380 protein-coding genes, 5 tRNA genes, 3 pseudogenes and 1 riboswitch (1 of these 389 only partly in view) are annotated in these 389,120 nt (G+C 66.7%); of the genes and pseudogenes, 219 read left to right on the forward strand and 169 right to left on the reverse strand.

The genetic code is table 11. The features are described 5' to 3' along the window. On the forward strand, positions 1-411 hold the 3' portion of the coding sequence (locus FVF75_RS05715; RefSeq protein ID WP_148376985.1) for a phosphotransferase family protein. The gene continues 618 nt to the left of window position 1, outside the view; 411 of the gene's 1,029 nt are visible here — the last part of the coding sequence; its start codon lies off the left edge, out of view; its stop codon occupies positions 409-411. Next, a complete protein-coding gene (locus FVF75_RS05720; protein ID WP_148376986.1) occupies positions 404-1,186 on the forward strand; it encodes an SDR family NAD(P)-dependent oxidoreductase in 783 nt (260 codons plus the stop codon). The genes FVF75_RS05715 and FVF75_RS05720 overlap by 8 nt, the downstream gene beginning before the upstream one ends. Before the next feature lie 27 nt (positions 1,187-1,213). Here FVF75_RS05720 and FVF75_RS05725 read toward each other — a convergent pair whose 3' ends face one another. The 5 genes from FVF75_RS05725 to FVF75_RS05745 all read right to left on the reverse strand — a co-directional run bounded on the left by FVF75_RS05725 (position 1,214) and on the right by FVF75_RS05745 (position 6,071). Then, positions 1,214-2,344, reverse strand: coding sequence for an ABC transporter permease (locus FVF75_RS05725; protein WP_148376987.1), 1,131 nt, complete (start codon positions 2,342-2,344; stop codon positions 1,214-1,216). Next, positions 2,344-3,294: an ABC transporter ATP-binding protein gene (locus FVF75_RS05730; RefSeq protein WP_148376988.1), complete on the reverse strand. Its 951-nt coding sequence runs from the start codon at positions 3,292-3,294 to the stop codon at positions 2,344-2,346. Before FVF75_RS05730 ends, FVF75_RS05725 begins: the two co-directional genes overlap by 1 nt. Next, positions 3,291-4,244 (reverse strand): HlyD family secretion protein, encoded by a 954-nt coding sequence (locus tag FVF75_RS05735; RefSeq protein WP_148376989.1) that lies wholly within the window; start codon positions 4,242-4,244, stop codon positions 3,291-3,293. Before FVF75_RS05735 ends, FVF75_RS05730 begins: the two co-directional genes overlap by 4 nt. Beyond that, positions 4,237-4,890 (reverse strand): TetR/AcrR family transcriptional regulator, encoded by a 654-nt coding sequence (locus tag FVF75_RS05740; RefSeq protein WP_148376990.1) that lies wholly within the window; start codon positions 4,888-4,890, stop codon positions 4,237-4,239. Before FVF75_RS05740 ends, FVF75_RS05735 begins: the two co-directional genes overlap by 8 nt. 71 nt (positions 4,891-4,961) lie before the next feature. Beyond that, positions 4,962-6,071, reverse strand: coding sequence for a CaiB/BaiF CoA transferase family protein (locus FVF75_RS05745; protein WP_148376991.1), 1,110 nt, complete (start codon positions 6,069-6,071; stop codon positions 4,962-4,964). 137 nt (positions 6,072-6,208) lie between these two features. Between FVF75_RS05745 and FVF75_RS05750 the strand changes: the two genes are divergently transcribed. Next, entirely contained in the window at positions 6,209-7,423 is a 1,215-nt protein-coding gene (locus FVF75_RS05750; protein ID WP_148376992.1) for an acyl-CoA dehydrogenase, read from the forward strand. 10 nt (positions 7,424-7,433) lie between these two features. Here FVF75_RS05750 and FVF75_RS05755 read toward each other — a convergent pair whose 3' ends face one another. From FVF75_RS05755 to FVF75_RS05780, 6 genes are all read right to left on the reverse strand, one after another. Next, positions 7,434-8,648 (reverse strand): aminopeptidase, encoded by a 1,215-nt coding sequence (locus FVF75_RS05755; protein ID WP_148376993.1) that lies wholly within the window; start codon positions 8,646-8,648, stop codon positions 7,434-7,436. Then, the gene (gene deoD / locus FVF75_RS05760; protein ID WP_148376994.1) at positions 8,645-9,361 is read right to left on the reverse strand and encodes a purine-nucleoside phosphorylase; all 717 of its coding nucleotides are present in this window, start codon (positions 9,359-9,361) and stop codon (positions 8,645-8,647) included. Before deoD ends, FVF75_RS05755 begins: the two co-directional genes overlap by 4 nt. Positions 9,362-9,424: 63 nt before the next feature. Beyond that, a complete protein-coding gene (locus FVF75_RS05765) occupies positions 9,425-9,748 on the reverse strand; it encodes an H-NS histone family protein (protein ID WP_148376995.1) in 324 nt (107 codons plus the stop codon). Between the two features lie 218 nt (positions 9,749-9,966). Next, the gene (locus FVF75_RS05770; protein ID WP_425463221.1) at positions 9,967-11,973 is read right to left on the reverse strand and encodes a methylmalonyl-CoA mutase family protein; all 2,007 of its coding nucleotides are present in this window, start codon (positions 11,971-11,973) and stop codon (positions 9,967-9,969) included. A gap of 119 nt (positions 11,974-12,092) precedes the next feature. Then, positions 12,093-12,692, reverse strand: a complete 600-nt coding sequence (locus tag FVF75_RS05775) for a hypothetical protein (RefSeq protein ID WP_148376996.1) — start codon at positions 12,690-12,692, stop codon at positions 12,093-12,095. Between the two features lie 234 nt (positions 12,693-12,926). Beyond that, a complete protein-coding gene (locus FVF75_RS05780) occupies positions 12,927-13,271 on the reverse strand; it encodes a hypothetical protein (protein WP_148376997.1) in 345 nt (114 codons plus the stop codon). 135 nt (positions 13,272-13,406) lie between these two features. Here FVF75_RS05780 and FVF75_RS05785 point away from each other — a divergent pair, with 135 nt between their 5' ends. The 7 genes from FVF75_RS05785 (at position 13,407) to FVF75_RS05815 (ending at position 20,428) form a co-directional block, all read left to right on the forward strand. Beyond that, positions 13,407-14,834 carry a 1-acyl-sn-glycerol-3-phosphate acyltransferase gene (locus FVF75_RS05785; protein WP_148376998.1) on the forward strand — a complete coding sequence of 476 codons (1,428 nt, stop codon included), beginning with the start codon at positions 13,407-13,409 and terminating at the stop codon, positions 14,832-14,834. 117 nt (positions 14,835-14,951) lie between these two features. Then, positions 14,952-16,235, forward strand: a complete 1,284-nt coding sequence (ccrA, locus tag FVF75_RS05790) for a crotonyl-CoA carboxylase/reductase (protein ID WP_148376999.1) — start codon at positions 14,952-14,954, stop codon at positions 16,233-16,235. Between the two features lie 282 nt (positions 16,236-16,517). After that, complete coding sequence (locus FVF75_RS05795; RefSeq protein ID WP_148377000.1) at positions 16,518-16,745, forward strand: hypothetical protein; 228 nt, start codon at positions 16,518-16,520, stop codon at positions 16,743-16,745. Beyond that, positions 16,690-17,403 (forward strand): helix-turn-helix transcriptional regulator, encoded by a 714-nt coding sequence (locus FVF75_RS05800; RefSeq protein ID WP_148377001.1) that lies wholly within the window; start codon positions 16,690-16,692, stop codon positions 17,401-17,403. Before FVF75_RS05795 ends, FVF75_RS05800 begins: the two co-directional genes overlap by 56 nt. Positions 17,404-17,500: 97 nt before the next feature. After that, a complete protein-coding gene (locus FVF75_RS05805; protein ID WP_148377002.1) occupies positions 17,501-18,133 on the forward strand; it encodes an acyl-homoserine-lactone synthase in 633 nt (210 codons plus the stop codon). Positions 18,134-18,174: 41 nt separating this feature from the next. Beyond that, positions 18,175-19,707, forward strand: coding sequence for an ATP-dependent DNA helicase (locus tag FVF75_RS05810; protein ID WP_148377003.1), 1,533 nt, complete (start codon positions 18,175-18,177; stop codon positions 19,705-19,707). Further along, positions 19,697-20,428: an SDR family oxidoreductase gene (locus tag FVF75_RS05815; protein WP_148377004.1), complete on the forward strand. Its 732-nt coding sequence runs from the start codon at positions 19,697-19,699 to the stop codon at positions 20,426-20,428. Before FVF75_RS05810 ends, FVF75_RS05815 begins: the two co-directional genes overlap by 11 nt. Positions 20,429-20,430: 2 nt before the next feature. Here FVF75_RS05815 and FVF75_RS05820 read toward each other — a convergent pair whose 3' ends face one another. From FVF75_RS05820 to FVF75_RS05840, 5 genes are all read right to left on the reverse strand, one after another. Further along, the gene (locus tag FVF75_RS05820) at positions 20,431-21,198 is read right to left on the reverse strand and encodes a TIGR02186 family protein (RefSeq protein WP_148377005.1); all 768 of its coding nucleotides are present in this window, start codon (positions 21,196-21,198) and stop codon (positions 20,431-20,433) included. A gap of 1 nt (position 21,199) precedes the next feature. After that, positions 21,200-22,114, reverse strand: coding sequence for a sulfite exporter TauE/SafE family protein (locus tag FVF75_RS05825; RefSeq protein ID WP_148377006.1), 915 nt, complete (start codon positions 22,112-22,114; stop codon positions 21,200-21,202). A 456-nt stretch (positions 22,115-22,570) separates the two neighbouring features. After that, entirely contained in the window at positions 22,571-22,987 is a 417-nt protein-coding gene (locus tag FVF75_RS05830) for a GNAT family N-acetyltransferase (RefSeq protein WP_187392983.1), read from the reverse strand. Further along, positions 22,984-23,586 (reverse strand): tRNA (adenosine(37)-N6)-threonylcarbamoyltransferase complex dimerization subunit type 1 TsaB, encoded by a 603-nt coding sequence (gene tsaB, locus FVF75_RS05835; RefSeq protein WP_148377007.1) that lies wholly within the window; start codon positions 23,584-23,586, stop codon positions 22,984-22,986. The genes FVF75_RS05830 and tsaB overlap by 4 nt, the downstream gene beginning before the upstream one ends. After that, on the reverse strand, positions 23,576-24,133 hold the full coding sequence (locus tag FVF75_RS05840; protein WP_148377008.1) for a NifU family protein: 558 nt from the start codon (positions 24,131-24,133) through the stop codon (positions 23,576-23,578). The genes tsaB and FVF75_RS05840 overlap by 11 nt, the downstream gene beginning before the upstream one ends. 108 nt (positions 24,134-24,241) lie before the next feature. Here FVF75_RS05840 and FVF75_RS05845 point away from each other — a divergent pair, with 108 nt between their 5' ends. Then, positions 24,242-25,174 carry a DMT family transporter gene (locus tag FVF75_RS05845; protein WP_148377009.1) on the forward strand — a complete coding sequence of 311 codons (933 nt, stop codon included), beginning with the start codon at positions 24,242-24,244 and terminating at the stop codon, positions 25,172-25,174. Here the strand turns inward: FVF75_RS05845 and FVF75_RS05850 are convergent. Then, a complete protein-coding gene (locus tag FVF75_RS05850; protein WP_148377010.1) occupies positions 25,171-25,878 on the reverse strand; it encodes a rhomboid family intramembrane serine protease in 708 nt (235 codons plus the stop codon). The two genes, FVF75_RS05845 and FVF75_RS05850, sit on opposite strands and share 4 nt — an antisense overlap. A gap of 70 nt (positions 25,879-25,948) precedes the next feature. Here FVF75_RS05850 and trpS point away from each other — a divergent pair, with 70 nt between their 5' ends. From trpS to FVF75_RS05865, 3 genes are all read left to right on the forward strand, one after another. Further along, entirely contained in the window at positions 25,949-26,974 is a 1,026-nt protein-coding gene (gene trpS / locus FVF75_RS05855; RefSeq protein WP_148377011.1) for a tryptophan--tRNA ligase, read from the forward strand. A 158-nt stretch (positions 26,975-27,132) separates the two neighbouring features. Then, a complete protein-coding gene (locus FVF75_RS05860; protein WP_148377012.1) occupies positions 27,133-28,008 on the forward strand; it encodes a branched-chain amino acid aminotransferase in 876 nt (291 codons plus the stop codon). Between the two features lie 48 nt (positions 28,009-28,056). Then, positions 28,057-28,512, forward strand: coding sequence for a universal stress protein (locus FVF75_RS05865; protein ID WP_148377013.1), 456 nt, complete (start codon positions 28,057-28,059; stop codon positions 28,510-28,512). 8 nt (positions 28,513-28,520) lie between these two features. Here FVF75_RS05865 and FVF75_RS05870 read toward each other — a convergent pair whose 3' ends face one another. The 3 genes from FVF75_RS05870 to FVF75_RS05880 form a co-directional block, all read right to left on the reverse strand. Beyond that, positions 28,521-29,030: a GAF domain-containing protein gene (locus FVF75_RS05870; protein ID WP_148377014.1), complete on the reverse strand. Its 510-nt coding sequence runs from the start codon at positions 29,028-29,030 to the stop codon at positions 28,521-28,523. Positions 29,031-29,106: 76 nt separating this feature from the next. Beyond that, positions 29,107-30,819, reverse strand: a complete 1,713-nt coding sequence (locus tag FVF75_RS05875; protein ID WP_148377015.1) for a hydantoinase B/oxoprolinase family protein — start codon at positions 30,817-30,819, stop codon at positions 29,107-29,109. Between the two features lie 4 nt (positions 30,820-30,823). Beyond that, a complete protein-coding gene (locus FVF75_RS05880; protein WP_148377016.1) occupies positions 30,824-32,854 on the reverse strand; it encodes a hydantoinase/oxoprolinase family protein in 2,031 nt (676 codons plus the stop codon). Positions 32,855-33,130: 276 nt separating this feature from the next. On the opposite strand from FVF75_RS05880, the gene FVF75_RS05885 reads away from it, so the two are divergent. Both FVF75_RS05885 and FVF75_RS05890 read left to right on the forward strand, forming a co-directional pair. Beyond that, positions 33,131-33,859, forward strand: coding sequence for a GntR family transcriptional regulator (locus tag FVF75_RS05885; RefSeq protein ID WP_148377017.1), 729 nt, complete (start codon positions 33,131-33,133; stop codon positions 33,857-33,859). Positions 33,860-33,885: 26 nt separating this feature from the next. Continuing rightward, positions 33,886-34,983 (forward strand): M24 family metallopeptidase, encoded by a 1,098-nt coding sequence (locus FVF75_RS05890; RefSeq protein ID WP_187392984.1) that lies wholly within the window; start codon positions 33,886-33,888, stop codon positions 34,981-34,983. Between the two features lie 134 nt (positions 34,984-35,117). Here FVF75_RS05890 and FVF75_RS05895 read toward each other — a convergent pair whose 3' ends face one another. Continuing rightward, positions 35,118-36,050 carry a dihydrodipicolinate synthase family protein gene (locus FVF75_RS05895; RefSeq protein ID WP_148377019.1) on the reverse strand — a complete coding sequence of 311 codons (933 nt, stop codon included), beginning with the start codon at positions 36,048-36,050 and terminating at the stop codon, positions 35,118-35,120. A gap of 174 nt (positions 36,051-36,224) precedes the next feature. Then, a complete protein-coding gene (locus FVF75_RS05900; RefSeq protein ID WP_148377020.1) occupies positions 36,225-36,935 on the reverse strand; it encodes a GntR family transcriptional regulator in 711 nt (236 codons plus the stop codon). Between the two features lie 137 nt (positions 36,936-37,072). Between FVF75_RS05900 and FVF75_RS05905 the strand changes: the two genes are divergently transcribed. The 11 genes from FVF75_RS05905 (at position 37,073) to FVF75_RS05955 (ending at position 50,620) form a co-directional block, all read left to right on the forward strand. Continuing rightward, positions 37,073-38,320 carry an NAD(P)/FAD-dependent oxidoreductase gene (locus tag FVF75_RS05905; RefSeq protein ID WP_148377021.1) on the forward strand — a complete coding sequence of 416 codons (1,248 nt, stop codon included), beginning with the start codon at positions 37,073-37,075 and terminating at the stop codon, positions 38,318-38,320. Beyond that, on the forward strand, positions 38,317-39,318 hold the full coding sequence (locus tag FVF75_RS05910) for a 4-hydroxyproline epimerase (RefSeq protein ID WP_148377022.1): 1,002 nt from the start codon (positions 38,317-38,319) through the stop codon (positions 39,316-39,318). The genes FVF75_RS05905 and FVF75_RS05910 overlap by 4 nt, the downstream gene beginning before the upstream one ends. Positions 39,319-39,342: 24 nt before the next feature. Next, positions 39,343-39,906, forward strand: a complete 564-nt coding sequence (locus tag FVF75_RS05915; RefSeq protein WP_217353126.1) for a hypothetical protein — start codon at positions 39,343-39,345, stop codon at positions 39,904-39,906. 62 nt (positions 39,907-39,968) lie between these two features. After that, positions 39,969-40,961, forward strand: a complete 993-nt coding sequence (locus tag FVF75_RS05920; protein ID WP_148377023.1) for a sugar ABC transporter substrate-binding protein — start codon at positions 39,969-39,971, stop codon at positions 40,959-40,961. A gap of 66 nt (positions 40,962-41,027) precedes the next feature. Next, on the forward strand, positions 41,028-42,563 hold the full coding sequence (locus FVF75_RS05925; RefSeq protein WP_148377024.1) for a sugar ABC transporter ATP-binding protein: 1,536 nt from the start codon (positions 41,028-41,030) through the stop codon (positions 42,561-42,563). Further along, the gene (locus FVF75_RS05930) at positions 42,560-43,534 is read left to right on the forward strand and encodes an ABC transporter permease (protein WP_217353127.1); all 975 of its coding nucleotides are present in this window, start codon (positions 42,560-42,562) and stop codon (positions 43,532-43,534) included. Before FVF75_RS05925 ends, FVF75_RS05930 begins: the two co-directional genes overlap by 4 nt. Positions 43,535-43,632: 98 nt before the next feature. After that, positions 43,633-45,702 carry a hydantoinase/oxoprolinase family protein gene (locus FVF75_RS05935; RefSeq protein WP_148377025.1) on the forward strand — a complete coding sequence of 690 codons (2,070 nt, stop codon included), beginning with the start codon at positions 43,633-43,635 and terminating at the stop codon, positions 45,700-45,702. Between the two features lie 3 nt (positions 45,703-45,705). Next, positions 45,706-47,373 (forward strand): hydantoinase B/oxoprolinase family protein, encoded by a 1,668-nt coding sequence (locus tag FVF75_RS05940; protein ID WP_148377026.1) that lies wholly within the window; start codon positions 45,706-45,708, stop codon positions 47,371-47,373. An 84-nt stretch (positions 47,374-47,457) separates the two neighbouring features. Beyond that, the gene (locus tag FVF75_RS05945; RefSeq protein WP_148377027.1) at positions 47,458-48,969 is read left to right on the forward strand and encodes an aldehyde dehydrogenase (NADP(+)); all 1,512 of its coding nucleotides are present in this window, start codon (positions 47,458-47,460) and stop codon (positions 48,967-48,969) included. Further along, the gene (locus tag FVF75_RS05950) at positions 48,966-50,267 is read left to right on the forward strand and encodes an ArgE/DapE family deacylase (protein ID WP_222861197.1); all 1,302 of its coding nucleotides are present in this window, start codon (positions 48,966-48,968) and stop codon (positions 50,265-50,267) included. The genes FVF75_RS05945 and FVF75_RS05950 overlap by 4 nt, the downstream gene beginning before the upstream one ends. A 2-nt stretch (positions 50,268-50,269) precedes the next feature. Beyond that, positions 50,270-50,620: a RidA family protein gene (locus FVF75_RS05955; protein WP_148377028.1), complete on the forward strand. Its 351-nt coding sequence runs from the start codon at positions 50,270-50,272 to the stop codon at positions 50,618-50,620. On the opposite strand, the gene murJ is transcribed toward FVF75_RS05955, so the two are convergent. Genes murJ through FVF75_RS05970 form a run of 3 tightly spaced genes read right to left on the reverse strand, consistent with a single transcriptional unit; the run spans position 50,617 to position 56,115 of the window. After that, the gene (gene murJ, locus FVF75_RS05960; RefSeq protein ID WP_148377029.1) at positions 50,617-52,155 is read right to left on the reverse strand and encodes a murein biosynthesis integral membrane protein MurJ; all 1,539 of its coding nucleotides are present in this window, start codon (positions 52,153-52,155) and stop codon (positions 50,617-50,619) included. The genes FVF75_RS05955 and murJ overlap by 4 nt on opposite strands. Beyond that, positions 52,155-54,944, reverse strand: a complete 2,790-nt coding sequence (locus FVF75_RS05965; RefSeq protein WP_148377030.1) for a [protein-PII] uridylyltransferase — start codon at positions 54,942-54,944, stop codon at positions 52,155-52,157. The genes murJ and FVF75_RS05965 overlap by 1 nt, the downstream gene beginning before the upstream one ends. Next, on the reverse strand, positions 54,931-56,115 hold the full coding sequence (locus FVF75_RS05970; protein WP_148377031.1) for a penicillin-binding protein activator: 1,185 nt from the start codon (positions 56,113-56,115) through the stop codon (positions 54,931-54,933). The genes FVF75_RS05965 and FVF75_RS05970 overlap by 14 nt, the downstream gene beginning before the upstream one ends. 96 nt (positions 56,116-56,211) lie before the next feature. Between FVF75_RS05970 and rsmI the strand changes: the two genes are divergently transcribed. Genes rsmI through gshB form a run of 3 tightly spaced genes read left to right on the forward strand, consistent with a single transcriptional unit; the run spans position 56,212 to position 58,422 of the window. Further along, positions 56,212-57,066 carry a 16S rRNA (cytidine(1402)-2'-O)-methyltransferase gene (rsmI, locus tag FVF75_RS05975; protein WP_148377032.1) on the forward strand — a complete coding sequence of 285 codons (855 nt, stop codon included), beginning with the start codon at positions 56,212-56,214 and terminating at the stop codon, positions 57,064-57,066. Beyond that, positions 57,063-57,413: a YraN family protein gene (locus FVF75_RS05980; protein WP_148377033.1), complete on the forward strand. Its 351-nt coding sequence runs from the start codon at positions 57,063-57,065 to the stop codon at positions 57,411-57,413. The genes rsmI and FVF75_RS05980 overlap by 4 nt, the downstream gene beginning before the upstream one ends. 58 nt (positions 57,414-57,471) lie before the next feature. Next, complete coding sequence (gene gshB, locus FVF75_RS05985) at positions 57,472-58,422, forward strand: glutathione synthase (RefSeq protein ID WP_148377034.1); 951 nt, start codon at positions 57,472-57,474, stop codon at positions 58,420-58,422. Between the two features lie 338 nt (positions 58,423-58,760). On the opposite strand, the gene FVF75_RS05990 is transcribed toward gshB, so the two are convergent. The 7 genes from FVF75_RS05990 to FVF75_RS06020 form a co-directional block, all read right to left on the reverse strand. Next, positions 58,761-58,955 (reverse strand): hypothetical protein, encoded by a 195-nt coding sequence (locus tag FVF75_RS05990; protein WP_148377035.1) that lies wholly within the window; start codon positions 58,953-58,955, stop codon positions 58,761-58,763. 299 nt (positions 58,956-59,254) lie between these two features. Then, a complete protein-coding gene (locus tag FVF75_RS05995) occupies positions 59,255-60,154 on the reverse strand; it encodes a glycoside hydrolase family 26 protein (protein ID WP_148377036.1) in 900 nt (299 codons plus the stop codon). Then, on the reverse strand, positions 60,141-62,015 hold the full coding sequence (locus FVF75_RS06000) for a glycosyltransferase family 2 protein (RefSeq protein WP_148377037.1): 1,875 nt from the start codon (positions 62,013-62,015) through the stop codon (positions 60,141-60,143). The genes FVF75_RS05995 and FVF75_RS06000 overlap by 14 nt, the downstream gene beginning before the upstream one ends. Then, the gene (gene galE / locus FVF75_RS06005; protein ID WP_148377038.1) at positions 61,999-63,000 is read right to left on the reverse strand and encodes a UDP-glucose 4-epimerase GalE; all 1,002 of its coding nucleotides are present in this window, start codon (positions 62,998-63,000) and stop codon (positions 61,999-62,001) included. Before galE ends, FVF75_RS06000 begins: the two co-directional genes overlap by 17 nt. Beyond that, positions 62,997-64,001 (reverse strand): UDP-glucuronic acid decarboxylase family protein, encoded by a 1,005-nt coding sequence (locus FVF75_RS06010; RefSeq protein ID WP_148377039.1) that lies wholly within the window; start codon positions 63,999-64,001, stop codon positions 62,997-62,999. Before FVF75_RS06010 ends, galE begins: the two co-directional genes overlap by 4 nt. 327 nt (positions 64,002-64,328) lie before the next feature. Next, the gene (locus FVF75_RS06015; protein ID WP_148377040.1) at positions 64,329-64,829 is read right to left on the reverse strand and encodes a hypothetical protein; all 501 of its coding nucleotides are present in this window, start codon (positions 64,827-64,829) and stop codon (positions 64,329-64,331) included. A gap of 2 nt (positions 64,830-64,831) precedes the next feature. Then, complete coding sequence (locus FVF75_RS06020) at positions 64,832-65,464, reverse strand: helix-turn-helix transcriptional regulator (RefSeq protein ID WP_246138008.1); 633 nt, start codon at positions 65,462-65,464, stop codon at positions 64,832-64,834. A gap of 939 nt (positions 65,465-66,403) precedes the next feature. Between FVF75_RS06020 and FVF75_RS06025 the strand changes: the two genes are divergently transcribed. From FVF75_RS06025 to FVF75_RS06040, 4 genes are all read left to right on the forward strand, one after another. Continuing rightward, positions 66,404-68,092 carry a hypothetical protein gene (locus FVF75_RS06025; protein WP_187393007.1) on the forward strand — a complete coding sequence of 563 codons (1,689 nt, stop codon included), beginning with the start codon at positions 66,404-66,406 and terminating at the stop codon, positions 68,090-68,092. Between the two features lie 144 nt (positions 68,093-68,236). After that, a complete protein-coding gene (locus tag FVF75_RS06030) occupies positions 68,237-70,288 on the forward strand; it encodes a type I secretion protein ATPase (protein WP_148377042.1) in 2,052 nt (683 codons plus the stop codon). Between the two features lie 14 nt (positions 70,289-70,302). Continuing rightward, positions 70,303-72,366, forward strand: coding sequence for a type I secretion system permease/ATPase (locus tag FVF75_RS06035; RefSeq protein WP_246138009.1), 2,064 nt, complete (start codon positions 70,303-70,305; stop codon positions 72,364-72,366). After that, positions 72,363-73,703, forward strand: coding sequence for an HlyD family type I secretion periplasmic adaptor subunit (locus FVF75_RS06040; RefSeq protein WP_148377043.1), 1,341 nt, complete (start codon positions 72,363-72,365; stop codon positions 73,701-73,703). The genes FVF75_RS06035 and FVF75_RS06040 overlap by 4 nt, the downstream gene beginning before the upstream one ends. Positions 73,704-73,725: 22 nt before the next feature. Here FVF75_RS06040 and FVF75_RS06045 read toward each other — a convergent pair whose 3' ends face one another. Genes FVF75_RS06045 through cobU form a run of 5 tightly spaced genes read right to left on the reverse strand, consistent with a single transcriptional unit; the run spans position 73,726 to position 77,089 of the window. Then, on the reverse strand, positions 73,726-75,237 hold the full coding sequence (locus FVF75_RS06045; protein ID WP_148377044.1) for a YifB family Mg chelatase-like AAA ATPase: 1,512 nt from the start codon (positions 75,235-75,237) through the stop codon (positions 73,726-73,728). Between the two features lie 57 nt (positions 75,238-75,294). Next, positions 75,295-75,603 carry a glutathione S-transferase family protein gene (locus FVF75_RS17900; protein WP_342779789.1) on the reverse strand — a complete coding sequence of 103 codons (309 nt, stop codon included), beginning with the start codon at positions 75,601-75,603 and terminating at the stop codon, positions 75,295-75,297. Between the two features lie 15 nt (positions 75,604-75,618). Next, the gene (locus tag FVF75_RS17905) at positions 75,619-75,981 is read right to left on the reverse strand and encodes a glutathione S-transferase N-terminal domain-containing protein (RefSeq protein WP_342779790.1); all 363 of its coding nucleotides are present in this window, start codon (positions 75,979-75,981) and stop codon (positions 75,619-75,621) included. Continuing rightward, positions 75,978-76,550: a histidine phosphatase family protein gene (locus FVF75_RS06055; protein ID WP_148377045.1), complete on the reverse strand. Its 573-nt coding sequence runs from the start codon at positions 76,548-76,550 to the stop codon at positions 75,978-75,980. Before FVF75_RS06055 ends, FVF75_RS17905 begins: the two co-directional genes overlap by 4 nt. After that, positions 76,547-77,089, reverse strand: a complete 543-nt coding sequence (gene cobU / locus FVF75_RS06060) for a bifunctional adenosylcobinamide kinase/adenosylcobinamide-phosphate guanylyltransferase (RefSeq protein ID WP_148377046.1) — start codon at positions 77,087-77,089, stop codon at positions 76,547-76,549. Before cobU ends, FVF75_RS06055 begins: the two co-directional genes overlap by 4 nt. Before the next feature lie 76 nt (positions 77,090-77,165). On the opposite strand from cobU, the gene FVF75_RS06065 reads away from it, so the two are divergent. Continuing rightward, complete coding sequence (locus tag FVF75_RS06065) at positions 77,166-77,945, forward strand: ChaN family lipoprotein (RefSeq protein ID WP_148377047.1); 780 nt, start codon at positions 77,166-77,168, stop codon at positions 77,943-77,945. Positions 77,946-77,954: 9 nt separating this feature from the next. On the opposite strand, the gene FVF75_RS06070 is transcribed toward FVF75_RS06065, so the two are convergent. Next, positions 77,955-78,299: a DUF4440 domain-containing protein gene (locus FVF75_RS06070; RefSeq protein ID WP_148377048.1), complete on the reverse strand. Its 345-nt coding sequence runs from the start codon at positions 78,297-78,299 to the stop codon at positions 77,955-77,957. Between the two features lie 148 nt (positions 78,300-78,447). Here FVF75_RS06070 and coaBC point away from each other — a divergent pair, with 148 nt between their 5' ends. The 4 genes from coaBC to FVF75_RS06090 are packed head-to-tail and all read left to right on the forward strand — an operon-like array spanning position 78,448 to position 83,201. Beyond that, positions 78,448-79,644, forward strand: a complete 1,197-nt coding sequence (coaBC, locus tag FVF75_RS06075) for a bifunctional phosphopantothenoylcysteine decarboxylase/phosphopantothenate--cysteine ligase CoaBC (RefSeq protein ID WP_148377049.1) — start codon at positions 78,448-78,450, stop codon at positions 79,642-79,644. Then, the gene (gene dut / locus FVF75_RS06080; protein WP_148377050.1) at positions 79,641-80,114 is read left to right on the forward strand and encodes a dUTP diphosphatase; all 474 of its coding nucleotides are present in this window, start codon (positions 79,641-79,643) and stop codon (positions 80,112-80,114) included. The genes coaBC and dut overlap by 4 nt, the downstream gene beginning before the upstream one ends. Before the next feature lie 13 nt (positions 80,115-80,127). After that, on the forward strand, positions 80,128-81,177 hold the full coding sequence (locus tag FVF75_RS06085) for a HesA/MoeB/ThiF family protein (RefSeq protein ID WP_148377051.1): 1,050 nt from the start codon (positions 80,128-80,130) through the stop codon (positions 81,175-81,177). Next, a complete protein-coding gene (locus FVF75_RS06090; RefSeq protein WP_148377052.1) occupies positions 81,174-83,201 on the forward strand; it encodes a M3 family metallopeptidase in 2,028 nt (675 codons plus the stop codon). Before FVF75_RS06085 ends, FVF75_RS06090 begins: the two co-directional genes overlap by 4 nt. A gap of 290 nt (positions 83,202-83,491) precedes the next feature. Here the strand turns inward: FVF75_RS06090 and FVF75_RS06095 are convergent, their stop codons facing one another. From FVF75_RS06095 to FVF75_RS06105, 3 genes are read right to left on the reverse strand one after another with little or no spacing between them, the layout of a single operon-like run. Beyond that, entirely contained in the window at positions 83,492-84,397 is a 906-nt protein-coding gene (locus tag FVF75_RS06095) for a cation diffusion facilitator family transporter (protein ID WP_148377053.1), read from the reverse strand. Between the two features lie 34 nt (positions 84,398-84,431). Continuing rightward, entirely contained in the window at positions 84,432-85,052 is a 621-nt protein-coding gene (locus FVF75_RS06100) for a sulfotransferase family 2 domain-containing protein (protein WP_187392985.1), read from the reverse strand. Positions 85,053-85,075: 23 nt separating this feature from the next. Next, the gene (locus tag FVF75_RS06105; RefSeq protein WP_148377055.1) at positions 85,076-86,239 is read right to left on the reverse strand and encodes an alpha-hydroxy acid oxidase; all 1,164 of its coding nucleotides are present in this window, start codon (positions 86,237-86,239) and stop codon (positions 85,076-85,078) included. A 108-nt stretch (positions 86,240-86,347) separates the two neighbouring features. Between FVF75_RS06105 and FVF75_RS06110 the strand changes: the two genes are divergently transcribed. Genes FVF75_RS06110 through FVF75_RS06120 form a run of 3 tightly spaced genes read left to right on the forward strand, consistent with a single transcriptional unit; the run spans position 86,348 to position 87,987 of the window. Next, a complete protein-coding gene (locus tag FVF75_RS06110; protein ID WP_148377056.1) occupies positions 86,348-87,121 on the forward strand; it encodes a ZIP family metal transporter in 774 nt (257 codons plus the stop codon). A gap of 45 nt (positions 87,122-87,166) precedes the next feature. Next, complete coding sequence (locus FVF75_RS06115) at positions 87,167-87,541, forward strand: hypothetical protein (RefSeq protein ID WP_148377057.1); 375 nt, start codon at positions 87,167-87,169, stop codon at positions 87,539-87,541. After that, complete coding sequence (locus FVF75_RS06120; protein WP_148377058.1) at positions 87,538-87,987, forward strand: MaoC family dehydratase; 450 nt, start codon at positions 87,538-87,540, stop codon at positions 87,985-87,987. Before FVF75_RS06115 ends, FVF75_RS06120 begins: the two co-directional genes overlap by 4 nt. On the opposite strand, the gene FVF75_RS06125 is transcribed toward FVF75_RS06120, so the two are convergent. From FVF75_RS06125 to FVF75_RS06135, 3 genes are read right to left on the reverse strand one after another with little or no spacing between them, the layout of a single operon-like run. Continuing rightward, complete coding sequence (locus FVF75_RS06125) at positions 87,984-88,607, reverse strand: class I SAM-dependent methyltransferase (protein ID WP_148377059.1); 624 nt, start codon at positions 88,605-88,607, stop codon at positions 87,984-87,986. The two genes, FVF75_RS06120 and FVF75_RS06125, sit on opposite strands and share 4 nt — an antisense overlap. Before the next feature lie 4 nt (positions 88,608-88,611). Then, positions 88,612-89,403: a tryptophan synthase subunit alpha gene (gene trpA / locus FVF75_RS06130; protein WP_148377060.1), complete on the reverse strand. Its 792-nt coding sequence runs from the start codon at positions 89,401-89,403 to the stop codon at positions 88,612-88,614. A gap of 59 nt (positions 89,404-89,462) precedes the next feature. Beyond that, positions 89,463-89,879 carry a VOC family protein gene (locus FVF75_RS06135; RefSeq protein WP_148377061.1) on the reverse strand — a complete coding sequence of 139 codons (417 nt, stop codon included), beginning with the start codon at positions 89,877-89,879 and terminating at the stop codon, positions 89,463-89,465. Between the two features lie 91 nt (positions 89,880-89,970). On the opposite strand from FVF75_RS06135, the gene ychF reads away from it, so the two are divergent. The 5 genes and pseudogenes from ychF to FVF75_RS06160 all read left to right on the forward strand — a co-directional run bounded on the left by ychF (position 89,971) and on the right by FVF75_RS06160 (position 95,584). After that, complete coding sequence (gene ychF / locus FVF75_RS06140) at positions 89,971-91,068, forward strand: redox-regulated ATPase YchF (RefSeq protein ID WP_148377062.1); 1,098 nt, start codon at positions 89,971-89,973, stop codon at positions 91,066-91,068. Between the two features lie 218 nt (positions 91,069-91,286). Beyond that, positions 91,287-91,556, forward strand: coding sequence for a helix-turn-helix domain-containing protein (locus tag FVF75_RS06145; protein ID WP_148377063.1), 270 nt, complete (start codon positions 91,287-91,289; stop codon positions 91,554-91,556). Between the two features lie 139 nt (positions 91,557-91,695). Beyond that, positions 91,696-92,576, forward strand: a pseudogene (locus FVF75_RS06150) (NAD-dependent epimerase/dehydratase family protein). A 10-nt stretch (positions 92,577-92,586) separates the two neighbouring features. Next, a tRNA-Ser gene (locus FVF75_RS06155) sits at positions 92,587-92,676 on the forward strand. 562 nt (positions 92,677-93,238) lie between these two features. Continuing rightward, a complete protein-coding gene (locus tag FVF75_RS06160; protein ID WP_148377065.1) occupies positions 93,239-95,584 on the forward strand; it encodes a choice-of-anchor F family protein in 2,346 nt (781 codons plus the stop codon). A 426-nt stretch (positions 95,585-96,010) separates the two neighbouring features. Here the strand turns inward: FVF75_RS06160 and FVF75_RS06165 are convergent, their stop codons facing one another. The 5 genes from FVF75_RS06165 to FVF75_RS06185 form a co-directional block, all read right to left on the reverse strand. Beyond that, positions 96,011-96,688, reverse strand: a complete 678-nt coding sequence (locus FVF75_RS06165) for a hypothetical protein (protein ID WP_148377066.1) — start codon at positions 96,686-96,688, stop codon at positions 96,011-96,013. A gap of 434 nt (positions 96,689-97,122) precedes the next feature. After that, positions 97,123-99,699 carry an AAA family ATPase gene (locus FVF75_RS06170; RefSeq protein WP_148377067.1) on the reverse strand — a complete coding sequence of 859 codons (2,577 nt, stop codon included), beginning with the start codon at positions 99,697-99,699 and terminating at the stop codon, positions 97,123-97,125. A 68-nt stretch (positions 99,700-99,767) separates the two neighbouring features. Beyond that, positions 99,768-100,013: a helix-turn-helix transcriptional regulator gene (locus tag FVF75_RS06175; protein WP_246138010.1), complete on the reverse strand. Its 246-nt coding sequence runs from the start codon at positions 100,011-100,013 to the stop codon at positions 99,768-99,770. Between the two features lie 60 nt (positions 100,014-100,073). Then, complete coding sequence (locus tag FVF75_RS06180) at positions 100,074-100,820, reverse strand: hypothetical protein (protein ID WP_148377068.1); 747 nt, start codon at positions 100,818-100,820, stop codon at positions 100,074-100,076. Position 100,821: 1 nt separating this feature from the next. After that, complete coding sequence (locus tag FVF75_RS06185) at positions 100,822-102,150, reverse strand: tyrosine-type recombinase/integrase (RefSeq protein WP_148377069.1); 1,329 nt, start codon at positions 102,148-102,150, stop codon at positions 100,822-100,824. A gap of 883 nt (positions 102,151-103,033) precedes the next feature. Here FVF75_RS06185 and FVF75_RS06190 point away from each other — a divergent pair. From FVF75_RS06190 to FVF75_RS06235, 10 genes are all read left to right on the forward strand, one after another. Then, a complete protein-coding gene (locus FVF75_RS06190; protein WP_187392988.1) occupies positions 103,034-103,540 on the forward strand; it encodes a TRAP transporter small permease in 507 nt (168 codons plus the stop codon). A 42-nt stretch (positions 103,541-103,582) separates the two neighbouring features. Next, a complete protein-coding gene (locus FVF75_RS06195) occupies positions 103,583-104,896 on the forward strand; it encodes a TRAP transporter large permease (protein WP_246138011.1) in 1,314 nt (437 codons plus the stop codon). Positions 104,897-104,988: 92 nt separating this feature from the next. After that, positions 104,989-105,765: an SDR family NAD(P)-dependent oxidoreductase gene (locus FVF75_RS06200; protein WP_148377071.1), complete on the forward strand. Its 777-nt coding sequence runs from the start codon at positions 104,989-104,991 to the stop codon at positions 105,763-105,765. Between the two features lie 3 nt (positions 105,766-105,768). Next, entirely contained in the window at positions 105,769-106,923 is a 1,155-nt protein-coding gene (locus FVF75_RS06205; RefSeq protein WP_148377072.1) for a thiolase domain-containing protein, read from the forward strand. Positions 106,924-106,925: 2 nt separating this feature from the next. Then, positions 106,926-107,327: a Zn-ribbon domain-containing OB-fold protein gene (locus FVF75_RS06210; protein ID WP_148377073.1), complete on the forward strand. Its 402-nt coding sequence runs from the start codon at positions 106,926-106,928 to the stop codon at positions 107,325-107,327. A 15-nt stretch (positions 107,328-107,342) separates the two neighbouring features. Then, on the forward strand, positions 107,343-107,798 hold the full coding sequence (locus FVF75_RS06215) for a MaoC family dehydratase (protein ID WP_148377074.1): 456 nt from the start codon (positions 107,343-107,345) through the stop codon (positions 107,796-107,798). Between the two features lie 13 nt (positions 107,799-107,811). Next, positions 107,812-108,504 (forward strand): TetR/AcrR family transcriptional regulator, encoded by a 693-nt coding sequence (locus tag FVF75_RS06220; protein WP_148377075.1) that lies wholly within the window; start codon positions 107,812-107,814, stop codon positions 108,502-108,504. Then, positions 108,497-109,306: an enoyl-CoA hydratase/isomerase family protein gene (locus tag FVF75_RS06225; protein WP_148377076.1), complete on the forward strand. Its 810-nt coding sequence runs from the start codon at positions 108,497-108,499 to the stop codon at positions 109,304-109,306. The genes FVF75_RS06220 and FVF75_RS06225 overlap by 8 nt, the downstream gene beginning before the upstream one ends. Positions 109,307-109,308: 2 nt before the next feature. Next, positions 109,309-110,553 (forward strand): CaiB/BaiF CoA transferase family protein, encoded by a 1,245-nt coding sequence (locus FVF75_RS06230; protein WP_148377077.1) that lies wholly within the window; start codon positions 109,309-109,311, stop codon positions 110,551-110,553. A 124-nt stretch (positions 110,554-110,677) separates the two neighbouring features. Continuing rightward, complete coding sequence (locus FVF75_RS06235; protein ID WP_148377078.1) at positions 110,678-111,823, forward strand: C4-dicarboxylate TRAP transporter substrate-binding protein; 1,146 nt, start codon at positions 110,678-110,680, stop codon at positions 111,821-111,823. Between the two features lie 120 nt (positions 111,824-111,943). On the opposite strand, the gene FVF75_RS06240 is transcribed toward FVF75_RS06235, so the two are convergent. Next, positions 111,944-113,098, reverse strand: coding sequence for a thiolase C-terminal domain-containing protein (locus FVF75_RS06240; RefSeq protein WP_148377079.1), 1,155 nt, complete (start codon positions 113,096-113,098; stop codon positions 111,944-111,946). Continuing rightward, complete coding sequence (locus tag FVF75_RS06245; protein WP_148377080.1) at positions 113,095-113,553, reverse strand: Zn-ribbon domain-containing OB-fold protein; 459 nt, start codon at positions 113,551-113,553, stop codon at positions 113,095-113,097. The genes FVF75_RS06240 and FVF75_RS06245 overlap by 4 nt, the downstream gene beginning before the upstream one ends. Positions 113,554-113,772: 219 nt before the next feature. Between FVF75_RS06245 and FVF75_RS06250 the strand changes: the two genes are divergently transcribed. The 6 genes from FVF75_RS06250 to FVF75_RS06275 are packed head-to-tail and all read left to right on the forward strand — an operon-like array spanning position 113,773 to position 120,514. After that, positions 113,773-115,881 (forward strand): acetate--CoA ligase family protein, encoded by a 2,109-nt coding sequence (locus FVF75_RS06250; protein ID WP_148377081.1) that lies wholly within the window; start codon positions 113,773-113,775, stop codon positions 115,879-115,881. 48 nt (positions 115,882-115,929) lie between these two features. After that, positions 115,930-117,063 carry an acyl-CoA dehydrogenase family protein gene (locus FVF75_RS06255; RefSeq protein ID WP_148377082.1) on the forward strand — a complete coding sequence of 378 codons (1,134 nt, stop codon included), beginning with the start codon at positions 115,930-115,932 and terminating at the stop codon, positions 117,061-117,063. A 33-nt stretch (positions 117,064-117,096) separates the two neighbouring features. Then, positions 117,097-118,263, forward strand: a complete 1,167-nt coding sequence (locus tag FVF75_RS06260) for an acyl-CoA dehydrogenase family protein (RefSeq protein ID WP_187392989.1) — start codon at positions 117,097-117,099, stop codon at positions 118,261-118,263. 9 nt (positions 118,264-118,272) lie between these two features. Continuing rightward, a complete protein-coding gene (locus tag FVF75_RS06265; RefSeq protein WP_148377084.1) occupies positions 118,273-118,833 on the forward strand; it encodes an FAS1-like dehydratase domain-containing protein in 561 nt (186 codons plus the stop codon). Continuing rightward, positions 118,830-119,351, forward strand: coding sequence for a MaoC/PaaZ C-terminal domain-containing protein (locus tag FVF75_RS06270; RefSeq protein ID WP_217353168.1), 522 nt, complete (start codon positions 118,830-118,832; stop codon positions 119,349-119,351). The genes FVF75_RS06265 and FVF75_RS06270 overlap by 4 nt, the downstream gene beginning before the upstream one ends. Positions 119,352-119,377: 26 nt before the next feature. Next, positions 119,378-120,514: a CaiB/BaiF CoA transferase family protein gene (locus FVF75_RS06275; protein WP_148377085.1), complete on the forward strand. Its 1,137-nt coding sequence runs from the start codon at positions 119,378-119,380 to the stop codon at positions 120,512-120,514. 6 nt (positions 120,515-120,520) lie between these two features. Here FVF75_RS06275 and FVF75_RS06280 read toward each other — a convergent pair whose 3' ends face one another. From FVF75_RS06280 to FVF75_RS06320, 9 genes are all read right to left on the reverse strand, one after another. Continuing rightward, on the reverse strand, positions 120,521-121,381 hold the full coding sequence (locus FVF75_RS06280; RefSeq protein ID WP_148377086.1) for an NAD(P)-dependent oxidoreductase: 861 nt from the start codon (positions 121,379-121,381) through the stop codon (positions 120,521-120,523). Between the two features lie 13 nt (positions 121,382-121,394). Further along, on the reverse strand, positions 121,395-122,339 hold the full coding sequence (locus FVF75_RS06285) for a uroporphyrinogen decarboxylase family protein (RefSeq protein WP_148377087.1): 945 nt from the start codon (positions 122,337-122,339) through the stop codon (positions 121,395-121,397). A 61-nt stretch (positions 122,340-122,400) separates the two neighbouring features. Further along, positions 122,401-123,474, reverse strand: coding sequence for an ABC transporter ATP-binding protein (locus FVF75_RS06290; protein WP_148377088.1), 1,074 nt, complete (start codon positions 123,472-123,474; stop codon positions 122,401-122,403). 3 nt (positions 123,475-123,477) lie between these two features. After that, a complete protein-coding gene (locus FVF75_RS06295) occupies positions 123,478-124,263 on the reverse strand; it encodes an ABC transporter permease (RefSeq protein WP_148377089.1) in 786 nt (261 codons plus the stop codon). Further along, complete coding sequence (locus FVF75_RS06300; protein ID WP_148377090.1) at positions 124,260-125,258, reverse strand: ABC transporter permease; 999 nt, start codon at positions 125,256-125,258, stop codon at positions 124,260-124,262. The genes FVF75_RS06295 and FVF75_RS06300 overlap by 4 nt, the downstream gene beginning before the upstream one ends. Before the next feature lie 99 nt (positions 125,259-125,357). Further along, positions 125,358-126,467 carry an ABC transporter substrate-binding protein gene (locus FVF75_RS06305; RefSeq protein ID WP_148377091.1) on the reverse strand — a complete coding sequence of 370 codons (1,110 nt, stop codon included), beginning with the start codon at positions 126,465-126,467 and terminating at the stop codon, positions 125,358-125,360. A 41-nt stretch (positions 126,468-126,508) separates the two neighbouring features. Beyond that, positions 126,509-127,660 (reverse strand): NAD/NADP octopine/nopaline dehydrogenase family protein, encoded by a 1,152-nt coding sequence (locus FVF75_RS06310; RefSeq protein ID WP_148377092.1) that lies wholly within the window; start codon positions 127,658-127,660, stop codon positions 126,509-126,511. 65 nt (positions 127,661-127,725) lie between these two features. Beyond that, positions 127,726-129,075: an MFS transporter gene (locus tag FVF75_RS06315; protein ID WP_148377093.1), complete on the reverse strand. Its 1,350-nt coding sequence runs from the start codon at positions 129,073-129,075 to the stop codon at positions 127,726-127,728. After that, complete coding sequence (locus FVF75_RS06320) at positions 129,072-130,574, reverse strand: aminotransferase class V-fold PLP-dependent enzyme (protein ID WP_187392990.1); 1,503 nt, start codon at positions 130,572-130,574, stop codon at positions 129,072-129,074. The genes FVF75_RS06315 and FVF75_RS06320 overlap by 4 nt, the downstream gene beginning before the upstream one ends. A gap of 170 nt (positions 130,575-130,744) precedes the next feature. Here FVF75_RS06320 and FVF75_RS06325 point away from each other — a divergent pair, with 170 nt between their 5' ends. The 8 genes from FVF75_RS06325 to FVF75_RS06360 all read left to right on the forward strand — a co-directional run bounded on the left by FVF75_RS06325 (position 130,745) and on the right by FVF75_RS06360 (position 138,109). After that, positions 130,745-131,218, forward strand: a complete 474-nt coding sequence (locus tag FVF75_RS06325; protein ID WP_148377095.1) for an Lrp/AsnC family transcriptional regulator — start codon at positions 130,745-130,747, stop codon at positions 131,216-131,218. 301 nt (positions 131,219-131,519) lie between these two features. Further along, positions 131,520-132,437 carry a lipid A-modifier LpxR family protein gene (locus FVF75_RS06330; protein ID WP_148377096.1) on the forward strand — a complete coding sequence of 306 codons (918 nt, stop codon included), beginning with the start codon at positions 131,520-131,522 and terminating at the stop codon, positions 132,435-132,437. Between the two features lie 134 nt (positions 132,438-132,571). After that, positions 132,572-133,636, forward strand: coding sequence for a Hint domain-containing protein (locus tag FVF75_RS06335; protein WP_148377097.1), 1,065 nt, complete (start codon positions 132,572-132,574; stop codon positions 133,634-133,636). Positions 133,637-133,784: 148 nt separating this feature from the next. Continuing rightward, positions 133,785-134,405, forward strand: a complete 621-nt coding sequence (gene rpsD, locus FVF75_RS06340) for a 30S ribosomal protein S4 (protein WP_148377098.1) — start codon at positions 133,785-133,787, stop codon at positions 134,403-134,405. A gap of 189 nt (positions 134,406-134,594) precedes the next feature. After that, positions 134,595-134,993 (forward strand): rhodanese-like domain-containing protein, encoded by a 399-nt coding sequence (locus FVF75_RS06345; RefSeq protein ID WP_148377099.1) that lies wholly within the window; start codon positions 134,595-134,597, stop codon positions 134,991-134,993. A 125-nt stretch (positions 134,994-135,118) separates the two neighbouring features. Further along, on the forward strand, positions 135,119-136,216 hold the full coding sequence (gene hisC / locus FVF75_RS06350; RefSeq protein WP_148377100.1) for a histidinol-phosphate transaminase: 1,098 nt from the start codon (positions 135,119-135,121) through the stop codon (positions 136,214-136,216). After that, complete coding sequence (locus FVF75_RS06355) at positions 136,206-137,135, forward strand: prephenate/arogenate dehydrogenase family protein (protein WP_148377101.1); 930 nt, start codon at positions 136,206-136,208, stop codon at positions 137,133-137,135. Before hisC ends, FVF75_RS06355 begins: the two co-directional genes overlap by 11 nt. Then, positions 137,132-138,109 carry an extensin-like domain-containing protein gene (locus FVF75_RS06360; RefSeq protein WP_246138013.1) on the forward strand — a complete coding sequence of 326 codons (978 nt, stop codon included), beginning with the start codon at positions 137,132-137,134 and terminating at the stop codon, positions 138,107-138,109. Before FVF75_RS06355 ends, FVF75_RS06360 begins: the two co-directional genes overlap by 4 nt. A gap of 3 nt (positions 138,110-138,112) precedes the next feature. Here the strand turns inward: FVF75_RS06360 and feoB are convergent, their stop codons facing one another. From feoB to FVF75_RS06375, 3 genes are all read right to left on the reverse strand, one after another. After that, positions 138,113-140,005 (reverse strand): ferrous iron transporter B, encoded by a 1,893-nt coding sequence (feoB, locus tag FVF75_RS06365; protein ID WP_148377102.1) that lies wholly within the window; start codon positions 140,003-140,005, stop codon positions 138,113-138,115. A 1-nt stretch (position 140,006) separates the two neighbouring features. Next, positions 140,007-140,288: a FeoA family protein gene (locus tag FVF75_RS06370; RefSeq protein WP_148377103.1), complete on the reverse strand. Its 282-nt coding sequence runs from the start codon at positions 140,286-140,288 to the stop codon at positions 140,007-140,009. A 111-nt stretch (positions 140,289-140,399) separates the two neighbouring features. Next, complete coding sequence (locus FVF75_RS06375; protein WP_148377104.1) at positions 140,400-141,557, reverse strand: WD40/YVTN/BNR-like repeat-containing protein; 1,158 nt, start codon at positions 141,555-141,557, stop codon at positions 140,400-140,402. Positions 141,558-141,695: 138 nt separating this feature from the next. On the opposite strand from FVF75_RS06375, the gene ilvD reads away from it, so the two are divergent. The 4 genes from ilvD (at position 141,696) to FVF75_RS06395 (ending at position 147,978) form a co-directional block, all read left to right on the forward strand. Next, positions 141,696-143,537, forward strand: a complete 1,842-nt coding sequence (gene ilvD / locus FVF75_RS06380; RefSeq protein ID WP_148377105.1) for a dihydroxy-acid dehydratase — start codon at positions 141,696-141,698, stop codon at positions 143,535-143,537. Positions 143,538-143,717: 180 nt separating this feature from the next. Further along, positions 143,718-145,511: an ABC transporter transmembrane domain-containing protein gene (locus FVF75_RS06385; RefSeq protein ID WP_148377106.1), complete on the forward strand. Its 1,794-nt coding sequence runs from the start codon at positions 143,718-143,720 to the stop codon at positions 145,509-145,511. A gap of 84 nt (positions 145,512-145,595) precedes the next feature. Continuing rightward, entirely contained in the window at positions 145,596-147,497 is a 1,902-nt protein-coding gene (locus tag FVF75_RS06390; protein WP_148377107.1) for an acyl-CoA synthetase, read from the forward strand. A 118-nt stretch (positions 147,498-147,615) separates the two neighbouring features. After that, positions 147,616-147,978 carry a TusE/DsrC/DsvC family sulfur relay protein gene (locus FVF75_RS06395; RefSeq protein ID WP_148377108.1) on the forward strand — a complete coding sequence of 121 codons (363 nt, stop codon included), beginning with the start codon at positions 147,616-147,618 and terminating at the stop codon, positions 147,976-147,978. Between the two features lie 66 nt (positions 147,979-148,044). On the opposite strand, the gene FVF75_RS06400 is transcribed toward FVF75_RS06395, so the two are convergent. From FVF75_RS06400 to putA, 3 genes are all read right to left on the reverse strand, one after another. Beyond that, complete coding sequence (locus FVF75_RS06400) at positions 148,045-148,632, reverse strand: acyl-homoserine-lactone synthase (protein WP_148377109.1); 588 nt, start codon at positions 148,630-148,632, stop codon at positions 148,045-148,047. A gap of 87 nt (positions 148,633-148,719) precedes the next feature. Continuing rightward, on the reverse strand, positions 148,720-149,331 hold the full coding sequence (locus tag FVF75_RS06405) for an autoinducer binding domain-containing protein (RefSeq protein ID WP_148377110.1): 612 nt from the start codon (positions 149,329-149,331) through the stop codon (positions 148,720-148,722). A 185-nt stretch (positions 149,332-149,516) separates the two neighbouring features. Next, on the reverse strand, positions 149,517-152,951 hold the full coding sequence (gene putA, locus FVF75_RS06410) for a bifunctional proline dehydrogenase/L-glutamate gamma-semialdehyde dehydrogenase PutA (protein WP_148377111.1): 3,435 nt from the start codon (positions 152,949-152,951) through the stop codon (positions 149,517-149,519). A gap of 118 nt (positions 152,952-153,069) precedes the next feature. Here putA and FVF75_RS06415 point away from each other — a divergent pair, with 118 nt between their 5' ends. Together FVF75_RS06415 and FVF75_RS06420 are read left to right on the forward strand one after the other, a co-directional pair. Further along, positions 153,070-153,546 (forward strand): Lrp/AsnC family transcriptional regulator, encoded by a 477-nt coding sequence (locus tag FVF75_RS06415; RefSeq protein ID WP_148377112.1) that lies wholly within the window; start codon positions 153,070-153,072, stop codon positions 153,544-153,546. A 97-nt stretch (positions 153,547-153,643) separates the two neighbouring features. Then, positions 153,644-154,363 (forward strand): Crp/Fnr family transcriptional regulator, encoded by a 720-nt coding sequence (locus FVF75_RS06420; RefSeq protein WP_148377374.1) that lies wholly within the window; start codon positions 153,644-153,646, stop codon positions 154,361-154,363. Here the strand turns inward: FVF75_RS06420 and FVF75_RS06425 are convergent. Further along, positions 154,354-155,544 carry an NnrS family protein gene (locus tag FVF75_RS06425; protein ID WP_148377113.1) on the reverse strand — a complete coding sequence of 397 codons (1,191 nt, stop codon included), beginning with the start codon at positions 155,542-155,544 and terminating at the stop codon, positions 154,354-154,356. The genes FVF75_RS06420 and FVF75_RS06425 overlap by 10 nt on opposite strands. 159 nt (positions 155,545-155,703) lie before the next feature. Between FVF75_RS06425 and FVF75_RS06430 the strand changes: the two genes are divergently transcribed. Further along, positions 155,704-157,419, forward strand: coding sequence for a nitrite reductase (locus tag FVF75_RS06430; RefSeq protein ID WP_174770105.1), 1,716 nt, complete (start codon positions 155,704-155,706; stop codon positions 157,417-157,419). A gap of 96 nt (positions 157,420-157,515) precedes the next feature. After that, on the forward strand, positions 157,516-158,064 hold the full coding sequence (locus FVF75_RS06435) for a hypothetical protein (protein ID WP_148377115.1): 549 nt from the start codon (positions 157,516-157,518) through the stop codon (positions 158,062-158,064). Between the two features lie 133 nt (positions 158,065-158,197). Here the strand turns inward: FVF75_RS06435 and FVF75_RS06440 are convergent. Next, positions 158,198-158,272: transfer RNA gene (locus FVF75_RS06440), tRNA-Thr, on the reverse strand. An 86-nt stretch (positions 158,273-158,358) separates the two neighbouring features. On the opposite strand from FVF75_RS06440, the gene FVF75_RS17505 reads away from it, so the two are divergent. Genes FVF75_RS17505 through hisD form a run of 5 tightly spaced genes read left to right on the forward strand, consistent with a single transcriptional unit; the run spans position 158,359 to position 161,747 of the window. Beyond that, positions 158,359-158,535 (forward strand): hypothetical protein, encoded by a 177-nt coding sequence (locus FVF75_RS17505; protein ID WP_187392992.1) that lies wholly within the window; start codon positions 158,359-158,361, stop codon positions 158,533-158,535. Positions 158,536-158,542: 7 nt separating this feature from the next. Further along, positions 158,543-159,811, forward strand: a complete 1,269-nt coding sequence (gene murA / locus FVF75_RS06445; RefSeq protein ID WP_148377116.1) for a UDP-N-acetylglucosamine 1-carboxyvinyltransferase — start codon at positions 158,543-158,545, stop codon at positions 159,809-159,811. Further along, positions 159,808-160,287 carry a DUF2948 family protein gene (locus tag FVF75_RS06450; RefSeq protein ID WP_148377117.1) on the forward strand — a complete coding sequence of 160 codons (480 nt, stop codon included), beginning with the start codon at positions 159,808-159,810 and terminating at the stop codon, positions 160,285-160,287. The genes murA and FVF75_RS06450 overlap by 4 nt, the downstream gene beginning before the upstream one ends. Beyond that, positions 160,284-160,415 carry a hypothetical protein gene (locus tag FVF75_RS17820; RefSeq protein ID WP_281289579.1) on the forward strand — a complete coding sequence of 44 codons (132 nt, stop codon included), beginning with the start codon at positions 160,284-160,286 and terminating at the stop codon, positions 160,413-160,415. The genes FVF75_RS06450 and FVF75_RS17820 overlap by 4 nt, the downstream gene beginning before the upstream one ends. Before the next feature lie 27 nt (positions 160,416-160,442). Continuing rightward, positions 160,443-161,747 carry a histidinol dehydrogenase gene (gene hisD / locus FVF75_RS06455; RefSeq protein WP_148377118.1) on the forward strand — a complete coding sequence of 435 codons (1,305 nt, stop codon included), beginning with the start codon at positions 160,443-160,445 and terminating at the stop codon, positions 161,745-161,747. 8 nt (positions 161,748-161,755) lie between these two features. Here the strand turns inward: hisD and FVF75_RS06460 are convergent, their stop codons facing one another. Further along, positions 161,756-162,331, reverse strand: a complete 576-nt coding sequence (locus FVF75_RS06460) for a hypothetical protein (RefSeq protein ID WP_246138014.1) — start codon at positions 162,329-162,331, stop codon at positions 161,756-161,758. 147 nt (positions 162,332-162,478) lie between these two features. Between FVF75_RS06460 and FVF75_RS06465 the strand changes: the two genes are divergently transcribed. Beyond that, on the forward strand, positions 162,479-163,168 hold the full coding sequence (locus FVF75_RS06465) for a DUF4336 domain-containing protein (RefSeq protein ID WP_148377119.1): 690 nt from the start codon (positions 162,479-162,481) through the stop codon (positions 163,166-163,168). A gap of 55 nt (positions 163,169-163,223) precedes the next feature. Here the strand turns inward: FVF75_RS06465 and FVF75_RS06470 are convergent, their stop codons facing one another. The 7 genes from FVF75_RS06470 to FVF75_RS06500 form a co-directional block, all read right to left on the reverse strand. Continuing rightward, entirely contained in the window at positions 163,224-165,428 is a 2,205-nt protein-coding gene (locus tag FVF75_RS06470; protein ID WP_148377120.1) for a 3-hydroxyacyl-CoA dehydrogenase NAD-binding domain-containing protein, read from the reverse strand. An 11-nt stretch (positions 165,429-165,439) separates the two neighbouring features. Beyond that, a complete protein-coding gene (locus tag FVF75_RS06475; protein WP_148377121.1) occupies positions 165,440-166,645 on the reverse strand; it encodes an acetyl-CoA C-acetyltransferase in 1,206 nt (401 codons plus the stop codon). Positions 166,646-166,667: 22 nt separating this feature from the next. Then, on the reverse strand, positions 166,668-167,303 hold the full coding sequence (locus FVF75_RS06480; protein WP_148377122.1) for a glutathione S-transferase family protein: 636 nt from the start codon (positions 167,301-167,303) through the stop codon (positions 166,668-166,670). A gap of 274 nt (positions 167,304-167,577) precedes the next feature. Next, positions 167,578-167,790, reverse strand: a complete 213-nt coding sequence (locus FVF75_RS06485) for a hypothetical protein (protein WP_148377123.1) — start codon at positions 167,788-167,790, stop codon at positions 167,578-167,580. A gap of 22 nt (positions 167,791-167,812) precedes the next feature. After that, positions 167,813-169,591, reverse strand: a complete 1,779-nt coding sequence (locus FVF75_RS06490; RefSeq protein WP_148377124.1) for an acyl-CoA dehydrogenase C-terminal domain-containing protein — start codon at positions 169,589-169,591, stop codon at positions 167,813-167,815. 33 nt (positions 169,592-169,624) lie between these two features. Continuing rightward, positions 169,625-170,023 carry a MerR family transcriptional regulator gene (locus FVF75_RS06495; RefSeq protein ID WP_148377125.1) on the reverse strand — a complete coding sequence of 133 codons (399 nt, stop codon included), beginning with the start codon at positions 170,021-170,023 and terminating at the stop codon, positions 169,625-169,627. A 147-nt stretch (positions 170,024-170,170) separates the two neighbouring features. Continuing rightward, positions 170,171-170,542, reverse strand: a complete 372-nt coding sequence (locus tag FVF75_RS06500) for a MerR family transcriptional regulator (protein WP_148377126.1) — start codon at positions 170,540-170,542, stop codon at positions 170,171-170,173. Positions 170,543-170,680: 138 nt separating this feature from the next. Between FVF75_RS06500 and FVF75_RS06505 the strand changes: the two genes are divergently transcribed. The 4 genes from FVF75_RS06505 to FVF75_RS06520 all read left to right on the forward strand — a co-directional run bounded on the left by FVF75_RS06505 (position 170,681) and on the right by FVF75_RS06520 (position 174,724). After that, complete coding sequence (locus tag FVF75_RS06505; RefSeq protein ID WP_246138015.1) at positions 170,681-171,145, forward strand: PaaI family thioesterase; 465 nt, start codon at positions 170,681-170,683, stop codon at positions 171,143-171,145. Then, positions 171,142-171,645, forward strand: coding sequence for a PaaI family thioesterase (locus FVF75_RS06510; RefSeq protein ID WP_148377127.1), 504 nt, complete (start codon positions 171,142-171,144; stop codon positions 171,643-171,645). The genes FVF75_RS06505 and FVF75_RS06510 overlap by 4 nt, the downstream gene beginning before the upstream one ends. A 2-nt stretch (positions 171,646-171,647) precedes the next feature. Continuing rightward, the gene (locus FVF75_RS06515; RefSeq protein ID WP_148377128.1) at positions 171,648-172,991 is read left to right on the forward strand and encodes an MATE family efflux transporter; all 1,344 of its coding nucleotides are present in this window, start codon (positions 171,648-171,650) and stop codon (positions 172,989-172,991) included. Between the two features lie 83 nt (positions 172,992-173,074). Beyond that, positions 173,075-174,724: a Na/Pi cotransporter family protein gene (locus FVF75_RS06520; protein WP_148377129.1), complete on the forward strand. Its 1,650-nt coding sequence runs from the start codon at positions 173,075-173,077 to the stop codon at positions 174,722-174,724. A 105-nt stretch (positions 174,725-174,829) separates the two neighbouring features. Here FVF75_RS06520 and arsC read toward each other — a convergent pair whose 3' ends face one another. Genes arsC through FVF75_RS06535 form a run of 3 tightly spaced genes read right to left on the reverse strand, consistent with a single transcriptional unit; the run spans position 174,830 to position 176,573 of the window. Next, on the reverse strand, positions 174,830-175,177 hold the full coding sequence (gene arsC, locus FVF75_RS06525; protein WP_148377130.1) for an arsenate reductase (glutaredoxin): 348 nt from the start codon (positions 175,175-175,177) through the stop codon (positions 174,830-174,832). Next, entirely contained in the window at positions 175,174-176,238 is a 1,065-nt protein-coding gene (locus tag FVF75_RS06530; protein WP_148377131.1) for a quinone-dependent dihydroorotate dehydrogenase, read from the reverse strand. The genes arsC and FVF75_RS06530 overlap by 4 nt, the downstream gene beginning before the upstream one ends. Next, entirely contained in the window at positions 176,235-176,573 is a 339-nt protein-coding gene (locus tag FVF75_RS06535) for a DUF952 domain-containing protein (protein WP_148377132.1), read from the reverse strand. Before FVF75_RS06535 ends, FVF75_RS06530 begins: the two co-directional genes overlap by 4 nt. A gap of 134 nt (positions 176,574-176,707) precedes the next feature. Here FVF75_RS06535 and FVF75_RS06540 point away from each other — a divergent pair, with 134 nt between their 5' ends. After that, entirely contained in the window at positions 176,708-178,279 is a 1,572-nt protein-coding gene (locus FVF75_RS06540; protein WP_148377133.1) for a bifunctional metallophosphatase/5'-nucleotidase, read from the forward strand. 145 nt (positions 178,280-178,424) lie between these two features. Continuing rightward, a complete protein-coding gene (locus FVF75_RS06545; RefSeq protein WP_148377134.1) occupies positions 178,425-179,948 on the forward strand; it encodes an AMP-binding protein in 1,524 nt (507 codons plus the stop codon). Here FVF75_RS06545 and FVF75_RS06550 read toward each other — a convergent pair. Continuing rightward, a complete protein-coding gene (locus FVF75_RS06550; protein WP_281289580.1) occupies positions 179,945-181,918 on the reverse strand; it encodes an elongation factor G in 1,974 nt (657 codons plus the stop codon). The genes FVF75_RS06545 and FVF75_RS06550 overlap by 4 nt on opposite strands. A gap of 61 nt (positions 181,919-181,979) precedes the next feature. On the opposite strand from FVF75_RS06550, the gene FVF75_RS06555 reads away from it, so the two are divergent. Both FVF75_RS06555 and FVF75_RS06560 read left to right on the forward strand, forming a co-directional pair. Then, positions 181,980-183,194 (forward strand): MFS transporter, encoded by a 1,215-nt coding sequence (locus FVF75_RS06555; protein ID WP_148377136.1) that lies wholly within the window; start codon positions 181,980-181,982, stop codon positions 183,192-183,194. A 63-nt stretch (positions 183,195-183,257) separates the two neighbouring features. Then, the gene (locus FVF75_RS06560) at positions 183,258-183,608 is read left to right on the forward strand and encodes an H-type lectin domain-containing protein (protein ID WP_148377137.1); all 351 of its coding nucleotides are present in this window, start codon (positions 183,258-183,260) and stop codon (positions 183,606-183,608) included. Positions 183,609-183,618: 10 nt separating this feature from the next. Here the strand turns inward: FVF75_RS06560 and FVF75_RS06565 are convergent, their stop codons facing one another. Together FVF75_RS06565 and FVF75_RS06570 are read right to left on the reverse strand one after the other, a co-directional pair. Then, on the reverse strand, positions 183,619-183,969 hold the full coding sequence (locus tag FVF75_RS06565; protein ID WP_148377138.1) for a hypothetical protein: 351 nt from the start codon (positions 183,967-183,969) through the stop codon (positions 183,619-183,621). 3 nt (positions 183,970-183,972) lie between these two features. Continuing rightward, positions 183,973-184,986, reverse strand: coding sequence for a ribose-phosphate pyrophosphokinase (locus tag FVF75_RS06570; protein ID WP_148377139.1), 1,014 nt, complete (start codon positions 184,984-184,986; stop codon positions 183,973-183,975). Between the two features lie 113 nt (positions 184,987-185,099). Between FVF75_RS06570 and FVF75_RS06575 the strand changes: the two genes are divergently transcribed. Together FVF75_RS06575 and FVF75_RS06580 are read left to right on the forward strand one after the other, a co-directional pair. After that, on the forward strand, positions 185,100-185,699 hold the full coding sequence (locus FVF75_RS06575) for a 2-hydroxychromene-2-carboxylate isomerase (RefSeq protein ID WP_148377140.1): 600 nt from the start codon (positions 185,100-185,102) through the stop codon (positions 185,697-185,699). After that, positions 185,696-186,508, forward strand: a complete 813-nt coding sequence (locus tag FVF75_RS06580; protein ID WP_246138016.1) for an alpha/beta fold hydrolase — start codon at positions 185,696-185,698, stop codon at positions 186,506-186,508. Before FVF75_RS06575 ends, FVF75_RS06580 begins: the two co-directional genes overlap by 4 nt. 5 nt (positions 186,509-186,513) lie before the next feature. On the opposite strand, the gene FVF75_RS06585 is transcribed toward FVF75_RS06580, so the two are convergent. From FVF75_RS06585 to FVF75_RS06605, 5 genes are all read right to left on the reverse strand, one after another. Beyond that, positions 186,514-188,535, reverse strand: a complete 2,022-nt coding sequence (locus FVF75_RS06585; RefSeq protein WP_246138017.1) for an alpha-amylase family protein — start codon at positions 188,533-188,535, stop codon at positions 186,514-186,516. A gap of 9 nt (positions 188,536-188,544) precedes the next feature. Beyond that, the gene (locus tag FVF75_RS06590) at positions 188,545-189,663 is read right to left on the reverse strand and encodes an ABC transporter ATP-binding protein (protein WP_148377141.1); all 1,119 of its coding nucleotides are present in this window, start codon (positions 189,661-189,663) and stop codon (positions 188,545-188,547) included. 2 nt (positions 189,664-189,665) lie between these two features. Continuing rightward, positions 189,666-190,502, reverse strand: coding sequence for a carbohydrate ABC transporter permease (locus FVF75_RS06595; protein ID WP_148377142.1), 837 nt, complete (start codon positions 190,500-190,502; stop codon positions 189,666-189,668). Between the two features lie 2 nt (positions 190,503-190,504). Beyond that, positions 190,505-191,389: a carbohydrate ABC transporter permease gene (locus FVF75_RS06600; protein ID WP_187392993.1), complete on the reverse strand. Its 885-nt coding sequence runs from the start codon at positions 191,387-191,389 to the stop codon at positions 190,505-190,507. Positions 191,390-191,504: 115 nt separating this feature from the next. After that, positions 191,505-192,800, reverse strand: coding sequence for an ABC transporter substrate-binding protein (locus tag FVF75_RS06605; RefSeq protein ID WP_148377144.1), 1,296 nt, complete (start codon positions 192,798-192,800; stop codon positions 191,505-191,507). 263 nt (positions 192,801-193,063) lie between these two features. Here FVF75_RS06605 and FVF75_RS06610 point away from each other — a divergent pair, with 263 nt between their 5' ends. Continuing rightward, positions 193,064-194,197: an ROK family transcriptional regulator gene (locus FVF75_RS06610; protein ID WP_187392994.1), complete on the forward strand. Its 1,134-nt coding sequence runs from the start codon at positions 193,064-193,066 to the stop codon at positions 194,195-194,197. Here FVF75_RS06610 and FVF75_RS06615 read toward each other — a convergent pair. From FVF75_RS06615 to FVF75_RS06645, 7 genes are read right to left on the reverse strand one after another with little or no spacing between them, the layout of a single operon-like run. Then, positions 194,194-195,555: a M81 family metallopeptidase gene (locus FVF75_RS06615; RefSeq protein ID WP_148377146.1), complete on the reverse strand. Its 1,362-nt coding sequence runs from the start codon at positions 195,553-195,555 to the stop codon at positions 194,194-194,196. The genes FVF75_RS06610 and FVF75_RS06615 overlap by 4 nt on opposite strands. Continuing rightward, positions 195,552-197,435: a beta-N-acetylhexosaminidase gene (locus FVF75_RS06620; RefSeq protein ID WP_148377147.1), complete on the reverse strand. Its 1,884-nt coding sequence runs from the start codon at positions 197,433-197,435 to the stop codon at positions 195,552-195,554. Before FVF75_RS06620 ends, FVF75_RS06615 begins: the two co-directional genes overlap by 4 nt. Then, positions 197,432-198,523 (reverse strand): N-acetylglucosamine-6-phosphate deacetylase, encoded by a 1,092-nt coding sequence (locus FVF75_RS06625; RefSeq protein WP_148377148.1) that lies wholly within the window; start codon positions 198,521-198,523, stop codon positions 197,432-197,434. Before FVF75_RS06625 ends, FVF75_RS06620 begins: the two co-directional genes overlap by 4 nt. Further along, on the reverse strand, positions 198,517-199,776 hold the full coding sequence (locus FVF75_RS06630) for a class II D-tagatose-bisphosphate aldolase non-catalytic subunit (RefSeq protein ID WP_148377149.1): 1,260 nt from the start codon (positions 199,774-199,776) through the stop codon (positions 198,517-198,519). Before FVF75_RS06630 ends, FVF75_RS06625 begins: the two co-directional genes overlap by 7 nt. Next, positions 199,764-200,687 carry an ROK family protein gene (locus FVF75_RS06635; protein WP_148377150.1) on the reverse strand — a complete coding sequence of 308 codons (924 nt, stop codon included), beginning with the start codon at positions 200,685-200,687 and terminating at the stop codon, positions 199,764-199,766. Before FVF75_RS06635 ends, FVF75_RS06630 begins: the two co-directional genes overlap by 13 nt. Positions 200,688-200,690: 3 nt before the next feature. Then, positions 200,691-201,746, reverse strand: coding sequence for an SIS domain-containing protein (locus FVF75_RS06640; RefSeq protein ID WP_148377151.1), 1,056 nt, complete (start codon positions 201,744-201,746; stop codon positions 200,691-200,693). After that, positions 201,746-202,606 (reverse strand): DeoR/GlpR family DNA-binding transcription regulator, encoded by an 861-nt coding sequence (locus FVF75_RS06645; RefSeq protein WP_148377152.1) that lies wholly within the window; start codon positions 202,604-202,606, stop codon positions 201,746-201,748. The genes FVF75_RS06640 and FVF75_RS06645 overlap by 1 nt, the downstream gene beginning before the upstream one ends. 167 nt (positions 202,607-202,773) lie before the next feature. Between FVF75_RS06645 and FVF75_RS06650 the strand changes: the two genes are divergently transcribed. From FVF75_RS06650 to nagB, 7 genes are read left to right on the forward strand one after another with little or no spacing between them, the layout of a single operon-like run. Next, positions 202,774-203,502 (forward strand): copper homeostasis protein CutC, encoded by a 729-nt coding sequence (locus FVF75_RS06650; protein ID WP_148377153.1) that lies wholly within the window; start codon positions 202,774-202,776, stop codon positions 203,500-203,502. Next, positions 203,499-204,650 carry a Gfo/Idh/MocA family protein gene (locus FVF75_RS06655; protein ID WP_148377154.1) on the forward strand — a complete coding sequence of 384 codons (1,152 nt, stop codon included), beginning with the start codon at positions 203,499-203,501 and terminating at the stop codon, positions 204,648-204,650. The genes FVF75_RS06650 and FVF75_RS06655 overlap by 4 nt, the downstream gene beginning before the upstream one ends. Continuing rightward, a complete protein-coding gene (locus FVF75_RS06660; RefSeq protein WP_148377155.1) occupies positions 204,647-205,528 on the forward strand; it encodes a carbohydrate ABC transporter permease in 882 nt (293 codons plus the stop codon). Before FVF75_RS06655 ends, FVF75_RS06660 begins: the two co-directional genes overlap by 4 nt. Continuing rightward, a complete protein-coding gene (locus FVF75_RS06665; protein ID WP_148377156.1) occupies positions 205,525-206,367 on the forward strand; it encodes a carbohydrate ABC transporter permease in 843 nt (280 codons plus the stop codon). The genes FVF75_RS06660 and FVF75_RS06665 overlap by 4 nt, the downstream gene beginning before the upstream one ends. Positions 206,368-206,393: 26 nt before the next feature. Next, positions 206,394-207,608 (forward strand): ABC transporter substrate-binding protein, encoded by a 1,215-nt coding sequence (locus FVF75_RS06670; RefSeq protein WP_148377157.1) that lies wholly within the window; start codon positions 206,394-206,396, stop codon positions 207,606-207,608. 58 nt (positions 207,609-207,666) lie between these two features. After that, positions 207,667-208,785 carry an ABC transporter ATP-binding protein gene (locus FVF75_RS06675; RefSeq protein WP_148377158.1) on the forward strand — a complete coding sequence of 373 codons (1,119 nt, stop codon included), beginning with the start codon at positions 207,667-207,669 and terminating at the stop codon, positions 208,783-208,785. A 6-nt stretch (positions 208,786-208,791) separates the two neighbouring features. Continuing rightward, positions 208,792-209,565, forward strand: coding sequence for a glucosamine-6-phosphate deaminase (nagB, locus tag FVF75_RS06680; protein WP_148377159.1), 774 nt, complete (start codon positions 208,792-208,794; stop codon positions 209,563-209,565). Positions 209,566-209,575: 10 nt separating this feature from the next. Here nagB and FVF75_RS06685 read toward each other — a convergent pair whose 3' ends face one another. The 5 genes from FVF75_RS06685 to FVF75_RS06705 all read right to left on the reverse strand — a co-directional run bounded on the left by FVF75_RS06685 (position 209,576) and on the right by FVF75_RS06705 (position 213,969). Then, a complete protein-coding gene (locus FVF75_RS06685; protein WP_148377160.1) occupies positions 209,576-210,625 on the reverse strand; it encodes a threonine aldolase family protein in 1,050 nt (349 codons plus the stop codon). Then, entirely contained in the window at positions 210,626-211,090 is a 465-nt protein-coding gene (locus FVF75_RS06690) for a YcgN family cysteine cluster protein (RefSeq protein ID WP_148377161.1), read from the reverse strand. Next, positions 211,090-212,028, reverse strand: coding sequence for a bifunctional riboflavin kinase/FAD synthetase (locus tag FVF75_RS06695; RefSeq protein ID WP_148377162.1), 939 nt, complete (start codon positions 212,026-212,028; stop codon positions 211,090-211,092). Before FVF75_RS06695 ends, FVF75_RS06690 begins: the two co-directional genes overlap by 1 nt. A gap of 469 nt (positions 212,029-212,497) precedes the next feature. Next, entirely contained in the window at positions 212,498-212,941 is a 444-nt protein-coding gene (locus tag FVF75_RS06700) for a MaoC family dehydratase (protein ID WP_148377163.1), read from the reverse strand. Between the two features lie 155 nt (positions 212,942-213,096). Continuing rightward, positions 213,097-213,969 carry a TIGR01459 family HAD-type hydrolase gene (locus tag FVF75_RS06705; protein ID WP_148377164.1) on the reverse strand — a complete coding sequence of 291 codons (873 nt, stop codon included), beginning with the start codon at positions 213,967-213,969 and terminating at the stop codon, positions 213,097-213,099. 132 nt (positions 213,970-214,101) lie between these two features. Between FVF75_RS06705 and FVF75_RS06710 the strand changes: the two genes are divergently transcribed. Then, positions 214,102-214,524 (forward strand): rhodanese-like domain-containing protein, encoded by a 423-nt coding sequence (locus FVF75_RS06710; protein WP_187392995.1) that lies wholly within the window; start codon positions 214,102-214,104, stop codon positions 214,522-214,524. Between the two features lie 46 nt (positions 214,525-214,570). Beyond that, the gene (locus FVF75_RS06715; RefSeq protein WP_148377166.1) at positions 214,571-214,909 is read left to right on the forward strand and encodes a rhodanese-like domain-containing protein; all 339 of its coding nucleotides are present in this window, start codon (positions 214,571-214,573) and stop codon (positions 214,907-214,909) included. Positions 214,910-214,983: 74 nt separating this feature from the next. On the opposite strand, the gene FVF75_RS06720 is transcribed toward FVF75_RS06715, so the two are convergent. Next, positions 214,984-215,904: a manganese-dependent inorganic pyrophosphatase gene (locus tag FVF75_RS06720; protein ID WP_148377167.1), complete on the reverse strand. Its 921-nt coding sequence runs from the start codon at positions 215,902-215,904 to the stop codon at positions 214,984-214,986. Positions 215,905-216,004: 100 nt separating this feature from the next. Between FVF75_RS06720 and FVF75_RS06725 the strand changes: the two genes are divergently transcribed. Together FVF75_RS06725 and FVF75_RS06730 are read left to right on the forward strand one after the other, a co-directional pair. Beyond that, a complete protein-coding gene (locus tag FVF75_RS06725) occupies positions 216,005-216,655 on the forward strand; it encodes a DUF2161 domain-containing phosphodiesterase (protein WP_187392996.1) in 651 nt (216 codons plus the stop codon). After that, the gene (locus tag FVF75_RS06730) at positions 216,655-217,344 is read left to right on the forward strand and encodes an MOSC domain-containing protein (protein WP_148377168.1); all 690 of its coding nucleotides are present in this window, start codon (positions 216,655-216,657) and stop codon (positions 217,342-217,344) included. Before FVF75_RS06725 ends, FVF75_RS06730 begins: the two co-directional genes overlap by 1 nt. A 1-nt stretch (position 217,345) precedes the next feature. Here FVF75_RS06730 and FVF75_RS06735 read toward each other — a convergent pair whose 3' ends face one another. Together FVF75_RS06735 and FVF75_RS06740 are read right to left on the reverse strand one after the other, a co-directional pair. After that, a complete protein-coding gene (locus FVF75_RS06735; RefSeq protein WP_148377169.1) occupies positions 217,346-217,606 on the reverse strand; it encodes a DUF6522 family protein in 261 nt (86 codons plus the stop codon). Position 217,607: 1 nt separating this feature from the next. Further along, the gene (locus FVF75_RS06740) at positions 217,608-217,835 is read right to left on the reverse strand and encodes a hexameric tyrosine-coordinated heme protein (RefSeq protein WP_148377170.1); all 228 of its coding nucleotides are present in this window, start codon (positions 217,833-217,835) and stop codon (positions 217,608-217,610) included. A gap of 132 nt (positions 217,836-217,967) precedes the next feature. Between FVF75_RS06740 and FVF75_RS06745 the strand changes: the two genes are divergently transcribed. The 5 genes from FVF75_RS06745 to gdhA all read left to right on the forward strand — a co-directional run bounded on the left by FVF75_RS06745 (position 217,968) and on the right by gdhA (position 221,476). Continuing rightward, on the forward strand, positions 217,968-218,447 hold the full coding sequence (locus tag FVF75_RS06745) for a hemerythrin domain-containing protein (RefSeq protein WP_148377171.1): 480 nt from the start codon (positions 217,968-217,970) through the stop codon (positions 218,445-218,447). 35 nt (positions 218,448-218,482) lie between these two features. Further along, on the forward strand, positions 218,483-218,824 hold the full coding sequence (locus FVF75_RS06750; protein ID WP_148377172.1) for a carboxymuconolactone decarboxylase family protein: 342 nt from the start codon (positions 218,483-218,485) through the stop codon (positions 218,822-218,824). After that, complete coding sequence (locus tag FVF75_RS06755) at positions 218,821-219,189, forward strand: DUF488 domain-containing protein (RefSeq protein ID WP_148377173.1); 369 nt, start codon at positions 218,821-218,823, stop codon at positions 219,187-219,189. The genes FVF75_RS06750 and FVF75_RS06755 overlap by 4 nt, the downstream gene beginning before the upstream one ends. Positions 219,190-219,206: 17 nt before the next feature. Then, on the forward strand, positions 219,207-219,899 hold the full coding sequence (locus tag FVF75_RS06760; RefSeq protein ID WP_148377174.1) for a 5-formyltetrahydrofolate cyclo-ligase: 693 nt from the start codon (positions 219,207-219,209) through the stop codon (positions 219,897-219,899). 227 nt (positions 219,900-220,126) lie between these two features. Continuing rightward, positions 220,127-221,476 (forward strand): NADP-specific glutamate dehydrogenase, encoded by a 1,350-nt coding sequence (gene gdhA / locus FVF75_RS06765; protein WP_148377175.1) that lies wholly within the window; start codon positions 220,127-220,129, stop codon positions 221,474-221,476. 3 nt (positions 221,477-221,479) lie between these two features. Here gdhA and FVF75_RS06770 read toward each other — a convergent pair whose 3' ends face one another. After that, positions 221,480-221,890 (reverse strand): Rrf2 family transcriptional regulator, encoded by a 411-nt coding sequence (locus tag FVF75_RS06770; RefSeq protein WP_148377176.1) that lies wholly within the window; start codon positions 221,888-221,890, stop codon positions 221,480-221,482. A gap of 96 nt (positions 221,891-221,986) precedes the next feature. Here FVF75_RS06770 and FVF75_RS06775 point away from each other — a divergent pair, with 96 nt between their 5' ends. From FVF75_RS06775 to FVF75_RS06790, 4 genes are all read left to right on the forward strand, one after another. After that, complete coding sequence (locus FVF75_RS06775) at positions 221,987-222,454, forward strand: group III truncated hemoglobin (protein WP_246138018.1); 468 nt, start codon at positions 221,987-221,989, stop codon at positions 222,452-222,454. A gap of 77 nt (positions 222,455-222,531) precedes the next feature. Next, entirely contained in the window at positions 222,532-223,737 is a 1,206-nt protein-coding gene (locus FVF75_RS06780) for an NnrS family protein (RefSeq protein ID WP_148377177.1), read from the forward strand. 243 nt (positions 223,738-223,980) lie between these two features. Then, complete coding sequence (locus tag FVF75_RS06785; RefSeq protein WP_148377178.1) at positions 223,981-224,670, forward strand: sugar transferase; 690 nt, start codon at positions 223,981-223,983, stop codon at positions 224,668-224,670. 12 nt (positions 224,671-224,682) lie between these two features. Beyond that, entirely contained in the window at positions 224,683-225,729 is a 1,047-nt protein-coding gene (locus FVF75_RS06790; protein ID WP_217353169.1) for a glycosyltransferase family 2 protein, read from the forward strand. Here FVF75_RS06790 and FVF75_RS06795 read toward each other — a convergent pair. Further along, complete coding sequence (locus tag FVF75_RS06795) at positions 225,719-226,954, reverse strand: glycosyltransferase family 4 protein (protein WP_148377179.1); 1,236 nt, start codon at positions 226,952-226,954, stop codon at positions 225,719-225,721. The two genes, FVF75_RS06790 and FVF75_RS06795, sit on opposite strands and share 11 nt — an antisense overlap. Before the next feature lie 156 nt (positions 226,955-227,110). After that, entirely contained in the window at positions 227,111-228,760 is a 1,650-nt protein-coding gene (locus FVF75_RS06800) for a hypothetical protein (RefSeq protein ID WP_148377180.1), read from the reverse strand. Between the two features lie 111 nt (positions 228,761-228,871). Here FVF75_RS06800 and FVF75_RS06805 point away from each other — a divergent pair, with 111 nt between their 5' ends. The 3 genes from FVF75_RS06805 (at position 228,872) to FVF75_RS06815 (ending at position 233,986) form a co-directional block, all read left to right on the forward strand. Beyond that, the gene (locus FVF75_RS06805) at positions 228,872-230,257 is read left to right on the forward strand and encodes an O-antigen ligase family protein (protein WP_148377181.1); all 1,386 of its coding nucleotides are present in this window, start codon (positions 228,872-228,874) and stop codon (positions 230,255-230,257) included. A 425-nt stretch (positions 230,258-230,682) separates the two neighbouring features. Then, complete coding sequence (locus FVF75_RS06810; protein WP_148377182.1) at positions 230,683-232,773, forward strand: GumC family protein; 2,091 nt, start codon at positions 230,683-230,685, stop codon at positions 232,771-232,773. Beyond that, positions 232,757-233,986 carry a glycosyltransferase gene (locus FVF75_RS06815; protein WP_246138019.1) on the forward strand — a complete coding sequence of 410 codons (1,230 nt, stop codon included), beginning with the start codon at positions 232,757-232,759 and terminating at the stop codon, positions 233,984-233,986. Before FVF75_RS06810 ends, FVF75_RS06815 begins: the two co-directional genes overlap by 17 nt. A gap of 7 nt (positions 233,987-233,993) precedes the next feature. On the opposite strand, the gene FVF75_RS06820 is transcribed toward FVF75_RS06815, so the two are convergent. Next, positions 233,994-234,764, reverse strand: a complete 771-nt coding sequence (locus FVF75_RS06820; RefSeq protein WP_187392997.1) for a glycosyltransferase family 25 protein — start codon at positions 234,762-234,764, stop codon at positions 233,994-233,996. A 203-nt stretch (positions 234,765-234,967) separates the two neighbouring features. Between FVF75_RS06820 and FVF75_RS06825 the strand changes: the two genes are divergently transcribed. Then, positions 234,968-236,383, forward strand: coding sequence for an oligosaccharide flippase family protein (locus FVF75_RS06825; RefSeq protein ID WP_148377184.1), 1,416 nt, complete (start codon positions 234,968-234,970; stop codon positions 236,381-236,383). On the opposite strand, the gene FVF75_RS06830 is transcribed toward FVF75_RS06825, so the two are convergent. Further along, entirely contained in the window at positions 236,348-237,898 is a 1,551-nt protein-coding gene (locus FVF75_RS06830; RefSeq protein WP_187392998.1) for a glucosamine inositolphosphorylceramide transferase family protein, read from the reverse strand. The two genes, FVF75_RS06825 and FVF75_RS06830, sit on opposite strands and share 36 nt — an antisense overlap. Positions 237,899-238,272: 374 nt before the next feature. Between FVF75_RS06830 and FVF75_RS06835 the strand changes: the two genes are divergently transcribed. Continuing rightward, the gene (locus FVF75_RS06835; protein WP_148377186.1) at positions 238,273-238,491 is read left to right on the forward strand and encodes a hypothetical protein; all 219 of its coding nucleotides are present in this window, start codon (positions 238,273-238,275) and stop codon (positions 238,489-238,491) included. Positions 238,492-238,500: 9 nt separating this feature from the next. On the opposite strand, the gene FVF75_RS06840 is transcribed toward FVF75_RS06835, so the two are convergent. The 5 genes from FVF75_RS06840 to FVF75_RS06860 are packed head-to-tail and all read right to left on the reverse strand — an operon-like array spanning position 238,501 to position 243,726. Beyond that, entirely contained in the window at positions 238,501-239,511 is a 1,011-nt protein-coding gene (locus tag FVF75_RS06840; protein WP_187392999.1) for an Ldh family oxidoreductase, read from the reverse strand. Further along, the gene (locus tag FVF75_RS06845; protein WP_148377188.1) at positions 239,501-240,718 is read right to left on the reverse strand and encodes a carboxylate--amine ligase; all 1,218 of its coding nucleotides are present in this window, start codon (positions 240,716-240,718) and stop codon (positions 239,501-239,503) included. Before FVF75_RS06845 ends, FVF75_RS06840 begins: the two co-directional genes overlap by 11 nt. Further along, positions 240,715-241,830 (reverse strand): cyanophycin synthetase, encoded by a 1,116-nt coding sequence (locus FVF75_RS06850; protein ID WP_148377189.1) that lies wholly within the window; start codon positions 241,828-241,830, stop codon positions 240,715-240,717. The genes FVF75_RS06845 and FVF75_RS06850 overlap by 4 nt, the downstream gene beginning before the upstream one ends. Further along, positions 241,823-242,605, reverse strand: a complete 783-nt coding sequence (locus tag FVF75_RS06855) for an RraA family protein (RefSeq protein WP_187393000.1) — start codon at positions 242,603-242,605, stop codon at positions 241,823-241,825. Before FVF75_RS06855 ends, FVF75_RS06850 begins: the two co-directional genes overlap by 8 nt. 47 nt (positions 242,606-242,652) lie before the next feature. After that, entirely contained in the window at positions 242,653-243,726 is a 1,074-nt protein-coding gene (locus tag FVF75_RS06860) for a GNAT family N-acetyltransferase (protein WP_148377191.1), read from the reverse strand. 355 nt (positions 243,727-244,081) lie between these two features. Here FVF75_RS06860 and FVF75_RS06865 point away from each other — a divergent pair, with 355 nt between their 5' ends. After that, on the forward strand, positions 244,082-244,867 hold the full coding sequence (locus FVF75_RS06865) for an inositol monophosphatase family protein (protein WP_148377192.1): 786 nt from the start codon (positions 244,082-244,084) through the stop codon (positions 244,865-244,867). Between the two features lie 120 nt (positions 244,868-244,987). Continuing rightward, positions 244,988-245,167: a hypothetical protein gene (locus FVF75_RS06870; RefSeq protein WP_148377193.1), complete on the forward strand. Its 180-nt coding sequence runs from the start codon at positions 244,988-244,990 to the stop codon at positions 245,165-245,167. 25 nt (positions 245,168-245,192) lie between these two features. Here the strand turns inward: FVF75_RS06870 and FVF75_RS06875 are convergent, their stop codons facing one another. Next, on the reverse strand, positions 245,193-245,936 hold the full coding sequence (locus FVF75_RS06875) for a rhomboid family intramembrane serine protease (protein WP_148377194.1): 744 nt from the start codon (positions 245,934-245,936) through the stop codon (positions 245,193-245,195). Positions 245,937-246,074: 138 nt separating this feature from the next. Between FVF75_RS06875 and FVF75_RS06880 the strand changes: the two genes are divergently transcribed. The 7 genes from FVF75_RS06880 (at position 246,075) to argE (ending at position 253,747) form a co-directional block, all read left to right on the forward strand. Continuing rightward, positions 246,075-246,437, forward strand: a complete 363-nt coding sequence (locus tag FVF75_RS06880) for a helix-turn-helix domain-containing protein (RefSeq protein WP_148377195.1) — start codon at positions 246,075-246,077, stop codon at positions 246,435-246,437. Between the two features lie 282 nt (positions 246,438-246,719). Continuing rightward, a tRNA-Leu gene (locus FVF75_RS06885) sits at positions 246,720-246,806 on the forward strand. Positions 246,807-246,963: 157 nt separating this feature from the next. Continuing rightward, a complete protein-coding gene (locus FVF75_RS06890; RefSeq protein ID WP_148377196.1) occupies positions 246,964-247,671 on the forward strand; it encodes an ABC transporter ATP-binding protein in 708 nt (235 codons plus the stop codon). Between the two features lie 4 nt (positions 247,672-247,675). After that, positions 247,676-250,039: an ABC transporter permease gene (locus FVF75_RS06895; RefSeq protein ID WP_148377197.1), complete on the forward strand. Its 2,364-nt coding sequence runs from the start codon at positions 247,676-247,678 to the stop codon at positions 250,037-250,039. Between the two features lie 3 nt (positions 250,040-250,042). Continuing rightward, complete coding sequence (locus FVF75_RS06900; RefSeq protein ID WP_148377198.1) at positions 250,043-251,266, forward strand: efflux RND transporter periplasmic adaptor subunit; 1,224 nt, start codon at positions 250,043-250,045, stop codon at positions 251,264-251,266. A gap of 137 nt (positions 251,267-251,403) precedes the next feature. Next, a complete protein-coding gene (locus tag FVF75_RS06905) occupies positions 251,404-252,588 on the forward strand; it encodes a M24 family metallopeptidase (protein ID WP_148377199.1) in 1,185 nt (394 codons plus the stop codon). A gap of 1 nt (position 252,589) precedes the next feature. Continuing rightward, the gene (gene argE, locus FVF75_RS06910; protein WP_148377200.1) at positions 252,590-253,747 is read left to right on the forward strand and encodes an acetylornithine deacetylase; all 1,158 of its coding nucleotides are present in this window, start codon (positions 252,590-252,592) and stop codon (positions 253,745-253,747) included. 7 nt (positions 253,748-253,754) lie between these two features. Here argE and FVF75_RS06915 read toward each other — a convergent pair whose 3' ends face one another. From FVF75_RS06915 to FVF75_RS06925, 3 genes are read right to left on the reverse strand one after another with little or no spacing between them, the layout of a single operon-like run. After that, positions 253,755-254,462 carry a DUF1194 domain-containing protein gene (locus tag FVF75_RS06915; protein ID WP_148377201.1) on the reverse strand — a complete coding sequence of 236 codons (708 nt, stop codon included), beginning with the start codon at positions 254,460-254,462 and terminating at the stop codon, positions 253,755-253,757. A 26-nt stretch (positions 254,463-254,488) separates the two neighbouring features. After that, positions 254,489-255,844: a tetratricopeptide repeat protein gene (locus tag FVF75_RS06920; protein ID WP_148377202.1), complete on the reverse strand. Its 1,356-nt coding sequence runs from the start codon at positions 255,842-255,844 to the stop codon at positions 254,489-254,491. A gap of 42 nt (positions 255,845-255,886) precedes the next feature. Further along, complete coding sequence (locus FVF75_RS06925) at positions 255,887-256,840, reverse strand: hypothetical protein (protein ID WP_148377203.1); 954 nt, start codon at positions 256,838-256,840, stop codon at positions 255,887-255,889. Positions 256,841-257,022: 182 nt separating this feature from the next. Between FVF75_RS06925 and thyX the strand changes: the two genes are divergently transcribed. Continuing rightward, positions 257,023-257,931, forward strand: coding sequence for an FAD-dependent thymidylate synthase (gene thyX / locus FVF75_RS06930; RefSeq protein WP_148377204.1), 909 nt, complete (start codon positions 257,023-257,025; stop codon positions 257,929-257,931). Positions 257,932-257,979: 48 nt separating this feature from the next. On the opposite strand, the gene FVF75_RS06935 is transcribed toward thyX, so the two are convergent. The 3 genes from FVF75_RS06935 to FVF75_RS06945 form a co-directional block, all read right to left on the reverse strand. Next, complete coding sequence (locus tag FVF75_RS06935) at positions 257,980-258,861, reverse strand: glycosyltransferase (RefSeq protein WP_148377205.1); 882 nt, start codon at positions 258,859-258,861, stop codon at positions 257,980-257,982. Positions 258,862-258,969: 108 nt separating this feature from the next. Next, on the reverse strand, positions 258,970-259,617 hold the full coding sequence (locus tag FVF75_RS06940; protein WP_148377206.1) for a glycosyltransferase family 4 protein: 648 nt from the start codon (positions 259,615-259,617) through the stop codon (positions 258,970-258,972). A gap of 279 nt (positions 259,618-259,896) precedes the next feature. Continuing rightward, positions 259,897-260,103 carry a cold-shock protein gene (locus FVF75_RS06945; protein ID WP_148377207.1) on the reverse strand — a complete coding sequence of 69 codons (207 nt, stop codon included), beginning with the start codon at positions 260,101-260,103 and terminating at the stop codon, positions 259,897-259,899. A 252-nt stretch (positions 260,104-260,355) separates the two neighbouring features. Here FVF75_RS06945 and FVF75_RS06950 point away from each other — a divergent pair, with 252 nt between their 5' ends. The 3 genes from FVF75_RS06950 to FVF75_RS06960 all read left to right on the forward strand — a co-directional run bounded on the left by FVF75_RS06950 (position 260,356) and on the right by FVF75_RS06960 (position 261,566). Beyond that, a complete protein-coding gene (locus FVF75_RS06950; RefSeq protein WP_148377208.1) occupies positions 260,356-260,754 on the forward strand; it encodes a DUF2177 family protein in 399 nt (132 codons plus the stop codon). Between the two features lie 71 nt (positions 260,755-260,825). Further along, complete coding sequence (locus tag FVF75_RS06955) at positions 260,826-261,161, forward strand: arsenate reductase family protein (protein ID WP_148377209.1); 336 nt, start codon at positions 260,826-260,828, stop codon at positions 261,159-261,161. Positions 261,162-261,197: 36 nt separating this feature from the next. After that, entirely contained in the window at positions 261,198-261,566 is a 369-nt protein-coding gene (locus tag FVF75_RS06960) for a hypothetical protein (protein WP_148377210.1), read from the forward strand. Here the strand turns inward: FVF75_RS06960 and FVF75_RS06965 are convergent. The 5 genes from FVF75_RS06965 to thrS all read right to left on the reverse strand — a co-directional run bounded on the left by FVF75_RS06965 (position 261,555) and on the right by thrS (position 266,201). Beyond that, positions 261,555-262,073, reverse strand: a complete 519-nt coding sequence (locus FVF75_RS06965; RefSeq protein WP_148377211.1) for a DoxX family protein — start codon at positions 262,071-262,073, stop codon at positions 261,555-261,557. The two genes, FVF75_RS06960 and FVF75_RS06965, sit on opposite strands and share 12 nt — an antisense overlap. Before the next feature lies 1 nt (position 262,074). Next, entirely contained in the window at positions 262,075-262,800 is a 726-nt protein-coding gene (locus FVF75_RS06970) for an HvfC/BufC N-terminal domain-containing protein (protein ID WP_148377212.1), read from the reverse strand. After that, positions 262,797-263,651, reverse strand: coding sequence for an MNIO family bufferin maturase (gene bufB / locus FVF75_RS06975; protein ID WP_148377213.1), 855 nt, complete (start codon positions 263,649-263,651; stop codon positions 262,797-262,799). The genes FVF75_RS06970 and bufB overlap by 4 nt, the downstream gene beginning before the upstream one ends. A gap of 53 nt (positions 263,652-263,704) precedes the next feature. Beyond that, complete coding sequence (locus FVF75_RS06980; protein ID WP_148377214.1) at positions 263,705-264,010, reverse strand: BufA1 family periplasmic bufferin-type metallophore; 306 nt, start codon at positions 264,008-264,010, stop codon at positions 263,705-263,707. A 208-nt stretch (positions 264,011-264,218) separates the two neighbouring features. After that, on the reverse strand, positions 264,219-266,201 hold the full coding sequence (thrS, locus tag FVF75_RS06985) for a threonine--tRNA ligase (RefSeq protein ID WP_148377215.1): 1,983 nt from the start codon (positions 266,199-266,201) through the stop codon (positions 264,219-264,221). Between the two features lie 157 nt (positions 266,202-266,358). Here thrS and FVF75_RS06990 point away from each other — a divergent pair, with 157 nt between their 5' ends. The 3 genes from FVF75_RS06990 to FVF75_RS07000 all read left to right on the forward strand — a co-directional run bounded on the left by FVF75_RS06990 (position 266,359) and on the right by FVF75_RS07000 (position 269,113). Beyond that, positions 266,359-267,600, forward strand: a complete 1,242-nt coding sequence (locus FVF75_RS06990) for an MFS transporter (protein WP_148377216.1) — start codon at positions 266,359-266,361, stop codon at positions 267,598-267,600. Between the two features lie 62 nt (positions 267,601-267,662). Further along, on the forward strand, positions 267,663-268,406 hold the full coding sequence (locus FVF75_RS06995) for an alpha/beta fold hydrolase (protein WP_148377217.1): 744 nt from the start codon (positions 267,663-267,665) through the stop codon (positions 268,404-268,406). Further along, complete coding sequence (locus tag FVF75_RS07000) at positions 268,403-269,113, forward strand: alpha/beta fold hydrolase (RefSeq protein ID WP_148377218.1); 711 nt, start codon at positions 268,403-268,405, stop codon at positions 269,111-269,113. Before FVF75_RS06995 ends, FVF75_RS07000 begins: the two co-directional genes overlap by 4 nt. Here the strand turns inward: FVF75_RS07000 and phaZ are convergent. Beyond that, entirely contained in the window at positions 269,110-270,411 is a 1,302-nt protein-coding gene (gene phaZ / locus FVF75_RS07005; protein WP_148377219.1) for a polyhydroxyalkanoate depolymerase, read from the reverse strand. The genes FVF75_RS07000 and phaZ overlap by 4 nt on opposite strands. A gap of 109 nt (positions 270,412-270,520) precedes the next feature. Here phaZ and FVF75_RS07010 point away from each other — a divergent pair, with 109 nt between their 5' ends. The 4 genes from FVF75_RS07010 (at position 270,521) to FVF75_RS07025 (ending at position 274,644) form a co-directional block, all read left to right on the forward strand. Next, positions 270,521-272,335, forward strand: a complete 1,815-nt coding sequence (locus FVF75_RS07010) for a PHA/PHB synthase family protein (protein ID WP_148377220.1) — start codon at positions 270,521-270,523, stop codon at positions 272,333-272,335. A 135-nt stretch (positions 272,336-272,470) separates the two neighbouring features. Continuing rightward, the gene (locus FVF75_RS07015; protein ID WP_148377221.1) at positions 272,471-272,920 is read left to right on the forward strand and encodes a phasin family protein; all 450 of its coding nucleotides are present in this window, start codon (positions 272,471-272,473) and stop codon (positions 272,918-272,920) included. Between the two features lie 149 nt (positions 272,921-273,069). Further along, positions 273,070-273,645 (forward strand): polyhydroxyalkanoate synthesis repressor PhaR, encoded by a 576-nt coding sequence (gene phaR / locus FVF75_RS07020; protein ID WP_148377222.1) that lies wholly within the window; start codon positions 273,070-273,072, stop codon positions 273,643-273,645. A gap of 45 nt (positions 273,646-273,690) precedes the next feature. Beyond that, a complete protein-coding gene (locus tag FVF75_RS07025) occupies positions 273,691-274,644 on the forward strand; it encodes a LysR family transcriptional regulator (protein ID WP_148377223.1) in 954 nt (317 codons plus the stop codon). Between the two features lie 12 nt (positions 274,645-274,656). Here the strand turns inward: FVF75_RS07025 and FVF75_RS07030 are convergent, their stop codons facing one another. After that, positions 274,657-275,295, reverse strand: coding sequence for a lysoplasmalogenase family protein (locus tag FVF75_RS07030; protein WP_148377224.1), 639 nt, complete (start codon positions 275,293-275,295; stop codon positions 274,657-274,659). A 93-nt stretch (positions 275,296-275,388) separates the two neighbouring features. Here FVF75_RS07030 and FVF75_RS07035 point away from each other — a divergent pair, with 93 nt between their 5' ends. The 3 genes from FVF75_RS07035 to FVF75_RS07045 all read left to right on the forward strand — a co-directional run bounded on the left by FVF75_RS07035 (position 275,389) and on the right by FVF75_RS07045 (position 277,133). Then, the gene (locus FVF75_RS07035) at positions 275,389-275,640 is read left to right on the forward strand and encodes a hypothetical protein (protein ID WP_148377225.1); all 252 of its coding nucleotides are present in this window, start codon (positions 275,389-275,391) and stop codon (positions 275,638-275,640) included. A 69-nt stretch (positions 275,641-275,709) separates the two neighbouring features. Further along, positions 275,710-276,747, forward strand: a complete 1,038-nt coding sequence (locus tag FVF75_RS07040; RefSeq protein WP_246138020.1) for an alkane 1-monooxygenase — start codon at positions 275,710-275,712, stop codon at positions 276,745-276,747. Beyond that, positions 276,744-277,133, forward strand: a complete 390-nt coding sequence (locus FVF75_RS07045) for a hypothetical protein (protein ID WP_148377227.1) — start codon at positions 276,744-276,746, stop codon at positions 277,131-277,133. The genes FVF75_RS07040 and FVF75_RS07045 overlap by 4 nt, the downstream gene beginning before the upstream one ends. Positions 277,134-277,143: 10 nt before the next feature. Here the strand turns inward: FVF75_RS07045 and xseA are convergent, their stop codons facing one another. Both xseA and FVF75_RS07055 read right to left on the reverse strand, forming a co-directional pair. Further along, positions 277,144-278,700 (reverse strand): exodeoxyribonuclease VII large subunit, encoded by a 1,557-nt coding sequence (xseA, locus tag FVF75_RS07050; protein WP_148377228.1) that lies wholly within the window; start codon positions 278,698-278,700, stop codon positions 277,144-277,146. A 42-nt stretch (positions 278,701-278,742) separates the two neighbouring features. Next, positions 278,743-279,393: a glycine-rich domain-containing protein gene (locus FVF75_RS07055; RefSeq protein WP_148377229.1), complete on the reverse strand. Its 651-nt coding sequence runs from the start codon at positions 279,391-279,393 to the stop codon at positions 278,743-278,745. A gap of 73 nt (positions 279,394-279,466) precedes the next feature. Here FVF75_RS07055 and purD point away from each other — a divergent pair, with 73 nt between their 5' ends. After that, positions 279,467-280,732 carry a phosphoribosylamine--glycine ligase gene (gene purD / locus FVF75_RS07060; protein ID WP_148377230.1) on the forward strand — a complete coding sequence of 422 codons (1,266 nt, stop codon included), beginning with the start codon at positions 279,467-279,469 and terminating at the stop codon, positions 280,730-280,732. After that, positions 280,729-281,319 carry a hypothetical protein gene (locus FVF75_RS07065; protein ID WP_148377231.1) on the forward strand — a complete coding sequence of 197 codons (591 nt, stop codon included), beginning with the start codon at positions 280,729-280,731 and terminating at the stop codon, positions 281,317-281,319. The genes purD and FVF75_RS07065 overlap by 4 nt, the downstream gene beginning before the upstream one ends. Positions 281,320-281,323: 4 nt before the next feature. On the opposite strand, the gene folE2 is transcribed toward FVF75_RS07065, so the two are convergent. Together folE2 and metZ are read right to left on the reverse strand one after the other, a co-directional pair. Next, complete coding sequence (folE2, locus tag FVF75_RS07070; protein WP_148377232.1) at positions 281,324-282,430, reverse strand: GTP cyclohydrolase FolE2; 1,107 nt, start codon at positions 282,428-282,430, stop codon at positions 281,324-281,326. 118 nt (positions 282,431-282,548) lie between these two features. Further along, positions 282,549-283,736: an O-succinylhomoserine sulfhydrylase gene (metZ, locus tag FVF75_RS07075; protein ID WP_148377233.1), complete on the reverse strand. Its 1,188-nt coding sequence runs from the start codon at positions 283,734-283,736 to the stop codon at positions 282,549-282,551. A gap of 45 nt (positions 283,737-283,781) precedes the next feature. Next, positions 283,782-283,860, reverse strand: a riboswitch (SAM riboswitch). A 135-nt stretch (positions 283,861-283,995) separates the two neighbouring features. Here metZ and FVF75_RS07080 point away from each other — a divergent pair. Continuing rightward, positions 283,996-284,694, forward strand: a complete 699-nt coding sequence (locus tag FVF75_RS07080; protein WP_187393001.1) for a glutathione S-transferase N-terminal domain-containing protein — start codon at positions 283,996-283,998, stop codon at positions 284,692-284,694. A gap of 8 nt (positions 284,695-284,702) precedes the next feature. Here FVF75_RS07080 and FVF75_RS07085 read toward each other — a convergent pair whose 3' ends face one another. The 5 genes from FVF75_RS07085 to FVF75_RS07105 all read right to left on the reverse strand — a co-directional run bounded on the left by FVF75_RS07085 (position 284,703) and on the right by FVF75_RS07105 (position 289,935). Next, positions 284,703-285,302, reverse strand: a complete 600-nt coding sequence (locus FVF75_RS07085; protein WP_148377234.1) for an inner membrane-spanning protein YciB — start codon at positions 285,300-285,302, stop codon at positions 284,703-284,705. Between the two features lie 9 nt (positions 285,303-285,311). Beyond that, a complete protein-coding gene (locus FVF75_RS07090) occupies positions 285,312-286,214 on the reverse strand; it encodes a DMT family transporter (protein WP_148377235.1) in 903 nt (300 codons plus the stop codon). Continuing rightward, positions 286,211-286,753, reverse strand: a complete 543-nt coding sequence (locus FVF75_RS07095) for a hypothetical protein (protein ID WP_148377236.1) — start codon at positions 286,751-286,753, stop codon at positions 286,211-286,213. Before FVF75_RS07095 ends, FVF75_RS07090 begins: the two co-directional genes overlap by 4 nt. Positions 286,754-286,809: 56 nt before the next feature. Beyond that, the gene (gene ftsY / locus FVF75_RS07100; protein ID WP_148377237.1) at positions 286,810-288,165 is read right to left on the reverse strand and encodes a signal recognition particle-docking protein FtsY; all 1,356 of its coding nucleotides are present in this window, start codon (positions 288,163-288,165) and stop codon (positions 286,810-286,812) included. A 180-nt stretch (positions 288,166-288,345) separates the two neighbouring features. Next, positions 288,346-289,935, reverse strand: a complete 1,590-nt coding sequence (locus tag FVF75_RS07105) for an FMN-binding glutamate synthase family protein (RefSeq protein WP_187393005.1) — start codon at positions 289,933-289,935, stop codon at positions 288,346-288,348. Positions 289,936-290,126: 191 nt separating this feature from the next. Here FVF75_RS07105 and FVF75_RS07110 point away from each other — a divergent pair, with 191 nt between their 5' ends. The 7 genes from FVF75_RS07110 (at position 290,127) to FVF75_RS17910 (ending at position 296,312) form a co-directional block, all read left to right on the forward strand. Continuing rightward, a complete protein-coding gene (locus FVF75_RS07110; RefSeq protein WP_148377239.1) occupies positions 290,127-291,575 on the forward strand; it encodes a TrkH family potassium uptake protein in 1,449 nt (482 codons plus the stop codon). 9 nt (positions 291,576-291,584) lie between these two features. Continuing rightward, a complete protein-coding gene (locus FVF75_RS07115; protein WP_148377240.1) occupies positions 291,585-292,685 on the forward strand; it encodes a cystathionine gamma-lyase in 1,101 nt (366 codons plus the stop codon). Positions 292,686-292,856: 171 nt separating this feature from the next. Next, positions 292,857-293,489: an ATP-dependent Clp protease proteolytic subunit gene (locus FVF75_RS07120; protein WP_148377241.1), complete on the forward strand. Its 633-nt coding sequence runs from the start codon at positions 292,857-292,859 to the stop codon at positions 293,487-293,489. Between the two features lie 137 nt (positions 293,490-293,626). Next, positions 293,627-294,907, forward strand: a complete 1,281-nt coding sequence (gene clpX, locus FVF75_RS07125; RefSeq protein WP_148377242.1) for an ATP-dependent Clp protease ATP-binding subunit ClpX — start codon at positions 293,627-293,629, stop codon at positions 294,905-294,907. A 22-nt stretch (positions 294,908-294,929) separates the two neighbouring features. Continuing rightward, the gene (locus FVF75_RS07130; RefSeq protein WP_148377243.1) at positions 294,930-295,325 is read left to right on the forward strand and encodes a RidA family protein; all 396 of its coding nucleotides are present in this window, start codon (positions 294,930-294,932) and stop codon (positions 295,323-295,325) included. A gap of 77 nt (positions 295,326-295,402) precedes the next feature. Next, positions 295,403-295,777 carry an NADH:ubiquinone oxidoreductase subunit NDUFA12 gene (locus FVF75_RS07135; protein ID WP_148377244.1) on the forward strand — a complete coding sequence of 125 codons (375 nt, stop codon included), beginning with the start codon at positions 295,403-295,405 and terminating at the stop codon, positions 295,775-295,777. A gap of 7 nt (positions 295,778-295,784) precedes the next feature. Then, positions 295,785-296,312 (forward strand): DUF2155 domain-containing protein, encoded by a 528-nt coding sequence (locus FVF75_RS17910; RefSeq protein WP_342779794.1) that lies wholly within the window; start codon positions 295,785-295,787, stop codon positions 296,310-296,312. Here the strand turns inward: FVF75_RS17910 and aat are convergent. The 4 genes from aat to FVF75_RS07160 all read right to left on the reverse strand — a co-directional run bounded on the left by aat (position 296,267) and on the right by FVF75_RS07160 (position 299,550). Beyond that, positions 296,267-296,920: a leucyl/phenylalanyl-tRNA--protein transferase gene (gene aat, locus FVF75_RS07145; RefSeq protein ID WP_281289582.1), complete on the reverse strand. Its 654-nt coding sequence runs from the start codon at positions 296,918-296,920 to the stop codon at positions 296,267-296,269. The two genes, FVF75_RS17910 and aat, sit on opposite strands and share 46 nt — an antisense overlap. Before the next feature lie 2 nt (positions 296,921-296,922). Next, positions 296,923-298,269 (reverse strand): acetyl-CoA carboxylase biotin carboxylase subunit, encoded by a 1,347-nt coding sequence (accC, locus tag FVF75_RS07150; protein ID WP_148377246.1) that lies wholly within the window; start codon positions 298,267-298,269, stop codon positions 296,923-296,925. Between the two features lie 15 nt (positions 298,270-298,284). Beyond that, the gene (gene accB, locus FVF75_RS07155) at positions 298,285-298,785 is read right to left on the reverse strand and encodes an acetyl-CoA carboxylase biotin carboxyl carrier protein (RefSeq protein ID WP_148377247.1); all 501 of its coding nucleotides are present in this window, start codon (positions 298,783-298,785) and stop codon (positions 298,285-298,287) included. Positions 298,786-298,902: 117 nt separating this feature from the next. Next, entirely contained in the window at positions 298,903-299,550 is a 648-nt protein-coding gene (locus FVF75_RS07160) for a TetR family transcriptional regulator C-terminal domain-containing protein (protein WP_148377248.1), read from the reverse strand. Between the two features lie 268 nt (positions 299,551-299,818). Between FVF75_RS07160 and FVF75_RS07165 the strand changes: the two genes are divergently transcribed. From FVF75_RS07165 to FVF75_RS07180, 4 genes are read left to right on the forward strand one after another with little or no spacing between them, the layout of a single operon-like run. Then, complete coding sequence (locus FVF75_RS07165) at positions 299,819-301,330, forward strand: class I adenylate-forming enzyme family protein (protein WP_148377249.1); 1,512 nt, start codon at positions 299,819-299,821, stop codon at positions 301,328-301,330. Beyond that, positions 301,327-302,130 (forward strand): 3-hydroxybutyrate dehydrogenase, encoded by an 804-nt coding sequence (locus FVF75_RS07170; RefSeq protein ID WP_148377250.1) that lies wholly within the window; start codon positions 301,327-301,329, stop codon positions 302,128-302,130. The genes FVF75_RS07165 and FVF75_RS07170 overlap by 4 nt, the downstream gene beginning before the upstream one ends. A gap of 60 nt (positions 302,131-302,190) precedes the next feature. Further along, positions 302,191-302,742 carry an RNA polymerase sigma factor gene (locus FVF75_RS07175; RefSeq protein WP_148377251.1) on the forward strand — a complete coding sequence of 184 codons (552 nt, stop codon included), beginning with the start codon at positions 302,191-302,193 and terminating at the stop codon, positions 302,740-302,742. Beyond that, the gene (locus FVF75_RS07180) at positions 302,735-303,100 is read left to right on the forward strand and encodes a DUF6768 family protein (RefSeq protein ID WP_148377252.1); all 366 of its coding nucleotides are present in this window, start codon (positions 302,735-302,737) and stop codon (positions 303,098-303,100) included. The genes FVF75_RS07175 and FVF75_RS07180 overlap by 8 nt, the downstream gene beginning before the upstream one ends. Positions 303,101-303,176: 76 nt before the next feature. On the opposite strand, the gene acs is transcribed toward FVF75_RS07180, so the two are convergent. From acs to FVF75_RS07210, 6 genes are all read right to left on the reverse strand, one after another. After that, positions 303,177-305,120: an acetate--CoA ligase gene (gene acs, locus FVF75_RS07185; RefSeq protein WP_148377253.1), complete on the reverse strand. Its 1,944-nt coding sequence runs from the start codon at positions 305,118-305,120 to the stop codon at positions 303,177-303,179. A 58-nt stretch (positions 305,121-305,178) separates the two neighbouring features. Beyond that, positions 305,179-305,967, reverse strand: a complete 789-nt coding sequence (locus tag FVF75_RS07190; RefSeq protein ID WP_148377254.1) for an ABC transporter ATP-binding protein — start codon at positions 305,965-305,967, stop codon at positions 305,179-305,181. Positions 305,968-305,978: 11 nt separating this feature from the next. Then, a complete protein-coding gene (locus tag FVF75_RS07195) occupies positions 305,979-306,734 on the reverse strand; it encodes an ABC transporter ATP-binding protein (protein WP_148377255.1) in 756 nt (251 codons plus the stop codon). 14 nt (positions 306,735-306,748) lie between these two features. Beyond that, the gene (locus FVF75_RS07200) at positions 306,749-307,954 is read right to left on the reverse strand and encodes a branched-chain amino acid ABC transporter permease (RefSeq protein ID WP_148377385.1); all 1,206 of its coding nucleotides are present in this window, start codon (positions 307,952-307,954) and stop codon (positions 306,749-306,751) included. Between the two features lie 10 nt (positions 307,955-307,964). Continuing rightward, positions 307,965-308,996, reverse strand: a complete 1,032-nt coding sequence (locus FVF75_RS07205) for a branched-chain amino acid ABC transporter permease (protein WP_148377256.1) — start codon at positions 308,994-308,996, stop codon at positions 307,965-307,967. 104 nt (positions 308,997-309,100) lie between these two features. Continuing rightward, positions 309,101-310,450, reverse strand: coding sequence for a substrate-binding protein (locus tag FVF75_RS07210; RefSeq protein WP_148377257.1), 1,350 nt, complete (start codon positions 310,448-310,450; stop codon positions 309,101-309,103). Positions 310,451-310,668: 218 nt separating this feature from the next. On the opposite strand from FVF75_RS07210, the gene FVF75_RS07215 reads away from it, so the two are divergent. From FVF75_RS07215 to FVF75_RS07250, 8 genes are all read left to right on the forward strand, one after another. After that, positions 310,669-311,976, forward strand: a complete 1,308-nt coding sequence (locus FVF75_RS07215; RefSeq protein ID WP_148377258.1) for an XRE family transcriptional regulator — start codon at positions 310,669-310,671, stop codon at positions 311,974-311,976. Between the two features lie 44 nt (positions 311,977-312,020). Further along, positions 312,021-312,827, forward strand: coding sequence for a CPBP family intramembrane glutamic endopeptidase (locus FVF75_RS07220; RefSeq protein WP_148377259.1), 807 nt, complete (start codon positions 312,021-312,023; stop codon positions 312,825-312,827). Positions 312,828-312,907: 80 nt separating this feature from the next. Further along, on the forward strand, positions 312,908-313,282 hold the full coding sequence (locus FVF75_RS07225) for a response regulator transcription factor (RefSeq protein WP_148377260.1): 375 nt from the start codon (positions 312,908-312,910) through the stop codon (positions 313,280-313,282). A 4-nt stretch (positions 313,283-313,286) separates the two neighbouring features. Continuing rightward, entirely contained in the window at positions 313,287-313,571 is a 285-nt protein-coding gene (locus FVF75_RS07230) for a hypothetical protein (protein ID WP_148377261.1), read from the forward strand. Beyond that, positions 313,571-316,258, forward strand: a complete 2,688-nt coding sequence (locus FVF75_RS07235) for an ATP-binding protein (RefSeq protein WP_148377262.1) — start codon at positions 313,571-313,573, stop codon at positions 316,256-316,258. The genes FVF75_RS07230 and FVF75_RS07235 overlap by 1 nt, the downstream gene beginning before the upstream one ends. Positions 316,259-316,349: 91 nt before the next feature. Next, positions 316,350-317,294: a FliM/FliN family flagellar motor C-terminal domain-containing protein gene (locus tag FVF75_RS07240; protein WP_148377263.1), complete on the forward strand. Its 945-nt coding sequence runs from the start codon at positions 316,350-316,352 to the stop codon at positions 317,292-317,294. A 94-nt stretch (positions 317,295-317,388) separates the two neighbouring features. After that, positions 317,389-317,715 (forward strand): TraR/DksA family transcriptional regulator, encoded by a 327-nt coding sequence (locus FVF75_RS07245; RefSeq protein ID WP_148377264.1) that lies wholly within the window; start codon positions 317,389-317,391, stop codon positions 317,713-317,715. Positions 317,716-317,753: 38 nt separating this feature from the next. Then, the gene (locus tag FVF75_RS07250) at positions 317,754-317,990 is read left to right on the forward strand and encodes a hypothetical protein (RefSeq protein ID WP_148377265.1); all 237 of its coding nucleotides are present in this window, start codon (positions 317,754-317,756) and stop codon (positions 317,988-317,990) included. 13 nt (positions 317,991-318,003) lie between these two features. On the opposite strand, the gene FVF75_RS07255 is transcribed toward FVF75_RS07250, so the two are convergent. After that, entirely contained in the window at positions 318,004-318,219 is a 216-nt protein-coding gene (locus FVF75_RS07255; protein WP_148377266.1) for a hypothetical protein, read from the reverse strand. 24 nt (positions 318,220-318,243) lie between these two features. Continuing rightward, positions 318,244-318,474: a peptidase gene (locus tag FVF75_RS07260; protein WP_148377267.1), complete on the reverse strand. Its 231-nt coding sequence runs from the start codon at positions 318,472-318,474 to the stop codon at positions 318,244-318,246. 304 nt (positions 318,475-318,778) lie between these two features. Between FVF75_RS07260 and FVF75_RS07265 the strand changes: the two genes are divergently transcribed. After that, the gene (locus tag FVF75_RS07265; RefSeq protein WP_148377268.1) at positions 318,779-319,048 is read left to right on the forward strand and encodes a DUF2312 domain-containing protein; all 270 of its coding nucleotides are present in this window, start codon (positions 318,779-318,781) and stop codon (positions 319,046-319,048) included. A 63-nt stretch (positions 319,049-319,111) separates the two neighbouring features. Here the strand turns inward: FVF75_RS07265 and FVF75_RS07270 are convergent, their stop codons facing one another. Beyond that, positions 319,112-319,987: a hypothetical protein gene (locus FVF75_RS07270; protein ID WP_148377269.1), complete on the reverse strand. Its 876-nt coding sequence runs from the start codon at positions 319,985-319,987 to the stop codon at positions 319,112-319,114. Positions 319,988-320,114: 127 nt separating this feature from the next. Between FVF75_RS07270 and FVF75_RS07275 the strand changes: the two genes are divergently transcribed. Both FVF75_RS07275 and FVF75_RS07280 read left to right on the forward strand, forming a co-directional pair. Continuing rightward, a complete protein-coding gene (locus tag FVF75_RS07275; protein ID WP_246138021.1) occupies positions 320,115-321,731 on the forward strand; it encodes an ABC transporter permease in 1,617 nt (538 codons plus the stop codon). Between the two features lie 47 nt (positions 321,732-321,778). Continuing rightward, a tRNA-Thr gene (locus FVF75_RS07280) sits at positions 321,779-321,854 on the forward strand. Positions 321,855-321,895: 41 nt separating this feature from the next. Here FVF75_RS07280 and FVF75_RS07285 read toward each other — a convergent pair. Continuing rightward, a complete protein-coding gene (locus FVF75_RS07285; RefSeq protein WP_222861199.1) occupies positions 321,896-323,716 on the reverse strand; it encodes a glycosyltransferase family 39 protein in 1,821 nt (606 codons plus the stop codon). Between FVF75_RS07285 and FVF75_RS07290 the strand changes: the two genes are divergently transcribed. After that, positions 323,649-324,875 (forward strand): MFS transporter, encoded by a 1,227-nt coding sequence (locus tag FVF75_RS07290; RefSeq protein WP_148377272.1) that lies wholly within the window; start codon positions 323,649-323,651, stop codon positions 324,873-324,875. The two genes, FVF75_RS07285 and FVF75_RS07290, sit on opposite strands and share 68 nt — an antisense overlap. Before the next feature lie 4 nt (positions 324,876-324,879). On the opposite strand, the gene FVF75_RS07295 is transcribed toward FVF75_RS07290, so the two are convergent. Then, complete coding sequence (locus FVF75_RS07295; RefSeq protein ID WP_148377273.1) at positions 324,880-325,125, reverse strand: HypC/HybG/HupF family hydrogenase formation chaperone; 246 nt, start codon at positions 325,123-325,125, stop codon at positions 324,880-324,882. Positions 325,126-325,177: 52 nt separating this feature from the next. On the opposite strand from FVF75_RS07295, the gene FVF75_RS07300 reads away from it, so the two are divergent. The 11 genes from FVF75_RS07300 (at position 325,178) to FVF75_RS07350 (ending at position 335,791) form a co-directional block, all read left to right on the forward strand. Further along, positions 325,178-325,672 carry a hydrogenase maturation protease gene (locus FVF75_RS07300; RefSeq protein WP_166130491.1) on the forward strand — a complete coding sequence of 165 codons (495 nt, stop codon included), beginning with the start codon at positions 325,178-325,180 and terminating at the stop codon, positions 325,670-325,672. Positions 325,673-325,851: 179 nt separating this feature from the next. Next, on the forward strand, positions 325,852-326,250 hold the full coding sequence (locus tag FVF75_RS07305) for a hydrogenase expression/formation protein (protein ID WP_222861200.1): 399 nt from the start codon (positions 325,852-325,854) through the stop codon (positions 326,248-326,250). 44 nt (positions 326,251-326,294) lie between these two features. Continuing rightward, entirely contained in the window at positions 326,295-327,359 is a 1,065-nt protein-coding gene (locus FVF75_RS07310; protein ID WP_246138022.1) for a hydrogenase small subunit, read from the forward strand. Next, positions 327,356-328,021, forward strand: a complete 666-nt coding sequence (locus FVF75_RS07315) for a respiratory nitrate reductase subunit gamma (RefSeq protein ID WP_148377277.1) — start codon at positions 327,356-327,358, stop codon at positions 328,019-328,021. Before FVF75_RS07310 ends, FVF75_RS07315 begins: the two co-directional genes overlap by 4 nt. Further along, positions 328,018-329,277: a (Fe-S)-binding protein gene (locus FVF75_RS07320; protein WP_222861201.1), complete on the forward strand. Its 1,260-nt coding sequence runs from the start codon at positions 328,018-328,020 to the stop codon at positions 329,275-329,277. The genes FVF75_RS07315 and FVF75_RS07320 overlap by 4 nt, the downstream gene beginning before the upstream one ends. A gap of 13 nt (positions 329,278-329,290) precedes the next feature. Further along, entirely contained in the window at positions 329,291-331,009 is a 1,719-nt protein-coding gene (locus FVF75_RS07325) for a nickel-dependent hydrogenase large subunit (RefSeq protein ID WP_148377279.1), read from the forward strand. A gap of 7 nt (positions 331,010-331,016) precedes the next feature. Then, entirely contained in the window at positions 331,017-331,919 is a 903-nt protein-coding gene (locus FVF75_RS07330; protein ID WP_148377280.1) for a hypothetical protein, read from the forward strand. Then, positions 331,912-332,253: a hydrogenase maturation nickel metallochaperone HypA gene (gene hypA / locus FVF75_RS07335; RefSeq protein ID WP_148377281.1), complete on the forward strand. Its 342-nt coding sequence runs from the start codon at positions 331,912-331,914 to the stop codon at positions 332,251-332,253. Before FVF75_RS07330 ends, hypA begins: the two co-directional genes overlap by 8 nt. Further along, positions 332,253-333,125 carry a hydrogenase nickel incorporation protein HypB gene (gene hypB, locus FVF75_RS07340; protein ID WP_148377282.1) on the forward strand — a complete coding sequence of 291 codons (873 nt, stop codon included), beginning with the start codon at positions 332,253-332,255 and terminating at the stop codon, positions 333,123-333,125. Before hypA ends, hypB begins: the two co-directional genes overlap by 1 nt. A gap of 41 nt (positions 333,126-333,166) precedes the next feature. After that, positions 333,167-333,862, forward strand: coding sequence for a fumarylacetoacetate hydrolase family protein (locus FVF75_RS07345; RefSeq protein ID WP_148377283.1), 696 nt, complete (start codon positions 333,167-333,169; stop codon positions 333,860-333,862). Between the two features lie 84 nt (positions 333,863-333,946). Further along, the gene (locus FVF75_RS07350) at positions 333,947-335,791 is read left to right on the forward strand and encodes a phospholipase D-like domain-containing protein (protein ID WP_148377284.1); all 1,845 of its coding nucleotides are present in this window, start codon (positions 333,947-333,949) and stop codon (positions 335,789-335,791) included. Positions 335,792-335,803: 12 nt separating this feature from the next. Here the strand turns inward: FVF75_RS07350 and topA are convergent, their stop codons facing one another. From topA to tldD, 4 genes are all read right to left on the reverse strand, one after another. After that, positions 335,804-338,377: a type I DNA topoisomerase gene (topA, locus tag FVF75_RS07355; protein WP_148377285.1), complete on the reverse strand. Its 2,574-nt coding sequence runs from the start codon at positions 338,375-338,377 to the stop codon at positions 335,804-335,806. 132 nt (positions 338,378-338,509) lie between these two features. Next, the gene (gene dprA / locus FVF75_RS07360; RefSeq protein ID WP_148377286.1) at positions 338,510-339,694 is read right to left on the reverse strand and encodes a DNA-processing protein DprA; all 1,185 of its coding nucleotides are present in this window, start codon (positions 339,692-339,694) and stop codon (positions 338,510-338,512) included. Positions 339,695-339,773: 79 nt separating this feature from the next. Continuing rightward, positions 339,774-340,214: a hypothetical protein gene (locus FVF75_RS07365; RefSeq protein ID WP_148377287.1), complete on the reverse strand. Its 441-nt coding sequence runs from the start codon at positions 340,212-340,214 to the stop codon at positions 339,774-339,776. Further along, positions 340,211-341,638: a metalloprotease TldD gene (gene tldD / locus FVF75_RS07370; protein ID WP_148377288.1), complete on the reverse strand. Its 1,428-nt coding sequence runs from the start codon at positions 341,636-341,638 to the stop codon at positions 340,211-340,213. The genes FVF75_RS07365 and tldD overlap by 4 nt, the downstream gene beginning before the upstream one ends. 196 nt (positions 341,639-341,834) lie before the next feature. Between tldD and coxB the strand changes: the two genes are divergently transcribed. The 11 genes from coxB to dacB all read left to right on the forward strand — a co-directional run bounded on the left by coxB (position 341,835) and on the right by dacB (position 351,584). Beyond that, positions 341,835-342,683, forward strand: a complete 849-nt coding sequence (gene coxB, locus FVF75_RS07375) for a cytochrome c oxidase subunit II (protein ID WP_148377386.1) — start codon at positions 341,835-341,837, stop codon at positions 342,681-342,683. A 79-nt stretch (positions 342,684-342,762) separates the two neighbouring features. Then, on the forward strand, positions 342,763-343,698 hold the full coding sequence (cyoE, locus tag FVF75_RS07380) for a heme o synthase (RefSeq protein WP_148377289.1): 936 nt from the start codon (positions 342,763-342,765) through the stop codon (positions 343,696-343,698). Beyond that, complete coding sequence (locus FVF75_RS07385; RefSeq protein ID WP_148377290.1) at positions 343,698-343,892, forward strand: hypothetical protein; 195 nt, start codon at positions 343,698-343,700, stop codon at positions 343,890-343,892. The genes cyoE and FVF75_RS07385 overlap by 1 nt, the downstream gene beginning before the upstream one ends. Continuing rightward, positions 343,889-344,467, forward strand: coding sequence for a cytochrome c oxidase assembly protein (locus FVF75_RS07390; RefSeq protein ID WP_148377291.1), 579 nt, complete (start codon positions 343,889-343,891; stop codon positions 344,465-344,467). The genes FVF75_RS07385 and FVF75_RS07390 overlap by 4 nt, the downstream gene beginning before the upstream one ends. A 27-nt stretch (positions 344,468-344,494) precedes the next feature. After that, complete coding sequence (locus FVF75_RS07395) at positions 344,495-345,295, forward strand: cytochrome c oxidase subunit 3 (protein ID WP_148377292.1); 801 nt, start codon at positions 344,495-344,497, stop codon at positions 345,293-345,295. Positions 345,296-345,376: 81 nt separating this feature from the next. After that, complete coding sequence (locus FVF75_RS07400) at positions 345,377-346,090, forward strand: SURF1 family protein (RefSeq protein ID WP_148377293.1); 714 nt, start codon at positions 345,377-345,379, stop codon at positions 346,088-346,090. After that, on the forward strand, positions 346,087-347,472 hold the full coding sequence (gene thrC, locus FVF75_RS07405; RefSeq protein ID WP_148377294.1) for a threonine synthase: 1,386 nt from the start codon (positions 346,087-346,089) through the stop codon (positions 347,470-347,472). Before FVF75_RS07400 ends, thrC begins: the two co-directional genes overlap by 4 nt. After that, complete coding sequence (locus FVF75_RS07410) at positions 347,469-348,731, forward strand: M16 family metallopeptidase (RefSeq protein WP_148377295.1); 1,263 nt, start codon at positions 347,469-347,471, stop codon at positions 348,729-348,731. Before thrC ends, FVF75_RS07410 begins: the two co-directional genes overlap by 4 nt. Beyond that, entirely contained in the window at positions 348,731-349,315 is a 585-nt protein-coding gene (locus FVF75_RS07415; protein WP_148377296.1) for a GNAT family N-acetyltransferase, read from the forward strand. Before FVF75_RS07410 ends, FVF75_RS07415 begins: the two co-directional genes overlap by 1 nt. Before the next feature lie 72 nt (positions 349,316-349,387). After that, positions 349,388-349,999 carry a nicotinate-nucleotide adenylyltransferase gene (locus tag FVF75_RS07420; RefSeq protein ID WP_148377297.1) on the forward strand — a complete coding sequence of 204 codons (612 nt, stop codon included), beginning with the start codon at positions 349,388-349,390 and terminating at the stop codon, positions 349,997-349,999. A 112-nt stretch (positions 350,000-350,111) separates the two neighbouring features. Then, a complete protein-coding gene (gene dacB / locus FVF75_RS07425) occupies positions 350,112-351,584 on the forward strand; it encodes a D-alanyl-D-alanine carboxypeptidase/D-alanyl-D-alanine endopeptidase (protein ID WP_342779796.1) in 1,473 nt (490 codons plus the stop codon). Positions 351,585-351,588: 4 nt separating this feature from the next. On the opposite strand, the gene FVF75_RS07430 is transcribed toward dacB, so the two are convergent. Together FVF75_RS07430 and FVF75_RS07435 are read right to left on the reverse strand one after the other, a co-directional pair. Further along, complete coding sequence (locus tag FVF75_RS07430) at positions 351,589-352,287, reverse strand: glutathione S-transferase N-terminal domain-containing protein (protein ID WP_222861202.1); 699 nt, start codon at positions 352,285-352,287, stop codon at positions 351,589-351,591. 57 nt (positions 352,288-352,344) lie between these two features. Further along, on the reverse strand, positions 352,345-352,722 hold the full coding sequence (locus tag FVF75_RS07435) for a tellurite resistance TerB family protein (protein ID WP_425463223.1): 378 nt from the start codon (positions 352,720-352,722) through the stop codon (positions 352,345-352,347). Between the two features lie 168 nt (positions 352,723-352,890). On the opposite strand from FVF75_RS07435, the gene FVF75_RS07440 reads away from it, so the two are divergent. Further along, on the forward strand, positions 352,891-354,501 hold the full coding sequence (locus FVF75_RS07440) for a lysine--tRNA ligase (protein ID WP_148377301.1): 1,611 nt from the start codon (positions 352,891-352,893) through the stop codon (positions 354,499-354,501). Here FVF75_RS07440 and FVF75_RS07445 read toward each other — a convergent pair. Further along, positions 354,462-355,343 (reverse strand): DUF6544 family protein, encoded by an 882-nt coding sequence (locus tag FVF75_RS07445; protein ID WP_148377302.1) that lies wholly within the window; start codon positions 355,341-355,343, stop codon positions 354,462-354,464. The two genes, FVF75_RS07440 and FVF75_RS07445, sit on opposite strands and share 40 nt — an antisense overlap. A 134-nt stretch (positions 355,344-355,477) precedes the next feature. Between FVF75_RS07445 and FVF75_RS07450 the strand changes: the two genes are divergently transcribed. The 15 genes from FVF75_RS07450 (at position 355,478) to FVF75_RS07520 (ending at position 369,304) form a co-directional block, all read left to right on the forward strand. Then, positions 355,478-355,888 carry a DUF4864 domain-containing protein gene (locus tag FVF75_RS07450; protein WP_148377303.1) on the forward strand — a complete coding sequence of 137 codons (411 nt, stop codon included), beginning with the start codon at positions 355,478-355,480 and terminating at the stop codon, positions 355,886-355,888. A 169-nt stretch (positions 355,889-356,057) separates the two neighbouring features. After that, positions 356,058-358,349, forward strand: coding sequence for a glycosyl hydrolase family 28-related protein (locus FVF75_RS07455; protein WP_148377304.1), 2,292 nt, complete (start codon positions 356,058-356,060; stop codon positions 358,347-358,349). Positions 358,350-358,434: 85 nt separating this feature from the next. Beyond that, on the forward strand, positions 358,435-359,427 hold the full coding sequence (gene ppk2, locus FVF75_RS07460; RefSeq protein ID WP_148377305.1) for a polyphosphate kinase 2: 993 nt from the start codon (positions 358,435-358,437) through the stop codon (positions 359,425-359,427). 100 nt (positions 359,428-359,527) lie between these two features. Then, complete coding sequence (locus FVF75_RS07465) at positions 359,528-360,784, forward strand: lytic murein transglycosylase (protein WP_148377306.1); 1,257 nt, start codon at positions 359,528-359,530, stop codon at positions 360,782-360,784. A 148-nt stretch (positions 360,785-360,932) separates the two neighbouring features. Beyond that, complete coding sequence (locus FVF75_RS07470) at positions 360,933-361,529, forward strand: SAM-dependent methyltransferase (protein ID WP_148377307.1); 597 nt, start codon at positions 360,933-360,935, stop codon at positions 361,527-361,529. Between the two features lie 51 nt (positions 361,530-361,580). Further along, positions 361,581-362,954 carry an MATE family efflux transporter gene (locus FVF75_RS07475; protein WP_148377308.1) on the forward strand — a complete coding sequence of 458 codons (1,374 nt, stop codon included), beginning with the start codon at positions 361,581-361,583 and terminating at the stop codon, positions 362,952-362,954. 77 nt (positions 362,955-363,031) lie between these two features. Beyond that, positions 363,032-364,219 (forward strand): CapA family protein, encoded by a 1,188-nt coding sequence (locus tag FVF75_RS07480; protein ID WP_148377309.1) that lies wholly within the window; start codon positions 363,032-363,034, stop codon positions 364,217-364,219. A gap of 67 nt (positions 364,220-364,286) precedes the next feature. Continuing rightward, entirely contained in the window at positions 364,287-364,763 is a 477-nt protein-coding gene (locus FVF75_RS07485) for a UPF0262 family protein (RefSeq protein ID WP_148377310.1), read from the forward strand. A gap of 30 nt (positions 364,764-364,793) precedes the next feature. Further along, positions 364,794-365,261 carry an arsenate-mycothiol transferase ArsC gene (locus FVF75_RS07490; RefSeq protein WP_148377311.1) on the forward strand — a complete coding sequence of 156 codons (468 nt, stop codon included), beginning with the start codon at positions 364,794-364,796 and terminating at the stop codon, positions 365,259-365,261. A gap of 79 nt (positions 365,262-365,340) precedes the next feature. Further along, positions 365,341-366,222 (forward strand): carbon-nitrogen hydrolase family protein, encoded by an 882-nt coding sequence (locus FVF75_RS07495; RefSeq protein WP_148377312.1) that lies wholly within the window; start codon positions 365,341-365,343, stop codon positions 366,220-366,222. 79 nt (positions 366,223-366,301) lie between these two features. Then, positions 366,302-366,520 carry a translation initiation factor IF-1 gene (gene infA, locus FVF75_RS07500; protein WP_148377313.1) on the forward strand — a complete coding sequence of 73 codons (219 nt, stop codon included), beginning with the start codon at positions 366,302-366,304 and terminating at the stop codon, positions 366,518-366,520. Further along, a complete protein-coding gene (locus FVF75_RS07505; protein WP_148377314.1) occupies positions 366,504-367,100 on the forward strand; it encodes a Maf family protein in 597 nt (198 codons plus the stop codon). Before infA ends, FVF75_RS07505 begins: the two co-directional genes overlap by 17 nt. Continuing rightward, positions 367,097-368,125: a ribonuclease E/G gene (locus FVF75_RS07510; protein WP_148377315.1), complete on the forward strand. Its 1,029-nt coding sequence runs from the start codon at positions 367,097-367,099 to the stop codon at positions 368,123-368,125. Before FVF75_RS07505 ends, FVF75_RS07510 begins: the two co-directional genes overlap by 4 nt. Continuing rightward, positions 368,125-368,301 (forward strand): DNA gyrase inhibitor YacG, encoded by a 177-nt coding sequence (locus tag FVF75_RS07515; protein ID WP_148377316.1) that lies wholly within the window; start codon positions 368,125-368,127, stop codon positions 368,299-368,301. Before FVF75_RS07510 ends, FVF75_RS07515 begins: the two co-directional genes overlap by 1 nt. Before the next feature lie 127 nt (positions 368,302-368,428). Then, complete coding sequence (locus FVF75_RS07520) at positions 368,429-369,304, forward strand: bifunctional allantoicase/(S)-ureidoglycine aminohydrolase (protein ID WP_148377317.1); 876 nt, start codon at positions 368,429-368,431, stop codon at positions 369,302-369,304. On the opposite strand, the gene FVF75_RS17925 is transcribed toward FVF75_RS07520, so the two are convergent. Further along, the gene (locus FVF75_RS17925) at positions 369,305-369,700 is read right to left on the reverse strand and encodes a hypothetical protein (protein ID WP_425463222.1); all 396 of its coding nucleotides are present in this window, start codon (positions 369,698-369,700) and stop codon (positions 369,305-369,307) included. 3 nt (positions 369,701-369,703) lie between these two features. Here FVF75_RS17925 and FVF75_RS07530 point away from each other — a divergent pair, with 3 nt between their 5' ends. After that, the gene (locus tag FVF75_RS07530) at positions 369,704-370,117 is read left to right on the forward strand and encodes a DUF1801 domain-containing protein (protein WP_148377319.1); all 414 of its coding nucleotides are present in this window, start codon (positions 369,704-369,706) and stop codon (positions 370,115-370,117) included. A gap of 20 nt (positions 370,118-370,137) precedes the next feature. Here FVF75_RS07530 and FVF75_RS07535 read toward each other — a convergent pair whose 3' ends face one another. From FVF75_RS07535 to puuE, 4 genes are all read right to left on the reverse strand, one after another. Beyond that, positions 370,138-370,377: a hypothetical protein gene (locus FVF75_RS07535; RefSeq protein ID WP_148377320.1), complete on the reverse strand. Its 240-nt coding sequence runs from the start codon at positions 370,375-370,377 to the stop codon at positions 370,138-370,140. A 167-nt stretch (positions 370,378-370,544) separates the two neighbouring features. Next, the gene (locus tag FVF75_RS07540) at positions 370,545-371,981 is read right to left on the reverse strand and encodes a uracil-xanthine permease family protein (RefSeq protein WP_148377321.1); all 1,437 of its coding nucleotides are present in this window, start codon (positions 371,979-371,981) and stop codon (positions 370,545-370,547) included. Positions 371,982-372,035: 54 nt separating this feature from the next. Beyond that, a complete protein-coding gene (locus FVF75_RS07545) occupies positions 372,036-372,524 on the reverse strand; it encodes an ureidoglycolate lyase (protein ID WP_148377322.1) in 489 nt (162 codons plus the stop codon). Then, positions 372,521-373,936, reverse strand: coding sequence for an allantoinase PuuE (puuE, locus tag FVF75_RS07550; protein ID WP_148377323.1), 1,416 nt, complete (start codon positions 373,934-373,936; stop codon positions 372,521-372,523). The genes FVF75_RS07545 and puuE overlap by 4 nt, the downstream gene beginning before the upstream one ends. A 157-nt stretch (positions 373,937-374,093) precedes the next feature. Between puuE and uraH the strand changes: the two genes are divergently transcribed. Continuing rightward, positions 374,094-374,447, forward strand: a complete 354-nt coding sequence (uraH, locus tag FVF75_RS07555; RefSeq protein ID WP_148377324.1) for a hydroxyisourate hydrolase — start codon at positions 374,094-374,096, stop codon at positions 374,445-374,447. Here the strand turns inward: uraH and FVF75_RS07560 are convergent. After that, positions 374,432-375,349 carry a LysR family transcriptional regulator gene (locus FVF75_RS07560; RefSeq protein ID WP_148377325.1) on the reverse strand — a complete coding sequence of 306 codons (918 nt, stop codon included), beginning with the start codon at positions 375,347-375,349 and terminating at the stop codon, positions 374,432-374,434. The two genes, uraH and FVF75_RS07560, sit on opposite strands and share 16 nt — an antisense overlap. Before the next feature lie 103 nt (positions 375,350-375,452). Between FVF75_RS07560 and FVF75_RS07565 the strand changes: the two genes are divergently transcribed. The 4 genes from FVF75_RS07565 (at position 375,453) to FVF75_RS07580 (ending at position 379,579) form a co-directional block, all read left to right on the forward strand. After that, the gene (locus FVF75_RS07565) at positions 375,453-376,682 is read left to right on the forward strand and encodes a urate hydroxylase PuuD (protein WP_148377326.1); all 1,230 of its coding nucleotides are present in this window, start codon (positions 375,453-375,455) and stop codon (positions 376,680-376,682) included. Between the two features lie 276 nt (positions 376,683-376,958). Then, positions 376,959-377,033 (forward strand) — tRNA-Phe (locus tag FVF75_RS07570). 564 nt (positions 377,034-377,597) lie between these two features. Continuing rightward, a complete protein-coding gene (locus FVF75_RS17710) occupies positions 377,598-379,289 on the forward strand; it encodes an SIR2 family protein (RefSeq protein ID WP_148377327.1) in 1,692 nt (563 codons plus the stop codon). After that, positions 379,286-379,579, forward strand: a complete 294-nt coding sequence (locus FVF75_RS07580) for an HD domain-containing protein (RefSeq protein ID WP_148377328.1) — start codon at positions 379,286-379,288, stop codon at positions 379,577-379,579. Before FVF75_RS17710 ends, FVF75_RS07580 begins: the two co-directional genes overlap by 4 nt. A gap of 164 nt (positions 379,580-379,743) precedes the next feature. On the opposite strand, the gene FVF75_RS07585 is transcribed toward FVF75_RS07580, so the two are convergent. Next, positions 379,744-380,607, reverse strand: a complete 864-nt coding sequence (locus FVF75_RS07585; protein ID WP_148377329.1) for a universal stress protein — start codon at positions 380,605-380,607, stop codon at positions 379,744-379,746. A gap of 176 nt (positions 380,608-380,783) precedes the next feature. Next, positions 380,784-383,297 (reverse strand): cation:proton antiporter, encoded by a 2,514-nt coding sequence (locus tag FVF75_RS07590; protein ID WP_148377330.1) that lies wholly within the window; start codon positions 383,295-383,297, stop codon positions 380,784-380,786. 134 nt (positions 383,298-383,431) lie between these two features. On the opposite strand from FVF75_RS07590, the pseudogene FVF75_RS07595 reads away from it, so the two are divergent. Beyond that, positions 383,432-383,840 (forward strand): annotated as a pseudogene (locus FVF75_RS07595) (DDE-type integrase/transposase/recombinase); the annotation flags it as partial. Between the two features lie 190 nt (positions 383,841-384,030). Here the strand turns inward: FVF75_RS07595 and FVF75_RS07600 are convergent. Next, entirely contained in the window at positions 384,031-384,372 is a 342-nt protein-coding gene (locus FVF75_RS07600; protein ID WP_148377331.1) for a winged helix-turn-helix transcriptional regulator, read from the reverse strand. A 51-nt stretch (positions 384,373-384,423) separates the two neighbouring features. Here FVF75_RS07600 and FVF75_RS07605 point away from each other — a divergent pair, with 51 nt between their 5' ends. Genes FVF75_RS07605 through FVF75_RS07620 form a run of 4 tightly spaced genes read left to right on the forward strand, consistent with a single transcriptional unit; the run spans position 384,424 to position 387,432 of the window. Next, on the forward strand, positions 384,424-385,416 hold the full coding sequence (locus FVF75_RS07605) for a ring-cleaving dioxygenase (RefSeq protein ID WP_246138023.1): 993 nt from the start codon (positions 384,424-384,426) through the stop codon (positions 385,414-385,416). Further along, complete coding sequence (locus FVF75_RS07610; RefSeq protein ID WP_148377332.1) at positions 385,413-386,135, forward strand: alpha/beta hydrolase; 723 nt, start codon at positions 385,413-385,415, stop codon at positions 386,133-386,135. The genes FVF75_RS07605 and FVF75_RS07610 overlap by 4 nt, the downstream gene beginning before the upstream one ends. Then, positions 386,125-386,418, forward strand: a complete 294-nt coding sequence (locus FVF75_RS07615; RefSeq protein WP_148377333.1) for a GNAT family N-acetyltransferase — start codon at positions 386,125-386,127, stop codon at positions 386,416-386,418. Before FVF75_RS07610 ends, FVF75_RS07615 begins: the two co-directional genes overlap by 11 nt. Before the next feature lie 36 nt (positions 386,419-386,454). Continuing rightward, positions 386,455-387,432: a pirin family protein gene (locus FVF75_RS07620; RefSeq protein ID WP_148377334.1), complete on the forward strand. Its 978-nt coding sequence runs from the start codon at positions 386,455-386,457 to the stop codon at positions 387,430-387,432. A 181-nt stretch (positions 387,433-387,613) separates the two neighbouring features. Here FVF75_RS07620 and FVF75_RS07625 read toward each other — a convergent pair whose 3' ends face one another. The 3 genes and pseudogenes from FVF75_RS07625 to FVF75_RS07635 form a co-directional block, all read right to left on the reverse strand. After that, positions 387,614-387,880 (reverse strand): helix-turn-helix domain-containing protein, encoded by a 267-nt coding sequence (locus tag FVF75_RS07625; protein ID WP_148377335.1) that lies wholly within the window; start codon positions 387,878-387,880, stop codon positions 387,614-387,616. Between the two features lie 65 nt (positions 387,881-387,945). Then, positions 387,946-388,161 (reverse strand): annotated as a pseudogene (locus FVF75_RS07630) (transposase); the annotation flags it as partial. 325 nt (positions 388,162-388,486) lie between these two features. Then, positions 388,487-389,120: IS110 family RNA-guided transposase (locus tag FVF75_RS07635; RefSeq protein WP_148377337.1), on the reverse strand; the 634-nt coding region annotated here is incomplete at its 5' end.

Here is a 389,120-nt window from a genome sequence, read left to right on the forward strand (position 1 = left end):
TACCGCATCGACAACCTGATGTTTGCCGAGGATGGCCCGGCCTGCGTCGCGGTGCTCGATTGGGAGCTGTCCACCATCGGCCACCCCTATGCCGACCTTGCCGCGCTGATCATGCAATGGGCGATGCCGCCGGGCGGCGAGGGGCGGGGGCTGGCCGGGCTCGACCGCGCCGCGCTGGGCATCCCGAGCGACGAGGCGTTCACCGCGCAATACTGCGCCGCGCGCGGGCTGCCCGGCATCGACAACATGAACTTCTACCTCGCCTTTGCCTTTTTCCGCATGGGCGCGATCCTGCAAGGCGTGTTGAAACGCGCGCTTGACGGCAACGCCTCGAACCCGACGCTTGCGATCCGGCTGGGCGACGCCGTGCCGCAATTCGCCGCCAAGGGGCTTGAGGCCGCGCATGGCTGATTTCGCCGGAAAGGTCGTCCAGATCACCGGTGCGGCCTCGGGCCTCGGCGCGCTTGCGGCGCAGGAGTTTGCCGCGAAAGGCGCGCGGCTGATGTTGTCGGACGTGAACGCGGGCGGGCTGGACGAAATCACCCGCGCGCTTGCGGCCAGGGGAGCCGAGGTGCTGGCCGAGGCGTTTTCCGTCAGCGACGACAGCGCGATGGCCGCCCATGTCGCGGCGGGAGTGGCGCGGTTCGGGCGGCTCGATATCGCCCTGAACAACGCGGGCATCGCCGCCGGGCTGAACCGTCTGCCCGACATCCCGCTGGGGGACTACGACCGGATCATGGAGGTCAACGCCAGGGGCGTCTTTGTCGGGATGCGCCACCAGATCCCCGCGATGCTGGCGGCGGGCGGCGGTTCGATCCTCAACACCGCCTCGGCGGCAGGGCTGGTCGGGGCCGGGCAACTGGCCGCCTATGCCGCCTCGAAACACGCTGTGGTCGGCATGACCCGGTCGGCGGCGGACGAGCTTGCCCGCCACAACATCCGCGTCAACGCGAACTGCCCCAGTTTCGCCGACACCGCTATGGTGGCGGCGATGAGCGACGAGATCACCGCCCGCCACGCCATCCCACCGGATGAAGCCCGCGCTCGCATCGCCGCCCGCGTGCCGATGCACCGCGTCGCCGATCCGGCCGAGGTGGTGCAGGCGATGCTGTGGATCGTGTCGGACGAAAACAGCTTCATGACCGGGCAGGCGGTGTCGGTCGATGGTGGCCTGACGGCGATCTGAGCCAAACCATACGCTGCCGTATGCTATCTAGTCCAGCGTCTGCCGATAGCGCAGCATCGACACCACCACGATCACCGCGCCGATGATCGCCATCGCCCGCAGGTCCACCGCAATATCGGCCAGGTCCGCCCCCTTCAGCATCACCTTGCGCACCAGCCGCAGGAAATGCGTCGCGGGCATCGCGGCACCGATTGCCTGCGCCCAGCCCGGCATCCCGGCAAAGGGGAACATGAAGCCCGACAGCAGGATCGTCGGCAGGATCAGAAAGAAACTCGCCTGCATCGCCTGCATCTGGGTTTTCACCACCGTCGAGATCAGGAACCCCAGCGCCAGGTTGACCACGATATAGATGTTGAAGCCGACGAAGAACGCCAGCGGCGAGCCGATGAAGGGCACCCCGAACACCAGCCCCGCGCCGGCCAGGAACACGATGGTCTGGACATAGCCCACCAGCACATAGGGCAGCACCTTACCCACCATCACCTCGAACGGGCGCACCGGGGTGGCCAGCAGAGTCTCCATCGTGCCGCGCTCGACCTCGCGCACGATGGCGACGGCGGTGATCATCACCATCGTCATCGCGAGGATGATCGCCAAGAGGCCCGGCACGATGTTGATCGAGGTTTCGGCCTCGGGATTGAATTGCCGGTGCACCGAGACCGAGAACGGCGGCGGGCGGCCAGCGGCAAAGGCCAGCGGCCCCTCCAGCGTCTGCTTGATCGCCACCTCGACGATGCCCCCCAGCGCCGACACCGCCGAGCCAACGGCGGTCGGGTCCGAGGCGTCGGCGGCCACCAGGATGTCGGGCGACAGCCCCCGGATCACGTCACGCTCGAACCCCGGCGGGATCACCACGACGAAATTGGCGCTGCCGTCGCGCAGCGCCCGGTCGCCGTCTTCCTGCCCGGTCACGACACCGATGAAGTCGAAATAGTCGCTCGTCTCCATCCCCGCCAGCACGGCACGCGCGGTCGGACTTTCGTCGGCCATCTCTACCAGTGTCGGCAGGTTGTGCGGGTCCGAGTTGATCGCGAAGCCGAACAGGAACAACTGCACGATCGGGATCATGATCATCATCGCGAAGGTCATCCGGTCGCGCCGCATCTGGACGAATTCCTTGACCAGAACCGCCCCGAACCGCGCCAGCGACAGATGCATCATTCCCCCGGCCCCCCGGGTGCGCCGAAATTATCGGCGGCGGTCGCCATCAGGTAGATGAACGCCTCTTCCAGCTCGGTGTCCTTCTTCTGCCAGCGATGCGTGCCGTTCTTCTTCTTTTCCTCCGCAATCACCGCAGCCAGCGCCGCCTCGTCTGTGCCCGAGACATGCAGTTGCGCGCCGAAGCGGGCCACCTGCTCGACACCGGGGCGGCTGGCCAGCGCATCCTCCAACTCCGTCAGGTCGGGGCCATCCACGCGCCAGGTGTGCAGCCCGACCTTGGCCGGGATCTCCGCCGCAGGCCCGTCGATCAGTTTGCGGCCATAGGCGATATAGGCGATGAAATCGCACTGGATCGCCTCGTCCATGTAGTGCGTCGAGACCAGCACGGTGACGCCGCGCTTTGACAGCCGCCGGATCTCGTCCCAGAAATCGCGCCGCGCCTTGGGATCGACGCCCGCCGTGGGCTCATCGAGCAGCAAAAGCCGCGGCTGGTGCTGCATGCAGGCCGCCAGCGCCAGCCGCTGTTTCCAGCCGCCCGACAGCGTGCCCGCCAACTGGTCGCCGCGCCCCTCCAACCCCAGGTCGGTCAACGTCTTGTCCACCACCTTGCGCCGGTTTTTCAGCCGGTACATCCGGGCCATGAAATCGAGGTTCTCGCGGATCGTCAGATCGCCGTAGAGCGAGAATTTCTGCGTCATGTAGCCGACGTTTTCCTTGATCTTCGGCGCTTCGGTCAGGATGTCGTAGCCCAGGCATTCGCCCGCGCCGCCATCCGGCGTCAGAAGCCCGCACATCATCCGGATCGTGGTGGTCTTGCCCGAGCCGTTCGGCCCCAGAAAGCCATAGATCGCGCCCGGCGGCACATCCATGTCGACCGCGTCGACCACGGTCTTGTCGCCGAACACCTTGGTCAGCCCGCGCACCGAAATGGCCGGGGTGTCGGTCATTGCGGCCTCGTCAGGCTGACCGGCTGGCCCGGCATGAGGTCCGGCGCACCCTCGGGCCGGGCTTCGGCGCGAAACACCAGCCGGGCGCGTTCCTCGCGCGAATAGATCATCGGTGGCGTGTGCTGCGGATCGCTTGCCATACGCGTCAGTATGGCGCTCGCCCCCTCGGGGCAGCCGCTGCATTCCAGCGCCAGACGGTCACCAATCTCGAACTCGGCGCGGTCGGCCTCGGGCAGGAAAAACAGAACCTTGAAGGCGCCCGGCGGCAGGATCGACACCACCGGCGTGCCCGCTGCCGCCACTTCACCGGCCACGAAATAGACCTTCTCGACCCGACCCGCGACCGGCGCGGTGACCGCCATGTCGGCAAGCTGCGAGCGCGCAAGGTCGGCCTCGGCCCGGGCCGCCGTCAGGGTGGCGCGGGCCGCGATCAACTGTTCTTCGCGCGCCGGCAGTTCGGCCACGTCAAGCTGCGCGCGCAACTGTGCGACATGGGCGTTGGCAGACTCCAGCGCGGCCCGGTCGGCGTCGACGCGGGCTTGCGTGACGATCTCACGCTCGTAAAGGCTCTGGGTGCGCGCCAGGGTCGAGCGGGCCAGCGCCTGTTTCGCCTGCGCTTCTTCCAGAGACGCCCGGATCACGTCGATCTCCGCCTCGCGCCCGCCGGTCTCGAGGTTGCGCAGATTGGCTTCCGCCTGCGCCGTGCGGGCCTCGGCGGCGCGCAGGCTGGCCTCCTGCTTGGTGGCGTCCATGTCGAACAGCACCGCATCCGCGCCCAGTTCCGCCCCCTCGACCGCCGCCATCGTCGCGATCCGCCCCGTCACCGAGGCCGCGACATAGACGAAATCGGCCTCGACATAGCCGTTGTAGACCGGCGCGCCCCCGTCCCCGAGGCCGGGCAGGATCGCGGTGAGCAGGGCGGAAAACCAGCCAACGATATCGTCAAGCATTGTCGCCTCCGGGGGGTGTGAACAGCCCGTTCAACAGGATGTCGAGGTGATTATCGACCAGTCGTTTCAGGTCGAGCCCACCCTTCGGGGTAACCCCGAAAACCTCGGACAGAATGATGTGTATGACCACCGGCCCCATCAGCGATCGGATGGTCATTTCCGGGTCGACCGGGCGCAATTCGCCGCGCGCCACGCCCTGCGCGATCAGCCCCTCGACCGCGGGCATTGCCATGTTGAGCACGGCGTCGCGGTAGAAGGCGGCGATCTCAGGGGCGACGACGGCCTCGTGCAGCACGATCCGGGGCACGGCAAAGACCTTGGGGTCGTTCATCGCCTCGGCAATCACGCCCAGGATCGCCGGAAGCGCGGTGCGCAGATCGCCATGTGCCAGCGCGGCCTGTTCCAGTGCGCGCGCGCTGATCGGTGTGACCGCGCGCTTCACCAGCCCTTCGAGGATGGCCTGTTTCGACGGGAAATAGAGATAGACCGCGCCCTTGGAGATCCCCGCCTCACGCGCGATCTCGGCCACCGAGGTGGCGGCATAGCCCTTCTGGCCAAACAGCGTCAGCGCCGCGTCCAGCACCTCGTCGGGCCGGGCATCGGCGCGGCGGCGGAACTTGGGGGTGGGCGAGTCGGCATCGGTCATGCCTCCAAACTAACTGACCGGTCAGTTAGTTGCAATTCAATCCGGCGTGAAACGGGCCGAGGCAGGGCGCCTCAGCCCTTCTTCGGCAACACCGGCGCGGTCCGCTCCAGCGCCAGATCGGCGTCCGAGAACCGCCACGGCCCGCGCACCCCCGGCACCCCCTCGGGCTCGATCCGCAATCCCCGCGCCATCGCCTGTGGATCGGCGAAGGTATCGGCGATCTCGTTGATCGGCCCCGCCGGCACGGTCTCGGCCTCGAGCGCATCCAGCAGCGCGTCGCGGTCCCACTCGGCGCTGGCCTCCGACAGGATGTCCTTGAGCAGTTCGCGGTTGCCGATCCGCGCCGCGTTGGTGGCGAAGCGTTCGGTATCGGCCAGCGATTCCAGCCCCAGCACCCGGCACAGCGCGCGAAACTGCCGGTCGTTGCCAACCGCCACGATCACGTATCCGTCCGCCACCGGCAGCGTGTCGTAGGGCACGAGGTTCGGATGCGCATTGCCCAGCCGCCCCGGATTTTGCCCCGACACGAGGTAGTTCATCGCCTGGTTGGCCAGCATCGCCGTGGCGCAGTCGAACAGCGACATGTCGATCATCTGCCCGCGCCCGGTCTTGTGGCGCTGCTCGACCGCGGCAAGGATACCGATGGCGGCGTAAAGCCCCGTCACCACGTCCGACACCGCCACGCCCACCTTCATCGGGTCGCCGTCGGGCGTGCCGGTGATCGACATCAGCCCGGACAGACCCTGGATCATGAAGTCATAGCCCGCCTGTCCGGCGCGCGGTCCGTCCTGCCCGAACCCGGTGATCGAGCAATAGATCAGGCGCGGGTTCAGCGCGGCAAGGTTCGGATAGTCCAGCCTGTATTTCGCAAGCCCCCCGACCTTGAAATTCTCGATCACCACATCGGCTTCGGCCACCAGGTCGCGCACCACCTGTTGCCCCTCGGGCGTGCGGAAGTCGGCGATGATCGAGGTCTTGCCACGGTTGGTGGCATAGAAATAGGCCGCCGAGCGATCACCGTCACGTTCGATGAACGGCGGGCCCCAGCGGCGCGTGTCGTCGCCCTCGGGGCTTTCGACCTTGATCACCTCGGCCCCCAGATCGGCCAGCGCCTGACCGGCCCACGGCCCGGCCAGGATACGGGCCAACTCTACCACCTTCAGCCCTGCAAGCGGGGTCATGCGCGTCTCCTGTTTTGACCCTCGCTAGCATCCGGCCTGCCGGCGCGCAATCGCCCGGCGCCACCGGCCCGAAGGTTGGGGTTGCGCCGCGTGCGGTGGCGTCGCAAAACGGGCGGGATATTTTTCGGAGTTGCACGATGACCTCAGACCTGCCCGCACAAAGCCGCCCCGAGCTTTCCGCCTTCGACTGGGAGGACGCGCTGCGCCTCGACGAGCAGTTGACCGAGGATGAGCGCATGATCCGCGCCTCCGCTCGCGCCTACGCGCAGGAAAACCTGGCCCCCCGCGTGACCGAAGCCTACGAGACCGAACAGACCGACCCTGCGATCTTTCGCGAGATGGGCGAAATGGGGCTTCTGGGCATCACCATTCCCGAGGAATACGGCGGCCTGGGGGGTGGTTATGTCAGCTATGGCCTGGTGGCGCGCGAGGTCGAGCGGGTGGACAGTGGCTATCGCTCGATGATGTCGGTGCAAAGCTCGCTGGTGATGTATCCGATCTACGCCTACGGCTCCGAAGAACAGCGCCGCAAGTATCTGCCGGGGCTGGCTTCGGGTGAATTGATCGGCTGTTTCGGCCTGACCGAACCCGATGCGGGCTCTGACCCCGGCGCGATGAAGACCCGGGCGGAAAAGACCGACGCGGGCTATCGCCTGACCGGCTCGAAGATGTGGATCTCGAACGCCCCGATTGCCGATGTTTTCGTCGTCTGGGCCAAATCCGCCGCCCACGGCGGCAAGATCCGGGGCTTCGTGCTGGACAAGGGCCTGCCCGGCCTCTCGGCGCCGAAAATCCGCCATAAGCTCAGCCTGCGCGCCTCGATCACCGGCGAGATCGTCATGGACGGGGTCGAAGTGGGCGAGGATGCCCTTCTGCCGAATGTCGAAGGGCTGAAAGGTCCGTTCGGCTGCCTCAACCGCGCACGCTACGGCATTTCCTGGGGCGTCATGGGTGCTGCCGAAGCCTGCTGGCACGCGGCCCGGCAATACGGGCTCGACCGGCATCAGTTCGGCAGGCCGCTGGCCCAGACCCAGCTTTTCCAGAAGAAGCTGGCCGATATGCAGACCGAGATTTCGCTGGGGCTTCAGGCCTCGCTTCGGGTCGGGCGGCTGATGGACGAAGGCCGCGCCGCGCCCGAGATGATCTCGCTCATCAAGCGCAACAACTGCGGCAAGGCGCTCGACACGGCGCGCGCGGCGCGCGACATGCATGGCGGCAACGGAATATCCGCCGAATTCCAGGTGATGCGCCACATGGTCAACCTCGAAACGGTGAACACCTACGAGGGCACGCATGACGTGCACGCCCTGATCCTGGGCCGCGCGCAGACCGGGTTGCAGGCGTTTTTCTGACGCGCGGCGCTCAGATCACGAATTCGCCCTTTTCCATGATCGGATGGCGGTTGCCATCGCTGGCGATACCGGTCACCGACAACTCCGGCCCGCCGATCATGCAATCCATGTGGATCGTGCTTTCGTTGGCGCCCGCGGCCTCGCGGTCGGCGCCCGGGGCCAGGTTCATCGAATAGGAATTGCCGAACGCGATGTGGCAGGCGGCGTTTTCGTCAAACAGCGTGTTGAAATACAGCACGTCCGAGCGCGCGATGGGCGAGCTTTCCGGCACCAGCGCCACTTCGCCCAGCCGCGATGCCCCCTCGTCCGAGGTGAAATAGGTCTGCGCCACCGCCTCGCCCTTGTCGGCGGTGATCTTGACTGCCTTGCCGCCCGCGAACTCGACCACCAGCCCCTCGACGATGGTGCCGTTGATCACGGCGGGCTTGGTGAACACCGCCCGGCCCTCGGCGCGGCCCCTGTCGGGCATGGTGAAGACTTCCTCGGTCGGCAGGTTCGGCGCATAGCCGGTGCCATCCGCAAGCCGCAGCCCGCCCCCGGCCCAGACATGCCCCTTGGCCAGCCCCAGCGTCAGATCGGTGCCGCCGCCCTCGAAATGCAGCGCCGAAAAGGCGCGCTCGGTCAGGTATTCGCGCCGCTTGGCCAGCGTGTCGAACACCGTCTGCCAGGCCGCGACCGGGTCGTCGTGGTCGAGCCGGAGCGCCCGGAACACATGGCCCCACAACGTCTCGACCGCCTCGGCCACCGGCAGATCGGGATAGACCTGTTTCGCCCAGCCCTCGGTGACGAAGGGCACGATGTTCCAGTTGGTCAGGCCCGAGGTCACCACCTCCATGAACGGCTTGGCCGCGACGCTCTGGGCGGCGTTGGCGCGGGCGACCTTGCCGGGGTCCTGCTCGGCCAACAGCCCCGGCGTGCCCCCGGCAATCGCCAGACGCGCGGACCCGTTGCGCATCGCGCCCGCCATCGCCTCGAACAGCCAGCCCGGCGCGGTCTCGATGGCGTCCTCCGATCCGTGCGTGAACCGCGCCAGCGTGATCGCGTCGTCGGCGAAAAAGACCTGCACATTCGATGCCCCCGCGCCGTAGGCCTCGCGGGTGATCCGCCGCACCAGGTCCGCCGCGCCGATATCGGCGGTGATCAGCAGTTCCTGCCCCGGTTTGACTTGCAGGCCAAAGCCCACGCACAGCCGCGCCAACCGGTCGAGATTGTCGTCAAAGCTCATCCTTCACCCCCGTCGAAAGCGGCGGCCAGCGCGATCTCGATCATGTCGCCAAAGCTTTTCTCGCGCTGATCCGATGGAAGCGCCTCATGCGTGATCAGGTGGTCGGACACCGTCAGCACCGCCAGCGCGCGCACCTTGTGGCGCGCGGCGAGGTTGTAAAGCTCGGCGGCTTCCATCTCGACCGCCAGCACCCCGTGGCGCGTCATCTGCTCGTTGAGGTCGGGGCGTTCGTCATAGAACACGTCCGAGGAATAGATCGTGCCGACATGGGTCGCGATGCCCTTGGCCCTGGCCGCCCGGTGCGCCGCCGTAAGCAGGCCGAAATCGGCGGGTGGGGCAAAGTTGAACTCGCGGAAGATGCCCGAGGACGGGGTTGCGATCGAACTGGCGCTCATCGCCAGCACCACGTCGCGGATCGCCATCCCCTCCTGCATCGCCCCACAGGAGCCGACCCGGATCAGCGTTTTCGCGCCGTAGTCGCGGATCAGTTCGTTGGCATAGATCGACAGGCTGGGCATACCCATGCCCGAGCCTTGTATCGTCACCCGGTGGCCCTGCCAGGTGCCGGTAAAGCCCAGCATCCCCCGGACCTCGTTGACCAGTTTCGCATCGGTCAGGAAGGTCTCGGCGGCCCATTTCGCGCGATACGGGTCGCCCGGCATGAGCACGGTTTCGGCGATCTCGCCGGCGGCTGCACCTATGTGAATCGTCATGGTAACCCCCTCTCGGTTTCGGCGATCTTAACCGCCGTGGGCCGAGAGGGAACCCGTGACCGCCTAGATTTCGATATCGCTCAGCGATCCGCCGCTGGCCAGATGCGCCTCGACCCATTTCGGTTTGCGCCCGCGCCCGGTCCAGGTCTGCGCGGCATCGGCCGGGTTGCGGTATTTCGGTGCGACCTTCTTGCGCGCGTCCGGCTTGGCCGGCTTGGCGGCGGCGGTCTTGGGCTGCGCCACCTCTTTCAGTTGCGCCAGTGAAAAGCCGAACTCCCGCGCGGCCTTTTCGGCGGCGGCAAGAGCGGCCTTCTTTTCGGTCTCTTCGACCTTTTCCAGCGCCTTGTCGACGTCGCGGCGGAGTTTTTCCAGCTCCTTTCGGGTCATGCCCCGAAGATTAATCTTTTTCATTTCATTCCTCGATACAAATCCACCGACAGGCAGATTGCCTGTCGGGCAAACCCGGAAACGTCCGATGATCGCGAAATGCGCAAATCCGACGGAAATCCGAACTTGTCGCCTGTTACAAAACAAATCCGGTCAGGAAAAGCATTAATTCGGAGTTATTCATTGAATTGATGACCGGCTCGCGAAAGGTTATACACCTATTGCGCCGCGCGCACCCTCGGGTCGGCAAGCGATACGATATCATCCATGATGGTGTTCAATTGGAAATCCTTAGGCGTATAGACCTTGGCCACGCCCATCGCGCGGAGCCGCTTGGCGTCGTCTTCGGGAATAATCCCGCCCGCCACGACCGGCACATCGCCAAGCCCTGCGGCGCGCATCCGCTCCATCAATTCCTCGATCAAGGGAACATGGCTGCCCGACAGGATCGAAAGCCCGACCACATGCGCACCATCCTTTAGCGCCGAGGCGACGATTTCCTCGGGTGTCAGCCGAATACCCTCGTAGGTAATATCCATGCCGCAATCGCGCGCCCTTGCGGCGATCTGTTCGGCCCCGTTGGAATGCCCGTCCAATCCTGGTTTTCCCACCACGAATTTCAAACGCCGCCCCAGGGCATCGGACACCGCATCGACACGCGCGCGAATTTCGTCAAGCCCCTCGGTCCGGTTCGAGGGGTTTTTCGAAACGCCGGTGGGGCCGCGATATTGCCCGAATACCGCGCGCACCGCGTCGCCCCATTCCCCTGTCGTCGCGCCCGCCTTTGCCGCGGCAATAGACGCGGGCATGATATTCGCCCCCGATTTCGCCGCCGCGCGCAATTCGGTCAGCGCCTTTTCCACCGCTGCACTGTCACGGGCAGCGCGCCACGCCTGCAAGCGCGCGATCTGGTCGGCCTCGGCTTCCGGGTCGGCCAGCATGATCGCCTCCGGCCCCGAGGTCAGCGGCGAGGGCGCGTGTTCGGTCCAGCGGTTCACGCCGACCACCACGGTCTCGCCCGCCTCGATGCGCGCGATCCGTTCGGCGTTGCTTTCGACCAGCCGCGCCTTCATGTAGTCGATCGCCTCCATCGCCCCGCCCATCGCGTCGATCTGGGCCAGTTCGGCACGCGCGCCGTCCTTCAATTCCTCGACTTTCCGGGTCACCACCGGGTTGCCGTCGAACAGGTCGCCGTATTCCAGAAGGTCGGTCTCATAGGCCAGGATCTGCTGCATCCGCAGCGACCATTGCTGATCCCAGGGACGCGGCAGGCCCAGCGCCTCGTTCCAGGCGGGCAGCTGCACCGCCCGGGCGCGGGCGTTTTTCGACAGCGTCACCGCCAGCGTTTCCAGCAAAATGCGATAGACGTTGTTTTCCGGCTGCTGCTCGGTCAGCCCCAGCGAATTGACCTGAACGCCATAGCGGAAACGGCGGAATTTCTCTTCCTCGACGCCATAGCGGTCGCGCGTGATCTCGTCCCACAACTCGACGAAGGCGCGCATCTTGCACATTTCGGTGACGAAACGGATACCGGCATTCACGAAGAATGAAATCCGCCCGACCATTTCCGGAAACTGCGCCTCTGGCACCTTGCCGCGCAGATCGTCCAGCACCGCCGTCGCCGTTGCCAGCGCAAAGGCCAGTTCCTCCTCGGGCGTCGCCCCCGCCTCCTGCAAATGGTAGGAACAGATATTCATCGGGTTCCACTTCGGCAGATGCTCGCGGGTATAGGCGGCGACATCCGTGATCATCCGCAGGCTGGGCTTGGGCGGACACACATAGGTGCCGCGCGACAGGTATTCCTTGATCAGGTCGTTCTGCACCGTGCCTTGCAGCGCGGCGACATCCGCGCCCTGTTCCTCGGCCACCGCGATATAAAGCGCCAAGAGCCACGGCGCGGTCGCGTTGATCGTCATCGAGGTGTTCATCTGGTCTAGCGGAATCTGGTCGAACAGCATCCGCATGTCGCCCAGATGCGCCACCGGCACGCCCACCTTGCCGACCTCGCCGCGCGCCAGCTTGTGGTCGCTGTCATATCCCGTCTGGGTCGGCAGATCGAATGCCACCGACAGCCCGGTCTGCCCCTTGGCGAGGTTGCCGCGATAGAGCGCATTCGACGCGCTGGCAGTCGAATGCCCGGCATAGGTGCGAAACAGCCAGGGCCTGTCCGGCTGGCGGTCGGGGGGCGGGGTCTCGGTCGTTTGCATCGCTGACTCGCGGTTCATGTTGCGCTGCAGCATTGATGCCTCAAGCAATAAAGTTACTCAACCCCAGAATTTGAAGGAAGATCATTGCGCGGCAAAATCGCGCAATGATCCGTTCCACGTCCCCCGATGCCAAGGACTCAGTCGATCAGCAGATCGAGTTGGCGGAACGTGTAGCTTTCCATCGCGCAGACATCGAGACCGAACCGCTCGATCTCGGCGATGTTGTCCTCGAACACCGCCTTGAAATCGTAAAGACAGGCGCCGCTGCCGTCGTTGAAATCGACGGTCAGGTAATTGTCCGAGTTCAGCACCTGGTCGCCCAGAATATCCGCACCCCAGGTCGTCATGTCCTGGCTCGAGCTATAGAAATAGATCATCGTCAGGCCGGTGTCGTTGTAGATATTCACCACCCGGTCCGGGCCGGGCGAAACCGGCGGTGCGGCTGCCGCGTCGCCGGGCGTGGTGTAGCGGAAGTTGAACCCATCGGCCTGGCAGACGTCGACGCTGCGTTGTTCGGCATAGGATCCGTCTTCGAATTCGGCCCGCAGATCGTAAAAGCAAAATGCGCTGCCGTCGCTGAACCTGATCGTCTCGTAATACCCCGACTGGATCACCCGGTTGCCCAGGCGATCATCGCCCCAGTCATCGCTGGCGACGGGCGACGCATAGAAATACTGCATCGTCACGCCGGTGTTGTTGTGGATATCATAATCCTTGTCGGCCGCAGTCGCGGTCATGGCGCCAAGGAAAACCACGCCCAGGAATGAGGCCACCGACACGCGCGCCAAAGACGCCAGCCCCGTTGAGAAACGACGTTCCATACCACCCCCCCTTTTGTTCGATAATTCGCCGAGTATAGCGCAAATCGGGGGTTTTTGGGCAGAAAACCGACGGTACAAAAAACCGAAAACCGCCCGGCGCCAACGTGGTGGAGCCGGGCGGCATTGCCGTGTGACGTCGGAATTTCGGTCTTACGGGTTGAAGGTGAACGTGTCGAGTTCGCAGATATTGCGGCCCCAGACTTCAACCTCGTCACCGTCGTCGAACACCGCCTTGAAGTCGAAGATGCAATAGCCGGTGCCATCGTTCATGTTGATATTGATCGAATATCCAGAGGGCAGCACGTTGTTGCCCAGGATATCCTCTTGCCAGGTCGATGCATCGCGATGCGAGGCATAGAATGCCACCATCGTGTAGCCGGTGTTGTTGACAACCTTGACCCACCGTTCCAACGCCATGGCGCTGGTTGTGCTGGCCAGTAGCCCGGCGGCGACCACCGCCGCCGTGGCAAATCCCTTAGCGAAATGAAATCCCATTTTCCTCTCCTGACTAGAAAACAATAGCGCGCAGATTAGCGAGAACCGGTCGGCCTTCAATCTGAATTTCAGGCAAACCGCAGAAAATGCGCGCTTTTTCTGGACGGAGGGGCCTTGCTGCGGCTAACTGCGGGCATGACCCGCACGGTGGAACTGCCTCTCTGGGCGCTTTTGCTCATCCTCGCCTTCGCGGCTGTGACGTTTGCGTCGCACTTCCTGTTTCCCTCGGTGCGCTGGTTTTTCCGCAAGCGGCTGGAGCGCGCGGTGGTCCGGCTCAACGCCCGCCTGACCCGCCCGATCGAGCCGTTCAAGCTGGCCCGCCGCCACGACATGATCCAGCGGCTGATCTACGACCCCAAGGTCGCCGAGGCCATCGCAGAGCATGCCCGCGACGAAGGCGTGCCCGAACAGGTCGCCTTCGAGACCGCCCGCCGTTACGCCCGCGAGATCGTGCCGCGCTTTTCGGCCTTTGCCTATTTCGGCTTTGCGATCCGGGTGGCGCGGCTGATCTCCAAGGCGTTCTATCGCGTGCGCCTTGGTGCCTTCGACGAGGCCGGGCTTGAGGCGATCGACCCCGACGCCACCGTGGTGTTCGTGATGAACCACCGCTCGAACATGGATTACGTGCTGGTCACATGGCTGGCCGCCGAACGCTCGCACCTGTCCTATGCGGTGGGGGAATGGGCGCGGCGCTGGCCGCTTCGGGGGCTGATCCGGGCGATGGGCGCCTATTTCATCCGCCGCCGCAGCCGCAACGCGCTCTATCGCCGGGTTCTGGCGCGCTATGTCCAGATGGCGACGGCGGGGGGCGTGACCCAGGCGATGTTTCCCGAGGGCGGGCTGTCGCTCAACGGCGCGGTCGGGCCGCCGCGCATGGGTCTTCTGAACTACATGGTCGAGGGCTATGACCCCGAGCGCACCCGCGACGTGGTGTTCGTGCCGGTCGCGCTGAACTACGACCGGGTGATCGAGGACCGCGTGCTGGTCGCCGCCGACATCTCGGGCGAGCGCAAGTTCCGCCTGCGTGCCAGCGACGCCGCCCGCCACGTCGGCAGGCACCTGTGGCAGCGCATCACCGGCCGCTTCTACCGCTTCGGCTATGCCAGCGTCAGTTTCGGCAAGCCGCTGTCGCTGGCCGCCTTTCTTGCCGACCACCCGGACGCCGAAGAAACCCCGACCCATCAGCTTGCCGAGACCCTGATGGCGCGGGTGCGTGCCGTGGTGCCGGTGCTTCCGGTGCCGGTGGTGGCCGCGATCATGCTGGAAGGCGACGATCAGAGCCGCGCTGCGGTTCGCGAGCGATTCGTCGCCCTGGTCGAGGACATGACAGCGCGCGGCGCGCATGTTCACATGCCGCGCGGCGATCTCGATTATGCCGTCGAGGTCGGTCTGCGCCTGCTTGCGTTGCGCGGCATCCTCATCGACCAGAATGGCCGCTACCGTGTGAACCCGCCCGACCGGCCGCTTTTGACCTACTATGCCAATTCCATCGGCCACCTGTCGCCGGCGATTCCCGAGCTTGAGGGACATATCGCGCCTGACGCATCATCAACTGCGACATAATATTACAATTATACCCCCAAACGTGGTTGCAATCTTGCGGGCGCGTCCTTAATGCTGCATTAGCAGCCGCGGTTCTGCATTGCGGCACAAACACCACCGACGATCAAGGAGGCCAGCATGGCTCTCGACGAAAGCGCAGGCATTGCAAGCTACGACGCCCCCAAGAAAGACCTCTACGAGGTCGGCGAAATGCCCCCGATGGGCCATGTCCCGAAACAGATGTATGCCTGGACCATCCGCCGCGAACGGCACGGCGAGCCGGACAAGTCCTTCGAAACCGAGATCGTCGACACGCCGAAGCTCGACAGCCACGAGGTGCTGGTGCTGGTGATGGCGGCAGGGGTGAACTACAACGGTGTATGGGCCGGCCTCGGCATCCCGATCAGCCCGTTCGACGTGCACAAGGCCGACTACCACATCGCCGGATCGGACGCGTCGGGCATCATCTGGGCGGTCGGCGACCGGGTCAAGCGCTGGAAGGTCGGCGACGAGGTGGTGATCCACTGCAACCAGGACGACGGCGACGACGAGGAATGCAACGGCGGCGACCCGATGTTCTCGCCCAGCCAGCGCATCTGGGGCTACGAGACGCCGAACGGCTCGTTCGCGCAGTTCACCAACGTGCAGGCCCAGCAACTCATGCCGCGCCCCAGGCACCTGACCTGGGAGGAATCGGCCTGCTACACCCTGACGCTGGCCACCGCCTACCGGATGCTGTTCGGCCATCACCCGCATGAGCTCAAGCCCGGCCAGAATGTGCTTGTCTGGGGCGCCTCCGGCGGGCTTGGCAGTTTCGCCATCCAGCTTATCAACACAGCAGGCGCCAATGCCATCGGGGTGATCTCCGACGAGGGCAAACGCGACTTCGTGATGAGCCTCGGCGCCAAGGGGGTCATCAACCGAAAGGACTTCGACTGCTGGGGCCAACTGCCCACCGTCAATACGCCCGAATACAAGGCCTGGTTCACCGAGGCACGCAAGTTCGGCAAGGCGATCTGGGACATCACCGGCAAGGGCGTCAACGTCGACATGGTGTTCGAACATCCCGGCGAGGCGACCTTCCCGGTCTCGAGCTTCGTGGTCAAGAAAGGCGGCATGGTGGTGTTCTGCGCCGGCACCTCGGGCTTCAACCTGACGATGGACGCGCGCTATGTCTGGATGCACCAGAAACGCATCCAGGGCTCGCATTTCGCGCATCTGAAACAGGCCGCCGCCGCCAACAAGCTGATGCTGGAGCGCCGGCTGGACCCGTCGATGTCCGAGGTCTTTCCCTGGGACGAGATCCCGCTGGCGCACATGAAGATGCTGCGCAACGAGCACAAGCCCGGCAACATGGCGGTGCTGGTGCAGGCGCCCACCACCGGGCTGCGCACCCTCGAGGACGCGCTCGAAGCCCGCTGAGCGCCTGAATGGCCGCGACCGAGACCCTTCGCCAACGCGAAGGGTCTCTTTTTGTTCACGGTCTTGACGCATTTTTAACGCGTTCACCCGTAGGTTGTTCCTGCATCGTTCCGATGCGCGAATCACTGTCGACGGCCGCCGGGATGGCCAGCGTTGAATACTGCGGTTTCAGGGGGTTGAATCCCCACATCCCGCCGGAAATGGGGAGTTCATATGCGCGAATGTCGGGAAAATGACACACATGCTAGGGTTGTGAGCAGCCTCGGAAACAGGGAACTTTACATGCCGAACGATTGGATCATTGATGTGCTTGCCGACCTCAAGGCGTTTGCGACCCTGAACGGGATGGAGGCGACGGCGGCGCAGATCGAAGACGCAAGTCTCGTCGCGCTGGCCGAATTGTCCTCGACCCCCTCGCATCGCCTGGGCGGCGGGGATCTGATGGCGGGCGGGCATGGGCAACAGACTGGAACGCTTACTCGACTCCGTGCAGGCCGCAACCACGCTTGAGGATTTCCAGACCGCCACCGAGAAAACCCGCGCGCTCTATCGCGTGCGCCATGTCGTCTATCACTGGGTCAATTCCGAGGGCGAGCGTTTCGGCGCCGGCACCTATCCCGACGCCTGGGTCGACCGCTACCTGGCGCAGGACTACCTGCGCATGGACCCGGTCATCTTCGGCTGCTTCCAGCGGTTCACCCCGGCCAACTGGAAAGACCTCGACTGGTCCTCGAAACCCGCCCGCGTGATGCTGCACGACGCGCTGGACCACGGGCTTGGCAACCAGGGCTATTCGGTGCCGGTGCGCGGCCCCAACGGCCAATTCGCGCTGTTCACCCTGAACCACGAGGCCGAGGATGACGTCTGGGCCGGGTTCATCGCCAGAAACGGCCGCGACCTGATGATCCTGGCGCATGAGTTCAACCGCAAGGCGCTGGAATTTGAACTGGGCGAGGCGGCGCAGACGGTGCCCAGCCTCAGCCCCCGCGAACTGGCCGCGATGCGCGCGCTGGCGATGGGCAAAAGCCGCGCCCAGGCCGCCGCCGACCTGTCGATCTCCGAACATACCTTGCGGGTCTATATCGAAAGCGCGCGCCACAAGCTGGGCGCGCTCAACACCACACACGCGGTCGCCCGCGCGCTGTCGAGCGGCCTCATCATCGTGTGATCTTCACCCTTCGTTAACCCCACCGCGCGCCCCGGCGCGGGCTTGTTAACCCCTTTCCCCCATCCTGCCCGGCAAGACCCAGACAGGATGAGACCCCATGCTCCGCTATCTCCACGCCGCCGACCTTGCCCGCCACCCGCGCCTTGCCCACAGCATGTTCACCGATCGCGCCGACCAGTTTGCCCGGCGCCTCGGCTGGGACGTGTCGGTCAGCGACAGCGGCGAGGAGCGCGACGCCTACGACGCGCAAAACCCGCTCTATGCGATCTGGGAACTGCCCGACGGCAGGCACGGCGGCTCGATGCGTTTCCTGCCGACCACCGGGCGCACCATGGTCAACGATCATTTCGCCTTTCTCAACGACGGCCACCCGATCGAAAGCCCGTTCATCTGGGAATGCACCCGCTTTTGCATCTCGCCCCGCGCCGACCACCGCGCCGCCCCGGCGCTGGCCCTGGCGGCGGGCGAATTGATGGAGGCCCACAGCCTCACCCAGTTCGTCGCCGTGTTCGACGCCCGGATGGAACGCATCTACCGCCGCATGGGCCTGACCCCCGAAGTCCTCGGCCGCCGGGGCACCGGCAGCGCCGCCATCGGCGTCGGCCTCTGGTCGATGGACGCCGCCGCCTTCGCCCCGACGCTGGCCCGTGTCGGCATCAGCCGCGCCACCTCGCGCCGCTGGCTGGCCGCCTCGCTGTCGCCCCTGCATGATCTGGCGATCCCCGCCTGATCCGTCTGGCCGCTGCCCGGCGGCTGGGGTAGTCTTGGCCCATGTCCCTGCCCAAGCTGACCTTTTCCGACGACCAGGCCGAGGCCCACGACCGCCTGGCCGAGCTCCTGCGCGGGGCCGGCGTCGATATCGACGCGGCCACCACCACGCCCCGCGCCAAGGGCAAATCGCGCGTCATGGCGGTGATCGGCAAGGCCGGGTCGGGCAAGACGCTGCTGCTGGCCGAGTTGACCCGCGCGGTCGAGGAGGCCGGGGTCGATATCGTCTCGGGCGATTGGGAGGGCAAGCGGCGGCGCGACCGGCGCACGCTGTCGGTGCTGGCGCCCACCAACAAGGCCGCGTCCGTGCTGCGCGCGCGCGGCGTGCCGGCGACCACCATCCACCGCATCCTCTACACCCCGGTCTATGCCCCGGAATACGAGGCCATCGCCGAATGGCTGGCCGGGCAGGGCGAGCGGCCCGAGGTCGAGGGGCTGACCGACATCGCGCTCGACCGGGCCCATGCCTTCTACCAGGCGCAGAAATCCATCCCCGGCGCGCTGGCCGCGGCGGGCTTGCGCGGGTCGGATTTCATCACCGGCTGGAAGCGGCGCGACGACCCGCTTGATATCGGCTTTGTCGATGAAAGCTCGATGCTCGACGAAAAGCAGTTCGAGGACCTGGCCGAGATCTTCGACACCCTCGTGCTGTTCGGCGACCCGGCGCAACTTGCCCCGGTCGGCCAGTCCGGCGAAATGGTGTTCGACCGGTTCGGCGATGCCAAGAAATGCGTGCTGCACCGCGTCCACCGGCAGGAAACCGACAACCCGATCCTCGACCTGGCGCATGCGCTGGGCGACGAGGCGCTGACCTTCGAGGCGTTCGAGCGGATGATCGAGGACGCCGCCCGGCGCGATGACCGCGTGGTGGTGGCGCCACGGGTGAACGCCGACCTGATGGCACGCTCGCCGGTGCTGGTCTGGCGCAACAAGACCCGCATCCGCCTGATCCAGGCCTTCCGCGCCTCGCATGCTGCGCCGCCCGACCGGCTGGTGCCGGGCGAGCCGCTGATCTGCGACGGGATCGAGCTGCCCCTGAAACACCGCAAGCGCCGGATCGAGCTTGAGGCCAAGGGGCTGATCAAGGGCGCGCAGGTGGTGTTTCTGGGCGACGGCAAGAAGCCCGGCTTCTCGCGCCTGCATGTCTTTGGCGCGGACGATCCGCAAGTCTCCGTCGCCTCGATCATCAAGATCGAACTGCCGGGCGAGGAAGAACCCTTCATCCCCTTCGCCGCCAAGATGGGGGCTGCGTTCCTGCACGGGGCGGCGGTGACGATCCACAAGGCGCAGGGCAGCCAGTGGCCCGAGGTGCAGGTCTTCGCGCCCGACCTCTGGGCCGCCGCGCGCGCCGGGCGCATCGAGGCCGGCCTGCCGCTGTGGAAGCGGCTGGCCTATGTGGCGATCACCCGCGCCGAAACGCGGCTGCACTGGGTCACGCGCTATGCCCTGGCGCGGCCGACCCGCGAACTTCGCACCGACGACCTGGCCGCCGCGCCCGCGCCCCTGAAACTCGAGGCCGAAGACGATGTCGCCTAGCATCCTGGTCACCGGCCCAAGCTCCGGCATCGGCCGCGCCTGTGCCGAGGCGTTTCTCGACGCCGGCTGGCAGGTCGGCCTTTTCGCCCGCCGCCAGGCGGCGCTGGACGAGGTGGCGAAGGGGCGCGACAACGCCATCGTCCTGCAAGGCGACGTGACCCGGCCCGAGGATGCGGCGCGCGCTGTATCCGGGCTGGTTGCGGCCGCAGGGCGGCTTGACGTGCTCTTCAACAACGCCGGCATCTTCACCCCCGCCGCCCCGATCGACGAGGTGCCGCTGGACGACTGGCAGCGCGCGCTCGATGTGAACCTGACCGGCATGTTCCTGATGGCCCGCGCCGCCTTCGGCCAGATGCGACGGCAGGTGCCGCAGGGCGGGCGGATCATCAACAACGGCTCGATCTCGGCACATGCGCCCCGGCCCGGATCGGTCACCTACACCACCACCAAGCACGCCATCACCGGGCTGACCAAGACCCTCAGCCTTGACGGGCGCAACTTCGGCATCGCCTGCGGCCAGATCGACATCGGCAACGCCCGCACCGATCTTCTGGCAGGCGTGGTGGAACAGGCCGTGGCGGCGGGCGAGGCGCCACCGCCAAGCATGGACGTGGCCGAGGTGGCGCGCGCGGTCGTGCAGATGGCCAGCCTGCCGCCCGAGGCGAACGTGCAGTTCATGACGCTGATGGCGACGACGATGCCCTATATCGGGCGCGGCTGACCCTAGCTGCGCAGGATCAGGCGGAACGCGGCCGAGGCACCCCAGCCCGCCGCGACGGCGATGAACAGCGACATCAGCCCGTAAAGGAACGCCTGTTCATGCGCGAGATTGTAGATCCAGCGTTCCAGCCCGACCTTCTGCACGTCGATATGCGCCGTGTGGGTGGCGACGACTTCGCCGTCGCGGGTCAGGTAGATGCGCGCGCTGTAGACGCCTTCGGTCAGGTTGGCCGGCAGTTCGATGCGGGTGTCGAACAGGGTATCCTGCGCGATGTTCACCGCGCCTTCCTGCATCCGATAGAGGCCGTTTTTCGAACGGATGCGGATCACCGCCTCGGCGAAGTCGGCGGCATCCGGCCCGCCCTCGGTCTGCAGCACGCTGATCGAGGAGGGGATCGAGATGCGCCGGACCTCGTCGATTTCCGGAGTGATCAACTGGTCGAACGGGCCCGAGGTGGCAATGGCATAGAACGAGGGGGCATAGTTCACGTCGACCGAGTCGGTGTTCACCCAGATCCCCAGCCGCTTTTCCTTGCGCCGGACGGTGATCGGGTGCGACGGCCCCTCGATCACCACGGTGATGCCCAGCATCTCGTCGGGCGTGGGCGCGTCGCGCTTGATCGCGCCGAAGATCAGGATCTCGGAGCCGACGAAGGTGGCGGTGATCGACACCCGGTTCTGGCTCAGCCCGGCGACGATGGTCTCGGCCTGAGCCGCGACGGGCGTGAGCGTCAGCCAGGCGGCGGCGAGGAATGCGAGGAGGCGTGCCATGTCAGTGCCCCTCCGCGCCGATGGAATAAAGCTCGGACGGTTCCAGCAGCAGGTCCAGCCCCAGCTTGAGGCAGACCGCCAGCACCAGCAGCGACAGCAGCACCCGCAGTTGTTCGGCCTTCATCTTGACGCCGATCCGGGTGCCGACCTGCGCCCCGATCACGCCGCCAACCAGCAGCAGCACCGCCAGCGCCACGTCGACCGTGTAGTTGGTGGTGGCGTGCATCATCGTGGTGAATGCCGTGGTCAGGATGATCTGGAACAGCGACGTGCCCACCACCACCTTGGTCGGCATCCCCAGCAGGTAGATCATCGCCGGCACCATGATGAAGCCGCCTCCGACGCCCATGATCGCCGCCAGCACGCCGACCAGCACGCCCACCAGGATCGGCGGGATCACCGAGATATAGAGACCCGAGGTGCGGAATTTCATCTTGAACGGCAGGTTGTGCACCCAGAAGTGCCTGCGCCGGGCCGGCGCCGCCGTGCTGCCGCGCGACTTCAGAAAGGCACGCAGCGATTCGATGAACATCAGCCCGCCGACCACGCCCAGGAACACGACATAGGCCAGCTTGACCAGCAGATCGACCTGGCCGATCGACTTGAGGTAGTTGAACAACTGGATACCCAGCGCGGCCCCGATCAGGCCGCCGATCTGCAACACCACGCCCATCTTTATGTCGACGGTCTTGCGCTTCAGATGCGCCAGAACGCCCGAGAACGACGAGGCGACGATCTGGTTGGCCTCGGTGGCGACCGCCACGGCGGGCGGGATGCCGATGAAGAACAGAAGCGGCGTCATCAGAAACCCGCCACCGACCCCGAACATGCCGGACAGAATGCCGACCATCCCGCCCAACCCAAGCAGCAGGAACGCGTTGACGGAGACTTCGGCGATGGGCAGGTAGATTTGCATGGGCAGGTATTGCTGCAAGATGTTGAATATGTCTAGGGGTCAGTTGCAGGGGCGGCTCACGGCTCCTGCGACAAATCGGAGCGTCCGGGTGTTCGTCGTCGCATCCCTCAGCCCTCCGTGACCGAATTCGGTCCTGCTGTTTCAAGTGCCGGGACCGGCGCGGATCTGGCGGCGATCACGCCCACCGGCCCGGCCGGCAAGACTGGCAGCGTATCGGCGTCCCGCCGCGTGCCAAGCCTTGTTCCGCCTCGCGCCTTATTCCTGCAGCGCGGAAATGTAAACGTACTGGTGCCGCAACCGCCGGCCGGCGCCGGGGCCGGACCGATCACGCCGGAGGCCCGCGCCCGCGCGACGGAGGTTCTGCGCGCCGGGCGCGACCCGGGCTGCGCTGGTCCGCAAGCCCTGCGAACAGGGGGCGCCGGGTGTCTGCGCGCCTGCCTTCACGTTTTCGTGAGATCAGGCCCCGACAAGCGATTTCGTCATCACGACCGCGTCCACCGCCGCATCCGCGCGCCGGTAATAGCCGCGCCGCCGCCCCGACTCGGCCCATCCCGCCGCGCGGTAGAGCGCCAGCGCGCCCGCGTTGTCGGCGGCGACCTCGAGAAACCCGGCCTCGGCTCCGCGCGCCCGTGCCTCGGCCTCGAACGCTGCCAGCAAGTCCCGCCCGACCCCGCCGCGCCGCGCCTCGGGCGCGACCGCGATGGTGATCAGTTCCGCCTCGCCCGCCGTCGCCCGCCCGATCGCGAAACCGGCCTCCCGCGTGACCGCAAAGCCGCCCGGCGCGCCGGTCAGCGCCTCGATCTCGCCCGCCGCCCAGGCCCGCCCGCCGGGAAAGGCGCGGGCATGAAGCGCGGCCATCTCGTCCAGTGTCATGGCAGGATCACCGGCGCCGGGTCTTTCGGCGGGGCCGCATCGGCGCTGCGGAAATACAGCGGCGCCGGGCGGGGCAGGGGGGCGCCCAGGGCCAGCCGCGCGGCGGCGATCCGCGCCATCGCCGGGGCGAGCGTTGCCGGGTCGGCCATCGGCGCACGCGGCATCTCGGGTCGCAGCGCGTCGGGCGCATCTGTCATCACCGGCGGCCCGTCCTCGCCCAGCACCAGCGCGTATGTCATCCCACGTCGCGCATCGGCCAGCGACAGGCAGGGCCGCGCCATGCCCTCGGCCTGCGCCTCCAGCGTCGAAACCCCGATGGCCGGCACCCCCAGCCCCAGCGCCAGGCCGCGCGCGGCGGCCACCGATATGCGGATGCCGGTGAAGTTGCCGGGGCCGATCCCCACCGCCACCGCGTCGAGATCGCGCCAGGCAAAGCCCGCGCCCGCCAGCATTTCCTCGATCATCGGCATCAGCCGTTCGGCCTGCCCGCGCCCCATCTCCTCGGCGGTCGCGGCCACGATCCGTCCGCCCGACAGCAAAGCGGCCGCGCAATGCGCGGCCGATGTGTCAAACGCCAGGATGGTCGGGTCAGACGGCAACCGCCCGCACCTCGGTGACCTCGGGGATGTAGTGCTTGAGCAGGTTCTCGATGCCCATCTTCAGCGTCAGGGTCGAGGACGGGCAACCGGCGCAAGCGCCCTGCATGTGCAGATAGACCACGCCCCGGTCAAAGCCGTGGAACGTGATGTCTCCGCCGTCCTGCGCCACCGCCGGGCGCACGCGGGTGTCGAGCAATTCCTTGATCTGCACCACGATCTCGCCGTCCGGGCCGTCATGTGCGGCATGGGCGGCGGCTTGTTCGCCTTCCATCACCGGCTCGCCCGACTGGTAATGCTCCATGATCGCGCCCAGAACACCGGGCTTGATATGGTCCCACTCGACGCCCTCGGCCTTGGTCACGGTCACGAAATCGGTGCCGAAGAACACCCCGGCCACGCCCTTGACCGCGAACACCCGCTTGGCCAGCGGCGAGGGGCCGGCGGTGTCGGGCGAGGGGAAATCGGCGGTTCCGGCATCGAGCACGGCCTGGCCGGGAAGGAATTTCAGGGTCGCCGGGTTCGGCGTGGATTCGGTCTGGATGAACATGTCGCGCACCTTTTCTGTCGGATTTGATATGAGGTCCGGGCGCCCCCCTGTCAAGCCGCGCGGGCCGGAGGGTTGCCTTCTGCGCCGGTTTGTCGCTTGCTGCAGGCCATGTCGGATCACCTCAAGGGCCTTCTGATAACCGCGCTGGGCGTGATGATGATCGTGCCGGATTCGCTGTTCGTGCGGCTGATCGGGGCGGACGCCTACACCATCGCCTTCTGGCGGGCGCTGTTCGCCGGTCTGACCATCGGGTGCGGCGTGCTGATCTTTCAGGGGCCGGGCGCGTTTCGCGGGCTGACCCGCCACGGCCGCCCGATGCTGATCTACATCCTGACGCTGGCGGTCTCGAGCAACCTGTTCGTGGTCGCGGTGTCGATGACCTCGGTCGCCAACGTGGTCTTCATCATCGCCGCGATGCCGGCCTTCGCGGCGCTGTTCAGCTTCGTCTTTCTCGGCGAGCGCCTCAGCCGCCGCACCGCCCTGACCATCGCCGCCGTGGCAGTTGGAATCGCCATCATCGCCTTCGGGTCGGGCGACAGCGAACGGGCCACCATCGAGGGCGATCTGGTCGCGCTGCTGGTGCCGGCCTTCTTCGCCATCGCGCTCACTGCCGCGCGCAGCATGAAATCCATCAGCCTCCTGCCCGCGATCCCGGTGTCGTTTTTGATCGGCACGATTGTGCTCGCGCCCTTCGCGACACCGATGTCGGTGCCATCAGACGATTGGATCTTCGTCATCCTGCACGGCGGTGTGTTCATTGCCGCCTCGACCGCCTTCATCTCGATGGGCCCGCGCTACCTGCCCTCGGCGGAGGTGTCCTTGCTGATCCTGCTGGAAAGCGTTCTGGCCCCGATCCTGGCCTGGGTGGTGGTGGACGAAGATCCGGGCCGCTGGGCCATCGTCGGGGGCAGCGTCGTGATCGGTGCGCTCGCGGTCTCGAACCTCGTGGCGCTGGCCCGCCGCCGCCGCCACCCGGGCGCGATCTCGGACCGGCTCGAGGCGCATGTGGTGGTCGAGGGGGATGAGGGACCGCCCCCCTAGCGCCGCCTGATCTTGCCCACGATCGCCGCCCAGCCGCCCGGGCTGACAAGGAACGCAAGGCCGAAGCCGGAGGCAAAGCCCGCGATCTCTGCCACCCAGTTCAGCCCGCCACCGAACAGCAGCCCGAACACAAGCTGGATGCCCAGAAGGAACGCGATCAGCGTGAACGCCTGCAGGCCCGTCGCCCGCCCGGCCAGCCCGGCCCACAGGATGAAGGTATAGGCCCCCACCATCCCGTAAGCCCCCGGGAAGCCGCCGAACAGCACCACGCGCGTATCCCACACCAGCCCGTAGACCAGCGCGCCCAGCACCGATGCCCCGAAGAACACCACCAGCACCGCCCAGTTCGACAGCACCTCGCCCACCAGCTTGCCGAGCGCCAACAGGAACACCAGCACGAACAGCGCATGCGTGAAGGTGCCGTGGATGAACGGATAGGTCACGAAGCGCGCCATGAACTCCCAGCGGATCGTGCCGTTCTGGATCATCCAGTCGAACATCGGCTCGTAGAACCCGAACCGCTCCATCGCCGCCAGCCGCCAGCCGGTGCCCGCAGGCCCGCCGAGGATGCCGGCATTCGCCGCCGTCAGCACAAGTTCGATGCCGAAGATCGCCAGCGCCAGCACCACCACGGCGGGCGGAAGCGGGTTCACCGGCGGGGCGTTGTGGTCCTGGTCGGTGGGCAGTTCGAAAGGGGGGCGCATCGGGTTTCCTTGACGCTGGGCACCCGCCTAGGTAAGCGAGCCGGGCAGATAAATCCAGACGGAGCCTGTCATGGCCGAGACCCAGTTCACCCCGCGCGTCTTTTCCGGCATCAAGCCCTCGGGCGGCTTGACGCTTGGCAACTACCTCGGCGCGATCAAGCGTTGGGTCGACATGCAGGGCCCGGCGTTCGAGACCATCTATTGCGTCGTCGACCTGCACGCGATCACCGTCTGGCAGGACCCCGCCACGCTGGCCGACGCCACCCGCGAGGTGGCCGCCGGAATGCTGGCCTCGGGCATCGACCCCGCGAAATCCATCCTGTTCAACCAGGCCCAGGTGCCGGCCCATGCCGAACTGGCGTGGCTGTTCAACTGCGTCGCGCGGCTGGGCTGGATGAACCGGATGACCCAGTTCAAGGACAAGGCCGGCAAGAACGCCGAAAAGGCCTCGCTTGGCCTTTATGCCTACCCGTCGCTGATGGCCGCCGACATCCTCGTCTATCACGCGACGCACGTGCCGGTGGGCGAGGACCAGAAACAGCATGTCGAACTGACCCGCGACATCGCCGCCAAGTTCAACCACGACTATGGCGAGGCGTTCTTTCCGCTGACCGAGCCGGTGATCGAAGGCCCGGCAATGCGGGTGATGAACCTGCGCGACGGCTCGAAAAAGATGTCCAAGTCCGGCGACAGCGACATGGAGCGCATCAACATGACCGACGATGCCGACACCATCGCAAAGAAGTTCAAGAAGGCCCGCACCGACCCCGAACCGCTGCCGGGCGAGGTCGCGGGGCTGGCTGACCGGCCCGAGGCAAAGAACCTCGTCGACATCTACGCCGCCCTGTCCGACACCACCGCCGAGGCGGTGCTGCGCGACCATGCCGGCGCGGGCTGGGGCACCTTCAAACCGGCGCTGGCCGAACTGGCGGTCGAGAAACTCGCCCCGATCTCGGACGAGATGAAGCGCCTGATGGCCGCCCCGGACGAGATCGACGCGATTCTGGCCAAAGGGGCAGAGCGCGCCGAGGCCATCGCCAACCCGATCCTCGAACGCACCTTCGATCTGATGGGCTTCGTGCGCTCGCGCCGCTGACTTGCAGAAAACCCGCGTTCCGGGGCGAGATGCCCGACCCGGAACGCGCATACATTGCCTGAATCCAACCCGGTTCGATCCGTGCAACCCAACGCCACGTCGCGTCTGGACCTTCCCGGCCTCCGGACCTACGATCCGCGCGATGACAGGAGGACCTGATGGCGACCGGCACCAATCTGCGCACCTATTTCGAAGGCACATGGCACCAGGGCGACACCCCGATCATGCGCGCCGCCGATCACGGCGCATGGCTGGGCACCACGGTATTCGACGGCGCGCGCATGTTCGAGGGCGTGACGCCCGACCTCGCCGCCCATTGTGCCCGCGTGAACCGCTCCGCCGAGGCGCTGATGATCACGCCGACGGTCTCGGCCGACGACATGGTGGCGATCGTGCGCGAGGGGCTGGCGCTCTACCCCGCCGGAGCACCCGTCTATATCCGGCCGATGTATTGGGCGATCGAGGGCGGTCATATGGGCATCGTGCCCGAGCCCAACTCGACCGGCTTTGCCGTCAGCCTCGAGGAAATCCCGATGGCCGCAGCAACCGACTCGACCACCCTGACCACCACCCGGTTTCGCCGCCCGGTGCTGGAGGATGCGGTGGTCAACGCCAAGGCGGGCTGCCTCTACCCCAACAATGCGCGCATGCTGGCCGAGGCCCGCGCCAAGGGCTTCGGCAACGCGCTGGTGGCCGACGCGCTGGGCAACGTGGCTGAGACCGCCAGCGCCAATGTCTTCATGGTGCGCGACGGCGAGGTCTTCACCCCCATCGCCAATGGCACTTTCCTGGCCGGCATCACCCGCGCGCGCCACATCGCGAACCTGCGCGCCGACGGCGTCAAGGTGCACGAGGCCGTGCTGTCCTTCGACGACTTCCGCGCCGCCGACGAGGTGTTCCTGTCGGGCAACTTCAACAAGGTCACCCCCGTCACCGCCTTCGACGACCGCCAGTATCAGCATGGGCCGATCACCCGGCGGGCGCGCGAACTCTACTGGGACTGGGCGCATTCTGACGCAGCCAAGACCGCTTGATTAGCGCAGATCGCTCCGTCATCATGCGCGCCTGACAGGAGGCCAACCATGCGCAAATTCCTCGTCGTGCTGGACGACAGCCGCGAATGCCTGAACGCGATGCGCTTTGCCGCGATGCGGGCGCAGCACACCGGCGGTGAGGTCGAGATCCTCTCGGTGATCCCGCCGGAGGAGTTCAACCACTGGCTGGGTGTCGGCACGTTGATGCGTGACGAGGCCAAGGAACGCATCCATGCCCATTACGAGGTGTTCGCCAAGTGGATGCGCGACCGCCACGACATCGACCCGCGCCTGGTGATCCGCGAGGGCAACGTGGTCGAGCAGATCCTCAAGCGCGTCGAGGAAGCCAACGAGATCGGCGTTCTGGTTCTGGGCGCTTCCTCGGGCCGGGGCGGGCCGGGGCCGATCATCACCGAACTGGTGCGCAACGCCGGCACCCTGCCGGTGCCGATCACCATTGTGCCGGGCGAAATGTCCAAGGAACGGCTTGAATCGATCACCTGAGCCGGGCGTCAGTCCACGTTTGCCCCTGCCAGCAGCGCCGCCGCCACCGGCAGGCGCATGGCTTCGCACCCGGCGATGATCGCGTCGTCGAAATGCCCTGATGCCGCGAGGCAGTTCAGCGTCCCGATCACCTCGCCCGCCACCACCACCGGAATGTTGACGATGGATTCCATGCCCAGCGCGCGGATCTGTTCGTGATCGAACATCGCCTTGGCCAGGCTCTCGTAATCATTGGCCACGAAGGTCTTGTGCTCGTCGATGACGTGGCGGCTCCAGTCGGTCTCGTTTGCCGGTTTGCGCCCCTGCGCGGCATAGGCGCCGGGCTGCGAGGAATAGAGCCGCAGGAAACTTCCGTCCGCGGGGTCACGGGCGGTGACGGTGACGAGCTTCAGCCCGTAAGCACCGATCAGGTGGTCCGCGACCGGCGCCAGGTGCTGCTCGGGCGTGGCGTCGGGGGCGGCAAGGGCGTCGGCGGTGGCGCGCAGAACCTCGGCGGGCAGGGCGGTGGTGTCGGTCATCTGGTATCCTCAGGTGTGGGAAGAGGGCCAGCGCCGGGCGCCGGCCCCTTGAACAGGATGCGGGTTTCCCCGGGGGTCAGAGGCTCGTGCGCGGCGTGCTGGCCTCGGTGTCGACCCGGCCATCGCGGATCACCACGCCGTAGTCCTCGGCGGCCACTTCCGGCGACAGCCAACCCCGGTCGAGATCGCGCTGGATCTCGTCAAACGGCCGGGCCATCGGGTCGCCATAGCCGCCGCCGCCACCGGTGCGGGTGATCAGAAGCGTGCCCTTGGGCAGCACCCGCGCGCGCATCTTGAGCGGGTTTTCCTCGCTCCCGTCCGGCAGGCGCAGGGTGTTCACCGGCCCCTTGGCCGGTTTGCCGCCCGCCAGCCCCCATGCGGGCGTCTTGGAGCGTTCGAACCACAAGGCGCCCCCGGCATCGTCCAGCATCCGGTAGCTGCGCACCACGCCGTTGCCGCCACGCCAGCGCCCGGCCCCGCCCGAATCCGGGCGGATCGAGAACTCTTCGATGCGCACCGGGAACTTGGTCTCATAGACCTCGGCGGGCATGTTGCGAAAGCCGCCGTTGACCAGGTTGATCAGCGCGCTTTCCCCGTCCGCGCCGTTCGATCCGCCCCAGCCGCCCGCGGTCGCCTCGACCGACAGCCACTGTTTCTTCCTCGGGTCGACCTCGAAGAAGGTCGCGACCATCGAATCGCCGTAATGCGCGGCGGTGGCGTGTTCGGGCATGGCCTCGGACAGGCAGGCGATCATCAGGTCGGCCAACAGGCCGAGGCCGGTGAAATACCACGCGCAGGCATAGGGTTCGCGGGCATTGAACATGCAGTCGTCGGGGATCTTGACGCTCATCGTCGAGAACGACCCGCCGGTGATCGCCCGGTCCGGGCTGATCATGGTCTTGTAGGCGAGCCGCAAGAGCGATTGCGTCTGCACCGCGCCGCAGTTGACCGAGCCCGCCACCGGCGGCGACGAGCCTTCGAGGTCGATGATCATGTTCTCGCCGTCGATGGTCAGCGTCAGCGCGACCTTGATCGGATCGTCCGACTGCCCGTCATTGTCGAGATAGCCCTCGCGCGACCAGGTGCCGTCCTTCAGTTCGCCAATCGCGGCGCGGTCGAGTGCGCGAGACTGTTCAAAGATGTTCAGGCAGCTTGCCCGGTAGGTGTCCTGCCCGATCCGGTCGAGCAACTGGCCCAGCCGCCGCTCGCCGGTGCGGATCGCGCTGACCTGGGCGCGGAAATCGCCCAGGATCGCCGACGGCATCCGGGTGTTGCGCTGGATCAGGTCCATCCAGTCCGGCAGTTCCTCGTAGTTCTGAACCACCCGCGTCGGCCCAAGCCGCCAGCCCTCCTGAAAGATCGAGCTGGAGCCCATCGGCAACCCCGGGTCCATCGCGCCCACGTCCGACCAATGTGCCCGGGCGGCACCAAAGCCGACAAGCTTGCCGTCGTGAAACAGCGGCCCGACGGCGGTGAAGTCATTCAGGTGCGTGCCCTGAAGATAGCTGTCGTTCATCAAAAAGATGTCGCCCGGCCCGATGTCGTCGCCGTATTTCTCGATCACCAGATGAACGCAGGCGTCGATGGCACCGACGAACAGCGGCACGCCGGTCGACTGGCCCAGCATGGTGCCCTCGGCGTCGAGGATGGCGACGGCACTGTCGCGCCCCTCGTAGATCACCGGCGAATAGGCCGAGCGCCAGAGGGCGGCGTTCATGTCCTGGGCGCAGGACATGACGAAGTTGCGGACCACTTCGGTGGTGATCGGATCGCTTGTTGTCTTGCTCATGGGATCACTCCGCATTGCTGGGTTTCATGGAGAGGTGGCCGCCGGTGATGACCTCTGCCCGCCAGCCTGGCGGCACCAGCGTGGTGGCGGTTTCCTCTTCGATGATGGCCGGGCCGTCGACGGTGTCGCCCAGCGCATAGGCCTCGCGCCGCACCACGGCGGTGTCGTGCTCGGCCCCGTCGAAATAAACCTTGCGGCTGCGGGCCTCGCGCGCCGCGCGGTCCACCGGGCTGGGCAGGCCGGGGCGTTTCAGCCGGCCAAGGGCGGCAACCCGCAGGTTGGCCACCTCGGCCCCGGCGGTGGTGCTGGAATGGCCGTATTGCTTTTGATAGGCCGCGTTGAATAGCGCCCTGACGGCGGCGGGATCGACCACGCCGGTCCCCGCCGGCACCGTCAGCACGTATTCCTGCCCCTCGTAGCGCAGATCGACCGACCGCTCGAACGAGATGTCGTTGTCCTTCATCCCCTCCTGCTTGAGGTGGGCGAGACCCTGCGCCTCCAGCGCCTCGAAGGCGGCGGTCACCTCGTCCACGTCGACATGATCCCAGTCGCCGTAATAGGTCATCTTGAAATCGTGGCGCATGTCGGTTTGCAACATTCCGACCGCCGAAAAGGCGCCCGGATGGATCGGCACGATCACTTCTTCGATGTCGAGCTGCCGGGCCAGTGCCGCCGCCTGCGACGGCCCGGCGCCGCCATAGGCCAGCAGAGCGAAGTCGCGCGGGTCGATGCCGCGTTGCACTGTGATGGTGCGGATCGCGTCGGCCATCTTGGCGTTGATGATGTCGATGATGCCCTGCGCGAAGGCCTCGGGTTTCAGCCCGAACTTGTCGCCCAGCTTGGCCACCACGCCCCGCGCCGCCTCGGTGTCCAGCGTCATCTCGCCGCCGGAGAAGTTCGACGAATCGAGCCGCCCCAGCACCAGGTTGGCGTCCGACACCGTGGGTTCGGTGCCGCCGCGCCCGTAGCAGGCCGGTCCGGGCACCGAGCCCGCAGACTGCGGCCCGACGCGCAGCGCATCGGCCTCTTCCCAGGCGATCGAGCCGCCGCCGGCGCCGATCACGTGGATATCGACCACCGACATCTGCACCGGCAGCCCCTCCAGCGAGGTCTCGTTCGAGATCGACGGCAGCCCGTCGATGATCAGGCTGGCATCGAACGAGGTGCCGCCCATATCGACGCAGATCAGGTTCTTGCGCCCGGTCTGCTCGGCCAGCGAGCGCCCGCCGATGGTGCCCCCGACCGGCCCCGACAAGAGCGTCTGAAGCGGCGTGTTCGAGGCCGCGGTCGCGGTCATCGCGCCGCCGTTCGATTCCATCACGTAGACCCGCCCGCCTTCGGGCAGGGTGTCGCGCATCTCGTCGACCAGCGTCGCGAGGTAGCGCCGGACCACCGGGGCGGTGAAGGCGTCCATCGCGGTGGTCGAGATCCGGTCGAACTCGCGCCATTCCGGCGAAACCTGGTGCGACAGGGCAATGTCGATTTCCGGCAGCCGTTCGCGCAAATAAGCTTCGGCGGCCAGTTCATGCGCGGGGTTGCGAAAGCCGAACAGGAAGCAGATGGCGATCGCCTCGTAGCCCCGGATTTTGACCGCCTCGACCAGCCGATCAAGCTCTTCCAGCACGATCGGTGTCTCGATGGTGCCATCGGCGGCGATGCGTTCGCGCACCGTGAAGGTGTCCTCGACCGTGACCAGCGGTTCGGGCTTTTGCCAGCGGATCGAAAAGATCTCGCCCCGGTCATTGCCCTGGATGGTATAGACATCGCGGAAATTCTCGGTGGTCAAAAGCGCCACCTTGGCGCCCCTGCGGGTCAGAACCGAGTTCAGCCCGACCGTCGTGCCATGCACGAAAAAGTCTATGTGCTCACCCGCGCCCAGCCCCTTTTTCACGCCTTCGAGAACGGCGAGCGCCGGGTTCTGCGGGGTCGACAGCACCTTGAGCGCGCGCATGTCGCCGTTCTCGGAATTCTGGAAAACCACATCCGTGAATGTCCCGCCGATATCGGCCGAAACGCGGTATCCGGTTGATGCCATTGGATCACCTCCCTGTGTGTTCGCTCGCCCGTTCCCAGCCTTGGGAAACGCGCCCTGATCGTAAGGATCGGCGTGGCGACGACCGGGTCGGACGTGGCCGCCGAATCCGAAATACCCCTTGTTTGCAAGGGAAATCTCATGGCCTCCATCGCAAACGCTAGGGTGTATACAAATTTTATGCAAGACAATTATGCAAACTTTATGCTACGCTGAGTCTCGAAAAGGCCGCGCACCCCGGCGTGCGTTCCGGCCAGCGCCAGGAAAAAAGGGGACACCATGGAAAGCGACGGGAAACCCGAAAAAGACGACACCCCCCGGCGCGAACGCGGTGCGATCACCGTGCATCAGGCGCTGCGCGAAGAGATTCTCACGCTGGTGCGCGAACCGGGCAGCGGGCTGGACGAGGTTTCCATCGCCAAGACCTTCAACCTGTCGCGCACCCCGGTGCGCGAGGCGATCTTCATGCTCTCGGGCGAGGGGCTGGTGAAGGTTCTGCCCAACCGCACCTCCATCGTCACGCCGCTGTCGATGCACCGGCTGAACGACCTGCTCGACACCTGGCTGATCCTGACCCGGTCGGTCTGTGTCCATGCCGCGCACCGGCGCACCCCCGAAGGCATCGCCGACCTGCGCGCGCGCCTAGCGGCCTTCGGGGCCACCATCGGCGGCGGCGACATGCTGGCCACGGCGCTGGCGATGCTCGAACTGCAGCGCGGCTATGCCGAGGTGGCGCGCAACTTCTTTCTCAGCCGCTATTACCCCGACTGCCTCGACGCCGGCCGGCGCACGCTGCTGTTGCACTACTTCCCCTACGCGAGCAGCAGCAAGCTTGAGCTTCAGGCCCGATTCCACGCCGCCCTGATCGACGCCATCGACCGTGACGACGTTGCGGCCTGCAACACCATCGCCGGCGACATGATCGCCGCGATCCTCAAGGTGATCCGCGCCTCTCTCGAACCCACCGCCGCGAACCAGGTCGACCTGTCGACCGCTCCGCTGGCCTGACCAACCCCTTGCGAAAGCGCATGAACATGAACTACGACGCCCGCCTCAAGAAACTCACCGGCCTGATGCAGGCCGCCGATTGCCCCGCCGTCGCCTTCGTGCCCGGCCCGAATTTCTACTACCTGACCGGCGTGACGCTGGCGCTTATGGAGCGGCCCACGATCCTGATCGTCACCGCCGAAGGCCGGATGCACGCCGCCATCCCGGCGCTGGAGCGTGATCGCTGGAGCGCCGAGGTTCCCCAGGCCGAAACCGTGTTCTGGCAGGATTCCGATGGCTATGCCGATGCGCTTTCGACGCTGGCCCACCAGACCGGCCTGACCACCCTTGCCGTCGAGGGCAACCGGATGCGCCAGTTCGAGGCCGCGGCCCTGGCCCGCGCCTTCGACACCACGCCCGAGGACGCGACCGCGATGCTGGCGCCGCTGCGCATCCTCAAGGACGCGGGCGAAGTGGCCGCGATCGAGAAGGCCGTGGGCATCAGCGAGGCCGCCCTGACCGCCACGCTCGCCGCCATCGGCGCGGGCATGACCGAGACCGAGATCCGTTCGCGCCTGCTGATCGAGATGCTGGAGCGCGGCGCCGACGGCCCGGCCTTCGACCTGATCGTGCTGGCCGGCGGTGCCGCCGCCGATTGCCACGGCGTGCCTTCGTCCGCGCGCCGGGTCGGGCGCGGCGATGTGCTGCTGTTCGATTTCGGCGCCACGCTCGACGGCTACTCTGCCGACATCACCCGCACCTATTTCTGTGAGGAAATCCCCGATGCGCACCGCGCACTCTATGACACCGTGCTCAAGGCCAACCGCATCGGCTGCGAGATGGTCGCGCCGGGCGTCACGCCGCACGATCTCGACAGCGCGGTGCAGGGCGTGCTGCGCGACGCGGGCTTTGCCGACTGCATCCGCCACAAGGTCGGCCACGGCCTCGGCCTCGACATCCACGAAGCCCCCGCGGTGATGATCGGCAACCACCAGCCGCTCGAGCCCGGCATGGTCATCACCATCGAGCCGGGCCTCTACAAGCCCGACGTGATCGGCGTGCGCATCGAGGATGACGTGCTGGTGACCGAGGACGGGCATCGCTCGCTCACCTCGCTGCCGCGCGAGGCGCAGACCTTCGGATGAGGCACGGGCGCGCGCATATCGGCAAATCGGCGGGCCATCCCGGCCCCCGCGCCGGCATGCGCCGCGCCCCTGACATGAAAAACCGGCGCCCCGAAACCTCGGAGCGCCGGACGTGTCGTGTTGCAATGGCCGGGTCAGGCCGCCCAGTCGGCATACCAGCGTTTGAACTGGTCATACTGCTCTTCGACATGGGCGCGCTGCGCGTCGCTCAGCATGTCGGTCTCGTTGAAGTGCAGCCGGTATTCCTCGTCGCCGTTCAGCACCATCAGGTACTTGTAAAACAGCACCAGGTCGACGCCCTCGTCGAACTTGGACAGCACCATCATCGCCTCTTCCAGCTCGCGCGCACGGCGGCGAGCCTCGACATCGCCTGCGGCGGCCTTGCGCGACAGCTCGACCAGGTGCAGCACCGGCCCCGGCAGCGCGTTGCCGATGCCGGTGATCGCCCCGCCCGCGCCGCAGTTGACAAAGCTGTGATAGACCTGCGTGTCGACCCCGACCATCAGGGTCAGCTTGTCGTTGCCCGAGGTGATGTGCTCGCCGGCATAGCTCTGGTCCTCGGCCCCGCCGAACTCCTTGAAGCCGATCAGGTTGGGATAGGCGGCGTGCAGTTCGAAGAACAGGTCGGCGCGGGTTCTGAACCCGTAATGCGGGCTGTTGTAGATCACGGCCGGCAGACCCTTGCCCGCGTCGAGGATCGCCATGAAATGCGCCTTCTGCGCGGCGGGGGAGCTGCCCCGCGACAACACGCGTGGAATGACCATGAGGCCATCGGCTCCGACCTCGGCGGCATGGGCGGCATGGGCCACCGCGACGCGGGTGTTGACCGCGCCGGTGCCGACCACCGTGGGCACGCCCGCCTCGACCAGGCGGCGCACGCCCTCCATGCGCTCGTCATCGGTCAGGAGCGGCCAGTCGCCCATCGACCCGCAATAGACCACCGCGCTCATGCCGGCCTCGATCAATTCCTTGCCCTTCTTCACGAGCGCGTCGAAGTCCGGTTTGCGCTCGTCCGTGCACGGGGTCATCAGCGCGGGAATGCAGCCTTTGAAGATATCGCTGGTCATCGTCAGTCCTTTCAATCGCCGGATACGGGCGCAGACGGCCCGGCCCGGCTGGCACAATCATTGGGTGATGGGTGGATACCATTGTGTCGACGCTCTGTCGACATAAAATATTTTCGCACGAACACCGCTCGCGCTGAGGTCGATCGCGGCCGCAAGGCGGTGACGCGCCGGGCCTCAGAGCTCGAGGTCGAGGTTGGGTCTTCGGTCGGCGGAAATGTAGGATCGGATCTGCCCGACGATCTGGTCGGCATGCGCCACCGCCAGCGCATCGGCCCGCGCCACGTCACCGGCCTCGATCGCCGCGATCATGTCTTCGTGCTCGGTCACGTATTGCCGGGGCAGCGCGTCGTTGAACGAGGAATAGTACAGCCGCAGGATGCGCTGGCCCTCGTCCAGCAGCCGGGTGAACAGGTCGGTGAAGTACTTGTTGCCGCCCGCCCTGGCGATGGCGACGTGGAACTCGCGGTTGGTCGCGATCATGTCGAGCGGCGCGCGCGCCGCGACGCTGCGGGCGAATTCGGCCTGAAGTTTGCGGATTTTCTCAATATCCTCGGCGCTCCGGTTCAACGCCGCCTCGCGGGTCGTCACCCGGTACATCAGCGTCAGCGCGTCGAAAAAGGACGACAGGTTGAGAAAATCGATCTGCGACACGATCGTCGCGCGGTTGGTCAGCGTGGTGATGAGGTTCTCGGCCGCCAGCCGCACCAGCGCCTCGCGAATCGGCGTGCGCGACAGCGAGAAGCGTTCGGCCAGCTGCGCCTCGTCGATCGGCGTGCCCGGCGCCAGCTTGAGGTCGATGATCTCGCGCCGCAGGGTGTCGTAGACCAGCGTCACCCCCGACCCGCGCTTGCGCCCGCCCGCCTCGGTCTCAGCCCCGTTTTTCATATTTCCGTCCGATCCGTTTCACGAAGTCGTGTGGAGTATCGCGCAATCCCGACGAAGGTTCAAAACGTATTTTTATTGTCGACACAACAAATGCAAGTTGGTATGCAACGACTCTATCTCGCGTGGGAGGGTGGCATATGCGCATCGGCATCGTAGGGGCAGGGGTGATCGGCGTGACCGTCGCACATGCTCTCGTGCGCGATGGGCATGAGGTTCGTATCTTCGACGAGGGCGGCATCGCCAGCGGCGCGTCGGGCGGCAATGCCGGCGCATTCGCGTTCTCCGACATCATCCCGCTGGCCACCCCGGGCATCCTGCGCCAGGCCCCGAAATGGCTGTTCGATCCGCTGGGTCCGCTGTCGATCCGCCCCGGTTACGCCGCGCAGATCCTGCCCTGGTTGATGCGCTTTGCCCGCGCCTCGATGCCCGACCGCTACGCAGCGGCCCGCGACGCGCAGGCCGCGCTGATGCGCCTGTCGCAGGCGGCGCTGGACCGGTTGCTGGCGGGCGTCGACGGCGAACACCTGATCCGCCGCGAAGGCCAGTTGCAGATCTATGACACCGTCGCCCAGTTCCGGGCCAGCCAACCCGGCTGGCGTGAGCGTGAGGCCGCAGGCATCCGTTTCGACCGGCTGACCTCGCACGATGCGATCTGCGAGATCCAGCCCGGCCTGTCCGAGCGGTTCACCCAGGCCGTGTTCACCCCCGACTGGATCAACACCACCGACCCGAAGCTCTGGGTCGAACACATCGCCGCCGACCTGACCCGTCACGGCGGCGAGGTGCAGCGCGCCGCGGTGCGCCGTATCCGCCCGGACGAGGGCGCGATGATCCTCGAGACCGACGATGGCCCGGCGCGGTTCGACCGCGTGGTGCTGGCCGCCGGTGCGCAGTGCGGCGCGCTGCTCGGCCCCCTCGGCGTCAAGCTGCCGCTCGAGACCGAGCGCGGCTACAACACCACCCTTCCCGCCGGCGCGTTCGACATCCGCACCCATGTCAGCTTTGCCGCGCATGGCTTCGTGGTCACCCGGATCGGCGACGGCGTGCGCGTCGGCGGCGCGGTCGAACTGGGCGGGCTGAACCTGCCGCCCAACATGAAGCGGGCCGAGGCGCTGCTGGCCAAGGCCAAGGACTTCCTGCCGGACCTCGACACCGAAGGCGGCACGCAATGGATGGGCTTTCGCCCCTCGATGCCCGACAGCCTGCCGGTGATCGGCGCGGCCCCCGGCCACCCCGGCCTGATGCTGGCCTTCGGGCATGGGCACCTGGGCCTGACCCAATCCGCCGGCACCGCCGAACTGGCCGCCGACCTGATCGCGGGCCGCACCCCGTCCATCGACCCCGCCCCCTACCGGCCCGGCCGGTTCCTGCGAGGACAGCCATGACCAACCACACCTTCACCTGCATCGACGGCCACACCTGCGGCAACCCGGTCCGGCTGGTCGCCGGCGGCGGCCCGCGCCTTGAGGGCGGCAACATGATCGAGAAGCGGGCGCATTTCCTGGCCGAATTCGACTGGGTGCGCACCGGCCTGATGTTCGAACCGCGCGGCCATGACATGATGTCGGGCTCGATCCTCTATCCGCCGACGCGCGACGATTGCGATGTTGCGGTGCTGTTCATCGAAACCTCTGGCTGCCTGCCGATGTGCGGCCACGGCACCATCGGCACCGTCACGATGGCGATCGAGAACGGCCTCGTCACGCCGCGCACGCCGGGCCAGTTGAAGCTCGACACCCCCGCCGGCGTGGTGACGGTGGCGTATCGGCAGGAGGGGCGCTTCGTCGAGGAGGTCCGCCTCACCAACGTGCCCGCGTTCCTGCATTCCGAGGGGCTGAGCGCCGAGGTGCCCGGCCTTGGCGAGATCACCGTCGACGTGGCCTATGGCGGCAATTTCTATGCCATCGTCGAGCCGCAGGCCGCCTTTGCCGACATGGCCGATTTCACCGCTGGCGAGCTGGTCGGCTTCAGCCCGAAACTGCGCGCCGCCCTCAACGCCAAGTATGATTTCATCCATCCCGAGACCCCGGCGATCAACGGTCTCAGCCACATCCTGTGGACCGGCGCGCCGCGCCACCCCGAGGCCACCGCCCGCAACGCCGTGTTCTACGGCGACAAGGCCATCGACCGCTCGCCCTGCGGCACCGGCACCTCGGCGCGCATGGCCCAATGGGCGGCGCAGGGCCGCCTGAACGTGGGCGACGACTTTGTCCACGAGAGCATCATCGGCAGCCTGTTTCACGGCCGCGTCGAGGCTGCCGCCCGCGTCGGCGACCGCGATGCCATCATCCCCTCGGTTGGTGGTTGGGCGCGGCAGACCGGCTTCAACACCATCTTCATCGACGACCGTGACCCCTATGCCCACGGCTTCGTCGTCACCTGACCCATGCACGGAAGAGCGGACCAGATGAACACCGACCAGCCCTTCGACATGGCCCGGATCACCGCGATCCTCGCCGCCCCCGACAGCGCCGTCCACCTGTTCGCCTATCTGCGCGAGGGGCTGAAACGCGACGTGGGGTCCGACCTGACCACGGCTTCGGTCTTTGACCTCGGTGCGATGCGGGGCAGGCGCGTGTTCACCGACAACGCCGCCGCCTACCCGGTCGGCAATTTCAAGCGCCTCGACCGCAACCGCTTTTACGACACGGTGATCGAGAGCGGTCAGGTCTTTGCCACCACCCGGATCGAGGAGATCGCCGAGGTATTTTTCGACTGGGAAAAGATCCAGGGCCTCGGCTTTGGCTCGAACCTCAACCTGCCGGCCATCGCCGACGGTCAGGTGATCGGCACCGTCAACCTTCTGGCGCCCACGGGGCACTACACCGCCGCGCGCATCGCCGCCGCGCTGGCCTGGCAGCCGGTCGCCACGCTTTGTTTCCTGCTGCTTCTGCGCGGCAACCCCGAAACCGACAGTTTCATCGGTCAGGTCGCGGCACCCGCCGCCGGCCCGGTCATGGAAGGCGCATAGGACAGGACAGCCCAGGCGCCAGGAACCACCCAACCGCATTCGTCCAACGAGGAGAAACGACGATGAAAAAGACACTGAAACTCGCCGCGATGGCGACGCTGCTGACCCCGCTCGGCGCGCTCGCACAGGATGACACGATCAACATTGCCTACCTGGCGTCCTCCAGCCAGAACGGCTTCAACCAGTCGATCTTCGACGGCATCCAGCGTGCCGCGGCGGAATACGACAACGTCAAGGTCGAGATCTTCGACGGCGAGTTTTCGGCCCCCGTGCAGTTCACGCAGGTCGAAGACCTCGTGGCCGGCGGCCGTTTCGACGCGATGATCGTGACGCCCAACGACACCGTGGGCATCGCCACCGCGCTCGAGGATGCCACCGCCGCCGGCGTCAAGGTCGCCGCGACTCTGTTCCCGATCGGTCCCGACCTCGGTGACATGCAGCCGCAGATCGAAGGTCTTGTCACGACCGTCGCCACCGCCCCCGCGATCGGCGCGCGGCTTCAGGCCGAAGCGGTCGTCGATTTCTGCGCCGACAAGGACCCCTGCAACGTGGTCATCATGATCGGCCAGCTTGTGTTCCCGTTCGACAATGTCCGCTACGACGCCTACCGCGAAGTGCTCGACACCCATGCCAATATCAAGGTGGTGGCCACCGGCGAAGGCAACTACAGCCCCGACACCTCGCTGACCGCGATGCAGGACATCCTGCAAGCCAACCCGGATATCGACGTGGTGCTGTCGAATGCCGACCAGCACCTGATGGGTGTGGAAATCGCGCTGACTGACGCCGGGCTGGACCTTGACGAGATCTACCTGATGGGCGGTGGCCTCAACCAGATCGCGGTCGACGCGATCCGTTCCGGTGCCTGGGATGCCACCCTGGCCGCCGCACCCCGCTCGATGGGCGAGGCCGCGCTGCACGCGATGGTCGCCGCGCTGAACGGTGAAGAGGTCGAACCCTGGATCGACGAATCCAAGCTCGGCAGCTCGCCGGCCATCGTCACCACCGACTGGCTGGTCGAGAACCCCGACTTCGAAGCCGAGTGGCAGGGCTGATCAGACCCCTCTGGCCGGCGCGTCCGCGCGCCGGCACCCCCGACCCAATCAGGCGAAAGGACGGCCATGACCCCGACCGACATCGCTGTTCGCGTTGAAGGCGTTGCCAAGAGCTTCGGCAACACCCGCATCCTGAACGACATCACGATTGATTTTCATGCAGGCTCGGTGCACGCGCTGGTCGGCGAAAACGGCGCCGGCAAGTCGAGCGTCGGCAAGATCATCGGCGGCTATTATTCCGCCGACGAGGGCACGGTCGAAATATTCGGCGACCGGGTGACCAAGTTTTCGCCGCGCGACGCGCTCATGCGCGGGGTGGCGATGATCCACCAGGAGCTTCAGCTCGTCCCCGAACTCACCGTGCTGCAGAACGTCTTTCTCGGGCTGGAAACGCAGCGCGCGGGCGTCCTGCTCAAGGGCGACCTGACCCGGTTCTATGAGCTTGAGAAAACCTGCCAGTTCGGTCTCGATCCGAACGCCAGGGTGGCACGGCTGCGGATCGCGGAGCGCCAGAAAGTCGAAATCATGCGCGCCGTGGCCCGCGAGGCGCGCATCATCATCATGGACGAGCCGACATCGTCGCTGACCGAGGACGAGGCCGACCGGCTGCACGCCCTGATCGCCCGGCTCAAGGCCCAGGGCACCACGATCATCTACGTCAGCCACTTCCTCGACCATATCATCGCCAACTGCGACCGGGTGACGGTGATGCGCGACGGGCAGGTGATCCGCACCGACCCGATCGCCGGCGAGACCAAGCAATCGCTGGTCGATTCGATGCTGGGCAAGGCCTCCGAGATCATCTGGCCCGAGCTTCCACCGCCGCCGCCCGCCGACACGCCGCCGGTTGCCGAGTTGCGCAATGTCTACACCCAGACCGGGCTGAAGGACATTTCGCTCACCATCCGACCCGGAGAGGTGGTCGGGCTGATCGGCCTGGTCGGGTCCGGGCGCACCGAGATCGGCCATGCCCTGTTCGGCGCCGACCGCATCCTGTCGGGCAGCTACCTGCTCGAAGGCGAGGTGCAGACCGGGTTGACCATCCACAAGGCGGTGAAACGCGGCGTGGCGCTGGTGCCCGAGGACCGGCGCAAGCAGGGGCTTGTCCTGACCCAGACCACCCGGCCCAACGTCAGCCTCGCCACCCTCGACAACATCGCGGGCCTTGGCATCCTCAAGCCCCGCGCCGAACGCCAGCGGGTGCGCCGGATGGTCGAGCATTTCGGCATCACCCCGGGCCGCGTCGACGGCGAGGTCGCCTATTACTCCGGCGGCAACCAGCAAAAGGTGCTGTTGTCGAAATGGGCGGTGGAGCGCCCGAAACTCCTGATCCTCGACGAGCCCAGCCGCGGCGTCGACATCGGCGCGCGCCAGCGCATTCACGAGTTCATCGTCGAGATGGCCGCCTCCGGCGTCGGCATCCTGCTGATTTCGTCCGAGATCGAGGAAGTCATCAACCTGTCGCATCGCGGCTACCTGATGAGCGAGGGCCGCATCTTTGCCGAAGAGAACAGCGCCGATCTGGGCGTGGAACAGGCGCTGAACCGCATCTTCCACCAGCAAAGCGCAAACGAGACCAGCGAAAAAGGGGTCAACGCATGACCGATATGAATATGCCCGGCAAGATCGCGCCCCGCATCACCGGCGCGAGAATAGGCCATTTCGCCCAGCAATACGGCGTTCTGATCATCATCGTCGCCTTGCTGATCGGGCTGAGTTTTGCCTCCGACAGCTTCTTCACCGCCCGCAACCTGCTCAACATCCTCAACCAGTCGGCCCCGCTGGCGATCATCGCCTGTGCGCTGACGCTGGTGATCATCGGCGGCGGGTTCGATCTGTCGACCGGCGCGATCTTCGGGGTCGCCTCGGTCTCGGCGGGCTGGCTCGCGGTCAACGTCGACCCTTATCTGGCGATCATCGCGGGGCCGATGATCGGCCTCGTCCTGGGCGCGATCAACGGCATCATCATCACCGGCTTCGGGGTGCATTCGTTCCTCGTGACGCTGGCCACCAGCCTGGTCTATCGCGGCATCGCCATCCTGATCACCGGCGGCGCGCTGATCCCGGTGCGCATTGCCGAGTTCTCGTGGCTGGGGCGCGAGCGGATCGGCATGGTCAACGTCGCGGTGATCGTGTTCCTGCTGTTCATGCTGCTGATGATGTTCCTGCTCAACCGCACCACCTTCGGGCGCAAGGTCTTTGCCGTCGGCGGCAACGAAGAGGCGGCGCTTCTGTCGGGCGTCCGCACCAACCTGGTCAAGATCATGACCTTCTGCCTGACCGGCGGCGCGGCCGGTCTGGCGGGGGTGATCGCGGTGTCGCGCATCTCGATGGCCGAACCGCAGGCCGGCGCCGGCATGGAGCTTGAGGCGATCGCGGCGGTGATCCTGGGCGGCACCTCGATCATGGGCGGCTCGGGCGCGGTGTGGCGGTCGGTGTCCGGCGTGTTGCTGATCGCGCTGATCGGCAACGGCTTCAACATCCTCAACGTCAACCCGTTCTTCAAGGATCTGACCACCGGCGTGATCATCGTGATCGCGGTGGCGCTTGCCGCCTCGGCCTCGCGCCGCTGACCGGCACCTGAACATCCGCGCGGGTCCTGGTGCCCGCGCGCCCTCTCACCCACAACCGGCGGCATCGCCCGCTGGCCCCGACCTGCGAAAGGCTTGTCATGGCTGAAACCATCACCCGGGTGTCGACCGATGTCGGCGGCACCTTCACCGACCTCGTCTATTTCGAAACCGATGCCGCCACCGGCATCCAGACCGTGCGCACTGCCAAGTCCGACACCACCCCGCCGGATTTCGAGAAAGGCGTGCTGAACGTGCTCGATGTCGGCAAGGTCGATGTCGGCAAGGTCGATATGTTCGCCCATGGCACCACCGTCGTGATCAACGCCCTGACCGAGCGCAAGGGCGCCAAGGTCGGGCTGATCACCACCCGTGGCTTTCGCGACTCGATCGAGATCGGGCGCGGCAACCGCCCCGATTTCTTCAACCTGATGTATAAGAAGCCGCCCCCCTTCGTGCCGCGCTACCTGCGCCACGAGGTCGGGGGCCGGATGGATTACCAGGGCAACGAGGTTGCGCCGCTGGACCTTTCCACGCTGGACGAAACCCTGGCGCTGTTTCGCGAAGAAGGGGTCGAGGCGGTGGCGATCTGCCTCTTGCACGCCTATGCCAACACCGACCACGAGGTCGCGCTGGCCGAGGCGGTCAAGGCGCGCTGGCCCGAGGTCACCGTGGTCGCCTCGCACCAGATCACCCGCGAATGGCGCGAATACGAGCGCACCAACACCACCATCCTGTCGGCCTACGTGCAGCCCAAGGCGCAGCGTTACCTCGAAAAGCTCGAAGCGGGTATGACCGAGAAGGGCTACAAGGGCCAGCTCTTCATCATGCAGTCCAACTGCGGCGTCGACTCGCTGGAGGCGACCAAGGCGGTGCCGATCACCATGGTCGAAAGCGGCCCCGCCTCGGGTTTCTGGGGGGCGGCGGAACTGGGCCGGATCATCGGCGAGCCGAACATCCTGGCGCTGGACATCGGCGGCACCACCGCGAAATGCTCGCTGATCGAGAACGGGCAGGCGGCAGTCAAGACCGACTACTGGATCGAGCGCAACGCGCGCTCGGCGGGCTATCCGATCATGGTGCCGGTGATCGACCTGGTCGAGATCGGCAACGGCGGCGGCTCGATCGCCTGGGTTGACGATTTCGGCAAGATGCACGTCGGCCCGCAATCGGCGGGCGCCATGCCCGGCCCTGTCGCCTATGGGCGCGGCGGCACCGAGGTCACGACCACCGACGCCAACCTGGCGCTGGGCCGGATCAACAAGGACTACTTCTGCGGCGGCACCGTCGAGGCCGACACCGAGGCGCTCGACTCCGCGCTGGCCAAACTGGCCGACAAGCTGGAGGTGTCGCCCGTCGAGGCCGCCCGCGGCATCGTGCGCATCGCCAACTCCAACATGGTCAACGCGCTCAAGCTGGTGTCGGTCAACCGCGGCTATGACCCGCGCGACTTCACCCTGGTGGTGTTCGGCGGCGGCGGCCCGATGCACGGCGTCGCGCTGGGCCGCGAACTGGGCGTCAAGAAGGTGGTGGTGCCGCGCGGCGCGCCGGTGTTCTCGGCCTGGGGCATGATGATGTCGGACCTGCGCCGCGACTACTTCGTCACCCGCCTGCAGGATGCCGACGATGCAAAAAGCCTCGACGACCTGCTCAACCACACCATGGAACTGGCGCGCGACGAGTTCGCCCGCGAGGGCATCGCGCGCGACGCGGTGACCCTAGTGCCGCAGATCCGCTGCCGCTACCAGAACCAGGAATTCGGCGTCGAGGTGCAGATCCCCGCCGGTCCCGTGACCGAGGACACGGTGCGCGACATGATCGCCCAGTTCCACGTCAACTATGAGCGCGAATACACCTACACGCTGGATGCCGCGGTCGAGGTCACCGGCATCCACCTGATCGCCTCCAGCGAGGTCGGCAAGCTCGAGATCGTGCCGCTGCCGAAAACCGGCGCGACGCTGGCCGATGCCACCAAGGGCAGGCGCATGGTCGACTATGCCACCGAGGGCAGCCACGAGGCCGACGTCTATGACGGCGACCGGCTGGAGCCCGGCATGACCTTCGACGGCCCGGCGATCATCGAGGACGCGGGCACCACCGTCGTCGTGCATCCGGGCAATCACGTCAGCATTGACGACTTCGGCAACATCCACATCGAAATCCGGGGCTGAACCATGACCACGCAAGACCAGATCACATACGATCCCGTCACCTTCGACATCATCCAGAACGCGCTTCAGGCGGTGGCGGACGAGATGTTCGTGGCGCAGCGCAAGACCTCGATGAGCGCGATCATCTACGAGGTGCTCGACCTGTCGACCTCGATCCTCGACCCCAACGGCGAGATCGCCGCGGTGGGCGCGGGCATCCCTGCCTTCATCGGCGTGCTCGACAAGGCGATCCACGGCATCCTCGAGAAATTCCCGCTCGACACGATCCGCCCCGGCGACCTATATGCCACCAACGATCCCTATTACGGCGGCGTCACCCATCTCAACGACATGGTGCTGGCCGCGCCGGTGTTTTCCGAGGGGCGGCTGATCGCCTGGGTCTCCAACATCGCCCACTGGAACGACGTGGGCGGCATGGTGCCCGGCTCGATGTCGTCGGATGCCACCGAGATCTTCCAGGAAGGCGTGCGCATCCCGGCGGTCAAGCTGTTCGAGGAAGGGCGCGAGAACAAGGCGGTGTTCGATATCCTCTATGTCAACACGCGCCTGCCCGACTTTCTGCGCGGCGACCTCTGGGCCGGCATCGCCGGGCTTCGGATCGGCGAGCGGCGCATCCTCGAGCTGGTGAAGAAATACGGCACCGACACCTTCGAGGCCGCCGTAACGGCCTTCATGGAGCATGGCGAACGCCGGGCGCGGGCCGCGCTCAAGGCGATGCCCAAGGGCACCTATACCTATGAGGAAGAACAGGACACCGGCCAGATCCACAAGGTCGCGCTGACCATCACGCCGGACGAGTTCATCGTCGATCTGTGCGACAACCCGGCCCAGGCCGGATCGTCCAACTCGTCGCGCGAGGGCACCGAGATCGCGGCACAGCTTGCCTTCAAGTCCTTCACCGACCAGGACGCGCCGGGCAACGGCGGCTTTTTCCGCCCCCTGACCGTCAAGACCAGGCCCGGCACCATCTTCCACGTCGAGGAGCCGGGCGCGCTGGGCTATTACTCCGAGGTGGAAATCCGCCTGTTCGACCTTTTGCTGCGCGCCTTTGCGCATCATTTCCCCGGAGTCGTTCCGGCCGGCAACTTCGCCTCGATCTGCGGCACCGTGGTCGGCGGCCCGCACCCCGAGACCGGACGCCACTACACCATCGTGGAACCGCAGGTGGGCGGCTGGGGCGCATGGCAGGGCAATGACGGACCCTCGGGCCAGTTCTCGGGCTTTCACGGCGAAACCTTCAACTGCCCCGCCGAGGTGGCCGAAGCCCGCTATGGCCTGGCCGTCGACCAGGTGGCGCTGAATGCCGAGCCCGGCGGCGAAGGCCAGTGGCGCGGCGGCAAGGGCATCGACGTGCATTACCGGGTGCGCGCCGACAACAACTTCCTGTCGCTGGGCTACACCCGTTCGCGCATCCCGCCCTGGGGCGTCGACGGCGGGCTTGACGGCTCGACCAACTATGTCGAGGTGATCCGCACCGATGGAAACCGCGAACGCTATTCCTTCGCCACCAATGTCGAGGTCAACACCGGCGACGTGATCCGCGTCGTCACCGCCAACGGCGGCGGCTTCGGCGACCCGGCCAAGCGCGCGCCCGAGGACATCGCCCGCGACATCCGCGACGGCTATCTCACGCCGGAGCGCGCGCGCGAGGTCTATGGCTACGACGCCTGATCCGGCGCAACCCGATGACAGACCCGCCCGCCGCAGCCCCGCGGCGGGCGGTGACATGACACACCCCCCGAACAGGAGGCGACAATGACCTACACTCCCCACGGCAAACACCTCATCGCCGGCGCCCGCGTGGCTGGCGACGACCACTTCACCTCGGCCCCGGTCGACGGCGCGGCGCAGCGCTTCAGCGCAGGCTCGCCGGCGCTGGTCGACCGCGCCGTGAAGGCGGCGGAAGACGCCTTCGCCAGCTACGGCCACACCGACACCGAAACCCGCGCCAGCTTTCTCGAGGCCATCGCCGACGAGATCGAGGCGCGCGGCGCCGACCTGACCGCCATCGGCAGCGCCGAGACCGGCCTGCCCGCCGCAAGGCTCGAGGGCGAGCGCGGGCGCACCACCGGACAGCTTCGCATGTTCGCGGGCCACATCCGCAAGGGCGACTACCTCGACCGGCGCCACGATCCGGCCCAGCCCGACCGTCAGCCCGCGCCGCGCCCCGACCTCAAGCTGGTGCAGCGCCCCTTGGGGCCGGTGGCGGTGTTCGGCGCATCGAACTTCCCGCTGGCCTTCTCGACCGCCGGCGGCGACACCGCCTCGGCGCTGGCCGCTGGTTGCCCGGTGGTGGTCAAGGGCCACGAGGCCCATCCCGGCACCGCCGAACTGGTGGCCGAGGCGATCACGGCGGCAGCGGCCAAGTGCGACCTGCACCCGGGCGTGTTCTCGCTGGTGCATGGCGGATCGCTTGCGGTCGGCAAGGCGCTGGTCGAACACCCGCTGATCCGGGCGGTGGGCTTTACCGGCTCGCTGCGCGGCGGGCGGGCGCTGTTCGATCTCTGCGCCGCCCGGCCCGAGCCGATCCCGTTCTTCGGCGAGCTTGGCTCGATCAACCCGATGTTCCTTCTGCCCGCCGCCACCGAGGCCCGCGCCGCCGCGCTGGGCGAGGGCTGGGCCGGGTCGCTGACGATGGGCGCGGGGCAGTTCTGCACCAATCCCGGCGTCGCCATCGTGCTCGATGGGGCAGGGGCCGACGCCTTCACCGAGGCCACCGCCGCCGCGCTGGCGGGGATCGACGCGCAGACCATGCTGACCGACGGCATCGCCGATGCCTACCGCGCGGGCCGTGATGCGGTGGTGTCGCATGGCGCGGTCAACGAGGTGCTGTCGAAAACCTGCCAGGGCCGCAGCGCCGCGCCGTCGCTGTTCGTGACCACCGGCGCCGAATGGCTGGCGCACCCCGACCTCAGCCACGAGGTGTTCGGCCCCCTCGGCATCATCGTGCGCGCCGCCGACATGGACGAGATGAGGCGCATCGCCGCCGCACTGGCCGGTCAGCTTACCGCCACCCTGCACATGGACGAGACCGACACCGACCATGCCCGCGCACTGGTGCCGGTGCTGGAGCGCAAGGCCGGGCGGCTTCTGGTCAACGGCTTTCCCACCGGGGTCGAGGTCTGTGACGCGATGGTGCATGGCGGGCCATACCCGGCCACCACCTTCGCCGGCACCTCGGTCGGGACCATGGCGATCCGGCGTTTCCTGCGCCCGGTCAGCTACCAGAACTTCCCCGATGCGCTGCTGCCCGGAGAGCTGCGGTGAGCATACCGGGCCGCGACGACCTGGCCGCGCAGCTTGACGCGCGGCTGGGTGAACTGCACGGCGAACAGATCGACTGGCTGGCGAAACTGGTTTCGTTCGACAGCACGCGCGGCAACGAGGGCCCGTGCCAGGATTGGCTGGCAGACGAGTTCGCCCGGCGCGGCTGGTCGGTCGACGCCTTCACCATCGCCGAGGTCGATATCGACGGAAAACCCGGCGCTTCGCCGGTGGTGGATGTGGACTACGCCAAGGCAAAGATCGTCGTCGCCACCCATGACGTTGAAAACCCCGGCGGGCGCAGCCTGATCTTGCAGGGCCATATCGACGTGGTGCCGCCCGGCGCGCCCGAACTGTGGGCGCATCCGCCGTTCGAGCCGCAGGTCCGCGACGGCTGGATGTCCGGGCGCGGCACCAACGACATGAAGGTCGGCGTGGCCGAGATGGTATTCGCGCTGGATGCGCTGCGGGATCTCGGCTTCGTGCCGGATGCGCGGGTGCATGTGCAGACGGTCTGCGAGGAGGAATGCACCGGCAACGGCGCGCTGGCGACGCTGGAACGCGGCTACCACGCCGAGGCCTGCCTGATCCCCGAAAGCATGGACGGCAAGCTCCTGCGCGCCGAGCTTGGTTCGGTCTGGGTGCGCGCGCGGGTGTTCGGGCGGCCCGGCCATGTGCTGGCCACGGTCGACGACAACGCCAACGCGAACCTTGCCGCCTATGAATACGTCACCGACCTGCGCGCGCTGACCGCCGAGATCAACGAAGGCGCGCGCGATCATCCCTGGTTCGGCCATATCGACAACCCGGTGAAGTTCAGCCTGGGCAAGATCCGGGGCGGCGACTGGCTGGGCTCGGTGCCGTCCTGGTGCGAGATCGAGTGCCGGATTTCCGTTTTGCCCGGCACGCCCCTGCCCGAGATGCGTGCGGAAGTGACCGCGTGTATCATGCAGACCGCCCGGCGCAGCGGTGCGCCCATCGAGCCGGTGATCAGCTGGATCGGCTTTCAGGCCGATGGCCACGTGTTCGAACCGGGCAGCGATGCCGAGGCGGTGCTGGCGGCGGCCCACGAGGCGGTGCATGGCACCCCGCTCGAGACCTTCAGCCAGACCGCCACCTCGGACACACGGCAATACGACCTCTATTACGGCATCCCGACCTTGTGCTATGGCGGCCACGGCGAAGGCAGCCATTCCCCGCAGGAACGAACCGATCTCGCCTCGATGCGGGACACCACCAGGACCATCGCGCTGTTCATCTCCGAATGGTGCGGCTTGCGTCCGATTGAAAAGGAGACCTGAAAATGACCATCACACGTTTCGAACCCGGCGCCCGGATGAGCCAGGCCGTTGTCCACGGCGACACCATCTACCTCGCCGGCCAGGTCGGCACCGAAGGTGCGGACATCGCCGAGCAGACCCGCAGCGCGCTGGCCAAGGTCGACCGCATCCTGGCCGATCTGGGCAGCAGCAAGTCGCACATCCTGCAGGTCACCATCTGGCTGGCCGACATGGCCGATTTCGCGGCGATGAACGCGGTCTACGATGCCTGGATCGACCCGGAAAACCCGCCCGCGCGCGCCTGTGGCGAATCGCGGCTGGCGACGCCGGGCTATACCTTCGAGGTGATCGTGGTCGCGGCCAAGGGCGACTAACGCCGAAACGCGTCGCGGAAATCCGACATCCGGAAGGCGTGAAGGGCATGGCCAAGCCCGAAGTAGCTGGCCATGCCCGCAACCACCAGGATCAGCAGCGCCAGCGCATTGCCGCCCGCCGTGCCAAAGAGCGTGCCCAAGGGCAGCGCCAGCCCCCAGATCACCCCGCCCATCAGCCAGGACGCCAGCCCGATGCGCCAGAACCGCTTCCAGAAGCGGGCGTCGAAGCGCGTGGTCTCGCCCATCCGCCAGGTGCCGATCCACAGCATCGCCACCATCCCCCAGCCCGCCAGCGTGGTGCCGAAGGCCGCGGCGATATAGCCGATGAGCGGCGCCAGCCCCACCGCCACGCCGGCGTTGATCGCCAGCGACCCCAGCGCGAAATAGAACGGCGTGCGGGTGTTTTCGCGCGCGAAATAGGCCGGTTGCAGCACCTTTTGCAGCACGAAGGCGGGCAGGCCCAGGCCATAGATCTGCACCGCCAGCGCGGTGGCGGCGGCGTCGTCGGCGGTGAAGGCGCCGCGCTGGAACAGCACCGTCACCAGCGGCATCGGAATGACGATCAGCGCCACCGAGGCGGGCACCGTCAGCGCCAGCGCCATTTCCCCGGCGCGCGACAGCGAATGCCGCCCGCCGCCTTCGTCGCCCGCCCGCAGGCGGCGTGACAGGTCGGGCAGAAGCACCACGCCGATGGCGATGCCGACCACGCCCAGCGGCAGTTGATACAGGCGGTCGGCATAGCTCAGCCAGGCGATCGCGCCGTCGAAGAAGCTCGCCACCTGCCGCCCGATCAACAGGTTGACCTGCACCACGCCACCGGCCAGCGCAGCCGGCAGGGCGATGATCGCCAGCCGTTTCAACTCCGGCGTCATGCGCGGGCGGCGCGGGATCAGGCGATACCCGGCGCGCGAGGCCGCAACCCACACCAGCGCCATCTGCGCCACCCCCGCGATGGGCACCGACCAGGCCAGCGTCAGCCCCATGTCCCAGCCCAGCCAGGCCCCTGCCGTCAGCGCCGTGATGAAGATCACGTTCAAGAGCACCGGCGCGGCGGCGGCGGCGGTAAAGCGCCCGGTGGCGTTCAGCACGCCCGACAGAAGGGCCGCCAGCGAGATGAACAGAATGTAGGGAAACGCGATCCGGCCATAGAGCACCGCCAGCCCGAAGCGCTCATCCTCCAGAAACCCCGAGGCCATCGCCAGGACCAGCACCGGCATGAACACCTGCGCAACGAGGGTAAAGACGATCAGGATCGTGGTCAGCCCGGTAAAGGCGTCGCGGGCGAATTCGTGCGCGCCGGTGCCCGCCTCGACCCGTTTGGCGAACATCGGGATGAACGCCATGTTGAACGCGCCCTCGGCGAAAAAGCGGCGGAACATGTTGGGCAATGAGAACGCGATCAGGAACGCCTCGGCCACCGGGCCCGCCCCCAGGGTGGCCGCGATCGCGATGTCGCGCACGAAGCCCAGCAGCCGCGACGCCATCGTCCAGCCGCCCACCGTCAGAAAACCGCGCACCAGGCGAACCCCGGCCATCAGGCGGTCGCCCGTTCGACGCCGGTCTCGATCGCTTCGCGCAGCTTGCGCTCCAGCGTCTTCTGCTTGGCCTCGCTGTGAAACTTCAACCCGAACATGTCCTTGACGTAGAAGGTATCGACCACCTGTTCGCCATAGGTCGCGATCACCGCCGAGGCAATATAGACGTTGGCATTGGCCAGCGTCCGGGTCAGGTCATACAGCAGGCCGGGGCGGTCGCGGGTGTCGACCTCGATGATCGTGTAGATCTCCGAGCCTTCGTTGTCGAAGGTGATGTTGGTCGCCACCCTGAAGGCGCGTTCGCGTTTCCTGATGCTGTCGCGGTCCCGGCTCTGGATCGCCTCGCGCGCGATCACCTCGCCCTTGAGGGTGCGCTCGATCATGTTGCGCAACCGGCCCAGCCGCGCCTCCTCGTAGGGGTGGCCATGGTGGTCCTGCACCCAGAACACCGCCGTGGCATAGCCGTCCTTCGAGGTATAGGTGCGCGCGTCGACCACGTTGGCGCCCACCAGCGCCAGCGCGCCCGCGAGGCGCGAGAAGATGCCGGGGTGATCGGCCAGCGCGAACGCCGCGCGGGTGGCGTCGCGGTCGGGGTCCTGGGTCAGGTCGATGCGCACCTCGTCGTCGGCGATGCCGCGCAGGAGGTTGGCGAAAACCACGTGTTCGGCCAGCGACATGCCCTGCCAATAGGGGTCGTAATGGCGCGCGGTCTCGCGCCGCAGCGCCTTGCGGTCCCAGTCTTCCAGCGCCGCGCGCAGGGCCTGGCGCGCCTTGTCGGCCCGCGCGCCCGTCGACAGCGCCTCGATCCCGTCCTCCAGCGCGATCTTGGTCTGCGCGTAAAGCTCGCGCAGCAGCATCGCTTTCCAGTTGTTCCAGGTGTTCGGCCCGACCCCGCGAATATCGCAGACCGTCAGCACCAACAGCAGGTCCAGCCGCTTTTTCGACCCTACCGCCTTGGCAAAGCCGCGCACCGTGCGCGGGTCCGACAGGTCGCGTTTCTGCGCCACGTCGGACATGAGCAGGTGATAGCGCACCAGCCATTCGACGGTTTCGACATCGGCCTTCGACAGCCCCAGCCGCCGGGCCACGCCGCGCGCCAGCCGCGCGCCGAGGATGGAATGATCCTCGTTCCGGCCCTTGCCGATGTCATGGCACAGCAGCGCGACATACAGCACCTTGCGGTTCACACCCTCCTTGAGGATGCGCGAGGAGAACGGCAGGTCTTCGACCCGCTCGCCGCGCTCGATCTCGGCCAGGGCGGCGATGCACTGGATGGTGTGCTCGTCGACCGTGTAGCTGTGATACATGTTGAACTGCATCATCGCCACGATCGGCTCGAACTCGGGGATGAAGGCGGCCAGCACGCCCAGCTCGTTCATCCGCCGCAGCGCGCGTTCCGGGTTGCCGTGTTTCAACAAGAGGTCGAGGAAGATCCGCGTCGCCTCCTTGTCGGCGCGCATCTCGTCGTCGATCAGGTCGATATTCGCCACCACCAGCCGCATCGCGTCCGGGTGGATCAGCAGCCCGGTGCGCAGGCCCTCCTCGAAGATGCGCAACAGGTTCAGCTTGTCGGACAGGAATTTCCTTTGGCTGGTGTAGGTCATGCGGCCCTGAACCACCTTGAAGCCGTCGCGCAGCTTGCGCCGGCGCTTGAACAGGCCCGCAAGGCGCGGCGCGGTGCGCATATGCGCGGCCTCGAGCTGGCTGAGGAAGATCCGCGTGAGTTCCCCCACGGCCGTGGCCTCGCGGAAATAGTCTTGCATGAAATGCTCGACCCCGCGCCGCCCGCCCTTGTCGGCATAGCCCAACCGGTCCGCCACCTCGACCTGAAGGTCGAAGGTCAACTGGTCCATCGCCCGCCCGGTGATCAGGTGAAGCTGGCAGCGCACCGCCCACAGGAACTCGTCGGCGGTGCGAAAGGTCTCGTATTCCTCGGGCCGGAACATCCTTAGCCGGGCAAGGTCGGCGGCGCGTTCGACCCGGTGCAGGTATTTGCCGACCCAGAACAGCGTCTGCAGGTCGCGAAGCCCCCCCTTGCCCTCTTTCACGTTGGGTTCGACCACGTAGCGCTGGCCCCCCTGCCGCTCGTGGCGGGCGGCGCGTTCGGCCAGCTTGGCCTCGAGGAACTCGCCCCCCGTGCCCCTGAACAGCTCGGTCCACAGCCGCGCGTTCAACTCGTCGGCCAGGCCCTCGTCGCCGCAGATGAAGCGCTGTTCCAGAAGCGCGGTGCGGATGGTGATGTCGTCACGCCCCAGCCGCAGGCAATCCTCGGTCGAGCGCGCCGAATGCCCGACCTTGAGGCGCAGATCCCACAACATGTAGAGCATCGACTCGATCACGCTCTCGGCCCAGGCGGGCACCTTGTAGGGCACCAGGAACAGCAGATCGACATCCGAGTGCGGCGCCATCTCGAAGCGGCCATAGCCGCCGACCGCAAGCAGTGCCAGGCGCTCGCTGGCGGTCGGGTTGCCGGCGCGGTGCAGGCGGGTGGTGGCGACCTCGAAGACGCTCTGCACCACGCAATCGGTCAGAAAGGCATAGGACCGGATCGCCGGATGCGCCCTGAGCGGGGCCTCGGCCAGCGCCGCGGCAATCGCATCCCGGCCCCGGTCGAGCGCGTCGCGCAGCACCGCGACCGTGGCCGCGCGCAGGGCGGCGGCGTCGCTGTCGTCGCCGGTGCGCGCCTCGATCTCGGCGCGCACCGCGTTTCGGTCGAAAATCGCCTCGGGCGGGCAGATCAGCCCGTCGGGCGCGGCGGGGTCTCGTGGCCCCGGATCAGAATCCGGCACCGGCGAAACTTCTGGGCGCGGGGTCGACCACGACCACTTCCTTGTTCTGGATCTCCGCCACCGCAAGGCCGCGCTCGTTGGTGCCGTCCGCGAGCAGGCGGAACACCCCGTTCACCCCGATGAAGCCTTGGCTCTGGGTCAGGGCGGCGCCGGTCAGCGCATCGGCCTTGCCGGCCTTGACCAGCGCGCCGATCGCCGCGATGCCGTCATAGGCCAGCCCCGCGATCGGGTGCGGGCTTTCGCCGTAAGCGGCGAGGTAGCGGGTGCGGAACTGTTCCGCCAGCCCCGGATCGGGCAGCGCGAACCAGCCGCCTTGCAGGCCGGGCAGGGTGCGTGCCGACAAGGGCACGTCCCAGCGTTGCAGCCCGGCGAACTGGATCTTGGCCGGATCGACACCGTTCTCCGGCAACAGCCCGGCCAGGTAGGGCAGCGCGCCGTCGGTGCCCGAGGTCAGAAAGATCGTCTGCGCCCCGGACGAGCGCACGGCATCCGCGATGTCGCGCACCTTGTTGATCACGCCGGTCTGCGACACCTCGAAGCCGACGACCCCGGCCAGTTCCGCCCCAGGCGTCGACTGGATGGCGCGCAGGATCGAATCGCGCCCCAGCGATTCCGCGGCGTTTTCGCCGTGGACAACGAGGATCTTGCCCTTGCCCTGCAGCGCGGCAAACCGCGTCAGCCGATCGGCGGTGCTCTGGAAGGTGTTGCCCAGGATGAACACGTTGTTGCCCGCGACGCCCGGGTTGTTGGAAAAGGCCAGCACGTTCACACCGCGCGCGGCGGCGGCGATGCCGGCGGTCGCGGCGCTCTGGCTGTAGACCGGGCCGAGGATCACCTTGGCGCCGTCGCCCACCGCTTCGCGCGCAATGGTGCCTGCCTGGGTGGCGTTGCCGGCGGTGTTGTAGACGCGCAGGTCGATGCTGACCCCGTCCAGTTCGGCCATCGCCAGCCGGGCGGCGTTTTCCAGCGCGATCGCCAGCGAATCGTCGGCCGCATTGCCCGACCCGCCGGGCACCAGAAGCGCCACCGGCACCGGCCGCGAGGTGTCGATGCGCGGTCCGCTCGCGTTCATCCCGCCAAGCCCGCCACCGCAGGCCGCGAGCCACAACACCGACAGAAGGGCGACGATCGCCCCTGCGCGCTTGCGGGCAGAGCTGAAAAACGCAAACATACCAAAATCCTTTTGTTCCACGCCGGACAGGGGGCGAGACTCGCCCCTGTAAAGAGGGTTGCACTATAAACGCCACGCTGAACAGGTCTACCCCAGATGCCCGATCCATCCGACCTGGCCGCAGGTCTCTACCTCGTCGCCACCCCGATCGGCAACGCCCGCGACATCACCTTGCGCGCGCTGGATATCCTGGCAAAAGCCGACGTGATCGCGGCGGAAGACACCCGCACCGCGCGCAAGCTGATGGAGATCCACGGCGTCGCACTCGGCAAACGCCCGCTCATCGCCTATCACGATCACTCCGGGCCGAATGGCCGGGCCGGTATCGCCAAGCTGATCGGAGAGGGCAAATCCGTCGCCTATGTCAGCGAAGCCGGAACGCCGCTGGTGGCCGACCCGGGCTTTGCGCTGGCGCGCGAGATCGGCGCGGCCGGGCACATGGTGACGGCGGCGCCGGGGGCTTCGGCGGTCCTGACCGCGCTCAGCCTGTCGGGACTGCCCTCGGACCGGTTCCTGTTCGCGGGCTTCGCGCCGGCGGCGAAATCGGCAAGGCGAAGCTGGCTGCAGGAGCTGCTGGAGGTGCCGGCGACGCTGGTGATCTACGAAAGCCCGCGGCGCGTTAGGGAATTATTTGCTGATTTGTGCGAGATTGGCGCAGGTGACAGACAGGCGGCGGTGTGCCGCGAGCTAACCAAGAAGTTCGAAGAGGTCTTGCGCGGGACCATCGGCGCGCTTCACGATGACCTGGCCGGGCGCGATTTGAAGGGCGAGGTCGTGGTGCTGATCGACCGGGCCAAGGCGGTCACGACGGATGAAACGATGGAGGCCGCGTTGCGCCGCGCGATGGCGGGGATGAGCCTGAAGGATGCCGCGGCAACGGTTGCCGAGGCTTACGGATTGCCGCGCCGCAAGGTCTACCAGGCGGCGCTGGAAATGGAGAAGGATGGATGAGCGGAAAGACCTCGTATCTGGCCGGGATGGCGGCCGAGGACAGTGTCGCGGCGGATTACGCGCGGCGCGGCCACCGGGTTGCGGCCCGGCGCTGGCGCGGCTCGCGCGGTGAGCTTGATCTGGTGCTCGAGGATGGCGACGGGTTCATCGTGGTCGAGGTCAAGAAGGCGCGCGATTTCGCGCGGGCTGCGGCCCGGCTGACCCGGGCGCAGCTTGCCCGCATCTACGGCGCGGCCTCGGAGTTCGCCGCCACCGCGCCAAAGGGCCAACTCACCGATCTGCGCTTTGACGTGGCACTGGTGGACGGGGCCGGGCGGCTGGAAATCCTCGAAAACGCCTGGGCCTGACCATTGCCCTTGCCGCGATCCCGCGCCATGTAGAGGCGACATCAGCCGGGAGACACCCATGAGCCTCAAAGTCGCCATCCAGATGGACCCGATCGGGCCGATCGACATCGACGCCGATTCGAGCTTTCGCATCGCCGAAGAGGCGCAGGCGCGCGGGCATGAGCTGTTTTATTATACGCCCGACCGGCTGTCATACCGCGAGGGCCGCGTGTGCGCGCGCGGCTGGCCGCTGACGGTGCGGCGGGTGCGTGGCGATCACTTCACGCTGGGGGATGAGCAGGAGGTCGACCTGGCCGATTTCGACGTGGTCTGGCTGCGCCAGGACCCGCCGTTCGACATGGGCTATATCACCACCACCCACCTGCTCGACATGATCCACCCGCAGACCATGGTGGTGAACGATCCGTTCTGGGTGCGCAACTACCCCGAAAAACTGCTGGTGCTGCGACTCCCCGACCTGACGCCGCCGACGATGATCGCGCGCGATCTGTCCTCGCTGCGTGCCTTCAAGCATGAACACGGCGACATCATCCTCAAGCCGCTCTATGGCAACGGCGGCGCCGGGGTGTTCCGCCTCGACCCCAATGACCGCAACCTGGCCAGCTTGCACGAGCTGTTCACCGGCATGAACCGTGAGCCGCTGATCGCGCAGAAGTTCCTGCCGGCGGTGGCCAAGGGCGACAAGCGCATCATCCTGGTCGACGGCGAGCCGGTGGGCGCGATCAACCGGGTGCCGGCGGCGGGCGAGACGCGCTCGAACATGCATGTGGGCGGACGACCGGAAAAGATCGGGCTGAGCGAGCGTGACCGCGAGATCTGCGCGGCGATCGGCCCGCTTCTGCGCGAAAAGGGGCAGATCTTCGTCGGCATCGACGTGATCGGCGACTGGCTGACCGAGATCAACCTGACCTCACCGACCGGCATCCAGGAGCTTGAGCGCTTCGACGGGACCAACGTGGCCGAAAAGATCTGGCAGGCGATCGAGGCGCGGCGCCGCAAGCCCGGTTGAGCCGGAGTGGGTCGCGCGCGGATTTCGAGGGGGTGAGAGACATTCGTTCCGGCGGCGCCGTGACCGCGCCGGGCACGGGCCCGGCACGACTTCGATCCGGGCCTGCCTCAGGCGGTGCGCCGACCGGACAGGACGTTTCGGATATCCCGCCCAGCATGATGCCGACGGCCCGCTCGTGACGCCCTGACTCGCGACACCTTTTCGGCGCATGGCTCTATCACGACCAAGCCATTGAAAACCAGCCATGATTGCCGGTTCGCCCCGCTCGAACGCCCGTCCTGTCAGTCACATCGCGCCGACCCTCGCGGGCCGATCCGCGACGCGCCAGGCAGACGATGTCAGCGCGGGAAGCACCGTGATTTGCTGCCGAACCCGGCCGGCGTGCAAATGTAGGACCCGCTGCCGGTCGTGGTGGACGTGCCGGTGGCCTCGGCGGCGGCTTCGGTCGAGAATACGGCAAAGGACGCGAACGTCAGCGCGGCCAGGCCATAGACCATCGCGCGGCCGAGACGCCGTTGAATCGGATGAAACACTGCTCTCTCCTCACTGCGGAACCGCCGTTTGAGAAGGCGACCCTCGTTGATGGTGGAGAAAATGCCTTAAGATCAGGTGAACGGTCAAGCCGACGCGGCAACGGCGGCGAGAGATGTGACACGATAACCACCGCACCGCTGGGCCGGACCCGGTGTTTCGACCCGGAAGGAAAGGAAACTCAACCGCTTGTCAGACCTGGTCTGGCGCAGCCGAGGATGGCGAATTGCCGCCGATCGTGACGACACGCGGCAACACGCACCGCCCGTGCGGTCCGGTCACGAGAAACCCGCCCGCGGCCTCAGTCGATCACGTTCCTCGAACGGCGCCAGTCGGGAAATCCGAAATCGTCCGGCCAGGGATAGACTTCCTGCTGGTTGAAATATACCACCGCATCGAGCTCGGGATATTCTGCGCCCTTGGTGCGCACGTCGGCCTCCCACATCGCGACGTGATCGGCGTCCCCGACATAGCCAAGCTCGGCCACCACGATCGGCTTGCCGAATTGCAGCGCACGCTCGTAGCGCGGCGCGAAGATGTCATCGAAGGTCTGTTCCCGACCCAGCACCTGCTTTTCCCACGGACCATAGCTGAAGACCGACAGGCCGACGACATCGACATATGCATCGCCGGGATAATACTCGGCCATGTTCTCGAACCCGAGCGGCGACCACATGAAGCGCGCGTCGGGCGCGGCCTGGCGGCAGACATCCATCATCCGACGATAGGCGGCGATATAGAGGTCCGGCTCCCACCCCGCCCAGATGAACTGGCCGGTATCGTCGTCCATCTCCTGTGCCCAGCGGATCGTCACCGGCCGCTCGAGCGATCCGAGCGCGCTGCAGACCGTGCGCATGGTCTCGTCATAGCCACCCGAGGTTATGCCGGCCTGCAACACGATGGGCGAGTTTCTTTCGTCCCGGGTCCAGGTCCAGGGCTCGATCGTGACCAGTAGGGTGCGGCCGCGTTCGGCGGCGTAGGACTCGGCCTCGGCCAGGCTGGGCAGGAACACGTCCTCCCACGGCAGGAACAGATGCTCGATCGCGATGCCCTGCACGTCGCCGTAGTCGCCGCCCGGGTCATAGACGCCGAACGGCAGGTCGCCCGGCGGAATGGATTGGGACAGGACAGGCGTTGCGGCGATGAATGCCGACAGCAGCGCCGCCGCGCTCAGCGCTCTCTTGCGATCAGGGTGACCCATGGCGTCCCTCTCTTTCTGTCAAACTGTCAATCAAATCATACACCCATCTCGCGTTGTAGGATACATGCACGTTGCCGGATGCCCCTTGCCCCGCACCGGCCACGACATAGTCGGATCTGAGGAAACTCACCTTTCCCTGGGTCGTGGCGAGCGCAATCGCGGCATCGTGACCGCGCTGCATGACGCCATAGCCGATGGCCGCGCCCAGAACCGCCACGCAGCCGAACTGGAACGCCGCCTGACCCCGCAGGCTTTGCCGGCTGCCGGGGTTTTCGCGCAGGTGGTTGGCCACGATGATCAAAAACAACCCGCTGTAGATCGCCGCATTGACCAGCGCGAAGATGTAGAACCCGGCGGCATCGGCGACCCCGTCTGCCACCAGCACCGGCAGCAGCGACAGCATCGCAAGCCCGAAATAGGGCAGCAGCACCGGCCACGGCACCAGCGACGACGCCTTGTCACCCTTCGGCGTGACGCGGAAATCGACGAACCGCCCGGTCAGCCGGTCGCGCACCGCCATGACGCAGCCCCACAACACCCAGGGCCATTGCAGCGCGGCAAAGAACGCCTTTTCCCAGCCAAGCACCTTGGCGTCGCGCGGCCGGAAATAGCCGTCGGCGCGGATCAGATAGGCCAGCGCGATCAGCACGGCAATCGAGGGCAGGATATGACCCAGAAACGCGGGATAGGTCACGCCGACGAAACGCATGTCGAACATCAGCGCCGCGATGGGCATCGCGAACATGATCGCCATGAAGGCGGCGAACAGCGGATACCAGAGCTGCGAGAACACGAACTGGAACCTCTGCCGCGGCGACAGGGCGCGGAAATATCGCGGCGTGTGCGACAAGAGCAGCGTGACGAGGCTTCGCGACCACTGAAACTCCTGCGTGACCAGATCGTTCAGGCATGCCGGCCCCTGACCGATGGCGATGGCGTCCATCGCGTGCACACCCTTCCATCCGCCCGCGTTCATGATCATCGAGGTCGAATGATCCTCGGCCAACTCCGGCCCGAGCCCGCCGATTTCCTTGAGCGCCACGGTGCGCACCGCATAATGCGACCCGATGCACATCGGCGCCCAGCCGTTCGAGTAACCCGCCTGCAAGACCCCGTGAAACATCGCCTCGGCATGAAGGCGGGTGCGCGCGGCCCAGCTTTGCGCGGCGTTCTTCGAGCAGATGCTGGGCGCGCTGACATAGCCCACGGCAGGGTCGGCAAAGGGGCGCAGCATCTCGCGCAGATAGCCCGGTTGCGGCACGTGGTCGGCATCGAGCTGCGCGACGAAATCGTAACCGTCATAGCCGAAATGGTCGTAGAAATAGGCCAGATTGCCTTCCTTGCAGCGCGTCCGTCGCGGCCATGTGGGCCGGTGGTAGGCATCGACCCACTTGCGTGTCGATATCTTCACGCCATGCGCGTCGCACCATGCGATTGTCTCGGGCTGCGGGTCTTCGTCGGCGAGCCAGGTGTCATGCCCAACGTCCTGCGCCAGCATCGCGCGCAGCGTCTCCTGCACCAGCGAAAACGGCTCTGCCGGGGCCTTGGTCACGACCATTGCGACACGGGCGGGCGGCAGGTCATCGGTCCCGACCACGGCGCGCTGGGCGCGCATGAACATGGCGATGAAGTAGGCTTGAAGAAAGAAGATCCAGAACAGGCAGGCGCTGACCAGCAGGTATCGCCCCCAGCCGATGTTGTGTGAGGGTTGCAGCCACCAGACCCAGAAGAACGCCGCGCACATCGCCCAGACGGCGACAAGCGCGGCATACTTGCGCCGGGCCCTGCCCCGCAGCACGGGTTCACGGAATGGCCGCGCGGTGCCCGCGCCAACCGGGGCGATGTCAGGCAAACCGGACATTCGGCGCCTCCAGCCCGAAACTGCGCGCGGCATCGGACACGATCGTCGCCAGGTCCGACCGCTGCGGCCTGAAGCCCAAGAGCGCGCGCGCATGCCCGGTGTCGGCCACCAGCACGGGCGGATCACCGGCGCGGCGCGGGCCGATCTCGACCGGCACCCTGCGGTCGGTGATGTGTTCGACCATCGCGACGATGTCGAAGTTCGAAGTCTGCTGCCCGCTGCCCAGGTTGACGGTCAGGTCGCCGCCGTTTTGTTGCAGATGTTCAAGCGCCAGCATATGCCCGTGCACCAGATCGGAGACGTGCACATAGTCGCGGATGCAGCTTCCGTCGGGCGTGTCATAGTCGTCGCCGAACAGCCGCAGGGCAGGGGTCCAGCCCGCGGCGGCGAACAGCGCCAGCGGGATCAGGTGGGTTTCCGGGTCGTGCCGCTCGCGCAGGATGCCGCTGGCATCGGCCCCGGCCACGTTGAAGTAACGCAGGATGCCGTAGGACATGCCGGACTGCGCCGCGATATCCCGCAGCATCTGTTCGCACATCAGCTTGGTCATGCCATAGGGATTGATCGGGTGCTGCACCGTGGCCTCGTTCACCGGGATCGTGTCGGGCACGCCGTAGGTCGCGCAACTGCTCGACAGGATGAACGTCGTGACCCCCGCCCGCGCGCAGGCGGTCAGCAGCGACAGCATCCCGCCGACATTGTTCTCATAGTATTTGCGCGGGTCGGTCACCGATTCCCCGACATAGGCCGAGGCCGCGAAATGCAGGACCGTGTCGACGGAATGGCGGAGCAGCGTTTCGGTCAGCGCGTCGGTCTGGCGCAGGTCGAGCTTGACCAGCGGCCCCCACCTGACGGCTTCCCGCGATCCGGTCGAGAGGTTGTCGACCACCACGGGTTCGAGACCGCGCGCCGCCAGGGCCAGACAGGCATGGCTGCCGATATAGCCCGCGCCGCCGGTCACGCATATGCCGGCCGCGCGTGTCATTGCGCCGCCAGCAGCGGCTGGCCGTCCTGCCGTGCGCAGGCGGCGAAATAAGGGATCGTGCGCCCCAGCCCTTCGGCGAGCGACACCTTGGGCGACCAGCCCAGCACCTGCATGGCGCGGCTGATGTCGGGCTTGCGTTGCTTCGGGTCGTCCACCGGCAGATCGACAAAGCACACCCGCGACGGCGACGTCAGCGCCGCGATCACGATCCGCGCAAGCTCGAGGATGGTGAACTCGGTCGGGTTGCCCAGGTTGACGGGGTCGCACACCTCGTCCGGCGCGTCCATCAGCGCCATCAGCCCGCCAAGCATGTCGCTGACATAGCAGAACGACCGCGTCTGGCTGCCGTCGCCGAAAACGGTCACATCGGCACCCGCCAGCGCCTGCACGACAAAGCTCGACACCACGCGCCCGTCGCCCGGCGACATGCCCGGCCCGTATGTGTTGAAGATGCGCGCGATCCGCGTGCGCACGCCGCGCTGCTGGCGGAATTCGTGAAACAGCGTCTCGACCGCGCGCTTGCCCTCGTCATAGCAGGCGCGCGGGCCGACCGTGTTGACGTTGCCGCGGTAGCCTTCCGGCTGCGGGCTGATCTCGGGGTCGCCATAGACCTCGGAGGTCGAGGATTGAAGGATGCGCGCATCGATGCGCTCGGCCAGTTCCAGCAGGTTCAGGGCGCCGATCACGTTGGTCTTGAAGGTGTGCAGCGGGTCGGCCTGATACCTGGGCGGCGAGGCGGCGCAGGCGAGGTTGTAGATCTGATCCACCGGGCCGACATCGGGCAGCGGCCTGACGATGTCATGGCTGACGAGCGTGAAGCGCGGGTGCCCCAGAAGGCGGGCGATGTTCGACCTGCGCCCGGTAAGGAAGTTGTCCATGCACACGACGCGGTGCCCGTCCGCGATCAGCCTGGCGCACAGGTGGCTGCCAAGAAATCCGGCCCCGCCGGCCACGAGAACGCGCCGGCGCCTGTGGCCCGCACGTCCTTCGAGTTCAGTCATATACCTACCCACCACGTTCCCCCCGAAACGTTCGATCCGATGCCTTCGGTCAGACTTGGCGGTGTGCCCGGTCATGGAATGACGCGGCGATCCTTTGGCCGCCACTTCACCCGGGACCAGTCGGACGGAACCGGATCGTACTACATACTACTTGCACGATACGAACCTCGGCAAAGTGGGGGAACCTAACAATAGGGATAGCACTTCCCGTAAGTGTCTGACGCGGCGGGGTTTGATCGGCCGGGCCTTCGGCCGCGATTTGCCCGAAACGGTCAATCGGCGCGCGGCGTCACGGCCTTCCGAGGCGCCGGAAATGCGAAAAAGGATTTAGTGCGGATAGCCGAAATCGCCGATCGCCTTCCAGATGTCGCGGTTGATCGCGGCCAGCTCGGCGATCGCGGCCTCCACGTCGCTGGCGGCGGCGGCATCGAGGTCGTTGACCTGCCCCATCATCAGCCTGTCCTTGCGGTCCGCGATCCGCATCAGGATCGAGCGCGGGTTGCCGCCCTCGCTGTCGAAGGCGTAGATGCAGTGATTGTAGCGATTGCGCAGCGCCGACTGGCTCTGGATGCGCCTGGTCAGGGCCAGCATCCGGTCACGCTCGACCTTGTCGATCCGGTCGAGCTTGGACAGACGCTCCACCATGTCGATGCGCGCGCGCGTGGTGTTGAGGGTCAGGAAAACGACGGTTGCGACTTCCTTGTCCATGCCCGAAAGCCCGGCGATCAGATGGATCAGCAGGCTTTCGGTATTGGTCCAGGTGTAGTTGAGCTTGCCGATCAACAGCAGGAAATCGTCGAACTGGACGGGTTCCGCTGCCTTGTGCATGTTCACCGTCCCTGTGCCTGCGCGTATTGATTCAGATACCATATCGCCGCCTCGGTCCGGTTGTGGACGCCAAGCTTGGCGATCACGTGGTGCATGTGCAGCTTGACGGTATGCTGCGACAGGTTCAGCTCATCGGCGATGATTTTGTTCTGCTTGCCCTCGGCGGCCGAGCCCAGGACCTGCAACTCACGCTCGGTCAAATGGATCTTCTCCACCTTGGCCTCGTCCCCTTCGTCCGGTTCGCGCGCGACCGCCGGGTAGGGCGCCGGGATTTCCGGGCTGAGCATCGGCGCCTGCTGCACCTGCGCCATCAGGCTGGCGGGAATGTAGTATTCGCCCCACACCAGAAGCCGCAGCACGGACAGCCAGCAATCGACCTCGACGTTCATCGGCAGAAAGCCGACCTGGCCAATCGACGGGTCCGCCCGGACCATGTCGATCAGGCGGGCCGCGATGTCGAGCTTGCGAAACCCCAACGCCACATGCGCATGCGGAAACTTCGCACGCAGTTGCGGCATCGCCCTGATCAGGTCATCCAGCAAGGATTCGTCGACGATGATGATCCGCACCGCCTGCGCCTTCTCGTCGGTCATGAAAAGCGGCTCGGCCAGCGATGCCGCGCGCAGGAATTGCAAACAGGCAATCTCCGCATCTGCCAGTTTCAGAAATGTATCCGAGAAACTCAGCGAATTGCCAACAACCAACCCACTGCTTGTGATCGCAGTCTTCCGTGCATCATTCGGCACTTTATTTACCCCCCTTACTAACCCGAACCGAACAGTGCCGCGCAGACTGCGGCCTGATGAAACGATCCGGATGCCCCCACCCCAGGGGCAGATGCGGATATTCAAAAGACTGATGTGGATATGTGCATCTGTCGCCCAACCAACCGGGTCTCGATGCGAGGGGATATTAAACGTCCCCGGATAACCAACACCGCCGCCGAAAATCCGCGACGAACGACATGTTCATACTACCTAATTCATACCAGGACTTCGCGCTCCCCACCTGACCCTTGCAAGCGAAATCAGGTCGGCCAGTCAACAATGACTAGCATTAAGTTGTATAGCACTTCTTTCGGCTGATGTCCGCTTGTTTTTTTGTGGCTGACCGGCGCACCGTCGCGCCGGAAAACAAATTCCCGTTTGCTGACCGATCGAAAGGACTGGCCTTCGCCCCTAGTCCCTTTGTCCGGGTGCGCTTAAATATCTAACAAAAACAATACCTTGCCATACTCCGCAATGCCTAACCCTATGTCTAGGTTAACGGATGCCTTCGATCGGCGGATGATATTCGAGTCACAAGTATGTGCGTGATGGCAAAAGCCCGAAGGGCTGCTGCGGGGAGGAAAAAAAGGCGAGTTTTCATCGAATCACTCGCGCCTGACCCTCCCTCCGGATCGCACCAAGGGGAGGGGGTGAACGCACGAGAATCGCACAGTGATATACGGGTGAACCTCGGATCGAGTCATCGTCTGACGAACCCGAACCAGACTTCAAACAAAAACTCATCTGCAAGTTGATCGCTTTATACAGACTCGCGATCCCGCAGGTGTCCAACTCGGAGATACCGAAATGGCTGATATCAAGAACAACACACTGGCTGGCGGTAGCGTGATCATTAACGGTCGTGCTAACACCTACGAAGCCGGCAATGGCGGCGATAGCGGCAGCGGCGGCAGCGGCGGCAGCGGCGGCGGTGGTGGCGGTGGCGGCGGCGCTGGCGGCGCTGGCGGCAACGTCGGCAACGGCACGCACGTCGATCATGACCATGATCACGATGCTCACCCCGCGAATAACCCGCAGCAGCAACAGCAACAGCAACAGAAACAGAAGGCCGAAGCCAATAACGACAACGACAACAGAGACACCAACACCATCAACAACGACCCGAGGATCAACGTAGACGTTGATGTCCTCCCGAATGGGTGGCCTGACGGGTGGGAGCCTTCGGACGACGACTTTGCCGATATTGACCTGAGGGATCACGCAAGTGCCGGCGATTTCATCATGGCCAAGGGCGATCTGAACTACAGCCCCGGCGATGACATGAACCTCGAGGACATCCTCAATGATGCCCTCAACGGTGCGGGCAACGATTCCGCCACGGTCAACGCGCAGTCCAACAAGCTGGTCGACAACGACACGCTCGAGAACGTGCGCAATGACGGTATCCTGCGTCAGGACAACGACTCTCGCGGTGGCACGGCCAATGCTGAAGAAGGCATCGATGCCGAAGCCGATGGCGGCGACGGCAGCGGCACGGCCAACACGGGTGGCGGCGCGGCGCTTGGCGGATTCGGCGTCGGCGGCTTCGCCGGTGCGGCCGGCGGCCAGAGCGGCGCCGGTGGCCAAGCCTCTGCACAAGGCGGAACCGGCGCAGGCGGTGCGAGTGCAACCGCGGTCGGTGTCGGCCTTGGCCTTGGCGGCGCGTCCTCGACGGCCGGTGCGACCGGCGGCGCGGGCGGCAATGCCGCTTCGCTGGCGGCTGGCATCGGGGCCGGTGGGGCCGATTCGGACGCAAACGCGACCGGTGGCAACACGGGCAACGCCGGTGGCATTGGCGCTGGCGTCGGCGCGGCGGGTGCCGTTGCTGACAGCAGCGCGGGCGATGCCGGTGCGCTCGGTGTCGGACTTGGTGGCATGCTGGGTCTTGGCCTTGCAGGCGCCGGTAGCGGCGGCACCGGAATGGCCGATGCGGACGCCCTGGGTGCCGGAATGGGTGCCGGGCTTGGCGCCAGCGGTGACGGCGGCGATGCCGGCGCAATCTCCGGTGCAACCGGCATGGGTGCCGGGCTCGCCGGGGCCGGGAATGCCCACGGCGGTGCCGGCGGCGATGCCGGTGCGGCTTCGGGTGCCATGAACAGCACCGCGGGCTACGGCGGCATGAACCTGGCCGCTGGCGGTGACGGCGGCGACGGCTACGGCGGACACGCCTGGGGCGGCGACACCGGTGACGGCTACGGCGGTCACGCCTGGGGTGGCAGTGTCCAGGCCGGTGGCGGCATGGGCGGCGCAGGCGGCGCAGCGACCATTGGTGGTGGCGGTGCCGGTGGCAATGCCGGCCAGTGGGGTTCGGGCAACGGTGACGACGGCTTCGTGACCGGCGAATCCTTCGCCTCGGCCGCGTCGCAGATCGGTACCGATGCGTTCAACCAGACCATCGTGCTGGGCGCCAACGTGCTGGGTAACACGGTCGACATGACCGTTGTCGGCGGCTCGTTCAGCTCCAGCTACATCGGCGACGATGGCGATGGCGCGTAAGCGCTAGACGATATCGCCCGGGCCCGGACCATTCCGGGCCCGGGCATCAGGTTTCCAGGACGGGTTTTAGATAGAACCGCAGATTTTGGCGAACGAAGACCAAGAAATATTACCTTTGGAATTCAAAGCGAGGCTGCGACGTAAATGGATCGAGTTACCGAGATAATTGCCCACATGATCGGGATCTTCCATATTACACTGGAAGAAGAACGGATGCGGGACGTCTATGACAAGTTCAAGACGTTGAAGGCAAAAGAGCAGGACCTGAAATCCCCCGACGGGGTCGATATCAAGTTCGAGGCGAAATACACGCTGGGCGATTATTACCCTGAGCTTCGGTATTCCGATACGCCGCCGAACCCGCCCGTGGTGAATGACGTTCCCAACTTCTTCGACGTGTTCTTCCCCTGGTTTTCCCCGATTCACATCATCGTCCAGAATATTCACCCGCCGTTCTTTCCGCTGTGGGGCCATGGCCAATCGCTGATGGTGCTCGAGCCACCGTCAAGCGTCGTGGTCATCACCCATCAAAGTTCGTTCCTGTCGGATAACGATGTTCTTCGGACCGGCGAGGGCGACATGGCCTTCACCGATCCCGCGATTTACCTGGCCGAGCTTCAGACCTACGAGATGATCGCCGCCGCGATCGCCAGCCCGCTCGATGTCGACATGATCATGCCGGGCGAGACCGCGGGTGCGGATGCCATCGCGCTGCACGACCATATCGGAACGGTCGAGCCGGTTGCCCTGACCGGCGTTTCCGCGACGGTCCTGCACGGCGCCGACGCGGCGGGGATGCATGTCAACGGCGAGGTCGCCGACGAAATGCCGGACCTCGACGATGTCCTGCCTGCCTACATGAGGGACGACGACGAAGACACCGACAGCGCCGCGCCCGCCGAGGGCGAGGGTGAGGGCGAAGGCGAGGGCGCCGAGGAGGCCGATGACCACGAATGGCCCGACCCGTTCGAGGGGCTCGACGACATCGGCGGTGGCGGCGGCCCGTTCGAGATCGACGACGGGCATGCCGTCGTCGCGGGCGCCAACCTGCTGGTCAACCAGGCCTCGATCATCTCGGCATGGCTCGATGCGCCGGTGATCTCGGTCATGGGCGATGTCGTCAACCTCGATGTCATTTCGCAGGTCAACGTGCTCGTGGATCACGATGTCGGCAGCATCGGCCAGGTGACCGGATCGGTGGCGCTCAATGCCGCGTCGTTTTCCTTCACCAGCACCAGCCCGGAACCCGATGACACCGAGGGCGAGGAAAAGCATGGCGGTCGCGCCGATACGGGACTGCCGGCGAACTGGGCCGTCACCCGGATCAGCGGCGACCTGATCAATGTAAACAAGGTCGTCCAGTATACCTTCCAGACCGACAACGACTTCGCCGAGATCAGCTTCGGCAGCACCAACACCTATATCGGGCTGGGCGACAACTCGGTCGTCAACCTGACGAACCTGCTCGAGATCGGCTTCGGCTTCGATTTGATCATGGTCGGCGGCAACATGATTTCCGTCAACTGGATCAACCAGATCAACGTGCTGATCGACAACGACAACGTGACCTATACCGGCATTGCCCCGACCAGCATCAGCGGCGATGACAACCTGCTGTTCAACGCGGCCATGATCAGCGGCGTCGGCGTCGACGGCTACGCCGCGATGCAGGACAATTTCGCCAAGGCCGCCGACGATCTGGCCGAGGGGGGCGAGAACATCGACCGCAGCGTCGCCCATGACAGCGTGTTCGAAGGCGTCGACATCCTGCGGGTGCTCTATATCGACGGCGATTTCACCACGATCAACTGGATCGAACAGACCAACATCCTGGGCGATTCCGACCAGGTGCATCTGGCGCTGGACGACTTCCAGGCGGCGACCGGCGGCGTGGTCAACGTGACCGCCGGCTCCAACGCCGTGGTCAACATGGCCTCGATCAACGAATACGGCGTCGATTCCAAGGTCATGGTGGGCGGCGAGGTCTATGACGACGCGCTTCTCTATCAGGCCGAGCTGATCGACACCGATGCCGATCCGTTGGGCGTCAACATGCCATCGCTTGCGTCCGAGGCCGTTGTGTTCCTGGCCGACGACATGATGACGACCGATACCGGCCCCCTCGAGGGACCGATCGCGCCCACCGCACCTGAAAGCACCACGTCGCCTGACATGATGCAAACGATGCTTGCCTGACGGGATATTCAAGAATGACTGTGAACGACACCAAGAGCTTCGCGCAGGCCACGCCGCATCTGCGGGCGGATGACGCGAAAAGCCCGGAGGTTGCGCGGGCACAGCCCGAGGCACCGCGTCCCGAACCCCTGCATCTCAGGCACGAGGACCGGGTCAAGCCCGACGACCAACCGACCGTCGAAACCAAGCAGGCGCCGGCCCGGGGTCTGGGCGGCGAGCAGATCGAGGGCAACACCGGTCCGATTCTGAAATCCGAGGGCGGCGGCAAGCCGCCAAAGACCACCGGCGGCGGCAAGGGCGGTGGCGGCGGCGGTGGCGGCTCGTCGGGGTTTCACAAACGCGCCGCACCCGACCAGTTCATGCAGCAGCTCACCGACGGCACCCGCGTCGTCAAACGCAACCTGAGCTTCGTGATGCTGCTGACCTTCGCGACCAACATGCTCGTGCTGGCGATCCCGATCTACCTGTTCCAGATCTCCGACCGGGTGCTGACCAGCCGGTCGCTGGATACGCTGGTGATGCTGACGGTGGTGATCGTGGGCGCGGTGGTGTTGCAGGCGATCTTCGACGCGGTGCGCCGCTTCATCCTGATGCGCACCGCGGTCGAGGTCGCCGTGCGCCTTGGTGCGCCGGTCCTGAGTGCCGCCGCCCATGCGTCGCTGCAGGACAACGGGCGGCAGTATCAGACGCTGGGCGATCTGCAGCAATTGCGCGGTTTCCTGACCTCCGGCACGCTGATCGCGTTCCTCGACGTGCCGTTCGCGCCGCTGTTCATCCTGGCGATCTTCCTCGTGCACCCGCATCTGGGGATGATCGTCGTGCTGACCTCGGTGATCCTGATGGTCATCGCGATGATCAACCAGAGGGCCACCGCCAAGCCCTTTGCCGAGGCGAACGTGGCCCAGAGCCGGGCCAACATGCACCTCGATTCCATGACCCGCAACAGCCAGATCATCAACGCGCTGGCGATGGTGCCCGAAGCGGTCGCGCTCTGGGGCCGTGACACGGCGAATTCGCTGCGCGCGCAGGTGCTGGCGCAGGACCGCAACATCGCCTGGGCGGCGGTGTCGCGCGCCGCCCGGCTGCTGACCCAGATCGCCATGCTGGGCTGGGGTGCCTATCTGGCGATCGAGGGCGAAATCACCGGCGGCATGGTCATCGCGGCCTCGATCATCGCGGGCCGTGCGCTGGCGCCGATCGAAGGCTCGATCGAAGGCTGGAACGGCTTCATCCTGTCGCGCGGCGCCTATGACCGGGTGCGGTCCCTGATGCAGAACTCGGTGCAGCGGTTCGAGAAACTGCTGCTGCCCAACCCCGAGGGCCGCCTGAACGTCGAGCGCCTTCTCTATGTCCCCGCCGGCACCAAGCAGGTGGTGCTGAACGGGCTGACCTTCGGGCTGAACCCCGGCGAGTCGCTGGGCGTCATCGGCAATTCCGGCGCCGGCAAGACGACGCTGGGCAAGATGCTGGTGGGTTCGATCCTGCCGACCTCGGGCAACGTCCGGCTCGACCTGATGGACCTGCGCAACTGGGACACGCGCCAGTTGGGCGAGAACATCGGCTACCTGCCGCAGGATGTGCAGCTGTTTCCCGGCTCGATCAAGGCCAACATCGCGCGGATGCGCGCCGATGCCCGCGACGAGGACATCCACCGCGCCGCGGTGCTCGCAGATGTGCACGACATGATCGCGATGCTGCCGCACGGCTACGAGACGATGGTGCAGGCCGATGGCTCGCCCCTGTCGGGCGGCCAGAAGCAGCGCATCGCGCTGGCCCGCGCCTTCTATGGCAATCCGCGGTTCCTGGTGCTGGACGAGCCGAACTCGAACCTCGACACCGCCGGCGACCGCGCCCTTGCCAATGCGATCCGGCACGCGGGCGAAAACGGCATCACCGTGGTCGTCATCACGCAAAAACCGTCGCTGCTGAGCGTGGTGGACAAGATCATGCTGATGGCCGACGGCAATATCGCGATGTTCGGCCACCGCCAGCAGGTGCTGGAACAGCTTGCGCAACGCAGTCAGGGCGGGGGCAATCTGCCGCCCGCACAAGGCGGGCCGGGAGGGCCACGGGCATGACCGATGTGACAGTCTATGTCGAACCTGCGGAATGGTATGCGGATGTCCCGCGCTCGGTCCGCAAGCATATCGTCTTCGGACTCCTGCTGTTCGTCGTGGCGTTCGGCGGGTTCGGCGTCTGGGCCTTTCGCGCGCCGCTGGCCGCCGCCGTGATCGCGCAGGGCAGTTTCGTGGCCACCGGCCGCAACAAGATCGTGCAGCACCTCGAAGGCGGCATCATCCGCGAAATCCTTGTGGCCGAAGGCGACACCGTTACCAAGGGGCAAGCGATTCTCGTGCTCGACGAGACCGCGGCGCTGGCAAACGAACGCGAACTGTTCCTGCGGCAGGCGCGTCTGGAAGCGATGGAAGCGCGCATCCTGGCCGAAACCTCCGGCGCGGACACGCTGGTCTTTCCGGCCCATCTGGAAGCCCTGCGCACCGATTTCGACGTGGCCTCGATGCTCGACGCGCAAACCGTCACCTTCGTCGCCGCCTCGAAGCAGTTGCGCAACGACATCGCGCTTCTCAACCTGAGCATCGACGCGCTCGCGGTTCGTTCCAAGGGCTATGAACTGCAACTGGACTCGACGCGCACGCAGCTTGAAATCCTGCGCGAGGACATGGACGCCAAACAGCAATTGCTGGATCGCGGCCTGGTTCGCCGCCCCGAGGTCAACACCCTCAGGCGCGCGATTGCCGAGGCCGAAGGCCAGATCGGACGCCTGACCTCCGAGATCGACGAGATCACCGAGGTGACGAAACGCTATGTCGCCCAGATCGAACAGACCGTGAGCGAACGGCAGGGGGCGGCGCTGGATGAGCTTCAGCGCGTGCAGTCCGAACTCGAAAGCGTGCGCGAGCAGGCCCGCCGCGCCGAAAGCATCCTGCGCCGCTCCGAGGTCGTCGCGCCGGTGTCCGGCACCATCGTCACCCTGCACTATCATACGCCCGGTGGCGTGATCGAAAGCGGCAAGCCCATCGCCGAGATCCTGCCCACCGGCGAGCCGCTGATCATCGAGGTCAGCATCGCGCGCACGGAGGTGGACGTGGTGCAGAAGGGGCAGGAGGCGACGGTCCGGCTGACCGGTCTCAACGCGCGCACCACGCCGGTGCTGACGGGGGAGGTGATCTATGTCTCCGCCGACGCCGTTCTCGACCGCAGCCAGGAATTGCCGCGCGAGGTCTACGTCGCGCGCGTGTCGGTGCCGCCCGATCAACTGGCCCGGGTGCGCGGCTTTACCCCGACGCCGGGGATGCCGGCCCAGATCATGATCCAGACGGAAGAACGCACCTTCTTTCAATACCTCATGAAGCCGATCACAGACAGCATGAACCGCGCCTTCCGCGAACAGTGACGCCGAGGGCCGCCGGGCGCGGCTAGACCAGCGCCGCGACCGACAGCCGGTAGCCCAGCGCCTCGGCGACATGCGGTTTGCGCACCGTCTCGCTGCCGCCGAGGTCCGCGATGGTGCGCGCCACCCGGAGCACCCGGTGATAGCCGCGCGCCGACAGCCCGAAGCGTTCGGCGGCGCGGATCAAGAGGTCGCGCCCCTCCGCGTCGGGCCGCGCCACCGCTTCGAGCAACTCGCCCTCGGCATCGGCATTGACCCGCGCCGGGGTGCCCTTGAACCGCGCCGCCTGCACCGCGCGCGCGGCGGCGACGCGGGCGGCGATCTCGGCCGAGCCTTCGCCGGCGTCGGGAAGGTCGAGGTCGGTGAAGGACACCGGCGGCACCTCGATGCGCAAATCGAACCGGTCCATCAACGGCCCCGACACCCGGCCCAGGTATTCCTCGCCGCAGACCGGCGCGCGCGAGCAGGCGCGGGTTGCATCCGCCAGATAGCCGCATTTGCAGGGGTTGGCGGCGGCCACCAGCATGAACCGGCAAGGGTAGCGCACATGCGCATTGGCCCGCGCCACCACCACCTCGCCGGTCTCGATCGGCTGGCGCAGGGTTTCGAGCACGGGTCGCGGGAACTCGGGAAACTCGTCGAGGAACAGCACGCCGTTATGCGCCAGGCTCACTTCGCCCGGCTTGGCGCCGCGCCCGCCGCCGACGATGGCGGCCATCGAGGCGGTGTGGTGCGGTTCGCGAAACGGCCTTGTGCGGGAAATCCCGCCTTCGTCGAGCAGGCCCGCCAGCGAATGCACCATCGAGGTCTCGAGCGCCTCGGCGGGCGTCAGCGGCGGCAGGATCGAGGGCAGGCGCGCCGCCAGCATCGACTTGCCCGAACCGGGGCTGCCGACCATCATCAGGTGATGCCGCCCGGCCGCCGCGATCTCGAGCGCGCGCTTGGCGCGCTCCTGGCCCTTGACGTCGCGCAGGTCGCGCCCGGCCGGGTTGTCGGACACCTCGCCCGGCTCGGCCGGGTCGAGCGGTGCCTGGCCGGTGAAATGCCGGATCACGGCGGCAAGGCTGGGGGCGGCGATGACGCGGGCGGCCCCGACCCAGGCGGCCTCGGCGCCGCAGGCCCTCGGGCAGACCAGCGCGCGATTGTCCGCCGCCGCCGTCATCGCCGCGGGCAGCGCCCCGATTACTGGCACCAGCGAGCCGTCGAGCGACAATTCTCCCAGCGACAGCGTGCCCTCGACCTCGTCGGGCGGGATCACCTCGATCGCCGCCAGCAGCGCCAGCGCGATCGGCAGGTCGAAATGCGAGCCGAACTTGGGCAGATCGGCGGGCGACAGGTTGACAGTGATCTTCTTGGACGGCAGCGCGATGGACATCGCGTTCAGCGCCGCGCGCAGCCTCTCGCGGGCCTCGCTGACCGCCTTGTCCGGCAGCCCCACGATGGAAAAGCCCGGCATCCCGGGCGCCAGCGCGCATTGCACCTCGACGATGCGCGCCTCTATGCCCTCGAAGGCGACCGTGTAGGCGCGCGCGACCATGACCTCGTCCCTGCCTGTTGCGGGATCATGGTTAACGCGGCGATGGTTTCGAAATGGTTAACGCGGGGCGGGCCAAGGCCCGGACGGCAGGTCAATCGCATAGGGTTCGGGGTCATACGAGACCTTGAGCGCCTCGGCGCGCCAGGTCCGAAAGTTCGGCTCCGCCATATGTGCGTCCACATAGGCCCGCGCGGGGGGTGAAACCGGCAGGTCATAGCCCGCGATTCGCGCCGCGACCGGGGCGAAGAACACGTCTGCCAGCGAATACGCGCCGAACAGCCACGGCGCTTCGCCACCAAAGCGGGTCCGGGCGGTGTTCCACAACGTCTCCAGCCGGTCGAGGTCGCCGCGCACCGCGTCGGACATTTCAAACCTCTCATATCAGCGCAGCAACTGCATCGGGCAGGCGGCACGCAACGCGGTGAAACCGGCGTGCATCTCGGCCACCAGCCACCGCGCAAAGGTGCGTGACGCGGGGTCGGCGGGCCACAATCCGGCGTCGGGATGGCGTTCGGCCAGCGTTTCGGCAATCGCCAGTGTGTCGCCCACCACCATCCCACCGGGGGTGCGCATCACCGGCACCAGCCGCGCCGGAGCGAGTGGGGCCAAGTCCTTGGCCATCGTGCCGGAATACAACCCGACCATGTGCGTGCGCACCGGGATGTCGAACGCTGCAAACATCAGCCAGCCGCGCAATGACCAACTGGAATATGCTCTGTCGCCGATGAAAAGATCGTAGGTCACGGCAGGTGATTGATCTGGCCGGGCTGCCAGCGGTCGCCGGCCAGCCGGATTTCGGTCACCGACAGGTTCTCGATGCGGTGCGCCATCACCTCCTTGACGCTGACCCCCAGGGCGCGGCGCAACTGGCTGAGGATCGCGCCGAAATGCGCCACCACGATCAGCTCGTCCGCCGGCTGGATCAGCAGCCGGTCGACCGCGCCGTTCACCCGGGTTGCGAGGTCATGCCAGCTTTCGCCGCCGGGCGGCTGGCCGGTCTCGGGGTCGTTCCAGTAGGCCATCGCCAGGTCGGGGTTCTCGGCATAGATGTCCTCGGGCGCGCGCAGTTCCCAGGCGCCGAAATTCAACTCGCGCAGGTCCGGGTCGTGCGGCAGGCGCGGGCGGTCGCGCTGGATCGCGTCGGCGGTATGGACCGCGCGGATCAGGTCGGACGAGACCACCGGGGCGGGCGGCAGAAAGGCGTCGAGCCGGGCAATCGCGGCCTGGTCCGAGAGGTCGGCGGGCACATCGCTCCAACCGACGATCGACTTGAGGTTGGTCGGCCCGTGGCGCACCCACCATAGCGTCTTCATAGGGTCCCCTCCGGCATTCGTCCCTTCAATACCTGAACCAGCCCCGCCACCACCAGCACCACCAGCCCGGCGCGGGCCGCGAGGGTCTGGTTCAACCGGCCTTGTGCGGTCTGAAACTGCCGGGCCAGTGCGTTGTCGGACACGCCGCCCGATCCGACCTCGTTCGAGACCATCACGACCGGGGCCGGGCAGGCGGCGATGGCGTCGAGCAGGCGGGCCTGTTCGCGGGCGAGGTCGTGGCCCGACAGCAGGTGATTGCTGAGCCAGAGCGAGGCGCAATCGACCAGAACCGCGCCCGCGGCGGGCACGCCGGCGAGCGCCTCGGTCAGGTCGAAAGGCGCCTCGACGGTGGACCAGCGCGCGCCGCGCCGAGCCCTGTGGGCGTCGATCTTGGCGCGCATCTCGTCGTCGCCCGCCGTGGCGGTGGCGATATAGGTCATGGCGCGCCCGGAGCCGGCCACCAGCCGCTCGGCGGCCTCGGACTTGCCCGAGGCGGCCCCGCCCAGGACCAGGGTGAATTCTGGCAGTTTAATCGACATTTCCAGTGCAGGTAGCACCAAGGCGCGCAGTTGGGAAGCCGCTTGCGGTGGCGGGGATGACGGGCCACATAGGGGTATGCGCTGGCTGATCCTCTTTCTGTTCGCGGCCTCGGTCGCCCGCGCCGGGCCGTTCGACGGGATCTCGGCGGATGTGGTCGTTCTGGGCGAAGTTCACGACAACCCGGCGCATCACCTGGTTCAGGCCGAGGCGATTGCGGCCATCGATCCCGCTGCGGTGGTGTTCGAGATGCTGACCGAGGAACAGGCGGCGCGCATCACCGACGAGTTGCGCGCCGACCCCGAGGCCCTGGCCGAGGCGCTGGAATGGCGGGCCGGGGGCTGGCCGGATTTCGCCATCTATTACCCGGTGTTTCAGGCGGCGGGTGCGGCCCCGGTCTATGGCGCCGCGGTGCCCCGCGAACGCACCCGCACCGCGATGCAGATCGGCATCGCGCGCGCCTTTGGCGCCGAGGCCGAGCGCTACGGGCTGGCGGACGCGCTCGAGGTCGAGGAACTGGCCGACCGGCTCAACCTGCAACTGGAGGCGCATTGCGGCGCGATCCCGGTCGAGGTTCTGCCCGGCATGGTCGACGTGCAGCGCCTGCGCGACGCGGTGCTGGCGCGGGTGGCGCTGAGGGCCTTGGCCGAGACCGGCGGGCCGGTGGTGGTGATCACCGGCAACGGCCATGCCCGGCGCGACTGGGGGGTGCCATCCTACCTGGCGCTGGTGGCGCCGGATGTCACGGTGTTCGCGCTGGGCCAGTCCGAGGCCGGGCTTGCGCCGGACGGGGGCTTCGATCTGGTGCTGGATGCCGACCCGGTGGCGCGCGAAGACCCCTGCGGCGGGTTCGAGTAGGCCGGACGTTCAGCCAACCGGCGTCTGCTGATGCGACAGCAAGATCCATTTGCCGTCCCGCCGCACATAGGTGGTGGAGCAAAGCGCCGAATACGGCTCTGCCCCGTCGCGTGATCCTGTGGCCCGATAGGCCAGCACCCGCGTGTCGCCGAGTGCCTGTTCGGTCTGATCCGCAAATTCGACCGCCGCCCATCGAGGCGCCGCTTTCAGACCGTCGAGGATCTCGTCGCCTTTCAGAATGCCGACAGGGTCGGCAAATACCATCTGCGCCTCTGCCGCCATGTTGTCGCGGTAGAACGCGACACCATCCAGCCAGAAGCTTTCTTCGCGTTGCCAGATGTCCTGATCCTGCATCGTGGTCTCCTTTCCTGACCGCGAGTGTGGCGGATGCCGCAGCCTGTGTTCAAGCGGGCAGCGCGGCGGGATTGCGGGGCGACGTCGCAGGGCATTGTCATCACCGGACCACCCCCGTAACACTTGGGCAGCACAGGCGGAGGGCGCAATGCTGGCGGGCAAACGGATACTCCTGATCATCGGCGGCGGGGTCGCCGCGTTCAAATCGCTCAGCCTGATCCGGCTGCTGCGCGAACGCGGCGCCAGCGTGGTGCCGGTGGTGACACGGGCGGGGGCCGAGTTCGTGACCCCCCTGTCGGCCGCGGCGCTGGCCGCCGAGAAGGTCTATACCGACCTTTTCAACCTGACCGACGAGGCCGAGATGGGCCATATCGAGCTGTCGCGTGACGCCGACCTCGTGGTGGTCGCGCCGGCCACGGCGGACCTGTTGGGCAAGATGGCGGCGGGGCTGGCCAACGATCTGGCCTCGACCATCCTGATGGCCACCGACAAGCGCGTGCTGGTCGCGCCCGCGATGAACGTGCGCATGTGGGAGCATCCGGCGACGCAGCGCAATGTCGCCACCCTGACGGGCGACGGCGTGATCTTCGCCGGGCCGGTCGAGGGCGCGATGGCCTGCGGCGAGTTCGGGCCGGGGCGCATGGTCGAGCCGGACGGGATCGTCGGCGCCATCGAGGCCGCACTGGCGGGCGGGCCGCTGGCGGGCAAGCATGTCCTGGTGACCTCCGGCCCGACGCATGAGCCGATTGACCCGGTGCGCTATATCGCCAACCGCTCCTCGGGCGCGCAAGGCACGGCGATCGCGCGCGCGCTGGCGGGGCTGGGGGCGGATGTGACCTTCGTGACCGGCCCGGCCGATGTTGCGCCGCCGCAGGGCGTGCGCGTGGTCGAGGTCGAAAGCGCGCGCGACATGCTGGCGGCGGTCGAGGCAGCACTTCCCGCCGACGCCGCCGTGTTCGCCGCCGCCGTGGCCGACTGGCGGGTCGCCTCGGCCTCGGACCGGAAGATCAAGAAGGACGGGTCGGGCAGCCTGCCGGTGCTGGAGTTCGCCGAGAACCCCGACATCCTGGCCACGGTCGCCCAAATGAAAAAGGGCCGCCCCGGTCTGGTGGTGGGTTTTGCCGCGGAAACCGATGACGTGGTGGAAAACGCCACCGCCAAGCGCGCGCGCAAGGGCTGCGACTGGATCGTCGCCAACGACGTCAGCCCCGCCACCGGCATCATGGGCGGGGCCGAGAACGCCATCACCCTGATCGACGAGACCGGCGCCGAGGCCTGGCCGCGCCTGTCCAAGGCCGAGGTCGCGACCCGGCTGGCCGCGCGCATCGCCGAGGCGTTGGCATGACGGCTGCGCGCCCGGTGGTGAAGGTGCTGCGGCTGCCCGGCTCGGATGCCGATGTGCCGCTGCCGGTCTACGAGACCGCGGGCGCGGCGGGGGCCGACCTACGCGCCAACCTGCCCGAGGAAAACCGGGTGCTGGGCATCATCCTCGGCCCGTCCGAGCGCCGGGCGGTGCCCACCGGCCTCAGCGTCGAGATACCCGAGGGCTTCGAGATGCAGATCCGCCCGCGCTCGGGCCTGGCGCTGAAATACGGCATCACCCTGCTCAACACGCCGGGCACCATCGACTCGGACTATCGCGGGCCGCTGGGGGTGCTTCTGGTCAACCTCTCGCGTGTCTCCTACGTCATCCACCACGGCGACCGGATCGCGCAGGCGGTGGTCTCGCCGGTCGTGCAGGCGCGGTTCGAGACCGCCGAGCGTCTGGGCGAAACCGCGCGCGGCGCGGGCGGGTTCGGGTCCACGGGCAGGTGATGGTGGGGCGCAGATGATCTGGGTGTTTCTGTCGCTGGGGCTGATCTGGGGCATCGGCTGGTGGCTCGAGGTGCCGCAAGGCCGGCGCTGGGTGCTGATGGGCATCCTGATGGCGGCGGTCCTGCTGGCCCACGCGGTATTGCCGCCGGGCCATGCCCTGCCCGCGGCGCTGGGCGGTTCGTTCGCAGGCTGGGCCAGTTTCTTCGGCGCGCTGGCGCTGGTCGCGGCCTATTCGCGCGGGCTGGTGGCGCTGAAGGCACGCGCCAAGGCGCCGGAAACCGCACCGGACGGCCCGTTCACCGACACCGAGCTTGACCGCTACGCCCGCCACATCGTGCTGCGCGAGATCGGCGGGCCGGGGCAGAAGGCGCTGAAGGAGGCGCGGGTGCTGGTCGTCGGGGCCGGCGGGCTGGGGGCGCCGGTGCTGCTTTATCTGGCCGCCGCCGGGGTCGGCACCATCGGGGTGATCGACGACGACGTGGTCGACAACTCGAACCTGCAACGCCAGGTGATCCATCGCGACGCCGATATCGGGATGCCCAAGGTGTTCTCGGCCCGGGCCGCGATGCTGGCGCAGAACCCCAATGTCACGGTGCGCCCCTATCACCGGCGGCTGGACGACGAGATCGCGGCGGACCTGTTTGCCGATTATGACCTGGTGCTGGACGGCACCGACAATCTCGCCACCCGCTACCTGGTCAACCGGGCCGCGGCCAAGCTCGGCAAGCCGGTGATCGGGGCTGCCCTCACGCAATGGGAGGGGCAGGTGTCGATCTGGGACCCGGCGAACGGCGCGCCCTGCTATCAATGCGTGTTTCCCGAGGCGCCCGCGCCGGGGCTCGCGCCCTCCTGCGCCGAGGCGGGCGTGATCGGACCCTTGCCCGGCGTGATGGGCGCGATCATGGCCGTCGAGGCGGTCAAGGAGATCTCCGGCGCGGGGCAGGGGCTGCGCGGGCGGCTGATGCTCTACGACGCGCTCTATGCCGATACGCGGATCATCAAGGTGTCCCCCCGCGCCGATTGCCCGGTCTGCGGCGGGGACGAGGAAAGGACAGCCCCATGACCAACCCCCTGCTGGCCGAGTGGGACACGCCCTTTGCCCTGCCGCCCTTCGAGGCCATTACCGACGCCGATTTCGCCCCGGCCATCGACGCCGGGCTGGCGGCGGCGCGCGATGCCATCGCGGCGATTGCCGACGACCCCGAACCGCCGACATTCGCCAACACCGTCGAGGCGCTGGAACAGGCCGACGCGACGCTGTCGAAGGTACTGGGGGTGTTCTTCGCCGTGGCCGGGGCGGATGCCAACCCGGTGCGCGAGGCGCTGCGGCGCGACTATGCCCCTCGGCTGGCCGCGTTCTCAGCCGAGGTCACCATGAACCCGCAGCTTTTCGCCCGGATCGAGGCGTTGTGGCAGGACCGCGAGGCGCTCGACTTGACCGAGGAACAGGCGCGGGTGCTGATGCTGACCCGGCGCGGCTTTGTCCGGGCGGGGGCGCAACTGGAGGGCGGTGACCGTGACCGGCTGCGGCAGATCCTCGAGCGGTTGTCGGTGCTGGGAACAGAATTCACGCAAAACCTGCTGTCGGATGAGCGAGAATGGGCGCTGCCCTTGTCGGATTCCGATATTGCCGAATTGCCCGCGTTCGTCGCCGAGGCCGCCCGCGCAGCCGGGGACGAGCGCGGCACGGGGCCGGTGGTGACGCTGGCGCGCGCGCTGATCACGCCGTTCCTGACCTTCTGCCCCGACCGCGCGCTGCGCCGAAAAGCCTATGAGGCCTACACCGCGCGGGGTGCCAATGGCGGCGCGACCGACAACCGCGCCATCGCGGCCGAGGTTCTGAAACTGCGCCATGACCGTGCGCGGCTGCTGGGGTATGAGAACTTCGCGGCCTACAAGCTGGAAACCGAGATGGCCAAGACGCCCGAGGCGGTGCGCGACCTTCTGATGCGGGTCTGGAGCCCGGCGCGCACGGCGGCCCGGGCCGACGCCAGGGCGCTGGAGGACATGCTGCACGCCGATGGCATCGACGGGCCGCTGGAGCCATGGGACTGGCACTACTACGCCGAGAGGCGCCGCGCCGCGCTGCACGATCTCGACGAGGGCGAAATCAAGCCCTACCTGCAACTCGACCGGATGATCCTGGCGGCTTTCGACGTGGCGCACCGGCTGTTCGGGCTGGAGTTCCGCCCGCTCGACGTGCCGCTCTACCACCCCGATGTGCGCGCCTGGGAGGTGACCCGCGACGGGCAGCACATGGCGGTGTTTCTGGGCGACTATTTCGCGCGCGGCTCGAAACGCTCGGGCGCCTGGTGCACCACGATGCGGCCGCAGAAAAAGCTGGGCGGCGAGGTGCGGCCCATTGTCGTGAACGTCTGCAACTTCTCGCGGCCGCGCAGCGGGCAACCGGCGCTTCTGGGCTGGGACGACGCGCGCACGCTGTTTCACGAGTTCGGACATGCGCTGCACAACATCCTGTCCGATGTCACCTATGCCTCGATCGCGGGCACCTCGGTGGCGCGCGATTTCGTGGAACTGCCAAGCCAGCTGTTCGAGCACTGGCTGGAGGTGCCCGAGGTGCTGGGCACCTTCGCCACCCACGCCGAGACCGGCGCGCCGATGCCCGCCGACATGGTCGACAAGCTGATCGGGGCGGCGACCTACGACATGGGGTTCCAGACGGTCGAATACCTCGCCTCGGCGCTGGTCGACCTGGGCTTTCACGACGGCCCGCCGCCCGCCGACCCGATGCAGAAACAGGCCGAGGTGCTGGAAGACATCGACATGCCGCGCGCCATCAGGATGCGCCACGCCACGCCGCATTTCGCGCATGTCTTTGCCGGTGACGGCTATGCCGCGGGCTATTACAGCTACATGTGGTCCGAGGTGATGGACGCCGACGCCTTCGCCGCCTTCGACGAGGCGGGCGATGCCTTCGACGCGGCGACGGCGGCGCGGCTGGAACGCTTCATCCTGTCGGCCGGCAGCCGTCAGGACGAGGCCCGGGCCTATGTCGATTTTCGCGGCGGCCTGCCCGGGGTCGAGGCACTGTTGAAGGGACGGGGGTTGGTGGAGGACCCGGCCTGAACAGGGCTTCGGCCCCGCGCGGGGTGTCTCCCGGCAGAGTGTCTGCGTTCTCATCGCTCACATACTCACAAGGGGTAAAGTGGCGGGCCCGCCTTGGGGCAAGTGTTCCTTCGCCGGGCGCAGAGCCTCGCCTGCACCTTCATCAGGTGGTCTTAGGTGTCCCGGCTGCCTCTTGTCCGGTTTGCTAGGCCGGAGTCGAGGCACGGATACCACTTTCGTGCACGGGAAGCGTTATCGCAGGAAAAGGTTAACGCCTGCGAAACCATGCGTGCGCTGCATGGCCCACAGGGCTACTTGCGGGACGGATCGTCCGGGTGCGGCTTCACCCCGACCGGGTCCTTGTGGATGATCACGTCGGTGTTGGGATAGGCGCGCAGGATCGCACGGCGCAGGGCCGCGCCGGTGGCGTGGGCGGCGTCGAGGGTCTGGCTGCCGTCAAGCTCGACATGCAGGTTGACGAAGGTGATCGACCCGGCGGTGCGCGTCTTGAGGTCGTGATAGCCCTCGACCCCGGGCCAACTGGCGGCGATCTTCTCGATCCCGGCGACAAGCTCCGGGTCGGCGGTGCGGTCCATCAGCGCGTCCCAGGCGCCCTTGAAGATCCTGAGCGCCCCGAACGCCAGCATCGCCGCGGCCCCCAGCGCCACCACGCTGTCGATCTGTTCCAGCCCGAACGCCGCCGAGGCCCAGAGCGACAGGATCGCCCCCAGCGCCGGGATCAGATCGCCCACGTAATGCAGGCTGTCGGCACGCACCACCTTCGATCCGGTGCGCCGCGCCACCCGGCGCTGCCACAGAACCAGCGCGCCGGTCAGTGCGATCGAGGCCAGCATCACCCCCATGCCCCGGCCCTGGTTGGCGATGGCGACGGGGTCGTCGGCCACCAGCCGCGCCACCGCCGCCCAGCCGATCACGCCTGACGATACCAGGATGAACAGCGACTGGCCGAGGGCGGCGAGGTCTTCGGCAGAGGAATGGCCGAAAGCGTGGTCTTCGTCGGCGGGGCGCGCGGCGTAGACGATGGCGATCAGCCCGCCCAGCGACATCATCAGGTCAAGCGCGCTGTCGGCCAGGCTGGCCGCCACCGACAGTGCGCCGGTTTCGCCCAGTGCCCAGAGCTTCAACCCGACCAGCACCAGCGCGACGCTGACCGAGGCCAGCCCGGCGGATAGGTTCAGATGCTTGTCCTGTGCCATGACGGGGCCTTTCCGGCTGGTGGCGGGGCGGGGATCAGACGCCCGGCGAATGTAGATGACCGCGGGCGCTGACCTGCCGCCACAGCGCCGCCTCGCGCGGGCGCGCGCGCGCCACCTTGTCGCGCAGTTCGTCGGGCACTTCAACCGGCGCGGCCCTGGAGACATTGACCCGCGAAAACGAGATCGGCATCGCGAAACGGTCGGTCAGGAAGGCGGCCAGGATGTCCTGCCGGTCGTATTGAAAGACATGCGTAACCTGCGGGCGGTCGTGATGGTCCATCAGGAAACGGTCCTGCCGCCCGATGCCCTCGAAACGGGGATCGTCGGCCAGCACCGCCGCGACGAAATCGGCGAACTCCATTCCGGTGGTGCTGTCGGGGGCGCCCGGCACCGGGGGGCGTTGCAGGTAGCGATACCAGCTGACCAGCCGGTCCACCGGCTCGCGCATCACCGCTGCGGTCTCGACCTGCCAGGGAAAGGCGGTTTTCAGGTGGTTGCGGGCGCGGGCGTTGAAAGTGCCGATGTTCATGTGGCGCAGGTGCGGCGGATCGTGAACCTCGATGGTGGCAAAGCCGCGCAGGGCATGCGCCACCGCCGATGATCCCGTCTTGGGCACTTCGAGGAACACCAGTCTTTCGCGGTGAAAATAGAGCACCCTGGCCTCGGTTTCCTCGCTGTCTAGTCCCAGTCGCCGGAAAAGCCGCGCGGCACCCGCAGGATGTCGCGGCTGACGTTCTTGATGTCGCGATGCCCGCAGAAGGCCATCGACAGGTCAAGCTCGCGGTGGATGACCTCGAGCGCGCGGGTCACGCCGGCCTCGCCCATCGCGCCGAGGCCGTAGATATAGGCGCGCCCGATGAAGGTGCCCCTGGCCCCCATCGCCACCGCCTTGAGCACGTCCTGACCCGAGCGGATGCCGCTGTCGAGATGCACCTCGACCTTGTCGCCGACGGCCTCGAGGATCGGCTCCAGCGCGCGGATCGAGCTGATTGCGCCGTCAAGCTGGCGGCCGCCGTGGTTCGACACGATGATGGCGTCGGCGCCGATTTTCGCGGCCATGCGCGCGTCTTCGGGCTCCATCACGCCCTTGAGGATCAGCTTGCCGCCCCACATGTCGCGGATCTGCTCGATCTGTTTCCAGTCGAGCTTGGGGTCGAACTGCTCGGCGGTCCAGGCCATCAGGTCGGAGGGGTCGCTGACCCCCTTGGCGTGGCCGACGATATTGCCGAACTGGCGCCGCCTGGTGCCCAGCATCCCCAGACCCCAGCGCCATTTGGTCGACAGGTTGATCATGTTGGCCAGCGTCGGTTTCGGCGGCGCCGACAGGCCGTTCTTGATGTCCTTGTGGCGCTGGCCGAGGATCTGAAGGTCGAGCGTCACCACCAGTGCCGACACCCCCGCATCCTTGGCGCGCTGGATGATGCGGGCCAGGAAATCCTGATCGCGCATCACGTAAAGCTGGAACCAGAACGGCTTGGAGGTGTGTTCGGCCACGTCCTCGATCGAACAGATCGACATGGTGGTGAGGGTGAAGGGCACGCCGAATTTCTCGGCGGCGCGGGCTGCCTTGATCTCGCCGTCGGCGTGCTGCATCCCGGTCATCCCGACCGGCGCCAGCGCCACCGGCATCGCCACGTCCTCGCCGATCATTTTCGTCGCCGTGGTGCGGTTCGTCATGTCGACCGCGACGCGCTGGCGCAGGCGGATCAGGTCGAAGTCAGACGAGTTCTCGCGAAAGGTCTGTTCCGTCCAGCTGCCGCTTTCGCAATAGTCGTGGAACATCCTTGGGACGCGGCGGCGGTAGATGCGGTAGAGGTCGTCGATATTGGTGATCACGGGCATCAAGGCTCTCCGGCTGGCGCGAGATAGCTAGCAAGGGCTGGCGGGCGTGTCCATAAGCCTCGTTTGCCGGGTCTTGCACTTGCCGCGCGCCGGGTTCAAACAGCCGCCATGAGCATCGTCCTGATGGGATTCCTGGCAAGCCTCGGCGCCGGTCTGATGACCGCCGTGGGGGCATTGCCCGTGCTGTTCGGGCGGTCGATCTCGCGCCGGGCGTCGGACACGCTGTTGGGCTTTGCCGCCGGGGTGATGATCTCGGCCTCGTTCTTCTCGCTGATCATACCTGGGATCGAGGCGGCAGAGGCGCATTACGGCTCGATCGTCGCGGCGGCCTTCGTGGCGGCGGGGGGCATCGCGCTGGGGGCCATCGCGGTGGCCTTGATGAACGAGACCCTGCCGCATGAACATTTCGTCGAGGGGCCGGAAGGCGCCGACCCCGGTGCGCTGTCGAAGATCTGGCTGTTCGTGATCGCCATCACCATCCACAACTTTCCCGAGGGCATGGCGGTGGGTGTCGGGTTCGGCGGCGGCAATGTCACCAACGGGCTGTCGCTGGCCATCGGCATCGGCTTGCAGAACGCGCCCGAGGGGCTGGCGGTGGCGGTGGCGCTGCGCGGGCTGGGCTATTCCAAGGGGCGCAGTTTCCTCATCGCCATGCTGACCGGGCTGATCGAGCCGCTGGGCGGGCTGATCGGGGCGGCGGCGGTGACGCTGGCCGAGGTCATGCTGCCCTGGGGGCTGGCATTCGCGGCGGGCGCGATGCTCTATATCATCTCGCACGAGATCATTCCCGAAACCCACCGCCACGGGCACCAGAACCGGGCGACGGCGGGGCTGATCTTCGGATTGATCCTGATGATGCTGCTCGACGTGATCCTGGGCTGAGGGAAAACGCTTGGCGCATGGTCCGGTGTCTGACAAGCTGCGGCCATGACACGGCGGGTTTTGTGGATCGGATTGGGCCTTTGGGCGTTGGCGTTCGCCGCCTCGTTCATCGTCACCGGCCTGACCGATCCGACCGGCGACGGCTTTACCCGCGGGCTGAACCGCGTGACGACGTTTCTGGGCTGGCAGGTCGCGGCGGGGCTGATCGGGATCGTGCTCTGGGTGGTCGGCAACGGGCTGGACAAGGGCACGTGGCCGCGCCGGCTGAGCCGGGCGCCGGCGCTGGTGTTCGGGCTTCTGGTGGCGGCGATCGTGGGGCTGATCCTCTATGCCAACCTGTCCCGCCCTGCGCCGGTCCAGGTGCCGCCGGCCAAACCCCCGACCGCGCAACCCGCCGAACCGACCGTGCCGGTCCAATGACCACGCAGCGGTATTTCGAGGATCTGCCGGTCGGCTTTCGCTTTTCGACCGGCGCGGCGGTGGTGGATCGTGACGCGATCGTCGCCTTCGCGCGGGACTGGGACCCGCAGTCGTTCCACCTTGACGACGATGCGGCGGCGGCATCGCATTTCGGCGGGCTGATCGCCTCGGGCTGGCAGACGCTGCTGATTGCCTTCAACCTGTCGCTGCGGGCCGGGGTCTGGGACGAAGCCTCGATGGGCGCGTCGGGCCTCGACGAGGTGCGCTGGCTCAGGCCGGTGTTTCCCGGCGACCGGCTGCATGTCGAGGCGGAAGTGCTTGCCGCCGAACGCTCGGCCTCGCGCCCCGACCGGGGCCGGGTGCGCATCCGGCACGAGGTGGTGAACCAGTCGGGCGAAGTCGTGGCGAGCTATATCGGCAACCACCTGATCGCGGCACGGGCCTAGGCGATCCGCTCGAACAGATAGGCGAAGGCCGGAACCGTGTAGGCGACGCCCCGGTTGCTGGCATGCAGGCTTTCGCGGCTGATCGGGGTCGGCTTTTTCGGCACAAGGAAGCGGTCGAGCCGGTCGTGGGGCACCCGGTAGCCGCCACCGCCGGACAGCACCGCGCCCGACAGCCGATAGCGCGCATCGAGCGCGGCCATCGCCGCGTCGCCGTGGCTGGGATTGACCAGCAGCGTGCCGCCGGGTTTCAGAAACCGCGTGCAGGCCTCTGAAACGAACCCGGCATAGAGCGAGATCAAGAGGTCGAAGCCCTGTTCGGGCAGGTCGAGCGCGTTGTAGTCCGCGTGGATGAACCGAACCCGCCGCGTCGCCGGGTCGATGCCGTTCTCGGCGATGATCCCGGCAGTTCCTTCGGTGTCCGCGAAGAACGCGGCGGCGCGCTTGTCGATGTCGGCATAGGTCACGTCGGGAAAGGCGAACGAGGCGGCGATATCGACGAAGCAGCCGGGATAGAGCACCCGCCGGGCCGCGACCGCACCCGCCACCGCCGCGAACAGACGCGCGCGGTCGCCCTTGTGCTGGTCCTGCTTGTCCCAGAGCGCGCGGGTGGTCGCCTGCATCGGGTCAGGCGCGGTGCGCGCCGTCGGCCAGGCCGCGCACGAAGTCGAGCACTTCGGGCACCGATTTGCCCTTGCCGATCAGATCGACGATGGCCGAGCCGACCACGGCACCGTCCGCCACGCGGGCAATCGCCTCGCTGGTCTCGGGGGTTCGGATGCCGAAGCCGACGATCACCGGAAGGTCGGTTTTCGCCTTGATCCGCGCGACCTCGGGGGCAACGTCGCCCGCCTCGGCGGCCGCCGCCCCGGTGATGCCGGTGATCGAGACGTAATAGACGAACCCCGAGGTGTTGGTCAGCACCTTGGGCAGGCGCTTGTCGTCGGTCGTCGGCGTGGCGAGGCGGATGAAGTTCAGCCCCGCCTTCTGCGCCGGGATGCACAATTCGTCGTCTTCCTCGGGCGGCAGGTCGACCACGATCAGCCCGTCGATCCCGGCGGCGCTGGCGTCGGTCAGGAACTTGTCCACGCCGCGATTGTAGATCGGGTTGTAATAGCCCATCAGCACGATCGGCGTGGTGTCGTCGGTCTTGCGAAACGCCGCCGCCATGTCGAGGGTCTTTTGCAGCGTCTGCCCGGCGGCCAGCGCGCGCTGACCGGCAAGCTGGATGGTCGGGCCGTCCGCCATCGGGTCGGTGAAGGGCAGGCCAAGCTCGATCACGTCGACGCCTGCGGCAGGCAGGCCCTGCATGATCGCAAGCGAGGTGTCGTAATCCGGGTCTCCGGCCATGATGTAGGAGACGAAGGCCTTTTTGCCCTGGTCCTTCAGCGCGGCGAATTTGGCGTCGATGCGAGTCATCCCGGTTCCCTTTCTCGGTCGCGCCGGGTGTGCGACATGGGGCGGGGAAAATCAATGGCTCAGGCGTCCTTGCCGTCGCTCATCACCATCCAGCGGATGCCGAAGCGGTCGGTGAAGGCGCTGAACAGCGACGCGAAGAACGCAGGCTCCAGCGGCTGGCGCACCTCGCCGCCCTCGGACAGGGCGTCAAAGACCCGGCGGGTCTCGGCGTCGGTCGGAAGCGTCACGCTGACGTTGCAGCCATCCATCCTTGGGGTGTCGCCGGAGGGATCGTCGCTGGCGTAGATCCAGCCTTCGCCGACCTGCAACGCCGCGTGCATGACCATGTCGGCAGGCACGCCGGGCATTTCGGCGCGGGCCTCGTCGGGCATGTCGGCAAAGCTCATGATCTCGGGGGTGGTGGCGAAGACCTTGCCGTAATGGGTTATCGCCTCGCGGCAGGTGTCCTTGAAGAAAAGGTAGATGATCGGTTGCATTGCGTCTCTCCTGTTGCCGCTCAAAGCTACCACGCTTGCGCGCCACCGCCCAACCCCATAGAAGGCGCCGGAACCGGATCAGGAGGTCAGGATGGGTTTCAAGGTCGGGATCGTGGGGCTGCCCAATGTCGGCAAATCGACGCTGTTCAACGCGCTGACGCGCACCGCCGCGGCGCAGGCGGCGAACTTTCCGTTCTGCACCATCGAGCCCAACGTGGGCGAGGTGGCGATGCCCGATCCGCGGCTGGACAAGCTGGCGGCGATTGCCGGGTCGAAGGAGATCATCCCGACGCGGATGACCTTTGTAGACATTGCCGGGCTGGTCAAAGGCGCGTCCAAGGGCGAGGGGCTGGGCAACCAGTTCCTGGCCAACATCCGCGAGGTTGACGCCATCGCGCATGTGCTGCGCTGTTTCGAGGACGGCGATGTCACCCATGTCGAGGGCCGGGTCGACCCGGTGGCCGATGCCGAGACCATCGAGACCGAGTTGATGATCGCCGACATGGAATCGATCGAGCGGCGCTTGCAGAACCTGGTGCGCAAGGTGCGCGGCGGCGACAAGGAGGCGGTGGCGCAGGAGCGGCTCTTGAAGCTGGCGCTGGCGGCGCTGGAGGCCGGGCGACCGGCGCGCACGGTCGAGGTGGCCGACGAGGACCGCAAGGCCTGGCGCGGGTTGCAATTGCTGACCTCGAAAAAAGTGCTTTACGTCTGCAACGTCAGCGAGGACGACGCCGCCACCGGCAACGACCATTCGCGCGCGGTCGAGAAGATGGCGGCGGAGCAGGGCGCGGGCGTGGTGGTGATCTCGGCGAAGATCGAGGAGGAGATCAGCCAGCTCGACCCCGAGGAGCAGGCGGTGTTCCTTGAGGAGCTGGGGCTGAAGGAGGCGGGACTCGACCGGATGATCAAGGCGGGCTACGAGCTTTTGCACCTCGAGACCTATTTCACCGTCGGCCCCAAGGAAGCGCGCGCCTGGACGATCCGCAAGGGCACGCTGGCGCCGGCGGCGGCGGGGGTGATCCACGGCGATTTCGAACGCGGCTTCATCCGCGCCGAGACCATCGCCTATGACGATTTCGTCAGCCTGGGCGGTGAGCAGGCGGCCAAGGAGGCGGGCAAGATGCGCGCCGAGGGCAAGAGCTATGTCGTCAAGGATGGCGACGTGCTGCACTTCCTGTTCAACGCCTGACCGGGGCGGATTTGCCGGATTCGGCGGTTCGTGCTAGCCTCTGGCCATGACCGGCAGGACATGACCCCGCAAGACCCCGCCTCGCGCCCGTTCAGGGTGCGTCGCGCCGGGCTGTTCTGCGGCTTTCCTCAACGGGGTTTCGGCGTGACGCGGCCAGGGCTGCACCCTTCGGCGTGCGCAGGCTCCAACACAGGCCGTCAGAGCCGACAGGAGCAGACATGACCAACGCCACCGCCCGGGTAGCCCCCGACAACGACAGTGCGACCGGTGCCGACCCCGATACCGGCCCGGTGCTTCCGACCGACCCGAAACCGGTGCGCGAGAAGGCCGGGCTGACATCCGAGGAGATGGCCGGGCTGATGGGGATGAGCCGCAATGGCTACGAGGCCTGGGAAAACGGCGCCCGCCGCCCCGGCGGGCCGGCGTTTCGCCTGCTCCGCCTGATCTCCGACGATCCGGCCCGCGTCATCGCCGCACTGGGCGGCTGAGGCGCGCAGGCGCAACCCGCCACGACGCCCGACCGCCATCGACCGCGCTGAGGCGGGACGATCCTGCGTGATCACGCCCGCCGCGAGCCTGTTGCGCGCGGTGCGGGGAGATGACCGGGTCACGATCGTCGACAGCTTCGTGACCGGGCGGCGGGATGGGCTGGCCCGGTCCAACCGCCTGGATGTGGTCGAACATGACGTGATCCGGCCCCTGCCCGAGAGCCTCGGCCCGGCCGATCTGGTCTATAACCTCGCCTGCCCGGCCTCGCCGGTGCAATACCAGGCCGATCCGCTGCACACCTGGCGCAGCTCGGTCTATGGCACCGACAACCTGCTGGCGTTTGCGCGCCGGGCGGGGCGCGTTTCGTGCAGGCCTCGACCAGCGAGGTCTACGGCGACCCCGACATCAGCCCGCAGCCCGAGAGCTATCCCGGCCGGGTGAATGTCGCCGGGCCGCGCGCCTGCTATGACGAGGGCAAGCGCGCCGCCGAGGCGCTGATCCACGACATGATCCGGGTGCATGGTCTCGACGCCCGCACCGCGCGCATCTTCAACACCTACGGGCCGGGGATGCGGGCCGATGACGGGCGGGCCGTGGCGACCTTTGTCGGGCAGGCACAGACGGGCCAGCCGCTCAGCGTGTTCGGCGACGGTCGGCAGACCCGCAGCTTCTGCCACGTCACCGACATGGTGCGCGGGCTGGTCGCGCTGGGCATGCGCGACGGGCTGGGGGGACTGGTGGTGAACCTCGGCTCGGACGACGAGATCAGCATCCTCGACCTGGCCCGGATGGTGGCCCGCATCGCCGGCGTTGAGCTGAAGATCGCGCCCGCCGACCTGCCGGTCGACGACCCGAAACAACGCCGCCCCGACCTCACCCGCGCCCGCGAGGCGCTGGACTGGGCCGTGACGGTGCCGCTCGCCGATGGCCTGCGCGAAATGCTGGCATCCCCCAAAGGCCACACGGCAATCCGCACCCGACAGGCATTTGCCCTTGTCCCCCGATCCCGGGGACAGTAAACGGGTCGACGGAGACGTGGCCGAGTGGTCGAAGGCGCTCCCCTGCTAAGGGAGTAGGCGGGAAACCGTCTCGAGGGTTCGAATCCCTTCGTCTCCGCCACTCAACATTGATTTCGTTGAGAAATTTGGATCTTGCTCCATAGGAGCACTAATTCAGCACTAAATTTTTGTTTGCTCGTTGGTCCGGTGCGCGGTTCGTTTGGAGCGTGCACGATGCCCGGCAGTGGCTGTCCGAATGGCGATGGTCCAGCGTGACGACAGCAATGGTGGCCGGAGTTCACCCGCGGACGTGGAACCGGCGTTCGACTCCACATCGGACCCCGCCCCCCCGGCCTAACCCGAGCACGCTGGGTTTCTCGTTATCCCTAGGCCACACAAAGAGCAGATTTCCCCAGCCTTTTCTCCATTCTGTCAAATGAGACGATGGCGCCGATACCCCAAAGGCAGCTTTCGGTGCATCCAGAATCTTCCATCGATAACCAAACGAGGACGCAGAGCCATCTAAGGCGGTGTCCCTCTGGCATCACGGGTTGCGGCGTTCCGACTCTGTTGCCAAGTTGTCACTTCGTCTCTTATTAAACATTGCGATTGCTGAATTCGTGCGGCGCAACTTTTGTTCTCCAAAGCAAACTGTTAGGCGTAAGGGCAACGGGGGTCACGTGATGGCCCTTCCTGGATGGGGAACGGATATGAAATCAAGATGTAATCTTCTCGCTTCGACTGCGCTGACTGTTTCGGTGGGCCTTGGCGTTAGTCCAGCCATAGCTGGCGAAATCACAAGCTTTGGAGGAGCGTTTGGCGACGGGATCATCTACATTGATGAAAGCGAAAACGTAGTCGCACCCGGGATGAAGCCGGTCACGGGCAGCCTGAACAACGACGATTTTACCTCGGGCAATGGGTTCTCGCCATCAGGCGTGGTCAACTGCCTGATGGCGAACAATGACAACACGTGCGCTTCGCCTCCCGGTACGGGAAAGCGCTGGAAGTCGTGGCTCGAAGGGCCGGGCGGCTTCGACATGCAGTTTCTGACCAGCTCTACGGGCGGCGTGACCGAGTATTTCAATTACGGCAAACTGACCAACTATAGTGGTGCCCGCGTTGCCGGCTTCAGCTTCCTGCTGGGGACGGGTGTCGGCGCCGACTTCACTCTGGTTGCTGCGGGCGGGGCCGACGGTGTGTCCTTCGACAATCTGGTGGCTGCGTCGACCAAAGCGGGGGAGTGGCCGACTGTTACATCTGGCGATCTGGAACAGAACCCGCTGCAGCGGTTCTTTTTTCCCGGCGGGCTGTTCGGGACTGGCGGGCAGGAAGGCATCGTCGGGTTCTTCAGCGCAGACAGCGCTGGTTTCGACGTGATCCCGAACGCGGACCTGAACCGGCTCGATACAGGGGTATTCTTTAACGCTGATCACATAGCACTGTTCGGGGAGGGCCTTCTGGACCGCAGCCGGTTGCCGGAAGGCGTGTTCTGGGACGATGACGGGAATCCGGATACCGAAGGGGCTGTCATCGCCTGGTACCATACCGGGGCAGGCGAATGGAGGTATGGCAACCTTCTTGACGATCCGGCGACACCGGAAGACGAAGAGCAGGATTTCCTTGACTCACTGGCGGCCGCTCTGGGCGTCACCGTTCCCGAACTGGCTCACACCGGCACACAGGGCGCTCCAGTGCCCGATGCCATCGTGGCCCTGATGGAATCCAAAGACGCGTTCGAGTTCGAGGGGATCGAGGACATTTCAAACCTCAACCTGAACTATTCGCTTGATGTCGGCGACATTGCCTTTGGCGAGTTTACCGTTCGGGTCAGCCCGCTCTTCTTCCCGATCGTAGCGGCGGCCGGGACCGATTATCAATTCGGGGTGGCCGCCACGCTCGATGCCGCGAACATCCCTTATCTCGGAGCGGATGCGGGTTACCTGACAACGATTGGCGAAATTCTGGCTCTGCCAACCGCGGCGGAGCAACACCAGGCGCTGGAACGCATCGGATACAGCTTCCTGGGCGCCCAACGTAATCTGGAATACGAGATGGGCACCCAGACCATCGGCAACGTGCTCTTCGGCTCTTCGCTTGCAAACGGAGAAGCGTATGGCGGTGCAGCAGCGGAGAACTTGTCGACAAAGAACGGTGCAGATATCCCGCCTAATGGGGCTGCCCGGTGGTCACTGGCAGGCGGCCTGGAAGGCTTTGCGAGCCTTTCCGGCTTCACGGGTTCAGTTGCCACATCACCCAACTCGATTGGGTATTCGTTCCAAGGCTTCAACGCAGTTGCGGGCGTCAGTGCAAATCTTTGGCCTGATTTCGAAGCTGGGGTCGCCATAAGCTATGGCGCGGCTGACGCGACGATCGACGATGGTCGGGGCAGCTTGGCCGCGCAAAACTTCGGTGGTGCGATCTTCGGTCGGGGCGAGTTCGACAATGGCCTTCGCCTGAGCGGTGTGGCCGGATACCAGTTTGGCGACATCGATAGCACTCGAAACATTGCTGCTGTGTCGATCAACTCGACCGCTTTCGGCAGCAACTCAGTCTCGGACCTCTTCGCCGCTGCCTCGGTCGAATGGATGATGGATCTTGGCGCGCTGTCGATCGGGCCGGCCGCCTCGGGAGAGTACCACCACATCACGACGGGTGGTTTCACCGAAACCGGTGCCGGCATCTACAATGTGACGATGGACGGGTTTACGAGCGACGTGTTCAACGGAAGCCTGACGATCAAGGGCAGCTACGATATACCGACCAGCAATGGCGGCATCGAGCTCTACGGTCATGCGGGTTATGCCGTTATGAGCAGCGGCGACCTCGCCGTGCCGTTCGGCTTTGGGCCGGTCCTGACCGGAACAACCTATGCCGACGGTGCGTCGTTCGGATATTTCGACGTCGGCGCTGGCGTAAAGGCGAACCTTGGCGACTTTGCAAATGTCGGTGTCGAGTATCGAGGTGCGCTGTTCAGCAATGACTATCGGCGTCACTCGTTCCGCGTCGGCTTGGAGATGACGTTCTAAAACCGTTACCTAGGTATAAATTGGATCGGGGCGTGGCGAACGTCCCGGTCCTGCTGTCACATGATGCGGTCACAATTAAGAGTTCTGAAAGATGTCGCGCCTCGTTTCGCTTCCCCACACTGACGTACCGCGTTAAACCCAATTTCCGAGACTATTATACCACGAGCAGTCACCTGTGACAGAGTGCACCGGGCGGCATTGTTGAAATCCGAATTGGTGACCTATCGGGCTGTCGAGGCAGGGACTCCGCGAAAAGGAGGATTGGCGTTGCAGTCCTCCAAAACCTGTAGAACCTCAGGTGACAAGATCAAAGGCGACTAAAACACTCAGACAAAAACCGCGCAGATTGGCGGCGCCACGGTTGGCGTTGGGTGGGGTTCGGTCGCCCAACGCCTTGTGCTCGCTATGATGCGCGCGGGCGCAGGATCACGAGGCCCGCGCCATAATGAGCCGCGCGATGGTCCTCATGGACTTGCAATGGAACGCGTGGGGTATGTGCCCACAGCCGCCGCGGGCCCAGGTCGTGTATGGGTTGAAGACAAACGCCCGGCGGGCCATCAGCTCGATGTAAGGGTCGTGCCCACCGGCCCAAGCGAGTGCCCTGGCTGCGCACCCGTCGCAGGCCACCTGATCCGCGTTCCCGACCAGCGGCCATTTCCCGTCCAGGGTTGCCCACGCCAGTTCCTTGGCGAAGGGGTTGCGCTGACCGGTGATCGGCATGACGACAACCAAGGCGACGTGCCACTCATAGAACGAACCCGGCACAAAGGCGCGCACCCCCAGGATCAGGGTCGGGTGCCGGTGCGGGGAATCGACAGCCCGCCGCAAGACCTTGCGCCAGGCAAAGAATGACGGGTTCTGCTCCAGGTAATCGCGCACGTCACCAACGTGGATGCCGTAATCTGCGCAAATCGCGTTCGTGCGCATGTCGCTATACGCAGGCTGGCTGAAGGGCAATTTCCTCCACCCTGCGGGGAGGCGGGGGAAGGTGTGGCAAATAATTGCAGCGGGGGTGTCAGGGTAAAGTAAGTTCACTTTCAGCTCCATGTTACTCTGTGATCCCTGCGCGACCTTGAAGTCTAAGGTCTCGCAATGCGTGAGCATGACGTTCTCCCTCCTTGGTGAGACTTTGGCGTGCACCACCTTGCAGCACCTTGACGGGCGCAGCGCGAGCGATGTGAGCGGATGTTGCGGGTTGTTGCTGCGGTCGCCCGGCACGGGGGGCAATGGCCTATTTTTCTGCACCACCACCACCACCCCCCTAGGGTAAACCGTGGTGGTGCAGCAGGGGGGCCGCCCTTCTAGGGGCGCCCCCCCATGCGGCTTTCTCCCGACCTTGCCACAAGCACCTTGCAGCACCTTTGCATCACGTTTGAGATCAAGGTGATGCAATCCACTGGAACAGCGCGCCCCCGTGCCGGAGATACATCCAGGTCCGAGTCCGCGCCCAGGGTGGCGTCCGCAACCACGTCCGGGCACACTAAAACCGCATCCGGGCATATGCTGAGGCAGGCCGGGGATAACCCGGCGCTCGATGCTCATGTTGCCTCCGGCGCGTTGTCCGCGGCCGAAGAGAAGTCAGGTTCCAAAAGCACCGCGGCGGTGCCAACCCGAATGCACGTGCGCCCCTGCCGGTGCTTGTCCTGCGCCGTGAACCGTTCCAGGCCCCCGTCTCGCAGCCAACTCCGAAGCATCGCCTTGACGCGGGCGCGTTCGGCCCGTTCGTCGTCAGCCAGGTCGGCGTCCTTTGCCTCCGGCGCACCAATGGAAAGCCCGAGCTTGTCCGCAATCAAGTAACCGATCCAATCTTTGGACTGCGGATCGGCGCGCGGCGGCATTCCAGCGTCGATAGCGGCCTTCACCGCGACCTGGACCACCGCGAGGTCGCAAACCGTTGCTCCGGCAGCGGTGGGCGGCGTCCACCGTTCGACGGTCTGCACGTCGTCCCCCTGCGGATAGGCCAGCGTGGCATTGCCGAGGTTGACTGACACCATTTGGAACCAGCGCGCATCCTCCGCCGGAGAGAGGTTGGCCTTGCCCGTCTCCACCCGGAAGTAACTCCGCCGCCGCTCCTGCGGGACGCCGAACGTCCCGGCCTCTTTGGCGCTCATGCGGACGATGTGCCTTTGCAGGCGCACCGCGTCCACCAGCGCGGACGCGCCACGCGAAGCACCCGCTCCGGCCATATCCATGTCCATCGCTGCGGACTTGGAGGTGTGATGCAACAGAACGATGGCCACGTCCGCGCGTTCGGCAATCTCGCGCAACGCATTGGCCAAGAGGTTGATCGCCTCGTTCGAGTTTTCGGGGAGCGTGTGCATCGCACCGAGCGGGTCGAGCACGAGCACGTCAATCCTGAGACGCTGGGCTTCCGTGACGAGCCAATCCACCACCCCCGGCACGATTTCCGGCCCCTCATGCCCCTGCCGGGCAAGTTGCAGCGGCATTTCGCGACCCGAGGTCAGGAAAAGCCGGCCACCAAGGTCGGCGTGCGAGACACTATGGTGTTCCATAGCCGCTGCGAGGCGCCGCTGCTGTTCTTCGGCTCCATCTTCGGCATTGTGGAAAAGAACCTTGAGCGGCCGAACAGGTTTTTCCCCGGGCAGCAATTCGCGCCCCGTCGCCATGGCAAGTGCTTCCAGCATCGCCAGCGCCGATTTCCCCGCGCCGCCGGGCGCTACGAGAAGGGAAAGAAACCCCCGGATCACACTCCGGCCATAGAGCCACTGACGGGGCGGGAGCGTGCCCGACTTGAAGGGCCGCACCGGGAGAAGGGGTGTCGACGACATGGCCTGGATGTTGACCGCCGCTTGCTGGGCAAAGGCGGCCGTGGCCGCCGCGTCCCTGACGAGAGCGTGCCCACCCGGGTTTACGCGGTTCAGGATCTGCATAACGGTGCCCCAGCCGGTGCCCGGATCGGTAATCCCATCCCAAGCCGCCGCGTCCTTGTCAGGGTCGCCGCCGCCCCAACGGGCGCACCAGTCCAGCCATTCAGCGCGCCCTTCGGCTTCAATGCCCCCTGCCGAACATGCGCCCTTGATAGCGAATGCGAGGCGCATCCAATCGTCACGATCATCAAACGGGCCGTCGTTTGGCATCTGCGCGAGCGCCAGGTGCAAAAGCTCCGCGCTGGGCGCGGCGGCCCCGGATTTGCGCTCTCCGCCACTACCGTAGTGGCTCGGCGAGCCAGAGGCACGGGGGCCACCTTGCGACGTAGCGCCAGACCTCCTGCCCGGTAGCGCCAAGTCTTCGGCGACGACCCACAGCGCCTCGCAAAGAGCTTGGACCTTGGGCGCTGGCCCCTCCACGAGCGGGGCGCCTCCCGTGCCGGGAACAGGGAGGGCCAGCGCCGCGATTGCTCCGCGCTTGCGTTTGATGGGGGTCGGTAGGTTCACCGTCCAGGGAAGCCTGGCGATACGAGGCAGGTCCGCCATGTTGTCGGCACCGATACGTGCCATAGCGGCCGCAAGCGAGGCGACGGACGCGGACAGGGCTTCGTCCGTGACCGGCTCCACGGCCAACCAGACGTGGAACCCGTTGCCGCTGGCGACGATCAGGCGCGGGTCGAGGTCTCTCAGCCTGTCCAAGGTCAGCGACCAGTCAGGGTCCGTTTCCGGGGCGCTGTGCCGGTCGAAATCCAGAACCACTGCACGACGCGCGACCACATCCTCGGTCTTTCCGGCGCGGCACCCCCCTGCCAGATCAGCACGGCGCGGATTGGCGCCGAAATAGAGGTTGCGCTGTCCGATGTGGGAGCGGATGAAGTCGGCCAACGCTTGGCGTTCGCCCGGCACGTCGAGACGCCCGCAATAGGCGGTTGCGCCACCCCCGGCAGGGTCAAGCGCACGAAGCTCAATCACATCATCGGGCTCAAACAGCGGCGCGATGGCGTCCAACGCCTTGTCAGGTGCCGTGCCGGACGCCAGCGCCGCACATACCTCCACCTGAAGTGCATCCCCCGAAAGGTACCCCACTGCGGTGCGGGCTTGCACAGAATTGGCGAGGTCGAGGGCGATCAGCCCCGCCTCCGCCGCTGCCTCGACAAGATTGAGAAACTCGTTGTCGGCATTGTCAGGTTGCGCCAGCACAGCGCTGTTGGTATGGTAATTCAACATTACTTTGCCTTTCAGAGCCGTTTCGCGTTGCACCGCGGGCGGCTCTTTTCATGTGTCGGGATGGGTTGTCAGGTGGCGGCGCGCGCTGCCTTGCGCCCCTCGATCCATTGCCGGACTTCGCTTTCGGGCCAGGCGGACAGACGACCAATTTTTACCGGCCGCGGAAAGCTGCACTCTTGCATCGCCAGATAGAGACCGGACCGGGAATACCCCGTGACCGCGAGAACGGCGGGAAGGCGCATGAGCGGGTCGGTGGATGCTGTTGGGGCAGTGTACATTTGATGATTTCCCAGAGCTTGATTTTCTGGGCTCATCTTGCACGTTGAGGGACGAGCGTTTTATGCGGGGGAAAGCACAATTTCACCGCATAAGCGTTATCGGGGACGGTAGGCCACCCGCCACAGTTCTTCGACTTTCTCGCGCGTCAACAGGTAGGTATCCACCCCCCTGCCGGTGCGTGCGGCTTCCTTGAGTTCAGCGCGCATTTCGCGAACGGTTGCCCTCTTCATGCCGGCAACATCGGTCTTCCAGTCTTCCCAGGTCCGGGCTTCAAGGTCGTCGGGGAACAGCTCCCGCCTGACCGCGTCTTCAGAGCGCCCTTCGACGGCGGCACGGACCATAACCGCAGTCACAAGCATCCTCTTGGCCGCACGGACCATCGCATGGTCCACGCCGCGGGCCGAGGTTCCCAAGTCCAGCAGATCGATATCGGTGCCTTTGCCGCCCGAAGCGACATTCAAGGCGACAGCGCGCCATGCCGCAGCGATGAAGCTCACTGGCAGGAGCTCCCCCGGGTGCGCGCCCAATCGGACCAACAGCGCGTTCAACAGAGCCCCCTGCCAGCGTCGCCAGAGGTCCACCGCATCGGCGTTCTTGGGCAAGTCCGCTGTGACCAGGCTAAGCGCTGCCGCTTCTTCGAGCGCCTCCGCTATGCCCCCTTCGGCGGCAAGCGAAGAAACAAAGCTCCAAAAGGCAGGCTCGTCCAACTGTCCGCCATGCGCTTGCGCGTCGTCCAGAAGCACGTCCAGCGCATCGTGCAAGTCCTGGCGGCTTGAGCCGCGTTTCCCCACGAGAATATCGGCCAGCACGTCCTGTCCGTCGTCCGTCATGTCGTCTGCCATGCTAGCGCCCCCTGCCGGAAGACATCGAGACCACGTTTAACGTATCAATCGACGCGTTCTCTCCGGCGCAATAGGACGCCCAGGCCTCCATCATCGGGCGGCGGCGCTCGACGGCGGACCCGCGCATGTAAGCGCGTTCGACGGCCGGCAATTGGTGCGCAAGCTGCTCCTCGATCAATTCCCGTGGGAATTCCGTCGCGGTCGCCGCCCAGCCCTTGAATGTTGCCCGCAGCCCGTGGACGGTGAATTCCTCGTAGCCCGCAAGGCGGCGCATGAACATCAAGGCCGCCATTTCCGACAGGTGACGTCCCTTGTCGTTGAGAAACACATAGCCTCCTGACCCGACCCGTGCCGACCCGTGCCGCTTGGCCTCGTCCAATATCGCCACCATTCGTTCGGTGATCGGCACGACATGGTCGCGGCGCATCTTCATCCGGGCGGCCGGGATCGACCACACCCGCTGATCAAGGTCGATCTCGTCCCAGACCGCAAACCGGGCCTCGCCCGTCCGGCACGCTGCGAGTGTGATCCATTCAAGCATGAGCGCGGTCACGCCACCCCCTTGCCGGGCCCGGATCACCGCCATCAAATCGGCCAGTTTCTCGTGCGGGATCGACGTGTGGTGTCCGTGCGTCAGCTTTTTCGGCGGCGCGAGCGTGTGATCAAATTGCGACCATGCGACCGGGTTGTCGCCACGAAACTGTCCATTCTGGATCGCGTGACTGAACAGCCGTTCGATACGCTCCCTGCTCCGTGACGCGGTGACGTTCTTTGTCTCCCAGATCGGCCGAAGTACCGACAAGACATCTTCACGGGTTATCTCGGCAAGGGGAATATCGCGCAGCTTCACCGCATGTGTGGCAAAGGTGGTCCTCCATTGCTGGATATGGGCGGCGTTGGAAAAGCGGGGCAGCATAGCGGGTAGGAAGTGCTCGTCCGCGTAGCGTCCGAATGTCATTTCCTGCGCCGTCCGCACCTGGGCCGCGTCCGCCGCTTTCTGCGCGGCCGCCTCCGCTTCCCGACGTGCGTCCTCAATCGGATCGCGTCCGGCGTCCACGGACGCGCGCAAAGGAGCCGCCTTCGCTCGGGCCGCGGCCAGTGTTATTGCCGGGAACGTTCCCAAGCCCATGTCCCGCTGCCTGGTGGCGCTGCCCTTGGCCGCCTGGCGCGCAATGAAGTCGGCGTCGTGCGAGGTGAAACGCAGTTTCCATTGCCCGCTGCCGGGGGTCTTGTCGGCCCGGTAGAACAGCCCGCCGCCATCGTTGAGGTTCGCGCCGGGACGGGCGGCCTTGATCTCGGTCGCGGTCAGGCGATGCAGGGTATTTGCCATTGCACTGTTCCTTTAGTGCTGGCTGCGCCGTTTGGAAGGCCGGGCAGCGATGTTCAATTTGAAGCCGCCGATGGTTTCGTCAAGCCGTATCGCCGCGGTGCAATCCGGCTCGTCCAATTTACCGACGAGTGCCGCACCAGCGTCAGACGCCAAGCAGGGCAACGGCGCTACTGGGGTGGAGGAAGGAGCGGGATCGGCAGTGGGCCCGCCCCCTGCCGGCGATGTGAGTTGATCGGGTTGCGTACCCATGACGAATTGGCTTTCTGAAGTTGGGGGAGATCGAAGAAATCCCAGCACTAATTCAGCACTAAAAATGAGGTGGCTGTCAATGGATGTTCTAGGACGCGGTGAGACAGTGTTTTGAAGAAATGATATATATCAGTTGCTTACGATGTGCCTGTTGGAACTCTATGGACGCAGAGAAACACCTGTTATGCGGACTTCGTCTCCGCCACCTATACTTTTCATCTATGCCGTCAGCGCCTGACACCCCTGTGGGCCAGCCGGAGCGGGACCGTTCCGCGACGGGAGGTCCTTGAGGTCCGGTCTTTGAGTTCTTCCGACGAATAACCGTCGATCTCATCATGGTCGGCGTGTCTCCGGCGCGCGATCCTGGCGTTGCGAGCCTGATGTTATGCGTGTCACGCACGGAATTTTCCGGGCCCGGACATTGCGCCCGACCCCGTATCGAGAACGCATGCTGGATTGATGCGCGCTGCGAGGCGGCGGGAATGACGGTGTTGTAGTCCGTTCGGACGAAGTGCGGCCAACCGAGTGGCGTAGCGTGAGGTCAGCTCACGCGCGCCCGGCGCGGCCCGACCGGGCGGACTCGGGCGGTGCGGCATGCGGACGGATGCGGGGAGGCATTGGGGTGCAGCGAAACATGGTTAGAATCGTAACTCTGGTCGAGAGATCCGGGCTGTATCTGGCGATGTTCCTCGCGTTTCTGATGGCGCTGCATGTCTCGGCCGAGATCATCGCGCGTCGCTTTTTCCACTACCCGATTCCCGGCACCATCGAAATCGTCTCGTATTTCTACATGGTCGCTGTGTCGTTTCTGCCGCTCGGCTATGCCCAGGCGGCGAACGAACATGTCAGCGCCGATGCCTTCGTCTCGGTCATTCCCCGCCGTCTGCGGCCCTATACCGACTGGCTGGGCAAGGCGCTGTCGGTGATCGTGTGCCTGGTGCTGCTCTGGGCGACGACGGAGATGGCGATCCAGCAGACCCGGCTGGGTGAGGCGGTGCAATCGTCCTATTTCGACATTCCGGTCTGGTGGACGCGCTGGCTGGTGCCGCTGGGCCTGTTGTCGATGGTTCTGGTGATGCTCGCCCAAATGTTCATTCCCAAGGCGATGCCGAGCCGGCACGAACCGCAGCCCGACCTTTGACCTTCATGCCCGCCCCCCATTCCTGTCAGCAGAGGTAGCCCCGTGGACGTTCAACTCGGCTTCATTTCGATCGGTGTCATGCTGTTCCTGCTGACATTGCGGATGCCCATCGGACTGGCCCTGATGGCGGTGTCGCTGGTCGGGCTCTATATCATGCGCGGGACCAACGTGATGATGGGCTCGGCGCGGATCGTGCCCTACGAATTCATCGCGCACTGGACGTTGTCGGCGATTCCGATGTTCCTGTTCATGGGCGCGATCGCCTCGAATGCCGGCATGGTCGGGCTGCTGTTCAAGGCGATCAAGCTATGGGTCGGCAAATTGCCCGGCGGCCTGGCGATCGCCACCAGTTTCGCGGGCGCCGGCTTTGCCGCCGTGTCCGGGTCGAGCGTTGCGACCACCGCCGCGATGGGGCGTATCGCGGTGCCGGAAATGCTGCGCGCCGGCTACAACCCGGGGCTGGCCACGGGCGTGGCGACGGCCGTGGGCACGGTGGGTGCCTTGATCCCGCCCAGCCTGATCATGATCTTCTACGCCACCTTCGCCGAAGTCTCGGTGGGCCGGATGCTGATGGCGGGTCTCGTGCCGGGGGTGCTGACCGCTGCGGCCTATGCGGCGCTGGTGCTGGTGCGCTGCAAGATCAACCCGGACCTGGCCCCGACGCCCAAGGACATCGCGTCGGTCAGGATGACCGAGAAACTGGCCGCCCTCGGCCCGGTCTGGCCGATCCCGGTGCTGGCGATGGGCATGATCGGCGCGATCTATGCCGGTTATGCCACCGTGACCGAAGCCGCCGCCGCCGGGGCGGTGATGACGCTGATCCTGGTAATGATCCAGCGGCGCCTCAACCTCGCCACCCTGACCCTGAGCCTGAAACAGACGGTGTCGACCACCGCCTCGGTTCTGCTGATCGCCATCGGCGCGTCGCTGATGACGCAGTTCCTGGCCTATACCGGAATGCCGTTCTACCTGTCCGGCATGGTGACCGAGTTCACCTCGAACCCCCTGACGATCATGGCGATGGCCTGCCTGCTTTACCTGGTGCTGGGCTGCTTTCTGGACCCGCTGGGAGTAATGCTGCTGACGCTGCCGATCCTGCTGCCGGTGATCAAGGACGCGCAGATCGACGAGATCTGGGCCGGTGTCATCTTCGTCAAGATGCTCGAGATCGGCCTCTTGACGCCGCCGATCGGCCTGAATGCCTTTGTCATGAAAGGCGCCGTGGGCGACCGGGTGTCGCTCGGCACGATCTTCAAGGGAACCTCGTGGTTCCTGATGGCCGAGGTGGTGATCATGGCGATCCTGCTGTTCTTCCCGAAGGTCTCGACCTGGCTGCCGTCGTTGATGATCGGCTAGAGGTCGGCGGGCCGGTAGTCGGTGTGATGTTGAATAGGATGAGTGAATAAAACGGCAACGGAATTGCGAATACATAGGGAGAGGAGGCCAGAATGAAGGACCGGTATTCTCTGACCGGGAAAAACATCATCGTGACCGGCGCGGGGCAGGGGATCGGGCGCAGGATCGCGGAATGTATACTCGAACTTGGCGGCGCCGTGACGGCAGTCGATATAAGGCCGGAGGGGCTTGAGGCGCTGGCGGCTGAAAACCCCGATGCCGAGCTGATGACCGTCACCCTGGATATCACCGACCCGGACGCCGTGGACACCATGGTCGCCGCCTCTGCCGACCGGTTCGGCGCGGTCGCGGGGCTCGTCAACAACGCCGCCATCGTCAAGCCCGCGATGATCCACAAGATGACCATGGACCAGTGGCGCGACGTGATCGACGTTGACCTGACCGGGGTATTTGTCTGCCTTCAGGCCGTGTCGAAACACTGGATCGCGCTGGACAAGGACGGCAAGGGGCAGGGCGGCGCCATCGTCAACATCGCCTCCGAGGCCGGGCGTTCCGGGGTGATCGGGCAGGTCAACTACAGCGCCGCCAAGGCCGGCCTCATCGGCATGACAGCCAGCAGCGCGCGCGAACTGGCGCGCTATGGCATCCGCGTCAACGCGGTGTCGTTCGGGGTGGTGGAAACCCCGATGACCGAACATCTGCTCAGCGACGAGACCCGCAAGCAGCGGGTCATGGCCACGGTCGCGCTGGGCCGGGTGGCAACGACCGACGAGGTCGCGCTGCCGGTCTGTTTCATGTTGTCGGACGCGGCCTCCTACGTCACCGGGCAGACGCTGGGCGCCAGTGGCGGCGCCTATATCAGTATCTAGATCATGGGAGCGCAAGCCTACATATCCGGGGTGTTCGAACATCCGACCCGCAAGGCCGAAGGGCTGTCGCTGGCCCAGCTTCACGCCGATTGCGCGGCGGGTGCACTGGCCGATGCGGGGTTGAAGAAAGGCGATGTCGACGGCTATTTCTGCGCATCGGACGCACCGGGGATCGGGCCGCTCAACATGGTCGACTATCTCGGGCTGGACGTGCGCCACGTCGATGCGACCGAGATCGGCGGCGCCTCGTATCTGCACCACATCACCCAGGCCCAGCAGGCCATCGCGGACAGCAAGTGCAACGTCGCGCTGATCACCGGCGCGGGGCGCCCGCGCGCCGGGGCCGCGACCTACTGGCTGCCGCAGTCCCCCGATGTGCCCGACCTTGGGTTCGAACAGCCCTATGGCCCGGCGACCGTGGCGCTCTATGCGCTGGCGGCGCAGCGGCATATGCACGAGTTCGGCACCACCTCCGAGCAACTGGCCTGGGTCAAGGTGGCCGCCTCGCATCACGCGCAACACAATCCACAGGCGATGCTGCGCGACGTGGTCACGGTCGAAGATGTTCTGGCCTCGCCGATGATCGCCGATCCGCTGCACAAGCTCGATTGCTGCGTGATCAGCGACGGCGGCGGCGCGATGATCGTGACCCGGCCCGAGATTGCACGGTCGCTGGGCAAGCCGCTGGTCAGGGTGCGGGGCAGCGGCATGGCGATCAAGGGGCAGGCGGGCGGCGATGTCGACCTGACGACCACCGGCGCGGTCAAGTCGGGGGCTGCGGCGTTCGACGAGGCGGGCGTGCGCCATGCCGATATCAAATACGCCTCGATCTACGACAGTTTCACCATCACCGTGGTCATGACGCTGGAGGATCTGGGGTTCTGCGCCAAGGGCAAGGGCGGGGCCTTCGTGATGGATGGCAACCTGATCTCGGGCGTCGGCAAGCTGCCGTTCAACACCGATGGCGGCGGGTTGTGTAACAACCACCCCGGCGGCAAGGGCGGGATGCCCAAGACCATCGAGGCGGTGCGCCAGTTGCGCGGCGAGGCCCATCCGGCGGTGCAGGTTCCCGGCTGCGACCTGGCGCTGGTGCATGGCACCGGCGGTTTCCTCGGGTCGCGCCATTCCAGCGCCACGCTGATCCTGGAGCGCGAATGACCATGACCAAGACCACACGCAAGATCCCCGCGCCGACGCCGCTCGAGGATTCCCGCGATTTCTGGGAAGGGGCGGCGCGCGGCGAGTTGATGCTCAAGCATTGCGAGGCCTGCGGGCGGGCGCATCACTACCCCCGCGCGCGCTGTCCGCATTGCTTTTCCGACCGGACCATGTGGCGGCAGGCCAGCGGGCGCGGGACGGTCTATTCCTGGACCATCATGCGCCGCGCGCCCCAGCCCTATACGCTGGCGTATGTCGAGCTGGACGAGGGGCCGCGGATGCTGACCAACCTTGTCGGCTTCGCCCCGGACGCCATCGAGATCGGCGCGGCGGTCGAGGTCGTGTTCGAACCGACCGAGGGCGGGCCGCCGGTGCCGATGTTCCGCCCCGCCGGGCATGACTGAAAAAAGGAGGCTGTTATGGTGACGATCATCGAGACACCGGGCGATTTCGCGGATTACGTCGGCAAGGAGCTGGGGGTCAGCGACTGGATGGTGATCGACCAGGCGCGGATCGACGCCTTTGCCGAACTGACCGGCGACAAGCAGTGGATTCACGTCGATCCCGAGCGCGCCAGGACCGAAATGCCCGGCGGCAAGACCATCGCGCATGGCTATCTGACGCTGTCGATGATGCCCCGCCTCGGGCCGCTGTTTCAGGTCGAGAAGAAAAGCCGGGCGCTGAACTACGGGCTGGACCGGCTGCGGTTCACCGGCGCGGTGCCGGCGGGGTCGCGGATCAGGCTGAAACAGGGCGTCAAGGCGGTCGAACCGGTCGAGGGTGGGCAGCGCGTGACGCTGGATTGCGTGATCGAGGTCGAGGGTCAGGACAAGCCGGCGCTGGTCGCAACCCAGATCGTCGCGTTCTACGACTAGACGGGGGCGGGCGATGAAACCCTATCAACCGACGAAAGAGGCCGAGGCACTGGGCGATGACCTGCCGCAGGACGGCCTTGGCCAGAAGGGCGCGACGACGCGCGGCAGGCTGATGGAGGCGGCGCGGCGGCTCTTGACCGAACGCTCGGCCATCGGGCTGACCTCGGCGGCCATCGCGCAGGGCGCGGGCGTGTCGGCGGCGAGTTTCTACAACTACTTCGTCAACGTCGAGGCGATCATCCATGCCCTGTGCCTCGAGGCCGGGGCCGAGACCGGGCCGATCCGCGACGCCATCGCGCCGCGCGACGGAGATGATCCCCGCGCCATCGCGGGCCGTTTCGTCGCCGCCTACAGCGCCCATTGGAGCCGCTTTCGCCCGGTCCTGTCGGTGCGCAACATGGAGGCCGAGCGCGGCAACATCGCCTTCCAGCTTCTGCGCCGCAGCTTTTTCCACGCGATGATCGACATCCTTCTGGATGCTGCCCTGGCCCTGCGACCTGCCGACGGGGACGGGGAAATCGAGGTGCGAAGCGGCCGCATCGCGGTGGCGGTGGCGGCGATCGAGCGGCTGGGACCGGCGGCGGGGCTGTATCTGGATGAACCCAACCCCTACCGGCGCTTTGCCCCCGATCTTCTGGCGGGCGCGCAGGTCGATCTGCTGGCGGCGGCACTTGGGGGCGACGTGATGGGAGGACGCGATGACTGACACCGCACCGGATGAGATCGTCGACGGTCTGGGCGAGCGGCGCGACGGCGCGACGGTGATACTGACGCTGACCAACCCGGAGCGGCGCAATGCCTTCTATCCCGAGATGCGGCGGCGCATGGTGGCGCGGCTGGGCGCGGCCCATGCCGATCCCGAGGTCCGCGCGGTGGTGCTGACCGGGGCCGGGGGGCATTTCTGCACCGGCGCCGATCTGTCGCGCATCAAGCCTTCCGCCACCCCGCCGACCACCTTGCAGACCCGCGAACTGATGAAGGAATCGCTGCAGGCCTTTCGCGCCATCGCCACCGGCAGCAAGCCGGTGATCGCGGCGGTCGAGGGGGACGCCTTCGGCGCGGGATGTTCGTTTGCGCTGGCCTGCGACTTCGTGGTGGCGGCGCGCGGCGCGCGCTTTGGGCTGACCTTTGCCAGGATGGGCCTGCTGCCCGACATGGGCATGATGCATTCGCTGTCCGAACGCGTCGGACGGGTGCGCGCGCGCCAGATGATGATGCTGGGCGAGGTCGTGGACGGGGCGGAGGCGGCCGGGATCGGGATCGCCGACAGACTGGCCGAGACCGGTGCTGCGCTGACCGATGCGCTGGCGCTGGCGGCCCGCATCGAGGACAGCGCGCCGCTGTCGGTGGCGATGATCAAGGCGGTGCTCGCCTCGGACCGGCGCGGCGTCGAGGCGATGATCGGAACCGAGCTTGACCTCGTGCCGGTGCTGGCCGCCAGCGCCGATTTCCGCGAGGGCATCGCGGCCTTCCGCGAGAAACGCAAACCACGGTTCACGGGGGGGTGACGATGGCAGACAGGCAGGGCGGCGCACTCGCCGGTATCCGCGTTCTCGACCTTGGCCGGGTGCTGGCCGCGCCCTGGGCGACGCAGCTTCTGGCCGACATGGGCGCCGAGGTGATCAAGGTCGAACGCCCCGGCACCGGCGATCTGTCGCGCAGTTACGGCACGGTGGCCGTGACGGACGCCGAGGGCAATCGGACGCGCGAAACCTCGTTCTGGGTCTGCGCCAACCGAAACAAGAAGTCGATCACCGTCGACCTGTCGAAACCCGAGGGCCAGGCGCTGATCCGCGATCTGGCCGCCGAATGCGATGTGCTGATGGAGAACTTCATCGCCGGAACCACCCGGCGGATGGGCATCGACTACGAGACCTTGCGCAAGATCAACCCGCGCCTCGTCTATTGCTCGCTCACCGGCTATGGGCAGGACGGGCCCTATGCTTCGCGCGGCGGCTACGACGCGGTGTTCCAGGCGCAGAGCGGGCTGATGAACATCACCGGCATCGAGGACGGCAAGCCCGGCGCCGGGCCGATGAAGACCGGGCCGAGCCTGATGGACGTGATGGCGGGCATGAACGCGGCGGTCGGCATCCTTGGCGCGCTGAGCTACCGCGACCGGGTGTCGGGCGAAGGGCAGTTCGTCGATGTGGCGATGCTGGACACCGCGATCGCCTGCCAGTCGCACGCGGTGGCGGAATACCTGATGAGCGGCAAGGTCCCGATGCGGCGCGGCAATGCCGGCAATGGCGGCGGGCCGGCCGAGGTTTTCGCCTGCGCCGACCGGCTGATCTATATCTCGGCGGGGAACGACTACAATTACGTCGATCTGTGCAAGGTGCTGGGGGTGCCGGACATGGGCACCGACCCCAAGTTCCTGACCCTGCGCGACCGCTGGGAGAACCGCGCCGAACTGACCGAGCGTCTGGCCGCCCGGATCGCCACCTGGAACGGCGACGACCTGCTGGCCGCCTTGGTCGAGGCGCGGGTGCCTGCCTCGCTGGTGATGGACTACGATGACGTGTTTTCCGACCCGCAGGTGGTGCATCGCGGCATCCGGGTCGAGATGGAACATCCGCTGGCGGCCAGCGGCACGGTGCCCGGCATCGCCTTTCCGGTGCGCTTGTCGGAAACGCCGGTCGAGGCCTATTCCCACCCGCCCCTGCTGGGCGAGCATTCAGAATATGTTTTGCGCGACATACTCGGAATGAACGATGCCTCGATTGAAAAACTGCGCGCGAATCAAGTCGTATGATTCGCGCGGCGTGAATTGGACAGGCTTTTGGCGCTGTTCACCCGGAGGCGAGGAGGCGTGAGCCGGGTTTTTGTCAGTTGAATCTGCCCGACACAAGACGTGTCCCAACGAGGAGGAGACCAAGATGCAAGAACCGAGATTTTCGAATATGGCCAAACGGGTCAGGCAGGGTGCCACCCTTGCCGCCGCCCTTGCGGTCGGTGCCGCGATTGCCGGACCGGCGCAGGCCCAAACCAAGCTGTTGATGGGGTATTACTCCTCGTCGACCGCGGCCAACGCGGCCGAGGGCTTCATCCCGTGGCTGGAAAGCGTCGAAGAGATGAGCGAAGGCCGCATCGAGACCGAGTTCGTCGGCGGCGGAGCCATCGTCAAGACCTCGACCTCGCTGTTCGCGCTGCGCGACGGCATGGTCGACCTGACCAACGTCTACACTCCTGCCAACCCCAAGGAACTGCCGGTCGCCACGCTTCTGGGCGATCTCAGCGCGCTGATGAACAACGACAAGGCGGCGGCGGGCGCGTTGGCGCAGCTTCAGCATTTCGAATGCCCCGACTGCGTTGCCGAATATGACAGCTGGAACACCAAGCTGATCAGCTCCTGGGCCACGCCGCCGTATCAGCTGCTTTGCGCCACGCCGATCGAATCGGCGGACGATTTCGCCGGCAAGCGCATCCGCACCACCGGCCACCTGACCGGAATCGCGACCGGCCTGGGCGCAACGCCGGTCAATATCTCGCTGACCGAGGTCTATGAATCGCTACAACGCGGTCTGGTCGATTGCACCTTCGGTCAGTTCGTTTGGCTCGACGACTACTCGCTGGCCGAGCAGGCGAAATTCCTGCTGACCCCGAACGCCGGTGTCGTGCCGGCCCAGCTTTGGGTCGGGATCAACAAGGACACCTGGAACAAGCTGTCCGAAGAAGACCGCCAGATCCTGTTCGATGCGACCCCGGCGGCGGTTGCGCGGGTGACCTTCAACTATGACAGCGGCGCGAAAGAGGCGATTGCCAGCGCGGTCGAGAACGGCGCGATCTACAACGAGCCGCAGGACTGGCTGACCGAGGCCGTCGCCGCCGCCACCACCACCGTGCGTGACGATGCGGTCGCCCGTGCCGAGGGCAGCGGTGTCGCCAACGCCGCCGCCATCGCCGACCGCTTCCTGGAGATCTACGCCGAGTGGGAAGAAAAGGTGAAGGACATCGAGACCCAGGAAGAGTTCGCACAACTCCTGGCCGACGAGGTCTATTCCAAGGTCGACGTGAGCCAGTAGGGCGCCGCGCGCTCTGCGCACATGAAAAATCCGTGGCCGGAAACGGCCACGGATCACCGATCACCCCGCTGGCCTGCCCTAAACAGGACGCTTCGGGCAGACCCTCTCAAAGCCCGGTGATCACCGAAGGACGATTGCGCTGGTCGGCACGCCTTCGCTTGAACACACGAACGCGCTGTCCACGTCGTCCACCTGCGCCGTCGAGGTGCCCCGCACCTGGCGAACCGCTTCGGAGATGAGGTTGAAGCCATGGATATAGGCCTCCGACAGACTTCCCCCGGCGGTGTTCAGCGGCAGTTTCCCGCTCGGACCGATCTCGCCCCGGCGCACGAAATCCGCCGCCTCGCCGCGCTCGCAGAACCCGAACCCCTCCAGCGACCACAGCACCTCCGGCGTGAAGGCGTCGTAGATCTGCGCGACCTTCACGTCGCCGGGCTGGATATCGCTGTCGCGCCACAGCCGCGTGGCCGCCGCGTAGGTTTGCAGCCGGTAGGGGTCGTCGAGGTTGTAGTTCGCCATCAGCGACGAGCCCGGCGTGATGCCTTGCGCGAAGGCGTGCACATAGGCCGGCTTGGTCGGGCAGTCCTTCGCCCGCTCTGCCGAGACCAGCACGAAGGCCACCGCGCCGTCGGTTTCAAGGCAGCAGTCGAACAGGCACAAGGGCTCCGAGATCCAGCGCGCGCCCAGATATTGTTCCATCGTCAGGGTCTTGGCCTGCATCATGGCGCGCGGGTTCTGGTTGGCATTGGCCCGGAAGGTCAGCGCGATCCGGCCCAGGTCTTCGCGGGTGGCGCCGAAATCGTGCATGTAGCGCCGCGCCATCGGTGCGATGTCGTCGACCGGGCGGATCATGCCGAAGGGCCGCAGCCAGGCCTCGTAATCGGTGACCTCCTGCGCGGTCTTGCCCCAGACCCGGCTGGCCCGGCCGCTGCGTTTGCGCGACCGCCAGACCACCACCACCTTGGCCTGCCCGGTGGCAATCGCCATCGCCGCTTGACCGACCGTGCCGCAGCCGCCGCCGCCGCCCGCCGGGATGCGCGAAAAGAAGGTGATGTCGCCGAAACCCATGGTGTCGGCAAGGTCTTCCTCATGCGTCGCCTCCATGTTCGAGCACGACAGCCCGTCAACCTCGTGGGCCGCGATGCCGGCCTCGTCCAGCGCGGTGCGGATGGCGCGGCAGGCCAGTTCCATCTCGCTGCCGGCAAGACCCTTGCCGAACTCGGTCTCACCCATGCCGACGATGGCGACGCGGTCCTTGATGGTGAGCGTGCTCATTGCACCACCTCCGATTGCGTGGCGGGTATCCAGACCGGCAGCGTGACCTCGTCGGTCACCGGGCGAAACGCGACGGTGACTTCATCGCCGATGGCCACCGCATCCTGCGGCACCGAGTTGATCGCGGCCTTGGCCGAGGTGGCGAGGTTGCCGACCATGCGCAGATGCGGGGCATCGGCAAGTTCGATCACCGCGAAGACATACGGCACCAGGTCGGCAAAGGCCGGCAGCGTCGGCGCATGCGCCACGCCATACGACCAGACGCGCCCGCGCCCGGACACTTCGTGCCAGCCCATCGCAAAACTGCCGCAGGTGCAGGCCGGGCGCGGCGGAAAGCGCATCTTGCCGCAATCGCCGCAGCGCTGCACCACCAGCCTGCGCTCGCGCGCCGCCGCCCAGAACCCGGCGGTGTCCGGGTCGTCGGTGGCGGGAATCACGATATCCTTATTCTCCATTCTTTCCTCTCCTTTGTTTGGGGACAGTTTAACCCAAGACAAATAAAACTTCATGCGATATATCGAAAAGGAATCAAGAATTGTAAAACAGGGTCAAATATCTGAACACCATTCAGAAAATCGGAAACAGGTTATATTTCTGAATACCTTTCAGAGATTTCTTGAATAAATGAATGCTGTTCAGGTTTTGCGAAAACGCCGGTAGGGGGAATATGGGAAATGAATAAGGACAGCAGGCCCGGGTTTGTCGACGTGGCGGATTTGAACGGCCTGTTCAACCCCAGGGGCATCATCTTCGTCGGCAAGATCGACGAGCATCCAGACCAGATCAAGCGGGCGCACCGTTTCGGTCTGCCGATCTGCTACGTCAACCCCAAGCCGCGCCCGGCGCCTTCGGGCGATCCGGTCTTTGCGAGCCTCGCCGAAGTGCCCGAGGGCTATGACCTTGCCATCATCCGGGTGGCCGCGCCACGGGTGGCGGCGGCGGTCGAGGACTGTGCGCGCGGCGGCATCGACAAGATGATCGTGTTCTCCAGCGGCTTCAGCGAGGCGGGCGAAGAGGGTCGCGCGCTGGAGGCCGGGCTAGACGAGGTGGTGCGCCGCACCGGCGTCGCGCTGATCGGGCCGAACACCGCCGAGAACGCGCTCGAGCCGATCCCGCTGCCCGAGGGGCATCGCGGCGGCAAGATCGGGCTGATCACCCACAGCGGCGGCCAGGGCCGGGCGATCATCGAGGGCACCGCCATCGGGGCCGGGTTCAGCCGCTGGGTGGCGCTGGGCAACGAGGTCGGCGTCGATCTGGCCGACATGATCAACTATTTCGCCCATGACCCCGACACCGCGGTGATCGCCGCCTATGTCGAGGGCATCAAGAACGGACCCAAGCTGCGCGCCGCGCTGGCGGCGGCGAACAAGGCCGACAAGCCGGTGGTGATGCTCAAGATCGGGGCCAGCAAGAAGGGCGCGGAAATGGCCGCGTCGCATACCGGGCACCTGTCGGGGGCCGACGCGCCGGTCAACGGGCTTTTCGCCCAGCACGGCGTGGCCCGGGTGCAGGACATCGACGAGCTGGTCGAGGTCGCCAACCTGTTCGCCCACATGCCCAAAACCAGCGGCACGCGGTCGGTGATCTATTCCTATTCCGGGGCCAATGTCGCGATCATGTCCGAGGCCGCGGACGCCGCCGGCATCGACATCCCGGTGCTCGGCGCGGAAACGCAGGCCAAGCTGGCCGAGTTGATGCCGCCCAACCTGCGCCTGTCCAACCCGATCGACAACGGCGGCCAGTTCTCGATGCTGGAGCCGATGGAGGTGCGCACCCGGCTGCTCGACATCGCGATGGCCGATCCGGTCGCCGACCTGATGATCTTCGGGATCAGCGCCGCCGGGCCGACGCCGGGCAACGTGTTTTCCGAGGAATTGCTGGCCTGGGCGCCGACGGCGGACAAGCCGGTGCTGGCGGTCTATTCCTCGCCGCAATCCGAGGCGCAGTCGCTGAAAAACGCGGTGCGCTCTGGCGTGGCGGTGTTTCGGTCGTTTCGCGGGTGTTTCCAGGCGCTTGGCGCCTATGAACGCTACCAGGCGGCGCGCAAGACCTTCCGCGACCGCCCCGACCTGTCCGCCCCGATCGATGCCGAAGCACGCGCCGCGCTGGGCCGTCCCGGCGTGATGCCCGCCGGGGATGCGGCGCGGCTGCTCACCGGGGCCGGGATCGACATGGCGGGCGAGCGCCTGGCGGCGACGCGCGACGAGGCGGTCGCGGCGGCGGCGGCGCTGGGCTGGCCGGTGGCGATGAAACTCATGTCGCAGGCTTTCCCGCACAAATCCGACGTCGGCCTCCTGATGCTCGACATCGAGGACGAGGGGGGCGCGGGGGCGGTCTATGATGAACTGATCGCGCGGGCCAAGGCCTTGGACCCGAAGGCGAAAATCGACGGGGTGCTGGTGCAGGAACAGGTCGGCGAGGGGGTCGAGATGATCGTCGGCCTGACCGAAGACCCGATCCTCGGCCCCAGCCTGACCATCGGTGCGGGCGGCATCTATGCCGAGATCATGGCCGATGTCAGCGTGCGCCCGCTGCCGGTCGACGCCGCCGATATCGACGAGATGATCGACACGCTCAAGGTGGCGCGGCTGCTCGAGGGCGCGCGCGGTGCCGAACCGGCGGACAGAAAGGCGTTTGTCGATCTGGTGCTGAAGGTGGCGGCGCTGGCGCAATCGGCGGGCGGCGCCATCGCGGAGCTTGATCTCAACCCGGTGATCGTGCGGCCCGACCGGGCGGTTGCGGTGGACGCGCTGATCGTGGCCGCGCCCGGCCCCGACAACTGAAACCGACACCCGGAACTGACGCACAGGACGAATTTCAGGAGGACGACAATGGATCTCGATTTCACCGAAGAACAAAAGCAGTTGACGCAATCCCTGCGCCGAATGCTCGGCGACAAATGCGGCGCCGACGTGGTGCGGCGGATGGAGGGCGATGAAAAGGGCTATCCCGACGATCTGTGGCGCGAGGTTGCCGAGATGGGGCTGCCCGGGCTGACGATTTCCGAACAATACGGCGGGCTGGGTCTTGGCGCGCTGGAACAGGTCATCGCGTTCGAGGAACTGGGCCGCGCGCTGGCGCCAGTGCCGCTGTTCGTGTCGTCGGTGCTGGCCGCAGGGCTTCTGGAGCGCGCCGGGAGCGAAGCGCAGAAGGGCGAATGGCTGCCCGCGATTGCGTCGGGCGAGGCGGTGCTGTCGATTGCCTGGCTGGAACCCGGCAACAGCTTTTCGGAAAAAGGCGTGCAGATGAGCGCGGGTGCGACCGGCGACGGCTACCGGCTGAACGGCAAGAAGTTCATGGTGCAATTCGCCGCTGCCGCCGACCGGCTGATCGTGCTGGTGCGGTCCGGACCGAACCCGACCGATATCGACCTCGTGATGGTCGACCCCAAGGCCAAGGGCATCACCCTGAAACGCCACAAGACCATGGTGGGCGACGCCCAGTTCGAGGTTGCCTTCGACAATGTCGAGGTGCCCGCCGCCGACCGGCTGGGTGCGGCTGGCGAAGGCTGGGCGCATTGGCATCACGTGCTCAGGACCGGGATGATCGCGCTGGCGGCCTGGGGCATCGGCTGTGGCGAGGGCGCCATGACGCTGGGCACGGATTACGCCAAGGAGCGCGAGCAGTTCGGCGTTCCGATCGGCAGCTTCCAGGCCATCGCGCATCCCTTTGCCGATGCTGCCACCCTGCTGGCCGGTGCCCGCATGATCACGCTCGAGGCGGCCTGGGCCAAGGACACGGGCAGGCCGCATACCCGTCTGGCAACGATGGCCTGGCTTGAAGCCTGCGACGCCAGCCGCACCGCGACCAAGGTTTCGCAAAACGCCTTTGGCGGCATCGGGTTCACCAGGGACATCGACATCCAGCTCTACTTCCGCCGCGCCCGGCAGCACGAGCTGTCCTGGGGCAACCCGGACGCGCTGAACGAGGAAGTCGGCACCGAGGTGCTGAGCGAACTGGCCTGACGAAAGCCCCCAGGGGCGACAAGGAGACAGATGATGGATTTCGATTTTTCCGAAGAAGAACACGCGTTCCGCAAGAAGGCCGGTGAATACATCGCCAAGATCGCCAAGCCCGGCGTGGCCTACAAACCCACCTTCAACTCGGGCTATGCCGACACGCCCGACCGCAAGCAGTTCATGAAGGATCTGGCCAAGGGCGGCTATCTCGGCCTGTCCTGGCCCGAGGAATACGGCGGCAAGGGCATGGACCCGGTCTATGACTACCTGTTGACCGAGGAACTGGCCTATCAGGGGATGCCCGGAAGCGGCAAGGGCGTCGGCATCATCGGCAAGACGCTCTTGCGCCGAGGCTCGAAAGAGCAGCAGGAACGCTTCCTGCCGCAGATCCTGAATGCCGAGATCGACTGGGCCATCGGCTATTCCGAGCCGGATGCGGGCTCCGACCTCGGGTCGCTCAAGCTCAAGGCGGTGCGCGATGGCGATGGCTGGCGGCTCAACGGGCAAAAGCGGTTTTCCAGCTCGGCGCACTTCGCCGAATGGTATTTCCTCATGGCCCGCACCCACCCCGACCGGCCGAAACACAAGGGCATCACGCTGTTCATGGTCGAGATGGATCATCCCGGCATCCAGGTGAACCCGATGTGGACGATCGACGGCCACCGCACCAACGAGGTGTTCCTCGACGATGTCTGGGTTCCCGACAGCCAGGTGGTCGGAGAGCCGGGGCAGGCGTTCTACTACGTGGCCGAGGCGCTCGATTTCGAACGCCACGTGCTGTTTCCGCTCGGCCCGATCCAGCGGCTGTCGGAGATCTTCCTCGAATGGCTCAACACCGCCACCATCGACGGCGAACCGGTGCGCGACCGGCCCGAGGCGAAACGCCTTGCCGGCAAGATCGCGCGCGGGCTGGAGGTGTGCCGCCTGCAGGGGCTGAGCGTTCTGGCCGCCGATGACCCCAAGGTCGCCACCATCCGCTCGTCGATGAACAAGATCGCGATGAGCGAATTCGGCCGCGCCCTGGCCGACGAGGCGCTCGAGATGATGGGGCCGGGGGCGTGGCTGAGCGACAGCGACCCGGACGCACCGGCCGGCGGGCTTTATGCCCGGGCCCAGATCGCGGTGGTGATCTGGATCATCGGCGCAGGCTCGAACGAGATTCAGCGCAACATCATCGCGCGGCGCGGCCTTGGGCTGCCGGTATAGGGGGAGGGCATGACATTGAAACTGCCGGAAAAACTGGAAGACTGGATCGGTTTTCGCTTTGAGCACGAGGCCGAGCTGGTGGTGGAACGCGGCGCGATCATGCACTGGCTCGAGGCCGTGCGCGACGCCAACCCTGTCTATTGGGATGACGCGGTGGCCGAGGATATCACCGGCGGAATCATTGCCCCCGCGCCGATGGCGTCGACCTTCGCCACCTCCTACCGCTGGTCGCCGCGCCGGCCCGAACAGGTCTGGGACATCCACGGCGTCGAGCCGGACGCGCCGCGCGTCTGGCCGCGCCTGCCGGTCGAGGCGCATTTCTCGTTCAAGGAGTTCACCGGGCTGAAACAGGGCATCGTCGGCTCGATCGAGGCGGAATATTACGAACCGCTCCGGCTGGGCGACCGCATCACCGTGACCTCGTTCATCTCGAAATGCGGCGAGCTTCGCACCAACCGGCTGGGCACCGGGCGCGACTGGACCGCGCAGGTCGAGTTCCGCAACCAGAACGGCGACATGGTGTCGATCGACCGCTTCAACTTCTATTGCTACAACCGGGAGGCGGCATGATGGGCCAGACAATGAAGAACCTCAGCGCCGATCAGATTTCGGTGGGGGACAGGCTGCCGGTGCTCACGGTGCCGGTGACGCCCACGACCATCGTGATGGGCGCCTCGGCCTCGCGCGATTATCAGCCGCAGCACCACGACCACGAATGGTGCATCCGTGTCGGCCTGCCGGGGATCGTGATGAACACCCCCAACCAAGCCGGGTGGATGAGCCGTTACATCACCGACTGGGCCGGGCCGATGGCGCGGCTGGGACGGATGAAATTTCGGATGCGCAGTTCGATCTGTCCCGGCGACGTGCTGGAAATCTCGGGCGAGGTGAAGCGCATCACCACGGACAGCGCCGGGTGCAGTTGGGTGGATGTGAACGTCGAGGCCAAGGCGGGCGACAGGCTCGCCACCGCGACGATGGTGACGGTGGCGCTGCCGTCCGAACAGGGCGGCGAGAACCCGTGGAACCGCAAGGCCGACCGCTGGCTGCTGGCCGAGCTGGAGCCGTTCGATGAGGCGCGCACGTAACGCGCGAGCGGGGCAGGGATGCGGACATGACACAAGACCTTTCGGGCATCACGGTGATCGACCTGGCCGGGGCAGGGCCTTCGGCGCGCTGCGTGCGGCTGCTGGCCGACCTCGGCGCGCGCTGGATCAGGCTGGAGCCTCCTGCGGCCTCGGGGCGGGCGACGCTGGAATGGCACGCCTATGGCGCGATGCGCGGGGCCGAGAAGGTGACGTTTGACCTGAAAGCGCCCGGTGCGGCCGAGGCGTTCCGGCGCATGGTCAAGGCTGCCGATGTGGTGGTCGAGGGGTTTCGCCCCGGTGTCGCTAAGCGGCTGGGCATTGACTATGGCCCGGTCAGCGCCGCCAATCCCGCCGTCGTCTATTGCTCGACGACCGGCTATGGCCAGACCGGGCCGATGGCGACGCGGGCGGGGCATGATCTGAACTACCAGGCGGTCAGCGGCGGGCTGGCGCTGGCGGGCCGGGACGCCGAGGGCAAGCCCGCGATGCCCGGCATGACGCTGGCCGACAGTGCCGGCGGCGGCTGGCAGGCTGCGCTGCGCATCATGGCCGCGCTGGTGGCGCGTCAGGCCACCGGCAAGGGGCAATACCTCGACGTGTCCGCCGCCGAGGGGGTGCTGCACCTGTTGTCGCTCGACATCGACCGGGCGCTGGTCACCGGGCAGTCGCGCCCGACCGTGGTGAACGGCGGGTTTGCCTGCTACTCGATCTACGCCACCGCTGGCGGCGGCGCGATGGCGGTGGGCGCGGTGGAGCCGAAGTTCTTCGCCAATCTGTGCGAGGTGCTTGGCATCGAAAGCGGCCCGCAACGCCAGTATGACCCAGAGGCGCAGGACGACCTGCGCGCCGATATCGCGGCGGCGTTCGCGCGCCGGTCGCGTGACGAATGGACGGCGCTGTTTGCCGATGTGGATGCCTGCGTCACGCCGGTTCTGGGCATCGACGAACTGGCCTCGGACCCGCATTGGGGCGCGCGGGGCGTGTTCTCCGGCTATGCTCATCCCGAACGGGGCGAGGTCGCGCAACTGGCGCCGTTCGGCGGCGTTGCGGACCGGGGCGATCCGCCCCCTGGCGGGTCGGAGGCCACGCGCAAGACCATGGAAAGTCTGAAGTTTTCATCGGACGAGATCGACGCGATGCAAACGGGCGGCATCATCGGCTAGGGCGGTTCAGGACCGCCGGTAATGCTCGATCAGCGCCTGGATGCCCTTGGCGCCGCCGCCTTCCGCCGCGAGGTCGCGGTAGAGGTCGCGGCATAGTGCGGCGCCGGGCAGCGGCGCGGTGTCGAGCGCGATGCCAAGATCCTTGATGAAATGATCTATGGCAAAGCTCGCCGTGCTGTCGCCCGCGACCATTTTTGGCCCCAGACGCTGCATCAGCGGCCCGCCCGCGGTGCCGGTCATCAGGACTTCGAGCACCTTTTCGGGCGCGATGCCCGCGGTCTCGGCATGGTGCAGCGCCTCGGCCAGACCCATCAGGATGCCCGCGACGGCCACCTGGTTGCTGGCCTTGGTGATCTGCCCCGAACCCGCCGGACCCATGGCGAAGATGGTGGCGCCCATCGTCCAGAGCATCGGCCGCACGGCGTCGAGCGCCCCGGTGTCACCCCCGACCATGAAGGTCAGCGTGCCGACCTCGGCCCCGGGTGCGCCGCCGGTCACGGGTGCGTCAAGCGCCGACACCCCACGGGACGCGGCCTCGGACGCGATCCGGCGGGCGAGATCGGGGGTCGAGGTGGTCATGTCGACAAGCACCGTTCCCGGTGCGGCGTTTGCGATCAGCCCGGCCTCGCCGAGATAGAGCGCGGCCACGTCATCCGGCCCGCCGACGATGGTAAAGATCGTGCGGCAGGTCCGGGCGAGGGCGGCGATATCGCCGGCCCAATGCGCGCCGAGCGCAAGGACCGGCGCGGCGCGGTCGGGGTTGCGGGCGTGGATATGAACCTCATACCCGGCGCCGATCAGGCGGCGCGCCATGGCGCCGCCCATCACGCCCAACCCGATGAACCCGACCGGCCCCGACTGCGTCATGCGTCCTCCGGTGTCAGGCCGCTTTCCAGTCGCGGCCATATTCCGCGATGGTGTCGAGCACATGCGCCGGGGCGTTCGACCCGAAGGTGCAGCCCGGTGCGAGAATGAAGTTCTGCCCGCCGGTCACCGCCAGCGCCTCGTCGATGTCGTGGCGGATTTCCGGGCGCGACTGTTCGATCACGCGGGCCTGGTCGATGCCGGCCATGATGCACTTGTCGGTGCGCGGGCGCATCTCGGCGATGGTCGGGCAGGTTTTGTCGTGCGCCGCCCAGCTCAGAACCTCGTGCGGATAATCCGCCACCCGTTCGAGATCGAGATGCGATTTGCAGGCATGCAGCATCCGCACCACGCCCTTGGTTTCCTCGAGAATGGCCAGGTCGTAGGGCCGCATCAGCTCCTCGAAGGCGTCCTGGGTGAAGCCCTGCACGCAGTCTTCCTGGGCCGCCGCGCGGGTCGAGTAGAACACACCGTCCACGCCGTTCTTTTCCAGTTCGCGCATGTAGAGGATGACCGTCTCGGTCGCGGCCTCGAGCATCGGCTTGGCGGCTTCGGGGTTGTCGAGGATGATCTGCATGGTCGAGAACCCGGCATGGCGCAGGATCTGCTGGATCGGGTCGAAGGTGGTGTCGATCACCGGCCAGTCTTCGCCAAGCTCGGCGCGGATGCCATTGAGCAGCGCGATCTGGTTGGCATAGGTCGGGTGGTCCATCGACTGCACCGTGATCCGGCCCATGTCGGCGGCGGTCTCGATCGTTTCCATCCCGTCGGGCATGGGGTGGCGATAGTCGCTGACCGCCTTGGCGAGATCCCAGTCGTATTGCCGGAAAAACTCGCAATGCCTCTCGGCGGCCTGTTGCCCGTCCATGTAGGGGGTGACGAAATGCATCCAGACGGACAGGGGCGGGCGGTCGACCGGCTCGCCCGCCACGGCCGCGTAAAAGCGTTCGCGTTTGTTCATTTTCTACTACTCCGATAGGGTTGAGGGGCCGCCGGGACGGACCCGGCGGCGGCAGGCGGTGTCAGTCCTGAAGCACCGCCATGTTCGCGGAATCCCAGCCCAGCCAGACATCGTCGGGCACGTCGCCGTCGACGTAGGCCTTGAGGATTGCGGTATTCACGTCGCCGACGCGCACATCGACGGCCGTCCGGCTGCCCTTGAACACCCGGTTGACGATCTTGCCCTGCACGGCGTTGCCGGTCTCGGGCTTCTTGTCGTAGAACCCGACCTTCTCGAGCCTGAGCGCCGCCGTCACCAGCTCGCCCGTGCGCGGCGTGTAGTCGAACGACCGCCCCTGCACGTTCATCCCGAACCAGTCGATATCGACCTTGCCGTCCTTGGCGTGCTTGACCTCGCCGCTGATCAGGTTGGTGTCGCCGATGAACTCGGCCACAAAGCGGCTTTTCGGGCGCAGATAGAGGTCTTCGGGCGTGCCGTCCTGTTCGACCCGGCCCTGGTTCATCACCACGATCCGGTCGGACATGGTCAGCGCCTCGTCCTGGTCGTGGGTGACGAAAAAGAAGGTCTTGCCGGTGCGCCGCTGGATGTCTTTCAGTTCAACCTGAACCTGGGCACGCAGCCGGGCATCGAGGGCGCCCAGCGGCTCGTCCAGCAGCAGAAGCTCCGGGTCCGGGGCCAGCGCGCGGGCCAGTGCGACGCGCTGCCGCTGACCGCCCGAAAGCTGGTCGGGGAAGCGGTCGCGGAAGGCATCGAGCTCCAGGAACGACAGAAGCTCGTCGACCCGGGCCGCGATCTGATCCTTGGTCATGCGCTTGAGTTCCAGCCCGAACGACACGTTGCGCATCACCGTCATGTGCGGGAACAGCGCATAGTCCTGGAACACCATGTTGACCTTGCGCTTGTTCGGCGGCAGGTGCGTCACGTCCTTGCCGCTCAGCAGCACGCGCCCGCCGTCGGGCCGTTCGAACCCGCCGAGGATGCGCAGGGTCGTCGACTTGCCGCAGCCTGAGGGGCCGAGGAAGGTGACGAACTCGCCCGCGTTGATCTTCATGTCCAGCTTTTGCAGCGCGACGGTCTTGCCGAAGGATTTCGAGATCCCGTCGATGTGGACGATTGTGTTGTCAGTGTTTGACATGGTTCAGGTTCCCTTTCCCATGCGGCGCATCGAGCGCTCGGCCCAGATGCCCATCACGGCAGTCATCACGAGGACGACGGTGGCAATTGCGTTGATCTCGGGCGACATGCCGGAGCGGAGTTTCGAGAAGATCAGGACCGGCAGGGTCGGCTTGTAGCCACCCAGGAAGAACGACCGGACGAAATCGTCGAAGCTCAGAAGCATGCAGAACACACCGGCGCCGATCAGCGCCGGCTTGAGATACGGAAGCGTGACGCGAAAGAAGCTCACGATCTTGTCGGCACCCAGGTCCATCGCCGCCTCGGTGTGGCTTTTCGGCAGGGTCGCCAGCCGGGCCATCACCACCAGGACGACGAACGGCACGTTGTGCACCGCGTGCGCCCAGATGATCGCGAACATCCCGGTCTGGATGCCGAGAAGGTTGGCGAAGATGCGAAAGGAAATCGCCGAGATGATGCCGGGAATGACCGCCGGCAGGATGGTGAGCCCGAAGATGATGATGCGCCCGAAGAACGACCGCCCCGCCAGCAGGACCGAGATCCAGGTGCCGATGGTCAGCGAGATCAGCGTGCTGGTGACGGCGATCACCGTCGAGTAGAGGAACACGCTGACCACCTCGGAGTCCTTGAACACGCCGATATACCAGTCCAGCGTCCAGGACTTGATCGGGAAGCCGATGAAGTTCGAGTCCTTGAACCCCATCAGGACCATCAGAAGCAGCGGCACGAACAGGTAGACGACGAACGCCCAGTAGACGATCGACATCAGGATGCGGGTATTGCGGGTCATTTCTGGGGCCCCCTGGTGAGTGAGCCGATCAGCTTCATGAAGGTTCCGGAAAGGATGAGCGCCGTCAGCAGCATGATCGTCGAGAACGCGGCCCCGGTGGGCCACTTGTCGCCCGCGACATGGAAGAAGCCGGCAATGGTCTGGGAAAACAGCGTCGTGCTGGGTCCGCCCAGAAGGATCGGCGTGGCGTAAAGCCCGGTCGAGATCAGGAACACCAGCGTGCAGCCCGACGAGATCCCCTCGAGCGACAGCGGCAGCGTCACGCGCCGGAACCGGGTCCAGGCGCCGGCACCCAGATCGGCGGCCGCCTCGGTATAGGTGGGCGGGATCTTTTCGAGCGCCGAATAGAGCGGCATGAGCATGTAGAGCGACGTCAGGTAGACGATGCCGAAGCTGAGCGAAAAGCCGGTGAACATGAACGGGATCGGCCGGTCGATCAGACCCAGCGTCTTGAGGATCAGGTTGACCGCGCCGGTGTTGCCCAGAAGGATCATGATCGCATAGGTGCGCACGATCTCACCGACCCAGAACGGGATCAGCAGCATCAGGAGCAGCAGCATCTGATTGTCGCGCTTGACGTGGCGCGCCAGGAAATAGGCCACCGGATAGATCAGCACCAGCGTCGCGAAGGTCAGCGACAGCGAGAACATCAGGGTGCGGAAGAACGGTTTGATAAAGATGCTTTCCTTGAAAAAGCTTGCCCAGTTGTCCAGCGTGAACTGCGGCGTATAGCCGACCGCGGGCGGATAGGAATCCAGAAAACTGACGCGGATCATTTGCAGGATCGGGCCGAGGTGGGCGAACAGCACCCACACGATCGGCAACGCCGCCAGCAGGATGAATTGCCGCCGGGTCGACGCGAAAACGAAATCAGTGACCGCGCGGTAAGGCCCGGCGTGTGTCAGTCGGCCCCAGAAGGTCGGCCGGTCGCTGCCGCGCGTCGCCCCGCCGGGGGCAATGCCGTCGGCGGCATCTGGTTTGGGTGTTGTAGACATCTGAGTTCCTTGTCAGCCACGACCATTCCGTGGCGCAGGGTTGTCCGCAGCGAAAGCAGGTGTGGCGCCCCCCACCGTGATGAGGGGGGCGCCGTCCGGTCAGGAGGCTTTGATTTCTTCGACCGCCGGATCGACCAGCGCATATTTCATGTCGTTGGCTTCGGCGCGGAAGAACTGCAGGTTCTCCAGCTGCTCCTCGGGGAACGAGGCCGCGGCCTTCTCGAGATCCGACAGGTGCTCGGCCGAACCCTTGTAGGTCGAGATGAACCCGGTCGACTGGGTCATCGCCGCACCGATCTCGGAGCTGGCCATCATCGCGTCGAGGAACTTGTAGGCGTTGTCCGCGTTCGGCGCGTTGTTGGCGACGTTCAGCGTGTAGACAAAGCCGTAGGAACCTTCCTTCGGAATGCTCATCCCCATCGGCAGACCGTCCATGATCAGCTTGGAGATCGGGCCGTTCCAGGCGTGGCACAGCACGACGTCCTGGTTCACCAGCATCTGCTGAATCTCGGCGCCCGAGTCGTAGTACTTGCGCACCAGCGGCTTCTTCTCGATCAGGAAATCGCGCGCTTCCGCCACGATCCGGGCGGCCTCGTCCGGGTCGTCCATGTATTCGATCATGTTGCCGTCATAGCCAAGGTAGAGCATGACGATCGACATCAGGTCGGACGGGATATAGGCGGTCTGCTGCTTGTAGTCTTCCGAGAACAGCGTGTCCCAGGTGTTGCGGCGGTCTTCCGGCACGTAGTCGGTGTTGTAGGCCATGATTTCGGCCCCCGACAGGATCGGAACGCCCCACTTCTCGCCGTTGATCGTGGCCCAGTCGCTTTCCGAATAGACCGGGTTGATCGCGCCCCAGTTGGCCAGGCGTTCGGTGTCCATCGGGGCGATCAGGCCCGAGTCGATGAACTGCAGGAAGCGGTGGCCGGCGACGGTCAGGATATCGACCGACGGGTTCGGCTGTTCGGCCACCAGCAGGTTGAACTGCTTGCCCTGGTCGTCGACCAGGCGGATGCGGACCTCGATGCCGGTTTCCTTCTCGAAGTCCTTCTTGACGTCGTCGGGAATGAACTCGTCATAGGTCCAGATGTTCACCACGCCGCCGGTCTGCGCGGCCGAAGACCGCAGGTAGGCGGGCGAAGCAAGCAATGCGCCTGCACCCATGGCGGTGCCCAGAAAACGGCGCCTGGATTGGATCAGTTTGGTCATGTGTCTCTCTCCCTGAGTTGACATTGGTGGTCTCTGGCGGGCTAGGTCGACGGCCCCGAAACGCGGCTGCCGCCATGGCCGGTTCGCGTTGGGTCGTCCGGCAGGACACCGCTGCGCGCGGCCTCCTGCAATTCGTCAAGGGTCATGCCATCGAGCCCGATGGCGTCGAGCAGCGTGTTCTCGCGGGCGAAATCGCGCCCATACATGGCCGAGAACACATCCACCCCGGCCTGGTGCAGCGTCGCGGGCCGGCCGGTCATCTGGCCGAGCTTCGCGGTCACCACCAGCCCGAAGGGCACGTCCTCGGTGACATAGCGGCTGTCGGCGGTGGCCGGGCCGGTGCCGCCGTTGCCGTTCGCGTGCATCTGCTGATTCATCTCGGAAATACTGGCGATCGGGACGTGGAAGGACCAGTGGAAATGCTCGAATATCGTGCGCACCGACAGGCCCAGCGCCTCGGCAATGGCCAGCCGCTCGCGGTCCAGCGCCTCGAGCAGGCGGCCGACATTGGGGGTGACGTTCTGGCCCTGGCTCCATGTCTCGCCACGCTCCATCCGGGTCATGTTGCCCAGCGCGATGCCCATGTGGTTCTGCGGATTGAGGTTCGAGAGCGAGATCGCCATCAGCCCGTCGCGCACCGCAAACCGGTCGCCGAACAGGCGCTGGCAGATCGCCAGCCCGTCGTCGGACAGATGTGCGGGCACGGTGCAGATATCGACGCTCTTGCGCACCGTCGAGACATGCACATGGGTCAGGTCCGGCTGCTGGCGTCCGCCCACCATCGTGGTGCCCCAGGCCACGATCGGCGCCTCGACGCCGCGCCGGGCCAGTTTATCCGACAGGTAGAGCGCGCCCAGCGAGGAATGCGAATTGATGATTACCGGTTGGCCCGCGCGGACATGCGGCGACAGCGCGTCCATCACCGCCTTGTGGCCGTAACCCGGCACCACGATCATCAGCACGTCGCTTTTTTCGGCCAGCGCCTCGGCACTGTCCGCGACCAGCGGGCGCGAGCGGCCTTCGACAGCGCCGGTGGCGACCAGTTCGGCGCCCGCCGCCAGTGCCTTGGTGCGGCTGCCCGAGGGCGACCACAACATGGCCTGAAATCCGCGTTCGGCCAGCCGCGCCGCGGTGGCGAAGGCCACCGATCCGGCTCCGGCGATTCCGACGATGAGGTTGTTGTCGTCCGTCATTTCAGTCCGTCATGCCTTGTCTGTCCGGTCCTCGTCTCTGCACACCCGCCCCGGGGAGGCCCATGCTACACATGGGTTGCCCCTCTTGGCCATCTTGGATGCAGGTCGTCGATGTGAAACTTGTGTGAATGCACGATGCCGCGCCCGCCTTCAAGCTGACGGTAGGGGCCGGCCTGCACATGCGGATGCGACAGCGGCAGTCCTTCGTGCAGATGCTCGCGTTCCAGCGGGTCATGCGCCGGCCAGACCCGGACGGTCACAAGCGCGATGATCACTGTCGACAGACCCAGCACCACCAGCGCGGTTTCCAGCCCCAGCACGGTGCCCAGCCAGCCCGACAGCGGGTAGGCGATCAGCCAGGCGGCGTGCGACAGCGAGAACTGCGCGGCGAACAGCGCCGGTCGGTTTTCCCGCGCCGACGAGCGCACGATCAACAGCGCCCCGGGGGTCAGGACCAGCGACGACATCATGCCCATCCCGGCCCAGAGCGCCAGCAGCGCGCCGAACCCCGGCTCGAACAGGATGGTCGTGGCCAGCGCGCCCATGCCGAAGGCGCCGAAGATCATCACCCGGCGCTCGGTCAGGTGGCGCAACAGGCGCGGCACCAGCACCGCGGCAGTGATCGACCCGGCCCCGTAGGCGGCCATCAGGTTGGTGTAGGCATTGGCGTTGCCGTCGAAACGCAGCCCGGCATAGGCCACCGTATTGACCAGCACCCAGGCCATCGTCAGCGACATCGCGAAGTTGATCGCCAGAAGCCCGCGCAGCCGGGTGGTGTGCAGATAGATCTTGAACCCCTTGCTCAGCCGCTTGCCGAACGACTCGGACACGCCGGTGACGACGCGGGCGGGCAGCGAGGTGCTGACCAGCAGCATCGCCGACAATGCAAAGGCCAGCGCCGTGCCCAGAAACAGCGCCGGCGGTGCCACCAGCAACAAGAGCACGCCCGCCATGATCGGGCTGAGCATGGTCTCCAGGTTGTAGGCCACCCGCGACAGCGACAGCGCCGCGGTATACTGCGCCTCGTCCTCGAGAACCTCGGGAATGGTGCTCTGATAGGCCGGGGTGAAGGCGGCCGAACACATCTGGAACAACAGCATCAACAGGTAGATCTGCCAGATCGACCCGGCCAGCGGCAGCATGAGCGCCAGCCCGAGCCGGGCCGCGTCGAGCCCGATCAGCAGCGGCTTGACCGGAAGTTTGCCGACCAGCGAATTGGCGATCGGGGCAAAGCCGACATAGGCGATCATCTTGATCGTGAAAACGCCCGACAGCACCAGCCCGGCCTGCGCCGGCCCGCCGATATCATAGGCCAGAAGCGCGAGCGCCACCGTCATCAGCCCGACCCCGATCAGCGACATCAGCTGCGAGGCGAACAGGTGGCGAAAATCGCGATTCCCGAGGGCGCCTTTCATATGGCGGCTTTCTCCCGTTGCGCCGCCCGGTCGGAGTCGTCGGCGCCGCCGGCCATCGGCTCGAACCTCGCCGAGATACCGTCGGAGGCATAGTCACGGGCATAGTCCGACGCCCGGCGCGCCAGGTCATCGACCGAACGGACGATGTAGTCGGCCTTTTCGTCGCTCAGCAGGTAGCTGAAATTCAAGCGCACCCAGCCCGGCTTCTCGATCTCGTGGGCATCTTTCAGCCGTTCGAGGATCGCGTCCGAGGCGGCGCGGCCGATACCCAGAAGCGTGTGGCCATAGGGCCCGGCGCAGGCGCAGCCGCCGCGCGCCTGGATGCCGTAGACATCGCTGAGCATCCGGGTGAACAGCTGGTGATGCAGAACCACCCCGTCCTTGTCGCGGATGCGGAAGGAAAAGATCGGCAGTCGGTCGTTGGCCCTGGGATTTCCGAGGATCTCGATGGCCGGGTTCTTGCTCCAGACCGCAAGCGCGCGCTGGCGCAGTTCCTCGCCGCGGCTGGCCACGAAGTCGTCGCCGATCGCGTCCTTGACCAGCATCGCCAGCACCGCGCGGATGTCGCCGATCACGTTCGGCGTGCCGGCCTCTTCACGCTCGCTGACATTGGCGCTGTAGGCGTGCGACCAGGGCGTGACATAGCTGACCGAACCGCCGCCCGGCAGGGTCGGCGTGGCGCGCCGCACCACCGTGTCGCGCAGCACCGTGACGCCCGAGGCGCCGGGGCCGCCCGGGAACTTGTGGCCCGAGAACACGATGGCGTCCTTGCGGCAATCCTCGCGCGGCTCCATCGCCATCGGCAGATAGGGCGCGCCGCCGGCATAATCCCAGATCGCCAGCGCGCCGTGACGTTTCAACAGCGCGGTGACCGCATCGGTGTCGGTGACGATGCCGGTGACGTTGGAGGCGGCCGAGAACGACCCGACCACCATGTCGTAAGCCTTGGCGTCGACCAGGTGCTGCTCGAGGATCGCCATGTCGGGGCCGCCGGTCGCGGCCTCGGGCACCTCGATCACCTCGGCCCCGCTTTCGCGCCAGGGCAGAAGGTTGGAATGATGCTCATAGGGACCGACGAGGATGCGCACCGACTTGCCGGCGCGCACCTGGGCCGCGATGTCCAGCAGGTTGACGATCCGGTTCAGCCCGGCGGTCGCGCCCGAGCCGGTGAAGATCACGTTGCAGTCCGGCCCGGCCCCGACCAGCCGCGCGATGGTGTTGCGGGCGTCCTCGCGCAGTTGCGTGCTGTAGGCGCCGCAATAGGATTCCTCGGTGTGGGTGTTGGCATAGTAGGGCAGGACATGGGTGGCGACGAAATCCTCGACCTGCCTGAGCGCGCGCCCGGAGGCGACGTAATCGGCATAGACCAGCGGTTTCTTCCCGAACGGGCCGTCGATGGTGATGCCATCGCCGATCAGCCCGCCCTGCAGACGCGCCACGCAGTCGTTGCCTTCGAGGTCTTGCCGAAATTGCTCAAGAGGGTTCAAGAGGGACTCCATTTCTACCATGCACAAGGTGCCGTCTGTTGGCGTCAGGCGTGGCCCGGGGCGCCGTCGCGCGCCGTCCTGTGTCATCCTGTCGCGGTGACCGTCATGATAGCGCCCGGATCGTGTGGATTTTCACCAAAAAACATGGTTGCATCAGAAATTTTAGATCATATGATCGAAGGATGCCGTATAAATTAGATCATATTGACGTGTCGATCCTCGAAGCCCTCCAGCGCGACTCATCCTTGTCGCAGCGCGAACTGGGCGAGCGCGTCGGACTGTCGCAGAACGCCTGCTGGCGGCGTCTGCAGAGGCTTGAGCGCGACGGCATCATCAAGGGCCGGTCGCTGCTGTTGCGGCGCGAGATGCTGGGCGTTGGTCTGGTGGTGTTCGCGATGGTCAAGACGCGCCACCATTCCGCCGACTGGCTCAGCGTGTTCCGCAACCACGTCTCGTCGATCCCCGAGGTGATCGACTTCTACCGGATCGGCGGCGAATACGACTACCTGCTCAAGATCGTGACGCAGGACATGGCGAGTTATGATTCCGTCTATCGCCGCCTGATCTCGCGGATCGAACTGGAAACCGTGACCTCGTTCTTCGCGATGGAGACGATCGAGGAACAGCGCCCGATCCCGCTGACCCCGCGCCGCTGAGGCGGCGTTTGGCCGAAAACCACAGGGCTTGCGCCGGGCCCGAATACCGTGCCGCCCGGCGCTGCCACTCGCAGCCGGTGGCGTCCGGGCCGAATCGCGGCCCGGCGTGTCCCGGCGCGAAAAGGACTGATGCGCGGATGGAAACGACCGCTGCGCGCACCGCTACATGTTGCGGGTGAAGGCGATCCGCTGCGCACCGGACCGGCGCGGCGGCGGAATTCGTTGCGACTTTGCACTAGTCCAAATCGAACAATCGGCCTAGAGTGGCGCGGCGTGGGGGCGCTCAAATTGTGGAATTACGATGCGAACGCCCTTTCTAGCGTTGATTCTTCTTTTGTCTTTTCAAACCCTCCCGGCGCGGGCCGGTGAGACCGTGAGCCTCGGCTTCGGACGGTTGTTCACCAACGATGCGCTGGGCGACGGGCAGGACCGCTGGCGCAGCGGCGCCTACCAGATGAGCTGGATGCGCGGGCCCGAGGGCCTGACCGGCCTGCCGGGGCGGGCTGGCGAGCTGATCGAATACCGCTTTTCGACCCGCATCCTGGCGCCCGCCAATGGCGTGACGCCGGCACCGGGCGACCGGCGCTATGCCGGGGTCAGCGCGCTGGGCGTCTATACCCATTTCACCGACCGGGGCTTCGACTTCAGCCTCGGGGCCGAGCTTGTCGCGGTCGGTCCGATGACCGGCGTGGGCGCCTTCCACGACTGGTCGCATGATATGATGGGGATGACCCGGCCGTCCGCGGCGGTGCTGAACGGGCAGTTTCCCAACGCCTTCCACCCGACGCTGGCAGGCGAGATCGCATGGCCCGCGCGGATCACCGAAAACGTCACCTTCCGGCCCTTCGTGCAGGGGCGGCTGGGGGACGAGACCTATATCCGCATCGGCGGCGACATCCTGATCGGCGCCGGGTTCGACCGTGGCGTTCTGGCGCGCGACGAGACCACGGGCATCACCTACCAGACGTTCGACAGCGCGCGGCTGCCGGGCTGGGGGTTCCTGGTGGGGGCCGACAGCGCGCTGGTCGGGCGCAGCGTCTACCTGCCGGCCTCGGCGGGCTTTGACCTGACGCCCCTGCGCCACCGGGTGCGGGCAGGGGTGCAATACCAGGGCGAGCACTTCGGCATTTTCTACGGCGCGACATGGCTGGGCCGCGAATTCAGCGCGCAGCCCGAAAGCCAGGTCGTGGGATCGCTGCAAATCCGGCTGGATTTCTGAACCCGGCGCCCGACCGGCCCTGTGACCGGCGCGCAACCCTGATGCCCGCATCGACGTGACAAGCCCTTAACAGGGTGATTCGGCTGTGCTAGGCTCCTGCCAATAAAAAAGAAAATGGCAGGCAGACAGGCAAGATGACGGGCTTTCAGGGCACGTTTGTCATCTCATGGGCGCAGACCGAGGTTGATGGGCTGGCGATTCCGCCACGCGCCGCGATCGGGGTCGGCGCAAGCTGGCGCTGGAGCGGCACGGCGGTGCGGGTCGACGGCCCGCAGGATGTGCTTCGGCTCGACGGTGCCGAGGGAGAGGCAGACTTTCGCAGACGGGCGGCGCGCAAGGTGGGGCGCCTGGTGGGGTTGGCGATGGCCGGGCCGGGCGCGCGCGCGCCCCGCACCGAGGACGACACGCCGCTGTTCGAATACGGCTTCGAGGTCACCGACGGCTATCGCAGCTATAGTCTCACGCTGATCGAGGTCGGCGCCGGGCACGCGCCGCTGTTGATGGCGCTGGACGGGGTGCCGCCATCGGACACCGATCTTTGGGTGGTGCGCACCCAGATGGAGGCCGCCGAGGTCAACCGCGTCACCGAGCGGCCGACCGGCATGATCTGTTTCACCCCCGGCACCCGCATCCGCACAGATGTCGGCGATATCGCGATCGAGGATATCCGCGAGGGCGACCGCGTGCAGACCAAGGACGACGGGATGCAGGAGGTGCTGTGGATCGGACGGAAACGCCTGACCGGCGCGCGGCTCTATGCCATGCCCGAGTTGCGCCCGATCCGGCTGCGCCAGGGCGCTCTGGGGGTCGACCGGCCGGACGAGGATCTGCTGGTCTCGCCCAACCACCGGATGCTGGTGACGGGTGCCCGGGCGCAGGCGCTGTTCAACACCGACGAGGTGTTCGTGCGCGCCCGCGACCTGGTGGACGATGTGCGCGTGGTGCGTGACCATTCGTTGCGCGAGGTGACCTATGTGCACCTGCTGCTTGAGCGTCACCAGGTGGTGATCGCCAACGGGCTGGCGACCGAGAGCTTTCATCCCGCCGGATCGGCCCTCGACACGGTCGACCCGGAGGAACGCGCGCGGCTGATGTCGATGATCCCCGATCTGGGCAGCGATCCCGCGCGATACGGCGCCTATGCACGCCGCGCCCTCAGCCGGGCCGAAGCGGCGATCCTGTCGTCGCACGCCGCCTGACGGTCGGATGCGCCTTATGGCGTTGACTCCTTCGCCCACGGCGGTATAAGCGCCGCTTCATTGGTGTTGGTGGCCCCCGCAAGGGGATCCCTGTCATGGCTTCGGCCAAGAGGACAACGCCCTTCGACAACACAGAAGGAGATCAGCCGTGACCAAACGCACGTCTGCCAAGTACAAGATCGACCGCCGGATGGGCGAAAACATCTGGGGCCGCGCGAAATCCCCGGTCAACCGCCGCGAATACGGCCCCGGCCAGCACGGCCAGCGCCGCAAGGGCAAGCTGTCGGACTTCGGCCTGCAATTGCGCGCCAAGCAGAAGCTCAAGGGCTACTACGGCGACCTGACCGAAAAGCAGTTCCGCCGCATCTATGCCGAGGCCGAGCGGATCCGGGGCGACACCGGCGAGAACCTGATCGGCCTGCTCGAGCGTCGCCTCGACGCCGTGGTCTACCGCGCCAAGTTCGTGCCGACCGTGTTCGCCGCGCGCCAGTTCGTGAACCACGGCCACGTCACGGTGAACGGCCAGCGCGTGAACATCCCGTCCTACCGGGTCCAGGAGGGCGACGTGATCGAAGTGCGCGAGAAGTCCAAGCAACTCGCCACCGTGCTCGAGGCCGTTGGCCTGCCCGAGCGGGACGTGCCCGACTACATCGACGCGGACCACTCCAAGATGAAGGCGACCTTCGTGCGCACCCCGACGCTTGGCGACGTGCCCTACGCGGTGCAGATGGAGCCGAACCTGGTCATCGAATACTACGCGCAGAACTGATTTCTGCGCCTGTTTCGAACAGGGGAAAGGCCGCCCGCCGGGGCGGCCTTTTTCATGCCGGCGGTCAGATCGGTGCCGCCCTGTCAAATCACATTCAATTTATCGAATACGTCTTTTCTCCCCGCGCGCGCGCCTCTACATCGGGCGACACCGACCCCGGGCGCGCGGCCCCATGAACAGGAGAAAGACATGCAGACCGAGACCATCGAAACCGGCAAGACCCTGGAAACCTGGACCCCCGACGAGGTCCGCGAAGGGCTGGCGAAGAAACAGATCGTGCTGATCGACGTTCGCACCCCGGCGGAATACATGTTCGAGCATATCGAGGGCACGCTGCTTGCGCCCCTGTCCTATCTGCCCACGGCGAGCCTGCCGGCGGGGCTTGGCAAGTCGGTCGTGCTCTATTGCGGCTCCGGTATCCGCTCGAAGAAGGCCGCCGAACTGTGCCTCAACGCGGGCTATGAACGGATCGCGCATCTCGAGGGTGGATTTGCCAACTGGAAGGCTTCGGGCCAGACCTACCTGGGCACCAACATGGGCACCGGCGCGCCCGAGCGCATGTCCAAGAGCCCGGCGCTGGCGGCCTGATCGGCAGCGATACCCGAGTGTTGCAGGAAACCCCGCCTCGCGCGGGGTTTCTTTTTCGCCGCGCCCTTAGCACTGGTCCTTGCCCAATTGCCTCGGTATGACAGGGCCGAACCGCGGGGGAAGACATGTCAAAGGCACCGACGCCACAGCCCGGCATCATGGAGATCGAGCCCTATCAGGGCGGCGCCTCGAAGATCGAAGGCGTGGAAAACGCGATCAAGCTCAGTTCGAACGAAAACCCTTTCGGCCCGTCCGACAAGGTGATCGAGGCCTATCAGCGCGCCCAGCATCAGCTGCACCGCTATCCGCCGACCGACCATGCCGCGCTGCGCAACGCCATCGGCGAGGTTCACGGGCTGGACCCCGACACGATCATCTGCGGCGCCGGCTCGGACGAGATCATCTCGTTCCTGTGCCAGGCCTATGCCGGGCCGGGCGACGAGGTGATTCACACCGAGCACGGCTTTTCGATGTATCGCATCTCGGCGCTGGCCGCCGGCGCCACCCCGGTCGAGGTGCCCGAGCGCGACCGCAAGGTGTCGGCCAACGCGATCCTCGAGGGGGTGACGGACAACACCCGGCTGGTGTTCATCGCCAACCCCGCCAATCCCACCGGCACGATGGTCGGCAAGGCCGAGGTGACGCGGCTAGCGAAATCGCTGCCGGAACACGTGATCCTGGTGCTCGACGGCGCCTATGCCGAATATGTCGAGGATTTCGACGGCGGCGCGTCGCTGGTCAAGCGCTTCCCCAACGTGGTGATGACGCGGACATTCTCGAAGATCTACGGGCTGGGCGGGCTTCGGATCGGCTGGGGCCATGCCAGGCCCGAGGTGATCGAGGTGCTGAACCGCGTGCGCGGGCCGTTCAACCTGTCCAACACCCAGTTGGCCGCCGCCGAAGCCGCGGTGCGTGACCGCGCCCATGTCGACCGCTGCCGCGCCGACAACACCCGCCTGCGCGCCTGGCTGGCCGAGGCGCTGGCCGAACGTGGCGTGCCCTCCGACACCTCCTGCGCCAATTTCGTGCTGGCCCGGTTCGCCGACCGGGACGAGGCCGAGGCCTGCGACGAGTTCCTGCGCAGCGAAGGCGTGATCGTGCGCCGGGTGGCGGGTTACAAGCTGCCCAACTGCCTGCGCATCACCGTGGGCGATGAGGCCTCGTGCCGCCGCGTCGCGCATCTGATCGGCCAGTTCAAGGGCGCGGGTGCCAATGACGGATAGGCCGATCTACGACCGCGTCGCGCTGATCGGGCTGGGGCTGATCGCGGGCTCGATGGCGCATGCGATGCGTCGCGGCGGGCTGGTGGGCGAGATCGTCGGCACCGCGCGCTCGCCCGAGACCCGCGACATCGCGCGCGAGATCGGGTTGTGCGACCGGGTGGTCGACAGCGCGGTCGAGGCGGTGGCGGACGCCGACCTGATCGTGCTCGCCGTGCCGGTCGGCGCGATGGGTGCCGTGGCCGAGGAAATCGCGCCGCACCTCATGCCCGGCGCCACCCTCACCGATGTCGGATCGGTCAAGCGCCACGTCATCGACACCGTCGCCCCGCATGTCCCCGAGGGCGTGCATTTCATCCCGGCCCACCCGCTGGCGGGCACCGAGCATTCCGGCCCGAGGTCGGGCTTTGCCTCGCTGTTCGACAACCGCTGGTGCCTGATCGTGCCGCCCGAAGGCGCCGACCCCGAGGCGGTGGCGCGGCTCTGCGCGCTGTGGCAGGCGATGGGCGCCAATACCGAAGAGATGGACGCGGACCACCATGACCTCGTTCTGGCCGTCACCAGCCACACGCCGCACCTCATCGCCTATACGATGGTCGGCGTCGCCGATCATCTTCGCCGCGTGACCGACAGCGAGGTCATCAAGTATTCCGCCGCGGGCTTTCGCGACTTCACCCGGATCGCGGCTTCGGACCCGACGATGTGGCGCGACGTGTTCCTGACCAACAAGGAGGCGACGCTGGATATCCTCGGGCGCTTCACCGAAGAACTGTTCGTGCTGCAACGCGCGATCCGCCAGGGCGACGGGCAGAAGCTCTACGATTATTTCACCCGGACGCGGGCAATCAGACGTGGTATCATCGAGGCGGGCCAGGACACGGCGGCCCCTGATTTCGGACGGACGAAGATCGAAGACAAGTGAGGCTGGGACAGGTCATAGGCGCGGTTGTGACGCTGATGCTGGGCGGTGCGGCATTGGCCGAAGCCCCCATGACCTCGCCGCGACCCGCGCCGCGACCAGGGGCGGTGGTGGTTGCCAGTTCGTCGGCCGGGGCCAGCAGATGGGCGCCGATCATGTCGCTGCGACCGATGCCGCGCCCGAGTGTGCTGGCCGCCGCTGCGCCGGTTGCCCCGGTTCGCGCCGCCATCGCGCCCGCGCTCGTTCCCGCCGCTCTCGTCCCGACCGCAAGTGTGCCGCGCGATCCGATCAACGCCTTGATCCAGGCGCTCAGCCCCGCTGTCGCCACCACCGCCGTTCTGATCGACGCGACGGTGCTGGCGGTCGCGCGTTCGCTGAGGCCCGAGCCGCGCCCGGCGGGCTTTGTCGTGCCGGCCGCGGCCGTCGCAGCCCCACGCGCCGCCAGCGCGCGCGGCTCGGTCTGTGGCGTGCCCGAGATCAAGGGCGAGGCCATCGCCGACATTCCCGGCCGCATCGCCGGTTGCGGCGTCGACAACCCGGTGCGCGTAACCTCGGTGTCGGGCGTGGCGCTGGCGCAATCGCCGACCATCGACTGCACCACCGCCAAGGCGCTCAACACCTGGGTGCGCGAGGGCGTGATTCCGGCGGTCGGGCGCACCGGCGGCGGCGTCGCGCGGATCAACGTGATCGCGCACTATTCCTGCCGCAGCCGCAACAACCAGCCCGGCGCGAAGATCTCGGAGCACGGCAAGGGCCACGCCATCGACATCGCCGGCATCACGCTGGCCAACGGAAAGACCCTGACGGTGCTGGACAACTGGCGCGGCGGCGGGGCGCAGGCGCGCATCATCCAGGCGATGCACCGCACCGCCTGCGGCACGTTCGGCACGGTGCTGGGTCCGAACTCGGACCGGTTCCACGTCGACCACCTGCATGTCGACACCGCGCGCTATCGCGGCGGGGCCTATTGCCGGTAAGGCTCAGCCTGCGCCCATCAGGAACGCGGTGACGTTGTAGGTGATGAAGGCCGCGATCCAGGCCAGCGCCATCATGTAGCCCAGCGCGATCCACATATACCGCGGCCCGCCCGCCTCGCGCCGGATCACCGCGAGAGTCGAGATGCATTGCGGCGCGAATACATACCAGGCGAGGAAGGCCAGCGCGGTCGCGAGGCTCCATTGCTGCGACAGGGCGCTGGCGATGTGGCCGGTGGTCTCGGTGCCGCCGACGGCATAGACCGTCGCCAGCCCCGCCACCGCAACCTCGCGCGCCGCCATGCCGGTGATCAGCGCCATGCAGATCTCCCAGCCGAACCCGACCGGCGCCATCAAGGGCTCGATCAGGTGGCCGAGCCTTGCGGCGAAACTGTATTCGATCGCCGGTCCGGTCGCGCCATCGGGCGGCATCGGGAAAGTGGCAAGCAGCCAGATCGCCACCATCGCCAGAAAGATCGTGGTGCCCGCGCGCTTGAGGAACATCCGCGCCCGCTGCCAGATGCCCAGGAGGATCGAGCGCGCTTGCGGCATCTTGTAGTCGGGCAGGTCCATCATCAGCGGCGCGGCAAGCTCGCCCCGGCGAAACAGCAGGCGGGTGACGGCGGATACCGCCAGCGCGCTGGTGATCCCGGCGGCATAAAGCCCGAACATCACCAACCCCTGCAGCCCGATCCCGCCCAGAACCGTGGTCTTGGGCACGAAGGCCGCGATGATCAGCGTATAGACCGGAATGCGCGCCGAGCAGGTCATCAAGGGCGCGACCAGGATCGTCGTCAGCCGGTCGCGCCGGTCGTCGATCACCCGTGTCGCCATGATGCCGGGAATGGCGCAGGCGAAGCTCGACAGCAGCGGGATGAAAGCCCGGCCATGCAGCCCCGCCCCGCCCATCAGCCGGTCCATCAGAAAGGCGGCGCGGGCCATGTAGCCGAGGTCTTCGAGGATCAGGATGAAGGTGAACAGGATCAGGATCTGCGGCAGGAACACCAACACGCTGCCCACCCCGCCGATCACCCCGTCGACCACGAAGCTCTCGATCAGCCCGGCGGGCAGGATCGCGGCGAACACCGCGCCCAGCCAGCCGAAGCCCTCCGAGATCAGGTCCATCGCCGGGGCGGCGCCCGCGAACACCGCCTGAAACATCGCGAACAACAGCATGAGCAGCACGATCGGCCCGGCCACCGGGTTCAGAAGCACCCGGTCGACCCGGGTGCTGAAGGTATGCGGCAACTCGGGCAGGCGCACGGTTTGCGCGATCACGTCGTCGGCGGCATGAAGCGCGCGGCGCAATTCGCCCGTGGTCGGCGGCGTCCATTGCATCGGGCCGGGCGCTGCCACACCGGCGGCGAGGATCTCGTCCAGCCGCGCCCACAACGCCTCCATTCCCGCCCGGCGCACCGCCGTGGCGGACACCACCGGCACGCCCAACGCCTTGGCCATCGCGTCCTCGTCGATCTCGATCCCGCGGTGGCGGGCGATGTCGATCATGTTGAGCACCAGCATCAGCGGCAGCCCGGCGCGTTTCAACTCCGTGACCAGCCTTAGCGCCCCGCGCAGGTTGGTGGCATCGGCCACCACCAGCAGGAAATCCGGCCGCGCCTCGCCGTCGCGCTGGCCCAGCACCACGTCGCGGGTGACTTCCTCATCAAGCGAGCGGGCGCGCAGCGAATGCGTGCCGGGCAGGTCGATCACCGTCATCCGCCGCCCCTCGGGCGTGGTCGCGATGCCGGCCTTGCGCTCGACCGTGACGCCCGAAAAGTTCCCGACCCGCTGCGACGAGCCGGTCAGCGCGTTGAACAGCGCCGTCTTGCCGCAATTGGGCGCGCCGACCAGCGCGACCTCGATCTGCCGCGCCGCGGCCTCGGTGATGGCGTCCTTCATCTCAGTCGGGCCGCGCCAGAATGGCCATCGCGTCGCTGCGCCTCAGCGCCACCATGGCGCTGCCGACGCGCACCGCGATCGGGTCGCGCCCGATCGGGCCTTCGTGCAACACCTCGAGCACCGCGCCCTCGACGAAACCAAGCTCGATCAGCCGCCGCTCCTGTTCCTCGGCGGGCAGGCGGCCGATGCCCTCGGTGGTTTCGATCCGCGCCAGCCTGCCGCGAAAGCCCTTGCGTTCGGTGCCCAGCACCCGGGTGGTGCCGTCAGGGGCGGTGTGTTGCATGTCGATGACCTGTCCGCGATTCGCTGCGATGTGTTCCTGAGTGATACGGTCGGGAATACACCCCGACCTTGATCTGGCTCAAGTGGACAAATTCGCGCGCCCCGTGCGTGGTCACATCACCTCGACCGACAGCACCGTCGGCAGGTGGCGGGCGATCTCGTCCCAGCTTTCGCCCGCGTCCCGGCTGGCGAAGACCGAGCCGGAATTGGTGCCGAAATAAACGCCCGCAGGGTCGCCCCGGTCGGTCGCCATCGCTTGGCGAAGCACCGTGAAAAAGCAGTTCTCGACCGGCAGTCCCGCCTGTTTCGCAACCCAGGTCTCGCCGCCATCGTCCGATTTCCACACCGCCGCCGAGCCACCGGGCGGGAAGCGGCCGAAATCGCTCGTCAGCGGGATCACCCAGAGCGTTGCGGGGTCATCAGGATGCACGGCGATGGGAAAGCCGAAATTCGTGGGCAACCCCTCGGTGATCTCCTGCCAGCTTCGCCCGCCATCGGGGCTGGTCCACACACCCTCGTGGTTCTGCTGATACAGCCGGTCGCCATCGCCCCCGGCGCGCATGATGTTGTGCACGCAAAACCCCACGTCCGGCCCCGGCTCGTGCCTTGTGCCGTCGGCGTGAACATGGGCGGCCCCCGCGCCGGTGTTCGAGCGCCGGTTGCGCCGCTCCCAACTCGCCCCGCCATCCTCGGTGGCAAACACCCCGGCGGCAGAGATGCCGACCCACATCTTTTTCGCATCATCCGGATGGGGCACGATGGAATGCAGCACCAGCCCGGCGCCGCCCGCCTGCCAGTCCTCCTTGGTCGGGTCTTTGGTCAGCCCCTCGACCACCCCGAAGCTCTCGCCCCCGTCCGTCGAGGCCAGCAGATAGGCGGGCTTGGCCCCGGCATAAAGCGTGCCGTGGGCATGGTTGAGCGACCAGATCGTGTTGATCTGTCCCTTGTAGGGGGCATCCGGGCTGGGCTCGGCCCCGATCATCGCGGCGAAATCCGGGTCATTGCGCAGAAAGTCGTCGAACGAGCCGTTGGCCAGCAGGCACAGATCCCAGCTTTCGCCGCCATCGGCAGACCGCCAGACCCCGGCACCGTTGAATTCGCCGCCGCCCGCCGCCCAGATCATGCCGCTGTCGCCATCGCCGATCACGTGATTGATCGGCCAGCCCTCGCAGAACGGCCCGCGCAGCCGCCAGCCCTGCCGCGCCCCGTCGCCCTCGATCACGAACGCTCCCTTGGTGGTGCCGACCAGCACCGTCACGCCCTTGTCCATCGCACCTCCTCCCGTTGCGCATTGCGCCAGATTATCACGGTCCCCTGCGCCCTCCTATTGCCAACCCCGTGAACGGCATTGCATTGCCCTTGTCCCCCGACCTGCGCTAGACCTCACCGGCAATCCGAGGAGACAGACATGCCCCATTACCGCTCGCGCAGATCGACCCACGGCCGCAACATGGCCGGAGCCCGTGGCCTCTGGCGTGCCACCGGCATGACCGAAAGCGATTTCGGCAAGCCGATCATCGCCGTGGTGAACAGCTTCACCCAGTTCGTGCCGGGCCATGTCCACCTCAAGGATCTCGGCCAGCTCGTCGCGCGCGAGATCGAGGCCGCCGGCGGCGTCGCCAAGGAATTCAACACCATCGCGGTCGATGACGGCATCGCGATGGGCCATGACGGCATGCTCTATTCGCTGCCTTCGCGCGAGGTCATCGCCGACAGCGTCGAATATATGGTCAACGGCCACGCCGCCGACGCGATGGTCTGCATCTCGAATTGCGACAAGATCACGCCGGGCATGATGATGGCGGCGATGCGCCTGAATATCCCGGTGGTGTTCGTGTCGGGCGGGCCGATGGAGGCGGGCAAGGTCACGATCAATGACATCGAGCAATCGCTCGACCTGGTCGACGCGATGGTCGCCGCCGCCGACGACAGCTATTCCGACGAGGATGTCGCCGCGATCGAGGCCGCCGCCTGTCCGACCTGTGGCTCGTGTTCGGGCATGTTCACCGCCAACTCGATGAACTGCCTGGCCGAGGCGCTGGGGCTGGCGCTGCCCGGCAACGGCTCGATGCTGGCGACCCACGCCGACCGCGAGCGGCTGTTCAAGCAGGCCGGCCGGCGCATCGTCGAGATCACCAAGGCGCATTACGAGGACGAAAAGCCCGGGATGCTGCCGCGCGAGATCGCGAGCTTCCAGGCCTTCGAGAACGCCATGTCGCTCGACATCGCGATGGGCGGATCGACCAACACGGTGCTGCACCTCCTGGCCATCGCCCATGAGGGAAAAGTGAACTTCACCATGGACGATATCGACCGGCTCAGCCGCAAGGTGCCGGTTCTGTGCAAGGTCGCGCCCGCCAAGGACGACGTGCACATGGAGGATGTCCACCGCGCCGGCGGCATCATGGCGATCCTGGGCGAGATGATGCGCGCCGGGCTGATCCACCCCGACGTGCCGACGGTGCATTCCGAAACCATGGCCGCCGCCATCGCCAAGTGGGACGTGATGACGGCCAACGATCCCAAGGTCGAGGAATTCTACCGCGCCGCGCCCGGCGGCGTGCGCACCACTCAGGCGTTTTCGACCGAGAACCGCTACAAGGAGCTTGACCGCGACCGCAAGACCGGCGTGATCCGGTCCGCCGACCATGCCTATTCGCAGGACGGTGGGCTGGCGGTTCTGTTCGGCAACATCGCCGAGCTTGGCTGCATCGTGAAAACCGCGGGCGTCGACGACTCGATCCTGACCTTCTCGGGCCCGGCGCGGGTGTTCGAAAGCCAGGACAGCGCGGTGAACGGCATCCTGACCGGCAAGGTCTCGGCGGGCGAGGTGGTGGTGATCCGCTACGAAGGCCCGCAGGGCGGGCCGGGGATGCAGGAAATGCTCTATCCCACCTCCTACCTGAAATCCAAGGGGCTGGGGGCGGCCTGCGCGCTGCTGACCGACGGGCGGTTCTCGGGCGGCACCTCGGGGCTTTCCATCGGCCACGTCTCGCCCGAAGCCGCCGAGGGCGGGCCGATCGGGCTGGTCGAGACCGGCGACATCATCGAGATCGACATCCCGGGCCGCTCGATCAACCTCGCCGTCGACCAGGCCACGTTGGACAAGCGCCGCGCCGCCAAGGGCCCGCTGCCCTGGCTCCCGGCCGAAAAGCGCAGCCGCGAGGTGTCGACCGCGCTGAAGGCCTACGCGCTGCTCGCCTCTTCCGCCTCGAAGGGCGCGGTCAGGATGCTGCCGGGACAGGACTGACCGTTTCATCCCGGTCCGAATGCTCGGATCACGGCCGCGCCCCCGGGCGCGGCCGCTTTTCCTGCACCGGCCTCGCCACGCCCGCCGCGCGGCGCCCCCAATGCGGCATTTCTTCCGCGAGCCTTGCCCCGACCCGCCACCGGCGTTATCTGACCCCCACGCAAGCTGAGGAAGCGCACCATGGCCGAGCCGGGCGACCCCGAAAACCAGGAGCGACCGAAGTCGCGCGAGATCGGTGCGCTGAAAGGGCTGTGGCCGTTCCTGCGCCCCTACAAGCCGATCCTCGCCGCCGCCATCCTCGCCCTGATGCTGACCGCGGGCGTGTCGCTGGTGCTGCCGCTGGCGGTGCGCCGCGTGGTCGACGGGTTCGAGAACTCCGCCGACGCGCTGCTCGACAGCTATTTCCTTGCCGCCCTCGCCGTTGCGGTCCTGCTCGCGCTGGGCACCGGGCTGCGCTACTACCTCGTCACCCGGCTGGGCGAGCGCGTGGTGGCCGACATCCGCGAGGCGGTTTTTGCCCGCGTGATCGGCATGAGCCCGGCGTTCTATGAAAAGATCATGACCGGCGAGGTGCTCAGCCGGATCACCACCGACACCACGCTGATCCTGTCGGTGATCGGCTCGTCGGTCTCGGTGGCGCTCAGAAACGTGCTGATCTTCGCGGGCGGGCTGGCGATGATGCTGCTGACCTCGCCCAAGCTGACCGGGCTGGTGCTTCTGCTGGTGCCCGCCGTGGTGGTGCCGATCATCGTGCTTGGGCGGCGGATGCGGGTCTTGTCGCGCGAGAACCAGGACTGGATCGCGCGTTCGTCCGGCAATGCCTCCGAGGCGCTCCTGTCGGTGCAGACGGTGCAGGCGTTCAGCCACGAGGAACCCTCGCGCCAGAGCTTCCACGAGGTGACCGAGCAAAGCTACATCTCAGCGAAAAAACGCATCGGCACCCGCGCGGTGCTGACGATGATCGTGATCACGCTGATCTTCTCGGGCGTGGTCGGGGTCTTGTGGATCGGCGCGCGCGACGTGCGGGCCGACGCGATGAGCGTGGGTGCGCTGGTGCAGTTCCTGATCTATGCCATCATGGTCGCGGGCGCGGTCGGGGCGCTCAGCGAAATCTGGTCGGAACTGCAACGCGCCGCCGGCGCGACCGAACGGCTGGTCGAGCTTCTGACCGCCGAAGATGACGTCAACGATCCGGCCCGGCCCCGCGCGCTGCCTGAACGCATCAGGGGCGAGATCACTTTTGACGATGTCAGTTTCCGCTATCCGGCGCGGCCCGAGCACTTGGCGCTCGATCACGTCACGCTCAACGTCAGACCCGGCGAGACGGTGGCGCTGGTCGGACCCTCGGGCGCGGGCAAGTCGACCATCATCCAGCTCTTGCAGCGGTTCTTCGACCCCGACGAGGGCGCGGTCAAGATCGACGGCATCGACCTGCGCGAACTTGAGCGCACCGCGTTCCGCCGCCAGATCGCTCTGGTGCCGCAGGATGCCGTGATCTTCGCCACCACGGCGCGCGAAAACATCCGCTTCGGCAGGCTCGACGCCACCGATGCCGAGGTCGAGGCCGCCGCCAGGGCCGCCGCCGCGCATGAGTTCCTGTCGAAATTGCCCGAGGGCTATGACAGCTATGTCGGCGAGCGTGGCGTGATGCTGTCGGGTGGGCAGAAACAGCGCATCGCCATCGCCCGCGCGATCCTGCGCGACGCGCCGATCCTGCTTCTGGACGAGGCCACCTCGGCGCTGGATGCCGAGAGCGAGCGGCTGGTGCAGGAGGCGGTCGAGAAGATGGCCCGGGGTCGCACCACGCTGATCATCGCGCACCGGCTGGCGACCGTGAAGAAGGCCGACCGCATCGTGGTGTTCGACGAGGGCCGCATCGTGGCCCAGGGCAGCCATGACGAGCTGGTCAGCGAGGACGGGCTTTATGCCCGGCTGGCGCGGCTTCAGTTTACCGAAGGCCTCGCGGCCGAGTAGCCGCCCCGGTGGCCACGTCAGGCTTGCAGCCTTGGGCGAAACCCATCACTCTCGGCCCGAGGCGGCAGACGGGAGGACGGAACATTGGCACGTTACAGCTATGACTCGATAGAAGACCGGCATCAGGTCGAGGCGGAAAAGCCCTGGGACGCGCGCAAGCTGCCCGCCACGGTCTACGAGATGCTGAAGAACAGCGCCGAGACCAACGGGTCCGGGCGCGCGGTGTCGTTCCAGATCCTGTCCGGCCCCGAGGACAAGGCCGAAACCCTGACGTGGAAGCAGTTTCACGACAAGAGCGTGCAGACCGCCAACCTGTTTCGCTCGCTCGGGATCGGCGAGAAGGACGTGGTCGCCTATATCCTGCCCAACGCGAACGAGACCCTTTTCGCGCTGGTCGGCGGCATGATCGCGGGCATCGTCAACCCGATCAACCCGCTGATGGAGCCCGAACAGATCGCCGCGATCCTGCGCGAGACCGGCGCCAAGGTGGTGGTCACGCTCAAGGGTTTCCCGAAAACCGATGTCGCCCAGAAGGCGCATGAGGCGGTGGCGCTGGCGCCCAATGTCCAGCACGTGTTCGAGGTCGACCTCAACCGCTATCTGACGTTTCCGAAAAACCTGATCGTGCCGCTGATCCGGCCCCGCGTGAAACCGACCCACGGCAAGCCGGTCAAGGATTTCAACGCCGCGGTGGCGCGCCAGAACACCACGCTGGACTTCGCCGATAGCGGCAAGGACCGGGTGGCGGCCTATTTCCACACCGGCGGCACCACCGGGATGCCCAAGGTGGCGCAGCACAGCTTTGCCGGCATCGTCTACAACGGCTGGCTGGGGTCGAACCTGCTGTTCGACAGCGACGATACCATCATCTGCCCGCTGCCGCTGTTTCACGTCTTTGCCGTGCACGTGGTGTTCATGGCGGTGCTGAATGCCGGCGCGCACGTGGTGTTCCCGACGCCCGCCGGCTATCGCGGCGACGGGGTGTTCGACAACTTCTGGAAGCTGGTCGAGCGTTGGAATGTCTCCTTCGTCATCACCGTGCCGACCGCGATCGCGGCGCTGATGCAGCGCAAGGTGAATGCCGATGTCTCGTCGCTCAAGATCGCGTTTTCCGGCTCGGCGCCGCTGCCGGTCGAACTGTTCAATCGTTTCGAGAAGGCCACCGGCGTCACCGTGGTCGAGGGCTACGGGCTGACCGAGGCGACCTGCCTCGTGTCCTGCAACCCGATTGGCGAGGGCAACAAGAAGATCGGCTCGGTCGGGGTGCCGTTCCCCTATACCGAGGTCAGGATCTTGCAATGTGACGGCGACGGCAATGTGCTCAAGGAATGCGGCACCGACGAGGTCGGCGAGATCTGCGTCTCCAACCCCGGTGTGCTGGTCGGCCGGACCTATACCGAAGAGGCCAAGAACCACGGACTGTTCGCCGCCGAACGCTTCCTGCGCACCGGCGATCTGGGCCGGATCGACGAGGATGGCTATCTCTGGATCACCGGCCGCGCCAAGGATCTGATCATCCGCGGCGGCCACAACATCGACCCCGCCGAGATCGAAGAGGCGCTGGCCGGCCACGAGGCGGTGGCCGTCGTCGGCGCGATCGGCCAGCCCGACGCCTTCGCCGGCGAAATCCCCTGCGCCTATGTCGAACTGGTGGACGGGGCGGAGACCACGGTCGAAGAACTGCTGGCCTTTGCCCGCAAGACCATCGCCGAGCGCGCCGCCTATCCGAAACATATCGAGATCGTCGATGAACTGCCCAAGACCGCCGTGGGCAAGGTGTTCAAACCCGAGTTGCGCAAGCTGGCGATCACCCGGGTCTACAACGCAGCCCTGGCCAAGGACGGCCTCAACGCCGAGGTGGTCGACGTGGTCGAGAGCAAACGCACCGGCCTGACGGCGCGTGTGCGTGCCACCGGCGAGGTCGATCGCGACCGGGTCGCGCATGTTCTCGGCGAGTTCACGCGGCCTTTCGAATGGGTCGATTGAAAGATTGAATTTGATTTGGGCCACGCATCAGATGCAGGATACGTAATATGACCCACCGGGCGGGCCGCGTTCCCGCCGCGTGGACCATTGATGAACGTAGCAGGCAATAGGTGACAAGATGCGCGCTGTTCCCGAAGTTCTGACTGATGTTCGGCTTGCGACCGGCGAGGTGTTCTCTGTCGACGGACACGGCTATCTGACCGATCCCGAGCTATGGACCGAAAGCTTTGCCGAATACACCGCCGCGAACGAAGGCATCGAGCTTACGCCGCGCCATTGGGAGCTGATCCGCTGGGTTCGCGAGGAAGAGGCGGACCACGGCGTGATGCCTGATGCGCGTTTCGCGATGAAATTCCTGGGCGGCGACAAGGGCAAGCAGGCCGGGCGCGAGGAATTGTTCACGCTGTTTCCCTATGGCTATGTCCGGCAGGTGACCAAGATCGCCGGAATGCGCCAACCGCGCGCCTGGTCGACCGGGTAAGCGGCGCGCAGGCTCACAGCCATTCTGGGGGTAAACCCCCGGCCCGAAGGCCGGGGGCAGGGCCGGTCAGTGCATCTTTTCGGCAAGGTTGATCGACACGCACTGATTGTCGACGCCGTCGATGTTCATCACCCGCCCGGCGGCCTCGGCATCGAGCCCGCGTCGACGCGCCCAGCGCGGCCAGTTGGCCGGTATCAGCCCCAGAACCCGCGACGCGCCAAGCTGGCGGGCGGATTTGGTCATCTCGCTGATCAGGTGCAGGTGCACCACTCGGCGCAGCTTTTGCGGCGTGTCGTGGGCCACGAACACGCGCGAGCTTTCCCAGATGTTCTCGGCCACCGGCGCCTCTTCGAACAGCAGGTCCGACGGGATCGAGTCGAGCAGCCCCCGCTGGGCGTCGCGGATCATGTAGGAATAGATCCCGACCCGCGCCGTGGTGGGCGTCAGCCGGATGCCGGCATAGACCTGCCCCATCTGGTGCACCGCCACCCAGCGGCTGGCCGGGGTGTCGTATTGATCGAACTCCATTCCCATGGCTTCGGGCAGGTCCCAGTTGTTCTTGACGATGAAGGACTGGCGGCGCGCGCGAAGCAGATTCGCGAAAAGCTCGCCATGGTTGTGGATGTTGGCGAAAGAGAGTGTCGTGGTTTGCATGGTATTCTCCAAGTCAGGGTTGAACAGCAGCTATCCGCCCGACCCATGCGTCAAGCCGCGCCTGCAACAGGTGGTCCCGGCCCTCGTTCAGAGCAACCGGTAGTCCTTTGCGCGCTGGATGGCTTCGGCGGAGGTTCGGGCGAATAGCTTGCGGCGCGCCGCGGCCAGCCGCGCCTTGAGCGCGCTCTCGGATATCCCGAGGCGCGCGGCGCCGGCCGCATAGCGCTCTCCCGACGCGACCACCTTCAACGCCTCGATCTCGGCGTCGGTCATGTGGTCGGGGGGCTTGGACTCATTGTGCAGTTTGAGGACCACGCCGGAAATCTCTGCGATTTCCTGATCGGTGAACTCACGGTCGGACCGTGCCAGGCTTGCGATGGTGCGCGAGGTCATCGGCCCGCACGAGACGCAGACGCCGAAAACCAGGCCGTATTCGCGCGCTTCGGCCATGATCCCGAACGGATCGGGCAGGTCGATCTCGCTCCAGCGGGTCGGACCGGTGCGCGAAATTCCCCAGGCAACGATCGGGTCTCGAAGGGCATAGGCATTCCGGGTGTAATGATCGCTCCAGACCGGATCGTAGGTTTGGAACATCATCAGCGGGGCCGCGAAACGGATATGAAGCGCCAGGAAATAGCCGGATGGCGCCTGTCCATCCAACTCTACCAGCAACGAGTCTATGATCTGATTCCGCCCCATGATCCGAAGGTATGAACGCCCCTAGTCCGCTTACAACCCATAATTGCCGACACTTCGGAAATAATATCCCTGCACGGGATTTCTTTTGTGTCGATCGCGCAACAATCCTATCATAACGGGAATCAGGCACAGCAAAAAAAGGGGGATGCCGCAGCGTCCCCCTTTTTCGTCATCGCGGGTGTGCCTCAGTTGCCGGCCAGCAGGCTCGCGTTGCCGCCGGCGGCGGTGGTGTCGACGCAGAGGTGACGCTCGGCCAGCACATGCGCCGGATCGGGCACATCGGTGATCAGCGGCAGGATCGGCCCATCGCGTTCCGTCAGCGCCCTGGCCAGCGCCCGGGCGGTGTCGGCATCGCCCCACCAGACGACCGCACCGAAATCCGGCAGCGTGGCCAGCGCGGCAGGGTCGAGCCCGCCCGCCACCGCCAGCGCCCGCCCGCCGAATGCCTCGACCGCCGAAACCTGCGCCTCGGCCGCCGCATCGCCGGGGCCGAGACACAGCACTGGCGCGCGGGGCAGGGTGGACAGCCGGTTCAACTCGCCGGTCGGACCAGGCAAAAGCCGCGTCACCGGCATGGCGGGCATGGCGTCGAGGTCGCGCAGCGCCGTGGCGATCTGGCCGGGGTCGGCCTCGCCCTCGGGCGCAGCGTCCTGCACCTGTGCGGGACGCCGCGTGAACCGCGCCAGGTAGTGCGGCCCGCCCGCCTTCGGCCCGGTGCCCGACAGCCCCTCTCCGCCGAACGGTTGCGAGCCGACGATGGCCCCGATCTGGTTGCGGTTGGCATAGATGTTGCCCGCATGAACCGCGTCTGCGATCTTTTGCACCCGGTCGTCGATCCGCGTGTGCAGCCCGAAGGTCAGCCCGTAGCCGGTGGCGTTCACATCGGCCACGACCCGGTCGAGATCGCGCGCCTTGAAGGTCGCCAGATGCAGCACCGGCCCGAACACCTCGCGCTCCAGATCGGCGATGCCGCCGACCGCTATCAGCGCGGGCGCCACGAAGGTGCCGGTTTGGGGAACGGTCAGGCGGTGGATCAACCGCCCGTCCGCTTCGGCGGCATCGACATAGGCCGTGATCTCGTCACGCGCCTGGGCGGTGATCACCGGGCCGACATCGGTCGACAGGTGCCACGGATCGCCCAGCGCCAATTCGTCCATCGCGCCGATCAGCATCTCGCGGATGGTGTCCGCGATATCCTCCTGCACATAGAGACAGCGCAGCGCCGAGCAGCGTTGCCCGGCCGATTGGAACGACGAGGCGACGATATCGCGGATCGCCTGTTCCGGCAGCGCGGTGGAATCCACGATCATCGCGTTCAGCCCGCCGGTCTCGGCGATCAAGGGCGTGCCGGGGGCGAGGTTGTCGGCCATCGCGCGCTGGATATGGCGCGCGGTCGCGGTCGAGCCGGTGAAGGCGACGCCCGAGATACGCGCGTCCGAGGTCAGCGCCGCCCCCACGACGCGGCCAGGACCGGGCAGGAGTTGCAGGGCCGTGCGTGGCACGCCCGCCTGGTGCATCAGCCGGACGCCCCAGGCGGCGATGGCAGGCGTTGTTTCGGCGGGTTTCGCCAGCACGCCGTTGCCCGCCGCCAGCGCCGCCGCGATCTGGCCCGAGAAAATCGCCAGCGGAAAGTTCCAGGGCGAGATGCAGGTGAAGATGCCGCGCGGACCGTCAACCAGTTCGCCGGCCCGCGCCGCGTAGTAGCGCAGGAAATCCACCGCCTCGCGCAACTCCGCCACCGCGTCGGGCAGGGTCTTGCCCGCCTCGGTCGCGATCAGCGCAAACAGGCTGCCGAAATTCTCCTCGTAGAGGTCGGCGGCGCGGTTCAGGATCTTCGCACGTTCCCCGACAACCGCCGCCCAGGGCCGGGCAGCGGCAAGCGCGGTTTCCACGTCCGCCTGGCTGGCCAGCACCACCTTGCCGATCTCGTCCCCGGTGGCGGGGTTTCGCGCGGTCTCGACCTCGCCCCCCGATGCCTCACCCGCGATGATCGGGGCGACGCGCCAGGGCTCGGGCCTGGTGCGCGCGACCTCGATCCGGGCCAGTTCGGTTACGTCGAACAGGTCGAACCCCACGGAATTGGGCCGCTCGGGCAAAAACAGCTCCGGCCCGGTGGCGAGCGTCGGCTCGAACCGGCCGGGGGCCTCGGCCAGCGTTTTGAACGGGCAGGCCGCGACCTCTTCGGGCGGCACATCCTCGTCGACGATCTGGTTCACGAAGGACGAATTCGCCCCGTTCTCGAGCAGCCGCCGCACCAGGTAGGCCAGCAGATCGCGGTGCGCCCCGACCGGGGCGTAGATGCGGCAGCGGGTGCCGTGTTCGCGGTGCACGATGTCATGCAGCGCCTCGCCCATGCCGTGCAGGCGCTGGAATTCATAGGCCGATTTCGGCAAATCCCCGGCCATGTCCAGAACGGCGGCAACGGTATGGGCGTTGTGGGTGGCGAACTGCGGATAGATCCGGTCGGTCATGCCCAGGAGCTTGCGGGTATGGGCGAGGTAGCTGACATCCGTCGCCGCCTTGCGGGTGAAGACCGGGAAATCCGCCAGCCCCTCGACCTGGGCGTGCTTGATCTCGGTGTCCCAGTAGGCGCCCTTGACCAGCCGCACCATGATCCGCCGGTCAAGCCGCGTGGCCAGTGCGTGAAGCCCGTCGATCACGTCGCCTGCGCGCCGTCCGTAGGCCTGCACCACCACGCCGAACCCGTCCCATCCGGCAAGCTCGGGGTCGGCCAGCACCGCCTCGATCACCGCCATCGACAGGCCCAGCCGGTCGGCTTCCTCGGCGTCGATGTTGAGGCCCATGCCCGCCTGGGCCGCCTGCCGCGCCAGATCCGCCAGAACCGGCACAAGCTCGGCCATCACCCGGTCGGTCTTGGCCACCTCGTAGCGCGGATGCAGCGCCGACAGCTTGACCGAGATGCCGGGGTTCGATGCGATCTCGTCCGAGGTGCAGGCCTTGGCGATCGCCGCGATGGCGCCCGCGTAGGCGCGGGCATAGCGCGCCGCGTCCGCCGCCGTCATCGCGGCTTCGCCCAGCATGTCGTAGGAATAGGTGAAGCCCTTGGCCTCTTGGCCCTCGGCGCGCTTCATCGCCGCCGAAATGTCCTGTCCCAGCACGAATTGCCGCCCCATCTCGCGCATCGCGCGGCCCACGGCGGTGCGGATCACCGGCTCGCCCATGCGCCGGACCATGCCGCGCAGCGTGCCCGCGATGCCTGGTTCGCCCTCGTCCAGCACCTTGCCGGTCAGAAGCAGCCCCCAGGTCGAGGCATTGACCAGCGGCGACGACGATTGGCCGATGTGTTTCGACCAGTCCGAGGCGGCGATCTTGTCCTCGATCAGCGCGTCGATTGTCACCGCGTCCGGCACCCTCAGCAGCGCTTCGGCCAGGCACATCAGCGCCACGCCCTCATCCGTCGACAGGCCATACTCGGCCAGGAACACGTCCATCAGGCCGGGGCGGGCGTCCGTGCGGATGCGCGTCACCAGCCCGACGGCGCGCGCGACGATCCTTTCGCGCGCGGCGGGCGACAGGTCGGCCAGCGCCTCCAACTCGGCCAAAAGCGCCGCCTCGTCACGCCGCTTGCCGGCATCCCATTTCGGATCGAGATCAATCATTGCACCGCTCCCGCTGTCATTCCGGCCCAGAATATGCGATTCAGATCGTGCCGAATGGCTGATTTTCGGGAAACCACGGGATAAAGGACCAAATGAGACCCACCATAGAGGAAAAAGGATGAGCGACGCGACCGTTCCCAGCCTCGACCGGATCGACCGGGCCATCCTGAACGAACTGGCCACCAATGCGCGCATCTCGATGGTCGATCTCGGCCGCAAGGTCGGGCTGTCGAAAACCCCGGTTGCGGCCCGTGTCCGGCGGCTTGAGGCCGAGGGCGTGATCCTCGGCTACCGCGCCGAATTGTCGGCCCGGCGGCTCGGCCTCGACCATGTCGCCTATCTCGAAGTGCGGCTGGCCGACACCCGCGAAGCCGCGCTCACGGCTTTCAACGCCGCGATCCGCAAGGTGCCGGAGGTCGAGGAATGCCACATGATCGCCGGCGGTTTCGACTATCTCGTCAAGGTGCGCACCCGCGATATCGGCGACTATCGCCGGGTTCTGGGCGAGAGCATTTCGCGCCTGCCACACGTCGCCGCGACCTCGACCTTCGTGTCGATGCAAAGCGTGCGCGACCGGGGCGTCAGCCAGTTCTGAGGGCCCTGTATGCCGGGGCAGAAAACACCCTGGGGCGGCTGGCTTGCGCGGCGTTGCCGGGATATGATGTGATTTCGGAAAACCGGTGCCGGATGTCATGCAAACCGTCCAGTTCACAGACGAGATCGTCGCGGTCGCCCGCGAATCGCTGCTGTTTTCCAGCGCGCCGAAAGAGGTGTCCGATCTTCTGCTGCGCCGGGCGGTCCTGACCTCGCATCCGCACGGCACCACGATCTTTGCCCAGGACGATCCCGCCGACGCGATCTTCGTGGTGATCGAGGGCTGGGTAAAGCTCTACCGCATCGCACAAAGCGGCACCGAGGCGGTGGTCGGCGTCTTTACCAAGCGCCACTCCTTCGGCGAGGCGGCGGCGCTGCGCGGCGGGCGCTATCCGGTCTATGCCGAGACGGTGACCGACACGATGCTGCTGCGTATCGACGCGCGCGACCTGCTCGACCTGCTGCGCTCGCAGCCCGAAGTATCGATCGCCATGCTGACGGCGACCTTCGCCCACCTGCATGGGCTGATCGCGCAGATCGAACAATTGAAGGCCCGCACCGCGCCGCAGCGGGTGGCGGAGTTTCTGCTCGACCTGACCAAGTGCAAGGTGGGGCCGTGCTCGGTGATGCTGCCCTATGACAAGGTGCTGATCGCGGGGCGGTTGGGGATGAAACCCGAAAGCCTCAGCCGCGCGTTCTCGCGGCTGCGCGAACATGGCGTCAGGATCAAACGCAATTCCGCCGATATCCGCGACGTGGAGGCGCTGCGCGCCTATGCCGACGACAGCGGCTCGCGCACGATCTGGCCTCAGGGCTGATCGTCGTCGCCCTCGCCTGATCCCCAGAACGCCGGCCACAGGCTGGCGGTGAACGCCGTGAAGGCCCCGATCCACAGCGCGCCGGCGGCCAGCGAGGCCGGGAAATAGGCGCTCCCGCCGACCTCCGAGGCGATCCAGCGCATCAGGGCCGCGAGCGGCAGCGCGACATGGGCAAGCGCAATCGCCCCGGGCGCGACCAGGGGCATGCCGCTGTGACCCAGCGTTGCACGTGACATCACCGCAAGGGTCATGCCGCCGATTCCGCCGATGCCGAGAACGTGCAGCCCGGCGACCTCCGACAACCCGGTGAAGCGCGACAGCCCGGTCAGGATCAGCCCCAGCGCCAGCATCGCGACCGACAGGTGCAGGCTGGCGAGAATCGGGCGTGTCGCCGCGAATCGCCATCCCCAGCGGCTCTGGCGGACCAGTTGCGCGACCCCTGCGGCGATCATCAGCGCCGCCGTGCCCCCGCTGTCGGGCGCAGCCAGCGCCGCCACCGGCAGCAGGGCGGCAAAGCCGATCATCACCGGCCCGGCGCGCGCCCAGTCGCGCGGGCGGGGCGCGCGGCTCGCCTCGCGCATCATCGCGTTGCGGGTAAACGCCGGTGTCACCCGCCCGATCACCAGGATCATCCCCGCCAGCGCCATCATCCCGCCGCGCAGCCCGATGATCTCGCCGTTGTCCCAAAGCCCGGCCCAGCCCAGGTGGGTGGCCAAATTCGCCAGCCAGAACAGCGCCAGAAGCACTGGGAAAACAACGTTTTTCGCCTTGGGCCGATGCCACAGCATCGCCGCGACCACCGCCAGCACCACCGGCACATGCGCGAGGTCCAGCACGGCGACAAGCCAGCCGGGCAGGGCGCCCGACATCCACACAGCCAGCCGCCCCGCCAGCCACAGCGCCGCCGCCAGGACGATGACCGCCCGACCCACCGGCGGGCGCCCGGTCCAGCTTGGCACGGCGGTGAACAGAAACCCGGTCAGCGCCGCCGCGCCGTAGCCGAACACCAGTTCATGTGCGTGCCACAGATGCGGCGCCATCGCGAAGGGCAGGCCGGTCATCATGCCGCCGGTGGCATGGACGCCCAGGTAGAACTCCCACACCAGCACGACCGCAACCGCCGACAGCCCGGCGGCCAGAAAAAAGACGCGATACCCCTCGGAAAACAGGCGTGACAGCATGTTCGTTCTCTCCTGCCCGACACGGAATTACGCGATTCCAACCGCTTCCGGTGCCTGCGGTCATGCCCCTGCGACGCAATGACCGACTTGATAAAAGTCAAGGATACCCCCTGACCCGAAATGGGATTGTCCGTCCAGTTTCCAACCAAGGAGAGACTCATGGGACAAAACTTTACGCTTGCCAAGACCGCGCTGGTCGGGGCCGCTGCGGGGCTATTCCTCGCCGCCGCGCCGGCCTTTGCGCAAGGTGAGGGTCACGACGTGACCCTTGGCGAGCTGAACCTCGAAATCGAAGGCCGCTCCGCCGAAGACGTGGTGATGACCGCAGAAGAATTCGAGCAAGCCCGCGAAATCTATTTCGAGCGTTGCGCCGGCTGCCACGGCGTTCTGCGCGGTGGTGCCACCGGCAAGGCCCTGACCACGGACCTGACCCGCGATCTCGAATACGACTACCTGCACAGCTTCATCACCTACGGCTCGCCCGCGGGCATGCCGAACTGGGGAACCTCGGGCGAACTCACCGAAGAAGAGATCGACCTGATGGCCCGCTACCTGCTGCTCGATCCGCCGACTCCGCCCGAGTGGGGCATGCCGGAGATGCTGGACAGCTGGAAGGTCACGGTCGCGCCGGAAGATCGTCCGACCGAGAAGATGAACGATATCGACATCGAGAACCTGATGTCGGTCACGCTGCGCGACTCGGGCGAGATCGCCCTGATCGATGGCGGCACCTACGAAATCCAGGCCATCATCAAGACCGGCTATGCCGTGCACATCTCGCGGATCTCGGCCTCGGGCCGCTATCTGTTCGTGATCGGCCGCGACGCCCGCGTCAACATGATCGACCTCTGGATGGAAGAGCCCGCCAACGTCGCCGAAATCAAGATCGGCATCGAGGCGCGTTCGGTCGAGACCTCGAAATACGAGGGCTGGGAAGACAAGTACGCGATTGCCGGCGCCTACTGGCCGCCGCAATTCGTGATCATGGACGGTGAGACGCTGGAGCCGAAGAAGATCGTGTCGACCCGCGGCATGGTCTACGACGACCAGACCTACCACCCGGAACCGCGCGTCGCGGCCATCGTGGCCTCGCATTACCGGCCCGAGTTCATCGTCAACGTCAAGGAAACCGGCAAGATCATGCTGGTCGACTACACCGACCTGAAGAACCTCAAGACGGTGACGATCGACGCCGAACGCTTCCTGCATGACGGTGGTTTCGATGCATCGCTGCGCTACTTCCTCGTGGCGGCCAACGCCCGCGGCAAGATCGCGGTGATCGACACCAAGGAAGACAAGCTGATCGCGCTAGTCGAGACCGAGGGCAACACGCCCCACCCGGGCCGCGGTGCCAACTTCGTGCACCCCGATTTCGGCCCGGTCTGGGCGACCTCGCACCTTGGTGACGACACGATCTCGATGATCGGCACCGACCCGGAAGGCAACCCGGACAACGCGTGGAAGATGGTTCAGAACTTCACGGCTCTTGGCGGCGGCTCGCTGTTCATCAAGACCCACCCGAACTCGAACCACCTCTATGTCGACGCGCCGCTGAACCCGGACGCCGAGACCTCGGCCTCGATCGGTGTGTTCACCATCTCCGACATGAAGGCCGGTGAAGACCCCGAGTTCGTGACCCTGCCGATCGGCGAATGGGCGGGCATCGACGACGGTCAACCGCGTGTCGTGCACCCCGAGTTCAACAAGGAAGGCACCCAGGTCTGGTTCTCGGTCTGGAACGCCAAGGACAAGGTCAGTGCCATCGTGGTCGTGGACGACAAGACGCTGGAACTGGTTGAAGTGATCAAGGACGAACGCCTGATCACCCCGACCGGCAAGTTCAACGTCTACAACACCCAGAACGACATCTACTGATGTCTTGCTGAAGCGGCCGGGTGGGCTTGTCCCGCCCGGCCAACCTGACCGGCCACGGGTGATCCCCGTGGCCGGCTGCGTTTGCGGAGACCCGATGTGACACACCTTCTGCGCGTTCTGCTTCTGTCGATCCTGATCCCCTTCGCCCCGGCGCTGGCCGGGGATGGCGTGACCAGCGCCGATGGCCGTTTCGTCGCCACGCTGGACGACGATGGCGCCACGCTGGTGGTGGCCGATGCCACCAGTGGCGAGGTGCTGCACCGCCGCGCCCTCGACGCCCGCGATGGCTCGCCCCAGAGGGCCGTGGCGATGATCGCCGTGCCCGACCGCCAGAGCATCCTGATCGCCCTGGCGCCGAAGGCGGAGTTGTGGGAGGTGGCGCTGTTCGAAGAGGCCGGCCCCTTTCACCAGGGGTTCGTGCACAGCTATCTCACCGGGATGGAGGAAAGCCTCGCCTTCGAGGTCGGCCTGTTCGCGCGCCAGCGCATCTTCCTGTCCGAACCCGTGACCGCCCTGATGCTGCACCCCGACGACCGCCTCAGCGTGCTGGCCCGCCGCGCCGATGGCTCGACCGTGCGCATCCAGCTTGCCGTGCGCCGCGAAATCCAGACCTTTGCGCCCGGCGAGTGGCCCGTCGCCGACTGACCGCATTGCGCCCGACCAGGCGCCGCAGACCCTCACGACGCCGGTCACACCCGTGCCGGACGAGGCCAACGACCGCGCGGAAACCTCGCCTGAATGCGCGCCGGGTTCAGTGTCGTCATGTCGGGATGAAAACTGGTGCCGCAGGGGAGGATTGAACTCCCGACCTCACCCTTACCAAGGGTGCGCTCTACCACTGAGCTACTGCGGCCTGTGTGGGCGGCTGATTAGACGGAATCCGCCGGGGGCGCAAGCGCAATCTGGACGCCCAATCCGGGCTGGGGTAGAGAGGGCGACATGAGCCGCGACCCCGCCTCCGACAGCCCGAAAAAACCCGCCCCGCCGCCGCGCGATGCCGCGCGCGAGGACCGCCTCAAGGCGGCGCTCAAGGCCAACATGGCGCGGCGCAAGGGGCAGGTTAGGGCACGGGCCGCAAAGCCCGCTGACGCGGACGAGAAACACGAAGGCGAGTGAGGCGAGCATGGATTCGATCATGGTGACGGGCAATGGCCCGCTCAGGGGCGAAATCCCCATTGCCGGGGCCAAGAACGCCTGCCTCGCGCTGATGCCGGCGACGCTCCTGTCGGAGGAGCCGCTGACGCTGACCAACGCGCCGCGTCTGTCCGACATCAAGACCATGTCGACGCTCCTGGCCTCGCTCGGGGCCGAGGTGAGCAGCCTGCAGGACGGGCAGGTGCTGGCGCTGTCCAGCCACGATTTGACCTCGAGCCGCGCGGATTATGAAATCGTGCGCAAGATGCGTGCCTCCAACCTGGTGCTCGGCCCGCTGCTGGCGCGGTTCGGCCATGCCGAGGTGTCGCTGCCCGGCGGCTGCGCCATCGGCGCGCGGCCGATGGACCTGCACCAGGACGGGCTCGAGGCGCTGGGCGCCGAGATCGAGCTGCGCGACGGCTATCTGCACGCCAAGGCGCCGCGCGGGCTGAAAGGCGCAATGATCGCGCTGCGCTTTCCTTCGGTCGGGGCGACCGAGAACATCCTGATGGCCGCGACGCTGGCCAGGGGCACCACGGTGATCGACAACGCCGCGCGCGAGCCCGAGATCGTCGACCTCGCCCGTTGCCTGCGCGCGATGGGGGCGCAGATCGAGGGCGAGGGCACGAGCCGCATCGAGGTGCAGGGCGTCGACCGGCTGCACGGCGCGACCCACCCGGTGGTGACCGACCGGATCGAACTGGGCACCTACATGCTGGCCCCCGCCATCGCCGGCGGCGAGGTCGAATGTCTCGGCGGGCGGCGCGATCTGGTGGCGAGCTTCATCGACAAGCTGGAAGAGGCCGGGGTGAGCGTCGAGGAAACCCCGCGCGGTCTGAAGGTGTCGCGCACCAATGGCCGGCTCTCCGCCGTCGACGTGACCACCGCGCCCTATCCGGGCTTTCCCACCGACCTGCAGGCGCAGATGATGGCGATGCTGGCCACCGCCGACGGGGTCAGCGAATTGCACGAGACGATCTTCGAGAACCGTTTCATGCACGCGCCCGAACTGGTACGGATGGGGGCGGATATCGAGGTGCACGGCGGCACCGCCCGCGTCACCGGGGTCGAACGGCTGAAAGGCGCGCCGGTGATGGCCACCGACCTGCGCGCATCGGTCAGCTTGATCCTTGCGGGGCTGGCGGCCGAAGGTGAAACCGTTGTCAGCCGGGTCTATCACCTCGACCGGGGCTATGAACACGTGGTGCGCAAACTGTCGGGCGTTGGCGCAAAGATCGAACGGGTGAGGGCGCAATGACCGAAGATGCACGTTTCGAGGATGGCGGCGACAGGCCGCTCAAGCTGATCGCGATGGATGCCGAGGATCTCAGCGTCGTCTCGGCGCTGGCCCAGGACGCTGTGTTCCCGATCACCGAGATGCAATGGCGCCCGGCCCGCCGCCAGTTCGCCATCCTGCTGAACCGGTTCCGCTGGGAAGACGCCGAAACGGCAGCGCGCCGCAAGCGCCCGGTGGAACGCGTGCAATCGGTGCTGGCCGTGTCGGATGTGCTGAAAGTGCAAAGCCAGGGCGTCGATCGCGGCGACAAGGACGTGATATTATCGCTTTTGTCCATTTCGTTCGAGCCGGGTGAGGATGGCACCGGGCGCCTTGTGCTGACGCTGGCGGGCGACGGGGCCATCGCGCTCGAGGTCGAGACGCTGGAGGTCGCGCTTCAGGACGTGACCCGCCCCTATGTCGCGCCGTCCAGACAGGCCCCCCGGCATCCCGAATGAACGCGACCTGGCGCAATATCGTCGTCACCGCGCTTCTGGCCGCCTGCGCGGTGCTGGCGTTGCGCATCGCGCTGCCCTACCTCGAAACCGACCCGGACCGCATCCCGCCGCCCGGTGTCTCGGACTGACCCTCACCGACGTTCACGGAGGCCCCGATGCCCCAGTTCCTTGCCACCACGGATGCAGGCTTCGAGGCCGCCTTCGCCGCGCTTCTCGGCATGAAACGCGAGGACAGCCCCGAGGTTGACGACATCGTGGCCGAGATCATCGCCGATGTGCGCGTGCGCGGCGATGCGGCGCTGATCGAGCTGACCGCGAAATTCGACCGGCTCGATCTGACGCCGCAGACCCTCGCCTTCACCCCGGACGAGATCGAGGCCGAATGCGCCCGCGTGCCCGCCGCCGAACGCGACGCGCTGGAACTGGCCGCCGAGCGCATCCGCGCCTATCACGTCCGCCAGATGCCCGAGGACGAGCTTTGGACCGATCCCGATGGCGCCACCCTAGGCTGGCGCTGGACGCCGGTGTCGGCCGCGGGGCTTTACGTGCCGGGCGGGTTGGCGTCCTACCCGTCAAGCGTCTTGATGAACGCGGTGCCGGCCAAGGTCGCGGGCGTCGGGCGGCTGGCGGTGACGGTGCCGACGCCGGATGGCGTGGTAAACCCTTTGGTGCTCTTGGCCGCAAGGATCGCCGGGGTCGATGAGGTCTACCGCATCGGCGGCGCGCAGGCGATTGCCGCGCTCGCCTACGGCACCGAGACCATCGCGCCGGTCGACAAGATCACCGGCCCGGGCAACGCCTTCGTCGCCGCCGCCAAGCGCCGGGTGTTCGGCAAGGTCGGCATCGACATGATCGCCGGGCCGTCCGAGATTCTGGTGATCGCGGACCGCGACAATGACCCCGATTTCCTCGCCCTCGACCTGATGAGCCAGGCCGAGCACGATGAAAGCGCCCAAGCCATCCTGATCACCGACGACGCCGCCTTCGGGCAGGCGGTGGCCGATGCGGTCGCCAAGCGCCTCGAAACGCTGGAGCGGCGCGCCATCGCGGGGGCAAGCTGGCGCGACTTCGGCGCCATCATCACGGTGCGCGACATGAACGAGGCGGCCGCGTTGGCCGACCGGATCGCCCCCGAGCACCTGGAAATCTGCACCGCCGACCCCGAGGCGCTGGCGGGCAGGATCAACCATGCCGGTGCCATCTTCCTCGGCGGCTTCACCCCCGAGGCGATCGGCGACTATGTCGGCGGCCCAAACCATGTCCTGCCTACCGCGCGCTCGGCACGGTTCTCGTCGGGCCTGTCTGTGCTCGATTTCCTCAAGCGGACCACCATCGCGAAGATGTCGCCCGAGGCGCTCAAGGCCATCGGCCCGGCGGCGGAGGTGCTGGCCAAATCCGAAAGCCTCGAGGCGCACGGGCTGTCGGTGCGCGCAAGGCTGGACCGGCTGAACGAGGGGTAGGGCAGGCCTCAGTTCCCCGCCCGCTGCATCATCATGTCATGAACCGCGGCCATGCCACGGTCGGCCATGTCCGACACCTCCGCGGCGTGAAGGTGCAGCGCCTCGACCAGTTCCGGGTCGTCGCTGGTCTGCACCACCACGATGCCTGCGTCAGTGATGTCGATCTCGGTCTCGATGCCGTCGGCCCGGACAAAGAAGATGTCGAGCGTCGGGCTCTGGATGAAGATCTGCGGATCGTCGCCGGTCTCGACCCGGCCGATCATGCCGACGACATGGCTGACCAACACCTCCATCACCGCCTCATCGGACGAGCGCGTGACGGTGCGGATGCCGTCGGGAAGATTTTCGACCTCGCGGGTGAGAGTCTCGAAGTGCCGAAACAGCGTGGCAAGCTCAGCACTTTCCTCGGGCGTTGCATTCAGCCCGCGCAGGCCCGGCATGATCACCTCGTCATGCCCGGTCCCGTCGGCGCCGTGATGCGCGCCGAACATGCCGCCGGGGCGCATCATCTGGGCCGTGGCGGCAGGCGCCAGCAGCGTCAGCGCGACGGCAAGGGCTGTCAGGTGTCGGGTCTTGGCGAACATGGCGGGGTCCTTTCGAGTGTCTCGGGCTTGATGTCAGAAAATCCCTCGGATGGATACGATCATGTTGATCCGGCGTCGCGGCTGGCTTGCGGCGGGATCAGGGTCGCCCTAGCTTCGGGCCGAAAGGGTCACCGCCGGGGTCGAGACATGTTGAAATCCTTTGGCCCCGACATCTGGCTTGCCGACGGGGCGACGGTCTCGGTCGCTGGCTTTCGCTACCCGACCCGCATGGCCGTGATCCGGCCGCCGGACGCAGGCCTGTTGATCTGGTCGCCGGTTGCGCTGACCGGCGCCTTGCGCGCCGAGGTCGATATGCTCGGCAAGGTCTGCCACATCGTCGCGCCCAATTCCCTGCATCACCTGTTCGTGCCGGACTGGGCCGCCGCCTGGCCCGACGCGCTGATCCATGCCGCGCCGGGGCTGCGGGGCAAGCGCCCGGATATCGCCTTTCATGCCGAGCTTGGCGACACACCCGATCCGGGCTGGGCGGGGGTGGTCGATCAGGTCGTCATTCCCGGCAACCGCATCACCACCGAGGTTCTGTTCTTTCACCGCCCCAGCGCGACGGTGCTTGTCACCGACCTGATCCAGCATTTCCCGAAGGGCTGGCACAAGGGCTGGCGGGCGGTCGTGGCGCGGCTCGACCTGATGGTCGCGCCGGAGCCTTCGGTGCCGCGCAAGTTCAGGCTGGCCTTCACCGATCGCCGCGCGGCGCGCGTCGCGGTCGCGCGCGTCCTTGACTGGCCCGCCGAACGGCTGGTGATGGCGCATGGCGCCCCGGTAGAGAGGGGCGGGGGTGAGGTTCTGGCCCGGGCGTTCGGCTGGCTGGGACGGTGAACGCCAACGAAAAGGGGCGCCGGAGCGCCCCTTCCCATCATCCTGTCGCCTTGTCTCAGGCCGCCTTGGCCTCGGCCCCGAAGCGGCCATAGAAGGTCTCGCCCTTCCCAGCCATGTCGCGCAGCAGGTCCGGCGTGGTGAAGCGGGCACCGAAGGTCTCGGTCAAGTAATCGCAAATTTCCACCGCCTTGCCTGCCCCGATCATGTCGAGCCACGAGAAGGGCCCGCCTGACCACGGCGCAAAGCCCCAGCCGAGGATCGCGCCGACATCGCCTTCGCGGATGTCGGTCAGCACGCCGTCCTCCAGCGCCCGCACCGCCTCCAGCACCTGCGCCATCATCAGCCGGAGCTGCACTTCTGTCAGGTCGGGCTGCTCCTCGCGCACGGGATATTTCTCCGCCAGACCGTCCCAATAGCCCAGGCGCTTGCCCTTGTCGTCGTAGTCGTAGAACCCCGCCTTGGCCTTGCGCCCCATCCGGCCCTGACCGGCCATCCAGAAGATCACCTCGTCCACCGCGTCGTCGGGGTAGGCATCGCCCATCGCCGCCTTGGTCGCCTTGGCGATCTTGACGCCGAGGTCGATCGAGGTCTCGTCGATCAGTTGCAGCGGCCCCACCGGAAAGCCCAGGAGTTTCGCCGCGTGATCGACCAGCGCCGGTGCGACCCCTTCACCGACCATGCGCACACCCTCGTTGATGTAGGGAATGATGCAGCGGTTGGCATAGAAGAAGCGCGCATCGTTCACCACGATGGGCGTCTTGCGGATCTGGCGCACGTAGTCGAGCGCCTTGGCCACGGCCCGGTCGCCGGTTTTCTTACCCTTGATGATCTCGACCAGCGCCATGCGTTCGACCGGCGAGAAGAAGTGGATGCCGATGAACTGCTCGGGACGTTTCGAGGCTTTCGCCAACTCGGTGATCGGCAGGGTCGAGGTGTTGGTGGCGAAGATGCAATCGTCGCCGATGACCTTCTCCACGGCCTCAGTCACCTCGGCCTTGACCTTGGGGTCCTCGAACACCGCCTCGACGATCAGATCGCAGCCCTTGAGGGCGGCGTAATCCGTCGTCGCGGTGATCAGTGCCAGCGCCGCCTCTTTCTTCTCCGGCGTTGCCTTGCCGCGCGAGATGCCCTTGTCCATGTAGCTCTCGGTATAGGACTTGCCGCGCTCGGCAGCCGCCTGATCCTGATCCAGCAGCACCACCTCGATCCCGGCCATCGCCGAGACCAGCGCGATGCCGGCACCCATCATGCCCGCGCCGAGAACGCCGACCTTCCTGACCCGCTGATCGTCCACGCCTTCGGGCCGCACGGCCCCCTTTTCCAGCGCGCCCTTGTTGATGAACAGCGACCGGATCATCGCGCCCGAAACCGGGTTCAAAACGACGGAGGTGAACCACCGCGCCTCGACCCTGAGCGCGGTATCGAACGGCACCTGTGCCCCCTCGTAAACCGCCGAGAGCAGCGCCTTTGCCGCCGGATACACCCCTTGCGTCTTGGAGTGGATCATCGCGGCGGCCCCGATGAAGGTCTGGAACCCCGCCGGGTGATAGGGCGTGCCGCCGGGCATCTTGTAGCCCTTGGCGTCCCACGGCTTGACCAGATCGGCCTCATTCGCTTGCAGCACCCAGGCCTTCGCAGCCTCCAGCAGCGCCTCCGGCGCCACCACCTCGTCGATCAGCCCGGCCGATTTCGCCTTGCCGGGCGCCAGCGTCTTGCCCTCGAGCAGGTAGGGCGCCGCCGCCATCGCGCCCATCTTGCGCACCAGCCGCGTCGTGCCGCCCGCACCGGGGAACAGGCCAACCATGATCTCGGGCAGCCCGACCTTGCCCTTTGGATTGTCGGCCATGAAGATCCGGTGTGTCGCCAGCGCCAGTTCATAGCCGATGCCCATCGCGGTGCCGGGCAGGGCGGCGGCCACGGGCTTCGCCCCCTTCTTGGTCTTGAAGTCCATCCCCGCCAGTTCGATCTTTCTGAGCAGCCGGTGCATGTCCATCACACCGTCGAACACGCCCTTGGCCGGATCATCCCCCGCCTCGTCGCGCAGCTTGGCCAGCACGTTCAGATCCATCCCGCCGGCAAAGCTGTCCTTGCCCGCGGTGATCACGATGCCCTTGACCTTGTCGTCGCCCAAGGCCTGATCGACACAAGCCTCAAGCTCGCCCAGCGCCTCGAAGGTCATCACGTTCATCGACTTGTCCGGGCAATCCCAGGTGATGACGGCCACGCCGTCCTTGTCGGTTTTCAGGGTAAAATCGGTCATGTCGTCTCTCCTCACACCCGTTCGATGATCGTGGCGGCACCCATGCCCGAGCCGATGCAGAGCGTCGCCAGCCCCACTTCCTTGCCCGTGCGCTCAAGCTCGTCGAGCAGCGTCGACAGGATGATCGCCCCGGTCGCACCAAGCGGATGCCCCATGGCAATCGCGCCGCCGTTCACGTTGGTCTTGTCGTGGTCGGCGTTGAAATAGGTCAGGAACCGCAGCACCACCGAGGCGAAGGCCTCGTTGACCTCAAAGAGATCAATATCGCCGATCTGCATCCCGGCGGCGGCCAGCACGCGCTCGGTCGCGGGAACCGGGCCGGTCAGCATGATGGTCGGGTCGGTGCCGACACGGCTGGTCGCACGCACCCGGGCGCGCGGCGTCAGCCCATGCGCCTCGCCGAATTCCTTGGTGCCGATCAGAACGGCGGCGGCGCCGTCCGCGATGCCCGAGGAATTGCCGGCGTGGTGCACATGCTCGATCCGCTCAAGCTCGGGGTATTTCATCAGCGCCACCGCATCGAAACCCGGCATCTGCTCGCCCATTGCCTTGAAGCTGGGGTTGAGCGCGGCCAGCGCCTGCATGTCGGTCGGGCGGATCATCTCGTCATTGGCCAGGATCTCCAGGCCGTTGATGTCCCTGACCGGCACGATGGACTTGAACCGCCCCGCATCCCGCGCGGCGGCGGCGCGCTTCTGGCTCTCGACGGCATAGGCGTCGACATCGTCGCGGCTGAAGCCGAACTTGGTGGCGATGATGTCCGAGGAAATCCCCTGCGGCACGAAATAGGTCTTCATCGCCAGGTAGGGATCGGCGGCAATCGCGCCACCGTCCGTGCCCATCGGCACCCGGCTCATGCTCTCCACGCCCCCGGCGATGAAGGCCTGCCCGGCCCCGCCGCGCACCTGGTTGGCGGCCATGTTGACGGCTTCCAGTCCCGATGCGCAGAAGCGGTTGACGCTGACGCCGGGAATACGCTCATCCAGGTCGGAATAGAGCACCGCCGAACGCGCAAGGCAGCCGCCCTGCTCGCCGATCTGGGTGACGTTTCCCCAGATCACGTCCTCGACGGCATGGCCCTCGAGGTTGTTGCGGGCCTTGAGCGCGTTCAGCACTTCGGCCGACAGGCGCACCGCGGGCACCTCGTGCAGGGTGCCGTCGGGCTTTCCCTTGCCGCGCGGTGTGCGCAGGGCGTCGAAGATATAGGCATCGGTCATGTCATCGTCCTTTCGTCGTCTCTCAGGCCCGGTCGGCGGGCGATCCGGGCATCAGGTCATAGGGGTGCTTCCACCCCGGCAAGTCGGAAATACGAGTCAGCCAGGCGTCGATCGCCGGCCAGTCGGCGCGGGAAAACCCGAACGGCTCGGGGTAATAGAGATAACCGCAACAAGACAGATCGGCCAGCGTCGGCCCGTCGCCGACCAGCCAGTCGCGGGCGGACAACTCGGCGTCGAGCACCTTGTAAGCGGTCGCAAGCCGGCCTTTCAGGAAGGCGATCACCTCCGCCGGGCGCTTGTCCTCGGGCAGGAAATTCGACAGGAACCGCACCTGCCCGGCGACCGAGGACATCTTGTGATTGTCCCAGAACTGCCAGCGCAGAACCTCGCGCGCCTCACCGGCATCCTGACCGCCGAAACGCCCGGTCTTTTCGGCCACATACTGCTGGATCACGCCCGACTGGGTCAGCACCACCTCGCCGTCCACCATCACCGGCACTTCGCCCATCGGGTTCAATGCGCGAAACTCCGGCGTGCGGGTGCCGCCGTTGAAGAAATCGACGAACACCGGCTGCCAGTCCATCCCGGCCAGTTCCAGCGCCAGCGCCGCCTTGTAGGCGTTGCCGCTTTCACCGAAGCAATGGAGCCTGATCGTCATGCCGTCCTCCTGACTGTCACCGCCGCGCCGGTGGGGGTTTCACACCCCCACACCCCCGTGGAGTATTTCACCAAGATGAAGGGCGCCGGTAACGCGCCGTTAAGGTTAATGCGCCTATGCTGGCATCGCGGTACAGGCTGGAGAGCCGATGACCGCCCAAGGTGAAGCCCCGCCCTCCGCTGCCAGCGTCAACCGGCCCGAGGGGGCGGGGTGACCTCTTGTGCTTCATCTTGGTCCAAATACTCAAATCCCGTCCTCTCAAACCGTGCCACCGTCAGCGTTTTCGTGCATCAAGCTCCGAGTTGAACAGGCGCAGCCGATGCCCCAGTGCCTCGGCATCGGTCACGCTGTCGAAATGCTCGAACAGGAACGACAGCGCCTCGCCCTCGTCCAGCCCCGCCTCGCTGGCGAAGCGTTTCAGCCGTCGATAGCCGTCCTCGGTCATCGCAACCGGAAACCGGCGGGTGAGGCGAAAGCGTTTCGGCATCTGTCCTCTCCTTTTCCGACCCTCAGAAGGCCGCCGCGTCCAGCGCCATGACCGGGTCCGCCCCGCTTTCGATGCGCGCGCGCAGCATCGCCGTGGCGGGGATTTCCCGCGCCATGTAATAGCGCCCCGTGGCGATCTTGGTCTCGTAGAACGCGGCGTCATCGGGGCCGGCGGCGAGCTTGTCCATCGCCGCCCTGGCCATCCTCGCCCACATCAGCCCGATCGCCACATGGCCGAACAGGTGCATGAAGTCATAGGCCCCGGCCAGCGCGTCGTTGGGCCGTTTCGCGGCGGATTGCATGAAATACATCGCCGCCGCCTGAAGGTCTTTCGACGCCGATTTCAGCGGCTCGAGGAATCCGGCCTTGAGGTCTTCGTTGCCCTCGTTGTCCTTGATGAAATCCTTGACCATGTCGAAGAACGCCATCACGTGCTTGCCGCCGTCCTGCGCCAGCTTGCGCCCCACGAGGTCGAGCGCCTGGATGCCGTTCGCGCCCTCGTAGATCATCGCGATCCGTGCGTCGCGGGCGAACTGGCTCATGCCGTTGTCCTCGATATAGCCGTGGCCGCCGAACACCTGTTGCGCCTCGACCGTCACGTCGAAACCGCGGTCGGTCTGCACGCCCTTGATGACGGGGATCAAGAGCGACACCATGCCCTCGGCGTCGTCGTCGCCCATGCGCTGGGCGCGGTCGATCAGTTGCGCCGCCCAGAAGGTCAGCGCGCGGGCGCCTTCGACAAAGCTTTTCTGGCGCATCAGGCTGCGGCGGATGTCGGGGTGCACGATCAGCGGGTCGGCCGGCCCGTCGGGGTTTTCCGCTCCGGTCACGGCGCGACCCTGAAGCCGTTCGCGGGCATAGGCCACGGCGTTCTGGTAGGCGACTTCCGCGATGCCCAGCCCCTGCACGCCGACGCCGAGCCGGGCCTCGTTCATCATCGTGAACATCGCCCGCATGCCCTTGTGTTTCTCGCCCAGCAGATAGCCGGTGGCGCCGTCGTAGTTCATCACGCAGGTGGCGTTGCCGTGGATGCCCATCTTGTGCTCCAGCGCGCCGACCGAAACCGCGTTGGCCGCCCCCAGCTTGCCGTCGTCGTCCACCATGATCTTGGGCACGATGAACAGCGAAATGCCCTTCACGCCCTCGGGGCCGCCGGGGATCTTCGCCAGCACGAGGTGGACGATGTTGTCGGCCATGTCGTGATCGCCCGCCGAGATGAAGATCTTGGTGCCGGTGATCTTGTAGCTGCCATCGTCCTGCGGCTCGGCTTTCGTGCGCATCAGGCCCAGGTCTGTGCCGCTGTGCGGCTCGGTCAGGTTCATGGTGCCGGTCCATTCGCAGGTGACCAGCCTGGGCAGCCATTTCGCCTTCTGCGCCTCGGTGCCATGCGCGAAGATCGCGGAATAGGCGCCGTGGGTCAGGCCCTGATACATGTTGAAGGCCATGTTGGCGGCGACGAACATCTCGCCGGTGGCGCTGCCCAGAAGGTGCGGCATTCCCTGGCCGCCGAACTCGGGGTCGCAGTCGAGCCCGGTCCAGCCGCCCTCGCGCAACTGGTCGAACGCGTCCTTGAAGCCCGCGGGCGTGCGCACCACACCGTTTTCGAGCGTGCAGCCCTCGCGGTCGCCCACCGCGTTCAGCGGTTGCAGCACTTCGGCGGCCAGTTTGCCGGCCTCGGCAAGAACCGCCGAGGTGAAGGCCGGGTCCAGCTCGTCATAGCCCGGAATGTCGCTGGTCTCGACCTGCATCAGGTCGTGCAGCAGAAAGGCCATGTCGCGGGTGGGCGGGGTGTAGATCGGCATCTGTGCGGGTCTCCGGTCTGTCGTGGCGCGGGCCTACTGGGCCGCTTCGTCCTGTTCCATCGAGGCGACCATCTTGGCGCCCCAGTCGATCTGGGCGGACAGATCGGCGATCGCCTCGTCCAGTTCCTCGCGCTGTTTCTTCAGCGTCGCCAGGTGGGCGCGGGCGCGCTCCATGGTCTTGCGGTATTGGGTCAACTGCTGGTCGCCGACATCGTAGAGGTCGAGCAGCTGGCGGATCTCCTCGAGCGGAAAGCCGAAGCGCTTGCCGCGCAGGATCAGCTTGAGCCGCGCGCGGTCGCGCCGGGTGAACAGCCGTTTCTGACCGTCTCGGATCGGGGACAGCAGTTCTTTCGATTCGTAAAAGCGCAGGGTCCGTGCGGTGACACCGAAGGTGTCGCACATGGCGCGGATTGTCATGGTGTCTTCGGTCATGAGGTCCTCGGTGCGTTATGTGACGGGCCGGCCCGGGAGGGCGGTGTGGCGCGATCATGCACAACATGACCTTTACGTCAACGTCAAGCAAGGGGTGCGGCGCCGCGCGACGCAACGTCTCGCGCGGATGTGAAACCCGGGCTGGGCCTATTCCAGCGCCTTGGCCACGTCGTCGCGCAGCTTTTGCAGATCGGCGCGCGCCGCGGTCATGTCCGCGATCTGGGTGTCGAGCACGACAAGCTGGCGGTCGGCCATCCCGATCCAGGCGTGCATCTGCGCCTCGGTGCCCTGTTCGTCATAGATCAGAAGCCACTGGCGCACCTCTTCCAGCGAAAAGCCGAAGCGGCGGCCGCGCAGGATCAGCTTCATCCGCGCCACTTCGCGCGGGCCATACCAGCGCGTGCGCCCATCGCGCTCGGGCGCAAGCAGTTCGATGTATTCGTAATAGCGCAAGGTGCGCGGCGTCACCTCGAACTTCGCGCACATTTCCTTGAAAGACAGCCGGTCGTCTCTTGTCATGGCGCAAAGATCGCCTGTTCGGCGGGTGAGGTAAAGCCGGTATCCCGCGATCCCGGCTTTTCTGGCGGGTCGGGAGATTCACCTTGCCCCCGGCGGACCAAACACGAATATTCGGCCAAACCGCGGCAGGAGGGAAATGTGAGCACCCCGGACACCGACCGAAACACCGAAATCGCCCGCCAGTTCATCGAAGCGATCCCGCATTCGCGGGCGCTGGGGATGCGCCTTGACGAGATCGGGCCGGGAGTCGCGGAAATCTCGATGCCTTATGACGCCCGTTTCGTCGGCGACCCGCGCTCGGGGGTTCTGCATGGCGGCGTGGTCTCGGCGCTGATGGACACCTGCGGCGGCGCGGCCGTGATGAGCCACCCCGCGGCCCCCGGGGCGACCGCGACGCTCGATCTGCGCATCGACTACATGCGCCCGGCCACCCCGGGCCAGCGCATCGGGGCGCGCGCCACCTGCTATCACCTGACCCGCTCGGTCGCCTTCGTGCGCGCCGAAGCCTTCGACGATGACCGCGAAAACCCCGTGGCCAGCGCCTCGGGGGCCTTCACGGTGGCCCCGGATTCCGGGCGCAAATCGTCCGAGGCGGCGTCATGAAGCGGCCCGAACCCGTCCAGGTCATCAAGGAGCGGCGCGACGCGGCCCTGCGCGCGCTGGTCGGCGGCGTGCCCTATGCCGGCTTTCTCGGGATCGAGTTCGACCGGCGCGGCGATGAACTGACCGCGGTGCTGCCGTTCTCCGACAAGCTGATCGGCAACCCGCTTCTGCCCGCCATCCACGGCGGCGTCACGGCGGCGTTTCTCGAGGTTGCGGCGGTGATCGAACTGGGCTGGTCGATGATCTGGACCGGGATCGAGGACGGCAGCATCGCGCCCGAAAGCCTGACCCCGGAAAACCCGCCGCGCCTGCCCAAGACCATCGACTTCACCGTCGATTACCTGCGCTCGGGCCTGCCGCGCGACGCCTATGCGCGCGCCGAGGTCAACCGCTCGGGCCGACGCTATGCCAGCGTGCATGTCGAGGCCTGGCAGGACAACCGCAGCCGTCTGTTCGCCCAGGCGACCGGGCATTTCCTGATGCCGGCGCACGGAGGCTGACGATGCCCACATCCCAGCACCAGGCGCCCCGGGACGGCCCGGCGGCGATCACCCACAGACGGGTTCTGAACATCGCCGTGCCGGTGGTGCTGGCCAACATAACCGTGCCGATCCTCGGCGCGGTCGATACCGCCGTGATCGGGCAGTTGGGCGAGGCCGCGCCGATCGGCGCGGTCGGGATCGGGGCGATCGTGCTGACCGCGATCTACTGGGTGTTCAACTTCCTGCGCATGGGCACCGCCGGGCTTGCCGCACAAGCCCTGGGCGCCGGGCGCACGGGCGAGGTGGCGGCGCTTCTGACCCGCGTGCTGATGATCGGGCTGACCGCCGGATCGCTTCTGATCCTGTTCCAGGGGCCGCTGTTCTGGGCGGCCTTCAAGGCCTCGCCCGCCACCCCCGAAGTCGAGGCGATGGCGCACAGCTACATGGCGATCCGGGTCTGGTCCGCGCCCGCGATGATCGCGCTTTACGGCATTCTCGGCTGGCTTCTGGCGCAGGAGCGCACGCGGGCGATGCTGGCGGTGCAACTGCTGATGAACGGCGCCAATGTCGGGCTGGATTTCCTGTTCGTGCTGGGGCTGGGCTGGGGGGTCGAGGGCGTGGCCATCGCCACCGTGATCGCGGAATGGTCGGGCTTTGCCCTTGGGCTGTGGTTCTGCCGCGCGGCCTTCCGTGTGCCGGCCTGGCGCGACTGGGCGCGGGTGTTCGACCGGGTGCAGCTGATCCGCATGATGCGGGTCAATTCCGACATCCTGATCCGCTCGCTGCTGCTTGAATCGATGGTCGTGGCGATGATGTTCCTCGGTGCCGGGTTCGGCGACGTGACGCTGGCGGCCAACCAGGTGCTGTTCCAGTTCCTGCACATCACGGCCTACGCGATGGACGGTTTCGCCTTCGGGGCCGAGGCGCTGGTGGGGCAGGCGATGGGCGCGCGCGACCGCCCGCGCCTGCGCCGTGCCGCCATCGTCTCGAGCATCTGGGGCGCGATCACGGTGGGCGCGATGATGCTGATCTTCCTGATCGGCGGCGGCGCGATCATCGACCTGATGACCACCGCGCCGGACGTGCGCATCGAGGCCCGCGTGTATCTGCCCTGGCTGATCCTGATGCCGCTGATCGGCTGGGCGCCGTGGATGCTGGACGGCATCTTCATCGGCGCCACCCGCACCGCGGACATGCGCAACATGATGATGGTCTCGGCGTTGGTCTATGTCGCGGCGCTCTATGCCCTCTTGCCGACCTTCGGCAACCACGGGCTCTGGGCGGCGCTGCTGATCTCGTTCGCCTCGCGCGGGGTGACGCTGGGGCTGCGCTACCCGGCGCTCGAGGCGTCGGTGGATGGCTGAGAACGCGGCTTCGGCATCGCATATGACAAACGCCCCGCGCCTTCCTATGGTGGCCGCAACGGGCCTTGAGGCGTAACACACGGATGCCGCAGGACTTTGCCAGTTTCGACCTCTGGACCGGCCTGTTCGGCGGGCTGGCGCTGTTTCTGTTCGGCATGGACCTTCTGACCCGGGCGCTCAAGCGTGTGACCGGCGACCAATTGAAGGCGATCCTGGCCCGGCTGACCGACAACCGGATCAAGGGGCTGTTGCTGGGGGCGGGCGTGACCTCGGTGGTGCAAAGCTCGTCGGTGACGACGGTGCTGGTGGTCGGGTTCATCTCGGCCGGGGTGATGAGCCTGGGGCAGTCGGTGGCGGTCATCATGGGCGCCAATATCGGCACCACCATCACGGCGCAGATCCTGGCCTTTCAGATCACCGCCCTGGCGCTGCCGCTGGTGACACTGGGAGTAACGCTGACGCTGGTGACGGAAAACCGGATGTGGCGCGAATACGGTGGCGCGCTGATCGGGCTGGGGCTGATCTTCTACGGCATGTCGGTGATGTCGGGGGCGATGGCGCCGCTGCGCGACTCGGCGCCGTTCATCGAGTTGATGGCGTCGCTTTCGAACCCGGCGCTGGCGATCCTGGTCGGGGCCGGGTTTACCGCGCTGGTGCAGTCAAGCTCGGCCACCACCGGCATCCTTATCGTGCTGGCCGGGCAGGGGATGGTGACGCTCGATGCCGCCATCGGGGTGGCGCTGGGGGCCAATGTCGGCACCTGCGTGACCGCGATGCTGGCCGGGATCGGCAAGCCGCGCGAGGCGGTCCGCGCCGCCGTGGTGCACACCATCTTCAACCTCGCGGGCGTCGCGCTGTGGCTGTGGTTCATCCCCGAACTTGCCGACCTGGCGCGGCTGCTGTCGCCCGGCGGCGGCACCGCCCGTCACCTGGCCTGGGCGCATACGGTGTTCAACGTGGTCAATGCCGTCCTGATGATCGGGGCGACCGGGCAGATCGCCCGGCTGGCCGAATGGCTGGTGCCCGACCGCCCGGCGCGCGCCGAACCGGAGGGGACGCCGAAATTCCTGGAATCGGCGCTGCTCGACACGCCGCAGATCGCGCTGGAGGCGGCGCACCGCGAGGTGGTGCGGCTGGGGCGTCATGCCACCTCGATGGTCGAGGTGGCGCTGCCGGTGGCGCTGGACGGGCCGCGCCTGCGGCTCGAACAACTGGCCGAGCGCGACCGGGCGATCAACCAGTTGCACCAGGCGATCATCGCCTATCTCGGCCAGATCAGCCTGCGCCGCCTGAGCCTTGCGCAATCCGACGAACTGGTGCGGCTGGTCTCGGCGGCCAACGATTTCGAGCAGATCGCCGACCTGGTGGCGCGCGACCTGGTGGTGTCCTCGCTCAAGCGGCTGGATGACGGCGTGGTCGTCAGCCCGGCAACCCGTCGAATCATCGCGCGCTTTCACGCCGAGGTGGTGGCGGCGCTGCGGGGGGCGGTGGACGCCTTCGAGGGCCGCGATGCGGGCCGGGCGCGCGAGGTTCGGGCGATGAAGGGCACGATGCGCGAACTCAGCCACGAGATGGCGCTGCACGGGATCGAGCGGCTGACGGCGCGCGCCCCCCGGCGGGTCAAGACCTATACCCGCGAGGTCGAGCTGATCGAGATCCTCGACGACATCTTCCGCCTTGCCCGGCGCGTGGCCCGGCTGGAGACCGAAGCCGACGAGGCCGCCGCGCGTTGATCCGTCGCAATCATGTGCGCCTGCGGCGCGCAGTTTGCCTCGGTCCCGGCCTGCGGCCGGTCCCTCGGGGATGAGTATTTGCCACCAAGATGAAGCAGCAGGGCGTCAGAGGATGTCGAGCACCTGTTCCGGCGGGCGTCCGAGGCGGGCCTTGCCGTTGGCGAACACCACCGGGCGTTCGATCAGTTTCGGCGTCGTGGCCATGGCGCGGATCAGGCTGGCCGGGTCGCTGTCGCGGCTGAGGCCCAGCGCCTTGAACTCGGCCTCATTGGTGCGCATCAGCTCGATCGGCGCGATATCGAGGGCCGCGAGCGCCGCGCGGATCTCGGCCTCGGAGGGCGGGTCGGTGAGATAGGGGCGCACGGTGGGGGTGAGGCCGCGCTCTTCGATCAGCGCCAGTGTCTGGCGGCTTTTCGAGCAGCGCGGGTTGTGCCAGATGGTGACCTCGGTCATAGCCAGTCTCCTCGTTTGGTTCCGACGGCGTCGGAGATGTGGTCGTATCCGTCGCGCGCCAGGGCCGCGTCGAGCCCGGTCAGGATTTCGCCGACCAGGCTCATGCCGCCATAGACCAGCGCGGTATAGAGCTGCACCGCCGAGGCGCCGGCGCGGATCTTGGCATAGGCGTCATCCGCCGTGGTCACGCCGCCGACCCCGATCAGCGGCAGGTTGCCCGCCGTGAGCGACGACAGACGGGCCAGCACGCGGGTGGATTTTTCGAACAATGGCGGGCCGGAAAGGCCGCCCTTTTCGGCTTTGTGAGGACTTTTCAGACCTTCGCGGTCCAGCGTCGTGTTGGTTGCGATGATCCCGTCGAGCCGCACGGCGCGTGCCACCTCGACGATAGCCTCGATTTCCTCGCCCTCGAGATCGGGGGCGATCTTGAGAAAGACCGGGGTGTATTTGTCGAGTGCCTCGCGCGCCTCCAGCACCCGGTCGAGCAGGGCGCGCAGCGCCGCGGCGCCTTGCAGGTCGCGGAGTTTTTCGGTGTTGGGCGAGGAGACGTTGACGGTGGCGAAGTCGATGAGCGGGCCGCAGCAGGTCAGCACACGCGCGAAGTCGCCGGGGCGGTCGGTGCTGTCCTTGTTGGCGCCGAGGTTCAGGCCGACCGGCACCGGGTGGTTCCTGGTGCGCCGCCGCAGGCGGGCCGCCGCGGCCTCCATTCCGGCATTGTTGAAGCCGTAGCGGTTGATCACCGCGCGATCCTCGGTCAGGCGAAAGACGCGCGGGCGCGGGTTGCCCGGCTGCGGCAGGGGCGTGACCGCGCCGACCTCGACAAAGCCGAAGCCCGCCCGGCTGAGCGCATCGACCGCCTCGGCGTCCTTGTCGTAGCCGGCGGCGAGGCCCAGCGGGTTCATCAGGCTCATCCCCGCGATGGTGGTGGCCAGCCGGTCGGTGGTGATCGGGCCGGGCAGGGCCACCATGCCCGCCTTCATCGCCATCAGGGACAGGCGGTGGGCGGGTTCAGGCGCCAGCCGGTGCAGCCCGACCAGCCCGGCCTTCTCGATCAGGTTCATGTCATGGTTTCCGGAAAGACGTGACCATCGGGGCCGAGCGGCAAGGGCGCGGTCCAGGCCACGTCGGTCATGGCCAGGTGGCGGTAGAGGTGCGGAAAGCGCGCGCCGCCGCGCGACACCTCCCATTTCAGCGCATCGCCCAGCGCTGCGGCCTCGACCGCGACCAGCATCAGACCGTCCTCGCCCGCGAAGTGTTTGGCCGCCGTGCCCGGGGCCTGTTCGGCGGTCGAGAAATGGATGAAGCCATCGGCCAGGTCGACCGGCGCGCCCGGTGTTTCGCCGGCGCTGTCGAACGCCTGCCATTCGGCGGCGCGCAGGATCTTGTAGATCAGCATGGCCCTGATGTGCCCCCGCCTGCCAGTGGCGTCAAGCGTCGTCGGGGCCCGTGAACCGGGCCGGGCAAACGAGGCTTTGACATGAGCGATGGACTCGCCGCACTCTGGAGGAAGTGTTCAACCAGGGGGTTCCCATGACCTATCGTATCCTCGCGCCGGCAGCGGCGCTCGTGTTTTCTGCCGGGATGGCGCAGGCGGAATATTCGCTGACCATCCTTCACACCAACGATTTCCATGCCCGGTTCGAGCCGATCTCGAAATACGACTCGCCCTGCTCGGAAGAGGACAACCAGGCCGGCGAATGCTTTGGCGGCTCGGCGCGGCTGGTGACGGCGATCAACGAGGCCAAGGCGCGGTCGAACAACTGGATTCTCGTCGATGGCGGCGACCAGTTCCAGGGCACGCTGTTCTATACCTACTACAAGGGCGCGCTGGCGGCCGAGATGATGAACAAGATGGGCTATGACGCGATGACCGTGGGCAACCACGAGTTTGACGACGGCCCCGAGGTGCTGCGCGGCTTCATGGACGCGGTGGATTTCCCGGTCTTGATGTCGAACGCCGATTATTCCGGCGAGCCGCTGCTCAAGGACAAGCTGGCCAAGTCGGTGATCATCGAACGCGGCGGCGAGAAGCTGGGCCTGATCGGGCTGACGCCGATCGACACCGACGAACTGTCCTCGCCCGGGCCCAACGTGATCTTTACCGATCCGGTCGGCGCGGTGCAGGCCGAGGTTGACCTTCTGACCGCCGAGGGCGTGAACAAGATCATCGTGCTGAGCCACTCAGGTTACAACGTCGATCAGCGCGTCGCGGCCGAGACCACGGGCGTCGACGTGATCGTCGGCGGGCATGACAACAGCCTGTTGTCCAACACCATCGAAGGCGCGCGTGGCCCCTATCCGACCATGGTCGGCGATACCGCCATCGTGCAGGCCTATGCTTACGGCAAGTTCCTTGGCGAGCTCAACGTGACCTTCGACGATGCCGGCGTGATCCTCGAGGCGGTGGGCGAACCGATCTCGATGGATGCGGCGGTGACCGAGGACGAGGGCACCAAGGCGCGCATCACCGAGGCCGCCCAGCCGCTCGAGGAGATCCGCCAGAAGGTGGTGGCCGAGACGACCGAGGCGATCGACGGCGAGCGGTCGTCGTGCCGCCAGATGGAATGCCAGATGGGCAACCTGATCGCCGACGCGATGCTGGCCCGGGTGGCGGACCAGGGCATCACCATCGCCATCACCAATGGCGGCGGTATCCGCGCCTCGATCGACGCAGGCGAGGTGACGATGGGCGAGGTCCTGACGGTGCTGCCGTTCCAGAACACGCTGTCGACCTTCTTCGTGTCGGGACAGGCGATCGTCGATGCGCTGGAGAATGGCGTCAGCCAGTACGAGGATGTCGCCGGGCGCTTCCCGCAGGTGGCGGGGCTGAAGTTCGCCTATGACGTTTCGGCCGAGGTCGGCAGCCGGATTTCGGACGTGATGGTTGCTGACGGGATGGACTGGAAACCGATCGACCCAGCAGCTGAGTATGGCGTGGTGTCGAACAACTTCGTGCGCAACGGCGGCGACGGCTACAAGATGTTCGTCAACGCCTCGAACGTCTACGATTTCGGCCCGGACCTGGCCGATGTGGTGGCCGAATACCTGGCCGAACGCACGCCTTACACGCCCTTTGTGGATGGGCGCATCGCCGCGAAATAGGCGGCTGTCGTGAAAATGGCGCGGCCCGGCGGGCCGCGTCAGTTCTTTCAGGGGGGCGTTGCCCCCCCACGCCCGGTTTGCGGGCAAACCGGACGATCCCCCCAGAGTATTTTTGCCAAGATGAAACCCGTGTGGCGAGGCTGCGATGTATGACGTGAACCACCTTGCCCATGCGATTTCATCGGCCTCGGACGGGCGCGGCGAGGATCTGTTTCTCGAACATGGCGTGACCGGCGCGCAGGTGAGCTACGGCGCGTTCTGGCAAGCAGCCGAGCGCATGGCGGCGGTGCTGGTGGGGGCCGGGGTCGCGCCCGGCGACCGGGTGGCGGTGCAGGCGGCGAAAAGCGTGGCGATGCTGGAGCTTTATGTCGGCTGCGTGCTGGCGGGCGGCGTGCTGCTGCCGCTGAACCCGGCCTATACCGCGGGCGAGGTGGCGTATTTCCTGAACGACGCGGCACCGCGCGTTTTCGTGCTGGCACCCGAGCGCGAGGACGAGCTTGGCCCGGTCGCCGCGGCGGCGGGGGTGGCGCGGCTGTTCACGCTGGCAGGCGACGAGACCGGCACGCTGGTGACGGCGCAGGCCGGCGTCGATGCGGGCTTTCAGCCGGTCAGGCGCGGGCCGGAGGACCTGGCCGCGATCCTTTACACCTCGGGCACCACCGGGCGGTCGAAGGGGGCGATGCTGACGCACCGGGCGCTGGCCTCGAACTCGGCGACGCTGTGCGACATCTGGCGGTTTTCGCACGAGGATGTCCTGATCCATGCGCTGCCGATCTTTCACACCCACGGGCTGTTCGTGGCGACCAACGTGGCGATGATGGCGGGCGCGTCCTGTCTGTTCCTGCCAGGGTTCGACGCGGATGCGATCCTGCGCCTGATGCCGCGGGCAACCGCGCTGATGGGGGTGCCGACCTTCTACACGCGGCTTCTGGCGGCGCCGGGTCTGGCCGGGGCGAGCGCCGGGATGCGGCTGTTCATCTCTGGCTCCGCGCCCTTGCTGGCCGAAACCCATGAACGCTGGCGCGAAGTCACCGGCCATGCGATCCTTGAGCGCTACGGCATGACCGAGACCAACATGAACACCTCGAACCCCTATGACGGCGCGCGGCGGCCCGGCACGGTGGGTTTTCCGCTGCCGGGGGTCGAGTTGCGCATCACCGACCCCGAGACCGGGGTGGAGGTGGCCCGGGGCGAGATCGGGGTGATCGAGGTGCGTGGGCCGAATGTCTTTTACGGCTACTGGAACATGCCCGACAAGACCCGCGAGGAGTTGCGCGACGACGGCTGGTTCATCACTGGCGATCTCGGGACGGTCGATGCCGATGGCTATGTCACCATCGTCGGGCGTTCGAAGGATCTGGTCATCTCGGGCGGCTTCAACGTCTATCCCAAGGAGGTCGAGGCGGTGATCGACGCGCTCGACGGGGTGGTCGAGAGCGCCGTGATCGGCGCGCCGCACCCGGATTTCGGCGAGGGCGTGGTGGCCGTGGTGGTGGCCGAACCCGGGGCCGGGCTGACGCCGGACGGCATCCGGGCCGCCATCGCGCCGCACCTGGCGCGGTTCAAGCAGCCGGGCCGGGTGATCCTGGCGGACGCCTTGCCGCGCAACACCATGGGCAAGGTGCAGAAGGCGGCGTTGCGCGCCGCCCATGCCGGGGTGTTCGGCTAGGCCTGCCCCGACACCAGGTCCGCCACCTCGTCCTTGCGCGCCTCCTGGTAGTGGTCGAAGGCCGAGGTGAACCAGGCGGTGCCGCGTGTCGCCGCCGCCAGCGCGTTGAACAACTCGTCCTCGGCGGCCATCGGAAGCAACGTCTGGAACACGTCCCAACCGGCGGCGCGTTCATGCGCCTCGAAGCCCAGCACCTGCCCCTTGAGGCCCGAGACCAGCGGCACGAGGCTGCCCGAGGACACCGAGGGCACGTGGATGTCGACCTTCATGATCGGTTGCAGCACCACGGTGCCAAGCTCGGCCAGCGCCTCGCGCACCGCGTTCTTGCCGGCGGTGCGGAAGGCGAAATCGGAGCTGTCGACCGAATGGCTCTTGCCGTCCTTCAACTCGACCGAGACATCGACCACGGCAAAGCCCTGCGGCCCCTCGGCCAGCGCCTCGATGGCGCCGTTCTCGACCGCCGGGATGTAGTTGCGCGGCACCGCGCCGCCCTTGACGCTGCTGGAAAAGGCGAACCCCGAGCCGCGCGCCTCGGGCCTGACTTCGATCACCACATCGGCGAACTGGCCCGCGCCGCCCGATTGCTTGCGGTGGCGGTGGTGCACCTCGGTGCCGCGCCGGATGGTCTCGCGCAGGGCAGGGGGCACCGGCGCCTCGTTCACCTCGATCGAGAAATCCTGGGCCAGTTTCTGCATCAGTCGGCGCAGGTGCAGCGGGCCCTGGGTGGCGAGGATCGGGTGGCCGGACTTTTCGTCGGGCGTCACGCTCAGGCCCGGGTCGATCTCGGTCAGCCGTTCCAGCGCGCCCGACAGCCGGGTGTCGTCCTTTTCATGCACCGGGGTCACGATGCGCCGATACGCCGAGGTGTGCGGCCGCGCCCAGCCCGGCAGAACCGCCGCGGCGCTGGCGGTAAAGCCGCGCCCGGCGGCGAGGTGGTCGGATTTCACCGTCAGCCCGATCATGCCGGGTTTCAGCGTGTTGAGCGCGGTCTTGCTGTCCAGATCGGTGATCGAGCCGACATTGCCGCCCCCCAGCGGCCCGGAGGCCGCGATGGGTTTGTTGAGCGCGCGCACCAGCACCGTCTTGCCCAGGTGCTTGACCACGTCCGCCAGCACGCCGACCGCCACCGGGGCGTCGTTCAGCCGCGCGCGCGCGACCTCGACGCCGGGGGCCTCGTGGCGCAGGGATTTCATCAGCCGGTTGATGCCGTTGCGGTTCAGCGCCGAGCCCATGAAGGCCGGCACCAGCGCGTGTTCCTGCAGCGTGCGGGTGGCGACCTCGTAGACCTCCTCGGGCATCACCGCCTTGTCCTCGATCAGCTCTTCCAGCAGCGCGTCGTCGAAATCGGCGTAGCTTTCCAGAAGCTCGGCGCGGGCCTCTTCCTCGCGTCCGCGCACCGTCTCGGGCATCTCGATCAGAACCGAGGGCTTGCCCTCGCGGAATTGCCAGGCCCGTTCCGAGACCAGGTCGACCATGCCCACGATGCTGTCGCCGTCGCGGATCGGCACCTCGCGCAGCACGATGTGGTGGCGCGAATAGGTTTGCAGCGCCGCCACGATCTCGCTCATCCGGCTTTGCGCCGCGTCGATCCGGTTGATGAACACGATCGCCGGGATGCCCGCCTCTTCGATCACCCGCAGGTAGGGCGCGGCCAGCACCGCGTCGTCGGCATCGGCGGGCACGCACAGCACCGCGGCATCCGAGGCCGCGAGCGCCGCGCCGACCGGCGACAGGTTTTCTGACCCGCCGGCGATGTCGATCGCCGCCCAGTCCTCGCCCATGAAGCCGAACCCCTGCACCGAGGCGACGCCGGGAATATCGAGCCGCTTGCCCGGGCTGTCCTCGAGCCCGACCAGCGCCTCGACCAGGGTCGATTTGCCGGCATGCGACGGTCCCAGAACGGTAAAGACTTTCATCTGCGTTTCCTCCTTGGCGTGCCTACAAGACCTAGCGCCCCGCGACGCCGGCAACCTTGCGTCAGATCAAGCCCCGCGGCCTTGCCGCATGGCGGGGGCCGGGATAGATCGAGACATGGAAACGCCGAGAAACGCGCTTGCCTTCATCCTAGCGACGATCCTGATCGACGCAATCGGAGTCGGGCTGATCTTTCCGCTTCTGCCCGACCTGATGGCGCGGGTCGGGGCCGCCGATAACGGGGCGGGCGCGGTCTGGGGCGGTATCCTGATGGCCGCCTATGCCCTGATGCAGTTCGTCTTTGCCCCGATCGTCGGCGGGCTGTCGGACGCCTTCGGGCGCAAGCCGGTCCTGTTGACCGCGATGGCCACGCTGGCGGTGGACTACGTGATCATGGCGCTGGCGGGCACCTTCGGGCTGCTGTTGCTCGGGCGCCTTCTGGCCGGGATCGCGGGGGCCACGCACACCACCGCGACCGCCTATCTGGCCGACATCTCGCCGCCCGAGAAACGCGCCACCAATTTCGGGCTGGTGGGCGCGACCTACGGCATCGGCTTCGTCATGGGGCCGGCGCTGGGCGGGCTGCTTGCCGCCTGGCATGTCACCGCGCCGTTCTGGGTGGCGGGCGCGTTCGCGGCGGCCAACGTGGTCTTGGGCCTCGTCGCCCTGCCCGAGAGCCTGCCGCCCGCCCGCCGCCGCGCCTTTTCGGGCACCGACCTCAACCCGTTCGGCGCGATCCGGGCGGCGTTTCGCCTGCCAGGGCTGGCGCTGCCCCTGTTCTGCCTGTTCGTGTTCGAGTTCGCCAACATGGTCTACCCGACGCTCTGGGCCTTCTGGACGCGCGAGGTGTTCGGCTGGTCGGCGGCGATGATCGGCTTTTCGTTTGCCTATTTCGGCATCGGCGTGGCGCTGGCGCAGGCCGTGGCGCTGCCCGCGATGATCCGCGCCGGGGGCGAGTTTCGCACCCTGATGATCGGCCTCATCGCCGGGATCGTGGCGATGGTCTGGCTGGGGCTGGGGCCGCCGGCCTGGCTGGTGCTGACGCTTCTGCCGATTGCCTGCATCTCGGACATCGTGCCGCCGACCATCACCGCGATGATGTCCAACCTCGTGCCCGACGACCGGCAGGGGCTGCTGCAAGGGGTGATCGCGGCGCTTGGCTCGATCTCGGCGGTGATCGCGCCGCTGATCGTGACGCCGCTGTTCGAGGTCTTCGCCGCGCCGGATGCCCGCCTCTACCTGCCCGGCGCGCCGTTCCTGGCGGCGGGCATTTTGCTGCTGGCGGTGCTGCCGTTTTTCCTGGCGCTGTCACCGGGGCGCGCGCGCTCCTGACCCCCCGGGCTTGATCGCGCCGGGGGTTTTGGGCAAGGTTGCGCGAGGGGCGCGGGAGGGACGATGCAGCGGTTGAAATCACATTGTGTCGGGGTCGAGACCGGCACGAGGATGCTGTTCGCCGATTACCAGCACGACGGCGTGATGTGGTCGGGCGAGGGCGAGCGCGAGTTGCGCCATGGCATCCGCTTTTCCGAACCGTTCCTGCACCCGCCCTCGGTGCAGATCGGCATATCGCTGTGGGACGTGGCCAACAGTTCGAACCACCGCATCGACCTGACCGCCGACACGATCACCGCAGAAGGCTTCGACATCGTGTTCCGCACCTGGGAAGACACCCGCGTCGCGCGCATCCGCGCCGACTGGATGGCCATCGGGGCGCTCAGCGACGAGGACGACTGGGACGTGGAGTAGGGGGCGGCCCTCAGTTCGCGGGTCCGCAGCGAAACGGCGCGAAGGTGCTGGCCATCCCCTCGTTCATCGTCATCAACGTGAGCAGATCGGCCAGCTTGTATTCCTGTTCGCTGCGGGGGCAGACGTTGCCGCGTATCGTGCAGCCGGATGCGACGAACTCGGCGCTGCCGTCGATGAAGTCATCGCTGATGCCCTCCGGCCCGACGCTGTCCAGGGCCGCATCCCAGGCCAATTGGTAGAGAACGCATTTCTTCTCCGGCCAGGTCAGCCCGTCCAGATCCTGCGCCTTGGCCACCGACGCTGCGGCGACAAGCGCCACCGACAGGAGAAAGACGCGTGCCGCCCGGCGCAAGACCCGCATCCCTCAGGAATAGGCCGTCTCATACAGCGGCTCGAGCGTTTCGTGGTCGAACAGCGACGACACCGAGGTGCCGCCCCAGATGTTCAGGATCGCCTGGGCAAAGATCGGCGCGGTCGGCACGATGCGGATGTTGGGCGCGGCCAGCACTTCGGGCGTCGGCGCGATGGTGTCCGACAGCACCAGGGTTTTCATCACCGAGTTGGAAATCCGTTCGACCGCCGGGCCGGACATCACGCCGTGGGTGATGTAGGCATGGACCTCGGCGGCGCCCTTGTCGATCAGCACTTCGGCGGCCTTCACCAGCGTTCCGGCGGTGTCGCAGATATCGTCGACGATGATGCAGCGCTTGCCGGTCACGTCCCCGATCACCGTCATCTCGGCCACTTCACCGGCCTTCTCGCGCCGCTTGTCGACGATCGCCAGCGGCGCGTCGATGCGCTTGGCCAGTTCGCGCGCCCGCGCCACGCCGCCCACGTCGGGCGAGATCACCATCACCTCGTCCATGCAGTCGCGGAAATGGTGCTTCACGTCCAGCGCGAAGATCGGGCTGGCATAGAGGTTGTCCACCGGCATGTCGAAAAAGCCCTGGATCTGCGCCGCGTGCAGGTCCATCGTCAACACCCGCTCGATCCCCGACTGGGCCACCATGTTGGCCACCAGCTTGGCCGAGATCGGCGTGCGCGCCTTCGAGCGCCGGTCCTGCCGGGCATAGCCGAAATAGGGAATGACCGCGGTGATCCGCCCCGCCGACGACCGGCGCAGGGTGTCGGCGATGATCAGCAGTTCCATCAGGTTGTCGTTGGCCGGGCGCGAGGTCGACTGGATGATGAACATGTCCTCGCCACGCACGTTTTCGTGGATCTCGACGAAGATCTCCTGGTCGTTGAACCGCTCGACCCGCGCGCTGACCAGCTTGACCGGGGTGCCGCGGTGGATCGACATCCGCTTGGCGACGGCGCTGGAGAGTTTCAGGTTGGCGTTGCCAGAGATCAGTTTCGGTTCGTGGAGTGAGGGCATGAAGCAGGGTCCGGGCGTGGTTGCGCTTGAGAATCGCGGCGGATGCCGCGTTGACTTCGATTAGCACCGGGATAGGGTCAAGGCCACATTGGACGGGCAGGACGGAGGGCAAAATGGCCGATATCGAGTATTTTTTCAGCGTGATCTCGCCCTGGACCTACCTGGCAGGTCCGCGTTTCACCGCGCTTGCCGCGCGCCACGGGCTTTCGGTCGTCTACCGTCCGCTCGATATCACCGCGCTGTTCGGGCGCACCGGCGGCGTGCCGCTGGGTCAGCGCCACCCGTCCCGCCAGGCCTACCGGCTGGCCGATCTGGCGCGGCAGGCCCGGCGCGCCGGGATGCCGATCACCCTTGAACCGGCGTTCTTCCCCACCAATGCCGCCCCCGCGTCCTATGCCATCATCGCGGCGCAGGAGGCCGGCGGCGGCGACATCGCCGCGCTGGTCCAGGGGCTGCTTGCGGCCTGCTGGGCCGAGGACAAGAACGTCGCCGACGACGCGGTGATCCGGGCGGCGCTCGAGGCCGCCGGGTTCGATCCGGCGCTGGCCGACAAGGGGCTGTTCACCGCCGCAGACACCTACACCCGCAACCTCGAGGCGGCGGTGACCGCCGGGGTCTTCGGCGCGCCAAGCTGGGTTGCGCCCGACGGCGCGGTGTTCTGGGGTCAGGACCGGCTCGATGACCTCGACGCGCATCTGGCGGAGGCCGTGTGAGCGCGCACCCGCCCCGCATCTCGGGCCTGCCTACCCATGTCACGCGGATGGGCGCGGGCGTGCGCCGGGCGCTGTTCATCCATTGCAGCATGGGCCGGGCGGAAACCTGGGCCGGGGTGCAGGCGGCCCTGCTCGACAAGCTGTCGATGACCGCCTTCGACCGCCCCGGCCACGGGCAAAGCGCGCCCTATCGCGGCGACGGTGGCGCGCGCGGCCTGCACGACATCACCACCCAGATCGCGGCCAGCCTGATCGAACGCCGCGCCGACGTGATCGGCCACAGCTATGGCGGCACGGTGGCGCTGCGGCTGGCGATGGAGCGGCCCGACAAGGTGCGCTCGCTGGTGCTGATCGAGCCGGTGCTGCTGGCCGCGATGCGCGGCAGCGCCGACTACGACAGCTACCTGCGGGCGATCGCGGATGCACGGGCGGCACTGGAGGCGGGCGACCGCGAGGCGGCGGCGGCGCGTTTCAACGACATGGTCAGCCCCGAAGCGCCCTGGGCCGCCCTGTCGCCGCGCGCCCGGGCCGTTCTGGCCAGTCAGATTCACCTGATCGCCGAGGAATCCGATGCGGTGACCGATGACGTGGCCGGGCTGCTCGCCCCGGGCCGGATCGAGGCGGTGACGCAGCCGGTGCTGCTGATCGAGGGCAGCCTGTCGCCCCGGTTGCTCAGCGGTGTCAACGCGGTGCTGGCCGCGCGTCTGCCCAATGCCACCCGGGTGGTGGTGGCGGGCGCCGGGCATATGGCGCCGCTCACCCACCCCGACAGCGTCGCCGCCGAAATCGCCACCTTTCTCAAGCTCTGAGCGCGTCAGCCCGCGAAATCGACGCCGATCATCTGGTGCCCGACCATCTCGGGCACGTCGAAGCGGACCAGCCCGCCCTCCTGCGAAAAGTCGAGCGCCACGCCCGAAGGCACCGCCGTCACCCGCGCGACGGGCCGGGTTTCACGAAGGCGCACCGGCACGTCGCGCAGTCTTGGCAGGTCCTGGATGATCTCGATCGGGCTGCCCTTGAACTGGCCGCGCAACTGCGGCGTGGCATAGAGCAGGTGCAGCACGAGGCGGCCAGGGTCCGCCTGTTCGCGCAGGGTCAGGCGGCCACCGATCGGCAGCTCGGCCTCGACCTTCGGGGCAGCCCCCAGCATCTCGCGCACCAGCCGCCCCAGAACCTCGCGCAGGACCGCCGGGCCATTGCGGAAATGGATCGAGAACAGCGGATGCGCCGTCTGGCAGATGCGCCCCTTGCGCAGGATCGCGTGATAGCCGCTGGGGGCAAGGTCGTAGGGCGTGTTCATGTGGCCGTTGAAGTGCTTTTGCGTCCGGTCGAAATAGGGATCGTGGACCAGGCCGAGGCTTTCGCCGTCGGTCCGGCTCAGGCGTTGCGACGGTTCATACAGAAACACCGGGTCCTCGACAAAGGCGGGCGCGATGGCGGGGTCGAACACCGCATAATCGCCGGCAAAGGGCGATGGCCCCTCGACCCGCCCGCCGAAATCGAATTGCGGCTGGCCATCCGCGCCGATCCCCGATGTGCCGGTCAACAGCAGCGCGCCGCCGGCCTCGACGTAGTCTTGCAGCCGCGCCACCATGTCCGCCGGCAACCGCGCCTCGTCGGGCACGATCACCAGCCGGTAGGGCGCAAGGTCGGCCTGGGTGTCGATCACGTCGAACAGCAGGCGTTCTTCCAGCAGAACCCGCGAACACCCCTCTTCGGCGGCGTTGTTGACCGCCGCCGGGTCCCAACTGTGCAGGTCCGGGCTGTTGACCGCGCGCACCGACAGCATCGCGATCTCGGCGACGTTGCGGCTGGCCTCGCACCACGGCTCTTTCGCCGCCACCTCGGCATAGGCCGGGGCGATCACGTTGTAGGTTGTTTGCGCCTGCCGCCCCGAGGGATGCAGGTGGTCGCCGATCGAGCATTTCGCCCCGTGCGCCAGCATGAAGCCGCATTCGTAGCGCAGCGCGTCAGGATGCTTGTAGGCCCCGAACTCGCCCCAGAGCGTGTGGAACTTGCCGGTCATGCCGGAGTAATCCGCGCCGATGCTCTCGGCATACTTGGCGCCGATCGGGAAGTGGTCATAGCCCCAGCCGCCGGTCGGCAGCGACTCGATCTCGAGGTGGCTGTCGAAATCCAGGATGGCGCGGTCGCCCAGCGTCAGGTTGCCGTGGTTGTGAAACACCGGCATGTCGGCGCGGGTGCTTTTCGCGGCCTCGGTGGTGCGGCGCATGAACTCGGCCTTGACGTGGGCGGCGTGGGCCAGCCGGTCGGCCTCGCGGGTCCAGTCCAGGCCCATGCGCTCCATCTGCGCCAGCGCCGAGGGGCTGCATGACGGGTATTGGTGGCAGATATCGACGAAGATGCCATCGGCATCGGGAAATTTCGCGGCAACCTCGCGGATCATCGCCTCGAGGAAATCCATCGCAGGGGTCGAGAAATCCAGCAGCCCCCAGCGCACCACGTTGCGCTCGCCGGTGTTGCCGCCCGCGAACAGGAACTTGCCGTCCTCGGTGACGACCCGCCATTCCGGGTGCTCGCGGCAGCTCAGCTCGTCCCAGGCGCCGGTGATGTAGATCGGCGCGCGGATGCCGGCGGCCTTCAGCGCGTCGAACTGCGCGCGCAGAAGGTCGAACTCCAGCGACGGGTGACGCTGGCCCACCTCGCTGTCGAAATAGGTCCAGCCGTGGTGGCAGCGCGCGAACAGCGTGACCGAGTCGACATGGGCGCGCTTGAAGGTGCCCGCGAAATCCTCGGCATCGAAGGCCTGGCCGACTTCGGGGATATGTTCGCTGGTGTGAAAATCCAGGTGGATCTGGCGAAACGGAATGCTCATGGCACGGCCTCAGTTGTGGCTGTTGGTGCGCGGGATGCGCGCGACCGGCAGGGCGGCGTCGCTGGCGTCGAACAGGTGCAGCTCATCGGGCGCGGGCGCCAGCCAGATCGCGTCGTCGCTGTGCAGGCGGTATTGGCCCGGCTGGATCATCGCCACCTGCGGCCCGTGTTCAAGCTCGATGAAGACCACGGTTTCGCGGCCCAGTTGCTCGGCATGAACCACCCGGCCCGCCAGCCCGTCGCCCTCGGCCACGATGCGCCAGCCATCCGGGCGCACGCCGAGCGACAGCGGCGCGCCCGCCTCGGGCAGGGCGTCCGCGTCGGGCCGGATCGGCGGCGACAAGGTCATCCCGCCCACCTTCAGCCCCAGCCGCCAGTTGGCGACGCCGGTGCTGGTGGCGTCGAGAAAGTTCATCCGTGGCGTGCCCAGAAAGCCCGCGACGAAGCGGTTGACCGGCTCGTTGTAGAGGTCGAGGGGGGATCCGACCTGCTCGATATTTCCGTCGCGCATCACCACGATCTTGTCGGCCATGGTCATCGCCTCGACCTGGTCGTGGGTCACGTAGATGCTGATGCCCTTCTGGTGCCGGTGCAGCTTGATGATCTCCAGCCGCATATGGGCGCGCAGGTCGGCGTCGAGGTTTGACAGCGGCTCGTCGAACAGGAACACCTTGGGTTCGCGCACGATGGCGCGCCCGATGGCGACGCGCTGGCGCTGGCCGCCCGACAGGTCCATCGGCCGCCGGTCGAGGTAAGGCTCCAGTTGCAGGATCTCGGCCACCTCGCGCACCTTGCGCGCGATCTCGGCCTTGGGCACATGCGCCATGCGCAGCGCAAAGCCCATGTTCTGCGCCACCGTCATGTGCGGGTAAAGCGCGTAGTTCTGAAACACCATCGCCACGCCGCGTCGGTCGGGTTCCAGCCCGCTGATGTCGGCGCCGTCGATCGTCATGCTGCCGCCGGATATGGTCTCCAGCCCCGCGATCGAGCGCAGGAACGTCGACTTGCCGCAGCCCGAGGGGCCGACGAACACCACGAACTCGTTGCCCGATACCTCGAGGTCGAGCCCGTGCAGCACCTCGGTCGCGCCATAGCTTTTGCGCAGGCCGTTGATGGACAGTTCAGACATGGCTATTTCCCCATCCCCGCCATCGAGCGGACAAAGTATTTCTGGAAAATCACGAACAGCACCAGCAGCGGCAGCGAGCCGATGCTGATCGCCGCCAGCGTGCCCGGCCAGTCGGTGCCGTATTGATCGCGGAACGACACCAGCCCCAGCGGCAGGGTCTGCATGTGTTTCGAGGTCATGATGATGGTGGCCAGCAGGAACTCGTTCCACACGCCCACCAGGTTGAAGATCGCGACCGAGATCAGGACCGGGCGCGACAGGGGCAGCACCACGAACCACAGCCGCCGCCACGGGCCGCAGCCGTCCAGCTTGCCGGCCTCCTCAAGCTCGGCCGGGAACTCGTAGAAGAAGGAATACATCAGGATGATCGAGAACGGCAGCCCGAAGGCCGCATAGGGCAGGATCAGCCCGAGATGGGTGTTGAGCAGGTGCAGATCGCTCAGAAGCCCGTAGATCGGCACCAGCACCGCGTGAACCGGGATCGCAAAGCACAGGACCGTCAGCAGGTAGACCCAGCCGGAATAGCGGAAATTCATCCGCGTCAGCGCATAGGCCGCCAGCGCCGAGGCGATCACGATCAGCGCCACCGAGACGCCCGACACCACCACCGAGTTGATGAAGAAGTCGCGCACGCCCGCGTTCCAGGCCTCGATGAACTTGCCCCAGTTGGGATCGGCCGGCAGCCCGGTCGGGTCGAGGAACATCTCGCGGTTGGTCTTGAGCGCGCCGATCACCACCCAGCTCAGCGGAAACAGGATCACCGCGACGTAGCCCAGGAGGAACAGGTGCATGATGATCGCCATGCGGCGGGTGCGCGGGAAGAAGGCAAGGCTTTTCATGGCTACCTCCGGATCATCCGGAACTGGATCAGCCCGAACACGAAGGCGATGGCCAGGAACACCACGCTCAGCGCATTGGCATAGCCGATCTGCCCGAATTCGAAGGCGTTGCGGAAGATATACGAGGCCAGCACCTCGGTGGCGTTGCCGGGGCCGCCGTTGGTCAGCACATAGACAAGGTCGAACACCTTGAAGGCGCCGATCACGGTCAGCAGGCAGCAAGTGATGATCACATTGCGGATCGTCGGCAGGGTGATGTGGAAGAACGCCCGAAGCCCCTTGCAGCCGTCCATCCGCGCCGCCTCGTAGGTTTCCTCGGGCACGTTCTGCATCCCGGCCAGCAGGATCACCATCATGAAGCCGGTGTATTGCCAGGCCCCGACGAAGATCACGCCGTAAATCGCGAAGGCCGGTTCGCCCAGCAGCCCGTTGCGCGGTGCCGACAGCCCGATCAGCCCCAGCCAGTCGTCGACCGGGCCGATGCTCGGGTTGAGGATCAGGCTCCAGAGCAGGCCGACGGCGGCGGTCGAGACCAGGATCGGGGCGAAGATGATGGTGCGGTAGACGACCTTGAAGCGGCGCACGCCACGGTCGAGCAATGCGGCCAGCACCAGCCCCATCCCGACTTGCAGGACGACCGACAGAACCGCGAATTTCAGGTTGTTGATCAGCGCGATGCCGAACACCTCGTCGCCCGCCAGCTTGGCGAAATTGTCCAGCCCGACGAATTCCTTGACGCCCCCGAACACCTCGTAGCGATAGAGCGACCAGGCGAAGGTCTGCATCAGGGGCAGAAGGATGAAGGCCCCGAACAGGATCATCGCCGGGGCCAACAGCGTCAGCGCCGAGATCGTGTCGCGCCGGTGATGGGTCGGGGGCTGGGCCATCCGCTCGGTCCTTCCGGTCTGGGGCATCGGGAGGGGGTGCGCGCGCCCGTGGGAGGGCCGGGCGCGGCAGGGCCGTCGGGTGCGGAGGCGCGCGGTCGGCGCCCCCGCCCGTCGGTCAGCGTTCGGACTTGACCGCCAGCGCCTCGGCGCGGACCTTGGCCATCAGCTCTTCCGGGGTCACGCGCCCGTCGATCACGTCCTGGATGCCGCGCTTGTAGACCTCGACGATGCGGCCATCGAGGTCGACATCGAGGATCGGCGCGAAGCCCTTGTAGTTGGGCAGGTCGGCGACGACATGCTGGATCGCCGGATGCACCTCGTCAGATACCGCGCCGACACCGGCACCGTTCACCGGGATGCGGCCGGCCAGCACCAGGCGTTCGGCCTGCACCGCGTCCGACAGGATCAGGTCGATGAAATCGGCCGCCAGTTCCTTGTGCTGCGACTGGGCGCTGATCTGGAAGCCCTCGGTCAGGCCCAGGATATAGCCGTGGTTTTCCTCGGGCGCATCCGAGACCGCCGGGAACGGTGCCATCGAATAGCCGCCCTCGAGCCCTTCGCTGTCGAAGGTGCCGGGGCACCAGGTGCCGCAGTAGATCGAGGTGGCCAGCCCGCTGGCGAAGATCGTGCGCGACATGTCGGCGGTGGTCACGTTGACGCCCTGCTGGAAGCAGCCTTCTTCCTCCATCGTCCGCATCATCGCCAGCGCCTTGGTATAGCCGGGATCGGTGAACATCGCGTCGTCGGAGTTTTGAAGCCGCATGTCGGCCAGCATCGCGTCGACACCCACGTATTCCGCCGTCAGCATCGAGACATAGTGAATGCCCTTCCACTGGTCGCGGTTGCCCAGCGAGGTGAAGGCGACCTCGGGATCGATCTCGCGCACCGTCTTGCACATCGCGAGCAATTCGTCGGTGGTGGTCGGGAAGGTCAGGCCGTTCTCTTCGTAGAAGGCGGTGTTGTAATACATGTATTTGGCGATCGAGTGCGACGGCACGCCATAGGCGCGGCCCTCAACGCTGAACGGCGCCAGCAGGCCGGCGTTGATCTTGTCGAGCCAGCGGCCTTCGCCCATGTCGGTGACATCCGCGGCCAGGCCGTTGCGGGCCAGCACTGCGGAGTCCTCGGACCCCCAGTTGAAGAAGATGTCCGGCCCGCTGGTCGAGGTCAGCGCCACCGCCAGCCCCTGCTTGAACGCTTCGGTGTCGAAGGTTTCCATCACCACCTCGACGCCCGGATGCTCGGCCTCGAACTGGGCGATGACGTTCTCCCAGTTCTGGTTGACACCCTCGTTGGTGGACGAAATTTCCCACAGCTTGAGCTGCTGGGCATTGGCGGGCACGGCGATCACGGCCGCGAGGCCCAGGGCCAGGGTCAGCGCGCGCGGCCCCCTGGAGCTTTGGTTATGCATGTCTCTCTCCCTTTCTGGCGGCTCCGGCGGACAGGGGCGCCCGGACCGGAGGGTTGTGAAACGATGACATTCCGATTATTCACTTGTCAAACAAAATAACCCTTCTTAAGTTATTTTAGTGAATTAAAAAACACACGGTCGATACGGTAGCCAGCGGCGCGCAGTTTCGGTATCGGAGGATGACCGGCGCCCGGCACAAGCCGACGCGCAACGGGCCGGGCCAACTCTTTGATGCGACAGGGTTGTGCGGCGAGGGAGGGGCGATGCTCAACGATACACAGCGGGCCATGGTGCAGGCGATCGCCACCCACGGTCCGATCAGCCGAACCGACCTGGCCCAGACGCTCGAGCTGTCCAAGCCTGCGGTGACCGGGCTGGCCAAGACGCTCCTGCAGTCGGGAATCATCCTCGAAGCCCCGCTGACACGGACCGGACCCCGGCAGGGCAGGCCCTCGATCGGGCTGTGCGCCAACCCCCGATTCGGCTATTTCGCCGGTGTTTCGACGGCGCGCGAAAAGAACGACATCGCGCTGGTCGATTTCGCCGGACGGGTGCTGATGCGCAAGCCCCTGTCCCTTCCGGCCACCCCCGAGGGTGTCGCGGACCGGATCGCCGGGGCGCTGCCCGGCATGTCCGCCGAACTGGGCGCGGGGGCCGGGCAGCTTCTGGGCATCGGCGTCTCGGTCTCGGGGCTGGTCGATCCGGGCAACCGCATCTGCCGCCATTCGGCGCTGCTTGATTGGCATGACGTGCCGCTGGCCGACCTGGTCAGTGCCCGTGCCGGCGTGCCCGCGATCATCGCCAACGACGCCAACACCGCGGCGACCGGCGAAAAGCTGTTCGGCTCGGCCCGCGAAGAGGACGATTTCGCGGTGATCACGGTGGGCGACGGCATCGGCTGCGCCAGCTTTCTCGGCGGCAAGCTCTATACCGGCCACAACGGCGGCGCCGGCGAGATCGCCCATATCACCGTCGATCCCAACGGCCGCCCCTGCCGCTGCGGCAAGCGCGGCTGCCTCGACACCGTCGCCTCGCGCGGGGCGATGCTGACGGCGGCGCAGGAGGCCGGGCTGACCATCACCGAGTTGGGCCAGATCGAACAGCTCGCCGCGCGCCGCGATCCGCAGGCGCTCGAACTGATCCACAACGCGGCCTCGGCGCTGGGCATGGTGATCATGCAGATCGTCCACATCCACGACCCCAAGTCGGTGATCGTGGTCGACACGGTCGGGGCGATGGGGCACATGGCCCGGGCCATCATTCGCCAGACCGTCGCCACCCATGTGCTGCCCGAGATGTCGCGCAGCTTCGACTTGCGCTTCACAGTCGCGCCCGAGGGGTTCTGGTCGATCTCGGCGGCCAGCATGGCCGCGCACCAGTTCTTCGCCGCGGCCTAGCCGCGCCGCCCGGTGCCCAGCACCGTCCCCGCCGGGCGATGCCGGTTTTCCAGCCGGGTCGTGTCCTGGCTGACCGCGCCATCGGTCAGCGCCATCACCTGCCGTCGCGGCAGCGCGCGCAGGTCGGTCGAGAGATAGCCCGACTTCACCACCAGCAGCGGCACGTCGCCAAGGTCGATGCCCAGCCGCTCGAAATCCGCAAGGTCATGGAACGGACGGCGGCGCGCGGTCACCACGACGCGCAACCCGTGGCTCGTGATCACGGCACATTCGCCGCGCATGTCGACCGCCTCGGCGCTCAGCGTCAGCCGTGGCCCGCCGCCGCCCAGCGATCCGCCCAGCGTGACCTCGGCCGCCCCGTTCGCCAGCGCCGCATGGGCCTCGGGGTCGGCGATGCCCGCCACTACCGCGCCGGTCGTGCCGCGCGCGATCAGGGCTTCGAGCACATCGGCCCGATCCCCGACGCCCCCCGCCGTGGGGTTGTCGCCGCTGTCGGCGAGGATCGCCGCAGCCTCACCCGCCAGCGCGTCGAGCGCCGGGCCGAGCAGCATCGTCTCCATGTCGAACAAGAGATCACCCCGCGCCGCCCAATAGGCCGCGCCGATCTCGTCGGCCACCGCCTGCGCCGCTTCGAGGTCGGTGCCGGTAACCACCGCCGCCGCGGTGGCGCGCGGGCTGTCGGCCCAGACGTAGCCGATCATCAGGTTCGCGTCCCAGACGCCGGGTTTTTCGTCATGGCCGGGCAGGGCGGCGTAAAGGTTCCGGCACGGCTCCACGAAGGTCGACGACATCTCGCCCGACACCAGAAGCGGCACCGGCGCCCGGCGGATCACCGGGCGCGGCCCGCCCGCTAGCGCACGGGCCAGCATCCGGGCGGCGCGGGCGTGGGTCTCGGGCACGTCCACATGCGGCGCGGTGCGGTAGCCTGCGAAAATGTCGAGGTTGTCGACGATCTGCTGCGTCACCTGCCCGTGCAGGTCGAACGACCCCGCGATGATGGCATCCGGCCCGGCCAGCGCGCGCACGGCGGCGATGAATTCGCCCTCGGGGTCGTCGATGCCGGGCACGAACATCGCCCCGTGCATCACCAAGAGCACCCCATCGAGCGGGCCAAGCTTGGCCAGCCGGTCGAGCAACTCGCCGGTCTGCGCCGCGAACAGCTCGGGCGCCACCGGCCCGCCGGGAACCGACCGGTCCTGGAACAACGGCAGCGCCTCGATGCCAAGTGCCGCGAAATCCACCGGGATGCGGTCCAGCAGCGCCTGGCCCTCGCTCCGGGTGAAATCGCCGGCCTGTTGCAGAAGGGGCGAATAGCTCGAACACTCGGTATGCAGCCCGCAGATGGCAACCCGCTTCATAATGTCGGAAGTCCTTTTGAAAGCGCGGCAAAGCGCGGCCAGTCGCGGCCTGCTTGCGGCGTCCAGCCCGCCTCGGCCACGGCGGCGAGGCGCGGAAACAGCATGTCGTTCAGCCGGGCCACCGTGTTCAGGTGTTCGGTCCAGATGCCCGCCTGCACGCCGATCAGGCGGCCCGGACCATCGGGCAAACCCTCTGCCGGATCAAAGCGATAAGTGCTCTCGGGCGTGGCGATGCCGGCCCAGGCCGCGCCGGGGCTGTCCCAGCCCGCGCCCTGCACCATGTCGAGGTAATAGGCCTGCCCCGGCGTCGCCACCACGTCATATCCCGCCGCGATCAACTCGGCGGTTTTCCCGACCGAGCGCCAGGCGAACAGGAGCGTGTTTTCGGGGACAATACCACCGCCGTCTGCGGCCTCGTCCCAGGCCCCCAGGTCGCGGCCAAGCCCTGCCACCATCGCCTGCGCCCGGCGCATGAAATGCGCCTGCAACTCGGGCGTGCCCGCCAGCCCCTCGGCCTGCGCCAGCGCTTGCGCGGCGGGCGACCCGGCCCAGGTGCGGGCATCGACCTCGTCGCCGCCGATATGCAGCCGCGCGCCGGGAAACAACCGCGCCGCCTCGGCCAGAAGGGTCTCGACCACCACGTAAGTCCGCGCCAGTCCGGGGTTGAGCGCGTTGTTCGGGAACTGCTGGATCGAGCGGTAGCTCTCCTCCGGCTCGCCCGGATCGCGCAGGCCCGGCACCGCCGCCATCAGCGCGGTGCAATGACCGGGGATGTCGATCTCGGGCATCACCGCGATGCCGAGCTTGCCGGCATGGGCCAGAACCGCCGCGATGTCGGCCTCGGTGTAATGCCCCGACTGCCCCGCTGGTCCGTCGGCGTATTGCGGCGGCTGGTGACCGCCCCGCGCGCGCGCCGCGCCGGTGGTGCCAAGGTCGGGGAAGGCGCGCGAGGGCAGGCGCCAGCCTTCGTCGTCGGTCAGGTGCCAGTGCAGCCGGTTCATCCGAAGCCAGGCCAGGATATCGAGCAGCCGCGTGACCACCTCGACCCCGTGAAAATTGCGCGCCACGTCGAAGTGGCAGCCGCGCCATTCAAACCGCGGCGCATCGGCGATCTCGCCCCCGGCGGGGAAGGCGAAACGCGCATCATTGCGCGCGGCGTGGGCGATCTGGGCCAGCACGATCAGGCCGTGGCGCAGCCCCGCCGCGTCGGCATGGACCAGCGTGATGCCATCTCCGAAAACCAGCCGGTAGCCCTCGGCGGACAGCGTGTCATCCAGACGCGGCGTCACCGCGCTCGCCCCTGCGTCCCCCGTCAGCGCGAAGGGCGCGGGCGCGGCGGGAAACAGGCGGCGGTGCAGGCGCATGACCTCGATGAAGGGGGCGGCATCGCAGCCCGGCCCCGGCACCAGAAGCGGCGCCGGGCCGAAACCCTCGAGCCGCACCTCGGCGGGCCAGGGCAGGATCGAGACCGGCACTTCCACGCGCCCCTCGGGCCAGTCCCTGACCGGGCCGCGCGCCGTGCCCTCGGGCGGCTGAAGGTCGCCGCAGTCGACCGCGCGCACCGACCCGTCCTCCAGTTCCAGCCAGGCCGCCAGCGCGCCGTGGGTGCGGTTCGAGGGCCGGTGGCTCAGACCCCGGATGGTGATCTCGTGGCGCTGCCCCGGCCCGGGCGTGGTGTCGAGCGCGATCTCCTGATGCGTGGCGATGCTGCGCCCAAGCCTGCCGCCGGTCAGCATGGCATCGGCGCGCGGCATGGTGGTCGAGCCGAAACACAGCCGGGCCGGGCCCGGCGTGTCGGCCCCGGCATTGATGAGGACCAGCGTCAGCGTGCCGTTGGCGTCCCCCTCGGGACGCCAGAATTGCTCAAGCCGAAAGCTCATTCGGGCCGCTCGCGCTCAAACCGGTCGTTCAGGATCAGGATGTCATCGAGCCGGGTGCCCGCCGTCACCGCCTCGGGGGCAAGGCCCAGCACCGCGCGCGGCGTGTCGGTGCACATCGCCACCGCCTCGGACAGATCGACCCCGACCTCGCGCACCAGGTTGGCGAGGCTGGTCAGCATGTCGATATGCGCCCCGGCCAATGAACCCTCGGCATTGACCAGCGCGCCGTCGCGCACCCGGATTTCCTGCCCGTAAAGGATGAAGCTGTCCGGCCCGCCGACCGTCGCCATCGCGTCCGACACCGCGAATGTCAGCCCCGGCGCGGGCCGGGCGCGGAGCGCCACGCGGATCATGTCCCAGGCGACATGGATGCCGTCGGCGATGATCCCGACATGCACCGGCGAGACCAGCGCCCGGCCCAGAAGCCCCGGCGCGCGCGAGGTCATCGGCTCCATCGCGTTGTAAAGATGAGTCACGCAGGACACCCCGGCGTCGAACCCGGCCTGCGCCTCGGCGGCATCGGCGGCGCTGTGCCCGGCCGAGACCACGGCACCCGAGGCCACCAGCCGGGCCAGCAGGTCGGGCTGGGCGCGCTCGGGCGCCAGCGTGATCATCACCGCGACCCCGGCGGCGCGCAGGCGTTCGACCTCGGCCACGGTGGTCTCGTCCAGCGGGCGGATGTATTCGGGTTTGTGCGTGCCGCGCCGGGACGGCGCGAGATGCGGCCCCTCGATATGCAGGCCCAGTTGCCCCGGCTCGCCCGCCACCTCGATGGCCGCGCTCACCGCCTCGTGCATGACCTCGGCGGTGTCGGTGATCACGGTCGGCAGGATCGCCCCGGTGCCAAGGCCCCGGTGCGCGGCGGCGATCACGCGCAGCCCGTCGGGCGTCGGGTCCGAGTTCACCATGACGCCGCCGCCGCCGTTGACCTGCAGATCGACCGCCATCGGCATGACCAGCGCGGGCCGCGCATCGGGCGTGTCGGCGCCAAGCGCGCGCACCCCGGTGACGATGCCGTCCCGCGCCTCCAGCGCCATGCCCCGGCGCAGCCGCCCCGCGGTCCACAAGGCTTCCGGTGCGATCAGCATCCGCGGTCCTCCGGGGCTGCGAAATAGGGCAACAGCGCCTCCTGCACATGCGCGATCAGAAGCGCGCGGGCGAGCGGGGAATCGAGCGTCGCGGCCCGCGCACGGGTCGCCGCCGGCAGGTATTGCACCAGCAAGGGCTCCGGCACCTCTGGCCAGCCGTCGAGCACCCCGGCCACCGCCGCCTGCGCCTCGGGCGCGGTCCAGTAATAGCGGATGCGGTCGGCATAGCCGAAATGGCGCAAGAGCTTCTGGCGTGCCGCGTCCCCGGCGTAATGCCCCTGCCAGGAACCGGGGTTGGCCAGCATCAACGCCTCCATCGCCTCCGACACATGCGCGCCGCCGTCGACCCATTGGCGCACATGCGACAGGGCATAAAGCGCCTCGCGCCAGGCGAAGGTCAGCGCCGGGCCGACCTTGAGGATGGCGAAATGCCGCCGCGCCAGGTCGGGATAGACCGCCGGGTCCTGGTAGTCGGTGGAATGCGCCTCGAAACACAGGTCGGGCCGGTCCGCCAGCAGGGGCGACAAAAGGTCGGGCTGGCCCATGTCGAACCGGTCCACATGCGCCGGGGCAAATTCCAGCCCCGGTTGCAGCACCAGCCCGCGGACCCGCGCCCAGCCCGCCTCAAGCCCGCGCTCGGCAAAGGCCGCGCGGTGGGCCTCCAGCGTCGCCTCGGCGCGGTCGGGCGGCGTGGGCGCGATGGTCTCGCCATCGCTGCGCGCGCCGCCGGGCGGCGGCACCTCGGTGCCGATGATGTAGTGGATCGCCGCCGGGTCGGGCGCGGCGGCCTCCGCGACCTCGGCCAGTTCCGCAGCCCGTGCCGCCGCAGGCCCGTCGGCCAACTGCGCCGGTTCGCCTTTGCAGCCCTCGGAGCAATCCAGGTGGATCTTGGTGAACCCGGCCTGCACATAGGCCTCGATCATCTGCCGCGCCTCGGCCATCGCGGCCTCGGGCGGCTCGGATTTCCACGCCTGCGGGCCAAGGTGGTCGCCGCCGAAGATCACCCGACCCGGATCGACGCCCAGCCCCTCGGCGCGGGCGCGCACATCGGCGATGAAATCGGCGGGCGTCATGCCGGTATAGCCACCCTTGTGGTTGACCTGGTTCGAGGTCGCCTCGATCAGCACCGGGCGGTCAAGCTCATGGGCCAGCAAGAGCGCCGCGCTCAACACGTCGGGATGGGCCGAACAGACCGAGGGGATCGCCGGTCCGCCGTTGCGGTTCTTGTGGATGATGTCGGTCAGGTCGGCCATTCGGTCCTCGCGGTCAGGGCCGCGCCGCGGGCGCCGGAGCTGTCGCCGTGGCGGGCCAGGGTAATTTCGGGCAGGCGCACGCTGCCCATGCGTTTGGCTTCGAGGCTGCGGGTCAGGCGCCCGATCACGTCGGGCAGCTTGGACAGCCCGCCCCCCAGCACGATCCGGTCGGGGTCGAGCATGATCTGGATCGCGTAAAGGCAATCGCCTGCCAGATCCTGCCACAGATCCAGCACCGCCGCCGCCTCGTCGGTGCCGGCGGCGACAAGATCCTCGGCCCGCATCCGATTGCCCAGCCGCCATTCGGCAAGGTTGGCGATGCCGGTGCCGGACACACAGGTTTCCATGCAGCCCTCGCGCCCGCAGCCGCATTTGAACAGCGGCAGGTCATGGCGCGCCAGCGCCTGTGCGGGCAGGCCAAGGTGCCCGATCTCGACCGCCAGCCCGCCGTGACGGTGCGGCAACTGGCCGTCAATGCAGATGCCGCCGCCCACCCCGGTGCCAAGGATCAGCCCCATCACGCTGCGCGCCCCGTCACCGGCGCCGCCGTTGGCCTCGGAAAAGGCAAAGGCCATGCAGTCGTTTACGATCGGCAGATCGCGCCCGGTGGCCTGGCCCAGTTCGCGGCCCAGCGCATAGCCGGTCACGGGAATGTTGGCGGCATAGCCGATGCCGGTTTCGGGGTCGATCACCCCGGCCAGCGACAGCCCGATCGGGAACGGTGCCGGGTCGAGCGATTCCAGCCAGCGCACCTGCTCCACGATCGCCTCGAGCAGCGCCACGAAGGCCAGTTTCGGGGTCGCGATGCGCCGGACCTCGACGGTTTCGGCAGCCGCGCCGCGAAACAGCCGGGCCTCGATCTTGGTGCCGCCGATGTCGATGCCACCGCACAGCATGGGTTCACTGCCCATCAATCACCCCGCATAATCGTAAAGCGTGACACCCGAGACCACGCGGCTCAGGTTCCGGCCCTGGAACGGGTCGTCGACCGTGAGCCCCAGCTCGTCCGACCACATCGCCGCGCAGATCTGCGCCGGAAGCACATGCAGCACCGCGTCGGCATGGGCGTTGCCGCTGCCCTCAAAGGCGATATCGCCGCCGCGTCCGATGGTGGTGACCGGGATGCTCGGGAACTGCCGGGCGATCTCGGCGGCCACGTCGAGGTCATAGCGCCGGGTGTGGGCGTCGGGATGCAACAGCACGAAGACATGCGTGGTCTCGTCCACCGCCGCCTTGGGGCCGTGGCGATAGCCCAGCGGGCTGTCCCATTGCGTCACCGTCTGCCCGGCGGTCAGCTCCAGCACCTTGAGCGCCGATTCGCGCGCCACCGCCTTGAGCGCGCCCGAGCCGAGAAACACCGCCCGCGCCGGGCGGGGCGGGGCGGCGGCGGGAAAGCGCCCGAGAAAGCCGCGCGCCTCGGCGGCCAGCGCCGGCAGCGCGGCGGCGTCGAAGTCGGTCAGGCAGGCGGCGGCGGTCAGAAGCATCGTGCTGTAGGACGAGGTCATCGCGAACCCGCGGTCGTGGGTCGCTTCGGGCAGGGCGATCACCCGTTGCGCGCCCGGCCCGGGATGGCCGCGTGCGGCCAGCGTGCCCTCGGGGTTGCAGGTGATGTGCAGCCGGTCGAAATCGGGCCGGTGCGTGTCGAGCAGGTCGATCAGGCCGACCGATTCCGAGCTGTTGCCCGAGCGGCCGAACTGCACCGACAGCACATGCCCCTCGGTGCCCAGATGGTCCTGCGGGCAGGCCACGATATCGGTGGTCGCCACCGGCCTGAGCCGGGTGCCCGCGGCTAGTGTCTCGCCGATGAAGGCCGAGGTGCCCGCGCCCGACAGCCAGACCTCGCCGGGGCCGCGCGCGGCGATCCAGCTGCGAATGTCGGCCGACAGATCCAGCAACACCGGCGCCCAGTCTTCCCATATCCCGGGCTGTGCCATGATCTCGCGCCAGGTGGCGGTGCCGGTCGGCGGCATCAGGTCAGTTCCTTTTCGGCTTCCGCGGTCAGCACCCGCACACCATGCGCCTCGAACCGGGCGATCAACGGGTCGTCCGGCTCCAGGTCGGTGACCAGGTAGTCGACGCGGTCGAGGCCGCAGATCTGGTGCAGGCTGGGTTTCATCAGCTTGCTGCAATCGGCCAGCACGATCACCCGGTTGGCGGCGTCGAGCATGGCGCGGGTGATATGCGCCTCGTCCTCGCGGAAGGTCGACAGGCCGAGGTCGGGATCGACGCAGTCGGCGCCCATCACGAAGGTGTCGAACCGAAGCGAAGCCAGCACCGTCTCGACCACGCGCCCGGTCAGCGCCAGCGCGTTGGGCCGGATGCGCCCGCCTGTCAGCAAAACCTCGTGCTGGCCATGCGACAGCGCGATCTGGGCGGTGTTGAGGCCGGTCGTCATGATCGTCTTGGGCGGCGCATCCCTGAGCGCCGCCGCGAACAACTCGGCGGTCGAGCCGTTGTCGATCAGAAGACTGCGCGAGTCGGCGACCAGCTTGACCGCACGCTCCGCGATGATCTGTTTTTGCCGCATGTTGACGTTGCGACGGTCATGGGCCAGCGGCTCGACCAGGCTGCCGCGTGCGACATTGGCATAGCTCAGCGCCAGCGCGATGCGGAAATCCGACAGACCGGCAAAGCCGAAATGCTGGCAGAACTTGATCAGGGTCGGCTCGGAGGTGCCAAGCTCGGCGCAGATCTCGCGGCTGGTGTTGCGCACGAAGCTTTCGGTGTTCTCCAGCGCATAGCCGGCGATCGCCTGCATCTTGCGCGACAGGCCCGGCCGCTCCTGTTCGATCGCCAGCATCAGGTCTGTCTCTTGCGCGGAATGGGGCATGAGGACCTTCCCGAAACGAGTGATTCCCAAGTAAACAACCGAAGCAGCACTTCTTTGTCAAACAAAATCATTACCAGCCGATAATTTAGCCCAGCAAAGAAAATTGTTGACGTGAGCTTAGAAATTCGCTGTTTTGATGTCCTGATTTGAGCAAGCTGAAAGATTTGATGGACCGGATTCAGATCGAAATCTGCGTGGACACGCCGGACGGAATCGCCGCTGCACGGCAGGGCGGGGCCGACCGGATCGAACTTTGCGCGGGCCTCGGTCTTGGCGGTCTGACCCCGGGGCCGGGGCTGATCGAAGCGGCGGCACAGGCCACCATTCCCTCACATGCGATGATCCGCCCGCGGGCCGGCGATTTCCGGGCCGATGCCGCGGATCTGCGCGCCATGCTGGCCGATATCCGCGCGGTGCGCGAGGCCGGGCTGGCGGGCGTTGTGATCGGCGTGGCCGGGGCCGATGGCAGGCTCGACACCGATGCGCTGGCCCGGCTGGTCGAGGCCTCGGGGCCGCTTCACGTCACCCTGCACCGGGTCTTCGACCTGACCCCCGATCCGCTGGCCGCCCTCGAGACCGCCGTGGAACTGGGCATCGGCCGCATCCTGACCTCGGGCGGCAAGCCCACCGCGCCCGAAGGCGCCGGGATGATCGCCCGGCTTTGTGAGGCCGCCGCCGGACGGATCGAGATCATGGCCGGCAGCGGCGTCAATGCCGGCAACGCCGCCGGGCTGATCGCGGCAGGGGTGGATGCGCTGCATGCCTCCTGCGGCACGGTCGAGGCGGCGGACGACCCCTTTCAATTCGGCGCCAGCCGCCGGACCGATTCAGACCGTGTTGCCGCGCTCGGACGCGCCGCGACACAGGCCGCGAAACTGGAGGCACAGGACACATGAAGATCGGCATCATCGGCCTCGGGGCCCGCATCGCATCCATCGCCAAGGATTTCCTGGCCGCCGAGCCGGAGGCCGAATTCGTCGCGGTCGCCGACACCAGCCGGGACCGTATGGAAGTGTTGTCCGACCTCGGCGCCGCCCCCGCGTTTTACGAAGACCCGGCCGAGATGCTGGCGGCGCATGACTTCGACCTCCTGATGATCGGCTCGCCCAACTACCTGCATCTCGACCACCTGCGGCTGGCGCTGCAAAGCCCGGTGCCACATATCTTCACCGAAAAGCCGGTGGTGATCTCGATCGAGCAGACCATGGAGCTGGCCCGGCTGATGGCCCGCCACGACGGCGAGCGGCGGATGACCGTGGGGCTGGTCCTGCGCTACTCGCCGCTTTACCGCGCGCTGCGCAAGGCCCAGGCCGACGGCCAGATCGGCGAGATCATGTCGATCGAGGCGAGCGAGCATATCGGCCCGTACCACGGCAGTTTCTTCGTGCGCGACTGGCGCCGCGATTCGGCGTTGTCGGGGGGCTTCATGCTTGAGAAATGCTGCCATGACATCGACCTCTACCAGGGCGTGGTCGGTGCGCGCCCGATGCGCGTCGCCAGTTTCGGCGGGCGCAAGAAGTTCCTCCCGGAGCGGCGGCCGGCCAAGCGGCCCGGCTATCTCTCCATCATGGCCCCGCGCTGGAACGGCATCGACGACGCCTTTTCCGGCGCGGGGGACATCGTCGACTTTCAGACCGCGCTGGTCGAATACGCCAACGGCGCGACGATGGCGTTTCACACCAACCTCAACGTCCCCGACGAGTATCGCCGCTTCTGCGTGATCGGAACCGACGGCATGGCCGAAGGCGATTTCATCCGCAACACCTTCCGCGTCACCCTGTCCGACGACAGCTCGCGCCCGGTCGATACCGACGCCATCGGCACCGGGGCCAACAAGGGCCATTACGGCGCCGATGCCCAGATGGCCGCCGACGTGATGGCGCATCTGCGCGGCGATCTGCCCAACCTGCCCCTGTCGGTGCGCGACGCGCTCGAGGCGGGGGTGACGGCGATGGCGATGGACCAGGCCCGCGAGACCCGGCAGGTCGTCGACCTCGGCCCGGTCTGGGAGGAATTCGACGCCTGCCTGGAGGGGCGCGGATGAACCGTCGCGGCGATCCGTTCCCGTATCTGCTGCTGCTTCCGGCGGCGTTCCTGACACTGGCGATCGTCGCCTGGCCGCTGATCGAGACCTTCCGGCTGTCCTTCACCAACGCTTCGCTGCGTCCGGTCGAGAAATACGTCGGCTTCGAAAACTTCGTCGAGATCTTTGAGGACGACTTCTGGGAGGTGATCCAGCGCACCTTCCTGTGGATGTTCCTGGGCGTGACGCTGAAGATCGTGATGGGCACCATCGGCGCGGTGCTTCTGAATGCCGCCGTGCCGGGGCGCGCGCTGTTTCGCGTGCTGGTAATGCCGCCCTGGATCGTGCCGATCGCCATCGGCGTGTTCATGTGGTCGTGGCTCTACAACGGCCAGTTCGGCATGATCTCGGGGGTCGCGCAGAGCATCGGCCTGCTCGACGGCCCGTTCGAGTTTCTCGCCTATCCCAACGCCGCCTTCATGGCGACCATCGTGACCGACGTGTGGATCGGAACGCCGCTGGTGGCGCTCTACCTGCTGGCCTCGATGCAGTCGATCCCGACCGAGCTTTACGAAGCCGCCTGGACCGACGGCGCCTCGCGCGCCTACCGGTTCCGCCGCATCACCCTGCCGCTGATCGCGCCGTCGATCTTCACCATGGCGCTGTTGTCGGCGATCTGGACCTTCAACAGCTTCGACATCATCTGGATCCTGACCGAGGGCGGGCCGCGCGGCGCGACCACCACGATGATCATCGACACCTACAAGACCGCCATCACCCGCTTTCGCTTTGGCGAGGGCGCGGCCAGGGCGGTGATGATCCTGGTCTGCCTGACGGCCTTCGCCGGCGCCTACCTGGCGCTTCTGTCGCGGACCGGCCGGCGGGGAGGCGCACAATGATCAGCAAATACAAATGGTGGGAGCTGGTGATCACCTACACCGGCATGGCGTTGTTCCTGACCTTCATCCTCGCGCCCTTCGCCGAGGCGCTGATGGTCTCGCTCCGCCCGATCGACTCGGTGTTCCGCGTGCCCTACCGGTTCTTCACCGACAACATGACGATCCAGCCCTATATCGACATGTGGACCTCGGTGCCGAAACTCGGGCGCTACATCCTCAACTCGTTCTTCATCTCCTGCGCGGTGACGGCGCTGGCGCTGGCGTGCATCATCCCGGCGGCCTATTCCTTCGCGCGGTTCAACTACCGGTTCCGCGACGGCTTTCTGGTCGCCTTCCTTGCCGTCAACATGGTCGGCGCGGCGGTGCTGATCATCCCGCTCTACAAGCTGATGTTCTCGCTCGGCATCCTCAACACCTACTGGGCGATGATCATCCCGGGCGCGGCCTTCTCGGTGCCGACCGGCATTTTCCTGATGCGCAGCTATTTCCTGCGCATCCCGCGCGAGCTTGAGGATGCCGCCTATGTCGACGGCGCCTCGCGGCTCTACACGCTGCGCCGGGTGATCCTGCCGGTGGCGCTGCCGGGAATCATGGTGGTGACCATCGCCACATTCATCGCTGCCTATGCCCAGCAGTTCCTGTTCGCGCTGACCTTCAACTCGGTGACCGATTATCACCCGCTGCCGGTCGGCCTCTACCAGTTCTTCGGACGCGAACGGGTGCTCTGGAACGAACTGATGGCCGCGAGCCTTGTCGGCATCCTGCCGGTGCTCATGGTCTACGTGTTCCTGCAAAGATACATCGTCGCCGGGTTGACCGCCGGCGCGGTGAAAGAATGAAACGGTCCAATTTCAGGGAGAGATCCATGACGATCAAGTCCATCCTCGCCTCTACCGCCGCAGTATTTGCGCTGGCGGGCGCCGCGTCGGCGCAAGAGACGATCCAGATCATCAACTGCGGCGATGGCGGCGGCGGCGAGGCCGCGGTCCAGAAAGAGCACATCGACGCATGGCTGGCCGAAAATCCCGGCTTCACGGTCGAGCAGGAATATGTCGGCTGGGGCCAGTGCCAGGAAAAGGCGATCACCCTTGCCGCCGCGGGCAACCCGCCGGCGATCTCCTACATGGGCAGCCGGGTGCTCAAGCAACTGGCCGATTCCGAGATGATCCGCCCCTTCGACCTCAGCGAGGATGAGCTTGCCAGCTACGAGGAATCGGTGCTGGGCACGGTGCGCTTCGACGGCAAGGTCTGGGGCCTGCCGCGGGCCTTCTCGACCAAGGCGCTGTTCTACAACAAGGGCCTGTTCGCCGAGGCCGGCGTCGATCTGCCCAACGGGCCGCAGACCTGGGACGATGTGATGATGGCGGCCAAGGCGGTGACGGAAAACACCGATGCCCGCGGCATCGGCATTCCGGCGGCCAGCTTCGACAACACCATGCACGGCTTCCTCAACTGGATGTATTCCAACAACGGCCAGGTCATCACCGATGACGGCGAGGTCGTGTTCGACAGCCCCGAGGTGATCGAGACCCTGCAATTCTACAAGGATCTCGTGCCCTACATGGAAGAAGGCCCGGTCGCCTATGACCGCGCCGAGCTCGAGCCGCTGTTTGGCGAGGGTCGGGTGGCGATGTATGTGAACGGTGGTTGGGGCCGCGAGACGGTGGGCGAGGTCGATTACGGCCTGGTGCCGATCCCGGCCGGCCCGTCGGGCAAGAACTCGACGCTGCTGATCACCGACAGCCTGGTGGTGTTCGAAGGCTCCGGCGTCGAGGACGCGGCGGCCGACCTGGTCACCTACCTGACCGCGGTTGAGCGCCAGGCGCTGTTCGACGAAGCCGGCGGCTGGACCCCGATCCGCAAGACCGCGAAATCGGACGAACTGGTCGCGGCCGATCCGACCTGGGCGGTGTTCATCGACGCCATCCCCTCGGGCGGGCCCGAGCCGTCGGTGATCGACTACGTCGCGATGCAGGACGCCATCAACGAGGCGATCCAGAGCGTGATCCTCGGCGAGGCGACGCCTGCCGAAGCGGCGGCCAAGGCCGACGAGGAAATCACCGATCTCGCGGAAGAGTGAGGTCTGACAGCCCCCGGCCTTCGGGCCGGGGGACACTCCCGAACCGATAGGCAGACAGATGGGCCATCTTATTCTGAGCGGCGTCAGCAAGAGCTTCGGCTCCGCCGAGGTCATCAAGCCGACCGACCTCGAGATCGTGGACGGCGAGTTCACCGTGTTCGTCGGCCCGTCGGGCTGCGGCAAATCCACCATGCTGCGGATGATCGCGGGGCTGGAGGAAATCACCTCGGGCACGATCGAGATCGACGGCAAGGTGGTCAACAACCTGGCCCCGGTCAAGCGCGGCATCTCGATGGTGTTCCAGTCCTATGCGCTCTATCCGCATATGTCGGTCTACGAGAACATCGCCTTTCCGCTGCGGGTCGCGCGCGAAAAGCAGCCCGAAGTCGACCGGCTGGTCAACCGCGCCGCCGAGGTGCTGAAGCTGACCGACCGGCTCAAGCATCGCCCCGGCGAGTTGTCCGGCGGCCAGCGCCAGCGCGTCGCCATCGGGCGTGCCATCGTGCGCGAACCCTCGGTGTTCCTGTTCGACGAGCCGCTCTCGAACCTCGACGCGGCGCTGCGGGCCGAGATGCGGGTCGAGCTTTCGCGCCTGCACTCAAAGCTGGGCAACACCATGATCTACGTCACCCACGACCAGATCGAGGCCATGACCATGGCCGACAAGATCGTGGTGCTGCGCGACGGGCGGATCGAGCAGGTCGGCTCGCCGCTGGAACTGTATCACAAGCCCAACAACCGGTTCGTCGCGGGCTTCATCGGCAACCCGAACATGAATTTCCTGCCCGTCACCTGCAAATCCGCCGACCCCGAGGGGGTCCGCGTGACCTTCGCGGACGGTTCCGAGGCGGTGGTCGCGGTCGATTGCGGCGATGCGCGCCCCGGCGACAAGCTGGAACTGGGCATCCGTCCCGATGCCCTGCGCATCGGCGGCGACGATGCCGCCGGGCTGAAACTGGTGCCCGAAGTGGTCGAGCGGCTGGGCAACCAGACGGTGATCTATGCCATCGCCCCGGACGGCACCCCGCTTTGCGTGGTCGGCGACGGCTTTGCCGAGGTGCGCCCGGGCCAGCAGGTCGCGGCCAGCTTCGCCCCCGCCGACGCGCATCTGTTCGGCAAGGATGGCGCCGCCTTCGCGCGCAACTTCGACCTGTCGCGCCTCGACCGGCTGGCCTGAGCCTTCATGCGCGTCTGTGTCTGCGCCACCCCGGAACAGGCGACGGCGCGCGTGGTGGCGCGCATTGCCCGGACGGTGCGCGAGAACCCCCGCGCGGTGCTGGGCCTGGCCACCGGCGGCACCATGGAGCCGGTTTACCGCGGCCTGATCGAGGCGCATCGCGCCGGGCTTGGCTTTGCCGGTGTGACCAGCTTCAACCTCGATGAATACGTCGGCCTCGACCCCGCCCATCCGCAGAGCTACCACAGCTACATGCGCCGGCATTTCTTCGACCACGTGGACATCCCGGCAGATCGCCGCTTTCTGCCCTGCGGCGATTGCGACCCGGCCGAGGCGGCCGCGATCTTCGAGGCCCGGCTCGAACAACACGGCCCGGTCGATCTTCAGCTTCTCGGGCTTGGCCACAACGGCCATATCGGCTTCAACGAACCCGGCTCGTCGCTGGGGTCGCTGACCCGGGAAAAGACCCTGACGCGGCGCACCCGCGACGCCAACGCGCGGTTCTTCCGCCCCGGCGAGGTGCCGCCGCAATCGGCCATCACGATGGGCATCGCCACGATCATGCGGGCGCGTTCCATCGTTCTGCTGGCGCTGGGCGCGGCCAAGGCCGAGGCGGTGGCCGAGGTCGTCGAAGGGCCGGTGACCGCCTTCTGCCCGGGCAGCGCGCTGCAATACCACCGCGACGTGAGCGTAATCCTCGACGAGGGCGCGGCCAAAGACCTGCGCCTTGTCGAGCATTACCGCGAGGCCGAGTTGCTGATGTCCCGGCGCGCGTCCTGACCGCGCGCCGTCAGCCCTGCACGATGTCGGTAAAACGGTCGATCGCCTCGTCGGCGGCCGACCAGTCGCAGACCATGCGCGCGGTCAGGGGTTCGTCGGGGTCGTCGCCCTCGAGGCTGCCCTCCCAGACGTAATACTGCGCCCCCGCCTCGTGCAGCCGCTGGTGGGCGGCGCGCGGGAAGGCGGCAAAGCTCATGTTGGCGGCGGGGTCGTAGAGATAGCGCACCGCACCGCCCCGGTTCAGCCCATGCGCGAGGCGCGCGTTGGCGGCATTGGCGGCGGCGGCAAGCTCCAGCCACAGCCCGTCCTCGAGATAGGCCAGCATCTGCGCCGAAAGATAGCGGTGCTTGGAGAACAGATGCGCGCCGCGCTTGCGCCGAAGCTCGAATTCCCAGGCGCGGGCGGGGTCGAACAGCACCACCGCCTCGACCCCCATCAGCCCGTTCTTGGTGCCGCCGAAGCTGAGCGCCTCGACGCCCGCCTTCCACGTCATCTCGGCGGGCGTCGCCCCGGTGGCGGCGACCGCGTTGGCGAACCGCGCCCCGTCCAGATGCACCGGCAGGCCGAAATCGCGCGCCACACCGGCAAGGGCCGCGATCTCGTCGACCGCATAGACCGTGCCCAGCTCGGTCACGTTGGTGATCGAGACCGGCCCGCGCTGCGGCCCGTGCACGCCACGGCTTTCCTCGCCCGCGATCCGGGCGCGCAGGGTCTCGGGCGTCATCCGCCCCGCCTGCGACGGCACCAGCGTCAGCTTGGCGCCGCCGGTGTAGAACTCGGGCGCGTTGCATTCGTCCTGGTTGATATGCGCCTCGGGGGTGCAGAAAATCGTCTGGTAGGGCTGCGCCAGCGTGGCCAGCGCCAGCGAATTGGCCGCCGTGCCGGTCGCCACCAGATAGACCGCAGCCTCGGGCGCCTCGAAGATCTCGCGGATCTGCGCGCGCACCGCGTCCATGATCGCGTCGGCCCCGTAGGGCATGGCATAGCCTTCGTTGGCGCGGGCCAGCGCGGCCATCACCCTGGGATGAACCGGGCCGGAATTGTCCGAGGCGAAAAACATCTAGAACTCCTCTTCGATCACGTGATCTTCCCATTCCTCTTCCGGCACCTCGAACTCGGGCAGGGTTCGGCCCTTCATCGACATGCCCGCCTTGTGCGTGCTGTCAGGATCGCCGGTGATGAGCGGGTGCCAGTCGGGCAGCGGCTTGCCTTCGTGACGCAGCCGGTAGGCGCAGGTCGCGGGCATGAAATAGGCAACCTCACCGATGCTCTCGGGGGTCAGCACGATGCATTCGGGGACGAATTGCAGGCGGATGTCGTATTGCGCGCAGCGGCAGGTGGCGTCGTCGAACAGCCGGCAGGCGATGCGGGTGAAGGCGACCGCGCCGGTCTCCTCGTCCTCGAGCTTGTTGAGACAGCACTTGCCGCAGCCGTCGCACAGCGCCTCCCATTCCTCGGGGTTGAGGTCGGGCAGCGGCAGGGTCCAGAACCGGCTGCGAAGTCGGGGTTTGCCGTGCGCCCCCATCACAACGCCGCCAGGATGTCCCGCGCCCGCGCGCAATCGGCGCCCATCTGGGCGATCAGCGCGTCAACGCTGGAAAACACCTCTTCCGGGCGCAGATACTCGATCAGCGCCACCGAAACATGCGCGTCGTAGATGTCGCCGGTGAAATCGAACAGGTAGCTTTCGAGGTTGGGAAGGTTCTCGCCGAACATCGGGCGCACCCCCATCGAGGCCGCGCCGCCATAGGTGCCGGCATGCGGCCCGGTCAGCACGTCGACGCGCACCGCATAGACGCCGAATTTCGGCGGATGCAGGCCGCGGATCGACATGTTGGCGGTGGGATAGCCCAGGTCGCGGCCGCGCTGGTCGCCGCGGATCACCTTGCCGTCGATCCGGTGCCAATGCCCCAGCATCCGGGCGGCATCGCGCGGGCGTCCCTCTGACAACGCGGCGCGGATCGCGGTCGAGCTGACCTCTTCGCCGGTGTGGTGCATCAAGGGCGCGACCGTGACCCCGAAACCCAGTTTCTCGCCCAGGTCGGTGAGCGTGCCGGGATTGCCCGCGCGGTCCTTGCCGAAATGGAAATCCTCGCCCACCACGACGTGCTTCAGCCCCAGCCCCTCCACGATCACGTCGCGCGCAAAGGCCTCGGGCGTCTTGGCCGACAGGGTGTCGTTGAAGCTGAGTTCATAAAGCTTCTCGACCCCCAGCCAGTCCAGCCGGTGCGCCCGGCCTTCGGCGTTCATCAGCCGGAACGGCGGCGCCTTGGGGGCGAAGTATTCGCGCGGATGCGGCTCGAAGGTCACCACGCCCAGGGGGGCTGCGATCTTGACGGCCTCGGCCCTAGCGATGTCGATCACGTATTGGTGGCCGAGATGCACCCCGTCGAAATTGCCGATCGCGACCGAGGCCCCCCGGTCGCCCTCATCAATGAACTGGAAATCCCGAATGATCCTCATGTGCGGGAGTTATCCGCCCGCCTGCGCGCGTGCAAGCCCGAACGCCCCGCTGGCACCGGTCCGGTGGCGGGGGAAGGGGCCGCCCGTGCCGGGCGATCTATGAGAATGGCGGCGCCGCCAGGGCGCACATCGGTCGTGCCAGGCGGGGGTGAAGGCCCCGGACTGCGGCCGGTTTCCCGGCCTGTCTGCGCAGGTTCATCGCCGCCCCTCGCGGGGCCCCGTGAAACCTCGTGCTGTGTCGCGGGGGGTGTCAGGTCCCGCACGGATCCGAGGGGGCAGATTGCCACGAAACGGTTAACGGCGGCGAAAGGCAGCGCGCGCTGCCCTTCATCTTGGAAAAATACTCTGCCCTCTCGGCGGTCCCGTGCGGGACCGCCTGCCGGGTTCGCAACCGGGCCTTTGGCCCGGTCACTCAGGGAGCGCGAGGGGCTGGCCCCTCGCATGGGTCGGGCGCGAAGCGCGGGAAACCTCAGTCGAACTTGGCCGAAGGCGCCAGCACGGTGGCCTCGCCCTTCAACACCGGCTTGCCCTCGATCAGGCACTCGGTCTTGAGCTGCACCCGGCGGCGCGAATAGTCGATTTCCATCACCGTGACCTCGGCGCGCACCACGTCGCCGGGGCGCACCGGGGCGAGGAACTTGAGGCTCTGGCCGAGGTAGACCGTGCCGTGGCCCGGCAGTTGCTCGCCGATCACCGCCGAGATCAGGCCCGCCGTCAGCATGCCGTGGGCGATGCGGCCCTCGAAGATCGTGTCCTGCGCATAGGCATCGTCCAGATGCACCGGGTTGCGGTCGGTCGAGACCTCGGCGAACAGCTCGATATCGCGGTCGGTGATCTGTTTCGTCAGATGCCGCATCATGCCGATCTCGAGATCCTCGATGACGATCGTGCCGCGGGGCAGGTTGTCCAACATCAGATCCTCCTGAGGGTGTCTGTGTAATATCCGCGCGTCAAAGGCGCTTTCAAAGCAACAATATTACTTTGCAGGTGCAGAAATCAACCCCGGAAATCGTCCGGTTCAAGCGCGCGATCCACATCGGAAACCGGCCCCGGTTTTCGGATTGCGCCTCAGCGCAGAAAGCCCATCGCATAGGTCGGCGTGATCATCTCGCGCGTGACGAAGGCCTCCAGCGCCTCCGGGTCGGGCTGGGTGTCGGTCCGCGTTTCCGCCGCCGCCAGCCCGCCGGTGATGAACAGCGAATCGATATCCTCGCCCTGCGCGCCCTGGATGTCGGTGTGGATGCCGTCACCGACCGCAAGGATGCGCGACGCCTCCACCGGCTTGCCAAGCTCTGCCAGACGACGCCGCCCCAGGTCGTAGATCGGCGGGTGCGGCTTGCCGAAATAGAGGCTCACGCCGCCCATCTCGGTGTATAGCCGCGCGATCGCCCCGGCGCACCATTCGCGGGTGTCGCCACGGTCGACCACGATATCGGGGTTGGCGCAGAGCAGTTTCATCCCCTTGGTCTTGGCATAGAGCAGTTCGGGCCGCAGAACGGCGGGGTCGGCATGGGGGTCGAACGGGCCGCAGCAGACGATGCCCTCGGCCTCGTCCAGCGGGACGACCTCGATCTCGACCGGGTCGTCGATCAGGTGCATCGGGTCGAAGAAACTGCGGTCGTGGCCCTCGCCCATGAAAAAGACCTTTTGCCCGACCACGCCCTGAAACATCGCCGCGCGCGCGGAATCGCCGGAGCTGGCGATGGTGTCCCAGGTGTCCGTGGGCAGGCCCATCTTGTCGAGATGGCGCGCGACGCTGGCGCGGAGGCGCGGCGCGTTGGTCATCAGCACGACCGCGCCGCCCTGGGCGCGAAACGCCCGCAGCGCCTCGATGGCGGCGGGGAAGGGGCGCACGCCGTCATGCACGCAGCCCCAGAGATCGCAGAACAGCGCGTCGTAACCTTGGGAAATCTCGGCGAGGCTTTCGATGATCCGGGGCATGGCGGCTCCTGTGTGCAAACGTGTCGCAGGGTTGTCCCCCGCCCGCGCGCGCGGTGCAAGCGGTTTGGGGCTTGGCAGCGCGTCACCGGGTATCATATCAGGAAAAATGAATATGACTGGCGGAGTGAGTCGATGAACATGCTGAACAGACGCGGCTTCATGATGGCCGGCATCGGGGCGCTGGCGGTGGCCGGGATCGCGGTGGCGACGACCGGGCCGGGGCCGGAGGGATACGAGCACCTGGCGATGAGCGTCGAGGACATGCGCGCCTCGGGGGCGCTGGTGGTCGATATCCGCACGCCGCCGGAATGGGCCGAGACCGGGGTGATCGACGGTGCCGTGTTGGAAACCTTTGCAGGGGTGGACAGCTTTCTCGCCCGGGTCGGGCCAGAGATCGCCGATGGCCGCGACCTGGTCTTGATCTGCCGCTCGGGCAACCGCACGCGGGCGGCGGCCGAGGCGCTGGCCGGGCGCATCCCGAACCGCATCATCTCGGTCGAGGGCGGGATGCGGCGGGTGCTGGCGGCGGGCTACCAGCCGGTGACGCCGGGTTGACGCGGGGCGCGGCGGCGATAGCGTGGGCGAAAAAGGGGGCGGCGCGATGAGCGGCGGTTACGAACACAAGATCATGTCGGTCGACGAGATGCGCGCCTCGGGGGCGCTGGTGGTCGATATCCGCACACCGCCGGAATGGTATCAGACCGGGGTGATCGAGGGCGCGCGGCTGATCCCGTTCCACGACCCCAACGCCTTCGTCCGCGAGATCGAGGGCGACATCGCCGACGGACGCGACGTGGTGCTGGTCTGCCGCTCAGGCTCGCGCACCCAGGCGGCGGGCATGTATCTGTCGCGGATGATCCCAAACAAGGTGATTTCCGCCGCTGGCGGGATGATCGAGATCGTGGCCCGCCAAGGCTATCAGCCGGTCGCGCCGGAATAGGATTTTTCCGACGAAAACGCCCCGCCAGAGCGATCCGGCGGGGCGTTTCGTTGTCGGATTGGAACCTTTGCTGCTCAGAGCGGCAGGTTCGGGATGATCTGTTTCTTGCGGCTGACAACGCCCGGCAGCAGCACCGTGTCGCCCTCGACCCGCACCGCGAAGCTCTTTTCGGCAAGCTCGCGCACCAGGTCGTTGGGCACCAGAAGGGTGGCCTCTTCGTTCAGGATGTCGATCACGAACAGCAGCACCTGGTCGACGCCGTCCTCGCGCGCAACCTCCTCCATCGCCGCCATCAGGCCCGGCTTGCGCTCCAGCAGAACCTCGGGCGAGGTGGTTTCCAGCACCGAGATGCGCATGGACTTGCCGGCAACGTCGTAGGCCTTGGAATCCATGCGCAGCAATTCGGCGTCCGAATAGGCCGACACATCGGACTTGGCCGCGAACATCTCGGCGGCATAGTCGGGGATCGAAATGCCCAGTTCATGCGCCAGGTCGGTGGCCACGTCGCGGTCATGCGCGGTGGTGGTAGGCGAGCGGAATTCCAGCGTGTCCGACAGGATGCACGACAGCATCAGCGCGCGGATATGGTCGGGCATCTTCGCGGTATCGTCGCCCATCAGGTCGTAGAGGATGGTCGCGGTGCAGGCCAGCGGGCGCATGGTGATGTCGATCGGGGCGCGGGTTTCCAGCCCGCCGGCCAGCTTGTGATGGTCGATGATCTGGCGGATGTCGGCGGCGTGGATGCCGGCGGGCAGCTCGGCCGGGTTGTTGGTGTCGACGATGACGCAGGGCTGGCCCGGCGCAACATCCCCGATGATGCGCGGCGTCGGCACGGCCCAGCGCATCAGGACGAACTCGGCCTCGGTATTCGGTTCGCCCAAGAGCATCGCCTCGGCGGGGATGCCTTTGACCTCGTTCAGATACCAGGCCCAGATGATCGGCGATCCGGTGCTGTCGGTATCGGGCGATTTGTGGCCGAAAACGAGTGTGGTCATGAGGGTCTTTCCGTTATGTGAATTTCGCGCGGGTTATACGGAACGCGTCCGGCGATGTCACGGGGTGTTCGCAGGTGCGGCAATCGGGGTATACGGGGCCATGGAGCGACTGCGCGAAACCGATCTCTATCCGCCGGTGAAGGCCTTTCTGGAAGAGCTGGGCTTCGAGGTGAAATCCGAGGTCGGCCCGGCGGACGTGGTGGGCCTGCGGGGCGACGACCTGGTGGTGGTGGAGCTCAAGACCGGGTTCTCGCTGACGCTCTTGCAACAGGCGGTGGCGCGGCAGGCGATCACCGATCAGGTCTATGTCGCGGTGCCGCGCTGGGCTGGCAAGGCAGGCTGGCGGACGTTCAAGGGAAACACGGGTTTGTGCAAGCGATTGGGGCTTGGGGTACTGTCGGTGCGCCTCAAGGACGGATTCGTGCAAGTCCATGCCGACCCGACCCCGTTTCGCCCGCGCAAGTCCAAGCCCCGCCGCGCCCGGCTGATGGATGAGTTCGCCCGGCGCGCGGGCGACCCAAACGCGGGCGGCACGAACGGCAAGATCGTCACCGCCTACAAGCAGGACGCGGCGCGCATCGCCGCCTATCTCGATGAACACGGGCCGAGCAAGGGCGCGGTGGTGGCCAAGGCGACCGGCGTGGAGCACGCCACGCGGATGATGGCAGACAACCATCTGGGCTGGTTTGCCCGGATCGAGGTCGGTATCTACGGGCTGAGCGAGGCCGGGCAAAAACGGGAGAGCGAGTGATGCAGGAGGTTTCTGGCCGGGTGGCACGGCTTCAGATCGGCACGCCGCGCCCGTTGGGGCCGGACGGGGTGATGAGCAGTTTTCGCCGCCAGCCCGTGCCCGGCCCGGTGATGCTGAAAGCGACCGGATTCGAGGGCGATCGGGTGGGCGACACCAGGCACCACGGCGGGGTCGAGAAGGCGGCGCATGCCTATCCGCTGGCGCATTACGCGGCGTGGCGCGGCGATCTGCCCGACATGGCGGCGGCGTTCACGGAGGGGTCTTTCGGCGAGAACCTGACGGTGGAAGGTCTGACCGAGGCCGATATCTGCATCGGGGACAGTTTCACGCTGGGCGCGGCGCGGGTTCAGGTCAGCCAGGCGCGCCAGCCGTGCAGCCGGCTCAACCTTCGGTTCGAGCGGCGCGACATGGCCCGGCTGGTGCAGGACAGCGGGCGCACCGGCTGGTATTTCCGGGTGCTGGACCCCGGCGCGGTCCGCTTGGGCGACGCCTTGCGGCTGGTGGCGCGGCCCAATCCCGACTGGCCGCTCGACCGGGTGTGGCGGCTTCTCTACCGCAGCGGGGCGGACGACACGGCGCTTGTCGCCTTTGCCGCGCTGGAGGGGCTGTCACCCTCGTGGCGCGCGCTGGCCGAGAAACGGCTGGCGCGGCGCGAGGTCGAGGACTGGACGGCGCGGCTCGGCGGATAGCTCAGGGCCGGGGCCGCACGTCGAAGCGCCCGTTCGACACCACCTTGCCCGCGTCGTCCACGATCAGCCGCAGCACCCGCGTGCCATAGCGGAAGGTGACGCGGCTGCGCCCGGCATCCTCGTCGACGCCGGTTTCGCACAGGCTGGTGATAGCGCCGGCGCGCATCTCGTCGCGCACCCGGGCCTCGTCGATCCCGAAGGCCGAGGCGAGAAGACCCGCCTCGACCTCGAACCCCTCGGGTGTGGGGACCACCTGGGCCATGTCAGTCTCTCCAGTAGTTGTTGGCGGCGGCGACGGTGGCGAAGTGATGCGCCACCACGTCGCTGACCGCGATCAGCGAATCGGCGTTTTCGGCGTAGTCCGGGCGCAGCTTGTCGCGCATCGCCGCGTCGCCTTGAGTCATCTTGACGGCCACCCGCGACATCTTGACGGCAAGCTCGTAGCCTTCGGTCGGGGTGGCGGTGATCAGGGTGGGAAGCCAGTTGTCCATGTCGTTCTCCTGTCGGTCGGTTTGATCCGGTTTGAATTGGTATTTACAATACCTATTATACGACCTAACCTCGCGCAAGTCCCGCGCCCGGCCGTGCCGGGCCGAGGATCGACGCAATCGAGGACAGAAGCAATGACCACGCCGCAACCGCCTGCCGACCCCGCCGAAATGACCACCTTCATCGAGACGCAGTATCACGCCGCCCACCGCGCCCAACTGCCGGAACTGGCCGAGTTGTCGGCCAAGGTCGAGCGCGTCCATGCCGGCGCGCCGGGGGTGCCCGCCGGGCTGGCCGAGGTGCTCGGCCACATGATCGGCGCGCTCGAGGTGCATATGAAGAAAGAGGAGCTGATCCTGTTTCCCGCGATCCGCAAGGGCGGGATGCCGGGGATCGAGAACCCGATCGCGGTGATGCGCGCCGACCATGACGACCACGAAGAAGAGGTCTCCCGCATCCGCGCGCTGACCGACGACCTGACCCTGCCCGAGGGCGCCTGCCGGAGCTGGACGGAACTCTACCGGGGTCTGGAGCATTTCCTGAACGAACTGGATGCGCATATCCGGCTGGAAAACGACGTGCTGTTTCCGCAATTCGAACCGGCGAGCGCCTGACCGGCCGGGGCATCCGCAACCCGAAAGGAGCCCCGATGACCGACATATCCATGCCAAGGGCCACCCGCGCCCATGCCGAGAAACGCCGCGCGCTGGCCCCCGGCCCGGACGAGGCGTTCCGCGCCTTCTCGAAGGCGGTGTTCGAGCCGGGCGCGCTGGATGCCCGCACCAAGCAGCTGATCGCGGTGGCGGTGGCACATGTCACGCAATGCCCGTGGTGCATCGAGGGGCACGTGAAGGCCGCCCGGCGCGAAGGCGCCAGCGGCGAGGCGATCATGGAGGCGATCTGGGTGGCCGCCGAAATGCGGGCGGGCGCGTCCTTCGCCCATTCCGTCAAGGCGCTCGACCTGATCGAGACCGGGGAGGGCACGTCATGAGCGGCAAGATACATCTGTGCCGCGCCTATGACCTGCGCGACGGGGCCAAGGCGCCGGGCGCGCATCTGCTGGTCGATCGGATCTGGCCGCGCGGCGTAGCCAAGGAGGATCTGGACCTGGACGACTGGCTGAAGGACATCGCGCCTTCGGACGACCTGCGCAAATGGTTCGACCACGACCCCGACAAGTGGGATGAGTTCCAGAAACGCTATCGCGCCGAGTTGGACGATGCCTCGGACGCGGTCGAGGAGGCGCTGAAATGGGTGCGCAAGGGGGCGGTCACGCTGATCTATGGCGCCAAGGACGACGAGCACAATCAGGCGGTTGTGCTGCGTGATTATCTCGGGGAAAAACGCGATGCGTGACGCGGAAAGGCCGCAAGATGAGCGATGACGACACCCCGCGCGGCTATGCCTCGCCGCCCTGCCTGGCGCATGAGATCGACCCGACCTATTTCGACCCGCTCGCGGTAGACCCCGAACAGGCCCGCGACGTGGCCCGCTGGCGCAAGGCCGAGCGGGTGCGCCTGCTGGACCAGCGCGCGGGCCTGTCGGTGGCGGCGCGCAAGGCTGCGGGCGAGGCGATTGCCGACCGGCTCGACAGCTTCCTGGCCGAGCGGGTCGGCAGCCTGGCCGGGCTGACGATTTCCGCCTGGTGGCCGATCAAGGCCGAGATCGACCTGCGGCACTGGCTGGCCGGACTGGCGGACCGCGGGGCGCGGGCTGCGCTGCCGCTGGTGGCGGTCAAGGCGCAGCCGCTGGTGTTTCGCGAATGGACGCCCGCGACCCGGATGGAACGCGGTTTCTGGAATATCCCGGTGCCTGCCGAGGGGGACGAGATCATCCCCGATATCACCCTGTCGCCGGTGGTGGGCTGGGATGCTGAATGTTTCCGGCTGGGCTATGGCGGCGGCTATTTCGACCGGACGCTGGCCGCGATCCGGCCCGCGCCGCTGGCCATCGGCGTCGGGCTGGAGGCGGCACGGATCGCCACCATCTATCCGCAGCCGCATGACATCCCGATGCAGGCGGTGGTGACGGAAACCGGCATCCACAATCCGGCCGAAAGCGCGTGAAAACGGAGCCCGAACCGCGACTTATTTCCGCAGTTGCGAAGAATCTTGCGTTTCGTGCTTGAAAACCGCCGCGCGGCGGTATTTTCATGCGCGCATAACCCAAACAAGTGATGACTTGCCCGGGCGCCCCGTGTCGGGTCCGCGCGACCACGCCGCCCGACCGGGCCTGACTGCCGCCCGGCTCGACGGATTTCAACGACACAGAAAAACCGAGACGAGAGAGACAGATGAACGCGATTGATGAAAAGCTGCAACCGATCCTCAGCACCGTGCTGCACCGCAACGCCGGCGAGACCGAGTTCCACCAGGCCGTGCAGGAGGTTCTGGAGAGCCTCGGGCGGGTGATCTCGAAACACCCCGAATATGCCGAGGAGGCGCTGATCGAACGGATCTGCGAACCCGAACGCCAGATCATCTTCCGGGTGCCCTGGGTCGATGACAACAACGATGTGCAGATCAACCGCGGCTTTCGTGTGCAATTCAACTCGGCGCTCGGTCCCTACAAGGGCGGCCTGCGGTTTCACCCCTCGGTGAATGTGGGGATCATCAAGTTCCTGGGCTTCGAGCAGACCTTCAAGAACGCGCTGACGGGCATGCCCATCGGCGGCGGCAAGGGCGGGTCCGACTTCAACCCGCGCGGCCGGTCGGACCGCGAGATCATGCGTTTCTGCCAGTCGTTCATGGTCGAGTTGCACCGCCATGTCGGCGAATACACCGACGTTCCGGCGGGCGATATCGGCGTCGGCGGGCGCGAGATCGGCTATATGTTCGGCATGTACAAACGTCTGACCAATCGCTACGAGGCCGGCGTTCTGACCGGCAAGGGCCTGTCCTACGGCGGTTCGCGCGCGCGCACCGAGGCGACGGGCTTCGGCACCGTCTATTTCGTGGAGCGCATGCTGGCCACAACCGGCACCAGCTTTGAGGGCAAGCGCTGTGTCGTGTCGGGGTCGGGCAACGTCGCGATCTATGCGATGCAGAAGGTGATGTCGTTTGGCGGCACCGTGGTGGCGTGCTCGGACTCGGATGGCTACATCGTCGACGAGAACGGTATCGACCTCGCGCTGGTCAAGGAGATCAAGGAGGTCCGGCGCGGGCGCATCAGCGAATACGCCGAGCTCAAGGGCGACGGGGTGCATTACGTCAAGGGCGGCTCGATCTGGGACGTGCCGTGCGAGGTCGCGCTGCCCTGCGCCACCCAGAACGAGCTGACCGGAGCCGACGCGAAAACGCTGGTCGAGAACGGCGTGATCGCGGTGGGCGAGGGGGCCAACATGCCCTCGACCCCCGACGCGGTGCATGTCTTTCAGAAGGCCAAGGTGCTGTTCGCGCCGGGCAAGGCCGCGAACGCCGGGGGCGTTGCGACCTCGGCGCTCGAGATGCAGCAGAACGCCAGCCGCGACAGCTGGTCCTTTGCCAAGACCGAGGAGCGCCTGGCGCAGATCATCCACAGCATCCACGACGCCTGCGCCGAGACCGCGGATGAATATGGCGCACCGGGCGATTACGTGCTGGGCGCCAACATCACCGGCTTCGTGCGCGTCGCCGAGGCGATGCGGGCGCTGGGCGTGGTCTGAGGGTCAGGCCGGGGCGGGCAGGGCCACGTCGGCCAGCGTCGCGCTGTCGAGGTGGGCAAGAAACGCCGCCTCGGCCCCGCGCAGCCGCGCCTTGAGCCGGCAATGGCCGTCGATGGAACAGGCGGCGCGGCCGGGGGCGAAGCATTCGACCAGCGACTGGCCCTCTTCCAGCGTGCGGATCACCTGGCCCAGCCGGATCTGATCGGCGGGCCGGGTCAGCCGCGCGCCGCCACCGCCGCCGCGGCGCGTCTCGACGATGTCGGCCCGCGCAAGGCTTTGCATGATCTTGGTCAGGTGGTTGCGCGACAGCCCGAATTCCTCGGCCAGTTCGGCGGTTGAAAAGGCCCGCTCCGGCGCGCTGGCCATGCGCATCAGCATCCTGAGGCCGTAGTCGGTGAACGAGGTGAGGCGCATCCGGGCCACATCCTTGGTGTTTTTTGAATAGGTATTTACAATGCCTATTAACAGGATTACATCGCATTGCAAGCCCCATGACTTGAGGAACAGGCGATGCCGGTCAACCAGAAAGAGCATCCGACGCTGAATTCCGCCCGCCCCGCGATGACCGCGGCGCTGATGGAACGCACCGGGCTTGACGACGGGCGGCTGACCACGCTCGTGCATGCATTCTATGGCAAGATCCGCAAGGATGCCGTGCTTGGCCCGATCTTCGACGAACGCATCGCCGACTGGGAACCGCACCTGGCGCGGATGGTCGAATTCTGGTCCTCGGTCGCCCTGATGACCGGGCGCTATCACGGCGCGCCGGTGCCCAAACACGTCGGCCTGCCCGTCGACTGGTCGCATTTCGAGCGCTGGCTTGCGCTGTTTCGCGAAACCGCGCATGAGACCTGCACCCCCGAGGGCGCGGCGCATGTGATCGAGCGGGCCGAACGCATCGCGCGCTCGCTCAACATCGCCGTGACCGACGCCGCCGAGGCCGCCGCCAACCCCCATGCCGTGCCGCGCCTGGGGTGATGCCCGAACCCATGCCCAACCCGACACACGCCAACCCGGTCTGAGCCGGGCGGGCGACAGAGCCTGAGAGAGACGACATGAGCACAACCGCCCAACAGATGCGCGACTGGCGTGGCCCGGCCATCCTGACCTTCGGGTTCCGCCCGTTTTTCCTGGGCGCGGCGGTCTGGGCCGCCATCGCGATGGTGCTGTGGCTGATGATGCTGACAGGGCTGGGCGACCTTCCCATCCGGCTCGACCCGGTGGCCTGGCATTCGCACGAGTTTCTCTATGGCTATGTGATCGCGGTGATCGCCGGGTTCCTGATGACGGCGGTGCCGAACTGGACCGGGCGCCTGCCCATCGTGGGTTGGCCGCTTTTGGTGATCGTGCTGTTGTGGCTGGCCGGGCGGGTCGCGGTCGGCATCTCGGACTGGCTGCCGCCGCTGGTGGTGGCGCTGGTCGACCTGTCGATGCCGGTGGTGCTGACGCTGGTGATCGGGCGCGAGATCGTGACCGGCAAGAACTGGCGCAACCTGATGCCGCTGGCGATGCTGGCGGTGTTCACGCTGGGCAACGCTGTGTTTCACCTCGAGGCGGCGCAGGGCGCGGCGGCGGCGCAAGGCTATGGTTTGCGGATCGGGTTGGGGGCGGCGATCGCGCTGATCGGGCTGATCGGCGGGCGCATCGTGCCGTCGTTCACCCGCAACTGGCTGGTCCGGCGCGAACCGGGGCGGCTGCCGATCCCGCCGATGCAGCGGTTCGACAAGCTGGCGCTGGCGGCGCTGGTGGCGGCGGTGCTGCTGTGGGTGGCGCTGCCCGAGGCGCGGCTGACGGCGGTGGCGCTGATCGTGGCGGGGCTGATGCACGCCGTGCGGCTGACGCGCTGGGCGGGCGAGCGCACGCTGGCCGAGCCGCTGCTGTGGATCCTGCACCTAGCCTATGCCTTCGTGCCGCTGGGCGCACTGGCGCTGGGCGCCGAGATCCTCTGGCCCGGCGTGTTCGGATCGGCGGCGGCGCAGCATCTGTGGATGGCCGGCGCGCTGGGGCTGATGACGCTGGCGGTGATGACGCGCGCGACGCTGGGGCACACCGGCCAGACGCTGACCGCGGGGCCGGGCACGGTGGCGATCTATGTCCTGCTGCTGATCTCGGTGCTGGCGCGGCTGGCGGCGGGCATCTGGATCGGGGCTGCGGACATGTTGCACCATATCTCGGGGACCGGCTGGATCGGGGCGTTCGGCGGTTTCGCGCTGATCTATGGCCCGCTGGTGCTGCGGCACCGCGTCGCGAAAAAGGCCTGACGATTCGCGCGGCCAGCGCCGCGCGCGGCATTCAGGCACTCACCTGGAACAACCCTGAGGCGCGTGGTGTATCCGCCCCGGCAACACTGTGCCGCGCCCGGCGTCAACGTCTTTGGATCGTCAACGTAAACAGTCTGTTTCCTCTGTGACCGGCCTGAAATGTGGCAAACCTGTGGCAATGTTCGGGCGAAAACCCGACATCATGCGGGGCTGCCGAGGCAGACGACACACGGAGGACAGCAGATGGCCTATGACGCCGGAACCGAGCGGCCGGGATTTCTGGCCGCGTGGCGCGAGGCTGCGCGCGGCCGCGGCCTGCTTGAGATCCCGCTTGGCAAGTGGCTGTTCGACAAGGCGTTCGCCGCGCTGGCGCTGATGGCGCTGGCACCGACGATGGGGCTGATCGCGCTAATCCTCAAGCTGCGCGATCCGGGGCCGGTGCTGTTCGCCCATACCCGGATCGGCAAGGATGGCAGGCGGTTCAAATGCTACAAGTTCCGCACCATGCGCGCCGACGGCGACGCCCGGCTGGCCTGGGTTTTCGCCATCGACCCGATTGCGCGCGCCGACTGGCAGGCCGCCCAGAAGCTCGAGCGCGACCCGCGCGTGCATCCGTTCGGCGGCTTTCTGCGGCGCACCAGCCTCGATGAACTGCCGCAATTCTGGAACGTGCTGAAGGGCGACATGTCGATCGTCGGGCCGCGCCCGATCGTCGATGACGAGATCGAGAAATACGGCCGCCATTTCGCCGACTACTGCGCCGTGCGCCCGGGCATCACCGGCGCCTGGCAGGTCGGCGGGCGCACCGATACGGATTACGAGGCGCGCGTCGCGCTGGATGTGGACTACGTCCGCACCGCGCGGTTCCGCGACGACCTCTCGATCGTGTTCAGGACGGTTGGCGTGGTGCTGAAACAACGTGGCGCATATTAGGTTGATCATTGCATGCACGACCCCAACAGGCACCCTGATTTGCAGGACAAGCTGAACCGATTGCGCCGGCAAAGCTTTGCCCGGCCCGCCGCCGAGGCCGAGATTTCGCTGCCGAGGCCCGCGTCGCGCGACACGCCCAAACGCGCGCCGGGCCGCAGGTTGGTGAATGCCCGCCCGCGCATGGTGGTGGCGATCGCCTCGGCCAACCGCCCCGGCATCCTGCCCGAGACGGTGCGCAGCATCGCCCAGCAGGACCGGCGGCCCGATCTGCTGATCCTCAGCCTCGCCGCGCTCGACGACATCGGCGACCTGGCGCCCGAGCACCTGCCGTTCCCGGTCGAGATCGTGGTCGGGCAAAAGGGCGCCACGCGCCAGCGCAACGGCGCGCTCGACCTGCTTCGGCCCAACGATATCGTGTTGTTTCTGGACGATGATTTCCTGATGGCGCCGGATTACCTCAGCCGCACGCTCGAGGTGTTCGGGGCCGACCCCGAGGTGGTGATGGCCACCGGCACGGTGCTTGCGGACGGGATCGGCGGGCCGGGCTTCGACCACGCCCGCGGCGCGCGGATGCTGGAACGCCTGAACGGCACCCCGGCGCGCGACCGGGTGGTGCCGACCTATGCCGCCTATGGCTGCAACATGGCGTTCCGCGCCAGTGTGGTGCTGGAACGGAACATCAGCTTCGACGAGGCGCTGCCGCTCTACAGCTGGCTTGAGGATGTCGATTTCTCGCGCCGGCTGGCGCCGTTCGGCAAGCTGGTCAAGTCGGGCCGGATGCGCGGCGTTCACCTGGGCACCAAGACCGGGCGCACGCCGGGGGTTTTCCTGGGCTATTCGCAGATCGCCAACCCGGTCTACCTGCTGAAAAAGGGCTCGATCAGCCGCCGCCATGCCTATGAGATGATGGCGCGCAACAGCGCGGCCAACCTGGTGCGGTCGCTCAACCCGCCGCGTTGGGCGGATTATCGCGGGCGGCTCAGGGGGAACCTGCTGGCGCTGCGTGATCTTCTGCGCGGCCGCGTTTCGCCCGAACGGATTCTCGAGCTTACGCCCTGACCCCGGCGCGCACGCGGGCGTATTGCGCCTCGAGCGCGTCGATCCAGCCGTCGGGGCTGTGGCCTAGTGCGACCTCGCCGGAAAAGCCGCGCTCGCTCATGGCGCGGACCTCGTCATCGGGCAGGGAGGTGATGCGTTCAAGCGCCGCCTCGAGGCTGCCGGGGCTGAGAATGTCGAAGCTGAGGCCAAGCCCGGCCTCGACCACTTCGCCCGCCATCAGGGCGGTATCGGAAACCAGAACCGGCAACCCGCTGGCCGCCGCCTCGGCGATCACCAGCGCGAACGGCTCGGGGTGACGCGAGGGCATCACCAGCGCCCGTGCGTCCGCCACATGCGCGCCGATCTGGCCGCTGTCGACCCAGCCGGTGATGCGCATCCGGGGGTAGCGCGCGGCCAGTTCCGCGCGCATCGCCCCGTCGCCCACCAGCGTCAACGCGACGCCGGCATGCGCCGCTGCCGCCGCCAGTTCACCGACACCCTTGTCCGCCTCCAGCCGCCCGACATAGACCACGCCGCGGTTGGCCTCGGCCTCGATCCGGCGGGTGGTGTAGGGCTGCACCGGGTTGCGCAGGGTGGTCATGCCGGCCTCGCAGAACCCGGCCCGCGCCAGGCGCGGCTTCATCGCCGGGTGCAGCACCAGGATGCCGGCCCAGGCCTCGAACGGAGCCATAGCCCGCCACAGCGCCTTTTGCCGCGCCACCCGCCAGAGCTTGTGCAGGAAGCTGCGCTTGTCGCAATTGGTGACGATGCAGGAGGCCGACAGCGGCACGCGGGTGCAGACCTCGTCGCGGCGGTAGTCCATGAACACGCCGTTGGGGCAGGCCAGGAACATGTCATGGGCATGGATCAGCGTGCGCTCGGCGACCGGGGCCAGCGCGGCAAATACCGCCGGAGACAGGATCTGCGACCAGGCGTGGACGTGATAGACGGTGCCGGGCGTGTCGCGCCGGGCCACGAAATCGGCGATCATGCGATGGGCGGCGGCGTTGTGGATGCCGCTGATCGCGGCGCGCCCGCGCGGGGTTTCCAGAAGCGCCCGCTCGCCCAGCGCCACCACCTCGACGCCGAGGCGGGCAAGCTCGGGGCTGTCGCCGGCATCGCCGGTCAGCCAGATCACCTCGTGCCCGCGCGCGACAAGGTCGCGTGCCGCCGTCAGGGCCAGCACCGTGGCCCCGCCGCGCGCCCGGCTCTCGTCGTTCACGATGACTATCCGGCTGTCGGTCATGGGTTCGGGTCCGTCAAAGACTGTCGCGCGGCAAGGTTGGATCTGGACTGTTCGCCGGAGTGAATTGCCCCGAGTTTGCGGCATTTTTCCGGCAAGATCGACAGTGGATTGTGGAAATCGTGCAAGTCGCGGCTCGATCAGGGCATTCGGTGGCGGTCATGGCGCGCGCCGAAGGGTGAAGCGGTAAAGCGCGTCGTCACCGTCCGGTGTCGCGCCGGGGCCGGTGATGATGTCGAGCCTGTCGCCCGCCTCGAGCGCCACGCCGTCGAGCACCAGCACCTCGCGCCCGGTGACATGACGCGCGGCCAGTTCCGCGCCGTTCACCTCGACCGACAGGCGCACACCGTCGCGGCTGCCTGCGGCCGGGTCGAGCATGGCGTCGAGGCTGACCCGCATCGCCTCGGGCGCGGTGAAGCGGTGGACGATCTCGGCCGGGCCAACGGCGTGCATCGAGGGCATCAGGAAGGTGGCGTCCATGCGCAGCATCCCGTCGCCCGCGGTGCCGAGGTAGGGCGTCCAGGGCACGCCGCCCGTCTCTTGCCCGGGGCCGAGGGTGAAGGGGATCACTTCGCCACCGGCGCGCGCGAACCGCTGGAAGCTGTCGCCGTGCTGGCCGGGATAGGCGAACTGGTCGAACGTGTCGGCGATGACGGTCTGCGGACCAAGGCGCACGGTCTCGCCCAGCCGCACATCCGGCCCCTCGGAGGTGATCACAAGCGGCACCTCGCGTGACAGGCGCGGGGCGGCGACGGGCTGGCCGGTAGGGTCGCGCGCGCTCAGCGCCGGGTCGGTCAGCGTGACGGCGCGCGGCGCGCCCCAGATCACCAGCGCGCGGGGGCCGAACTGGCAGGCATAGGTGAAAGGATCGGGCGCGGCATCCTGGGCCGGCAGGCCGGTAAGTCCTTGAAGAAGCTGAAAGGTTCGGCCCACATCGGTAACGCCGCCCGCGGGCGTGACAAGCGGCGCCATGCCGTCGCCGCGCGGGTTGAGCGGATACCAGACCGCCCGCGTCACCCCCGCCAGCGCCATCTGGCAATGGTATTTCACCAGGTAGGCGGGGGCCTCGTCCGGGTCCGGGGTGCCGAACTCGGTGACCTCCAGCGCCATCGCCTCATACCCCGGGATCTCACGCAGAAGGGCGACCTGGCGGCGGAACTGCTCGGGCGGGGTGGTGTAGGGGTGCAGCGCAAGGCTGTCCACATGGGCGGGCGCGCCCGCGTCGGACAGCGCCGCGAACCACGCCAGCGGCATCGCCAGCGCCGCGCCGCCGATGATGCGCAGATCGGGGTTTGCGGCCTTCACCGCCTCATGGGTGGCGGCCAGAAGCGTGGTGTAGAGGCGCGCGCGCCCGGCCAGCCCGGCCTCGCGCATCGGGCCGGAGGTGAAGTCGTCGGAGTTCATCTCGTTGCCGACCTCGACCGAGGTGATGGCCGGGAACCGGGCGGCCAGACGCGCGGCATAGCGGGCGAAGGCGGCGACCGCGTCGGGCGAGGTCGGCGTCACGCCGCCGTCGATATCCGGGTGGCCGTTGTTGACGATCACCGATAGCGCGATGCCGCGCGCGGGCAAAAGCGCCGGGTAGCGGTTGATCGGCCAGTCAAAACGGTCCTGCCCGTCGCGCGTGACGTGTTTCCAGAACACCTCGTCGCGCAGATCGGTGACGCCAAGCGCCACCGCCGCGTCAAGCAGGTCCGGCGCCCAAGTCTGGCCAAAGCTCGACGCGGCGGCAAGTCGGGGCGCGCGCAGGTCTTCGGCGGCGGCCGCGGTGGCCAGCACGAGGCCGGCAAGCGAAAGAAGGCGGGACACGATCATCCGTCCGACCCTGCCCCAGCGGCGTGCGCCCGGCAAGCGGCCTTCACAGGCGCGCGCGATTGGTGCAGGTAGGGGCGGACCCGACACCAGAGGCCCGCGCCCGGCATGGAATTCGTCCCTTCGAGCCTTCTTGCACTTGCCGCCATCGTGGCGCTGGCAACGCTCGGCCCGCGCCGGGGGGCCTGGGCGTTCTTCGCGCTGCTTCCGTTCGGCGCGGCGGCGGCCTTCAACCTGCCGGCGCTTGGCGGGGCGACCATCGGGGTGGCGGACCTGGCGGCGGTGGTGGTGTTCGGGCTGGTCCTTTTGCGGCGCGGCGCGGGGGCCAGCGTGATCGGCACGCTCAGGCCGTGGCAGCCGGGGTTCCTGTTGACGCTGGTGATGATCGTGGCCGCGTTCTCGGCGATCTTCCTGCCGCGCATCTTTGCCGGCGAGACCGAGGTGTTCGGCATCGCGCGCACCGCCCAGGGCACCGGCATCGTGCGCTATCCGCTCGGCCCCTCGACCGGCAACATCACGCAGCTTTTCAGGCTGGGGCTGGATTTCTGCGTCTTTGTCGGGCTGGCGACCGCGTTCCGGCGGGTGTCGGACACCGGCCCGGCGCTGACCGCGCTGATCGTGGCGACGCTGGTGCATGTCGCGCTGGGCTGGATCGACGTGGCCACCTTCGCGACCGGCACCGCGCAGATCCTCGACCCGATCCGCACCGCGAACTACTCGATGCACATCACCGACACGATGGCCGGGATCAAGCGCATGGTCGGCGGCTTTCCCGAAGCGTCGAGCTTTGGCTACTTCTCGCTCGGGCTGTTCGGGTTCTGGCTGCAATACTGGATCTCGACGCCGGGCTCGCGCGCCGCGCCGTGGATGCTGGTGCTGTCCACCGTTGCGGTGCTGCGCTCGACCTCGTCGGCGGCCTACCTGGCGCTGGCGGTGTTCGTGGTGGTGTTCGCGCTCTACACGGTGTTTCGCAACCTGCGCCCCGAGGCCGAACGCCGGTCGGTGGTGCTGACGGCGGGGGGCGCGATGCTGCTTATGGCCACGCTGGTTGCGGCGGTGGCGAGTTACCAGCTGGTCGAGCCCGTGACCACCTTCCTCGACCGGGCGCTGTTTCAGAAACTCGCGACCGATAGCGGCGTCGAGCGGCTGAGCTGGAACACCCAGGCGCTGATCAATTTCCGCGACACCTGGGGGCTTGGGGCGGGGCTGGGGGCGGTGCGTGCCTCGAACTGGGTGATCGCCTGTCTGGGCAGCATCGGCGTGGTGGGAACCGGGCTGTTCATCGCGTTCCTCGCCTCGGTCGCGGCGGCGCCGTCGGGGCCGCGCCACGATCCGCGCGCCGGGGTGATCCGGGGGCTGAAGGCGGGGTGCCTGGCGATGATGTCGGCGGCGATCCTGACCCATTCGACCCCCGATCTGGGCCTGTTCTTCTTCGCGCTCGCGGGTGTCGCGACCGGGCTTTCTCGCGCTCTGGTTTTAGAATCGGTTAACTGACTCGCCTGCCACTGCAGGGCCACGACCTTGCCACAATGTTGCCGGGTTTGGGCCAGTCCGCCCGCCTGTTTCGCATTGTTGCCAGCCCGGCGCCACAATCCTGCCCAATTCCGCCAAACCCTTGACTTGCCAACAGATCGGGGCGGAGATGCCCGTGGGGGACGACTGTTTTTCGCCCGAAGGGGGGCGATGTGTGGGTTTGTAAGGTGGCAGGGGCGTCGGCCTGAAAGGCCGGCGTTGACGAGCGAGGGGAGTGGCCCGGGCGCGATGAGTGGCGCGCCCGGACCCATCCATGACCCAAGCCAGCCAGGGCGGGGCCGATCGTGCCCTTGCGCCTTCTCTGCCGGTGTCCGGTCCCGTTGCATCCCTCCCATTGTTTCGGGCACGAGGAGTAGGGTTTGACAACGCTCGACGTTCAATCGCCGATGACGAAACGCGCCACGGCGCGGCTGGAAGATGCCGACCGGGTCGATGTGCGCGGTCTGCTCGGCGCGCTGGCCGGGCGGCACCTGTTCATCGGCGCGATTGCCATCGGCACCGCGGCGCTGCTCTACGTCGTCACCGGGCTTCTGCCCTCGACCTGGTCGGCGGATGCCAAGGTGATGCTGGATGCGCGCCACGTCTCGGTGGTGCCGTCCGAAGAGGTGATGCAGAGCCTCGATCTGTCCGAGCCGGTGATCCTGTCGGAAATGGCGGTGATGCGTTCGAACATCCTGATCGGCAACCTGATCGACAAGATCGGGGTCGAGCTGCTGGAAACCGCGCTGTTCGACGGGCCGCGGCCCGAGGACACGATGGAAAGCCGGATGTCGAGCCTGACCTGGGCGATCCGGCGCGACCTGAACGTGCGCCGCGAGGGCGAGAGCTATGTCGTGGCGATCGACTTCAAGGGCCGCGACCCCGGGCTGGTCGCCGCCATCGCCAACGGCATCGCCGACACCTACCTCGAGATGCAGCTTGCCAACCGGCGAGAAAGCGTGCGCCAGGCGACGACCTGGATCGAGGAACAGGTCGAGGATGCGCGCATCGCGGTCGAGCGCGCCGAGGCGGCGGTCGCGGCCTACAAGACCGAGCGTCTGGCGCGCGACGGCGGCAGCGTCGAGACCGCCAACCAGCAGCTTGCCAACCTGACCGGCCAGCTTGTCACCGCGCGCGCCGAGCGGGTGGCGGCGGAGGCCGAGTTCGACCAGCTCAAGACGATCCTGGTCGAACAGGGTGCGGCCGGGCTGGCCAAGGCGGTGACCTCGCCGGTGCTGGAGCGACTGGCGCAGGACCGTCTGGACCTGCAGCGCGAGGACGGCGAATGGGCCGGCTCGTTCGGCACCGAACACCCTCAGCGCCAGCGCATCCGGGGCGAGATCGAGCGGGTCGAGGCGCAGTTGGCGACCGAGGCGCAGCGGGTGATCGACCTGCGGCGCAACGCGGTCGACGTGGCGCGGCTGCGCGAGGCGTCGATGGTCGAGGGCATCCATGAACTTGAGAACCGGATCGCCGGCATTTCTGAAAACTCGCTGGGCCTGCGACAGCTCGAACGCGAAGCCTCGGCGGCGCGGCAGAACTACGAGACCCTGCTGGCCCGGTTCTCGGCGGCCAGCGGGCAGGACCGGCTGCAACGCCCCGACGCGCGCATCATCGAGCGCGCGACCTACCCCGAAGTGCCCTCGGCGCCGCGCCCAAAGCTGATGGCGGCATTCGGGCTGATGCTGGGCGGCACTGTCGGTATCGGGCTGGCGCTGTTCTTCGAGATGACCCGCACCACGTTCCGCACGCGGCGCGAGATCGAGGCCGAAACCGGCGTCAAGGTGCTGGCGACCCTGCCGAAAGTCGTGGGCAGCAACCTGCAGGAGGTCATCGCCGGGCTGCGCTGGAACCCCAACAGCATGTTCGGGGAACGCATCCGGCAGTTGCGCACCTTCCTCTTGATGCAGGGGCGGGGCGGCGGCAATCGCGTGATCCTCGTCACCTCGTCCTATCCCGACGAAGGCAAGTCGATGACCGCGATGGCGCTGGCAGAAATGGCGGCGCTGGCCGGCAAATCGGTGCTTCTGGTCGATGCCGATCTGCGCCGGTCGCGGCTGGCACGGGATTTCGGCTGGGCGCCGGAATACGACCTGGCCGATTTCATCCTCGAACGTGCCGACCTGGCCGAGTCGATCATGACCGACGAGGACCTGGGCATCAACGTGCTGGCCGCCGCGCACCCTTGCCCCGAGGCGGCTGACGACCTCGCGACCGACTGGCTCGCCCCGATGATGGACGAGTTGAAGCGGGTCTATGACGTGGTGATCGTCGACTCGCCGCCGCTTCTGAAGGTGTCGGACGGGCTGGTGCTGGCGCAGGTCGCGGACAGCATCGTCTACGTGGTGCGCTGGGACGCGACGCCGCGCGCCGCGGTGGCCGAAGGCCTCGACGCGCTGGCCGGGGTGGGCCGGGGCGTCACCGGGATCGTGCTCAACCAGGTCGACCCGAAAACCGCCGAGAAAGCTTATGGAGAAGGTTATGCAGCACATGCTTGACAGCCGCGCCCTGGTTTCGCTGGACGACCGGCTACGTGGCGACCGGACGCAGGTGCCGGCTCGGGTGCAGCGCGGCCGCGCCAAACCACGGGTTGCGATCATCCATTACTGGCTGGTCGGGATGCGCGGCGGCGAGCGCGTGCTGGAAGCCCTGCTTCGCATGTTCCCCGAGGCCGACATCTTTACCCATGCCTACGACCCGGACGCGGTCAGCCCGCTGATCCGCTCGAAGAACGTGCAGACCACCTCGGTCGGCAAGCTGCCGTTTGCCTCCAAGCTCTACCAGAAATACCTGCCCCTGATGCCGCGCGCGCTGGAGGAGATCGACCTGACCGGCTACGACCTCGTCCTGTCGAGCGAATCCGGCCCGGCAAAGGGGGTCATCGCCCCGCCGGATGCGCCGCATATCTGCTATTGCCACTCGCCGATGCGCTATCTCTGGGACCAGTATCATGTCTACCGCGACGGCGCCGGCATGGTGACCCGCACGATGATGCCCCGCCTGGCCCACAGCCTGCGTCAATGGGATGTCTCCAGCGCCGCGCGGGTGGATCGCTTCGTCGCCAATTCCAACCATGTCGAGGCGCGGATCAACAAATACTGGCGCCGCGAGGCCACCGTGGTGCATCCGCCGGTGGCGGTCGAGGAATTCGCGCCGATCGCGCCGGAGGACCGCGGCGGGTTCTACCTTTGGGTGGGCGAGCTGGCCGCCTACAAGCGCCCGGACCTTGCCATCGAGGCGTTCAACCGCCTGGACAAGCCGCTGTTCGTGATCGGCGGGCCCATCGGGGCCGAGCGCGCGCTGGCCGCCGAGGCGAACGACAACATCCGGTTCCTGGGCAAGCTGCCGTTCGCCAAGCTCAAGGCCTACATGGCCAGTTGCAAGGCGCTGATCTTCCCGGGCGAGGAGGATTTCGGCATCGTTCCGGTCGAGGTCATGGCCTCGGGCCGCCCGGTGATCGCGCTGGGACGGGGCGGGGCGCTGGATACCGTGATCGACCGCCAGACCGGGCTGCTGTTCGACGATCCCAGCGTCGACGGGCTGGTCGCTGCGGTCGAGGCGTTCGAGCGCGAGGGGCTGGAGCATCTGGACCCGCAGGCGCTGGGGCGCCATGCGGCCCAGTTCGACGAAAGCGCCTTTCGGCGCGGCATGGAAAGCGTGCTGCGCGAGCATGGCCTCAGGCTTCCGACCTTGCAGGCGCAAAGCGTCTGACGTGACCCTAGCGCTTGACCGGCCGGATGCGATCGCGCGCCAGCGGCGACAGCCGCCAGGCGAGGTAGGCGCGTTTGGCCAGGAAATCGCGCGCCCGTGCCAGCTTGCGCCGCAGGCCCGGCGTGGCCGGTTCCAGCGCCGCGCCGCTGCGGGCCTCGTTCAGCGTCGAGGCGCCGTGGCGTTCGACCATCGGGAACGGAAACAGCAGGTGATTGTCGAGGCTGTTTTCCCAGAACCGCCCGAACTCGTCGTCGATCGGCCTGACCACCCGGCGCACACGGCTGCGAAACCCCTCTGCGGCGGCGCGCGAAATCAGATAGCCCTGTGCCCCGAACGGGTCGGTCGCGAGATAGAGGATCTGCCGCTCGCCAAAGCGGTAACGCGGCCAGGCGCGGCGCCATTCGCGCGCGAACAGACGCAGAAAGCCGATGCCGCGCGCCTCCAGCCAACCGGCAAGCTCGCCGTAGGGAAAGGCCGGATCAAGCCAGACATCGTCCTCCATCACCAACAGCCACGCAAGCTCCGGGTCGGCGTCGAAGGCGTCCAGTGCGCGCATGTGGCTGCGAAAACAGCCGACCTCGCCCGGCGTCAGCTCGCGTCCGAAGCGGGCGCGTTGTCCGGCGGCATCGTCGGTCAGGTCGCTGGCATCGCCCGGACGGCTGCCGTCGAGAAAGGCCCAGGGCAGGGCGCAGGTCTCAAGATTGGCCCGCACCAACGCCCGCCGCTCGGCGCTGTCGTCAAGGCTGATGACACGAAGTGCGAGGGCCGGGGGCGGCATGGCAGTCTGTCCAGGGTGTTCCACAGCGCCCCGAATAACGTCATTGACGCGCCCTTGCACGGCAAATCCTGCGCCCATCCGGAACAAAAACAGGTTGTTTCACCCGTCGGGCGAAGGCAGCTCCCACGCCCGGTCACGCTTTCGCCGCAGTTCGGCGTCAGACTGCATCCCCGTGCGGGACGGGACGGGAGCAGGCAGAGCCGATGCTGAGAAAGCTGAGCGAACCCTATGTCGTCGGGGTGGCCTCCCGGGTTATCGGGCAGGCCATTTCCTTCGCCGCGGTCGCGGTCGCCTCGCGTTATCTCGACCTCGACGCCTTCGGCACCTATGCGCTGGCCTGGGCGGCGGTGGTGATCGGCAACACCTTCGTGTTCACCGGCTACTACCAGGCGCTGCTGCGCGCGCCGGATTTCGCCCGCGACCGCGATACGGTGTTCTGGCTCAAGGCCGGTGTCGGCGGCACCAGCATGGTCGCGATCCTGCTGGCCGCGCTGATGTTCGGCGGGCTGTCCTCGCCCAGCGGCGCGGCGATGATCGCGCTGGCGCCGATCCCGTTCCTGATCGTCCCGACCGCCTGGTGGGAGGCCCAACTGGTGCGCGCCAAGCGGGTGCGCGCGGCCAGCCTCTACGTGCTGGTGGCCGAGGCGGCGGGGCTGGCGGCGGCGATCTGGCTGCTCACGCAGGGCTGGCAGATCGGGGCGCTGATCGCCTCGCGCTATGTCTCGCTGGCGGTGGGGTTCGTGCTGACGGCGGCGATGGTGCGCAACCTGCCGCGGTTTCGTTTCCGCCGCACCTCGGTGCAGGAGGCGCAAAAGACCGCCGTGCCGCTCTGGGGCACCACCACGGTGCATCTGTTCACCAATTACGGCACCGACATCATCCTCGGCGCCTTCGCCTCGGCGGCGGTGATCGGGGCCTATCGCGGCGGCGCGCGGATCGCGGTGACGGCCTCGGACCTGGTGTTGCAACCGCTGGGCCTGCTGACCTGGTCGCGCTTCACCCGGATCGAGAAGGACCGCGCCGGGCTGGCCGAGTTGCGCGCCGCCTGGATCGCCAGCATGTCCATCGCCGCGGCGATCCTGTGGCCGATGACGGCGACGGTGGCGCTGCTGGCCCCAGCGCTGGTCGTGACCATCCTGGACGAGACCTGGCTGCCGGCGACCGGGGTGGTGGTGATCCTGTCGATCTCGCGCGCCATCGGCTTTCTCGGCGCGCTGCTGGAACCGACGCTGATGACCACCGGGCGCGGACGCCAGCAATTCGCCATCCGGCTTTATGGCGCCGGCACGCTGCTTGTCCTTTTGTTCATCTTTGCGCGCTACGGTGCCGAAGCGGCGGCCTGGACGCATGTGGCAAGCTCGGTGCTCGTCGCGGTCCTGTCGCTGGGGGCGATGATGCGGGCGCTGAAACTGCGGCCGGAGCAACTGGTCGCCACCTTCGTGCCCGGTGTCGGGGCGACGGTCCTGATCTGTGCCGCGATCCTCGGCACCGAAGTGCCGCGCGCAGCCCTTGGAACCGGCGCCGGGCTGCTGGCCAGCCTTGCGGCGGTGGCCGTGGCCTGGCTGGCGGTGATGGTGCTGTTTCTACGGCGCCGGGTGCTGGTTCTGCCCAGGCCGTAACCGGCGCGCGCCGATCTGGCGGCGGCGGATGTCGATCACCACGCGCCCGGCGGCGGCGTCCATGTGGTGACAGCCCATGATGCCGGGTTCGAAATCGGGCCGGATGTGGCGGATGCGGCGCTCGTGAAAGGCGGTGTCGCTGATCTCGGTGATCTCGGTCAGGTTCAGGCCGAAGCCGTAGATGCCGTGCGAATTGTCCTGGGTGGTGCGGAAAAGCCGCCCGTCGCGGGCAAACACCCGCCCGCCGCCGCGCGCACGGGTGGTGTCGATCACCACCGGGTTCAGCGGGTGCGGCGTGACGCTGTTCAGCATCGGGCCGTCGATGGCAAAGAGGTGCAGTTCCGCGCCGAAATCGCCAAAGCTGTCGTGGCAGAGATTGGTCAGAAGCCACCAGCGGCCCTGATGCTCGAACACCACGGTGTCGGAGGCTTGCACCCCGTTGAGTGCGGTCGCGGCCAGTTCCCACCCGGTCGGAAAATCGGTCGCGCGCCAGACCTCGATGCCCGCCCGTGCGCTGGTTTCAGGGATCATCAGGATATCGTCCTGCCAGCGGAACACGAAGGGGTAGGACAGGTGGTCCGGGCTGTCCAGAATGCGGCCCAGGGGGATCAGCGCCGCACCCTCCAGCCGCCCGACCGCGAGGTGCCCAAGCCCGGTGCAGTAGTCGAATTCCTCGTAGAAAAGGAATAGCGCGCCGCCGTGCTCGAACAGGAACGGATCGGCCCAATAGGCATTGCCGGGCGCGATCAGGTCGGTGCCCTGCGCCGGGTCGAAGGTGAGCGGATCGGCGTCGCTCAGACGCAGGAAGAACGCGCCGGGGCGGCGGCCGAGCCGGGCCAAAACTGCGTTCAGGGCGAGCGCCCCCAGCTTGGTCACGCTGCGCCAGAGGTAGCCCGGCAGGTCGCGGCTGGCGAAGGGGCGCGGCGGCGCGGGCGCGTCGACCGTCGCGGGCATCTGCCCGGCGAGATCGAGCCGCGCCAGTTCGCGCAGGATCAACTGCACCGATTTCTCGCGCGCGAAGGCGGCGTTGCGGGTGGCCAGGAACTTGGTGTCGTAGTGGGCGGTTGCGATGGCCACGGGTGGCGCGTCGCCCCGGTGACACCAGAGCGTGACGCTTGTGACCGGCGCCCGGTCGCGCGCCTCGGCCAGCCCGGCGTCGGGGGTCGACACCGACAGGCGCCACACCCCGTGACGCGCCGCGACGGTCAGCGCGGGGGCGGTGTGGGCAAGGTCGATCACCACGTCGAAATGGCCCTGCGCCAGCTGTGCGAACCCGGTCACCGGGGGGATGGTCGCGGGGGCGCTGTCGGGGGCGGGAAAGGCGCGGGCCTCGAGCGCAAGCGCCAGGCGAACGGCGCGCGGCAGGGATGCGGCGGTCTCGGACGCGTGGGTGGGCGCGCGGGTGACGGCGGCAAGCTCGAACCGCGCGTCGTCTGCTATGGCCGCCAAGAGGCGGCGCGCACCGGGGTCCGGGGCGCGGTCGCGATCGAGGATCACGCATAGCCGCAGGGTCATCGCACGCACCTGTCTCGTTTCTGCTCGCCCGTCAGGCTCTAACCCGCAAGTCGGGCATCAATATGACCGGCGAAGCCTCGTTCAGTGTTTCCAGATCCGCAACGATCTCGCTCGGCAAGCCAATGAAATGATTGACTTTTCGTTTCCGCGAATCCCTGCGACATGCGATAATCGCCTCTGGTGGCGTGGAAACTCCTGACCGGATCGACCTTTTCCCGCCGGCCACGCGGTGCTGCAACCGCGCTGCCGGGCGGGCCTGTGAGAAGGGCGATGCCAGACGGTCGGGAGGCAGCCCGTCACCGCGAACCGCTTGACCGGCCGGGGGGCCGAATGTGGCATTCGTGCCATTTCTGAGCGGAGTGGGGGGGAAAGACATGCCGTATCGGTATGATATGGACAGGCATTTCCAGCTTGTCCGGTCAAAGACGCGAACCGGTTCAACCAGTTATGACGGGGGCAGTCCGGCGGGCCGGATCTATCTCGACGCCAGCCCGGGCGGTGCGGGGTCGATCCGTGACGAGACCTCGACGCGGCGGTTCCTGGCCTGGGTCAAGGCGCGCAAACGGGCGCCCGGGCCGCCGGGGCAGAAATAGGCTGAACCGTCAGGCGGGCAAGGGGTCGATGCCGTAGGCCCCGGCCAGATGCCCCAGCGCGGCAAGTGTCGCGGGGGTCAGCCCGATGCCCTGGGCCGCGCTCATCCGCAGGGCCTCTGCCCGGGCCGCGCCGGGCAGACGCACCGCGCCATCGGGGCCGCTGCTGGCCACCATGTCGACCAGTGTTTCCATTCTGGCAACAAAAGCCTCGGGCCCAAGCCAGCGCGCGGGGTCGAGCACCATGAACAGATGCCCGCTGTCCGCCGGTCTCGTGCCGGGCGAATAGAGCGATCCGACCTCGCGCCCGATCCCTGCGCCGGTCAGAACGCCGGCCAGAACCTCGACCATCAGCGCAAGGCCGAAGCCCTTGGCCCCGGCGGCGGGTTTGAGCGCGCCGGTGGCCTCGTCCACCGCGCCCTCGGGCATCTCGCCCCCGGCGCGCTGGGTCGATCCGGCGAGGGACGCGGTCGAGAAATCCACGATCAGCGGATCGGCCGCGCCGCGCGGGGCGGCGAAGGCCAGGGGATTGGTGCCAAGCACCGGGTGCGAGCCGCCGTGGGCCGCGACCTTGGCGTAGGAGTTGGAAAAGGCAAAGGCGATCATCCCCGCCGCCGCCGCGCGGGCCACGAAAAACGCGCCGGTGCCGAAGAAATGGCTGTTCGCCACCCCGACGATCCCCACGCCCTCGGCTCGCGCCAGGCCGACCGCGCGGTCGATGGCCAGCCGCCCGGCGTGCTGGCCGAAACCGCCCGCTGCGTCGAGCCGGGCGAGCGTCGGCGCGATGTCTGAAAACCGCATCGCCGCACCCCCCGCGATGGTGCCGTCGCGCAGCCGCTCCAGCATCGCGGGCAGGCGGTCAAAGCCGTGGTTGTGCCGCCCGGCGGCGTCGTTCCAGATCAGGTTCTCGGTGACCGAGGCCGCCTGGTCCGGCGCGACACCCGCCGCCGCCAGAAGCCGCGAGGCGAACGCCTCCAGCACGGCTGCCGGAAACCGCGGGATGGGCGGGGCTTCAGCGGACACGGGCGCGCAGCCTTCGCCAGTTGGCGACCAGGGAAAAGCGCAGATGCTCGACCGAGGGCATCGGGTCGCGCAGGCTGAGCATCGGGCTGATGGTGGAGCGCCACGGCAGGCTGGCCAGCCAGCCGCGCAGGCTCAGCTTGCATTGCCGCCGCAGTTCCAGAAAGGCGCGGAAATCGCGGACCGGCATCCACAGCCGCATGTCCTGCCGGTAGCCGGTAAAGACCGGCGCGGGCTGGTCGGTGAGGTCGCAATAGGCCACCAGGTCGACCGGCGCGCCGGAGCGCACCAACAGCCGGTGCGCGGCGGTATAGCGGGCGTTGACCTCGATCACCTTGAGCTTGCCGTCGCGGGTGTCGCGCTTGAACTCGATATTGGCCAGCCCGCGCCAGCCGATGCCGCGCAGATAGCGCAGGCCTATCTCGGCGGTTTCGGGCAGCCATTCGGTGACGTGGTAGACGGCGCCGCCGGAATTGGTCGGATAGCGGCGCACGATCCGTTTGGTGTAGTGAAACAGCGGCGTGCCGCGCGCGTCGATATAGGTGTAGTAGCTCGACAACAGGCTGTCCGGGCCCGGGATCATCTCGACCACCGAGATCGCCAGCCCCCGCTCGAGCGCCCGGCGGGCCTTGGCGATGAGGTCATCGAAATCCCGCTCGATGATGAACAGTTTCCGGCCAAAGGCGCGCACGAACAGGTGCGAATGCACTGGCTTGACCATTACCGGAAAGGTGAGTTGTCCGCGCAGCGCCTGGACATCCTCGATGGTTTCGATCGGCCAGAACTGCGGCGCGGGCACGCCAATGTCGGCGGCAAGCTCCAGCGTGCGGCGCTTGTCGAGCATCGCGGCGCGCAAACCGCCGTCGAACCGCTCCAGCCGGAAGCGGGCGCGCAACGCGGGCTCATGGGCGATGACAAAGCTGATCGCGTCGTCGTCCATGGCGCAGATGATATGCCCGTCGAACCGGGTTGGCCCGCCGGACAACAGCAGCGTTTTCCAGTAGTCATGGGTCGCGACCCCGGGCGGGATGCGCAGGGCCTCGGCGCAATCGCGGCTTTCCAGCGCCCAGCAGCCGGGCGCGCCCGCGACCCGGACGGTGATGCCCAGCCGGGAAAAATGGCGCACGATTTCCAGCGAGTTTTCCTCGCCACCCAGCAGCAGGACCGGGCAGGTGGTGTCGATGCCCTCTGCGAGGCGCGCGGTCTTCATAGCAGCATCACTCCGGTGCGGGTCTCGAAGATGTGGTCGAGCGCGAGCCGCGCCACCGGCACGGCATTGGCCGGATCGGCAACCAGGACGTGATGGTGCAGCCCGGGGTTGGCGTTGATTTCGCTGACGAAAATGTCACCGGCGTCCAGCGGGCGGGCGATGTCGGGGGCGATCAGATCGACCCCGGCGGCGCGCACGCCCATGTCCGTGACCAGCCGGCCAAGGCGGTCGACGATGTCGGGATGAACCTCGGCGCGCACGCTGTGGTTTTGCGGGCTGGCGTTCTCGTTGACCACCGCCTTGACGATGATGCGCGCACCCGCCGAAGGCACCGACGATGGCCCGAGGCCGGAGCGTGTCAGCCAGTTGCGCATGTCGGCATCGACCACCAGCGGGCTGAGCGCGGTCGGCGGCGTGCTGGTCAGGCGGTTGTGGTTCTCGGCGGCGACAAGCTGGCGGATGCTGCGGCGCCCGTCGCCGGTCAGTTCCGGCGGGTCGCGGCGCACCGCGTCGATCAGGCGCCCGTCGAGGTAGTAGAGCCGGAAGGAGGCACCGGGGATCTGCGCCTCGATCAGCAGGTCGGGGCCGAACCGCGCGGCCCGCCGGATCGCCTTGCGCAGCGCCGCCCGGGTGGTGATGCCGGTGGTCACGCCGCGCCCGCCGCCGGTGCCCAGGTTGGGCTTGACCACCACCGGCCCGGCGCTTTCGCGCAGAAAGGTCTCGGCGCTGGTCAGGTCGGACTTGTCGAAGGCGCGGTGCGGCGGCACCGGCAGGCCACGCGCGGCGAAAACCCGGTAGCATTCCTGCTTGTCGGTCACCAGCGTCAGCGTGATGGCGTTGTCCAGCATCAGGTCCGAGCCGCGGGTGAAGGTCACCAGCCGCCCCCGCGCGATGCGGTGCAGACCTTGCGAATGATGCGAATGCGTCGCCCCGACCGCCGCCGCCGCCTCGCGCCACAGCCGGTCGTGAAAGGCCGCGCGCAGCGGCTCGAACTGCCGGCGGCGCAGGATGTCGCGCGCATCCGGCAGCCGGTGCAGCTTGCCCAGGCCGGGCAGCGACGACAGCCCCGCCGGCCGGCGCCAGCCAGCGTGAGGAGGGGCAACTTCAGTCATCGAAGATGCAGCCCGCGGCCTCCAGCAGGTCGTCGACCCAGGCGTTGGAGAACTGGCCGCGCTTGACGTTGGCGACATAGGCGGCCTGGCGTTCGCGCCCGGCGGTCAGGCGTTTCAGGATCTCGCCCGCCCAGAGGCGCGGCACCACGGTCACGCCGCTGGGATCGGCGCGGATGATGTCGCCAGGGTTGACCACGATGCCGCCGCAACTGACCGCATGGTTGATCTCGCCCGGCCCGCGGTGCAGCGGGCCGAACGGGGTCACGCCGCGCGCATAGACCGGCATCCCGCATTCGCGCAGCCCCGGCAGATCGCGCACCAGCCCGTCGATCACGAACCCGGCGATGCCCCGGTGGCGGGCCTTGTTGGCGACAAGGTCGCCGATCACCGCCGCGTTCAGGCTGCCGCTGCCATCGACCACGATGACATCACCGGGGCGGGCAACGTCGAGCGCCTTGTGAACCATCAGGTTGTCGCCGGGATAGACCTTGACGGTGCAGGCCGGACCCAGCAGGGGCGCGTCCGAGACGACGTTATGGATGGTCGCACCCATCGTGTAGAGGCGGTTCAGCGCGTCCGAGATATCGGTGGATTCAAAGGCGTCGAACCCGGCGATCAGCGACTCTGGCGGGCGGTCGACCGTGCAGCGCACGCGAAAGCCGGGGCCGGGCGAGATGTCGGACGATTTGGGCTTGTTGGTGGTCTGGGCGGCGCCCAGCATGGTGTCGACCTTGGCGGAACTGGCGGATTGCGCCGGGACGGATTCGGATTTCATCATCTTGCGACCCCTTCTTGTGGTCATTGCATGCGGGCGGGGCCCGGTCAGGTGAGGCGACCTGCGACCAGCAGACGGTCGCCGACCTTGCGAGCGAACTCCGACACCGCCACCGATGCGCCCTGCGTCAGCGGTTTCTGCACCGCCTTGCGCAGCCGCCGGGGCACCCCCAGCGGGCTGAGGCTGCGCTCGACCGAGCCTTCGCAGAGCGCCCGGTGAGCATTGGAGAATTCGGACTTGTAGCGTTGGTCGCCGCGCCCGAAATCAAGCTCGTCGATCCCGGTCGCCTCGGCGTGGCGCAGCGCGTCCATGATCAGCGCGAGCCCGGGCGAATAGCGCCCAAGCTCGGCGTTGTAGGCCGGGAACCACCAATGCCAGGTGCGCGCGTTGCGCATCCCGAAATGCACCGCCGCCAGCGTGTCGCCCGCCCAGAGCGTCGAGGTCATGCCGGCGAAGGCGGGGCTGTCGTGGTTGCGGATGGCTTCGGCTGCCGCACGCGCCCAGGGCCGGTCGAGGATGAAATCCACCCCGATCGCGGCCAGCGCGGCGCGCTTCCAGTCGATCAGCCGGTTCCAGACCTCGGGCGAGGTGTCGTTGGCCACGAACCTGAGCGGCCCGACTTCGCGCGCCAGCTTGCGCGCCCGGCGCTCGACATCGCGGATCGCGCGGGTCTCTGCGCGGCGGCCCGCGTGCCAGGCGTCGAACCCGCCCGACAGGTCGATCAGGGGCGAGGTGGTGCGGCGGAAAGACTGCGCCGCGAAACCGCGTTGCGAGACCGGCATGTGGTTGAAATCATAGGCCTGCGCGCTCGCGGCCCGCAGGATCGCGCCGATCCCGTCACCCGGCCCCGGCACCCCGACGATGCCGTGATAGTCCGAGATCTGCCCGGCCAGTGGCGCAAGGCGGCCAAAGCGCTGGCGGTGAAAGGCGAACAGCCCAGAGACCTCGCCCGCGCCCTGGATCACCGCGATGCGCACGTCCGGGCGCACCTCGCCGATGATGCGGCAGAACTCGGGTGAAAAGAACGGGCTGCGCAGATCGCCGTCGGCGGCCTGGAGCCGGGTCCATGTGGCCACAAGCCCCGCGTCCAGCTCATGCGGTGCGATGATCTCGATGGTCATCGCGGCATGCCCGGGCCGGCACCTTGCCGGGTCAGGCGGGCAAGGCGATTGCAATCGGGAATAGCCCGGCGGTGCACCGGGTCATGGATGACCATTTGCGCGTTCGTCCCCTTGCGTGCCCCGTGCGAACGTTCGCCGCAAGGCGCGTGAAAGTCAATCAAGCTGCTGATTTTCAACGGTTATTGTATCCGCGGCGGCGCCAATCATCCGTCCGGCATCCAATCTGTCCGGGTTTCGGAAATGATCGCCGCGCCCCGGCGGTGCCCGCCCCGGAGCCACGGGCCACCGATTCCCGCCCACCCTTGGCAAAGCCGCGCGCCGCGCGTATAGCCCACGCGAACCAAAGGAGCGCCAGATGCAGGGCAGTGCCAACCTCAACCTGATGATCAAGGCCGCGCGCAAGGCCGGGCGCAGCCTCGTCAAGGATTTCCGCGAGGTCGAGAACCTCCAGGTGTCGATGAAGGGGGCGGGGGATTTCGTCTCCAAGGCCGATATCGCCGCCGAGGGGATCATTCGCGAGGAGCTCATGAACGGACGGCCGAATTACGGCTGGCTGGGCGAGGAGGGCGGCGGCGAGCCGGGCAAGGACCCGACCCGGCGCTGGATCGTCGATCCGCTCGATGGCACCACCAATTTCCTGCACGGGCTGCCGCATTGGGCGGTGTCGATCGGGCTGGAACACAAGGGCGAGATCGTCGCGGGCGTGATCTATGACCCGGCCAAGGACGAGATGTTCGTGGCCGAGAAGGGGCAGGGCGCCTTCATGAACGAAACCCGGCTCAGGGTGTCGGCACGCACCAAGATGATCGAGGCGATCTTCGCCACCGGCCTGCCGTTCGGCGGGCGTTCGGACCTGCCCGAGACCTTGCAGGATCTCGCCCGCCTGTTGCCGGCCTGCGCCGGGGTGCGGCGCTGGGGGGCGGCGGCGCTCGACCTCGCCTATGTGGCCGCCGGGCGCTATGACGGGTTCTGGGAACGCCGGCTGCATGCCTGGGACGTTGCCGCCGGCCTGGTGATCCTGCGCGAAGCCGGGGGCCTGGTCGAAGCCATCACGCCGGGCGAGGACATCCTGTCGTCGGGTGAGATCGTTGCCGCCAATGAGGCGATTTTCGACAAGTTCGCCCCGATCATCCGCGGATAGACACCGCCCGGGGGCGAAATCCTCACATCGGCGCCAGAGACTGGCCGCATTCCTGCCGCGTTTTGCGGCGATACTGCTCGTGAGCGTGGGGCCTTGGATGCCGATTGCGAGTGGACCGGAATGCAGAGACTGATTTTTGCCACGGACGAAGATGGCGCGGTGACGGTCGATTGGGTCGTGCTGACTGCCGCGCTCGTGTTCATGGGCATCTCGGCGGCGTTCTACGTCTCGTCCAGCGCGCCCGAAGTGGCCAACAACATCAGCACCTACATGGTCAATATCGAGGTGGTCCCCGAGTGATCCCCGCCGTGCCCCGTTCGCGGGTCTAGCGGCGGCGCACCTTGGGCACCGAGCTTGGCCGCAGCCTGGGGTCGGCGGGCGGATTGTCGGGGTGGCCGTGCGTGCGCGCCCAGAATTCCGGCCCGCCCAGGCTGCGCCACACCGGAAGCGCCCCGATCACTCCGACCACGAAACCGCCGGCATGGGCCCAGTAGGCCACGCCACCCTCACCCACCGGCGCGCCGACGCCGTTGAAGATCTGAAGCCCGAACCACAGCCCCAGCATCATCCAGGCGGGCAGGGCGAAGATCCGGTAGAACACGACGAAAATCACGATCACGTCGACCCGGGCGCGCGGGAACAGCAACAGATACCCGCCCATCACCCCGGCGATCGCGCCCGATGCCCCGATCAGCGGCACCGGCGTGGCCGGAGCCGGCAACATCTGCAGCAGCCCCGCCCCGGCGCCCGCCAGCAAGTAGAACAGCAAGAACCGGCCATGCCCCATCCGGTCTTCGAGGTTGTCGCCGAAGATCCACAAAAACAGCATGTTGCCCGCGAGATGCATGAAGCCGCCGTGCAGGAACATCGAGGTGAAGATGCCGTGCAGACCCTCGCCGTGGATCACCTTGACCGGCACCAGGCCATACTGCCAGTAGACTTCGTAAAGCGCGCGCTCGTCCGCCATCAGGGGCAGCATCGCCAGGAACACACCTACATTCACCGCGACCAGCGCATAGGTGACGAAGGGCGTTCGGTCGGACGGGTTGTGATCACGGATCGGGAACATCGGAGGATGTCACACCAAGCGGATCGGGGCGTCAAGCCGCGATGCGGTGCTTCCCCCTCGCGGAGCGTTCCGCTAATCCCAGAAACTATTTATGAGGTATCGAGTGGACACGAAACACCAAACACGGGAGTAACCAAAATGACCAGAACGTCGAGAGTGGAAGTAGATTTGGGGCGTGGCATACGCTTCTTGCAGCGATTGGCCCAATACGACCTGAATATGCAACTGAGCACGGCTTTGACCCTGCTCTACATTGCGCAACATCAGAACCGACCCGAAGGTGTGACCACGATGGACCTAACGCGGAACCTAGGGCTAACCCAAGGCGCAGCCTCGCGTAACGGCTACTATTGGGGCGAAGGAACCCCGGACATGCCTAACGCTGGCTATGGGCTGGTCACTCAGACGATTGATACAAAGGATCGTCGCCGCAGGTTGCTCACGCTGACCCCTCGCGGTGAGGCGTTCGTGCGTCAACTGGAAGAGGTGTTATATGGCTAGACTACGTGGGAAGAGGTGGCTGGTGTCATCATCCTTGGGGCTGTTGTCTCTATCGAAAAGCAGTAATACAGTCCTGATGGAGCTCACAGCACGACAACAATTCAACACGCATTGCATACCCCCAAGGTGGGCACTGAGAATGGTACCGATGGATTTGGTATGATCTTCTCGGGCAAGCTTGGTCGGATTTTGGCGGTGGCTTGATTGTCACCCTCTGACCGTTCCTTAGGGTTGAGTTTCGGCTTCTAAGTGGCGCGGTGCCATAGTATGCCATTGTGCCAAGCGGGTGTGGCGAAAATGGTAAACGCACGAGACTTAAAATCTCGCGTCTTCAATGACTTACGGGTTCGATTCCCGTCACCCGCACCAACCCTCGGTGGACCCAAAATCCCCAGCCTCAGGGCGTCCCGGTTCGAGTCCGGGCGCGGGCACCAGCAGCGCGATTGGTGAAACCGCAACCCGGTTTGAACCAGATCAAGGTCATCGGGACACCTAGGGGTGATAAGTCCCGCAAAAAGGGGGCCGGATGGCCGAGTGCATCTTTCATACCGAGGACATCACCAAGGTCTATCGGACAGGCGAGGTCGAGGTGCACGCGCTGCGTGGCGTCAACATCGAGCTGTTCGCAAACGAGTTCACGGTGCTCCTGGGCGCGTCGGGATCGGGCAAGTCGACGCTCTTGAACATTCTCGGCGGGCTGGACAGCGCCACGTCGGGGCGGGCCTGGTTCAAGAAGCTCGAGCTGACCGCGATGCGCGACCGCGAGTTGACGCGCTACCGGCGCGACCATGTCGGGTTCGTCTTTCAGTTCTACAACCTCGTGCCCAGCCTGACGGCGCGCGAGAATGTCTCGCTGGTCACCGAGGTGGCGAAGAACCCGATGCCGCCGGAAGAGGCGCTGGAACGGGTCGGGCTGGATCACCGCATGGATCACTTCCCCGCCGAAATGTCGGGCGGCGAACAACAGCGGGTGGCGATTGCGCGCGCCATCGCCAAACGGCCCGAAGTGCTGCTGTGCGACGAGCCGACCGGGGCGCTGGACTCCAAGACCGGGGTGCAGGTGCTGGAGGCGTTGGAGAAGATCAACGACGACCTCGGCACCACCACCGTTGTCATCACCCACAACGCCGGCATCCAGAAGATGGCGCACCGGGTGCTGTTCTTCGCGGACGGCACGATTGCCGACGTGGTCGTCAACGACACCCGGATCGAACCCCGGGACATCGAGTGGTGATCTGATGCGCGCGCTCGACAAGAAACTGGTCCGCGACATCAGACGCCTCTGGGCGCAGTCGCTGGCGATTGCGCTGGTGCTGGCCTGCGGTGTTCTGGCCATGGTGATGATGTATGGCGCCGAACGCTCGCTGACCGGGACGCGCGACACCTATTACGAACGCACCCGCTTTCCCGATATCTGGTCAAACGCGGCGCGCGCGCCGAAAAGCCTAGTGCCCGAGATCGCCGCGATCGAGGGCGTGTCGCAGGTCGAGGCGCGGATCACCGAAAATGCCGTGCTCGATATCGAGGGTCTCGACAGCCCGGCGATGGGGCAGATCATCTCGATCCCCGCCTCGGGGGCACCCGAGATGAGCCGGTTGATCCTGCGCGCGGGGCGTCTGCCCGAGCCGGGGCATGACCGCGAGGTGGTGATCGCCGAAGCCTTTGCAAACGCCCACGGGTTTCGCGCCGGCGACTCGTTCGGCGTCACCCTCAACGGTCAGAAACGCGAGGTCACGATCACCGGCATCGTGCTGTCGCCCGAGTTCATCTATACCATCGGCCCGGGCTCGATCTTTCCCGACGACAAGCGCTTCGGCATCCTGTGGATGCCCGAAGAGGTGCTGGCGGCGGCCTTCAACCTGTCGGGTGCCTTCAACTCGGTCACGCTGAGCGTGACCCGGGGCACCGACCTGGAGGAGGTCAAGGACACGCTTGAAACCCTGTTGAAACCCTATGGCGGCAGCGGGCCCTACGACCGCGAAGCGCAGACCTCGAACGCCTTTCTTGACGGCGAACTGGAGCAGCTGGCGGTCATGGTGCAGGTGTTGCCGCCGATCTTCCTGGTGATCACCGCATTCCTCGTCAACATGGTGCTGGGCCGGCTGATCAAGCTGGAGCGCGAGCAGATCGGGCTGCTCAAGGCGCTGGGCTATGGCCGCTGGGACATCTCGTGGCACTACCTCAAGCTGGCGATGGGCATCGGGGCGATCGGCGTGGCGATCGGCTGGGGCACCGGGTATTGGTCCTCGATGGCGATCGCGCGGGTCTATGGCGAGTTCTTCCACTTCCCCTACCTGGTGTTCGTGCAATATCCGGCGGTCTATGCGCTGTCGGCGGTGATCGGGCTGGGGGCGGCGATGGTCGGCGCGGCGCTGGCGGTGCGCAAGGTGGTGATGCTGTCGCCCGCCGTGGCGATGAGCCCGCCGGCGCCCACCCGGTTCCGGCGCGGCCTTCTGGACCGGATCATCGTGTTCTTCCGCCCCGGTCAGCCGACCATGATGATCCTGCGCGCCATCGGGCGCTGGCCGGTGCGCTCGGCGCTGACCTCGCTGGGGATCTCGATGTCGGCGGCGATGATCGTGGCGGGGCTGTTCATGCTGGACAGTTTCGACGAATTGCTGGACGTGGCCTTCGTGCAGGTGAACCGGCAGGACGCGATGCTCGAGTTCGCGATCCCGCGCTCCGAGGCGGTGCTGGACGATGTCGAGAACCTGCCCGGCGTGATGCGCGCCGAGGGGGCGTTTGCCACCCCGGCGCGGCTGTATCACGGGCCGCGGACCCGGACCATCGCCATCGAGGGGCGGCGCGAGAGCAACACGCTGGCGCGGGTCTTTGACGGCGACAGCCGCACCGAAGTGCCGCCCGGGGATGGCATCGTGCTGGAACGCCGGCTGGCCGATCACCTCGATGCCCGGGTCGGCGACGTGATCGAGGTCGAGTTCCTCCAGCATGACGACCTGCGCCGCCCGGTGGTGGTGACCGGCACGGTCTCGACCTTCTTCGGTCTCGGCGCCTACATGGATCAGGACCGGCTGTCGGCGATGCTGGGGCAGGTGCCGCAGGCGACGCTGGCCAACGTGATGATCGACCCTGCCGAGCAGGACGCGCTTTATGAAGCCGTCAAGAACACGCCGGCCATCGCGGGCATCACGCTGATGTCGCAGGTGCGCAGCTCGTTCGACGAGACCATGGCCGAAAGCGCCAACATCTCGGTGGTGATCTTTTCCTTCGTCGCCTCGCTGATCACCATCGGCGTGGTCTACAACTCGGCCCGCATCCAGCTTTCCGAACGCGCCCGCGAACTGGCGAGCCTGCGTATCCTCGGTTTCACCAAGGGCGAGGTCAGCTATATCCTTCTGGGCGAACTTTTCATCCTCGTCGCGGCGGCGATCCCGCTGGGGCTGTGGATGGGCTATGGCATGGCGGGGGCGATGGTCGCGAGTTTCGACACCGACCTGTATTCGATCCCGCTGATCGTTACACGGGAAACCTATATCCGCGCGGCGCTGGTCGTGGCCGGGGCCTCGATTGCCTCGGCCTTGCTTGTGCGTCGCCGGATCGACCGGATGGATTTGGTTTCGGTCATGAAAACAAGGGAATAAGCAATGGCGCTCAGTGTTCGCAAGGTGATCTTCGGTGCGGTGGTGCTGGCGGCGGCGGGGGCCGCGGCCTATGAACTCAGCAAACCCGAACACGTGCCGGTCGATATCGCCACGCTGGGGCGCGGGGTGCTCGAGGTGACGGTGGACGCCGATGGCCAGACCCGTATCCGCAACGTCTTCGAGGTTTCGGCGCCGGTTTCGGGGCAGGTGTTGCGCAGCCCGGTGACGATCGGCAGTCCGGTCGTGGCGGATGAAACCGTCGTCGCCCGGATCCAGCCCGGCGAGCCCGCCTTCCTCGATGAACGCGCCCGCCGTCAGGCGGAGGCGGCGGTGGCGCAGGCCAAGGCGGCGGTGGCGCTGGCCGATGCCAATGTGCGCGCCGCCGAGGCCGACCTGAACAATGCCCAGCGTCAGCTCAACCGGGTGTTCAGCCTGAACGAGCGCGGCAGCGCCTCCGAGGCGCAGCTTGAACAGGCCGAAGTGGCGCTCGACATCGCCGCGGCCCAGCTTGACAGCGCCCATGCGACACAGGAGATGCGGCGCAGCGAATTGGCGGCGGCGCAGGCGGTGCTGATCGAACCGGGCCACGACACCCCGGAGGCCACCGAGGCGACCAACTGCTGCATCGAACTGACCGCGCCGATCACCGGCGAGGTGCTGTCGGTGGTCAACGAAAGCGCGCGGATGGTCAGTGCAGGCACGCCGCTTCTGACCATGGGGCGCAGGGACGACCTGGAGATCAGCGTCGATCTGTTGTCGTCGGATGCGGTCCGGATCGCCGCGGGCGCGCCGGCCTATGTCGAACGCTGGGGCGGCGATCACGCGCTGGCAGCAGAGGTGCGCGAGATCGAGCCGGCCGCCTTCACCAAGATCTCGGCGCTGGGGATCGAGGAGCAGCGGGTCAGGGTGCTGCTGGATTTCGTGACACCGGCGGATGAGCGTCCGGCACTGGGCCATAACTTCCGCGTCTATCTGCGCATCGTCGAATGGCGCGGCGAGGACGTGCTGCGCCTGCCGATCAGCGCGCTGTTTCGCGAGGATGGCGACTGGGCGGTGTTCGCGGTCGAGGACGGCACGGCGCATGTGCGCAAGGTCGAAGTGGGCCGTCGCAACACCGAGTTCGCCGAGGTCCGGGGCGGGCTGGAGCCGGGCGACCTGGTCATCACCCATCCCTCCGACAAGGTCGCCGAAGGGGTGCTGGTGGTCGACCGCAGCGCGCTCGAATAGCCGATCTGTCGTTTTCGGCCCACCGTATGACGCTGATGCGCTAGGCGACGGCGGCATCGGGCTGCGACGCTTGGGTTGGAGGCCCGCGCCCTTTTTCAGGGGGTTGGTCGTCATGCCAAATCGACATCGGGGGTAGTATGGGCTTTGACAGGGCCCCGTTCTCGCAACGGGAATATGTGCGGCGGCTGGCCAAGGTGCGCGCCGAAATGGCCGAGCAGGGGCTGGACGCGATCTTTGTCGAAGACCCGTCCAACATGGCCTGGCTGACCGGCTATGACGGCTGGTCGTTCTACGTGCACCAGGGGGTCGTCGTCACCCATGACCGCAACCCGATCTGGTGGGGCCGCGAGATGGATGCCAATGGAGCGCGCCGCACCGCCTGGCTGGGCGAGGACGACCTCTGGCCCTATGACGACAGTTTCGTGATGTCCGACCGCCGCCACCCGATGCAGCACCTCGCCACCCTGATCCGCGAACTGGGGCTGGGCGAGGGCCGGATCGGGGTCGAGATGGAGAATTACTATTTCTCGGCCCGGGCCTATGTGACGATGCTCGAGGAACTGCCGGAGGCGGAAATCCTCGACGCCACCGGGCTGGTGAACTGGCAGCGCGCGGTGAAGTCCGACGAGGAGATCGCCTTCATGCGCAAGGCCGCGCGGATCGCCGAGAAGATCGTCGATGGTGTTTTTCTTCGCGCCGAACCCGGAGTGCGCAAGAACGACATCGTGGCGGGGGTTCTGTCGGACGCGGTGTCCGGGATCGGGGACGACTGGGGCGACTATCCGGCAATCATGCCGATGGTGCCCTCGGGCGCCGACGCCTCGGCGCCGCACCTGACCTGGGACGGGGCCGACCTCAAGCGCGACGAGGCGACGTTCTTCGAGATCGCGGGCTGTTACCGGCGCTATCACACGCCGTTCTGCCGCACGATCTATATCGGCAAGCCGCCTTACGAGATGCGCTTGGCCGAGGCGGCGTTGATCGAGGGGCTCGAGGCCGGGCTGGAAGTCGCGCGTGCCGGCAACCGCGCCTGCGATATTGCCAATGCGCTGGGCGATGTGCTTGAAAGCGCGGGCATACGGCGCGGGGCGCGGGCGGGCTATCCCATCGGCCTGAGTTATCCGCCCGACTGGGGCGAGCGCACGATCTCGCTGCGCGCCGAGGATGAAACCGTGCTGGAGCCGGGCATGACCTTTCACTTCATGCCGGGGCTGTGGATGGAGGATTGGGGCATCGAGATCACCGAGCCGATCCTGATCCGCGAGGACGGCCCGGCCGAATGCCTCTGCGACCGCCCGCGCCGGATCTGGGTAAAGGACTGACATGAGCCGACTTGACGACACCACCGACATCCTGCGCGACCTGGTCGCCTTTCCCACGATTTCCGCCGACCCGAACCGGGCGCTGATCGACTGGGTGGCGGGCTATCTCGAGGGCCTGGGCGCGCGGGTCGAGGTGTTGCCGGACGCGGGCGGCACCAAGGCCAACCTTTTCGCCACGCTGGGGCCAGAGGGCGATGGCGGCATCGTACTGTCGGGCCACACCGACGTGGTGCCGGTGGAGGATCAGGACTGGACTTCGGACCCCTTCGTTTTGCGCGAGGACGACGGGCTGCTCTATGGCCGGGGCACCTGCGACATGAAGGGCTTCATCGCGGCCACGCTGGTGGCGGCGCGCGACTATGCCGGGGCCGAGTTGCGCCGCCCGCTGCATTTCGCCTTTACCCATGACGAGGAAACCGGCTGTCTCGGCGCGCAGGATCTGGTCGGGCTACTGACCGCGCGCGGGCTGAAACCGGCGATGGCGATCATCGGAGAGCCGACCGAGATGCGGCTGGTCGAGGGCCACAAGGGCTGCCACGAATATACCACACGATTTACCGGCGCCGAGGGCCACGGCTCGACCCCCGATCTGGGCGTCAACGCGGCGGAATACGCGGCACGCTATGTCGGGCGGCTGCTCGAATTGCGCGAGGCGCTGAAGCCGCGCGCGCCTGCGGCCAGCCGGTTCGATCCGCCCTGGTCGACCATCAACATCGGCGGCATCCATGGCGGAGTGGCGCATAACGTGATCGTCGGCAAGGCCGAGGTGGAATGGGAAATGCGCCCGGTGCAGCCATCGGACGCCGATTTCGTGCTGGGTGGCATCGCCGCCTATGCGCGCGATGTGCTCCTGCCCGCGATGCGCGCCGTCGCCCCCGATGCAAGCATCGAGACCGAGGTGATCGGCGAGGTCGTCGGCCTCACGCCGATGGACGAGAACGCGGCGCGCGACCTGGTGGCGGAACTGACCGGCGCGAATGGTGCCGACGTGGTGTCGTTCGGGACCGAGGCGGGGTTGTTTCAGGGCATGGGGATGAGCGCGGTGGTCTGCGGCCCCGGCTCGATCCGGCAGGCGCACAAGCCCGACGAGTTCGTGGCAAAGGACCAGTTGGCGGCCTGTCTCGACATGCTCGAGGGGCTGGGGCGCAAGCTGGTCTGAGCGCCGCTCACTCCGACGCGCCGATCGCCAGCCCCCGGGTTTCGCGAAGCAGCTTGCGCACCATCGCGGCTTCGAAGTCGGCAAACCCGGCGGCGTGTTCGACAAAGGCGCCCGGCCCCCGGATCACGTTCTGGCGGAAATACTCGACCAGATCGCCGGTGGTCGACAGCGTCTGACGCTCGCCGACCCCGATGGCCAGCGCGTTGACGGTGATTTCGGCGAGGCTGGCAAGATGGCCGATGTCCTGTGGCCTTGGCCCGGTGTTCGACGTGCCATCGCCGGAAATGTCCAGCGTGCGCGTCCAGCAATCCGGCTGGCCCGACAGGAACCCGGCCCCGACCGCCATCGCGGTTCCCAGCGCGGTCGAAGGCGCGGCGGGCACCCGAACGGTGCTGCGCAGCGTGGTGGCGATTGCCGACAGGGCAGGGGCGTCGGCCACTTCGGTCCAGCCGAGGATGACGCGCTGATGCGCCGGACCGCTCCATTCATAGACCATCAGCCGCACCGGCGCGGCCGCGCCCGCCACGAAGGCCTCGACCACCTGCGGATCGGTCAGCGCGGCGGCCAGCCCGTCGAGTTGCAGCCGGTATTCCTCGGCATCGACCGAGCCGGACACGTCGAGCGCCAGCGCCAACGCCTGCCGGCACGGCAGGGCATGGCCCGGCGCGGCAAGGCCAAGCGCGATCAGGGCGGCGGATACGGTCCGGCTGAACATCGGGCTCCTTCGCCGCCCAGGGGCGGTCAGAACTGCGACTTGATCCCGAGGCCGAACCGCAGCGCCTGCGATTGGAAGGCCGGGACATTCGACAGGTTCCGCTCAAATTCGGCGGAAATCAACGGCATAAAGCCCATGTAGGCCGCGTCCGGCAAGGCCGCCTCGACCGAGGCCGTCAACAGCCAGTCCTGCCGCCCGGCGGGGTCGAAGGCCGACACCGGGTAATCGCGGTAGGCAGCCCCCAGTCCAAAGCTGAGATCGGCGCCCAGCAAGGGTTGGCCGAGATCATAGTCGACCCGCCCCCGCCCGCCGAGATATTCGCGCTGCGCGTCGTCCGACATTGCGCCGGTCGCGGCCAGCGTCACCTCGATCCGGTCGCCCCAGGAAAAATCGTGCCGCAGCCGCGCGCCCGCCTCGCCGGAATAGACCGGCGCATCGCCGGGGTCCGCAAAGAACTGGCCGCGCCCCTTGGCGAACAGCGCGATCTGGTCGCCCTCGCCAAACGGCATCCGCCATTCCGCGCCCAGGTTCACCACGTCCGCGAAATACTCCCAGCCATACCAGGTGCGCCCGGCGTTGGCCGAGAGTTCCAGCGTCGTGGCTCCGATGGGCCGGACGTGGCGCAGCGTCGCCAGCGCCTGCACATAGTCGTAATCGTGCTGGCTGTCGTTGGGGTTGGAATTGCCTTCGAGCACCGCGAGGCTGTCGGCGTCGAACCAGTTGATGCGGGCGAAAAGCTGCGCGCCCAGATGCGTTTCGGTGCCGTTTGCGCCGGAAAAGCGATAGCTCACCCCGGCCGAAACCTGCGCGGTATAGCCGGAATAGACCACCGGCGTGAACGGCAGGTTGCCGATCCAGAGCACGTCCGCCGATGAGCCGTTGTTGAGGTTGGAGTTGGGCGAGGCCCCGAAACTGAAGGTATAGCTCCAGGGGTTTCGCGCCTTGACGTATTGATGGCCACGCACCGCCAACGCGCGTTCGGCATCGCTGCGGGCAACCTCATGCGCCCGGCGCAGCCAGACCTGCGCCATGGTGCGCGACCCGTCCGACGACAACGCCTGCGCCAGGGCCATCGCCGAGGCATAGCGCGCGCCATCGTCGTCCGACAGCGCCCAGGCCGTTTGCGCCGCCACCTGCGCCTCGTCAAAGCGGCCAAGATCGCGCAGGGCGCGGGACTTGAGCACGAGGGCCGCGATGTCCTCGGGGTCGACCTTCAGCACCGCGTCGACAAAGGCGAGCGCCTGACGCGCGGCACCCGCCTCGAGCGCGTTGTGCGCGGTCGCCAGCATCTCGTCACGGGTCAGGTTCAGCGGCTCGGACAAAGCAGGCGTGGCGCAGGCGATTGCCAGCGCGACCGTGATCGCCTTGCCTGTAAGTTGCACCGCCTGCCCCCTGTTGCGCTTGTGATTGCTTCTGTTTGTATATCAGCGCTCTAGTATGACGCCGCCGGTTTCGCGATACTCAAAACCGTCGCGTGAATCTGTGCCGCCCACAACAACAACGCCTACCAATTCCATGTCGGCCCCTTGTCCAGCCAACAACCCATAGAAAACGCCGGCATCACCAAAGACAGTGCCGGCGCCATCGTGGGCAATCAGCCTCAAGCTGATTTCACCGGCTTCATTCGCCATCTGGGGCCCAACTTTGTTGGTCAGATCCGCAACCATATCCGGGGAAAGCGATGCCGTTATGTCGACTCCAGCCGCATTAAACACTTTGCGGTTACGAATCATGAAGAGAACGCCATCCCCATCGTTGAAGTCCTCAAAGTCAATTTGGGCCGTTGCATTGCCAGTGACATATTCCAATCCGCCTTTACCATTGAAATCGCGGATCCCGGAATAATCACCTGCGAAGATAGCTTGGCCGGTTGCCGGGATATCTACTCCTCCATCTCGAGAATACAAAAAACCGCCAAAACCATAGCCGACATAGGCGCCGGTGCGCACGATCGCGACATGGGTCTTGCCGGAAGCGCCTTCGTCGATGATCGCGCGGTGCATGAACTGCAAAATAGGGTTACCCGTAACATCGTCAAAATATACTCCGTCGTTTTCGTAAACGCGAAAGGCACCCAGGTTCGGCACGAGAGTGTCGCGGGAATAGGTATTGCCCCCGTCAAACGCGAGGTTGTCGACGGTAAAGGTATCATTGACGGGGTCATAGGTGATTGATTCAGCATAGCCATTGCCGGTGCCGTCTTCCTTCCCTTCATGTCGCTCGATTGTCGTGCGGCTTGTCGGGCGTTCCGTCCCGGGCGGCAAATCGAGTGCATTCGGGTCGTCGGGCGCAGGACCCGTGTCGACCAAAGGGTTCTTACCGTCGAGACAGGCGGCAAGCGAAAGCGCCGCCAGAAGGGTTGCGGTTTGCCTGATCATTGGAACTGCTCGTTTTAGTTTTTTCTTATCAGCACATTACAACGGGTTTGTGTCAAGGTTTGGGCAGTCCCGATTATACTTTTCGAACAACTGTGCTTTCCATGTTCCTACGGCATATGGCGGGTGCGATGTGGCCCACTGCAATATATAGTTGCCGAACACCAATTGGAGACAGATTCGCCATGCCCCTCAGCCCTGAACAGAAGGCCGAAATCGAAGCCTCGCGCGGCCAGACCGCCCAGACATTGCGCGTCGTCAGCCCCGGCATGGAGGCGCATCTCTACACCGCGCACGAGGTGCTGGACCACGGGTTCGTGCGGGTGATCGACTACATGGGCGACGACAGCGCCATATGCCAGGCGGCGCGGGTGAGCTATGGCAAGGGCACCAAGAGCGTGCAGAACGACGAGGGGCTGATCCGCTATCTGATGCGGCATTGGCACTCGACCCCGTTCGAGATGTGCGAGATCAAGCTGCATGTGAAGCTGCCGGTGTTCGTCGCCCGCCAGTGGATCCGCCACCGCACCGCCAACGTGAACGAATACTCGGCCCGCTACTCGATCATGGACCGCGAGTTCTACATCCCCGCGCCGGAAAACATCGCCGCGCAATCGGTGGTGAACAACCAGGGAAGGGGCGAGGTTCTGGAGGGCGAAGAGGCGGCGCGGGTGCTGGAAATCCTCAAGACGGACTCGGGCCGCGCCTATGACAACTACGAGGCGATGATCTCGCAGGACGGCCAGCAGGGCCTGGCGCGCGAACTGGCGCGGATGAACCTGCCGGCAAATATCTACACGCAGTGGTACTGGAAGGTGGACCTGCACAACCTCTTTCACTTCCTGCGCCTGCGCGCCGATGCCCACGCCCAATATGAGATCCGCGTCTATGCCGAGGCGATCGCGGCCGTGGTCGCCGACTGGGTGCCGTTCGCCTACAAGGCGTTCGAGGACTACCGCATGGGCGGGGCGACCCTGTCGGCAACGGCGATGGAATGCGTGCGGCGCATGCTGAAGGGCGAGACGGTCACGCAGGAAACCTCCGGCATGTCCAAGGGGGAGTGGCGGGAGTTCGAGGGGGTTTTGAGGGGGTAGGGGGTTGGAAGAAAGTCAGGTTCCTGGTCAATTCTTCGTCCTAAAGACTCATGTTCCGATCGTTTCCTGCTCGCGGAGGGACAACAGTGCCTGCTTCCAGTGCTTTGCGATCACTTCGGGACAGAAACGTTGAGAAAACTCGTATGCGTCGGCCGACATCCGGGCAACGGTGAGATCTCGATCTTCAACCATTTGCATCATTCGATCCATTGCCTTGGCCAAGGCTTCGACATTACCATCCGGCACGGCGGAAAAGAAATCGACTCCTTCGGAATTGAAATATCGCGCCGTCGCGTTTCCATCATATGCGACAATCGGCGTACCCGTCCCCGCAGCCTCCAGATAGGCGAGACTCAGGTTTTCGAGTCGGGATGCGCTGACCATGAAGGCAGCTGACAGAAAGCGCTTGTCTATGTCTGGGTCAAACCCTTCCAAGACAACCTTTCCGTTCAGACCGAGAGATTGGACCCGCTTCTTCAGTTCGGATTCGTCTGGCCCTCGTCCGAGAATTTGAAGTTTCCAATCTGGCCGGCGGTTTGAAACCATATCGAAGGCATCGATCAGGTGATCCACTCTTTTTGACTTGGTCAGCCGGCTCAGCGCCACAACCGATCTGGACGAAAAAATGCTGTCAACCGGGCGGCATGATGCCCACCGTCTAGAGCCGTTTGGAATAAAAACGATCTTCTTTTCCGTACTCTTCTCGAACGCCTGTATCAACAGGGGATTGATGATGTGAACTGCATCAAACTGACTTATCGTTCTCAAAAAAGCTCGATCCTGGGCTGTCCGGGTGGGAAGTTCTTCTTGCTTGGCGACGAAGGTGGCCCGGTGAGGATTATGGTCGCTCAAAATGGTGATCGTATCGCGAGGTGCGGACGCGCGAATGAATTCAACGAATCCGATCGTCGGATGATCCGGGATAATCATCGCGCGGGCCCCAAGCTTTGCCAGGAATTGTCTTGCATCGGATCGGGCACTGCTTGACGCTGAAAATTTCTTCGATTGGATCGACCACCGCCCTTCGTTTCGTTTGCGCTAGGTGACGCTGGTCGCGAATTCAATTGGAACATCGTTTGGCAAGGGAAAGTTCGGGGGCTCCTTGGAAAGGTTCATCGCAACAATCTTGACCTTTAGCCCCTGTGATTTCAGCTGGCCGGCCAATGTGATCATGGCTTTGGTCTTGCCGCCGGTGTAGTTGATCTGATTTAGAACTACCGCAACGTCGAAACCCGCTTTCGGTTGCGAACGTGCCCGAGAAATGATCAGGGAACAGCTTTGATCCTCTCGTGTCCATGGCAAGATTTCAAACCCGTCTACCGGTAGGGATTTTGGGTGACCTGACTGGCTTGCGGCCAGTCTTGTGCATTGCCCATCCAGAACAAGGTAGAGGTCGAAGGTGATTATCAGGGCGCTATCGACCAATAGTGCCGCGACCGGAACAGTGGCACAAAACGTGCCGTCACCAATCAGTTCGAGCGGTTCCCGAACAATCCTGGTTTCACCTCGTCCGACGGCGCGCAATTCCAGGCAAGCGGTGAGGACTCGGTTCGGTCGTGGCATCATCTGACGGGAAACGAGGATTCTCAAGCGCGCGCGATCGACGAGACTGATTTCGGGTACCCTCCAACGTATTGGCAAGGTGTTCCGAACGGTCCGCAGGAAGAAGTCGATTTTTTTCAACATTGTGAGCTCCAGAAAGGTCTCGGAAATCCTTGGCATCGAGTGACGGTATTCTGTTGGCGATTGCCAGATGGAGAATGGCGATTTGGTATTAAGACGCGCCGGGAGAGCGAGAATAGCGGACAAGAGCAGGACGGCTGTTCACACCCATCCCGCCCACAATCAGCGCCGTAGTGGTGGGCTGAAAGCCCACCCTACAAGCACCAACTATGCACACAACGGAAAACCCCCGCGCAGCCGTCGCTGCGCGGGGGTTTCTCGAACTTGTCGTCCGAAAACCGCTCAGAGCAGTTTCAGGTCGCCCGCGGATTGACGGCCGTCACGGCCGCTTTCCAATTCGAACTCGACCTTCTGGTCGTCCTTCAGGCCGGTCAGCCCGGCGCGTTCGACGGCCGAGATGTGGACGAAGATGTCCTTGCCGCCGTCATCGGGCGCAATGAAGCCGAAGCCTTTGGTTGCGTTGAACCATTTTACGGTGCCAGTGGCCATTCCCGTATCTCCTATCATCTGCCGCCCACACGATGCGGCGGCCCGGTAGCGCAGTCAGGTCTTGGTCCGACTGCTAGTGATAGAAGGCGGGAAGAATAGATCTGTCGTACACGCCCCACATGGCGCTTTGCGGGCGCTTTTGCAAGAAAAATCGCGTGTATGCGGCATGATCGGCGGAAATCTGCAAGACGGATACATCCAACCGTGCCGCCCGGACGTAGCCCTTGCAGACAACCAGAAACGGACATGGCCATGCAGATATTCGCTCTCTACCTCGTGACCGTCGTGGTCTTTCTCGGCCTCGACGCTGTGATGCTGAAAAACGTGATGCGCCCGCTGTTCGCGCAGCACATCGGCGACTGGCTGATCGATGGTCTCCGGCTGGGACCGGCAATCCTGTTCTACGCCTTCTACGTCGGCGGGGTGGTCTGGTTCGCCTCGCTTCCGGCGCTGAAATCCGGTGTGCCGGTGCAGGCGCTGTTGTCGGGCGCGCTTCTGGGTGCGATGGCCTATGGCACCTACGAGTTCACCAATTATGCCACGCTCAAGCTGTGGGCGCCGCAGATGGTGGCGGTCGACGTGGCCTGGGGCACGGTCCTGACCGGGGTGTCGGCCTGGGCGGGCGTGATGGTGGTGCGCGCCTTCGGCTGAGCCTGACCGGACTTGCCGGAGCCGCGGGCCTGTGCAAGACATCGGCGCAGACGCGGTCAGGGTGGGGCGACATGAAGGTTTATGGCATCAAATCATGTGACACGGTGCGCCGGGCGCTGCGCGAGCTGACCGCCGCCGGCCATGCGCCCGAGCTTGTCGATGTCCGCGAAACCCCGTTGCAGGCGGCTGACCTGGCGCGGTTTGCCGAGACCTTCGGCGAAGCCTTGGTGAACCGCCGCTCGACCACCTGGCGCGGGCTTGACGAGGCTGCGCGCGCGGGCGATCCGGCGGCGCTGATCGCGGCCCATCCGACCCTGATGAAACGTCCCGTGATCGAGGCGGATGGCAGTATTACCCTGGGGTGGGACAAGGAAACCCGCGCCAAATGGCTTGGCAATCCGGCCTGACATGCCTACATCGCTGGGACCAAACGGAGGGCGATCATGCGCAATGCAGCAGCAGTTCTTGGGATCATCGCGGGCGTGATGGGCATGTTTGTCGGGCTGTTCGGCTATGGCTGGACCTCGCTGGTCGAGCGTGAGCCGGATGTCGGCACCATCTTCGGCGCCTTCGACAACCCCGGTTTCATCAAGTTCGTCTCGATCGCCGCCCCGACGCTGGCCATTGCCGGCGGCGCGATGGCCAAGATCCGGGCGCTCTGGGGCGGGGTGCTGCTGATCATCTCGGCGATCCTGATGCAGCAGGCCTTCGCCTTCAACGCGGCCACGATGTTTCCCATCGTCATGGCCGGGCTGGGCGGCATCCTGGCGATCGCGGCAGGCCGGCCGGACGAGCCGAAATCACATTTTTGAGGCCACCAGCCGGTCGAGCGAGATCGGCCCCGCGCCCTTGAAGATCAAAACCGCCAGAAGCATCACCCAGAACAGCCGCTGATCGAGGATCGCGCTGTCGGGGATACGGTCGAACCACGCGCCGATGGCGGTGGCGTCGGCATTGTGACCGATGATGTCGGTCAGGCTTTGCACCACGACGAACCCGATCATCCCCAATGCGGCCAGCCGGGTCAGAAGCCCGACGAGGATCAGCGCGGGCAGGACGAACTCGGCATAGGTGCCCGCCAGCACCACCAGCCGGTGCCAGAGGCCAAGCTGCCCGGCGTCATAGCTGACCGCCTCCATCGCGCGGGGGAAGATCTGGGCATAGGCGCCGAGCGAGGGCGAGAACGGCCCGTCGCCCAGCTTGGTCAGGGCCGAGGCCCAGAAATAGCCCGCCAGCGAGGCCGCGAAGGTCAGGCGCGCGAGGCTGGGAAGCACGGCGTCGCCTGCGGTGTCGAGGCGGGCGAGGGTGGCGCGGATCATGTCAGATCTCCAATCCGGTGATGGCGCCGCCCTGCATCAGGAGCGTGAGGATGGCGGCAAGGTCGAGGTCGTCACCGGCCCGGGCGAGTGCAGCCTCGATGCGCGCACCGTCGACGATCGCCGCGACAAAATGTGCTGCGGCGGGCGGGATCGGGGTGGCGACGGGGTCGAAACCGGGGCGCGTGATCAACACGTCCTGCGCCCCGCCCCGGGCCTTGGGGGCGGCGGGGTCGAGGCCCGCGCGCCAGATCGCATGCACCGGGTAGGCAGAGCGCAAAAGCCCCAGCGCCGGGGCCAGTGTCACCACCGCCTGTTCCAGATCGGGCGTTTCCAGCCGCGCTGGGTCGATGGGGCGCGCGTCCGCCGCGTGGTAGGCGGCGCGCAGCGCCAGTTCCAGCCTGGCGACATCCGCCAGGTAGGGCAGATGCGCGACCGGCGGAAACCCTTCCAGAAACGCCGGGAAATCAGCGCCATAGAGGGTCAGAACCGGCGAGGTCGGCGGATGGGCGCGCACGAAGGTGCTGGCCATCGCGGTGAAGAACTCGGCACCCACCAGCCCGCGGATGGCGGGAAAGCCGGTGACCAGCGCCTCGGTCAGCCCGACCACCACGTTGTTGCGGTAAACGTCGAACCGCGCCCCGGCCGGGCGGCCCTCGGGGTCGACCAGCCCTCGCGGCGGGGTGGTCTCGGGGTCGGTCAGCGCGGGGGCGAAATCGGCGGTGCTCATCGGGGTCGCGCCGCTTCGAGTATCTCGGTCGCGCGCGCCGCCTCGGCGGCCAGCACCGGCCAGTCGGGCACGTCGTTGTCCCATTCGATCAGTGTCGGCGCGGGGCCAAGGCGCGCGATCACATCGGCATAGAGGTGCCAGACCGGATCGACCACCGGGGCGGCGTGGTTGTCGATCAGGAGCGGCGCGCCGTGATCGTCGGCCTGTTCGTCATGCCCGCCCAGATGCAATTCGCCCACCGCGTCCATCGGAAAGGCGCCGATATAGGCGCGCGGGTCGGTCTGCTGGTTGGTCGCGGCGACGAAGACGTTGTTGACGTCCAGCAGCAAGCGGCAGCCGGTGCGCCGGACAAGCTCGGCCAGGAAATCGGTCTCGGACCATGTGCTCTCGGCGAAGGCGAGGTAGGTGGCGGGGTTTTCCAGAAGCATGCGGCGGCCGAGCGCCTGTTGCACCTGGTCGATGTGATCCGCCACCCGCGCAAGCGTCGCGTCGGTGTAGGGCAGCGGCAGAAGGTCGTTGAAAAATGCGCCGCCGTGGCTCGACCAGGCGAGGTGTTCGGAAAAGCTCGCGGGTTTCAGCCAGTCGACGAGGTGGCGCAACCGGGCCAGGTGGGCGGTGTCCAGCGGTTCGTCGCCGCCGATCGACAGGCCCACGCCGTGCACCGAAATGGCAAAGCGCTCGGCCAGCGCGCGAAGCTGCGCCAGCGGGCGTCCACCATCGCCCATGTAGTTCTCGGCGTGGATTTCCAGCCAGGCGACCGGGCCGGGATCGTGCATGATGGCGGCGAAATGCTGCGGCTTGTAGCCGGTGCCGGCGGCTGGCGGCAAACGGTCTGCCGAGGTGTCGAACATCGCGCCCTCCCTGATGCAAACTGCCCCCGACCCGCAGGTCGGGGGCGCTCTGGTCATGCGGGGATGTCGCGCTCCAGCGCCTCGAGCGAGCCTTTGCGGCCCTCGGGCAGGATCTTGTCCCAGGCGACGTTCTCGCAGGCGCCTTCGGGCACCAGCGTCCAGGCGTTGCCCTGGTAGTCGACCTTGGATGTGCCCGCGCAGGTCGTGCCCGGCCCGGCGGCGCAATCGTTCTGACCGGCGAGCGCAATGCCGAAGCATTTTTCCTGCGCCATGTCCTGGGCATGGGCGCTGGTGGCCAGACCGGCCACGGCGGTTGCGACGGCGCTGGCCACCGCAAGGGACTTGAGTTGATTGGACATCGGGTTCCTCCACTGTTGATCCGAAAATCGGCATCGCACGTATCGGCGATGAAACAGGGCTATCCGCGGCATGCGCTCACCTGCCAGTCACAGGCGCGTGCATGACCGGGCTGTGACGAGATGAAACATACGGGGTTGTGAATTGACCGATTGAAAAAGGCGACCCGAAGGCCGCCTTTCCCGCGTTTTCAAATGTTTGCCCGCGTGATCAGGCGAGATCGGGCGGCGTGGCTTCCCGCGCCAGTTCAGCGACCGCCTCGTCGAGTGCAACAACCCGGCTGTGTTTTTCGCCCAGCCGGCGCAGGCTCACGGTGCGGTCCTCGACCTCTTTCATGCCGACGGCCAGGATCACCGGCACCTTGCCCACGGAATGTTCGCGGACCTTGTAGTTGATCTTTTCGTTGCGGGTGTCGGCCTCGGCCCGCACCCCGGCGGCACGCAGTTTCTCGGTGACTTCGCGCACGAAATCGTCGGCATCCGAGACGATCGAGGCGACCACCACCTGACGCGGCGCGATCCAGAACGGCAGTTTGCCTTCCCAGTTCTCGATCAGGATACCGATGAAGCGTTCGAACGACCCGAGGCAGGCGCGATGAAGCATGAAGGGCCGGTGCTTGACGCCGTCCTCGCCGATGTAGCTCGCGTCCAGCCGTTCGGGCAGGTTCGGGTCGACCTGGAAGGTGCCGCATTGCCAGACCCGGCCGATCGCGTCGGTGAGGTAGAAGTCAAGTTTGGGGCCGTAAAACGCGCCGTCGCCGGGTTCCAGCGTATAGTCGCGCCCGACCGCCTTGATCGCCTTTTCAAGCGCGCCTTCGACGTAATCCCAGCTTTCGTCGCTGCCCACCCGCTTTTCGGGGCGGGTGGCAAAGCGGATCTCGAACTCGGGAAAGCCAAGCTCGGCATAGACATTCGCGAGGAAGTCGATGAACCGCGCGCATTCGGATTGGATCTGGTCTTCGGTGCAGAAGATATGCGCGTCGTCCTGGGTAAAGCCGCGCACCCGCATGATGCCGTGCAGCGCGCCGGACGGCTCGAACCGGGCGCAGGAGCCGAATTCGGCCAGCCGCAGCGGCAGATCGCGGTAGCTTTTCAGACCCTGGTTGAACACCTGCACATGGCAGGGGCAGTTCATCGGTTTGAGCGCATTGATCCGGGTCTGGTCGCGGTTCTTCGCCGTGGCATCGTCGTTCTCGCCGTCGCGGCTTTCGTCCACTTCGACGATGAACATGTGGTGCTGGTATTTCTCCCAGTGGCCGGAGGCTTCCCACAGCTTGCGGTCCACGACTTGCGGCGTGTTGATCTCGTCATAGCCGCCCGCGCGCTGCTTGCGGCGCATGTAGTCCTGAAGCGTGGTGTAGATGGTCCAGCCGTTGGGGTGCCAGAACACCTGCCCGGGTGCCTCTTCCTGCATGTGAAACAGGTCCATCTCGCGGCCAAGGCGGCGATGGTCGCGCTTTTCGGCCTCTTCGAGGAAGGTTAGGTATTTCTTCAACGCGTCGCGGTTCAGAAACCCGACGCCATAGATGCGTTGCAGCATCGGGCGGTTGCTGTCGCCGCGCCAATAGGCCCCGGCCACCTTCATCAGCTTGAAGGCGTCGGCGGGGATCTGGCCGGTGTGCTGCAGATGCGGGCCGCGGCACAGGTCCTGCCAATGGCCGTGCCAATACATGCGGATCGGTTGGCCGTCGTCGGGGATCGCGTTGACCAGCTCGACCTTGTAGGGCTCGTTGTTGGCCTCGTAATAGGCCACCGCGCGGTCGCGGTCCCAGACCTCGGTGGTCACCGGGTCGCGGCGGTTGATGATCTCTTTCATCTTGGCCTCGATCGCGCCGAGGTCTTCGGGCGTGAACGGCTCTTCGCGGTCGAAATCGTAATACCATCCGTTCTCGATCACCGGGCCGATGGTGACCTTGACGCCGGGCCAAAGCTCCTGCACCGCGCGCGCCATCACGTGGGCGGCGTCGTGACGCACAAGCTCCAGCGCCTGGGCCTCATCCTTCATCGTGTGGATGGCAATCTCGGCGTCCCCGGTGATCGGCCATTGCAGATCGTAATGCTGGCCGTTCACGGTGGCGGATATCGCCTTTTTCGCCAGTGAATTGGAAATGCCTGCGGCAACTTCGCCGGCGGTGACGCCGGAGGGGAACTTGCGCGAATTGCCATCGGGGAATGTCAGGGAAATCTCGGCCATGCGGCTCGTCTCCTCGTCGGTTTGGCGCCCACGGAACGCCCGGTTGCGGGTTATGGTGCGGCTGATTTGCCCCCGGCGGGCCACACTGTCAACCATGCGGGGCCGGTTTTTGCCCGATGCGCCTTTCCGAGCACGATGTTTTGCCTATGCTGACGCAATGATTGACGCATTGTTCACCCGGATCGCGGGCAAACCCGAACTTGAACACGAAGCCCCGAACGGGCTGCGCCATGTCGCCGCGCTGACCATGACCAAGCTGGCGGACGGGCTGATCGACCCCAAGCTGGTGCTGGCCTGGCTGTTCACCGCGCTGGCGGTGCCGACCGGCTTTATCTCGGCGCTGGTGCCGATCCGCGAGGCGGGGGCGCTGTTGCCGCAGTTGTGGCTGGCGACGCGGCTCGAGGCGATGACCCAGCGAAAATGGATGTGGGTCGTCGGCAGCGTCGGGCAGGGGATTGCCGCCGCCGCGATCGCCTTCGCCGCGCTGAGGCTCGAAGGCGCGGCGGCGGGCTGGGTTATCGTGGTGGCGCTTGCGGTCTTGGCGGTGTCGCGCGCGGCAGCCTCGGTGTCCTACAAGGAACTGCTGGGCAAGAGCGTGGGCGAGAGCCGGCGCGGCGCCGTCACCGGGATGGCGGGGTCGTTGTCGGCCGCCGGGGTGGTTGTCTTTGCGCTCTTGCTGGTTGGCGGCGTGCTGAAAGGCCAGGTGGCGCTGGCCGGGGCGGTGGCGCTCGCGGCGGCGCTGTGGCTGGTGTCGGCGCTGATTTTCGTGACGCTGCAGGAGTCCCCGAGCAAACCCGACCGCAGCGGGCGCATCGGCGCGGTGCTGCTGCTTCTGCGCGACGACAAACGCCTCGCGCGCTTCGTCGTCGCGCGCGGCTTTCTGGTCGCGACGGCCCTGTCGCCGCCCTATATCGTCCTGATCGCGGGCGAGGGTGAGAGCAGTATCGGCGATCTCGGCTTTCTCGTGATCGCCTCGTCGGCGGCGGCGTTCCTGTCGACCTATGCCTGGGGCCGCATGGCGGATCGCTCGAGCCGCCGGGTGCTGATCCTGTCCGGCCTTCTGGGGGCTGCGGCGATGGTCGGTGCGGTGACGCTGTCATGGCTGGGGCTGGCCGAGTCGGTCTGGGCAATGCCGGCAGCGCTGTTTCTGCTGATGATCGCGCATCACGGCGTGCGGCAGGGCCGGTCGATCTTCATCGTCGACATGGCGCCGGAGGGCCGGCGGGGCAGCTATGCTGCCGCCGCAAACACCGTGATCGGCGTGCTTTTGCTGGTGGCGGGCGCGGGCGGCGGACTGTTGTCGATGCTGGGCCCCGAGGCGACGCTGATCGGGTTTGCCGGCCTTGCAGTGACCGGGGCGGCGATTGCCGCCGGTCTGCCCGAGGTCGGGGGCGGCTGACCCCTTTCGCTTGGCTCCGCGATCATGCAGGATCGCGGCAACAGGGACGAGGGAGGTGCGGCGTGGCAGGGCCATCCTATTTCGAAACCGGCGCCGGGCGGCGGCTGGCCTATCACAGGACCGACGGTGCGGGGCCGGGCGTGGTCTTCCTCGGCGGCTTCATGTCGGACATGGAGGGCACCAAGGCGCTGGCGCTGGAGGATTGGGCGCGTGAGGCGGGCCGGGCCTTTCTGCGCTTCGACTATTCCGGGCACGGGCAAAGCGACGGCGCCTTTACCGAGGGCTGCATCGGCGACTGGGCGGCGGATGCGCGCGCGGTCATCGAGGGGCTGACCGAGGGGCCGCAGATCCTGGTCGGCTCGTCGATGGGAGGTTGGATTTCTGCAATCCTGGCCCGGGATATCCCCGAAAAACTCGCCGGTTTTGTCGGAATCGCCGCAGCGCCGGATTTCACCGAGGATTCGATGTGGGCCGGGTTCTCGGCCGAGGACCGCGCCCGGCTGGAAGCCGATGGCGTGGTGTATCTGCCCTCTGACTACGGCGACCCCTATCCGATCACCCGGCGGCTGATCGAGGACGGGCGGCAGAATCTGGTGCTGCGCGCGCCCTTGGCGATGGACGTGCCAGTGCGGCTGTTGCAAGGCACGGCGGATGAGGATGTCGCGCGCGAGGTGGCGTTGGCGCTGCTCGATCATATCGACGCCCCGGACCTGCGGCTCACGCTGGTCAAGGGGGCGGACCACCGGTTCTCGACGCCGGAATGCCTGGCGCTGGTGATCGCCGCGATCGACGAGGTCACGCGATGAAAGAGGCAGTCCTGTTCGTGCCCGGCATGATGTGCGACGCGCGGGTGTTCACGCCGCAGATCGAACACCTGTCGCGCGATCACACGGTGCATGTCGCCAGTGTCACCCAGGGCGAGTCGATCCGCGAAATGGCCGCCAACGTGATCCACCAGGCGCCTGGGCGCTTTGCGCTGGCGGGGTTGTCGATGGGCGGGATCGTGGCGATGGAAATCCTGCGCCGGGTGCCGGAACGGGTGACACGAATCGCGCTGATCTCGACCTCGCCGCTGCCCGAGACGCCGGAGCAGGCGTCATGGCGCGAACCGCAGATCATCCAGGCGCAGACCGGGCGTTTCGAAGAGGCCCTGCGCGGCGCAATGAGCCCGGACAACCTGGCCCCCGGCGCCGGTCGGGCGCGCGTGCTCGAACGGCTGGACGAGATGGCCTATGACATCGGGGTCGCGACCTTCATCCGCCAGTCGCGCGCACTTCAGCGACGCCCGGACGCGCAGAAGACCCTGCGCATGACCAAGGCGCCCGCGCTGGTGATGTGCGGCGAGCACGACAAGATGACACCGGTGCGCCGCCACAGCTTCATGGCGGAACTGATCCCCTATGCCGAACTGGTGGTGCTGGACGACGCCGGCCATATCCCGACGCTGGAGACGCCCGAAAAGGTGAACCTGGCGCTCCGGGCCTGGCTGGACCTGCCGATGATGCTACGTTAGTTGCCGACGGCCTTGAGCCGGGGCGCGGCCTTCTTGGCACGCTTGCGTTTCGCCTGTTCGGCGTGGCTTCCGGCGTTCTGGTCGATGAAGTCGAGCACCAGCGGGCGGATGCGTTTGCGCCAGGACTTGCCGGCGAAGATGCCGTAATGCCCCGCGCCGATCTCGATATAGCCCGCCTTCTTCTCGTCCGGCAGCCCGGTGCACAGCGGCAAGGCGGCGGCGCATTGGCCGGGTGCTGAAATGTCGTCCTTGGAGCCTTCGACGGTCTTGACCGCGACGTTGGTGATCTTGCCGATGTCGACCTTGTGGCCGCCGACGGTAAACTCGTTCAGCGCGATCTCGCGGTTCTTGAACACCCGCTCGACGGTCGACAGGTAGAACTCGGCCGGCATGTCCATCACGGCGAGGTATTCGTCATAGAACTTGTTGTGCTTGTCGTGATCCTTGGCCTCGCCTCGGGCGACACGGCTGATCTGGTTGGTAAAGGCCTTGGCATGCTTGTCGGCGTTCATCGACATGAACGAGCTCAGTTGCAGCAGGCCCGGATAGACCATGCGCCCGACGCCGGGATATTTGAAGCCGACACGCTGGATTGCCAGTTCCTCGAGGTGGCCCATGGTGATGCGGTTGCCGAAATCGGTCACTTCGGTCGGGGCCGCGTCAGGGTCGATCGGGCCGCCGACCAAGGTCAGGGTCTGCGGCTGGGCGTCCGGGTCCAGCTCGGCCAGGTAGGCGGTGGCCGCCAGCGTCAGAGGCGCCGGCTGGCAGACCGCGATCACGTTGATATCGGGGCCGAGCGCGCGCATGAAATCGACCAGGTAGAGGGTGTAATCCTCGACATCGAACTTGCCCTTGCTGACAGGAATGTCGCGGGCATTGTGCCAGTCGGTGATATAGACCTCGGCATCGGGCAAGAGCGAGGCGACGGTCGAGCGCAGAAGCGTGGCGTAATGGCCCGACATCGGCGCGACCAGAAGGATGCGGCGGGCCTTTTGCGGGCGGCCCTGCACCGCGAAATGCACCAGGTCTCCGAACGGACGCTCCACCACCGTCTCGACCGAGATGACGTGATCCTGCCCGTCCGCGCCAACCACCGAGTAGATGCCCCAGTCGGGCTTGGCCACCATCCGGGCAAAGCTGCGTTCGGTCACGTCGCCCCAGGCCGCCATCCACTGCACCATCGGGTTCGGCAGGGCCGCAACCGCCGGGTAATTGGCCAGCGCCGAAGCCGTCGCGCCCAACCACTCGTTGGTGTTGCGCATCGTCTCCATCAGGTCGTATGTCGCCATATAGCGCATTTTCTGCCTTTCTGTTGCGTTCATGCCGCCCGGTCAGATACCGTTGAACTAGAACGGCCCCAGCCAAAAAATGCTGCGGGTGCAAACAAGATAGGGTGGATTTATTATCATGACAACTGATCAAATCGACCCCCACGGCGAAAGCGAAAAGCTGAAGGCCAATCTGGCGCGGATCGAGGAGTTGACCGGCAGATTGATGGCGGCGATGTCGCACAAGCACGTGACCCGACCCAGCCTGCAAGGCCCGGGGCAGGAACTCTATGTCAAGACCGCCGGGGCCTATTGGGCCGAGATGATGCAGAACCCCGGCAAGGTGCTGGAGCAGCAGATCGAATACTGGGGCAAGACCCTCAAACACGCGGTCGAGGCGCAGCACGCGCTGGCCACCGGCGACGGGCTGGTGCCCGACGACCCGACCCCGGACGATCCGCGCTTTGCCAACCCGATGTGGAAATCGCACCCCTATTTCAACTACCTCAAGCAGCAATACCTGCTGACATCGCAGGCGCTGGAGAAGGCGGTCGAAGACCTCGAGGGGATCGACGACAAGGACCGCTGGCGGATGCAGTATTTCACCCGCCAGATGATCGACATGATGTCACCGACCAACTTTCTCGCCACCAACCCCGATGCGCTGGAGGCGGCGGTCGAGACCGAGGGCCAGTCGCTGATCGACGGGCTCGAGAACATGATCCGCGATCTGGAAAAGAACGATGGCGAGTTGGTGGTGACGCTGTCGGACCCGGATGCCTTCAAGGTGGGCGAGAACCTCGCCACCACCGAGGGCGAGGTGGTCTATCGCAACCGGATGTTCGAGCTGATCCAGTATGCGCCCACCACCAAGACGGTGCACGACACCCCGCTGATCATCTTTCCGCCCTGGATCAACAAGTTCTACATCCTCGACCTCAAGCCGGAAAACAGCCTGATCCGCTGGATCGTCGACCAGGGCTTCACCCTGTTCGTCGTGTCCTGGGTCAACCCCGACACCCAGCATGCCGATGTCGGCATGGACGGATATGTCGAAGAGGGGTTTCTGACCGCGATCGACGAGGTCAAGAAGATCACCGGCAAGAAGAAGATCAATGTGGTCGGCTATTGCATCGCGGGCACCACGCTGGCGCTCACGCTGGCGCTGATGAACAAGCGCAAGGATACCTCGGTCAAGTCGGCCACCTTCTTCACCGCGCTCACCGATTTCTCGGACCAGGGCGAGGTGGGGGTATTCCTCGACAACGATTTCGTCGACGGGATCGAGGCCGAGTGCGCGGAAAAGGGCATTCTGCCGTCGCTCTACATGGCGCGCACCTTCTCGTATCTGCGCGCCAACGACCTGATCTATCGCCCGGCGATCCGCAGCTACATGCTGGGCAAGGCGCCCCCGGCCTTCGATCTGCTTTACTGGAACGGCGATTCGACCAACCTGCCCGGGCCGATGGCGGTGGAATACCTGCGCGGCCTGTGCCAGCAGGACCGGTTCGCAGGCTCGCCCGAGGGTTTCGAGGTTCTGGGCGAGAAGGTCAGGATCGGAGATGTCGACGTGCCGCTTTGTGCCGTGGCCTGCGAAACCGACCACATCGCCGCCTGGCGGTCGAGCTATCGCGGCATCCAGCAGATGGGGGCGAAGGACAAGACCTTCATCCTGTCGGAATCGGGCCATATCGCCGGCATCGTGAACCCGCCGTCCAAGAAGAAATACGGCCATTACACCAATGAAGACTGGTCTGCCGACCCTGATGCGTGGCGGGAAACGGCCGAATTCCATCCCGGCACCTGGTGGATGCGCTGGGGCGAATGGCTGGCGAAGCGCTCGGGCAAGATGGTCCCGGCGCGCAACCCCGGCGGCCCCGACCACCCGCCCCTTGCGCCCGCACCCGGCACCTACGTCACCGCCGTGCCCGAGGCCTGGAAACGCACCGGCTAGGCCCGGCTGACCTAGCGTCAAAAAAATTCATGCTGCAGCGCAGAAAGCTCTTGAATTGCTGCGGTGCAGCATGTATCTATCTCGCAGTCGCAGAATTCATCCCGGCACGGTGCCGGACCAGAACTGGAGATAAACATGGCCAAGACCCAAGACTTCACCAAGACCTTTCAAGACATGATGGGCGCGTTCCCGGTTGACATGTCCGCCTTCAACGGTGCCTTCAAGACCCAGGCCGCGCTGGGCGAGAAGCTGTCGAAGGTTGCGCTGGAAGCTGCCGAGAAATCCACCGAGATCTCGACCGCCTGGACCAAGGACACGCTGAACAAGATCGGCGCGATCACCACCGTCAAGGAAGACGCCACCGACTACACCAAAGCGATGACCGACTTCGCGTCGGCCCAGGCCGAAGTTGCCGCCGAGAACATGGCCGCCTTCGCCGAAATCGCCAAGAAGGTGCAGATGGAAACCGTCGAACTGATGCTCGCTTCCGGCAAGAACATGGGCGAAGAAGCCTCTGCCGCCGTGAAGAAGGCCACCGACGACGTTGCCAAGGCCGCGAAGAAAGCGACCGCCGCCGCGAAATAAGCGTTTTCATTGCCGGCATCCTCCTCCCTGTCGGCATGACGCTCGGGCGGACCTTCGGGTCCGCCCTTTTTTGTTTGGTGTCACGACGCTTGCCTTTTGTTTCTGCACTGGCGTAGGTTTTCTGCACTGCCGCAGGGCAGCGCAATGGCATGGGAGGACGGCACGTGGCCAGCGACAAGGATCCGCTTCTGATCAAGCGCTATGCGAGCCGCCGGCTCTATAACACCGAGACCTCCGACTACGTCACCCTCGACGACATCGCCGGGTTCATCCGCGACGGGCGCGAGGTGCAGATCATCGACCTCAAGTCGGGCGACGATCTGACCCGGCAATACCTGCTCCAGATCATCGCCGAACACGAAAGCCGGGGTGAGAACGTGTTGCCGGTGGACGTGCTGACCGATCTCGTGCGCAGCTATACCACCCAGGCGCAAAGCGTGGTGCCGCAATTCCTGGCCGCCAGCTTCGAGATGCTGCGCGACGGCCAGTCGAAGCTGATGGAAAACATGGGCACCATCCCCAACCCGATGGCGAAGATGCCGGGGTTCGACGTGATCCAGGCACAGCAGCAGGCATTCCTCAAGACGATGATGGCCGGCTGGGGGCAGGACGACGACGAGTCCCCCGATGCGCCCGAGGCGCCGCAGAAGTCCGCGCGCGGCGAAGACCTCGAGGCGATCAAGAAGCAACTGGCCGAATTGCAGAAGAAACTGTCGGGTCTCTGATCCGGTGCAGTTCGGCCCGGCAGGGCAACCCGGGAGACCGGAGCGATGGTCGAGACGGCAGGGCGGGTGACGCTGTGGGGGATCGAGGTCTTCCTCGCGATCGCCGAGGAACGCTCGATCTCGGTCGCTGCGCGCCGGCTCGGGGCCAGCCCGTCCGCGGTCAGCCAGCAGCTTTCCAACACCGAGGCGGCGCTGTCGGCAACGCTGGTCGAGCGTGGCGCGCGCCCCTTGACCCTGACCCCGGCGGGCGAGCTGTTTCGCCGCCGCGCCGAGGCGATTCTGAACGAGGCCGAACAGGCGCGCGCCGAACTGGCGATGTCGGATCTGTCGCGTCTGACCCGTTTGCGGCTGGGCCTGATCGAGGATTTCGACGCCGACGTGACGCCGCGCCTGCTGGCCGACCTCGCGGGCGAGTTGACCGCCACGCGGTTCTTGCTGGAAACCGGGGCGTCGCACCGGCTCTATGACCAGCTTGACGCCCGCGCGCTCGACCTGATCGTGGCTGCCGACATGGGGCCGCCGGCCGACTGGATGGAGGTGCACCCGCTGATCGAGGAACCCTTCGTCGCGGTCACCCCGAAAGGCGCGGGCGCCGAGCTTGCGGACCTGCGCGACATCCCCCTGATCCTTTATACCAAGCGTCACCACATGGGTCGGCAACTGGCTGAACACCTGGCCCGGCAGGATCTCAGGCTGGCGCATCGGTTCGAACTGGACAGCTATCACGCGATCCTCGCCATGGTTGCCAGCGGCGCCGGCTGGGCCATCCTGACGCCACTTGGCATCGCCCGCGCCCGGCGGTTCATCGAGGATGTCGATATCCGCCCGCTGCCCATCGCGCCGCTGTCCCGGCGAATCACGCTCTCGGCCCGCCACGGTGTGCTGGGCGAGATCCCGGCGTCCGTTGCAGCGCGTCTGCGCGTGCTGCTCGATGAACTAGTGGTCGCCCCCGGCGTCGCGCGCTGCCCGTTCCTCACTGGCGCGCTTCGCATCCTCTGAGCGGTCCGGCGCTCAGAGCGTCATGATGCCGGTCAGGATCAGCGACTGCCCCGCGATATAAAGCCCCCAGATCACCCAGCTTGTGCGCCCGACCAGCGGGTTGTCCGCGCCCATGCGAAACAGCTGCATCGCAAGCACCACGTCCGAGGTGTAGAACAGTGTCATGCCCAGCGTCGCCTGCCCGATCGGCAAGGTCAGTTGCGCGAGGCCCATCAGGGTGATGATGACGGCATAAGCCCGGACCGGCCAGCGCAGCCCGTTGGTGTGGGGTATGAGCCAGAACTCGGTCGACAGGGTGACGCCGACCAGAAACACCGCCAGCGCCGGGGCCAGCACGAACGCATCCCAGATCGGACGCCCGGATAGGTCGAGAAACACCCCGAGATAGGCGACATGGGCCAGCGCGAAGGCGCCCAGCCCCGACAGGAACGCCAGATCGCCGCGCCGCGACAGCGCGAAATCGCCCGCCGCCGACAACAGCAACCCCGCCACCAGCCAGAGCGGCGCCCCGCCCCCGTAGGCCGCTGCCGCAAAGGCCAGGAGCGGCACCGTCTTGACCACCGAGCGCGGCCAGGAGGTGCGCCCGTCCGACATCGGGAAATAGGTCACGGCCACGGCCAGACCGATCCAGAACGCCACGCCGGGGGTCATCGCGACTCCTTTTCCTGCGGCAGTAGATCATCTGCCCCTCGGCGGTAATTGTGGTATAATTTCAGGGAATTGGCAACGCTGATGGAGGATGCCATGACCACAGAAACCAGGCAGGCTCCTGCATGGATGGTCGTGATGGCCTTCCTGCTCGATTTGATCACCAGCTTTGCCGTGTTCGGCTATCTGATCGCGGCACTGACCGGCGGGTTGACGGAGGGCGGCTTTGACCTGACCGGCGCACCGGCGCTGGCGCTGTTTGCCTTGATGATCGCCTATTTCGTGGGTCTTGGCCGCTATGGCGGCGGCACCCTTTGGCAGTGGGTTCTGGGGACCAGACCGCGTTGAACGTATGACGGCTTGATGCCGGCGCCGGCGCCTGCCAGACTTGGGGCGAACCAGAAAAGGAAGGGCGCCGTGCATCCGGTTCGTGCTTTCGCGATCGCATCGCTCGTCCCGGTCGGGCTGATCGGGGCGGGAGCCGTCTGGGGCGGGGTCTGGATCTGGGCCGCGCTCATCTACATGACGTTGTTCGCCTTTTTCATGGACCAAATCATTGCCCAGGCCGCACCCCCGGCCGACCCCACACGCGAACTGCCCTCTGCCGACGCGCTGTCGGCGGTGCTGGCGGTCAGCCATTTCGCCCTGTTGGCCCTCGTGATCCGGGCGCTGGCGACCGGTGGGCAGGGGGTGGCGGGCTGGATCGCGTTCTATGTCGCGGCGTCTCTGTTCTTCGGGCAGATCTCGAACTCGAACGCGCATGAGTTGATCCACCGGCGCGACCGGCGGCTCTTCAACCTGGGCAAATGGGTCTATATCTCGCTCCTGTTCGGCCATCACACCTCGGCCCACAACAAGGTGCACCACCGCTTCGCGGCCTCCGACGACGACCCCAACACCGCCCGGCCCGGCGAGAGTTTCTATCGCTTCGCGCCGCGCGCCTGGGTCGGCAGTTTCGTCAAGGGCTACCAGATGGAACAGGCCGACATCGCCCGGCGCGGGCGCGGCGGGCTGAACCCCTACCGGGTCTATGTCGGCGGCGGTCTGGCGGCGCTTGGCCTGTCGGGGCTGGCGTTCGGTTGGGCCGGGGCCGGGGTTCACCTGTTGCTGGCGTTCTATGCGCAGACCCAGCTTTTGCTGTCGGACTACGTGCAGCACTACGGGCTGCGCCGGGCGCGGCGGCCCGATGGCAAGCTCGAGCCGATCGGCCCGGCCCACAGTTGGAACGCGCGCCACTGGTTCACCTCGCACATGATGCTGAACGCGCCGCGCCATTCCGACCACCACGCACATCCGGCCCGGCCCTATCCGCAGCTTGAGCTGCACCCGCGCGCGGTGGCGCCGATCCTGCCGTCATCGCTGCCGGCGATGGCTACGCTGGCGCTGTTTCCGGGGCCCTGGCGACGCGTGATGGGCCGGGCGCTGAAACGCTGGAACGGTGGGGTGACGGCATGAGGGTGCTGGCGCTGTTCATGCTGCTGGCCGCTCCGGCGACGGCGCAGGAGGCGATGTCGGCGGCGGAATTCGAGGCCTATACCACCGGCAAGACGCTGCTCTACGGGGTGTTGGGCGAGGTCTATGGCGGCGAGGATTACCTGCCGAACCGTCGCGTGCGCTGGTCGTTTCTCGATGGCCAATGCCAGGATGGGGTCTGGTATGAGGACGACGGCGAAATCTGCTTTGTCTATGACGACCACCCCGATCCGGTCTGCTGGCTGTTCTTTGAGACGCCTTCGGGCCTGATGGCCGAACTGACCAGTGGCGAAGGCTCGCAGGTGCTCTATGAAACCGGCGAGGCGGATGGGCCGCTGCATTGCCTCGGCCCCGAAATCGGGGTCTGACGCAGGCCCGTCAGAACAGAGATCCCTGGTCCGGCGGGGGCGGCTTGGGCTTGGACTTTTTCGACTTCTGCGGCGGGTTTTCGCCGCTGATCTCCAGCGTTCCATCCATGAATTCAACTTCGAGCCGCTCCGCCGCCCGCGCAGCGGCGGTCGTTGTGACCACCGCGCCATCGCCGCGCACCACGGCATAGCCGCGCTTGAGCGTCTCGCGGTAGCCCAGCGTCTGACGCATCCGGTCCAGTGCGTCGAGACGCTTGCGCAGGGCCTCGGTCCGGGTCGAACCGGCGCGCGACAACCGTGCCGCCAACAGGTCGAGGTCGCGGGCCTTGCGCGCGCGCGCCTCCTCGATCCGGGTGGGGTCGAGACGGGCGGCGATCCGGTCAAGCTCGCGCCGCCCGGCCAGGGTGGCGCGGGTCAGCGCCGGGGCGAGGCGCATGGCCATGGCATCCAGCCGGTCGCGCCGCCGCTCGATCCGCCCGGTCAGAAGGCCGGGGCGCAACCCCGCCGCCGCCCGGCTGAGGCGCACGTGGCCGTGCTGCGTGGTCGCGCGCAGCGCCGCCGGCAGGCGGTCGCCGGCCCGGTCCAGCCGTAGGCGCGGCCCGTCCAGCAGGGTGTCGGGGCGCGGCAGCGCGCGCGACAGGTCCACCAGCCGCTGGCCGCGCCGCCCGATCGCCTGGGTCAGCGCCTGGGTCATGCGCGCGTCCTGCTCGGCTGCCCAGGCCAGAAGGTCGCGGCGCACTGGCACCGCCATTTCCGCCGCCGCCGTCGGTGTCGGCGCGCGCCGGTCGGCGGCATGGTCGATCAGCGTCGTGTCGGTCTCGTGCCCCACCGCCGAGATCAGCGGGATCTTGGATGCCGCGGCCGCGCGCACCACGATCTCCTCGTTGAAGCCCCAGAGGTCTTCGATCGAGCCACCGCCGCGCGCGATGATCAGCAGGTCGGGCCGGGGCAGGGCACCGCCGGGCGCCAGCCTGTTGAAGCCCTCGATGGCGCGGGCCACTTCCGGCGCGCATTTCGCGCCCTGCACCGCCACCGGCCAGATCAGAACCTTGCGCGGGAACCGGTCGCGCAGCCGGTGCAGGATGTCGCGGATCACCGCGCCCGAGGGCGAGGTCACGACACCGATCACCTCGGGCAGGAACGGGATCGGGCGCTTGCGCTCGGCTGCGAACAGCCCTTCGGCGGCCAGCTGCACCTTGCGTTTCTCCAGCATCGCCATCAGCGCGCCGGCCCCGGCGGGCGCGATGTCCTCGATCACGATCTGGTATTTCGACTGGCCCGGAAAGGTCGTGAGCCGCCCGGTGGCGACCACTTCCATGCCTTCTTCGGGTTGGGTTGCGAGGCGGGACGCAACGCCTTTCCAGATCACCCCCGACAGCACCGCCCGGTCATCCTTGAGGTCAAGATAGACATGGCCGGAACGCGGCCTGCTGACCCGCCCGACCTCGGCGCGCACCCGGACGTGGCTGAACTCGCCCTCGATCATGCGCTTGACCGCGCCGGACAGTTCCGAGACGGAAAATTCGGGGGCGTTCTGGCCGGGGGCGGGGTCGTCGATCAGGTCCATGGCGCGACACTAGCGCGGCCATCCATCATGGGCCAGCCGGTTTCAGCTTCGGTCCATGGCGCTCAGGAAGTGGGTCAGATCGCCGGTCACCGCCGCGCCGATGTCAAGACGGCGGCGGCGTTTGTGCGCGCTCATCCAGAGGTCGAACCCATAGAGCGCGAGGCTGAGCCCGACCCCGAACGCCAGTGCCGCCGGGAGGGCGGTGAGCCAGGCCACCACCACGCTGGCCCCAAGGATCAGCCCGTGCAGGACCAGCCATCGCGGCAGGCGCGGCGTGATCCGTCCGGGCCAGATCAGGGACGGGGGCGCCTCGCCGAATTCGCGGCGGTAGGCCGCGCGGGTGGCGCGGTAGGCCGCCGATGACCCGAGGTTGCGCGCCCCGTCACCGGGAACGGCACTGGCCCCCAGCGTCTCGGTGCAGAACCGGGTGTAGTCCGGGCTTTGCCGGTGCAGGTCCCAGGCCATTTCGACCGAAGCGGGCGGCACCGACATCGTTTGGTCCAGCGCGGCGAGGTAGAGAAAGCGGCGATATTCCGTCACCAGGTCGTGGGCATCGCGCAGGGGCATGTCGCGAACCGCGGCCAACGTTGCCGCGAAATCCAGCCCGTCGCGCGTCACCGGCAGGGGCGCGGTGCGCACCCTGAGCCAGAGGTCGGGGTCCGAGAACCCGGATGAGGGGGCGGCGGCTGACATCTGTGCCTCTTGCCTGATCGCGGTCATGGACTTAGACCCTGCCCGACAAATCTGGCGAAATGAGGGCGCGGCGATGAACATCCTGATCCTGGGCGGCGGCGGGCGCGAACACGCGCTGGCCTGGGCGGTCAAGCAGAACCCGAAGTGCGACCGGCTGATCGTGGCCCCCGGAAATGCCGGCATCGCCGAGATCGCGGAATGCGCCAGGATCGACATCCTGAACGGCGGGCTGATCGCCACCTTCGCCGAGGAAAACGCCATCGACCTGGTCATCATCGGCCCCGAAGCGCCCCTGGCGGCGGGCATCGCGGATCGGCTGGAAGACGCCGGGCTTGCAGTTTTCGGACCTTCCGCGGCTGCATCGATGCTGGAATCGTCAAAAAGTTTCACAAAAGAGATTTGTGACGCCGCAGGCGCCCCTACCGCCGCCTACGCCCGTTTCACCGAGGCCGAACCGGCGCGCGCCCATGTCCGCGCCAAGGGCGCACCGATCGTGATCAAGGCCGACGGGCTGGCCGCCGGCAAGGGTGTGGTCGTGGCGATGGACGAGGCCGAGGCGCTGGCAGCCATCGACGACATGTTCTCGGGCACCTTCGGAGAGGCTGGCGCCGAGGTGGTGATCGAGGAATTCATGCAGGGCGAAGAAGCCTCGTTCTTCGTGCTCTGCGATGGCGAGACGCTTCTGCCCATCGGCACCGCGCAGGATCACAAGCGGGTCGGCGAGGGCGATACCGGCCTCAACACCGGCGGCATGGGCGCCTATTCCCCCGCCCCGGTGCTGACCGACGAGATCGCGAAAAAGGCAATGGAGCGGATCATCGCCCCGACCATGCGCGTCATGGCCGAGCGCGGCACACCTTACCGCGGGGTGCTCTATGCCGGGCTGATGATCGAAGATGGCGAGCCGCGGCTGGTGGAATACAACGTGCGGTTCGGCGATCCCGAATGCCAGGTTCTGATGATGCGGCTGGGAGCGCAGGCGCTCGACCTGATGCTGGCCACCGCCGAGGGGCGGCTGTCCGAGATGAAGGTGAACTGGGCCGAGGATCACGCGATCACCGTGGTGATGGCGGCCAAGGGCTACCCCGGGGCCTACGAGAAAGGCTCGGTGATCGAGGGGCTCGAGGCATTGCCCGAAGACAGCCGCCACATGGTGTTTCATGCCGGCACCGCCGAGAAGGACGGCAAGCTGATTGCCAGCGGCGGGCGGGTTCTGAACGTGACCGCGCGCGGCGACAGCCTGCGCGAGGCGCGCGATGCGGCCTATGAGATGGTCGAGGCAATCGACTGGCCGGGCGGGTTCTGCCGCTCCGACATCGGCTGGCGGGCGCTGGGATGAGCGAGGTGCGCAGCTACGCTTTCAAACCGGCGCTGCTGCGCGCCAGGCGCACCTACCGCCTTGATGACACGACACTTTTCCTGCGCGACGACACCCCCGTCGACCTTGCCGCGATCACCGGCGCGGGCTTCGTCAACCATTCGGTCAGCCGCAACCGGATCATGCGGCTCGACCTGTGGGTCGGCGCGGAAAAGCACAGCATCGGCTACAACGCGGCCGAGGCGGCATGGCGCATCGACCCCGACGCGCGTGACTTTCTCAGGCTGGTGCGCGACGTGCTTGGGGCGTTGGCCGAGACCCGGCCCGATCTTGAGGTCACGCTGGGCGAGGTGGGCAAGGCGCGGTTCGCGATGTTCCTGGTGGGCGTGGTGTCGGCGGTGATCGGGGTCGCCCTGTTCGTGGCCGCGCTTGCCACCGGGATTTCCACCGACCGCGTCGCCGCCGGAGCCATCCCGATGCTGCTCATGCTGGCCCTCGGCGCGATTATCATCCGCACCAACTGGCCCTGGCGTGCGCCCCCCACCGGCAAGGCCGGGGCCGTTGCCGACGTGGTCGATCAGGTGATCGACGGGCTCGAGGCCGCCTGACGCCTCAGCCGGCGTGGATCAGGGTCGAGAACAGGCGCGGATCGAGGCTTTGCGACCGGAACGTCTCGCCCTCGGTCAGGATCGACACCGCGTCATGGCTGTGCAGGCTTTCCTGGTGGCTGGCCACGACACGGAAATCGCCGACCCGGGCGTCGTCCTTGAGGCGCTCGCAGAACAGCCGGGCGGCGTCCTCGACAAAGATCGGGTTGGCCGCGTTCAACTCGGCGAAGGCCTGTTCGTCTTCGCGTTTCACCATCACCTGGGTCTCGGTCGGCACCGCGTCGCGGCACAGGTCGATCAGGTCTTCGAACCACAGGCAGGACCGGTCGCACATCACCTCGACCGAGATCCGCGCGACCGAGCGCTGGCTGTGCGGCGTCGCCAACTGGCCGCGCACCTGGCGGGCGTGTTCGGACAGTTCCAGCGAGCAGGGGCAGGTCGAGCTGTAGACGTAATCGAGATGGATGAACTTGCGCCGCGTGCCGCCCTGTTCGACCAGCTCCAGCGCAATGTTGTAATACTGATAGCCCTCAAGGCCGGAGCGCAGGGATTGCACCTTCATCGGGAAGGAAAATGACATCTCGATGCGGGCATCGAGGCTGTCGAGATCGGTTTTGTAGTCGTCCAGCGCCGCCTCGATCACCTCGAAGGAAAACACCTTTTCGGCGTGCGCGTAGAAGCTGCGCATGATCCGCGACATGTTGATACCTTTCTTCTCGGCCTCGAGGCTGACCGTGCCGGTCACCGAGGTTTCGAGCGTCAGGTCACCATTGTCGCGGGTGTGGTAGCGGATCGGCAGGCGGAAGTTCGAGATGCCGACATGCTGGATCAGCTGGCGCGCGCCCTGGATCAGGCTGGCGGGGCCGTTCTGCAGGTCGGGCATCGTCGCCTTGTAGGCGTCATCGGGCACGAAATCCGCCGGATAGCTGCGGCTGAGGTCGGGATAGTTCGCCACCTCGTGCGCCGGCAGCAGCCGCGCGATGGCCGGATCGAGCCGCGCCACCTCGACCGGGTCGGCACTGCTGGCCCAGGCGCGCAGCGTATCGAGTGCGCGCCGCGCCTCGTCCTCGTCGGGATGCACGGCGGTCAAATTCGGGCTTACGTGGGTCATGGCGAGGCCTTTCGATCCTGTCCAAGGCCCGAATATAAGGCCTCGTGGGGTGATTTACCAAGCAATACGCTCACAGGTCGGATGCGGATCATCCGCCAAAGGTTCCCGGCGCGAAAGATCAGCCGGCCGGCACGGCGTCGAGAGCGGCGCGGAAATCCGTGATCAGGTCGTCGGTATCTTCCAGCCCCACCGACACCCGCACCAGCCCCGGCGTGATTCCCAGAATGGCTTTCTGGTCATCGGGCAGGCGCTGGTGCGTGGTGGTGGCCGGGTGCGTCACGATGGATTTCGCGTCGCCCAGGTTGTTCGAGATCACCGGAATCGTCAGCGCGTTCAGAAAGGCGAAGGCGGCGGGTTTGCCGCCCGCGAGGTCGAGCGCGATCACCGTGCCGCCATGCGCCATCTGCCGGTCGACGATGGCGCGGTCGGGGTGGTTGGCCAGCCCCGGAAACAGCGTGCGGGAAAGTTTCGGATGCCCCTCCAGCGCCTCGGCGATCTTCTGCGCCGAAGCCGCCGCCGCCTGCACGCGCAGGTCGAGCGTCTCCAGCCCCTTCAGCATCACCCAGGCGTTGAACGGGCTGAGCGCGCCGCCGGTGTGTTTCATGTAGGGCTCGAGCGTCTGGCGGATGAACTCGCGGCTGCCCAGCACCACGCCGCCAAGGCAGCGGCCCTGGCCGTCGATATGCTTGGTCGAGGAATAGATCACCACGTCGGCGCCCATGTCGGCGACATTCGGTCCGACCGGCGTGCCGAACACGTTGTCGACGATCACCAGCGCGCCCTGGGCATGGGCGATCTCGGCCACGGCGGCGATGTCGATCACCTCGAGCGTCGGGTTCGAGACGGTCTCGAAAAACACCGCCCTGGTGCCCGGCCGCACCGCCTGCCGCCAGGCGCCAAGGTCGGTGCCGTCGACCAGCGTCACCTCGACACCGAAGCGGCCCATGATGTCCAGAAGGATCGTAAGCGACGAACCGAACAGCGCGCGCGCCGCGACGATGTGATCGCCCGAACCGGCGATCGCCATCAACGCTCCATTGACCGCGGCCATGCCGCTGGCGGTGGCAAAGGCGTCCTCGGTGCCGTCGAGCGCGGCGATACGGTCCTCGAACATGCGCACGGTAGGGTTGCCGTAGCGGGCATAGATGAACTCGTCCGGCCCGGCCTCCTGAAACCGCGCCTCGGCCTGTTCGGCGCTGTCGTAGACGAACCCCTGGGTGAGGAAAATCGCCTCGCTGACCTCGCCGTACTGGCTGCGACGGGTGCCGCCGTGGACGGCCAGGGTTTTCGGGTTCCAATCGGTCATCGCGCGCTCCCAAGCACAAAAAAGCCCCCACCGCATGAGCGCCGGGGGCAATCGTCCCTGACCTCTTTAGCGGTTTGTTTAACGTGGCCCGCAATCGGGTGAACAACTCGCCACGAATCGCTCGTAGCGCGCGCCCGAACCCGCGTCAAGGCGCCGCAGGGCGCGCACGGCGCGCGCCGCGAAGCGTGATCGCGCCGCCCCTTGCCCCCGCCGTGTGATGCGTCATGCTGCGCCCGGCGACCGAAACCAGGAGGACCGCATGGCACTGATCGAGCTTTACTACTGGCCGACCCCGAACGGCTGGAAGATTTCCATCGCACTGGAAGAGATGGACCTGCCCTACGAGGTCAAGCTGGTGAACATCGGCAAGGGCGAGCAGTTTGCGCCGGAGTTCCTGAAAATCGCGCCGAACAACCGGATGCCCGCCATCGTCGACCCCGACGGGCCGGACGGCGCGCCGATCTCGGTGTTCGAGTCGGGCGCGATCCTGCAATACCTCGCGCGCAAGACCGGCCAGCTTTACGGCAGCGGCGAACGCGACCGGGTGGCGGTCGAGGAATGGCTGTTCTGGCAGATGGGCGGGCTTGGTCCGATGGCCGGGCAGGCGCACCATTTCCTCAGCTACGCCCCGGCGCTCGATCCGCCGCAGGATCTGCCCTATGCTAAGGACCGCTACCGTACCGAGGTCGCCCGGCTCTATGGCGTGATGGACAAGCGGCTGGGCGAGGCGCGTTATCTTGCGGGGGATTTCTACTCCATCGCGGATATTGCCTGCTACGGCTGGGCATCCCTGTGGGAACGGCAGGAGCAGACGCTCGACGACAAGCCCAACCTCGCCCGATGGCTCGATGAGCTTGGCGCGCGCCCGGCGGTGATGCGCGGCATGGCGGTCGCGAGCGACGCGCGCGGCAACATCACCGACGACAAGGAGGCGCAGAAAGTGCTGTTCCGGCGGTAGGCCCCTGGTCAGTCCGCCTCGCCGGTGCCGTAGCGCGAAAACAGCCGCGACTGCGCCATGAAGAACGCGAAGATGCCAAGCGTCAGCCCGAAGGTCTTGAAGTTGACCCAGACATCCGTCGACATGGTGCGCCAGATCACTTCGTTGGCCACCGCGAGAAACAGGAAGAACAGCGCCAGACGCTTGGTCAGGATCATCCATCCCTCGGGGCGCAGCGGCACGGCCTGGTCCATCACCGCCTCGAGATAGCTGCGCCCGCGCAGCAGGCCGAACCCGAGGATGCCGGCGAACAACAGGTAGATGATCGTCGGCTTCATCTTGAAGAAGCGTTCGTCGTTGAACCAGATCGACAACCCGCCGAACACCGCAACCAGCACCAGCGTCGCGATCTGCATCTTCGAGATGTGACCGGACAGCCGCCATTGCACGAAGGTGGCGATGGCCAGAAGCGGGATGAACAGCGCGGTGACGGCGACGAAACCGGAATATTCTGTGCCGCCGATCAGGAAGGTCCGGTCGCGCAACAGCATGTAGCCCGCGAAAAAGGCGATGATCGGCCCGTATTCGAGGGCCAGTTTCAATCCGGGTTTCATCCCTTGTCCAGACATCCGAGTCTCCTAGCTGCCAAGCTCCACTATCACGGCGCCGGCGGCGATCAAAGCCATCAGCATCACCCGGCGCGGCCCGGTCGACTCCTTGAGCACCAGCCAGCCGATCAGGGCCGCGAACACCGTCGAGGTTTCGCGCAGCACCGCGGCCTCGCCGACCTTGTCGAGCCGGGTCGCCAGCATGATCGAACCGAACGAGAAGAACGCGACGACGCCGCCGATCATCCCGCGCAGCGCCAGCGGCCCGAGTTTCGGGCGCACGGCCAGGCGGCGGTAATGGGCCAGCGCGATCAGCGGAAAGCCCAGCCCGTCGAGCATGAAGAACCAGGCCAGGAAGGTGAACGGATCGGGCGTGGCGCGAATGCCGTAGGCGTCGACCGTGGTATAGAGCGCGACGAAGCCGCCGGTCACCACCGCCATTGCCAGCGCCGGCTTCAGCTTGTCGCGCCCGACCTGCCAATGCCTGAGATTATAGAGCGCAAGCCCGTAGATGCCGGCCATCAGCACCCCGACGCCCAGCCATTGCACCGCGGTGAAATGCTCGCCGAACAACAGCCCCGCGCCGATCACCGTGAACAGCGGGCCGGTGCCGCGCACCACCGGATAGACAACGGTGTAGCTGCCCAGCGTGTAGGTATAGCCCTGTGCCAGCTTGTAGACGATGTGCACCACCATGATCAGCACGAACAGCGGGATCAGCGACGGGTCGGGCCAGGGCACCACGAACAGGGCAATCGGCGCGGCCATCAGCCCATATGCGGCATCTATCGCGCCGCGTGACAGCCACGGGTCGTGCCGCCCCTTTTGCAGCGCGCCGAACAGCGCGTGCAGGACCGCCGCCAGCACGGCCAGCACCAGGGCCGCGGTATGCCCGGCCTCGGTGCCCTCGATGGCGGTGATCCAGTCGCTCACAGCACGGTGGCTTTGGGCGCGCGCGGGATGCGGGCGCCGGTCTGCGGCAGATCCTTTCGTCCGCGCGGCCCGGTGGCGGCGTCGATGCGGATGCGGCCGATCGGGATGGGTCGGCTCGCCTTGTCCTCGACCCGGTTGGCGCGGCGGCGCGCGACAAAGCGTTCGATTCCGAAGGGCTGGCCGTAGGCGTCCTCGATCTGTGGTGTCTCGGCCAGTTCATGCGCGGCATCGGCCAGCAGGCGCCAGGTCAGGCGGCGGGCATACTCGTCGTCGCGAAACCCGGGGCTTAGCGCCATCTCGGCGATGCGCGTGACCTCGCCCGCGCGGATCAGCGCGGCCGCCCCGACCACCTGCCAGTCGGCAAACAACACCGCCCGCGACAGCACGTCGGCCATGCGTGAATAGGGCGGCTGACCTGCCGCGGGATAGGGATGACGGCACGCCAGCGCACGCGCCTCGGCGACGAAGGACATCGCCGTGCGGGTGCCTTTCAAAAGCAGATGCGGCCCTATCCGCGTCTCGGTCATCTGGTCTTTCATCCTGCCGCCCCCGGCATCAGTCCGTATCATAGCCGCGAATCCTGACGAAATCAGGGCTAGGCGTGGGCGCCGGTCAGCGCACGGGCGAATTCGCCGGGGTCGAAAGGCGCCAGGTCGTCGATCTGCTCGCCCACCCCGATGGCGTGGATCGGCAGGCCGAAGCGGTCGGCCAGCGCCACCAGCACGCCGCCCTTGGCGGTGCCGTCGAGCTTGGTCATCACCAGCCCGGTGACATCCGCCATCTTGCGAAACGCCTCGACCTGGCTCAGCGCGTTCTGGCCGGTGGTGGCGTCCAGCACGAGGAGCGTGTTGTGCGGCGCGGTCGCGTCCTTCTTGCGGATCACCCGCACGATCTTGGCCAGTTCCTCCATCAGGTCGGCGCGGTTCTGCAGCCGCCCGGCGGTGTCGATCATCAGAAGGTCGGCCCCCTCGGCCTCGGCCCGCGTCATCGCGTCGAAGGCGAGGCTGGCGGGGTCGGAGCCTTCGGGCGCGGTCATCACCGGCACGCCCGCGCGCTCGCCCCAGACCTGAAGCTGTTCGACCGCGGCGGCGCGAAAGGTGTCGCCGGCGGCGATGATCACCGACTTGCCGGCGGCGCGGAACTGGCTGGCCAATTTGCCGATGGTGGTGGTCTTGCCCGAGCCGTTGACGCCGACCACCAGCACCACTTGGGGTTTTTTCGCATAGAGCGGCAGGGGGGTGGCGACCGGCTCCATCACCCGCGCGATCTCGGCGGCCATCAGCGCCTTGATCTCGTCCACCGACATGCGCTTGCCCATCCGCCCTTGGGCGATGTTGGCGGTGACGCGCAGGGCGGTATCGACGCCCATGTCCGAGGCGATCATCAGCTCTTCGAGGCTTTCCAGCATGTCGTCGTCCAGCGCCCGTCGGGTGACGGTGCGCTTGTCGCCGCGGCCCAGAAGTCGGCCCAGCACACCGGGCCTGGCGGCGGTTTCGGACGGCGGAATTTCCAGCGGCGGGGTGTTCGGCATCGGGTCTGAAATTCCCGGAACCTCGCTGGGCGGGGTGTCGGGAATTTCGGGCGCGGGGGCGGGCACCTCGGTCGGGGAAGGGCCGGGCAGGTCGGGGCCGGGATCGGGGGGGCGGTCAGGAGTCGGTGCAGGCGCCGGATCGGGTTGCGGCACCGGGACCGGTTCCGGCGTGGGGACGGGGTCCGGTTCGGGTTGCGGCACCGGGTCGGGCTGTGGCACCGGGTCGGGTTCGGGCGTCGGCTCCGGCCCTGGCGTCGGCACAGGATCGGGGGACGGCTCCGGCGTCGGTTCCGGGTCCGGGGCCGCGTCCGGCTCTGCCGCTTCCTCGACGCCGCCCTCTTCGACGATCGCCTCCAGCCCCTGTTCGAGCTTCGACGAGGATCGGGTCAGGCGGTTCTTGAGCTTCTTGAAAAACGACATGGGGCCTCCGGTCTTGCCCTTCACCTCACGCGTGGTGCGCCGACAGGGCCGCACGCGGTCAACCGTCGTTACACCGCGGCGTTTTCAAAGCGAATGTATTCACGGCGACAGGTGACTTCAATTCAACGCCCCATGCTCTAGTCGCGAATGCGCCTGATGGGAAGGCCCGGGGCGTCCCGTTCAGACCGGGGCAAAGCTGTCGGTGCGCGCCATGTCCCAGAATTTCGCGAACGCCGGGTGCGCGACGTTGTGATCGAGCAGCTCGCCCGGCGCCACCCAGTCGTATTGGCTGCGCGCCGAGCGCACTTCGCGGCTGTTGATGCGAATCATCAGGTGGTCGGGGCGCAGGTGCGACGGGTGCGCCAGCCCCGCCGCGCCGATGGTTTCGCCCAGTGCGCGCAGGGTGTTGGCGTGAAAGTTTGCCACCCGCGTGGCCTTGTCGGCGACATCGAGCGCCCGGTAGCGGCCGGGGTCCTGCGAGGTCACCCCGGTCGGGCAATTGCCGGTGTGGCAGGTCTGCGCCTGGATGCAGCCCAGCGAGAACATGAAGCCGCGCGCCATGTTGCAGGTATCGGCCCCCAGCGCAAAGACCCGGGACATGTCGAAGGCCGAGATCAGCTTGCCGGCGACCACGATCCGGGTCTTGTCGCGCAGGCCCAGTCCGACCAGCACGTTGTGCACCAGCATCAGCCCTTCGCGCAGCGGCGCGCCGATGTGGTCGGCGAACTCCGCCGGGGCCGCGCCGGTGCCGCCCTCGGAGCCGTCGACGGTGATGAAATCGGGCTGGGTGCCGGTTTCCACCATCGCCTTGGCCATCGCGAACACCTCCCACGGGTGGCCGACGCAGAGCTTGATGCCGACCGGCTTGCCACCCGACAACTCGCGCAGCCGGGCGATGAAATCGAGCATTTCGACCGGGGTGGAAAAGGCGTTGTGGGCGGCGGGGCTGATGCAGTCGACGCCCCTGAGGATGCCGCGCGCCTCGGCGATCGTCTCGCTGACCTTGGCGCCGGGCAGGATGCCGCCGTGGCCGGGCTTGGCCCCTTGCGACAGCTTGATCTCGATCATCCTGACCTGGTCGGCGGCGGCTTTCTCGGCGAAGGCGCCCGGGTCGAACCGCCCCTCGACATCGCGGCAGCCGAAATAGCCCGAGCCGACCTGCCAGATCAGGTCGCCCCCGTGCATTCGGTGAAAGCGCGAGATCGAGCCTTCGCCGGTGGTATGGGCGAACCCGCCCCGTTTCGCGCCGATGTTCAACGCCTCGATCGCGTTGGGCGAGAGCGCGCCGAAGGACATGGCGGAAATGTTGAGCACCGAGGCCGAATAGGGCTGCGCACAGGTCCCTTCGCCAAATGAAACCCGGAAATCGGGGTTGTCGTTGTGGCGCGGCTGAACCGAATGGTTGATCCATTCATGGCCGACCTCGGACTGGTTCCTGAGCGTGCCGAAGGGGCGCAACCCCTCGATATCCTTCGAACGGCGATAGACCAACGCGCGTTGTTCGCGCGAATAGGGAACCTCGTCATGGTCGCTTTCCAGGAAATACTGCCGAATCTCGGGCCGGATGCCTTCGAGCAGGAACCGCGCGCGGGCCAGCACCGGGTAATTGCGCAGCACCGCGCGCTTGCGCTGCCAGATGTCGAAACTGCCGATCAGCCCGCCGACAATGCCAAGGCCCAGCAGCGCGCCGCCCCAGAACGGGGCCGCCATGCCCAGCACCACCCCGGCGGGGATCGCCGCGAGGAACGCGTAATAGGGCAGGTAGCGCATTTTCAGCATCGGCAAGCTCCGGTCGCCCGACCGCCACAGACAGGCACAGACAAGCACAGACCCGCGAACAATCGGTTAACCCGACCCTCGCCGGGGCTGCGACAACTTGTCAAGCACGGCCCCCGAAACTGCCGGGCCGCAGGCGCAAGGCGGATTGACAGCGCGCGCGCGCAGGGCCAACCCTTCCGCCCATGTTCGATCCGCGCCCCATCGCCTATGTGATCGGTCTCGTTGTCGCCGTGCTGGGCGTGACGATGTTCGTGCCGATGCTGGTCGACCTTTACTATGGCAGCCCGGATTGGGCGGTGTTCCTGCAAAGCGCGATGATTTCCATCGTGTTCGGCGGCACCCTTGCACTGGCCACCGCCAACACCGCCGGGCAGGGGCTGTCGATCCAGCAGATCTTTCTTCTGACCACGCTGGTCTGGATCGCGCTGCCGCTGTTCGGGGCGCTGCCGTTCATGATGAGCGTGGTCGATGCCCGGGTCGTCGACGCGATGTTCGAGGCGATGTCGGGCATGACCACCACCGGCTCCACCGTGTTCTCGGGGCTGGACGATCTGCCGGCGGGTATCCTGCTCTGGCGCTCGATGCTGCAATGGTTCGGCGGCATCGGGATCATCGTGGTCGCGATGGTGTTCATGCCGGAACTGCGCGTCGGCGGGATGCAGATCTTCCGCTCCGAGGCGTTCGACACGATGGGCAAGGTGCTGCCCCGCGCGGTCGAGATCGCCGGGCGCATCTTCTGGATCTACATCGGGCTGACCGTCGCCAACGTGCTGGCATACCTCGCCGTCGGCATGACGCCGTTCGACGCCATCAACCATGCCTTCACCACCATCTCGACCGGCGGGTTCTCGACCCACGACGCCAGCATGGGGGTCTACCAGGGCGCGCCGGAATACGTCGCCTCGGTGTTCATGATCCTGGCCAGTCTGCCGTTCGTGCGGTTCATCCAGCTTGCCGCCGGCACCGCGCGGCCGCTGTTCACCGACCCGCAGGTGCGCGGCTATCTGACCTTCATCGCGTCGATCACGCTGGTGCTGGCGCTTTACCGGCTGATCGCCAATGGCGACCATTTCGAACACGGCGTCCGCGAGGGGCTGTTCAACGCCGTCTCGATCATATCCGGCACCGGCTATGCCAGCGTCGATTATCAGCTCTGGGGCGCTTTTCCGTTCGTGGCGTTCTTTTTCCTCGGGCTGGTCGGCGGCTGCGCCGGGTCGACCGCCTGTTCGGTCAAGATTTTCCGCTACCAGTTGCTTTTTGCCTCGGTGAAGGCGCAGATCCGCGCGATCCATTCGCCGCACGGGGTGTTCGTGCCGCGCTATGGCGGGCGGCCGGTGGGCGAGGATATCCTGTCCTCGGTGATGGCGTTTTTCGTGATGTTCGTGGTGTCGCTGGGGGTGTTGTCGGTGGCGCTGGCGATGACCGGGCTCGATACCGTCACGGCGCTGTCGGGCGCGGCCACGGCGCTGGCCAATGTCGGCCCCGGCCTTGGCGATACCATCGGGCCTTCGGGCAATTTCGCGGCGCTGAACGATACCGCCAAGTGGCTGCTGACCGCGGCGATGCTGATCGGGCGGCTGGAAGTTCTGTCGGTCTACGTGCTGTTCACCCTGCGGTTCTGGCGTGACTAGGAGAGAGCGATGACCGACCGGCCCGACGCCGCCCGCCTGCTGCATCTGAGGGGCGAGACCCTTGCCAAGGGCGACCCCGTGGCGCTGCCGCTCACGCTGGCGTCGATGTATCACCTGCCGGGCGATCCGGGCGGCGTCGCGGCCTATGGTCGGAGCGACAACCCGACATGGGAGGCGCTGGAGGCCGCCCTGGGCCATCTCGAGGACGCCCCGGCACTGGTCTTCCCGTCGGGCATGGCGGCGATCGCGGCGGCGCTGTTTGCCACGCTCGGGGCGGGCGACCGGCTGCTGATGCCGTCCGATGGCTACTATACCCCGCGCGTGCTGGCCGAGAACTTCCTGTCCGGCCTCGGCATCGTGGTCGAGACCCGGCCAACCGCCCGCTTCACGGAGGGCGGCTTTGACGGTTATCGCGCGGTGCTGATCGAGTCGCCGTCCAACCCCGGCCTTGACCTGTGCGACCTTGCCGCCGTGACCGGTGCGGTGCGGGCGGCGGCGGGTGTTTCGATCGTCGACAACACCACCATGACGCCGTTCGGCCAGCGCCCGCTCGAGCTTGGCGCCGATATCGTGGTGGCCTCCGACACCAAGGCGCCGGGCGGGCATTCCGATATCCTTATGGGCCATGTCGCCAGCCGCGACGGGCAGGTCATGGCGCGGGTGGCCGACTGGCGCAAGCTGACCGGCGCGATTCCCGGCCCGTTCGAGGCCTGGATGCTGCATCGCAGCCTTGCCACGCTGGAGTTGCGCTTTGCCCGGATGTGCGACAACGCCCAGATCATCGCCGAGCGGCTGCGGGGCCACCCGGCACTGACCGCGCTGCGCTTTCCCGGTCTGCCGGACGATCCCGGCCACAACCTCGCCCGGTCACAGATGACCCGGATGGGGTTCCTGATCGGCCTGACGCTGGCCGACGAAGCCAGCGCCGAGCGGTTCATCGCCGAGTGCCGGCTGATCACGCCCGCGACCTCGTTCGGCGGCGTGCACAGCTCTGCCGAGCGCCGGGCGCGCTGGGGCGATGCGGTGGCGCCGGGGTTCGTGCGCCTGTCGGTCGGCTGCGAGCCGGTGCAGGACCTGTGGCGGGCCATCGACGCGGCCCTGCGCGGCTGAGGCGCGCGTGCCCTCAAGACAATGTCAATCATTCCGGTGCATCAGGAGGGTCGAAAGGCAGGCCGTCCCCTTGCAGCCCCCCGGTGGCACCATTAGAATCCATCCCAGCGGGCCCGGCCCGGTATGCAAACGCGGGCCGCGGCCCGCCACACAAATACAAAGGCAGGCCAGATGCGCGATCCCTTCGAGACCTACATGAACACCCTCGTCCCGATGGTGGTGGAACAGACCAGCCGGGGCGAGCGTGCCTATGACATCTTTTCGCGCCTTCTCAAGGAGCGCATCATCTTCCTGAACGGCCCGGTGCATGACGGCATGTCCAGCCTGATCTGCGCCCAGCTTCTGTTTCTCGAAGCCGAGAATCCGTCCAAGGAAATCTCGATGTATATCAACTCGCCCGGCGGCGTTGTGACCTCGGGGCTGTCGATCTACGACACGATGCAGTATATCCGGCCCAAGGTCTCGACGCTGGTGATCGGGCAGGCGGCCTCGATGGGGTCGCTGCTGCTGACCGGCGGCGAGAAGGGGATGCGTTTCAGCCTGCCCAATTCGCGCATCATGGTGCACCAGCCCTCGGGCGGCTATCAGGGCCAGGCCACCGACATCATGATCCACGCGCAGGAGACGCAGAAGCTCAAGGACCGGCTGAACGAAATCTACGTCCGCCACACCGGGCAAAAGCTCAAGGCGGTGGTCGACGCGCTGGAGCGCGACAATTTCATGAGCCCGGAAGAGGCCAAGAACTGGGGCCTGATCGACGAGATCTTCGATCGCCGCGAAGCCGGCGCAGACGACGGCAAGTGATCTGTTGCCGCCCTGCCGCAGGGTGGCAATTTCACGTTGTGCCGACCATACCCGTCGCCTAGTCTGAGGCGACGGGCACGAAACGGGCCTTGCGAGGTCGAACAGAAATGGGGCGCGCGCCCCAGGGAAACGACACTATGGCGAACAATTCCTCCTCGGGCGGTGACAGCAAGAACACCCTCTATTGCTCGTTCTGCGGCAAGAGCCAGCATGAGGTGCGCAAGCTGATCGCGGGGCCGACCGTGTTCATCTGCGACGAATGCGTCGAGTTGTGCATGGACATCATCCGCGAGGAAACCAAGGGCTCGGGCCTGAAATCCACCGATGGCGTGCCGACCCCGCAGGAAATCTGCGAGGTGCTCGACGACTACGTGATCGGCCAGTATCACGCCAAGCGGGTGCTGTCTGTCGCGGTGCACAACCATTACAAGCGTCTGAACCATGCCGCGAAGGCAGGCGACGACATCGAGTTGTCGAAATCGAACATCCTGCTGATCGGCCCGACCGGCTGCGGCAAGACGCTGCTGGCCCAGACGCTGGCGCGCATCCTGGATGTGCCCTTCACGATGGCGGACGCGACCACGCTGACCGAGGCCGGCTATGTCGGCGAGGATGTGGAAAACATCATTCTTAAGCTGCTTCAGGCGTCCGAATACAACGTCGAACGCGCCCAGCGCGGCATCGTCTACATCGACGAGGTCGACAAGATCACGCGCAAGTCCGACAACCCCTCGATCACCCGCGACGTTTCGGGCGAGGGCGTGCAGCAGGCGCTGCTCAAGATCATGGAAGGCACCGTCGCCTCCGTGCCGCCGCAGGGCGGGCGCAAGCATCCGCAGCAGGAATTCCTGCAGGTCGACACCACAAACATCCTGTTCATCTGCGGCGGCGCCTTCGCCGGGCTGGAAAAGATCATCGCCCAGCGCGGCAAGGGCTCGGCGATCGGCTTCGGCGCCGACGTCAAGGACGAGGACAGCCGCGGCGTGGGCGAGATGTTCGGCGAGCTTGAGCCGGAAGACCTGCTGAAATTCGGCCTGATTCCCGAATTCGTCGGCCGCCTGCCGGTGATCGCCACCCTGACCGACCTCGACGAGGCTGCGCTGGTCACGATCCTGACCCAGCCCAAGAACGCGCTGGTCAAGCAATACCAGCGCCTGTTCGACATCGAGAATGCGCAACTGACCTTCACCGACGACGCGCTTGTCGCCATCGCCAAACGCGCCATCGCGCGCAAGACCGGCGCGCGCGGGCTGCGGTCGATCATGGAGGACATTCTGCTCGACACCATGTTCGAACTGCCCGGGCTTGAGAACGTCGACGAGGTGGTGGTGAACGAAGAGGCCGTGACCTCGGACGCCAGGCCGCTGATCATCTACAGCGATTCCGCATCCAGCAAGGAAGGCGCCTCGGCCGGCTGAGGCCGGGCGCACCCGGAACGCCATGACCCGCAAGCTGATCTCATCCGGCTCGCCGTTCGAGGAACAGGTCGGCTATTCCCGCGCCGTGGTCGATGGGGGCTGGGTCTTCGTGGCCGGAACCACCGGCTATGACTATGCCACCATGACGATGCCCGAGGATGTGGCCGACCAGTGCCGCAACGCGCTGGCCACCATCGAGGCGGCCCTGTCCGAGGCCGGCGCCAGCCTCGCCGACGTGGTCCGCGTGCGCTACATCCTGCCCGACGGGGGCGATTTCGAACCCTGCTGGCCGGTCCTGCGCGCCGCCTTCGGCGATGTGCGCCCGGCGTCGACGATGATGGTCGCGGGCCTGATGACGCCCGAGATGAAGATCGAGATCGAAGTCACCGCGCGGCTTCCCGCCGGCACCGATCCCTGAGCCTGCCGCGACAGGTTTGGCACTGGACCTCGGCGCGCGCTTGCGCCATATGGGGGCAGAACATTGCGGAGGCTTTCATGCGGTTCATTCTCTCGCTGATCACCTGGTGGCATGCCGAAACGCTGGGCACGCGCCTGTTCACCTGGCGCCGCGGCGTGCGGGTCGGCGAGGACGAGGCGGGCAACACGTTCTACCGCACCCGCGACGACAAGCGCCGCTGGGTGGTCTATGCCGGCGAGCCCGAAGGCAGCCATGTCGGCCCGGACTGGCACGGCTGGCTGCACCATACCTTCGACCAGAACCCGGCAGAAAACCCGCTGACCCACAAGAGCTGGGAAAAGCCGCATCAGGTCAACCTGACCGGAACGCCCGCGGCCTATGTCCCGGCCGGCTCCCTGCGCCGCCCGCACCCGGTGGAGCGCTCGGACTATGAGGCGTGGCAGCCGGAATAGGCCCGCGATGCGCATCGTCACTTCCAGACTGGCCGGACCCGTCACCTTGCTGGCCGCCTTGGCCCTGCCGGTCACGGCGCAGATCGTCGTGATCCCGCTCGACCCGGTCGACCCCGGCGAGGTTGTCACCCCCGACGAACCGCAGGACGACCCCGACGACTTCACCCTCACCCCGCTCGAGCCCCGCGACCCCGGCTCGGTGGTTGGCGGAGAGGTGACCACCACCGAGGAAGACGAGGTCACCCAGGGCACCGGCGCCATGCTGCGTGGGCTGGACAAGCTGGCCGGCACCACCGTGGACATCCCGCTTGCCAAGGGTGAAACCGGCGGTCTGGGCTGGCTCCAGATCACGCTGGGCGAGTGCCGCTATCCGGTCGACAACCCGGCGGGCGACGCCTATGCGTGGCTGGTGATCCGCGAAAACAACGCCGAAGTGCCGATCTTCGAAGGCTGGATGATCGCTTCGTCACCGGCGCTGTCGGCGCTGGATCACTCGCGGTTCGACGTTTGGGTCAAGAGCTGCACCACCGACTGAGCATCCGGTAGCGGGCGCGACAGGATCTCGGCATTGCCCCCCTCGAGCGCCGCGTCCAGCAATTGGTGATAGCGCGCGCGCGACACCTCGTCGGCCCCCAGCCGGACCAGGTGATCGGTCAGGAACTGGGTATCAAACAGCCGGTACCCGGTCGCGCGCAGGTGCGCCACCAGAGTGGCCAGCGCGACCTTCGACGCGTCGGTGCGGGTCGAGAACATGCTTTCGCCGAAAAACGCCCGCCCCAGCGACACGCCATAGACGCCGCCGACCAGCTCGTCCCCCTCCCAGGCCTCGATCGAATGGGCGTGGCCCAGCCGGTGCAGCGCGAAATAGCCGCGAAAGATCGTGTCGTTGATCCAGGTCTCGTCGCGGTCGGCACAGCCGCGCACCACGTCCTCGAACGCCATGTCCAGCGACAGGTCGAACGGCTTGCGCAGGATCGTGCGGCGCAGCGAGCGTGACAGGTGAAAGCCGTCCAGCGGCAGGATGCCCCGGTGGTTCGGATCGACCCAGAACACCTTCGGGTCGTCGCGCCCCTCCGACATCGGGAACACCCCGGCGGCATAGGCGCGCAGCAGGAGATCGGGGGTGAGCCGCGTCTCCTGCACGCCTAGCCCATGTTCTTTTCCAGCCAACGTTCCAGCCAATGGATGTTGTAGTCGCCCGCGATGATGTCGGGGTCCTGCAGCAGCGCGTGGAACAATGGCACGGTGGTCTCGACACCGTCGACGATCAGTTCGCCCAGCGCACGACCCAGCCGTGACAGCGCCTCGGGCCGGTCGCGGCCATGCACGATCAGTTTGCCGATCAGGCTGTCGTAGTAGGGCGGGATCGTATAGCCGTCATACAGCGCCGAATCCATCCTGACCCCGAGCCCGCCGGGCACGTGATACTGCGTGATCTTGCCGGGGCAGGGCGCGAAGTTCGGCAGTTTCTCGGCGTTGATGCGGATCTCGATGGCGTGGCCCTGAACCTCCAGATCGTCCTGGGTGAAGGACAGCGGCAGGCCCTCGGCCACGCGGATCTGTTCGCGCACCAGGTCGACGCCGAAGATCGCCTCGGTCACCGGGTGCTCGACCTGCAGGCGGGTGTTCATCTCGATGAAATAGAATTCGCCGTTCTCATAGAGAAACTCGATCGTGCCTGCGCCGGAATAGCCCATTTCGGCGATCGCCCGGGCGCAAATGCCGCCGATCTCGGCGCGTTCCTCGGGGCTGATCGACGGGCCGGGCGCCTCTTCGAACACCTTCTGGTGGCGGCGTTGCAGCGAGCAATCCCGCTCGCCCAGGTGCACACCGCCGCCCTTGCCGTCGCCGAACACCTGCACCTCGATATGACGCGGCGTCTGGAGATATTTCTCCATATAGACCTCGTCATTGCCGAAGGCCGCCTTGGATTCGCTGCGCGCGGTCGAGAAGGCGTGTTTCAACTCGGCCTCGGTCTTGGCGACCTTCATGCCGCGCCCGCCGCCGCCGGCGGTGGCCTTGATGATCACCGGATAGCCCATCTCGGCCGCGACCGTCCTGGCGGTCTCGTAATCCGGCACGCCACCGTCGGACCCCGGCACCACCGGGATGCCCAGCGCCTTGGCGGTTTCCTTGGCGGTGATCTTGTCGCCCATCATGCGGATGTGCTCGGCCGAGGGGCCGATGAAGGTCAGGTCGTGATCCTCGACGATCTGCACGAACTTGGCGTTTTCCGACAGAAACCCGTAACCCGGATGGATCGCCTGCGCGCCGGTGATCTCGCAGGCCGCGATGATGGCGGGGATCGACAGATAGCTGTCGGTGCTCGGCGGCGGGCCGATGCAGACGCTTTCGTCGGCCATGCGCACATGCATCGCGTCGGTGTCGGCGGTGGAGTGGACGGCGACCGTCCTGATCCCCATCTCACGCGCCGCACGGATGACGCGCAGCGCGATCTCTCCCCGGTTGGCGATCAGGATCTTGTCAAACATGGCCAGCCTCCGGGCCTATTCGATGATCATCAGGGGCGCGCCGAACTCGACCGGTGCGCCGTCTTCGACCAGGATGCGCTTGACGGTGCCGGCGCGCGGGGCGGGGATCTGGTTCATCGTCTTCATCGCTTCGACGATCAGGACGGTATCGCCCTCGGCCACGGTGTCCCCGACCTTGACGAAGGGGGGCGAGCCGGGTTCGGCCTGCATGTAGACGGTGCCGACCATCGGCGAGGTCACCGCGCCGGGATGGCTGGCCGGATCACCGTCGCCGGCGGGCGCGGCGGGCGCTGCGGTTGCGGCGGCGGGCGCGACCGGGGCCGCGGGCGCGCTGGCTACGGGCGCGGGCATCGCCGGGGCCTGCTGCACCGGGACGCCGCGGCTGATGTAGACGTTCATCTTGTCGTCTTCGCTGTAGGTCCGTTTGACCTGGATTTCGTTGAGGTCGCTTTCGCGCAGGAGTTCGGCCAGGGCCTTGATGAAGGCCACGTCGGTTTCTCGGGTGTTTTCGGTCATGGCGTCCTCGACATCTGCCTTTGCTCGCCCCCGGCGCGGCGCACCTGCGGGTTTGTCCGCTTATATGCAGTTGGGCGGCGAGTTGAAAGTATGGACTTTGCCCGCGGGCAGGATCATTCAGGCGTCCGCCGCGCGTTCGACGGCGCTGCCCAGCGGCGTGAGCGCGGCGCGGTAGAGGTGATCGAGAAAGGCCGCGGCCCCGTCGAAATGTTCGTCGCCCTCGGGCGCGAGGATGCCGCGCACCTGGGTGTCGAAATCGGCGTAGTGCTGCGTCGTCGCCCAGATCGAGAAGATCAGGTGATGGGGGTCGACCGGTGCGATCATCCCGGTTTCGGCCCAGCCCCGGATGATGCGCGCCTTGTCGTCGACCAGCGTTTTCAGCTCGCCGGTGATCATCGGCATGATCCGGGGTGCGCCCTGCACGATCTCGTTGGCAAACAGGCGGCTTTCGCGCGGCATCTCGCGCGCCATGTCGAGCTTGCGCAGCACATAGGCGAGAATCTCGTCCACCGCGTCGCCCTCGGGGTCGAGCGCGCGCAGGGGCTCCAGCCAGTCGTCCATCAGATCAGACAGAAGCGCGACATGGATCGCCTCTTTCGACGGGTAGTAATAGAGCACGTTCGGCTTGGACAGCCCGGCGGTCGTCGCGATCTGGTCCAGCGTCGCGCCGCGAAACCCGGCCTGCGAAAACACCTCCAGCGCGGCCTCGAGGATCGCGGCGCGGTTGCGGGCCTGTATTCTGGTCTTCGGGCGGCTGTCCGCCATGCGCGCGTCTCTCCCCCGAAACGTCGTTCGGATTTTTGACTGAGTGTTCAACTTGCCCAGACATCGGGCACAATGCAACCGCGCGAAGGTCATGGGCCCTGACCTTTCCGGACGTGCCCCGGAGGCATCCGTATTTCTACCACGTTGCAGCCGCGCGCCCGGGGATGAATACTGCGCGCGCGAAAGGGGGCATCATGGATCGCATCGCCAGACGAGAGCACGGGCCGCGCGTGGCCGGAACCGGCGCGCAGGGCGCGGGGGCGGCGCGGTGAACATCGCCCATTGGCTTGAGCGGGTCGCACAGGTGAACGGCGCGGCCCCGGCGTTGTTCTCAGGGCGCGAGATGGTGGCGGACTACGCCCAGTTTCACCGGGCCGCCGCGGGGTTCGCCGCCGGACTTGCGGCAAGGGGAATCGCGCCGGGCGACCGGGTGGCGCTGTTCATGAAGAACTGCCCCGACTACCTTGTGGCGCTGTTCGGCACCTGGATCGCCGGGGCGGCGGCGGTGCCGGTCAACGCCAAGCTCCACCCGAAAGAAGCGGCCTTCATCCTCGAGGATTCCGGCGCCCGGCTCTGCGTGGTCACGCCTGACCTGTGCGCCGGGTTGGGGGCGAAAACGCGGGTCGACCTGATCGACGTGGCGGGGAACGGCTTTGCCACCATGTGCCGGACCGACCCCGCCCCGGTCGTGGACCGGTCGCCGGGCGATCTGGCGTGGCTGTTCTACACCTCGGGCACCACCGGGCGGCCCAAGGGGGTGTTCATCAGCCACGGCATGCTGATGGCGATGTCGCTGTCCTATCACCTCGATGTCGATCAGGTCGGGGCACGGGACGCCGCCTTCTACATGGCGCCGATGAGCCACGGTGCGGGACTTTACGCGCCGATCCACGTCGCAAAGGGCGCGCGCCATATCTGCCCGGCGTCGGGCGGGTTCGACGCGGCCGAACTGATCGAAGCGGCCCGCGACCAGGGGCCGCTGTCGATTTTCATGGCGCCGACCATGGTGCGCCGGTTCACCGATGCGGCCCGCGCGGCGGGCGACCGGGCGGCGGGGATCAAGACCATCGTCTATGGCGGCGGCCCGATGTACCTGGCCGACATCACCGAGGCTGTGGACTGGTTCGGGCCGAAATTCGTGCAGATCTACGGCCAGGGCGAATGCCCGATGTCGATCACCGTCCTGACCCGTGCCGAGGTTGCCGACCGCGACCACCCGCGCTGGCGCGAACGCCTCGGCTCGGTCGGGCGGGCGCAGAGCGTTGTCGAGGTGCGCATCGGCGATGCCGAGGGCAAGCCGCTGACGCCGGGCGAGACCGGCGAGATCATGGTGCGGGGGTTGCCGGTGATGCCGGGCTATTGGCAGAACCTCGAAGCCACGGCGAAAACGCTGGTGAACGGCTGGCTGATGACCGGCGATATCGGCGCGATGGACTCGGACGGCTACGTGACGCTGATGGACCGCTCCAAGGACGTGATCATCTCGGGCGGCACCAACATCTATCCGCGCGAGGTCGAAGAGGCGCTCCTGACCCATCCCGGCGTGCGCGAGGTTTCGGTGATCGGGCGCGCAAACCCGGAATGGGGGGAGGAAGTCGTGGCCTTCGTGGTGCGCGATGCCGAGGTTGACGAAACTGCGCTCGACGCGCACTGCCTTGCACAAATCGCGCGTTTCAAGCGGCCGAAAGCCTATTTCTGGCTCGATGAATTGCCCAAGAACAACTATGGCAAGGTTCTGAAAACGGACCTGCGCAAACGTCTGAAGGAGATGAAGGAATGACCGATCTGAGCGGAAAGACCGCCCTTGTGACAGGCTCGGTGCAGGGCATCGGCTTTGGCGTGGCCAAGGCGCTGGCGGGCGCCGGTGCACGCATCGCGGTGCATGGCATCTCCGGCGACATGGAGATCCGCGAAGCCTGCGAGGCCTTCGAGGCCGCCGGGGCGCCGGAGGCCGAGTTCTTTCACGGCGACCTGCGCAACCCCGACCGCATCGCCGCCCTGATGGACGCGGTCGAGGCCTGGGGCGGCGCGGACATCCTGGTCAACAACGCCGGTATCCAGCACACCGCGTCGATCGCCGACATGCCGGTCGAGACCTGGGACGCGATCATCGCGGTGAACCTGTCGGCGGCGTTCCACACCATGCGCGCGGCGCTGCCCCGGATGGCCGAACGCGGTTTTGGCCGAGTGATCAACATCGCCTCGGTGCACGGGCTGGTCGGATCGAAGGACAAGGCGCCCTATGTCGCGGCCAAGCACGGGCTGGTGGGCATGTCGAAGGTCGCCGCGCTGGAATACGCCGACGCGGGCAGCAAGGCCTCGGGCGGCGTCACCGTCAACTGCATCGCGCCGGGCTGGACCGAGACCGCGCTGATCCAGCCGCAGATCGCGGCCCGGGCCGAGAAATACGGCGGCGACCGCGACAAGGGCACCGCCGATCTGCTGGCGGAAAAACAGCCCTCGCACCGCACCTCGGACCCCGCAGAAATCGGCGCGCTGGCGCTGTGGCTGTCCTCGCCCATCGCCCATAACGTCACCGGCACCACCATTCCGGTCGATGGCGGCTGGACCGCGCAATAGGGGATTGAACCGGATCGGCCCTGCCGCGCACCTTGTGGTATCGGCAGCGAAAGGCGGGCGATGAACGCGGCGGAACGGGCGCTTGAAGCCTATCTTGTGGCCTCGGCCCGGCTGGGCGACCGGCGGGCGCTGTCGCAACTGGTGCGGCTGCGCGGGCCGCGCCTGTTTGCCCATGCGGCGCGGCTGCTGGGCGAACGCGAGGCGGCGCGCGATGTCGTGCAGGAGGCCTGGGTCGAGATCCTGCGCGGCCTGCACGGGCTGCGCGACGATGCGGCGTTTCTGCCCTGGGCGCTGCGCATCGTCAGCCGTCGGGTGGCCAGGGAAATCACCCGGCGCCAGCGCGGCAGGCAGCTGGCCGACGAGGTCGCCGCCGAGATGGACCCGGTCACCGCCGAGGCCGGCCCCGCCGGGGTCGACGCGGCCCAGGTGCGCGCCGCCATCGCCACGCTGCCGCGCGAACAGGCCGCCACGGTGGCGCTGTTCTATCTCGAAGACCTTGGCGTTGCCGAGGTCGCCACCGCGCTCGACGTGCCGGTCGGCACGGTCAAGACCCGCCTGATGCACGCGCGCCGGAAGCTTTATGCGCAATTGAAAGGAATGGACGATGAGTAAGCTCGATCAACTGATCCGTGAGGCGCTGGAAGGCGAGGATCGGGAAATCTTCGAGGAAACACAGGAATACGGCTGGTTCGCGCTGGGCCTCAAGCAGTTTCGCGGCAAGCTGGGCTGGGTCACATGGGTGATCATGGTCACCCAGACCGCGCTGTTTGTCGTCGGCGTCTGGTGTGCCGTGCATTTCTACCAGGCGACCGAGGTGCTGGGTGCGGTGAAATGGGGCATCTCGATGGCGGTGGCCTGGATCATCGGCGCCAGCCTGAAATTCAGCTTGATGCCGCAGATGCAGGCCGACCGCATCCTGCGTGAACTCAAGCGCGTCGAGTTGATCCTGGCGACGCGCCGGGGGGAGTGACCCGGCCGGCGGATACGCGAACGGCCGGGGACAAGCCCCGGCCGCGCCCCGCCATCGGCCCCGAAGGGCCGGGCAGTTATTTGTTCATCCGGTTCTCGATCAGGTCCTCGACCACGGACGGATCGGCCAGCGTCGAGGTGTCGCCCAGCGCGCCGTAGTCGTTTTCCGCGATCTTGCGCAGGATGCGGCGCATGATCTTGCCGGAACGGGTCTTGGGCAGGCCGGGCGCCCACTGGATGTGGTCCGGGCTGGCGATCGGGCCGATTTCCTTGCGCACCCAGTTGCGCAGCTCGGTCTTCAACTCGTCCGTGTATTCCTCGCCGTCCATCAGCGTGACATAGCAGTAGATCCCTTGCCCCTTGATGTCGTGCGGGAAGCCGACGACGGCGGCCTCGGACACGGCCGGGTGGGCGACCAGTGCGCTTTCGACCTCGGCGGTGCCCATCCGGTGACCCGAGACGTTGATCACGTCATCCACTCGCCCGGTGATCCAGTAGTAGCCATCCTCGTCGCGCCGGCAGCCGTCGCCCGAGAAGTAGTAACCCTTGAAGTCCGAGAAGTAGGTCTTCACGAAACGCTCATGGTCGCCATAGACCGTGCGCATCTGTCCGGGCCAGCTGTCCTTGAGGCAGAGCACGCCTTCGGCCACGGTATCGGTGATCTCGGCCCCGGTCTGCGGGTCGAGGATCGCCGGGACGATGCCGTAGAACGGCAGCGTGGCCGAGCCCGGCTTGGTCGGGATCGCGCCGGGAATCGGGGTCAGGATGTGGCCGCCGGTCTCGGTCTGCCACCAGGTGTCGACGATCGGGCGCGTGCCCTTGCCGACGGTTTCGTTATACCAGTTCCAGGCCTCGGGGTTGATCGGCTCGCCGACCGTGCCGAGCACCTTGAGCGACGACAGGTCGTGCTTGTTCACCGGCTCGGTGCCATGCGCCATCAGCGCGCGGATCGCGGTGGGGGCGGTGTAGAACTGGTTGACCTTGTGCTTTTCGCAAACCGCCCAGAACCGGCCCACGTCCGGGTAGGTCGGCACGCCCTCGAACATCAGGGTGGTGGCGCCGTTGGCCAGCGGGCCATAGACGATGTAGCTGTGGCCAGTCACCCAGCCGACATCGGCGGTGCACCAGAAGATGTCGCCATCGTGATAGTCGAACACGATTTCATGCGTCATCGCGGCCCACAGCAGATAGCCGCCGGTGGTGTGCAGCACGCCCTTGGGCTGGCCAGTCGAACCGGAGGTGTAGAGGATGAACAGCGGATCTTCGGCGTTCATCGGCTCGGGCGGGCAGTCCTCGGCGGCCTCGGCCATCAGCGCGGTGAAGGAATGGTCCAGGCCCTCCTTCATGCCCACATCCTCGCCGGTGCGTTCGACCACCAGCGCCTGCACGTCGCCGCAAATGGCGCGCGCCTTGTCGACATTGGCCTTGAGCGGCGTGTTGCGACCGCCGCGAGGCGCCTGGTCGGCGGTCACGATCAGCTTGGCGTCGCTGCCCGACACCCGCGCGGCCAGCGCCTCGGGCGAGAACCCGGCGAACACGATCGAGTGGATCGCGCCGATCCGCGTGCAGGCCAGCATCGCATAGGCCGCCTCGGGGATCATCGGCATGTAGAGCACGACGCGGTCGCCCTTGGCGATGCCCAGGCTCTTCATGACGTTGGCCATCTTGTTCACCTGGCGCGACACCTCGTTATAGGTGATGTGCCGGTCGACCTCGGGATCGTCCGACTCCCAGATGATCGCGGTCTGGTCGCCGCGGGTGGCGAGGTGACGGTCGACGCAGTTGACCGAGACGTTCAGTTCGCCGTCCTCGAACCACTTGATCGACACGTCGGGATAGCTGAAATCGACGTTCTTGATCTTGGTCGGCGCCTTGATCCAGTCGAGCCGCTTGGCCTCTTCGGTCCAGAACCCCTCGGGGTCGTTGATCGAGCGGTCATACATCTCGCGGTATTTCGCGGCATCGACATGGGCGTTCTTCACGAAATCCGCTGAGGGCGGATAGGTCTTGATTTCCGTCATGTGGGTCTTCCTCCTGCCTGGCCGGGTCGGGGGCCCGCGCGGTCGCGGGCCGGTCGGCTCAGATCGCCAGATATTCCTGCCGTAGCTCCTCGTTGTCGAGAACCTCTTTCGCGGCGCCGTCGAAGACGACGGTCCCGGTATCGAGGATCACCGACCGATCCGCAAGTTCCAGCGCGCGCAGGGCGTTCTGTTCCACCAGCACGGTGGTGATGCCCTGTTCCTTGATGATGTTGAGCGTTTTCTCGATTTCGTCGACGATCACCGGGGCGAGGCCCTCGTAAGGCTCGTCGAGCAGCAACAGCTTGATGTCACGCACCAGCGCGCGGGCGATGGCCAGCATCTGCTGTTCGCCGCCCGACAGTGTCGTGCCCTCCTGCTTGCGCCGCTCGCCAAGGCGCGGGAACAGCTCATAGACCCGTTCCAGCGTCCAGCCGATTGGCTCGGCGATCTGGGCGAGTTGCAGGTTTTCCTCGACCGTCAGGCCCTGGATGATGCGCCGGTCCTCGGGCACCAGCGCCAGCCCGTTCTGCGCGGCCTCGTAGCTTTTCATCTTGTGCAGCGGCTTGTGGTCGAGCCAGATCTCGCCATGCGTGACCAGCGGCGATCCGGTGCGCGCGATCGCGCGCAGGGTCGAGGTCTTGCCCGCCCCGTTGCGGCCCAGAAGCGCCAGGATCTCGCCTTCGTGGATGTTGAAGGTGACGCCCTGCACGATATAGCTTTCGCCGTAATAGGCGTGCACGTCCCAGGCCGAGAAGAACGCCGGCGCGGTCGCCGCGTGGTTGGCGAATTTCGAGAAATCGCGCGGCTCGCGGGGCTTGGTCTCGCCGATGAGGTTGTTGTCGGTCATTGCTTTGTCCCTTACGCCGATTCGCCGAGATAGGCTTCTTTCACCTTCGGATGGCCCTTGATCCTTTCGGGCGTATCCTCGACCAGCGGCGTGCCCTGGGCCAGCACGGTGATCCGGTCGGCCAGCGAGAACACGACGTGCATGTCGTGTTCGATGATCACCATGGTGATGTCGCGCTTCTGGTTGATCTCTTTCAGCAGCGCGATGGTGTTGTTGGTGTCGGCCCGCGCCATGCCCGCGGTCGGCTCGTCCAGCAGCAGAAGCTGGGGGTCCTGCGACAGGCACATCGCCATTTCCAGCCGCCGCTTGTCGCCGCGCGACATCGAGGCCGCATGCATGTTGCGCTTGTCCAGCATGTTCACGTCTTCCAGCACCTGCTCGGCATGTTCGACGATGTCGGCCTCATGCGCCACGGTGCGGAAGGCGTGCAGCCGGAACGCCCCGTCGCGCTTGGCGAAACATGAGATCATCACGTTTTCCATCACTGTCAGGTCGCCGAAGATCTCGGGCGTCTGGAACACCCGGCTGATGCCCATCTGGTTGATCTCGTGCGGCTTGCGCCCCAGCACCGACTGGCCGTTGAACATCACGCTGCCGGTGTCCGGGATCAGCTTGCCGACGAACACGTTCAGTAGCGTCGACTTGCCGGCGCCGTTCGGGCCGATGATGGCGTGCACGCTGTGTTCCGCGACCGAGAGGTTCACGTCCGACAGCGCCTGCAGGCCACCGAAGCGCTTGCCCACGCCTTTGACTTCAAGGATTCCCATTTCTCAGGTTCCTCCTACTCGGCCACGTGGGGCGCGGGTTTGGGTTGATGGGCGGCGTCGTCCTTGCCACCGGACTTCTTGCGGAACATGGCCGCGATGCGCTGACCGCCTTCGACGAGGCCGCCCGGCAGGAACACCACCACCAGCATGAACAGCAGGCCAAGCGTCAGGTGCCAGGACTTGCCGACGAAGAAGTGGCTGACGCCGATCAGGAAATCCTCGAGCCCGTCGGGCAGGAAGCCGAACCAGCCGTGCAGCACGCTGTCGTTGATCTTCGAGAAGATGTTCTCGAAATACTTGATGAACCCGGCGCCGAGGATCGGCCCCATCAGGGTGCCCGCGCCGCCGAGGATGGTCATCAGGACAACCTCGCCCGAGGCGGTCCACTGCATCCGCTCGGCGCCCGCCAGCGGGTCCATCGCCGCCATCAGGCCACCGGCCAGACCGGCATACATGCCCGAGATCACGAAGGCCGCCAGCGTGTAGGGGCGCGTGTTGATGCCGGTGTAGTTCAGGCGCGTCTGGTTGGTCTTGATCGCCCGCAGCATCAGGCCGAACGGCGAGCGGAAGATGCGCAGCGAGACATAGAAGGCGATGATCGCGATGATCGCGGTGAAGTAGTAGCCGTTGTTGAAGGTGAACTTCCAGCCGCCGATCACCGGCTCCCAGAAGTTGTCGTTCATCACCCAGCCGAAGAAATGCGGGCTGTTGGCCTCGGTCGCCCCGAGGAGAACCTGCGGGTCGTTGCCATAGACCTGAAGGCCGGTTTCGCCGTTGGTCAGCGGCGTCAGCACCGAATAGGCCAGGTTATAGGACATCTGCGCGAAGGCCAGCGTCAGGATCGAGAAGTAGATGCCCGAGCGCCGGAGCGAGACGTATCCGATCACCACCGCGAACACCGCCGACACCGCGACCGCCAGCGGCAGCCCGTAGACCACGTTGTAGTCGAGCAGTTTGTACATCCACACCACGGTGTAGGAACCGACGCCGAGGAAGGCCGCGTGGCCGAACGAGAGATAGCCGGTGAGGCCGAAGAGGATGTTGAAGCCGATCGCGAAGATGCCGAAGATCGCGAAGCGCTGCATCAGGTCGGGATAGCCCGCGTTGAAGGTCGCCAGCCCCGAGCCTTCGGGGAAGGGCTGCAGCAGGATCGGTGTCGCCATCGTCAGGAAGATGACGATCAGGAGAAAGCGGGTGTCTTTTCTGGAAAGGCCAAGCAGACGCATTGACTTAGTCCTCCATCACGCCGGCACGGCCCAACAGGCCCCGCGGACGGGTCAGCAGAATGATGATTGCGACGAGGTAGATGATGACCTGGTCGATACCGGGGACGATCGCCTTGATCTCGTTCATCGAGGCGAAGCTTTGCAGGATGCCGAGCAGGAAGCCGGCAGCGACCGCGCCGGGCAGCGAGCCCATGCCGCCGACCACGACGACGACGAAGCTCAGCACGAGGAAGTCCATCCCCATGTGATAGTTCGGCGCCAGGATCGGGGTGTACATCACCCCGGCGATCCCCGCGACCGCGGCGGCGATCCCGAACATGATGGTAAAGCGGCGGTCGATGTTGATCCCCAGCAGCTCAACCGTCTCGCGATCCGCCATGCCCGCGCGCACCACCATGCCGAAGGTGGTGAAACGCAGGAAGGAGAACACCGCGCCGATCACCACGGCGGCGAAGGCGAAGTAGACCAGCCGCCAGTAGGGGTAGATGATCACGTTCGGGTCGAAGCCGATCAGCCGTCCGAAATCGAACGAGCCGGTGAAGGCATCCGGCGCACCGGTCTGGATCGGGTTGGCGCCGAAGAAATACTTGATCAGTTCCTGAAGCACGATGGCCAGGCCGAAGGTCACGAGGATCTGGTCGGCGTGCGGGCGCTTGTAGAAATGCTTGATCAGCCCGCGCTCCATCACGAACCCGACCAGCAGCATCACCGGGATCGCCACCAGGATCGCCAGCGGCACCGACCAGTCGATCAGCCATTCGCCCACATCGGGGCCGAACCAGCTGTCGACATAGGGGACGTTCACCTTGAGCGGGTTGCCGAGAAAGTCGGTCTTGGTCTCGTCGATCTGTTCGAACGACATGCCGAACAGGCGCTGCAAGCTGACCGCGACAAAGGCCCCGATCATGAACAAGGCGCCATGGGCGAAGTTCACGACCCCGAGCGTGCCGAAAATGAGCGTCAGGCCCAGCGCGATCAGCGCATAGGCCGATCCCTTGTCGAGCCCGTTCAGGATTTGAAGAATGATGGCGTCCATGGTCCCCACCCGTGCGTGTTCAGGAAAAGCCGGGTCTGTTGCCCGGTTTCGATGATGGCCGGGCGGGGAAGACCCCCGCCCGGCCACGGCGTGTCATTCGCCGATCATGCGCCGTCGTTGCACTCGCCCAGCGAGGCCTCGTCGCCACCGAACATCGGGTGGTTCGGCGGGTAGATGACCTGGTCGACCGGGGTGACTTCGACGATCTCGAGGTTGTCATACTCGGTGGTCGGGTTCTCGGCCCCCTTCATGACCAGCACGTCCTTGAAGCACTGGTGGTCCTCGGCGCGATACAGCGTCGGACCGTTGCCCAGCCCGTCGAACTCGAAGCCTTCGAGGGCCTCGACCACGGCGCAGGGGTTGAAGGCGCCGGCGCGGGTCACGGCGTCGGCATAGAGGATGGTCTGCACATAGCAGGTGTGCGCCGAACCCGACGGCGGACGGCCGAACTTTTCGCCGAACGACTTCACGAAGGCCTGGGTGCCCTCGTCGGTCAGCTGCCAGTTCCAGTTCATCGACCCGTAGACGCCCTTGATGTTGTCGCCGGCACCGGCGGCCATCAGCTCGGAGTAGAGCGGCACGACGATCTCGAACTGCTTGCCGTTGGCCATCGCGTCGCGCAGGCCGAACTGCACCGCCTGCGACAGCGAGTTGACCATGTCGCCGCCGTAGTGGTTCAGGATCAGCACGTCCGCGCCCGACTGAAGCACCGGCGTGATGTAGGACGAGAAGTCGCCCGCGCCGACCGGGGTCAGCACGTTGTTGACGGTCTCCCAGCCGATCGCCTCGGTCGAGGCCTGGATCGATTCCTGCTGCGTCCAGCCCCAGGTGTAGTCGGCGGTCAGGTGATAGGCGCGACGGTCGGTGCCGTAGACGTTCTTGAGCACCGGGCCGAGGGCCGCGGCCGACATGTAGGCGTTGAAGAAGTGGCGGAAGCCGTTGGCCTTGCGGTCCTTGCCGGTGGTGTCGTTCGAGTGGGTCAGACCCGCCATGAACATGATGCCGGCGTCCTGGCACAGGCTCTGCACCGCGACGGCCACGCCCGAGGACGAGCCGCCGTTGATCATCAGGACCCCGTCCTTTTCGATCATCGACTTGGCCGAGGCGCGCGCCGCGTCCGACTTGGTCTGGGTGTCGCCGGTCACGAACTCGACCTTCTTGCCGAGGATGCCGGTGCCATCGAGAACCTTCGACGAGAAGGTGTTCAGCATCCCGCCGTCACCGATCCCGTTGATGTGCTCGACCGCAAGCTCCTGGGCGCGCAGCTCGTCCAGCCCTTCTTCGGCATAGGGGCCGGTCTGGGGCACGTTGAAACCAAGCTTCACGGTCGAGCCGGTGGGCTCGTTGGTGAAGCCCATGGCGCCAGACGTGAAGATCGTCGGCAGAGCAAGGCCGGCGCCGGTGGCGGCACCCGTCTTGATCAGCCCACGACGGGTGAAATTGGTCTTGGACATGGAAATCCTCCCGTTTTGTGATCCGGACGCGGCCCTCCTCGCACGCGCCCCGGGCTCTTTACAGAGCTGGCGCAATATTGCGGGCAGACAGAAAATCCCGCAACAACTCCTTCGGGATAAACGATTTTTTTGTAAACAAATGAACAAGTAATGTGCTATTCTTGTAAAGAAATTTTCGCGCACATGCAGAAACCGCATGGAAAACAAAGGGAATCGCGATGGCGGTCTCGGGACTAACCGGCAGTCGTATCCGCGAGAGGCGCAGCGCCATTGGCCTGCGCCAGGCCGATCTGGCGCGCGCCGTCGGCATCTCGCCGGCCTATCTCAACCTGATCGAACACAATCGACGCAGAATCGGCGGCAAGCTGCTGGTCGACCTGGCCCGCGAACTGTCGGTCGAGCCGACGCAACTGTCCGAGGGGGCCGAAGCCGCCGTTCTCAGCCAGTTGCGCGACGCCGCCGCGCGCCTGTCGGGTGCAGCCGCCGGGCAGGCCGCGCCCGAGCTTGACCGGGCCGAAGAACTGGTCGGGCGGCTGCCGGGCTGGGCCGGGCTGGTCAACGCCCAGGCGCGCCGGATATCCGAGCTTGAACGCCTGGTCGAAACCCTGTCCGACCGCCTGACCCATGACCCGCAACTGGCCGCCTCGCTGCACGAGATGCTGTCGTCGGTCACCGCGATCCGCTCGGCCGCCTCGATCCTGACCGAGACCCGCGACATCGACCCCGACTGGCAGGCCCGGTTCCTGCGCAACGTGCGCGAGGAAAGCCAGCGTCTGTCCGACAGCGCCGAGGGGCTGGTGGCCTATCTCGATACCGGCGGCGACATGACCGAACGGCCCCTGTCGCCCGCCGACGAACTGGCCGCCTTCATCGAGGCCGCCGGCTATCACTTCGCGCCGCTCGAAGAGCCCCGGGGCGGCGAGGCCGAGATCGAGGCGCTGCTGGAGACCGCCGACACCCTGCGCGACCCCGGCGCCATCGCGATGGCGCGCGACATGCTGGGGCGGTACCTGGCGGACGCGCGCGCGATGCAGGCCGGGCCGTTCGCCACTTCGCGCACCGCCACCGACGATCCGGGCCGTCTGGCCGAGGCGTTCGGGGTCGGGCCGGACGCGGTTTTGCGCCGGATCGCCTCGCTGACCGGGGCCGACAGCGGGCTTGTGGCCTGCGATGGTTCGGGGACGCTCACCCTGCGCAAGCCCATCGCCGGGTTTTCGCTGCCGCGTTTCGGCGCGGCCTGCCCGCTGTGGCCGCTCTACCGCGCGCTGGTGCGCCCGTCGCAGCCGGTCAGCGCGCTGGTCGAGATGCCGGGGCGGGTCGGGCGGCGGTTTCTGTGTCACGCGATCTGCATGCCGCGCGCCACCACCGGGTTTTCCGCGCCGATGGTGTTCGAGGCGACGATGCTGATCCTGCCCGCCCCCGACGCGGGCGGCCCCGCCGACCCGGTCGGAAGCACCTGCCGGATCTGCCCGCGCGAAGGCTGCGCGGCCCGGCGCGAACCGTCGATCATGGGCGACCAGGGATGACTTGAAGCCGGTTTTCGCGCAGAATTCGGGCAGAAAGGACCGCCATGCCGACGCGCCATATCGCCCTGTTCCTCCTTGTCACGTTCGGCTGGAGCTGGGGGTTCTGGTCCATCCCGATGCTTGATCACCGCGGCGTGCACTTGTCCGACACGTTGATCCGCCTGACCCGCGGCGGAACACCCGCCGCCTGGGGACCGCTGGTCGGGGCCCTGGTCGTGGCCAGCGTGCGCGGCGGTTTTTCCGGCGTCTGGTCGCTGGCCCGCCGTGCCGGGCGTCTGCGGATCGGCTGGCGCTGGTATGCGGTGGTGTTCCTGACCTTTCCGGTTCTGGTCGGCGGATCGGCGGTGATCGCGAGCCTGGCCGGGGTGCCGGCATTCGGCGGCGAGGTCTGGACCCAGCCGATCGCCATCCCGGTTGCGTTTTTCTACATCCTGTTGCTCGGCGGCCCGTTGCAGGAAGAATTCGGCTGGCGCGGCACGCTGCTCGACCCCTTGCAGGACCGGCTCGGCGGGCTTGGCGCGAGCCTCGCGGTGGGGGCGGTCTGGTCGCTTTGGCATGTGCCGCTTTTCTTGTTTCCGAACGACGCCGCACCCTATTACGGCAAGCCCTTCTGGGGCCTGCTGGTCACGCTCATGTCGATTTCGGTTCTGTTCACCTGGGTCTGGAACCGCACCGGACGCTCGATCACCGCGGTCCTGGTGCTGCATGCCATGTTCAACCTGTCGCACTGGCTGTTCCCGGCGCTCGAGAGCGACCTGGCCGGTCTGATCCTGTTCGGCGCGCAGTTCCTTGCGGTCGGGCTGGTGATCGCGCGCGACGGCGTGTCGCTTGGTCGGCGGGGCGAACCCTGAACACAAGGTTTTGACACGCGGCCATGCTTTGGGGATAGTCGGCGCCAACGGTCGTTCGGGAGCGGCCGGAAGGGGAGCACATGCCGAAAAAGATCGTTGTGGTCGAAGACGAGCCCAACATCACCGAGGCGATCAGTTTCATCCTGAGCCGCGACGGCTGGGAGGTTTCGACCCACGCCAATGGTGAGACCGCGGCCGAGGCGGTGCGCGCCGCCGCACCCGATGCGGTGGTGCTCGACGTGATGTTGCCGGGGCGCTCGGGCTACGAGATCCTCCAGGATCTGCGCGCCGACCCGGAGTTCGCCGCGCTGCCGGTCCTGATGCTGACCGCGCGCGGCCAGAAAAAGGATCGCGACCTGGCCGACCGGCTGGGCGCGACCCGGTTCATGACCAAGCCGTTTTCCAACGCCGAGATGCTGAAAGCCCTGCGCGAAATCGCCGGGGATCTGGACTAGGCCGATGGCGGGACGGCGTGACAGGGTCTTTCTAGCCCAGAGCACATACCGTCGCCGCCGGCTGATCGACGCGGTGCGCATGGTGCCGGTGATCGGGCTGTTGTTTTTCCTCCTGCCGATCCTGGGATCGGGCGGCGAGACCCGGGCAACCTCGTCGGGCGGTATCTACCTGTTCTCGGTCTGGCTGGTGTTGATCGTGGTCTCGGCGGTGCTGACCCGGCTTTTGTCGCGCGGCACCCAGGGCGTCGGCTCGGACCCGCGTGAACCCGGCGGCGGGGAGCCGCTCTGATGGTCAGCTTCAACCTGCTGGTCTTCGTCTCGCTTGCCTATGTCGCCTTCCTGTTCGGCGTCGCCTTCGCCGCCGACAAGTCCTCGCGGGCGGGACGCGGCAAATGGCTGCGCGCGCCGATCGTCTATACCCTGTCGCTGTCGGTCTATTGCACCGCCTGGACGTTTTACGGCGCGGTCGGCTACGCGGCGCGTTCGGGGCTTGAATTCGTCACCATCTATCTCGGCCCGACCATCGTGATGGCGGGCTGGTGGTGGGTGTTGCGCAAGCTGGTCAGGATCGGGCGGGCGCAGCGCGTCACCTCGGTCGCCGACCTGATTTCGTCGCGTTACGGCAAGTCGACCCTGCTCGGCGTTCTCGTCACGCTTCTGGCTGTGGTCGGAACCACCCCATACATCGCATTGCAACTGCAGTCGGTGACGCTGTCGTTCGGCGTTTTCGCCCCCGACCGGGTGATCGGAGGGGGATCGCCCCCCGGCGAGCACACGATTTCGCTTTGGGTCGCGGCGGGGCTGGCGGTGTTCACGGTGATGTTCGGCACCCGCAACCTCGACGTGAACGAACGCCACCACGGCGTCGTCACCGCCATCGCGGTCGAGGCGGTGGTCAAGCTGGTGGCGCTGCTTGCGGTCGGGATCTTCGTGGTCTGGGGCGTTTCGGGCGGCCCGGCCGATATCGCGCGCACCATCGACGCCTCGCCGATCGCGGACTGGAACCTGAACGGCGGGCGCTGGGCGATGCTGACCTTCCTGTCGGCGGCTGCGGTCCTGACCCTGCCACGGATGTTTCAGGTGCTGGTGGTCGAGAACGTCGACGAGAACCAGCTTGCCACCGCCGCCTGGGCCTTTCCGCTCTACATGTTCTGCATGAGCCTTTTCGTGGTGCCGATCGCGGTGGTCGGGTTGAACGTGCTGCCGGCGGGGTCCAACCCCGACCTGTTCGTGCTGACCGTGCCCCTGCATTTCGACAAGAACACGCTGGCGATGCTGACCTTTCTCGGGGGCTTCTCCTCGGCCACCTCGATGGTGATCGTCGCCGCCATTGCCCTGTCGACGATGGTGTCCAACCACATCGTGATGCCGCTGTGGCTGTCTTTGCGCGCCGACAGCGCCACGATGGCGGGCGACGTGCGCCATGTCGTCCTGATGGCGCGGCGCTTTTCCATCGCGGGCGTTCTGGCGCTGGGCTACTTTTACTACAACCTGTCGGGCGGCGGCACCGCGCTGGCGGCGATCGGGTTGATCTCGTTCACCGGCGTGTCGCAGGTGCTGCCGGCGATGCTGGGCGGCATCTTCTGGCGCGGCGCGACCCGGGTGGGGGCGACCGCCGGTCTGCTGGTCGGCTTTGCGATCTGGATTTACGCGCTGTTTCTGCCGTCCTTCGGCAACGTGTTCTCGCCCGAGATGATGGCACAAGGCCCGTTCGGCATCGGCTGGCTGCGCCCGCAGGCGTTTTTCGGCATCGAGGGCATGGACCCGGTGGTGCATGCGGTGTTCTGGTCGATGGTGCTCAACACGCTGTGTTTCTTCGGCTTCTCGATCATGTCCTTCCCGACCCCGCTGGAACGGCTTCAGGGCGCGCAGTTCGTCGACGTGTTCGAGCATTCGCGCTCGGCCCGGGGTTGGACCCAGAGCGCCGCCGAGGCCGAGGATCTGCTGGTCATGGCGCAGCGCATCATGGGCCCGTCCGAGGCCCAGGCACTGTTTCAATCCATCGCCGCCGACCAGGGCAAGACCGGCTATCTGCCTGACACCACGCCCGATTTCCTGGCAACGCTGGAGCGCGAGTTGTCCGGCTCGGTCGGGGCGGCCACGGCGCATGCGATGATCGGCCAGATCGTCGGCGGTGCGTCGATTTCCGTCGAGGACCTGATGGCTGTGGCAGACGAGACCCAGCAGATGCTGGAATACTCCAGCCAGCTCGAGATCCAGTCCGAGGAGCTCAGCCGCACCGCGCGCAAGCTGTCGGAAGCCAACGAGAAACTGACCAAGCTGTCGATCCAGAAAGACGCCTTTCTCAGCCAGATCAGCCACGAATTGCGCACGCCGATGACCTCGATCCGGTCGTTCTCCGAGATCCTGCAGGACGGATCATTGGCCCCCACCGATCAGCGCAAGTATTCCGGCATCATCCAGGACGAGGCGATCCGGCTGACGCGGCTTCTGGACGATCTGCTCGACCTCGCGGTGCTCGAGGCCGGGCAGGTCACGCTGAACATCCAGCGCGCCAGCCTGCGCGACGTGATCGACCGGGCGGTGGCCGCGGCCGGGTCGCGCGGGCGCGGCGCCCCGCTCGATCTGCGCCGCGATCCGGCCAGCGAGGACGTGACGATCGAGACCGACACCGACCGCCTGGCGCAGGTGTTCATCAACCTGATCGCCAATGCGCGCAAATACTGCGATGCGGACGCGCCGCGCCTGACCATCCGCGTGAACCGCCGCGACGGGCTTCTGGTTATTGATTTCATCGACAACGGATCGGGCATTCCATCCGAAAGCCAGGTGATGATCTTCGAGAAATTCTCGCGCCTGACCGATCATCAGAAGGCCGGCGGCGCGGGGCTGGGGCTGGCGATTTGCCGCGAGATCATGGACAAGCTGGGCGGCGAGCTGACCTATCTGCCGGGGCAGGGCGGCGCCGCGTTCCGGGTCACCATGCCGGCGCAGCAGGCGGACGCGGCTGCCTGAGGGCGCGGCGCCGAGTTCCGTCAGGATTTCAACGCTTTGTAAACCTTGTTCTGCGACACCTCGGGGTGAACGCAGCCATGAGCCGGACCGGATGAGCGATGATGATCGGCCAAGCGCGCTGAGGCGCAAGGCGGGCGCGGGACGCGCACCGCCCGAGACCGGACAGCCCAGCCTGGACCGGGTGCTGAGGCTCGCGCTCGCCCAGGCGGCCGAGGGTGTGGCGGGGCTGGCGCTGATCGCCGGCCCGGTCGAAGACGTGCGCACCACGCTGGCGGCATTGACCGAAACCCTGTCCGAGACCACGCTGATGGCGCTGCTCGAGGGGCCGGACAGCCGTTTCGGGCTGGCGGTGCTGGACGGCGATCTGGTGGCCGCGCTGATCGAGGTGCAGACCACCGGCCGGGTGGTGCCGCGCCGGGCCGAGCCGCGCGTGCCGACCCGCACCGACGCGGTGATGTGCGCCGACATGATCGACCGGGTGTTCGAGATCGTCGAGGACAAGGCGGCCGCCGCCGGCCTGCCCGATGCGCCGCAACTGTCGGGCTACCGTTTCGCCCTGGCGCTGGGCGAGCCGCGCACAGTCGGCCTCACCCTGGCCGATCAGCCCTATCGCCGGTTCTCGGTGCCGGTCGACCTCGGCGGCGGCGCCAAGTCGGGCCGGATCGACCTTGTCCTGCCGGCAGAGCCGCCCCGGCCCGCGCACGCCGGGGGCGGCGACGCCGGGTTCGCCGCGGCCATGGCAGCGCAGGTCATGTCCAGCGGCGTGGCGCTGTCGGCGACGCTGTGCCGGATCGAGATGACGCTGGCCAAACTGACCGCGCTGGCCCCCGGGCAGATCCTCACGATCCCGGCCCGTGCCCTGTCCGAGATCGCGATCGAAGACCTCGGCGGCGCGATGGTCGGGCGCGGGCGGCTGGGCCAGTCGAACGGCCACCGCGCGGTGCGCCTGACGCTCGACCCGGCGCCGCCCGATCCGCCCCCGTCCGCACCACCAGAGCCGCCGGACCCGCCGCAACCGCCGGATGTGGCGTTATGACACCTCCCGCCGGCAACCGGCACGGGCTTGACTTGCATCAAGGCCGAAGCCACCTCAACCAGAGACGATGCGCTGCACCAGCGGGAGAAACGCTATGATCGACACATCGAAATACCGCGCGATCCTCGAGGCGCGGCGCGCCGAGTTGACCGAGCGCCTGCATGAGCTTGACGAGACTCTGGACAGCCACCAGTCGAAGGATTGGGAAGAGCTTGCGATCGAACGCGAGCATGACGAGGTGCTCGAACGCATGGGCAGTTCGGGGCAGGTGGAAATCGCCAAGATCCAGGCCGCGCTGGCGCGGATGGACGCGGACGAATTCGGCTATTGCGTCAGTTGCGGCGACGAGATTTCGACCGAGCGTCTGGACGTGGTGCCCTACACCCCGTTCTGCCGCGTCTGTGCCGCCAAGCACGACTAGAGCGAAACCCGACCCGGCCACGGGACAAGGAGGCGACAATGGCATATGAAGACATCCGCGCGGCGATCGACCTGATCACCGATCAGATCGCCCGCCACCCCGAAGACCGTGCCCGCCTGCACCGGCAATTGTGCGCCCGGCTGGCCGAAATGCGCCGTCAGGGCCTGGCGGTGCCCGCCGATCTGGCTGACCTGGCGGTGCAGATCTCTTGTGACAACGACGATACCGACGCCTCGGACGAGGCCGCCGATCTGTTCGACAACATGCCGGTCTGAAGGCACGCAGGCGTCAGGTAACGATCACGCCCACGATCACCATGATCAGCCCGAAGGCCGACAGCATCAGCGAGCCGAAATTGAGCGTCATCGCCCCGCGCACCGCGGCGCGCAGCGCCTCGTCGTCCAGGCCCGCGCGTTTCGCCTTGAGCACCTTGAGCGCCGAGGCGACAAGCCCGGTCAGCCCCGCGACCGAAACGATCACGCCGATGATGATGAGCCAGCCCATTCGCGCCCCCGGTTCCGCCCAGTGTCAGGTGCCGAGCAGATACCGGGCGATGCCGTAGACGTAAAGGCCGGAGAACAGGATGTTGATGTATTTCAACTGCCGCTCGCCGTGCAGCCAGGCAAAATAGATCCACAACAGACAGAACGGCAGGCCCAGGAACATCGGCCACGGCCCCCAGTCCTGCACCAGCGCGATGGTCGATCCCATCCCCAGCGCAAAGGCCAGCCACTTCAGTTCCTGTTCATATCTCGACATCGGGCGCTCCGAGCTGGTCCGGCCGCTCGGGTGACAGCGCGCGCAGTGTGGACGGATCTGTCCACGGTCGGTCGCGACGCCGTCAGGCGGCCGGAAGGTCAATTTTTCGGGGTGCCGGCACCGGGCGAAATGCCCCGGCTAGGGCGCGACCCGGCGTGCACCCGGTCATGCCGGGGCCGTCGGTCCGCCCGAACCTGTTAGCGAAAAACGCCGCCCCGCGCAACGCCCGCACTGGCGGTTTTGGCCACTTGCGGGGCGCCGGTCGGGCCGCTAGCAAGGGGGCCCAACCCCCCGGAGGACGAAAATGGACGCACCGATCGAAGACAGCCAGACCCAATCCAGCTACCGCGTCACAGCCGACGAGCTGCGCCAGTTCATCGAGCGCTTCGAGCGGCTCGAAGTGGAAAAGAAGGACATCGCCGACCAGCAGAAAGAGGTGATGGCCGAGGCCAAGGGGCGCGGCTATGACACCAAGGTCATGCGCAAGGTGATCGCGCTGCGCAAGCGCGACCGCGACGATATCGCCGAGGAAGAGGCGGTGTTGGAAATGTATAAGGAGGCGCTGGGCATGTAGCCCTGAACGCGGAACTGTTGTTCGATTTCGACAAGCGCGGTGCGCCCCCCGGCGCCCGCAGCGTCAGGCGGTCAAGAGCGTGACCCCCGGTATCCGCGCCACCTCGAGCATGTCGTCCTCGTAGGCCGCGGTCAGCGACTCGACCAGTTCCGGCGGCCAGCCGGGCAGGTCGATCTCTTCCTCGATCTGTTCGTCGATCGCGTATTTGTCCAGAAAGGCCGCCAGCACCCGCCGGCGCTGAATCTCGTTGGCGGGCGGGTGGGTGCCGAGATAGGTGCGCAGCCGCTTCACCCCCTCGCGCGCCATGATCCGCGCCAGCACGTCGAAGCCGCCCATAAGCTGCACCTGCGGGTCGATGCCGGCGACCTCGTGCATCACCTCGGGCCAGATCATCGCGGTGTCTTCGTTGCACCAGACGGTGATCGGGCTGTCGGGGTTGGCCTCGCGGATGTCACGCACCACTTCGGACCACAGGAACGCCTCGGGTTCGATCGAGGCGCGGAAATGCGGGAACGGCGTGTCGGTCAGCTTGGCATGCAGCGCCGGCACCCAGGTTGCCGGGTCACGCACCGCCATGAAGAACTCGACCTTGGCGTCGGGAAACAGGTTGCGCAGCGCGAAGGTCTTGTCGCGCGCCTTGGGATAGAGCACATCGCCGTCGACCGCGGCCCGGGGTGCGCCCATGAAATTCTCGTGGCTCAGAACGATTCGCTCGGCGCTGTCGGTGTCGAGCATCGCCTCCAGCAGCACGTCCTGGGTGTCGGGGCTGGCCTTCTGGCCGCCCAGCGTGTTCACCGCGTTGCTGACCAGTTGTCGATAGCGGCTGGGCGCCGGCACCGCGATGCCCTCGTTGACCATGACATCGGGGTTCTTGAGCAGCGACTTGATAAGCTGATCTTCGTCCGTGCAATGGGCGCCGATATGATACGAGATATGCATAAGGCCAATGACACCGGGTTACCGCCCTCATTTATAGCGTGTTTTCTGGACAGTGAAACCGGTTTCGCGGTAAAGCTGTGCGGTCATGGTCGAGCAAAACACTCAACTTATTCCCTCACGCCGCCGCATGGGCCTGCCCGGCCCGTGGTCGGCGGGTGCGCTGGTGATCGGGGCGGCGGTGGTGCTGCCGATCCTTGCCGTGGTCTGGATCGCGCTGACGCCGGTGGAAAACGTCTGGCCGCACCTGATCGAGACCACGCTGCCGCGCTACCTGGGCAACACCGCGGTGATCGCGGGGTCGGTCGCGCTTCTGGCCGCAATGGTGGGCACGGGGGCGGGCTGGCTGGTGGCGATGTATCGCTTTCCGGGGTCGCGCTGGCTGGAGTGGCTGCTTTTGTTTCCGCTGGCGATCCCGGCCTATGTCGGTGCCTATGCGCTGGTCGATTTCCTCGAGTATTCCGGCCCGGTCCAGACCGGGTTGCGCGGCCTGTTCGGCTGGGACAGCGCGCAGGACTACTGGTTTCCGCAAATCCGGTCGCGCTGGGCCGCGGTGGTGGTGCTGGCCGCGGCCCTCAGCCCCTATGTCTACCTTCTGGCGCGCACCGCGTTTCGCGAGCAATCCGGCGGCATCTACGAGGTGGCCCGCGCGCTGGGCGCTGGCCCCTTCGCGCGGTTCTGGCGCGTCGGCCTGCCGCTGGCCCGCCCCGCCATCGCCGCAGGCTCGGCCATCGTGATGATGGAGACGGTATCGGATTTCGGCGTGGTCGATTTCTTTGCCGTGCAGACCCTGACCACCGGCATCTTCACCACCTGGCTCGAGATGGGAAATGCCGGCGGGGCGGCGCAGATCTCGCTGGTGATCCTGGCTGTGGTGCTGGCGCTGGTCGGGATCGAGAAGGCCAGCCGCTCCAAGAGCCGCTTTTACCAGGCCGCCCGCCACCAGCGCCCGGTGATGCCGATCCGCCTGACCGGTCCCGTGGCCTGGATCGCCACCGCGCTGTGCCTGGTGCCGTTCGCGGTGGGTTTCGTGCTGCCGGTCGGGGTGATCTTCGCCCATGCCGTCGCCAATGCCGAGGGCTGGCTGGCCCCGGGTCTGGTCGGAGCGCTGATCAACACGCTGACGGTCGGCGGCATCGCGGCGGTGGTCACGGTGGCGGCGGCGCTGTTTCTGGTCTACGGCGTCAAGCTGACCTCCAGGAAACTACCCAAACGCGTGCTGCCGATCTCGACCATCGGCTATGCCGCGCCGGGCGCGGTTCTGGGCGTCGGCATCCTGATCCCGCTGGCAGCACTCGACAATACGCTCGCGGACGGGGTGCTGGCACTGACCGGGTGGGACCCGGGGCTGATCCTGACCGGCACCGCCTTTGCCGTGATCTACGCCTATGTGGTGCGTTTCTTCGCCATCGCGCAGGGCGCGGCCGATGCGGCGCTCGACCGGGTGTCGCCGTCGCTGCCGATGGCGGCCCGCTCGCTCGGCCGCTCGGCCGGGGGGGCGTTGCGGTCCGTCTACCTGCCGCTCATCCGCGGCTCGGTCGGCACCGCGCTGCTTTTGGTCTTCGTCGATTGCGTCAAGGAATTGCCGGCCACGCTGCTGCTGCGCCCGTTCAACTACAACACGCTGTCCACGCGGGTCTACGAGAAGGCCTCGCTCGAGCAGATCGGCGAAGCGGCGCCCGCGGCGATGCTGGTGATCCTCGTCGGCCTCGCCGCCGTTGCCCTGATGGCCCGCGCCAGCCGCTGATCGAAGCGCTTGAACGGCGCGCGCGGAGGGACTAAACGAAGCCCGGCGCCCCTATAGCTCAGCTGGTAGAGCAACTGATTTGTAATCAGTAGGTCGGCGGTTCGAATCCGTCTGGGGGCACCATTCATCAAGGCTGGGTCAGGGACGCCGCGGGGCGACTCGCGTCAATCGTCCCTGGCGGCTATGCGCACCCCGGAGGGGCAACCCGCGCCGATCCTTGTGCCGAGGGGCAGGGGGATCGGGTCAGGTCCGAACAGGTAGCCGGTCACTTGCGGGCCCATCCAGTCCAGTTCCGTCGCGAACAGAAGCGCTGCATCATCCGCCACATCGGCGCGCGTGCGTCCGAGGTCCTCCACAAATGTTCCCGTCACGCTGAAGCCCAGTTGCTGCATGTAATGACTCGCGAGAATGGAGTTGGCCACCTGAACGCCGCAGCCATGCCGGTAAGTGACAAGTGCCTCGTAGACGTAGAACTCCGGCAGCCAGTAGCCGGTGCCGCCGCTCCGCAGATAGATGCGGGGTTGTTCGCTACTGCCGGTCTCGCGCCAATGTGCGGCGATCTCCTCGGCATCGGCGCGCAGCATGTCCATCATACGACCTTGGGTTGTGGGTGTTAGGAACTGGTATTCTGTATAGGCCCGGTCAAGCCCCGGCAGCCGTGCCAGCGGCGCCGGGTTCACGCCGACGAAGGTGACGAGCGCCACCATGAACGCCTGCCATCCGACGAACAGGACGGACAGGGTGGGGCGTGGATTGGCCAGCGCCAGCGACAGCACGAGCGCCGCGCCCATCAGGTAGGGCACGAACAGCCTAAAGCCGAACATCATGTGCTGGCCGGAGGCGCGGCTGGCATAGAGCAGGAACAGAACAAGACTGAACGCCGCGCCGCGCAGAATGGCCTTCGACAGCGGCGCGTTCCTGTTCGGCGATGCCGGGCGTGCAAGCAGGGCGAGCAGCACCAGGCCCGACACCACGGCGAAGTTCAGCAGCGCGGAAACGCTGTCGATCGGGGCGCGTCCGCCAAGCGCAAACTTGAGATAGTAGGAGGTCGGAAAGATGTCGCCATAGTAGGTGGCCGCAAACAGCAGCCAGCTTGACGCGACTGCCGCGCACAGCGCCGCGCCGACCCAGAGCGCGGGGCGGCGGTATTCGACCACGAGAATGGCCAGCAGGATCGGCGCGGTGACAAGAGCGCTGTCATGACGGGTCAGAAACATCAGCGCGGCCAACAGCCCGAGCCAGAGGAAATCCCGGGTGCCGGCCGCACCGGCCCGTTTCAGCACGATCAGCCGTGAAACGAACAGGGTGGCGAGACACGCCAGGAGCGCCGTCTCCAACCCGCCGATCGTCCAGAGCGCCAGGAACGGCGAAAACAGCGACGCCGCCGTGAAAAGAACCAGCGCGGAGCCACGCAACCCGGTCTCACGGATCGCCACGAACCAGCCTGCGAGCACCAGAACGGGGGCGAGCAGGCGATACCCCGTCACCGGATCAAGCCCGAACAAGGCCAATCCGGTTTCCAGAAGCGCATGCAGCGGCGAGGTCAGCGCGGAGACCTGTTCGCCGAGGTTGTAGACGAGGCCGTTGCCCGCCGCCGCATTCTGCGCGTAGCGCCCGACAATATAGGCGTCGTCCGCGACGAACGGCCAGAACAGGGCACAAAGCGTCAGGAAAACCGCCGCACTACCGGCGATGATGGCGCGGTCCGTGTCGAAGGTGCGGGTCTGGGCCGGTCTGTCGGCCTCTGGATCGAGAATGGTCATTTGCGAAACCTGTCCGACCTGTCGGGCAAAAAAACGGCGGCTTTCTGTCGGAAGGGAGGAAGTTTCGGGGGCGCGCCGGTATTTCGATGCACCCCGCCACAGCCCCCGCGAAATTGCCCTTGCGTCCCCGCGCCGCCACGGGCAAGCCGGGCGGATGAGACGCTTGGCCTTTCTGTTCGAGAACGCGCCGTTTCTCGCCGCCGGGGTGTTGCTGACGTTCATGTCCAGTTTCGGGCAGACGTTCTTCATCTCGGTCTTTGCGGGCGAGATCCGGGTGGCGTTCGATTTGTCCCATGGCGAATGGGGCGGCATCTACATGATTGGCACCGGCGCGTCGGCGATCGTGATGGTCTGGGCCGGCGGGCTGACCGACAGGTTCCGGGTGCGCACGCTGGGTCCGATCGTGCTGGTCGGGCTGGCCACGGCGGCGCTGGCGATGGCGCTCAACCGGGTGGCGTGGCTGTTGCCGGTGGTGATCTTCTCATTGCGCTTTTTCGGGCAGGGCATGACCAGCCATATCGCGGTGGTGGCCATGGCGCGCTGGTTCGTGCGCGCGCGCGGCCGGGCGCTGTCGATCGCCACGCTGGGTTTTGCGCTGGGCGAGGCGCTGCTGCCGATCCTGTTCGTGGCGCTGATGACCGTGGTGGCCTGGCGCAATCTCTGGATCGCGGCGGCGGTGATCTGCCTGATGGGCGTGCCGGTGCTGGCCTGGCTCCTGGGCAAGGAGCGCACGCCAGCCGCCTTTGCCGAGACCGACAGCTCGACGGGCATGTCCGGGCGCCACTGGACGCGCGGGCAGGCGCTGGGCAACCCGCTGTTCTGGCTGATGTTCCCGGCCATCCTCGGGCCATCGGCCTTCAACACCGCGTTCTTTTTCCACCAGGTGCATTTCGCCGAGATCAAGGGCTGGGCGCATGTCGATCTGGTGGCGATGTTTCCGCTCTATACGCTGATGGCGGTGGTGGCGATGGTGTCGTCGGGCTGGCTGCTCGACCGGCTGGGCACGGCGCGGCTGATGCCGTTCTACCAGGTGCCCTTCGCCATCGGTTTTCTGTGTTTCGCCTTCGCCACGGGGCCGCTGATGATGTTCCTGGGGTTCGTCTTTCTCGCCCTGTCGACCGGGGCCAACGCGACGCTGCCCAACGCCTTCTGGGCCGAGTTCTACGGCACCGCACATATCGGCGCGATCAAGGCGATGGCGGCGGCGGCGATGGTGCTGGGATCGGCGATCGGGCCGGGGCTGACCGGGGTGCTGATCGACCTCGGCTTCGGGCTGGAACGCCAATACGTCGCCATTGCGGGTTATTTCCTGACGACCACGGCGATCATGGCGTTCGGCATCTCGCGCGCGGCCCGGTCATTGCCGCCCGCCGTCGGTTGAGGGTTCAGCCGCCCCGGCCCTCGCGCGCCAGCGCCTCGGCGATCTCGCCGAACAGGGCATGGCTTTCCCGCGCCTCGGCCTCGGGCACCGTTCGCTGCACGAAGCCCAGGTGGATCACCACGTAGTCGCCGACCTTGGGCGGATCGTCCGCCACCAGCATCAGCTCGGCCCAACGTTCATGGCCCAGCGCCGCACATCGCGCGCGGGGGCCGTCGATTTCCTCGATGCGCATCGGAACCGTCAGGCACATCTGCGTCACTTTCCGCCTTGTTCGCCACTCGCCTGCCACTATGGTCGCGGACATGAGCCAAGACAATGCGACAATCCTGGTCCTCGGCCTCGGCAACACCCTGTTGACCGACGAGGCGGTCGGCGTGCGTGTCGCCGAACACATCGCGGACCTGCCCGAGGCGGCAAAACTGGGCATCCGGGCGCTCGATGGCGGCACAATGGGCCTGACGCTGCTGGTCGAGATGGAGGACGCCGACGCCATGGTGGTGATCGACGCGGCCTATCTGCAAAAACCGCCGGGAACCGTCGAGCTGTTCGAGGGCGAGCGCATGGATCATTTCCTGCGCACCCGGGGGCGCAATCCGCATGACATCGGGCTTGACGACATGCTCGACGGTCTGCGCCTGCGGGGCGCGGTGCCCGACCGGCGCGCGCTGGTTGGGGTGCAGCCCGCGGCGCTGACGGTGGGCGAGCACATGACGCCAGCGGTGGCCGAGGCGGTGCCGCGCGCCGCCGAGGTGGTCTTGGCCCTGGTGCGCGGCTGGGTGGCGCAGCCGGCGAGCTGATACCCGCCGATGGCCACGGCGCAACACATTTCGATAATCGCATCTAATTGATGCACATCAAGGCAGCGCGCGCGAAAAGCGCGGCATTTTTCTCCTGACGGTGCGTGGCGCCCGCTACGCGCCCTTCAGGGGGACAGGACATGACGGCCGACGGATCAGCCCCACGAGGCAGAGATGCCGTGGCCGAGCTTCGCTCGCACATCTCCACCGGCAACGCCCGTCCGGTGCTGCACGAAATCCGCGCAGCACTCGAAGCGCTGTTGGCGACCGGCACCGAGACCATCATCGACCTTGGCGCGATCCCGTTCGCCGCTGGCGACGAGCGCCTGCTCGACAGCGTGCTTGGCCCCGGCGAGGTTGTCGCGACGATCCGCGCGCTCGGTGAAACCCGGGTGCAGGAAACCGGCATCGCCGGGGTCTGGCGGGTCGATCACTTCGACGAGGACGGCGAGACGCTGTCGCGTTTCGTCGAAATCACCTTCATGCCCGAAATACTCAGAACGCAGCGTGCCGATGCCGAGCAGGCCCTCGACACGCTTGCCGCCCGGCTGGCCCGGCCGGACGCGCCCACCCATTAGAGAGGAGCCTCAACATGGCCGACAAACCTTTGCTACCTGAATTGATGAAAGCACATGGGATAAGTCGGCGCGGCTTTCTCAAATACTGTGCCACGCTGACCAGCATGATGGCCCTGCCGCCGATCCTGGCACCCAAGGTTGCGATGGCGCTGGAGGGCGCGTCGCGGCCCTCGGTGATCTGGCTGAGTTTCCAGGAATGCACCGGCTGCACCGAGGCGATCACCCGCAGCTATGCCCCGACCATCGAAGACCTGATCTTCAACGCGATCTCGCTTGATTATCACCACACGCTGCAGGCCGCGTCCGGCGAGGCCGCCGAGGCGGCGCGCGAGGCCGCGATGGAAGAGAACTGGGGTAATTACCTGGTGATCGTCGATGGCTCGATCCCGCTCGCCAACCCCGGGTTTTCCACCATCGCGGGCATCTCGAACCTCGAGATGCTGAAACAGACCGCCGAGGGCGCCGCCGCCATCGTCGCGGTCGGAAGCTGCGCGGCCTTCGGCGGCATTCCCCATGCCGACCCGAACCCGACCGGCGCGGTGTCGGTGGCCGATATCATCACCGACAAGCCGATCATCAACGTGCCCGGCTGCCCGCCGATCCCGGTGGTGATGACCTCGGTGCTGGCGCAATTCCTCGCCTTCGGGCTGGACAGCATCGAGGTGGATGACCTTGGCCGGCCCAAGGCATTCTACAGCGAGACCATCCACGACCGCTGCTATCGCCGCCCGTTCTACGACAAGGGCCTGTTCGCCGAGAGCTTCGACGACGAAGGCGCGCGCGAGGGCTGGTGCCTTTACAAGCTGGGCTGCAAGGGGCCGACCACCAAGTCGGTCTGCGCCACGGTGAAATGGAACGACGGAACCAGTTTCCCGATCCAGGCCGGCCACCCCTGCCTGGGCTGCACCGAGCCCGATTTCTGGGACAACGGCGGCTTCTACAAGCCGCTGTCGGTGCCTGCGGGCGACTATCGCAAGCTGGGCCTCGCCGCCGTCGCGGGTGGCGCCGTTCTCGGTGTCGCCGGGGGTGCGATCGCCCGTTCCGTCAAGTCGTCGGCAGCCGCGAAACATGAGCCGGTCACGCCGGACGATCTGGAGAAGAAGTCATGAACAATCCGTATTTCGATCTTCTGATGTGGGCCCGCGGACCCGGTTTCGACATCGCCCTGACGATCATGGTGGGGGGTATCCTGCTGCGCCTGGTCGAGATCTTCGTGCTTGGCCGCAAGAAGGACCTGGCCGCGCCCAAGGGCAACGGCGTGCTGCAAGGGCTGCGCACCGTCTTTACCCGGTCGGTGCCGCGCAAGGGCGCGATGAAAGAGGCGCCGGTGACCTATATCGCGGGCTACCTGTTTCATATCGGCTTTTTCGTCGCCTTCCTGTTTCTCGGCGCGCATATCGCGCTGATCGGCGACCTCATCGGCATCCAGTGGCCTGCCGCCAACAAGGCATTGATCGAGATCGCCACGGCTATCGCGGTCGTCGCGCTGATCGCGCTCTTGTGGACGCGGTTCAAGGACCCGGTGCGCCGGGCACTGTCGACCTTCGATGACTACCTTGTCTGGGTGCTGTCGATCCTGCCGCTTGTGACAGGCTATGCCGCGGTCAACACGATGTTCGGTGACAGCACCCTGATGATGGCGATCCACATGCTCTCGGCCGAGGCGCTGATGATCGCGTTCCCGTTCACCAAACTGATGCACGCCGTCACCTTCGCGGTGTCGCGCTACTACAACGGTTCGATCCAGGGCCGGAAAGGAGCCGAATCATGAGTGCTTCGCTTGAAAAGGGTCTGAACGCCCTGCGCGAACAGATCGACGCGCCGGTGGCCAGCTTCTTCACCTCCTGCGTGTCCTGCGGCATCTGCGCCGAGGCCTGCCTGTTCTACCAGGAGACCGGCGATCCGAAATACACGCCGATCCACAAGCTCGAACCGATGCGCCGCATCTGGTCCAACGAATTCACCCTTCTGGGCCGCGCCAAATCGATGCTGGGCATGGGCAGGAAGGTGACCGAACAGGACCTCGCGGACTGGGAAGAGCTGGTCTATGACAGCTGCACAATGTGCGGACGCTGCACCCTGGTCTGCCCGGTCGGCAACGACATCACCATGATGATCCGCAAGATGCGCGAAGGCATGTCCGCCTCGGGCAACGCCCCCGAGGAACTGGTGGCCGGCGCCAAGCGGCACTGGGAAAAGGGCAGCCCGATGGGCGACCTGCTGCCGGCGCTGACCGCGCATGTGAAAAACGTCGAGAAATCGACCGGCATCCAGGTCAACGTCGACAAGAAAGGCGTCGATTACCTCGTCATCCTGTCGGCCCAGGAGGTCGCGGTCTACAACGAGGTGATCGAGGCGCTGGCACGTATCCTCGACAAGGCCGGTGTGTCGTGGACGTTCTCGTCCGAGGCGTTCGAGGGCACCAACGTCGGCATCCAGATCGGATCGAAGGACCTGGCGCGCGAGTTCGTCAGCCGCACCGTGAACGCGGCCGAAAAGCTGAAGGTCAAGGGCGTGATCAGCCCCGAATGCGGCCACGCCTACCAGGCGCTGCGCTGGGAGGGGCCGAACCTGATCGGGCGCACCTATCCGTTCGAGGTGGTGCATGTGATCGAACTGCTCGACCGGTTGCGCGCCGACGGGCGGCTCAAGACCAAGGGCATGGACCACGCCAAGCTGACCTTCCACGACCCCTGCCAGATCAACCGGCGCGGCGGCATCAACCACGAACCGCGGCGGCTGCTGAACATGGTCGCGGACAATTTCACCGAGACCGAGGACGCCGGCACGATGAACTGGTGCTGCGGCGGCGGTGGCGGTGTCGGCTCGAACGAAAGCGCGACCGAACTACGCCTGCAGGCGTTCCAGCGCAAGAAACGGCAATTCGAGGCCGTCGCGCCCGAAAAGATCGTGACGATGTGCGCCTATTGCCACCACATCCTCGAGGAGAGCCTCGAACATTACGACATGGATATCGAGGTTCAGGGCCTGACCGAGTTGATGGCCGAATATCTCGAAGACGCATGAGAGGGAAAACAGAATGAACAAGAGACTCGTCGTTGACCCGATCACACGGATCGAGGGCCACCTTCGCATCGAGGCACAGATGGACGGCAACACCATCGCCGAGGCCTATTCCTCGGGAACCATGGTGCGCGGCATCGAGATCATCCTCAAGGGCCGCGACCCGCGCGACGCCTGGGCCTTTGCCCAGCGCATCTGCGGCGTCTGCACCCTTGTCCACGGCATCGCAAGCGTGCGCGCCGTCGAGGATGCGCTGAAGATCGAGGTGCCCAAGAACGCGCAACTGATCCGCAACCTGATGATCGCGGCGCAATTCGTGCATGACCACGTGATGCACTTCTATCACCTGCATGCGCTCGACTGGGTCGACGTGGTCTCGGCGCTCGACGCCGACCCGGCGGCCACCGCCGAGCTGGCCTCGTCGCTGTCGTCCTATCCGAAATCGAGCCCGGGCTACTTCGCGGACGTGAAGAAAAAGCTCAAGACCTTCGTCGATCAGGGCCAGCTTGGCATCTTCGCCAACGGCTACTGGGGGCATTCGGCCTACAAGCTGCCGCCCGAGGCCAACCTGATGGCGGTGGCGCATTACCTCGACGCGCTGGAATGGCAGCGCGACGTGGTCAAGCTGCAGGCGATCTTCGGCGGCAAGAACCCGCACCCGAACTTCCTGGTCGGCGGCGTGCCCAGCCCGATCTCGCCCAACGCCGATGGCGGGCTGACGATGGAGGACCTGTCGGAAGTCTCGCGCGTGATCACCAAGATGGAGGATTTCGTCAACCAGGTCTATCTGCCCGACACGTTGGCGATCGCATCCTTCTACAAGGACTGGGGCGCGATCGGCGAAGGCGTCGGCAACTTCCTGACCTACGGCGATTTCCCGACCGGCGCGACCAGCGATGCCGCGTCCTTCCTGGTGCCGCGCGGCGCGATCCTGGGCCGCGACCTGTCCACCGTGCACGAGGTCGATCTGCACGCGGACAGCCAGATCCAGGAGTTCGTCGATCACGCCTGGTATCAATACGAAGGCGGCGAGGGCACCGGCCTGCACCCCTACAAGGGCGAGACCGAGTTCGATTTCACCGGCCCGAACCCACCCTATGACCAGCTTGATGTCGAGGGCGGCTATAGCTGGATCAAGTCGCCGCGCTGGAACGGCAAGGCGATGGAGGTCGGGCCGCTTGCGCGGGTGCTGATGCTCTATGCCTCGGGCAACGATCACGCCAGGGAACTGGTCGATTCGACGCTGTCCACGCTGGATGTCCCGGTCGAGGCGCTGTTCTCGACGCTGGGGCGCACCGCGGCGCGCACGCTGGAGACCAAGATGTTCGTCGACTGGATGCGCGGCTGGTATGACGATCTTCTCGCCAACATCCGCACCGGCGATCTCAAGACCCACAACCAGGAACGCTGGGAGCCGAAAACCTGGCCCAAGACCGCGCAGGGCGCGGGCTACATGGAGGCACCGCGCGGCGCGCTGGGCCATTGGCTGGTGATCGAGGATCAGAAAATCGCCAATTATCAGGCGGTTGTGCCCACGACCTGGAACGCCGGGCCGCGTGATGCGGGCGGTCAGGAAGGCCCCTACGAGGCGGCGCTGAAGGGCCACACGCTCGCCAACCCCGAGCAGCCTCTGGAGATTCTGCGCACCATCCATTCGTTCGATCCCTGTCTGGCCTGCGCCGTGCACATGGTCGGCGAGGATGGCAAGGAAACCATGCAGATCAAGGTAAGCTGAGGGAAGAATGGCCGGGATATCCGCAGACATCGGCGGCGCGATCCGCGTGGTGCTGCGGCCTGACGGAGGGCGGATCGGGGCGGTTGAAATCGCCTCGACCCGCCCCGCCGGGGCCGCGCGCCTCTTCGTGGGCAAGCCGGTCGGGGACATGACGGCCAGCATCGGCCGGGTGTTCTCGCTCTGCGGCAAGGCGCAGACGGTGGCGGCGCTGCGGGCTTCCGAGGCCGCCCTTGGCCTGCCGCCCGCGCCCGGGGTCGAGGCCCTGCGCGAGGCGCTGCGCCTGGCCGAGATGATGACCCAGACCGCGATGCGCCTGGGGCTGCACTGGACGCGGGCGCTGGACCTGCCGATCCGCGCCGACCTCGTGCGCGCGGCACTGGCCGCCGAGGCGGCGCTGGCGCGTTTCGCGGGCGAGGGCTGGGCCTTGCCCGGGGCAGGGGTCGCGGCGCGGCCGGAGTTCGGCACGCCCTACGCGATGTTCGCGGGCGATCCGCTGGTGGCCGATCTGCAAGGCGCGCTCGCCGCGCGCGGGCTGGAGGATTTCGGCACCGGCATGGGCCTGTCCGCCCGGTTGGCGGCCAGCGCCGAAACGCTTGCCGGTCTTCCCGGCCAGATCGCCGACGCCCTGGCGAAGGTCACCCCGACCGAGGCCCGCATCCCGCCGCGCAGCAGCGGTGACGGCGCGGCCACCGTCGAGACCGCGCGCGGCCCGCTGACCCACCGGGTCCGCGTGGATGACGGCATCGTCACCGACTGCGAAACCGACGCCCCGACCGAGGCGAATTTTGCCCCCGGCGGCCCGGTCGTCACCGGGCTGACAGGACAGGCGCTCGACCCGGTCGCCGCCGAGCTTCACGTCTTCGCCATCGACCCCTGCGTCGCCTGTTCGGTGGAGGTGCAGGATGCATGAAATGGCCCTGGCCGAAAGCGTCGTCCAGATCGCCGTGGATCAGGCCCGCGCCGCCGGGGCCGACAGGATCGTTGCGGTCTGGCTGGAAATCGGCCAACTCAGCCATGTCGAACCGGACGCGATGCGGTTTTGCTTCGACGCGGTGGCGGCAGGCACACCCGCCGCCGGCGCGCGGCTGGAAATTGACAGGGTGCCGGGCAAGGCCTGGTGCCACGATTGCGGTGCCGAGGTGGCGATCCCCCGGCTTGGCGCCGAATGCCCGTCCTGCGGCGGCTACAAGTTGCAGGTCTCGGGCGGCGATGACATGCGGGTCAAGGAAATGGAGGTGTCCTGATGTGCACGACATGCGGATGCGGTGAAGGCGAAGTCAGGATCGAAGGCGCGAGCGAGGGCGGGGCTGGCGGGCACGCCCACCATCACCATCACCACCACGGCCACGACCATCACCACCACCACCACGAGGCGGAAAACGGAGACATGCACTTCGGCACCGGGCTTGGCGGCAGTCACACGCCGGGGATGAGCCAGACGCGCATCGTCCAAATCGAACAGGACATCCTGTCCAAGAACGACCACCTGGCCGCGCACAACCGCGAGGATCTGGCGCGCGCCGGTGTGCTGGCGCTGAACCTCGTGTCGTCGCCGGGGTCCGGCAAGACCACGCTGCTTGCCCGCACGGCGCGGGACATGGCGAAAAAACACCCGATCGCGGTGATCGAGGGCGACCAGCAGACGACGCTGGATGCCGACCGCATCCGCGAGACCGGCGCGCGGGCCATTCAGGTCAACACCGGCAAGGGCTGTCACCTCGACGCCGACATGGTCGGGCGCGCGATCCACAAGCTTGCCCCCGAAAAGGGCAGCCTTCTGTTCATCGAGAACGTCGGCAACCTGGTCTGCCCGGCCGGGTTCGACCTGGGCGAAGCGGCCAAGGTGGTGATCCTGTCGGTGACCGAGGGTGAGGACAAGCCGTTGAAATACCCCGACATGTTCCGCGCCGCCCGGCTGATGGTGCTGAACAAGTCAGACCTTCTGCCCTATGTGCCCTTCGATGTCGACAAATGCATCGAATACGCCCGCCGGGTGAACCCGCAGATCGGCGTGTTGACGGTGTCGGCGCTGACCGGCGAGGGGCTCGACACCTGGTATGCCTGGATCGAGGCGGTCAGGGCCGAACAGGTGGCGCTGGCCGGGGCAAGTGGATAGGTGTTCGCGATACACATGGCAAACCGCAAGGACACGACCCGATGAACGATTTTCTGTTCCCGCCCTCCGCCACCCCCGCAATCCCGGTCGAGGGCGGCGGGCTGTATCCGGTGAACCGTATTTTCTGCGTCGGCCGCAACTATGCCGCCCATGCCGCCGAAATGGGCACCGAGGCTGCCACAGATGCGCCGTTCTATTTCACCGTGACACCGGCCCACATGCTGCTGTCGGGCGCGGTGCTGCCCTATCCGCCGGGCACCGGGAACTTCCACTACGAAATGGAGCTGGCGCTGGCGATCGGCAAGCCGGTGTTTCGCGCCGCGCCCGAGGACGCGGCGGATGCCATCCTGGGGTATTGCTGCGCGCTCGACATGACCCGGCGCGATGTGCAGATCCAGGCGCGCGAACAGCAGCGGCCCTGGGATCTGGGCAAGGATGTCGAGGGCGGCGCGGTCTTCGCCCCGCTGACCCGGGCCGGGGATTTCGGCGCGGTCGCATCGCAGCGCATCCACCTCGCGGTCAACGGCGAGGTCCGGCAGGACGCAAACCTGTCCGAGCTGATCCATTCGCCCGCCGCGATCGTCGCGCACCTGTCGGGGTTCTATCACCTTGCGCCGGGCGACATGATCATGACCGGCACGCCGGCGGGCGTCGGGCCGGTGGTGGCCGGCGACGAGATCACCGGCGGGATCGAGGGGCTTGCGCCCATCGCGCTGAGCATCGGCGCGGCGGAATAGGGGTGTTGGGCGGGTGCGGTTTCGGTGTATCCTGAGCGCAGGGCAGCACGCAGCTGGAGGTGTCGGTTTGCCGATGGGGGTGACGTGAGACAGGTTCGAACAGGCCGCGCACTGGCGGTGCTTTTCGCGGCGTTTGCGCTTGTTTCCGGTTGCAGCGAGCCACAGGCAACACCGCCGATCGCCGTCCCGGCGGGCGGCACGAGCCTTGCCGCCACGGTCTTTCTGTCGCAATCCGGGCCGGATCGGGACGACGCGGTGTTTCACTTTCCCGCTGTCGCCAATGGGGAAACCCGCGTCGCCCTGGCCTCGACCGCAAGCCGGCCGATGGCCGCGCGGCTGAGCTGTGACGGCCCGGCGCGGTTGCAGACAACGGACGACAGCGGCCCGGGTGAATTCATGCGCCCCGGCGGGGTGCGCGCGGTATCGGTGCCCGCCGCCGGGGCCAACCTGTTGCCCGAACTGCTGCTGCCCCCCGGCACCGAAGCCTGCGAAATAACCTGGGGCGCGGACAACCGCCTTTCGTTGCGAAGCGACGCGGCGCCCGAACCCGCCGGCACCACGCCGCACACCTGCCCGACCCCCAACCCGGCCCCCACCGACGCGCTTGCGCAGGTCTTCTTTTCCGAGCGTGCGCTTGATCTGACCTGCGCCGCGCCGACCGGCAATATCGTCATGGTGCCGGACGAGATTGACGGGCTCAAGTGGCGGATCGACCGTCTGACCGGCGGCAACGTCTCGCGTGCCGCGCTGGAGGCGGGCGATCCCGACATGGCGCTCGATTTCTCCAAGGCGCCGCATTTCGACGAGATCGTGATCTCGTATCTCCTGATCCGCTCCGACCTGTCCGGCTGGCTGACGACACGCACGCTGGCCTATCACGCCGCGCGTGGCACCCGCATCCGGGTGCTGACCTCCGACGCGCTGATGCCGCAGTTCGACCGCGCCCCGCTCGAGGCGCTCGCGGCCGCCTATCCCGGGGTCAGCCTGCAATACTTCAAATACCCCTCGCGGGGTCCGGGCTCGATCATCGACAACGTGCAGCGCGCCAACCATGTGAAGCTGTTTTTAGGTCTTTCGCCCGAGCCGGGCCGGTCCTTCGCCCTGATCGGGGGCCGCAACCTTGCCGATGGCTATTTCTTCGATGGCGCCATCGACCAGCCCGACCATCCCTTCCTGCGCTCCTACGACGATACCAAGCGCGGGTTCGGGGTGGTGTTCTACTCGCTCTATGACGATTTCGAGATGGCTCTGACCGACCGTGACCGCGTCGAAGAGCTCGCGCGCCAGTTCGATCGCTACTATCTGCGCGACACGCGTGTGCAGGCCATGCAGCCGGTCGCGGCCGGTCCGCGCCGCCCGCCCCCGCCGGCATCGGGCACCGGGCTGGTGCGCCATTTCATCTCGCTACCCTGGGCCGATGGCCGGGCGCACGAAGCCTACTATGTCGACCTGTTCGACGCTGCGCGCTCCGAGATTTTCATTGTCTCGCCGTTCAACTACCCCACGCCCGCGATCCACGAGGCGCTGGTGCGCGCGGCGGCGCGCGGCGTCGACGTGCGCATCGTCACGCGCCGGGGCGGCGACGAGCCGCCCTCCAGTTTCACCCGCGCCCTCAACACACGCTACGGTAAAACTGGGCAGGACAAGTTCCGTTTCAGGTATTTCGGCGGCGGCGCGCGGCTGCTTCATGCCAAGATCATCGTCATTGACGGCCGCCTCGGCGTGGTCGCCTCGACCAACCTGAACCGGCGCAGCTACATCCATGACACCGAGAACGGTCTGGTGTTCCTCGACCGCAAGGTGGCCCGCGCGCTGCACGCCGAGGCCGAACTCTTCTGGGCCATGGGCGGGACCGAAGACGATCCGGACGATCGTGCCCTGGCCATCGGGATGTTCGAGGCGATCCCCTGGCTGGAACAGTTCTTCTGAGCGCGGCGCGCCTCAGCTTTCCCCTTTGGCCTTCGGCGCGGCCTTGGCCTTGGGTTTGGCCTTCGGCGCGGCCTTGGGTTTGGCCTTGGCTTTCGGCTTGGCCTTGCCCTTGCCGCCTTTCGCGGCCTTGGCGTCGACCAGTTCGACCGCCTGGGCCAGCGTCACGCTTTCGGGCTCCATCTCCTTGGGCAGGGTGGCGTTCACCTTTTCCCATTTCACGTAGGGCCCGTAGCGCCCATCCATGACGTTGAGCGCGCCGCCCTTCTCGGGATGTTCCCCAAGCTCTTTCAACGGCTTGGCCGTCGATCCGCGCCCCGGCCCCTTGGCGCGTTTCTGCGCGATCAGCTCGACCGCGCGGTTCATCCCGATCTCCCAGACCTCGTCGACCGAAGGCAGGTTGGCGTAGGTCTTGCCGTGTTTCACGAACGGGCCATAGCGCCCGATGCCCGCCTCGACCGGCTCGCCGTCTTCGGGATGCGGGCCGATTTTGCGCGGCAGGCTCAGCAGTTGCAGCGCCTTCTCGAGGTCCATGTCGTCGGGCGACCAGCCTTTCGGCAGGCTGGCGCGCGGCGGCTTCTTGTTGTCTTCGGTCGCCTCGCCGCGCTGCACATAGGGGCCGAACCGGCCCGAACGCAGGCTGATCTCGTCGCCGCCGTCCTCGCCCAGCACACGGTCGCCGCCGTTGCCATCCTCACCGCCCCCGATCGGGCGGGTATAGCGGCATTCGGGGTAGTTCGAGCAGCCGACAAAGCCGCCGGTGCGCGAGGTTTTCAGATGCAGGCTGCCGGTGCCGCACAGCGGGCAGGCGCGCGGGTCGGACCCGTCTTCGCGCTCGGGGTAAAGCTGCGGCGCCAGCGCGGCGTCGAGCTTGTCGAGCACTTCGGAAATCCGAAGCTCGGAGGTTTCCGCAATCGCCGCCGAAAAGTCCCGCCAGAACCGCGCCAGAACGTCCTTGTAGTTCAGGTCACCGGCCGAGATCTCGTCGAGTTCTTCTTCGAGATTGGCGGTGAATTCGTAGCCGACGTATTGCCGGAAAAAGTTGAGCAGGAAGATCGTCACGATCCGGCCCTTGTCCTCGGGGACCAGGCGGTTCTTGTCCTTGCGGACATATTCCCGATCCTGGATCGTGGTGACGATCGAGGCATAGGTCGAGGGCCGCCCGATGCCCAGTTCTTCCATCCGCTTGACCAGCGACGCCTCGGTATAGCGCGGCGGCGGTTGGGTGAAATGCTGCTCGGGCGTGACCGCGCGCTTGTCGGTCGGCTCACCCTCGGCGATCTGCGGCAGGCGTTTGTCGTCGTCATCGACAACCACATCGTCGCGGCCTTCCTCATAGACCCGCAAAAACCCGTCGAACAGCACCACCTGGCCGGTGGCGCGCAGGCCGACCTGGCCATCGGGCGAGGCGATCTCGACCGCCGTGCGTTCCAGCCGCGCGGCCGCCATCTGGCAGGCCAGCGTGCGTTTCCAGATCAGGTCGTAGAGCTTGCGCTGGTCGGCCTCCAGCCGCCCCAGCTTGCCGGCGTCGAGGCTCATGTCGGTGGGCCGGATGCACTCGTGCGCTTCCTGCGCGTTCTTGGCCTTGTTCTTGTAGATCACCGGTTCGGCGGGCACGTAATCCTTGCCGTAACGCGCCGCGATCTCTTCGCGCGCCGCGGTCACAGCCTCGGGGGCCATGTCGATCCCGTCGGTCCGCATGTAGGTGATGTATCCGGCCTCATAAAGCCGCTGTGCCGTCGACATGGTCTGGCGCGCGCCAAAGCCGAACTTGCGGCTGGCCTCCTGTTGCAGGGTCGAGGTCATGAAGGGCGCCGAGGGGTTGCGGCTGCCGGGTTTGGCCTCGACCGAGACGACACTCAGGTCGCGGCTTTCGATCGCCTGCACCGCCAGTTCGGCCTCGGTCTGGTTCGGAATGTCGAAACGGTCGAGCTTTTTTCCGCCCAGCGACACCAGCCGCGCCTCGAAGGTCTGGCCGCGCGGTGTGGCCAGCGTGGCGGCGACGGACCAGTATTCGCGCGCCGTAAACGCCTCGATCTCCATCTCGCGCTCGACGATCAGCCGCAGGCAGACCGATTGCACCCGGCCCGCCGACCGCGCGCCGGGCAGTTTGCGCCACAGCACCGGGCTGAGGTTGAAACCGACGAGGTAATCCAGCGCCCGGCGCGCGAGATAGGCGTCGACCAGCGGCGTGTCGACCTGGCGAGGGTTCTTCATCGCCTCGGTCACGGCGGCCTTGGTGATCGCGTTGAAAACCACGCGCGACACCGGCGTGTCCTTCTTTATCGCCTTGCGCTTGCGCAGGGTCTCCTCGAGGTGCCAGGAAATCGCCTCTCCCTCGCGGTCGGGGTCGGTGGCGAGGATCAACTCGTTGTCTTCGGCGAGCGCGTCGGCGATGGCCTTGACGTGCTTGCGACTGTCGGCCCCGACCTGCCAATGCATCTCGAAATCGTTGTCCGGCTCGACCGATCCGTCTTTCGGCGGCAGGTCGCGGACATGGCCATACGAGGCGAGAACGGTGTAGCCGTCGCCCAGATACTTGTTGATTGTCTTGGCTTTAGCCGGACTTTCGACAACGACAACAGGCATGGGCTTCCTTTCGACTCGGCCTCGCGGCTCTGGGGGCGTTAGATGGGTTGGGAAGCGGGCCAATGTCAATGGCACCCGGTCGCGCGGCGGCCGGAGCGCCGAATTCGGCGATGTCGCTGGCCGGTTCGCCGGTCAGTTCAGCCGGTTGATCAAGCCGCCGGGCTGGCGCTGGATGCGGCCGTCAAGCTCGAGCGTGACAAGCTCCGGTGCCGCCTCGGCGGCGGTGACGGCAAGATCGCGGATCAACTGATCCTCGGCCACCGGGCTGGGGCCGAGGCGGTTCAGGATCTGCTGGTGGAGCGCCCGGGTCTCTGCCGGTGTGCGGGTTTCGGGCGGCGGCGCGGGGATCTCGACGATCTCGGGCGCGGTGTCGAGGGCAAGCTCCGGCTCTCGCATCGTGTCGAGCATCTCGATCACGTCCTGGGCGCCGCGCACCAGCGTGGCCCCGTCGCGGATCAGCATGTTGCAGCCCGAGGCGCGGGCGTCGAACGGGTGGCCCGGCACCGCCAGCACCTCGCGCCCCTGGTCCAGAGCGGCGCGCGCGGTGATCAGCGAGCCCGAGCGCGCGGCGGCCTCGACCACCACGACGGCGCGCGCCAGCCCCGAAATGATGCGGTTGCGCTGCGGAAAGTTGCGCGCCTGCGGCTGGTGGCCCATCGGCGCCTCCGACAGGCGCAGCCCGCCGCGTCCGATCTCTTCGCCCAGCACGGTGTTCTCGGTCGGATATATCACGTCGACCCCGCCCGCCATCACCGCGATGGTGCCGGTTTCCAGCGCGGCCTTGTGCGCGGCGGTGTCGATGCCGCGCGCCAGCCCCGAGACGATCACGTTGCCCGCCGCGCCCAGTTCCTGCGCCAGTCGCCGGGCCATGCGGGTGCCAAGCGACGAGGCATTGCGCGCGCCGACCATGGCGACGGTGGGCCGGGTCAGCAGGGAAAGATCGCCGATTGCCCAGAAGAACGGCGGCGGGTCGGAAATTTCGGCCAGGTGGCGGGGATAGCGGGGGTCGCCAAAGGCGATGAACTCGGCGCCCGCATGCCGGGCCGCCTGCGCCTCGCGCCGGGCGGCCTCGGGCGAGCAGGCGCGGTAATCCTCGACACCCGCCGCTTTCGCCACCTCCGGCAGGGCCGCGAGCGCCGCCTGGGCGGTCCCGTGTTCGCGCATCAGCCGGAAAAAGGTCGCCACGCCGACGCGGCGCGATCGCAAGAGACGAAGCCAGGCGAGCGCGTCTTCCTCGCTTCGGGGTGGGGTGAGGGGGTGGGGGAAGGGGATGTGATCCACTGGCCTGCCTGATTCCGTCTCTTGCCCCCCGACCATGCGGCCGAAATGGTTAATGCAAGGTGAACGGAACCGCGAAAAACCGGTGAAACGCCGATCGACCCCGAAAATCCCGCGATCAGGCGGCGACGAAGGCTCCGGGGCGGCGCAGGCGCAGCACCATCCAGGTGACGCCGGACAGGACGATGCCGAAGGCGGTGAACAGCGACACCGGCCCCGGCCCGCCGAACAGCAGCGTCGCGATCCAGCCCAGCACCAGCCCGACCGCGAGCGCAGGCCCCAGCCCGCCCCAGCCCAGCCGCAGCAGCACGACCAGCATGAGCGCGCCGGGGATCAGCCCGATCCAGGTCAGGACCGGCGAATACAGCAGCACCACCGACACGCCCGTCAGGGCCGTCGCGGTCTCGCCCGAGCGCAGGAAAAGCACGTCGAACACCATCAACACCCCGCCCACGGCAATCGGCAAGGCCCAGGCGATCAGCGCACTGACCAGCGCATTGGTCGCCCGAAGCCCGGCGGCGGCGGCGCTGTCGTTGCGCAGTAGGGGCCAACCCGTCACGCCGCCGATCCGCCCACTGTCAGCCCGCCGATCAGCAGCGTCGGCTGGCCCACCCCCACCGGCACCCACTGGCCCGCCTTGCCGCAGTTGCCGATGCCGGGGTCGAGCGCCACGTCGTTGCCGATGGCCCTGATCCGCTTCATCGCGTCGGGGCCGTCTCCGATCAGGGTGGCGCCCTTGACCGGTGCGCCGATCTTGCCGTCCTTCACGCGGTAGGCCTCGGTGCAGGAGAACACGAACTTGCCGTTGGTGATGTCGACCTGCCCGCCGCCGAAGCCGACCGCATAGATGCCGTCCTTGAGCTCGGCCACCACCTCGTCGCGGGTGGCCTGGCCGCCCTCCATGATGGTGTTGGTCATGCGCGGCATCGGCGCGTGGGCAAAACTCTCGCGCCGCCCGTTGCCGGTGGGGGCGACCCCCATCAGCCGCGCGTTCTGCCGGTCCTGCATGTAGCCCACCAGCACCCCGTCCTCGATCAGCACGGTCCGGTTGGTCGGCGTGCCCTCGTCATCGACGGAGAGCGAGCCGCGCCGGTCGGGCAGGGTGCCGTCATCGACCACGGTGACGCCCCGGGCCGCGACCTGCTGGCCGATCAGCCCGGAAAACGCCGAGGTGCCCTTGCGGTTGAAATCGCCCTCGAGCCCGTGGCCGACCGCCTCGTGCAGCAGGATGCCGGGCCATCCGGCGCCCAGCACCACGTCCATCTCGCCCGCAGGCGCCGGTTCGGCGGCGAGGTTCACCAGCGCGATGCGCAGCGCCTCGCGCGTCGTGGCCTGCCAGCTTTCCGCCGCGATCAGCCCGGTCAGCCCGGTGCGCCCGCCGCCGCCATGCCCACCGCTTTCGCGCCGCCCGTTTTCCTCGACGATGACCGAGACGTTGAGCCGCGTCATCGGCCTTGTGTCCGACACCAGCGTGCCATCCGGGCGCAGGATGTGAACCTCCTGCAGGCTGGCCGCGATGGTCGCTGACACCTGCACCACGCGCGGGTCGAGATCGCGGGCGAAGGCGTCGATCTCGCGCAGGGTCTCGACCTTCACGGGAAAGGCCGCGTCGGTCATCGGGTCGTTGTCGGTATAGAGCTTCTGGTTGGTGCGCGTCGGGCTGTCGGCAAGCCGCCCGCCGCCCGCGCCCACCGCAAGGCGCGCGGTCTCGGCGGCGCGGGTCAGGGCGGCCTCGGAGATCTCGGTGGAATGGGCATAACCCGCCGTTTCGGCGTTCACCGCGCGCAGCCCGAACCCCTCGGAGGCGTCATAGCTTGCGTTGCGCAGGCGTCCATCGTCGAACACCAGCGCCTCCGAGCGGCGGCGTTCCAGGAACAACTCGCCATCGTCGGCACCTGTTGTCGCGCCGCGCAGCACCGCCAGCGCGCGCGATTCGTCGAGATGGGTTTCGAACGGGCGGAAGGGGTCGCTGTTATTCGACATGGAATTCCTCTAAACTGCAGGGAGCTGCATATGTGGCCACGCAAATGGCCGAATTTCACTTGTTCCTTACGCGGTAATATGGTTTCACCAAGGACGGGAGACAACGGCAAACCCGCATGTCAAGCGGAGAACCGACGATTGAGGCGCGACAAAAACGCGCCAGGCCAGGAAGATCAGGAAGATACCGATGCAAGCGATGAAAAAGACCCTGTGGCCCCTGGCCACTGTTGCCGCAACCCTTGGAGCCAGTGCCGCCTGGGCGCAGGACCTCGAGGTGCGCGGTGCACCCGTGCCCGGCGGCATGTCGCTGCAACCGGCGGCAACCGATGTCGCCGCGGCGACCTATTTCCTCGACGATCTGGTGCATTACATCGCCGTGGGCATCGCGGTGCTGGTGCTGGTGCTGGTGCTCTGGGTGATCGTGCGCTACAACCGCCGCGCCAACGCCAATCCGCGCCGCTTTACCCACAACACACCGATCGAGATCATCTGGACGCTGGTCCCGATCCTGATCCTGGTGTTCATCGGCGCCAACTCGATGCCGGTCCTGTTCAAACAGCAGGAGATCCCGGAAGGCGACGTGGTCATCAAGGTCACCGGCAACCAGTGGTTCTGGTCCTATGAATATGTCGACAACGAATTCGGCTTCGACAGTTTCATGCTGTCGCGCGATGAACTGGCCGACCACGGCTATGCCGACGAGCTTTACCTTCTGGCCACCGACACCGCCGTGGTGGTGCCGACCGGCAAGAAGGTCGTGATGCAGGTCACCGGGTCGGACGTGATCCATTCCTGGACGATCCCGGCCTTCGGCGTGAAGCAGGACGCGGTGCCGGGCCGTCTGGCGGAACTGTGGTTCACCGTCGATCCGGGCAAGGAAGGCATCTATTTCGGCCAGTGCTCGGAATTGTGCGGCAAGGACCACGCCTATATGCCGATCACCGTCAAGGCGGTGACCGAGGCGGAATACGAGGCCTGGCTGGACGAAGCGATTGAGGAATACGCCGGCACGCCGCGCCCGATCGACGTGGCCATGGCCGAGTGAACAAGCCGCGGCGCGCGGGGTTCACGCCTGCGCGCATCCGCACGGTCGCGGGGACGGCCGGCAAATGTGGGTGATCTGAATGACCGAGACCACGAGCGTCTTCGACAGCGACAGGGAAGCGGGCTTCGGCGATTACGTCGCCCTACTGAAGCCGCGCGTGATGGCGCTGGTGGTGTTCACCGCCGTGGCCGGCCTGGTGGTCGCGCCGGGCAGCATGAACCCGATCATCGCCTTTGCCGCGATCCTGTTCATCGCGCTGGGCGGCGGCGCCTCGGGTGCTTTGAACATGTGGTGGGATGCCGATATCGACCGGCTGATGCGGCGCACCCAGAAACGCCCGATCCCCTCGGGCAAGCTGACCGAGGGCGATGCGCTGGCGCTGGGCGTGGCGCTGTCCTTCTTCGCCGTGGTGATGCTGTTTCTGGCCACCAACCTGGTGGCGGCGGGGCTTCTGGCCTTCACGATCTTCTTTTACGTGGTGATCTACACCATGTGGCTCAAGCGCACGACGCCGCAGAACATCGTGATCGGCGGCGCCGCCGGGGCGTTTCCGCCGATGATCGGCTGGGCCGCCGCGACCGGCGGCATCAGCGTCGAGGCGGTGCTGATGTTCGCGCTGACCTTCGCCTGGACGCCGCCGCATTTCTGGGCGCTGGCGCTCTTTGTCAAGGACGACTACGCCAACGCGCACGTGCCGATGCTGACCGTCACCCATGGCCGCGACGCCACCCGCAAGCATATCCTGGTCTACACGCTGGCGCTGGCCGTGGTGGCGCTGGCGCTTGGGCTGACCTCGGTCGGCGGGCCGATCTACATGGCGGTGGCGGTGGTGATGAACGGCTGGTTCATCCTCGGCGCGATCCGCATCCTCAGGCGCGACGACGCGGCCTCTCACGCCGACAAGCACCTGGCCGAGCGCAAGTTCTTCAAGCTCTCGCTCTACTACCTGTTCCTGCATTTCGGCGCCCTGATGCTCGAGGCCGGGCTGGCGCCCTACGGGCTGGGGGGCTGGTGATGGCGACCCGTATTCGTGCCGAACATGAGCTTCACCGCCGCCGCCTCAGCCGCAATGTCGGGCTGGGGGTGACGCTGGTGCTGTTCGTGGTGCTGGTCTACGGGCTGACCATCGCCAAGCTCGGCACCGACCCGACCGACGCGCTCGGCATCACCCCGCCGCCTGCCGCCACCGACGGGGAGGGCGGGCAATGAGCCACTGGTCCCCGGTGCAAAAGACCCTTGCCGCGCTGTCGCTGGTGGTCATCACCATGGGCGCGCTGGGCTGGGCGGCGGTGCCGTTCTATGACTGGTTCTGCCGCGTCACCGGCTATGCCGGCACCACCGGCGTGGCCGCCTCGGCCTCCGACACGGTGCTGGAAAAGACCATCAAGGTGCGTTTCGACGGCTCGATCGAGCGGGACATGCCGTGGGAGTTCAAACCGGCGCAGCGCGAGATGGAGATCAGGCTGGGCGAGACCGGGCTGGCCTTCTACGAGGCCTACAACCCCACCGACCGGCCCATCGCCGGCACCGCCAGCTACAACGTCGCACCGTTCACCGCCGGCCCCTATTTCATCAAGATCGACTGTTTCTGCTTTACCGAGCAGGTGCTGCAACCGGGCGAACGCGTGTCGATGCCCGTGACCTTCTACGTCGATCCCGAGATCACCGAGGACAGGGACGCCAAGTTCGCCAAGGCCATCACCTTGTCCTATACGTTTCACGAAACCGCATTGCCGGAGGAATACGCGCATCTCGATGCCGATGCTCCGGCGCCACAGAACTAACCGACAAGGGTGAGGGACGAACAAAGAATGGCTCACGCAAAAAACCACGATTATCACATCCTCAAGCCGTCGATACACCCGCTGGTGGCTTCGGTCGGCGCTTTCATCATGCTCTACGGCGCGGTGCGCTGGATGCACGACCAGGGCCCCTGGATCTTCGGGGTCGGGCTGATCCTGGTGCTCTACACGATGTTCGCCTGGTGGTCGGACGTGGTGGACGAGGCGCAGACCGGCGACCACACCCCGGTGGTGCGGATCGGCCTTCGCTATGGCTTCATCCTGTTCATCATCTCCGAGGTGATGTTCTTCTTCGCCTGGTTCTGGAACTTCTTCAAGCACGCGCTCTACCCGATGGGCCCGCAAAGCCCTGCGGTCGACGGCGTCTGGCCGCCGGCGGGGATCGAGACCTTCGACCCCTGGCACCTGCCGCTGATCAACACGCTGATCCTGCTGCTGTCGGGTGCGGCGGCAACCTGGGCGCACCACGCGCTGGTGCATGAAAACAACCGCCGCGATCTCGTGAACGGCCTGGCCATCGCGATCATCCTGGGCGTTCTGTTCACCTTCTTCCAGGCCTATGAATACAGCCACGCCGCCTTCGGCCTTGCCGGCAACATCTACGGCGCGTCGTTCTACATGGCGACGGGGTTTCACGGCTTTCACGTGATCATCGGCACGATCTTCCTGTTCGTCTGCCTGATGCGCGCGCTCAAGGGCCATTTCACCCCCGAGGCGCATGTCGGCTTCGAGGCGGCGGCTTGGTACTGGCACTTCGTCGACGTGGTCTGGCTGTTCCTGTTCGCCTCGATCTACGTCTGGGGCAGCTGACGCCGGCTTGCCCTTCCGGGCGAATTGCGAAACATCTGGGGCGCGGGGGACAACCCCCGCGCTTTTCTTATCGGAGGTGTCATGGCCCGTCAGATCGTGACAGGCGTGTTTCTGGTTGCCGGGCTGGCCCTGTTCATCGGCCTTGGCCTGTGGCAGGTCGAGCGGCTGATGTGGAAGCAATCGGTGATCGCGGGGATCGAGGCGCGCATCGGCGACGCGCCCGCCCCGCTGCCCGCCGTGCCGGACCCGGACGCCGACCGCTATCTGCCGGTTGCCGTGACCGGCGCGATGGGCGACGGCGCGCTGCATGTCCTGGTGTCGTCGCGCGACTACGGCGCCGGGTTTCGCCTGATCGCCCCCTTCACGCTGGCGGATGGCCGCCGCATCATGGTCGACCGAGGCTATGTGCCCACCGAGTTGAAGGAGGCGCCACGCGCGACCGGCCCGATGACCGTCACCGGCAACCTGCATTGGCCGCAGGAACGCGACGCCTACACGCCCGAGGATGACCCGGACGGCAACTGGTGGTATGCCCGCGACGTGACGAAAATGGCCGCAGCCCTTGGCACCGAGCCGGTGCTGGTGGTCGCCCGCACCCCCACCGATCCGCAGATCCTGCCGATGCCGGTCAGCGCAGAGGACATCCCGAACGACCATCTGGGCTATGCGATCACCTGGTTTCTGCTTGCGGCCACATGGGCGGTGATGACAGGCTTTGCGCTTTGGCGTATACGGCGCCGGGCGCAGGCGGGCGCGGGCGGATTGCGGCCCGAAGGCAGAGGCGAGAGCACATGAAATACATTTCCACCCGGGGCAACGCACCGGCCTTGAGTTTCGAAGAGGCGATGCTGGCGGGGCTGGCGCGCGATGGCGGGCTTTACGTTCCGAAAAACGTGTCCGAACGCCGCCACGACGAGATCGCGGCGCTGCCCGGAATGAGCTATGAGGAAGTCGCCTATTGGCTGATGCGCCCGTTCATCGGCGAAAGCTTTTCGGCCGAGGAACTGCGCACCATCATCGAACGCGCCTACGCGGGCTTCGGACATGCAGCGCGCGCACCTTTGGTGCAGCTTGGCCCCAACCACTTTCTGCTGGAGCTGTTTCACGGCCCGACGCTGGCGTTCAAGGACTTCGCCATGCAGCTTATCGGCCAGATGTTCCAGACCGCGCTGGCCAAGCGCGGCGAGCGCATCACCATCGTCGGCGCGACCTCGGGCGACACCGGATCGGCGGCGATCGAGGCGTTTCGCGGGCTGGACAACGTCGATGTCTTCATCCTGTTCCCGCATGGCCGGGTCTCGGAGGTGCAGCGCCGCCAGATGACCACGCCGACCGAGTCCAACGTCCACGCGCTGGCGGTGGATGGCGATTTCGACGACTGCCAGGCGCGGCTCAAGGACATGTTCAACCATTTCGAGTTTCGTGACGCCGTGGGTCTCGCCGGCGTCAACTCGATCAACTGGGCACGGGTGCTGGCGCAGGTGGTCTATTACTTTACCGCCGCCTCGAGCCTCGGCGCGCCCTTGCGCCCGGTCAGTTTCACCGTGCCCACCGGCAATTTCGGCGACATCTTCGCCGGCTACATCGCGCGCAAGCTGGGCCTGCCGATTGAAAAGCTGGTGATCGCCACCAACCAGAACGACATCCTGCACCGCACGCTGGAAACCGGCAGCTATACCAAGGCCGAAGTCACGCCCTCGATCAGCCCGTCGATGGATATCCAGGTCTCGTCCAACTTCGAGCGCGTGCTGTTCGACGCCTATGGGCGCGACGGCGCGGTGGTGGCCGAGCAGATGGCCGACCTTGCAAGCGGCGGCTTCACCATCAGCCAGGGCGCCATCGACTTTCTGCGCGCCGAGTTCGCCTCCGGCACCGCGTCGGAGGACGAGACCCGCGCCACCATCAAGGCGATCTGGGAAACCACCGGCCAGGTCATCTGCCCGCACACCGCCGTCGGCGTGAAGGTGGCCGGGGAACACCTGGGCGCCACCCCGATGATCACGCTGGCCACCGCGCATCCGGCCAAGTTCCCCGACGCGGTGCGCGAAGCCTCGGGCCAGGACGTGCCGCTGCCGCCGCGCATGGCCGACCTGTTTGACCGGGACGAGCGCGTGACCCGCGTGCCCAATGACCTCGCCGCGATCGAGGCACTGATCCGCGAGCGCACCGGGCGATGAGTATCCGCTTCGACACCCTGGCCAACGGCTTTCGCGTCGTGACCGAGCACATGCCCGGCGTGGAGAGCGCCGCCCTCGGCGTCTGGGTGACGGCGGGCGGGCGGCATGAGCTTGCCGCCCAGAACGGCATCGCGCATTTCCTCGAACACATGGCGTTCAAGGGCACCAAGCGGCGCAGCGCGCTGCAGATCGCCGAGGAAATCGAGGATGTCGGCGGCTATCTCAACGCCTACACCTCGCGCGAGGTCACGGCCTATTATGCCCGCGTGCTGAAAGAGGACGTGCCGCTGGCCTTCGACGTGATCTCGGATATCGTGCTGAACCCGGTGTTCGACGCGCGCGAGATCGAGGTCGAGCGCGGCGTGATCCTGCAGGAGATCGGCCAGGCCCTCGACACGCCCGACGACGTGATCTTCGACTGGTTGCAGGAGGTGGCCTATCCCGACCAGCCTATCGGGCGCACCATCCTTGGCCCGAGCGAGCGGGTGCGCGCCTTTGACCGCGAGGATCTGGCCGCCTTCGTCGCCCGCCACTACCGGCCCGAACGGATGATCCTGTCGGCGGCGGGCGCAGTCGATCACGACCAGATCATGCGGCTGGCCGAAGAGACTTTCGGCCATCTCGAACGCGGCAGCGAGGCGCTGATCGAGCCCGCCGGTTTCATCGGTGGCGAGCGGCGCGAGATGAAGACGCTGGAGCAGGTGCATTTCACGCTGGGGCTGGAAGGGCCGGGCTACGGCGACGCCGCGATCTATACCGCGCAGACCTTTGCCGGTGCCCTCGGTGGCGGCATGTCGTCGAGGCTGTTTCAGGAACTGCGCGAGAAGCGCGGGCTGTGCTACACCATCTTCGCGCAGGCCGGGGCCTATTCCGACACCGGGATGCTGACCATCTATGCCGGCACCTCGCCGGGCGAGATCGCGGCGCTGGCGCGCCTGACGGTGGACGAGATCAAGCGCGCCGCCGACGACATGACGGCGGTCGAGGTCGACCGGGCGCGCGCGCAGATGAAGGCGGGGATGCTGATGGGGCTGGAATCGGCCTCGTCGCGCGCCGAACGGCTGGCGCGGCAGGTGTCGATCTGGAACCGGGTGATCCCGCTGGAAGAGACCGTGGAGCGCATCGACGCGGTCGATCTGGCCGCGGTGCGCGATTTCGCCGGCCGAACCGCGGGCGAGGCGCGCGTGGCGCTGGCGCTCTATGGTCTCGCCGAAACCGCGCCGGGATACGAGGAACTGCGCGAAAGGCTTGTCGCGTGATGTTCGGGCGCAGCCCGAAAGTCAGGATCGAGACCGAGCGCCTGACCCTGCGCCCGCCGCAACATGGCGACTATACCGGCTGGGCCAGGCTGCGCGACCAGAGCCGCGAATTCCTGACCCCGTGGGAGCCGACCTGGGCATCCGACCACCTCAGCCGCAAAAGCTTCACCAACCGCGTCTACTGGTCCAACCGCTCGGTCGCGCAGGGCACGGCGCTGCCGCTGTTCCTGATCCGGCGGCGTGACGGGGTGCTGGTTGGGGCGCTGACGCTTGACAACATCCGGCGCGGCCCGGCGCAGGCGGGAACCACCGGATACTGGGTCGGCGCGCCCTATGCGCGGTCGGGATACATGCGCGAGGCGCTGGCGGCGCTGGTGCATTACGCCTTCACCGAGCTTGACCTCAGCCGGCTCGAGGCCGGGTGCCTGCCGGAAAACACCGCCTCGCGCGGGGTGCTGGAAAAGACCGGCTTCAAATACGAGGGCGTGGCGCAGAGCTATCTTCAGATCAACGGGCGCTGGCGCAACCACGTGCTCTACGCCAACCTGCGCGCCGACCGGCGCGGGCGCACGGATACCCGCTAGCGGTATGGGGCAGGGCCCGGCGGTTGCCCCAAGCCATTGACTTCACGCCAACAGGCAGGCCAAGCAGGCGCGATGAGACATGCCATTCCCCATGCCCGACCCGGCGAGGTGATCGGGTTGCTCGGCGGGTCGTTCGACCCGGCGCATGATGGCCATGCCCATATCACCCGCGAGGCGCTGAAACGGTTTCGCCTCGACCGGGTATGGTGGCTGGTCAGCCCGGGCAATCCGTTGAAGGCGCATGGTCCGGCGCCAATGGAACGGCGGCTGGCGCGGGCGCGGGCGGTGATCGACGATCCGCGCGTCGTGATCACCGACATCGAGGAGCGGCTGGGCACCCGCTACACCGCCGAGACGCTGGAACGGCTGTTCTGCCTGTATCCGCAAGCGCGCTTTGTCTGGCTGATGGGGGCCGACAACCTGGCCGGCTTTCACCTCTGGGAGAACTGGCAGGACATTTTCGAGGCGCTGCCGATCGGTGTCATCGCGCGGCCCGGCGACCGGGTGGCGGCGCGGATGTCACCGGCGGCGCGGCGCTACCGCGCGGCACGCCTGCCGGGGTCGGGGGCCGGGCGGCTGGCCCTGGCCGAGCCGCCGGCCTGGTGTCTGATCAACGTGCCGATGGTCGACACCTCGTCCAGCGCGATCCGCGCGGCGGGTGGTTGGCGCGACAACCCGGGCTGAGACACGACAGCACGGAATTGTTTCCAGATACGGGCTTGTGGCGACTCGGGGGGATTGGTTAACTCGCGCCATGCGTGGGGGGATTTCCAGACGTTTCTTTCTAGGAGGCGCGGTGTCGGCTGTGGCCGGTGCGGTGTTCGCCGACGCGCCCGCGCGCTCGATCCGGCCGCGGCCGCGCGACCCCGAAAAGATCGCGGCGGTGGTGCGCGAACTGCGGCGCCAGTCCGCCCCCGCCGTCTCCGACCTGATCGACGAGGCCCGCCTGGGCGGCACCGTCGGCTTTCTGGTGGCGGATGCGCGCACCGGCGACGTGCTCGAAAGCCGCCTGCCCGACGACCCGCAGCCGCCCGCCTCGGTCGCCAAGTCGGTGACCGCGCTCTATGCCCTGACCCGGCTGGGCGAGGATTTCCGCTTCCGCACCCGCCTGATCGCCACCGGCCCGGTGACCGAAGGGCGCCTGGACGGCGACCTGGTGCTGGAAGGCTCGGGCGACCCGGTGCTCGACACCGACGACCTGGCCGAGATCGTGGCGCAGCTCAAGGCCACGGGGGTGCGCGAGATCACCGGGCGGTTCCGCATCTATTCCGGCGCGCTGCCCTATATCCACTCGATCGACCCCGAACAGCCGGACCACGTCGGCTACAACCCGTCCATCTCGGGGGTGAACCTGAATTTCAACCGGGTGCATTTCCAGTGGACGCGCGCCGATAGCGGCTGGGCGGTCAGCCTCGACGCGCGCTCGGACACGCTGCGCCCGGCGGTGTCGGTGGCCAAGATGGCGGTCGTGAACCGCGACCTGCCGGTCTATACCTACCGCGATGCCAAGGGGGTGGACGAATGGACCGTGGCGTCGCAGGCGCTTGGCAACGGCGGTTCGCGCTGGCTGCCGGTGCGCCGGCCCGACCTTTATGCCGGCGAAGTGCTGCAGGTGCTGGCCGGCGCGCAGGGCATCCGCCTGCCCAATGCCGAGATCACAACCACCCGCCCCGCCGGCACCGCCATCGTGACCCATGACAGCGCCAGCCTGTCGGCGGTGACGCGCCTGATGCTGCGCTACTCGACCAACATCACCGCCGAGGTGCTGGGCCTGACCGCCAGCCGCAAGGGTGGCGCCCCGGTCGACGATCTGCGCGCCTCGGCCCGCGCGATGAGCGATTGGATGCGGGTCAGCATGGGCGCGAAGGATGCCAGTTTCCTGGATCATTCCGGCCTGTCGGGCGAGTCGCGCGTCTCGGCCCGCGACATGGTCAGCATGATGGTCAAGGTCGGGCCGGGGCAGGCGTTGCACACGCATCTCAAGGACATCCCGGTCTGGGACGATGACAGCCGGCCGGTCACCGGCGCGCATTACACGATCCAGGCCAAGACCGGGACGCTGAATTTCGTCTCGGCGCTGGCCGGCTACATCACGCCCGAAGTCGGCCCGCCGCTGGCCTTCGCGATCTTCACCGCCGACGTTCCCCGCCGCGAAGCCCTCGCCCCCGAGGAAATGGAACGCCCCGACGGCGCCAGCGCCTGGGCTGGTCGCGCCCGGCTGTTGCAACAAAAGCTGATCCGCCGCTGGGCGGCAGTCTACAGCGTCTGAGGCATCAGTCCCGCGCCGGAATGTCCACCGCCTTGAGGCTGGCCGGTCGGTTCGCGCAGGCCTCAAACCAGCGGTTCACGTTGCCAAGCTCGCCCATTTCCAGCAGGTCGAAGGCATCGTAATGGCCTGACAGGACCCGCACCCAGGGCCAGATCGCGATATCGGCGATGGTGTAATCCGCGCCCATCACGAAGTCGCGCCCCTCCAGCCGGTCGTCCAGCACGTCGAGCAGGCGCTGCACTTCTTCCTTGTAGCGGTTGAACGGGCGGCGGTCCTCGATCTCCTTGCCGGCGAAGGCGTGAAAGAACCCGAACTGCCCGAACATCGGGCCGACCCCGCCCATCTGCCACATCAGCCACTGGATCGTCTCATAGCGCCGGGCGGCGTCCGAGGGCAGGAACTGCCCGGTCTTTTCGGCCAGGTAGATCAGGATCGCCCCCGATTCAAACAGGCCCATCGGCGCGCCGCCGGGCCCGTCCGGGTCGATGATCGCGGGGATCTTGTTGTTGGGGTTGAGCGACAGGAACTCCGGCGTGAACTGGTCGCTCTCCCCGAAATCGACCAGGTGCGGCTCATAGGCCAGCCCGGTTTCCTCCAGCATCGCCGAGACCTTGATGCCGTTCGGCGTGGGCAGGGAATAGAGCTGGATGATCCCCGGGTTTTTCGGGGCCCAACGTCTGGTGATATTGAAATTGTCCAACATGGACACGCCTTTCCGGCCGGAACAGCCTTGAAAATGTTCGTTTTCTGAAATCGCGGATCAATCCGCCACGGTCATGTGCCGCGCCCGCGCGCCGCGCTCGATGGCCGCCGCATGCAGCCGGTCGATGTTCAGCTCGTGGCGGATTTCCTCGAGCAGCCGCAACTCCGAGGCCGCCAGCATCCCGTCTGCCGCCGCCACGTCGCAGGCCAGCGCATAGGCGGTTTCCCACAGCCGCTCCGGCAGGTTCTCCCGCACCAGCCCGAACAGCGCATCCAGCCCGTCCTCTTCGGTCAAGAGGTCGAACACCACCCGGCTGACGGTCTTCAGCCGGTCCATGTCATAGGTCGCGAACACCGGCAGGTGGTTTACGCTGGCCTCGATGCGCAACAGCTCGGCGGTGCCGATCTGTTCGTCCGAGACCGAGACGGCAACCATCACCGCGATCAGACTGTCTTCGGGGGTGAGCGAGTGGGGAAGGTCGGGCACATGGGCCTCCTTGGGGTTCTGATGTTGCGGTGCAGAATATTGACCCCGGCCCCCAGTCGCAATAGGAGACAGGGCTTGCAGGGCGCACGGGGCGCCGCAGCTACGAAAGCCGATACCATGTCCGATCTGCGCGAATTCGCGATGACGTCGAAAGCCTGGCCCTTCGAAGAGGCGCGCCGGCTGGCCAAACGCTATGAGAAAGCGCCGCCCGAGAAAGGCCATGTGCTGTTCGAGACCGGCTATGGCCCCTCGGGCCTGCCGCATATCGGCACCTTCGGCGAGGTCATGCGCACCACCATGATCCGCCACGCCTTCGAGATGATTTCCGACATCCCGACCCGCCTGATCTGTTTTTCCGACGATCTGGACGGGATGCGCAAGGTGCCCGACAACGTGCCCAACCCCGAGATGCTGCGCGAGCATCTGCAACGCCCGCTGACCAGCGTGCCCGACCCGTTCGGCGAATACCCGAGCTTCGGGGACCACAATAACGCCATGCTACGCCGGTTCCTCGATACCTTCGGGTTCGAATACGAATTCTACTCGGCCACCGAGTTCTACCGCTCCGGCCAGTTCGACGAGATCCTGCGCCGCGCCGCCGAGCGTTATGACGAGCTGATGGCGATCATGCTTAAAAGCCTGCGCGAGGAACGCCAGCAGACCTATTCGATCTTCCTGCCGATCCACCCGGAAACCGGCCGCGTGCTCTACGTGCCGATCAAGGAGGTGAACGCCGCCGAGGCCACGATCACCTTCGACGATGAGGACGGGCGCGAATGGACGCTGCCGGTCACCGGCGGCAACGTCAAGCTGCAGTGGAAGCCCGATTTCGGCGCGCGCTGGGCCGCCCTCGGGGTCGATTTCGAGATGTATGGCAAGGACCATTCCACCAACACCCCGATCTACGACGGCATTTGCCGCGCGTTGGGCGCCCGTCCGCCGGAGCATTTCGTCTATGAGCTGTTTCTCGACGAGAAGGGCGAGAAGATCTCGAAGTCCAAGGGCAACGGGCTGACGATCGACGAATGGCTCACCTATGCCTCGACCGAGAGCCTTGCCTATTTCATGTATCAGAAACCCAAGACCGCCAAGCGCATGTTCTTCGACGTGATCCCGCGCGCGATGGACGAATACCACCAGCAGCTTGCCGCCTACCCGGGGCAGGACATGGCGCAGCGGCTGGCCAACCCGGTCTATCACATCCATTCCGGCGACGTGCCCGAAAGCCGGATGGTGGTGAGCTACTCGATGCTGCTCAACCTCGCCTCGGTCGCCTCGACCCGCGACAAGGACGTGCTGTGGGGCTTCATCCGGAACTACGCCCCCGACGCCTCGCCCGAGACGCACCCGGACCTCGACGCCGCCGCCGGTTTCGCGCTGCGCTATTTCGAGGATTTCGTGGCCCCCAACCGGGTGTTCCGCCTGCCGACCGAACTTGAGCGCGAGGCGCTGACCGATCTGCGCGACCGTCTGGCCGCCTGGGACGGCCCCGCCGATGGCGAGGCGCTGCAAGCCGAGGTGTTCGCCTGCGGGCGCGAGCGGTTCGAGCCGCTGCGCGACTGGTTCAAGGCGCTCTACCAGGTGCTTCTGGGTGCCGATCAGGGGCCGCGCTTCGGCTCGTTCATCGCGCTTTATGGCGTGGCCGAGACGGTGGCCCTGATCGACAAGGGGCTGGCGGGCGAACTGGTTCAGTCCTCGGGCGCTTCCTCGGGTTCGGGCACCGCGTAGAACGCATCGCGGATCGTGACCTCGAAGAACGGGAAGAAATCGGGCGTGCCCCAGTGGTTGCCGGCCGAAACCTTCGACGGGATGGTGAATCCCGCGAAGGTATGCTCGTCCAGCACGTCGGCGCCGAACGGCTGCAACCGGTAGGTGCCTTCGGGGTTCTCGTTGCTCCAGCGCTGGGTGACCACGCTTTTCACCGCGCCCGACGCATCGAGCGTCAGTGTGATCGTCACCGCGTCGGCGCCCTCGCCAAAGGTCACATCCGCCCGGTTCGGCCCGATCGGCTGCCAGCGTGCGCCGAGCGCCGGGTGCAGCGCGGCAGGCGCCCAGATCGCCTCGAGCGCGGGGCGGGCGCGGGCGGCGCGGTCGATGTCCTCGGTCGCGGCCACGTTGACCAGTGATTTCACCCCGAACGCCCAGAACCGCGTCCAGCCATGCCCGCCCTCGAGCCCGTCGGTGCCGCTGATCTTCATGCCGCCGCCGTCCATCCGCGCCACCCAGACGAACTCGTCCGGCGCCGACAGAAGCTGGCGCGCGTGCATCTCGAATTCGCGCGGATCATCCTGTGTCCCCAGCCGGAAGGTGCCGTCCATGGTCAGGATCACGGTCGGGCGCAACGGTGTGCCCGGCGCGATGGCATGGGTCAGATAGCGGCGCGCGATCTCGGGCTGATCCTCCAGCGCCTCGGGGTCGAACGTCAGGTCCGCCGGACCTGCCCGGTCGCTGATCGCGCCCCAGGCGGCATCGGCGCTGGCCATGTTGTTGCGGTAGCGGATATGGCCAAGCGCGCCCGCCAGGATCAGGGCGACGACCGCGAAGCCGACGAGGTATAGTGCGATTTTCATGGTGTGATTTCTCCTTGTCCGCACTTGGCGGCGATCCCGCCGGCGCTGCCTTGACCTGCATCAAATTCCGGTCGCGCCACCGTGACTGATCCGTGCCGCGCCCGGCGCGTATACTTTGCACAGGGAGGACAGACATGAAACAGATCATCCTGATATGCGCCATGGCCATCGCGCTGGCCTTTCCGATCAACGCGGACGAAGGCGAGGCGGGCGGCATTCGCGCCGTCATCACCGACCAGTTCGCCGCCTTCGAGGCCGACGATTTCGCCGCCGCCTTCGGGCTGGCGTCACCCGGCATCCAGCGGGTCTTTCAGACGCCCGAGAGCTTTGCGGCGATGGTGCGCAACGGCTACCCTATGGTGCACCGCAACGCCGAGGTCCGGTTCCTGGAACTGCGCGAGGTGGATGGCCGGCTGTGGCAGAAGGTGATGGTGCGTGACCGCGCCGGGGCGCTGCATGTGCTTGATTATGAAATGATCGAGCACGGCGGCGACTGGCGGATCGGCGCGGTTCAATACCTGCGCCAGCCCGAAGTTGGTGCCTGACCACAACCCGCGACTGCCCCTCGCAAGCCCCGGCCCTGCGGTTACGAAACCGCGCCTTCGCGGTCGTGATCGCCCCGGACGCAACACCCAGCGAACGCTGGTCTCAGGGCGTCTTAACCCTTTGTTGATAGACATTTCCCCCGGCCAAGATGACCTGAAAGGGGTAGGAATGAATATCGCGATCACCGAGGGGCTCGACCTCATGCCGCCGCGTTTCCAGGACGGTCTGGACGTATGGTCCAGCGAGAACGGAACGCCCGGATCGGCCAGCTATGACGGCGCGGCCAATGCCGCGATCGTGCCGGCGGACCAGGATTTCGGCGGCTGTCTGGAGCTTCTCAAGAACCAGTCGGTGCAGAAACTGCGCTGGAAGGGGCAGACCCCGATCCGGCCCGGCACCTATCTGCGCATCCGCGCGCGCGTCAAGGCGATCAGCGGCATCCTGCCCGATGTGCGCGTCGCGGGCTTTGCCGCCGATGCGGGCGGCAACCCCCTGGGCGGGCTGGTGCAGGTCGGGGCGACGACCTCGCTCACCGCGTATGGCGAGATTATAGAGATCGACGCCATCGTCGGCACCGGCAACCGCCCGGGCGTCGACATGGTCTGGGGCGCGGGCGCGGCATACGGCCATTTCGGGCTGGACCTGACCGGCGGGTCGGGCGGCATCGTGCGGATCGACGACATGGTGATCGAGGACATCACCGAGGCCTTTCTGCGCGACATGATGGACATGGTCGACGTGCGCGATTTCGGCGCCGTGGGCGATGGCGTGACCGATGACCGCGCCGCCTTTCTCGCCGCCGACGATGCCGCCGACGGGCGCACCCTGGTGGTGCCGGACGGTGTTTTCCGGATCGGCTCGCACCTGACCCTGACCTCCAAGGTCCGCTTCGAAGGCACGGTGACGATGGCCAACGCCACCCGGCTGATCCTGATGCGCAACTTCGACCTGCCGACCTATATCGACGCCTTCGGCGACGAGATGCTGGCCTTCAAGAAGGGCTTTCAGGCGCTCCTGAACTATGCCGACCATGACGCTTTCGACCTTGGCGGGCGGCGCATCGACGTGACCGAACCGATCGACATGCAGGACGCGGTGGCCGACGTGACCACCTTCGAGATCCGGCGGGTGATCCGCGACGGCCAGTTCTACGTGATCGACGGCCCCGCCTGGCAGCCCGACGTGGTGACCCGGCAAGGCAGCTACAACCCCAACAACCCGTTCACCATCACCGGGCTGTCCAACGCCGCCCAGATCCAGCCGGGATCGCTGGTGACCGGGCAGGGGGTCGGGCGCGAGGTCTATGTCAAGGAGGTCAACGTCGGCGCCGGCAGCCTGACGCTGAGCCAGCCGCTCTATGCCCCGAACTCGTCGCAGACCTATACCTTCACCCGGTTCAAGTACCTGCTTGATTTCCACGGCTTCGCCAAGATGCGCAAGATGACGCTGCAGGACATCGAGTTCCAGATGAACGGCTTTGCCAGCGGCATCTTGTTGCCGCGCGACGGCGGCAATTTCCAGATCAAGGACTGCTTCTTCATCAAGGCCAGCCATCGCGGCGTGTCGTCCACCGGGCGCGGCTGCCAGGATCTGCATATCGACCGCTGCCAGTTCATCTCGTCCGAGGAAAACATGGCCGCGACCGCGCGCCAGACGGTCGGGTTCAACGTCAACGCCAACGACGCCAAGATCCGCGACAGCCGTTTTCAGCGCCTCGGGCTGACCGGCATCCTGTCGGGCGCAAACCACCTGATCGTCGGCAACCACTGGTTCCAGGGCGACGAGGTGCCGGCCGGGCCGCGGGTGCCGGGCATGGTGTTCACCTACGAGCCCTGCGAATCCGTGGTCACCGGCAACTACATCGACAACTGCTATATCGAGTGGACCAACGAACACGACGCCAAGCCCGACCACGGCAGCGAGTATTCCTTCGGCGGGCTGACCATCACCGGCAATATCTTCCTGGCCAGCGACTGCGCCAGCCATACGCGGTTCATCGTGGTCAAACCCTACGGCACCGGGCACTACATCTCGGGCATGCACGTGAACCAGAACGTGTTTCGCGTCTCCAAGACGATCATGGACCGGGTCGACGGGGTCGACACCAGCCATGCCACGCTGGACAACTGGCGCTGCCGCAACCTGACCTTCGAGCGCAACACCTTTCACGGGGTCGGGCAATCCACCATCAGCCCGGTGGCGCTGGAGTTCCAGCAGAACACCGACCAGACCACCTGGAGCCTCGATGTCTCGGGCTATCTGCCGTTTGCCGGCAACGCGCGCACCGTTACTTCGGTGGTCACCGAGGACGGGGTGCGCAACGGGTCGGGCGATCTGGTCTTTGCCCAGCCCTATACGAAAGCCAACCAGGGCGCGGGCTACGGCCTCGTGCAACTGGTCTGGCCGGAACCCTGCCACGGCACCGTGCATGTCACCGCGAGGGTCGACAAACCGTTCTGAACCGCGAACGACCTTGACCCGGATCAAGGCAGTCGGTCCGAAATCCAACTATAATTGTTCTCATGTGAGATCAGGAGGAATTTGGATGACGACTGCCACCGGCAAGGATGGTGCGCGGACCGAGGGGTCGGCGCAAAGGGACAAGACCGCGCCGCGTGCCAAGGTGCGCGCGGCGCAAACCGGGCAAGCGGCCGTGGCGGGGGATTTCCCGAACGTCACGAAGGATCTGATCCGGCAAACATTCGAGAACGGCGCCTATCCCTACGAGGACAAGCTCGACCGCAAGAGCTACGAGCGCGAGAAAGCCTGCCTGCAGGCCGAGCTTTTGAAGGTCCAGAAATGGGTGGGCGAGACCGGGCAGAAATTCGTTCTGCTGTTCGAGGGACGTGACGCCGCCGGCAAGGGCGGCACCATCAAGCGCTTCATGGAACACCTCAACCCGCGCGAAGCCCGCGTGGTGGCGCTGAACAAGCCGACCGACCGCGAGCGCGGCCAGTGGTTCTATCAACGCTATATCCAGCACCTGCCCACGGCGGGCGAAATGGTGTTCTACGACCGCTCCTGGTATAACCGCGCCGGGGTCGAGCGGGTGATGGGCTTTTCCACCCCGAACGAATACCTCGAATTCATGCGCCAGACGCCGGAACTGGAGCGCATGTTGGTGCGGTCCGGCATCCAGCTTTATAAATACTGGTTTTCCGTCACCCGCGACGAACAGGCCCGGCGTTTTGCCTCGCGGGAGACCGACCCGCTGAAACGCTGGAAACTCAGCCCGGTGGACAAGGCGTCCTTGTCGAAATGGGACGACTACACCGAGGCGAAAGAGGCGATGTTCTTCTACACCGACACCGCCGATGCGCCCTGGACGATCGTGAAGTCGAACGACAAGAAACGCGCCCGGCTCGAGACGATGCGCCATTTCCTCTACACGCTCGACTATCCGGGCAAGGATCACGACCTGGTCACCGCGCCCGATCCGCTGATCATCGGCCATGCCAGCCAGGTGATCCACGGCGCCGACCACATCCTGGGCGCGAGCCTGCATCCCGACCACCGCCGCGGCGGGCGCGAGGGCTAGGGCGCGCTCGGCGGCAACCGGCCAAGGGCAGAGCGTGCCCCTTGCCGGGCCGCCGCCCGCGCGGCATCCTTGGCCCGGACCGAAAGCGGGAGGAATACCTTTGCGGATCACCAGACGGACGGCAGCTTTCGGCCTTGTCGCGACCGCGCTTTCGGCCTGCGGCGCGCGGATGCCATTGCCGGTGGCCGAGGCCGCAACCCCTGCGCCCGCCGCAACTCCTGCGCCCGGGGCCGCGCCGACCCCGGCGGCCGACGGCGGCTATGACGCCTGGGTTGACGGGTTTCGCGCGCGTGTTTCGTCCAAGGGGATTTCCGAGGCCACGCTGAAGGCCGCATTCCGCGATGCGGGCTATCTGCCAAGCGTGATCGAGAACGACCGCAAGCAGTTTCAGGACCGGCGCACGCTGGAGGACTACATCGCCATCGCCGCCACTGACGGGCGGCTTTCGACCGGTGCCAAGATGTCGTCCAAACACCGGCGGCTCTTGTCCGATATCGAGGGGCATTTCGGCGTCGAGGCCGAAGTGCTGCTGGCGATCTGGGGCATGGAAAGCTCCTACGGCGCGCGGCGCGGCTCGACGCCCGTGGTCTCGGCCCTGTCGACGCTGGGCTATGCCAGCCGGCGGGCGGGGTTCTTCGAGGGGCAGTTGGTGTCGGCCCTGCGCATCCTTCAGCGCGGCGATATCGCGCCCGCGAAGATGACCGGAAGCTGGGCCGGCGCGATGGGCCACACCCAGTTCATCCCCACGACCTTTGAAAGCCATGCGGTCGATTTCCGTGGCGACGGGCGGCGGGATATCTGGGCCGACGATCCGACCGACGCGCTGGCCTCGGCGGCGAATTACCTGAAATCGTCCGGCTGGACCCGGGGTCAGCTTTGGGGGCTGGAGGTGCGGCTGCCGCCGGGCGGTGCCGCGCTGGAGGTTCTGCCGGTGGCCCAGTGGCGGGCCAAGGGCGTGACCCGCGCCGATGGCGGCAGCCTGCCCGATCACGGCCCGGCGCAACTGATCCTGCCCGGCGGCGCGGGCGGCCCGGCGTTCCTTTTGTTCCGCAACTACTGGGTGTTCCGCAAATACAACGACTCGATGAAATACGCGCTGGCGGTGGGGCATCTGTCGGATCGGCTGGGCGGCGGCAAGCCGCTGGTCGGCTCGTTCGGGACGGATGCGCAGGGGCTGACACTGGCCGAGCGCAAGGAGATGCAGGAGCGCCTGACGCGAGCCGGGTTCGACACCGACGGCGCCGACGGGGTGATCGGCGACAAGACCACGGCGGCGATCCGCGCCTACGAGCAGGCCCGGGGGCTTGCGGTGACCGGCATCGCCTCGCAATCGCTTCTGGGTCATCTCAGGGGGTGAAGCGGGCCAGGTTCGAAACCGGCAAGGGCAGCCCCCAATCGGCCCGGAACGGCGCGCGGGCGCGGTCGGCATTTCGATCATGCAAACAGGCTCACTTGTCCGCCTCCGGGCGCGGGGCCATATAGGTCCGGCGGATCAGGAGATGACGATGTGGGATGAGCGATTTTCGCAACCGGGCTATCTGTTCGGGACCGAACCGGCCGATTTTCTCGTCGACCATGCGGACTACCTCAAGCCGGGCCTGCGGGCGCTGGCGGTGGCCGATGGCGAGGGGCGCAATTCGGTCTTCATGGCCGAACAGGGCGTCGAGGTCATGGCGATGGACGCGAGCGCCGTGGCGGTGGAAAAGGCGATCCTGCTGGCGCGCGAACGCGGCGTCACGGTGGACTGGCGCATCGGTGACATCGACGACTGGCCCTGGTCGGCGGTGCAATACGACCTGGTGGTCGGGATCTTCATCCAGTTCATGGTCCCCGAAGTGCGCGCGCGGGTGTTTGCCGGCATGATCGAGGCGCTGGCGCCGGGCGGGCATCTCTTGTTGCACGGCTACACGCCAGAGCAGCTTGCCTTCGGCACCGGCGGGCCGCCCAGGGCCGAACTTCTGTATACCGAGGATCTGCTGCGCGAGGCTTTCGCGGATCTCGACATCGTCGAGTTGCGCCGGCACGAGCGCGTGATCCGCGAGGGCACCGGCCATTCCGGCCGCTCGGCGCTGATCGACCTGGTGGCGCGCAAGCCGCTCTGAGCCCGCGACACCGATCTTGCCCGCCCGTGTCCCGCGTGCTTAAGGGGTGGCATGAACCAGCCAGCGATCCCGACCCAGCCGACCACGCTGGGCGCGCATGTGCGCGCCCACCTGGTGCTGGGCCTGCCGCTGATCGGCAGCCACGTCGCGCAGATGGCGATCGGGCTGACCGATACGGTGATGCTGGGCTGGTACGATGTCGAGGCGCTGGCGGGGCTGGTGCTGGCCAATTCGATGTTCATCGTGCTGTTTCTGTTCGGTTCGGGCTTTGCCTTTGCGGTGATGCCTCTGGTGGCCGCCGCCGCCGAGGCCGATGATCAGACGCGGGTGCGCCGCGTCACCCGGATGGGGCTGTGGATCTCGGCCGGTTTCGCGTTGGCGGTGGTGCCGATCTTCTGGTTCTCGGGGCCGTTGCTGGAGGCTGCCGGACAGAACCCCGACCTGGCCGCCAATGCCCAGACCTACCTGCGCATCCAGGGCTGGTCGATCATCCCGGCGCTGACAGTGATGGTGCTGAAAAGCTATCTCTCGGCGCTGGAGCGCACGCGGGTGCAGCTGTTCGTGACGGTCGGCGCGGCGCTGGCCAATGTCGGCTTCGACTACGCGCTGATCTTCGGCAATCTCGGCCTGCCGGAACTGGGCATCCGGGGTGCCGCGATCGCCTCGCTGGGGGTTCAGCTGATCTCGGTGACGGTGCTGGCGATCTATGCGCTGCGCAGTTTCCCCGAACACACCCTGTGGGTGCGGATCTGGCGGCCCGACTGGGAGGCCTTCGGCGAGGTCGCGCGGATGGGCTGGCATGTCGGCGTCACCACGCTGGCCGAGGTGGGGCTGTTTTCCGCCACGTCGTTGCTGGTCGGCCTGCTCGGCACGGTGCCGCTGGCGGCGCACGGGATCGCGCTTCAGATCACGTCGTTCACATTCATGGTGCCGCTGGGCCTGTCGAACGCGGCCACGGTGCGCGCCGGGCGGGCCTTCGGGCGGCGCGACGGGGAAAGCCTGCGCCAGGGCGGCAAGGCGGCCTTTCTGATGGGGGTGGGCTGGGCGCTGATTGCGATGGTGCTGTTTTTGACGCTGCCGGAGTTGCTGATCGGCGGCTTCATCGACCCGGACGAGCCGCTGCGCGACGAGATCCTCGCGATGGGCCGGCTGCTGCTGGCGATGGCGGCGCTGTTCCAACTGGCGGATTCCACCCAGGTGATCGCGGTGGCGCTGTTGCGCGGGATGCAGGATACGCGGGTGCCGATGTGGATCGCGGCGGCAAGCTACTGGCTGGTCGGGGCCAGCATGAGCTATCTGATCGGCATCGTCGCGGGCGTCGGCGCGGTCGGGGTCTGGCTGGGGCTGGTGGCCGGGCTGGGCACGGCGGCGGTGTTCCTGGTGATCCGGTTCCGGCGCAACGCGGCGCTGGTGACGGCGGACTGAGCAGGCGCCTTCGCGAAACGGGTGGTTGATCCGCGCGCCGGGGCGGTTAACGTGGGCGCGACCCGACAGGAAGACACATGCGCCTTTTTTTCACCCTCTGCCTTGCCCTTGTCACGCTTGCCGCCTGCTTGCCCGAGGAACAGCCCGCCGCGACCGCGGGCACGGTGCTTGGCCCGGCCGATGCGATCTGCACCGCCGAGCCGGTATTCGAAGCCCCGCCGATGAATGCCTGCGCTGGCGGCAAGACATTGCGGCTGGCCTTCGTGGGCGATGTGCTGATCCACGAGCAGCTTCAGGATTTCGGCTACAAATACGGCTTTGACGCGGTCTGGTCGCAGCCGGCGCAATACCTGCGCGGGGCCGATCTGGCGGTGGCCAACCTCGAAGGCCCGGTGGCGCCCGGCATGACCGAGGCGCGCGAAAAGGTGGCGGATCCCGGCCCGGTGATGGACAACCTCGTCTATACGGGCTTTCCGCTGTTCAACTATCACCCGTTGGTGCTGCGCGATCTGGTGGCTGCCGGTGTCGACCTTGTGACCACCGCCAACAATCACGTCCTCGACCGGGGCCGCGAGGGGGCCGAGATGACGCTGGCGGAACTGGCCCGCGCCGGTCTGCCCGCCGTGGGATCGCTGCCGCGTCAAGGGCCGCGAGATTTCGTCCACCGGCGCCAGACCGCGCTGGGCACGATCTCGTTCATCGCCTGCACCTACGGCACCAACAGCATCCGCGACGGCGACGACCAGGTGCTTCAGTGCTTCTCCGAAACCGACCGCCTGCTGTCCCTGGTGCGGCGCGAGGCGGCGGACCCGAGCGTTGCCGGCGTGATCGTGCTGCCGCATTGGGGCATGCAGTATGTCACCCGGCAGAATTCCGGGCAGGAAGACCTGGCGCGGGCGCTGGTTGACGCCGGTGCGCTGGCGGTGATCGGCACGCACCCGCACGTCGTGCAGCCCTTCGCCGCCCTGCCGCGCGCGGAGGGCGGGCAGGCGCTGGTGGTCTATTCCACCGGCAATTTCATCTCGACCCCGCGCTATGCGCCCTCGGCCTACGAAGCGATGGCGCTGGTCGATGTCTGCGACGGCGGCGCCGGGTTGGTGGTGCACCGGGCGGGCTGGATCGCGATGAAGATGCGGCTGACGACGCGCGGCTACTGGGTCGATATCGCGCCGCGCGGGGCCAGCGGCGAGGCCGGGTCGGCAGAAGCCTTCCTGCGCGAGGTGGCGCCGGGATATGCCGCCCAGCCCGCCGCCTGCGCGCGCTGACCGAGGTGCGATTGTGCCGGGCCCGCGCATCGGCTAGGTCTTTGCCGACACAATTTCCGGGCCCGACATGAATCGCATCAGCCAGATCGAGATAGACGACGCCGGACTTGCCGCGCCCACCCCCGCGATCGAGCAGGAGCGCAGGGTCGCGGTGTTCGACCTGCTTGAGGACAACAGCTTTGCGCCGGTCGCGCGCGGCGAAGCGGTGCCGCCCGACGGCCCCTATCACCTGGCCCTGTCGATCCGCGACAAGCGGCTGGTGTTCGATCTCTCCACCGAGTCCGGCGAGGCCGCCGGCGCCTTTCACCTCAGCCTCGGGCCGTTCCGGCAGGTGGTGAAGGACTACTTCCAGATCTGCGAGAGCTATTTCGACGCCGTGAAAACCCTGCCGCCCAGCCAGATCGAGACCATCGACATGGCCAGGCGCGGCATCCACAACGAGGGCGCTCGGGTCTTGCAGGAACGCCTTGAAGGCAAGGCAGAGGTCGATATCGACACCGCTCGGCGGCTGTTCACGCTGATCTGCGTGCTGCACTGGGGCTAGCGCGATGGGCTTGGGGAGGAACCGGGACTGATGCCCGCGACGCTGCCGCAATCGGTGCTGTTCTGCTGCGATCACAACGCGGTGCGCTCGCCGATGGCCGAGGGCATGATGAAGAAGTTCTACGGCGACCGCGTCTATGTGCAATCCGCCGGGGTCAAGAGCGAACAGGAGGTGGATGGCTTTGCCGTTGCCGCCTGTCACGAGATCGGGGTCGAACTGTCGCGCCACAAGGCGCGGTCGTTCGACGACATGGAGGAATGGGGCGACGATATCTCGTCCTATGACCTGGTTATCGCGCTGAGCCCGGCCAGCCAGCGCCGGGTGCTGGAACTGACCCGGTTTCATCATCTCGATGTCGAATACTGGCCGGTGCTGGACCCGACCGGGCTGGGCACCAAGCGCGAGGAAAAGCTGGTCGCCTACCGCCAGGCCCGCAACATGATCCGCGACCGGATGATCGCGCGGTTCGGCGAGCCGTTGCCGGACCCGGTGACGTGATGTCGGATAATTGCAAGAAAATAGCCCGGCACGCCGGTTTTAGGTCACACATTGTTCGATTCAGACGAGGTATCGCAAGATGAAGATCGCCGCCGCCTGTTACCCGATCGACTGGATCGAGGGCTTCGAGTGCTACGCCGACAAGCTGTCGCGCTGGGTGGCCGAGGCGGCGGGCGCGGGGGCCGACCTGCTGGTGTTTCCCGAATATGGCGCGATGGAACTGGCCGCGACGGCCGGGCGCGAGATGGCGGGCGATCTCGAGGCCTCGCTGCACGTCGTCAGTGATCTGCTGCCCCGGGCCTGGGACTTGCATGCCGAGCTTGCGGCGCGTCACGGGGTCCACATCCTCGCCGCCTCGGGGCCGGTGTTCGAGGGCGACCGTCCGGTCAACCGCGCCATGTTCCTGGCCCCGGGCGGCGACCGGCAGGCCCATGACAAGCAGATCATGACGCGGTGGGAACGCGATCCGATGAACGCGGTGCCCGGTGCGGCCCCGGTGGTGATTGAGACCGCGCTGGGCCGCATCGGGGTTCTGATCTGCTATGACGCGGAGTTTCCCCTGCTGGCCCGCTCCCTGGTCGAGGCGGGGGCCGAGATCCTGCTGGTGCCCTCCGCGACCGAGGCCGAAGAGGGCTTCCACCGGGTCAGGATCGGCGCGATGGCGCGCGCGCTGGAAGGGCAATGCGTCACCGTCCACGCCCCCACCCAGGGGGCCGCGCCGTGGTCGCCGCTGGTCGACGAGAACAGCGGCGCCGCGGGCATCTATGGCCCGCCCGACCGGGGCTTTCCACCCTCGGGCATCCTGGCCCAGGGCGCGATGAACGCCCCCGGCTGGACCTATGCCGAAGTCTCGCTGGATGCCATCGCCCGGGTCCGGCGCAACGGCAACGTGCTGACGATGACCCATTGGACGGAACAGCCCGCGCGCCCGAAATCGGCCAGATGCGTGCAAATGCGCTGAATTCAGCTTGAAAACCCCGGGGTTTCGGACCATTTAGGAGGCGCCCGCAGGTTGGCGGGTGATAAGTTACGGAGTGACCATGGCCAAGGAAGAAATGCTCGAATTTCCCGGTGTCGTGAAGGAGCTCCTGCCTAACGCGACATTTCGGGTCGAGCTGGAAAACGGCCATGAGATCATCGCACATACGGCGGGAAAACTTCGCAAGAACCGCATCCGCGTGCTCGCGGGAGACCGGGTGCAGGTGGAAATGACCCCCTATGATCTGACCAAGGGCAGGATCAATTACCGCTTCCGCTAGGCCCCGGCTGATACTGGGCTCGGGGTCTCCACGCCGGGCCGAACTGCTGGCGAGCCTCGGGATCACCGCCGACGCGGTGCGCCCGCCCGATATCGACGAAACCCCTATCCCGGGCGAGCTTCCGCTGGCCTACTGCCGCCGCATCGCCGCCGCCAAGGCCGCCGCGATGCAGGTGGCGGCGGATGAGGTGGTGCTGTGTGCCGATACCACGGTGGCGCTGGGCCGGCGCATCCTGGGCAAGCCCGCCGATGCCGGCGAGGCGGCGGCGTTCCTTTACAAGCTCTCGGGCCGGCGGCACAAGGTCATCACCTCGGTGGTGGTGCGCAACCATGCCCGGACCTGGCAGCGCGACGTGGTGACGGATGTGAAGATGAAACGGCTGTCGGATCAGGAAGTGAACGCCTATCTCGCCAGCGGCGACTGGCAGGGCAAGGCCGGCGGCTATGCCATCCAGGGGCCGGCAGGCGCGTTCATCCCGTGGATACAGGGCAGCCATTCGGCGGTGATGGGCCTGCCGGTGGCGGAGGCCGCCGCGCTGTTGGCTGCGGCGGGCTATCCGGTGTTCGAGGGTTGGGCATGAAGGGCACGGTGATCGTGCTGGACGAGATTGCCGGGCGCAAGGCCGCGGCACGCATCGTCGATGGCCAGTTGGACGATCTGCTGATCGCGCCCAAGGATGCGGATCGGATGGTGCCGGGCGCGATCTGCCGCGCGGTCTGCGACCGGCTCGTCAAGGGGCAGGGCGGCATGTTCGTCAAGCTGCCCGGAGGCGGCAGCGGGTTCCTGCGCGGGGCCAGGGGGCTGAGACCGGGGCAGGCGATGCTGGTGCAGGTGACGGGCTGGGCCGAGGACGGCAAGGCCACGCCGGTGACCGACCGGGTGCTGTTCAAGAGCCGCTATGCCATCGTCACGCCGGGTGCGCCGGGGATCAACATCTCGCGCAAGATCCGCGACGAGGAGGTCCGCGTCGGCCTGATGGAAATCGCGCATGAGGCGATGGCGGGGGTCGAGGGCGCCGGGCTGATCCTGCGCTCGGTCGCCGCCGGGGCCGATGACTACGCGGTTGCCGACGACATCGCGGCGATGCGCGACCTTGCCACGGCGGTGCTGGCCGATGCCGCGGGCGAGCCGGAACTGATGGTCGAGGGGCCGGACCCGCACGAACTGGCCTGGCGCGACTGGGACACGCCCGAGGCGCTGGCCGAGGCGCCGGGGAGTTTCGCGGCGCATGGCGTGGATGAGATGATTACAACATTGCAGCGGGCTGAACTGCCGCTTTCAGGCGGTTCATTTGCCTTTATCGAACCTACGCGGGCACTGGTGGCGGTGGACGTGAACACCGGCGCGGACACGTCGCCGGCGGCCGGGCTGAAGGCCAACCTGGCGCTGGCCCGGGTTCTGCCGCGCCAGTTGCGGTGCCGGGGGCTGGGCGGGCAAGTCACGCTCGACCTGGCACCGATGCCCAAGAAGGACCGCCGCACCTTCGAGCAGAGCCTGCGCGCCGCGTTCCGCGCCGACCCGGTGGACACCGTGCTTGCCGGCTGGACGCCGCTTGGGCATTTTGAGCTGCAACGCAAACGCGAACGCCTGCCGCTGGAGCTGTGATGACCTGCCCGATCTGCGCCAAACCGAGCCACCCCGACTATCGCCCGTTCTGTTCGCGCCGCTGTGCCAACGTGGACCTCGGGCGCTGGCTGGACGAACGCTACCGGGTGCCGGCGGAGCCGGTGGCGGACGATACCGAGGACGACCCCGACGACACGCCGCGCGCGCTGCATTGAGGCGCGATCCGGCGGGATTATCAGGATTTCCGGGATAATCCTTCAATCTATTCAGGCAGGGAAACAAGTTGGAATGCGGCCCGTCTGGGGATTGAATGGACCCGACCCCGGATCGAAGGATTGCCGCATGACCGACAGGACCTATTACGCGCCCAAGGGCGGGCTTGCGCCCCAGACCCAGCTTCTGACCGACCGGGCGATGTTCACCGAGGCCTATGCGGTCATTCCCAAGGGCACGTTCAGCGACATCGTGACCAGCCTGCTGCCGTTCTGGGACGACGCCCGCTTCTGGATTCTGGCGCGGCCCTTGTCGGGCTTTGCCGAGACCTTTTCGCAATATATCGCCGAGGTGCAGCCCGGCGGCGGCAGCGACCGGCCCGAGACCGAAGCCGGTGTCGAGGCGGTGCTGTTCGTGGTCGAAGGCACGATGAGCCTGACGGTCGACGGCGCGGTGCACGAGATGGCGGCGGGCGGCTTTGCCTATCTGCCGCCCAGCGCGGAGTGGTCCCTGCGCAACAATTCCGGCGCGCCGGTGCGGTTTCACTGGATTCGCAAGGCCTATCAGTATGTTGAAGGGTTGGACGAGCCGGAGGTGCTGATCAGCAGCGACCATGACGTTGCCCCCACGCCGATGCCCGACACGAACGGCGCATGGGCGACGACGCGGTTTGTCGACCCCGCCGATCTGCGCCACGACATGCACGTCACCATCGTCACCTTCGAGCCGGGCGGGGTGATCCCGTTCGCCGAGACGCATGTGATGGAACACGGGCTTTACGTGCTCGAGGGCAAGGCGGTGTATCGGCTGAACCAGGATTGGGTCGAGGTCGAGGCCGGCGACTACATGTGGCTGCGCGCCTTCTGCCCGCAGGCCTGCTATGCCGGCGGGCCGGGCAAGTTCCGCTACCTGCTCTACAAGGATGTCAACCGGCACATGCCGATGGGCCGGGCCGGTGCGCTGGCGGGCCGGGCACATGCCGGGCTGAAATCTGCGGCGGAATAGTCACGACCGCAACCTCGCGCCAAGGCCGCGTGACACGGTGGCGGCGGCGTCCACGACAAGACCCGCGATCGCCTCGATACGGTCGTCGGGCATCCGGCCGGTCGGCCCGGACACCGAGATGCCCGCCACCGCCTCGCCGTGGGCGAAGCCCGGCACGCGATAGCCGAGGCCACGCTGGCCGAGGCCGATATCGCCGAGGTGGGTTCGGTCACCAACGGCGCTCATCCGGGCCGCACTTCGGCGGATGAGGTCACGCTGTTCGACGGCACCTGCGTCGGCTTGCAGGATCTGGCGGTGGCCGATGCCGTGGTGGCGTGCGCTGTCGAGCCGGTGATCAGCCCGGTCCTTCGTGGCCGGGTTCTGCTTTGCCCGTGCCGGTGTAGCGGCTAGGGTCATCCCATGGCGCCACCGGACACTCCCAGGCTGTTGTCCAGCGGAAACCCGCAGATCCCCAAGGGCAAGGGGGATGGCCCGGTTCAGGCCTACATCAGCGCCATGCCCGGGTGGAAAAGCGACGTCGGGCGGCGGCTGGATGCGATTGTCGTCGAGGTGTGTCCCGAAGTTCGCAAGGCCGTCAAATGGAACACGCCGCTGTATGGCAAGGACGATGGCTGGTTCTTTGCGATGTATTGCTTCAGGGACCACATCCAACTCACCTTCATGCGCGGCACCGCGCTGACGCCGATGCCGCCGAAAGCCTCGAAGGTCGAGGGAACGCGCTATTTCGAGATCCGCGAGGGCGACGGGCTGGACGAGGCGCTGATCGCGGGTTGGATCAGGCAGGCCAGCGCGCTGCCGGGGGTCAGCTTCTAGGCACGCGGCCTGCGCGTGTCTCAGTCGGGCAAGGCATCGTCGAGCCAGGCAACGGCCTGACGGGCCGCGCGCAGGGCGGCGTCGGCGCTGTCGAACGCCTGTGTGCCATGATGGCCGATGCTGAACCAGCCGCGCCCGTCCTCGGGATCGCGCCGGTATTCGTCGAACCCGAAGCTTCCGTCCGGGCGCGCGAAGATGTCGACGCAAACGGTCTCGCCATCGAGGTTGATGGAGCGGAGGATCGTGTTGGCCTCGGCCATGGCGGTTGCGAATCCGACGTGGTTGTGCGGCGCTGATAGCATCTTTCAGCCGCCGGATCACCTTGCCGCCTCGGCGGAACGTGCCAGAAGGAACGCCGCGTCGAGGGACGCGGCGTTCTGGGGTGCGCGGGGCCCGACCCGGCAACGCGCGCCGGGGTCGGGATTGCTCAGACGCGGTCGCTTCGGGGCAGCGAGCCCTTGCCTTGCCCGGCCAGACCGCCCGAGACCTCGTCCGTCGCCTCATCCGCCAGTTCCTCGGGCAGGATCAGGTTCAGGACGATGGCGATGAACGCCGCCGGCAGAAGCCCCGAGGTCATCAGGATGCGCGGTGTGTCCGAGAGGTATTGCAGCGCGCCCGGCTCCAGTTGCAGGCCGAGGCCGATCGACAGCGAGATGGCGAAGATCACCATGTTGCGGCGGTTCCAGGCCACGTCCGACAGCATCGAGATGCCCGAAGCGACGACCATGCCGAACATCACGATCACGCCGCCGCCCAGCACTTCGATGGGCACGGTGCGGATGACGCCACCGACCTTGGGGATGAACCCGCAGATGATCAGGAAGATCGCGCCGATGGTCACGACATGGCGGCTCATCACGCCGGTCATGGCGATGAGGCCCACGTTCTGCGAGAACGAGGTATTGGGGAAACCGCCGAAGAACCCGGCAATCGCGGTGCCCAGACCGTCGGCATAGGTCGCGCCCTGGATTTCCTTGTCGGTCGCTTCGCGGTCCGCACCGCCCTTGGTGATGCCCGACACGTCGCCCACGGTTTCCACCGCCGAGACAAAGGCCATGAGGCAGAAGCCGATGATCGCGGCGGCCGAGAACTCGAAGCCATACTTAAACGGCTGCGGCAACGCGAAGGTGGCGGCGTTGGACCACGACCCGGCGATCTGCTCGACCGACAGCATGCCGATCATGATCGAATAGACATAGCCGACCACCAGCCCGATCAGCACCGCCGAGACCGACAACATGCCGCGGGCGAAGAACTTGAGCCCGAGGGTGACGATCACCACCAGCGCCGCGGCCGACCAGTTCAGCAGCGAGCCGTATTCCGGCGTGCCGATGGCCGGAACGCCGCCGGCGGCATACTGGATGCCGGTCTTGACCAGCGCCAGCCCGATCATCGTGACCACGAGGCCGGTGACCAGCGGCGGCAGGGCAAAGCGGATCTTGCCGATGAAGGTGCCGAGAAGGGCGTGGAAAATCCCGCCGATGATGACGCCGCCAAAAAGCGCGGCGAGTGCGTCGACGCCTTTGCCCGCGACCAGCGGGATCATGATAGGCAGGAACGCGAAAGACGTGCCCTGCACGATCGGCAGCCGCGCCCCGATCGGGCCGATGGTGATGGTCTGAAGCAGCGTCGCGACACCCGCGAACAGCATCGACATCTGGATCAGATAAAGAAGCTCGGGGAAGTCGGGGGAATTGGACCCGAAGCCGAAGCCCGCGGCCCCCGCGACGATGATCGCCGGGGTCACGTTCGACACGAACATGGCCAATACGTGCTGGATGCCCAGCGGAACCGCCTTCCAGAGGGGCGGTGTAAAGTCCGGATCGCGCAGTTGTTCCGGCGTTCCGAGTGAGTGATCAGCCATCGTGTTTCTCCCTGATTGACTGTTGTTTCCAGCCCGCTTCTTGCGGCGGGTTGCCTAGGGTTCCGTCACGACGAAGGGTTCGTCGAACCAGAATTCCTCCAGATTTGCGCCGTCCCCGATGCGGTCGACGACGGCGTAAAGCCCGGGCGCGCCGATCGGCGTCAGCACCCCGTGCCAGGTGTTGCGATGCAGGTTGATCGACTGCCCCGGCGCACTGAGAAAGGCGCGCAGGTTGACCGGCGTGCCGTTGGCGTCCTCGGCCACCACCACCAGCATCGGCACGTTGTTGACCGGGATGAAGGCCTGGCTGCCCTCGGGGTGACGCTCGACCATCTCGACGGGGCAGGGGAAGTGACGCGCCTTGGCGTCGAACAGGCTGATCCCGGCGCGGCCATCGGCGAAGTCGAGGCGGGCAAGGTCGTGGTGACGCCCGCAAAGCCCCTGGTTGATCATCTTGTCGGGCGCGCCCGACAGTTCGATCACCTCGCCGTAGGGCGCGAAGGCCGCGGCGGTCAGCGGCGCGGCGGTGAGCGTGCGGCTCACGGCAACAAGTCCATCAGGCGAAACTCGGCGATGCGTTCGACCTGGCGGCAGGCCTCGGCAAACTCGGTGTCGCGGGAATTGTCGATGCGGCGCTTGAAGGCGGCCATGATCGAGGCCTTGTCGTGGTCGCGCACCGCGATGATGAAGGGAAAACCGTGCTTGGCGACATAGGCGTCATTGAGCGCGGTGAAGGTTTCGCGTTCCGCGTCGGTCAGGTAGTCCAGCCCGGCGGCGGCCTGTTCCGACATGCTTTCGGCGGTCAGTTGTCCGGCCTGGGCCAGTTTCCCGGCCAGATCGGGGTGGGCGGTCAGCACGCCCAGACGCTCGGCCTCGGAGGCGGTGCGGAACACCCGGCAGAGCGCGTTGTGAACCCCGGCGGCGCAATCGTGGGCCGGGCCAAGCTCCAGCCCGTGCGCACGTTCCGCGATCCAGGGCGAATGCTCGAAGATGCCGCCGTAGAGCGTGACGAAACGGGCCTTGTCCATCTGGCTGGGCCGCTCGATGCGCCGGTGCGGGTGGTGTTTGGCCCAATGCTCGGCGATCTCGATGCGGCGCGGCGTCCAGACCCCGTCGAAGCCCCGGATATGGTCGATGAACCGCATGAGCCCGGCGATCTTGCCCGGACGCCCGACCAGGCGGCAATGCAGCCCGACCGACATCATCTTGGGCGCGCCCGCCTCGCCCTCGGAATAGAGCACGTCGAAGGCGTCCTTGAGATACTGGAAGAAATGCTCGCCGGTGATCCAGCCGGGCGAGGTGGCAAAGCGCATGTCGTTGGATTCCAGCGTATAGGGGATGACCAACTGGTCGCGTTCGCCGAACTCGACCCAGTGCGGCAGGTCGTCGTCGTAGACATCCGACACATAGTCGAACTGGCCGGTTTCGGCGGCCAGGCGCGCGGTGTTGTCGCTGCACCGCCCGGTATACCAGCCGCGCGGCGGCGCGCCGACAACCTCGGTGTGCAGCCGGATCGCCTCGGCGATGGCGGCGCGCTCCTCGGCCTCGGGCATGTCCTTGTGCTCGACCCACTTGAGGCCGTGGCTGGCGATCTCCCAACCGGCCGCCTTCATCGCGCGCACCTGCTCGGGCGAGCGTGCCAGCGCGGTGGCGACGCCGTAGACGGTGACAGGGATACCGGCCCCGGTGAACAGCCGGTGCAGCCGCCAGAACCCGGCGCGCGCGCCGTATTCATAGATCGATTCCATGTTCCAGTGACGCTGGCCCGGCCATTGCGCGGCCCCCGGAATGTCGGACAGAAAGGCCTCGGACGCCGCGTCGCCATGCAACACGCAGTTCTCGCCGCCCTCCTCGTAATTCAGCACGAACTGAACCGCGACCTTGGCGTCGTTGGGCCAGCGGGGGTTGGGCGGCGTCTCTCCGTAACCGCGCATGTCGCGAGGATAGCGTGTCAAAACTGATCTCCTGCTTTGGGTGGTTGTATCGCAATAAAATTACCGGCACTTTCAGTTTTTCCCTAAAGGATTTGTTTGGCCGTTCCCCCTCTACTTTCCCGGGCCGGTTTCGCAGTATCCTGCCATCACCGCACAGCGCCGCGAGGGAGACAGCCGCATGACCGGATACCTGACCACCCATGTTCTGGACACCGCCCGGGGCTGCCCCGCCGAGGGGCTGGCGATCGAGCTTTACCGGATCGAGGGCGACACCCGCACCCTGCTGCGCCGCCTGGTCACCAATGATGACGGGCGCACCGATGAGCAGATCCTGCCCGCGTCCAAGTTCGCCACGGGCACCTATGAGCTGGTGTTTCACGCCGGCGACTACCTGACTGCCTCGGGGGTCGCGCCGGAAAGCCCGCGTTTTCTCGACATCGTGCCGCTGCGTTTCGGCATGTCGGAAGAGGCGCATTACCATGTGCCGCTCTTGTTGTCGCCGTTCGGCTATTCCACCTATCGCGGCAGCTGATCGGGCATCTCGCGCTTGATCACGTCGATCATGAAATCGATGAACAGACGCGCCTTGGGGTCCTGGCGGCGGCGGTGGACGTAAAGGCAGGCCAACTGGATCGGCACCGGCGGTTCGTCCTCGAGCACCGGCACCAGCCGCCCGGATGCAAGATGCTCGGAAATCTCGAACACCGGTTTCAGCACGATGCCACGCCCCTCGAGCGCCCAGGCGGTCAGAACCTCGCCATGGTCGCATTCGAACGGGCCGCTGACCGTCACCCGCTTGGTGGTGCCGCCCGATTGCAGCGGCCACTGGAACTCGGGCGCGCCAGGATAGCGCAGGTTCAGGCAGTCGTGCTTGTCGGTGCGCAACTCGTCCGAACCGGCAGGCAGGCCGCGCCGCGCGATGTAGTCGGGCGAGGCGCAGAGCACCCGGGGGCAATCGGTGATCTTGCGGATCTTGAGGTTGGAATCCTCGGGCACGCCCAGGAAAAACCCCGCATCCAGCCCTTCGGCGGCCAGGTCCAGCTTGCGATCCGACAGCCGCACCCGGACGTTGATCAAGGGATAGGCATCGCAAAACTCCGGCACCGCCGGGGCGATGATGCGCTGGCCCAGCCCGAGCGGTGCGGCCACGTAGAGCGTGCCGCGCGGCGACTGGGTGACGCTGCTGACCTCGGCCTCGGCCTCGGTGATCGCCTCGAGGATCGTGACCGCGCCGCGATAGAACAGGTTGCCCTGCTCGGTCGGGTTGAGTTGCCGGGTGGTGCGCTGGAACAGCCGCGCGTTCAGGTGTTCCTCCAGCTGCGAGATCCGCGACGAGGCCACCGCCGCCGAGATCCGCAGATCGCGCGCCGCGGCGGACATGTTGCCAAGCTCATACACCCGCACGAAGGTCAGGATATTGTCGAGATAGGCCATCGCGCATTCTTCCGCTTTTTTTGAAGCAGCTAGGTCTTTTTCTCCATACACCGGATTATCGGCCTGTAATAGCCTGCCGCCAAGGACGAATAGGGAGAGACAGATGTTCGACGTTGCCCTCATGTGGGACTGGGTGGCCTTCGCCACCCGCTGGTTGCACGTCATCACCGCCATGGCCTGGATCGGGTCGTCGTTCTATTTCATCGCGCTGGACCTGGGTCTGCGCAAGGTGCCGCACCTTCCGGCCGGCGCGCATGGCGAGGAATGGCAGGTTCACGGCGGCGGGTTCTACCACATCCAAAAATACCTGGTGGCCCCCGACAACATGCCCGACCACCTGATCTGGTTCAAATGGGAGAGCTACACGACCTGGCTGTCGGGCGCGGCGCTTCTGATCCTGGTCTACTGGATGGGTGGCGAGCTTTACCTGATCGACGCGAACAAGGCCGACATCCCGCTGTGGCTGGGGATCGTGATTTCGGCCCTGTCGCTCACCATCGGCTGGCTGGTCTACGACCGGCTGTGCAAATCGGGGCTGGGCGAAAAGCCGACCGTGCTGATGCTGCTCTTGTTCATCCTGCTGGTGGCGATGGGCTGGGGCTACAACGAGGTCTTCACCGGCCGCGCCACGCTTTTGCATCTCGGCGCCTTCACCGCCACGATCATGACCGCCAACGTCTTTTTCATCATCATGCCCAACCAGCGCATCGTTGTGAAGGACCTGCAGGAGGGTCGCACGCCGGACGCCAAATACGGCAAGATCGCCAAGCTGCGCTCGACCCACAACAACTACCTGACGCTGCCGGTGGTGTTCCTGATGCTGTCCAACCACTATCCGCTGGCGTTCGCCACTGAATACAACTGGCTGATCGCGGCGCTGGTGTTCCTGATGGGCGTGACCATCCGGCATTTCTTCAACACCATGCACGCCGGCGGCGGCATGAAATGGTGGACCTGGGCGGCGACCGCGATCCTGTTTCTCGGCGTGATGTGGCTGTCGACCGCGCCCCTGATGCAGGACAGCTACGAGGACTCCGAGGTCCGCGAACTGACCGCGAAGGAACAGCGCTTCGCCAGCGCCGAAAGCTTCGAGGACGTGATGAGCGTGGTGCCGGGGCGTTGTTCCATGTGCCATGCGCGCGAGCCTTACTATGACGGCATCCACCGTGCGCCCAAGGGCATCCTGCTGGAAACCGAAGCCGACGTCGCCCGCGCCGCCCAGCTGATCTACCTGCATGCGGGCGTATCCGACGCGATGCCACCGGCCAACGTGACCTTCATGGAGCCCGAAGAGCGCCGCCTGATCGCCGCCTGGTATCGCGAGGCGTCATAGGGCAGGGGCCGGGCCATTGCCGAGAACAACGCGCTGAAATCATTCCCGCGCGCGTTTTTCGTTTCGTGATCGGGGTGAGGCAGGCGAGGCCGCCGGACGGGCATCCTCGGGCCGGCACCACCCCCGAAACCGCCCGCGACCAGAGGGTTTTCACCCCCCGGCCCACCGCGCCGAACCGACCCAGACCCCCTCCCGATTTCCCCGATTTTCCCTCTGGACACCACCGCCCGCCACGACTAGAAAGCCGCGACCCGAACGGCCCGCCCGTTCACCCGTGCCCGGGTAGCTCAGGGGTAGAGCAGTGGATTGAAAATCCTCGTGTCGGTGGTTCGATTCCGCCCCCGGGCACCATCATACTCCTTCAAGACTCAAGATAAGCCCAATAAAACAAGGGCTGACCGCAAGTCACCGACCTCCCACCGATCGGAATTGCTACAGAATTTGCTACAGGAAACGCTACGGCGAACGAGCTTTCCTCGGCAAAGAGAATGGCGCTCACTTGGCCCAGCCCTTTGCATTTCGTGGTGCGCGTGAGCGCCAAGGGCTCGGAACGCAATGTCCGCTTCGAGCCCTTACTGACCGCCGCGCCAGAGCTGTCGTTCGCAAGTGCAGCAACGGACGCCTTTCAAAGACGGCCCTCTCCTGTCGTGCGTCGAGGCGTCTCGCGCCGCAGTGGCGCTTCCCCAGAGCGGCCGTTTGCGCTTGAGAACAGCGCTGTGTCCCCAGCCGACATCTGACTCGCGGCAGACCATTGAGGCGAAGCATCTCCAAAGTGGAGGGTCCTCCCAGCTTGCAGCATGGACGCGGCCTTGCCGGTCGGAAATACGGGCCGAACCGGGCTTGTGCCACGGCTTTTCTATGCCCGTTAGAACCCTATGACCTGACATCTGGGCGGCCCGGTGGTATGTAGCAGCGATGCGCTTCATTTCTAATGGTCCCGCAATACCCGGCCCCCTCCTCGCCGCCGCGGATGCGGGCGATGTCGTTTTCGTCTGCGGTGCGGGCGTATCGCTTGCTCGTGCGGGGCTGCCGACATTCCAGGGCCTGCTCGACGACGTGGTGAGACATCTCCGGCCGGCCCCCGACGGCCTCGCAGCACATGCACTGGCCACGGAGGCGCAGCTACGCTCGGCGGACCCGCCGATTGAACTGCCGCCGGGCTTTTCCGGCATCGCCACGCCCGACAGGGTCTTCGGATTACTGGAACAGGAGTTCGGTAGAGAGGCCGTTGAGCGGACGGTCGCCAACATTTTGAAATCCAAGGAACACTCAGATCTCTCGGCTCACCGGACAGTTTTACGCCTTGCTTGCGGGTCATATAAGTTGCCCCGACTGGTGACGACCAATTTTGACCGGCTTTTTGAGGTGACCGACCCGAACCTTCCTGTCCATCTCCCGCCCAAGCTCGACCCAGAGACTCGCGGAATTATCAAGTTGCATGGCTCGGTTGATGCAATGAGCGAAGGTCCGGACGGCGACGGCTTCGTGCTGTCTGGTGCCGCGTTCGGCGGAGCTTACGTGGCGGACGGCTGGGCTGCACGGACAATGCGCGCGTTGCTCGAACGCCATACCGTCGTGTTCTTGGGCTACGCGGCGGACGACCCGCCAATGCAGTATCTCCTCGAAGGACTGAAGCGGATCGGCGCGCCGACCGCGCGAGCCTACGCTTTTCAGCCCGGAGTGGACGCCGCACGCCGCTGGGCTGCCCGGGGTGTGACGGCCATAACCGATGCTGCAGACACGGCGGATCGACACCCGATGGCGGAGCTGTTGGCACTCCTGGAGGACTGTTCCGACGGCGTCTTGGTGGAAGCAGGGTGGGCCATCGGCCATTGGATCGAGAGGAGTTCCGGGGACCGCGACGTCGTTCCCGCCCTCGATGCCTTGCTCGACCGGCTCGTCGAAATCCTCCCGATGATGGAAAGGTCAGATGCCACAGACGTGGAGGAGGACCCAGATTACGTCTTCCGCGCGATCAACGCGCCCGCAGGGCACGTCGCCGAGACTATGATGGCAGACCCACGCCTGCCCGATGCCGATCAGCGCACCGGCCTCCCCGACACATGGAGGGCGCGGGCGGAGGCCTTAGTCAATCTGCCTCCGCCCCACGGCGACCACGCTTTAACAATATTCTCTGGCCAAGCGCCATATCTGCACGCCCACGACTCGAACTGGGTCGAAACTCATCTCTTCCCACATCTTGAGGGCCCACGCCGCGCTGTTTTGCTCGCGGGGCTCAGTCGTTGGCACAGAGCACTGCCAATAGACTTCTTCGCATATGTTCGCCCATCGCTGATCGCCGCTGCTGTTGAAGGTAACGATCGGCGGCGGTCGTTGGTGGATTGGGTCGCGGCGCAGCTCCTGTTTGCATGGTTGCGGGGAGACGACAGCCTGTCTGACGATGCTTTCGATGATGTCCTGCGGCAGGCAGGCGGCCATGCAAAGCGCCAGGTAGCCCGCTATCCCCCGGACCCCGCCGGATCGGGCCAGGCCGAACCTCCCCGCCACCCGCGCGCCAGGATCGAAACCCCAGGCCGGAAACCGCAAGGCCCGCCGGGCAACTTTCGGCACCTGGGGAGGATAGGGAGCTTGGGGAGGGGGTTTTGACGACGACAACCACAACCCAAAAACCCACCTTGTCGAAACTCGAAACCGGCCAGCCGTCCGATCTCGCGCTCGACAGGCCACGGGATTTGCATCGCGCCATCGGCCTTGTCGGCAACCAAGCGGACGCGGCGCGCGGTCACATCGCAGCCTTCTGTGACCTTTGGCCGGAGGCTTCGCTTCAGGACATTTCGCTTCAAGAGGCAAACAAATTGAGCTGGTGGCTAGCGGGCGTGCGCACGGTGGTGGATTGGATCGGGTCGAACACGGTGGCCGGAGTGGATTCGGCGTGAGATGCGGCTACGCCCGGTTGGGCGGGGCCGGGAGTGTAAACGGCGGCGTAAAAACCGACCACGTGGCGGCGCAAAACCACGCCAGTTGCGGGCGCGGAGCGCCATGCAGAGTGCGGCCATCATCGTCGCCACCGGCGAGGCGACTTGCCTCCAAGCGCAAACGCCTACTTCCGGCTCCCCGCCGGGATCGCGAGCACGTCGATCGTGGAAGACCTCAGGACGTGTTCCGTCACGCTGCCAATCAGCAGTTTCGCGAGACCGGTCTTGCCATGGGTCGATAGCACGATCAGGTCCGCGCGCTCCGTAACCGCCGATTTCAGGATCTCGTGATGCGCCGCCGTTGTCCGGTGACGCACCATCGGCATGACGTTTCCGAGCTTTGCCGCCGAGAGAAACTCGGTCAGTTCGCGGGATGCGTTCTTTTGTGCAGCCGCCAGGTAATGCTCCCGGTCGTCCTTGGACATCGTGTGCGACATCGCAAGCCGCAGCGCCGGCGCTTCGAAGACGAACAGCATCGAATTGCGCGCCTCGCTGCCGATCTCGAGCGGCAGGATGCTTTGCAGCGCGTCGCGAGAGCCTTCCGACAGGTCAGTCGTCTGCATCACGTGGCGGTAGTTTCCCCTGGGCGGCGCGTTGACCATGAGAACGGGGCAGTCGACCAGCCGGATCGTGCGCTCGGCGGTGGTGCCGATGAACACATCCTTCAGCATGCGCCGGCGATGCGGGCCGATCACCAGCAGGTCAGGGCCGATCTCTTCGACGCCCTGGATGATCCCGGCAAACGGCGAGGCCAGAATTACCCGTGTTTCGCAGGTCACGCCGTCGTCGTTCGCAAGCGTTTCAGCGCTCTGGCGCAGCAGCAAGGCGGACTCGTCGCGCTCGACATCGACGATGCGGCGTGGCTGGTCGTCGTCGACCACATGGACCAGCGTGATCGTCGCGTTGAACTGCCGGGCAAGCAGCTTTGCGCGCATCAGGGCCCTGTCCGAACGCTCGGAGAAGTCCGTGGCAACCATGATTTTCTTCATTGGATCATACCCCTCCAGGGCGCGGCCGAGCGGTCCGACAAGATGGCGTTGCAACCCGCCGGGCGCTGTCCACCATCGTCGGGCTGCACCCGCCACGCTATTTCACGGAGCACCCGATGAAAAGGCGCCCGGTATCGCGCGCCCGCGAACTCGCGCCGCAGCGCCGGGTGAACGCCCTATGGCGCATCCTGCATGTCCGGCAGGAACGCCTCCGGCGCGATCCCGCGTTTCTCGGCGCTGTCGCGCACAGCCGTCTGCAACGCCTCGCTGCGCGACAGCAAGCGGCGAAAGCGGTCCTCGTCGAGAACCAGAAGAAGCGACGGGGCGATGGCGCGCACTTCCGTCCGAAGCCTGTTTCGCATCAGGATCGCCATCTGCCCGAACATCTCGCCGCGGCCCAGCCGCCAGGATTGGCCCGCGCTTGTCAGTTCGACGGCACCCGAGGCGATGAAGAACACGCGTTTGATGGTGCTGTCCTTGCGGATGATGACATCGCCCGCATTCACGTAGCGCGCCTTGAACGCGCGACCCAGCCGCTTCAACGCGGCGCCGTCAAGATCCGCGAACAGCGGATATCGCCGCAATAGCTCGGTCCGCTGGAGCGCGATGTCGAGGCGCGGGCGGCTCTCCGCGGCAGCGCGCCGGGCCGTCACGTCCTGCATCAGCGTTGTGTAGACCTCCGAGCCGATCACGCCGTCTTCGCGCATGGCAGTGTATTCGCGTTCTTCCAGGCGCAGGGCGGTGCGCCGGATGAACCGGCGCTGCAGTTCTTCGGCATACCCCGGGTATTGCAGCCGCAATCCTTCCAGCGCGGTTTCCACGACCTCGATGCGCCGGGCCAGCATCTCGTGCAGAAGGTCGGCCAGACGGCGGCCATGAATGCGGCGGATGCGGCCATCTATGAAGGCCCCCAGATCCTTCATGATCAGTCGCTGGGACAAAAGCTCCTCGAACCGGTCGGCGGTCATCCGCACCAGCGGGGCGGAAATGCCCAGGCTGCTGTGCAGCATCACGGCGGCACGAAAGCCGTAGCCATAGGCGACCGACTGGCGGGCCGCGCGTTGATAACCGCTGCGCCCGCCGGTCCGGGCCGCCTCTATCAGCCGGTCGGCGCGGGATAGCGCCTGTTCGGCCATGCGGGCCGAGATCGTGCGTTCGCGGACCCGCTCGAGGATCGTGTCGCGCTCGAACCCGGCCAGCGAGATCAGGCCAAGCGTGATCCGGTCACGATCAAGAATATCGGCGCTGTCCTCGGCCGATTTCACCGCAACATCCAGCCGCTCTCCGAACCGAATTGCCTCGGACCGCACGATGTCATGGGTCAGGTCATAGTTCTCAGCGGTGCGCGCCACGTCCTCGCGCACCGTCTGCAACGCCACCGCCACGACCTGCCGCGACAGTGCTTCGTCGATTGGTGACAACCGGTCCAGGCCCAGCCAGGCGATCACCGACCTGAGCGTCATGCCCTGCACGATCAGAGTGAACAGCGTGAATCCCGTGGCCAGGATGCCGACGACGCGTTTCGTCTCGAGCGGGACGCGGACGCTTTCGGTAACGGCAAGTGCCAGCGCCAGCGTGACTGCGCCGCGCAGGCCGCCCCACAGGATCGCGACCCGATAACGCCGATCGACAACCGGCGAGAGGCGCATGAGTGTGAGCAGCGGAAACAGCCCGTATAGGATCAACAGCCGCGCCACGATGGCGGCCAGGATCACGACGCCGATCAGGACGATATCGCCTATTCTGACTTCTTCCAGGATGCGGGGGATCAGAAGTGCGGCCAGGATAAAGATCAGTGCCCCCGCCCAATGCGCCAGCAGATCCCAGACCTCGCGCAGGTTGACCCAGACCTGTGGCGGCAGCCGCCCCGGACCCGTCAGGTTCAGGGTAAGGCCCGCAACCACGACCGCGATGACACCAGAGGCCCCGACGCTCTGTTCGGCGATGATATAGGCCAGATAGGGCAGTGCGACCGAGATCGAGATCTGGGCAAGCTCGTAGCGGGCAAAGGCGGCCATCACCCAGACGGCACTTCGCGTCGCCAGCCAGCCGATGAGCGCGCCGCCGATGATCAACAACGGGAACTGGGCCAGTGCATCGCTCAACGTGGGGTTCGGCGCGCCGAGCATGACGAATCCCATGAAGAGCCCGAACAGCGCGATGGCGGCGGCGTCGTTCAACAGGCTCTCACCCTCGATGATCCGCGCAAGCCGGCGCGGGGCCGAGATCGACCGGAAGATCGAGACCACCGCCGATGGGTCGGTGGTGGAGACGATGGCGCCGATCAACAGGCAGGCCGCCAGTGGCAGTGAGCTTGCCCAGGACAGCGCATAGCCGACCGACAATGTGGCCACCACAACCGCCACGACTGCCAGCGTCAGGATCGGCACCCAGTCGTCGATCATGCGCCGCAGGTTCATTCCCAGCGTCGCCTGAAACAGCAGCGTCGGCAGGAATACATAGAGGAACACGTTGGACTTGATCGGCAGTCCGAGGATGGCCTCGGCCACCGGGTTGAGCGCATCGGTCAGGTCGGTGCGCAGGAAAAACAGCGCGGCAACCCCGATCAGAATGCCGACAACCGCCAGGATCACCGTGAAGGGCAGCCGCAAACGCGCCGCCAAAGGCTCCGACGCCCCTATGACGAGGAAGAGCGACGCGATGACCGTTGTGACCATGACGATGTCCATGATGTTGAAATAACACAACGTTCATCGCGCGCATCCATGAATGTCCGAATTGTCGGATTATCGTTCGCTTTGGCTAAAGGCTGAATTCACCGTGCTAAAAAACGTGCGTGTCGTGTTGTCGGATCCATGGGGGAACCACGGTTCCGGACAAGACGCTGCTGTGTCCCTTGGACAAGGTGAACCGGCAGTTCCGTGTGCCAGCGCCTGACAGGCTCTGTCCTTACCGCTATGCGAGCATCGCCTGCCGGGTGACAGGTCAGTGACTTCACCTACGTCGCTACCTGGTCGGGCTTCGTCGCCTTCGTGATCGACGCCGTTGCCCGCCGCATTGTCGGTTGGCGGGTGAACCGGACGGCCCACGCCGGCTTCGTCCTCGACGCTCTGGAACAAGCCGTTCACCAGCGGCAACCAGGCGCGGGCCTCGTGCACCACAGCGGTCGCGGATCTCAATATCTGTCGATCAAATACACCGAGCGCCTTGCCGAGGCCTGCATAGAGCCCTCGCCCGCCGGTGTCGGCGACAGCGATGACAACGCAATCGCCTCGCCTTCCCTCCAGCCGAAAACCGGATCGCTGCCATAGCTTGCGCTGTCCTGTTCGGCGCTCAACCAGTCGAGGATTGTCGCCGCCCCGGTCTGCATGTCGCTGGCATCGAAACGGAGCGCCCGCACCCAGTCCTCTGGATATGTCTGCAAGAAAGGCAGACGCGCGCGACTTTTGACGCCCTCCGCACTCAAATCTCGATCGTCTCAATTCCTTTCAAGACCGCATGCACTGCGCGGCCGGTCTCGGTCAGCCCGTAGGTCACCTTCGGCGGAATCGTGTTTTCCTGTTCGCGCCAGACCAGGCCATCCGCCTCCAACTCGCGCAGGCGCTGGGTCAGGACCTTTGGCGAGATACCTGTGATCGTGCGCCGCAGAACGCCAAAGCGGCAGGCCTGCTGTTCGCCCAGCACGTAGATCACATGGGTTTTCCACTGGCCCCAGAGCTTACGCAGCAGTCTGTCGGCGCCACAGGGCAGGCCGGCTACTGCGTCGGCAGGTTCTGCCAGGTCGGTCTTTTGGGTAGTTTCCATTCGGTAACGACTTTCGGTTGGTAACTTGCGAACTACATATGCCTCCAACCGTTGAACGCAACATCCGTTTCGGCCGTATTCACGCCGGAGCGGTGTTCCAAAGGAGAAAGCGACATGTCTCGATCCACATCCCAAGCCATCCCCGGCCTGCACCATGTCACCGCCATTTCCGGCCCGCCGCAAACCAATCTCGATTTCTGGATCGGAACGCTTGGCCAGAGGCTGGTCAAACGCACGGTGAACTTCGACGATCCGGGCACCTATCACCTTTACTACGGCGACGACGATGCGGCGCCGGGGTCGATCATGACCTTCTTTCCCTTCGTGGGCGCAGGTCCGGGTCGGGCCGGTGCGGGCATGGCTTCTGCCGTTGCCTATACCGTGTCGGACCTTGATCAGCGCATGATTGACCTCGCCGAAGCTGCCATTGATTTCGAAGGCCCGTTCGAGCGCATCGGCGAACGCGCGATTGCCTTGAAGGACCCGGATGGCCTGCGGGTTGAGATGACTGAAGGCGGCGCGCGGGATGAAGGCTTTCATTCGGTGACGCTCTGGCTTGATGAGGTCGAGCCCACTGCCAGGGTGCTGGAGGCGATGGGCTATGTGCGTGAGGCGGAAGACGCCACGGCCACGGGCGGCACGGGGGGCACGGAGACGCGCGTTCGCTATCGCTCCACTGACCCTGGGCGGGGCTCGGCGGTTGACCTGATGACCTCGGATGCCCGCTCCATCGGACGTTCGGGTGCGGGCACCATCCACCATGTGGCGTTCCGCGCACGCACCGCGGAGGAACAGCAGGAATGGCGCAAGCGTCTCTCCGAGATCGGCCTGGACGTTACACCGGTGATCGACCGGCAGTATTTCGACGCGATCTATTTCCGCACCCCCAGCGGTGTGCTGTTCGAGATCGCGACCGATCCGCCGGGATTCGCCGTGGACGAAGATGCGGCCCATCTGGGTGAGACGCTGAAACTGCCCGAGAAATTCGAAGCGCATCGCGCGCGTATCGAGCAGGTTCTGCCCGAAATCCGGGTTCCGTCATGAGCCGCTTGCCGGAGGCAATAACCCGCGGCACCGGTTCGCATGCGGGGCAACGGCTGGTCACGGCCGGGGCTCTGCTGCACCGGGCGCGGCTGGCTGTCGTGATGATCCACGGTCGTGGAGGAGCACCTGAGGACATGATCGGTCTCGCCGACCATCTCGCCCTGCCGGAACTTGCGGTCCTCGCGCCAACGGCGGCGGGCCGCTCCTGGTGGCCCGACAGCTTTCTGGCGCCGCTCAAGGCAAACGAGCCGGGTTTGAGCAGCGGGCTGAGCGTCGTCGCCGCGTTGATGGACGACCTGGCAGAGCAAGGCTTCGGCCCGGAACGGATCGCCCTTGTGGGGTTCTCGCAAGGGGCCTGTCTCGCTGTCGAGGCAGCAGCACGCCTTGCTTGTCCGTTCCGCGCCGTGGCGGCTCTTTCGGGTGGACTGATCGGAACCGGCGAAGCAGGCGGGCCGCAGCTCGCAGAGCTTTACAATCGCACGGCCAAGCGGTTCGACTACGAAGGCCGGCTCGACAATGTGCCGCTGCTGCTCGGCTGTCACGAACAGGACCCGCATATCCCGCTGGCGCGGGTGCGCGAAAGCGCAAGGGTGCTGGGAGGCATGGGCGCGCAGGTCGACACCATCGTCATTCCCGGCGCCGGTCATGGCATTGTCGCCGACGAGGCGGCCTGGCTGCGCAGGCATTTGAACGACAAGCGAGACACCAATGAGCACTGAGTTCGAGATTACCCGTGAAGAAACCGACAGCAAGGGCCGCTACCTGACCGTGGTGGACGGCCATGAGGCCGAGATGACCTATTCCCGAGCCGGCGCCAGCACCATCATCATCGATCATACCGGCGTGCCGGATGCGCTGCGCGGACGCGGTGTCGGCCAGGCCCTGTTGCGCCGCGGTGTCGAGGACGCCCGCGCCGAAGGCCGCAAGATCGTGCCGCTATGCCCCTTTACCAAGGCCCAGATCCAGCGGCACCCCGAATGGCAGGATGTTTTGCAGGGCTGAGACCTGCGAAACCGAATTGGAAGAAGGAGAGATATCATGAGCTGGAGCCCTTGCCCCGACCCCGTGCCCGGAGACGCCGGGAGCGTCGATGCGGTGGAGACCCTGATCGTGCCGCGCGCCGTCGATCTGGGCGAGATGGAAGTGCGTCGAGCTCTGCCCTCCCACAAACGCCAGATGGTCGGGCCGTTCATCTTCTTCGACCAGATGGGCCCGGCCGAGTTCCTGACCGACCAGGGCATCGACGTGCGGCCGCACCCTCATATCAACCTCGCCACGCTGACCTATCTCTTCGAGGGTCAGATCCTGCACCGCGACAGTCTCGGCTCCGAACTGGCGATCGAGCCGGGCGCGGCGAACTGGATGAAGGCGGGCAGGGGCATCGTGCATTCCGAACGCACATCGCCCGAGCGCAAGGCAACCGGCCAGCGGCTTTTCGGGCTGCAGACCTGGATGGCGCTGCCCGTGGACGAAGAGGAATCCGATCCCGCCTTCATGCACCATGGCAAGTCGGACCTGCCCGAAGTCGAGGCCGAAGGCCTGACCGCGCGGCTGATCGCAGGCTCCGCCTTTGGCGCCACCTCGCAGCTGAAGACCGCCTCCGACACGCTCTATGCCGATGTGACACTGGCCCCGGGTGCCAAGGCCCCCATCGCGGCCAATTCCGAGGAGCGGGCGCTCTATACCATCCGCGGCAAGATCGAGATCGCGGGGTCTACCTTCGAGCCCGGCCAGCTGCTTGTCCTGCGTCCGGGCGACGAGATCACCGTCGAGGCGCTGGCTGACGGCACCGGCGATCACGCACGCTTCATGCTCTTTGGCGGCGCGCCGATGGAGGGGCCGCGCTATATCTGGTGGAACTTTGTCTCCTCGCGGCGCGAACGCATCGAACAGGCCCGCGAGGAATGGCGGCGCGGGCGGTTCGAAACCGTGCCGGGCGACGAGCAGGACTTCATTCCGCTGCCCGAAGGCAATCCCAAGATCCGGCGCGCCGAAGGCGGAGTTCATTACCCGTGACGCCGCAGCCAGCCCTGTGCGCCGCCGTTGCTTTTCTCGCGGCAACAGTTAGCACGCCAGCCCTTGCCACCGTTGCGGAGGAGGGAGAGTGGATGTTGGGCCTCGTCGGCATCGAACTGGCGTTTTTCGAAGCCTGGCGCTGATCACCCCGGCTTGCGCTTTTGTTCCGTTGTCGCGCGGCCTAGGGCAGGACACGGTGATAGACCAGCACTTCGTGAATACCGGGGTGGTATTCCGCGATCGCGGTCAGCAGGAAGTCGCGCTCGTCCATCCCGAGCGTTTGTGCGAGCGCCGGAATTCTGTCGAGCGGGACGCGGGTTTCTCCGGTCTTGAGCATCGAAATGATATTGGCCTGGCGAAACCCGACCCGGTCGGCGATCTCGCGCTGGGTGAGTTCGGACGCTACGATGGCCTTGGCGAGCTTGATTGCAGTGGGGCTGAAGGGCATCAGATGGTCCTTTCGATGTTGGTGTCTGATGCTCTGTGTTAGTCAGCGTGAAAGCGTCCGCATCGGCGCCGTGCCATCTCGGTCGTGATGCCGGTTCGATCGCCACGATCCACCTCGGCCTTCTTGACCCATTCGTTCAGCGTCTGCGGCGCACAGCCGATCTTCGACGAAATCGGCAGGATTGCCGACCAGCGGCTCTCATGCTGCCCTTGATTGTCCAGAACCAGGCGAACGGCACGCTCGCGCACTTCGGGGGAATACTTGTTCGTTGTCTTGCTCATGATGCTCCATCCTACTCAGGAGTTGGAGCCTCCGGCAAACCCGGGGCGTGTGTGGATGCCCCCGGTTTTGCAAGCTGATTTTTCGACGGTTGGGCTGGGCTTCAATCGGTCGTGTGTCAGGCCTCTCAATGTGGCTATACGACGCCACGGGCCGGTATGCTGTTCGGAAGGCGAGGCCCACATCGGTTCAGAGAGCTATGACGCTCGTGCCCCGGGACTGGGTGTCCCCACCTTGAACTTTGAAGTCCGTGTCGCTTACTCCGTCGGTCGATCACCTTGCCCAGGCCTTGCGGCCATGCCGCGTCCCTGTCGTGTCGGATCAGGGTCACGCCATTCTGTAATTCTCCTGTTTCGTTGTCATCGCCCAAATCATGCGGGCCATCTTGTTTGCCAGCGCCACCGCCGCCACCATCCGAGGTTTGCGCGCAACCAGGTTAGCCAGCCAGCGATTGGCGCTGCCGCCCTTGCGCACGACCCAGCGGATCACGCTCATGGCGCCGACAATCAGGAGTTTGCGGATGTCGCATTGCCCCATCTTGCTGGCAGCGCCAAGTCGGGCTTTGCCACCTGTTGATCGCTGTCGCGGCACCAATCCCAGCCATGCAGCAAAATTGCGCCCGCTGTCGAAGGTCGAGAGATCCGGTGCGAAGGCGGCAATGGCACCGGCAGTGACAGGCCCGATACCCGGCATCGTGCAGAGCCGCCGCAACTCGTTGTCAGTCTTCGAGGCGCGCTCAAGCTCGTCAGCCAATTGCTCGATAAGCTCGGTCGAGCGGCTGATCTGGTCAAGATAGAGCACGCCCATCGCGCGCACCGGGGCGGGCAAATCCACATCAGGCTGCGCGAGCGCCTGCTGCAGAATCTTCAAGCTGGCCGGACCCTTGGGAGCCACCGGGCCGAACTCCGCCAAATGGCCGCGCAACGCGTTGATCAACTGGGTCCGCTGCCGCACAAAGCAC

The organism is Maritimibacter fusiformis (assembly GCF_008086115.1).
GTDB lineage: Bacteria > Pseudomonadota > Alphaproteobacteria > Rhodobacterales > Rhodobacteraceae > Muriiphilus > Muriiphilus fusiformis.

Bases quoted from the DNA above. Each gene is read 5' to 3' on its own strand.
- FVF75_RS07620 (WP_148377334.1), top strand. From the start codon at position 386,455: ATGAGCTGGAGCCCTTGCCCCGACCCCGTGCCCGGAGACGCCGGGAGC.
- FVF75_RS06700 (WP_148377163.1), bottom strand. From the start codon at position 212,941: ATGTTGGACAACCTGCCCCGCGGCACGATCGTCATCGAGGATCTCGAG.
- FVF75_RS07470 (WP_148377307.1), top strand. From the start codon at position 360,933: ATGTGGGATGAGCGATTTTCGCAACCGGGCTATCTGTTCGGGACCGAA.
- FVF75_RS05810 (WP_148377003.1), top strand. From the start codon at position 18,175: ATGTCCCTGCCCAAGCTGACCTTTTCCGACGACCAGGCCGAGGCCCAC.
- FVF75_RS06330 (WP_148377096.1), top strand. From the start codon at position 131,520: ATGCGAACGCCCTTTCTAGCGTTGATTCTTCTTTTGTCTTTTCAAACC.
- FVF75_RS07290 (WP_148377272.1), top strand. From the start codon at position 323,649: ATGAGACGCTTGGCCTTTCTGTTCGAGAACGCGCCGTTTCTCGCCGCC.
- topA (WP_148377285.1), bottom strand. From the start codon at position 338,377: ATGCCTGTTGTCGTTGTCGAAAGTCCGGCTAAAGCCAAGACAATCAAC.
- FVF75_RS06715 (WP_148377166.1), top strand. From the start codon at position 214,571: ATGAGCGGCGGTTACGAACACAAGATCATGTCGGTCGACGAGATGCGC.
- hisC (WP_148377100.1), top strand. From the start codon at position 135,119: ATGTCAAAGGCACCGACGCCACAGCCCGGCATCATGGAGATCGAGCCC.
- FVF75_RS17910 (WP_342779794.1), top strand. From the start codon at position 295,785: ATGCGCATCGTCACTTCCAGACTGGCCGGACCCGTCACCTTGCTGGCC.
- FVF75_RS06605 (WP_148377144.1), bottom strand. From the start codon at position 192,800: ATGCATAACCAAAGCTCCAGGGGGCCGCGCGCGCTGACCCTGGCCCTG.
- FVF75_RS06780 (WP_148377177.1), top strand. From the start codon at position 222,532: ATGAGCACAACCGCCCAACAGATGCGCGACTGGCGTGGCCCGGCCATC.
- FVF75_RS06785 (WP_148377178.1), top strand. From the start codon at position 223,981: ATGGCCTATGACGCCGGAACCGAGCGGCCGGGATTTCTGGCCGCGTGG.
- FVF75_RS07095 (WP_148377236.1), bottom strand. From the start codon at position 286,753: ATGAAAGACCAGATGACCGAGACGCGGATAGGGCCGCATCTGCTTTTG.
- FVF75_RS06105 (WP_148377055.1), bottom strand. From the start codon at position 86,239: ATGCCCGTGATCACCAATATCGACGACCTCTACCGCATCTACCGCCGC.
- FVF75_RS06490 (WP_148377124.1), bottom strand. From the start codon at position 169,591: ATGCCGATCTACACCCCGCCCACCCGCGACATGGCCTTTCTGCTGCAC.
- FVF75_RS06630 (WP_148377149.1), bottom strand. From the start codon at position 199,776: ATGGCCGACCTGACCGACATCATCCACAAGAACCGCAACGGCGGACCG.
- FVF75_RS06235 (WP_148377078.1), top strand. From the start codon at position 110,678: ATGCAAGAACCGAGATTTTCGAATATGGCCAAACGGGTCAGGCAGGGT.
- FVF75_RS07205 (WP_148377256.1), bottom strand. From the start codon at position 308,996: ATGGACGCCATCATTCTTCAAATCCTGAACGGGCTCGACAAGGGATCG.
- FVF75_RS06530 (WP_148377131.1), bottom strand. From the start codon at position 176,238: ATGAACCTGATCGAGAAGGCCGGGCTGGTCGGGCTGCACCGGCTGGCG.
- FVF75_RS05880 (WP_148377016.1), bottom strand. From the start codon at position 32,854: ATGGCATCAACCGGATACCGCGTTTCGGCCGATATCGGCGGGACATTC.
- FVF75_RS05805 (WP_148377002.1), top strand. From the start codon at position 17,501: ATGCTCCGCTATCTCCACGCCGCCGACCTTGCCCGCCACCCGCGCCTT.
- FVF75_RS06815 (WP_246138019.1), top strand. From the start codon at position 232,757: ATGCAGCACATGCTTGACAGCCGCGCCCTGGTTTCGCTGGACGACCGG.
- FVF75_RS07010 (WP_148377220.1), top strand. From the start codon at position 270,521: ATGACAACTGATCAAATCGACCCCCACGGCGAAAGCGAAAAGCTGAAG.
- FVF75_RS06225 (WP_148377076.1), top strand. From the start codon at position 108,497: ATGACTGACACCGCACCGGATGAGATCGTCGACGGTCTGGGCGAGCGG.
- dut (WP_148377050.1), top strand. From the start codon at position 79,641: ATGACGGCTGCGCGCCCGGTGGTGAAGGTGCTGCGGCTGCCCGGCTCG.
- FVF75_RS06280 (WP_148377086.1), bottom strand. From the start codon at position 121,381: ATGACGCAGTCGGGGCCGGTCGGGTTCATCGGGTTGGGCGTGATGGGC.
- FVF75_RS06325 (WP_148377095.1), top strand. From the start codon at position 130,745: ATGCCGTATAAATTAGATCATATTGACGTGTCGATCCTCGAAGCCCTC.
- FVF75_RS06480 (WP_148377122.1), bottom strand. From the start codon at position 167,303: ATGACGATCAGGCTCCATTGCTTCGGTGAAAGCGGCAACGCCTACAAG.
- FVF75_RS06030 (WP_148377042.1), top strand. From the start codon at position 68,237: ATGGATCGAGTTACCGAGATAATTGCCCACATGATCGGGATCTTCCAT.
- FVF75_RS06395 (WP_148377108.1), top strand. From the start codon at position 147,616: ATGCGCGCTGTTCCCGAAGTTCTGACTGATGTTCGGCTTGCGACCGGC.
- FVF75_RS07535 (WP_148377320.1), bottom strand. From the start codon at position 370,377: ATGGCCGAGGCCAACACGATCCTCCGCTCCATCAACCTCGATGGCGAG.
- FVF75_RS06485 (WP_148377123.1), bottom strand. From the start codon at position 167,790: ATGCCGAAACGCTTTCGCCTCACCCGCCGGTTTCCGGTTGCGATGACC.
- FVF75_RS06180 (WP_148377068.1), bottom strand. From the start codon at position 100,820: ATGGCAGACGACATGACGGACGACGGACAGGACGTGCTGGCCGATATT.
- FVF75_RS07410 (WP_148377295.1), top strand. From the start codon at position 347,469: ATGAGTATCCGCTTCGACACCCTGGCCAACGGCTTTCGCGTCGTGACC.
- argE (WP_148377200.1), top strand. From the start codon at position 252,590: ATGAGCCGACTTGACGACACCACCGACATCCTGCGCGACCTGGTCGCC.
- FVF75_RS06850 (WP_148377189.1), bottom strand. From the start codon at position 241,830: ATGACTGAAGTTGCCCCTCCTCACGCTGGCTGGCGCCGGCCGGCGGGG.
- FVF75_RS07420 (WP_148377297.1), top strand. From the start codon at position 349,388: ATGAGACATGCCATTCCCCATGCCCGACCCGGCGAGGTGATCGGGTTG.
- FVF75_RS06895 (WP_148377197.1), top strand. From the start codon at position 247,676: ATGCGCGCGCTCGACAAGAAACTGGTCCGCGACATCAGACGCCTCTGG.
- FVF75_RS05740 (WP_148376990.1), bottom strand. From the start codon at position 4,890: ATGACCGATGCCGACTCGCCCACCCCCAAGTTCCGCCGCCGCGCCGAT.
- infA (WP_148377313.1), top strand. From the start codon at position 366,302: ATGGCCAAGGAAGAAATGCTCGAATTTCCCGGTGTCGTGAAGGAGCTC.
- FVF75_RS06000 (WP_148377037.1), bottom strand. From the start codon at position 62,015: ATGTCCGGTTTGCCTGACATCGCCCCGGTTGGCGCGGGCACCGCGCGG.
- hisD (WP_148377118.1), top strand. From the start codon at position 160,443: ATGCCCCAGTTCCTTGCCACCACGGATGCAGGCTTCGAGGCCGCCTTC.
- FVF75_RS06805 (WP_148377181.1), top strand. From the start codon at position 228,872: ATGGAATTCGTCCCTTCGAGCCTTCTTGCACTTGCCGCCATCGTGGCG.
- FVF75_RS05910 (WP_148377022.1), top strand. From the start codon at position 38,317: ATGACCAACCACACCTTCACCTGCATCGACGGCCACACCTGCGGCAAC.
- FVF75_RS06620 (WP_148377147.1), bottom strand. From the start codon at position 197,435: ATGAGCTTTCGGCTTGAGCAATTCTGGCGTCCCGAGGGGGACGCCAAC.
- FVF75_RS07540 (WP_148377321.1), bottom strand. From the start codon at position 371,981: ATGGCTGATCACTCACTCGGAACGCCGGAACAACTGCGCGATCCGGAC.
- FVF75_RS05825 (WP_148377006.1), bottom strand. From the start codon at position 22,114: ATGCAAATCTACCTGCCCATCGCCGAAGTCTCCGTCAACGCGTTCCTG.
- FVF75_RS05770 (WP_425463221.1), bottom strand. From the start codon at position 11,973: ATGAACCGCGAGTCAGCGATGCAAACGACCGAGACCCCGCCCCCCGAC.
- FVF75_RS07115 (WP_148377240.1), top strand. From the start codon at position 291,585: ATGACCGACCGGCCCGACGCCGCCCGCCTGCTGCATCTGAGGGGCGAG.
- FVF75_RS06720 (WP_148377167.1), bottom strand. From the start codon at position 215,904: ATGACCACACTCGTTTTCGGCCACAAATCGCCCGATACCGACAGCACC.
- hypA (WP_148377281.1), top strand. From the start codon at position 331,912: ATGCATGAAATGGCCCTGGCCGAAAGCGTCGTCCAGATCGCCGTGGAT.
- FVF75_RS06925 (WP_148377203.1), bottom strand. From the start codon at position 256,840: ATGATCAGGCAAACCGCAACCCTTCTGGCGGCGCTTTCGCTTGCCGCC.
- FVF75_RS17710 (WP_148377327.1), top strand. From the start codon at position 377,598: ATGCGCTTCATTTCTAATGGTCCCGCAATACCCGGCCCCCTCCTCGCC.
- FVF75_RS06510 (WP_148377127.1), top strand. From the start codon at position 171,142: ATGAAGCGGCCCGAACCCGTCCAGGTCATCAAGGAGCGGCGCGACGCG.
- FVF75_RS07330 (WP_148377280.1), top strand. From the start codon at position 331,017: ATGGCCGGGATATCCGCAGACATCGGCGGCGCGATCCGCGTGGTGCTG.
- FVF75_RS06320 (WP_187392990.1), bottom strand. From the start codon at position 130,574: ATGGAGTCCCTCTTGAACCCTCTTGAGCAATTTCGGCAAGACCTCGAA.
- FVF75_RS05930 (WP_217353127.1), top strand. From the start codon at position 42,560: ATGACCGATATGAATATGCCCGGCAAGATCGCGCCCCGCATCACCGGC.
- FVF75_RS06590 (WP_148377141.1), bottom strand. From the start codon at position 189,663: ATGTCTGAACTGTCCATCAACGGCCTGCGCAAAAGCTATGGCGCGACC.
- FVF75_RS06725 (WP_187392996.1), top strand. From the start codon at position 216,005: ATGGAGCGACTGCGCGAAACCGATCTCTATCCGCCGGTGAAGGCCTTT.
- FVF75_RS07015 (WP_148377221.1), top strand. From the start codon at position 272,471: ATGGCCAAGACCCAAGACTTCACCAAGACCTTTCAAGACATGATGGGC.
- FVF75_RS07445 (WP_148377302.1), bottom strand. From the start codon at position 355,343: ATGAAAATCGCACTATACCTCGTCGGCTTCGCGGTCGTCGCCCTGATC.
- accC (WP_148377246.1), bottom strand. From the start codon at position 298,269: ATGTTTGACAAGATCCTGATCGCCAACCGGGGAGAGATCGCGCTGCGC.
- FVF75_RS06935 (WP_148377205.1), bottom strand. From the start codon at position 258,861: ATGATTATCCCGGATCATCCGACGATCGGATTCGTTGAATTCATTCGC.
- FVF75_RS07515 (WP_148377316.1), top strand. From the start codon at position 368,125: ATGACCTGCCCGATCTGCGCCAAACCGAGCCACCCCGACTATCGCCCG.
- FVF75_RS07110 (WP_148377239.1), top strand. From the start codon at position 290,127: ATGTTCGATCCGCGCCCCATCGCCTATGTGATCGGTCTCGTTGTCGCC.
- FVF75_RS06405 (WP_148377110.1), bottom strand. From the start codon at position 149,331: ATGGGGCGGAATCAGATCATAGACTCGTTGCTGGTAGAGTTGGATGGA.
- FVF75_RS05785 (WP_148376998.1), top strand. From the start codon at position 13,407: ATGACCCGCACGGTGGAACTGCCTCTCTGGGCGCTTTTGCTCATCCTC.
- FVF75_RS06025 (WP_187393007.1), top strand. From the start codon at position 66,404: ATGGCTGATATCAAGAACAACACACTGGCTGGCGGTAGCGTGATCATT.
- FVF75_RS06425 (WP_148377113.1), bottom strand. From the start codon at position 155,544: ATGCTGTCACGCCTGTTTTCCGAGGGGTATCGCGTCTTTTTTCTGGCC.
- FVF75_RS06260 (WP_187392989.1), top strand. From the start codon at position 117,097: ATGGATTTCGATTTTTCCGAAGAAGAACACGCGTTCCGCAAGAAGGCC.
- FVF75_RS06215 (WP_148377074.1), top strand. From the start codon at position 107,343: ATGGTGACGATCATCGAGACACCGGGCGATTTCGCGGATTACGTCGGC.
- FVF75_RS06400 (WP_148377109.1), bottom strand. From the start codon at position 148,632: ATGCAAACCACGACACTCTCTTTCGCCAACATCCACAACCATGGCGAG.
- FVF75_RS06430 (WP_174770105.1), top strand. From the start codon at position 155,704: ATGGGACAAAACTTTACGCTTGCCAAGACCGCGCTGGTCGGGGCCGCT.
- FVF75_RS05915 (WP_217353126.1), top strand. From the start codon at position 39,343: ATGAACACCGACCAGCCCTTCGACATGGCCCGGATCACCGCGATCCTC.
- FVF75_RS06825 (WP_148377184.1), top strand. From the start codon at position 234,968: ATGCTGAGAAAGCTGAGCGAACCCTATGTCGTCGGGGTGGCCTCCCGG.
- ppk2 (WP_148377305.1), top strand. From the start codon at position 358,435: ATGACGACTGCCACCGGCAAGGATGGTGCGCGGACCGAGGGGTCGGCG.
- FVF75_RS06165 (WP_148377066.1), bottom strand. From the start codon at position 96,688: ATGCTCACGCATTGCGAGACCTTAGACTTCAAGGTCGCGCAGGGATCA.
- FVF75_RS06185 (WP_148377069.1), bottom strand. From the start codon at position 102,150: ATGGCAAATACCCTGCATCGCCTGACCGCGACCGAGATCAAGGCCGCC.
- FVF75_RS05830 (WP_187392983.1), bottom strand. From the start codon at position 22,987: ATGACACTGGACGAGATGGCCGCGCTTCATGCCCGCGCCTTTCCCGGC.
- FVF75_RS06300 (WP_148377090.1), bottom strand. From the start codon at position 125,258: ATGTCTACAACACCCAAACCAGATGCCGCCGACGGCATTGCCCCCGGC.
- FVF75_RS05850 (WP_148377010.1), bottom strand. From the start codon at position 25,878: ATGCGCCCCCCTTTCGAACTGCCCACCGACCAGGACCACAACGCCCCG.
- FVF75_RS06955 (WP_148377209.1), top strand. From the start codon at position 260,826: ATGAAGGTTTATGGCATCAAATCATGTGACACGGTGCGCCGGGCGCTG.
- deoD (WP_148376994.1), bottom strand. From the start codon at position 9,361: ATGACGATTCACATAGGTGCAGCCGCCGGCGAGATCGCCGAAACCGTG.
- FVF75_RS07320 (WP_222861201.1), top strand. From the start codon at position 328,018: ATGAGTGCTTCGCTTGAAAAGGGTCTGAACGCCCTGCGCGAACAGATC.
- FVF75_RS05775 (WP_148376996.1), bottom strand. From the start codon at position 12,692: ATGACCGCGACTGCGGCCGACAAGGATTATGATATCCACAACAACACC.
- FVF75_RS07310 (WP_246138022.1), top strand. From the start codon at position 326,295: ATGAAAGCACATGGGATAAGTCGGCGCGGCTTTCTCAAATACTGTGCC.
- FVF75_RS06470 (WP_148377120.1), bottom strand. From the start codon at position 165,428: ATGACCGATTTTACCCTGAAAACCGACAAGGACGGCGTGGCCGTCATC.
- FVF75_RS06560 (WP_148377137.1), top strand. From the start codon at position 183,258: ATGCAGCGGTTGAAATCACATTGTGTCGGGGTCGAGACCGGCACGAGG.
- FVF75_RS06090 (WP_148377052.1), top strand. From the start codon at position 81,174: ATGACCAACCCCCTGCTGGCCGAGTGGGACACGCCCTTTGCCCTGCCG.
- FVF75_RS05735 (WP_148376989.1), bottom strand. From the start codon at position 4,244: ATGCTTGACGATATCGTTGGCTGGTTTTCCGCCCTGCTCACCGCGATC.
- FVF75_RS07160 (WP_148377248.1), bottom strand. From the start codon at position 299,550: ATGGCGGACAGCCGCCCGAAGACCAGAATACAGGCCCGCAACCGCGCC.
- FVF75_RS06495 (WP_148377125.1), bottom strand. From the start codon at position 170,023: ATGACCGAAGACACCATGACAATCCGCGCCATGTGCGACACCTTCGGT.
- FVF75_RS07210 (WP_148377257.1), bottom strand. From the start codon at position 310,450: ATGTCCAAGACCAATTTCACCCGTCGTGGGCTGATCAAGACGGGTGCC.
- ccrA (WP_148376999.1), top strand. From the start codon at position 14,952: ATGGCTCTCGACGAAAGCGCAGGCATTGCAAGCTACGACGCCCCCAAG.
- FVF75_RS06865 (WP_148377192.1), top strand. From the start codon at position 244,082: ATGCAGGGCAGTGCCAACCTCAACCTGATGATCAAGGCCGCGCGCAAG.
- FVF75_RS07170 (WP_148377250.1), top strand. From the start codon at position 301,327: ATGACCGATCTGAGCGGAAAGACCGCCCTTGTGACAGGCTCGGTGCAG.
- FVF75_RS06315 (WP_148377093.1), bottom strand. From the start codon at position 129,075: ATGAAAGGCGCCCTCGGGAATCGCGATTTTCGCCACCTGTTCGCCTCG.
- FVF75_RS06845 (WP_148377188.1), bottom strand. From the start codon at position 240,718: ATGAAGACCGCGCGCCTCGCAGAGGGCATCGACACCACCTGCCCGGTC.
- FVF75_RS06660 (WP_148377155.1), top strand. From the start codon at position 204,647: ATGAACCGTCGCGGCGATCCGTTCCCGTATCTGCTGCTGCTTCCGGCG.
- FVF75_RS06970 (WP_148377212.1), bottom strand. From the start codon at position 262,800: ATGAGCACCGCCGATTTCGCCCCCGCGCTGACCGACCCCGAGACCACC.
- phaZ (WP_148377219.1), bottom strand. From the start codon at position 270,411: ATGCGCTATATGGCGACATACGACCTGATGGAGACGATGCGCAACACC.
- FVF75_RS07240 (WP_148377263.1), top strand. From the start codon at position 316,350: ATGAGCGATGATGATCGGCCAAGCGCGCTGAGGCGCAAGGCGGGCGCG.
- FVF75_RS05900 (WP_148377020.1), bottom strand. From the start codon at position 36,935: ATGAAAAACGGGGCTGAGACCGAGGCGGGCGGGCGCAAGCGCGGGTCG.
- FVF75_RS06255 (WP_148377082.1), top strand. From the start codon at position 115,930: ATGGATCTCGATTTCACCGAAGAACAAAAGCAGTTGACGCAATCCCTG.
- FVF75_RS05955 (WP_148377028.1), top strand. From the start codon at position 50,270: ATGACCATCACACGTTTCGAACCCGGCGCCCGGATGAGCCAGGCCGTT.
- FVF75_RS06685 (WP_148377160.1), bottom strand. From the start codon at position 210,625: ATGTTTTTCGCCTCGGACAATTCCGGCCCGGTTCATCCCAGGGTGATG.
- FVF75_RS06355 (WP_148377101.1), top strand. From the start codon at position 136,206: ATGACGGATAGGCCGATCTACGACCGCGTCGCGCTGATCGGGCTGGGG.
- FVF75_RS06110 (WP_148377056.1), top strand. From the start codon at position 86,348: ATGAGCATCGTCCTGATGGGATTCCTGGCAAGCCTCGGCGCCGGTCTG.
- FVF75_RS07315 (WP_148377277.1), top strand. From the start codon at position 327,356: ATGAACAATCCGTATTTCGATCTTCTGATGTGGGCCCGCGGACCCGGT.
- FVF75_RS07560 (WP_148377325.1), bottom strand. From the start codon at position 375,349: ATGGCCTATCTCGACAATATCCTGACCTTCGTGCGGGTGTATGAGCTT.
- FVF75_RS06055 (WP_148377045.1), bottom strand. From the start codon at position 76,550: ATGAAGACGCTATGGTGGGTGCGCCACGGGCCGACCAACCTCAAGTCG.
- FVF75_RS06335 (WP_148377097.1), top strand. From the start codon at position 132,572: ATGACGGGCTTTCAGGGCACGTTTGTCATCTCATGGGCGCAGACCGAG.
- FVF75_RS06420 (WP_148377374.1), top strand. From the start codon at position 153,644: ATGCAAACCGTCCAGTTCACAGACGAGATCGTCGCGGTCGCCCGCGAA.
- FVF75_RS06570 (WP_148377139.1), bottom strand. From the start codon at position 184,986: ATGCCCTCACTCCACGAACCGAAACTGATCTCTGGCAACGCCAACCTG.
- bufB (WP_148377213.1), bottom strand. From the start codon at position 263,651: ATGTTCGACACCTCGGCAGACCGTTTGCCGCCAGCCGCCGGCACCGGC.
- FVF75_RS05720 (WP_148376986.1), top strand. From the start codon at position 404: ATGGCTGATTTCGCCGGAAAGGTCGTCCAGATCACCGGTGCGGCCTCG.
- trpS (WP_148377011.1), top strand. From the start codon at position 25,949: ATGGCCGAGACCCAGTTCACCCCGCGCGTCTTTTCCGGCATCAAGCCC.
- FVF75_RS07135 (WP_148377244.1), top strand. From the start codon at position 295,403: ATGCGGTTCATTCTCTCGCTGATCACCTGGTGGCATGCCGAAACGCTG.
- FVF75_RS05755 (WP_148376993.1), bottom strand. From the start codon at position 8,648: ATGAGCTTTGACGACAATCTCGACCGGTTGGCGCGGCTGTGCGTGGGC.
- folE2 (WP_148377232.1), bottom strand. From the start codon at position 282,430: ATGACCCACGTAAGCCCGAATTTGACCGCCGTGCATCCCGACGAGGAC.
- FVF75_RS07085 (WP_148377234.1), bottom strand. From the start codon at position 285,302: ATGTCTGGACAAGGGATGAAACCCGGATTGAAACTGGCCCTCGAATAC.
- FVF75_RS07275 (WP_246138021.1), top strand. From the start codon at position 320,115: ATGGGCCTGCCCGGCCCGTGGTCGGCGGGTGCGCTGGTGATCGGGGCG.
- purD (WP_148377230.1), top strand. From the start codon at position 279,467: ATGAACATCCTGATCCTGGGCGGCGGCGGGCGCGAACACGCGCTGGCC.
- FVF75_RS07495 (WP_148377312.1), top strand. From the start codon at position 365,341: ATGAAGATCGCCGCCGCCTGTTACCCGATCGACTGGATCGAGGGCTTC.
- FVF75_RS07455 (WP_148377304.1), top strand. From the start codon at position 356,058: ATGAATATCGCGATCACCGAGGGGCTCGACCTCATGCCGCCGCGTTTC.
- FVF75_RS06415 (WP_148377112.1), top strand. From the start codon at position 153,070: ATGAGCGACGCGACCGTTCCCAGCCTCGACCGGATCGACCGGGCCATC.
- FVF75_RS06475 (WP_148377121.1), bottom strand. From the start codon at position 166,645: ATGACCGATGCCTATATCTTCGACGCCCTGCGCACACCGCGCGGCAAG.
- FVF75_RS06655 (WP_148377154.1), top strand. From the start codon at position 203,499: ATGAAGATCGGCATCATCGGCCTCGGGGCCCGCATCGCATCCATCGCC.
- FVF75_RS06035 (WP_246138009.1), top strand. From the start codon at position 70,303: ATGACTGTGAACGACACCAAGAGCTTCGCGCAGGCCACGCCGCATCTG.
- FVF75_RS06710 (WP_187392995.1), top strand. From the start codon at position 214,102: ATGAACATGCTGAACAGACGCGGCTTCATGATGGCCGGCATCGGGGCG.
- FVF75_RS07475 (WP_148377308.1), top strand. From the start codon at position 361,581: ATGAACCAGCCAGCGATCCCGACCCAGCCGACCACGCTGGGCGCGCAT.
- FVF75_RS07105 (WP_187393005.1), bottom strand. From the start codon at position 289,935: ATGCGCTACCTGCCCTATTACGCGTTCCTCGCGGCGATCCCCGCCGGG.
- FVF75_RS05940 (WP_148377026.1), top strand. From the start codon at position 45,706: ATGACCACGCAAGACCAGATCACATACGATCCCGTCACCTTCGACATC.
- FVF75_RS07235 (WP_148377262.1), top strand. From the start codon at position 313,571: ATGGTCAGCTTCAACCTGCTGGTCTTCGTCTCGCTTGCCTATGTCGCC.
- FVF75_RS07215 (WP_148377258.1), top strand. From the start codon at position 310,669: ATGGCGGTCTCGGGACTAACCGGCAGTCGTATCCGCGAGAGGCGCAGC.
- FVF75_RS06170 (WP_148377067.1), bottom strand. From the start codon at position 99,699: ATGTTGAATTACCATACCAACAGCGCTGTGCTGGCGCAACCTGACAAT.
- FVF75_RS06810 (WP_148377182.1), top strand. From the start codon at position 230,683: ATGACGAAACGCGCCACGGCGCGGCTGGAAGATGCCGACCGGGTCGAT.
- FVF75_RS06770 (WP_148377176.1), bottom strand. From the start codon at position 221,890: ATGCGCCTCACCTCGTTCACCGACTACGGCCTCAGGATGCTGATGCGC.
- FVF75_RS06220 (WP_148377075.1), top strand. From the start codon at position 107,812: ATGAAACCCTATCAACCGACGAAAGAGGCCGAGGCACTGGGCGATGAC.
- FVF75_RS07035 (WP_148377225.1), top strand. From the start codon at position 275,389: ATGACCACAGAAACCAGGCAGGCTCCTGCATGGATGGTCGTGATGGCC.
- FVF75_RS07345 (WP_148377283.1), top strand. From the start codon at position 333,167: ATGAACGATTTTCTGTTCCCGCCCTCCGCCACCCCCGCAATCCCGGTC.
- FVF75_RS06730 (WP_148377168.1), top strand. From the start codon at position 216,655: ATGCAGGAGGTTTCTGGCCGGGTGGCACGGCTTCAGATCGGCACGCCG.
- FVF75_RS07045 (WP_148377227.1), top strand. From the start codon at position 276,744: ATGAGGGTGCTGGCGCTGTTCATGCTGCTGGCCGCTCCGGCGACGGCG.
- cobU (WP_148377046.1), bottom strand. From the start codon at position 77,089: ATGTCGATTAAACTGCCAGAATTCACCCTGGTCCTGGGCGGGGCCGCC.
- FVF75_RS07245 (WP_148377264.1), top strand. From the start codon at position 317,389: ATGATCGACACATCGAAATACCGCGCGATCCTCGAGGCGCGGCGCGCC.
- FVF75_RS06690 (WP_148377161.1), bottom strand. From the start codon at position 211,090: ATGGGGGCGCACGGCAAACCCCGACTTCGCAGCCGGTTCTGGACCCTG.
- FVF75_RS17505 (WP_187392992.1), top strand. From the start codon at position 158,359: ATGAGCCGCGACCCCGCCTCCGACAGCCCGAAAAAACCCGCCCCGCCG.
- FVF75_RS07000 (WP_148377218.1), top strand. From the start codon at position 268,403: ATGAAAGAGGCAGTCCTGTTCGTGCCCGGCATGATGTGCGACGCGCGG.
- FVF75_RS05815 (WP_148377004.1), top strand. From the start codon at position 19,697: ATGTCGCCTAGCATCCTGGTCACCGGCCCAAGCTCCGGCATCGGCCGC.
- FVF75_RS06135 (WP_148377061.1), bottom strand. From the start codon at position 89,879: ATGCAACCGATCATCTACCTTTTCTTCAAGGACACCTGCCGCGAGGCG.
- FVF75_RS06640 (WP_148377151.1), bottom strand. From the start codon at position 201,746: ATGCCGCCGACCGGCACCGCCACCTGGCGCGAGATCATGGCACAGCCC.
- FVF75_RS06040 (WP_148377043.1), top strand. From the start codon at position 72,363: ATGACCGATGTGACAGTCTATGTCGAACCTGCGGAATGGTATGCGGAT.
- FVF75_RS06310 (WP_148377092.1), bottom strand. From the start codon at position 127,660: ATGACGGACGACAACAACCTCATCGTCGGAATCGCCGGAGCCGGATCG.
- phaR (WP_148377222.1), top strand. From the start codon at position 273,070: ATGGGAGGACGGCACGTGGCCAGCGACAAGGATCCGCTTCTGATCAAG.
- FVF75_RS07225 (WP_148377260.1), top strand. From the start codon at position 312,908: ATGCCGAAAAAGATCGTTGTGGTCGAAGACGAGCCCAACATCACCGAG.
- FVF75_RS05980 (WP_148377033.1), top strand. From the start codon at position 57,063: ATGAGCGGAAAGACCTCGTATCTGGCCGGGATGGCGGCCGAGGACAGT.
- FVF75_RS06860 (WP_148377191.1), bottom strand. From the start codon at position 243,726: ATGACCATCGAGATCATCGCACCGCATGAGCTGGACGCGGGGCTTGTG.
- metZ (WP_148377233.1), bottom strand. From the start codon at position 283,736: ATGACCGATTGGAACCCGAAAACCCTGGCCGTCCACGGCGGCACCCGT.
- nagB (WP_148377159.1), top strand. From the start codon at position 208,792: ATGCGCGTCTGTGTCTGCGCCACCCCGGAACAGGCGACGGCGCGCGTG.
- FVF75_RS06065 (WP_148377047.1), top strand. From the start codon at position 77,166: ATGCGCTGGCTGATCCTCTTTCTGTTCGCGGCCTCGGTCGCCCGCGCC.
- FVF75_RS05860 (WP_148377012.1), top strand. From the start codon at position 27,133: ATGGCGACCGGCACCAATCTGCGCACCTATTTCGAAGGCACATGGCAC.
- FVF75_RS07415 (WP_148377296.1), top strand. From the start codon at position 348,731: ATGTTCGGGCGCAGCCCGAAAGTCAGGATCGAGACCGAGCGCCTGACC.
- FVF75_RS06795 (WP_148377179.1), bottom strand. From the start codon at position 226,954: ATGACCGACAGCCGGATAGTCATCGTGAACGACGAGAGCCGGGCGCGC.
- FVF75_RS06540 (WP_148377133.1), top strand. From the start codon at position 176,708: ATGACCTATCGTATCCTCGCGCCGGCAGCGGCGCTCGTGTTTTCTGCC.
- tldD (WP_148377288.1), bottom strand. From the start codon at position 341,638: ATGTCGAATAACAGCGACCCCTTCCGCCCGTTCGAAACCCATCTCGAC.
- FVF75_RS06705 (WP_148377164.1), bottom strand. From the start codon at position 213,969: ATGCCCCGGATCATCGAAAGCCTCGCCGAGATTTCCCAAGGTTACGAC.
- FVF75_RS05765 (WP_148376995.1), bottom strand. From the start codon at position 9,748: ATGACCCGAAAGGAGCTGGAAAAACTCCGCCGCGACGTCGACAAGGCG.
- FVF75_RS06250 (WP_148377081.1), top strand. From the start codon at position 113,773: ATGAATAAGGACAGCAGGCCCGGGTTTGTCGACGTGGCGGATTTGAAC.
- FVF75_RS06285 (WP_148377087.1), bottom strand. From the start codon at position 122,339: ATGAACAAACGCGAACGCTTTTACGCGGCCGTGGCGGGCGAGCCGGTC.
- FVF75_RS07565 (WP_148377326.1), top strand. From the start codon at position 375,453: ATGTTCGACGTTGCCCTCATGTGGGACTGGGTGGCCTTCGCCACCCGC.
- FVF75_RS06790 (WP_217353169.1), top strand. From the start codon at position 224,683: ATGCACGACCCCAACAGGCACCCTGATTTGCAGGACAAGCTGAACCGA.
- FVF75_RS06265 (WP_148377084.1), top strand. From the start codon at position 118,273: ATGACATTGAAACTGCCGGAAAAACTGGAAGACTGGATCGGTTTTCGC.
- FVF75_RS05745 (WP_148376991.1), bottom strand. From the start codon at position 6,071: ATGACCCCGCTTGCAGGGCTGAAGGTGGTAGAGTTGGCCCGTATCCTG.
- FVF75_RS07180 (WP_148377252.1), top strand. From the start codon at position 302,735: ATGAGTAAGCTCGATCAACTGATCCGTGAGGCGCTGGAAGGCGAGGAT.
- FVF75_RS07450 (WP_148377303.1), top strand. From the start codon at position 355,478: ATGAAACAGATCATCCTGATATGCGCCATGGCCATCGCGCTGGCCTTT.
- FVF75_RS07590 (WP_148377330.1), bottom strand. From the start codon at position 383,297: ATGGACATCGTCATGGTCACAACGGTCATCGCGTCGCTCTTCCTCGTC.
- ftsY (WP_148377237.1), bottom strand. From the start codon at position 288,165: ATGTCGTTTTTCAAGAAGCTCAAGAACCGCCTGACCCGATCCTCGTCG.
- FVF75_RS06575 (WP_148377140.1), top strand. From the start codon at position 185,100: ATGGCCGATATCGAGTATTTTTTCAGCGTGATCTCGCCCTGGACCTAC.
- FVF75_RS06010 (WP_148377039.1), bottom strand. From the start codon at position 64,001: ATGACTGAACTCGAAGGACGTGCGGGCCACAGGCGCCGGCGCGTTCTC.
- FVF75_RS05750 (WP_148376992.1), top strand. From the start codon at position 6,209: ATGACCTCAGACCTGCCCGCACAAAGCCGCCCCGAGCTTTCCGCCTTC.
- FVF75_RS05725 (WP_148376987.1), bottom strand. From the start codon at position 2,344: ATGCATCTGTCGCTGGCGCGGTTCGGGGCGGTTCTGGTCAAGGAATTC.
- FVF75_RS06755 (WP_148377173.1), top strand. From the start codon at position 218,821: ATGAGCGGCAAGATACATCTGTGCCGCGCCTATGACCTGCGCGACGGG.
- gshB (WP_148377034.1), top strand. From the start codon at position 57,472: ATGAGCCTCAAAGTCGCCATCCAGATGGACCCGATCGGGCCGATCGAC.
- cyoE (WP_148377289.1), top strand. From the start codon at position 342,763: ATGACCGAGACCACGAGCGTCTTCGACAGCGACAGGGAAGCGGGCTTC.
- FVF75_RS06745 (WP_148377171.1), top strand. From the start codon at position 217,968: ATGACCACGCCGCAACCGCCTGCCGACCCCGCCGAAATGACCACCTTC.
- FVF75_RS05920 (WP_148377023.1), top strand. From the start codon at position 39,969: ATGAAAAAGACACTGAAACTCGCCGCGATGGCGACGCTGCTGACCCCG.
- FVF75_RS06835 (WP_148377186.1), top strand. From the start codon at position 238,273: ATGCCGTATCGGTATGATATGGACAGGCATTTCCAGCTTGTCCGGTCA.
- FVF75_RS06230 (WP_148377077.1), top strand. From the start codon at position 109,309: ATGGCAGACAGGCAGGGCGGCGCACTCGCCGGTATCCGCGTTCTCGAC.
- FVF75_RS07390 (WP_148377291.1), top strand. From the start codon at position 343,889: ATGAGCCACTGGTCCCCGGTGCAAAAGACCCTTGCCGCGCTGTCGCTG.
- FVF75_RS06245 (WP_148377080.1), bottom strand. From the start codon at position 113,553: ATGGAGAATAAGGATATCGTGATTCCCGCCACCGACGACCCGGACACC.
- FVF75_RS07585 (WP_148377329.1), bottom strand. From the start codon at position 380,607: ATGAAGAAAATCATGGTTGCCACGGACTTCTCCGAGCGTTCGGACAGG.
- uraH (WP_148377324.1), top strand. From the start codon at position 374,094: ATGACCGGATACCTGACCACCCATGTTCTGGACACCGCCCGGGGCTGC.
- FVF75_RS06880 (WP_148377195.1), top strand. From the start codon at position 246,075: ATGACCAGAACGTCGAGAGTGGAAGTAGATTTGGGGCGTGGCATACGC.
- FVF75_RS05970 (WP_148377031.1), bottom strand. From the start codon at position 56,115: ATGTTTGCGTTTTTCAGCTCTGCCCGCAAGCGCGCAGGGGCGATCGTC.
- FVF75_RS06610 (WP_187392994.1), top strand. From the start codon at position 193,064: ATGCTCAACGATACACAGCGGGCCATGGTGCAGGCGATCGCCACCCAC.
- FVF75_RS05780 (WP_148376997.1), bottom strand. From the start codon at position 13,271: ATGGGATTTCATTTCGCTAAGGGATTTGCCACGGCGGCGGTGGTCGCC.
- FVF75_RS07395 (WP_148377292.1), top strand. From the start codon at position 344,495: ATGGCTCACGCAAAAAACCACGATTATCACATCCTCAAGCCGTCGATA.
- FVF75_RS06965 (WP_148377211.1), bottom strand. From the start codon at position 262,073: ATGATCCGCGCCACCCTCGCCCGCCTCGACACCGCAGGCGACGCCGTG.
- FVF75_RS07055 (WP_148377229.1), bottom strand. From the start codon at position 279,393: ATGTCAGCCGCCGCCCCCTCATCCGGGTTCTCGGACCCCGACCTCTGG.
- ychF (WP_148377062.1), top strand. From the start codon at position 89,971: ATGGGTTTCAAGGTCGGGATCGTGGGGCTGCCCAATGTCGGCAAATCG.
- FVF75_RS17820 (WP_281289579.1), top strand. From the start codon at position 160,284: ATGAACGCGACCTGGCGCAATATCGTCGTCACCGCGCTTCTGGCCGCC.
- FVF75_RS06585 (WP_246138017.1), bottom strand. From the start codon at position 188,535: ATGAGCATTCCGTTTCGCCAGATCCACCTGGATTTTCACACCAGCGAA.
- FVF75_RS06085 (WP_148377051.1), top strand. From the start codon at position 80,128: ATGATCTGGGTGTTTCTGTCGCTGGGGCTGATCTGGGGCATCGGCTGG.
- FVF75_RS17925 (WP_425463222.1), bottom strand. From the start codon at position 369,700: ATGACCCTAGCCGCTACACCGGCACGGGCAAAGCAGAACCCGGCCACG.
- FVF75_RS06210 (WP_148377073.1), top strand. From the start codon at position 106,926: ATGACCAAGACCACACGCAAGATCCCCGCGCCGACGCCGCTCGAGGAT.
- FVF75_RS06200 (WP_148377071.1), top strand. From the start codon at position 104,989: ATGAAGGACCGGTATTCTCTGACCGGGAAAAACATCATCGTGACCGGC.
- FVF75_RS07325 (WP_148377279.1), top strand. From the start codon at position 329,291: ATGAACAAGAGACTCGTCGTTGACCCGATCACACGGATCGAGGGCCAC.
- thrS (WP_148377215.1), bottom strand. From the start codon at position 266,201: ATGGCCGAGATTTCCCTGACATTCCCCGATGGCAATTCGCGCAAGTTC.
- FVF75_RS06045 (WP_148377044.1), bottom strand. From the start codon at position 75,237: ATGGTCGCGCGCGCCTACACGGTCGCCTTCGAGGGCATAGAGGCGCGC.
- FVF75_RS07510 (WP_148377315.1), top strand. From the start codon at position 367,097: ATGAAGGGCACGGTGATCGTGCTGGACGAGATTGCCGGGCGCAAGGCC.
- FVF75_RS07300 (WP_166130491.1), top strand. From the start codon at position 325,178: ATGAGCCAAGACAATGCGACAATCCTGGTCCTCGGCCTCGGCAACACC.
- FVF75_RS07250 (WP_148377265.1), top strand. From the start codon at position 317,754: ATGGCATATGAAGACATCCGCGCGGCGATCGACCTGATCACCGATCAG.
- hypB (WP_148377282.1), top strand. From the start codon at position 332,253: ATGTGCACGACATGCGGATGCGGTGAAGGCGAAGTCAGGATCGAAGGC.
- FVF75_RS17900 (WP_342779789.1), bottom strand. From the start codon at position 75,603: ATGTCCGACGCGGTGCGCGGCGACCTCGACCGGCTGGAGACGTTGTGG.
- FVF75_RS06070 (WP_148377048.1), bottom strand. From the start codon at position 78,299: ATGCAGGATCAGGACATCTGGCAACGCGAAGAAAGCTTCTGGCTGGAT.
- FVF75_RS06945 (WP_148377207.1), bottom strand. From the start codon at position 260,103: ATGGCCACTGGCACCGTAAAATGGTTCAACGCAACCAAAGGCTTCGGC.
- FVF75_RS07400 (WP_148377293.1), top strand. From the start codon at position 345,377: ATGGCCCGTCAGATCGTGACAGGCGTGTTTCTGGTTGCCGGGCTGGCC.
- FVF75_RS06760 (WP_148377174.1), top strand. From the start codon at position 219,207: ATGAGCGATGACGACACCCCGCGCGGCTATGCCTCGCCGCCCTGCCTG.
- FVF75_RS06160 (WP_148377065.1), top strand. From the start codon at position 93,239: ATGGCCCTTCCTGGATGGGGAACGGATATGAAATCAAGATGTAATCTT.
- FVF75_RS06915 (WP_148377201.1), bottom strand. From the start codon at position 254,462: ATGTTCAGCCGGACCGTATCCGCCGCCCTGATCGCGCTTGGCCTTGCC.
- FVF75_RS06635 (WP_148377150.1), bottom strand. From the start codon at position 200,687: ATGGGCAGTGAACCCATGCTGTGCGGTGGCATCGACATCGGCGGCACC.
- FVF75_RS06820 (WP_187392997.1), bottom strand. From the start codon at position 234,764: ATGCCGCCCCCGGCCCTCGCACTTCGTGTCATCAGCCTTGACGACAGC.
- FVF75_RS07255 (WP_148377266.1), bottom strand. From the start codon at position 318,219: ATGGGCTGGCTCATCATCATCGGCGTGATCGTTTCGGTCGCGGGGCTG.
- FVF75_RS07025 (WP_148377223.1), top strand. From the start codon at position 273,691: ATGGTCGAGACGGCAGGGCGGGTGACGCTGTGGGGGATCGAGGTCTTC.
- FVF75_RS06535 (WP_148377132.1), bottom strand. From the start codon at position 176,573: ATGCTGATCTACAAGATCCTGCGCGCCGCCGAATGGCAGGCGTTCGAC.
- FVF75_RS05865 (WP_148377013.1), top strand. From the start codon at position 28,057: ATGCGCAAATTCCTCGTCGTGCTGGACGACAGCCGCGAATGCCTGAAC.
- FVF75_RS07520 (WP_148377317.1), top strand. From the start codon at position 368,429: ATGACCGACAGGACCTATTACGCGCCCAAGGGCGGGCTTGCGCCCCAG.
- FVF75_RS06960 (WP_148377210.1), top strand. From the start codon at position 261,198: ATGCGCAATGCAGCAGCAGTTCTTGGGATCATCGCGGGCGTGATGGGC.
- feoB (WP_148377102.1), bottom strand. From the start codon at position 140,005: ATGAAGGACGCCATCACCGAGGCCGCGGCGCGGCAGATCGAGGTCGCG.
- FVF75_RS06980 (WP_148377214.1), bottom strand. From the start codon at position 264,010: ATGTCCAATCAACTCAAGTCCCTTGCGGTGGCCAGCGCCGTCGCAACC.
- FVF75_RS06990 (WP_148377216.1), top strand. From the start codon at position 266,359: ATGATTGACGCATTGTTCACCCGGATCGCGGGCAAACCCGAACTTGAA.
- FVF75_RS06145 (WP_148377063.1), top strand. From the start codon at position 91,287: ATGACCAACGCCACCGCCCGGGTAGCCCCCGACAACGACAGTGCGACC.
- rsmI (WP_148377032.1), top strand. From the start codon at position 56,212: ATGCCCGATCCATCCGACCTGGCCGCAGGTCTCTACCTCGTCGCCACC.
- FVF75_RS06015 (WP_148377040.1), bottom strand. From the start codon at position 64,829: ATGCACAAGGCAGCGGAACCCGTCCAGTTCGACGATTTCCTGCTGTTG.
- FVF75_RS06375 (WP_148377104.1), bottom strand. From the start codon at position 141,557: ATGGACAAGGGCGTGACGGTGCTGGTCGGCACCACCAAGGGAGCGTTC.
- FVF75_RS06190 (WP_187392988.1), top strand. From the start codon at position 103,034: ATGGTTAGAATCGTAACTCTGGTCGAGAGATCCGGGCTGTATCTGGCG.
- FVF75_RS07440 (WP_148377301.1), top strand. From the start codon at position 352,891: ATGTCCGATCTGCGCGAATTCGCGATGACGTCGAAAGCCTGGCCCTTC.
- FVF75_RS07080 (WP_187393001.1), top strand. From the start codon at position 283,996: ATGGCACTGATCGAGCTTTACTACTGGCCGACCCCGAACGGCTGGAAG.
- FVF75_RS06175 (WP_246138010.1), bottom strand. From the start codon at position 100,013: ATGAGCCCAGAAAATCAAGCTCTGGGAAATCATCAAATGTACACTGCC.
- FVF75_RS07030 (WP_148377224.1), bottom strand. From the start codon at position 275,295: ATGACCCCCGGCGTGGCGTTCTGGATCGGTCTGGCCGTGGCCGTGACC.
- FVF75_RS06625 (WP_148377148.1), bottom strand. From the start codon at position 198,523: ATGCTGATCGCACCGGAAGCCTTGTGGACCGCGGGGCGGCTGCGCCGG.
- FVF75_RS06270 (WP_217353168.1), top strand. From the start codon at position 118,830: ATGATGGGCCAGACAATGAAGAACCTCAGCGCCGATCAGATTTCGGTG.
- FVF75_RS07295 (WP_148377273.1), bottom strand. From the start codon at position 325,125: ATGTGCCTGACGGTTCCGATGCGCATCGAGGAAATCGACGGCCCCCGC.
- FVF75_RS07285 (WP_222861199.1), bottom strand. From the start codon at position 323,716: ATGAACGTCAGCAACACCCCGGCGGCGAGAAACGGCGCGTTCTCGAAC.
- FVF75_RS06460 (WP_246138014.1), bottom strand. From the start codon at position 162,331: ATGTTCGCCAAGACCCGACACCTGACAGCCCTTGCCGTCGCGCTGACG.
- FVF75_RS06750 (WP_148377172.1), top strand. From the start codon at position 218,483: ATGACCGACATATCCATGCCAAGGGCCACCCGCGCCCATGCCGAGAAA.
- coaBC (WP_148377049.1), top strand. From the start codon at position 78,448: ATGCTGGCGGGCAAACGGATACTCCTGATCATCGGCGGCGGGGTCGCC.
- FVF75_RS06275 (WP_148377085.1), top strand. From the start codon at position 119,378: ATGACACAAGACCTTTCGGGCATCACGGTGATCGACCTGGCCGGGGCA.
- FVF75_RS06305 (WP_148377091.1), bottom strand. From the start codon at position 126,467: ATGACCAAACTGATCCAATCCAGGCGCCGTTTTCTGGGCACCGCCATG.
- dprA (WP_148377286.1), bottom strand. From the start codon at position 339,694: ATGGTCGGGGGGCAAGAGACGGAATCAGGCAGGCCAGTGGATCACATC.
- FVF75_RS05945 (WP_148377027.1), top strand. From the start codon at position 47,458: ATGACCTACACTCCCCACGGCAAACACCTCATCGCCGGCGCCCGCGTG.
- FVF75_RS05730 (WP_148376988.1), bottom strand. From the start codon at position 3,294: ATGACCGACACCCCGGCCATTTCGGTGCGCGGGCTGACCAAGGTGTTC.
- FVF75_RS06665 (WP_148377156.1), top strand. From the start codon at position 205,525: ATGATCAGCAAATACAAATGGTGGGAGCTGGTGATCACCTACACCGGC.
- FVF75_RS06890 (WP_148377196.1), top strand. From the start codon at position 246,964: ATGGCCGAGTGCATCTTTCATACCGAGGACATCACCAAGGTCTATCGG.
- FVF75_RS07625 (WP_148377335.1), bottom strand. From the start codon at position 387,880: ATGCCCTTCAGCCCCACTGCAATCAAGCTCGCCAAGGCCATCGTAGCG.
- FVF75_RS05870 (WP_148377014.1), bottom strand. From the start codon at position 29,030: ATGACCGACACCACCGCCCTGCCCGCCGAGGTTCTGCGCGCCACCGCC.
- FVF75_RS07175 (WP_148377251.1), top strand. From the start codon at position 302,191: ATGAACGCGGCGGAACGGGCGCTTGAAGCCTATCTTGTGGCCTCGGCC.
- FVF75_RS06345 (WP_148377099.1), top strand. From the start codon at position 134,595: ATGCAGACCGAGACCATCGAAACCGGCAAGACCCTGGAAACCTGGACC.
- accB (WP_148377247.1), bottom strand. From the start codon at position 298,785: ATGACCGAAAACACCCGAGAAACCGACGTGGCCTTCATCAAGGCCCTG.
- FVF75_RS07270 (WP_148377269.1), bottom strand. From the start codon at position 319,987: ATGCATATCTCGTATCATATCGGCGCCCATTGCACGGACGAAGATCAG.
- FVF75_RS07220 (WP_148377259.1), top strand. From the start codon at position 312,021: ATGCCGACGCGCCATATCGCCCTGTTCCTCCTTGTCACGTTCGGCTGG.
- FVF75_RS05875 (WP_148377015.1), bottom strand. From the start codon at position 30,819: ATGAGCAAGACAACAAGCGATCCGATCACCACCGAAGTGGTCCGCAAC.
- FVF75_RS06775 (WP_246138018.1), top strand. From the start codon at position 221,987: ATGCCGGTCAACCAGAAAGAGCATCCGACGCTGAATTCCGCCCGCCCC.
- FVF75_RS07610 (WP_148377332.1), top strand. From the start codon at position 385,413: ATGAGCCGCTTGCCGGAGGCAATAACCCGCGGCACCGGTTCGCATGCG.
- FVF75_RS06295 (WP_148377089.1), bottom strand. From the start codon at position 124,263: ATGACCCGCAATACCCGCATCCTGATGTCGATCGTCTACTGGGCGTTC.
- FVF75_RS05820 (WP_148377005.1), bottom strand. From the start codon at position 21,198: ATGGCACGCCTCCTCGCATTCCTCGCCGCCGCCTGGCTGACGCTCACG.
- murA (WP_148377116.1), top strand. From the start codon at position 158,543: ATGGATTCGATCATGGTGACGGGCAATGGCCCGCTCAGGGGCGAAATC.
- FVF75_RS07190 (WP_148377254.1), bottom strand. From the start codon at position 305,967: ATGACCGACAACAACCTCATCGGCGAGACCAAGCCCCGCGAGCCGCGC.
- trpA (WP_148377060.1), bottom strand. From the start codon at position 89,403: ATGACTCGCATCGACGCCAAATTCGCCGCGCTGAAGGACCAGGGCAAA.
- FVF75_RS07130 (WP_148377243.1), top strand. From the start codon at position 294,930: ATGACCCGCAAGCTGATCTCATCCGGCTCGCCGTTCGAGGAACAGGTC.
- FVF75_RS06695 (WP_148377162.1), bottom strand. From the start codon at position 212,028: ATGAGGATCATTCGGGATTTCCAGTTCATTGATGAGGGCGACCGGGGG.
- ilvD (WP_148377105.1), top strand. From the start codon at position 141,696: ATGCCCCATTACCGCTCGCGCAGATCGACCCACGGCCGCAACATGGCC.
- FVF75_RS07265 (WP_148377268.1), top strand. From the start codon at position 318,779: ATGGACGCACCGATCGAAGACAGCCAGACCCAATCCAGCTACCGCGTC.
- thrC (WP_148377294.1), top strand. From the start codon at position 346,087: ATGAAATACATTTCCACCCGGGGCAACGCACCGGCCTTGAGTTTCGAA.
- coxB (WP_148377386.1), top strand. From the start codon at position 341,835: ATGAAAAAGACCCTGTGGCCCCTGGCCACTGTTGCCGCAACCCTTGGA.
- FVF75_RS06385 (WP_148377106.1), top strand. From the start codon at position 143,718: ATGGCCGAGCCGGGCGACCCCGAAAACCAGGAGCGACCGAAGTCGCGC.
- arsC (WP_148377130.1), bottom strand. From the start codon at position 175,177: ATGACCGAGGTCACCATCTGGCACAACCCGCGCTGCTCGAAAAGCCGC.
- FVF75_RS06095 (WP_148377053.1), bottom strand. From the start codon at position 84,397: ATGGCACAGGACAAGCATCTGAACCTATCCGCCGGGCTGGCCTCGGTC.
- FVF75_RS07230 (WP_148377261.1), top strand. From the start codon at position 313,287: ATGGCGGGACGGCGTGACAGGGTCTTTCTAGCCCAGAGCACATACCGT.
- FVF75_RS05845 (WP_148377009.1), top strand. From the start codon at position 24,242: ATGTCGGATCACCTCAAGGGCCTTCTGATAACCGCGCTGGGCGTGATG.
- FVF75_RS05840 (WP_148377008.1), bottom strand. From the start codon at position 24,133: ATGTTCATCCAGACCGAATCCACGCCGAACCCGGCGACCCTGAAATTC.
- FVF75_RS06645 (WP_148377152.1), bottom strand. From the start codon at position 202,606: ATGCCCCATTCCGCGCAAGAGACAGACCTGATGCTGGCGATCGAACAG.
- FVF75_RS06555 (WP_148377136.1), top strand. From the start codon at position 181,980: ATGGAAACGCCGAGAAACGCGCTTGCCTTCATCCTAGCGACGATCCTG.
- FVF75_RS05795 (WP_148377000.1), top strand. From the start codon at position 16,518: ATGCCGAACGATTGGATCATTGATGTGCTTGCCGACCTCAAGGCGTTT.
- FVF75_RS05800 (WP_148377001.1), top strand. From the start codon at position 16,690: ATGGGCAACAGACTGGAACGCTTACTCGACTCCGTGCAGGCCGCAACC.
- acs (WP_148377253.1), bottom strand. From the start codon at position 305,120: ATGACGGAAATCAAGACCTATCCGCCCTCAGCGGATTTCGTGAAGAAC.
- FVF75_RS06450 (WP_148377117.1), top strand. From the start codon at position 159,808: ATGACCGAAGATGCACGTTTCGAGGATGGCGGCGACAGGCCGCTCAAG.
- thyX (WP_148377204.1), top strand. From the start codon at position 257,023: ATGCCCCTCAGCCCTGAACAGAAGGCCGAAATCGAAGCCTCGCGCGGC.
- FVF75_RS05890 (WP_187392984.1), top strand. From the start codon at position 33,886: ATGAACTACGACGCCCGCCTCAAGAAACTCACCGGCCTGATGCAGGCC.
- FVF75_RS07120 (WP_148377241.1), top strand. From the start codon at position 292,857: ATGCGCGATCCCTTCGAGACCTACATGAACACCCTCGTCCCGATGGTG.
- FVF75_RS07260 (WP_148377267.1), bottom strand. From the start codon at position 318,474: ATGTCGAGATATGAACAGGAACTGAAGTGGCTGGCCTTTGCGCTGGGG.
- FVF75_RS06290 (WP_148377088.1), bottom strand. From the start codon at position 123,474: ATGTCAAACACTGACAACACAATCGTCCACATCGACGGGATCTCGAAA.
- FVF75_RS07065 (WP_148377231.1), top strand. From the start codon at position 280,729: ATGAGCGAGGTGCGCAGCTACGCTTTCAAACCGGCGCTGCTGCGCGCC.
- FVF75_RS06595 (WP_148377142.1), bottom strand. From the start codon at position 190,502: ATGAAAAGCCTTGCCTTCTTCCCGCGCACCCGCCGCATGGCGATCATC.
- FVF75_RS05925 (WP_148377024.1), top strand. From the start codon at position 41,028: ATGACCCCGACCGACATCGCTGTTCGCGTTGAAGGCGTTGCCAAGAGC.
- FVF75_RS06670 (WP_148377157.1), top strand. From the start codon at position 206,394: ATGACGATCAAGTCCATCCTCGCCTCTACCGCCGCAGTATTTGCGCTG.
- FVF75_RS06940 (WP_148377206.1), bottom strand. From the start codon at position 259,617: ATGTTGAAAAAAATCGACTTCTTCCTGCGGACCGTTCGGAACACCTTG.
- FVF75_RS06735 (WP_148377169.1), bottom strand. From the start codon at position 217,606: ATGGCCCAGGTGGTCCCCACACCCGAGGGGTTCGAGGTCGAGGCGGGT.
- FVF75_RS06900 (WP_148377198.1), top strand. From the start codon at position 250,043: ATGGCGCTCAGTGTTCGCAAGGTGATCTTCGGTGCGGTGGTGCTGGCG.
- FVF75_RS07615 (WP_148377333.1), top strand. From the start codon at position 386,125: ATGAGCACTGAGTTCGAGATTACCCGTGAAGAAACCGACAGCAAGGGC.
- FVF75_RS07480 (WP_148377309.1), top strand. From the start codon at position 363,032: ATGCGCCTTTTTTTCACCCTCTGCCTTGCCCTTGTCACGCTTGCCGCC.
- FVF75_RS07530 (WP_148377319.1), top strand. From the start codon at position 369,704: ATGGCGCCACCGGACACTCCCAGGCTGTTGTCCAGCGGAAACCCGCAG.
- FVF75_RS06600 (WP_187392993.1), bottom strand. From the start codon at position 191,389: ATGGCCCAGCCCCCGACCCATCACCGGCGCGACACGATCTCGGCGCTG.
- murJ (WP_148377029.1), bottom strand. From the start codon at position 52,155: ATGGCCGGGGTTCGCCTGGTGCGCGGTTTTCTGACGGTGGGCGGCTGG.
- FVF75_RS06520 (WP_148377129.1), top strand. From the start codon at position 173,075: ATGCCGCAGGACTTTGCCAGTTTCGACCTCTGGACCGGCCTGTTCGGC.
- FVF75_RS06500 (WP_148377126.1), bottom strand. From the start codon at position 170,542: ATGACAAGAGACGACCGGCTGTCTTTCAAGGAAATGTGCGCGAAGTTC.
- putA (WP_148377111.1), bottom strand. From the start codon at position 152,951: ATGATTGATCTCGATCCGAAATGGGATGCCGGCAAGCGGCGTGACGAG.
- FVF75_RS06740 (WP_148377170.1), bottom strand. From the start codon at position 217,835: ATGGACAACTGGCTTCCCACCCTGATCACCGCCACCCCGACCGAAGGC.
- FVF75_RS07385 (WP_148377290.1), top strand. From the start codon at position 343,698: ATGGCGACCCGTATTCGTGCCGAACATGAGCTTCACCGCCGCCGCCTC.
- FVF75_RS06830 (WP_187392998.1), bottom strand. From the start codon at position 237,898: ATGACCCTGCGGCTATGCGTGATCCTCGATCGCGACCGCGCCCCGGAC.
- FVF75_RS06515 (WP_148377128.1), top strand. From the start codon at position 171,648: ATGCCCACATCCCAGCACCAGGCGCCCCGGGACGGCCCGGCGGCGATC.
- FVF75_RS05885 (WP_148377017.1), top strand. From the start codon at position 33,131: ATGGAAAGCGACGGGAAACCCGAAAAAGACGACACCCCCCGGCGCGAA.
- FVF75_RS06465 (WP_148377119.1), top strand. From the start codon at position 162,479: ATGTTGAAATCCTTTGGCCCCGACATCTGGCTTGCCGACGGGGCGACG.
- FVF75_RS06905 (WP_148377199.1), top strand. From the start codon at position 251,404: ATGGGCTTTGACAGGGCCCCGTTCTCGCAACGGGAATATGTGCGGCGG.
- FVF75_RS06370 (WP_148377103.1), bottom strand. From the start codon at position 140,288: ATGCAACACACCGCCCCTGACGGCACCACCCGGGTGCTGGGCACCGAA.
- FVF75_RS07600 (WP_148377331.1), bottom strand. From the start codon at position 384,372: ATGGAAACTACCCAAAAGACCGACCTGGCAGAACCTGCCGACGCAGTA.
- FVF75_RS05995 (WP_148377036.1), bottom strand. From the start codon at position 60,154: ATGGGTCACCCTGATCGCAAGAGAGCGCTGAGCGCGGCGGCGCTGCTG.
- FVF75_RS07430 (WP_222861202.1), bottom strand. From the start codon at position 352,287: ATGTTGGACAATTTCAATATCACCAGACGTTGGGCCCCGAAAAACCCG.
- gdhA (WP_148377175.1), top strand. From the start codon at position 220,127: ATGAACGCGATTGATGAAAAGCTGCAACCGATCCTCAGCACCGTGCTG.
- xseA (WP_148377228.1), bottom strand. From the start codon at position 278,700: ATGGACCTGATCGACGACCCCGCCCCCGGCCAGAACGCCCCCGAATTT.
- FVF75_RS06650 (WP_148377153.1), top strand. From the start codon at position 202,774: ATGGACCGGATTCAGATCGAAATCTGCGTGGACACGCCGGACGGAATC.
- FVF75_RS06870 (WP_148377193.1), top strand. From the start codon at position 244,988: ATGCAGAGACTGATTTTTGCCACGGACGAAGATGGCGCGGTGACGGTC.
- FVF75_RS05905 (WP_148377021.1), top strand. From the start codon at position 37,073: ATGCGCATCGGCATCGTAGGGGCAGGGGTGATCGGCGTGACCGTCGCA.
- FVF75_RS05935 (WP_148377025.1), top strand. From the start codon at position 43,633: ATGGCTGAAACCATCACCCGGGTGTCGACCGATGTCGGCGGCACCTTC.
- FVF75_RS06115 (WP_148377057.1), top strand. From the start codon at position 87,167: ATGACACGGCGGGTTTTGTGGATCGGATTGGGCCTTTGGGCGTTGGCG.
- FVF75_RS07195 (WP_148377255.1), bottom strand. From the start codon at position 306,734: ATGGGAATCCTTGAAGTCAAAGGCGTGGGCAAGCGCTTCGGTGGCCTG.
- FVF75_RS06875 (WP_148377194.1), bottom strand. From the start codon at position 245,936: ATGTTCCCGATCCGTGATCACAACCCGTCCGACCGAACGCCCTTCGTC.
- FVF75_RS06950 (WP_148377208.1), top strand. From the start codon at position 260,356: ATGCAGATATTCGCTCTCTACCTCGTGACCGTCGTGGTCTTTCTCGGC.
- FVF75_RS06125 (WP_148377059.1), bottom strand. From the start codon at position 88,607: ATGCAGGCGACCACCCGCGCGCTCTGGGACAAGCAGGACCAGCACAAG.
- FVF75_RS06240 (WP_148377079.1), bottom strand. From the start codon at position 113,098: ATGAGCACGCTCACCATCAAGGACCGCGTCGCCATCGTCGGCATGGGT.
- FVF75_RS06615 (WP_148377146.1), bottom strand. From the start codon at position 195,555: ATGAAGCGGGTTGCCATCTGCGGGCTGCATACCGAGTGTTCGAGCTAT.
- FVF75_RS05895 (WP_148377019.1), bottom strand. From the start codon at position 36,050: ATGACCAGCGATATCTTCAAAGGCTGCATTCCCGCGCTGATGACCCCG.
- galE (WP_148377038.1), bottom strand. From the start codon at position 63,000: ATGACACGCGCGGCCGGCATATGCGTGACCGGCGGCGCGGGCTATATC.
- FVF75_RS07485 (WP_148377310.1), top strand. From the start codon at position 364,287: ATGAATCGCATCAGCCAGATCGAGATAGACGACGCCGGACTTGCCGCG.
- FVF75_RS06565 (WP_148377138.1), bottom strand. From the start codon at position 183,969: ATGCGGGTCTTGCGCCGGGCGGCACGCGTCTTTCTCCTGTCGGTGGCG.
- FVF75_RS06675 (WP_148377158.1), top strand. From the start codon at position 207,667: ATGGGCCATCTTATTCTGAGCGGCGTCAGCAAGAGCTTCGGCTCCGCC.
- FVF75_RS07435 (WP_425463223.1), bottom strand. From the start codon at position 352,722: ATGGTTGCCGTCTCGGTCTCGGACGAACAGATCGGCACCGCCGAGCTG.
- FVF75_RS06855 (WP_187393000.1), bottom strand. From the start codon at position 242,605: ATGAAATCCGAATCCGTCCCGGCGCAATCCGCCAGTTCCGCCAAGGTC.
- FVF75_RS07490 (WP_148377311.1), top strand. From the start codon at position 364,794: ATGCCCGCGACGCTGCCGCAATCGGTGCTGTTCTGCTGCGATCACAAC.
- clpX (WP_148377242.1), top strand. From the start codon at position 293,627: ATGGCGAACAATTCCTCCTCGGGCGGTGACAGCAAGAACACCCTCTAT.
- FVF75_RS06545 (WP_148377134.1), top strand. From the start codon at position 178,425: ATGTATGACGTGAACCACCTTGCCCATGCGATTTCATCGGCCTCGGAC.
- FVF75_RS06205 (WP_148377072.1), top strand. From the start codon at position 105,769: ATGGGAGCGCAAGCCTACATATCCGGGGTGTTCGAACATCCGACCCGC.
- FVF75_RS06120 (WP_148377058.1), top strand. From the start codon at position 87,538: ATGACCACGCAGCGGTATTTCGAGGATCTGCCGGTCGGCTTTCGCTTT.